At 58.5% G+C, this 461,373-nt stretch carries 412 protein-coding genes, 6 tRNA genes, 3 rRNA genes, 8 pseudogenes and 2 riboswitches (2 of these 431 only partly in view); of the genes and pseudogenes, 222 read left to right on the plus strand and 207 right to left on the minus strand.

The features are described from left to right. Positions 1-729, plus strand: the 3' portion of a protein-coding gene (locus RHP74_RS16180; protein WP_311095827.1) for a LysR family transcriptional regulator. Its footprint begins 171 nt before the window's first position; the window shows 729 of its 900 coding nt (coding positions 172-900); its start codon lies off the left edge, out of view; the stop codon is at positions 727-729. Positions 730-738: 9 nt separating this feature from the next. On the opposite strand, the gene RHP74_RS16185 is transcribed toward RHP74_RS16180, so the two are convergent. Continuing rightward, on the minus strand, positions 739-990 hold the full coding sequence (locus RHP74_RS16185) for a hypothetical protein (protein WP_010460650.1): 252 nt from the start codon (positions 988-990) through the stop codon (positions 739-741). Positions 991-1,154: 164 nt separating this feature from the next. Between RHP74_RS16185 and RHP74_RS16190 the strand changes: the two genes are divergently transcribed. Further along, positions 1,155-1,472 (plus strand): YqjD family protein, encoded by a 318-nt coding sequence (locus RHP74_RS16190; protein ID WP_010460652.1) that lies wholly within the window; start codon positions 1,155-1,157, stop codon positions 1,470-1,472. Between the two features lie 95 nt (positions 1,473-1,567). Here the strand turns inward: RHP74_RS16190 and RHP74_RS16195 are convergent, their stop codons facing one another. After that, the gene (locus RHP74_RS16195) at positions 1,568-2,608 is read right to left on the minus strand and encodes an Ldh family oxidoreductase (protein WP_102595503.1); all 1,041 of its coding nucleotides are present in this window, start codon (positions 2,606-2,608) and stop codon (positions 1,568-1,570) included. Between the two features lie 227 nt (positions 2,609-2,835). On the opposite strand from RHP74_RS16195, the gene RHP74_RS16200 reads away from it, so the two are divergent. Further along, entirely contained in the window at positions 2,836-7,674 is a 4,839-nt protein-coding gene (locus RHP74_RS16200) for a dermonecrotic toxin domain-containing protein (protein ID WP_311095828.1), read from the plus strand. Between the two features lie 96 nt (positions 7,675-7,770). Further along, the gene (locus tag RHP74_RS16205) at positions 7,771-8,772 is read left to right on the plus strand and encodes a FecR family protein (RefSeq protein ID WP_311095829.1); all 1,002 of its coding nucleotides are present in this window, start codon (positions 7,771-7,773) and stop codon (positions 8,770-8,772) included. A 54-nt stretch (positions 8,773-8,826) separates the two neighbouring features. Here the strand turns inward: RHP74_RS16205 and RHP74_RS16210 are convergent, their stop codons facing one another. After that, positions 8,827-11,172, minus strand: coding sequence for an acylase (locus RHP74_RS16210; protein WP_311095830.1), 2,346 nt, complete (start codon positions 11,170-11,172; stop codon positions 8,827-8,829). A gap of 244 nt (positions 11,173-11,416) precedes the next feature. On the opposite strand from RHP74_RS16210, the gene RHP74_RS16215 reads away from it, so the two are divergent. Next, positions 11,417-11,788, plus strand: a complete 372-nt coding sequence (locus RHP74_RS16215) for a hypothetical protein (RefSeq protein WP_010460662.1) — start codon at positions 11,417-11,419, stop codon at positions 11,786-11,788. Between the two features lie 19 nt (positions 11,789-11,807). Here the strand turns inward: RHP74_RS16215 and RHP74_RS16220 are convergent, their stop codons facing one another. Continuing rightward, positions 11,808-11,996: a hypothetical protein gene (locus RHP74_RS16220; protein ID WP_010460665.1), complete on the minus strand. Its 189-nt coding sequence runs from the start codon at positions 11,994-11,996 to the stop codon at positions 11,808-11,810. Positions 11,997-12,153: 157 nt separating this feature from the next. On the opposite strand from RHP74_RS16220, the gene RHP74_RS16225 reads away from it, so the two are divergent. The 6 genes from RHP74_RS16225 (at position 12,154) to RHP74_RS16250 (ending at position 19,633) form a co-directional block, all read left to right on the plus strand. After that, positions 12,154-12,291, plus strand: a complete 138-nt coding sequence (locus tag RHP74_RS16225; protein ID WP_010460667.1) for a hypothetical protein — start codon at positions 12,154-12,156, stop codon at positions 12,289-12,291. Positions 12,292-12,558: 267 nt separating this feature from the next. Continuing rightward, positions 12,559-13,800 carry an MdfA family multidrug efflux MFS transporter gene (locus RHP74_RS16230; protein ID WP_083376647.1) on the plus strand — a complete coding sequence of 414 codons (1,242 nt, stop codon included), beginning with the start codon at positions 12,559-12,561 and terminating at the stop codon, positions 13,798-13,800. Between the two features lie 21 nt (positions 13,801-13,821). After that, positions 13,822-14,952 (plus strand): acyl-protein synthase, encoded by a 1,131-nt coding sequence (locus tag RHP74_RS16235; RefSeq protein ID WP_311095831.1) that lies wholly within the window; start codon positions 13,822-13,824, stop codon positions 14,950-14,952. 1 nt (position 14,953) lies between these two features. Then, positions 14,954-17,356 (plus strand): aldehyde dehydrogenase family protein, encoded by a 2,403-nt coding sequence (locus RHP74_RS16240; RefSeq protein ID WP_311095832.1) that lies wholly within the window; start codon positions 14,954-14,956, stop codon positions 17,354-17,356. A 52-nt stretch (positions 17,357-17,408) separates the two neighbouring features. Further along, on the plus strand, positions 17,409-18,698 hold the full coding sequence (locus RHP74_RS16245; RefSeq protein WP_311095833.1) for a phenylacetate--CoA ligase family protein: 1,290 nt from the start codon (positions 17,409-17,411) through the stop codon (positions 18,696-18,698). Next, entirely contained in the window at positions 18,698-19,633 is a 936-nt protein-coding gene (locus RHP74_RS16250; RefSeq protein ID WP_311095834.1) for a GNAT family N-acetyltransferase, read from the plus strand. The genes RHP74_RS16245 and RHP74_RS16250 overlap by 1 nt, the downstream gene beginning before the upstream one ends. Here the strand turns inward: RHP74_RS16250 and RHP74_RS16255 are convergent. Beyond that, positions 19,622-20,548, minus strand: a complete 927-nt coding sequence (locus tag RHP74_RS16255) for a LysR family transcriptional regulator (RefSeq protein WP_311095835.1) — start codon at positions 20,546-20,548, stop codon at positions 19,622-19,624. The genes RHP74_RS16250 and RHP74_RS16255 overlap by 12 nt on opposite strands. A 117-nt stretch (positions 20,549-20,665) precedes the next feature. On the opposite strand from RHP74_RS16255, the gene RHP74_RS16260 reads away from it, so the two are divergent. Then, positions 20,666-21,661 (plus strand): aldo/keto reductase, encoded by a 996-nt coding sequence (locus tag RHP74_RS16260; protein ID WP_311095836.1) that lies wholly within the window; start codon positions 20,666-20,668, stop codon positions 21,659-21,661. A 45-nt stretch (positions 21,662-21,706) separates the two neighbouring features. Here the strand turns inward: RHP74_RS16260 and RHP74_RS16265 are convergent, their stop codons facing one another. After that, positions 21,707-22,240 (minus strand): hypothetical protein, encoded by a 534-nt coding sequence (locus RHP74_RS16265; protein WP_221106088.1) that lies wholly within the window; start codon positions 22,238-22,240, stop codon positions 21,707-21,709. 389 nt (positions 22,241-22,629) lie between these two features. Here RHP74_RS16265 and RHP74_RS31400 point away from each other — a divergent pair. The 7 genes and pseudogenes from RHP74_RS31400 to rarD form a co-directional block, all read left to right on the plus strand. Continuing rightward, a pseudogene (locus tag RHP74_RS31400) lies at positions 22,630-23,709 on the plus strand (cache domain-containing protein); the annotation flags it as partial. Positions 23,710-24,096: 387 nt separating this feature from the next. Next, a pseudogene (locus RHP74_RS31405) lies at positions 24,097-24,621 on the plus strand (methyl-accepting chemotaxis protein); the annotation flags it as partial. A 191-nt stretch (positions 24,622-24,812) separates the two neighbouring features. After that, positions 24,813-25,259 (plus strand): DUF411 domain-containing protein, encoded by a 447-nt coding sequence (locus RHP74_RS16275; RefSeq protein WP_311095837.1) that lies wholly within the window; start codon positions 24,813-24,815, stop codon positions 25,257-25,259. Further along, positions 25,259-25,693 carry a YqaA family protein gene (locus tag RHP74_RS16280; RefSeq protein ID WP_077747751.1) on the plus strand — a complete coding sequence of 145 codons (435 nt, stop codon included), beginning with the start codon at positions 25,259-25,261 and terminating at the stop codon, positions 25,691-25,693. Before RHP74_RS16275 ends, RHP74_RS16280 begins: the two co-directional genes overlap by 1 nt. Before the next feature lie 85 nt (positions 25,694-25,778). Next, entirely contained in the window at positions 25,779-26,804 is a 1,026-nt protein-coding gene (locus RHP74_RS16285; RefSeq protein WP_311095838.1) for an alpha/beta hydrolase, read from the plus strand. A gap of 13 nt (positions 26,805-26,817) precedes the next feature. Next, positions 26,818-27,771, plus strand: a complete 954-nt coding sequence (locus RHP74_RS16290; protein WP_083376639.1) for a D-2-hydroxyacid dehydrogenase family protein — start codon at positions 26,818-26,820, stop codon at positions 27,769-27,771. 102 nt (positions 27,772-27,873) lie between these two features. Further along, the gene (gene rarD, locus RHP74_RS16295) at positions 27,874-28,755 is read left to right on the plus strand and encodes an EamA family transporter RarD (protein WP_010460694.1); all 882 of its coding nucleotides are present in this window, start codon (positions 27,874-27,876) and stop codon (positions 28,753-28,755) included. Positions 28,756-28,882: 127 nt separating this feature from the next. On the opposite strand, the gene hppD is transcribed toward rarD, so the two are convergent. Then, complete coding sequence (gene hppD, locus RHP74_RS16300) at positions 28,883-29,959, minus strand: 4-hydroxyphenylpyruvate dioxygenase (RefSeq protein WP_311095839.1); 1,077 nt, start codon at positions 29,957-29,959, stop codon at positions 28,883-28,885. Between the two features lie 249 nt (positions 29,960-30,208). Further along, positions 30,209-31,147, minus strand: a complete 939-nt coding sequence (locus tag RHP74_RS16305) for an EamA family transporter (RefSeq protein WP_311095840.1) — start codon at positions 31,145-31,147, stop codon at positions 30,209-30,211. A 78-nt stretch (positions 31,148-31,225) separates the two neighbouring features. Here RHP74_RS16305 and RHP74_RS16310 point away from each other — a divergent pair, with 78 nt between their 5' ends. The 3 genes from RHP74_RS16310 (at position 31,226) to RHP74_RS16320 (ending at position 34,342) form a co-directional block, all read left to right on the plus strand. Then, on the plus strand, positions 31,226-32,098 hold the full coding sequence (locus RHP74_RS16310; RefSeq protein WP_311095841.1) for a LysR family transcriptional regulator: 873 nt from the start codon (positions 31,226-31,228) through the stop codon (positions 32,096-32,098). Between the two features lie 116 nt (positions 32,099-32,214). Next, entirely contained in the window at positions 32,215-33,747 is a 1,533-nt protein-coding gene (locus tag RHP74_RS16315; RefSeq protein WP_311095842.1) for an EAL domain-containing protein, read from the plus strand. A 232-nt stretch (positions 33,748-33,979) separates the two neighbouring features. Beyond that, positions 33,980-34,342 (plus strand): histone-like nucleoid-structuring protein, MvaT/MvaU family, encoded by a 363-nt coding sequence (locus tag RHP74_RS16320; RefSeq protein ID WP_077747869.1) that lies wholly within the window; start codon positions 33,980-33,982, stop codon positions 34,340-34,342. Between the two features lie 176 nt (positions 34,343-34,518). Here RHP74_RS16320 and RHP74_RS16325 read toward each other — a convergent pair whose 3' ends face one another. Beyond that, entirely contained in the window at positions 34,519-35,043 is a 525-nt protein-coding gene (locus RHP74_RS16325; protein ID WP_077747746.1) for a DUF4946 domain-containing protein, read from the minus strand. Between the two features lie 145 nt (positions 35,044-35,188). On the opposite strand from RHP74_RS16325, the gene gloA reads away from it, so the two are divergent. Continuing rightward, positions 35,189-35,710 (plus strand): lactoylglutathione lyase, encoded by a 522-nt coding sequence (gene gloA, locus RHP74_RS16330; protein WP_010460703.1) that lies wholly within the window; start codon positions 35,189-35,191, stop codon positions 35,708-35,710. Between the two features lie 145 nt (positions 35,711-35,855). Here the strand turns inward: gloA and ahpF are convergent, their stop codons facing one another. The 3 genes from ahpF to RHP74_RS16345 all read right to left on the minus strand — a co-directional run bounded on the left by ahpF (position 35,856) and on the right by RHP74_RS16345 (position 39,194). Next, positions 35,856-37,418 (minus strand): alkyl hydroperoxide reductase subunit F, encoded by a 1,563-nt coding sequence (gene ahpF, locus RHP74_RS16335; RefSeq protein ID WP_010460705.1) that lies wholly within the window; start codon positions 37,416-37,418, stop codon positions 35,856-35,858. Positions 37,419-37,541: 123 nt separating this feature from the next. Further along, positions 37,542-38,105: an alkyl hydroperoxide reductase subunit C gene (gene ahpC / locus RHP74_RS16340; protein WP_010460707.1), complete on the minus strand. Its 564-nt coding sequence runs from the start codon at positions 38,103-38,105 to the stop codon at positions 37,542-37,544. Positions 38,106-38,255: 150 nt separating this feature from the next. Further along, a complete protein-coding gene (locus RHP74_RS16345) occupies positions 38,256-39,194 on the minus strand; it encodes a site-specific integrase (protein ID WP_311095843.1) in 939 nt (312 codons plus the stop codon). A gap of 177 nt (positions 39,195-39,371) precedes the next feature. Between RHP74_RS16345 and RHP74_RS16350 the strand changes: the two genes are divergently transcribed. Then, on the plus strand, positions 39,372-40,391 hold the full coding sequence (locus RHP74_RS16350; protein WP_010460711.1) for a DNA-binding protein: 1,020 nt from the start codon (positions 39,372-39,374) through the stop codon (positions 40,389-40,391). Here the strand turns inward: RHP74_RS16350 and gorA are convergent. Together gorA and galU are read right to left on the minus strand one after the other, a co-directional pair. Then, positions 40,388-41,746 carry a glutathione-disulfide reductase gene (gene gorA / locus RHP74_RS16355; RefSeq protein ID WP_102594163.1) on the minus strand — a complete coding sequence of 453 codons (1,359 nt, stop codon included), beginning with the start codon at positions 41,744-41,746 and terminating at the stop codon, positions 40,388-40,390. The two genes, RHP74_RS16350 and gorA, sit on opposite strands and share 4 nt — an antisense overlap. 132 nt (positions 41,747-41,878) lie before the next feature. Beyond that, positions 41,879-42,718 carry a UTP--glucose-1-phosphate uridylyltransferase GalU gene (galU, locus tag RHP74_RS16360; RefSeq protein ID WP_010460715.1) on the minus strand — a complete coding sequence of 280 codons (840 nt, stop codon included), beginning with the start codon at positions 42,716-42,718 and terminating at the stop codon, positions 41,879-41,881. 258 nt (positions 42,719-42,976) lie between these two features. Between galU and RHP74_RS16365 the strand changes: the two genes are divergently transcribed. Then, entirely contained in the window at positions 42,977-43,165 is a 189-nt protein-coding gene (locus tag RHP74_RS16365; RefSeq protein WP_102594162.1) for a hypothetical protein, read from the plus strand. A 139-nt stretch (positions 43,166-43,304) separates the two neighbouring features. After that, positions 43,305-43,586, plus strand: coding sequence for a hypothetical protein (locus RHP74_RS16370; RefSeq protein WP_169857679.1), 282 nt, complete (start codon positions 43,305-43,307; stop codon positions 43,584-43,586). Between the two features lie 11 nt (positions 43,587-43,597). Here RHP74_RS16370 and RHP74_RS16375 read toward each other — a convergent pair whose 3' ends face one another. Then, positions 43,598-43,828: a hypothetical protein gene (locus tag RHP74_RS16375; RefSeq protein WP_010460721.1), complete on the minus strand. Its 231-nt coding sequence runs from the start codon at positions 43,826-43,828 to the stop codon at positions 43,598-43,600. A 72-nt stretch (positions 43,829-43,900) separates the two neighbouring features. Further along, the gene (locus tag RHP74_RS16380; RefSeq protein ID WP_083376633.1) at positions 43,901-44,257 is read right to left on the minus strand and encodes a hypothetical protein; all 357 of its coding nucleotides are present in this window, start codon (positions 44,255-44,257) and stop codon (positions 43,901-43,903) included. 212 nt (positions 44,258-44,469) lie between these two features. Between RHP74_RS16380 and RHP74_RS16385 the strand changes: the two genes are divergently transcribed. The 6 genes from RHP74_RS16385 (at position 44,470) to ada (ending at position 48,139) form a co-directional block, all read left to right on the plus strand. Continuing rightward, positions 44,470-44,772 (plus strand): DUF1883 domain-containing protein, encoded by a 303-nt coding sequence (locus tag RHP74_RS16385; RefSeq protein ID WP_007946189.1) that lies wholly within the window; start codon positions 44,470-44,472, stop codon positions 44,770-44,772. A gap of 29 nt (positions 44,773-44,801) precedes the next feature. Continuing rightward, positions 44,802-44,978, plus strand: coding sequence for a hypothetical protein (locus RHP74_RS16390; RefSeq protein WP_010460725.1), 177 nt, complete (start codon positions 44,802-44,804; stop codon positions 44,976-44,978). A gap of 131 nt (positions 44,979-45,109) precedes the next feature. Continuing rightward, positions 45,110-45,616 carry a methylated-DNA--[protein]-cysteine S-methyltransferase gene (locus RHP74_RS16395; RefSeq protein ID WP_311095844.1) on the plus strand — a complete coding sequence of 169 codons (507 nt, stop codon included), beginning with the start codon at positions 45,110-45,112 and terminating at the stop codon, positions 45,614-45,616. Further along, complete coding sequence (locus RHP74_RS16400) at positions 45,613-46,317, plus strand: 2OG-Fe(II) oxygenase (RefSeq protein WP_154912158.1); 705 nt, start codon at positions 45,613-45,615, stop codon at positions 46,315-46,317. The genes RHP74_RS16395 and RHP74_RS16400 overlap by 4 nt, the downstream gene beginning before the upstream one ends. Then, on the plus strand, positions 46,307-46,987 hold the full coding sequence (alkB, locus tag RHP74_RS16405) for a DNA oxidative demethylase AlkB (protein WP_311095845.1): 681 nt from the start codon (positions 46,307-46,309) through the stop codon (positions 46,985-46,987). Before RHP74_RS16400 ends, alkB begins: the two co-directional genes overlap by 11 nt. Before the next feature lie 87 nt (positions 46,988-47,074). Further along, positions 47,075-48,139, plus strand: a complete 1,065-nt coding sequence (gene ada / locus RHP74_RS16410) for a bifunctional DNA-binding transcriptional regulator/O6-methylguanine-DNA methyltransferase Ada (RefSeq protein WP_083376632.1) — start codon at positions 47,075-47,077, stop codon at positions 48,137-48,139. Here ada and RHP74_RS16415 read toward each other — a convergent pair whose 3' ends face one another. Next, complete coding sequence (locus RHP74_RS16415) at positions 48,140-49,123, minus strand: MDR family oxidoreductase (RefSeq protein ID WP_145307807.1); 984 nt, start codon at positions 49,121-49,123, stop codon at positions 48,140-48,142. Between the two features lie 237 nt (positions 49,124-49,360). On the opposite strand from RHP74_RS16415, the gene RHP74_RS16420 reads away from it, so the two are divergent. The 8 genes from RHP74_RS16420 (at position 49,361) to RHP74_RS16455 (ending at position 55,450) form a co-directional block, all read left to right on the plus strand. Continuing rightward, positions 49,361-50,425: a nitronate monooxygenase family protein gene (locus tag RHP74_RS16420; protein WP_083376631.1), complete on the plus strand. Its 1,065-nt coding sequence runs from the start codon at positions 49,361-49,363 to the stop codon at positions 50,423-50,425. Between the two features lie 145 nt (positions 50,426-50,570). After that, a complete protein-coding gene (modA, locus tag RHP74_RS16425; RefSeq protein ID WP_311095846.1) occupies positions 50,571-51,338 on the plus strand; it encodes a molybdate ABC transporter substrate-binding protein in 768 nt (255 codons plus the stop codon). Continuing rightward, a complete protein-coding gene (gene modB, locus RHP74_RS16430) occupies positions 51,339-52,019 on the plus strand; it encodes a molybdate ABC transporter permease subunit (RefSeq protein WP_077747734.1) in 681 nt (226 codons plus the stop codon). 3 nt (positions 52,020-52,022) lie between these two features. Beyond that, the gene (modC, locus tag RHP74_RS16435; RefSeq protein ID WP_010460742.1) at positions 52,023-53,102 is read left to right on the plus strand and encodes a molybdenum ABC transporter ATP-binding protein; all 1,080 of its coding nucleotides are present in this window, start codon (positions 52,023-52,025) and stop codon (positions 53,100-53,102) included. A 78-nt stretch (positions 53,103-53,180) separates the two neighbouring features. Beyond that, positions 53,181-54,221 (plus strand): DNA topoisomerase IB, encoded by a 1,041-nt coding sequence (locus tag RHP74_RS16440; RefSeq protein WP_311095847.1) that lies wholly within the window; start codon positions 53,181-53,183, stop codon positions 54,219-54,221. Between the two features lie 72 nt (positions 54,222-54,293). After that, positions 54,294-54,515, plus strand: a complete 222-nt coding sequence (locus RHP74_RS16445; protein WP_077747731.1) for a hypothetical protein — start codon at positions 54,294-54,296, stop codon at positions 54,513-54,515. Positions 54,516-54,630: 115 nt separating this feature from the next. After that, the gene (locus RHP74_RS16450) at positions 54,631-54,861 is read left to right on the plus strand and encodes a hypothetical protein (RefSeq protein ID WP_010460746.1); all 231 of its coding nucleotides are present in this window, start codon (positions 54,631-54,633) and stop codon (positions 54,859-54,861) included. 304 nt (positions 54,862-55,165) lie between these two features. Further along, positions 55,166-55,450 carry a hypothetical protein gene (locus tag RHP74_RS16455; RefSeq protein WP_010460748.1) on the plus strand — a complete coding sequence of 95 codons (285 nt, stop codon included), beginning with the start codon at positions 55,166-55,168 and terminating at the stop codon, positions 55,448-55,450. Between the two features lie 107 nt (positions 55,451-55,557). On the opposite strand, the gene RHP74_RS16460 is transcribed toward RHP74_RS16455, so the two are convergent. Beyond that, positions 55,558-56,277, minus strand: coding sequence for a TetR/AcrR family transcriptional regulator (locus tag RHP74_RS16460; RefSeq protein ID WP_077747730.1), 720 nt, complete (start codon positions 56,275-56,277; stop codon positions 55,558-55,560). 155 nt (positions 56,278-56,432) lie between these two features. Here RHP74_RS16460 and RHP74_RS16465 point away from each other — a divergent pair, with 155 nt between their 5' ends. Then, positions 56,433-57,269, plus strand: a complete 837-nt coding sequence (locus RHP74_RS16465; protein WP_282410124.1) for an NAD(P)H-binding protein — start codon at positions 56,433-56,435, stop codon at positions 57,267-57,269. Positions 57,270-57,355: 86 nt separating this feature from the next. Here RHP74_RS16465 and RHP74_RS16470 read toward each other — a convergent pair. After that, positions 57,356-57,442 (minus strand) — tRNA-Leu (locus RHP74_RS16470). A 463-nt stretch (positions 57,443-57,905) separates the two neighbouring features. Between RHP74_RS16470 and RHP74_RS16475 the strand changes: the two genes are divergently transcribed. The 5 genes from RHP74_RS16475 to RHP74_RS16495 all read left to right on the plus strand — a co-directional run bounded on the left by RHP74_RS16475 (position 57,906) and on the right by RHP74_RS16495 (position 63,105). After that, positions 57,906-58,121 (plus strand): hypothetical protein, encoded by a 216-nt coding sequence (locus tag RHP74_RS16475; RefSeq protein ID WP_311095848.1) that lies wholly within the window; start codon positions 57,906-57,908, stop codon positions 58,119-58,121. Between the two features lie 687 nt (positions 58,122-58,808). Beyond that, positions 58,809-59,552, plus strand: coding sequence for a helix-turn-helix domain-containing protein (locus RHP74_RS16480; RefSeq protein ID WP_311095849.1), 744 nt, complete (start codon positions 58,809-58,811; stop codon positions 59,550-59,552). A 472-nt stretch (positions 59,553-60,024) separates the two neighbouring features. Beyond that, complete coding sequence (locus RHP74_RS16485; protein ID WP_311095850.1) at positions 60,025-60,267, plus strand: hypothetical protein; 243 nt, start codon at positions 60,025-60,027, stop codon at positions 60,265-60,267. Between the two features lie 421 nt (positions 60,268-60,688). Further along, complete coding sequence (locus RHP74_RS16490; protein WP_311095851.1) at positions 60,689-60,811, plus strand: hypothetical protein; 123 nt, start codon at positions 60,689-60,691, stop codon at positions 60,809-60,811. 581 nt (positions 60,812-61,392) lie between these two features. Continuing rightward, entirely contained in the window at positions 61,393-63,105 is a 1,713-nt protein-coding gene (locus tag RHP74_RS16495; protein WP_311095852.1) for a penicillin-binding protein 2, read from the plus strand. Positions 63,106-63,288: 183 nt separating this feature from the next. On the opposite strand, the gene RHP74_RS16500 is transcribed toward RHP74_RS16495, so the two are convergent. The 35 genes from RHP74_RS16500 to RHP74_RS16670 all read right to left on the minus strand — a co-directional run bounded on the left by RHP74_RS16500 (position 63,289) and on the right by RHP74_RS16670 (position 92,134). Continuing rightward, entirely contained in the window at positions 63,289-63,534 is a 246-nt protein-coding gene (locus RHP74_RS16500; protein ID WP_311095853.1) for a hypothetical protein, read from the minus strand. A 100-nt stretch (positions 63,535-63,634) separates the two neighbouring features. Next, the gene (locus tag RHP74_RS16505; RefSeq protein WP_311095854.1) at positions 63,635-63,967 is read right to left on the minus strand and encodes a hypothetical protein; all 333 of its coding nucleotides are present in this window, start codon (positions 63,965-63,967) and stop codon (positions 63,635-63,637) included. A 508-nt stretch (positions 63,968-64,475) separates the two neighbouring features. Then, positions 64,476-65,270: a DNA adenine methylase gene (locus RHP74_RS16510; protein WP_311095855.1), complete on the minus strand. Its 795-nt coding sequence runs from the start codon at positions 65,268-65,270 to the stop codon at positions 64,476-64,478. Positions 65,271-65,419: 149 nt separating this feature from the next. Further along, positions 65,420-65,962, minus strand: coding sequence for a lysis system i-spanin subunit Rz (locus RHP74_RS16515; RefSeq protein ID WP_311095856.1), 543 nt, complete (start codon positions 65,960-65,962; stop codon positions 65,420-65,422). Beyond that, entirely contained in the window at positions 65,944-66,507 is a 564-nt protein-coding gene (locus tag RHP74_RS16520; protein WP_311095857.1) for a glycoside hydrolase family 19 protein, read from the minus strand. Before RHP74_RS16520 ends, RHP74_RS16515 begins: the two co-directional genes overlap by 19 nt. Positions 66,508-66,563: 56 nt before the next feature. After that, the gene (locus RHP74_RS16525) at positions 66,564-67,610 is read right to left on the minus strand and encodes a contractile injection system protein, VgrG/Pvc8 family (protein WP_311095858.1); all 1,047 of its coding nucleotides are present in this window, start codon (positions 67,608-67,610) and stop codon (positions 66,564-66,566) included. A 99-nt stretch (positions 67,611-67,709) separates the two neighbouring features. Then, a complete protein-coding gene (locus RHP74_RS16530) occupies positions 67,710-67,916 on the minus strand; it encodes a tail protein X (RefSeq protein ID WP_311095859.1) in 207 nt (68 codons plus the stop codon). Further along, on the minus strand, positions 67,891-68,751 hold the full coding sequence (locus tag RHP74_RS16535) for a phage tail protein (RefSeq protein ID WP_311095860.1): 861 nt from the start codon (positions 68,749-68,751) through the stop codon (positions 67,891-67,893). Before RHP74_RS16535 ends, RHP74_RS16530 begins: the two co-directional genes overlap by 26 nt. Before the next feature lie 12 nt (positions 68,752-68,763). Next, positions 68,764-71,514: a phage tail tape measure protein gene (locus RHP74_RS16540; RefSeq protein ID WP_311095861.1), complete on the minus strand. Its 2,751-nt coding sequence runs from the start codon at positions 71,512-71,514 to the stop codon at positions 68,764-68,766. A 148-nt stretch (positions 71,515-71,662) separates the two neighbouring features. Beyond that, on the minus strand, positions 71,663-71,983 hold the full coding sequence (locus RHP74_RS16545; RefSeq protein ID WP_311095862.1) for a phage tail assembly protein: 321 nt from the start codon (positions 71,981-71,983) through the stop codon (positions 71,663-71,665). Between the two features lie 13 nt (positions 71,984-71,996). Continuing rightward, positions 71,997-72,500: a phage major tail tube protein gene (locus tag RHP74_RS16550; protein WP_010462348.1), complete on the minus strand. Its 504-nt coding sequence runs from the start codon at positions 72,498-72,500 to the stop codon at positions 71,997-71,999. Between the two features lie 12 nt (positions 72,501-72,512). After that, on the minus strand, positions 72,513-73,679 hold the full coding sequence (locus RHP74_RS16555; RefSeq protein WP_311095863.1) for a phage tail sheath family protein: 1,167 nt from the start codon (positions 73,677-73,679) through the stop codon (positions 72,513-72,515). A gap of 104 nt (positions 73,680-73,783) precedes the next feature. Next, entirely contained in the window at positions 73,784-74,209 is a 426-nt protein-coding gene (locus RHP74_RS16560; RefSeq protein ID WP_311095864.1) for a phage tail assembly chaperone, read from the minus strand. Positions 74,210-74,221: 12 nt separating this feature from the next. Then, a complete protein-coding gene (locus RHP74_RS16565) occupies positions 74,222-76,180 on the minus strand; it encodes a phage tail protein (RefSeq protein WP_311095865.1) in 1,959 nt (652 codons plus the stop codon). Then, complete coding sequence (locus RHP74_RS16570) at positions 76,173-76,781, minus strand: phage tail protein I (protein ID WP_311095866.1); 609 nt, start codon at positions 76,779-76,781, stop codon at positions 76,173-76,175. The genes RHP74_RS16565 and RHP74_RS16570 overlap by 8 nt, the downstream gene beginning before the upstream one ends. Then, positions 76,778-77,665 (minus strand): baseplate J/gp47 family protein, encoded by an 888-nt coding sequence (locus tag RHP74_RS16575; RefSeq protein ID WP_311095867.1) that lies wholly within the window; start codon positions 77,663-77,665, stop codon positions 76,778-76,780. The genes RHP74_RS16570 and RHP74_RS16575 overlap by 4 nt, the downstream gene beginning before the upstream one ends. After that, complete coding sequence (locus RHP74_RS16580) at positions 77,662-77,988, minus strand: GPW/gp25 family protein (protein WP_311095868.1); 327 nt, start codon at positions 77,986-77,988, stop codon at positions 77,662-77,664. The genes RHP74_RS16575 and RHP74_RS16580 overlap by 4 nt, the downstream gene beginning before the upstream one ends. A 5-nt stretch (positions 77,989-77,993) precedes the next feature. Further along, positions 77,994-78,224, minus strand: coding sequence for a hypothetical protein (locus RHP74_RS16585; protein ID WP_311095869.1), 231 nt, complete (start codon positions 78,222-78,224; stop codon positions 77,994-77,996). Positions 78,225-78,278: 54 nt separating this feature from the next. After that, positions 78,279-78,836 (minus strand): phage baseplate assembly protein V, encoded by a 558-nt coding sequence (locus tag RHP74_RS16590; RefSeq protein WP_311095870.1) that lies wholly within the window; start codon positions 78,834-78,836, stop codon positions 78,279-78,281. Continuing rightward, a complete protein-coding gene (locus RHP74_RS16595) occupies positions 78,833-79,351 on the minus strand; it encodes a hypothetical protein (protein ID WP_311095871.1) in 519 nt (172 codons plus the stop codon). The genes RHP74_RS16590 and RHP74_RS16595 overlap by 4 nt, the downstream gene beginning before the upstream one ends. Further along, positions 79,344-80,009 (minus strand): hypothetical protein, encoded by a 666-nt coding sequence (locus RHP74_RS16600; RefSeq protein ID WP_311095872.1) that lies wholly within the window; start codon positions 80,007-80,009, stop codon positions 79,344-79,346. The genes RHP74_RS16595 and RHP74_RS16600 overlap by 8 nt, the downstream gene beginning before the upstream one ends. After that, a complete protein-coding gene (locus RHP74_RS16605; RefSeq protein ID WP_311095873.1) occupies positions 80,006-80,326 on the minus strand; it encodes a hypothetical protein in 321 nt (106 codons plus the stop codon). Before RHP74_RS16605 ends, RHP74_RS16600 begins: the two co-directional genes overlap by 4 nt. A gap of 2 nt (positions 80,327-80,328) precedes the next feature. Beyond that, positions 80,329-81,324, minus strand: coding sequence for a major capsid protein (locus RHP74_RS16610; protein ID WP_311095874.1), 996 nt, complete (start codon positions 81,322-81,324; stop codon positions 80,329-80,331). A 62-nt stretch (positions 81,325-81,386) separates the two neighbouring features. Next, positions 81,387-81,731 (minus strand): head decoration protein, encoded by a 345-nt coding sequence (locus RHP74_RS16615; protein WP_311095875.1) that lies wholly within the window; start codon positions 81,729-81,731, stop codon positions 81,387-81,389. Then, on the minus strand, positions 81,728-82,882 hold the full coding sequence (locus RHP74_RS16620; protein ID WP_311095876.1) for a head maturation protease, ClpP-related: 1,155 nt from the start codon (positions 82,880-82,882) through the stop codon (positions 81,728-81,730). Before RHP74_RS16620 ends, RHP74_RS16615 begins: the two co-directional genes overlap by 4 nt. After that, entirely contained in the window at positions 82,879-84,360 is a 1,482-nt protein-coding gene (locus tag RHP74_RS16625) for a phage portal protein (RefSeq protein WP_311095877.1), read from the minus strand. The genes RHP74_RS16620 and RHP74_RS16625 overlap by 4 nt, the downstream gene beginning before the upstream one ends. Further along, positions 84,360-84,566 carry a phage head-tail joining protein gene (locus tag RHP74_RS16630; RefSeq protein ID WP_311095878.1) on the minus strand — a complete coding sequence of 69 codons (207 nt, stop codon included), beginning with the start codon at positions 84,564-84,566 and terminating at the stop codon, positions 84,360-84,362. Before RHP74_RS16630 ends, RHP74_RS16625 begins: the two co-directional genes overlap by 1 nt. 1 nt (position 84,567) lies before the next feature. Then, a complete protein-coding gene (locus tag RHP74_RS16635; RefSeq protein WP_311095879.1) occupies positions 84,568-86,583 on the minus strand; it encodes a phage terminase large subunit family protein in 2,016 nt (671 codons plus the stop codon). Between the two features lie 4 nt (positions 86,584-86,587). Continuing rightward, positions 86,588-87,190: a terminase small subunit gene (locus tag RHP74_RS16640; protein WP_311095880.1), complete on the minus strand. Its 603-nt coding sequence runs from the start codon at positions 87,188-87,190 to the stop codon at positions 86,588-86,590. A gap of 177 nt (positions 87,191-87,367) precedes the next feature. Beyond that, positions 87,368-87,712 carry a phage holin family protein gene (locus RHP74_RS16645; RefSeq protein WP_311095881.1) on the minus strand — a complete coding sequence of 115 codons (345 nt, stop codon included), beginning with the start codon at positions 87,710-87,712 and terminating at the stop codon, positions 87,368-87,370. Between the two features lie 526 nt (positions 87,713-88,238). Beyond that, positions 88,239-88,604 carry a hypothetical protein gene (locus tag RHP74_RS16650; protein ID WP_311095882.1) on the minus strand — a complete coding sequence of 122 codons (366 nt, stop codon included), beginning with the start codon at positions 88,602-88,604 and terminating at the stop codon, positions 88,239-88,241. Beyond that, positions 88,597-90,816, minus strand: a complete 2,220-nt coding sequence (locus RHP74_RS16655; protein ID WP_311095883.1) for a VapE domain-containing protein — start codon at positions 90,814-90,816, stop codon at positions 88,597-88,599. The genes RHP74_RS16650 and RHP74_RS16655 overlap by 8 nt, the downstream gene beginning before the upstream one ends. Then, positions 90,806-91,033, minus strand: coding sequence for a TraR/DksA family transcriptional regulator (locus RHP74_RS16660; protein ID WP_311095884.1), 228 nt, complete (start codon positions 91,031-91,033; stop codon positions 90,806-90,808). The genes RHP74_RS16655 and RHP74_RS16660 overlap by 11 nt, the downstream gene beginning before the upstream one ends. Continuing rightward, positions 91,026-91,544, minus strand: a complete 519-nt coding sequence (locus tag RHP74_RS16665) for a phage regulatory CII family protein (protein WP_059181269.1) — start codon at positions 91,542-91,544, stop codon at positions 91,026-91,028. The genes RHP74_RS16660 and RHP74_RS16665 overlap by 8 nt, the downstream gene beginning before the upstream one ends. A gap of 329 nt (positions 91,545-91,873) precedes the next feature. After that, positions 91,874-92,134 carry a hypothetical protein gene (locus tag RHP74_RS16670; protein ID WP_311095885.1) on the minus strand — a complete coding sequence of 87 codons (261 nt, stop codon included), beginning with the start codon at positions 92,132-92,134 and terminating at the stop codon, positions 91,874-91,876. A gap of 79 nt (positions 92,135-92,213) precedes the next feature. Between RHP74_RS16670 and RHP74_RS16675 the strand changes: the two genes are divergently transcribed. Continuing rightward, a complete protein-coding gene (locus RHP74_RS16675; RefSeq protein WP_311095886.1) occupies positions 92,214-92,945 on the plus strand; it encodes a S24 family peptidase in 732 nt (243 codons plus the stop codon). A 35-nt stretch (positions 92,946-92,980) separates the two neighbouring features. Here RHP74_RS16675 and RHP74_RS16680 read toward each other — a convergent pair whose 3' ends face one another. Continuing rightward, complete coding sequence (locus tag RHP74_RS16680; RefSeq protein ID WP_311095887.1) at positions 92,981-94,720, minus strand: P-loop NTPase fold protein; 1,740 nt, start codon at positions 94,718-94,720, stop codon at positions 92,981-92,983. A gap of 168 nt (positions 94,721-94,888) precedes the next feature. Here RHP74_RS16680 and RHP74_RS16685 point away from each other — a divergent pair, with 168 nt between their 5' ends. The 9 genes from RHP74_RS16685 (at position 94,889) to RHP74_RS16725 (ending at position 99,667) form a co-directional block, all read left to right on the plus strand. Beyond that, on the plus strand, positions 94,889-95,065 hold the full coding sequence (locus tag RHP74_RS16685) for a hypothetical protein (RefSeq protein ID WP_311095888.1): 177 nt from the start codon (positions 94,889-94,891) through the stop codon (positions 95,063-95,065). Next, entirely contained in the window at positions 95,062-95,652 is a 591-nt protein-coding gene (locus RHP74_RS16690) for a hypothetical protein (RefSeq protein ID WP_311095889.1), read from the plus strand. The genes RHP74_RS16685 and RHP74_RS16690 overlap by 4 nt, the downstream gene beginning before the upstream one ends. Positions 95,653-95,662: 10 nt before the next feature. Further along, a complete protein-coding gene (locus tag RHP74_RS16695) occupies positions 95,663-95,947 on the plus strand; it encodes a phage antirepressor KilAC domain-containing protein (protein ID WP_311095890.1) in 285 nt (94 codons plus the stop codon). Positions 95,948-96,087: 140 nt separating this feature from the next. Continuing rightward, positions 96,088-96,486 (plus strand): AlpA family transcriptional regulator, encoded by a 399-nt coding sequence (locus RHP74_RS16700; protein ID WP_311095891.1) that lies wholly within the window; start codon positions 96,088-96,090, stop codon positions 96,484-96,486. After that, the gene (locus RHP74_RS16705; protein ID WP_311095892.1) at positions 96,483-96,797 is read left to right on the plus strand and encodes a pyocin activator PrtN family protein; all 315 of its coding nucleotides are present in this window, start codon (positions 96,483-96,485) and stop codon (positions 96,795-96,797) included. The genes RHP74_RS16700 and RHP74_RS16705 overlap by 4 nt, the downstream gene beginning before the upstream one ends. A 57-nt stretch (positions 96,798-96,854) precedes the next feature. Further along, positions 96,855-97,130: a hypothetical protein gene (locus tag RHP74_RS16710; protein WP_311095893.1), complete on the plus strand. Its 276-nt coding sequence runs from the start codon at positions 96,855-96,857 to the stop codon at positions 97,128-97,130. Further along, positions 97,127-97,381 (plus strand): DUF4224 domain-containing protein, encoded by a 255-nt coding sequence (locus RHP74_RS16715; protein ID WP_311095894.1) that lies wholly within the window; start codon positions 97,127-97,129, stop codon positions 97,379-97,381. Before RHP74_RS16710 ends, RHP74_RS16715 begins: the two co-directional genes overlap by 4 nt. Before the next feature lie 2 nt (positions 97,382-97,383). Then, positions 97,384-98,451 (plus strand): tyrosine-type recombinase/integrase, encoded by a 1,068-nt coding sequence (locus tag RHP74_RS16720; protein ID WP_311095895.1) that lies wholly within the window; start codon positions 97,384-97,386, stop codon positions 98,449-98,451. A gap of 184 nt (positions 98,452-98,635) precedes the next feature. After that, positions 98,636-99,667, plus strand: coding sequence for an IS110 family transposase (locus tag RHP74_RS16725; protein ID WP_311095896.1), 1,032 nt, complete (start codon positions 98,636-98,638; stop codon positions 99,665-99,667). A 434-nt stretch (positions 99,668-100,101) separates the two neighbouring features. Here RHP74_RS16725 and RHP74_RS16730 read toward each other — a convergent pair whose 3' ends face one another. After that, entirely contained in the window at positions 100,102-103,398 is a 3,297-nt protein-coding gene (locus RHP74_RS16730; protein WP_311095897.1) for a metallophosphoesterase, read from the minus strand. A 586-nt stretch (positions 103,399-103,984) separates the two neighbouring features. Next, positions 103,985-104,058: transfer RNA gene (locus RHP74_RS16735), tRNA-Cys, on the minus strand. A 379-nt stretch (positions 104,059-104,437) separates the two neighbouring features. On the opposite strand from RHP74_RS16735, the gene RHP74_RS16740 reads away from it, so the two are divergent. From RHP74_RS16740 to RHP74_RS16750, 3 genes and pseudogenes are all read left to right on the plus strand, one after another. Next, entirely contained in the window at positions 104,438-105,907 is a 1,470-nt protein-coding gene (locus RHP74_RS16740; protein ID WP_311095898.1) for a lactate dehydrogenase, read from the plus strand. Between the two features lie 126 nt (positions 105,908-106,033). Next, a pseudogene (locus tag RHP74_RS16745) lies at positions 106,034-106,288 on the plus strand (methyl-accepting chemotaxis protein); the annotation flags it as partial. 329 nt (positions 106,289-106,617) lie between these two features. Further along, positions 106,618-108,816 (plus strand): LTA synthase family protein, encoded by a 2,199-nt coding sequence (locus RHP74_RS16750; protein WP_311095899.1) that lies wholly within the window; start codon positions 106,618-106,620, stop codon positions 108,814-108,816. A gap of 10 nt (positions 108,817-108,826) precedes the next feature. On the opposite strand, the gene RHP74_RS16755 is transcribed toward RHP74_RS16750, so the two are convergent. Then, entirely contained in the window at positions 108,827-114,301 is a 5,475-nt protein-coding gene (locus RHP74_RS16755) for an AAA family ATPase (protein WP_311095900.1), read from the minus strand. Between the two features lie 492 nt (positions 114,302-114,793). On the opposite strand from RHP74_RS16755, the gene RHP74_RS16760 reads away from it, so the two are divergent. The 5 genes from RHP74_RS16760 to dctM all read left to right on the plus strand — a co-directional run bounded on the left by RHP74_RS16760 (position 114,794) and on the right by dctM (position 118,924). Next, positions 114,794-115,069, plus strand: coding sequence for a hypothetical protein (locus RHP74_RS16760; protein ID WP_141213412.1), 276 nt, complete (start codon positions 114,794-114,796; stop codon positions 115,067-115,069). A 134-nt stretch (positions 115,070-115,203) separates the two neighbouring features. Further along, complete coding sequence (locus RHP74_RS16765; RefSeq protein WP_145307823.1) at positions 115,204-115,689, plus strand: hypothetical protein; 486 nt, start codon at positions 115,204-115,206, stop codon at positions 115,687-115,689. Between the two features lie 259 nt (positions 115,690-115,948). Next, positions 115,949-116,944 carry a C4-dicarboxylate TRAP substrate-binding protein DctP gene (gene dctP, locus RHP74_RS16770; protein ID WP_010460763.1) on the plus strand — a complete coding sequence of 332 codons (996 nt, stop codon included), beginning with the start codon at positions 115,949-115,951 and terminating at the stop codon, positions 116,942-116,944. Between the two features lie 67 nt (positions 116,945-117,011). Further along, positions 117,012-117,644 carry a TRAP transporter small permease gene (locus RHP74_RS16775; protein WP_083376620.1) on the plus strand — a complete coding sequence of 211 codons (633 nt, stop codon included), beginning with the start codon at positions 117,012-117,014 and terminating at the stop codon, positions 117,642-117,644. Beyond that, complete coding sequence (gene dctM / locus RHP74_RS16780; RefSeq protein WP_145307827.1) at positions 117,641-118,924, plus strand: C4-dicarboxylate TRAP transporter large permease protein DctM; 1,284 nt, start codon at positions 117,641-117,643, stop codon at positions 118,922-118,924. The genes RHP74_RS16775 and dctM overlap by 4 nt, the downstream gene beginning before the upstream one ends. Positions 118,925-118,994: 70 nt before the next feature. On the opposite strand, the gene RHP74_RS16785 is transcribed toward dctM, so the two are convergent. The 4 genes from RHP74_RS16785 to RHP74_RS16800 form a co-directional block, all read right to left on the minus strand. Then, positions 118,995-119,393: a DUF1850 domain-containing protein gene (locus RHP74_RS16785; RefSeq protein ID WP_145307829.1), complete on the minus strand. Its 399-nt coding sequence runs from the start codon at positions 119,391-119,393 to the stop codon at positions 118,995-118,997. Further along, complete coding sequence (locus RHP74_RS16790; RefSeq protein ID WP_145307832.1) at positions 119,390-121,417, minus strand: TRAP transporter permease; 2,028 nt, start codon at positions 121,415-121,417, stop codon at positions 119,390-119,392. Before RHP74_RS16790 ends, RHP74_RS16785 begins: the two co-directional genes overlap by 4 nt. A gap of 81 nt (positions 121,418-121,498) precedes the next feature. After that, positions 121,499-122,452, minus strand: a complete 954-nt coding sequence (locus tag RHP74_RS16795; RefSeq protein WP_083376616.1) for a TAXI family TRAP transporter solute-binding subunit — start codon at positions 122,450-122,452, stop codon at positions 121,499-121,501. A gap of 171 nt (positions 122,453-122,623) precedes the next feature. Then, positions 122,624-123,004, minus strand: a complete 381-nt coding sequence (locus RHP74_RS16800; RefSeq protein WP_311095901.1) for a response regulator — start codon at positions 123,002-123,004, stop codon at positions 122,624-122,626. 802 nt (positions 123,005-123,806) lie between these two features. On the opposite strand from RHP74_RS16800, the gene RHP74_RS16805 reads away from it, so the two are divergent. Both RHP74_RS16805 and RHP74_RS16810 read left to right on the plus strand, forming a co-directional pair. After that, the gene (locus tag RHP74_RS16805; RefSeq protein WP_311095902.1) at positions 123,807-126,065 is read left to right on the plus strand and encodes a nitric-oxide reductase large subunit; all 2,259 of its coding nucleotides are present in this window, start codon (positions 123,807-123,809) and stop codon (positions 126,063-126,065) included. Positions 126,066-126,146: 81 nt separating this feature from the next. After that, a complete protein-coding gene (locus RHP74_RS16810; protein WP_311095903.1) occupies positions 126,147-127,679 on the plus strand; it encodes an ATP-binding protein in 1,533 nt (510 codons plus the stop codon). Between the two features lie 42 nt (positions 127,680-127,721). On the opposite strand, the gene RHP74_RS16815 is transcribed toward RHP74_RS16810, so the two are convergent. From RHP74_RS16815 to RHP74_RS16830, 4 genes are all read right to left on the minus strand, one after another. Continuing rightward, entirely contained in the window at positions 127,722-128,714 is a 993-nt protein-coding gene (locus RHP74_RS16815) for a TerC family protein (RefSeq protein WP_311095904.1), read from the minus strand. Between the two features lie 305 nt (positions 128,715-129,019). After that, on the minus strand, positions 129,020-130,804 hold the full coding sequence (locus tag RHP74_RS16820; RefSeq protein ID WP_311095905.1) for a sulfate permease: 1,785 nt from the start codon (positions 130,802-130,804) through the stop codon (positions 129,020-129,022). Between the two features lie 217 nt (positions 130,805-131,021). Further along, positions 131,022-131,798: an SDR family oxidoreductase gene (locus RHP74_RS16825; RefSeq protein ID WP_311095906.1), complete on the minus strand. Its 777-nt coding sequence runs from the start codon at positions 131,796-131,798 to the stop codon at positions 131,022-131,024. After that, positions 131,792-132,124 carry a nuclear transport factor 2 family protein gene (locus tag RHP74_RS16830; protein ID WP_172791098.1) on the minus strand — a complete coding sequence of 111 codons (333 nt, stop codon included), beginning with the start codon at positions 132,122-132,124 and terminating at the stop codon, positions 131,792-131,794. The genes RHP74_RS16825 and RHP74_RS16830 overlap by 7 nt, the downstream gene beginning before the upstream one ends. A gap of 105 nt (positions 132,125-132,229) precedes the next feature. Between RHP74_RS16830 and RHP74_RS16835 the strand changes: the two genes are divergently transcribed. Next, positions 132,230-133,147 (plus strand): LysR substrate-binding domain-containing protein, encoded by a 918-nt coding sequence (locus tag RHP74_RS16835; protein ID WP_311095907.1) that lies wholly within the window; start codon positions 132,230-132,232, stop codon positions 133,145-133,147. A 60-nt stretch (positions 133,148-133,207) separates the two neighbouring features. Here the strand turns inward: RHP74_RS16835 and RHP74_RS16840 are convergent, their stop codons facing one another. After that, positions 133,208-134,647, minus strand: a complete 1,440-nt coding sequence (locus tag RHP74_RS16840) for an HD domain-containing phosphohydrolase (RefSeq protein ID WP_311095908.1) — start codon at positions 134,645-134,647, stop codon at positions 133,208-133,210. 88 nt (positions 134,648-134,735) lie between these two features. Here RHP74_RS16840 and RHP74_RS16845 point away from each other — a divergent pair, with 88 nt between their 5' ends. Continuing rightward, positions 134,736-135,509, plus strand: a complete 774-nt coding sequence (locus tag RHP74_RS16845) for an alpha/beta hydrolase (protein ID WP_077747721.1) — start codon at positions 134,736-134,738, stop codon at positions 135,507-135,509. 63 nt (positions 135,510-135,572) lie between these two features. Beyond that, positions 135,573-137,150: a GMC family oxidoreductase N-terminal domain-containing protein gene (locus RHP74_RS16850; protein WP_311095909.1), complete on the plus strand. Its 1,578-nt coding sequence runs from the start codon at positions 135,573-135,575 to the stop codon at positions 137,148-137,150. A gap of 107 nt (positions 137,151-137,257) precedes the next feature. On the opposite strand, the gene RHP74_RS16855 is transcribed toward RHP74_RS16850, so the two are convergent. Beyond that, positions 137,258-138,433, minus strand: a complete 1,176-nt coding sequence (locus RHP74_RS16855; RefSeq protein ID WP_154504883.1) for a DNA-binding transcriptional regulator — start codon at positions 138,431-138,433, stop codon at positions 137,258-137,260. Between the two features lie 179 nt (positions 138,434-138,612). Between RHP74_RS16855 and xylA the strand changes: the two genes are divergently transcribed. The 6 genes from xylA (at position 138,613) to RHP74_RS16885 (ending at position 147,104) form a co-directional block, all read left to right on the plus strand. Then, positions 138,613-139,929, plus strand: coding sequence for a xylose isomerase (xylA, locus tag RHP74_RS16860; protein WP_311095910.1), 1,317 nt, complete (start codon positions 138,613-138,615; stop codon positions 139,927-139,929). A 147-nt stretch (positions 139,930-140,076) separates the two neighbouring features. After that, positions 140,077-141,078 carry a D-xylose ABC transporter substrate-binding protein gene (xylF, locus tag RHP74_RS16865; protein WP_145307857.1) on the plus strand — a complete coding sequence of 334 codons (1,002 nt, stop codon included), beginning with the start codon at positions 140,077-140,079 and terminating at the stop codon, positions 141,076-141,078. 99 nt (positions 141,079-141,177) lie between these two features. After that, on the plus strand, positions 141,178-142,734 hold the full coding sequence (gene xylG / locus RHP74_RS16870; protein WP_311095911.1) for a D-xylose ABC transporter ATP-binding protein: 1,557 nt from the start codon (positions 141,178-141,180) through the stop codon (positions 142,732-142,734). Further along, complete coding sequence (locus RHP74_RS16875; RefSeq protein WP_083376604.1) at positions 142,735-143,871, plus strand: sugar ABC transporter permease; 1,137 nt, start codon at positions 142,735-142,737, stop codon at positions 143,869-143,871. Between the two features lie 882 nt (positions 143,872-144,753). Continuing rightward, a complete protein-coding gene (locus RHP74_RS16880) occupies positions 144,754-146,241 on the plus strand; it encodes a SulP family inorganic anion transporter (protein WP_311100498.1) in 1,488 nt (495 codons plus the stop codon). An 11-nt stretch (positions 146,242-146,252) separates the two neighbouring features. After that, a complete protein-coding gene (locus RHP74_RS16885) occupies positions 146,253-147,104 on the plus strand; it encodes a universal stress protein (RefSeq protein ID WP_311095912.1) in 852 nt (283 codons plus the stop codon). A gap of 681 nt (positions 147,105-147,785) precedes the next feature. Here RHP74_RS16885 and RHP74_RS16890 read toward each other — a convergent pair. Beyond that, positions 147,786-148,001: a hypothetical protein gene (locus RHP74_RS16890; RefSeq protein WP_311095913.1), complete on the minus strand. Its 216-nt coding sequence runs from the start codon at positions 147,999-148,001 to the stop codon at positions 147,786-147,788. Between the two features lie 528 nt (positions 148,002-148,529). Between RHP74_RS16890 and RHP74_RS16895 the strand changes: the two genes are divergently transcribed. The 3 genes from RHP74_RS16895 to RHP74_RS16905 all read left to right on the plus strand — a co-directional run bounded on the left by RHP74_RS16895 (position 148,530) and on the right by RHP74_RS16905 (position 152,239). Next, on the plus strand, positions 148,530-148,787 hold the full coding sequence (locus RHP74_RS16895; protein WP_145307865.1) for a hypothetical protein: 258 nt from the start codon (positions 148,530-148,532) through the stop codon (positions 148,785-148,787). Between the two features lie 558 nt (positions 148,788-149,345). Continuing rightward, complete coding sequence (locus RHP74_RS16900; protein WP_145319438.1) at positions 149,346-151,013, plus strand: BCCT family transporter; 1,668 nt, start codon at positions 149,346-149,348, stop codon at positions 151,011-151,013. Positions 151,014-151,102: 89 nt separating this feature from the next. Beyond that, complete coding sequence (locus RHP74_RS16905; protein ID WP_311095914.1) at positions 151,103-152,239, plus strand: mechanosensitive ion channel family protein; 1,137 nt, start codon at positions 151,103-151,105, stop codon at positions 152,237-152,239. 108 nt (positions 152,240-152,347) lie between these two features. Here the strand turns inward: RHP74_RS16905 and RHP74_RS16910 are convergent, their stop codons facing one another. Together RHP74_RS16910 and RHP74_RS16915 are read right to left on the minus strand one after the other, a co-directional pair. After that, positions 152,348-153,067: a 3'-5' exonuclease gene (locus tag RHP74_RS16910; RefSeq protein WP_145310447.1), complete on the minus strand. Its 720-nt coding sequence runs from the start codon at positions 153,065-153,067 to the stop codon at positions 152,348-152,350. Further along, a complete protein-coding gene (locus RHP74_RS16915) occupies positions 153,064-154,944 on the minus strand; it encodes a DUF294 nucleotidyltransferase-like domain-containing protein (protein WP_145310448.1) in 1,881 nt (626 codons plus the stop codon). The genes RHP74_RS16910 and RHP74_RS16915 overlap by 4 nt, the downstream gene beginning before the upstream one ends. A 533-nt stretch (positions 154,945-155,477) precedes the next feature. On the opposite strand from RHP74_RS16915, the gene RHP74_RS16920 reads away from it, so the two are divergent. Further along, a complete protein-coding gene (locus RHP74_RS16920; protein WP_145310451.1) occupies positions 155,478-156,755 on the plus strand; it encodes a DUF2254 domain-containing protein in 1,278 nt (425 codons plus the stop codon). 3 nt (positions 156,756-156,758) lie between these two features. Here RHP74_RS16920 and RHP74_RS16925 read toward each other — a convergent pair whose 3' ends face one another. Further along, positions 156,759-158,081, minus strand: coding sequence for a chloride channel protein (locus RHP74_RS16925; protein WP_311095915.1), 1,323 nt, complete (start codon positions 158,079-158,081; stop codon positions 156,759-156,761). A gap of 898 nt (positions 158,082-158,979) precedes the next feature. On the opposite strand from RHP74_RS16925, the gene pstS reads away from it, so the two are divergent. The 5 genes from pstS (at position 158,980) to RHP74_RS16950 (ending at position 163,158) form a co-directional block, all read left to right on the plus strand. After that, positions 158,980-159,996, plus strand: a complete 1,017-nt coding sequence (pstS, locus tag RHP74_RS16930; RefSeq protein WP_311095916.1) for a phosphate ABC transporter substrate-binding protein PstS — start codon at positions 158,980-158,982, stop codon at positions 159,994-159,996. Between the two features lie 73 nt (positions 159,997-160,069). Continuing rightward, positions 160,070-161,065 carry a phosphate ABC transporter permease subunit PstC gene (pstC, locus tag RHP74_RS16935; protein WP_145310458.1) on the plus strand — a complete coding sequence of 332 codons (996 nt, stop codon included), beginning with the start codon at positions 160,070-160,072 and terminating at the stop codon, positions 161,063-161,065. Continuing rightward, on the plus strand, positions 161,062-161,934 hold the full coding sequence (pstA, locus tag RHP74_RS16940; protein ID WP_311095917.1) for a phosphate ABC transporter permease PstA: 873 nt from the start codon (positions 161,062-161,064) through the stop codon (positions 161,932-161,934). Before pstC ends, pstA begins: the two co-directional genes overlap by 4 nt. Then, a complete protein-coding gene (gene pstB, locus RHP74_RS16945) occupies positions 161,934-162,713 on the plus strand; it encodes a phosphate ABC transporter ATP-binding protein PstB (protein WP_311095918.1) in 780 nt (259 codons plus the stop codon). Before pstA ends, pstB begins: the two co-directional genes overlap by 1 nt. Positions 162,714-162,777: 64 nt before the next feature. Then, positions 162,778-163,158: a CrcB family protein gene (locus tag RHP74_RS16950; protein ID WP_409201937.1), complete on the plus strand. Its 381-nt coding sequence runs from the start codon at positions 162,778-162,780 to the stop codon at positions 163,156-163,158. 416 nt (positions 163,159-163,574) lie between these two features. Here RHP74_RS16950 and RHP74_RS16955 read toward each other — a convergent pair whose 3' ends face one another. The 3 genes from RHP74_RS16955 to RHP74_RS16965 all read right to left on the minus strand — a co-directional run bounded on the left by RHP74_RS16955 (position 163,575) and on the right by RHP74_RS16965 (position 166,940). Next, positions 163,575-164,747: a D-alanyl-D-alanine carboxypeptidase family protein gene (locus RHP74_RS16955; protein WP_409201938.1), complete on the minus strand. Its 1,173-nt coding sequence runs from the start codon at positions 164,745-164,747 to the stop codon at positions 163,575-163,577. 137 nt (positions 164,748-164,884) lie between these two features. Continuing rightward, positions 164,885-166,285: a HAMP domain-containing sensor histidine kinase gene (locus RHP74_RS16960; protein WP_145310468.1), complete on the minus strand. Its 1,401-nt coding sequence runs from the start codon at positions 166,283-166,285 to the stop codon at positions 164,885-164,887. Next, entirely contained in the window at positions 166,263-166,940 is a 678-nt protein-coding gene (locus tag RHP74_RS16965; RefSeq protein ID WP_145310471.1) for a response regulator transcription factor, read from the minus strand. Before RHP74_RS16965 ends, RHP74_RS16960 begins: the two co-directional genes overlap by 23 nt. A 212-nt stretch (positions 166,941-167,152) precedes the next feature. On the opposite strand from RHP74_RS16965, the gene RHP74_RS16970 reads away from it, so the two are divergent. From RHP74_RS16970 to RHP74_RS31410, 3 genes are all read left to right on the plus strand, one after another. Beyond that, positions 167,153-167,938, plus strand: a complete 786-nt coding sequence (locus tag RHP74_RS16970) for a substrate-binding domain-containing protein (RefSeq protein ID WP_145310473.1) — start codon at positions 167,153-167,155, stop codon at positions 167,936-167,938. A gap of 227 nt (positions 167,939-168,165) precedes the next feature. Further along, the gene (locus RHP74_RS16975) at positions 168,166-168,513 is read left to right on the plus strand and encodes a LysR substrate-binding domain-containing protein (protein WP_311100502.1); all 348 of its coding nucleotides are present in this window, start codon (positions 168,166-168,168) and stop codon (positions 168,511-168,513) included. 109 nt (positions 168,514-168,622) lie between these two features. Next, on the plus strand, positions 168,623-168,910 hold the full coding sequence (locus RHP74_RS31410) for a hypothetical protein (protein WP_409201939.1): 288 nt from the start codon (positions 168,623-168,625) through the stop codon (positions 168,908-168,910). A 173-nt stretch (positions 168,911-169,083) separates the two neighbouring features. Here RHP74_RS31410 and RHP74_RS16980 read toward each other — a convergent pair whose 3' ends face one another. Further along, the gene (locus tag RHP74_RS16980) at positions 169,084-169,305 is read right to left on the minus strand and encodes a hypothetical protein (RefSeq protein WP_311095920.1); all 222 of its coding nucleotides are present in this window, start codon (positions 169,303-169,305) and stop codon (positions 169,084-169,086) included. Positions 169,306-169,556: 251 nt separating this feature from the next. On the opposite strand from RHP74_RS16980, the gene RHP74_RS16985 reads away from it, so the two are divergent. The 6 genes from RHP74_RS16985 (at position 169,557) to RHP74_RS17010 (ending at position 174,901) form a co-directional block, all read left to right on the plus strand. Further along, positions 169,557-170,021, plus strand: coding sequence for a DUF393 domain-containing protein (locus RHP74_RS16985; RefSeq protein ID WP_311095921.1), 465 nt, complete (start codon positions 169,557-169,559; stop codon positions 170,019-170,021). 145 nt (positions 170,022-170,166) lie between these two features. Next, a complete protein-coding gene (gene folE, locus RHP74_RS16990) occupies positions 170,167-170,727 on the plus strand; it encodes a GTP cyclohydrolase I FolE (RefSeq protein ID WP_010460809.1) in 561 nt (186 codons plus the stop codon). Positions 170,728-170,762: 35 nt separating this feature from the next. Then, complete coding sequence (locus RHP74_RS16995) at positions 170,763-171,473, plus strand: SDR family NAD(P)-dependent oxidoreductase (RefSeq protein ID WP_311095922.1); 711 nt, start codon at positions 170,763-170,765, stop codon at positions 171,471-171,473. A gap of 14 nt (positions 171,474-171,487) precedes the next feature. Further along, positions 171,488-171,793, plus strand: coding sequence for a DUF6482 family protein (locus tag RHP74_RS17000; protein WP_010460813.1), 306 nt, complete (start codon positions 171,488-171,490; stop codon positions 171,791-171,793). Positions 171,794-171,818: 25 nt separating this feature from the next. Next, the gene (locus RHP74_RS17005; protein ID WP_311095923.1) at positions 171,819-173,357 is read left to right on the plus strand and encodes a cryptochrome/photolyase family protein; all 1,539 of its coding nucleotides are present in this window, start codon (positions 171,819-171,821) and stop codon (positions 173,355-173,357) included. 575 nt (positions 173,358-173,932) lie between these two features. Further along, entirely contained in the window at positions 173,933-174,901 is a 969-nt protein-coding gene (locus tag RHP74_RS17010) for a DMT family transporter (RefSeq protein ID WP_311095924.1), read from the plus strand. Positions 174,902-175,380: 479 nt separating this feature from the next. Here RHP74_RS17010 and RHP74_RS17015 read toward each other — a convergent pair whose 3' ends face one another. Continuing rightward, entirely contained in the window at positions 175,381-177,270 is a 1,890-nt protein-coding gene (locus RHP74_RS17015; RefSeq protein WP_077747712.1) for a sigma-54-dependent Fis family transcriptional regulator, read from the minus strand. A gap of 242 nt (positions 177,271-177,512) precedes the next feature. Here RHP74_RS17015 and RHP74_RS17020 point away from each other — a divergent pair, with 242 nt between their 5' ends. Then, entirely contained in the window at positions 177,513-179,336 is a 1,824-nt protein-coding gene (locus tag RHP74_RS17020; protein ID WP_311095925.1) for an NAD(P)/FAD-dependent oxidoreductase, read from the plus strand. A 30-nt stretch (positions 179,337-179,366) separates the two neighbouring features. Here the strand turns inward: RHP74_RS17020 and RHP74_RS17025 are convergent, their stop codons facing one another. The 6 genes from RHP74_RS17025 to RHP74_RS17050 form a co-directional block, all read right to left on the minus strand. After that, positions 179,367-179,597 (minus strand): hypothetical protein, encoded by a 231-nt coding sequence (locus RHP74_RS17025; RefSeq protein WP_077747710.1) that lies wholly within the window; start codon positions 179,595-179,597, stop codon positions 179,367-179,369. Positions 179,598-179,826: 229 nt separating this feature from the next. Next, positions 179,827-179,902, minus strand: a tRNA-Gly gene (locus tag RHP74_RS17030). A gap of 63 nt (positions 179,903-179,965) precedes the next feature. Continuing rightward, positions 179,966-180,526, minus strand: coding sequence for a CDP-diacylglycerol--glycerol-3-phosphate 3-phosphatidyltransferase (pgsA, locus tag RHP74_RS17035; protein ID WP_010460829.1), 561 nt, complete (start codon positions 180,524-180,526; stop codon positions 179,966-179,968). Positions 180,527-180,558: 32 nt separating this feature from the next. Further along, a complete protein-coding gene (gene uvrC / locus RHP74_RS17040; protein WP_077747709.1) occupies positions 180,559-182,382 on the minus strand; it encodes an excinuclease ABC subunit UvrC in 1,824 nt (607 codons plus the stop codon). 2 nt (positions 182,383-182,384) lie between these two features. After that, positions 182,385-183,026, minus strand: a complete 642-nt coding sequence (uvrY, locus tag RHP74_RS17045) for a UvrY/SirA/GacA family response regulator transcription factor (RefSeq protein WP_008015884.1) — start codon at positions 183,024-183,026, stop codon at positions 182,385-182,387. Between the two features lie 127 nt (positions 183,027-183,153). Beyond that, positions 183,154-183,597 (minus strand): N-acetyltransferase, encoded by a 444-nt coding sequence (locus tag RHP74_RS17050; RefSeq protein WP_145310490.1) that lies wholly within the window; start codon positions 183,595-183,597, stop codon positions 183,154-183,156. A 661-nt stretch (positions 183,598-184,258) separates the two neighbouring features. Here RHP74_RS17050 and RHP74_RS17055 point away from each other — a divergent pair. From RHP74_RS17055 to RHP74_RS17105, 11 genes are all read left to right on the plus strand, one after another. After that, positions 184,259-185,347, plus strand: a complete 1,089-nt coding sequence (locus RHP74_RS17055; protein WP_083376595.1) for a 3-deoxy-7-phosphoheptulonate synthase — start codon at positions 184,259-184,261, stop codon at positions 185,345-185,347. 289 nt (positions 185,348-185,636) lie between these two features. Beyond that, complete coding sequence (locus tag RHP74_RS17060; RefSeq protein WP_311095926.1) at positions 185,637-186,518, plus strand: triacylglycerol lipase; 882 nt, start codon at positions 185,637-185,639, stop codon at positions 186,516-186,518. Between the two features lie 82 nt (positions 186,519-186,600). After that, a complete protein-coding gene (locus RHP74_RS17065; RefSeq protein WP_007912303.1) occupies positions 186,601-186,882 on the plus strand; it encodes a peptidylprolyl isomerase in 282 nt (93 codons plus the stop codon). 135 nt (positions 186,883-187,017) lie between these two features. Continuing rightward, a complete protein-coding gene (locus RHP74_RS17070) occupies positions 187,018-188,886 on the plus strand; it encodes an extracellular solute-binding protein (RefSeq protein ID WP_221106129.1) in 1,869 nt (622 codons plus the stop codon). Continuing rightward, on the plus strand, positions 188,886-189,947 hold the full coding sequence (locus RHP74_RS17075) for a microcin C ABC transporter permease YejB (protein WP_010460849.1): 1,062 nt from the start codon (positions 188,886-188,888) through the stop codon (positions 189,945-189,947). The genes RHP74_RS17070 and RHP74_RS17075 overlap by 1 nt, the downstream gene beginning before the upstream one ends. After that, positions 189,947-190,969: an ABC transporter permease gene (locus RHP74_RS17080; protein WP_010460851.1), complete on the plus strand. Its 1,023-nt coding sequence runs from the start codon at positions 189,947-189,949 to the stop codon at positions 190,967-190,969. The genes RHP74_RS17075 and RHP74_RS17080 overlap by 1 nt, the downstream gene beginning before the upstream one ends. 14 nt (positions 190,970-190,983) lie before the next feature. Then, entirely contained in the window at positions 190,984-192,558 is a 1,575-nt protein-coding gene (locus tag RHP74_RS17085; protein WP_083376592.1) for an ABC transporter ATP-binding protein, read from the plus strand. A gap of 170 nt (positions 192,559-192,728) precedes the next feature. After that, a complete protein-coding gene (locus RHP74_RS17090; protein ID WP_154912121.1) occupies positions 192,729-194,144 on the plus strand; it encodes a sigma-54-dependent Fis family transcriptional regulator in 1,416 nt (471 codons plus the stop codon). A gap of 298 nt (positions 194,145-194,442) precedes the next feature. Beyond that, a complete protein-coding gene (locus tag RHP74_RS17095) occupies positions 194,443-195,834 on the plus strand; it encodes a GntP family permease (RefSeq protein WP_010460857.1) in 1,392 nt (463 codons plus the stop codon). Between the two features lie 7 nt (positions 195,835-195,841). Next, positions 195,842-196,615, plus strand: coding sequence for a 3-hydroxybutyrate dehydrogenase (hbdH, locus tag RHP74_RS17100; protein ID WP_010460859.1), 774 nt, complete (start codon positions 195,842-195,844; stop codon positions 196,613-196,615). Between the two features lie 148 nt (positions 196,616-196,763). Continuing rightward, positions 196,764-198,719, plus strand: a complete 1,956-nt coding sequence (locus RHP74_RS17105) for an acetoacetate--CoA ligase (protein WP_311095927.1) — start codon at positions 196,764-196,766, stop codon at positions 198,717-198,719. Here RHP74_RS17105 and RHP74_RS17110 read toward each other — a convergent pair. Both RHP74_RS17110 and RHP74_RS17115 read right to left on the minus strand, forming a co-directional pair. Beyond that, positions 198,716-202,576 carry a hypothetical protein gene (locus tag RHP74_RS17110; RefSeq protein ID WP_311095928.1) on the minus strand — a complete coding sequence of 1,287 codons (3,861 nt, stop codon included), beginning with the start codon at positions 202,574-202,576 and terminating at the stop codon, positions 198,716-198,718. The two genes, RHP74_RS17105 and RHP74_RS17110, sit on opposite strands and share 4 nt — an antisense overlap. Positions 202,577-202,701: 125 nt before the next feature. Beyond that, positions 202,702-203,811, minus strand: coding sequence for a PilT/PilU family type 4a pilus ATPase (locus RHP74_RS17115; RefSeq protein WP_200666287.1), 1,110 nt, complete (start codon positions 203,809-203,811; stop codon positions 202,702-202,704). A 121-nt stretch (positions 203,812-203,932) separates the two neighbouring features. Between RHP74_RS17115 and RHP74_RS17120 the strand changes: the two genes are divergently transcribed. Both RHP74_RS17120 and RHP74_RS17125 read left to right on the plus strand, forming a co-directional pair. Beyond that, positions 203,933-206,470 (plus strand): PAS domain-containing protein, encoded by a 2,538-nt coding sequence (locus RHP74_RS17120; protein WP_288112611.1) that lies wholly within the window; start codon positions 203,933-203,935, stop codon positions 206,468-206,470. Positions 206,471-206,536: 66 nt separating this feature from the next. Continuing rightward, the gene (locus RHP74_RS17125) at positions 206,537-206,812 is read left to right on the plus strand and encodes a peptidylprolyl isomerase (RefSeq protein ID WP_007898282.1); all 276 of its coding nucleotides are present in this window, start codon (positions 206,537-206,539) and stop codon (positions 206,810-206,812) included. 121 nt (positions 206,813-206,933) lie between these two features. Here RHP74_RS17125 and RHP74_RS17130 read toward each other — a convergent pair whose 3' ends face one another. From RHP74_RS17130 to RHP74_RS17165, 8 genes are all read right to left on the minus strand, one after another. Next, a complete protein-coding gene (locus tag RHP74_RS17130) occupies positions 206,934-207,869 on the minus strand; it encodes a sugar kinase (protein ID WP_083376588.1) in 936 nt (311 codons plus the stop codon). A 141-nt stretch (positions 207,870-208,010) separates the two neighbouring features. Continuing rightward, a complete protein-coding gene (locus tag RHP74_RS17135) occupies positions 208,011-209,228 on the minus strand; it encodes an amino acid deaminase (protein ID WP_288112597.1) in 1,218 nt (405 codons plus the stop codon). Between the two features lie 39 nt (positions 209,229-209,267). Beyond that, positions 209,268-210,032, minus strand: a complete 765-nt coding sequence (locus tag RHP74_RS17140) for an IclR family transcriptional regulator (RefSeq protein WP_010460880.1) — start codon at positions 210,030-210,032, stop codon at positions 209,268-209,270. A 157-nt stretch (positions 210,033-210,189) separates the two neighbouring features. Continuing rightward, the gene (locus tag RHP74_RS17145; protein ID WP_010460883.1) at positions 210,190-210,579 is read right to left on the minus strand and encodes a RidA family protein; all 390 of its coding nucleotides are present in this window, start codon (positions 210,577-210,579) and stop codon (positions 210,190-210,192) included. Between the two features lie 32 nt (positions 210,580-210,611). Beyond that, positions 210,612-211,403, minus strand: a complete 792-nt coding sequence (locus tag RHP74_RS17150; RefSeq protein ID WP_077747698.1) for an amino acid ABC transporter ATP-binding protein — start codon at positions 211,401-211,403, stop codon at positions 210,612-210,614. Beyond that, positions 211,400-212,062 (minus strand): amino acid ABC transporter permease, encoded by a 663-nt coding sequence (locus RHP74_RS17155; RefSeq protein ID WP_077747697.1) that lies wholly within the window; start codon positions 212,060-212,062, stop codon positions 211,400-211,402. Before RHP74_RS17155 ends, RHP74_RS17150 begins: the two co-directional genes overlap by 4 nt. A gap of 9 nt (positions 212,063-212,071) precedes the next feature. Next, positions 212,072-212,734, minus strand: coding sequence for an amino acid ABC transporter permease (locus tag RHP74_RS17160; RefSeq protein WP_008015908.1), 663 nt, complete (start codon positions 212,732-212,734; stop codon positions 212,072-212,074). 52 nt (positions 212,735-212,786) lie between these two features. Beyond that, positions 212,787-213,635, minus strand: a complete 849-nt coding sequence (locus tag RHP74_RS17165) for a transporter substrate-binding domain-containing protein (RefSeq protein WP_010460890.1) — start codon at positions 213,633-213,635, stop codon at positions 212,787-212,789. A 446-nt stretch (positions 213,636-214,081) separates the two neighbouring features. Between RHP74_RS17165 and RHP74_RS17170 the strand changes: the two genes are divergently transcribed. Both RHP74_RS17170 and RHP74_RS17175 read left to right on the plus strand, forming a co-directional pair. Beyond that, a complete protein-coding gene (locus RHP74_RS17170; protein WP_288112593.1) occupies positions 214,082-214,483 on the plus strand; it encodes a hypothetical protein in 402 nt (133 codons plus the stop codon). Between the two features lie 82 nt (positions 214,484-214,565). Next, on the plus strand, positions 214,566-215,009 hold the full coding sequence (locus RHP74_RS17175; RefSeq protein ID WP_311095929.1) for a thioredoxin family protein: 444 nt from the start codon (positions 214,566-214,568) through the stop codon (positions 215,007-215,009). A gap of 104 nt (positions 215,010-215,113) precedes the next feature. Here RHP74_RS17175 and RHP74_RS17180 read toward each other — a convergent pair whose 3' ends face one another. Beyond that, positions 215,114-215,980: a LysR family transcriptional regulator gene (locus tag RHP74_RS17180; protein ID WP_102594998.1), complete on the minus strand. Its 867-nt coding sequence runs from the start codon at positions 215,978-215,980 to the stop codon at positions 215,114-215,116. Between the two features lie 164 nt (positions 215,981-216,144). Between RHP74_RS17180 and RHP74_RS17185 the strand changes: the two genes are divergently transcribed. Both RHP74_RS17185 and RHP74_RS17190 read left to right on the plus strand, forming a co-directional pair. Further along, the gene (locus RHP74_RS17185; protein ID WP_311095930.1) at positions 216,145-217,683 is read left to right on the plus strand and encodes an MFS transporter; all 1,539 of its coding nucleotides are present in this window, start codon (positions 216,145-216,147) and stop codon (positions 217,681-217,683) included. A gap of 63 nt (positions 217,684-217,746) precedes the next feature. After that, positions 217,747-218,004, plus strand: a complete 258-nt coding sequence (locus RHP74_RS17190) for a DUF2790 domain-containing protein (protein ID WP_311095931.1) — start codon at positions 217,747-217,749, stop codon at positions 218,002-218,004. Here RHP74_RS17190 and RHP74_RS17195 read toward each other — a convergent pair. Then, positions 218,001-218,405 carry a MerR family transcriptional regulator gene (locus RHP74_RS17195; RefSeq protein WP_010460898.1) on the minus strand — a complete coding sequence of 135 codons (405 nt, stop codon included), beginning with the start codon at positions 218,403-218,405 and terminating at the stop codon, positions 218,001-218,003. The genes RHP74_RS17190 and RHP74_RS17195 overlap by 4 nt on opposite strands. Positions 218,406-218,482: 77 nt before the next feature. Here RHP74_RS17195 and RHP74_RS17200 point away from each other — a divergent pair, with 77 nt between their 5' ends. Then, positions 218,483-219,706 (plus strand): NADH:flavin oxidoreductase/NADH oxidase family protein, encoded by a 1,224-nt coding sequence (locus RHP74_RS17200; protein ID WP_083376583.1) that lies wholly within the window; start codon positions 218,483-218,485, stop codon positions 219,704-219,706. Between the two features lie 207 nt (positions 219,707-219,913). Then, positions 219,914-221,467, plus strand: a complete 1,554-nt coding sequence (poxB, locus tag RHP74_RS17205; RefSeq protein WP_409201940.1) for a ubiquinone-dependent pyruvate dehydrogenase — start codon at positions 219,914-219,916, stop codon at positions 221,465-221,467. A 117-nt stretch (positions 221,468-221,584) separates the two neighbouring features. Here the strand turns inward: poxB and RHP74_RS17210 are convergent, their stop codons facing one another. The 5 genes from RHP74_RS17210 to cobW all read right to left on the minus strand — a co-directional run bounded on the left by RHP74_RS17210 (position 221,585) and on the right by cobW (position 230,186). Beyond that, a complete protein-coding gene (locus RHP74_RS17210; protein ID WP_311095932.1) occupies positions 221,585-223,231 on the minus strand; it encodes a phospholipase D-like domain-containing protein in 1,647 nt (548 codons plus the stop codon). Positions 223,232-223,398: 167 nt separating this feature from the next. Then, positions 223,399-224,010, minus strand: coding sequence for a VWA domain-containing protein (locus RHP74_RS17215; protein WP_311100504.1), 612 nt, complete (start codon positions 224,008-224,010; stop codon positions 223,399-223,401). A 53-nt stretch (positions 224,011-224,063) separates the two neighbouring features. Continuing rightward, the gene (locus RHP74_RS17220) at positions 224,064-225,062 is read right to left on the minus strand and encodes an ATP-binding protein (protein ID WP_102595004.1); all 999 of its coding nucleotides are present in this window, start codon (positions 225,060-225,062) and stop codon (positions 224,064-224,066) included. Between the two features lie 150 nt (positions 225,063-225,212). Beyond that, positions 225,213-229,121, minus strand: coding sequence for a cobaltochelatase subunit CobN (gene cobN, locus RHP74_RS17225; RefSeq protein ID WP_311095933.1), 3,909 nt, complete (start codon positions 229,119-229,121; stop codon positions 225,213-225,215). Positions 229,122-229,124: 3 nt separating this feature from the next. Beyond that, positions 229,125-230,186, minus strand: coding sequence for a cobalamin biosynthesis protein CobW (gene cobW, locus RHP74_RS17230; RefSeq protein WP_102595006.1), 1,062 nt, complete (start codon positions 230,184-230,186; stop codon positions 229,125-229,127). Positions 230,187-230,285: 99 nt separating this feature from the next. Then, a riboswitch (cobalamin riboswitch) is annotated at positions 230,286-230,500 on the minus strand. A gap of 176 nt (positions 230,501-230,676) precedes the next feature. After that, positions 230,677-230,905, plus strand: a riboswitch (cobalamin riboswitch). Positions 230,906-231,023: 118 nt separating this feature from the next. Here cobW and RHP74_RS17235 point away from each other — a divergent pair. The 4 genes from RHP74_RS17235 to cobM all read left to right on the plus strand — a co-directional run bounded on the left by RHP74_RS17235 (position 231,024) and on the right by cobM (position 233,186). Then, positions 231,024-231,215 carry a CbtB-domain containing protein gene (locus tag RHP74_RS17235; RefSeq protein ID WP_010460909.1) on the plus strand — a complete coding sequence of 64 codons (192 nt, stop codon included), beginning with the start codon at positions 231,024-231,026 and terminating at the stop codon, positions 231,213-231,215. 11 nt (positions 231,216-231,226) lie between these two features. Next, positions 231,227-231,931 carry a CbtA family protein gene (locus RHP74_RS17240; RefSeq protein WP_083376577.1) on the plus strand — a complete coding sequence of 235 codons (705 nt, stop codon included), beginning with the start codon at positions 231,227-231,229 and terminating at the stop codon, positions 231,929-231,931. Then, the gene (locus RHP74_RS17245; protein WP_102595008.1) at positions 231,928-232,341 is read left to right on the plus strand and encodes a cobalamin biosynthesis protein; all 414 of its coding nucleotides are present in this window, start codon (positions 231,928-231,930) and stop codon (positions 232,339-232,341) included. Before RHP74_RS17240 ends, RHP74_RS17245 begins: the two co-directional genes overlap by 4 nt. Before the next feature lie 98 nt (positions 232,342-232,439). Further along, positions 232,440-233,186 (plus strand): precorrin-4 C(11)-methyltransferase, encoded by a 747-nt coding sequence (gene cobM, locus RHP74_RS17250; protein WP_077747683.1) that lies wholly within the window; start codon positions 232,440-232,442, stop codon positions 233,184-233,186. Positions 233,187-233,342: 156 nt separating this feature from the next. Here the strand turns inward: cobM and nfuA are convergent, their stop codons facing one another. The 3 genes from nfuA to RHP74_RS17265 form a co-directional block, all read right to left on the minus strand. Then, entirely contained in the window at positions 233,343-233,927 is a 585-nt protein-coding gene (gene nfuA, locus RHP74_RS17255) for a Fe-S biogenesis protein NfuA (RefSeq protein WP_007898222.1), read from the minus strand. Between the two features lie 57 nt (positions 233,928-233,984). Continuing rightward, positions 233,985-235,019, minus strand: coding sequence for an acyltransferase (locus tag RHP74_RS17260; RefSeq protein ID WP_311095934.1), 1,035 nt, complete (start codon positions 235,017-235,019; stop codon positions 233,985-233,987). A gap of 186 nt (positions 235,020-235,205) precedes the next feature. Continuing rightward, entirely contained in the window at positions 235,206-237,491 is a 2,286-nt protein-coding gene (locus tag RHP74_RS17265) for a fatty acid cis/trans isomerase (RefSeq protein ID WP_311095935.1), read from the minus strand. Between the two features lie 155 nt (positions 237,492-237,646). Between RHP74_RS17265 and metH the strand changes: the two genes are divergently transcribed. Both metH and RHP74_RS17275 read left to right on the plus strand, forming a co-directional pair. Next, positions 237,647-241,357, plus strand: a complete 3,711-nt coding sequence (metH, locus tag RHP74_RS17270; RefSeq protein WP_083376574.1) for a methionine synthase — start codon at positions 237,647-237,649, stop codon at positions 241,355-241,357. Between the two features lie 1,400 nt (positions 241,358-242,757). Continuing rightward, positions 242,758-242,976, plus strand: a complete 219-nt coding sequence (locus RHP74_RS17275) for a DUF2970 domain-containing protein (protein ID WP_010460924.1) — start codon at positions 242,758-242,760, stop codon at positions 242,974-242,976. Here the strand turns inward: RHP74_RS17275 and RHP74_RS17280 are convergent. Then, positions 242,973-244,046 carry an ABC transporter substrate-binding protein gene (locus tag RHP74_RS17280; RefSeq protein ID WP_145310436.1) on the minus strand — a complete coding sequence of 358 codons (1,074 nt, stop codon included), beginning with the start codon at positions 244,044-244,046 and terminating at the stop codon, positions 242,973-242,975. The two genes, RHP74_RS17275 and RHP74_RS17280, sit on opposite strands and share 4 nt — an antisense overlap. 524 nt (positions 244,047-244,570) lie before the next feature. Between RHP74_RS17280 and RHP74_RS17285 the strand changes: the two genes are divergently transcribed. Together RHP74_RS17285 and RHP74_RS17290 are read left to right on the plus strand one after the other, a co-directional pair. Further along, complete coding sequence (locus tag RHP74_RS17285) at positions 244,571-246,229, plus strand: nitrite/sulfite reductase (RefSeq protein WP_145310434.1); 1,659 nt, start codon at positions 244,571-244,573, stop codon at positions 246,227-246,229. Next, positions 246,213-246,707: a DUF934 domain-containing protein gene (locus RHP74_RS17290; protein WP_010460931.1), complete on the plus strand. Its 495-nt coding sequence runs from the start codon at positions 246,213-246,215 to the stop codon at positions 246,705-246,707. The genes RHP74_RS17285 and RHP74_RS17290 overlap by 17 nt, the downstream gene beginning before the upstream one ends. A gap of 50 nt (positions 246,708-246,757) precedes the next feature. On the opposite strand, the gene RHP74_RS17295 is transcribed toward RHP74_RS17290, so the two are convergent. The 3 genes from RHP74_RS17295 to sohB form a co-directional block, all read right to left on the minus strand. Next, complete coding sequence (locus tag RHP74_RS17295; protein ID WP_311095936.1) at positions 246,758-250,567, minus strand: dermonecrotic toxin domain-containing protein; 3,810 nt, start codon at positions 250,565-250,567, stop codon at positions 246,758-246,760. Then, the gene (locus RHP74_RS17300; protein ID WP_311095937.1) at positions 250,564-255,426 is read right to left on the minus strand and encodes an NEL-type E3 ubiquitin ligase domain-containing protein; all 4,863 of its coding nucleotides are present in this window, start codon (positions 255,424-255,426) and stop codon (positions 250,564-250,566) included. Before RHP74_RS17300 ends, RHP74_RS17295 begins: the two co-directional genes overlap by 4 nt. Before the next feature lie 132 nt (positions 255,427-255,558). Further along, entirely contained in the window at positions 255,559-256,581 is a 1,023-nt protein-coding gene (gene sohB / locus RHP74_RS17305; protein WP_010460936.1) for a protease SohB, read from the minus strand. 204 nt (positions 256,582-256,785) lie between these two features. Here sohB and RHP74_RS17310 point away from each other — a divergent pair, with 204 nt between their 5' ends. The 7 genes from RHP74_RS17310 (at position 256,786) to RHP74_RS17340 (ending at position 265,290) form a co-directional block, all read left to right on the plus strand. After that, complete coding sequence (locus RHP74_RS17310; protein WP_077749673.1) at positions 256,786-257,496, plus strand: histidine phosphatase family protein; 711 nt, start codon at positions 256,786-256,788, stop codon at positions 257,494-257,496. A 64-nt stretch (positions 257,497-257,560) separates the two neighbouring features. Continuing rightward, complete coding sequence (locus RHP74_RS17315) at positions 257,561-257,875, plus strand: SCP2 sterol-binding domain-containing protein (RefSeq protein WP_010460940.1); 315 nt, start codon at positions 257,561-257,563, stop codon at positions 257,873-257,875. 294 nt (positions 257,876-258,169) lie between these two features. Next, on the plus strand, positions 258,170-260,017 hold the full coding sequence (locus RHP74_RS17320) for an amidohydrolase (RefSeq protein WP_311100506.1): 1,848 nt from the start codon (positions 258,170-258,172) through the stop codon (positions 260,015-260,017). Positions 260,018-260,319: 302 nt separating this feature from the next. Next, positions 260,320-262,044, plus strand: a complete 1,725-nt coding sequence (locus tag RHP74_RS17325) for a hydrogenase maturation protein (protein ID WP_311095938.1) — start codon at positions 260,320-260,322, stop codon at positions 262,042-262,044. A gap of 54 nt (positions 262,045-262,098) precedes the next feature. Further along, positions 262,099-262,962, plus strand: a complete 864-nt coding sequence (locus RHP74_RS17330; RefSeq protein ID WP_010460947.1) for a LysR family transcriptional regulator — start codon at positions 262,099-262,101, stop codon at positions 262,960-262,962. A 100-nt stretch (positions 262,963-263,062) separates the two neighbouring features. After that, on the plus strand, positions 263,063-264,202 hold the full coding sequence (locus tag RHP74_RS17335) for an SRPBCC family protein (RefSeq protein ID WP_169857638.1): 1,140 nt from the start codon (positions 263,063-263,065) through the stop codon (positions 264,200-264,202). Beyond that, on the plus strand, positions 264,199-265,290 hold the full coding sequence (locus tag RHP74_RS17340) for an SMP-30/gluconolactonase/LRE family protein (RefSeq protein WP_010460951.1): 1,092 nt from the start codon (positions 264,199-264,201) through the stop codon (positions 265,288-265,290). The genes RHP74_RS17335 and RHP74_RS17340 overlap by 4 nt, the downstream gene beginning before the upstream one ends. Positions 265,291-265,396: 106 nt before the next feature. Here the strand turns inward: RHP74_RS17340 and RHP74_RS17345 are convergent, their stop codons facing one another. Both RHP74_RS17345 and RHP74_RS17350 read right to left on the minus strand, forming a co-directional pair. Beyond that, a complete protein-coding gene (locus tag RHP74_RS17345) occupies positions 265,397-265,639 on the minus strand; it encodes a hypothetical protein (protein WP_010460953.1) in 243 nt (80 codons plus the stop codon). 111 nt (positions 265,640-265,750) lie between these two features. After that, positions 265,751-265,993 (minus strand): hypothetical protein, encoded by a 243-nt coding sequence (locus RHP74_RS17350; protein WP_010460955.1) that lies wholly within the window; start codon positions 265,991-265,993, stop codon positions 265,751-265,753. Positions 265,994-266,211: 218 nt separating this feature from the next. Between RHP74_RS17350 and RHP74_RS17355 the strand changes: the two genes are divergently transcribed. After that, positions 266,212-266,733, plus strand: a complete 522-nt coding sequence (locus RHP74_RS17355) for a DUF4142 domain-containing protein (RefSeq protein ID WP_010460957.1) — start codon at positions 266,212-266,214, stop codon at positions 266,731-266,733. 54 nt (positions 266,734-266,787) lie between these two features. Here the strand turns inward: RHP74_RS17355 and RHP74_RS17360 are convergent, their stop codons facing one another. After that, the gene (locus RHP74_RS17360; RefSeq protein WP_083376566.1) at positions 266,788-267,060 is read right to left on the minus strand and encodes a hypothetical protein; all 273 of its coding nucleotides are present in this window, start codon (positions 267,058-267,060) and stop codon (positions 266,788-266,790) included. A gap of 76 nt (positions 267,061-267,136) precedes the next feature. On the opposite strand from RHP74_RS17360, the pseudogene RHP74_RS17365 reads away from it, so the two are divergent. Continuing rightward, positions 267,137-267,340: pseudogene (locus RHP74_RS17365) on the plus strand (hybrid sensor histidine kinase/response regulator); the annotation flags it as partial. Between the two features lie 76 nt (positions 267,341-267,416). Here RHP74_RS17365 and RHP74_RS17370 read toward each other — a convergent pair. The 3 genes from RHP74_RS17370 to RHP74_RS17380 all read right to left on the minus strand — a co-directional run bounded on the left by RHP74_RS17370 (position 267,417) and on the right by RHP74_RS17380 (position 273,113). Then, positions 267,417-270,044, minus strand: coding sequence for an excinuclease ABC subunit UvrA (locus RHP74_RS17370; protein ID WP_311095939.1), 2,628 nt, complete (start codon positions 270,042-270,044; stop codon positions 267,417-267,419). Positions 270,045-270,165: 121 nt separating this feature from the next. Further along, positions 270,166-272,277: an ATP-binding protein gene (locus RHP74_RS17375; RefSeq protein ID WP_311095940.1), complete on the minus strand. Its 2,112-nt coding sequence runs from the start codon at positions 272,275-272,277 to the stop codon at positions 270,166-270,168. Between the two features lie 146 nt (positions 272,278-272,423). Then, entirely contained in the window at positions 272,424-273,113 is a 690-nt protein-coding gene (locus RHP74_RS17380) for a GntR family transcriptional regulator (protein ID WP_010460977.1), read from the minus strand. 140 nt (positions 273,114-273,253) lie between these two features. Between RHP74_RS17380 and RHP74_RS17385 the strand changes: the two genes are divergently transcribed. From RHP74_RS17385 to RHP74_RS17415, 7 genes are all read left to right on the plus strand, one after another. Continuing rightward, the gene (locus RHP74_RS17385; RefSeq protein WP_010460980.1) at positions 273,254-274,339 is read left to right on the plus strand and encodes an ABC transporter ATP-binding protein; all 1,086 of its coding nucleotides are present in this window, start codon (positions 273,254-273,256) and stop codon (positions 274,337-274,339) included. A 1-nt stretch (position 274,340) separates the two neighbouring features. After that, complete coding sequence (locus RHP74_RS17390; RefSeq protein ID WP_102593986.1) at positions 274,341-275,258, plus strand: ABC transporter permease; 918 nt, start codon at positions 274,341-274,343, stop codon at positions 275,256-275,258. Continuing rightward, a complete protein-coding gene (locus tag RHP74_RS17395; protein WP_010460984.1) occupies positions 275,255-276,043 on the plus strand; it encodes an ABC transporter permease in 789 nt (262 codons plus the stop codon). Before RHP74_RS17390 ends, RHP74_RS17395 begins: the two co-directional genes overlap by 4 nt. A gap of 17 nt (positions 276,044-276,060) precedes the next feature. Further along, on the plus strand, positions 276,061-277,122 hold the full coding sequence (locus RHP74_RS17400) for an extracellular solute-binding protein (RefSeq protein WP_010460986.1): 1,062 nt from the start codon (positions 276,061-276,063) through the stop codon (positions 277,120-277,122). A gap of 133 nt (positions 277,123-277,255) precedes the next feature. Further along, positions 277,256-278,452, plus strand: coding sequence for an amidohydrolase family protein (locus tag RHP74_RS17405; RefSeq protein ID WP_311095941.1), 1,197 nt, complete (start codon positions 277,256-277,258; stop codon positions 278,450-278,452). After that, entirely contained in the window at positions 278,449-279,936 is a 1,488-nt protein-coding gene (locus tag RHP74_RS17410) for an amidohydrolase family protein (RefSeq protein ID WP_311095942.1), read from the plus strand. The genes RHP74_RS17405 and RHP74_RS17410 overlap by 4 nt, the downstream gene beginning before the upstream one ends. 12 nt (positions 279,937-279,948) lie before the next feature. Next, on the plus strand, positions 279,949-280,611 hold the full coding sequence (locus RHP74_RS17415) for a flavin reductase family protein (RefSeq protein WP_010460992.1): 663 nt from the start codon (positions 279,949-279,951) through the stop codon (positions 280,609-280,611). A 51-nt stretch (positions 280,612-280,662) separates the two neighbouring features. Here the strand turns inward: RHP74_RS17415 and RHP74_RS17420 are convergent, their stop codons facing one another. The 8 genes from RHP74_RS17420 to RHP74_RS17455 form a co-directional block, all read right to left on the minus strand. Then, positions 280,663-281,322 carry a DUF799 domain-containing protein gene (locus tag RHP74_RS17420; RefSeq protein ID WP_010460994.1) on the minus strand — a complete coding sequence of 220 codons (660 nt, stop codon included), beginning with the start codon at positions 281,320-281,322 and terminating at the stop codon, positions 280,663-280,665. After that, positions 281,319-281,660, minus strand: coding sequence for a DUF4810 domain-containing protein (locus RHP74_RS17425; RefSeq protein WP_371857854.1), 342 nt, complete (start codon positions 281,658-281,660; stop codon positions 281,319-281,321). Before RHP74_RS17425 ends, RHP74_RS17420 begins: the two co-directional genes overlap by 4 nt. A 60-nt stretch (positions 281,661-281,720) precedes the next feature. Further along, the gene (locus RHP74_RS17430; protein ID WP_162179691.1) at positions 281,721-282,395 is read right to left on the minus strand and encodes a CsgG/HfaB family protein; all 675 of its coding nucleotides are present in this window, start codon (positions 282,393-282,395) and stop codon (positions 281,721-281,723) included. Positions 282,396-282,610: 215 nt separating this feature from the next. After that, the gene (locus RHP74_RS17435; RefSeq protein ID WP_311095943.1) at positions 282,611-285,688 is read right to left on the minus strand and encodes an error-prone DNA polymerase; all 3,078 of its coding nucleotides are present in this window, start codon (positions 285,686-285,688) and stop codon (positions 282,611-282,613) included. Beyond that, positions 285,685-287,100, minus strand: coding sequence for a DNA polymerase Y family protein (locus tag RHP74_RS17440; RefSeq protein WP_311095944.1), 1,416 nt, complete (start codon positions 287,098-287,100; stop codon positions 285,685-285,687). Before RHP74_RS17440 ends, RHP74_RS17435 begins: the two co-directional genes overlap by 4 nt. A gap of 7 nt (positions 287,101-287,107) precedes the next feature. Beyond that, on the minus strand, positions 287,108-287,725 hold the full coding sequence (imuA, locus tag RHP74_RS17445; protein ID WP_010461005.1) for a translesion DNA synthesis-associated protein ImuA: 618 nt from the start codon (positions 287,723-287,725) through the stop codon (positions 287,108-287,110). Continuing rightward, on the minus strand, positions 287,725-288,342 hold the full coding sequence (gene lexA, locus RHP74_RS17450; protein ID WP_102593982.1) for a transcriptional repressor LexA: 618 nt from the start codon (positions 288,340-288,342) through the stop codon (positions 287,725-287,727). The genes imuA and lexA overlap by 1 nt, the downstream gene beginning before the upstream one ends. Positions 288,343-288,380: 38 nt before the next feature. Next, a complete protein-coding gene (locus tag RHP74_RS17455; RefSeq protein WP_010461008.1) occupies positions 288,381-289,298 on the minus strand; it encodes a LysR family transcriptional regulator in 918 nt (305 codons plus the stop codon). Positions 289,299-289,401: 103 nt separating this feature from the next. Between RHP74_RS17455 and RHP74_RS17460 the strand changes: the two genes are divergently transcribed. Beyond that, the gene (locus RHP74_RS17460; RefSeq protein WP_282411043.1) at positions 289,402-291,144 is read left to right on the plus strand and encodes an amidohydrolase; all 1,743 of its coding nucleotides are present in this window, start codon (positions 289,402-289,404) and stop codon (positions 291,142-291,144) included. A 109-nt stretch (positions 291,145-291,253) separates the two neighbouring features. Further along, positions 291,254-291,991, plus strand: coding sequence for a TorF family putative porin (locus RHP74_RS17465; RefSeq protein WP_311095945.1), 738 nt, complete (start codon positions 291,254-291,256; stop codon positions 291,989-291,991). A 30-nt stretch (positions 291,992-292,021) separates the two neighbouring features. Here RHP74_RS17465 and RHP74_RS17470 read toward each other — a convergent pair whose 3' ends face one another. Together RHP74_RS17470 and RHP74_RS17475 are read right to left on the minus strand one after the other, a co-directional pair. Further along, complete coding sequence (locus tag RHP74_RS17470; protein WP_311095946.1) at positions 292,022-292,990, minus strand: Gfo/Idh/MocA family oxidoreductase; 969 nt, start codon at positions 292,988-292,990, stop codon at positions 292,022-292,024. A gap of 15 nt (positions 292,991-293,005) precedes the next feature. After that, complete coding sequence (locus RHP74_RS17475; RefSeq protein WP_311095947.1) at positions 293,006-293,893, minus strand: Dyp-type peroxidase; 888 nt, start codon at positions 293,891-293,893, stop codon at positions 293,006-293,008. Positions 293,894-294,294: 401 nt separating this feature from the next. Between RHP74_RS17475 and RHP74_RS17480 the strand changes: the two genes are divergently transcribed. After that, positions 294,295-295,920, plus strand: coding sequence for an NADP-dependent glyceraldehyde-3-phosphate dehydrogenase (locus RHP74_RS17480; protein ID WP_010461018.1), 1,626 nt, complete (start codon positions 294,295-294,297; stop codon positions 295,918-295,920). 68 nt (positions 295,921-295,988) lie between these two features. Beyond that, the gene (locus RHP74_RS17485) at positions 295,989-297,008 is read left to right on the plus strand and encodes an FUSC family protein (RefSeq protein WP_177346256.1); all 1,020 of its coding nucleotides are present in this window, start codon (positions 295,989-295,991) and stop codon (positions 297,006-297,008) included. 8 nt (positions 297,009-297,016) lie between these two features. Here the strand turns inward: RHP74_RS17485 and RHP74_RS17490 are convergent, their stop codons facing one another. Beyond that, positions 297,017-297,910: a DMT family transporter gene (locus RHP74_RS17490; protein ID WP_077749695.1), complete on the minus strand. Its 894-nt coding sequence runs from the start codon at positions 297,908-297,910 to the stop codon at positions 297,017-297,019. A 135-nt stretch (positions 297,911-298,045) separates the two neighbouring features. Between RHP74_RS17490 and RHP74_RS17495 the strand changes: the two genes are divergently transcribed. Together RHP74_RS17495 and RHP74_RS17500 are read left to right on the plus strand one after the other, a co-directional pair. Next, complete coding sequence (locus RHP74_RS17495) at positions 298,046-298,483, plus strand: Lrp/AsnC family transcriptional regulator (RefSeq protein ID WP_010461024.1); 438 nt, start codon at positions 298,046-298,048, stop codon at positions 298,481-298,483. 57 nt (positions 298,484-298,540) lie between these two features. Continuing rightward, entirely contained in the window at positions 298,541-298,870 is a 330-nt protein-coding gene (locus RHP74_RS17500; RefSeq protein ID WP_311095948.1) for a YceK/YidQ family lipoprotein, read from the plus strand. 59 nt (positions 298,871-298,929) lie between these two features. Here the strand turns inward: RHP74_RS17500 and RHP74_RS17505 are convergent, their stop codons facing one another. Next, the gene (locus RHP74_RS17505; protein WP_010461027.1) at positions 298,930-299,601 is read right to left on the minus strand and encodes a Bax inhibitor-1/YccA family protein; all 672 of its coding nucleotides are present in this window, start codon (positions 299,599-299,601) and stop codon (positions 298,930-298,932) included. 123 nt (positions 299,602-299,724) lie between these two features. Here RHP74_RS17505 and RHP74_RS17510 point away from each other — a divergent pair. After that, positions 299,725-299,812, plus strand: a tRNA-Ser gene (locus RHP74_RS17510). A gap of 279 nt (positions 299,813-300,091) precedes the next feature. Here RHP74_RS17510 and RHP74_RS17515 read toward each other — a convergent pair. Continuing rightward, entirely contained in the window at positions 300,092-301,057 is a 966-nt protein-coding gene (locus RHP74_RS17515) for a hypothetical protein (protein WP_311095949.1), read from the minus strand. A 308-nt stretch (positions 301,058-301,365) separates the two neighbouring features. On the opposite strand from RHP74_RS17515, the gene RHP74_RS17520 reads away from it, so the two are divergent. The 4 genes and pseudogenes from RHP74_RS17520 (at position 301,366) to RHP74_RS17535 (ending at position 303,504) form a co-directional block, all read left to right on the plus strand. After that, positions 301,366-301,743: a hypothetical protein gene (locus RHP74_RS17520; RefSeq protein WP_311095950.1), complete on the plus strand. Its 378-nt coding sequence runs from the start codon at positions 301,366-301,368 to the stop codon at positions 301,741-301,743. Positions 301,744-301,805: 62 nt separating this feature from the next. Further along, positions 301,806-302,048, plus strand: a pseudogene (locus RHP74_RS17525) (transposase); the annotation flags it as partial. A gap of 221 nt (positions 302,049-302,269) precedes the next feature. Beyond that, positions 302,270-302,815 (plus strand): transposase, encoded by a 546-nt coding sequence (locus tag RHP74_RS17530; protein WP_311095951.1) that lies wholly within the window; start codon positions 302,270-302,272, stop codon positions 302,813-302,815. Then, on the plus strand, positions 302,806-303,504 hold the full coding sequence (locus RHP74_RS17535) for a transposase (protein WP_311095952.1): 699 nt from the start codon (positions 302,806-302,808) through the stop codon (positions 303,502-303,504). The genes RHP74_RS17530 and RHP74_RS17535 overlap by 10 nt, the downstream gene beginning before the upstream one ends. A 117-nt stretch (positions 303,505-303,621) precedes the next feature. Here the strand turns inward: RHP74_RS17535 and RHP74_RS17540 are convergent, their stop codons facing one another. The 3 genes from RHP74_RS17540 to RHP74_RS17550 form a co-directional block, all read right to left on the minus strand. Further along, positions 303,622-305,748, minus strand: coding sequence for a TonB-dependent siderophore receptor (locus RHP74_RS17540; RefSeq protein WP_311095953.1), 2,127 nt, complete (start codon positions 305,746-305,748; stop codon positions 303,622-303,624). 274 nt (positions 305,749-306,022) lie between these two features. Next, complete coding sequence (locus RHP74_RS17545) at positions 306,023-306,739, minus strand: 3-hydroxyacyl-CoA dehydrogenase family protein (protein ID WP_311095954.1); 717 nt, start codon at positions 306,737-306,739, stop codon at positions 306,023-306,025. Further along, positions 306,736-307,611 carry a LysR substrate-binding domain-containing protein gene (locus RHP74_RS17550; RefSeq protein ID WP_154914074.1) on the minus strand — a complete coding sequence of 292 codons (876 nt, stop codon included), beginning with the start codon at positions 307,609-307,611 and terminating at the stop codon, positions 306,736-306,738. The genes RHP74_RS17545 and RHP74_RS17550 overlap by 4 nt, the downstream gene beginning before the upstream one ends. Before the next feature lie 143 nt (positions 307,612-307,754). Here RHP74_RS17550 and RHP74_RS17555 point away from each other — a divergent pair, with 143 nt between their 5' ends. From RHP74_RS17555 to acs, 9 genes and pseudogenes are all read left to right on the plus strand, one after another. Further along, positions 307,755-308,105 (plus strand): RidA family protein, encoded by a 351-nt coding sequence (locus RHP74_RS17555; RefSeq protein ID WP_102593965.1) that lies wholly within the window; start codon positions 307,755-307,757, stop codon positions 308,103-308,105. A 48-nt stretch (positions 308,106-308,153) separates the two neighbouring features. Continuing rightward, positions 308,154-309,545, plus strand: coding sequence for an FAD-dependent oxidoreductase (locus RHP74_RS17560; protein WP_311095955.1), 1,392 nt, complete (start codon positions 308,154-308,156; stop codon positions 309,543-309,545). Between the two features lie 305 nt (positions 309,546-309,850). Then, positions 309,851-311,017: a 2-aminoethylphosphonate--pyruvate transaminase gene (locus RHP74_RS17565; RefSeq protein WP_077749699.1), complete on the plus strand. Its 1,167-nt coding sequence runs from the start codon at positions 309,851-309,853 to the stop codon at positions 311,015-311,017. A 265-nt stretch (positions 311,018-311,282) separates the two neighbouring features. Beyond that, a complete protein-coding gene (locus RHP74_RS17570) occupies positions 311,283-312,626 on the plus strand; it encodes an MFS transporter (RefSeq protein ID WP_010461067.1) in 1,344 nt (447 codons plus the stop codon). 39 nt (positions 312,627-312,665) lie between these two features. Continuing rightward, entirely contained in the window at positions 312,666-313,493 is an 828-nt protein-coding gene (phnX, locus tag RHP74_RS17575) for a phosphonoacetaldehyde hydrolase (protein ID WP_010461068.1), read from the plus strand. 75 nt (positions 313,494-313,568) lie between these two features. After that, entirely contained in the window at positions 313,569-315,089 is a 1,521-nt protein-coding gene (locus RHP74_RS17580; RefSeq protein ID WP_311095956.1) for an aldehyde dehydrogenase family protein, read from the plus strand. A gap of 184 nt (positions 315,090-315,273) precedes the next feature. Next, a pseudogene (locus RHP74_RS31415) lies at positions 315,274-316,251 on the plus strand (cache domain-containing protein); the annotation flags it as partial. A 201-nt stretch (positions 316,252-316,452) separates the two neighbouring features. After that, positions 316,453-317,157, plus strand: a complete 705-nt coding sequence (locus RHP74_RS31420; protein ID WP_409201941.1) for a methyl-accepting chemotaxis protein — start codon at positions 316,453-316,455, stop codon at positions 317,155-317,157. A gap of 75 nt (positions 317,158-317,232) precedes the next feature. Beyond that, complete coding sequence (gene acs, locus RHP74_RS17590; protein ID WP_049870722.1) at positions 317,233-319,188, plus strand: acetate--CoA ligase; 1,956 nt, start codon at positions 317,233-317,235, stop codon at positions 319,186-319,188. Positions 319,189-319,368: 180 nt separating this feature from the next. On the opposite strand, the gene rrf is transcribed toward acs, so the two are convergent. From rrf to RHP74_RS17615, 5 genes are all read right to left on the minus strand, one after another. After that, positions 319,369-319,484: ribosomal RNA gene (gene rrf / locus RHP74_RS17595) — 5S ribosomal RNA — on the minus strand. Positions 319,485-319,642: 158 nt separating this feature from the next. Further along, positions 319,643-322,534 (minus strand): 23S ribosomal RNA (locus RHP74_RS17600). 240 nt (positions 322,535-322,774) lie between these two features. Continuing rightward, positions 322,775-322,850 (minus strand) — tRNA-Ala (locus RHP74_RS17605). A gap of 10 nt (positions 322,851-322,860) precedes the next feature. After that, positions 322,861-322,937 (minus strand) — tRNA-Ile (locus RHP74_RS17610). Between the two features lie 123 nt (positions 322,938-323,060). Then, positions 323,061-324,599 (minus strand): 16S ribosomal RNA (locus RHP74_RS17615). The 16S, 23S and 5S rRNA genes sit together here with 2 tRNA genes alongside, the layout of an rRNA operon. A 531-nt stretch (positions 324,600-325,130) precedes the next feature. Between RHP74_RS17615 and RHP74_RS17620 the strand changes: the two genes are divergently transcribed. Continuing rightward, positions 325,131-325,319, plus strand: a complete 189-nt coding sequence (locus tag RHP74_RS17620) for a hypothetical protein (protein ID WP_010455030.1) — start codon at positions 325,131-325,133, stop codon at positions 325,317-325,319. A gap of 486 nt (positions 325,320-325,805) precedes the next feature. After that, complete coding sequence (locus RHP74_RS17625; protein ID WP_311095957.1) at positions 325,806-326,036, plus strand: DUF6555 family protein; 231 nt, start codon at positions 325,806-325,808, stop codon at positions 326,034-326,036. Here RHP74_RS17625 and RHP74_RS17630 read toward each other — a convergent pair. The 3 genes from RHP74_RS17630 to RHP74_RS17640 form a co-directional block, all read right to left on the minus strand. Further along, positions 326,028-326,276: a hypothetical protein gene (locus tag RHP74_RS17630; protein ID WP_311095958.1), complete on the minus strand. Its 249-nt coding sequence runs from the start codon at positions 326,274-326,276 to the stop codon at positions 326,028-326,030. The two genes, RHP74_RS17625 and RHP74_RS17630, sit on opposite strands and share 9 nt — an antisense overlap. A 105-nt stretch (positions 326,277-326,381) precedes the next feature. Further along, complete coding sequence (locus RHP74_RS17635) at positions 326,382-326,717, minus strand: hypothetical protein (protein ID WP_042932783.1); 336 nt, start codon at positions 326,715-326,717, stop codon at positions 326,382-326,384. Between the two features lie 72 nt (positions 326,718-326,789). Continuing rightward, positions 326,790-326,999: a hypothetical protein gene (locus RHP74_RS17640; RefSeq protein ID WP_042933086.1), complete on the minus strand. Its 210-nt coding sequence runs from the start codon at positions 326,997-326,999 to the stop codon at positions 326,790-326,792. A 178-nt stretch (positions 327,000-327,177) separates the two neighbouring features. Between RHP74_RS17640 and RHP74_RS17645 the strand changes: the two genes are divergently transcribed. Continuing rightward, positions 327,178-327,417 (plus strand): hypothetical protein, encoded by a 240-nt coding sequence (locus tag RHP74_RS17645; RefSeq protein ID WP_077749261.1) that lies wholly within the window; start codon positions 327,178-327,180, stop codon positions 327,415-327,417. Positions 327,418-327,559: 142 nt separating this feature from the next. On the opposite strand, the gene RHP74_RS17655 is transcribed toward RHP74_RS17645, so the two are convergent. Further along, positions 327,560-327,907 (minus strand): hypothetical protein, encoded by a 348-nt coding sequence (locus RHP74_RS17655; protein WP_102595146.1) that lies wholly within the window; start codon positions 327,905-327,907, stop codon positions 327,560-327,562. Positions 327,908-328,025: 118 nt separating this feature from the next. Then, positions 328,026-328,226, minus strand: a complete 201-nt coding sequence (locus RHP74_RS17660; RefSeq protein ID WP_010455040.1) for a hypothetical protein — start codon at positions 328,224-328,226, stop codon at positions 328,026-328,028. Between the two features lie 212 nt (positions 328,227-328,438). On the opposite strand from RHP74_RS17660, the gene RHP74_RS17665 reads away from it, so the two are divergent. Then, positions 328,439-328,801: an NUDIX hydrolase gene (locus RHP74_RS17665; protein ID WP_077749263.1), complete on the plus strand. Its 363-nt coding sequence runs from the start codon at positions 328,439-328,441 to the stop codon at positions 328,799-328,801. Positions 328,802-328,816: 15 nt separating this feature from the next. Here RHP74_RS17665 and RHP74_RS17670 read toward each other — a convergent pair whose 3' ends face one another. The 8 genes from RHP74_RS17670 to RHP74_RS17705 form a co-directional block, all read right to left on the minus strand. Then, complete coding sequence (locus RHP74_RS17670) at positions 328,817-329,590, minus strand: 1,6-dihydroxycyclohexa-2,4-diene-1-carboxylate dehydrogenase (protein WP_311095959.1); 774 nt, start codon at positions 329,588-329,590, stop codon at positions 328,817-328,819. Between the two features lie 89 nt (positions 329,591-329,679). Continuing rightward, positions 329,680-330,693 (minus strand): benzoate 1,2-dioxygenase electron transfer component BenC, encoded by a 1,014-nt coding sequence (gene benC / locus RHP74_RS17675; protein ID WP_311095960.1) that lies wholly within the window; start codon positions 330,691-330,693, stop codon positions 329,680-329,682. Between the two features lie 10 nt (positions 330,694-330,703). Beyond that, a complete protein-coding gene (benB, locus tag RHP74_RS17680) occupies positions 330,704-331,192 on the minus strand; it encodes a benzoate 1,2-dioxygenase small subunit (RefSeq protein WP_311095961.1) in 489 nt (162 codons plus the stop codon). Then, complete coding sequence (gene benA / locus RHP74_RS17685) at positions 331,189-332,553, minus strand: benzoate 1,2-dioxygenase large subunit (protein ID WP_083376536.1); 1,365 nt, start codon at positions 332,551-332,553, stop codon at positions 331,189-331,191. Before benA ends, benB begins: the two co-directional genes overlap by 4 nt. 298 nt (positions 332,554-332,851) lie before the next feature. Continuing rightward, the gene (locus tag RHP74_RS17690; protein WP_311095962.1) at positions 332,852-333,811 is read right to left on the minus strand and encodes an AraC family transcriptional regulator; all 960 of its coding nucleotides are present in this window, start codon (positions 333,809-333,811) and stop codon (positions 332,852-332,854) included. A gap of 267 nt (positions 333,812-334,078) precedes the next feature. Then, positions 334,079-335,008, minus strand: a complete 930-nt coding sequence (gene catA / locus RHP74_RS17695; protein ID WP_169858241.1) for a catechol 1,2-dioxygenase — start codon at positions 335,006-335,008, stop codon at positions 334,079-334,081. A gap of 55 nt (positions 335,009-335,063) precedes the next feature. Further along, entirely contained in the window at positions 335,064-335,354 is a 291-nt protein-coding gene (gene catC, locus RHP74_RS17700; RefSeq protein ID WP_010455050.1) for a muconolactone Delta-isomerase, read from the minus strand. A 10-nt stretch (positions 335,355-335,364) separates the two neighbouring features. Continuing rightward, on the minus strand, positions 335,365-336,513 hold the full coding sequence (locus tag RHP74_RS17705) for a muconate cycloisomerase family protein (RefSeq protein ID WP_169858242.1): 1,149 nt from the start codon (positions 336,511-336,513) through the stop codon (positions 335,365-335,367). A gap of 127 nt (positions 336,514-336,640) precedes the next feature. On the opposite strand from RHP74_RS17705, the gene RHP74_RS17710 reads away from it, so the two are divergent. Beyond that, positions 336,641-337,522, plus strand: coding sequence for a LysR family transcriptional regulator (locus RHP74_RS17710; RefSeq protein WP_221106224.1), 882 nt, complete (start codon positions 336,641-336,643; stop codon positions 337,520-337,522). Here RHP74_RS17710 and RHP74_RS17715 read toward each other — a convergent pair. Together RHP74_RS17715 and RHP74_RS17720 are read right to left on the minus strand one after the other, a co-directional pair. Then, positions 337,519-337,761, minus strand: a complete 243-nt coding sequence (locus RHP74_RS17715; RefSeq protein ID WP_154501111.1) for a DUF1652 domain-containing protein — start codon at positions 337,759-337,761, stop codon at positions 337,519-337,521. The two genes, RHP74_RS17710 and RHP74_RS17715, sit on opposite strands and share 4 nt — an antisense overlap. 118 nt (positions 337,762-337,879) lie before the next feature. Next, positions 337,880-338,779: a polysaccharide deacetylase family protein gene (locus RHP74_RS17720; protein ID WP_311095963.1), complete on the minus strand. Its 900-nt coding sequence runs from the start codon at positions 338,777-338,779 to the stop codon at positions 337,880-337,882. A gap of 279 nt (positions 338,780-339,058) precedes the next feature. Here RHP74_RS17720 and RHP74_RS17725 point away from each other — a divergent pair, with 279 nt between their 5' ends. The 3 genes from RHP74_RS17725 (at position 339,059) to RHP74_RS17735 (ending at position 340,673) form a co-directional block, all read left to right on the plus strand. Further along, positions 339,059-339,739 (plus strand): SOS response-associated peptidase family protein, encoded by a 681-nt coding sequence (locus RHP74_RS17725; protein WP_311095964.1) that lies wholly within the window; start codon positions 339,059-339,061, stop codon positions 339,737-339,739. Positions 339,740-339,991: 252 nt separating this feature from the next. After that, entirely contained in the window at positions 339,992-340,264 is a 273-nt protein-coding gene (locus RHP74_RS17730) for a hypothetical protein (RefSeq protein ID WP_077749271.1), read from the plus strand. A gap of 181 nt (positions 340,265-340,445) precedes the next feature. After that, the gene (locus RHP74_RS17735) at positions 340,446-340,673 is read left to right on the plus strand and encodes a DUF6555 family protein (protein WP_077749272.1); all 228 of its coding nucleotides are present in this window, start codon (positions 340,446-340,448) and stop codon (positions 340,671-340,673) included. Between the two features lie 123 nt (positions 340,674-340,796). On the opposite strand, the gene RHP74_RS17740 is transcribed toward RHP74_RS17735, so the two are convergent. From RHP74_RS17740 to RHP74_RS17750, 3 genes are read right to left on the minus strand one after another with little or no spacing between them, the layout of a single operon-like run. Beyond that, entirely contained in the window at positions 340,797-340,955 is a 159-nt protein-coding gene (locus RHP74_RS17740) for a hypothetical protein (RefSeq protein ID WP_167362281.1), read from the minus strand. 59 nt (positions 340,956-341,014) lie between these two features. Beyond that, positions 341,015-341,326, minus strand: a complete 312-nt coding sequence (locus RHP74_RS17745) for an AzlD domain-containing protein (protein ID WP_010455066.1) — start codon at positions 341,324-341,326, stop codon at positions 341,015-341,017. After that, positions 341,326-342,024 (minus strand): AzlC family ABC transporter permease, encoded by a 699-nt coding sequence (locus RHP74_RS17750; protein WP_042932778.1) that lies wholly within the window; start codon positions 342,022-342,024, stop codon positions 341,326-341,328. Before RHP74_RS17750 ends, RHP74_RS17745 begins: the two co-directional genes overlap by 1 nt. A gap of 168 nt (positions 342,025-342,192) precedes the next feature. Between RHP74_RS17750 and RHP74_RS17755 the strand changes: the two genes are divergently transcribed. Continuing rightward, positions 342,193-342,567: a DUF2784 domain-containing protein gene (locus RHP74_RS17755; RefSeq protein ID WP_010455070.1), complete on the plus strand. Its 375-nt coding sequence runs from the start codon at positions 342,193-342,195 to the stop codon at positions 342,565-342,567. 146 nt (positions 342,568-342,713) lie between these two features. Here RHP74_RS17755 and RHP74_RS17760 read toward each other — a convergent pair whose 3' ends face one another. Then, positions 342,714-344,291, minus strand: coding sequence for a sensor domain-containing diguanylate cyclase (locus RHP74_RS17760; RefSeq protein WP_010455072.1), 1,578 nt, complete (start codon positions 344,289-344,291; stop codon positions 342,714-342,716). A 165-nt stretch (positions 344,292-344,456) separates the two neighbouring features. Beyond that, a complete protein-coding gene (locus RHP74_RS17765; protein WP_169858244.1) occupies positions 344,457-344,984 on the minus strand; it encodes a DUF3087 domain-containing protein in 528 nt (175 codons plus the stop codon). A gap of 226 nt (positions 344,985-345,210) precedes the next feature. Here RHP74_RS17765 and ppnN point away from each other — a divergent pair, with 226 nt between their 5' ends. Further along, entirely contained in the window at positions 345,211-346,584 is a 1,374-nt protein-coding gene (gene ppnN, locus RHP74_RS17770) for a nucleotide 5'-monophosphate nucleosidase PpnN (RefSeq protein WP_010455076.1), read from the plus strand. 177 nt (positions 346,585-346,761) lie between these two features. On the opposite strand, the gene RHP74_RS17775 is transcribed toward ppnN, so the two are convergent. Further along, a complete protein-coding gene (locus tag RHP74_RS17775; RefSeq protein WP_311095965.1) occupies positions 346,762-346,938 on the minus strand; it encodes a DUF2790 domain-containing protein in 177 nt (58 codons plus the stop codon). Positions 346,939-347,129: 191 nt separating this feature from the next. Here RHP74_RS17775 and RHP74_RS17780 point away from each other — a divergent pair, with 191 nt between their 5' ends. From RHP74_RS17780 to RHP74_RS17800, 5 genes and pseudogenes are all read left to right on the plus strand, one after another. Next, positions 347,130-347,870: a response regulator gene (locus RHP74_RS17780; protein WP_077749277.1), complete on the plus strand. Its 741-nt coding sequence runs from the start codon at positions 347,130-347,132 to the stop codon at positions 347,868-347,870. Positions 347,871-347,892: 22 nt separating this feature from the next. After that, positions 347,893-348,189: pseudogene (locus tag RHP74_RS17785) on the plus strand (two-component sensor histidine kinase); the annotation flags it as partial. 217 nt (positions 348,190-348,406) lie between these two features. Then, positions 348,407-348,832, plus strand: a complete 426-nt coding sequence (locus RHP74_RS17790; RefSeq protein WP_077749279.1) for a hypothetical protein — start codon at positions 348,407-348,409, stop codon at positions 348,830-348,832. Between the two features lie 62 nt (positions 348,833-348,894). Further along, positions 348,895-348,990, plus strand: a pseudogene (locus RHP74_RS17795) (ABC transporter substrate-binding protein); the annotation flags it as partial. Positions 348,991-349,098: 108 nt separating this feature from the next. Next, positions 349,099-349,323 carry a hypothetical protein gene (locus RHP74_RS17800; protein WP_010455083.1) on the plus strand — a complete coding sequence of 75 codons (225 nt, stop codon included), beginning with the start codon at positions 349,099-349,101 and terminating at the stop codon, positions 349,321-349,323. Positions 349,324-349,475: 152 nt separating this feature from the next. Here the strand turns inward: RHP74_RS17800 and RHP74_RS17805 are convergent, their stop codons facing one another. Together RHP74_RS17805 and RHP74_RS17810 are read right to left on the minus strand one after the other, a co-directional pair. Further along, positions 349,476-350,759, minus strand: a complete 1,284-nt coding sequence (locus tag RHP74_RS17805; RefSeq protein WP_288115312.1) for a Zn-dependent hydrolase — start codon at positions 350,757-350,759, stop codon at positions 349,476-349,478. Positions 350,760-350,890: 131 nt separating this feature from the next. Beyond that, positions 350,891-352,375 carry an NCS1 family nucleobase:cation symporter-1 gene (locus tag RHP74_RS17810; protein WP_145310601.1) on the minus strand — a complete coding sequence of 495 codons (1,485 nt, stop codon included), beginning with the start codon at positions 352,373-352,375 and terminating at the stop codon, positions 350,891-350,893. Between the two features lie 554 nt (positions 352,376-352,929). Between RHP74_RS17810 and hydA the strand changes: the two genes are divergently transcribed. From hydA to preA, 3 genes are all read left to right on the plus strand, one after another. Then, positions 352,930-354,369, plus strand: coding sequence for a dihydropyrimidinase (gene hydA / locus RHP74_RS17815; protein ID WP_010455090.1), 1,440 nt, complete (start codon positions 352,930-352,932; stop codon positions 354,367-354,369). Between the two features lie 157 nt (positions 354,370-354,526). Next, positions 354,527-355,894 (plus strand): NAD(P)-dependent oxidoreductase, encoded by a 1,368-nt coding sequence (locus RHP74_RS17820; protein WP_288115311.1) that lies wholly within the window; start codon positions 354,527-354,529, stop codon positions 355,892-355,894. Further along, positions 355,895-357,169 (plus strand): NAD-dependent dihydropyrimidine dehydrogenase subunit PreA, encoded by a 1,275-nt coding sequence (preA, locus tag RHP74_RS17825; RefSeq protein ID WP_010455094.1) that lies wholly within the window; start codon positions 355,895-355,897, stop codon positions 357,167-357,169. A 147-nt stretch (positions 357,170-357,316) separates the two neighbouring features. Here the strand turns inward: preA and RHP74_RS17830 are convergent, their stop codons facing one another. Continuing rightward, a complete protein-coding gene (locus tag RHP74_RS17830) occupies positions 357,317-357,937 on the minus strand; it encodes a TetR/AcrR family transcriptional regulator (RefSeq protein WP_010455096.1) in 621 nt (206 codons plus the stop codon). Positions 357,938-358,255: 318 nt separating this feature from the next. Here RHP74_RS17830 and RHP74_RS17835 point away from each other — a divergent pair, with 318 nt between their 5' ends. From RHP74_RS17835 to RHP74_RS17865, 7 genes are all read left to right on the plus strand, one after another. Then, positions 358,256-359,551, plus strand: coding sequence for an OprD family porin (locus RHP74_RS17835; RefSeq protein ID WP_311095966.1), 1,296 nt, complete (start codon positions 358,256-358,258; stop codon positions 359,549-359,551). Positions 359,552-359,736: 185 nt separating this feature from the next. Further along, positions 359,737-360,555, plus strand: coding sequence for an NAD(P)-dependent oxidoreductase (locus tag RHP74_RS17840; RefSeq protein ID WP_010455099.1), 819 nt, complete (start codon positions 359,737-359,739; stop codon positions 360,553-360,555). Between the two features lie 53 nt (positions 360,556-360,608). Continuing rightward, positions 360,609-361,502, plus strand: a complete 894-nt coding sequence (locus tag RHP74_RS17845) for an SMP-30/gluconolactonase/LRE family protein (protein WP_311095967.1) — start codon at positions 360,609-360,611, stop codon at positions 361,500-361,502. Positions 361,503-361,563: 61 nt separating this feature from the next. After that, complete coding sequence (locus tag RHP74_RS17850; RefSeq protein ID WP_010455104.1) at positions 361,564-362,535, plus strand: TRAP transporter substrate-binding protein; 972 nt, start codon at positions 361,564-361,566, stop codon at positions 362,533-362,535. Positions 362,536-362,613: 78 nt separating this feature from the next. Beyond that, positions 362,614-363,141, plus strand: coding sequence for a TRAP transporter small permease (locus RHP74_RS17855; protein ID WP_311095968.1), 528 nt, complete (start codon positions 362,614-362,616; stop codon positions 363,139-363,141). Beyond that, on the plus strand, positions 363,142-364,422 hold the full coding sequence (locus tag RHP74_RS17860; RefSeq protein WP_109630287.1) for a TRAP transporter large permease: 1,281 nt from the start codon (positions 363,142-363,144) through the stop codon (positions 364,420-364,422). Positions 364,423-364,547: 125 nt separating this feature from the next. Beyond that, entirely contained in the window at positions 364,548-365,432 is an 885-nt protein-coding gene (locus tag RHP74_RS17865; RefSeq protein ID WP_311095969.1) for an aldose 1-epimerase, read from the plus strand. On the opposite strand, the gene RHP74_RS17870 is transcribed toward RHP74_RS17865, so the two are convergent. The 12 genes from RHP74_RS17870 to pedF all read right to left on the minus strand — a co-directional run bounded on the left by RHP74_RS17870 (position 365,417) and on the right by pedF (position 378,717). After that, a complete protein-coding gene (locus RHP74_RS17870) occupies positions 365,417-367,144 on the minus strand; it encodes a NahK/ErcS family hybrid sensor histidine kinase/response regulator (RefSeq protein WP_010455112.1) in 1,728 nt (575 codons plus the stop codon). The two genes, RHP74_RS17865 and RHP74_RS17870, sit on opposite strands and share 16 nt — an antisense overlap. Continuing rightward, positions 367,128-368,291 carry an alcohol dehydrogenase-like regulatory protein ErcA gene (gene ercA / locus RHP74_RS17875; RefSeq protein ID WP_010455114.1) on the minus strand — a complete coding sequence of 388 codons (1,164 nt, stop codon included), beginning with the start codon at positions 368,289-368,291 and terminating at the stop codon, positions 367,128-367,130. Before ercA ends, RHP74_RS17870 begins: the two co-directional genes overlap by 17 nt. Before the next feature lie 227 nt (positions 368,292-368,518). Beyond that, positions 368,519-369,652, minus strand: a complete 1,134-nt coding sequence (gene pqqE / locus RHP74_RS17880) for a pyrroloquinoline quinone biosynthesis protein PqqE (RefSeq protein WP_010455116.1) — start codon at positions 369,650-369,652, stop codon at positions 368,519-368,521. Further along, on the minus strand, positions 369,649-370,401 hold the full coding sequence (gene pqqC / locus RHP74_RS17885) for a pyrroloquinoline-quinone synthase PqqC (protein WP_154501123.1): 753 nt from the start codon (positions 370,399-370,401) through the stop codon (positions 369,649-369,651). Before pqqC ends, pqqE begins: the two co-directional genes overlap by 4 nt. 139 nt (positions 370,402-370,540) lie before the next feature. Next, a complete protein-coding gene (pqqB, locus tag RHP74_RS17890) occupies positions 370,541-371,455 on the minus strand; it encodes a pyrroloquinoline quinone biosynthesis protein PqqB (RefSeq protein ID WP_311095971.1) in 915 nt (304 codons plus the stop codon). Positions 371,456-371,508: 53 nt separating this feature from the next. Beyond that, positions 371,509-371,580: a pyrroloquinoline quinone precursor peptide PqqA gene (gene pqqA, locus RHP74_RS17895; RefSeq protein ID WP_010455123.1), complete on the minus strand. Its 72-nt coding sequence runs from the start codon at positions 371,578-371,580 to the stop codon at positions 371,509-371,511. Positions 371,581-371,826: 246 nt separating this feature from the next. Beyond that, positions 371,827-373,347, minus strand: coding sequence for an aldehyde dehydrogenase family protein (locus RHP74_RS17900; RefSeq protein WP_154501125.1), 1,521 nt, complete (start codon positions 373,345-373,347; stop codon positions 371,827-371,829). A gap of 262 nt (positions 373,348-373,609) precedes the next feature. Continuing rightward, on the minus strand, positions 373,610-375,388 hold the full coding sequence (locus RHP74_RS17905; protein ID WP_010455128.1) for a PQQ-dependent methanol/ethanol family dehydrogenase: 1,779 nt from the start codon (positions 375,386-375,388) through the stop codon (positions 373,610-373,612). A 272-nt stretch (positions 375,389-375,660) separates the two neighbouring features. Continuing rightward, entirely contained in the window at positions 375,661-376,599 is a 939-nt protein-coding gene (locus tag RHP74_RS17910; protein ID WP_311095973.1) for a quinoprotein relay system zinc metallohydrolase 1, read from the minus strand. 15 nt (positions 376,600-376,614) lie between these two features. Then, positions 376,615-377,376, minus strand: a complete 762-nt coding sequence (locus tag RHP74_RS17915) for a quinoprotein dehydrogenase-associated SoxYZ-like carrier (RefSeq protein ID WP_311095974.1) — start codon at positions 377,374-377,376, stop codon at positions 376,615-376,617. Continuing rightward, positions 377,373-378,251, minus strand: a complete 879-nt coding sequence (locus tag RHP74_RS17920; RefSeq protein WP_311095975.1) for a transporter substrate-binding domain-containing protein — start codon at positions 378,249-378,251, stop codon at positions 377,373-377,375. Before RHP74_RS17920 ends, RHP74_RS17915 begins: the two co-directional genes overlap by 4 nt. Before the next feature lie 4 nt (positions 378,252-378,255). Then, positions 378,256-378,717 (minus strand): cytochrome c-550 PedF, encoded by a 462-nt coding sequence (gene pedF / locus RHP74_RS17925; protein WP_077749292.1) that lies wholly within the window; start codon positions 378,715-378,717, stop codon positions 378,256-378,258. Between the two features lie 254 nt (positions 378,718-378,971). Here pedF and exaA point away from each other — a divergent pair, with 254 nt between their 5' ends. Together exaA and RHP74_RS17935 are read left to right on the plus strand one after the other, a co-directional pair. Beyond that, positions 378,972-380,864 (plus strand): quinoprotein ethanol dehydrogenase, encoded by a 1,893-nt coding sequence (exaA, locus tag RHP74_RS17930; protein WP_311095976.1) that lies wholly within the window; start codon positions 378,972-378,974, stop codon positions 380,862-380,864. Positions 380,865-381,099: 235 nt separating this feature from the next. Then, positions 381,100-381,747: a pentapeptide repeat-containing protein gene (locus RHP74_RS17935; RefSeq protein ID WP_311095977.1), complete on the plus strand. Its 648-nt coding sequence runs from the start codon at positions 381,100-381,102 to the stop codon at positions 381,745-381,747. Positions 381,748-381,886: 139 nt separating this feature from the next. On the opposite strand, the gene RHP74_RS17940 is transcribed toward RHP74_RS17935, so the two are convergent. Genes RHP74_RS17940 through RHP74_RS17950 form a run of 3 tightly spaced genes read right to left on the minus strand, consistent with a single transcriptional unit; the run spans position 381,887 to position 383,909 of the window. Continuing rightward, positions 381,887-382,525 carry a response regulator transcription factor gene (locus RHP74_RS17940; RefSeq protein ID WP_010455143.1) on the minus strand — a complete coding sequence of 213 codons (639 nt, stop codon included), beginning with the start codon at positions 382,523-382,525 and terminating at the stop codon, positions 381,887-381,889. After that, the gene (locus RHP74_RS17945; protein ID WP_083376514.1) at positions 382,522-383,784 is read right to left on the minus strand and encodes a histidine kinase; all 1,263 of its coding nucleotides are present in this window, start codon (positions 383,782-383,784) and stop codon (positions 382,522-382,524) included. The genes RHP74_RS17940 and RHP74_RS17945 overlap by 4 nt, the downstream gene beginning before the upstream one ends. Before the next feature lie 2 nt (positions 383,785-383,786). After that, positions 383,787-383,909 (minus strand): hypothetical protein, encoded by a 123-nt coding sequence (locus tag RHP74_RS17950; RefSeq protein WP_255311831.1) that lies wholly within the window; start codon positions 383,907-383,909, stop codon positions 383,787-383,789. Positions 383,910-384,068: 159 nt separating this feature from the next. On the opposite strand from RHP74_RS17950, the gene RHP74_RS17955 reads away from it, so the two are divergent. The 4 genes from RHP74_RS17955 to RHP74_RS17970 are packed head-to-tail and all read left to right on the plus strand — an operon-like array spanning position 384,069 to position 387,769. Continuing rightward, positions 384,069-385,253: an ABC transporter substrate-binding protein gene (locus tag RHP74_RS17955; RefSeq protein WP_311095978.1), complete on the plus strand. Its 1,185-nt coding sequence runs from the start codon at positions 384,069-384,071 to the stop codon at positions 385,251-385,253. A gap of 40 nt (positions 385,254-385,293) precedes the next feature. After that, positions 385,294-386,253 carry a YVTN family beta-propeller repeat protein gene (locus RHP74_RS17960; protein ID WP_077749296.1) on the plus strand — a complete coding sequence of 320 codons (960 nt, stop codon included), beginning with the start codon at positions 385,294-385,296 and terminating at the stop codon, positions 386,251-386,253. Continuing rightward, entirely contained in the window at positions 386,250-386,981 is a 732-nt protein-coding gene (locus tag RHP74_RS17965; protein WP_154913391.1) for an ABC transporter ATP-binding protein, read from the plus strand. The genes RHP74_RS17960 and RHP74_RS17965 overlap by 4 nt, the downstream gene beginning before the upstream one ends. Further along, positions 386,978-387,769, plus strand: a complete 792-nt coding sequence (locus tag RHP74_RS17970; RefSeq protein WP_083376511.1) for an ABC transporter permease — start codon at positions 386,978-386,980, stop codon at positions 387,767-387,769. The genes RHP74_RS17965 and RHP74_RS17970 overlap by 4 nt, the downstream gene beginning before the upstream one ends. A gap of 114 nt (positions 387,770-387,883) precedes the next feature. On the opposite strand, the gene RHP74_RS17975 is transcribed toward RHP74_RS17970, so the two are convergent. Next, complete coding sequence (locus tag RHP74_RS17975) at positions 387,884-388,831, minus strand: IS110 family transposase (RefSeq protein WP_042932411.1); 948 nt, start codon at positions 388,829-388,831, stop codon at positions 387,884-387,886. Between the two features lie 411 nt (positions 388,832-389,242). Here RHP74_RS17975 and RHP74_RS17980 point away from each other — a divergent pair, with 411 nt between their 5' ends. Beyond that, positions 389,243-389,800 (plus strand): PQQ-dependent catabolism-associated CXXCW motif protein, encoded by a 558-nt coding sequence (locus RHP74_RS17980; RefSeq protein WP_077749299.1) that lies wholly within the window; start codon positions 389,243-389,245, stop codon positions 389,798-389,800. A gap of 56 nt (positions 389,801-389,856) precedes the next feature. Next, positions 389,857-390,522 carry a response regulator transcription factor gene (locus RHP74_RS17985; RefSeq protein ID WP_010455152.1) on the plus strand — a complete coding sequence of 222 codons (666 nt, stop codon included), beginning with the start codon at positions 389,857-389,859 and terminating at the stop codon, positions 390,520-390,522. 180 nt (positions 390,523-390,702) lie between these two features. Here the strand turns inward: RHP74_RS17985 and nahK are convergent, their stop codons facing one another. From nahK to RHP74_RS18005, 4 genes are all read right to left on the minus strand, one after another. Beyond that, positions 390,703-393,300: a hybrid sensor histidine kinase/response regulator NahK/ErcS' gene (nahK, locus tag RHP74_RS17990; RefSeq protein ID WP_154504984.1), complete on the minus strand. Its 2,598-nt coding sequence runs from the start codon at positions 393,298-393,300 to the stop codon at positions 390,703-390,705. Continuing rightward, the gene (gene nosP / locus RHP74_RS17995; protein ID WP_010455155.1) at positions 393,269-394,432 is read right to left on the minus strand and encodes a nitric oxide-sensing protein NosP; all 1,164 of its coding nucleotides are present in this window, start codon (positions 394,430-394,432) and stop codon (positions 393,269-393,271) included. Before nosP ends, nahK begins: the two co-directional genes overlap by 32 nt. A gap of 275 nt (positions 394,433-394,707) precedes the next feature. Beyond that, entirely contained in the window at positions 394,708-395,892 is a 1,185-nt protein-coding gene (locus RHP74_RS18000; protein WP_010455156.1) for a porin, read from the minus strand. 175 nt (positions 395,893-396,067) lie between these two features. Continuing rightward, positions 396,068-396,874: a sulfite exporter TauE/SafE family protein gene (locus tag RHP74_RS18005; RefSeq protein WP_077749301.1), complete on the minus strand. Its 807-nt coding sequence runs from the start codon at positions 396,872-396,874 to the stop codon at positions 396,068-396,070. Between the two features lie 161 nt (positions 396,875-397,035). On the opposite strand from RHP74_RS18005, the gene RHP74_RS18010 reads away from it, so the two are divergent. The 4 genes from RHP74_RS18010 to RHP74_RS18025 all read left to right on the plus strand — a co-directional run bounded on the left by RHP74_RS18010 (position 397,036) and on the right by RHP74_RS18025 (position 402,345). Further along, positions 397,036-397,899: an MBL fold metallo-hydrolase gene (locus RHP74_RS18010; protein ID WP_010455159.1), complete on the plus strand. Its 864-nt coding sequence runs from the start codon at positions 397,036-397,038 to the stop codon at positions 397,897-397,899. A 161-nt stretch (positions 397,900-398,060) separates the two neighbouring features. Further along, a complete protein-coding gene (locus tag RHP74_RS18015; RefSeq protein WP_010455161.1) occupies positions 398,061-399,602 on the plus strand; it encodes an alpha/beta hydrolase in 1,542 nt (513 codons plus the stop codon). Positions 399,603-399,614: 12 nt separating this feature from the next. Continuing rightward, positions 399,615-400,715 (plus strand): caspase family protein, encoded by a 1,101-nt coding sequence (locus RHP74_RS18020; RefSeq protein WP_010455163.1) that lies wholly within the window; start codon positions 399,615-399,617, stop codon positions 400,713-400,715. Continuing rightward, entirely contained in the window at positions 400,702-402,345 is a 1,644-nt protein-coding gene (locus RHP74_RS18025) for a hypothetical protein (protein WP_010455165.1), read from the plus strand. Before RHP74_RS18020 ends, RHP74_RS18025 begins: the two co-directional genes overlap by 14 nt. A gap of 31 nt (positions 402,346-402,376) precedes the next feature. Here RHP74_RS18025 and bkdR read toward each other — a convergent pair whose 3' ends face one another. Next, positions 402,377-402,865 (minus strand): Bkd operon transcriptional regulator BkdR, encoded by a 489-nt coding sequence (gene bkdR, locus RHP74_RS18030; RefSeq protein ID WP_083376506.1) that lies wholly within the window; start codon positions 402,863-402,865, stop codon positions 402,377-402,379. A 185-nt stretch (positions 402,866-403,050) separates the two neighbouring features. Here bkdR and RHP74_RS18035 point away from each other — a divergent pair, with 185 nt between their 5' ends. The 5 genes from RHP74_RS18035 (at position 403,051) to RHP74_RS18055 (ending at position 409,272) form a co-directional block, all read left to right on the plus strand. Next, a complete protein-coding gene (locus tag RHP74_RS18035; RefSeq protein WP_010455169.1) occupies positions 403,051-404,286 on the plus strand; it encodes a 3-methyl-2-oxobutanoate dehydrogenase (2-methylpropanoyl-transferring) subunit alpha in 1,236 nt (411 codons plus the stop codon). A gap of 1 nt (position 404,287) precedes the next feature. Then, the gene (locus tag RHP74_RS18040) at positions 404,288-405,346 is read left to right on the plus strand and encodes an alpha-ketoacid dehydrogenase subunit beta (RefSeq protein ID WP_311095979.1); all 1,059 of its coding nucleotides are present in this window, start codon (positions 404,288-404,290) and stop codon (positions 405,344-405,346) included. After that, positions 405,347-406,624: a dihydrolipoamide acetyltransferase family protein gene (locus RHP74_RS18045; protein ID WP_311095980.1), complete on the plus strand. Its 1,278-nt coding sequence runs from the start codon at positions 405,347-405,349 to the stop codon at positions 406,622-406,624. 3 nt (positions 406,625-406,627) lie between these two features. Continuing rightward, positions 406,628-408,010 (plus strand): dihydrolipoyl dehydrogenase, encoded by a 1,383-nt coding sequence (gene lpdA / locus RHP74_RS18050; RefSeq protein WP_311095981.1) that lies wholly within the window; start codon positions 406,628-406,630, stop codon positions 408,008-408,010. A 242-nt stretch (positions 408,011-408,252) separates the two neighbouring features. Further along, positions 408,253-409,272: a branched-chain amino acid aminotransferase gene (locus RHP74_RS18055; protein WP_010455177.1), complete on the plus strand. Its 1,020-nt coding sequence runs from the start codon at positions 408,253-408,255 to the stop codon at positions 409,270-409,272. Between the two features lie 57 nt (positions 409,273-409,329). Here the strand turns inward: RHP74_RS18055 and RHP74_RS18060 are convergent, their stop codons facing one another. The 3 genes from RHP74_RS18060 to RHP74_RS18070 form a co-directional block, all read right to left on the minus strand. Continuing rightward, the gene (locus RHP74_RS18060; RefSeq protein WP_200666373.1) at positions 409,330-410,163 is read right to left on the minus strand and encodes a TIGR03915 family putative DNA repair protein; all 834 of its coding nucleotides are present in this window, start codon (positions 410,161-410,163) and stop codon (positions 409,330-409,332) included. After that, positions 410,160-411,380, minus strand: a complete 1,221-nt coding sequence (locus tag RHP74_RS18065; RefSeq protein WP_077749306.1) for a putative DNA modification/repair radical SAM protein — start codon at positions 411,378-411,380, stop codon at positions 410,160-410,162. Before RHP74_RS18065 ends, RHP74_RS18060 begins: the two co-directional genes overlap by 4 nt. Before the next feature lie 80 nt (positions 411,381-411,460). Continuing rightward, a complete protein-coding gene (locus RHP74_RS18070; protein WP_311095982.1) occupies positions 411,461-412,216 on the minus strand; it encodes a helix-turn-helix transcriptional regulator in 756 nt (251 codons plus the stop codon). Positions 412,217-412,298: 82 nt separating this feature from the next. Here RHP74_RS18070 and RHP74_RS18075 point away from each other — a divergent pair, with 82 nt between their 5' ends. Further along, the gene (locus tag RHP74_RS18075; protein WP_311095983.1) at positions 412,299-413,423 is read left to right on the plus strand and encodes a cytochrome P450; all 1,125 of its coding nucleotides are present in this window, start codon (positions 412,299-412,301) and stop codon (positions 413,421-413,423) included. Positions 413,424-413,630: 207 nt separating this feature from the next. Continuing rightward, positions 413,631-414,374, plus strand: a complete 744-nt coding sequence (locus tag RHP74_RS18080; RefSeq protein WP_077749309.1) for an SDR family NAD(P)-dependent oxidoreductase — start codon at positions 413,631-413,633, stop codon at positions 414,372-414,374. A 33-nt stretch (positions 414,375-414,407) separates the two neighbouring features. On the opposite strand, the gene RHP74_RS18085 is transcribed toward RHP74_RS18080, so the two are convergent. Next, positions 414,408-415,289, minus strand: a complete 882-nt coding sequence (locus tag RHP74_RS18085) for a LysR family transcriptional regulator (RefSeq protein WP_311095984.1) — start codon at positions 415,287-415,289, stop codon at positions 414,408-414,410. A gap of 116 nt (positions 415,290-415,405) precedes the next feature. Between RHP74_RS18085 and RHP74_RS18090 the strand changes: the two genes are divergently transcribed. After that, the gene (locus RHP74_RS18090) at positions 415,406-416,437 is read left to right on the plus strand and encodes a D-cysteine desulfhydrase family protein (RefSeq protein ID WP_311095985.1); all 1,032 of its coding nucleotides are present in this window, start codon (positions 415,406-415,408) and stop codon (positions 416,435-416,437) included. A gap of 151 nt (positions 416,438-416,588) precedes the next feature. Continuing rightward, complete coding sequence (locus RHP74_RS18095; RefSeq protein WP_306092901.1) at positions 416,589-416,936, plus strand: pyocin S6 family toxin immunity protein; 348 nt, start codon at positions 416,589-416,591, stop codon at positions 416,934-416,936. A gap of 72 nt (positions 416,937-417,008) precedes the next feature. Here the strand turns inward: RHP74_RS18095 and RHP74_RS18100 are convergent, their stop codons facing one another. Beyond that, on the minus strand, positions 417,009-417,347 hold the full coding sequence (locus RHP74_RS18100; RefSeq protein ID WP_154913358.1) for an FKBP-type peptidyl-prolyl cis-trans isomerase: 339 nt from the start codon (positions 417,345-417,347) through the stop codon (positions 417,009-417,011). 165 nt (positions 417,348-417,512) lie between these two features. Between RHP74_RS18100 and RHP74_RS18105 the strand changes: the two genes are divergently transcribed. Next, positions 417,513-418,586 (plus strand): sensor domain-containing diguanylate cyclase, encoded by a 1,074-nt coding sequence (locus RHP74_RS18105; protein ID WP_311095986.1) that lies wholly within the window; start codon positions 417,513-417,515, stop codon positions 418,584-418,586. 9 nt (positions 418,587-418,595) lie between these two features. On the opposite strand, the gene RHP74_RS18110 is transcribed toward RHP74_RS18105, so the two are convergent. Beyond that, on the minus strand, positions 418,596-418,904 hold the full coding sequence (locus tag RHP74_RS18110) for an RcnB family protein (protein WP_102594365.1): 309 nt from the start codon (positions 418,902-418,904) through the stop codon (positions 418,596-418,598). Positions 418,905-419,109: 205 nt separating this feature from the next. On the opposite strand from RHP74_RS18110, the gene RHP74_RS18115 reads away from it, so the two are divergent. Together RHP74_RS18115 and RHP74_RS18120 are read left to right on the plus strand one after the other, a co-directional pair. After that, on the plus strand, positions 419,110-420,402 hold the full coding sequence (locus tag RHP74_RS18115) for an MFS transporter (RefSeq protein ID WP_010455198.1): 1,293 nt from the start codon (positions 419,110-419,112) through the stop codon (positions 420,400-420,402). Between the two features lie 25 nt (positions 420,403-420,427). Continuing rightward, on the plus strand, positions 420,428-421,204 hold the full coding sequence (locus RHP74_RS18120; protein ID WP_311095987.1) for a substrate-binding domain-containing protein: 777 nt from the start codon (positions 420,428-420,430) through the stop codon (positions 421,202-421,204). Here RHP74_RS18120 and RHP74_RS18125 read toward each other — a convergent pair. Next, on the minus strand, positions 421,194-422,108 hold the full coding sequence (locus tag RHP74_RS18125; RefSeq protein ID WP_010455202.1) for a LysR family transcriptional regulator: 915 nt from the start codon (positions 422,106-422,108) through the stop codon (positions 421,194-421,196). The two genes, RHP74_RS18120 and RHP74_RS18125, sit on opposite strands and share 11 nt — an antisense overlap. Before the next feature lie 157 nt (positions 422,109-422,265). On the opposite strand from RHP74_RS18125, the gene RHP74_RS18130 reads away from it, so the two are divergent. Continuing rightward, positions 422,266-424,077 (plus strand): monovalent cation:proton antiporter-2 (CPA2) family protein, encoded by a 1,812-nt coding sequence (locus tag RHP74_RS18130; protein WP_311095988.1) that lies wholly within the window; start codon positions 422,266-422,268, stop codon positions 424,075-424,077. A gap of 109 nt (positions 424,078-424,186) precedes the next feature. Here the strand turns inward: RHP74_RS18130 and hcnC are convergent, their stop codons facing one another. The 5 genes from hcnC to RHP74_RS18155 form a co-directional block, all read right to left on the minus strand. After that, positions 424,187-425,437 carry a cyanide-forming glycine dehydrogenase subunit HcnC gene (gene hcnC / locus RHP74_RS18135; RefSeq protein WP_154913351.1) on the minus strand — a complete coding sequence of 417 codons (1,251 nt, stop codon included), beginning with the start codon at positions 425,435-425,437 and terminating at the stop codon, positions 424,187-424,189. Beyond that, positions 425,430-426,839 (minus strand): cyanide-forming glycine dehydrogenase subunit HcnB, encoded by a 1,410-nt coding sequence (gene hcnB, locus RHP74_RS18140; protein ID WP_311095989.1) that lies wholly within the window; start codon positions 426,837-426,839, stop codon positions 425,430-425,432. Before hcnB ends, hcnC begins: the two co-directional genes overlap by 8 nt. Next, entirely contained in the window at positions 426,836-427,150 is a 315-nt protein-coding gene (gene hcnA / locus RHP74_RS18145; RefSeq protein WP_311095990.1) for a cyanide-forming glycine dehydrogenase subunit HcnA, read from the minus strand. The genes hcnB and hcnA overlap by 4 nt, the downstream gene beginning before the upstream one ends. 238 nt (positions 427,151-427,388) lie before the next feature. Beyond that, complete coding sequence (locus tag RHP74_RS18150) at positions 427,389-427,928, minus strand: hypothetical protein (protein ID WP_010455213.1); 540 nt, start codon at positions 427,926-427,928, stop codon at positions 427,389-427,391. 304 nt (positions 427,929-428,232) lie between these two features. Beyond that, on the minus strand, positions 428,233-429,174 hold the full coding sequence (locus tag RHP74_RS18155; RefSeq protein WP_311095991.1) for a hypothetical protein: 942 nt from the start codon (positions 429,172-429,174) through the stop codon (positions 428,233-428,235). A 277-nt stretch (positions 429,175-429,451) separates the two neighbouring features. Between RHP74_RS18155 and RHP74_RS18160 the strand changes: the two genes are divergently transcribed. Together RHP74_RS18160 and RHP74_RS18165 are read left to right on the plus strand one after the other, a co-directional pair. After that, on the plus strand, positions 429,452-430,135 hold the full coding sequence (locus RHP74_RS18160) for a response regulator transcription factor (protein WP_311095992.1): 684 nt from the start codon (positions 429,452-429,454) through the stop codon (positions 430,133-430,135). Further along, positions 430,113-431,507, plus strand: a complete 1,395-nt coding sequence (locus RHP74_RS18165) for a HAMP domain-containing sensor histidine kinase (RefSeq protein ID WP_010455219.1) — start codon at positions 430,113-430,115, stop codon at positions 431,505-431,507. Before RHP74_RS18160 ends, RHP74_RS18165 begins: the two co-directional genes overlap by 23 nt. 136 nt (positions 431,508-431,643) lie before the next feature. Here the strand turns inward: RHP74_RS18165 and RHP74_RS18170 are convergent, their stop codons facing one another. The 3 genes from RHP74_RS18170 to RHP74_RS18180 are packed head-to-tail and all read right to left on the minus strand — an operon-like array spanning position 431,644 to position 433,897. Further along, positions 431,644-432,054: an SRPBCC family protein gene (locus RHP74_RS18170; protein ID WP_311095993.1), complete on the minus strand. Its 411-nt coding sequence runs from the start codon at positions 432,052-432,054 to the stop codon at positions 431,644-431,646. 26 nt (positions 432,055-432,080) lie between these two features. Beyond that, positions 432,081-432,878 (minus strand): SDR family NAD(P)-dependent oxidoreductase, encoded by a 798-nt coding sequence (locus tag RHP74_RS18175; protein ID WP_145311032.1) that lies wholly within the window; start codon positions 432,876-432,878, stop codon positions 432,081-432,083. An 11-nt stretch (positions 432,879-432,889) separates the two neighbouring features. Then, the gene (locus tag RHP74_RS18180; protein ID WP_077749321.1) at positions 432,890-433,897 is read right to left on the minus strand and encodes an aldo/keto reductase; all 1,008 of its coding nucleotides are present in this window, start codon (positions 433,895-433,897) and stop codon (positions 432,890-432,892) included. Positions 433,898-434,015: 118 nt separating this feature from the next. On the opposite strand from RHP74_RS18180, the gene RHP74_RS18185 reads away from it, so the two are divergent. The 3 genes from RHP74_RS18185 to RHP74_RS18195 all read left to right on the plus strand — a co-directional run bounded on the left by RHP74_RS18185 (position 434,016) and on the right by RHP74_RS18195 (position 437,332). Beyond that, on the plus strand, positions 434,016-434,912 hold the full coding sequence (locus RHP74_RS18185; protein WP_077749322.1) for a LysR substrate-binding domain-containing protein: 897 nt from the start codon (positions 434,016-434,018) through the stop codon (positions 434,910-434,912). A 722-nt stretch (positions 434,913-435,634) separates the two neighbouring features. Further along, positions 435,635-435,994: a DUF6124 family protein gene (locus RHP74_RS18190; RefSeq protein WP_083376491.1), complete on the plus strand. Its 360-nt coding sequence runs from the start codon at positions 435,635-435,637 to the stop codon at positions 435,992-435,994. A gap of 417 nt (positions 435,995-436,411) precedes the next feature. Beyond that, positions 436,412-437,332 (plus strand): LysR substrate-binding domain-containing protein, encoded by a 921-nt coding sequence (locus RHP74_RS18195; protein ID WP_010455251.1) that lies wholly within the window; start codon positions 436,412-436,414, stop codon positions 437,330-437,332. Here RHP74_RS18195 and RHP74_RS18200 read toward each other — a convergent pair. From RHP74_RS18200 to RHP74_RS18215, 4 genes are all read right to left on the minus strand, one after another. After that, positions 437,253-437,846: a DinB family protein gene (locus tag RHP74_RS18200; protein ID WP_200666387.1), complete on the minus strand. Its 594-nt coding sequence runs from the start codon at positions 437,844-437,846 to the stop codon at positions 437,253-437,255. The genes RHP74_RS18195 and RHP74_RS18200 overlap by 80 nt on opposite strands. A 102-nt stretch (positions 437,847-437,948) precedes the next feature. Then, complete coding sequence (locus RHP74_RS18205; RefSeq protein WP_311095994.1) at positions 437,949-439,064, minus strand: NAD(P)/FAD-dependent oxidoreductase; 1,116 nt, start codon at positions 439,062-439,064, stop codon at positions 437,949-437,951. A gap of 16 nt (positions 439,065-439,080) precedes the next feature. Continuing rightward, positions 439,081-440,394: an MFS transporter gene (locus tag RHP74_RS18210; RefSeq protein ID WP_102595068.1), complete on the minus strand. Its 1,314-nt coding sequence runs from the start codon at positions 440,392-440,394 to the stop codon at positions 439,081-439,083. 270 nt (positions 440,395-440,664) lie between these two features. After that, complete coding sequence (locus RHP74_RS18215; protein ID WP_077749434.1) at positions 440,665-441,453, minus strand: SDR family oxidoreductase; 789 nt, start codon at positions 441,451-441,453, stop codon at positions 440,665-440,667. A gap of 154 nt (positions 441,454-441,607) precedes the next feature. Between RHP74_RS18215 and RHP74_RS18220 the strand changes: the two genes are divergently transcribed. The 3 genes from RHP74_RS18220 (at position 441,608) to RHP74_RS18230 (ending at position 444,228) form a co-directional block, all read left to right on the plus strand. Beyond that, the gene (locus RHP74_RS18220; RefSeq protein WP_311095995.1) at positions 441,608-442,774 is read left to right on the plus strand and encodes an iron-containing alcohol dehydrogenase; all 1,167 of its coding nucleotides are present in this window, start codon (positions 441,608-441,610) and stop codon (positions 442,772-442,774) included. Between the two features lie 13 nt (positions 442,775-442,787). Continuing rightward, entirely contained in the window at positions 442,788-443,102 is a 315-nt protein-coding gene (locus RHP74_RS18225) for an NIPSNAP family protein (protein ID WP_077749436.1), read from the plus strand. 142 nt (positions 443,103-443,244) lie between these two features. Continuing rightward, entirely contained in the window at positions 443,245-444,228 is a 984-nt protein-coding gene (locus RHP74_RS18230) for a cyclase family protein (protein ID WP_154913504.1), read from the plus strand. Here the strand turns inward: RHP74_RS18230 and RHP74_RS18235 are convergent. The 3 genes from RHP74_RS18235 to RHP74_RS18245 all read right to left on the minus strand — a co-directional run bounded on the left by RHP74_RS18235 (position 444,221) and on the right by RHP74_RS18245 (position 447,910). After that, entirely contained in the window at positions 444,221-445,150 is a 930-nt protein-coding gene (locus RHP74_RS18235) for a LysR family transcriptional regulator (RefSeq protein ID WP_311095996.1), read from the minus strand. The two genes, RHP74_RS18230 and RHP74_RS18235, sit on opposite strands and share 8 nt — an antisense overlap. Positions 445,151-445,222: 72 nt before the next feature. Then, positions 445,223-446,806, minus strand: coding sequence for an aldehyde dehydrogenase (NADP(+)) (locus RHP74_RS18240; RefSeq protein WP_311095997.1), 1,584 nt, complete (start codon positions 446,804-446,806; stop codon positions 445,223-445,225). Between the two features lie 165 nt (positions 446,807-446,971). Next, on the minus strand, positions 446,972-447,910 hold the full coding sequence (locus tag RHP74_RS18245; protein WP_311095998.1) for a cyclase family protein: 939 nt from the start codon (positions 447,908-447,910) through the stop codon (positions 446,972-446,974). Between the two features lie 583 nt (positions 447,911-448,493). Here RHP74_RS18245 and RHP74_RS18250 point away from each other — a divergent pair. The 6 genes from RHP74_RS18250 to RHP74_RS18275 all read left to right on the plus strand — a co-directional run bounded on the left by RHP74_RS18250 (position 448,494) and on the right by RHP74_RS18275 (position 455,188). Then, on the plus strand, positions 448,494-448,769 hold the full coding sequence (locus RHP74_RS18250) for a hypothetical protein (RefSeq protein ID WP_077749441.1): 276 nt from the start codon (positions 448,494-448,496) through the stop codon (positions 448,767-448,769). A 286-nt stretch (positions 448,770-449,055) separates the two neighbouring features. Continuing rightward, complete coding sequence (gene mgtA, locus RHP74_RS18255) at positions 449,056-451,776, plus strand: magnesium-translocating P-type ATPase (protein ID WP_311095999.1); 2,721 nt, start codon at positions 449,056-449,058, stop codon at positions 451,774-451,776. Positions 451,777-451,962: 186 nt separating this feature from the next. Then, on the plus strand, positions 451,963-453,618 hold the full coding sequence (locus tag RHP74_RS18260) for a Na/Pi cotransporter family protein (protein WP_311096000.1): 1,656 nt from the start codon (positions 451,963-451,965) through the stop codon (positions 453,616-453,618). Continuing rightward, positions 453,606-453,980, plus strand: coding sequence for a DUF2493 domain-containing protein (locus RHP74_RS18265; protein WP_010455279.1), 375 nt, complete (start codon positions 453,606-453,608; stop codon positions 453,978-453,980). The genes RHP74_RS18260 and RHP74_RS18265 overlap by 13 nt, the downstream gene beginning before the upstream one ends. 16 nt (positions 453,981-453,996) lie before the next feature. Then, positions 453,997-454,764: a hypothetical protein gene (locus RHP74_RS18270; protein WP_311096001.1), complete on the plus strand. Its 768-nt coding sequence runs from the start codon at positions 453,997-453,999 to the stop codon at positions 454,762-454,764. 106 nt (positions 454,765-454,870) lie between these two features. Beyond that, positions 454,871-455,188, plus strand: coding sequence for a DUF2388 domain-containing protein (locus RHP74_RS18275; protein WP_010455283.1), 318 nt, complete (start codon positions 454,871-454,873; stop codon positions 455,186-455,188). A 63-nt stretch (positions 455,189-455,251) separates the two neighbouring features. Here RHP74_RS18275 and RHP74_RS18280 read toward each other — a convergent pair whose 3' ends face one another. Both RHP74_RS18280 and RHP74_RS18285 read right to left on the minus strand, forming a co-directional pair. Beyond that, positions 455,252-456,172, minus strand: coding sequence for a pyridoxal-phosphate dependent enzyme (locus RHP74_RS18280; protein WP_311096002.1), 921 nt, complete (start codon positions 456,170-456,172; stop codon positions 455,252-455,254). A gap of 100 nt (positions 456,173-456,272) precedes the next feature. Next, entirely contained in the window at positions 456,273-457,064 is a 792-nt protein-coding gene (locus RHP74_RS18285; protein WP_311096003.1) for an SDR family oxidoreductase, read from the minus strand. 124 nt (positions 457,065-457,188) lie between these two features. Between RHP74_RS18285 and RHP74_RS18290 the strand changes: the two genes are divergently transcribed. After that, positions 457,189-458,136 (plus strand): GlxA family transcriptional regulator, encoded by a 948-nt coding sequence (locus RHP74_RS18290; protein WP_077749447.1) that lies wholly within the window; start codon positions 457,189-457,191, stop codon positions 458,134-458,136. A 43-nt stretch (positions 458,137-458,179) separates the two neighbouring features. On the opposite strand, the gene RHP74_RS18295 is transcribed toward RHP74_RS18290, so the two are convergent. The 4 genes from RHP74_RS18295 to RHP74_RS18310 form a co-directional block, all read right to left on the minus strand. Beyond that, positions 458,180-458,848 (minus strand): HAD family hydrolase, encoded by a 669-nt coding sequence (locus RHP74_RS18295; RefSeq protein ID WP_311096004.1) that lies wholly within the window; start codon positions 458,846-458,848, stop codon positions 458,180-458,182. 53 nt (positions 458,849-458,901) lie between these two features. Continuing rightward, complete coding sequence (locus RHP74_RS18300; RefSeq protein ID WP_010455297.1) at positions 458,902-459,303, minus strand: response regulator; 402 nt, start codon at positions 459,301-459,303, stop codon at positions 458,902-458,904. Between the two features lie 111 nt (positions 459,304-459,414). After that, the gene (locus tag RHP74_RS18305; RefSeq protein ID WP_172791200.1) at positions 459,415-461,022 is read right to left on the minus strand and encodes a GMC family oxidoreductase; all 1,608 of its coding nucleotides are present in this window, start codon (positions 461,020-461,022) and stop codon (positions 459,415-459,417) included. Between the two features lie 59 nt (positions 461,023-461,081). Further along, positions 461,082-461,373, minus strand: the 3' portion of a protein-coding gene (locus tag RHP74_RS18310; protein ID WP_083376477.1) for a mandelate racemase/muconate lactonizing enzyme family protein. Its footprint extends 926 nt past the window's final position; only the last 292 of its 1,218 coding nucleotides appear in the window; its start codon lies off the right edge, out of view — the gene reads right to left on this strand; its stop codon occupies positions 461,082-461,084.

A 461,373-nucleotide genomic window follows, 5' to 3' on the forward strand; every position in this document is an offset into this window, starting at 1 on the left:
CGTGGCCTGGCACCGACGCTCAAGGCCAATCAGTTAAAACCGGTGGTGAGCGATGCGCTGAACAAATGCCGTCAGAGCCTGGCAATGGTCGATCCGGCAGCCAATCATTACGACGGGCGCTCGGTCACGGTGGGGTTATCGGATGATTTCGAGGTGGCCTACGGCCGGCGATTGATCGAGGCCATTGCGCGCAGCGCGCCGAAGTTGCGCCTGATCTTTCGGCAAACCCACAGCCAGATCGTCGCCCAGGCATTGATGGAGCGCAGCATTGATCTGGCGATCACCGCAGGCGGGTTCAGCGAGCGGTTGCTCAGTCGTCAGGTGCTGGGTGAAGGCGGTTATTCGTGCCTGGTGGATCCGCTCAGCCTGACCCCGGGGCAACAGACTCTCACGCTTGAGGAGTTCGTCGCCCGCGAGCACATTCTGGTGTCGTCCGGCGGCTTTATCGGGATCACCGATGAGGGGTTGGCGGCGCTGGGGCTGAGTCGGCGGGTATGCGCCTCGACCACCCACTTTGCGGCGTTGCCACACTTGCTCAAGGGCAGTCAGGCGGTGGCGACCATTCCGGCCCACGCCGCTCAAAGCATCGCGATGCTCTGCGGTCTGGCGCTGCTGCCCTGCCCTTTGGCGTTACCGCGCTACCCGATCGAACTGGGCTGGCGCACCAGCACGCAGCTCGATCCGGTGGTGTTGAAAGTGCGCGAGGCCATTGTCGCGAGTTTTGCGTGAAGGCAGGCCTTACTTGGCGGCCATCAAGCGATTCACTTCACTGCGCACCATATTGGCGAACTCCGGGGGCGACATGGCATCAAGTTCGGCACGAACCCATTCAGCCCATTTGCCTTTGCGCTTGGCGCGTTCGCCAAACAACCGCGCGGCCTCGCCCTTGGATTTGCCAAGGTTGCTTTGCCAGAGGTCGAACAGACGGGATTTCTCATCTTCAAGCGCTGCGCGCTCAGCCAGGGGTTTGTCGGCCAGATTGAAGCTCATGGGAGTTACCTGCTGCGTAAAATAGGCGACATCTTACACTGTAGGACGAAATATCCGACTCGGGATTTTTCCTTGGCGTACAGTCAATACGCAAAGTCGCTGCAACTTTTTCAGTTGCCGCAGACTCCATTGTTCACTGCCCATTTACCTGCAAGGAGTACCCAATGGCCCGGAAAACCGCCGCACAAACCGCCGAAGACCAGATCAAGGATCAGGCATTCAGCGAACTTCAGGCACTGATCGAAGAATCGGAAAAACTGCTCAAAAGCAGCGCTTCTCTGGTGGGTGAGGAAGCCGAGACCCTTCGCGGGCAAATCTCTCAGAAACTCCAGCAGGCCCGGGACTCGGTCACCAGTGTTCGTGACCGCACCAAACCGGTGGTCGACGCGACAGAGACCTACATCGGTGGCCATCCATGGCAAACCGTGGCCATCTCCGCCGGGTTCGGCCTGGTGGTCGGGTTGCTGCTGGGCCGCCGTTAAACAGAAACACATCGAACCTGCAGGACCCAGGCTTGCCGGCGAAGGCGATTTCAAATGCGCCTTCGCCGGCAAGCCTGGCTTCTACAAAAAACGTTTCAGAGCCCTGCCAGTTCTCGCAGGTTTGCCAACGTCTGAGCGTTCAGCTGAATGCCTTGAGCGTTGGACTGAGCTCGCTGGTGGTGACGTCGATCACCCGGCAGGCGCTTGAGCCCTACGCTGTGCATCTGACGCACCAGTTCCTGGCTGCGTTCGGCGAAATTCTGCCCGGCGGCCTTGCTCGGATCGATCACGATCAGCAGTTGGCCGGTCCATGGCGTTTTGGCTCCCGGATGGTTCTTCCAGTCAAACTCGAAGGAGAAATTGCCGCCGGTCAGGGCCGCCGCCAACAATTCGACCATCATCGACAGCGCTGAACCCTTGTGGCCACCAAACGGCAGCAGCGCGCCCCCCTCCAGAATCGCCTTCGGATCCTCAGTCGGCTGGCCAAGGCTGTCCACGCCCATGCCTGCCGGCAAGCGTTCACCTTTTTGTGCGGCAATCTGCACATCGCCATGGGCGATGGCGCTGGTGGCCAGGTCAAAGACAATCGGCTCACCGTCAGCCCGGGGTGCGGCGAAGGCGATCGGGTTGGTGCCGAACAGCGGCCGGTCGGCGCCGTGGGGCACCACGCACGTCATGCTGTTCACTACGCTCAGCGCCACCAGCCCTTCATAGGCAAACGGCTCGACATCCGGCCACAGTGCCGCGAAATGATGGGAGTTGCGGATCGCCAACACCGCAATCCCGGCGCTGCGGGCCTTTTCCACCAGCAGAGCCCTGGCGGCCGCAAGCGCGGGTTGGGCAAAACCGTTAGCCGCGTCGACCCGGACAAACCCCGAGGCAACGTCCTCGACCACGGGCACGGCCTGGCCGTTGACCCAGCCGCTCTTGAGTGTCGAGACATAACCTGGAATACGAAACACGCCATGGCTGTGGGCGCCATCGCGTTCAGCGCCGGCGCAGTTCAGCGCCAGGGTCCTGGCGACATCGGCGGAGGTGCCATGGCGCAGGAAAATTTGCTCAAGCAATACAACAAGCGCGTCGAAATCGAGCGATGGGGTGGTCGAACTGACGGCCACTTCGGGCGTTGCGGTCATCTGAAGCTCCAGTTTTATTATTGAATACGGGCACCAGGGGAATCGAGGTTGCTCGGCAACCAACAGCAGACGTCGATTAAGCGCTGTTGTACCGGCGTCCTGTCAAGTCTCGAGCACCTGATCGGCTCAAGCAATATGTACCGCACCGAAGCACTCCGCTGACCTTAATGTTTTTCCTCAACCAATAGCCTGCGATGGCCACTGATCGCAGCCAATGAGGAACATCCATGACCACCCCCGCTGAGCCCTATTTTTTCGACGAGGCTGAACGCGCATCCAATGCCAGACAACCCGGTGAGCGCGAAAACACGCTGAACTTCACCCTCGACGACCTGAAATGGCTGAAGCACGTGTATTTGGCCACCCACGCTGCTCGCGTCGCGCAAAAAGAGCCCATGCAGGCCTGCCAACTGTTGTTGAAAGTAACCGGCAAAACAGACATTCCATTGGCCGGAGCCTTTGCCCTGAGCCGGCCCGAAAATGGAGAGGTCATCCTTTACACACCGTGGAAAGGCTTGATCAAGTTTGCCGATTTGGCCGACCTCAAAAGCAAACTCAAGGAATGGCTGACGCAGGCCACAGGCAAACGCGAGCTGTTGCGCTTTCTCTCCATCGAACAACGCAGCGCTTTACCCGCCGCCACCGTTCCCGACATTGCCACGAAAGACATCGAAGGCGCGGTGTTCCAGGATCAGCAACTGACCCTCGATCACAATCAGGAACAGAACATCAAAGCGATGAAGGCTGAGCTGCTGAAGACGCCAACCCTGCAATCGATGCTCGATGACACCCTCAAGCACGCGTTGCACAAGGCATTTCCCGCGCTGGACCAGCGTCTGACGCGGCTCAAGAGCTTCGTGAAGACCGTTTCAGCCTTCGACGGCAACGAAGACCTGCACACAATTTCCTCGATCCCTTTGAGCGATGCACTTCTGCACTTCTATCTGACCAACCAGTGGCCCACCGGCGATTCAAGAGTCTTCGCCAATCCCGAGCACAGCGTCAGCAGCGACGCGGATAACCAGACATGGGAAAGCGCGGTGAAAGAAATCGCGCAGAGCTTCACGCCGCACTTGCACAGCCTGCTCGCCTTGTTCTGGAACACATCCATGAGCACAGGCCTTTCACGCTTGGCGTTTTTCACCGAGGGCTTGCGTGACACCTTTCACCTGAAACTCCTGCACCAGCGCCAGAACGGTGGTTTGACCACGCAGGAATACCTGCGACTGATGAACGTCAGCCTCCCGCCTGACGCGCACGACCCTCTTCGCATCGAGAAAATACGAGTGACCGCACCCTTCAGGCATTTTGCGGAGCTGGCCTCGACCTTGATGATCGGGGGCACCAACACCCTGGGTTTTCTGTACTCCCCTCCCCGAGGCATCGAAGCGACGAACAATCTGCCGGCAGTCAAAAACATCGTGCTGGAGATGATGAAAACCGAAGGGCATGAAGACACCTTGCTCAACTTCATGTCGCTGGACGAACGCGCCACCTTTCTTGCTTTGGAGCCGGTTGAGCGCGTGATTGAGGGCAAACCGATCGTTGGTCCGGTGTTCAATCACTTGATGGCCGACATCCTCGGCAAGCAACGGGACAACCTGTCTCATGCGCTGAGCCGCTTGCGCGAAAGTGAAGGTACGCTCGACCCCCATGCCTTGCTCGACAGCGCACTGGATGTCCGGGGATTGATCGATGACCGTCTGCTGGCCTCCGACCCTTCAGGACGCTGGAGTACACGCGTGGATCGGCGCCTTGGCGCGCAACCGGCCACCGTCCGCGCCGAGTCGGCCAGGGAGGAGTTGTCGCGGCTCGATTCCGTCGAACAGGCACTCGATCAACTTCTGGATAAACACCCGGCCATCTCCACGGCAACCCGCTCGATCACTGACGCTGAGCGCGTCCTGAGTGACTCCGTGGCCAGCTTGCAATCGACGTTTTCTCATACGTTGTCAACGGCATTGCGCAGTGAACTGAAGCTGCGTGCCGTCACCCGCACCTTGAGTACAACGGAGCAGGCAATCATCAAAACCGTGCTCGACAGCCCGATACACCTGCAACGAGCGGCATTGAACGGCTTTCTGCCAGACGTGTTTTCCCTGGCGCTCAAGGCCGGCGATGCAGCGGATCCGTTGAAGCTGGCCAGCTGTTTTGTCCTGACTGAACGAGGCGGCCAGGATCCGGTGCATTCGGGCAAGGCGATTGTGTGGACACCTGCGTTGGGGTTTGAAGCGTTCAAAGGGCTGACGCCGTTGCTGACCGAACTCGGTCGACGCCTCGCCGACGTCAACCATCGCTCAATGCTGCTGGAGAACCTTGGTCGCAGCGAGCGTTTGCCTGGCCGGACTTACACGTTGGCGCCTCTGCAGCGGGTCTATGGGCATTTTCTTGATTACCTGCAAAAACCTTATGTGCACCTCGATGAGCCGTGCCTGACCGATGCGCTGGCAACAAAGCTCTCCGCGACGCCACTGACCCATCTCCTGGATCTTGTCTCGCTGCGTAAACCGATGACAGGGCTTGACCGTCCAATGGACATTGCACAATCCCTGACGACCCGGCAAAAGCTGCCGGCATGGCTGGCCCAGGCATCCGTCAAAGAGCTGATTGTGCATGCCGAGCTGCTTCAGCAATACGTCGATAATGTGAAAGACGACCAGGATTACCTGACCGGCCTGCGGTCACTGCAACGCACGGCGCACCATGGCCTTGAAAAACAACTCAAGGCGGACGGCTTCAACATCGACCCTGACACGGTCCGGGTGCAAATCAACGCCCGCCCGACATCGGCGGCCCACACCCAAACCCTGACCGACTTTGCCTTGACTCATCTCAAGTCGCTGGACCCACTCCATTTCAAACTGGTATCGCTTGATAGCACCGTGATTCCCGAGGGGATGAACGAGCGCTACATCAAAGAGCTGATCCGCAACCTGAAACCGGGCGACCATCAACAGAAAATAGTGAACGACGCCCTGGCCGACACCCCGGCAAACGCAGAGCGCCGCCAGCGCTTCTACACACAGTTGCCCTGGCAATTAATGCATTACGCCCACGCGGAAAAACTTCAGGAGCGCCTGAGCGAGACCGGGTTTGATCTGATCCGGCAAGTCATGGACATGCCCGACGCCCTCGCCCGCGCGGCGGTCGAGGGTGCCCACGCAATCATCCGTCCGCTTGAGTTCCTGGGTATCAGGCAGGCCCAATCGATCAAAGTGCCCGGTGTCTATCTGATCGGCTCGACGGCGGATCGCACTGGAGCGCAGGTGCTGATTGCGCCTCACAGCCCTGGGCACGGGGTGAAAGAATATGAAAACGAAGCCCAGCTGCTGACAGAACTGAAGACCCGCGGACCGCTGCTCGACTGGCTACTCCTGAATCTGCAGAACCCTGACCGGACGCTGCTGGAAACCCGGATGGCGACCCCCCATCACCGCGTTGCCAGAGCCACGTCGTCGAACATCACCACGCTGGCTTCCCAACCGATCAAGGGGAACCTGTTCAAACACCTGCTCAATGACAACGTCGCCTTGCTGGGCCGATTGCTCGGTTGCCAGTCCGATGAGCGAAAACAAGGCGAATGGGCAACCATCAAGCATGTGCTGGGCGAAGACCTGCACGAGGCCTATACATTTTTCATGGGCAAGCTCGCCTACCCGGAGACGGTGTGGCGCAGTTACCGCGACATCAAGCAATCTGCCGAAGACCTGCAAACCCATCGGTGGGGAGCCGCCGTAAAAGCGTTCATCAGCGGCGTGGCCGAACTTTCCACGCTGCGCCAGACACTGGGGGATTCAACGCTGCGGTCGTCGACACCGGCCCTACCGGCACCGGAAAAACCCGATACCCGGCTCAAATGGCAGGACATCGATGTCACGGGCCCCGAACGCACGACACTCGCGCGCCACGAAAGCATCAACGTTGATCTGGGTTCGCTGACTTCAGACGCCACGCTTGGGCTCTACACCCACCCAACGACAAAACAGCACTACGGGCCGGTTGAAGGAAAGGTGTATCCGGTCATCAAGCGCGGCAGCCGATGGCGCATCGGCGACACACGCAAGCTGGGCCCTCATCTGCGCCAGAACGAATCGAAGCAATGGTTGCTTGATGGACGAGAGTCGGCGCCTCGCTTCAGTCTGTTCGGACGCCTGGAGACCGCGAGATCGGTGTTTGATGGCATGAACGTCGACGCCTCGGGCATGTCCCGTATCCGACGATTGTTTCCACAGAAGGCCCGTCAGATTGACGAAGCGCTGGACCTGGCAACGACCTACGCCTGGAACAGCTACCGAAACCTGCAACAGCTCAAATCCTCCGACGACACCGTCACGCCCGTGCATCAGCTCATCATGGATTTCCTCGGTGTGCAGCATGTGCTGCCCGCGCATGTCGAGCAGCTTGAAAAAGTCATTGGCGACGTTTTCGCAGCGTTGCTGGAGCCGTCACTGAGAAAACCGAAGTCCAGTCGTTTTGCCGTCGGCAGGCTGACCGAAGACGCCCAAAACACGTTTGCCTTCATTGTCGCCAAAGACAAAAACCGCAGAATCCACCTTGCAGAAAGATTCTTCGACCTTAGATTCGATCACTACCGTCAACACCTGACCGACGCGGCCTTCCCGATCGACACCCATGCACGGGCGGTGACGTTGATACATGAGTTGTCGCACATGGCCTGTCAAACCGAGGACATTTCCTATCTCGATCCCGGCAGGCCGTTCACCGACCTGATTGGAACAGCCACCCCGCTGGCCACAGAGCTCAAACGTGCGTTGACCCACGTGCAGAAAACGGCGCTTTCGATCCAGACTCCTTATACCCGGCTGTTCATGACCCAGGATCCTGATACCGGTGTGTGGGAAGATCTGGGCAGTAGCTCCGACAAGGAATCCGATCGGGTGAAGGACCATATCCTGGCGTTGACTGGCGCAGAAAACCTGAGCGGAGCCCGCGAAACGTTCAAGAAAAACCCGCTGATCAGGCTGACCGTACAGTTGGGCAACGCCGACAGTGTGGCCTGGCTGGTCAGTCATCTGGGTCGTGAACTGCACGTCAGTACGCCCTGATGTCAAAAATAATTCTCATTTGATGGTTAATTGCCATGACGGCTGTTCTCGCAGACTTCCCCTCAAGGTTAGAATGCACGAAATCAGGATGAGTCAATGACCGACAACTCTCTCTCGCAAGCCGAATATGACGCCATCACCGATGCCGCTGCGCACTGGTGCATGCGTCTGCACGCCGTCGACTGCACCGCCGAAGAGCGGATCGCCTTCGAACATTGGCGTGATGCTCATCCGCTGCATGCGTTCGAGTACGAAGCCATGCTCGAGATCTGGGAAGTCGCGGGGGATTTGCCGCGTCCCGAAGCCGTTACATCGGTACCTCGCTTCAAACAGGCCGCACCTTGGCGCACGGTCGGCATCGCCGCCGCCGTGTGCGCCTTGGCGTTGCCGCTGGCGGCGTACAGCGGCTGGAACATGGGCTGGCTACCGAATTCGTATCAGCATTTCGAAGCGAGTGACACGGTCCGTCAGGTCACCCTGAGCGATGGCAGTCAAGTGGAGCTGAACCTCGGCAGCGAACTGATCTTCAGCAACTACAAGGATCAGCGCCGGGTCACGCTGGAAAAAGGCGAGGCCTTCTTCAGCGTCAGCCACGATCTGGCCCACCCTTTTGTTGTCAGGGCAGCGGACGGCAGGATTCGCGTCACCGGGACCAAGTTCAACGTCTGGATGTACGAGGATCAGGTACGTGTGAACCTGATTGAAGGCTCGGTACTGGTGAGCAGCAACGATGACCTTCCAGGGGATGGCTTGCGCCTGGGGCCGGCGATGCAGGCGCGTTATAAACACGGCGACTTCACGCCGCAGATCAATCAGACCTACCCCAACGACAATTCCCTGGCGTGGCGCAGTGGCAAACTGGTGATCGATGATCTGGCGCTGAACGATGCCCTGCCGTTGATCAACCGTTACCTGAGCAAACCGGTCATGGTCGCTGACCACAGCACCGGCACGATTCGCCTGGGCGGCATCTACAACATCAAGGAATTGAACAACCTGGTGGCGTCCCTGCCCAAGGTGCTGCCGGTCTACCTGACCCGTAACAAGGAAGGTAATCCGGTACTCAATTCGATCCCGCAACAAACCCCTAAAAGCTGAAAAGGCCACAACCCTCAAGGGGGTGCGGCCTTTTTTACTGCTTGAATCGCCCTCTTACTGAGCGGCGACCTTCCCGGCTTTTTCATCCTGCTCGCGGATCGTCTGCGCCTGATACTGCGGATCTGAGGTTATCTGCTGCTCGGTAAACGGCAGCGGGCTCAACTGCTTCTTCGAAAAGGCAACGGTCTGATCCCGTGAGTACTTCGACGTCGGGTCGCTGGACAACGAGAAAGCCAGCAGGCCTTGAGCGTGCGGCCCTTTGTCATCAAAGGTCACCACTTGCAAATAGCTGGTGCCGCTGATGACTTCAAGTTTGCCGTCGGTTCTCGGAACACTCTGGATGGCGTTGTACACGCCAAGCGTGCCGGGTCCGCCGTGGATCGGTGTCTGTTGCCCACCGCTGCTGACCACCTGAATATCACCCCAACGGCTGTCATCCTTGAGCCCCAGTTTTTCCACTTGTTCCACCGACGCCAGCATCGCCTCGCGAATCGCCTGGGTGACCTGCGAATTATCGAGCGCCAGGCCACGGGGCGTGTGCTGCGGATCTTTCGGGTCGAACGCCACTCGCCAGATGTCCGGGACTTGCTGCAACGGTTCCATGACATTCTGGAAGTGTACAAAGCCGAGTCCGCTGTCCAGATTCGCACTGCGGTCCCATGTCTTGAGGCTCGCGCACATCGGAGCGAGCGTTGCTGCATCGGCACCCAGATCGTTGGCGCAAAATTGCAGCAGGTCCGGCATCACTTGCCCGGCCTGGTACACCTGATCGTCCATCACCATCCGTTGCAGATCCGCCGCCGAGACCGGACCGGCCTGGATCAACGTGCTCAACCGGTCCAGAGCGAACCGCGAGCGCAGCCCCAGCGGCTGGCCTTCCTGACTGATCAGGGGCGAGAAACCGGTGAGCGGTTGCGCCGGGTTGGCCATCCACGCCGAATCGTTGGAGTGTTGGACGTAGTCCCTGCGTTGCAGTTGCGGCAACTTGTCCGCCGCATAAATGCCTTTTTGCGCGGCGTTCGGGTCGATGTCCCAGGCACAGGCGCTGTTTGAACCATCGAGCACGATCAACTGCAACCCGACGCGCGGGTCGCTGCATTTGGCGAGTTTGTCGGCACTGACGTTCGGCACCACCGACAGGTTCATGTACAGCGTCTGCCCCTGATCATCCACCGCCAGGGTATTGACCCACGGGATACCCTGAATCTTGTGGACCGAGGCCTGTAGATCCTTGAGGCTGGAGGCCTGGTTCATGGCGTACCACTGCTGCAACACCCGGTCGTTTTCCAGGTTGGCATCGCGCAGGCTGTAGGCGTACTGATTGTCCCAGTCGAGTTTTCCGGGCCACTGCACGATCGGACCGAACTGCGAGCTGTAGACCACATGGGACACCGCTTTGGTCTGGCCGTCGGGCTGTTTCACGTTCACCGTCACGGTCTGCTTGTTCATCGGCAGCGACTGGCCGTCGAGCAGATAACGGGTCGAATCCTTGGGATCAAGTTGCAGGCGATACAGGGTGAAGTGCTTGGACGTGTCCACCGTATGGGTCCACGCCAGGTGTTGGTTGAAACCGATATTGATCATCGGCAACCCCGGCAACGCCGCGCCCATCACGTCCAGCTTGCCGGGAATGGTCAGGTGCATCTGGTAGAAGCGCATCCCGCCAATCCACGGGAAATGCGGGTTGGCCAGCAACATCCCACGGCCGTTGAACGAACGTTCGCTGCCGACCGCCACCGCGTTGCTGCCGCGATCCAGCGCGAACCGCTGCATGCGCGTGGCCGCCAGCTGAAACGACGACCCTTCGCCCGCGGCCTGAGCAACGGCCTTGGGTGGCGTCGCCCCCGCCAACGCTTCGGCGAATTGCCCTACGCCACCTTCGACCAACAGGCGGCGGGTCAACTTGACCAGGTCCTGCGAGGTGATGTCGCGCACCCATTCGCCCTGGCACTGCTGCGGCAAACCCTGTGCACGACGCTCGGTCAGCGAGCGGTTGTATCCGGCCACATAACCCTCGACCAGATCACGCACTGGCTGAGTTTGCGCCTTCCAGAACCCGGCGACGGCTTCAGGGGTATTGAGCCAGGCGAAGAACAGGTCGCTGACCTGGTTCTCGCGCTCCTCGACCGTCAGCTGATCCGGGCCGAAATAGCGTGAGCGCTCGCCATTGACGGTGACAATCTCATTGGCCAGCAAGCACAGGTTGTCCTGCGCATAGGCGTAACCGATGCCATAACCGAGTCCACGCTCGTTTTCGGCGCGAATATGCGGCACACCAAAACTGGTGCGGCGAATGTCGGCGCTGGCCTGCTCCGGCGCATTGCGTGCATTTGCCGCAAGACTCAGCCCTACCAACATGCCCGCAAGGCTCAACCTGGTAAATTGCCTGGAAATAATCACGCTCGCTCCTGATCGAAAAGACAAACACCCTGCGTCAAACACGCATCGCGCCTTCCCCTAGGAACGAAACCCACGGCAAAAATTTAGGCCCTGAAAGGCGCTTTAACCAGCCTGCTCACAGGACGCTGACGTGACGGTGACGAATTTTCTACATTCGATCCTTCATTATTTGCCGTGCTCATACGTCTTATTGAATGAGAGCACCCATCACATTTCCTGGCCGGCTCGGAAAAGGAGTTTTTGCATGTACAACTCGCAACTGCCAACGGACGGTAGTCACGCGCCCAAGCGTTCAGCCATGGACTCCGGGGTCTTCAGTCAACGAGGCGAGCGTAATGGTAACGAGCGGATCAGATTGCTGCTCAAAAGCTTCGGCCTGCGAACCAGCCTGATTCGCCTCAAGGTCATCGACGCCTTGCTGACCGCCGCCGAAAGCGAGCGCAGCCTGGGCGTGCGAGGCGTGCACGGCCATTTGCTGGACCTGGATATTCCCCTGTCCTTTCTGAGTGTGCGAGAAGTGTTGAAACGCTTGTGCAGCGAAGGCGTGATCACCCTCAATGCCGACAAAAGCTACAGCCTGCATCCGCACGCTGTAGCCATGCTCCATCGCGACTGATCAGGTCAAGGTGCGTCGCTCAAGGCTTGACCTTGCGACGCATCACACCATTGACCACCACCACGATCACCGCGACGCCGATGGCGATGTACTGAAACAGCTTCTCACTGATGACGCCTGCGTTTTGCAGATACGAAAGGCCGAACATGATCCCCAACACCACCAGGGAGATCAGAATCGAGTATTTCAAACGTTGCGACTGAGTCATTGCGAATTCCTGAACCTGAAAAATGTGTCCGGTTTGTATCCGAAAGCATGCCAAGCCCCTACCTTTGTGCAGGAATGGGACGCTGCAAACGGGGTCTCATGTTACAGCCGATGAAGAGATTTGGCTTTATTACGGCGATAACCATGAGGATTTTCAAATGTTCCGTCGAATCACACGGCTGATTCCCCTGCTCGCGCTGCTGATGCTGAGCGGCTGCATCGTTTTCCCCCACGGTGGCCGGCACGGCGACCACCATTACGATCGCGGTGGACCGGGTTATTACCAGCATCGATAACGTATGACGCGTAAGTAATTGAACACCCGCTTGTAAGAAAAGTGGATATTCCGTGATTGCTGAACCAATGCCCGCCCCGTTGCGGGCATTTTTCGTACATACACTTTCCCTTCTTTTTTTACTGCCCTCCCCTCATCGAAACCTGGCGAAAACTATTGAAGCTTTCAGTCTTAATAGTCCGTTTGAGGTATTCATACCCGCTTGATTAATCTTGGCGCATCGCAATAAGACCCACTATTTAACTTCACGAAGAAGAACAGGGATGCCATGCACAAACCGCTCATAAATATTAGCCCCTATCAGGTGTTCGGCTTTTGCCTTGCCATTACTTTTTTTGAACTTCTGACGTATATGGCCAGCGACATGATCATGCCCGCCATGTTGACCGTCACTCATGATCTGAATGCCAGCGGGAGACATGTCCCCTACGCCTTCAATCTTTATCTGGCGGGCGGCATTCTTCTGCAATGGCTTATTGGTCCGCTGTCGGATCAGTTCGGTCGCCGACCGATGTTGCTCATCGGTTGCGGTTTATTCGCCCTGTCCTGTGCCGCCGCGTTCAGCGTGCACAGCATTTATGCGTTCAACGGCTTGCGGGTGATTCAGGGCATGGGGCTGGGATTTGTCATCGCGGTCAGCTATCCAGCCTTGCAAGAAGTGTTCTGCGAAGCCGACGCGGTAAAAATCATGGCGTTGCTGGGCAACGTTGCATTGCTCTCTCCGCTGCTGGGGCCTTTGCTCGGCAGCCTGCTGCTGGAGTGGTTGTCCTGGCGGCAGCTGTTTTTACTGCTGGGTATCGGCGGCCTGCTGGTCTGGCTCGGGCTTTACCTGTTCATGCCGGAAACCGTGGGTACCTCGCGTCATGACGGTCAGCGACTGGCGGCGGTGCCGTTCGAATGGCGCGGCACCGTGCGCCGTTATGCCGCGTTGCTCGGCAACCCGCGATTCCTCAGCGCCTCGGTCGCGCTGGGGGTCATGAGCCTGCCCTTGATTGCGTGGATCGGGCTGGCTCCGCTCCTGCTGATTCACAATCAGGGACTATCACCCTTGCAGTACGGCCTGTGGCAGATCCCGGTGTTTGCGGCCGTCATTCTCGGCAACCTGATACTCAATCGATTGATCGCCGACACTGAATTGCCGCAACTGATTCGATACGCGTTGTGGCCGTTTTGCGGCGGACTCCTCGCCTTGCTCGCCAGCAGTTTCTACGGGGCGTCTACGCCTTTGCTCATCAGCGCCCTGGCCGTTTATGCCATCGGCCTTGGCATGAGCAACGCCGCCCTGTACCGGCTCGCGCTGTTTTCAAGCGACGACAGCAAAGGCTTGGTCTCGGCCATGATCGGCATGATCTCGATCGCCGTCATGGGCGGCGGCGGCTCGCTGATTGCGGCGGCCGGTGCCGGTGACAACCACGAATCCTTCGCCCTGATGGCGGCTATTGCAGGGCTCATGTGCCTGCTGCCCTTGCGCCTTTTTCTGCGGCGTTCTCACCTCCCGCTTGCTGCCTGACTCCACCCGAAAGGTCCTTTGATGATCCATTTACCCCACACCGATGCGCTTTGCGCGTTAACGCAACCCTATTGCCTGGATTCCGTGCCTGAAGGCCTGTTCGACCGGGCCATGGGGGAAACCAGCCTGTTTCATTGTCACCACACGCCTGGCTATGAGCGCTGGCTCAACAGCAACGGGCTGGTCGCTCAAGACCTGGCGACACTGGATGACTGGTCAAGACTACCGCCGATTTTCGCTCACTATTTCAAACGTCACCTGTTGTTCGGCCCTACGGGCGAAGGCGCGCTGGAGCTGACATCGTCCGGCACCAGTGGCCAGAAAAGTCGCCTGCGCTATGACCAGCGCAGCATGGCGGCCGCCCAGGGCATGGTGAGCCACATTTTTCGCCATTACGGCTGGGACACTCCGGACAGTCCCTGCAACTACTTGCTGCTGAGCTATGAACCCAAGGCTGCGATCACCTTGGGCACTGCGTACACCGACCAGTTTCTGTGCAGCTATGCGCCGGTCAACCGCATCGCTTATGGATTGCGCCTGACGGGCAACGGTCACGCGTTCGATATGTTTGGGGTGATCCGCGCCTTGCAGGAATTCGCCGAAGAAGGATTGCCGGTGCGCATTCTCGGCTTCCCGGCGTTCCTCTCCCACGCGTTGCAGCACATGGAAGACACCGGCGTCGCGGATCTCAAGCTAGCGGCCGAGTCCCTGGTGTTTCTCGGGGGGGGTTGGAAAACCCAGGCCGCACAGGAAATTCCTTTGTCGCAGTTGTATCAACGCATCCACCGCCAATTGGGCATCGACCTGTCCCGCTGCCGGGACGGTTACGGCGCTGTCGAGCATGCCGTGCCCTACATCCAGTGTGCTCGGCAGCATTTCCATGTGCCGGTTTATTCGAAAGTCTTCGTGCGCAACCCATCCAGTTTCACTGTTCAACCCTACGGTCAGCGCGGCTTGTTGGAGTTCGTGTCGCCGTACATTTCGTCCAGCCCCGCGCACGCCGTTGTCATGGGCGACCTGGCGACGCTGCACCCCGCTGCCAGCTGCGGATGCGGCTTGCAGACCGACTGGTTTGAACTGCATGGACGCGCCGGCACGACCGCCAGCCGAAGCTGCGCAATGGCCGCGTCAGAACTGATTGGAGGGGCGTGACATGTACTTGATCAATGGTGAACTGCGGAACGATGTCACCCTCGAGACAGCCCTCGAGCAACTGCACCCACAACTGCCACGACTGCTGAATGCACCGATCGACAGCGACACCGTCATCGACGCAGCGGCCCGATTTGCCCTGCAATTGCAAGCTGGTCGACTGGATGTGCCCCTCGACAACGATCAACGATTGGGGCTTGTCGACTTCTGCCGACGCAGCCACCTCACCACCAAGCTTGAACGTGAGTTGGGTGTGCAACCGCGTTCGTTACGGCGTATTGATTACCGGCAAGCCTGTTTTGAAAGCTGGCATCCGCTGGGGCTGGTGGTGCACATCACGCCGGGCAATGCGCCGATGCTGGCGTTCTGCGCGGTCCTGGAAAGTCTGTTGGCCGGCAACATCAACTGGCTGCGCCCCAGCTCCAGCGATCAAGGATTGACCGCCCGGTTACTCGCCGCGCTGGTGCATAGCGACACCAGTGGCCAGTTGGCTGATTTCATCGCGGTGCTGCCGGTCAGCACGGCTCAGATAGCGCAACTCTGCACCCGCGCCGATGGCGTCGCCGCCTGGGGTGGTGAAAACGCGCTAAAAGCGATTCGTCAGCAGATCCCGGCCGGGTGTCGCTGGATCGATTGGGGCCACAGGATCAGCTTCGCTTATCTGTCGCCCGAGGCGGCGAGCGATTCGGCGCTGGACGCGCTGGTGGATGAAGTGTGCAGTCTGGATCAGCAAGCATGCTCCAGTCCGCAATGGCTGCTGGTAGACAGCAACGATCCGGCGGTTTTGCTGGACCTGGGTGAACGTCTGGCCAAAGCCTTTACATGTCGTTCCTCACATTGGCCGGCGCTGGTTCCTACCGACCAGGAGGCTTCGGAAATCACCACCCGTACCGCGATGGCGAGGCTGGAACACTGCTTTGCGCAGCAGACTGGTCAGGTCTGGACCGGCCCGGGATGGAGGGTCATCTGGGATCACCATCAGACGCTCGCGCCCTCGCCGCTGTTTCGTACACTGCTGCTCAAACCGGTGCCGCAACACTTGATCGCCGAGACGCTATTGCCTTGGCGCACCGTCCTGCAAAGCTGCGTGTTGATGTGTTCTGCGGTGCAGACACCCGGGTTGGTGCGCTCGCTGGTCAATGCCGGCGTTACGCGTATTGCCCCGTGCGGGCTGATTCATGACGGCTACCCTGGGGAACCCCATGACGGCGTCTACGCGCTGTCGCGCTTCAGTCGCCGCCTCTCGGTGAGTCTGTCGCCTGAGGCCGTACCTGGCCGGGCAACACTCGACGCGCTGCCAACCGCTGCGGATACACGCCATGAGCCGATCATGGACAAAAACACATTCATGACCCAGCCGATCAACGCCATGGCCCAGCTGTTTTTCCGCTCTGGGGGCAGCAGCGGCACGCCAGCCCTGGCCGGGTTCAGCTATCAGGACTTTCAACGGCAGATGCGCGCGGCGGCAGACGGCCTTTTCGCCGCCGGTCTCGACCCGTCAACGGATCGGGTGATGAACCTGTTTTACGGCGGCAGCCTGTATGGGGGATTCTCCAGCTTCACCAAGGTTCTGGAATTGATGGGCGTTACACATTTCCCCATGGGGGCGCCGCACGATGATGACTTCAGCGAAATGGCCCGAATGATCGTGGATCATCGCATCACCGCGCTGATAGGCATGCCGAGTACGTTACATCGCTTGTTTTTCAACGAACAAAGCCAGCTTCGCGCGTACTCGGGCATCAGCAAAGTGTTCCTCGGCGGCGAGCACCCTGGCCAGGCCAGCCTGCGCCTGATGGAAAGCTGCGGAGTCTCGACGATTCGCTCCGCGATTTATGGCTCGGTCGATGCCGGTCCGCTGGGGCATGCCTGCTCGGCAACGGCAGACGGCGTCTTTCATTTGATGTGCGATACCCAGCATCTGGAAATCGTGCATCTCGAACACGATTCTCCGGTGCAAGCCGATGAGATCGGCCGGCTGCTGTTCACCTCTCGGGCCCGGCAAGGCCAGGCCGTGCGCCGGTATGACGTGGGGGACACCGGTCGCTGGATATCCGGAGCCTGCCCTTGCGGGCTCGACTCACCGCGATTCGAATTGCTGCAGCGCCACGGCAAGCTGATACGGATGGGCACGGAATTCATTTCACCGTCGGCGCTGCAGGACAGCCTCGGCCTGCCCGTTCAACTTGTGCTGGACCACGCCTGCGATGGCAGCGAGCGGTTGAAGGTTTTAGTGAACCTGGAGGCCGAAAAGGCGTATGAAAAGTTATTGACCCACGCCGCACTGACCAATGCCGTGAATGCCGCGCTGATCACGGTAGAAGTTCACGAGTGTGCTGAATCCGAATTCACCAAAAACAAACACAGCGGAAAAACGCCGTTGGTTATCGACAACAGACATTAAACATCTCGTTTGTCTTTTAATCTCACAACGCCCGATAAAAAAAGAGAACCCAGTGAAAACAACTTATTCGCTTGAACAACTCTTGCCTTATATAAGGCAACACTCAAACTTCTATCGCAAACACCTGCAACACTTACCGGCAGAAGGTATTACTTTAAAAGACCTGCCGCTGACCAATGTGGCCGACTATTGGGCTGACAGTAACGACCTGAATCATTGGCCTGTGCTGACCGGCAACATCGAAGACGCGTTGGTGTTTAAAACCGGCGGATCCACCAGTCAGGGCAAACTGACGGTTTACTCGACCCGCGAGTGGCAAGCCTTGGTCGGTACGTTTGGAAACAGTGTTTCCTCTCAACTGAAGGACGGTGACAGGGTCGCCAACCTGTTCTTTTCCGGCGATCTCTACGCCAGTTTTCTGTTCATCCACGACTCGCTGGCGCACGTCAAAAGGTCCATCTGTGAGTTTCCGTTCACCGGCGAAGTCAGCATGGATGTCCTGGCGGATGCGCTGGATCAGCACCGGATCAACGTGCTGGTGGGTGTGCCGGCGCAGTTGTTGAAATTCGCCGCGTACCTGAATCAGCATCAGCGGGTGCTGTGTGGGGTTGATACGTTGCTGTACGGCGGCGAAAGCCTGTTCGGCCCGCAATTGGCCATCCTCACCCAGGTATTTCCCAACGTGCGCATCGCCTCAATCGGCTACGCCAGTGTCGATGCGGGCCTGATCGGCGCGACAAGCCGCGACTGCGCCTTGGGCGAGCATCGGGTATTTGAACCCCAGACCCTGCTGGAAATCGTCGACGAACTGACCGGTGAAGTCATTGAACAATGCGACCGCACTGGATTATTGCTGGTGACCAACCTGACCCGCCAACTCATGCCGCTGCTGCGGTATCCGGTAGGCGACCGTGCCTGCTGGCGTGAGCCCGCCAACACCCCGATGCGCAAATTCGCCCTCAAGGGGCGTAGCGCCCATAGTCAGCGGGTTCGTGTGGGGTCGGCGTCGTTGTTGATCGACGAAATGCGACAGATCGTCCAGCGCGTTGCTGGCACCGACCAATGGCAATTGCGCATCGAACATGACGGCTACAAGGACATCGTCAGTGTGACATGGGTGCCTGACGCAAACGCCGTGGCCACCGCCCCACGATGCCTGGCATTGTATGAAGCGCTTATGGCCCATTACCCCGCGCTCGATCATCTGAATCGCGAAGGGCTGCTGGAGTTGCGAGTGCTGTCCTGCAACGTCACCGACCTGAAGCTTCACCCTCGTTCCGGCAAACAGATGCGGGTCCTGGATTTGCGCCCCTATGACGCGCCATCGCTGGAGACTGCGTGATGTCTCATCTGATTTTTCGACGCTACCGCCCTTCCGACGCCCGCGCCGTGAGCCAGTTGTTTCGCGAGGTTTATGGCGATCATTACGTTCAACCGGATGTTTACCTGCCGCACATGATCAGCCAGCACACCGCCGAGGGTCGCTGGAAATCGATGCTGGCGGTGGATGATGTACGCGTTCTGGGGCATGCCGCGTTATGCCACGAATCGTCCCCGCAGAGCGCGGAACTGGCTCTCAGCGTGGTGCATCCCGCGGCGCAGGGGCAAAGTATCGCGACACGTCTGGGCCGGGAGTTACTGTTGCAGGCCGGGGCACTGGGCTTTAAGAGCGTCCTGATCAAGCAAGTGACCCACCATCCGTACACGCAACGCATGGCCGCAAACATCGGTTTCCACAGCACGGGAGTGCTGCCCGACTACGTTCCTTCGCCCTTCGCCGAACCGCACCCGGAAACCATTGTGATGGGCTGCCACGTGGTCGAAGGGCAGGCGCGTCCTCTTCCCGACATTCCCTGGCCCGAACGCTACCGGGGGTTTATGCAGCACCTGAGTTCGCTGTTCGGAACCCAGCCAGAAATGCCCCCACAACCTTCGATACCCTTGCAGATCAAGCAGCACCATCACCGCTTCGACATGGTCATTCACCGCCTGACCAAACGTCTGCTCGACCAGATCCGGCAATTGCCCGGTCACTGGATGATCTCGACCCGACTTGCGCTGTCGCGACACTTCGCCGAAGACTTGCGCAGTTTGACGACGCTTGGCTTCTCGTTTACCGGGTTGATGCCCGCTCCCGGCAGTCATGGATGGTTTGCCCTGTTTCATCGAGGGGCGCGGCCTCGGTCCCTCAATCTGCATTGCCCCTACATGCAACAGTTGCACGACGATTTGCAGCAAAACACCGAAGCACTGGGCAGCGCTCGCTCAGCCGCTTGAGTCTTTTCGGTAAAACTCATTGCCCGGCTGCGCGCAAAGCTCCACCAGCCAGTCGACAAACACCCTCACCCGCCGGGACAACTGGCGGTGTGGGGGATAGAGCGCCGTCAACGGCATCCCGGGGGGCGGCGTCGCTTTCAATACTTCACACAAACGCCCTTCCTTCAATTGGCGGGCGACGTGGTAGTACGGCGTCTGGATCAGTCCGTAACCCGCCTCACAAGCAGCCAGGTACCCGTCGGCACTGTTGACCGACACGTGCTTGGGCAGGTCAATCAACCGGAGTTGATCATCGACCATGAATTCCAGCCCGAACCGCTTGCCGGTGGTGCCGGAGAAATACTCCACCATCTGATGGCCCTCAAGGTCAGCCAGATTGTGCGGGGTTCCATGGCGCGCCAGGTACTCGGCGCTGGCGCAGGTGATCTGGTCGAGCATGACCAGCGGCCGCGCCACCAGTGACTCATCCAGCGCCGCCCCGCCGCGCAGCACACAATCGACGCCTTCACGAATCAGGTCGACAGGTCGGTCATTCAAACCGATATCCAGTTCGATCAACGGATAGCGGCGGGTGAACTGCGGCAATGCCGGAATCACGATCAGGCGCCCGATCCCGGACGGCATGTCCACTCGCAGCAAGCCTTTGGGGTTGTGGCGGGCGGCGGAAAACACCGCTTCGGTTTCCTCCAGATCGGCCAGCAACCGCACGCAACGGGGGTAATAGGCTGCGCCGTCGAGGGTCAGGCTGATCTGCCGCGTGGTCCGTTGCAGCAGTTGCACGCCAAGGTGAGCCTCAAGTTGCTTGATCAGGATGGTCACCGACGCGCGGGGCAATTGCAGGCTGTCCGCGGCTTTGGCAAAGCCGCCCAGCTCGACGATTCGGGTGAACACGCGCATGGCGTTAAAACGGTCCATTGTCAGGTGATCCGGTTGATTATTTAGAAATTGCGAACAGTGATAGCAGTTGTAGCCGGTTTATCTTGTTTCTGTCGAGGTCAACACTAGGGGCTTACACCACAAGGAGTTGATTTCATGCAGACACGTCAATTGGGCAAAAACGGCCCACAGGTTTCTGCCATCGGTTTGGGCTGCATGGGCATGACCGATTTCTATACGACCGGTGTCGATACCCGTGAAGCCACCGCCACCCTGCATCGGGCGCTGGAGTTGGGGATCAACCTGCTCGACACCGCAGACATGTACGGCCCGCACACCAACGAAGAGTTGATCGGCAAGGCCATCGTCGACAAACGCGAGCAGGTGTTCCTGGCCAGCAAGTTCGGCATTGTCCGCGATCCGTCCAATCCCGGCGCCCGGGGCGTCAACGGCCGACCGGACTACATTCGCACGTCTATCGACGGCACGCTCAAACGACTGGGCGTTGAAACCCTGGATTTGTACTACCAGCACCGGATCGATCCGCAGGTGGCCATTGAGGAAACCGTCGGCGCCATGGCCGAGTTGGTCAAAGTCGGCAAGGTGCGTTATCTGGGCTTGAGTGAGGCGTCAGTGGCCACGCTGGAACGGGCACACAAGGTTCATCCGATCAGCGCCCTGCAAAGTGAGTATTCGCTGTGGAGCCGTGACCAGGAAGAGAACGGTTGCCTGGCTGCGTGCCAGCGTCTGGGCATTGCGTTCGTCCCTTACAGCCCATTGGGTCGTGGCTTTCTGACGGGGGCACTGAAAAGCCCGGATGACTTTGCCGCCGACGATTACCGGCGCTTCAGCCCGCGCTTTGAAGGGGAAAATTTCGCGAAAAACCTGTTGCTGGTGCAGCAGGTACAAGCCTTGGCAGCCGACAAAGGGGTGACGGCGGGCCAATTGGCGCTGGCCTGGGTGCTGGCGCAAGGTGACTACCTGATCCCGATTCCCGGGACCAAACAGCGTAAATACCTTGAAGAAAACGTTGGCGCACTGGAGGTGAAACTCAGCGACCACGACTTGCACGCCCTGGAAGCGATTTTCCCGGCCAATGCCACCGCAGGCTTGCGCTATCCAGAGGAAGTCATGAAGTTACTAGATCGGTAACCAACGCCTGGCCCATTCGGTCTGAGTGGGCCGGCACTGCGAACATCAAGCCTTGGATCTGACGCCACCGTCGGTAGCAGGCACTGTTGTACCGTTACCCTTGCCGTAAACCTGCAGGTTCTGCAGCACATAAATTGCCGTCTTGTATTCCGGGATCAGGCCGGCGGCGTATCTGTCGCCCTTGATGCTGTTGTTCTGGATGGTGTCCAGTTGCGTAGCGAAATACTCCAGCGCATTGAATTTTGCATCCGGGTCTTTCTGAATACCAAACCGGTCGAATTTGTCACCGGCGTTCATCAACGTCATCGACGTGATATCGGAAATCAATCCCTTGCCTCGCAAAAAGGCGCTGAGATTGCCCAGCTGTTTGGCAGAGATACTTTCCGGGTCAAAGCCTTTCACGTTGCGATGGATTTTCTGCTCATCCATTTTCGCCGTGTTCAGCGCGTTTGGATTGGTCCCCACCAGTGCCAGCATCTGCTTGACCCTGGCGTTGTGGGTGACAGGTTTGCCCCCGCCCGTATCCTGAACCAGCAACCCTGCCTTGGGAGTCCAGGCCCCTGTGTAGCCGATAGTCATGAATGAACTCCCGACTGCGTGACCATAAAAAACTCCTTGTTTAGTTCAGTTTTAGAGCCGCCAAGTATCAATCTGGCAACTAGCCATACCAACAATTTTTTCCAGTTTTTACAATTTTTGTACATGTTAGATACAAAGCACTAAGCGCCTTGTTTCATTGGCCTAGACAATCTTTTCAAAAGAGGGCTGGACAACTAATCAGCCTCTTGTACGTCTTGGTTAGTTTATTTGTATCAACATCGACACTGTCCGGCCCCTGACCGCTCGTCACCCTGCCCCTTTCTAGCACGCTCGTACCTAAAGCTCGTCCCTTGCAAGCCGATAGCTCTTCGAAGCGCCGATTTTCATTCCGAAAACCACAATAAGAACGCTGCACAAGGACCGGTCCCATGCCCGCATTCCGCACCATCCAGGCTCGTTACACGCTGTTTCTGGTCCTGTTCATCCTGCTGTTGTTCGTCCTCACGGTGGTCGGCATCAGCCAGTTGGTCGCCCCCAAGCTTCGTCACACCGAAGAACAGGTGGCCCTCAACCGCATCGCCGAAGTGGCCGAGCAAATCCAGGGCGAACTGAACAAGGTTCAGGCGCAACAGCGCAGCATCACCCAGACCATTCCGCTGCTCGACAGCGCTGCCATCGACACGGTGCTGCCAGGCCTGGTCGATCAATACGGCGAGTTGAAAGTGTTCGGAGGCGGTATCTGGCCGTTACCCGGCCAGCGTGAGGCCGGACGTAACAAATTCAGCACCTTCTGGCACCGCGACGCCTCGGGCAAGCTGGCGGTCAATACGTTCTGGAACAGTGACGCCGCTCCCAACTATTACGACCAGACCTGGTACAAGGGCGGCATGCAAACCCCGCGCGGCCAATGCGCCTGGGCCGCTGCCTATAAAGATGACGCCAGCGCGGAGCCACGGACCAACTGCGCCATGGCCATTCAGAAAAATGGCGCGGCGTATGGCGTCTCGACTATCGACGTGACGCTGGGCTTCTTCAATGACTTGATCGCCCGCAAGGAAAAAGACCTCGGCGCCGAAATGCTGATCGTCGAAGCCGACGGCAAGATCATCAGCAACAGCTCGCGGATCAGTGGGCCAATCGTGCTGAAGAACATCAGTGAGCTGGCCGGCAACTCGCCGTTCGCCAGTCAAGTGAAGGCCGGCCTGCAAAACCGTGATCAGTCGCAGCGGGTCGAGTTCGACAACAACGGTGAAGCCAACACCTTCTTCATGCGCCCGATCGAAGGCACCCCGTGGTTCCTCGCCACGGCCCTGCCGACCACGCTGATCACCGCCCAGCGTGACGATGTGCTCAGTACCTTGAGCCTGCTGCAAATCCCGATGGTGATTCTGCTGGTGTTGCTGCAGATCTATGCGATTCGCCAACTGATCCAGCGGATGAAAATCCTCAAAGCCAACATTGATGCCCTGTCCGCGGGCGATGCCGACCTGACCAAGCGCATCACTATCCGCGCCGAAGACGAACTGGGCGCCATCGGGCACTCGGTCAACGCCTTCATCATTTATTTGCAGAACATGATCGGCGAAGTCACCCAGGCCACCGGTGCCATGGCCTCCAGCCTGGACAACCTGCAGCGGACTTCCGCCCACACCAGTCAGATTCTGGTGCGCCATGCGTCTGAAACGGATCAGACGGTCACGGCGATTACCGAGATGAGTTCGACCGCCGAAAGCGTCGCGCAGAACGCCGCTGAAACGGCGGCCTTCACCCAGCGCGCCAACGAGAACGCCGATCGTTCACGGGTCGTGGTCGGTGAAGCGTCCAGCAGCGTGATCGCCTTGATCGACGAAGTGGCGAGCGCCACCCATAAAGTCGAAAGCATGCAGGAAGACGCGCAACGCATCACCGAAATCCTCGGCGTGATTGGCGCGATTGCCGGGCAGACCAACTTACTGGCGCTCAACGCCGCGATCGAAGCGGCCCGGGCCGGTGAGCAAGGTCGCGGTTTCGCGGTCGTCGCCGATGAAGTCCGCGCCCTCGCCGCCCGCACGCAAGCCAGCACTTCGCAAATCAATGAAATGCTCAAGCGCCTGACCCAAGGCGTGAGTTCGTCTGTAACCGCGATGGAAAATACCCAGGCCAGTTGCCAGTCTGCCGCCGACGCCACGGCGCGGGTCAACACGGGCCTGGATGAAATGGCCGGCTCGGTCAGCCACATCAACAGCCTGAGTACGCAGATCGCCACCGCCGCGGAGCAGCAAAGCGCGGTGACCGAAGAGATCAACCGCAGCATGGTGCAGATCCGTCACATGGTGGATGAGCTGGTGAAAAGCGGCCAGGCCAGCGAGCTTAATACCCAACAACTGCTGCAAGCCAATGCGCGTGTCAGCTCGATCATGGGGCGGTTCAAGGTTCGTTGATCGCTGCTGAATTACACATGCTCCCTGCGGCCGGGGAGTTGGGTCTGGTGAGGATCTTTGTGGTGAGGGGCTTGCCCCCTCGCCACGACAGCTTGGCGTACCTGTATTACTTCGAAACAACCTCGTATCTCTTCCCGGCAAAAAATGGTCAAAATGCATCTTTTTGGCCGCAACCCGAGACGAGATCCCCCATGCGAATCCACCTGCGTCTGGTCGCCTTGAGCGCCCTTTTTATCTCCCCCATGGCCCAGGCCGCCGACCTGGTCCCGATCGAAGTCCACCGTGACGCCAACTGCGGCTGCTGCAAAAAATGGATCAGCCACCTCGAGGCCAACGGCTTCAAGGTTGAAGACCACGTCGAATCCAACATGAGCGAATTCAAGCAGCAGCACGGCGTGCCTCCACGCCTGGCGTCCTGCCACACCGGCCTGATCAACGGCAAATTCGTCGAAGGCCATGTGCCTGCGGATCAAGTCCTGGCCTTGAGCAAACGCAATGACCTGCTGGGTGTTGCGGCACCGGGCATGCCTATGGGTTCGCCGGGCATGGAAATGGACGGCATGAGCGATGCCTATCAAGTGATCGGCCTGAAAAAGGACGGCACTGATGTGGTGGTGGCGGACTACCCGGCCCATTGATGGGTGGCGCCTACATCGGGCTGTTCTTCGCGGCGTTCGGTGCCGCGACCTTGCTGCCGTTGCAGTCCGAAGCGCTGCTCGTGGGGCTGTTGCTCAGCGAACAGTATTGGCTATGGTTGCTACTGGCCGTCGCGACGCTGGGTAATGTCCTCGGTTCGGTGGTGAATTGGTGGCTCGGCTGTCGCATCGAGCGGTTTCGCGACCGGCGCTGGTTTCCGGTCAGCCCGCGCCATCTGGAACAGGCCCGAAAACACTATCAACGCTATGGTCATTGGTCATTGCTGCTGAGTTGGGTGCCAATCATCGGTGACCCGCTGACGTTGGTGGCCGGCGTCATGCGCGAGCCGCTTGGGCGGTTCCTGCTGATCGTGACGCTCGCCAAAGGTGCTCGTTATGGCGTGCTGGCCCTGGCCACGCTCGGCTGGATCGGTTGAACGATCGGCGGCGGCGATTGCCTGTCTTTAATGTCGCCCTAATCATGCCGATCCAGCATCGGCGGGTTTTCTATGGAGTTCACCCATGTCCCTTCCCCTCTCCCGTTGGCTGCCCGGCCTGTTTCTGACCGCTGCACTGCCTGTTCTGGCTCACGCCGAAGGCCCGGAATACGGGCCGGAACTGCAAGGGTTCGAGTACCCGTATACGGTCAAGCACTTCTCGTTCGAGTCCCAAGGCAAATCCTTGCAGATGGGTTACATGGACGTCGCCGCCCACGGCAAGGCCAACGGGCGCAGCGTGGTGTTGATGCATGGCAAAAACTTCTGCGGCGCCACTTGGGACAGTTCGATCAAAGCCCTGAGCGAAGCCGGTTACCGGGTGATTGCGCCGGACCAGATCGGTTTCTGCACCTCCAGTAAACCGGACAACTATCAATACACATTCCAGCAACTGGCGACCAATACCCAGCAACTGCTCAAAGCCCTTGGCATCCAGAAGTCCAGCGTGCTCGGGCACTCCACCGGCGGCATGCTCGCCACACGCTATGCGTTGCAATACCCCGATCAGGTCGAGCAACTGGCGCTGGTCAATCCCATTGGCCTGGAAGACTGGAAAGCCCTTGGCGTGCCCTATCGCACCGTCGATCAGTGGTACGAGCGCGAACTCAAACTCAGCGCCGACGGCATCCGCACCTATGAACGCAACACCTATTACGGTGGCCGCTGGAAGCCTGAATTAGATCGCTGGGTCGATATGCTTGCCGGCTTGAACAAAGGCCCGGGGCACACACAGGTGGCCTGGAACTCGGCGTTGATCTACGACATGATCTTCACCCAGCCGGTGTACTACGAGTTCAAGGACCTGAAGATGCCGACGCTGTTGCTGATCGGCACGTCCGACACCACGGCCATCGGCAGTGACATTGCCTCCCCGGAGGTCAAGGCCAGGCTCGGTCATTACGACGTGCTCGGCAAGCAAGTGGCAAAACTGATTCCCCAGTCCACACTGGTTGAATTCCCCGGCATGGGCCACGCGCCACAGATGGAAGAACCGGCGCAATTCCACCAGGCATTGCTCGACTGGCTGAACAAAACCAATCCCGTGCGTTAATGAGGTAAGGCTGATGGCGGTGCAGATTGCGGTGATCGATGATTGGCAGGACGTGGCCCGTGACGTGGTCGACTGGTCAGTGCTGGACAGCCTCGGCGAGGTGAGTTTTATCCATGATTACCCCGCCGACAACGCAACCCTGGCGGAGCGCCTGGGTAAATTCGAAGTGATCTGCGTAATGCGCGAACGCACCCGCTTCGATGAAGACCTCCTGCGCCAATTGCCGACACTCAAGCTGCTGGTCACCGGTGGTATGCGTAATGCTGCGCTGGATCTCAAGGCCGCTGCGGCACTGGGTATCCAGGTCAGTGGCACCGACAGCTACAAACACGCCGCTCCAGAACTGACCTGGGCGTTGATAATGGCCGCGACCCGCAATCTCGTGGCCGAAGCCAATGCCTTGCGCGCCGGGAAATGGCAGCAAGGCCTGGGCGGCGACTTGCACGGCAAGACACTGGCGATCCTCGGCCTTGGCAGCATCGGCCAACGGGTCGCGCAGTTCGGTCAGGTGTTCGGGATGCGGGTGATCGCGTGGAGCGAAAACCTCACGGCCGAACGTGCCGCTGAAGTGGGCGTGACCTATGTCAGCAAGCAGGAACTGTTCGAGCAGGCCGATGTGCTGTCGGTTCATCTGGTGCTCAGTGATCGCAGCCGCGGATTGGTCGACGCCCAGGCGCTGGACTGGATGAAACCCTCGGCGCTGCTCGTCAACACCGCCCGCGGACCGATTGTCGATGAGGCTGCGCTGATCAAGGCCTTGCAAAAGAATCGACTCGCGGGGGCGGCACTGGATGTGTTCGACATCGAGCCATTGCCGGTGAATCATCCGTTCAGAACGCTGGACAACGTGTTGGCAACGCCGCATGTCGGGTACGTCAGCCAACAGAACTACCATCAGTTCTTTTCGCAAATGATCGAGGACATTCAAGCGTGGTCGGCGGGTGAGCCGATTCGCCTTCTGAGCTAGGACCGAAGCGCCGCTCTCGCACTCGATCGATGTTGGTCAATACTGAACGCGAAAACCACGTATCCTCTGCGCCCGTTTCACGTTCAACCTCGCGAGGGCAGTTTGTCTAAAGGTATCGCTTTATCGGTCTCGGCCTCGGTGCTGTTTGCCGTCATGTATTACTACACCTCGCTGCTCACCCCCTTGAGCGGCGTGGAGATTTTCGGCTGGCGCATGCTGCTGACCGTGCCGTGCATGACCGTGTTCATGATGGTTTCCGGCGAATGGAAACGGGTGGTCGAAATTTTCCGGCGCATCGCCGGGAATCGCAAACTGATCGCCGGCCTGATCGCCTCCTCTGCCCTGCTCGGCGTGCAGCTTTGGCTGTTCATGTGGGCGCCGCTCAACGGCTACAGCCTGGATGTGTCGCTCGGCTATTTTCTGTTGCCGCTGACCATGGTCCTGACCGGGCGGATCGCCTATGGCGAGCGCCTCTCGTATCTGCAAAAAATCGCCGTGGTGCTGGCCTGCCTTGGGGTGATCAACGAGGTGTATCAGGTCGGTGGTTTTTCCTGGGCAACCTTGCTGGTCTGCATCGGCTATCCCTTGTATTTCATCCTGCGCAAGCGCCTGGCCGCCGACAACCTTGGCGGTTTATGGCTGGACATGGCGTTGACACTGCCGGTGGCATTCTGGTTCGTGCAGAGTGGCGAACAGGGTTTCGGCGTGTTTGATCAACACCCGTGGTTGTCGCTGCTAATCCCGATACTCGGAGTGATCAGCGCGTCGGCGCTGGTGGTCTACATCATCGCCAGCCGGTTGTTGCCGTTCAGTCTGTTCGGGCTGTTGAGTTATGTAGAACCGGTGTTGCTGCTGGGCGTTGCATTGCTGCTTGGGGAAAGCATCAAGCCCGGGGAATGGTTGACTTATATTCCGATCTGGCTGGCGGTGGTAGTGCTGGTGTTTGAAGGGTTCAAGCACCTGGTTCGGCATCGCAAACCTTAAGCCCTACACAAAACCAAATGCAGGAGTGAGCCTGCCCGCGATAGCTATCTGTCAGTCAACAATGATGTTGAATTTGACGACGCTATCGCGAGCAGGCTCACTCCTGCAGTTTTAACGGTGAAGCGGCTTAATCGGTGGCGAGTACACCGCGGCGAACCTGATCACGCTCGATCGATTCGAACAGTGCCTTGAAGTTGCCTTCGCCGAAACCGTCGTCGCCTTTACGCTGGATGAATTCGAAGAACACCGGCCCCATCAGGGTTTCCGAGAAAATCTGCAGCAACAGACGCTTGTCGCCCGACTCGGACGAACCGTCCAGCAGGATCCCACGCGATTGCAGCTGATCGACCGGCTCGCCGTGGTTCGGCAGGCGGCCTTCGAGCATTTCGTAGTAGGTTTCCGGTGGCGCGGTCATGAAGCGCATGCCGATGCTTTTCAGGTGATCCCAGGTCTTGATCAGATCATCGCTGAGGAAGGCCACGTGCTGAATGCCCTCACCATTGAACTGCATCAGGAACTCTTCGATCTGCCCGGCGCCCTTGGACGATTCTTCGTTCAGCGGGATGCGGATCATCCCGTCCGGCGCGGTCATGGCCTTGGAGGTCAGGCCGGTGTATTCGCCCTTGATGTCGAAGTAACGGATCTCACGGAAGTTGAACAGCTTCTCGTAAAAGTTGGCCCAATACGCCATGCGACCGCGATACACGTTGTGGGTCAGGTGATCGATGATTTTCAGACCGGCGCCGACCGGGTTGCGGTCAACACCTTCGATGAACACGAAGTCGATGTCGTAGATCGAGCTGCCTTCACCAAAACGGTCGATCAGGTACAGCGGCGCGCCGCCAATGCCTTTGATCGCCGGCAGGTTCAGTTCCATCGGCCCGGTTTCGATGTGGATGGGCTGGGCGCCGATTTCCAGCGCGCGCTTGTAGGCCAGTTGCGAATCCTTGACGCGGAACGCCATGCCGCACACCGATGGGCCGTGCTCGGCCGCGAAGTACGAAGCAACGCTGTGCGGTTCGTTGTTAAGGATCAGGTTGATCTGGCCCTGGCGATACAGGTGCACGTCTTTGGAGCGGTGGGTCGCGACCTTGATGAAGCCCATGATCTCGAAGATCGGCTCCAGGGTGTTCGGGGTCGGCGATGCGAACTCGATGAACTCAAAGCCCATCAGGCCCATTGGGTTTTCGTATAAATCTGCCATTTTGGCGCCTCATCATTTTTTAGAATTAACGGAACGTTAGTTGCTAAGAATGCTGAAGCCGGCGGGTGGCGCGCAGGAGATGCCCCGCACGCTGCGGGCGAGGAAGTCACCGTAGATCAATTGAAACCCAAAACTTTTCATTGTCGACCCAAGGCTGATGCGGGCGAGGCTTCTGCTGGCAGAAGACGTTTATTATTGTATGCGTAACCCGATTCTACACAGCGTAAATAGGTTTGTCCGCCTTCTGTATCAAATCCCCTTTTTCCCTGCTCGCGCAAGGGGTTTGTTGCACAGGAAAATCCCCGTGAGAATCAGCCCGCCTCCCAGGCACATCGCCAGCGTCAACTGCTCGCCCAACAGTAACGCGCCGAGGATCACCGCCGTCAGCGGATTCAGGGCAATGAACACCCCCGAACGTGTCGCGCCGATTTGGCGAATGCCATCGTAATAGCCGATGTAGGCCAGCGCCGAGCCCAATACACCCAGGTACATCAGGCTCATCCATTGCTGCGGACCGAGGCTCATGAGCGCGCTGACACTCAGTTCACCCCGTATCGCAGTTGCCACCCACAGCATCAGGGTGCCGAGCAGAATCGAATACGCCACCGTCTGCACCGGCCCCAGCGAGTGGTTCAGTTCTTTGGAGAACAGCGAGTAAATCCCCCAGCCGAGCACGCAGCCGAAAATCAGCAGGTCACCGATCCACGCGTCGGCGTTGTCGACCAGTAAATGCGGGTTGCGACTGACGATCACCAGACTTGCCCCGGCGATACAGATCGCGATCCCGATAACCTTCGCCCGACTCAAGCGCTCCTTGAACAGCAGCCACGACGCCAGTCCGATCACGGCGGGGTTCAGCGCCACAATCAATGACGCTCGCGATGCATTGATGTAATGCAGTCCATAAAAGAAGCACAGGTTGTAGAAGAAGATGCCGAAGAACCCCAGCAGCGCCAGTTGCAGCCACTGCCCGGGGCTCGGCTTCGCCAGTGGTACGCGGGCTAGCAGCAAAAACAGCAGCAATGCCACGCTGGCCAGGAGGAATCTGAGGCTGGCGGCGAACAATGGGCTGAGGCTGTCCGCGAGAAACCGGCCAGCCACGAACGTCCCGCCCCAGATCATGGTGACGGCGGCGAGTTTCAAATAAACCGGCACATCCGATGAGGTTGTTTGCGCGTAAGCATTCATGAGGTGCAAGGACTTCAGTCAGGGAAGATGACGTATCATTTGACTAATGCATAATCATCGTAAAATGAGTAAAGACTCATGACCTTGACACAACTCGAGATTTTTTCGCTGGTCGCCGAACTGCGCGGGTTCACGGCGGCGGCCAATCGGCTGGGGATCTCCCAATCGGCGGTGTCGCATGCCTTGAAGTCGCTGGAACAGGAATTGGGTGTCGAGTTGTTCCGGCGCCACCAGTCCCAAGTCGAGCCGAGCGACATCGGTCTACAGCTCTTGTCGCGCGCCCGGGCCATGCTCGGGTTGGCCGACACCTTGCGCCAGGAAGCCGCCGACGCTCGCGGGATGAAGCGCGGCACCCTGCGCATCGGCTCGTTCGGCCCCACCTCATCGATCAAACTGCTGCCACAGATCCTGGCGCACTACCGCGCCGCTCACCCCGGTATCGAAGTGCACATCGACGAAGGTCCGGACCGGCAGATTATCCAGTGGCTGGAAGAACGACGAATCGATATCGGTTTCGTGGTGCTGCCCGAAGATCGCTTCGATACCTTCAGGCTGATCGAAGACCGGATGGTCGCGCTGCTGCCCTCCGATCACCCGCTGACCGGTCGCGACAGCCTGAGTTTGAGCGACTTGTGCCACGACCCGTTCGTGCTGACCGAAGCCGGGTCTTCGGAGCTGGTTTCACGGCTGTTCACGGCTGCCCGGCTGACACCGAACATCCGTTATCGCTGCTCGCAGCTGCTCAGCACCCTCGACACCGTAGGCCGAGGCGATGCCGTGACCGTGGTCGCCGAAGGATCGTTGCCCGACGACAACGACAGCCGCTACGTGAAAAAACCGCTGTCTCCATCCGTCAATCGGCAGGTAGGTCTGGCGGTGCTCGACCAGCGTCAGTCGTCGCCCGCAACGCTGGCGTTTATCCAAATGGCTTCAAACCTTGACTATCGTTGACCGGCATAAGTACCGACAGCCATCTATCATGCCCACTACCTGAACTCTTTTTTGGGAGGCGTGCCGTTGTCCTCCCTGCATTTGAGAGCCGTATCCCTTCGTCACAGGCTTTGTGAATGCCACTGAACGCCAAGACCCACAAACGCGGCAAACGAATGGCTGTAACCGTTTTGAGCGGGGTACTCCCGGTGCTGTTGGGGGTTGTCATTCTCTATATGCAGGCCGAGCGTGCGCTCAAGCAGAGCACCGAGCTGACGGCCGAAGAAGCCATCCGCCAATTCGAACTGATGCTCGACAATACCGCCCAGGCCGCACGGGAACTGCTGCCGCTGGCCGGCCAGACCTGTGACAACGTCAAACTTGCCCTGCGCGAACAGGTCACACGCCGGCCGTTCGTGCGTTCGACGAACCTGGTATGGGATAACAACCTCTATTGCAGTTCGCTGTTCGGGGACTCCAGGGAGACGGTCAATCCGGGCGACTACACCCAGGGCAAGTTGTGGTTGATGAACGGCAACCCGGTGACGCCCGACACTGCGTTGTTAGTGTATCGGCTCAGTGAAGGCGATCGGGGGGCGCTGACCACACTGGACGGTTATCACTTGAGCAACGTGTTGCGAATGATTGGGCGCAAGACGCGGCTGGTGCTTCAAGTCGGCCCCGTCTGGTTATCCGCCGAGAGCAAGGTTCACGAAGGCCCCCTGCCCACTCTGCCTGTGGCCGAAAGCAAGCAAACATCCACGCGTTATGCGTTTGCGGTCGCAGCCGGTTTCCCCGAGGGTGAAACCTGGCGCTACATGAACAGCGAGTACCCACCGCTGTTCAGTTTGCTGATCTTCTTCGGCGTGGTCTCGGGCGCAATCGGACATGTCCTGCAAAAGCGCTCGTCGTCCCCCAGCCATGAAATGCAGCGTGCGCTGGAGGCCGGTGAGTTTGTTCCCTACTTTCAGCCCGTGGTGCATGGCGATACTAAAACCTGGTCCGGCGCCGAAGTGTTGATGCGCTGGAATCACCCGAAGGAAGGCCTGGTACGCCCGGACCTGTTCATTCCTTTTGCCGAGCATTCCGGGTTGATCGTGCCAATGACCCGCTCGTTGATGCGACACACCGCGACGCTATTGGCGCCTGCCGCTGCTTCGTTCGATGGGCCGTTTCACATTGGCATCAACATCACCGCCAGTCATTGCAAGGACTTGGACCTGGTTGAAGACTGCCGGGAGTTTCTCAGTGCCTTCGCACCAGGGGCCATCCACCTGGTGCTGGAGTTGACCGAGCGCGAACTGATCGAACCAACGGCCATTACGCACCAGCTGTTCGAGCAGCTTCACACCTTGGGCGTAATGATCGCTATCGATGACTTTGGCACAGGTCACTCAAGCCTCGGTTATCTGCGTCAGTTCAATGTGGACTTTCTGAAAATCGATCAGAGTTTTGTCGCGATGATCGGCGTTGACGCGCTTTCCCGGCACATTCTGGACAGCATTATCGAATTGTCGGCCAAGCTTGATCTGGGCATCGTCGCCGAAGGCGTGGAAACCGAGGAGCAAAGTGACTATCTGGCCGCACACGGCGTGAACTTTCTGCAAGGTTATTTGTTCGGTCGACCGATGCCAGGAGCCGAATTCATTAATGCATTAAGGCACCATTAACCTGCGGTTTAAGCGACGAGGCAACGAAGCAGCGCACCAAATTGAATCAAAAGACTACTGTAGTTACATGAAGAAAAAGACAGGATTTACTCTTGGCCAATTAACTACTACAATTTTTCATGCCTGCGCAAGATTGGCAGGTGAGCCACTATCACCGAGTCGCTTCAAGGCTCTTGGCTTATAGCTTTGTTTGCGGTTGGTATCAGCCAAACACACTATTGGAGTAATGAATTTGTCCAGACTCGCTGAATTTCGTGCCGCTGAGAAGGCCCTTCAAGAACAGCTCAAGCAGCTGGAATCGCTGAAGAATGATGCCGGGCTCAAGAAAGAAATCGAATTCGAAGAAAAGCTCCAGGGGCTGATGAAAACCTACGGCAAAAGCCTGCGCGACATCATCGCCATCCTCGATCCGAACCCGGCAAAATCCGGTCTGCAGGCAGCAGCCCCTAAAACCCGTCGCGCCCGCGTGGTCAAGGTTTATCACAACCCGCATACCGGTGAGCTGATTGAAACCAAGGGCGGCAACCACCGTGGCCTGAAAGCCTGGAAGGAACAATACGGTGCCGCCACCGTAGATTCCTGGCTGCGAGGCTAAGCACTCGCGGTGATAAACAAGCCCTGCCAATGCAGGGCTTTTTTTATGGCCAGCCTCCCAATGCAACGAGGCGAGTCGTTCAACTCGCTACTTGCCGACTAAACTTTATGCTTAATCCGTTTGGGTATCTAAAGATTTCAGATCGCGCTGAAATCTGCAGTCACGCAAACCCGCAACTAAAGTTTCAAGCTGTTACGAGCCGCCGCAATTTCATCCTCGCTTGCCTTATAAGCCTCAGCCTGCCCCGCGTAGGAAAGAACATAGGCCTTATCGGCATCCACCGCTGCGACCAATGTTTGCGACAGCACATGTCGACCATTCTGCGTAATCGTGCAGGTAGTTTCCAATCCCGATAAGCGGCTCAAGGTCGCCGGATGAATCTTGTTGCAGACACTTTGATAGCCGCCTTGAAAGAAGTCCTTCTGCACCGACTTGCGCATTTCCAGCAGCACACCCTCCAGATTGACCTGATGACCGCTTTCTACTTGAGTCATGGTCAATTCCATCACCATTACCGGCGTGCCGCCTTGGTCGACTTTCACCGCGCGCTGTCGGGAAACCCCTGGTTTGGCATCATCTTGCGGAACGGCTTCCACCTCCCAGCCCTTCGGCCAGGTCACCACCGGTGCATCCGCTTGAGCGCTGGCGACACCTGACAACAGGAAAATCAGGACCCACGTCGATTTACAGAATCGGATCATTGCAATGAGCACTCACGGATTGAACCGTAAAGTCTGAGCCTCACCCGTCCGTCAGGCAATAGCAGACTCTTAGCGTTTGGTGATGTCCCAGCCCTTGCGTATCATTGTCGCCATTCGTTAGCCCCACTTATTTTCCGGAGGGCCCATGAGCCTGCACGAATTGAACACTTTCCCCGGCGTGACCGCTCAACCTGACACCGCCACCCAGAAGTTCGTCTTCAACCACACCATGCTACGGGTCAAGGACATCACCAAGTCCCTGGATTTCTACACGCGCATCCTGGGTTTTTCGCTGGTGGAAAAACGCGACTTCCCGGAAGCCGAGTTCAGTCTGTATTTCCTGGCGCTGGTTGATAAAAACCAGATTCCGGCCGACGCCGCCGCCCGTACCGAATGGATGAAATCGATCCCTGGCATTCTCGAACTGACCCATAACCACGGCACCGAGAACGACGCGGATTTCGCCTACCACAACGGCAACACCGACCCGCGCGGCTTCGGCCATATCTGCATCTCCGTGCCGGACATTCGTGCGGCGTGCGAACGTTTCGAAGCGCTGGGCTGCGATTTCCAGAAACGCCTGAACGATGGGCGCATGAAGAGCCTGGCCTTTATCAAAGACCCGGATGCGTACTGGGTCGAGATCATCCAACCGGCACCGATGTAAAAAAACTCGCTGCCACTGATTGTTCCCACGCTCTGCGTGGAATTCAGCTCGGTAGGCGTTACCACGCAGAGCTTGGGAACGATCAGTATCACGCACACAAAAACCCCATGATCGCTCATGGGGTTTTGTGTTTCAGCGTTGGTGTCTAAGCCGGCGCGGAGGTGCGGATCAGGTGATCGAATGCGCTCAGCGAAGCCTTGGCGCCCTCGCCCACTGCAATCACGATCTGCTTGTACGGCACGGTGGTGACGTCACCGGCAGCAAACACGCCCGGCATCGACGTTTCACCACGGGCATCGACGATGATCTCGCCGCGAGGCGACAGCTCGATGGTGCCTTTGAGCCAATCGGTGTTGGGCAGCAAACCGATCTGCACGAAGATCCCTTCCAGCTCTACATTACGCAGCTCGTCAGACTGACGATCCTTGTAACGCAGGCCATTGACCTTCTGACCGTCGCCCAACACTTCAGTGGTTTGCGCACTGGTGATCACGGTGACGTTCGGCAGGCTGTGCAACTTGCGTTGCAAGACCGCGTCGGCGCGCAGTTGTACGTCAAACTCCAGCAACGTGACATGAGACACGATGCCCGCCAGATCGATGGCCGCTTCGACGCCGGAGTTACCGCCGCCAATCACCGCCACGCGCTTGCCTTTGAACAGCGGACCATCACAGTGCGGGCAGTACGCCACGCCTTTGTTGCGGTATTGCTGCTCGCCCGGGACGTTCATTTCACGCCACCGCGCACCGGTCGCGAGGATCACGGTCCTGGCTTTCAGGGTCGCGCCACTGGCGAAGTGGATCTCGTGCAATTCACCGTTCTTGCCCGGCACCAGTTTGTCGGCGCGTTGCAGGTTCATGATGTCGACGTCGTATTGCTTGACGTGTTCTTCCAACGCTACTGCCAGTTTCGGGCCTTCGGTTTCCTGCACGGAGATGAAGTTCTCGATGGCCATGGTGTCGAGCACCTGCCCACCAAAACGCTCAGCCGCCACACCGGTGCGAATGCCTTTACGAGCAGCGTAGATCGCTGCCGAAGCACCGGCCGGGCCACCGCCGACGACCAATACGTCAAAGGCTTCCTTGGCGCTGATTTTCTCGGCCTGGCGCTCGATGCCGCTGGTGTCGATCTTGGCGAGGATTTCTTCCAGGCCCATGCGGCCCTGGCCGAAGTTCACGCCGTTGAGGTAAATGCTTGGCACGGCCATGATCTGACGATCATCGACTTCGGCCTGGAACAACGCGCCGTCGATGGCGACGTGGCGGATGTTCGGGTTCAGTACCGCCATCAGGTTCAGCGCCTGGACCACGTCCGGGCAGTTCTGGCAGGACAGCGAGAAGTAGGTCTCGAAGCTGAACTCGCCTTTGAGCGAACGGATCTGTTCAATCACTTCAACACTGGCCTTCGAAGGGTGACCGCCCACTTGCAGCAAGGCCAGCACCAACGAAGTGAATTCATGGCCCATCGGGATGCCGGCAAAACGCAGGCTGATATCGGCACCCGGGCGATTGATCGAGAACGATGGCTTGCGTGCATCGTCACCGTTATCTAACAACGTAATCTGACTGGAAAGACTGGCAACGTCTTTCAGGAGTTCGAGCATTTCCTGGGATTTCGCACCGTCGTCGAGGGAAGCAATGATCTCGATCGGCTGGGTGACCCGTTCCAGGTACGATTTCAACTGGGCTTTAAGATTGGCGTCCAACATACGGGCGATTTCCTTTTACTTGAGACGAAAAAAAACGCCCGAGCGAATCTCGCCCGGGCGTTTTTGAGGGCGGTTGCAGCTTACTGAGGTGCGGAAACCCGCCCTGATAGTGCTTTCACAGACTTAGATCTTGCCGACCAGGTCCAGGGACGGAGCCAGAGTGGCCTCGCCTTCTTTCCACTTGGCTGGGCAAACCTGGCCTGGGTGAGCAGCGACGTACTGGGCAGCCTTGATTTTGCGCAGCAGCTCGGAAGCGTCACGGCCAACGCCGCCATCGTTCAGTTCAACGATTTTGATCTGGCCTTCAGGGTTGATCACGAAGGTGCCACGGTCAGCCAGGCCAGCGTCTTCGATCAGCACGTCGAAGTTGCGGGAGATGGCGTGAGTCGGGTCACCGATCATGGTGTACTGGATTTTGCCGATGGCTGGCGAAGTGTTGTGCCAGGCAGCGTGGGCAAAATGGGTGTCGGTGGAAACGCTGTAGATCTCGACGCCCAGTTTCTGGAACGCGTCGTAGTTGTCAGCCAGGTCTTCCAGTTCGGTCGGGCAAACGAAGGTGAAGTCGGCTGGGTAGAAGAACACGACAGACCACTTGCCTTTCAGGTCAGCGTCCGACACTTTTACGAAGTCGCCATTTTTGAAGGCGTCAGCTTTGAACGGTTTAACTTGGCTGTTGATGATAGGCATCGATGACTCTCCGTCAGGGTTGAAAAGTTTGGTTGAGAAGTTGATGGGGTGAATCCTACCCACTCGATCGCCGCCTGGCTCATTGGCAAAGCTCATGCTGCTGATTGGTTTTCGCTATTAGCGGACAGTATTAATAGAAGAAAACGGTATCTAGCTCACCAATGGCTTTTCAGCGACTCGGGCCATCCCGAGAAACGGGCTGACTTCAACATAGCGCATGGCTGACTTCATATCCTTCCAACCCACATAACTCATCAACGATTTCAGATCCCAACCACTCTGATGGGCCCAACTGGCAAAGCCGCGGCGCAGGGAATGGCTGGTGTAGTGGTCCGCCGAAATGCCGGCACGTTCCAAGGCCTGACGCAACAAAGGGATCACGCTGTTGGCGTGCAAGCCCTCCTCGCTCAAGTGACCCCAGCGGTCGATTCCGCGAAACACCGGCCCGCGGACCAGCGCAGCTTCCGTGATCCATTGAATGTAGGCGTTCACTGGGCAGAGGCGCTGCAGGGCCGGGGTCTGGTAAGTCTTGCCGAGGTTTTCGCGATCACTCTTGCTGCGCGGCAGGTAGAGGGTGATGCCTGAACTGGCGATCGCCTGCACGTGTTCGATTTGTACGCGGCACAATTCATCACTGCGAAAGCCACGCCAGAAGCCCAGCAAGATCAGCGCGGTGTCACGCTTGGCGCGAAGCAATCCTGGCTGATCGTTTTGCGCCCTGGCGGTTTTGGCCTCCTGTTCCAGCCATGCCACCACTTGCTCCAAATGCTGAAGCTGCAATGGCTCGGCCTGTTTCTCCTGGGCCGGGTGCAGCGCCCGTATGCCCTTGAAGACCTTGCGCACCACCGGCGACTTGGTGGGGTCGGCGAATCCCTGGCTGTTATGCCACTGCGCCAGCGCTGACAAACGCAACTTCAACGTATTGATCGACAGCACGCCCGCATGGGCCGCCAGGTAACGCGCCACGCTGTCGCTCGTCGCAGGCAGGAAACCACCCCAACTGACTTCGAAATGCTCGATGGCCGCCCGGTAGCTGCGACGCGTGTTGTCGCGGGTGGCGGCTTGCAGGTAGCGATCCAGGTCGGTCATGGGCTATCTCTCGAAAATGTACCGCTTTGGTGAAGTAAAACGTGTAACACGGCGTATCACGCGGGGTAATACCAGTATATCCCGCCTCAATAATTTAGATTTTTTATCTTTTTGTTGATGATGGTACACTGCGTACTTTAGTGGCATGTACCACAGTACGAAATCGTAGGAGAAGAAATGGCTCGTGGCGGCGTAAACAAAGCGGTGGTGCAGGCGGCACGGTTGGCAATCCTTGCCCGTGGCGAAAACCCCAGCATCGATGCAGTACGGATCGAGATGGGCAATACCGGCTCAAAAACCACCATTCACCGCTATTTGAAGGAGCTGGACGACGGCAGCGAGCGCGCTGAAACGCCCTCTGAACCCATCGATGATGAGCTCGCAGGCTTGGTCGCGCGTCTGGCGCAGCGCCTCAAGGAGCAGGCGCAAGAGCCCATCGACCAGGCACGCACGCAGTTCGATCAGCAACGGAAGGAACTGGAAATCCAGCTGACTGAAGCCCGGCAAGCCAACACTGAACTGCACCAGCAATACGAAATTCAAAGCCTGGCCCTGACTCAAGAATCCGAAGCGCTGCACGAAACCCGCGCCATGCTGCAGACCGAGCAAACCCGCAACGCCGGATTGAACCAGGCACTGGCCGATTTCGATTTACGCTTGCAAGACAAGGATGTGCAGATCCGCTCACTGGAAGAAAAGCACCTGCACGCACGCGATGCACTGGAACACTACCGCAACGCCATCAAGGAACAGCGCGAGCAGGAACAGAGCCGCCACGAAGGCCAGTTGCAACAGATTCAGATGGAATTGCGCCAGGCCCAGCAAAGCGCATTGGTGCGTCAGGACGAAATCACTCAATTGCACCGCGACAACGAGCGCCTGCTCACTGAGAACCGTGGAACGCTACGCGAACTTGGGCTGCTACAGGAGCAACTCAAACACACCCACAGCCGCCAGGATCAACTGCTGGAGCAGGTCAACCGCATCGACAGTGAGCGCACCCTCCTCCAGGAACGCTTGCGTGCCGCGCTGTTGGAAAGTCAGTCGCTCAAGCAAAGCGTCGACGAGCAGTCGCAGATAAACAAAGCGCTGGAAATCGATTTGCTCAAGACTCGGGCGAGTCTCGATGAAAGCTTGCGCCTGGCCGCTGTCATTGCAACAGCGCCAGACGCATCAGAGAGTGAAAAGAGCGATTAACCGGCAACCGGCGTGCGCATGGTGACGAACTCTTCGGCGGCAGTAGGATGCACGCCGATGGTTTCGTCGAAATCGCGCTTGGTCGCACCAGCCTTCAAGGCAATCGCCAAGCCCTGAACGATCTCACCGGCATCCGGCCCGACCATGTGGCAACCCAAAACCTTGTCGGTCTTGGCATCGACCACCAGCTTCATCAGCGTGCGCTCCTGGCACTCGGTCAGGGTCAGCTTCATCGGCCGGAAACGGCTTTCGAAAATCTGCACCTCGTGGCCAGCTTCGCGCGCATCTTCCTCGCTCAAGCCGACAGTGCCAATGTTTGGCAGGCTGAACACGGCGGTCGGGATCATCTTGTAATCCACCGGACGATATTGCTCAGGCTTGAACAAGCGACGCGCCACGGCCATGCCTTCAGCCAAAGCGACGGGGGTCAGCTGGACACGGCCGATCACATCGCCAAGCGCCAGAATCGACGGCTCCGCAGTCTGATACTGATCATCGACCGCGATGAAACCTTTCTTGTCGAGTTTGACGCCGGTATTTTCCAGCCCGAGGTTGTCGAGCATCGGCCGGCGACCGGTGGCGTAGAACACACAATCCGCTTCCAGCTCGCGACCATCCTTGAGCGTCACCTTCAGGCTGCCATCGGACTGTTTATCGATGCGCTCGATGTCGGCGTTGAATTGCAGGTTCATGCCGCGCTTGGTCAGCTCCTCCTGCAAATGCTTGCGTACCGCACCGTCGAAGCCGCGCAGGAACAGCTCGCCGCGATACAACAACGTAGTGTCGGCGCCCAGCCCGTGGAAGATCCCGGCGAATTCGACAGCGATGTAACCGCCGCCCACCACCAGAACGCGCTTGGGCAACTCTTTGAGGAAGAACGCCTGGTTGGAACTGATCGCGTGTTCATGCCCCGGAATCTCCGGGATCTGCGGCCAGCCACCGGTCGCAATCAGGATGTTTTTAGCGGTGTGACGCTCGCCATTGATTTCGACGGTGTTCGGGTCGACGATTTTGGCGTGGCCTTCATGCAAGGTCACACCGCTGTTGACCAGCAAGTTGCGGTAAATGCCATTCAGGCGATTGATCTCGCGATCCTTGTTGGCGATCAGCGTCGCCCAGTCAAACTTCGCTTCACCCAACGTCCAGCCAAAGCCCGAAGACTGCTCGAAGTCTTCGGCGAAGTGCGCGCCGTAGACCAGCAGTTTCTTCGGCACGCAGCCGACGTTCACGCACGTACCACCCAGGTAACGACTTTCAGCCACAGCCACTTTCGCACCAAAACCGGCAGCGAAACGCGCAGCCCGTACACCGCCGGAACCGGCGCCAATCACATAAAGGTCAAAATCGTAGGCCATTTTCAATCTCCTCGGCAGGCAACCAGCATACCCGCAGACGTCCGTTGGGCAAGCGCTGCAAGCGATATCGGGGGGCGGCAAATGAAAAAGCCACCCGAAGGTGGCTTTTCAATACAAGCAGGTCAAGCGCTATCAGTAAGCCTTGCCAGTCTTGTAGAAGTTCTCGAAGCAGAAGTTGGTCGCGTCGATGTAGCCTTCAGCGCCACCGCAGTCGAAACGCTTGCCTTTGAACTTGTAAGCCATGACGCAGCCGTTCTGGGCTTGCTTCATCAGGGCGTCGGTGATCTGGATTTCACCACCCTTGCCTGGCTCGGTTTGTTCGATCAGGTCGAAGATGTCCGGCGTCAGGATGTAACGACCGATGATCGCCAGGTTCGACGGTGCATCTTCAGGCTTTGGCTTCTCGACCATGCTGTGAACACGGTAGATGTCATCGCGGATCATCTCACCGGCAATCACGCCGTACTTGTGAGTTTCTTGCGGGTCGACTTCCTGGATGGCAACGATCGAGCAGCGGAACTGCTTGTACAGCTTGACCATCTGGGTCAGTACGCCGTCGCCTTCGAGGTTGACGCACAAGTCATCCGCCAGCACCACGGCGAACGGTTCGTCGCCGATCAGTGGACGACCGGTCAGAATCGCGTGGCCCAGGCCTTTCATTTCGGTCTGGCGGGTGTAGGAGAACGAGCAGTTGTCGAGCAGCTTGCGGATGCCGACCAGGTACTTCTCTTTGTCGGTGCCCTTGATCTGGTTTTCCAGCTCGTAGCTGATGTCGAAGTGGTCTTCCAGGGCGCGTTTGCCGCGACCGGTGACGATGGAGATTTCAGTCAAACCAGCGTCCAGTGCTTCTTCGACGCCGTACTGGATCAGTGGCTTGTTTACCACCGGCAGCATTTCTTTGGGCATGGCTTTAGTCGCTGGCAGGAAGCGAGTACCGTAACCGGCTGCTGGGAACAAGCATTTCTTGATCATATAAGTCCTTGAAAGGGCTGTGTGTACGAGTTTCGGCGCAGTCTAATCAGGCGGCGTGCACCTTACAATGCCCCGCGCTGGCTAACCAATGCCATCATAGAGAAATATTCCCGCGGATAGTTCAATCCGCATTTTCACGCGGTCAAATCAGCGTAGCTCAAAGAGGCCGACAAACTCGACCACCATACGCTTATCGTCCCCCAATGCGAGCATTTGCCGGTATCATGGCGACTTTGAACCAGTGAACGAGACAGATAGATGACCGTAGCGAAAATCATCAACGGGTACACGGTCGACAAAGGAAAAGATGGCCAGTGGCGCATTACCGCCGCCAATGGCGAAGATGTTTCCGGGCCGTTACCCAGCGAAGCGATGGCGATTGAAGTGGCGTCGGTGTTCGACTACACCCACCCCGCGCCGAAGCGACGCGGCAAGAGTCAGGACTGATATCCTGCGGCACTCGCAGAGCCCTGCCATTGAGCAGGGCTTTTTTGTGGCCAGGTACAAACAAGTGGCCATTCGCTATAACCTTTTGCTGCCTGCGCTGTCACAGGCTTAGCCCCATCATCCTGACGACGACAACGACATGACTAAATTTTTGCCCCTGATTGCAATCCTGGCCCTGACCGGCTGCGCCACTTCCGAGAAAATGTACCTGAACAACGGAGAGCAAGGCCTGGCAATCGACTGCTCCGGCGAAGCCAACTCCTGGGCCACGTGCTATGAAAAAGCCGATGCCTCTTGCGCGGGGACCGGCTACCGGATCGTCGGCACCGACGGATCGCCTTCCACCAAGGAAAGCGACAAAACCCTGGGGGTCGATGTCGGCAACTTCAAGAACCGCAGTGTCGTGGTGGTCTGCAAGTAGGGCGCCCTGCCCTACATGTGAATTTCCGCAAATTTGATTCCGAGACCACGCACGGTCTCGATCAAATCGTCGAGACGGGCAAACGACTCGACCTCATCGTTATCATCCACCAGAAAATAGCTGCGCCCGGCGCTCTTCTTGAAAAACACGATCCATTCCCCCGGGTTCGCGGGATTTTGAATGACGTGGGTGGCAGAGATCAGTCCCTCTGCATGGCGTTCCTGTACCTGCTCTCGCTTCATGCTCGACTCCAGAAAAGACAATGCCGCCAAAGCATGACTTTGACGGCATCGGTGTGAACGGTGGCTAGTCTATCAGCCGGAAATGCAAGCGTTGGCGGCTTTCTGCACGTCTTTAGGACGCACCGGCACATTGGACATACGCTCATGCAGCTTTATACCACTGCCACCCGAACGGTCTTCGATGTCGAACACGGCTGCCGGGGCCGATGAAAATTTCGCCGGCACGATGACGCGCATCCCGTCCTTGGTTGACTCCAGTTGCAGGGCGCCACGACTGTCGGCCAGTTTTTCGACCAGGCATTGCGCGTATTCATTGGGCTTTTTGCCTGAGATCACGTTCATGGTAGGCAACGTCTCATTAATCTCCGAGACATTCGCACAGCCACTCATCACCAATGCCAACGGCAAGGCCAACACACCCCACTTCATACAAAACCTCCGATAAAGACCCTCCGACAGCGCAAATGCTGATTTTCTCCGAGGCTCGCTGCGTTTATCGCTCATAGAATTCCGAATAACTGTTTTTAATTGTCAAAGCGAACCTCGACGACCGGATAATAACCTGTTCGGGCTGATAAACTGCGCCAATCGCCCATGCTATCGTTTTGATTTTGTAGAAAAAGCCCTTCTGGAGGCGCCTCATGAAATTTATCCACCAGCGCGAGCACCTCAACGAAGACGACATCGTCGTCATCCAGTGCTCCCAAACATGCAACATCCGCTTGATGAACGACGCCAACTTCCGCAGCTTCAAGAACGGCGGCCGTCACACTTACCACGGCGGTGCGTTCGATACTTTCCCGGCCCGGATTACTGCACCGAGCACCGGTTTCTGGAACATCACCATCGACACGGTCAACCGCCGTCCGATCAGCGTGACCCGCAAACCGACCCTGACGCACTCGATCAAGATCATCCGTCGCTCCAGCACGAAACTGAGCTGAGTGACGCTCCCACACGAATAAAAGCAGGTATGACCGTGGCCCAAACGACCAAGTACGTCATCAAATACAAACTCAACGGCGAACGCCGCTTCGAATTTGCCCAGCTCGAAAAAGGCACTGAAGAAGAAGCCAAAGCTGCGCTGGACGCCATTCATGGTTCGAGCGACGACGTCATCAGCGACATTGCCGTCAGCAAAGCACTGTAACGCGACCCGGCACCCGGAGCATGGACTTCATGCTCCGCGCCCGTCTTGAATTCGACCGCAAGCGCCGGAGTGTTCACTCCCTTGGCGCCCCCTAGACTGGCCACCTCGACCTTTGGTTAAGGAGTCAGAACATGTCTACCTCCCCGATTCGCTACATCAGCGGCACTTCCAGCCTAGGCGTCTTGTTGCTGGCGTTCAGCGCCGAGGGCCTCTGCGCGTTGCTGCTCGGTGAAGACTTGATCTCGCTCGAACGCGATCTGGCGCGGCGCTTCCCTGGCCCGCCACCGCCGCAGCGCGATGAAGGTTTGATGCCGGCCCTGGAGCAAACCCTGCGCCACCTCGAAAACCCACACACCGCACTCGATCTCCCGCTGCACCTGAGCGGCAGCGTATTTCAACGGGGAGTATGGGAAGTCCTGCGGAAAATCCCCGTCGGTGAAACCGCCAGCTACCGTGATATCGCCCAGCGTCTGGGTCAGCCCAGCGCTTCCCGGGCGGTAGCGAATGCCTGTGGAGCCAACCCGGTGGCCGTTATCGTGCCTTGCCATCGGGTGCTGCGCCAGGACGGCAGCCTCGGCGGTTATCGCTGGGGAATGGAGCGCAAACGGCAGTTGCTGGATCGCGAGGCTCAGCGATGAGCGAGCAAACCTTCGATGCGCTGGACTGGGCAGCCCTGGGGCAACAAATCGATCAGGATGGCTGCGCTGTCATCAAGTCGCTGTTGAGTGCGCAGGCGTGCGATGACGTCAGTGCGCTCTATACCCAGTCAGCGCCCTTCCGCTCTCAAGTGATCATGGCGCGACACGGTTTTGGCCGTGGCGAGTACAAGTATTTCAACTACCCCTTGCCGGACACAGTCGCCCGCTTGCGCAGTGCGCTCTACCCTCGACTGGTGCCGATCGCCAACCGCTGGTATGAATGCATGGACTTGCCAACCCGTTTCCCCGCAACCCACGAAGCGTTCCTGCAACGCTGCCATGCCGCCGGTCAGGAACGCCCGACTCCGTTATTGCTGCAATATGGTCCGCAGGACTACAACTGTTTGCATCAGGATCTGTATGGCGAACACGTGTTCCCGCTGCAGGTGGCGATTCTTCTGTCGGAACCGGACGAAGACTTTACCGGCGGCGAGTTTGTGCTAACCGAACAACGCCCGCGGATGCAGTCACGCCCGCAGGTGATCCGCCTGAAGAAAGGCGATGGTCTGATCTTTGCCGTGAGTCAGCGACCGGTCAAAGGCGTTCGCGGCTATTACCGAGTGACCATGCGTCACGGCGTGAGTCGCCTGCACAGCGGAAAACGGCATACCCTTGGAATCATCTTTCACGATGCGTTATGACCCCATGAGCCCGACCACTTTCGATCTTTTTGCCGATGCCGAACCCGAGCAGGAGCCCAGGCGTGAGCAGATCGGTGAACAGTCCTTCGTCTTGCGCGGCTTTGCCCTGCCCCGGCTCGATCGATTGTTGCCAGCACTTGAAGCGGTTCTGGCGGCCGCTCCGTTTCGGCAGATGGTCACCCCCGGCGGCTTTACCATGTCGGTGGCCTTGAGCAGTTGCGGCACCTGGGGCTGGACCACCGAACGCAGCGGCTACCGGTATACGCGCAATGACCCACAGACCGGACGCCCCTGGCCCGAGATGCCCGACGTGTTTTTCGAACTGGCACAAGCGGCGGCACGGGAAGCAGGATTTGCCGGGTTTGTCCCTGACTCCTGCCTGATCAACCGCTATGTCCCCGGGGCCAAGATGTCATTGCACCAAGACAAGAACGAAGGTTCCTACGCCGCACCGATCGTGTCGGTGTCATTGGGATTGCCGGCCATGTTCCTGTTCGGCGGGTTTGAACGAAGCGATAAAAGCCAGCGTGTACCGTTGCTGCATGGCGATATCGTGATCTGGGGTGGCGTCGATCGTTTGCGTTATCACGGCGTGCTGCCGATCAAGGACGGCCATCACCCGCGCCTGGGTGAACAACGGATCAACTTCACCTTTCGAACCGCCGGATGAAGCCCTCGAATTCAACCGCAAGACTCGGAGTGCTGTGGTGCTGGGGGCTTGTTAATCTGGAAAAAACGGGTCAACGGACATGAAACCATGACAACTCATTCGACCAGGATTGCCACCGAGGACGATCCTCGCTGGGCCGCCGTCGTTGCACGGGATCCCGGTGCCGACGGGCAGTTTGTCTACGCCGTGAAAACCACTGGAATCTATTGCCGCCCCAGCAGCCTGGCGCGCTTGCCGAAACCGCAAAATGTCGAATTTTTCGACACGGCAGAACAAGCCCTGGCGGCGGGCTATCGTCCCAGCAAACGGGCCACGAAGGATCAAAGCGATGTCGCCGCACAACACGCAGCAACCGTCGCTGTCGCCTGCCGCCACATCGAATCCGCCGAAAATCCGCCTGCGTTAAATGAGCTGGCGCAGGCAGCAGGCCTGAGCAGCTTCCATTTCCACCGCGTGTTCAAAGCCGTGACCGGGCTGACACCCAAGGGGTACGCCACCGCCCATCGTTCCCGCAAAGTGCGCGAACGCCTGGCCGACGGCGGCTCAGTCACCGACGCCCTGTATGACGCCGGTTTCAACTCCAACAGCCGCTTCTATGAATCGGCCGATAAACTGCTGGGCATGAAGCCGGGGGATTACCGCGCGGCGGGCCAGAACAACGACATTCGTTTTGCCGTTGGCCAGTGTTCCCTGGGGGCCATTCTGGTGGCGCAAAGTGAACGCGGTGTTTGCGCGATCCTGCTGGGGGATGATCCGCATCAACTGGTTTGCGATCTGCAGGACAAGTTTCGGCGTGCGAATCTGATTGGCGCCGATCACGCGTTCGAGCAGTTGATTGCCAAGGTTGTCGGTTTTATCGAAGCCCCGGCAATTGGCCTGGATTTGCCGCTGGACGTGCGCGGCACCGCTTTTCAAGAGCGGGTCTGGCAGGCGCTGCGGGAGATTCCTGCAGGCAGCACCGCCAGCTACGCCGATATCGCTCAGCGTATCGGCGCGCCCAAAGCCGTGCGCGCCGTGGCTCAGGCCTGCGGCGCGAACAGTATTGCAGTGGCGATCCCGTGCCACCGCGTAGTACGCAGCGACGGCAACCTCTCGGGCTATCGCTGGGGTGTCGAGCGCAAGCGTCAGTTGCTGGAACGCGAAACCGTGTAATCAGCGATTCACATCGACCACCACCCGCCCGCGCAATTGTCCGGCGAGCAAGCGCGGTGCGGCGTCGATGGCTTCGCTCAAGCCGATTTCATGGCTGATCAGTGGCAGCAACGCGAAGTCCAGATCCTTGGCCAGCCGATTCCAGGCTTCCATCCGCTTGGCTTTGGGCTGGGTCACGCTGTTGATCCCGGCCAACGTCACGCCACGCAAAATGAACGGCGCGACGGAGGCAGGGAAATCCATGCCTTGTGCAAGACCACAGGCGGCGACCGTGCCATTGGCCTTGGTGCTGGCGCAGGCGTTGGCCAGCGTGTGGCTGCCGACCGAGTCGATCACCGCCGCCCAGCGTTCCTTGGCCAGCGGTTTGCCCGGCTCAGACAGAGTGACGCGATCAATGATCTCGCTGGCGCCCAGTTGCTTGAGGTAATCGTGCTCGGCGGTGCGGCCCGTGGACGCTACGACTTTATAGCCAAGCTTGCTCAGCAGCGCGATGGCGAAACTGCCTACGCCGCCGTTGGCCCCGGTGACCAGGACTTCGCCCTGCTCAGGCGTGACACCATTATGTTCCAGCGCCAGGATGCACAGCATCGCCGTGTAACCGGCCGTGCCGATTGCCATGGCTTGAGCCGCGGTGAATTCCTTGGGCAGTGGGATCAGCCAGTCGCCCTTCAGACGTGCTTTTTGGGCGAGCCCGCCCCAGTGCCCTTCGCCTACGCCCCAGCCATTGAGCAAGACCTGGTCACCGACCTTGTAGTCCGGATGCTCGCTGACTTCGACCGTGCCGGCCAGGTCGATCCCCGGCACCATGGGGAATTTCCTGACCACCGGGCTGCTGCCGGTGATCGCCAGGCCATCCTTGAAGTTCAAGGTGCTGTACGCGACCCGCACCGTCACATCGCCCTCGGGCAGTTGATCGTCATTGATCTCTTGCAGTGTGGCCCTGTAACCGCTGTCGTCTTTGTCGATCAAAATACCTTTGAACATCATTGCCTCTCAATGCAATCGATCCGGTTGTGGGGGCATTGAAATACCACAAAGAAACATCTCGCCGTACAAGACTTTAGCCAAACCTACGATGCACCGAGCGCTACCATGACGTGCGGTTACGCCTTTTTTTAAGGCCCTTGAATAACGGAAAACGTCCCGGATACAAAAGTCGACTGGCTCTGCATCAACCATTGCTGGTAAAAAACCGGTTCTATCCGCCGGAGAATCATTGAAATGAGCCAATGGCCAGACACCCGTATTCTTGACCTGCTCGGCATCGAACTGCCGATCATCCAGGCTCCTATGGCCGGCGCTACCGGCTCGGCCATGGTTATCGCCGCGAGTAACGCTGGCGGCCTGGGCTCGATGCCCGCGGCGATGCTGAGCATCGAGCAGTTGCGCGAAGAGCTGAAGACGATCCGCCAACAGAGCCAGCGTCCGTTCAATATCAACTATTTTTGCCATCAGACCCCGGCCGCCGATGAGCAACGGGCTCGGGAATGGAAAAACCTGCTGGAACCGTATTATCGGGAACTGGGCGTCGATTTCGAGGCCCCCACACCGGTATCCAATCGCGCGCCGTTCGATAACGCCGCCTGCGAAGTGCTCGAAGAATTCCGTCCCGAAGTCGTGAGTTTTCACTTCGGCCTGCCGGAACAATCACTGCTGGATCGGGTAAAAGCCACCGGGGCGAAAATTCTTTCCTCGGCGACCACCGTCGAAGAAGCCGTCTGGCTGGAACAACATGGCTGCGACGCGATCATCGCCATGGGCTACGAGGCAGGCGGACATCGGGGAATGTTCCTCAGCGATGACTTGAGCAGTCAGGTCGGCACATTCGCCCTCGTGCCTCAGGTCGTCGATGCGGTGAAAGTGCCGGTGATTGCAGCGGGTGGGATCAGTGATGCGCGGGGGGTGGCGGCAGCTTTTCTGTTGGGCGCTTCGGCGGTGCAGGTGGGGACGGCTTACCTGTTCACGCCGGAGGCCAAGGTCAGCGCGTCTCACCACAAGGCGCTGCGCACGGCCAAGGAAAGCGAGACGGCGGTGACCAATCTTTTCACCGGCCGCCCAGCACGAGGAATCCTCAATCGGGTGATGCGCGAACTCGGCCCCATGAGCGATAAAGCCCCGGCCTTCCCGTTGGCCGGTGGTGCGTTGATGCCGTTGCGGGCCAAGGGCGAAGCGGATTTCAGCAATCTCTGGGCTGGGCAGGCATTCACGTTGGGCGTTGAAGTGAGTACGGCAGAGCTGACTCGGCGTTTGGCGGAGGAAGGTCTGGCCAAGTTGCTCCGTCGCTGAAGCACGCTGCTGTAGCCTGCTGCTCCAGGTTCACGCAATTTCACAGACTCGGCTCCAACACATTCCGTTTGCGGGCATTACGCTATATATTTCTATATATAGCGTTTCGCCCCCTCGTTGCATTCGCCTATCACGGAGCCGTTTCATGCCCCTGCGTGCCTCACGTTTTGCCCCGACCTGCCTCGCAAGCCTGCTCGCCGTCTTCGCGTTCAGCTCCGCTCAGGCAGGCGAAGTCCAGGTGGCCGTCGCCGCCAACTTCACCGCGCCGATCCAGGCCATCGCCGCCGATTTCGAAAAAGACACCGGGCATAAACTGGTCACCTCCGTTGGTGCAACCGGTCAGTTCTACGCCCAGATCAAGAATGGTGCGCCGTTCGAAGTGTTCCTCTCTGCCGACGACACCACCCCGCAAAAACTCGAAGCTGAAGGCGACACCGTCAAGGGTTCGCGCTTCACCTACGCCGTTGGCACGCTGGCACTGTGGTCAGCCAAGGAGGATTACGTCGATGCCAGGGGCGATGTGCTGAAAAGGAACGAATACAAGCACCTTTCCATCGCCAACCCGAAAGCCGCGCCTTATGGCCTTGCCGCCACTCAGGTGCTGGCCAAACTGGGCCTGACCGACAAGGTCAAAGACAAGCTCGTTGAAGGCCAGAACATCACCCAGGCCTATCAGTTCGTTTCCACCGGCAACGCTGAACTCGGCTTCGTGGCCTTGTCGCAGATCTACAAAGACGGCAAAGTCACCGGCGGTTCGGCCTGGATCGTCCCGGCCGACATGCACGACCCAATCAAACAAGACGCGGTGATCCTCAACAAGGGCAAGGACAACCCGGCCGCCAAGGCACTGGCTGACTACCTCAAGGGGCCGAAAGCCGCCGCCATTATCAAGTCCTACGGTTACCAACTCTAAATGACGCTGACGAGTGCCGACTTTTCCGCCATCTGGCTGACCCTGAAACTGGCGTCCCTGACGACGGTTATCCTGTTGATCATCGGCACTCCGATTGCGTTATGGCTGTCGCGCACACGCTCGTGGTTGCGCGGCCCGGTCGGGGCAATTGTCGCCCTGCCCCTGGTCCTGCCGCCCACAGTGATTGGCTTTTATTTGTTGTTGGCGCTCGGCCCTAACGGCTTTGTCGGCCAATTCACCCAGTCACTGGGGCTCGGCACGCTCACATTCAGTTTTGCGGGACTGGTGATCGGTTCGGTGCTGTACTCGATGCCGTTCGTGGTCCAGCCGCTGCAAAACGCCTTTTCCGCCATTGGCACCCGCCCGCTGGAAGTAGCCGCTACCTTGCGCGCCAATCCATGGGACACCTTTTTCAGCGTGATTCTGCCGCTGGCTCGCCCCGGCTTCATCACCGCGGCCATTCTCGGTTTCGCCCACACTGTCGGCGAGTTCGGCGTGGTGCTGATGATCGGCGGCAACATTCCCGACAAGACCCGCGTGGTCTCGGTGCAGATCTACGATCACGTTGAAGCCATGGAATATGCCCAGGCCCATTGGCTCGCCGGGGCAATGCTGGTGTTCTCCTTTGCCGTATTGCTGGCGCTCTATTCCAGCCGTAAAACCAAAGCGGGCTGGAGCTGATCGATGATTCATATGCGCCTTAAACTGACTTATTCAGGATTCGCCCTGGAGGTGGATCTGCAATTGCCCGGCCGCGGAGTAACGGCACTTTACGGCCATTCCGGGTCAGGCAAGACCACGTGCCTGCGCTGTATCGCCGGTCTGGAGCAGGCCGAACAGGGCTTTATTCAGGTCAACGATGAAGTCTGGCAGGACAGTGACAAGAAGATTTTCGTACCGCCGCATAAACGTGCGCTGGGGTATGTTTTTCAGGAGGCCAGCCTGTTTCCTCACCTTTCGGTGCTGGCCAATCTGGAGTTCGGGCTGAAGCGCATCCCCAAGCAGCAACGCCGGGTTGACATGGCGCATGCCACTGAACTGTTGGGCATTGGTCATCTGCTGGACCGCCATCCACAGCACCTGTCCGGAGGCGAACGGCAACGAATCGGCATCGCCCGCGCGCTGCTCACCAGCCCCAAACTGTTGCTGATGGACGAACCGTTGGCGGCGCTGGATAGCCAGCGCAAAAACGAAATCCTGCCTTATCTGCAACGCCTGCACGATGAACTCGATATCCCGGTGCTGTACGTCAGCCATTCACAGGATGAGGTCGCCCGACTGGCCGACCACATCGTCCTGCTCAGCGACGGCAAGGCGCTGGCCAGCGGACCAATCGGTGAAACCCTGGCGCGTCTCGATTTGCCCCTGGCGCTGGGCGACGATGCGGGCGTGGTGATTGAAGGCCATGTCAGCGCCTATGACCCGCACTATCAGTTGCTGACGCTGCAGCTGCCCGATACCGACCTAAGCATTCGCGTGGCGCACGCTCCGATGACCCAAGGCCAGGCGCTGCGTTGCAAGGTCCAGGCGCGGGATGTCAGCCTGAGCCTGCAAGGCGTCGAGCACAGCAGCATCCTCAATCGCTTGCCGGTGACGGTGATCAGCGAAATCGGCGCCGATAACGCCGCCCACGTGCTGATCCGCCTGAATGCGGCCGGCACACCGCTGCTGGCACGCATCACCCGCTACTCCCGGGACCAACTGGGCGTGCACCCCGGCCAGCAACTCTGGGCGCAGATCAAAGCGGTGGCCGTGCTGGCGTAAATTCGTCGGCACCACGGCGAATGGACGCGGTCAATGGCTGTACAGGCCCCCTGACTTCGTCGCCAAGGATTTTTTGCCATGCCCGATACCGCGCTGCCCGATGTGCTGCCATCCGACCTGCACTACGTCGACGACACGCAGCCTGGAATCACCCGCAAACTCTTGCGCGGCAAATTCTGCTACTTCGATCCTGCGGGCCAGCGCATTACCGATCCCGACGAAATCAGGCGCCTCAACGCCCTTGCCGTGCCGCCGGCCTATACCAATGTGTGGATCTGCGCCGACCCACGTGGTCATTTGCAAGCCACCGGCCGTGACGCTCGCGGTCGCAAGCAATACCGTTATCACGCGCGTTGGCGCGAAGTGCGCGATGCCGATAAATACTCACGCCTGCGGGACTTTGGCCTGGCACTGCCGAAGCTGCGCAAACAGCTTGAAACGCTGCTGGACGCTCCGGGTTTCAGCCGAGATAAAGTCATGGCCACCGTGATTACCTTGCTCGATGCGACGCTGATTCGGGTCGGCAACACGCAATACGCCCGGGAAAATCGCTCCTATGGCCTGACCACCCTGCGCAGCCGTCACGTCGAGGTCAACGGCAGCGCGATCCTGTTCCAGTTTCGCGGCAAGAGTGGTGTCGAGCATCAGATCACCGTGAAAGACCGACGCCTGGCGCGAATTATAAAGCGCTGCCTGGAGATTCCCGGGCAAGACCTTTTCCAATACCTGGACGAAAATGGCGAGCGACACACCGTTAGCTCCTCAGATGTCAATGCTTACCTGCAAACCCTCACCGGCGCCGACTTCACGGCCAAGGATTATCGGACATGGGCCGGGAGCGTCCTGGCGTTGTCGGTGCTGCGTGAGTTGCAGTGGGAGCCTGAGTCGGACGCGAAACGGCATGTGGTCGAGATGGTCAAGAACGTTGCCAGGCAACTCGGTAACACCCCGGCCGTGTGCCGCAAGTGCTACATCCACCCGGCGGTGCTCGAAGGTTTTATGCTCGGCGCCTTGGCCCAACTGCCGCGGCCGAGACTGCGTAAAGGTCTCAGGGCAGAAGAAGTCGGGCTCGCCATGTATCTGGAGAAAATGATCGCTGAGGCAGAATCGACAAAATGACCCGTCCATTTTTTGCACGATTGCAAAGAGCTTCTATAGTTGATGTGGACATGAATCAGCTGCGGTGACGCCATGGAAGACATTTTCGTTGTGAAGCGTTGCAACAAGATCATCATTCATGGCCGCCGGGCCGGAGAAGCCGGTCACCCCCCACCCGACGCCGCCGTCTGGTATCGCATTGAAGATACCCGCACCCGTGGCTTTATCGGTGACGGCTTCGATCTTGAAGAAGATGCCCGACGTGAATGCCGGCAACTCAATACCAGGTCACAAGTGACGGCCCGACAAGCCTGAAGTCCGGGTCTATACTGAAATCAGCTGAAGGACCAGCGACCCCATCGGCAGAAAGCTCGCACCCAGCGGGCTTTTTGCTGCTATTTGTCAGGTTTCTTGAACGGAGGTGTTTGCCATGTCCGAAAAAGAGTCCATCACCACCCTGCTTACCCTGCTCGACTCCCGCCAGGCTCGACTTGCCGCTGCGTGCAAGGAGATTGCCGATTGGGTAGACCATCAAGGAGGGCATCCGACAGCCCTCAGAATTCGTGACCGCCTGAACGACATTGAAAAAGACGCGCCACTGATTCGAAACACCCTGTCTTCGTTAAAACCTGTCGACCCGCCTCTTCCGCGGTTCAGATGATTCGATCTGGGCGCGCGATTCAAGAACAGGGTCTGATCCAGGACGTGTGAATGGCGACTTCATCGTCAGCGCGTCCGTGCCTGTCTGCTTATCTTTTTCTCCACACCCCACTTGGCCTGACGCCGGGATTTTTTGTGACTTCTTTTCACGTAACGTTCACAACACACACCCTACAGTGGGTTCACTCCTTTGATGAACCCCTTGGCCTGCCCGCATGCAGGCCATTTTTTTGCCCGCTGGGCAGCCAACGAACGTCTTCATTAGCTGGAGGTCAAACAGTCACACGTCACGAAGGAGACGTCCCATGGTCACTCACTTCAAAGTCAGCGGGCATCTGGCCTGCGGTCACAAAGGCAGCAATCTCACATCAACCAGCGAATTGACCCGCGTAAAGTGCAGAAGCTGCCGCAACACCGACGCGTTCAAGGACGCGCGCAAAGCCGAACGTAACGCAGCACGCCGTGCTGCGCGTAAGGCCAAAGTCACTCACACCGCCAATGACTGGCGCGCCGCCTGGGTACAACGGTTGACCGCCATGGCCGGATTGCAAAGGTTACCCCGTGGTTTTACCGGCCAGCCTTTCGTTTAAAAACTGCGCCAGGAAAGATCTCGTGCGGAAGAGAACCTGCTCGCGATGAGGGCAGCACATTCAACATTGATGTGACTGACCTTCAACCATCGCGAGCCGGCTCGCTCTCACCGGGGGATTGGCCCTGACAGGTCTGTTGATGAGTCGCACGTGTTCAGGTTCGCCGGCTCCATGATTTCAGCGAGCGACATGCGCTTGAAGGCTTCAAACAACCGCCGGCCCTCTTCGGGCGCACAAGAAATGGCCAGTCGCATAGTCGCTTCACCTAGCTGCCAGATCAGAAAGGCAGAATCAGCAACCCGCTGCGCATCGCTGCCTGGAAACACCCGCAGCATCGCATCGGCCAGCAAGCCGCCCGCCACACGACTCTCCTCCAGCTCCAACGCCAGCAACTGCTTGTCTGCCTGCATGCCTGACCAAATATCACGCATCGCAGGTTCGGCCTGAACGATCTCGTAATACTGATCCAGCAGGTCCGAATAGGCATCCGCCAACCCTTGCGCATCTTGCACCGTCACCAGCGCCTCTTCGATACAACGACGGCTTGCCGCGTTATAGCGCTCGGCCAGTGTGCGAATGACCGAGCTCTTGTCAGGGAAGTACTGATAAAGCGATCCGATCGAGATCTCCGAGCATTCGGCAATTTCGCTCATTTTTACCTGGTCGCTGCCCTTGGTTGCGATCAGTTGCGTCGCCACCGCCAGGATTCGCTCCTGCCGCTCGCGACTGCGTTGTTGCGTGGGATTGCGGCGGGTCGGCTCCGTAACAGGTTGCTCGAGCCCGGTGGCGGCTTTCTTTGGCACTGGCGTGATTCCGATCAATAACATGACAAGCACTCACCTTAGCACCACCCGCGAATGCTCCCAAGTGGTTGCATCCGTATGTCGGTTTCCCCCTTAACATTGGTTGACGGTAGAACATGAGCGTTTATCATCTTCTTAACGTGAGTATTACTCACATTAACCCGATGGAGACGAACTCGATGAAAACCACTCAGGACACCCTCCTCGTTCTCGGTGCGACCGGTAAAACAGGGCGCAGGATCACCCAGCATCTCCAGGCCGCAGGATTGCCTGTGCGCTTGGGTTCTCGCGGCGCGAATCCTCCCTTTGACTGGGAAAATCGACGGACCTGGGATGCGGCGCTTGATGGCGTTCACGCTGTTTACATTTCCTATCAACCGGACCTCGCCGTTCCGGGCGCCCTCGATACTATCCAGGCGTTTACCAACCTGGCCGTCGATCGTGGCGTCGGCAAATTGGTTCTGCTGTCCGGACGTGGCGAGGTTGAAGCGGAACAAGCCGAACGCGTCATTCAAAACAGCGGTGTCGACTGGACGATCCTGCGGGCCAGCTGGTTCTTTCAGAACTTCAGCGAGGCGCATTTTCTGGAGCCCATTCTTGAAGGAGAACTGGCCCTTCCCGTCGGCAATATCGCGGAGCCCTTCGTCGATGTGGAGGACATTGCCGAAATTGCAGTCCAGGCACTGACCCAACCGGGGCATTCACGCCAACTCTATGAATTGACCGGGCCACGGGCACTGACTTTTGCCCAAGCGGTCGATGAGATTGCTCAAGGGACCGGGCGCGAGATCAGTTTCGTCGCCGTACCGCCGGATGCATATCGTCAGGCACTGGAGCAGGCACAACTTCCTGCGCCGTTGATTGACCTGGTGCTTTATCTCTTCACCACGGTGCTCGACGGTCGCAACACGCCGTTAGCCAATGGCGTTCAGCGCGCACTTGGCCGGCCCGCGCGCGACTTCAGCGATTATGTTCGGCGCACCGCTGCTACAAAAATCTGGCAGAACCAGGCTTGAGGTTGACGAGGATCATCTATCAAGAATTGCGGAGCAGAAACGACAAAGGCCTGCATGAGTTTCCTCATGCAGGCCTTTGATATGTATGGTGCCCGAAGCCGGAATCGAACCGGCACGCCCTTACGAGCGGGGGATTTTAAGTCCCATGCGTCTACCAGTTTCGCCATTCGGGCGGTAGCGCGGTGAAGCTGTCTGGCTTGTGCAACAGAGGACGAAATATATACATCCCGCCCCGGTGAAGCAAGTTCGCAGATCCCCTTTTCAAGACAAAATCTTGCAAGGTTGCGCAAATAAAAAAGCTCCGTAAATCATAGATCTACGGAGCTTGTTTATAGTGGAGGCCGAGGTCGGAATCGAACCGGCGTAGGTGGATTTGCAATCCATCCACAAAACAAGCTATTTCAATAGGTTAGCAGCTTTACCGTTCCGCAAGCTACTGATTTTTAAAGGCCTGGACCCCACGGCTTTCAAGGTACTGGTTTTGGATTGCGGAACGGATTTTCGACTCTTTGCACGACGCATGCAGTAATAGCAGCGCCAGCAGTAGTAAACAGGAACAACGCGGAGACCAGCCAGTACAGCTTGTCAGGGACACTACCCGTACTATGCTTGGGTTTTTCGAAAGGAGTCGACCCCATGCCAGGTGAGTATTCGCTGTCGGATGTGCTGGAACGGATGTACCACAATCAACTTGCATTGGAGGCGGCGATCATGGAGCTGACGCAGTGGGTGGAACAACGGGATTCAGGGGAGGTAGGGGGCAATGCACGTGGTGCGCTGGACGCCATTGGAGAAAATGCGGGCCACATCAAACAAGGTTTAGCCAAGCTAAAGGGTTCGAGTATTTCATAAGCAACATCCTTCTAGACGTCGCCTGAGGCAATTTCCAGTGATGGTCAATTTTAACTCTAATGATGGGCTGCTATCGGACCAGGCCGTGTAAAAACGCATTCGTCATTTTGAAGTCAGCGTGGCTACGCGAAATCTGGCGTCGACCGGTCTGGTAAGTAGACCTGAAATTTGCGTAGCGACGCGATTTTTGGGCTGTTTTCGTCTGCCTCCGCAGATCGAAAACGTTTTTACACAGCTTCGGCCATTAGCTGCATTTGTGATGGTGCAGCTTTAGGCGAAAATCGGTCGGTGGTTGCAAGGAAAATGGCGAAAACGTCATTTGCGTTGACTGCTAACCGTGGTGCGCACCAGCGAGTAAACCTCTACGCAAGCTGTACAACTTTAACTTTGTTGTATCGTTTATTCGCGTGGTTCTTAAGAGAGATTAATAGGTTTAACAATGACCTCAAAAAAGCTCCATCCGTGCAACTATCCAACGGATCCATTTCTTGACCTTTTTTATATTAAATTATTATAAGATCAGTGGACTATTTAGCATGAAACAATAAGCCGCATTAGCCAGGCTGGGGAACTACAATTCAATCGGATTCATAATGCACGCTTCATCGTCCACATCACGTTAGTCACCTGACACAGAGGGGCTAAGTTTATTTGGCGAGATTCACCCCAACCGGAAGGCGGCCTGATATGTCAGTCAACCAGTTGTCTCCAGCTAATCGTATTTCCACGTCATGCTCCCAATGCACCGTACTGGAGCTATGCCTACCACTTGGTTTGACAAACGAGGAAGCCGAGCGATTGGACAAGCTTATCGTCCAGCGCTTCAAGGTCAAAAAAGGCGCCGCACTCTACCGTATTGGCGATCCTTTGCGTTCGCTGTATGCGGTGCGTATAGGTTCATTCAAGACCAACGTTCTTTCGATCGATGGACGTGAGCAAGTCACCGGATTCCAGATGCCCGGAGAAACACTTGGCTTGGATGCCATTAGTACAGACGTGCATAACTGTAACGCGTTTGCATTGGAGGACAGCGAAGTCTGCCCTATCCCCTTCACTCAGCTTGAGAGACTTGCCCGGGAGCTGCCATCATTGCAGCACAACCTGAACAAGATACTTAGTCGAGAAATCGTACGCGATCACGACATGCTGATGATGCTGGGTAACATGAACGCCGATGAGCGCCTAGCGGCCTTTCTGCTGAACCTGTCGCAACGATTGAGTATGCGTGGTTATTCATCCAGACAGTTCGTCTTGAAAATGCGTCGCGAAGAAATCGCCTCCTATCTGGGGCTTCGCCTTGAGACCGTTTGCCGGGGCCTCACTCATCTACGGGAACAGAGCTTGGTGGTTGTGGCAAAACGTGACGTCAAAATTTTGAACATGGAGGGACTTAAGCAACTGATAGCGGGCTGTAATCGCCACCTGATCTAACACCAGTACTTTTTTAATAATAGTCACTCACTTTAGTTATACGTCCCCCCTTAATAGGGGGGGACGACGACGGACAGTGGCGTCTGGCAGCTTGGTCAATGATTTGGCTATCCAGCGACGGTCGGTGGATCACCGTACGGAGGTCAATGCAGTGCATTCCCATCGCAGCCTTACGCTCCTGACAACAAAAGTCGGTAGCTACTCTTAGAGAAGGACATCGTCGTTTTCTGCCGTCTCACGACGGGCAGAAAACGGCCAAATTCCACAAATCAAAACGGATGCTTACCAGCCTACCTGTGGAACTAGGGAAGATTCACCAGGTTACACCCTTTTGTCGACTACGAAGCCAGGTTGCCAGGGGCCCAATCACCTCATGAAAAGCTCGCTACCCACATTTTTTCATCCCATATCTCTGAGGACTGCTAAATTTCAATAAAAGGGGGGGCCACCTGGTAGAGATCTGAGGTGAGTCATGAACGATGAGTTTAAGGTTCAAGAACTGAAGGCTTGGATGTTGATGTATCAGGACAAAATCTACAAAGAGGGCTCTCCAAGCATACACTTATCGGCGCTGATGGCGCGGGCTGATGGCATGGTCAACACCAATCTCATCACGTGGGAAGAGTGGCGAGAGCTCGAATTTTTGGCGAATGCTTTGTATCAACTGACAATAGAAGGAAATGGACTTCTGAAAGGAGGTCTGAATGACGATTGATTACACTGGGAGCACGCGCATGGACTGCCTGATATGTGGAAACAAGCGTTCTCGTGTTGTGTCTTCCGGGGTCTGGACGGAGTTTCATTGTCCTGAATGTGGTACTGGCCGCATAACCATCGAGCTTCTTAATTTGATGATGCTGCAGAGAGCTCGGTTTGATGTGTCCCTGAGTCGAAAATGGATTGCAGAACGACAGAGGTTCGACCCGCTCCCTATCATGCAAACCACAGATCTCCCATTTTTGACAATCCCCTGATTGCTGCTGGCCGATTTATGCCTGTCGCCACCGGAAGCTATGGGTCGGTTTCTGCCTCTCGCGACGGGCAGAAAACGGCCAGAAGCAATCACTCGCAGACGCGTTGGGATAATGTGTCGAATTGAACCATCGAGCTTCACTCCCCTTCACCGAGGATCTCTAATGACAAACCAATCCGCCATTGTCGAGGCGGTTCAAGAAATCGATCCTATGCTGCTCAGATCTTTGAGTGCCCTTCTTCCTAAGCTTTCCATGAACGCTCAAGCGATGACAATGGAAGATTGAAGCAGGTCGTGGACTCAGAGTGCTCCGACTTATTGGTAGTGAGAGCAGCAGAAGGAGTAAGCATTTGAGGGGCGTTGTTCCTAATTCATTTTCGCATTCCGACAGGCATTCGAGCCTGGATCGAAGACGTCGTAGTAAATGCCAGTGCTTGAGGTCAAGGCCGGCAAAGCACTCATACAAGCAGCAATAGAAAAAACCAAGAGCTCAGTGCGAAAACACTGGATTTAACATCCATTCCAGACCGTGAATCTACCAATCGTTTATACGAGGGGAAGGATTCTCGGTGCGCACAACGAAGGTTTAGCGACATATCAAATGAAGACTAGACAGTCCTTCATCGCATTGCGATTGCTCTTAGGTCATACGGGTTTGGTTGTCCGTGCTCCATTCGACCCTGTACACAGTATAAAATCCCGGTGCTTGACCGGGTTGCCAGCGTAATCATTCCCGCGATTCAAGACCACACTGCCAACATGCTGAAGATCAATATGCATTCGAAAAATCGTTTCTTGATATTACAAAGCAAAATAATAATTAGTTAGTTAAGCTGGTTTTTTGCCTTACGTTTAAAGGAATGTTGCATGAGGCTCTTCGGCCAAAATCCGCGATTTACGATTGTTTTAGCTGTTTTTTACGCCCTTTCAATCGTACTTGCGACGAGAATTACTTATCTTGCGATTTTTTCTCATGAATTCCTGAATAACGAAGGCCGTAAACGCTCAACGCGACTTATTGAAGTCGCCCCCATCCGCGGCACTATATTTGACCGATTCAATGAGCCGTTGGCGGTTTCCACACCCGTCAGCACCTTATGGGTAAACCCTAAACAGTTCACCCCAACCAAGCAGCAAGCAATATTATTAAATGAGCATCTTGATATTGATGCCTCGATAATTAGCCGTTTGAGCTTGAATACACAAGGCAAGTCCTTCGCTTATCTAGCCAGAAGGGTTGATCCGCAGGTGGCAAGTAAGATAGTGAAATTATCTATTCCCGGCATTTATGAACGCCAGGATTACAAACGATTTTACCCGCAGTCTTCGATGCTGGCTCAGACGTTAGGCGTTACCAACATTGATCAGAAAGGCATTGAAGGCATCGAGTTGCTGTATAACAAGCAACTTTCCGGCATGGCCGGCCTGGAAGAACGGACCTTAAACTTACACAAAAGAGTCACCAGCGAAATTCTTGTGCACAAACCCGTCATACCTGGAGACGATCTATTTTTAACCATTGACTCCACGCTTCAGTACTACGTTGAAAAAGCATTATCGAAGAGCGTTAAGGAGAATGCGGCCCGGTCGGCAAGTGCCATTCTAATACACGCCAAAACAGGGGAAATATTAGCATTATCCACGATGCCCTCATTCAACCCAAATGCGCGTAAAAGCTTTAGCGCGGACGCCATCCGAAACCGCGTATTTACTGATGTATATGAACCAGGCTCAGTGATAAAGCCATTCAGCATGGCCGCTATTCTGAAAGCAGGCGTCGTTGACAAGAACGCAATTGTTCAAATAGCACCCGGCTTCGTCAAGATTGATGGATATACGATTCGAGATGTAGGCAGGGATCAACAGTTAGACCTACCGGGTATTATCCGCCGCTCTTCTAATGTGGGTATGAGTAAGGTTGCGATTCCGACGGGAGGAGCAGCCATTTCGCGATTACTGATCGAGCTGGGGTTCGGAGATAACACCTCGATCTACTTTCCGGGGGAAAGTGTTGGGACAGTTCCAACCAGGCGAGTATGGTCAGATATAGCCACAGCAAGCCTTTCGTACGGCTACAGCTTATCGGTCAATCTGGCTCAACTTGCTCAGGCTTATACCGTCTTTGCCAATGATGGAAACCTAGTTCCATTATCGATAATAAAAGGTGAGACACAGCAACCCCGCAATGTCATAAGCCCGGAGGTCGCCAACAGTATTTTGGACATGCTGGTGCATGCAGTCGATGGACCTGGAGCAGGCGGAAAGCGCGCAGCTATCGACGGTTATGTCATTGCGGGTAAAAGCGGGACCTCTCGCAAGGCATCCAGTGGCGGATATCAAAGCAATACCTACAGAGCCATGTTCGTGGGTATCGCTCCGGCCAATGCACCTGAGTTCATTATGGCTATATGGGTAGACGAGCCCTCCGCCAAGGGTTACTTCGGGGGAGCGATTGCAGCACCGATTTTCAAGGAGGTACTTGAGGATGTTCTTCGTATCAGAAATGTACCGAGTAGCCAAAGTCAAACTTTACCAGCATCTCCAGGCACTGTTGGCACAGAACGTTCCGGCCCGGTCTAGATACCCGTCGAAGAAGCGATCGGTAGAGAACGGCTAATAGCGGTCACCCGATACCACACCGAAATGTATTGAGCATCGACCTATTCTCGGGGCCGATGGACCCATGGCGATGGTCGAAAGTACGATGCTCGTGAGTTTGCCAGCACAGGGACAACATCCATCATTCGGTATCGATTGTGCTGATCAATCTGCAAGCGGCCCGTAGCTACCCGACGCCCGCCCATCCAGACAGGGCATCGGATCAGTTTCCGGTGCATAGAGAAAAGCCGACCATGTCTCGTACGCTAACTTTTGCCGTTTGGCAGCTTCACTCCACTCGAAGCCTGCTACTTTGCGAGCTGAGACCAGCATCATCATGTGATTAGTTGCCGCGTCGAGCTCAATCAGCAGCTCATGAGACTTGTACCTGAAATCGTCGGTAGTACTCATATCGAACACTCAAATTTGAATAGGGTGACTCGGAAATAGAGAATCTTTTTATTCGTTGAGACCCTTGATTCTGTTTGCAAGGACAGTTGAACCAAGGGAGCTATTCTCCTTTTCTAGATCCCGTTTGGTGCGCCTGCTCTGGCTTGTCTGCAGCTGTAGAGTGGGTCGCCAAATTGCCAACGCATTCTTGAGCTTGCAATATCCCCCACTCCATCGCTTGCGTCATTGTTTCGCCCGCACGGGAGTCGAAACTTTCCTCAAACAACATTGCCCCTTGTGCATCATAGGCGCCCAAGAAAAGCTGGGTTTTCCCCCCCGTTGAAAGGCGCACCTGGACATTTAGAAATGTGCCATTGCTCAAGCGCTCCTCATGAGACCTGCAGTGAAGCGCCGGGTCTATCCAGCTCCAATAAACTCGTTCGCGGTTAATCATTTGGTTCTCCAATCCAATCGGGAACCTGTATCACCGGAGTATGGACACAGGAAGAGTGCGAAGGGCGATAGGTAAGGGGAATTTACGGTCAAAAGTCGTCAAAGTGATTGATATTTTTCCTTGTCTCCCGAGTAGAGCCCTGGAGGTTCGGCAATTTCGTTCTGGCTAGTTTAGAGTGCTATCCCATGACATTGACAGAGAAGCTTTTGGATTGGAATGCAAAATGGCAGATTATTCAGGGGACGATCGTTATGAGTCATGCCAGGCAGTGCAATCTGAATCTGAAAGAGCCCCCTTTTGTGTATGCGCTAGGTTGAGCAAACGCATCCACATCACCAGTAAGACCACTGAAGTCCAGACGAGTGTCATCAGAATTGAAAGTCCGAACAGTTGCTTATCCATGAGCGATCGCTTCGAAAAAGCCGAAGAATGAAGTAGAGGCAGCCCCCCAACAAGACTGGCGGGACGCCATCACGACGTTACACCGAACAGCCATCAACACGTTCGCCTAAAACAGCCCTCCCAATTCAGCGGGCGTCCAGTTCATGATGACCAGCTCGCCACTGATCTCGGCTTTCCCCTGCCGTTGGTTGGAGTTGCAGTAACGGATGTCCAGCGTCTCGAAATGGAAGCCCTCAAATACGCGACGGATGTCCGGATGGTCATTGATGCTCACCATCACCTTGCCTTTACAACGGCGCATGAAGTCGGCCATGCGCTCATAATTTTCAAACGGAAAGTCCACCCCGTAGCCGGCGGTCTGCCAGTAAGGCGGGTCCATGTAGTGGAAGGTATGAGCACGGTCGTAGCGTTCTGCGCATTCAAGCCATGGGAGATTTTCGACGTAGGTGCCGGACAGACGCTGCCACGCGGCCGACAGGTTTTCCTCGATGCGCAGCAGGTTGACGGCAGGGCCGGTGGTGGCGGTACCGAACGTCTGCCCGGTGACCTTGCCGGCAAAGGCATGGTGCTGCAAGTAGAAGAATCGGGCGGCGCGCTGGATATCAGTGAGGGTTTCGGGACGGGTCATCTTCTGCCACTCAAACACCTGGCGTGAACTGAGCGCCCATTTGAACTGGCGCACGAATTCTTCCAGGTGGTTCTGCACGACGCGGTACAGCGTCACCAGGTCGCCGTTGATGTCGTTGAGGACTTCAACAGGCGCGGCCTGGGGTCGCATGAAGTACAGCGCGGCACCGCCGGCAAAGACTTCAACGTAGCATTCGTGAGGCGGGAAGAGCGGAATGAGGCGGTCGGCCAGGCGGCGTTTGCCGCCCATCCAAGGGATGATGGGTGTAGACATAGAGAGCAAGACCTTTACTGTATGGATAAACAGGTGCTAGGCTCGCCGCGCTTCGTGCACGGAGTAAGAGCCTTGGCTGGACTTGCAGGGACCATCTGCAGGGACGGCGGTCGGGTTGGATGTTGACGCATCCAATCCGGCCGCTCTTTTCACTTCGGTGTTGAGATTTCTTTGGCGTAGGCCTGACAGGCCGCCAGGGCGATTAGTCCTCGGTCGCCCGCATCGGTGATGCCGATAATTCGTTCAGCATGCGCTGGGTCAAGGTGGGCTCTTGAGGGGCCATGAACCACGCCGCTGGTGGCGGTGGTGGCTGACACTGAGTCGTTGCCGGCGGCAACGGTTGCATCGAGTAGGACTGACAGGCGCAGATCAGCAGTGGCAAGACGGTCACGCAGGCGACCTTGATCACGTTGGACATCGCTCAAGACTCGATAATGGGTTTGTTCACTGGCCGACAGCCGTTGTTCCAGAGCCAGACGTTTGCCCTGCTCGGCCTGTTGTTGCGTCGCGGCAACCTGGGTCAGCTGATTCAGCGTCTCGGTCTGCAGGCGAGCTTGCTCCGCCAGTCGTTGTCCGTAGCGCCAATCCTGAACCTGCCAAGCCAGCGCGGCCGATCCGCTGGCCAACGCGGTCAGCAATAGACTGTTGGCTAGCAACCGATACGGCGCAGGGATCAGGTCGAAGAGACGCATAGCACCGCCCTCGCCCGTCCCCACAACTCCAGCCGATCTGCCAAACCATTGAGGCCACCGTTTATTTTGCGCGTGATCGCTTCGAACTCTTCCCGATCGGCCAACGTGTTCAGTTCTCGAACCCACCAGAACCACGCGGCCGACTCAGCCGCCCATTGCGGCAACTCCAGCAGCCCAGGAGTGCGCAACAGTCGCTCATCACCAAACAACGCCAAGCTGCAGCGCAAGTAATTGTTGTGCCCGGTGATCTGGATCAAGCCACGACCGCGATAACGCTGACCGTCACTGTCCGCTTCGGGTGTGTTTCCCAGTTTTGCGGCGAGGCTACCGGTGTCGTATTTGCTTAGGTACTGCTCCCCGCCCAGCTCACGAACGTACTGCAGCTGGCCCGACTCGTGCCCCACTTGGGCCAGGAACGCCGCTTGACGCGTCGGTGTATTGATTTGCCGGTGCGCCATGGCGGCGTTGAGGGCGGATACAAAAACGCCCGCTTGGCGGCGGGCGTTCGGCATGATGCGTTGTAGCTGTTGCTCGGTGATGGTCATACAAACTCCAGACATAAAAAAACCGCTCGCGGCGGCCGGGGGTGCGCAGGTGCGCGTTACAGGGTCACGACTTTGAGCGGCTTGGTTTCCTTCTTCTTTTTCTTGCCCTTGGCACTGGCCTTGCCGGTCTTGCCGCCGTTGCATTCGACGGTGGTCGACCAGCCGGCCTGGGTAAAAACCTGCTCGACGGAGTCGGCCAGGTATTCGCCATCGAGGCCGACCTTGAAGTCCTGGGCGATGATCGAGCGTTCGGCAAACAGATCCGTGCGGCCGGCCATCTCAAAACGCACGCCGGCGCTCGATCGGTTGAACGCGGCCAAGCGCGCCTTGGCGGCGGATTCGGCGGCGGTTTTGTCGGGGTAGATATGCCGATCGGTATGCACCGCCGGCAGCCCGGCCGGCAGGTCGTCATTGTCCAGGGACACCACCACCAGCTTTCCGGTTTTCTTGTCCTGATGCTTGGCCCCGACCGACTTGTGCGTGTTGCGATCGCCGAGACTGAATTGCCAGCGACTGACGTCACGGCGCGTCAGGGTGATCGCGCCGAAGGCCTTGCCGCTGGCGGTCTGCCCGCCCTGACGCGGCATCACCAACAACCTGCCGTCGGCGACCTTGGCCGTGCAGTCGTATTGCTTAGCCAGGCGCGTGATGAAATTGAAGTCCGATTCATTGAGCTGGTCCGCGCGGGCGACCTTGGTTGACACCGGACACCCCGGCGCCCAACCGTTACGCGCGGCGATGTCGCCGACGATCTTCGACAATGGCACGCCCTCCCAACTCCCGCTGCGGATGGTCTTGCCACTGCCGCGCATGTCGCTGGCCTTGCCCTTGATCACGATCGTATCCGGCGGGCCGGACACCGTGACTTCGTCGACCACATAGCGGCCCAAGCGGGCCAGCCCCGTCTCGGCATAGCCCAGGTAGACCTCGATCCCGATGCCGCGCCGAGGCAACGTCACCTGCCCGTCACGGTCATCAATGCGCAGTTCGAAGGTGTCCGAATCCATGCCCGGCTTGTCGGTGGTGCTGAGCTGAATCAGCCGATCGTTGATCAGGCCGGTGATGTCGGTGCCATCGGCCACGATGCGAAACATGGGAGTCATGGATTTTTTCCAAAAGAAAACCCGCACAAGGCGGGCTCAGGGCGGAAGTGGCGCGTTACGCGTAACGAACGGATTCGCCGGCAAGCGCTCCGGACGGCGTCAGTCCCACAAGGTGACTTGTTCCTGGGCGGACGCCGCCAGATCCGGCAGCACGATTACCACGCCGTCGCGGTACGGCTGCGGCTCATCGGCCAGCCCCTGATTGGCATCAAGGACCGCCTCCACGCTGCCGTTGAGGTGGCCATAGAAGTTATGGCAGATGGTGTCCAACAGATCCCCGTCAGACGTTCTGCATGTCGTCGCCATAGCGCACAAACTCCAGAGTGAACCCTTGTTTACGCGGAATGCCGCCCTGCATCAGCGCGCTTTGTTCTTCCTCGAGGCTTTTCAGGCACCAGGTGCCGAGCGCGTCGCCGTAGCCCGTGGTCAGGGTCAGCGGCTTGAGCTGGGCGCCGAGCGCGCGCAGCGTGTCGAGTTGCTTCAGGCCACCCTTGAAGCCCGGGAAAATCGCACCCTTGAGCGTGATCTTTTCGTCGCCGATGCCGACACCCTGTTGCGCCGGCCGACGCGACAGGCGCTCCTGAGAGGCCCAGCGGAATTCGGTCGAGCGGCGCAACTCATCAAAGGCCGCCGTATCAAGGTTGAAGAAATACGGCGGCACCTTGGGGTCTTGCGGCTGGATGATCAGCAGATGCGGAAATGGTTTCACCGCCTCCGGCGCCGGCGTCTGATCCGTGGCAAAGGCCCCCGTGGGCACGATGTTGGCCAGCGACGGACTGACCTTGCCGGCGATTTTGTTGATCGCCGTCGCCGCCTTGCTCGCCTGCTCCTTCAGCACCCCCATTCGCTCGTCAATCTGCGACAGCGCCCGGGTGGCCGTGCCGTACATGGCCACCACTTTTCCGACCTGGGCCTGAGCCGCATTCACCCCGCGCATGACGCGCTGAAGCTTGGCCCCGATCGCCGGACCGACAAAAGGCAAACCCTCCAGCTCGGACGCCGCGCCGGTGATTTCCCCGATCGCGCCATTCACCGGCCCCAACATGCCGTCCAGGCTGCGCCGGCCGGTTTCCCCGGCCGTGGCCAGAAATTTCATTCCCGACTGTAACCGCTCCAATGCAGTCTTGTTTTGATCAGACATAGGCCCTCCCGATTAAACGTGCGGCGCGTCAAACAGCTGAGCGCTCCCCATTTGCTTGGCCATGTCGCGATAGTGCTGATCAAGCAACGGCTTGAGCTGGCCGTACAGCTGCGCGGCGTCCTTGACGTCACCGTTGACCGTCAGCGAAAACGGCGCCTGAATCGCCACGTTGGACTCGACTTTGGGCGCCTCCGCTTTCGCCGCCATCGGCTTGACCAAGGCCCCCGCCGCCGCGTCCGCGCTGGCCGGCGGCAGCATCATGGCTTTGGCCGCCTGCCCCGGTTGCGGCGCCGGATCTTCCAGGCCCGAACGAATGACTTTCGGGCGACGCAACTCCGAACCCGGAAAACGCACCTTGTTGGCAAAGTGCGGCATCAGCATGGCGTCTTTCGAGTCGAGGTCGCGCGGGTCATACGACACCGGCGGCGCGGCCGGCATGATCGGCGCAGCGGCCGTCGTCGCGGCGACACTCGCCCCCGGGCCGGCGGCGGGATTGGCCAGCATCAGCGGCCCAGTGGTCGACGGGGCGAACGATTGGGCAATCCCGCCCAGCACCGGCGGGATGTCCTTGCCGGCATTGGCCATCATCAGCGGCCCGGCGGCAGGCAGACGCTTCAGCTCGTCAGGCGTGCCAAACGCGGCCTTACCCAGCGCACCGCCCAGGGCGTCACCGCCCTGGCTGCCGAGATAGCCGCCAATCAAACCGCCGACGAAGGTGCCGATCACCGGCAGGACCATCGTGCCGAGCGCCGCACCAGCGGCCGCCCCGGTCAGCGTACCCGCCAAGCCCCCCACGGCCGCGCCATAGCCTTCGGCTTTTTCGTCCTGCGTCACCGCGTTGTCGTAGGTGTCCTTGGCTTTCAAACCGGCCTCAACGACCGCAAAGATGGCCGGCCCCTTGACCCCCGAGGCCACGGTTCGACCGACCCCGCTCACCGCCCGCCCGACCGAACCGGCAGCGCCGACCGTGCTGGCCGCCTTGGCCGTGTTTGCGGCGGTCGAGGCGACACTGGCCAACTTGCCGCCTTTACCACCCCGGCCGCCCTTCCTGCCCTTCTTGTCGCGTTTGCCGTCGTCGTCCAGATCGCCGGCATCCAGACCACCGCCCCCGCCACCACCACCGCCCACCACAATGACTTTTTGCGGAATGTTCGGATTGCCCATCAGCGAACCGCGCCCGATGTTGAGCAAGCCTTTGGCGATCTTGAAGGTACTCATGGCGCTCTGAAAGGCGATCACCGCTGCCACGGCCGCGCCGATGCCGGTCACCAGCTTGGGCGATTCGTCCGACAGCTTGCTCAGGCCTTGGGTGACGTAGGTCAGCCCGTCCGCCACGGCATCCGTGACCGGGCGGAACGCGTCGCCGATCGCGCGCATGGCGTCGTCCGCGCCCTGGGCCATTTCCGCCCACTTCTGCGCCGACGACTGCCGGCGTTCCTCCAGGTTCTTGTCCAAGATCCCGGTGGCGTTGGCCGAGTCCTTTTTCAGACTGGCGTACAGCTCCTTGTTCTGCATGAACGCGGTCAGCGCGCCCTTGACCTGCATGTCAGCGAACAGATCGCCGGTGCGCAAGGCTTGCTCCAGGGACGCGATCATGGCCTTGGCCTTTTCCGGGTCGGCCTCCTTGCTGATCTTGGCCGTGGCCTCGGCCATGGCGGCGGCCTTCTTCGGATCGGTCGCCGCGATGTACTTTTGCGCCAGTTCAAAGCTGGATTCCAGAGTAGATTTACCATTCTGCAGCCCGGTATTCATCGACGCCTGATAATCGATCCCGGCCTTTTTGTAGGCCTCGACCGTGTCACCCGAGCCGATCTTTTCCATCCAGTTTTTGAGGTTGTTGGCCGCCTCATCGGATCCGCCGGCAGTCTTCATTTGCACCTGAAGCATGGCGCCCAGTTGCGACACCGAGTCCATGCCGGTGATGCCCAGCTTGCCCATGCCCGCCAGCAACTCGGGGAACCAACGCGCCATGTCGGCCGCCTCGAAACTGCCCGCCTGCCCTTGGTAGGCGATCGCCTCCAGGGCCTTTTGCATAATGGCCGGGTCGGTGATCTTGGCGTTTTGCCCCAGGGCGTTGATCATGCGCGCCGTTTCGCCACCGTCGGAGCCTTGCCCCACGGCGAACTTGGCGGCGGTCGGGGCGTATTGCAGGGCCTTGTCCAGCTCCATACCGGCGCCCACTAGGGCGTTGACCACCTCGGCCACCTGATTGCGCGCCATGCCCGTATCGCGCGACGTGTCGACGATCTTTTTCGACAACTGCGCTTCTTCGGGCTTGTTGGCAATGTTGGACTTGATCGCGATGTCACGAATGATCGCGCCATAGTCCGCGCTGACCTTGGTCGGAATCGCCATCGCCGCCGTGGCGGCCACCGCTTGGCCGACACTGCTTTTGAGTTTCTGCTTGCCTTCGTCGAGTTGCTGGTGACCTTTGGCCTTCAGCTCGGCCTTGTTCGCCGCCTGCCCCATGGCCGCATAGGCCTTGGTCAGATTGCGCACCTCTACGCCTTCTTTCTTCAGGCTGTTCAGATTGCTTTCGAGTTGCTTTTGCAACGCCGAGGCACCCTTCTCGCCCGCCATGTGCGCCCGGCGCCATTCGTCGCGCAGGCGCATGGTGTCGCCAATGGTCTTTTCCAGCACCCGGGCTTTTTTGCCTTCCGTCTCCAGCCGCTTGATGCGACTGGTGATGTCCTTGAACGCCGAGCCCACTGTGGAGCTGACCGCCCCGCCAATGACCAGACCGAGCGCGAGTTTGTTCGCCATGTGCGTGCCCTATACGTCGGGGAGTTCAAAGGCGGCTCGATCCGTGAGCCACCACAGCATCTGATCGAAGGGCAACGCCTCAATCTCGGCCGCCGAGAACCCTGTCTCTTTGGCCAAGCGTTGAGCCGTGTCCCTGAGCGTGACGGCGTTAAACGTCGTCCTCTTCGACCAGGCGAAAATAGCCCGCCGAAAGGCGCTGGTAGTCCTTGAATTTCAGGGTCAACAGCTCGACCTCAGACAGCCCGGTCAAGCTGCCGAACAACGACAGCTCCTGCTTTTCATAGTCGCCATTGCCGGCGATCTTGGACGCGCGCCAATCCTTGAGACTGGGCGCACGCATGGTCAGCGAATCAGTCAATACGCCGCTGATCAGGGTTGGGTATTTGAGCGTTACGGTCACGCTCTCATCGACCAGCTTCAGCCACTTCGGCAAGGTCGGCTCGCTGGTGTCTTGGGTTACTTGAGTCATGTTCTTTTAGTCCTTAGAGGCCGAGGGCCGAACGTTCTGCCGCCAGTTGATCGACACCGTCGACCACCTGAATCATGTTGAGCGGGTCGATTTCGAACATCACGCGACCGTCGATTTCGAGCTTGTAATAAACGGCCTTGATCGCGTGCTTGATTTCCGCCTTGTCGCCCGGCTTCCAGTCGCCCATGTCGACCTCTTTGATGCCGCCGCGCAGGGTGACCACGACCGGCGTCACCACGCCTCGCAGGCCCCGGAAGGCGCCCCGAAAGACGATGGTGCAAGCGGTCTGATCGGCCAGACCGAAGTACTTCAGCGACTCGCGGCGCACGCCGTTGGTGGTAAACGCCGCTTCCAGCTTTTCCAGGCCCATGGCCATTTCGATCGGCGCGGACATGCCGCCGCCCTGATAGTCGTCGGTCTTTTGCGTCAGCTTGGGCAGCGACAGGGTCGGCACGTCGCCGGCGAAACTCACACCGTCGACAAAGGCATTCATGTTGGAGAGAACTTGAGGAATCATTGAGCGGCCCCCTTAGGCAGTTTCAAGAACTTCGGTCAGCCATTCGTTGGTGACTTCAATGAGGAAATTCGGGTTTTCTGCCGGCGGCACGTCGGTGAAGCGGATGCGCCAGTAAATTTTGCCCTGTTCGATTTGGCTGGCCGTGTTCATCTCCTTGTCCGCATAGACTTCGAAGTTGATCACCGCCCCGGCGTTCTTCTGATCGCGCATGAACGCCTGAAGGCCTTCGGTCACGTCCTGCACATAGGTCTTTGTGATCGAACGGTCGACCGCCCACTTGTGCCCGGCTTGGATCGCATCCATCAGGATGTCGCAGGTCCGCACCCGGGTAACGAACGACCATTTCGGATCGCTGGACAACGTGCGGTTGCCCCACAGGCGATAACCGCCATCGCGCAGAATCGTCGAAATGTTCGCGTTATTCAGCAGGTTGGCCCGGCAGGTTTCGTCGCCGTCCAGGTACTCGATCGGGCGCTTGGTGCCGGTGATGCCGACAAACTCTTTGTTCGACGGCGACGCCCAGTAGCCGTAATTGGCATCGGTCCAGGCGAATAGACCCGCCACCCACGCCGAACCCGGCGCGTCGACCGTGGCACTGGTGACGGTGTCCCAATACTTGACGCCGGGGTCGACCAGATACAGACGCTTGCTGCCGAACTCCAGGGCGTAGGCCATGGCCGCCTCATCGGTGGTGTTCGGCCCGTCGATAATCGCGATCGCGCGCAACTTGCCGGCCAGCGCATCCATGGCCGTGGCCACCGCTTGCGTCGAGGAATGCCCCGGGGCGATCAGCAGCTTGGGCTGGGCGTTGTGCTTGCTCTTGCCATCCAGCAGCGCTTGCAGTCCGGTACGCTGGCCATCAGCCAGAACGCCACCAATGATGGCGGACGTTTGCAACGCCTCGTCAGCGAGCTTAGGCACGCCGATGGCGACGATCACCGCCTTGGCGCGCACGTAGATCGCCTGGGCGGCCTTGGTGATTGCCGAGTCAGGGCCGAACGCGGCAATGGCTTCGCGCTCGGACGTGAGCAACACCAGCTCGCCGGCGAGGGCCTTGCCGCCGCCCAACAGGCCCGGGGTGAAGGTGTCGCACAGACCAATGATCGACGACGACGGCAGCGAGATGGTGCGCGCACCGGTGTCGATCAACGTGGTAGTGACGCCGTGAAAGAAACTCATAAGGCTCAATCTCCAGAAACGAAAAAGCCCCGCATAAGCGAGGCTGTCAGGGATGGTCGTGTTACGCGTAACGGAAAAGAAAACGCCCCGTCAGTGCGGGGCGTTTATTGGGCTTGCTCGGCCAGCCAGGGCGGCGCGATCGGGCGATGGTCCATGAGTGGGAATTCGCCGGCCTCCGGCCAGTTGCGCAGCGCTTGACGGAATGCCTGCAACTCGCTGTATTGCTCCAGCGTCAACGTGGTAGTGGTCGCGCCTTCAAGCTCGTCGCGATGGCGTGAGACAACCCCGTCGGTCGCCAACAAACGCTCATCACGCCAACGGCGCTCAATGCCCGCCAGCGCCTCAAAAGAGGGCGGCGGCGGATCGATCAGCACGGGGCCGCTTTCAGGAGTGAAATCAATCAACTTTCCCTCTGACTCACCCCGCAACAGTTGCGCGTGATATTCAGCACCGATTTCAATCACGTCATCCGGCATCGTCGTATGAATTGAAGGATCGTAAAAGCCGCCCGCAGTTCTCGAAGCGAACATGTAGATTTCTCCTTAGTAGCCAACGGCGAACCAAGCGCATGCGGAGTTCACAGACGCAAGGAACGCTGAAGACCCTTTGTTTAGGGCGCCAATGTTATGGCAGGTAAACGACGTTGGGCCGCTAATGTTGAAGGACCACATTGAGAGATTCGGCGCGCCGCCATTGTCTTGACTGCCGATCCATGCGCACCGGTTAGGGAATGCAACCGGGAATGTTGCTGCTACAGACGTCGTAGTGGATGCGGAATAACCCCATTGAAGGATCAGGCCACTGGGAAGCTTCTGATAACCGCTAGAAAGAAGAGAGGCCATGAAAGCAGCGGTGTATTTAAGCGCCGCCGTTCCCGACCCAATCCAGTTAGAACTAACCTTGACTAATGTCAGTTCTTCACCCGTGCCGATTACGATCGTCGTCAGGGGCGATCCGTCACAGGAAATTACGTCGGCCCCTACGCGAGACAGCGTGTGGCTTCCAACCCCCGTATTTTTGTAATGCAGGGTTGCGCCATCAATGACGCTTGTCGTGGGTGGCAGAGACGAGTTGCCGGCCCCGATGTTTAGATTTTTCCCAACGTGGCCAGCATTTGCGAAAATGCCATTCCCAACATCTGCCACCCCGGACAAATTACCCAGCGCCCGCTGAACAAACTCCGTCGTCGCGAAGGATTTACTGCTATCAAACTGCGACTGCGTTAACCAGTTAGCACCCAGCATCACGGCTGAATATTTGAGCGCCGCAGAACCGCCAACCAAGCGCCACTGAGTGTCAATGCGGATAAATTCCGCCGTGTCAGCAGCCCCCAAAACGATCGACCCAACAGAACCGATTGATGTATACAGCGCATCCCCAGCCGCTGGCTGAATGTTCAGACCGGCACTGCTAGCGCAAACAAGACAAATCGTGGCGCCCTGGGCAACGCCCGTTGTAGGCGGCAGATTGGCAAACAACAAAGCGGTGTTTGAGAAACTGTGCAACCCTCCTACATGCACCGCCGAAAGCGACGTATTCACCCCAATGCTGGTAAAGGACGAATACTCAACGCCCATACGCTTAACAAACTCCGTGTTAGCCAGCAACTTGGAGTTGTCGAACTGAGCCGGCGTATTCGCCGTGGGACTGATCAGCGCCGGCGCGTTGATTGCCGCAAAGCCTTGGGTGATGTTCTGGAACGTCAACGCCGTGGCGCCCAGGACAATCGCCCCATCTGTAACCAACTGCCAACGAGTGTCGGCCAGCGTGCTGCCCTGCTCAACCGATACCAATAACGCCGAGGTCACCTCGGCACTGCTGTCGGCATCGAGCGCGCGCCCCCAGACGCCAGCAGCCACGACGTACAGGCCGTTGTCCCTGGCCACGGACTGGTTTTTCACCAGCACCCGATCACCCGCCACTAGGGCGATGCCGTCGATGATTTGAAGGCCCGCGAGTGCGATGTTGGCCGTGGTGGCCACGCGCACCGACTGCTTGCTGTCGAGTTTGTTCAGTTCTTCCAGAAGGCGCGTGTCGACGTATTCACGCGTCGCCAGCACCACCGACGGGTCAATCTTGAGCGTGATGTTGGCAGAGCTGGACACGATGAAATTCATCCGCACCACTTGCGTGCGGCCTGAGCCCTGCGACAGCACCGGCTTGAAACTCGGCGCGCAGTTGGCCACCGCCACCAGATCGCCGTCCGCGTCATACAAGCCGATTTCGCGAATCCAGAAACCACCCTCATCGGCCGGAATGACCTGCTCGGCAATCATCACCGCCGGGTTGACCGGATCAATCTTGAGCTGATTCAGCGGACGGCGGCGCCATTCGCGGATCAGTTGGGTTTGCGTTGCGCTCGGAATCGGGTCGGTTAGGTTGGCATCACCCACACCCATTTCCGTGAGCTTCCAGGGAATGCCGAGCGCGTCGGCGTTCGCCTGCTTGGCCATCCCCACGTTCGTGAGGATCGCAAAAAACTGCGAATTCGCATCAATCATAATAAACGTCCAGGGTGTCTATGGAGTGTTCGCGGCCGACCACGCCGAAGTTGCCAGTGACCTCGATGTCGCGCATCACCGGCGGATACACGTCGATTTCGTCGCCCTCGTAGAGCGTTACCGCAATGTTCAAATTGCCTTGGGTTTCGAGGCTGATCGCCAGCCCGGTCAGGTGCCGCGTGACGGGCTTGGCGTCGTCAATCAGGCGCTCCAGCTCCTGATACATTTCTTCGGTGATCCCGGTGTCCAGCACGCCGACCTTCAGCGCAAAGGTGCCCGGCGGGCCTTCCGGCACCGTGTTAAACCACTCGACGATTTCAATCAGATAGCCCAGGGGCTCGACCACCCGGCGCAACGCGCCGATGGTCCCCTTGTGGGCATGGATGTAATAAGACGCCTTGATGGCCGCTCGCTTGGTCGCCTCGGTCCATCCGGGGTCCCAGCGATCGACCGACCACGCCCACGCCAAATGCGGCAGCAGATGCACCGGGCAGGTATCGGCGTTGTACAGGGTGCGCAACGGGACAATGGTTCGCTCATAAAACGCCGCCTCCAGGGCGCGCTCCAGTGGCGTGCTATTGCTCGGCAGCAGGCTTTTCATGAGGCACCCGCCAGTTTCACGTCATAGCCCACGCAGTACGCCGCCTGCGCCTTGGTCGGGGCCAGATCCGCCCAGCCGACCAGCTCGACCCGAGCCACGCCGGCAACGTGCAATTGCGCGTCGACCGCCGAACGGGCCACCTCGACCCCCAAGCGCTTGCGTGGATTGATCCACTTCGCCAAGCGGTTGATGGCTTCGGCCAAACTGGCATCCCCCTCAGGCCCGGCGCCGGTCATGTGCAAAATGGCGTCAATGCGATAATCAATAATCTGCGCGCTCTGCACCGTGACCCGATCGCACACCGGTCGCACGTCTTCGTCATTCAGCGCCGCCTTGACCGTGGCCAACAGCTCGGCACTGGCCTCCCCCTTGCCTTCGGAACTCAACACCGTGACCGTGACGTAACACGGCGCCGGGCTTTCCGCCGTGGCATCCATCACCACCCCCGAGGCGTTACGGGCGTGCAAGATGTAACTGGCACGCGGCCCGGCCGTGGTCAGCCCCTCAAAGGCCAACTGGATGCGCTCGCGAAACGGGTCGTCCTGCTCCTTGACCTCCGGCACCGGCGGCACCGCCGACAGATCCTCGGCCTGAATCACCAGGCGTTTCAGGTTGTAATTGGCGCCCAGATGATCAAGGTCAGCGCCGATCGCATGGGCCAACAGTAGCGCTTTGCAACCATCGTTAACCCGGGCACGGTTAGCGACCTTCATATAGGCCCCCACCTCCAGCACCTTAACCACCGGCTCGCTCTCAATCGGCGCGCTCCAGTTGTCGCCCATGTAGCCGCGAAACGTGCTCAGGGCTTCGTCATAGGTGTCTTCGAAGTCCAACGGCTCCAGCACATCCGGCGCCGGCAGGGCCGACAGATCCACGATGCTCATACGCTCACCTCAAACAGAAAGCGGTCGCCGAGGTATTCGCCGGCAATGCTCAGATTGATTTGCCCGCCCAGCACCGAGAGGGCGCGGATGCGCTCCAGCTTGACGCGCGGTTCCCAGCGACTGATCGCCCGGACCGCCTCGGCTTGCACCGAGCTTTTCCAGCCTTCGTTCACCGGCATGTCGACGTACAAGGGAATGTTGCTGCCGTACTCCGGCCGGTGCCGGCGACTGCCCACCCGTGTGCCCAGGATGTCGGCAATGGACTGGCGCAGATGCGCGATGCCGGAGATGGGTTGGCCGGTGTGGCGATCCATTCCGATCATCTAGGTCACTCCTTAAACTGTTCGAATTCTTCGCTGGCTTTCAGGAACGTCAGAGCCTCGCTGTCGGACGTTGCGACTTCCACCAGCCCTTTAGCCACCGGCAATGCGCGGCCGCTTCTGGGGATGATTAAAGTTCGTGACGTATAAACCTTGTCGCGAAACTTCAGCCGCAACTCTGGTACCGGGAAAGCGATTGGTTGCTCATCGCTGACAGGGTTGTCGATGGTCTTGGCCATGTTTTCTCCAGGCAAAAAAAACCCGCACTTGGCGGGTTGTCGTGGGGTGAAAAATTAATGCGTGTGATGGTTGCTGTTGCCACCGGCGTCAATGATCGCGCCGGCACTGGTGATGCCCTGCGTGACGTGTAGCGCACCGTCGATGGTCACCGCCGCTTTCAGGTTGATATTGCCGGTCGTTACGGTAACGGCGGCATCGGTGACGACCACCTCAGTACTGGCGACTTTAATGGTCACCGTGCCGCTTGGCAGGGTGATGGCGTAGGACCTGGCCTGCCAGTCGTAGACCAGCGAACCACCGTCGTCGAAACGCCAAACCTCGACATGGTCGCGGTTATCCGGTGGCGCGCCAGCATTGCCATACAAGCCCGGAACAAAAGTGCCCATACCGGCCTGACCGCTGGGGTTGAACAACACCCCCTGCTCACCAAGGGTTGGCACGCGCCAGTGTCGCGCCTTACCGGCGGCCAAGCTGTGCCAGCGCACCCAGGCGCTGGTCCACTCGCCATTCGACACCCGCACTGCAGGTGCAACCAGATCGACGCCGACTACCGCACACGGCATCAACATGGCTGCAATCATGCGGTCATGCTCGGCGCTCGCGTAACTCACGGCAGGTCCTCAGGTTTGAAAAAGTCGGCTTTGACGTCGTCGTTGAAGCCCAGCATCAGGGTGCCCGGCGGTTCGTCCGGCCAAGGCCATTCTTCCTCGCCGAGGTAGATCTGCTGCGTCCACTCCACCAACCAGACCACGTAGCCATCCAGCTCCGGCTTGGTCCAGTCCTGCATCGCCTGAACAAACTCGGCAGGCTCCACCTCAAGCCCCCACGTTTGCAGTCGCAACAAGACGGCCAGCTGCGCTGCCAGGTGCGCGGCTTGCTGGCAATGCTGGGGGCGTATCGGGTCAACAATGATCCGGGCCTCGAACTTGCAAATAACGGTTGTCTGCCCCGTTCCGATGTCGAGGCCGGGTTCCATCTCAGCCAGTTCAATGAACACCGCCGGCAATGCAACGCGATCCTTGATGTTCGGCCACGCTGTCACCGCGTGAACGCCCGGCAGATGAGCCTTCAGGTGCTGCTCAATTGCCCGGTAGAGCTGGTCAAGACTAAAAGGCTCGTCAGCCATTGGTCGTCCCCTTCAAATACTTTTGCAGCTCAAAGTTGAATTCCTGCCGCAAGATTTCCAGCAGGCGCGCATCGGCGCGTTTGACCCAACTATCGAAGTGCGGGCGGGCTTGCTCCAGTGACACTTTGGCTTTGGCCAGCGGGAATCGATTGCCGTGTTCCGCAACCCACCCTGAACTCGGTCCACGACCGGGTGACACCGTGCTGTCGGGATAATCGTCCGCGTTGAAATGCTTGCTCGCGGTGCGAATCCAGATGTCGGGCTTGTTGCCGTAGACCTTCTTCAGGAACGCGCCCTGGTAACGCCGTCCCGCTACCGACACCCCGCTGCCCGTCTGCCGCGCTCGGCCGATCCGGCTGGATTCGATGGCGTTCAAACCAAACCACAGCTTGCCGCTCGAAGCCCCGCCGGACACCGGGTAACTGCGCAGCCGTTGACGCACTGCCGCGACGGCAATGCGTTCCTGCCGACTGACGGCCCGGGCAATGTGCGTACGCAGCCACCCCAGCGTTTTGTTGATCGCCCGACGTTGCGCAGCTGCCGCAGCCTTGGGCACCAGCTTGGCAAAGTCCTGGAACGCGTTCAGGTCCGCCGTCGAGGACTGGATGGAAATCATCCCGCCACCGGCCGAGGGCTTGAAGTAACTGCCGACGCTCACGGGCGCATCCTCAGAATCAAGGCAACCAGACCGTCACCGCTCGGCTCCAACTGCAGCAGGTCGTAATCGCCACCGCCATCCAAGGCCGGCAAATCGATGCTGACCAGAAGCCCGCGTACAAGGCCGTGCGAATCGCTGACGCGGATCTCGAACCTCGGCTCACGCAAACCGGTGTTGAGCTTGCCGAACTTGGGCTGTAACCAGGGCGCGGCGAACATGCCGAGCACCGGTTCTGCTCGGCCCTCGATCCGCGCGCTGTCGCCCAGCGTCTCGAACACCACCGCGTCGACCTCGGCAATCAGATCGCGAAAGCCCACGATCAGAGCTCCAGCAGGATCTGTGCGCGCGGCCGGGTGCACAGGTGCAGCGGGTTGGACTGCGCTTCGCCGGCCATGCCCTTGCCGAACTGCATAGGCTCAATCTTGCTGTAGTACGGGATACCCTGGGTGTTGACCGTTTCCATGTAGTCAGCCGGTGCGAACACCGAGATGTACAGGTCAGGAACACCTTCAGGGACCAGCAGCGCCTTATCGTCGTGGACGAAAGATACGCCCGCGACTTTGCCACGGTAGCGCTCCCACACGATGCCGCCGAATTCGAAGCTTTCCCGGGCATCACCCCGCAACGCCGCTGCTTGCTGGCTGTTGAGGTAAGTCTCTTTGACCGATTCGTGAACGATCAGCTTGTTCCAGAAATGCTTGCCGCAGAACGCGCGAGAACCCGTGCTGGTCACGACGCCGAGGGCATCTTCCTGCATATCCAACGCTTCGCCGCATTTGACGCGCAGCTCAGCGTTGGGGTCCGTCAGTCCCATGGAGAGCTTCTGACGCTCTACTCCGAAGCGGTCATACAGGTCTAACAGCACCGTCGAACCATCGGCATCCAGGATCAAGCCGTTGAGCGCGCCCATACGCTGAAACTCGTGGGTTGCGTCCAACTGACGGCGCGCTTTGGCCAAACGGGTATTGACCACATCCTGCACTGCCTGCAACTCGGTGCGGGTACCGAAGGCGCGAATACCTTGAATCTCGTCGGCCTTGATGGTGAAGCGCTCCGGCAGGTGCACGGTGTTGAACGGGATCAGATTGCGCTTGCTCGCCGCGACCACCAGACCAGAGCCGCCGCGTTCACCAGCCGGCACCAGCGCCAGGGTGTCGCCGTCCTTTTCGATCTGCACGGTCAGGGTGGTGATGCCTTCTTCGCGGAACAGGCCAAGGGCGCTGATGCGGCCCGGGAGGTAGGGTTGATCGTTGAGTGCAGCAGTCAGCGCGGTAACGGTAAACGCTTCGTCGTCAAAAATGGCGATCTCGGCCATGGGTACTCTCCAGAAATGAAAAAACCCGCTCAGGGCGGGCCGGATAAACGTAAGGGATAGTCTTAGCGAACAATCAGGAAATGGCTGGCCAAAGCCTGTTCCGCCACAGGGTCAAGCCCGGTCAGGTGTGCTTCGCTGACTTCAGCCAAACGCACCACGGCGCGCCCCCGACGCACAATGTCCGACTCGCCCAATGGCCCGTAGAGAATCGCCACGGCCGCCTCGGTACCGTCTGTGGCAGCAGAGTCATACGGCGCGAATTCGGCTGTGGCCGTCACCAGGCCGAGAACCTGCCCCGGATTCAGCGCGGGGCCAGCGGCGACGTTGATAGTTTCCCGAGAAATGTTCCCCGCGCCCTCGGACAGCAGAAATTCACCCGCGTGAATCGGCTCTTTTTTGATGGTCATGCTCTTGCTCCTTTCGCGCCGCGCGCAGTTCCAGATTGGGCCGCTTGTCGCGAAGCCCAGATCGAGGTGGGATCAGGTTGTTTGGCCAGCACCTTGGGTGCCGGGTCGTGGTCGAGCGGCAGGCTGTTGTCGATTTCAAAGCCCTTGCCACTGGTGACAATCTTGTCGAACAGACGCGCTCGAACCGCTGCAGCGTCCAGCCCCGCTGACACGTACTCGGCGCTGAACTCCGGCAAGCGGGCGGCCACACAGAGGTCATTCACCGCCTTGGCACGCGCCAATCCGGCCAAGACGATCTCTTCGCTTTCGAGCTGGGTCGAGCTGAGCAGCGACTCGACCAGATTGCTGATGCCCGCCGCCGTGCAACGCTGGGTGATCATCAATGCCAACTTGGCCGAATCGACGACCGGCGGCACCAAGGGTGGATCGACCGGATCCAGATCCAGATCCGTTTCCGGTGGTTCGTCGAGCTGGGCCACTAGTTCAGCCGGTGCATGCTGGTAACGCTGCAGCACGGCCCCTTGGCCGAGGCAGGCCTTGACCGTAATGCCGTCGCCGACTTCATCGGCCAAGCCCAGTGCCACCGCTTCATTGGCCGTCAGCCAAGTTTCGGCGTTGACCATGCGCCGCAGCTCGGCGTCATCGATGTCCGGCGCCTTGGCCTTGTAGGCCGCAATGATCGCCTCCAGGGTCTGATCCAGCACATCAGCGACTCGACGGAAGTCCTCCGCATCGCCACCGGCGTAGGTGTAAGGGTTGTGGATCATCAGCATCGCGTTCGACGCAATGACGACACGGTGTGCGCCGCACACCGCCACGCTGGCAGCACTGGCGGCTAACGCATCAATCCGGCCGGTGCAGCGCTCGCCCAGACGCGACAGCGCGTTGTGCATGGCCAACCCGTCAAACAAATCTCCGCCGATGCTGTTGAATGCCGCGATCACTGGCGAGACGCCGTCGTCCATGGCGCGCAGGTCCTGCACGAATTGATTGGCAGTAATGCCCCAGGTGCCGATCTCGCCATAGACAAAGACTTCGATCACTCGCTCGGTGGCCTCGCCGCTGACCTGCAATGCGTACCAGGTTTTGTCCTGAACCTGCACGCGCTGACCCGCGCGGTTGTAAATACGCGGTCGCGTTTTCTTGCTCATGGTTGCTCCTTGTCGTCGGTTATTTCGACGGCTTCAAGGGTTGTGTAGTTGAGGCCCAGTGCGGTGGCCCGCGCCAGATCGGCGGCGTTTTCCAGGTCGACCGTTTCGGCGTCGTAGCCAGTGCGCAGGACCATCTCGCTGCGCGAGGCAAAGCCGGCCTGGACTTCCATCCGTCGTGCCTGAACGTCCTGCACCGGTTGGATGTAGGCCCAACCTTGCGGCACCCAACGGGCACGCAAATAGTCACGGCGCTTCTGCGCGTAATCGCTCAGCACCAGGACACCGGACAACACGGCCATGTCCATCCAGGCGGCCCGTACTGGGCGGCAGAGCTGGTGGACATAGACACCGAATTGCAGTTGTTCCAGGCGGCGCCGAAACTCGTTGAGCACCACACGTAACGCTCGGTCGTTGATCCCGCGCATGTCGCCGGTGAGGATCTCGTAAGGCGTGCCGGACCCAGCGGCGGCGGCCATCAGTTGCTGCCGCATGAAGTCCGGGTAGTTGTTGCCCGCGTCCGGTGGCTTGGAGAACTCCACCTCTTCACCGGGTCCCAGTTCCTGCATGGTTCCGGGTTCCAGCGCGACCATCGGTGTGAAGCCGTCACGGTCGAGATCCAACAACTGGCCGGTGACCGGATCTCGTGGCGTCTGCCCCGAGTCCGGAGCCGGCCGGCTGATGAATCCGGCAAACAGGTTGGCCACCTCCTGGCGAAACAACACCGCGTCGTCGTAGTTGTCGAGGCTGCGCAGGCGCTTGAGCACCGGCGACAATCGTGGCACTCCGCGCAGTTGACCCGGCTCGACCGGTTCAAAGATGTGCAGCACCTGGACAGCCGGCACTCGCACCAGTTGGTTGTAGCCGGCGTTCAGCGATGACGCGTCGCGTGGATGTGACAGGTACATCCAATACGCCACCCGTTTGCCGCCGGGATTGAACTCGATCCCGGCGCGGATAACGTTGCCGGATTTGGTGCTCTCGTACTTGTCGTGCGGGACAAACTCCGGCGCCAGAATCTGCAACTGCAGCGGAACCGCCAAGCCCTCGTCCAGGCTACGCGGTCGTAGCCGCACAAAGCACTCCCCCGAGGTTTCAACGGTGCGCGCTACCAAGGCCTGCTGGCCGTAGAAGTCGGTACGATCGTCCGCATCCGATTCATCGACCCAATCGCCCCACAGCTCCTGCAGCAACTTGCGTAACGCATCGTCGTCAGTGGTCGGCCGCGGAGTGATGCCCGTACCGATCAGGTTGCTGACGCGCTTGTCGATCACGTTGAAGGCATACGGGTCATTGCGAACCGCTGCCCGGGAGCGCGAACGCAGGTTGCGCAGTGCCGGGGTGTTGATGCTGTTGATCCCGTTGTCGGGAGCATCCCAACCAGTGGAGCGTCGGCCCTCCCCGGCACCTTCGTAACTAGCCTTGATGTTCGACGGCAACACGAATCCGTTACGGGTGAGCGTCGGATAGTGACGGGCCATTAGACTCCTTTGCCTCCGTGATACAGCCTGACCACGCGCGAGCGTGGTCCAGCGGCGCTGATCAGCGACATGCGAATCTCTTCGCGCGCCTTGAGCAGCTCGTCGACGGTGCGATATTCCACGGTGCGATCGGTGTAGCGGACGACTTTCTCACCGCGAGCGATGGCCGCCTCAACCGCGTCGAGGTGCTTCTGGGTAAATGACATATCAGCGTCTCTTCAGGTAACCGCTGGTGGAACTGCGGCGTTGAGGTGGTGTTGCTGCGGGGCGCGTTTGCACGACCGGAACAGCGGGTGGTGACGCCGGTTGCCGAGTCGGTGTTGCTGGACCAGGACTATCGACCCGTTCGCCTTGAACGGGCTTGATGCCCAGGGCTTCGTCAAACAGTCCGGACTGCGCCAGGGACTGACGCACGCGCTCCCAGTCGTGTTCCTTGTAGCGATTCAGGCCCAGGTAATGCGCCATGGCCAAGCAATACACCATCAGGTCGAGCGCTTCGTTGTGCTCGGCTTTGCCCTTGACCCACTCGATGCGCTTGTGACCCCGGATGTACCGCGCGACTTTGCGCTCCGCGACGCACTGATCGAAGAAGTCATCCGGCAAGTCATTGGCAAAGTGCAACGCACCCGGACCGGATTCGAACGGGTAGCGGTTGTAGATCCAGTCCTTTGCCGTGTCGGTACCGACGAACCACAGCTCAGCACCGTTGCGTTCGGTTTGGCCTTTCCAGGTCACATCGACCATCGAGGGGCGTTGAGCAATGACCGGCTTGCCGGGTTTGCTTGCACCTTTGATGGCGAACACGTTGCGCCAGCGACGAACACGGCAGAACTGGTAAACCTCATCGGTGTGGTGACCGCCGGAGTCGACAGCGGTGGCCAGAATGCCCAAGCCAACACCGCACGGATGGCGATATTTAGCCTTGAGCAACTCATCCAGCGCCGCCCAGGTGCGTTCGTCTGCGGGATCGCCCGAAACGATCTGGAAATCAACGACCCAGCGCTCCATGCCGGCGCCCCAGCCCATGGCCATGAATTCCAACCGGTTGGCCTGAACGTCGACGGCCCCGGTGATCATCATCACTGCCGCCGGCATTGAGCCAAGGCTGTATCCTTCCAGCCGCGCCCGACGCCTCAGGACATCTGCTTTGGTCTGCTCCTGAGCCGCGTCCCAAACCTTCGCCAGTCGGGTGTTATAAAACACCTGCATGGGCTCAAGGTCGCCTTTGGCCTGGGCCTTTTTAGCCTTCTCGAATTGCTTGGCCAGCGACTTCCAATCCATCCAACCCAGCGGCGAATACAATGCGTTGAGGTGGAAGCCAACGGTTTCACCGTCGCCTTCGGCGTGGGCCCGCCATTCACCGTTGGTGAGCATTTCGCCTTTGTGATACTCCTCGATCAGCACATCACACTCAGGTCCGGCGCACTGGTAATGCACCACGCTGAAGTCCGTTGAGTAGTGCAGCCGTTCCCACTCAAGGATTTGCATGTGCCCGCAAGTCGGGCATGGCACGTAGTAGTGACGCTGGTCGCTGCCATCGAACAGATCAGAGATCCGCGAGGCGCCCTTGATCGTCGGCGAGCTGGAGAAGTAGAACTTGGCGTTACGGCCAAAGGTACTGCCCCGGGTTTCTGCCAGCTCGATAGGGTCACCCTCCTCGCCGATGTCCACCTCCCAGCGGTCGATCTCATCACCGTAAACATAGCGGGCCGACAACTCCGATAAGTTGGCGGCCGATCCGGCGGTGGTGACGTACAACGTGCCACCCTCGAACTCCTTGGTGTCCATGGTGTTGCGCGAATCCCGCGAGCGGTTAGCCGCCACACGCTCGCGCAACACCGGCGTCGCTTTGATCGTTTTGCCGATCCGCGAGGACACCCGTTTGGCCAGGCCGAGGCTGGGCAGCAGCGCCAGGATATTTGACGGCGCCATGTGCATCAGGCCGCCGATCCAGTTCAGACCGATCTGGGTTTTCATCAACTGCGACGCGACCATGGTGATCACCCGCTTGCAGGGGTGAGCCGGCGACAGGCAACGCATGGGCTCGCGGGCATACGGTGTACGCGAGGTGCGGTACTGGCCCGGCTCAGCGGCACCGGTGTCACGCGGGATCCGCATGTACTCGTCGGCCCACTGATCGATCCAGACGTCCGGGTCGGGCCGTAGCCCACGGAAATACGCCTCGCGGTACACCTCCGCACCGTCAGGGAATCCAGTGGGCATGGGCTTAACTCGTGGTCAATGCGTGTTCAAGGTCCGCTGAAGACATGCGTTCGGCGTCTTCCAGCGAGCGGCGGATCGCCGCCGTGAGGTGCTTTTCGATTTCCCAAGGGTCTGTCATCGACGCCAGTTCCGGAGCCAGTTGCGGCGGCATCCCCAGCAGTTGATCGCGCAGCATGCGACCGGCGTTGTAGGCACCGGTTTGAACTGCCGACAGAACTACCAGCGAGCCCTTGGCCTTGTGCAACTCGATCTCGGCGAGCTGGGCCAGGTTGTGCTCGCGCAATGCGCGGGCCTTCTGGAAATCGGGGAGCTGTCCCGCAGGGGTAATCGTGAGCGACGGCGCAGCCGTTGAAGTCGGCTCTACCTGGCTGGATAGCTGACTGTAAACGTCACGCTGAAGCCGATCTTGGTGGTGGCGGTCAGCGACAGCGGTCTTGCTGGGGTCAGCGGTGTCGCGAATCAACGCTTCGCTGGCCGAGACATCGACCTGTTTACCGTCGGCGGTCAGCACCAGGCGGTTGTTGTTTTTCAACCATGTAATGTAGCTGGGCGCCCTGCCGATCCGAGCCGCGAAGGCGCTCTTTGACAGGTACATTGGTTCTGTCATAAGCCCTCCTTTTCAACGGCTTTTCAACGGCTTTTCAATGGAACCTTTCGATTTCAATGGATTGAATTTCAGTAAGCTGGCAACCCTGCCGCTAACAACTTCCCGCGGGTTTCCGACCCCGTACCCCTCGGATAACCCCAGGGTCCCCGGCGGTTTTCCGCGCCCCGGACCGGTGCATCACCCCTGTTCACCACCGGAGGGTGGCGCTTCGCAGACACCCAGCCGCTTGGCGGCCCAGCGTTCGTACAACCCGATGGCAACATCGGCGCCGGCCATTGCGGTCAGGCAGCCCATCGCCGATGCAGTCCAGATCGACACCCCGGCGGCGTGCAACAACATCATGGTGGACAGTCCGCAACCAACGCAGGCACCGGACCGAAGTGCCAGGCGTCGTAACAATGCCCAACCCCTTGCCCCGTCCTTGTCAGCTCGCCACATCTCGCCCGACACGCCGCCGACCAGGGCCAGGACGATCACTAACCAGATCGGCATCTCTGCCAGCGTTTGCTGCTCGTTTGTCATCGCCTACCCCATAAACGCAAAAACCCGGCGTAATGGCCGGGTTTGGTGTGTGGTGCCTGCCGCTCTCTGCGGTCGCACCTATCGAAGATGACTACTTTTTACAGGTGGATTCCGGTGGCAGCAACCCCACTTTAATGCCACCCGGTGAATATGTGGGTAACGCAGGGTGAACGCCTAGGCAATGTCGGTGAATACACCACCTCGGCTATCTGTTGCTGTTGCGTTGTCCCATTTGTCCCACCTTTCAGAATCGAAGTGGGACGCCTGAGAGCGCCTAAATTCGCTGCGTCTCCCCACTGTCCTACTTTTTTATCTTCTTTCTCGTGTAAAGAAAGGAATTGAATAACACGCGTGCGCGCCACAGGCGCGTGCTGGTGCCCGCTCCGCTCACATGGGCGGGAAGCTCCAACGGGCGGGACGGTGGGACAGTCCAACAACGACAAGGCCCGCGCTTGTCCCACTACGTTAAAACTTAGCGGGACAAGGCGAGCCAGTGGGACAACAACTACCGGTGTTGTGCCTGGGGTCACGCAGCCTTCCCCATCAACATGCCGGCGATGCACAAATGCGCCTCATGCAAGCGCTGGTAATACGTGTCGCGACTACAACCGCAATGGGTGTACTTCTGAGACAGAAAGCTTTCGTGATTGCAGTAATGCTCCCACACCACCACCGACAACTGCGGTGGCAGGTGTTTGTTCACGATCAGCTCAATATCAGCCGATTCATCCAACAACACCCGACTCCCGCGAGTTCCGCGAATCAACTCCCCTTTGCACTCCATCAACATGGCGATCATGTTCCCGCCGCTCGCCCCGCCGAAAGACTCGGCCACCGGCGAATGCAGATCCTCAGCCCAAAGCTTGAGCATTTCATCAATTCGCTTAATCACCGAAGCAAGGCTCCTCGATCGGTTCCACCTTCAACGCCGAAGCGCCACCCCAACCCACCGGCTTCTTGTAAGCCCAAGGACGCTGCCCACTTTTCACCAACGCCGGCATCCGAGTACGCCGCCAACCAAGCCGGTGCATGATCGCCCCAACACGCATCTGCTCAGGCTTACCCCAATGACCGAAGTCGAGCTTCAGCGCATTCGTCAGCACCTCACTGCCAGATGTGGTTTCACCGATCTGCGATTCCTCCAACCAGGTCAGGATCGGCCCTTCCCACTCATCCACCACAAAGCGCTCTTCCTGCGCCTCGGCAAAGGTCGGCGCTTCATCAGGCGTCACCCACCAAATATCGCCGGCCTCGTAGCAAAACATCGCTTCTGCCCAAAGCTGGTCACGGATCTCACGCAGCAGCTCCAGGTCGACCTTGGTACAAGCCACCGGCCAATACCGCCGGTTGCCGGTGGCGTCCTTGAGATATTCGTCTTGGTTGGTCGTCCCCACGAACACACACTGGCGTGGCACGTCGTTCGTTCGGCGGCCGTAGCTTTCGCGGTAAGTATCGGTCGACGCTGAGAAGAACTGTTTGGCCTTGGTACTCTCGGCCTTGTTGAAGCTGTCCAGCTCCCCCAGCTCGACAATCCATTTGCCACGGATCGCCTGAAAGCCGTCCTTGTCGCCCAGGGCAAAGGGCGTATCCATGAACCACTCGCCACCGAGAATGCTCATTGCTGTCGACTTACCAGCGCCCTGCGCGCCTTCCAGAATCATCACCGAGTCAGCCTTGCAGCCGGGCCTCATTACCCGCCCTACCGCCGACAGCAGCCAGCGCTTACCGACCTTCGCCGAGTAGTCGCTGGCTTGAACGCCCATTACATCGGTGAGCCAACTTTCCAACCGAGGCACCCGATCCCATTCGAGCTTGTGCAGGTACTCCCGCACCGGATGAAATGCATGGTCATGAGCAACAACGCTCACCGCCTCGATCACCTGCGTCGACTTAACACGCAGGTTGTATTGCTGCGCGAGCCACTTCATCACCCGCACGTCATCGATGTCGGCCCAGTCGCCCGTACCGCCGCCATAAGGGGCAGAGCGCAGCTTGACGATCTTCGAACTGAAGGCGCTGTAGGTGATCACACCGGCCCAGCGTTCGTCGTTTCCAAGTATCAGTTCAACGTTTTGCATATGCGCGATAAGGGCACCGCTTTCGGTGCGAGCCAATTGGTCTTTCCAACCGCCCGCTGCCGGTGGCTTGACCACCGCCAGCACCTGACGCCGGACTGCCTCCAAGCCTTCGGCGATGTGCAGGTCATTGAAGTCCGTCCACTTGTCTTCCCGTTCACCGGAGAAGATCGGCGCAACCACCTGGCCACCGACGATCAGAGCAGCATTGTTGGCCTTCTCCTCACCGGGGTTCCAGGCATCACCGTTCGGGCGTTGGGTCTTCCAATCATCATCGCGACAGACAATCAGCGGGCGACCCGGGAAGCGCTCACGCATGGCCTTGCACACCACCAGCAGATTGCCCGCATCGAAAGCGATCGCCACCGTCAGCGATGTCGCCATATGCAGGCTGGCGCCCGTGGCGTAACCCTCACATACCAGCACCGGCTCCCCCGGTTCAGGGTGAGGCCCGATCAGGTGAAAAGCGCCTTCTTTCGACATCCCGTAAGGCCAGTAGGATTTATCCCGACCGGTGTCTTCCTGCTTAGTCGGAAAGACCACCTGCAGGCCAACGATCTGATCCCGCACGTTGCACATCGGCACCAAAAACGCGCCAGTGCGCGGCGCGTAACGAATACCAAAACCGACGACCTGCTTTCGGTCCAGATATTCGCTACGCCCCTTCTCAGGCATGCGCTTGAACAGTCCATCCGCGCGGTTCGCCGCTCGACGTGCAGCATTGAACGCTATCTCGGCGGCGCGACGCTTGGCGTCCTCTTGGCGAGCGCGCATAACCTCACGCTCTTCAGGCGACATCCGCCCCGCCTTCACTTTAATCTTTTGCGTTTCGCCCGAACGCCAGTCGCCGAAGCTGCCAAACATCAGCGTTTCGTCTTTCTCGGTCCGATGTTCATGGACGACATACCAACCGTTCTTTTCTTTGCCCTTATCCTGAGTCGTCTTGCAGCGGGTCAGCTTGCCAAAAATTAACGGCTGGTCCGGCTCAAGGCCGTAGTCTGCGAATTGACCCAATAACTCATCGAGCATGACGAGCCTCCCGCGATTCTTCGATCGACTGGCAAGGCACGCACTGCGAACAACCGGGCTGCGCTAAGCGACGCTCCTCCGGTATCGGATCATCACAACCTTCGCAGAACAGGAATGAATGCGCCGCCGAAGAGGGCTTGGCGGCGTTACGCGCAGCGAGCGCCTGATCAAGACGCTCCTGCACCAGGTCGTTGGCAAAATCAGCGATGTCAGCCACGGTCGACACCCCGCGTTGTTTGATTAACGTAGGTAGCGCGGTTGAACATCCCCAGCAGCCCTTGAATACCGCGAAACACCTGCAGGCGTATCGCGGCCAGTTCGTGGTCCGTCACCACACCGTCGCCGATGCTCTTCGCCCATGTCTCAGCCAAATCCGCGACCTGCCGGAAATACTCAGCAATGCCGGTGGTCAAGGTTTCAGGCATGTCGTTGGTGTACGCCTCGGCCAACTCCTGCCAAGTCGTATCCCCGACCAGCGCATGCACGGCATCCAGAATGCGGCGGTCCTTGGTCAACTCCAGGATCTCGCCGAATTCCTGAATGTTCACCGTGTGGCTGGGGTGAGTTGGAGACAGCTTGTGCTGCAGCGTGGTCGCGTTTCTGCCGGTGGTGGCGGCAATTGCAGCAGCGCCGCCGGGGTAGTCCCGGGCAGCATGGTAAAGCGCTAAATCGAGCGGCAGGATTTCCCGCTGCGCCCGTTCTACAGAACTCAGAGCGATTCGGCTCATGGCATTAATCCTTAAGGTTGCCAGTGCCGCGCGACATGCAGTGGTGATACATTTGCCGCGTGGCTTGAAAGGGCCCAAACGCCGGCTAGATCTTCAGGATCGAACCGGCACCGTGCCGAGGCGAACGATCCGTCGTTCACCCCTGGCGCAACAGCTGCCCAATCTGTGGTGGAAAAGGCAGCAACACCAAGGCATCCGTGCCTTGGAAAGCGCGGTAAAGAGAGGTGGTTAGCATGTGGTGTGCCCGCCTATCTTTATCGCGACCCGACAGCGCTGTGGTGGTGCGTGCTGGGAGGAACTAGGCGGCCTTTGGGTCGCCTTTTTTCTTGCTACGCAGCGGCTTTTTGAGGAGCCGAGGCGTCCAACAGCCAAACGGCTTGAAACGCATTGCCTTTCTGCTTCGCCGCAGTAGCCAGAAGCTCAGCGTATTTGGTTTCGCCGGTGTAATCCGTTCGTGGCAGGCATGCAGCCTGACGCCATTTGTTCAATGCCTGATAGCTTCTATTGCATACCTTCGCGGCGGCCCCGATGCCGCCTACGGCTTCAAAAGCGAACGCAATTGCGCTCGGAAAATCTGCAGGGTCCAACATGACAACCTCCACTTATCAACTCGCGGTTGATGTTATAGATCAACTGACTATTGCGCAACCTTTATGAGACTCTCAACTCATGGTTGATAAAAATGCACTCCGCGCAGCTTTCAGCGAGCGCCTTCACGAAGCCCTAAACGACGCCGGCGTACGTAGCCGGGGTCGAGGTGTGGACATCCATCGTCAGCTGAAAAGCTTGGGAGTTGAGAAAACCACTCAGGCAATCAGCAAGTGGCTAAACGGCGAAGCAATCGCAGAGGCGGATAGCATGTCTGCGCTTTGCTCATGGCTCAAGGTACGGCGGGAGTGGCTGGAGTACGGAGTGTTGCCAAAAGATCAAACTGGCGAAAGTAATGTTCACAGAATTGCCGTTGGTGACGAAAGCAACATCAGTGAAATCAATCAGCGCTTCGGCAAGGTTCCGCTGATTTCGTGGGTGCAGGCAGGGTCTTGGTGTGAAGCGATCTCAAATTTTGAATCTTACGATTCGGACTCTTGGCTGTCTTGCCCTGTTCAAATAAGTTCTCACGGATATGCTTTAAAAGTAATTGGTGATTCAATGACTAATCCCGGACCCGGCCGTAGCTATCCAGCCGGATGCATAATTTTTGTAGATCCAGAGGCCGAAACTAGAACAGGCGATCGGGTAATTGCGAGACTACCAAGAACCAACGAAGCTACTTTTAAGATCCTAGTTGAAGATGCAGGCTGCCAATACCTAAGACCAATAAACCCGCAGTATCCGATAATTGAAATCACGGAAGAAACTCATATATGCGGGAAAGTTGTCGGCGCCTTTGTGCCCGAATAATTGCTGAAAGCCGTAACAGCCTTCAGCAAACGATATTACAATTTTACTCCATACATATTCTCAACTCTAATTGAGTTCAGCTTGCTCTCAGAACCGATTTTCTCCAGAGCTTTCACTACTGTTTCGCCAATAGTAGTGTAGGCTCTCGCATCGTCCGTGTTTGAGGCCGACATGTTTCTAAACGAGAGTAGCCCATTCCTCAGTTTGGTCGTTAAATTTTCAGGAAAAGAATGCATCCACTGCACATAATCATCTACTGTCAAGGTCGCTAAATATGCGACATCCTCTGGACTCCAAGAGCGCTCAGCCCCCATCCGCCATGAAATATCATCAATATTAAGGTTCTTGCCCGCCTTACCCGCCTCAACAACTTTTGACCGAAGAGCTTCATTCTTAACGCGATCTAAACTCCAGGAAGACATGATTGCATCGTCCTTGAAGCTATCGTAATGAAGCGCAACATAATCATCGACATAAACATCAACTGTCTCCCCCAGCACCTCCAACATCTCGATAGCAGAGGAAAAGTCAGACAAAGAAATGCTCTTCAACTCTCTATCAAGGATGCTCTTAAGCCGAGCTTTAAACTCCTCGACATCATCCCCAAAGGAATCATGGTAAATTTTCCATGCACCCTTCAACTCAGAATCAACATTACCTTTTCGGTAACGTTCCTCTACATCGGCAAAGATAGGTAAGATGGTTTGCTCGTCGACATACCCACACTCTAAATAACTGCCGATTGGCGAGTCAAACTTAGACTCAGACATTTGCAAATCAATGTTTATGTTTTTGAATGCTAATTGCCCTTCAGTCAAGCTTTCTGCACTAGCGGAAAGATATTTAGCCCATGACCCTCCGATCAAGCTGCTTCGAAGATCAGTATAATTTATAAAATTACCGCCAAGATAATAGGATGAACACAACACTGCTGCGTGCAAATAAAACTCGCAAACCAAACCGGCATCTTTATCTTTCAGAAATTTAGCATGCGCGTTCAACAATGCCTTTAGCTTACGGAGCACCCTGACATTCTTCACTCCTATCCTTAGCACTATCGATTTTAAAAAATCGAAATGATCAAGTTCCGGCGAGAACACATGACCAAAATTTGTTTCACACGATGGATTATAAAGCAGTTCAACATCCACCACTTTTTCACGATACGATTCAAACTGCTCTAAATCCTTACCATCCTTATCAAAAGACTTCTCATTAAAAATCAAAACAACTTTGCAGGACTTGCGCTGAGCCAACTCATCCGCCAAGCCCATCAACTCTTTAATGCTTAACGCACTCCCCTTCCGCTCAATATCATCAAAACAAACAATATAATTATTTACTACATTGTATTCAACACTGGATAGCAGGCTTGAAAACTTGTCGAGCACTGGAATTTTCTTTGCCGTACCACTTATCACACCTAACCACGGGGCCTTCTTTTTCGCAAAATCCAAGGTGGACTTCACCTGCGGGAATTTTGAATAAAGAGTATTCGACTTCTCTAGTTCGACTTCAAAAGAACGAATAACACTTTCATCTGAGGCGATTGCTCTTCCACTTTGGAAGACACTAGCCTTAATATCTGCAAGAGAATTCTTCCCAAACAGGGAAACATAACTATATGCTATTTGTTTTAGATTTTTTTTCTGGATTCGACTATTAATGTATTGATCCCAAAAAAACGTTTTCCCTACTCCCCAATCGCCTCTGATCACTACAACTCCAGAGCTTGATTCAAAAAAAACATCAAAAGACTTTTTCAAAAATTCCATGCGTTCGACGTCCATTTTTAGTAACAGACCTGCATCATAGCAATGAGCCACACCCGCATCACCAGCTATTAGAACGTAAATCCTTGCTAATCAACTGATGGTTGTTGACACATATCAATTATTGGTTGATATTTGCCACACTCTTCCACCACAGAGCGAGGCAAAACCATGCACAACACTGCTACCTTGCACGTCCACCCGGCCGCTGCTGATCCCTTCCGAATCTTCGAAATACGCCGTCTGGCCCGCGAATGCGGCTGCACGTTTGTCACCACCAAACCAAAGCAGAAAGCCCGCACCACACCCGCTCCGTTCGATCCGAATGGCGGAGGCTATGCAGCATGAGCAAGTACAAGCTTGACAACCGCACCCTCCAACTGCTCAACGCCCAGGTCAACCTGACCGAGTCCTTCAACCACACGCTAAGGTCGACGCCTAAGCGCGAGGCTCTCTCGTTCCGCCTGAAAGTTGAGCGCAACACATCCGACACTCTTTTCACCGTCGAGCTGGGCAGCGATCGCCACACGCTGACCTTGAAGAACGAAAAAAAGATGCACCTCAAGCTGGCCGACTTCATCGAAGAGATCGCCAATGGCCCCTTCGACCCCAGCAACGCCGCCGACCTGTTGAACCTCCCCCACGCCAGCCGGCAATACGCCCGCTTCGATACTGAACACAAACAGCGGGTATTCGAGCTGGTGCGCACTGGTGGTGTGGTGAGCCTCGACATGGGTTTTGAGCTGCCCCTCCACGTCGCTTTGCATCGCACTCAAACCCGCTCGGGTGTCACCACCATCATGAGCATCGGCGAGAAACGGCCGCGCACCAAATGCTTCACCGTGTACGGAAGCGATGTCGAGATCTACGAGAAAGTGTCCGAGTCCATCAACCACTTGGCTGCGGCAGCAACTCCCGTCGCGCACGCTGCTTGAGGGAGGTCTCATGGAGCGCACACTAGCCCAAGCCGCGAAACACCTCGGCATCACTCGGCCAAAGCTGATCGACCTCATGCGGGCAAAAGGTCTCCTCAATAACCGGAACCTACCCGCCTACCCGACCCGCGATCGCGAATACCTGCGGGTCAAGGACAGCAACTGGTACCACGAGACCGCAGGCATGCAGTACAGCCAGTCAACCCGCGTCAGACAACCCGGCATCCATTGGCTGGCCGATCAACTGGGGCTGGATCTACCCGCCATCCTGGTAAACAACCGTGACGTGGCCTAGGGAGTACGCCCGCCAGATCGTCGCCATGCGCACACGCGAGGAGCGCAACGCCGCGCTCCTCGAAGTGCCTGAGCATCTGCGGGAGCTGACCAAAACACACTGCCTGAATGCATGGAATCATCCGAAACGGAAAAAAACCGATGAACAATGACCTAATTGATTACCTGTTGAAATCACTACTGGATTTGCCTCCTTCAGATCGAACACCTCAAAACGTGAAAAATGTGCTCAATCTAGCGGCCGAAGCTGCAGGCGCAGATTGCGCACAACTACTGACCGCGACATCCATAAAAACCATAAATCCAGAATGTACGTTAATCCGAATGGAAGAGGTTTCGAAGATAGTCGGACTCGCACGCTCGACCTTATACAAATTTATGAGCGATCCCGAAAACGACTTTCCTCGTCCCGTGAAGCTGTCAGCAGCAACCGGAAAGGGTGCCGCAGTAGCTTGGGTGCTTTCAGAAGTACACCAATGGGTCCGCTCTCGACTGGCATCTCGCTGCGAATATGAAAGTCGACAAGGGGCGAGACCGTGACTGCTAACCAGAATGAGTTGCGACTTAAACCCGCGCCAGAAACGGCCACCGTCGAGTTGCTCTACCGCACCTTCGGTGACGTGCTCATCCCGTTGGAAAAAGTCCGCGAGCAGTACTTCCGCAACCTCAACGAGCAATCGTTCGTGGCCGAGATCAACAGCGGACGGATTCAGCTACCCATCACCACGTTGGACACCAGCCGCAAGGCGCCGAAGTACGCGCACATCCGGCATGTCGCTTCACTGATCGACATCCGCGCCTACAAGGCAGACGAAGAGATGCTGCGACCGCAGGACGAATCAACCGACTAAGACACCTGACCCAACGGCTGCCACCACCAGCCCACGATAACACCAGGAGCACACCACATGACTGCAATTCAAATCTGCGCATTGATCGGCCTCATCATCGGCGCCGCCCTTCTCTACTGGACCGGCTACCGAGACGGCCTGCTCGATGGCCGCATCTCAGCAGGCATTATTGCCCCTCTCAGCGCCACTGCCGAGGCACTTATACCCCACGAGAAGCTGCGCGAGGCAGCCACACCTGATGCAACGCTAATCGCTCAAAATCGCCCGTCCGCGCAGCCTGCTGTGGGGTATACGCAGGTACAAGCGGTCACCATCGTTCTGGAGGCAGCATGAACAGAGAGAGCTCGTTTCAGCTGCCGAGTGAGACGCTTACAGAAGATGAGTTAGCCGCTATTACAGGCTACAAGATTCCGTCCTGCCAACGTCAGTGGCTGCAACGCAATGCTTGGGAACACGTGCTCACAGCCGCACAACGCCCCGTTGTAGGTCGCGTGTACGCCCGCCTGAAGCTAGCTGGGGTTAAACCATCAGCAACCAATGCTGTAGCTGAAGCCTGGTCCCTTGATCTCTCACGTGTAGGTTGACGATGCGCCAGAAGAAAGCCGCAAACCGGGATCTGCCGCCACGGATGATCCGTCGTAGCCGCAAAAGAAAGAACGGCAGTACCTGGGTAGGCTACTACTACAACGGTCGGGACGCCGAAGGGAACCGAGTCGAAATTCCGCTTGGCGGCGACCTCGATGAAGCCAAAGTCGAATGGGCACGTCTGGACCGCAAAGCCACACCCAAGCCTGCTCACCTGATGGGCAGGTTTTTCGACGACTATGAAAGAAAGGTCATCCCTGGGCTGAAGCCCGGCACCCAAAAGGACTACTTGAAAGGCCTCAAACAACTACGTAACGCGTTCGAATCAGCCCCTGTAGAAGCGGTCACCCCGCAAGTGATCGCCCAGTATCGCGACGCCAGAACAGCAAAGGTGCGCGCCAACCGCGAGATCGCCCTCCTCTCGACCATATTCACCTTTGCCCGCGAATGGGGGCTCACTGAAAAGGCAAACCCTTGCGCCCGCTTACGCAGGAACAAGGAAACACCCCGTGACTTCTACGCAGGCAAAATTGTTTGGGATGCGGTGTACACAGAGGCACCGCCCGAGCTGAAAGACGCAATGGACCTGGCCTACCTGACCGGCCAGCGCCCCGCCGATGTGCTCAAAGCATCAACTGCCGACTTGAACAACGGGTTCCTGATGGTAGGCCAGGGCAAGACTGAGAAACGCTTGCGCATCCGTCTACACGACGGCGCAGATGCATCAGGGCTCAGCACCTTCCTCGACGCCCTGCTCGAGCGCAAAGCCATCGCCGGCATCAGGAGTTCAAGCCTGATCACCAACCAGGCGGGCCTGCGAATGAGTTACGCAATGCTGAGAAATCGGTGGGATGAAGCCCGAGAAAAAGCAGTCGCGAAGGCCGCGGCTGATGGTGATGCAACGCTTGCCGCCGCGATCCGCCAGTTCCAATTCCGCGACATCCGACCAAAAGCTGCCAGCGAAATTGACGACATTAGTCATGCTAGTCGCCTGCTTGGCCACTCAACGCAGGAGATGACGAAAAAGGTTTATCGCCGTGTTGGTGAAATTGTGCGACCCACAAAATAACTAAAGGCCGCGATAGGTTGCTACCAGTAGGTTATCCCTGAGAAGACAATCGACCCAATATAGCTGCCGCTGGCCAAAGGCAGAATACGGCCAGAAGCAATGGGATGGACTCCTCCTCACCTCGGCATCTTGAGTGCCAGACTGAAGGTACGAACCGCAGTCAACCGTGAGAAGGAGTCCACACATGAAGCTTATGCGCATTGGGGTCGACTTGGCCAAGAACGTGTTTCAGATCCACGGCGTGGATCGTCATGAGCAGCCAGTCTGGCGGCAGCGTCTGCCTCGCGATCGCTGGCTGCAAACGGTGCTGGAGAAGACCGAACCCGGCTGTGAGATCGGCATGGAAAGTTGTAGCGGTGCGCACCATTGGGCGCGGCAGCTACAGGCACGCGGATTTCAGGTGAGGCTGATCGCGCCTCAGTTCGTCAAACCGTACGTCAAGAGCAACAAAAACGACGCCAACGATGCCGAGGCAATCTGTGAGGCGATGAGCCGCCCCAGCATGCGCTTCGTCGCCGTCAAGACCATCGAACAACAGGATATCCAGGCGACGCATCGCATCCGGGCCGGCTTAATTGAACAGCGGACCGCCAAAGCCAATCAGGTTCGTGGGCTGATCGCCGAGTACGGCCTCATTGCGCCGAAGGAGTTACTGATGCTGCGTCGCGCAATACCGTGCTGGCTAGAAGATGCGGATAACGGTTTGACGATACGTTTTCGTCGTCTGCTGAAGGGTTTGTGGGATGACCTGCGCGCACTTGATGAGCGCGTGGGCGAACTCAATGGCGAGATATCTGCGATCGCGGCATGTGAGCCAATGGCCGTCCGTTTACAGCAGCTGCGTGGAGTCGGCCCGATGATTGCCACCGCGCTGGTTGCTGCCATCGGTGATGCCAGTCAGTTTGCCAACGGCCGACAACTGGCCGCCTCGCTAGGGTTGACGCCAAAGCAACACAGCTCTGGCGGCAAGGATCGACTGCTTGGCATTAGCAAACGCGGGGATGCTTATCTGCGAACGCTGATGATCCACGGTGCGCGGTCGGCACTGCGCACAGCAAAATCCAAAGACGATCGACTCAGCCAGTGGGCTGTCCGTTTAGCCGAACGTTCACATCCCAACGTGGCCGCTATCGCACTGGCCAACAAAACTGCACGCATGGCCTGGGCGATGCTGCGCAACGGCACTGATTACCAACCGGATCGGGCAGCGGCCTGAATTATTCACTCCAGGAGAATCCCCCCCACACCACGATTGCGAAGCAACCCGAGCAATGGCAAACCGGTCGAACCGGCGTCGGCAAAACCCTCTAATGTCCAGGTGCGTAAAGCACGTAGAAGCGATTGGGAGCCGACGCGCGAATAGCCCATCATGGCCCTGCATCAAAACGATGCCGTTGTAAGAGGCCGAATATACGTGTGCAGTCGGCACGGGCGCCAAAGCGAAGGAGGCTTGCAACGAGGAGGAGTCCATATACGGTCATTGGTGACCGTCATAAATCGGCCAATAACAGTTGCTCAAAAGTGGCAAAAATATGAATCGCCATCAATAGCAAGGGCAACCGTCATTTAATTAATCGAAGAGGACTACGGTGGTCTCGAGCTAATATGCCGCGAGACCACTAGAGTCTAGATTAAATCAAATCAGATAAGTTAATCCTGAACGGTTACAGCTACCGAAGCGCTAAGTCGCGCATAAAAATAAGATGATGCTATGTCTAGTCTATCTACGGAAAATGAAGCCTTGATCAAGATCTTATTCAAGCGAATGATTGTTTTTCTCTCCAATTCATCATTACCTCTTAGCCGCCAGAGCAATGAGCTATACCTAAACAACTGTAGAAGATTTTGATAATCGCGACGCTCGATAAAAATCTTCCACAATATATCATGGCATTTGTTGAAGTGATTACCAAAGTGCTCATTATACAGATAATGATAAAGCCTGATTAAATGATGCTCCTCCGCAGTAGTCAGTTTGAAATTCGTATCATTTTTTAATGAAACCTGCCCAAGCCCTACCATTGCCCGCATTACGTCATAACTATCACTATTATCCTTTGCGTCTTTAGCTATTGCTCGCAATTTTGCTACTTTTTCATCATCATCTTTAATTGCATAAGCACGTGATAGTGCAATTGTCACCGCGACCGTCTTGGCACCTTTTTTTCGTGCCTTATCCTCTAACTTGGAAAGAGCCAAAGCTAAATTGAGTTCGTTTTCTTCTGTAGCCTCTATGATTATATGTTGAGCACTAAAGGCGGAGTTGCTGCTCTTATCTAGGTCGATTACTTTTTTAGCATATAAAACCGCATCTTCGGACTCTCCCAGAGTCTCTGAGCAAAGAGCGATATTCATATAAACACTAACCAGCGTTGTCTTGTCTTTAAAGTATGGTAACGCTGCCAGTAAGATTTCTTTTGCCATTACTGTACTGCTTTCGCCGTCAAGCATTCTCAAAGCTTTAGCGTATAGAAAATCTAAGTAATATTTATCCTCTTCCGTCATCTCACCTTCTAGTAAGGGGGTGATGTACTGAAAGAGTTCGCATGCTCCTCTGTAATAATCGCCGACCAACAATGAAGCACCATGATATTTTACCAATTCCAACGCAGTATTTATCTTGCGAGAACTATCTAGGAAATCCACAACGATTTTCTGAATGATGGAGCGAGCGTTGTCTAACTCAGCAGGAACACGTCCGGGCTTGTCAAATCTTAGGCTGTGAGGCGGTTTGAAAGCCCCCATCATCCACGATGGCCCAAAGTATGAAGTCGCAGCATACTCATCAAGTTTCTTGCGCTCCTTGTCAGTAAGTCTCGACTGCACCCATTCGCGAACAGGGCGAGTTGCTATAAGTCGCTTAGTCTTGTTCGCGCGTGAGCCGTTCTCAAGTTGACTGATCTCTACTCCTTGTATAAAACCTCGCTGCTCCAGTATTTGAGCGTGATCAAAAAAAACTGGTTTAGTACGGTCGAAGTTTTTAATCTTTGCGAGCTCTTCGCCTTGTGGGAAAACGCAAAGAATTTTCAGCAGTAAATAAGCGCGCTGCATACCAGGATCTTTCGACTCCGATAGCTCAAGCATTGCCCTATTTAAAGAGCCATCAGGTAAGGGTATTTCTGAATTCGATGACGTTACTTCGCTCAGTGACGCAACACGCAGGTTGCGAAGATCATTTTCGATCAGATTAGGCAGCCCGTCTGTGTGCTGAAAAAGCTTAAGATAATCATCAATGTTTAATCCTTTAATACCCAAGCGATGATTCTCAATAAAACTTCGGGTATCGGCTTGGTCGAGCGCCACAATTTCCAATATATTTTCATTACCAGCCGGAGGAGGCTGCCTGCTCAAAAGTATAACGCTTAGGCTTGGGCAATATGAAAGTATAATTTCTACTAACTCGCAAATCTCCCTGTAAAGTCTCAAAGACTCGTCAGGATTGCTGGTAAAAGGTACCTCTTCAAATATCAGGTATGGATTAGACAATTTAGACAGATTTTCGCACATGGACTCGAAGCTGAAGCCGTAACGCGCCTTAACCAGTTCGAAAAACTGATTCCGGTCAGTATAACTACTTAGGTCTATTGAGTAGTTGCATGACCGCTCATGCGACATTGTTTTTTGTATTGCCCAAATAAACCCTTGATCCCCCATACCCCATTCAGAAGCCAACCAAAGTACTCTTGTGTTCTTTAGTGCTGAACACGCCGCATCGAGCTGTATTGCCCTAACGCAAAGTGCTTCTGGTGCCTCTACAAAAACCTTTTCGATGACATCTATGTTCACAACAGAGCCGGCATCCGATACCTGGACTAGTTGTGCACTAAGATCAGACAGCTTTTCCTCGTCCCATTTTCCTTTGGAAACGGCACTGTTAGCAGCCGCTAGCTGTAAATCAAAAGAATGCACAATCTTATTAGAGTTGTCGATTGGTAGTGTAAAATCAGCACCTATTTTTCGCTCTCCCGCAACATCCCTCGCGGCACGCGGCAACAATGTGAGAGTTGCTTTTCCGTCGCCTGTAACTTCAACAATGTTCAAAGAGTAGCCGTGGCGTCTTTCTTCATTGTTAGTACCAAAATTTTCCAAACCAAACAGCGAAGCACTTTGGATTGAGCGCTTAGTCTGCATACCCAAGTGGTTGTGCTGATACGCACCAGCAGCATGCATGTGGCCAAATAAATGTGCATTAAAACGACCGCTGATATCTATTTCTTTATTGAAAACGTTAAGGCTTTCAGGGTGTAACCAATCTAACGGGTGATGTGTTACCAATAAGTTCATGTCATGCAACTTAGTCCAGCTTGTAGCGTCCCCCGATGTCACCATTCCAAGTTGAGCTGGGTCAATATGAAGTTTGCCTTTGTAATCGCTGCCATCAAGTTGAAGCCACGTTGAATTCAAGCCAATCAAACCTATTTTCAGTTCGCCTGCAGTGAATATCGATGAGCTATCCCCAGGGACAACCCCCGCAACCGAGTCAAGGATTGGAATTCCAGCAGCTTTCAAACTACTCTTCCAAGCTTCAAAATTTTCGAAGTATTTTGAAATTGAAGATCTTAAAGCTTCAGCATCTTTAGTCCAAAAGGAATTTCTAAGAGTCGGGTTATTCCACCAATTATCCAATGCTAATTTGACAGGATCTAAAGCATGAGGTCTAACAAGGTCATGATTCCCAGGAACGCAAAACAGTTTTGGCTGAAAACCTCCTTCATCGAATACTCTCCACATTTCCTGCAGTGTGGTTGTCAGCGATGAAAACTCAGCTGCCTCGCCTTTTTGCGTAAGATCACCAGAAAATATAACAACGTCCCATTTTCCATGCTCTGCTTGAAGAAATCTAAAGTCTTCGTAGACCTGATGTTTAACATTCGGCCACATCCATTTGTGACTTTTCATTCCGACGTGCAAATCACTTAGATGAAGCCAGGAAAAACGCGAACTCATTTAGTAAATCCCTTTAAATGGAAACATAATGCCTAACGATATCACCGATCAATTCGAATAAAAAAGGTGAAAATAAGATTTTGGTTCGCGAAAGGAGTATTGCACGCCACCGATGACGGCTAGCGCCCCCATCTAAAGCCCGCTTTGCATCTTGCTACGACAATATGGTCACCGGAAAAGCTCGTTTCGCTAAATCAGGGACGCAGGAAATAGCAATTTTTTATATATGGTCTCGGCATAGGCCCGTTTCACTCGGAAGCTGCTGTCGATACCGTGTCATCGATTTTCTTGTCCCTAATCCTACCGGTCGGTCTACGCTCGAGTTTATGCATCCATCACATGCTTAAAATGCACACAAGTCCACCGGTTTGGACTCGCTAGCCGGACAAAAGCGAACGACCACTACTCAACGAATAAGGCCACTCGCGGACGACTACTAATGGCCGATTGCGGCCTGACACTACTCTGATCCTAGGTACCCCATCATTCGCAGTTGCGGAACACCGCCCAAAAATTGCGGAACACGTCACTTTCCCAAGGGCAATAAAAAACCCCGTAGATCGTTGATCTACGGGGCTATTTATAGTGGAGGCCGAGGTCGGAATCGAACCGGCGTAGGTGGATTTGCAATCCACTGCATAACCATTTTGCTACTCGGCCTCAAACATCTGATGTCATGTAGCGCAACATCAAATGTGTACAAACCTGGAACAGGAAACGAGCTTATGATTCACGCTCTATCTCCTTGAAAACATTGAGCTTTTTCAGCCGTCTGTGCTTTCGATGGCGTGAATTATGTACTCATTTCCTGAGGCTGGCAACCCCTTGATTTCAAAAAAAATTCTGGCAGCACGTTTTCTTGGCCCCGGGTGTTTGTGCCCTTCCCTCTGACCGCCCGAGCATCGATTCGACAGCCAGGCAACAAGAGACTGATCATAAGGTGATGGGCTTGGTATCCGATCCCTGCAAGGTTGTCGTTTTCCGGCAATACCTCCGGGATCGGACCTCAAGTGGTGAATCGCCCTCGTCGATAGTCACCTTGCTGCAAGATAACAAAGCCGTCGATGCACTGACGTATACCTCCCGGGGCGGGATAGCGCAGCTTGACGCACCGCTTTCCTGGGAATACACGCAGCATGACAAAGTGTCCTTGCACATGAGGGGCAATTTCGGAAGTTCGTCGACGGCCGGCCGGTTCCAAAATCTGGGCGTATCGCTACTCTTGCAACTGGCTGAGACCAACAAGAACATTTCCCAGTCAGTCCTTCGCTCATCGACTGGAAGGCCTCTTGAAGCTGGCGAACTGGCGGCTGCCCAAGCCAAACTCCATAGTGGCATCGCAGATAACTCCATCAGCCTCACGCTGAATACAGCGAGTGGCAAAACTATCCAACTGACCCTCTCCAGTCAGGACAATGCGCTGGCGGTAAAGGCGCAGGTCGAGGGTGGTGATCTCAGCAAAGAAGAACTTGCTGCGCTGGGCGCAATGGCAGATGGATTTGAGTCGGCCATTCAAGGGCTCACTGCGGTGCCTCCGCAACTCAAACTGGACACCTTGATTCAGTTCGACTCCAAGGTGTTTTCCTCGGTCGATCTGGTGACACGATTCAAGCTCAGCGATGACAGCACGCAGACCCTTGAGCTGCATGCCGATGCAAGCCAGCGCCGGGTAAGCATGAAGGGCGCATCGGGCGATCTCAACATAGCCGTGGACTTGAAAAATGCTGCGATTCTGGGCAACAGCACTCAGAAGGCCAAGGCGCTTGAGGGGTACATCCGTCAAATAGAAGCGGCGCGCGACCGAGGCGACGGCGACCGACACCTGCTATCGATGTTCGAAAGTGCGTTTAAGGCCGTTCACACAAATTACTCGGAAAGCCTCGCCGCAACCGTGCGGCAGCCCCCAGGCTCGAACTACCTGACAGACACCGACCGCAGCTTGCTTACCGGCTTGGCCGATTTCAGTGCGACGGTCACCGAGAAGACTGTAAACGGCAATCCTGCGCGGCCTGCCGAACTTGATTCATTCAGCTATGACGTGTCCCAATCCACGCAATCCAAAGGTGCGAATCGGCTCAATCGCACCCTTGTTCAGGATCAGCAATCCCATCTGGCAGCCCAGTACCATAAGCCTCTGTATGCCGGGCAAAAGCTGGAACTGACGACGGACTCGGAATCGCAGAATTACCTGTACTACCAGATCAACGATCAGGCCAGCAGCACGAGCCGCATCGGTTATGCCGAAGGTGAGTTGGTCGAGGCGTCCATCAGCCATTCGGCAAGCCAGTCCACTCGCATTGCCAAATACGTAAAGGGGAATTTGGAAGAAGACAATTTGACGCCTGCCTCATCCTCGAAGACGCAGAATCTTCTCGTCGTTCTGCAACAGGCACTGCAGCAGGATAAGGCGGCGAATCTGGGACGAGGCAGGTCATTTCTCGAATACACCTTGGCCGCTATCCAGGACAAAGTAATGTTGGTCAGCGATCCGAGTGAAATCAAGGATTGACCCGTCAACCGAGCGAGAGAGAGTCACTCATACCGGGTCTGGGGCAGATTTATGACCTGCCCTTGTTATTACCGACGGCATGCACGATGAGCCAACTTGTTGAGCGGGGATGGTGCGGAGAAATACCTGGCAAATGCCGCGGGTGATTCTTTAATACAGATAACCGAGTCTATTTCTCAGATCAACGAGCGAAATCTGGTCATTGCAAGCGCTTCGGAGGAGCAGGCACAAGTATCTAGAGAGGTTGATCGTAATCTGGTTAATATCCGCGACCTGTCGACTCAGTCTGCGGCAGGTGCCAATCAAACCAGTGCGGCCAGTAATGAGTTGTCACGGCTGGCTGTTGATCTAAGTGGAATGGTGACTCGATTTATAGTTTAACCACAGAAAAAATGCCAAAAGTGTGGCGAATTACAACGTTCTCGTCACCCGGCATTGTGATGCCGTGCGCACGTCCGCCCGCAATCGGACGGAACACGTTAAACAGCCTGAAACAGTTAATGTTCACGACCATCAACCGGCACTAACACCCTTCATTCAGGGCTCTGGAACGGGGGTAAGAGCTGAAGCTTTTTAGCCGGTAGGCCAATATCCAGGCTACCCACCGTTTCAGTACCCCTCCCTCTATTCGAATTTCCCGAGCAGTCCTGCCATCGCTTGATACCATTCAGCACACTTGTATGAAGCTTTAATGTCTGGAAGGTCTTTTTGTGAACGTTATCCGTCACTGGTTACGACAACCCTATGCGCGCCTCGTCGCGCTGATCGGATTGGTCCTGATCTTGCCTCTATGCCTGCGTGCGGCACTGGGTTGGTCGAGTCCACTCGGCTACCTTTCAGATCTGGGAATTGCCAGTCTTCTCATCGTCACCCTGCAGCGTCGTCCCTGGTGGTTAGCGCTGCCGGTGTTGCTGGTTTGGGGAATTATGACGTTGGCGACTGCTGAACTCGTCAGCGCGGTCGGGAGGTTTCCAAACGCCACAGACCTGCAGTACTTGATTGACCCTCAATTTTTGGAAAACTCTAGCGGCGGTGGTTTCGCCCAGCCATGGCTGGCAGCCACCCTGTGCTTTGGACTGGCGATCTGGTTGATCACGCAGTGGATGGGCCGCTCCAAACCTATTCCGGCCTTACCACGTAGCGTGTGGGCAGCACCGTTGCTGCTGTTGATCGGCCACTGGGGCGCCCAGCACCTCTACCCCACCGACGAAGACCCTTGGCGCTTGTTCAACCTCCCGCATCAGTTATTGTCCGCGAGCGTTGGAGACGTTCAGTCAAGTGCTGAAGAATGGTTGGCAGGTGATGTTGTCGATGTCCCTCCAGAAATGGCGGGACTCACCCAACTCGATCTGGAAGGACAGAAACTGCTCGCCGCTCCCGGGCGGGCGCGGAATGTGTTGATCATCGCGCTGGAAGGTATTCCCGGCGCCTACGTGGGTGTTAATCGAGAAGCCTTGCACAGCAGCTACCAGGAAAATCTCATGCCCAATCTCAGTCGATGGGCAGAGCGCGGCATGAATACGCCGGACTACGTCCTTCACAGCCACCAAACCATTCGCGGTCTGTATGCAATGCTGTGTGGCGATTACGACAAACTGGACAACGGCACGCCGAAGGGGGTGGAAATGTTGACCCAGAGCGAACGCAATCAAGCGTGCCTGCCAGCCCAGTTACACCAGAACGGATTCGCCACGCACTATCTCCAGGGTGCGGGCCTGCGTTTCATGGCAAAAGACAAAATCATGCCGCACATCGGTTTCGATTCCACTCATGGACTGGAATGGTTCACCAACAGCAACTACCTGGAATTCCCTTGGGGCAAGGACGACAAGGCCTTCTTCGAAGGAGCCCTTGAGTACGTTGGCCAGCTGAAAAAACAGAAAAAACCGTGGATGCTGACGCTACTGACCGTTGGCACCCACCAGCCCTATTCGGCTCCTGAAGACTACCTGGAGCGCTACGACACACCCAAGCAGGCCGCCGTCGGGTATCTGGATGATGCGCTTGGGCAATTCCTCAACGGCCTTGAACGTCAGGGAGTCTTGAAAGACACCCTGGTGGTGATCACCTCGGATGAATCCCACGGTATCGATGGAGTGCGCCTGGCGTCCTCTTGGGGCTTCAATCTAATGCTCGCGCCCGAGCAGGATCAGTTGCCCAAGGTGAAGTCCGGGGTTTACGGGCATGTCGATCTGAGTGCCTCGATACTCGACTATTTCGCCTTGCCCTTCCCCCCAGCCTTGACCGGTCGCTCCCTGTTTCGCGACTATGAAACGGGCCGCGAAATCATGTCGTTCACCAACGACAAGCTGCGCTATCACAATGGTCAGGGCACCTTGACCGAGTGTGACTTTCAACAGCGCTGCCGGAATTACGCCAGCCCAGGCTTCATCGCGGAACATGCGACCTTGACTGGTCAGTACGGAGGCAAGCGCGCCCGCCAAATCGCAGCCAGAGCGACGGCGCTGGATCATTCGCTGCTGCGCACACCCTTGAACCAGCACTACCAGTTCGGCAGTTCCGCCATCATCCCTCTTCAGACAGCGATCAAGGATGACTGGGCTGATAACCTCATTGGCGCGCAGTACCTGGAAATGCCAAAGGGCTCACTCACTCGCGTGCGTCTGACCGTGCGCTCGGTAGATCCACAACAGGATGCCTACATTCTGCTCAAGGCCAAGGAGCGGGAACAGGATGTCCCATTGGGCCTCCCCGCAGAAATGATTGTCACTGCGGATCAGCCATTGGAGATGCACTTCAGTTTCGACAATCCGCAGCCGCGCAAGGCGTTCTCTTTTCACTTGCTGGGCTACGGGTTGGGGGCCGTTGAGGTAAGTGACTTCAGTGTAATTACTGAGTTACCGGGGCAGGACGACCTACCCACGAATATCGACAAGGCAGAGGGCTAGTCGCGACCGATCAGGCAGGCGTATGAGGCGGCAGAGAGAATTGAATCACCGCTCCCCGGGGCTGATTCGAACTTGCCCATAATCGACCGCCATGCGCCTCTATGATCGAATGGCAGATTGACAGCCCCATGCCCAGCCCGGTCGCCTTGGTCGTATAGAAAGCGGTGAACACCCGCTCGGCTTCACCTGCAGCGAACCCTGGGCCGCTGTCGCTCACCTGCACCAGCACGCTGCCCTGCTCTTCCATCTCGGCGTTGATCTGTAACTGTCTCTCGCCGCCGTTGACGCTGCTCATTGCCTCTAAAGCGTTAAGAATCAAATTCAGCAACACCTGCTGCAGTTCTACACGATCGCCGTGTACTAACGGCAAATCTTGCGCGATGCCTGTATGCACCGAAGCACCGTTACTGATTGCCTGACTGCGAGTGAATTCGACCATTTCGCCGATGATTTTCGCGATGTCTACGGGTCCCTTTTGTGGCGGGGCCTTGCGGATATGCCCCCGGATCCGATCCAGAACCTCGGCCGCGCGATGAGCATCCTTAATCACGTTGTCGAGTACCTGTTTTATCTCGCCAAGATTAGGTGGCTGGGCGCCCATCCAACGCAGCGCAGCGTGAGCCCCCATAACGGTGGCGGCAATAGGCTGGCTGACTTCATGGGCTATCGAAGCTGCCAGTTGGCCCATCGTCGCGACACGGTTAGCGTGCGCCAACTCCACTTGGACATTGCGATAACGCTGTTCGCTTTGACGAGCGTTTTCTTGCGCCTGCTTACGCTCGGTCAGGTCAAGCACGAACGCGACACCCTCCTGGCTCCCTGAGTCGAACGTGGCCAAACCGATGATGATGGGCAGCAGGCTGCCATCCTTTTTGATGTACTCCTTCTCAAAAGGACGGGCACTCCCGGCCTGCAGCGCTTCTATCATTGTCTTTTCACTAACCTCACGATATTTCGGCGCTGTCAGGTCTCTCCATCTGACACGGCCTGAGACAATGTCTTCGCGTTCGTAACCGACCATCCGTAAAAACGCATCGTTGGCATCCGTGATTTCACCTTCGGTATTCCAGAAAATAATGCCAATGATATTCGAGTCTACGAGCCGCCGGATCTTGGCTTCGCGCTCCGCGACATCGCGATATAGATGGGCGTTCTCCAGAGAGATGGCGGCCTGGGAGGCGACCAGCTTCAGTACAGCAATGCGCGCAGGGCTGAATGCCCCTGCGGTCAAATTGTTTTCCAGGAACAGCGCGCCAATGAGTTTCGCCTGGTTCATCAACGGCAAGCAGAGAATGGAGCGGGCTCGATGTTTCTGGATGTAGGGGTCCGCGGCGTACAAGGGTTGGGTAATCGCGTCGTCAATGACAACGCTCTCTTGTGTGCGCAGCACATGGTAGAGGATCAATTCAGGCAGCAGCGACGCACTCACCGGCACATCACGCAGACGCAGGTGCGGCGAGTCATTGCCCGCAGTCGCCTCGGCGACTATTCGATGGTGACTACCATCTGTGCGCACCATCAGACCTCGCTCCGCGCCGGCTTGTTCGACGGCCGTCGACATGACCATATCGATGAGCTTTTCCAGAACGATTTCACCTGAGACGGCCTGCGACACTTTGAGCACGGTGGCAAGATCAAGCTGTTCGATGGGTGTGGCGATGGTCGTCGCCGGACCGAACGTGGATGCTTCCGCCCGCAGATACGTGTGCACCGCTTCAAGCTGCCGGACCTTGCCATCCGCGCCCCAGCGCAGATACCCATAATGGGCATCGCGCATATATACGCGGGCGATTTTGGCAAGACCGCGTGCGGCGTAGAAGCGCGAAGCGAGTTCATTGGCGAGTGCTCCGATATGGATAAACCCGCGATGTTGCGCCGAGTCGATTGCCTCTTCGTATAAATGCTCCGCATCCACCAGGCGGTTCTCAATCCGGGCAATTTCGGCGCCCACCAGCGCCTTGTGGCTGGCGAAATTCTCGGGACAAATGTCTGCCCAGGCCCGCAGTTTCTGGTGGTGTGCATTGAGAACAGTCAAATGCTGCTGTCGATCATCTGACGAGTTGCTGGCGCTTAGGCCCGCCCTCGCCAGCGCGTCATACAAGTAGTATTCGGCTTCCTCGAGAAAGGAGTGCGATACCTCGAGTAAAGGCTGCGCCAGTGCGGCGGCTTCAATGGCGGACGTAAAATCGCCGGCAAGATAGCGCGCTTGTAACTTGCGGATCCAGAAGCAACACGTCAACACCGGCGAGGTCTTGGAAACATGGTGCTCCGCGTCGCTCTCATTAAACTGCTCGCTGTCCAGGCAACCGAATACCGGTGTCAAACCACGCAACATCCGTATCAGTGCCAGCTGGTTTTCGATGAAGTCTATGACAAGGCCAAAGTGCACTTTCCTGGCATACGCGAGGCCTCGCTCGGCCTCACGTTGCAGATCGGGCAGCCGCTCGCCAGCGAACAGCAAGTTAGAGACGGTAATGTTGCAAGCAAACGCGCCAAATGAGTAATCGCCGACCCGGTTTGCAGCATCAAAAGCGCGATCCAGCAACGCGCGGCAACTGCGCACAGGATGTGCCCAGCGCGCGACAAAAAGTGAATAGGATAAGTACGTACGCGCCTCATAACGCTCAAGGTTTCTGCGCTCGACAAGTTCACAACCCAGCTGGCCAAATCGAAATCCCACTTGATAATCGCCAAACCGTTGCCCGGTGACGAGAGAGAGATTGGCGTAGGCCACGCATGAGGCATCGCCATTGCCGTACTCAAGGCTGAGATTGATCGCCTTGCAAATGGTCAGACAGGCAAGGTTCGTGTCCGTGTGCAAAGCCGGCGAGATCAACATGGTCAGCGCATGAAGTGTTGCGAGAGCGACAGCATCCTCCATCGGCGGCAGATCGATGATTTGTTCAACTGTTTTATTTCCAAGACTGGACCAGATGCCCTCGTATTCGCTCCGAGCCGCTTCGTCACTCGGGTGAGCGGACCACTCGATACCGACGTGACGTAGAAAGGACAGACAGACAGCCACCGCTTGATCACTGCGGTCGAGGAGTAGATTCACATTCATCCGCATGCACGCGACGCTACCCTGCTCGACGATCGTTAACGCGCGCTCCGAAAGTGCCTGTAGCCGCTGGTCCGCCACAAGCAACTGCCCGGTCAGGAATTCACATTCGGCCAGGTTCAACTCCAATTTGAGTTTCAGTTCATGCCGACGAAGCCAGCACGGGTCGTCCAACAACTGGGCGCCGGTGATGAAATATTTGAGCGCCAATTCATAGGCGGTCGAAGCATGGGAGCGCTGGCCGGCGATCAAGTTGAACCGGGCCAACTGCTCTCGTTCTTCCTGCTCGGTGATCAGCTGGGCGCCGCGATTGAGCTGGTTGACTATGTCGAAGATTACCTCTTCGTGCTGTTCCGCAGGCATTTCGCAAACTAGCAGCCGACCAATCTTCAGGTGGGCTTGCGAAAGCAGATGCGTGGGGATCAGTGAATAGGCGGCCTCATGAATTCGATCATGAGCGAACAGATAGACACCGTCCGAGCGCTCGATAAGCTCTTGGCGAATCGCTACCCATAACTCCCTGTGTAACTGCGCACGGGGAATCCCCATGACCGTCGCCAACGTCGAGATATCAACGACATTGCCGAGGCAGGCCATTTGCTGCAACGCCTGCAGCGTCGAGTGCGGCAGGCGGTTCAATCTGCCTGCCATCAGATCCACGACGTTGTCGGTGTAGCCCTTTGCGTGAATCCGATCGGTATCCCATTCCCACTGCCTGCGGTCATGGTCGAAGTTCAGCAGTTTCTCTTCGGCGAGCGCATGAAGAAACTGAATCACGAAGAAAGGATTGCCAGCGGTCTTATCGTGGACCAATTGAGCCAGCGGCTTGATCGGCGTCGGTTCGGTATGAAGCGCGTCGGTGATTAACTGCTCGATGTGCCCAATGGCAAGCGGCGTTAACGTTATCTCATCGATCGGGACCCCTGCACTCCTCATCGTTTGAAGCTTCTGCCTCAGAGGGTGATCTGCAGCGACTTCATTATTACGGTAGGCGCCAATCAGCATGAGGTGACGCAACGAAGAGCGTGTGAGCAAGTCCTCGATAAGGTCAAGTGTCGCCGTATCAAGCCACTGCAAATCGTCTAGAAACAGCACGAGGGGATGTTCCGCCCGGGCAAATACGCCAATAAATCGGCTAAATACCAACAGGAAACGACGCTGCGCTTGTTGCGGTTCCAGGTCTGGAACCATGGGCTGTTCGCCAATAATGAGTTTCAGCTCAGGCATCAGGTCAGTCATGAGCCGCCCGTTGAGATCGAGTGCCTCAAGCAGTGCCGTGCGCCAGCCATCCAGCTCCGCGTCGCTCTTACCCAGAAGCGTGCGGACCAGTCCCTGAAATGCTTGCACGAGTGTTGAATAAGGGATGTCACGTTTGTACTGGTCGAACTTGCCAGAAGCCAGCAGTCCTCTCAACGGCACCAATGCCTTATGCAATTCATTGACGACAGAGGACTTGCCCATCCCGGAATAACCGGAGACCAGCACCAACCCTGTCCCGTCACTTTGAACTATCCGCCCGAAAGCGGAGACCAGGTCTTCAACGGCGCTCTCGCGCCCGTACAGTTTCTCGGAAATCACCAGCCGGTGAGACCTGCCGTGTTCATCCAGCGTAAATGGGCTGATATGTCCTTGCTGCTGCCACTCGGACCAGCAGCGCCGCAAGTCATGCTCGACGCCGGCAGCCGTCTGATAACGCTCCTCGGCCGTCTTGGCGAGTAACTTCATGATAATCCGTGAAATCGACTCCGGGACGGTGCCAACTCGCTCACTCGGTGGCATCGGCTTCCTGGCAATATGGCAATGCACCCATTCCATAGGGTCAGAGGCCGTAAATGGCAGCACACCGGTCAACATCTGATAAAGGGTCACCCCCAACGAATAAAGATCGCTGCGCGAATCGATCGAGCGATTCATCCTGCCGGTCTGTTCAGGTGCCATGTAGGCAAGCGTACCGGCGATGGTCTCGGGCGCCTGCCGTTCCCGTGGCAAACGCGAAGCAAGCCCGAAGCCGGTGAACCGGGCCTCACCGTCCGGGCAATTGACGAATATATGCGTGGGCTTGATATCTTTATGGACGAGTCCGCTCAGGTGAAACTTGTTCAGCACAACGGCGATGCTGATCGCAAGACGCAAGAACGTTGCCGTCTCGACAGGACCAATGAGCAGCTTCGCCAGCGGCTCTCCTCCCGGGTCTTCAAACAACAAAACTGTGCGGCCACCTTCGCTCACGAGTTCGATGGGACGCACTGCCCATTCGTCTTTGAGCTCATCCTTCAGGCCGAACTCGTGAGCAAGGCGATCCAGGGTAGCGAGCGATGGTTGCTCCAAGGTGGGTCGTGCAACCAGCACCTTTTCACGGCCAAATTTGCCGGAGCGCTGTCCCCGGCTCAAGACACGCTCACCGTCGTCCCACAATACCTGCATGCTTTCGCCTATCAACGCCCTATCCTCAATGTCCTAACCGACAGCCCTGCTACACCGCCGGCAAAGCGCCAGCCTCCTGATATGGAACACCACATCGCCTACAGATGGGTGTCCTGCATCGCCTTTTTTTGTCGCCTAAGCTAATGTCCAGAATGTCGGCCCTACGCTGCCGAACGATAGTAACGTAAAGCATTTGCTCGATGAGCGGCCCCCATAAAGATTCGGCGCTCCTATCGCCTCATTGAACCATGACAATTCACAGCGCTTGTATAATTTCGCCATACAAAGGCACTGCGCACAATTGCAGCTATCACCTTCGTTACCGAAGCGCTTAGACAAGCCGAGTAAATCATTCTTAGGTGTTACCTGGTCATACTAAGAGGTTAGTCAGGCATCCGATCGTAGAAGCCATTAAATGCTATTTTCAGCGGACAATAAATTCGTTCCGTGGAGGAATGTCTTAGCCCATATTTTTGCATTGGAGAAAACGCTATGAAATTTCTGTCCATGCTATTGGCTATTGTTGCGATAGCGAATTTTGGATTCGCTGGTCCGCCTAGCTGGATTGCGAAAGACACTGTGTTTTCGGGCCCTGACACGCGCGCCAGCACTAATGCGAAGGACATATCTTCGAAAGCTCCGGTTGCATCCGACACTGCAGGTAACGTCGGATCGATTGGTTTTGCATACGATAAAACGGATCGCCTTGGCTTGAATCGTCGTGTGTCTGATATTACCAAGCGCAGTGATATCAATCGCAAATCATAGAAAAGAACAGAACGCTATAGCGCCAATGCAACCGCGCAAATAATGCAACACACAGTTGTAAACTTCTACGTCCGCGCCGCCATGGCCAATAAATGCCTTGGTTGCTTATTTTACTTATATCTACAGGCACTTTAATGATCCGTTTTTTTCTAGCGACAACCGCCTTCATAGTGTCATTCAGTTGCTCGGCAGGGTTGCGAATTACTTCACCTGACCATGCCTGTACAGTGCTCAGCGATACTCGACTGCGCGCGAATACATGGTCAACCAGCGCGGATGGGACGGAAGGTTGTTCGAGTCCTGTACGGGATGTCAGCGTCGACAGTACTAGCGGCAATACTATTAGATTTGTTGCTCAAGGCGCCGACCACATACCTGAACATCTCAGTCTGATCATCGATATCGCGTCGCCCTCTCTCGCCGATGATGCCAAGCGTGAAATGATCAAAGCCACCAAGCGCCTCTCGGTGAGAGCGCTGGGCTTATCAATACCGCATAAGATTGACGAATCGATACTGAAAGGCGAGAACGTGCAACTTGAAGTGGGCAGTGGCGTCGTGACGATCACCCGTACTAACCGGGCCCAGGGGGCGTATCAGTTGACGTTGACCATGCGATAAACGCCGGATAACAACGCTGAAATCACCGAAGCCGATTAAACACGACACGCCGCTAACCCTTAGCGCATTCACGCCAAGCGTTAATATTGTAAGAGAGTGTTTCCGAAGGCGGCACCCTCTTACAGACAAGATTTCTAACTACATTCAGTCATCGCCTTTCAAATCGCGGTTTTCTGCCTAGACTTGCTCTTGTCCGCCGTGCGCATGCTTTTCAGAGCATGGAATCGCACGAAAAACTAAAACAAGAGGAATTCCCCCCATGTTCAAACCCATGTGGAAAGCACTCGCCTGCGCCCTTGCCCTTGGCACCATGAGCACGGTCATGGCTGCTGATCCGGTGATTATAAAATTCTCCCACGTCGTTGCAGAGCAGACTCCCAAAGGCCAAGGGGCCCTGCTGTTCAAGAAACTGGTGGAAGAACGCTTGCCCGGCAAGGTCAAAGTAGAGGTCTACCCCAACTCTTCGTTGTTTGGCGATGGCAAAGAGATGGAAGCCTTACTGCTCGGGGACGTACAGATGATTGCACCGTCGCTGGCCAAGTTCGAGCACTACACCAAGACCGTTCAACTGTTCGACCTGCCTTTCCTGTTTGATGACATCTCCGCCGTTGACCGCTTTCAGCTGAGCCCGCAGGGCCAGGGACTGCTCAAGTCCATGGAAGACAAAAACATCACAGGACTGGCCTATTGGCACAACGGGATGAAACAACTGTCCGCGAACAAAGCGCTCCGAGTGCCGGGTGATGCCCGTGGGTTGAAGTTCCGGGTGCAGGCCTCTGCCGTGCTAGAGGAACAGTTCAAGGTCATACGCGCCAATCCACGCAAGATGAGCTTCGCCGAGGTTTATCAAGGCTTGCAGACCGGTGTTGTCAACGGAGCGGAGAATCCTTACTCGAACATCTACAGCCAGAAAATGCATGAAGTACAGAAGTACATCACCGAATCCAACCACGGTGTACTGGACTACATGCTGATCACCAACACCAAATTCTGGAATGGTTTATCGCCAGAGCTTCGTGGCGAGCTGGACAAGATCCTCGTCGAAGTCACCGCCCATGTGAACAAAGAGGCCGAGCAGCTGAATCAGAACGCCAAGCAGAGCATCATTGCGGCCAAGACCACCGAGATCATCATCCTGACGCCTGAACAGCGCGACCAATGGCGCGTTGCGATGAAGCCCGTGTGGAAGAAGTTCGAAGGCGATATCGGCGCCGAGCTGATCACCGCGGCTGAAGCTGCCAACCAGGCCCAATGATCGGTGGACGACAGGTGTTGCCGCCTTGGCAGCACCTGCCTGCCATCCGCTACAGGAGATGCCATCCATGAATGCTCTTCGGCGCATCTGGGAACACTTCGAGGAAGGCTTCATCGTCTTCCTTCTGGCGGCCATGACGTTGGTAACATTCGTCTACGTTGTCCTCAACAACCTCTACACCCTGTTCTACCGCCTCGCCGAGAGCTGGGAAGGCGCCAGCGAATCGCTGTTCGCCATCGGCGACGGCGTCATGGGTATGGCGCAAGCCATGACCTGGAGCACCTCACTGACCAAGGCCTTGTTCGGCTGGCTGATATTTTTCGGGCTGTCGTACGGCGTGCGCACCGCAGGCCATATCGGCGTCGACGCCTTGGTCAAGCTGGCCAGCAAACCGGTGCAACGGTTCATTGGCATCATCGCCTGCCTTTTCTGCCTGACTTATGCCGGGCTGCTCAGCATCGCCAGTTTTGGCTGGATCCAGACCCTGATGGTTGCCCAAATTGGCGCCGAAGACCTGGGCCAGTACGGGATCATGCAATGGCACATCGGGTTGATCGTCCCCGTAGGGTTCGCCTTGGTTTTCATCCGTTTCGCTGAAATTCTCGTGCGCATCCTGCAAAACAGGCAGACCGGCCTGGGCCTGGCTGATGAAGCCGCAGATGCGTTGAAGCTGACCGAACACGAGGATGACAAGTCATGACCATTGCCTTCCTCTTTGCCTCATTGTTCGTGCTGATGTTGATCGGCGTTCCCATTGCTATCTCCCTGGGGTTGGCAGGCTCACTGACCATCGTTTTTTTCAGCCCGGACTCGGTGCGCTCACTGGCGATCAAGTTGTTCGAAACGTCGGAGCACTACACGCTGCTGGCCATCCCGTTCTTTCTGCTCGCGGGAGCCTTCATGACCACCGGTGGCGTCGCTCGGCGGCTGATTGATTTTGCCAATGCCTGTGTCGGTCATATTCGTGGTGGTCTGGCTATCGCTGCCGTGTTGGCGTGCATGTTGTTCGCTGCCCTTTCAGGATCGAGCCCAGCCACTGTGGCGGCGGTGGGTTCAATTGCCATTGCCGGCATGGTCCGCTCCGGTTATCCGCAGGCCTTCGGCGCGGGGATCGTCTGTAACGCTGGGACGCTGGGCATCCTGATTCCACCCTCGATCGTCATGGTGGTCTACGCCGCCGCGACCGAAACGTCTGTCGGCAAACTGTTCATGGCGGGCGTGTTACCAGGCCTGCTGCTGGGGTTGGCGCTGATGGTGGCGATCTACATCGTCGCCGTGAAGAAAAAGCTGCCCGCCATGCCGCGCGCGACGTTCCGTGAATGGCTTGGCACGGCACGCAAGGCGATCTGGGGTCTACTGCTGATGTTCATCATCCTGGGAGGTATCTACTCCGGGATGTTTACCCCCACCGAAGCTGCGGCGGTGGCGGCCGTGTACTCGGCCTTCATCGCCTTGTTCGTCTACAAAGACCTGACGTTCCGCGAAACGCCAAAGGTCCTGCTGGACTCGGCCAAGCTGAGCATCATGCTGATGTTCATTATTGCCAACGCCATGCTCTTCGCGCACGTTTTGACCACTGAGCAGCTACCGCAACAGATCACCGCGTGGGTGATTGAAGCGGGGCTGACACCGGTGATGTTCCTGCTGGTGGTGAACATTGTGCTGTTGATTGCAGGGGCTTTTATGGAACCCTCGGCCATCATCCTGATCCTGGCACCGATCCTCTTCCCCATCGCCATGAAGCTAGGTATCGATCCGATTCACCTGGGCATCATTATGGTGGTGAATCTGGAGATCGGCTTGATCACGCCGCCCGTGGGTCTGAATCTGTTCGTGACCTCAGCTGTGACAGGTATGACTCTGCCGGAAACGATCAGAGCCGCCATGCCTTGGCTGATGATACTGCTCCTGTTCCTGATGCTGATTACCTACGTGCCTTGGATCTCCCTGGCTTTACCAAACTGGCTGGGCATGAGCTGATGCCTCCCCTGTCCGGGTACTGGACGTTCGTATCCGGACAGGGCTTTCACGTTTATGCTACCCCGGCCACTTAGCGTTGTCCTGAGTCCGTCCAGCAACTCCATAGATCCACTGAGGCCGGGTTGCTGACGGGTGGCCCTAGCCACTCGCTCATCTCATGACATTGTTGATCGAAGCATAACTGATAGTCACCTGCTTGCGGGGTGCGTCCCAGACTCAGAGGCTGCAAGGGCGGCAGGTGACGTTGATAGTGCCAACTGCCTTTTTCCAACCTGGCCTCCGGGGGAATCTCCATACCCGCGCCATTCCCTTTGACCCTGGCCTCGGTGAGCACAAGTCCCTGTTCTGAGACACGATAGTCTTCCTCCCAACGGATTTTTTCGATTGTGTGATTCCAAGCCAGTGTAAAGCTTGAGATTGGGAGTTGGGCCCAGGCGACACCCGCCAGCCCCAGGCACAAGCCGATCATGCTCTGGCCAGTCCGCCACGGCGAGACCGCCAGACATGCTGAAGTATCAGCATCACACCCAGCACAAAACCGACTTCGTCGGTCAACGGCAGCGCAACGACCAATAAAGCACCTGCCGCGAAACACAATAAACGCTCCCAAACCGGCATCTTCTGTTGCAGATAACCTGTGGACGCCATTCCCCAAAGGCCAACGGCCAACATCGTCTTGACCAACATATAGGCCGTCATCCACAAATTGTCGCCTTGCATCATGAGCGCAGGGTTGTAGACCGCCATGAACGGAATGACAAAGCCAGCCAATGCAATACGAACCGCCCACAGACTGATCTTGAATCCTGTTTCCTTGGCGATGGGCGCTGCGGCAAAGCATGCCAAAGCAACCGGTGGCGTAAGGTCTGCAAGAATTCCGAAATAGAAAACGAACATGTGCGACACGATCAGCGGCACACCCAACTCAAGCAGAGCAGGTGCTGCAATCGAACTGGTAATGATGTAGTTGGGAATCGTCGGGATACCCATGCCCAACACAAGGCAGGTAATCATCGTCAGTATGAGTGACAACAACAAGTTATCCCTGCCGATTGCCAGTATGTAACCAGCGAAAGTCGAGGCTATCCCCGTCAATGACACTACGCCGATGATGATTCCCACTAGCGCGCAAGCAATCCCGACCGGTACAGCATGACGAGCACCTTCGACTAACGCATTCAGGCAAATACTCAGGGTTGCTCGGCCTCCCTGAATGAACCAGCAGATGACCACTAACGTGGCGATCACCGCAAAGATCACGCTAATACCCAACTGGAAAAAACCGACGCAGAGGACACCAAGCGCGATCCAGAACGCACACCGCAACGCGAAACTGGACACCCGGAGAATGATTGCCGAACCGAGAATAACGATGGCTGTTAGCGCCAGACCCACCATTCCGGAGAACAGCGGAGTACGTCCGGAAAACAGCAGGTAGACCAGGACAAAAAGCGGAATCAGCAAATACCAGCTTTCCTTTACCGCACCCCATGCGCTGGGACATTGGTCTTTGGGTAACCCCTTAAGGTCGGAGCGTTTTGCCTCAAGGTGAACCATCCAGAACACCGAACCGAAATACAGGATGGCTGGAATTAACGCAGCTTTGGCGATCTCTACAAACGGGACATTAATTGTTTCCGCCATAATAAACGCGACAGCCCCCATCACAGGCGGCATCAGTTGGCTGCCCATGCTCGAAGTCGCCTCTACGCCACCAGCAAATGCTGCCTTGTAGCCGAAGCGCTTCATCAATGGAATCGTGAACTGCCCGGTTGTGACAACGTTCGCAATGCCTGAGCCTGTGATCGTCCCCATCAAAGCCGATGACGCGACCGATACTTTTGCCGGCCCCCCGAGTTTGTGGCCAAACAATCCCATCGCGAAGTCAGTGAACAATTTGATCATTCCCGCCTGTTCGAGGAAGGACCCGAACAAAATGAACAGGAAAATATAGGTAGCGGAAACGTAGGTTGGTGTCCCGTAGAGACCTTCGGTGCCGAATGACAACTGGTTGACGACTTGATCGAATCCGTAGCCTCGATGAGCCAGGTCGCCTGGCAGGTATTCACCCAATAGACCGTAGGCCAGAAACAATCCACAGATGACAGGCAAAGCGATCCCCATCACCCGACGCGCCGCCTCAAACACCAAGGCGATCAATACCAGCCCAACCACCATGTCAGCTGTAGTCAGGTCACCTGAACGCTGGATCAAATCCGCCTCGAAGAACCATTGATACAAAGCAGTGGTAATCCCCGCGAGGCTCAATATCCAGGCCAGCGGCTGCCAAGGACGTGCTCTGCCATACGCCGGGTAACTCAGAAACACCACCCACAACAGGAAACCAACGTGCACCGCGCGCAGCACCTGGCTGGAAACCGGCGCAAACGCAGCGGTGACAATCTGGAAAACTGAAAACAACAACGCCACGTAGAACAGCGTCTTAGGCCAGTCGCGTGGGTTGGCGGCGATGCCATGATGATCTTCGCTCATTGGGTACCTGCCTCAAAACTACATAGAAGGGTACGAACCGCTCTATCGCTCTAGCGACCATCCCCGTGGCGCATTTTTGGATTACAGCGCTCCAGCTTCCTTGTAGTAGCGCTCGGCACCGGGGTGAAGTGGAATGGGTAGGTTCCTGGCAGCATTTTGCAACTTGATGTCCTTGGCGGCTGAGTGAGAATTACCCAGGCGAGTGAGGTTTTCGAACATCAGCTTGGTCATCTGGTAGGCAACATCCTCCGAGACGTCCTCGCGCGTCACAAAAATATTAGTGATCGCCACAGTAGGCACTGACTCAGGTTGTCCGTCATAGGTATTGGCTGGAATTTGTGCAGGCTGATAAGCGGCATTGCCGATTTTCGTAACCACATCAGGAGGGATCGCGACGTAGTTCAATGGCATGGTTGAGGAAAGGTCGCGGATGGCCGCCATGCCTAACCCCGAGGACTGAAGCGTGGCATCTAACTGACGGTTTTTGATCAGCTCTACCGACTCCGCGAAGGGTAGGTATTGGACTTTGCTCATGTCTTCGTACGTCAATCCCGCCGCTTTGAAAATCGCACGTGCGTTCAGTTCGGTACCGGACTTCGGGGCGCCGACGGAGATGGTTTTCCCTTTCAAATCCGCCAAGGTTTTGATGCCGGACTCTTTATTCGCAACAATTTGAATGTAGTTCGGATAGGCGCCTGCAATCGCTCGCAACTTTGTCAGCGGGGCCTTGAATCCGGCATCTTCCACTCCGTTTTTTGCATCAGCCACAGAGTCCCCAAGCGCCAGAGCGAGCTCCCCACGACCAGCTTGTAAAAGGTTGAGATTTTCCACCGAGGCTTTGGTCGCCTGGACAGAAGTCTTCGCCCCCGGTATCCCATCGCTGTATATCTGGGACAGCCCAACCCCAATGGGGTAATAAACCCCGCTAGTCCCCCCGGTAAGAATATTTATGAACACAGGTGCGGCGTTAGCTGCGCACGAGACTGTCAACGCAGCGGTGGCCGCAAAGAGGCTAAAGCGACTGGTTACTCGCATGGAAAACTCTCCGTCTTGTTATGGCTTTATGCAGAGTCTTACCACTGTAGTCGAAACCAACGACTTGAGGGGAAAACTGAGTTGGCCTGATAACCCGACGCCACGTGCAGACTTGGCAAAAAACCCGATACCGATAGGGAGCAGAGCGAATCGTCACTCGGCCACTCATTTCTATTCGGCAGGTCTACCACTCAGGACATGCTGCACTCGCCGCATGAGCTGCTCAGAATCGAAGGGTTTCTTGAAGTAGCCCACGGCCCCCAGTTCCCGCGCTTTTACTTCGGGAGTCTCACCGATGCAGGCGGTAATGAATATCACCGGAAACCGCATGTCGCGCGCCAGCAACTGTTCCAGCATTTGCAAGCCATTCATCCCCGGCATGCGAATATCCGAAATCATGCATGAGGTCGAATCCAGCGCATAATCGGCCAGACATTCCTCGGCACAGGTATAGGTTCGCGTCACATATCCCATTGACCTCACCAGACTGTCCAGCGACATGCGAAGTGTGTCGTCGTCGTCAACGATCGAAATGATTGGAATATTTGACAATTAGTTCAACCTTGAGGTTATGGGAGCTGATTGACAGAACTCCACTTGTGTTAAGACGCGCATCCGCACCTCAATATTCATGCTGCTTCAGAAAATCATCAAACACGCGAAACGTTTGCGGCACCGCGCTTCGGCTAAAGACAGACAGCGACAAAGTCGATGACACGGCTCTCGATGGCCATGTCCAACGAATCGGGGAATGTCGCCCCCCTGAACACTTGGAACAGAGTGCCAGATAAACGTAAATATTTATGGGCAATTAGGTATGGTCACATTATATGAAAGTATAGTTTGTCAGAGCTCGTAACTTCTACCCGTGGTTGTTGAATAGCACCTTCCTGCCCAGTGCGACGACCTACTATCAATTGTCAAATTCCACCCTACAATCCGAAAAAATAAATAACACGCCAGTTCATGATGCTCATTGGCAAGCCAGCACCTGAAAAGCCCCAAAAACACATTAAATACGCCTAAATTAATACTAAAGACTGATCAACTCATACGAACATGCCTCCGAAAAACCCCTAGGCATAAGTGACTCGCCTATTCATTCCGTTATTATTCGATCAACGCTGAAAAAACGACATACCGTCGTTTTTATGCGCTCAACGCGATACCGCTCCGTTTGGAATTGACACTCCCGGTTTGATACCTCCTTTTCAAAGCGGGCTTTAGCGCTCTTTTTACCGAAAGAGCGCTTTTTTTATCAATACGAAGTTGCGCATTTTTTTATAACCGAATTACACAAATGCAGCGCACGCGCTTGCTGTGTGAATTCAACAGGCAAACGCCGAGGTGATTCATGGGTGAATACCGAAGATTATGGTGGATTTTGATCGGCATTCTTGGGGTTACGTTCTGCCTGCTAGGCTGGTTTGGGCGCGAGATCTATCGCCAGGCGCCACCGATTCCGCAATACATACAGAGTGTCGACGGCCACACGCTGTTCAAGGCCGATGACATTCTGGATGGGCAAACGGCCTGGCAGAGTGTCGGTGGCATGCAGCTGGGATCCATCTGGGGGCACGGCGCGTACCAGGCACCGGACTGGACGGCAGACTGGTTGCATCGCGAGTTACTTGCCTGGCTCGAACTGGCGGCGACTGACAGCTATGACAGACCCTTTGCCGAGCTGGGTGAAGAGCAACAGGCCTTTTTACAACATCAGCTCAAGCGTGAGTACCGCAGCAATCGCGTGATTGACGGCACGTTGGTACTCAGCGCTCGCCGCAGCCAGGCAATGGAGCAGACAGCGACGTATTACGATGCCCTGTTCGGCGGCGATCCCACCCTGCACAGCAGCCGTCAAAGCTTCGCGATGAAAGAGGTAACCCTGCCGGACCCTGCACGGCGCAAGCAAATGACCCGCTTCTTTTTCTGGACAGCGTGGGCAGCCGCGACCGAGCGAGACGGCCAGAACGCCACGTTTACCAACAACTGGCCTCATGAACCCCTGATCGGTAATACACCGACGGCCGAAAACATCATCTGGTCGATGGCCAGTATCATCATGCTGGTGGCGGGAGTGGGCTTCCTCGTTTGGGCGTGGGCGTTTTTACGCAAGCACGACGACGCTGAACCCGTTGCACCCGCCCGAGACCCCATCAGCCTGGTGACCTTGACGCCCTCGCAGAAAGCCTTGGGCAAGTACCTGTTGCTGGTCGGCGCCCTGTTCGGGTTTCAAGTGATGATGGGTGGATTGACAGCCCACTACACCGTCGAGGGGCAAGATTTCTACGGGATCCCGCTGTCCAAGTGGTTCCCCTACTCCCTCACTCGCACGTGGCATCTACAGAGTGCGATGTTCTGGATCGCCACCGGCTTTCTCGCCGCCGGGCTGTTCCTTGGCCCGATCATCAACGGCGGAAAAGATCCGCGGTGGCAAAAGCTCGGCGTCGATCTGCTGTTTTGGGCGCTAGTGGTGGTCATCATCGGCTCTTATTGCGGCAACTTTCTCGCCATCGCCCAGTTGTTGCCAGCCGAGTGGAGTTTCTGGCTTGGGCATCAGGGCTATGAATATGTCGATCTGGGCCGGCTGTGGCAGATCGGAAAATTCGCCGGTATCGTCTTCTGGCTGGTGCTGATGTTGCGTGCCATGATCCCCGCGCTACGCAGCCCGGGCGATAAAAATCTGCTGGCGCTGCTCGCATGCTCGGTGGTTGCTATCGGCCTGTTTTACGGAGCCGGACTGTTTTATGGCGAACGGACTCACCTTTCGGTAATGGAGTACTGGCGCTGGTGGGTGGTGCATCTGTGGGTCGAAGGTTTTTTTGAAGTTTTTGCTACCAGTGCGCTGGCATTCATCTTCACCAGCATGGGCCTGGTCTCGAAGAGAATGGCGACGACCGCCACGCTCGCGTCCGCGTCGTTGTTCATGCTCGGCGGTGTACCCGGCACGTTTCACCACATCTACTTCTCCGGGACTACTACGCCGGTCATGGCCGTAGGGGCGACATTCAGCGCTCTGGAAGTCGTGCCACTGATTCTGCTGGGGCATGAAGCATGGGAAAACTGGCGTCTGCGCGACCGCGCCCCGTGGATGGAACGCGTGCGTTGGCCATTACAGTTTTTCGTAGCCTGCGCCTTCTGGAACATGCTCGGTGCCGGAGTCTTCGGTTTCCTGATCAACCCGCCAATCGCGCTGTTCTACATACAAGGTTTGAACACCACCCCGCTACATGCCCACGCTGCCCTGTTCGGTGTCTATGGCTTCCTGGCGCTGGGGTTTGGCTTGTTGATCCTGCGCTACATTCGCCCCGACCTGCGGTTCAACAATCGCCTCATGACCGTTGGGTTCTGGTGGCTGAACGCGGGCCTGCTGCTGATGATTTTCACCAGCCTGCTGCCCATCGGCCTGATGCAGTTCTACGCCAGCGCCAGCCAGGGTCTGTGGTATGCACGCAGCGAAGCGTTCATGCAGCAAGACTTGATGCAGACGCTGCGCTGGATGAGAACCATTGGTGATGTGGTGTTCATGGTGGGTGCCTTCGCCGTCATTGCACAGATCACTCGCGGGTTAATGTGGACATCGTCGAAAGCGCTGGTGAGTGAGGCTGCGTAACGGTCCAGCGGTAAATGGGCGTCGCCCCTCGGCGACGCTGACCGCGACGGTCAACCTGCGCCATTGTTAAAGGGAAAAAACATGCTGCTCACGCGACTTTGCAAACGTTTCCTGGAGTCAGACCGGCTGGCGTTTATCGCCTCTGTATCGGCGGCAATCACTATCTCCGTCATCAATCTTTTGATTGACTCGGATCTCGCGCATGCCGTGCTCTACATCACGCTGTTGTTCATGTCGGCGCATGTTTTTTCGATCCGGACAGTGACCATTGTCGCGCTGTTCTGCTTCCTCCTGGTCACCGGCAGTTTCATCATCGATTACTTCTACCAAGCCACAGGCAGCATTGTTGGCTACATCAGGTGCCTTGTCTCGCTGGTGACCATCACCTTGCTGACTGTACGCAGCAAATGGTCGACCAATGAATTGCGCCGCAATCAGGCTTTTCTGACCGGGGCGCAACGTTTGAGCCGGACCGGGAGCGTCGGGTTGCGCTTCGATCACGGCCAATGCAAAGAAATACGCTGGTCCGAGGAAGCCTTTCGCATCTACGGTTACCCTCGGGATATCGAGCCGTCCTGGGCGCTGATGACGGCAAGGCTGCACCCGGAAGATCACTTGCTGGCTGGCGGACTGTTTACCCGACTGGCGGCCGGGGTGCCGGACATTGAACTGGAACAGCGCTTGATCATGCCGGATGGCAATTGCCGCTACGTGCAGATGGTTTTTAACGCCATCAACCTGAGCAATAGCGCCCATAGTCGCGAGTACGTGGCGGCGGTGATGGACATCACCTCGGAGCGCCAAGCCGAGCAGGCGTTGTTCGACTCCCGAGCTCAGCTGGCGCATGTCACCCGGATGACATCGCTGGGTGAACTCGCCGCCTCCATCGCCCATGAAGTGAACCAGCCGCTGGCAGCGATCGTTTCCAGCGGAGAGTCGTGCATGCGCTGGATCGACCGTGATAAACCGGAACTGAAAGAGGCAAAGTTGTCTCTGAATCGCATCATCCAGAGTTCGATGCGCGCCAGTGACGTCATCACCGGCATCCGTGCGTTGTCGAAGAAGTGCGTTCCACAACGTCAACATCATGCCTTCGACAAAATCGTGACTGACACTCTGCTGCTGGTTCAGCACGAGATGAGTCATAAACACATCAAACAGCATTTGTCGCTGGATGCCGCCGACGCTCGCATCAATGGCGATCGCGTGCAGTTGCAACAAGTCATCATCAATCTCGTCATGAACGCCTGCCAGGCCATGGGCAATCTGTGTGAAGGAGCGCGCTCGCTGAACATTTGCACGAGGGTTGAGCGCAACGAAGTGATCATAGAAGTCAATGACAGCGGCGAAGGCATTGATGTCGCCGATTTGCCGTCACTGTTCAACCCGTTCTATACCACCAAGGCTGAAGGGCTGGGCATGGGGCTGTCTATTTGCCGCTCGATCATCGAATTTCATGACGGCAGGATCTGGGCCACGAGCATCAAGGGACAAGGCGCTACGTTTATGTGCGCCTTGCCACTGCTCTTGCCAGAACCGCCCGTCTTGAACCCGGCCCAGGACACCGACACTGACACCCAGTGGTCGACGGATTTGGGCGTCAGTTTCGGTTGAAACTGAGGCGAACAAGCGGTGCTGGCCGCCACCTTTGGGGATTTACACCTGCGGGCCAGCAGAGGCCTGATCGCGGGTTTTCCACAGCGACAGCAGCACACCGCTCAGCAGCAACCCCAGGGTCACGCTCAAGGAAATGACCGCCGGAATCTTGCCGATGATGCCGACCAGGAAGATCTTGGCACCGATAAACACCAGCACCAGTGCCAGCGCGTACTTGAGGTAGGCGAAACGGTGAATCATCGCCGCCAAAGCGAAATACAACGCACGCAGACCAAGGATGGCAAAGATGTTGGAGGTGTAGACAATGAAGGGGTCTTGGGTAATGGCGAAGATCGCCGGCACACTGTCCACGGCGAACACCAGGTCGGCACACTCGATCAGCACCAGGGCCAGGAACAACGGCGTCACCCAGACCACGGACTTGCCGCTGGCGTCCGCCTGGCGGACGAAGAAGCGCCCTTCATGCAGTCGCTCGGTCACCCGCATGTGTCTGCGCAGAAACTTCACCAGCAGGTTTTCGCTGAGGTTCGGCTGGGCATCGACCTTGCTGAACAGCATCTTCACGCCGGTCAGCAGCAGGAAAATGCCGAACACATAGAGAATCCAGCTGAACTCGGCGATCAGCGCCGCCCCCAGGCCAATCATGATCGCACGCAGCACAATGACACCGAGAATGCCCCAGAACAGCACCTCGTGTTGATACTTACGGGGGATTGCGAGAAAGCTGAAGATCATCGCCATCAGGAATACGTTGTCCATCGACAACGATTTCTCGATCAGAAAGCCGGTGTAGAAATCCATCCCGGCGTCAACACCCTTGACTTGCCAGACCCAGAGGCCGAACAGCAAACCAGCCGTGATATAGCCGGCTGACAGCAGCAGACTTTCACGAACACCGATTTCTCGCTGCTCGCGGTGCAGCACCCCGAGGTCGAACACCAACAGGCCTATTACGATGCTGATAAAGGCGAGCCACAACCAAGTGGCGGTGCCGAAAAACTCGGCCAGGAAGAACGGTTCCAGGGCAGTCATAAGCCCCTCCTCTAGGTGTCGAAGTTATACAAACTGCAACTCCGACATGGCAGCGGTTAGCTGTCAGAGGGGCCCGGCATTGCGAGTTCAAATCTAGAGAGGCGTGTGGGGTTTCTCAATCACGCAAGGTTTGCGAGTTATTTCAAATCGGTAGGTCGTAGCGGAAGTTGGAGTGCCGATAGGCAGAGATCCTATCTGCATGCAGAGGCATCACCCTGGACGCAGGCGGACCGCTTATCGCCGATTCTGCAACTCGCAAGCGACTGCTGCAGGCCCAATAGCAGTCGCTCGAGCACGATCGCCACTCAGCGTGTCTCGTCCTGCCCTGCCCCATCCCTCGAATGGATCACCAGGTAGCTGTCGACGGCATCGTCAATGGTGGGAAAGAATGCCGTTTCGCCAAGTCGCGCGAAAAGACCGAATCGCTTCAGCTTGTCTTTGACCGGGTCCTTCATCTCAGCCATGCACAACTTGATGCCTACTGCGCGCAGGGTTTCGTCCAGCTCCAATAGCATGTCGGAAGAAGTGACGTCGACACTGGTGACGGGTTCCGCTGCAACGACTAACCAGCGCACGGGCGTTGGCGATGCCGCCACTGCGTCCAGCACGCGGTCATTGAACAGCTCGGCGTTGGCGAAAAACAACGGCGCATCCCAGCGAAACAGCACCAGGCCGGGGATGAGGCTTGCGTCGGGATAGCGCTGGATATCGTGGTAGCCCTTGACCCCCTTGGCTTGTCCCAGCACTGCGGAATACGGCCGCCAACCATCCCACAGAAATTCGATGACGGCGACCACGATGGCCAGGCCGATGCCCTCGATTGCGCCGAACACCGCCACGCCGACAGTGCAGACGATCGACAACCAGAACTCCCAGCGCTGGATGCGATAAATGCGTCGCAGGTCAGCGACTTCAATCAGACCGATGGCCGACGCGATCACCACCGCTGCCAATGCACTGCTGGGCAAACTCTGCAACAGGTCCGGCCCCACCATCAGCAGCAGGGCCACGGCCAATGCGCCGACAACGCCGGTCAACTGGGTTTTGGCGCCCGCAGCTTCGGCGACAGGGGTACGAGAGGAACTGCTACTGATCGGAAAGCCTTGAAAAAATCCGGCCGCCAGATTGGCAAAACCGAGCCCTGCCATCTCCTGGTTCGGATCGACGTGGGTTCTGGTCCGTGCTGCATAGACACGAGAGAGCACACTGGTGTCGGCGAACGACACAAGTGCGACGGCGCAGCCGCCGATGAGCACGGGGATAATATCGGCTCGGGTGATCCAGGGGATGGTCAACTCCGGTAAACCTTGTGGAAGCGAACCGAGTACCGACACTCCCGCGCGTGTACCAAGGTCCAGCATACCGACAGCGACAGTGGCGCCTGCCACTGCAATCAAGATGCTCGGCACGCGTTTGTAATCCTTGAGTAGCAGGATCACGATCAAGGTGGCTGCGCCGATCATGAACGCGGTCCAGTTGGTCTTTCCTTCCATCACCGCGGTGACGACGGCCCATATGTTTCTCAGCGGGCCGTCTGACTCAATCGAAAAACCGAAGAGCTTGGGTAATTGGCTGATGAGTACAGTCAGCGCGATGCCGTTCATGTACCCGTAACGGATCGGTTTGGACAGCAACTCCGTAATGAACCCTAAGCGCATGATACCCGCCAGGATGCACACCGTTCCTGAAACGATCGCCATCATGCCCGCCAGTGCGATGGCGCGTTGTGGATCGCCGCCCGAAAGGGGCAGGACGACCGCGAGAATAACGGCGGCCAGTGAAGAATCCGGGCCAAGCACCAGAATTCGGCTGGGCCCAAACAACGCGTAAGCGATCAGAGGAACGATGGTCGCATAGAGGCCATAGATGCCGGGCACGCCCGATGCCACGGCATAGGCGATGCCAACGGGCACCAACATCGTGGTGAGCACCAACCCGGCCATGATGTCGTGACGCAACCAGGCAACCCGGTACCCGCGTAGCGTGCGAAGTCCAGGAAGCCAGCGACCCCACCCGGTTTCATTACCGACACCGCGACGTGCAATCCGGCCCGGTTCAGGGACGGGAGGCAAAGAATCCGAATTGCTCATAGCGCTGTGGCCTGCGGTAATGTGATTAGACAGTAGCTCAATCAGGCAAATTGTCCCGTCCTGATGCCCGATTCCGAGGGGGCGAATGCCGGGGTCGGTAGCTGCCAATGATGAAATGCAGCTAACGGCCAAGCGGATATCCGCCAAATGTCCACCGGCAGTGAACACGCGCTGGTCGCTGGTTTCGGCATTCGGCAAATTCGCGCGAAAAAGACGGCTAGACAGTCGGCACCGTTCCGCCGTCGATGACAAACTCACTGCCCGTGATAGATGAAGCTCGAGGCGAAGCCAGAAAGCCAATCAGGTCGGCAACCTCTGACGGCGTCGATGGGCGCCCGAGCGGGATGCCCCCTAGTGCTTCCATGATGATCTGCTTGCCGCCTTGATAGTCAGTCCCTGCCTCCTGCGCGAGTCGCTCGGCCAATGCGACCGAGGCTTCGGTTTCAACCCAGCCTGGCGAAACCCGGACAACACGGACGCCTTTGGGCGAAACCTCTTTCGATAAACTCTTGCTGTAAGTCGAAAGCGCAGCCTTGGCCGCTGCGTAGGCTGTCGTAGCGGCCGGCAGAGGCAGCCGACTCTGGATGGAGGTCACGTGGAGGATGACCCCTTCCTTTCGCTCCAGCATATCCGGGAGCAAGGCACGATCCAGGCGCACGGCCGGAAACAGATTCAGATTGAGCTCACGTTGCCACTGCTCTTCGTCCAGTGCAGCGAAGCCGCCGCCAGGTGCCGACGAACCACCCAGGACATGGATGATGATGTCCACACTGCCCAGTCGCTGTCGGGTCGCGGCGATGACTGCATCACAGCCTTCCCGGGTCGAAAGATCGGCCAGAACCAACAGGCCATCCGGCAGGGCACTGTTTGGCTCCCGAGCAGAGGTAATCACCTTCGCGCCCTCGGCCAGGAACAGGTCGACCACGGCCTTCCCGATGCCCTTGGTGCCTCCGGTGACGAGGACTCGCTTACCACTCAAGCCAAGGTTCAGCATGGCGTGATCTCCAAGGAGGCTATGCGATCGCTCTCCAGCGTGAAGACGTGACTCAGCTGAACCGGGCTACCGGGAAAATGGCCGGTAAGCCGTGCAATGACGGTCAGCCTGCCCTCTCCCTGCATTGCCTGCAGAGGTTGAACGTCAAAAGAGAAAGCCCGCCGGACCTCCCTCTGCCAGACTTCGATGGCCTGAATGCCTTCATGCGTTTTGTTTTCATCGAACACCCTGGCATGCGAGCAGAAGCAGCTCGCAAGTTGTGATAGGTCGCCGCCATTGCTGACATCGAAGTACGTCTCAACGGCGACGGGAAGCTTAAGGCTCATTTGCTGATCTCCTGGATGGATTACCTGGAGTGATCTTGCGACCTGACTGATAGTTTGCTCAACTGGGATAAACTTTATGACCTATCCCATAATCCAGGACAATTCATGTCAGACCCTCGTTTAGGCCTGAGCGAGCTGGACGCCGTTATAGCGGTTGCCCGCAGGGCTTCGTTTCGACAAGCTGCCATCGATCTGAATGTCTCAACCATCGCGTTAAGCAGCACCATCGCTAAACTGGAAGCAAGCCTCGAAACGCGGTTGTTCAATCGCACGACCCGCAGCGTGGCCGTCACCGAGGCCGGCAGGATTTTTCTGGAGCAGGTGGGGCCGGCCCTGCAGGATTTGCGCGCGGCGCTCGACGCGGTGCGATCTCACAATGCCGGCCCTTCGGGTACGCTGCGCATCAATGCGTTCGCCAGCGCTGCTCGAACAGCACTCCTGCCATTGGTGGTGGAATTCTTGCGGCATCATCCGAAGGTACACATCGACCTTGTCACCGAAGGCCGCCTGGTGGATATCGTCGCTGATGGCTTCGATTTCGGCGTACGTTCCGCGAGCCTCGTGCCGAGCGATATGATCGTGATCCCCCTCGGCCTGCCGCAACGGTACGCCGTGGTCGGTACACCGGCGTACTTCGACCAATACGGCAGGCCACGAACACCGCCTGATCTGCTCAACCATCGGTGCGTGCGTGTCCGTCTACCCAATGGGGCGATTTTCCCATGGCATTTCGAGCGAGATGGAGAAGTGACCAGGCTCGATGTGAACGGGCCGCTCACGCTTGATGAACCGAGCGTCGTCAAAGCAGCGGTGCAGGAAAGCATGGGGCTCGGCTTTTTCATGGAGCAGGACGTCCGGGATGAAATCGAGGCCGGACAGTTCGAGCGGGTATTGGAAGATTGGACGCCGCCCAGAGACAAGCTCTGCCTGTACTACCCTAACCGCCGCAACCCCTCCGCCGCGATCAAGGCATTCATCGCCCTGGCTCGCGCCAAACCGCTCGCCAAAGATGGACCCGCGTAACGTCGCCCATCGATTGTACAAACGAGCCACACACACCGATTAACCTGGCGCTACTCGGCATCAGGCGATCAAACCCAGCGTCAATCCTTTCAGGGTCGCGGCGGCTCGGGTCGAGCATTCCAATTTGCGAAATATGCTTTCCATGTGGGTGCGAACAGTGCTCGGACTGATGTCCAGCAGTCGCGCCACCTGCTTGTTACTAGCGCCACGGCTGATTTCCAGGAGCACGTCACACTCGCGTGCGGTGAGTAACGAGCCCTTCGGCTGATGAGTCCGACGCTCGCCACGGGCAGCGGCGATAACCGCGTCACAAACATCCTTGTCGAACAAGCCACCGGCGGCATCCTGTGCGAGCAGACTGGCCGCCTCCGATTCGCCATAGGCCGTCCTCCATGGCCGGGCTTCCCTTAGTGCGACCCAGGCCACGGAGGTGGCGAACAGTCGGTGCTCGGCACACAGTGCATCACCCATCACACCTCGAAAATAACCACTGCCATTCAGCCGTTCGTAAGCATGGGCTGCAATCTCCGCAGACACGGCCAGCTCACTGATAGGCCTCAGCGCCTGCTGCGTCCAGTAGGGGACGAGGTGCACCCGCTCCACGGCGCTATAAGAAAGCGCCCCGGCGGTATTCCAGAGCTGGTTGGAAACGGCTGCCCGGCCGAGACCGTAAACGAGCGCTGCCTTGCCGATCGCAGTCAGGGAGGGTTCATCTAGCCCCCACGAACGTGCAGCCTCCATCGCAACATGCGCCACCCGCCGCGAATGCCCCGCCAGCCAAGGTAGCTTCAAGTCAATCACGTCCCCCACCAATGTCAGCGAGACCGAACGTTCGGCCTGCGCGTCGGCCGGGTGTTGCGAGAGGCCTTCCAGGTCTGCCAGCCACTCCCTGGCGTTATCCATGAGCAACGACGCTAGGGAGGCGGGATAACGCCGATCCGACTGGTCGCGAATCCAGCGCAGCGCCGCGTCGAGGCCATGTGCTCGACTGAGAATATCCAGATCACCTGCAAGCACCACCTGATAGGCAACCTCCGGAATGTGTTCATGGGTCAAGCCCAGCGGTCGGCCAGTCCCATCGTAGGTTTCGAATACGCCGCACAAGCCGGCCTCGACAGCGGCACCCAGTTCGAGGGTTCTCGCGACTTCGCCAGAGACCTCGCAGTGCACCACGGCAAGCGGGATCGCCTGATGCACCGCGTTCATCTTCTCTTTGCTCAGGGTCAGATCGAGCATCGCACGGCGGCCATCGACGTCATCACCCAGCAGATTTGCAAACCCTTCGGCGTTGGCGGTGCAACCTGACCAGCGCAGCAAGGCGACCTGCTCCGCTACCCTCTGATGCTCGCCCTCGCCGTGTGCGGCCTGCGCCAACCTCCGCGCCAGTGCGGCAACGCGTCGGGAATGCCCGAGAGGCTGTCCCATGCTGAGGTCCCCGACCTGGCCAATCGCCCGCAACGCTCCGCTCAATGAGATGTCCAGGTGCAACGCGCTATCCATGAAAAAATGCCTTGGGTCGGATAAATGACCGATGCCCACGAAGCAGGCCAGTCAGCAGAATTTGAGCTCCCACACAGGAGCTGATGCAATGAAAACATTCAGATCGAAAGCCGCCACCGTCGCCTTTGCCCTTGCAAGCACATTGGTCGCGGGTGTCAGTCAGGCCAAAGATACAACGCCTTCGGTGGTCATCGTACACGGCGCATTCGCCGACGGCTCCGATTGGGCCAAGGTCGTGCCGCTTCTTCAGGCCAAAGGGGTTGCAGTTTCGGTCGTGCAAAACCCGCTCACCTCGCTTGCCGACGACGTCGCTGCGACGCAAAGAACCTTGAACAATCAGCCAGGCCCGGTCGTTCTGGTCGGTCACTCCTGGGGCGGCACCGTGATTACTCAGGCCGGCAGCGACGAAAAAGTCCGCGCCCTGGTGTACGTCGCCGCCTTTGCGCCTGATGCCGGTCAAACAAGCGGCGAGCAAGGAAAAGGCGCGCCCACGCCTCCGGGCATCAGCCAGATCAAGGCTGACGGCAACGGTTTCCTCTACTTGACGCCAGAAGGCATGGCCAAGGACTTCGCCCAGGACCTCCCTGCGACGCAGACCGCCGTGATGACCGCGACGCAAGGCCCCATCAAAGCCTCCGCGTTCGAGGATAAAACGACCGTTTCGGCCTGGAAGACCAAACCGTCGTGGTATCTGCTCGCCACAGAGGACCGGATGATCCATCCCGATGTCCAGCGCTCTGCCGCCAAGCGTATCGGCGCCACCCTGGCGGAACTGCGCACCAGCCATGTTCCCCAGCAGTCGCAGCCAGCCGAAGTGGCCAAGGTGATTCTCGAGGCAGTGAAAAAAGTCGGCGAGCAGTGATTGCTGCGTGCGGCGCCACTAAAAACCCTGAACTCAACCGCTGCATCGATACGGAACGGACGCATGAATCATCTGAGTGAGCGCAACTACGACTTCATCGTGTGTGGCGCAGGCACGGCGGGCTGCGTGGTTGCTGCCCGCCTTGCCCAACAGTCCAACGCACGCGTGTTATTGATTGAAGCAGGCAACGAATACAACGGCCCAGAGGTTGTAGAACCCGCGCAGTGGCCGCTGAACCTCGGTTCGGAGCGCGACTGGGCATTCGAAGGACAAGCCAATCCCCACCTCAACGGTCGTCGTCTTTCCTTGAACATGGGCAAGGGGCTCGGGGGTGGATCCAGCATCAACGTGATGGTCTGGGCACGCGGGCATCGATCGGACTGGGATCACTTCGCTGCCGAGTCCGGCGACGCTACCTGGGGATACGATTCGGTACTGGATTATTACCGGAGGATCGAGAACTGGCACGGCAGCCCGGATGCCGCACGGCGGGGTTCTGGTGGTCCCGTGCATGTCGAGCAGCCGGCTACGCCTCAGCCCCTCGCCAAGGCAATACTGGAAGCGGCCAGCCGTCTCGGTATTCCCCGATATGACAGTCCCAACGGCGCGATGATGGAAGGCCCGGGCGGGGCCGCGATCACCGATCTGCGCATCAATCAGGGCAGGCGCGAGTCCGTTTACGATTCCTATATCCGGCCACTGCTGAACCAACCGAATCTGACGGTTCTCACCGGCGCATTGGTGGCCCGTGTCCTTCTTGATGGCACACGGGCGGTCGGTGTCGAAGTGATCATCGAAGGGCAACGCCACTGCTTCTATGCCGAAGCCGAAGTCGTCTTGTCCCTCGGCGCGGTGAATACGCCCAAGGTGCTCATGCAGTCAGGAATCGGCCCGGAGCGCGAACTGCGCACCCATGGCATCGTTCCGATCAGTCACCTTCCCGGCGTGGGTCAGAATCTTCAGGACCATATTGCCTTTGCCTGTACCTGGGAATACTTGCGACCCCAAGCTGTGGGCGGCGGTGGTTGTGAAACCACTGTGTACTGGAAAAGCGACAGTCGCCTGGACGCCCCAGACCTGCTGCACTGTCAGCTTGAATTTGCGGTGCCCTCCCCGGCTGAAGTGGGTATCCCGCCGCCGCAACAGGGTTGGACGACGTTCGCAGGGCTGGCCAGGCCTGTCAGTCGAGGGCGCGTGCGCCTATCGGGCGCCGGGCCATTGGATGCACCGCTGATTGAGCCGAACTCGCTGAGCGCACCCGAGGACATTGCGTCGGCGTTTGCGTCGATCGACCTCTGCCGGGCAATCGGCAACAGCGAAGCCTTCAATGGGTTGGTAAAGCGCGAGGTGGTCCCCGGGCCAAAAGATCACCGCGCCATGGAGCAGTTCATGCGCAATTCTGCAGTGTCCTACTGGCACCAGTCCTGCACCGCGAAAATGGGCCGAGATGCGATGTCGGTGGTCGACCATCAACTCCGCGTGTATGGCATCGAGAAACTGCGGATCGCCGATGCCTCGATCATGCCGCGAATCACCGTTGGCAACACCATGGCTCCTTGCGTCGTCATTGGCGAGCGAGCAGCCGATCTCATCCTCGCGGCGCATGGAGTGATCGCTCCGGTCACAGCGCCACGCGGATAAAGCAATGAGAACACTGACAGCGGGCGGCGGTATCGCCGGCCTTGCAAAGAAAGGGAGGCAATTGACGGTCGCAACCTACAGCAATTGACCAAACACGCCTCGCGTCGCTATCTGGCGCCCTGCTGGTATTCACGGGGCGTGCACCCCAACTCGCGGCGAAAAACGGTGTGCAGGTACTGCGCCGATTTGAAGCCGCAACTGCGCGCGATGTCGGCGATGGCTGAATCGGTGTTCTCCAGCCCGTTGGTGGCGGCTGCCAATTTGAAACCCAGGATCTCGTCGTGGACGCTGCAGCCTCGCACATCGCGAAAGTGCGACTCCAGCGATGAGCGAGACACCCCCACGTAGGCCGCCACTTGCGCGGACTTGATGCCCTGGCAGGCATATTGGCGGATGAACAGCAGGGCTTGCATGACATATGGGTTGCCCAAGGGTTGGTGCAAACTCGAGACCTGCACGTTGATCGCATCCGGGGGTATCAGGATGTGCATGCCGGTGGAGGGCATGCCGTGCAGCATCTGGTGCAGCAATCGCGCAGCGGTGCGCCCCATGGTTTCGGTGCCCTGGATGACCGAACTCAGGGGGACCCGGGTCAAGCAGCGGGTCAACGGGTCGTTGTCGATGCCAATCAGTGCCACCTGCTCCGGGACGGCGATTCCGGCGGTCAGGCAGGCTTGCAGCAGCTGCCGGGCGCGGGCGTCACTGACGGCGATGATACCAATGGGTTTGGGCAGGCTCTGTAGCCAGTCGATCTGCTGCTCGACGGCGCTGTCCCAGAGTGGCGCGCTGGTGCCCATGCCCCGATAGACCTCAGCGTGCAGACCATCGCGTTGCATCAATCGTCGAAAGGATTTTTCCCGTTCCTGCGCCCAACGGTTGGCCTGCGCTTCCGGCAGGCTGAAGCAGGCAAAACGTGTCAGCCCTGCCTCGATCAAGTGCTTGTAAGCAAGGGTAATCAAGGCGTCGTTATCGGTGGCCACATACGGGATACCTTTCGGGTAGGCGCGCTCATCCTCGTAAGAACCGCCCACCGCCACCACGGGTAACTCGATACCGGCCAACGCCTCACCGATCAGCGGATCGTCGAAGTCGGCAATGATCCCATCCCCCTGCCATCGTTCGATGCCTTTCAGGCGACAGAGAAAATCCTCCTCCAGAAAAAGGTCCCAAGAGGCACGGGTGCTGCTCAGGTAATTGCCGATGCCGCTGATGATGCCGCGGTCATAGATCTTGCTGCCGTTGAACAGCAGCGCAATGCGGTGCACGGGAGGTACGGTTTTCATTGTTTTTATTATGGTCTGGAGGAAAGCCGTCCTGGACGGCGATTGGCACAGACTAGGCGCCCGGTCGACGAATCTCAATACTCAAAATCGCACCCTGTGTTGATGATTTTCGTAATCAGCGGTAACGGGGCCGTTGCTAGTATCGGGACACCGCCAAGAACAACAAGGACATTTGCCTGATGCCGTACTTCCCCAACGTCGACCAGATTCGCTACGAAGGCCCTGACAGCAACTCGCCTCTCGCCTTCCGACACTACGACGCCGACAAAGTCATCCTCGGCAAACCCATGCGTGAACACCTGCGCATGGCTGCCTGTTATTGGCACACCTTCGTCTGGCCAGGGTCCGATGTGTTCGGTGCAGCAACCTTCAAGCGCCCGTGGCAACACACCGGCGACCCGATGGAGGTGGCCATTGACAAGGCGGCCGCCGCGTTCGAGTTTTTCTCCAAACTGGGTATCGACTATTACTGCTTCCACGACACGGATGTCGCCCCGGAGGGCAATTCGCTGAAGGAGTACCGCAACCACTTCGCGCAAATGGTTGATCACCTGGAGCGACATCAGGAAGACAGCGGAATCAAGCTGCTGTGGGGAACCGCCAACTGTTTCAGCAACCCACGCTTTGCCGCCGGTGCCGCCAGCAATCCGGACCCCGAAGTGTTTGCCTGCGCCGCCGCCCAGGTGTTCAGCGCCATGAACGCCACCCAACGCCTGAAAGGCTCCAATTACGTGTTGTGGGGCGGTCGCGAAGGTTACGAAACCTTGCTCAATACCGATCTGAAACGTGAACGCGAACAACTGGGCCGCTTCATGCGCATGGTGGTCGAGCACAAGCACAAGATCGGCTTCAAAGGCGACCTGCTGATCGAGCCCAAGCCGCAGGAACCGACCAAGCACCAATACGATTACGACAGCGCGACCGTTTTCGGCTTTCTCCAACAGTTCGGTCTGGAAAAGGAAATCAAAGTCAACATCGAGGCCAACCACGCAACCCTGGCAGGCCATAGCTTTCATCACGAGATTGCGACGGCCGTCTCGCTGGGGATTTTCGGCAGCATCGACGCCAACCGCGGTGATCCGCAAAACGGTTGGGACACCGACCAGTTCCCCAACAGCGTCGAAGAAATGACCCTGGTGACCTATGAAATTCTCAAGGCCGGCGGGTTCATGAATGGCGGATACAACTTCGACTCCAAGGTCCGCCGCCAGAGCCTCGATGAGATTGATCTGTTCCATGGCCATATCGGTGCAATGGACGTTCTTGCCCTGTCCCTGGAACGGGCAGCCGCCATGGTTCAGAACGACCGACTGCAGCAACTCAAGGATCAACGCTACTCCGGCTGGCAGCAGCCGTTCGGGCAGGCGGTGCTGACGGGTGACTTCAACCTCCAGTCACTGGCCGAACATGCATTCGCTAACGAGCTGAACCCGCAAGCCGTCAGCGGCAGGCAGGAGATGCTCGAGAACGTCGTCAACCGGTTCATCTATCGCTGATCGCCAGCGAAGTCAGCCGGCAGCGGGGCTGTGACATTTACGCGACAAATCTGTGTCCGCAACGCCTGCCGACTCTCTACAGTCCTACCAGCCCGATACTCATCATCAGGCAGTGTCTTTCCAACAACAATAAAAGGACGCACCACCATGAAGAACGTAAAACGCACGCTATTGGCCGGCGCCTTGGCTCTGCTGTCGTTGCCGGTGATGGCCGATGCCGCCCACCCGAAAATCGGTTTCTCCATTGATGATCTGCGGCTGGAGCGCTGGTCACGGGACCGCGATTACTTTGTCGCGGCAGCGGATAAAATGGACGCCAAGGTCTTCGTGCAATCGGCCGATGGCAACGAGCAAAAGCAGATCTCGCAAATCGAAAACCTCATTTCCCGCGGCGTCGATGTGATCGTCATCGTGCCGTTCAATGCCACCGTCCTGACCAACGCCGTCGCCGAAGCGAAGAAGGCCGGAATCAAGGTTGTGTCTTATGACCGTCTGATTCTCAACGCCGATATCGACGCGTACATTTCATTCGATAACGAAAAGGTCGGCGAAATGCAGGCCAGCGGCGTGCTGCACGCAGCGCCCAAGGGCAATTACTTTCTGCTGGGTGGCGCGCCCACCGACAACAACGCAAAAGTGCTGCGCGAAGGGCAGATGAAAGTGCTGCAACCGGCCATCGACAAGGGGGACATCAAGATTGTTGGCCAACAATGGGTGAAGGAATGGAACCCGACCGAAGCGCTGAGCATTGTTGAAAACGCCTTGACCCGCAACGACAACAAAATCGATGGCATCGTTGCCTCCAACGACGCCACGGCAGGCGGCGCCATCCAGGCATTGGCGTCTCAGCAACTGGCTGGCAAGGTGCCGATTTCGGGACAAGACGCTGACCTTGCAGCGGTCAAGCGAGTGATCGATGGCACTCAAACCATGACCGTGTATAAGCCGCTGAAACTCATCGCCTCCGAAGCCGCCAAACTCTCGGTACAACTGGCGCGTAACGAGAAACCCGCCTATAGCTCGCAGTACGACAATGGCAGCAAAAAAGTGGACACCATCCTGCTCACGCCAACCCCGTTGACCAAGGACAACATTGACCTGCTGGAGCAGGACGGGTTCTACACCAAGGCACAGATTGCCGGGAAATGAACAGCAGAGCGTAACGTCTCAACGGCCCGCTGCAGGAGCCCGGCCAGCCCCTGGTTCCTGCAGTGTCAGCCACATACCTCACGCTCATGAGTCTCTGCCATGCCCGATTATCTGCTGCAAATGAACGGTATCGTCAAAACCTTCGGCGGTGTCAAAGCGCTCAATGGCATCGACATCAAAGTCAGGCCGGGTGAGTGCGTTGGACTGTGCGGCGAGAACGGCGCCGGCAAGTCCACACTGATGAAAATCCTTTCGGCGGTCTACCCCCATGGCACCTGGGACGGCGAAATTCTCTGGGATGGTCAACCGCTCAAGGCCCAATCCATCAGCGAAACCGAAGCCGCCGGTATCGTCATCATTCACCAGGAACTGACGCTGGTTCCCGACCTGTCGGTGGCCGAGAACATTTTCATGGGCCACGAACTGACGCTGCCCGGTGGGCGCATGAATTACCCGGCGATGATCCACCGTGCCGAAGCCTTGATGCGTGAACTGAAAGTGCCGGACATGAACGTGTCGCTACCGGTTTCGCAGTACGGCGGCGGCTATCAGCAACTGGTGGAAATTGCCAAGGCACTGAACAAGCAAGCGCGCCTGCTGATCCTCGACGAGCCTTCATCGGCCCTGACCCGCTCAGAAATCGAAGTGTTGCTGGCCATCATCCGCGACCTCAAGGCCAAGGGTGTTGCCTGCGTCTACATCTCCCACAAGCTCGACGAAGTAGCCGCCGTGTGCGACACCATTTCAGTGATCCGTGACGGCAAGCACATCGCCACGACCGCCATGGCGGACATGGACATTGCGCAGATCATCACCCAGATGGTCGGACGGGAAATGAGCAACCTCTACCCTACCGAGCCGCACGACATCGGCGACGTGATTTTCGAGGCCCGCCACATCACCTGCTACGACGTCGATAGCCCCAAACGCAAACGGGTCGACGATATTTCGTTCGTTCTCAAACGTGGGGAAATCCTCGGAATTGCCGGCCTGGTCGGCGCCGGCCGTACAGAACTGGTGACCGCGCTGTTTGGCGCCTACCCCGGCCGTCATGAAGGCGAGGTCTGGCTGGACGGCCAACCCATCGATACCCGCACGCCGCTCAAGTCAATCCGTGCCGGCCTGTGCCTGGTGCCCGAGGACCGCAAGCGCCAAGGCATCATTCCAGACCTGGGCGTCGGCCAGAACATCACCCTGGCCGTGCTGGACAGTTACTCGAAACTGACCCGCATTGATGCCGAAGCCGAGCTGGGTTGCATCGATCGGGAAATATCGCGCTTGCACCTTAATACCGCGAGCCCGTTCCTGCCGATTACCAGTCTCTCCGGCGGCAATCAGCAAAAAGCCGTGCTGGCGAAGATGCTGCTGACCAAACCCCGGGTCCTGATCCTCGATGAGCCCACCCGGGGTGTGGATGTCGGCGCCAAGTACGAAATCTACAAGTTGATGGGAGCGCTGGCGGCCGAAGGCGTGTCGATCATCATGGTTTCCTCGGAGCTGGCCGAGGTGCTAGGTGTGTCCGACCGAGTATTGGTCATCGGCGAGGGGCAGTTGCGTGGCGACTTCATCAACCGCGAACTCACCCAGGAACAGGTGCTCGCCGCCGCACTCAGTCAATCTGGTGGCTATAACAATAATGATCGGATACCCGCGTAAATGAATCAGGTCAAACAACTTTTTACCCGCTACAAAATGCTCGCGCTGCTGGTTGCCGTGGCAATGATTTGGATGTTCTTCAGCTGGCAGACCGAGGGCGGATTTCTAACACCGCGCAACCTGTCCAATCTGCTGCGGCAGATGTCCATCACCGGGATTCTTGCCTGCGGCATGGTGCTGGTCATCATCAGTGGCGAGATCGATTTGTCGGTCGGCTCATTGCTGGGCTTGCTCGGTGGGGTGGCGGCCATCCTCGACGTGATCTACCACATACCGCTGCTGGCGAATCTCAGCCTTGTCGCCCTGTGCGGACTGCTGATCGGCCTTGCCAACGGCTACATGACCGCGTACCTGCGCATCCCGTCTTTCATCGTGGGGCTGGGGGGCATGCTGGCTTTTCGCGGCATTTTACTGGGGATTACCGGCGGCACGACCATCGCACCGGTGTCGCCGGAGTTTGTCTACATTGGCCAGGGTTATTTGCCACACACGATGGGCATGGCCCTTGGCGTTCTGCTGTTCGCATTGACGCTGTTCCTGACCTGGAAACAACGGCGCAATCGCGCGCTCCACGGTCTGGCGCCACATTCACTGGCGCGTGACGTTTTTCGAGTGCTGTTGATCGGTGCAGTGCTGGCCGGATTCGTCCAAACGCTCAACAGCTATGACGGCATCCCCGTGCCGGTTCTGCTTCTGCTGATTCTGTTGGGTGTGTTCAGCTACGTGACCAGTCAGACCGTCTTCGGTCGACGCGTCTATTCCGTGGGCAGCAACATGGAAGCAACGCGCCTGTCCGGTATCAATGTGCAAGCCGTGAAGCTCTGGATTTTCGGCATTATGGGCGTAATGTGTGCGCTCGCCGGCGTGGTGAACACCGCGCGCCTGGCCGCCGGCTCGCCCTCGGCCGGCAGCATGGGCGAACTCGACGCCATCGCTGCGTGCTTTATCGGTGGCACCTCAATGCGCGGGGGCTCCGGTACGGTCTATGGTGCACTCCTCGGCGCGCTGGTCATTACTAGCCTGGACAACGGCATGTCCATGCTTGACGTCGACAGTTACTGGCAGATGATCGTCAAAGGCAGCATTTTGGTGTTGGCCGTATGGATAGACGTGAGCACCCGGACCGGACGACGCTGATCCGCTGCGGGATGAAATCATTCACGATCGCATTGGACATAAGCCCTTTTTCTCAGGCCGAAGCCTCCCTCTTTCAATGCCGAACGTAAATGCAACGCAAAAAAAACGCCACTCATTGAGTGGCGTTTTATTTGAATCTTGGAGCGGGAAACGAGACTATGACTCGCGCCCTATCTACTTGAAAACATAGTGTTTTTTCAGACATCAGTGCTTTCGATGGCGTGAATTATTTACTCATTTCGTGAGGCTGGCAGCCCCTTGATTTCAAAAAAATTCCTGCCACAGGTTTTTCTCTGCCTTGGGTGCCTCGCCCTCCCCAAGCCCCCCGTGCACCGCCCAAGCGATACAGGGTCGTTGATCTTGTCGAGGGAGGTTCAGCTAGCAAGCACTGAGTATTCAACATTAGGACAGAGGCAGACGCCATTTGCTCACCAGAAATAAAAAACCCGGCACTTGGCCGGGTTTTTACCTGCGCTTCTCAACTACGCAGTTCCCAACTGAGAGGGATGGAGAACTGACAAAAGAAGCGCAGGTGAGTGATTTTGCCAAAAGACCTTTCTCAAAGCAATCCGCCCAAAGTGAAGGTGGCGGGTCGCAATCGACGATAGCTTGACTGTATACTTCCCGCTCAGCCCGACCCTTGAGCTACAGGATCACCAACATGACTGTACTCCAAACGATCTTCTGGCAGCCTACGCCGCCTTAGCGTTACACCCCCTCGCAACTCCTCGCTTCCGCCAGTTTCGCTCGCGGCTGCGCCCTGCTGTATGCCCGGTTCTTACTCCCAAAGCGCACAGCAAAATAATTTTCACAATTTGAATTCGTATCGACGTGCTCGCCATTCGCTTGGTGTGCGTGCGGTGCATTGCCTTGGATATTCAGATGCTGCAATCACTCAAACAAACGTGGTTTTCCAACGTCCGTGGAGACGTGCTCGCGGGTCTCGTTGTCGCTCTGGCGTTGATCCCGGAAGCCATTGCCTTCTCAATCATTGCCGGCGTCGATCCCAAAGTCGGCCTCTACGCCTCCTTCTGTATTTGTGCTGTCATTGCCTTCGTCGGAGGTCGTCCTGGCATGATATCGGCGGCTACCGGCGCCATGGCGCTACTCATGGTCACACTGGTTAAAGAGCATGGGCTTCAATATTTACTCGCAGCCACATTGCTTTGTGGAGTTCTCCAAATCCTCGCCGGCTACCTGAAGCTTGGCTCACTGATGCGCTTTGTCTCACGCTCGGTAGTCACAGGTTTTGTGAATGCGCTGGCGATCCTGATTTTCATGGCGCAATTGCCTGAACTCACCAATGTCACCTGGCATGTCTATGCCATGACCGCTGCGGGCTTGGCAATCATCTACCTGTTTCCGTATGTACCGAAGATCGGCAAGCTGATTCCCTCACCACTGGTGTGCATCCTGACGCTGACCGCCGTCGCCATTTACCTCGGCTTGGATATCCGCACTGTAGGTGACATGGGTCAACTGCCGGACACCCTCCCTATCTTCCTATGGCCTGAAGTCCCGCTGAACTTTGAAACTCTGCAGATCATCTTCCCGTATTCAGCAGCGCTGGCAGTTGTAGGCCTCCTGGAGTCCATGATGACAGCGACCATTGTCGATGACCTGACCGATACCACCAGCAACAAAAACCGAGAATGCAAGGGCCAAGGTATCTCCAACATCATTTCTGGCATGCTTGGCGGTATGGCGGGCTGTGCCATGATCGGCCAGTCAATCATCAACGTAAAATCAGGTGGCCGTACCCGCCTTTCGACTCTTTGTGCCGGCGTCTTCTTGCTACTACTCATCGTCTTTTCAGGTGAGTGGCTGTCTAAAATTCCTATGGCTGCGCTAGTCGCCGTGATGATCATGGTCTCCATCGGCACCTTCAGTTGGGACTCCCTGCGTAACCTGAAGCAGCACCCACTCTCAACCAACATCGTCATGGTTGCTACCGTTGTTGTGGTCGTGGCAACGCATAATCTGGCCTATGGTGTCTTGGTCGGCGTATTGCTGGCTTCGCTGTTCTTTGCAAACAAGATCGGGCATTACCTCGACATCAAGTCCAGCCTGGATAGCAAAACCTCACACCGCACGTATACCGTAGTAGGTCAGGTATTTTTCAACTCAGCTGAAAAATTCACCCATGTTTTCGACTTCAAGGAAGCTCTCAACAAAGTCACCATCGACCTGACCCAAGCCCATTTCTGGGATATCACCGCCGTCGCGGCATTGGACAAGGTGGTCATCAAATTCCGCCGCGAGGGTGCTGAGGTTGAGGTGCTGGGCCTTAACGAAGCCAGCGCCACAATCGTTGACCGCTTTGGCGTGCATGACAAACCTGATGCCATCGACAAGCTCATGAGCCACTAAGGAGATCAAAAATGACCAACGTAATGGCATGCATTGATAACTCACAATCCTCATTGGCGGTCTGCGACTACGCAGCATGGGCGTCGCAACAAATACACGCGCCTCTTACTTTGTTGCATGTATTGGATGAAGAGAAATACCCGGCGGCCGTTGACCTGAGCGGAAATATTGGACTCGGAAGTCGAGAGCATCTGCTGGAGGAACTGGCTACGTTGGATGCCCAGCGTGCCAGGCTCGCTCTGGAGCAGGGACAGCATATGCTTGAAGCAGCCGGGGAGCGAACTGTCATCTTCGGTGCAGCTTATCCTGACCTGAAGCAGCGCCACGGCCATTTGGTTGAGAGTCTGAGTGACCTCCAGGACGATATTCGATTATTGGTCATTGGCCGACCGGGTGAAGGCAGCACACGCGATACGCGAACCCTTGGTAGCCAGATAGAAACTGTCGTGCGGACAATTCACCGGCCCATTCTGATCACAGCCAGCAGATATAAAAAACCCGAAAAGGTCATGATCGCATTTGACGGCAGCACTACAGCCTTCAAAACCGTACAGATGCTTGCCGCCAGCCAGCTTTGTGAAAGCTTGCCCATTCATCTCGTCATGGTAGAGGCAAACTCAGAAGCCAATAGAGAGGCTCTGGCGAGGGCTGTAAGCGTGCTCCTCACTGCAGGCTTTGACGTTGAAGCCCAAATCCGTCAAGGAGAGGTGGAGGCTGCTTTACACGTCTACCAAGCTGAGCACGGAATTGATTTGCTGGTTATGGGCGCCTACGGGCACTCACGCATCCGGCGATTTCTAGTAGGCAGTACGACTACAACGATGCTACGAACAGCCACCATGCCTATATTGCTGCTTCGTTGACGTAGGTTTCAAAACCACAGTATCTCCTTGCCTCAAGAAATACTTGTTCATTGAAATACGCGCTGTCATAAATTGTCTCAGCTTACCCCTGCATCGTTCTTGAATTCGTCTTGTTTTGCCGGTACTTGTAGGTCACCAATGTCATGCACGGAAAGCACCATGCACGAAAGATTCAGAGTGATCGAGACCACCACACTGGACGATGGCAGAAAGCGATACAGGGTCGTTGATCTTGTAGAGGGAGGCTCAGCCAGCAAGCATGGGGTGTTCAACGTCAGGACAGACGCTGAGGCTGTATGCTCAACACTGAATGATGGGGGTTCTTGCTCTCTGTCACTGGTCAAAAATACGTCGCGCCAGAACGGCCGCTGACCTAACCAAAATTTCAAATAAGATTACTAGATCCTTTATCCGTCGGCTATGGAGCCAGCAGCCTACGTTCTTGGCAGCATGCTTTGCAGTTGTTCCCACCTACTCCCTGCCCTACTCGTCAACATCAATTGGAATAACTGGCTCTCGAAGCCGCGCTCATTGCGCTGACCCTCTGGGGCGAATCGCGTAGCGCAATCCAAGTGGGATTCAATATTCGCTGCGCGCTTGCGACGAGCAGCTAAAACTGACAGTTCACAAAAATGACACTCGCTATGCTTACTCGCCTGACGAGTTTTTCCTGATAGTGGTCTACTTTGATAGGTCTGCAACCGATCTCGCGTAGGCCGCCATCGCAATTTCGATCAATGTGTTGCGCTCTGACCTATCAATAATCCCTTGGCATCGATACTCGTCAGCAAGTTTCAGCAATTCTTCATATCGCTCTTCCGAATCCATAAGTGTTTCTGAATCCGTCAGCAGTTCGTGCCATCTGGCATAGGCCAGCATTTTTGCTTCGCTGTACATGACCGTAGCTCCATCGTAGCCTTTATTCTCTAGAGGACGCTGGCGAAAGTACGTTCATAGTGGTGGACGTATGGTGTTGCTGTTGCGCGCTCGACAGGCGGAGAACCAGGCTAAGATCGCAACTGAATCAGGGGCGCCAGCTTGGGGGGGGAAAGAGCTATTGGGGGATGAATCTCGATACTTGATGAGTGCTTCAGTGCTGGAGATGGAGCGCGCTCATCCAGGCCCATTCGTCAGAACGCTCATCACAATACACACCTGTTTGCGCTCTCGGGTTACGCCACCAGCATTGACCAGAAAGTAACCAAACAAGCAAGCGGGGTTCAATCACCACGCGAGCAAGTCGGTTGCCCATGATGACTTCATCGAAGAAGCTTGAAAAACCCGGCCGCATTAATTTTGAACACGAACAAACGCATTTGAATCTGGCGACGGGCATCAGCACGTTGAACTGCAATACTGCATGTACAGTCTAGTTAACAAGTGAGTGTGAATACTCCGATCTTCTGTACTGAATGGGGTTTGTGTATGAGCTGCCGCATACGCTTGAATTATCTGCTGGACACATTTTTTGGCCCCATCGTAAAAAGCGCGGACTGCGTGGCGATGATCATCCCGATTACGCGTGTTGCCTTTCAAGTGCAGGTGAAAGCTCCTTTCCCCGATGATCTTCACAAGGCGCATACGATTACTGTTATTCAGCTTTCAAAGCAGCCACTGACCGGTACCCTTGTTAACGCTCGTATATTGGCAAATGGGGATCTGGAATTGCAGATTGATGTATGACATCCATCATTTCACGCATGTAGAAAACACCTATCGCTGTCAATCGACCGACTTGCGTCGCCCATCAGGCTGGAGCATTGGCGTTTCGCCACGCGTTCCTCCATGGCTATGCTGCCAAACGACACGAGCCTTCTCGGTCTTGTTGGTGGCCACGCTGGTATAGGCTTTGCCTTTGAATTCGGCCTTTTCAACCTTTTGAGAATCAGCGGAAAAATCCGTGATGGAGTTCCTGTCGATTGGGCATGGCTGTCGTCGGCATCGGTGGCGAGACTGATGCGCCTTGAAGAACCGGCACCTTCGTATAGGAAACATCCAGCCCCATCAATCCTCTTACCGCAGCGAAAGGTAAGAAGAACCAAATGATTGCTTAAGCGCCCCGTTTCGAGCCCTGCATCCAAGCTGACTGACGCCCTACTGCACCTACCCTGTGAGGCCAGCTTTCGCCAGATTGTAAAAAAGCTTGTTAGGATAGGCATGCAAACATCTCGTTTTTACCATAGGAACAGCGGGGCTAACGACCACTGCACGTCATAGCGTGCCACCATCAAGGAGGCTCTCATGGGCCGAACACCTGGGGATGATCTACCAGAAAAACCTCATAAAAGCAGTGAGGATGGCATTCCTGCTCCTAGCGGGGCCGCCAATCTGATTGACACCGACTACGTGATCGGACAGGACAATATCAAAGGTGAGTTTTCATTTTCCCTTGATATCCATGGCAAAGTGTTTGTCATCTCAGCTGCCACTATCTTGCTGTTCGTCATTATGACGCTGGCGCTCCAAAATGAAGTAGAACCACTGTTCAGTGCCATCCGAAACTGGCTGACTGGCAATCTCGCTTGGCTGTTCATGAGCATTGCAAACATATTTGTTTTGCTTTGCATCGGGCTAATTTTCTCGCCGCTGGGGAAGGTTCGATTGGGCGGTAGGGACGCCAAACCAGACCATAGCTACGTGGGCTGGTTCTCAATGCTTTTCGCTGCAGGAATGGGCATTGGCCTAATGTTCTATGGCGTAGCCGAACCCATGTCTCATTATCAAGCGTCCATGGGCGGTGTAACAGTCGATGCAAGTGGAGCCCGAACCGACTGGGCACCGTTAGGAGGTGCAGCGGGTGACGCCAAGGCATCAGCCGACTTGGCAATGGCCGCCACTATCTTTCACTGGGGACTCCACCCTTGGGCGATCTACGCGATTGTCGCTCTGTCCCTAGCCCTGTTTTCTTACAACAAGGGCTTACCGCTCTCTATACGGTCGATCTTCTATCCATTGCTAGGCGAGCGCGTCTGGGGTTGGCCAGGGCACTTGATAGATATCCTGGCGGTATTCGCCACATTGTTCGGACTGGCGACATCGTTGGGGATAGGAGCTGAGCAGGCAGCAGCAGGGATTGAATATCTCTTCGGTATTGAGTCGACAAATCTAAGCAAAGTAGTGCTGATCGTTGGTATCACCATGATTGCCCTTTGGTCAGTTCTTGCTGGCTTAGATAAGGGCGTCAAGATGCTGTCACAGATCAATATGGGCCTAGCGCTGCTGCTGCTGGTGTTCATCATTGTTGTTGGGCCCACCTTGGCAATCTTCACTGGATTCTTTAAAAATCTGGTGACCTACGCTGAATATCTACCGGCGCTTTCCAATCCTTTCGGACGCACTGACACGGAATTCACTCAGGGCTGGACTGCATTTTATTGGGCATGGTGGATCAGTTGGTCTCCATTTGTGGGGATGTTTATTGCGCGGGTCAGCCGTGGACGAACGGTCAGGGAGTTCTTAATCTCTGTTTTGTTAGTTCCTACCGTGGTGTCCGTATTATGGATGACGACGTTTGGTGGCACTGCCATCGACCAAGCTACTGTGCAAAACTTGGTTGGCGTTAAGGATGCTGTCCTGGAGTTGAAACTGTTCGCCATGCTGGGAGAACTGCCACTAAAAGAAATATCTTCGTTCTTGGGCATTGTTCTGGTGATCGTCTTTTTCATCACTTCCTCAGACTCCGGCTCCTTAGTCATCGATACGATTACAGCAGGGGGTAAGGTCGATGCGCCTGTTCCACAGCGTGTATTTTGGGCCGTCATAGAAGGAGTGATTGCCATTGCACTGTTGTTGGGCGGAGGTCTCGTAGCACTACAAGCTATGGCGGTATCTACGGGTCTGCCTTTCGCTCTTGTGCTGGCTCTGGGCTGCGTATCTCTTGTGAAGGGACTGATGTCTGAGCCCCGCTAGTTAACTATTGAGGGCGCCAAGCATCCCGTAACCTTTATATAACCCGCCCAGTACGCGCTGGCGGGTTAAACCTCGAAAAGGAGGTCAGAATGTTTCAAGAAACATTAAATTTTTTTATGACTTACGATTTTCTGGGAATCTCGTTAGCCAATTGGGTTTTCGCTATTTTGTTAGCGACCCTTAGTTTCGTCTTGGCAAGAACTGTGATTGGTTTTTTCCTTAGGAAGCTTCGAAAAATATCAGCCCTACCAAATGCCCCCGTTAGCAATATCGCAGTCGTAGTGCTTTCAGGCACAAGTAACACACTCTTACTGCTGGCATCGATACTCGTTGGTGTAGGCGTACTTGACCTACCCGAGCGCTGGTTAGGACGAGTCAGCAGCCTATGGTTCGTAGTCGCTGCTTTGCAGATCGGCTTGTGGGCGAACCGCGCCTGTGCTTTGGCGCTCGCTCAATATTTTAGACGGCACAGCGCCTCTGAAACGTTCCAGGGCAGCGCCTTGGCGACTCTAAGTCTGTGGGGGGCGAAGGTATTCCTGTGGGTCGTAGTAGTTCTGTCGATGCTTTCGAATGTCGGCGTAAATATCACAGCGTTTGTTGCTAGTCTGGGCGTAGGCGGCATCGCTATAGCCTTGGCTATGCAGAATATTCTAGGGGATGTCTTCGCTTCGTTGTCCATTGCGGTAGATAAACCATTTGAGGTAGGCGATTTCATCGTTGTGGGCTCATTATCTGGCACTGTCGAGCATGTTGGATTGAAGACAACGCGGATTCGTAGCCTGGGCGGTGAACAAATCGTTATGGCAAACGCGGAAATGATCGGGAGTACAATACAGAATTACAAACGGCTTCTGGAGCGTAGAATAGTCTTTGAAATAGGGCTTACTTATACTTGCTCTGCGCTTCAGGCCAGGGAAGTAACACAACGAATCGAGCATATTATCAGTCAGCAAGAAAGAGCCAGATTTGACCGATGCCATTTTCGGAGTTTTGGGGAGAGCGCCTTAGAATTTGAGGTCGTATACATTGTGCTAGACCCAAGTTACAACATCTATATGGATATTCAGCAAGACATAAATTTAGCAATAATGGACGCATTTAACGAGATAGGTGTCAGCTTTGCGTTCCCATCACGAACCGTTTACGTTGCATCGATTCCAGGGGCGGAGGTGCCTGTGGGTCGTAGCAAAGATGTGGCTGTGAGGACTTCAGAGCACTCGATATAAACGCATGCTCAGACGTATAGAATCATGCATATCGCCTGACAGACTTTCGAGGCGTTTGAGAAGCCTCCCGCCATAGCATTTCGGGCGCCCCCGCTTGGTGCTGGGCCGTCAGTCCCATAGAGCACCAATAGGTGACGCTGATGAATAATGGGTAGCTATCTGCGCTTGTAGCAGCTCAGCGGTCGCGAGGGCATCAGTTAACGCATGATGCCCTTGATAGGCTGGAAGGTTATAACGCGAGCGGCTGTCGGCCAATCGTATGGATGTCTGCGGGCGGCGCATGAGCCTGGCAGCCCAACTTTGCTTTTGCCGATGCATCCTGGCTTCCAATTGCATCGTGTCTACGACCGGAAACCTCAGACCTTCTCCGAGGTGCCTGCGCAGTGCTGCATCAAGGAACTCTCGCTCGATATTGCGGTAATGGACGACAATCACTTTGCCGGCCATGGCCTGCAGAAGTGGTTCCAGCACTTCCGGGAGCGAGGGAGCATTCAAAATCTCAGCGTGGGTAATGTGGTGGAAGGTGACTGACTTTTCACTCAGTTCTGATGATGGGTTTAGCACCCAATACTCCGCCTTGCTGCAAAAGATGCGCTTTAAAGTGAACGGCACCAAACCAATGCTGACAATACTGTGAGCCTGGGCATTGAGCCCAGTTGTCTCTACGTCCATCGCAAGAAATTGCACGCTTTCAATCAGAGTGTGTGGTGAGACGACGCCCGCCTGATAAAACGTTCTCAAGCAAGAATTGGCCGACTTCTGCGCCAATTCCCGGAATACGAATGGCCAGTTCGCCGGGTCAGCCGGCTCCACCTTAACCCCATTCATTTTGAGGTGCGGCCCTTTGACGGGTAGCGGAAGCGCAAAAAATTCTGGCCGTTACTCAAGACCTGGAAGGCCTCTTTGAGATTGTGACGCTCGCTATTAGAGAAGTGTTCAGGCTCGATATAGTTATTGGGCGTTTCTCCCTGCTCCAGCGCCTCTACCTGATGCCGAATTCGCACCATGGAGAGGAACTCCAGCGCATAGCGCAGATGCTTCAGTGCTTCGGGCGGCATGATATTAGCGCTAGTGATTGCATCGATACGGTCAAACGAGTTCTGCGCCGTACTGCCGCAAGCAAGAGCATGGATGCGAATAAGGTCGGTGAGCGGTGCGGTACCGCGACCTTTCAGATTGATGATTCTTTTCTGTTGTCCATCTGTCTCGACGACAAAGGTACGAAAAAACCCCAGGGGCGGTGTCCGGTTCAGTGCAATCCTGGCCATGGCACTGAGAAATCCGAGGTGAGAACTGGATTTGCGAGCGCACAGAACTTTGAGTTCTTCCACTAGCGAGAGCTGGCCGAATACGCCATCCAGATCGAAAAAAATGCAGCTATTAAGCAAGGTTGTCGGGTTTGGTTTTTCGATCCACTGATCAAAATAGCTGCGCCAAATCCTCAAAGGCTGGCGCCATTGATCGTTGGTCGCCATGACTCCGCCCTTACAGTAGCTGTATCCACACGCGGCTAGGCCATCGCTTACAAACGATGCAAGGCTACGGAAATATGCATCATGCGAGGCGGGATCGAATCGATCATCCAGCACCAAGGCGTTATCTTGATCGCTTACTAGCAGTTGCTCATCGCGCGCCATGGAGCCTAGAACCATGAAGCAGTAAGGTACTGGAGGTGGACCCAGTTTTTCTTCTGCAAGTTCCAGCAGACGCTGCGTGAAAGCTCTGCCGATACCTGAAATAGCGCTACCGATCATGTGCGCAGTAGCGCCATCCTTCACCATCCGGATGTATGTTCCACGCAGGTCTCGTAAAAGCGACTTTAGACCGTCCACCGACGTCTGGTTAGATATTCTGTTGACCAAGTACAAGCTACTGTGGGACTCGTACCGAATAATATCTGAGAGGTTGATCACGCCAATCGGGAGCCCGTTGTTGAGAACCGGCAAGTGATGGATATTGCGGCGTAGCATGACAAGCATGGCTTCAAAGCCTGAATCGTCAGCATTTATGGCCACTGGATCGGTCGTCATGATAGCGCTGATGAGCGTTTCGCCGGCGTTCCTCCCGACTGCTACAACGCGGGTGCGAAGATCCCTGTCGGTCACGATCCCCCGGATCTCTCCTGCCTGCAGTGCCGCTGACGACATAACCACGACACAGGCAACGCGTTGTTCGGTCATCAGCTTTGCAGCCTCGCCAACCGTGGTATCCGACGTCACCCAGACCAGGGAGCGTGACAGCAAGGCCCGGCATTTGAGCTGGATCAGTTCGCTCGCCCGGCCCTGCGCCTCGACTGCAGACTTAAGCCTGGAGTGCCCTTCAGCTTCAACGAAATCCGCAAAGGCGTCATGCTGTGCGCACAGATCGGCGAATACGTCGGCGGGGATGTAGTAAATCAGACTGTCTTCAAGCGCTCTCGCAGGAAAACGAACTTTGTTGCTGCGCAAGAGCCCTGCCTGGCCAAAGATATCGCCTTCGACAAGCCGGTTGTAAAGCTCACCATTGCGTCGATATATCTCCACTGCGCCGCTGCGCACATAGTGCAAATCCTGGATAACGGCACCCGCTTCCAAGATGTCGCTACCGGCCTTGAAGTAACGCACATCAACTCGCCGAGCCATAGCATCTACCGACTCCCTGGGCAGTTGATCAAACGGGGAAAAACGATAGAGATGGTCGCTGATCTCCTGCATCTCGGCTTGCATGGAACCTCGGTATGCTGGAAGGAAAAAATCGCCAAAAGGCGTACGTTGAAATTTGCTGCTCGCCCGAAAAGCCTATCAGATACTTTCTATCGGATTATAAGATTAAGGCAATTCAAGCCGAGTGGGCGGCAGCGGCCTTCGCAAAATACGGCATCCATCCGCTCTTAACAGTAGGCTGTCGATTTGAGTGAAAGTTCTATAACCATCGTGGTTAGCAGTCGAAGACTCGGGGCATCGCGAATGGCTCCCCTCCTCTGCCGCCACACACAAACGGCATGGACCGTATTTTTGTTTGCGATACCGATGCGCCGATAGTTGCGAAGCTGCCGTCAGGGTAGCGCGACCAACCAGTAACATTATGTTGCACTCTTAGGCATTATTGCTTTCAACCCTTGTCGTGTAGCTCCACTGCCTGAAACCTTAAAAAGGCCAGAAGATGTAGTTGTTAGCTAGCGCGCAAACTACCATCGGCATTACGAATAAACTTCTGCGCCGCCCGGTGCTCAATTGATGTAGTCACTGAAGGATTGCACATGATCGCTCGCTGGCGCTGGGTAATAAGCCAACTGACAAAGAGGCTGTGGTTCAGAGCCTCCTTGTTTTCAGTTCTCGGAGTAGCGACCGCACTGCTCGCTGTGGTGCTCAAAGACTTCATCCCTGAATCACTGTCGGCTCGCATCGGCGCGGATGCCGTGGACAATATTTTGGGCATCATTGCCTCCAGCATGCTGGCCGTCACAACCTTCTCGTTGAGTACGATGGTTACCGCTTACGGGGCCGCGAGCAGCGGGGTGACACCGCGTGCTACTACCCTGGTGATGGAAGACACCACGACCCAAAATGCCCTTGCTACCTTTATAGGCTCATTTCTCTTTAGCCTGGTAGGGATCATCGCATTGAGCACGGGCGCCTATGGCACGCAAGGTCGAGTATTGCTGTTCGCAGTGACGATAATTGTGGTCATCCTGATCGTTTACACCCTCCTGCGCTGGATCGATCACTTGTCAAAACTCGGAAGGGTGGGAGAAACCATCGACCGCGTCGAGAAGGCTGCGATAAAGGCAATCACTCAACGAATTCAGTGGCCCTACTTAGGCGGCTCAGCTTACACGACCGATCTGTCGCTACCTCCTAGCGCAATCACAGTCAAAAGTGAGCTAACAGGCTATGTGCAACATATCGATGTGTTCGCGCTCGGAGCTATCGCGCAGGACGTTGAAATCCAGGTTTATCTAGAGGTGCTTCCGGGGACATTTGTGCACGAGGGAATGCCACTCCTACACATCGTGAGCATGGGCAACACGATGGCTTGTGATACCGATACTGCAAGAGAGAAGGTTCTAGCGACTCTGACCATCGGCGTCCGACGAACCTTTGAAAATGATCCCCGCTTCGGACTTTGCGTGCTTTCGGAAATCGCTTCTCGCGCTCTGTCGCCTGCGGTGAACGACCCTGGGACAGCCATCGATGTCATTGGCCGGGGAGTGAGAACTTTAACTTGCTGGAGCAAGCCTCACGGACCTGGCTCGCATACAAACCAAGGATGTAAACAGATCTTTCTCCGAGGATTGACGGTTGATGATCTGTTCGATGATTTTTTTGCCCCCATCAGCAGGGATGGTGCAGCTTTGCTAGAAGTTAACCTTCGCGTGTTAAAAGCCCTAATCAGTCTCGCTGAAATAAACCCTGCGATCTTTAAGGATGCATGCGACAGGCACGTGGCTCTTCTGATCACTCGTGCAGATATTACGTTAACTCTGCAGCATGAGAAGGATCAGCTGAACTCACTGGCTAGAACCATGACACCGTAAGGCCTATCGAGTTGGATTCTTTGGCGTGGTGGCAGTTTCTGCGTTCTCGAGAAAGCCTCGCGCCAATTGCTGATACAACTCAGGGCCCATTCTTGAGCTGACCGCCTTGGCAATCAAGGCTACCGCCATTAGGCTGATCACCATACTGTGGCTATCAATCATCTCCATCACGATGATTGCGGAGGTGATTGGTGACTGAGTAACGGCAGCCAGAAAACCGACCATACAGAGTGCAATAGTGGGCTGCGCGGCCAGATGAAAAAGCTCTGCGGTATTGGCGCCGACTGCTGCCCCTACAGCGAGCGAAGGGGCAAAAATACCTCCTGGGATACCAGAAAAGTAGGTCACTACGGTCGCTAAGAAGCGCGTAATGGGGGCATGCCATGGCAGGACAACATCGGATGCGATGACCTGAGAGGTAATACCGTATCCGCTACCGAAGGACATTCCGCCACTTAGCCAGCCCAATATTGCGACGATCAATCCGCAGATACCGGCAAACCACACAGGGTGCAGGCGTCGCCACTGCCAGATGAAGAACCGTGGGTGACGCTGTGGCCATAGCAACATTCGGCTGAACAAACCACCCAATAGCCCGCATCCCGTTCCGATTACCAAAGCTGGGATGACTATGTCGAGGTTGATGTCCTGAATGCCGAAATGACCGAAATAGTTGTAGTTTCCCTGCAAGGCAATGGCGACCATCCCAGACAGGATGATGGTGCTGAGAAGAACGCCACTCGTACGGGTTTCCAGCTTGCGTCCCAGTTCTTCTACGGCGAATGCGATCCCTGCCAGGGGCGTATTAAATGCAGCCGCAATACCCGCTGCACCTCCCGCCAGAATGAGATCCTCGCTGCGTACGATTCGCGCATTGGGCAGGAAGCGGTGAAAGAAATGCATGATGGATGCCGCAACCTGAACTGAGGGGCCCTCGCGCCCCGCTGAAAAGCCGCCCGTCAGCGCCAGAGTTCCAAGGCTTATCTTGGCGAAAGCAATACGCAGTGAAACCAGTTTATTAATCGGCTTACCTTGACGCGCAAGACGTGTCGCTGCGATTACCTGCGGAATCCCGCTGCCTTGCGCTCCCACGAAAAAGCGTGTTGTCAGCCCGACTACGAGCATGCCGATCGGTGGGGTGTAAATAAGAGGCAGCCATGCGCGCTCAGCAGTCTGTTGCGCGAACTGCGCCAGGGCTATGTCCGCCAGCCTTGCAAAAGCCACTACCAGTAGGCCGGCAATGGTCGCTGCAACCCATAGCGTTACGCGAGTGCGCCAGCGCATGGAGGCGAAGCCTCGACGTAACAGCTTTATCGGTTTGATCATCCGAGGGCTCCTGAGCAAGTAACTACGTAGAGCGTAAGACTAAACAAATAAACCGTACGCTCCAAACAGCTTAGGGAGCACCACATGACAGGTTCTTTTTTCGCTTATGGGTTTTCACTTAGGCGAGCTTTTCGCTGGCATCTTCGTCGGTGCGCGCTTGGGTCAAGCGATGGCATCAGGAAGGAGTGTTGCCCGGACGCTTACGATAAGCAGTCGACCAGGAAATAAAAACTGCACTTGTCGGGTGAGAGATGCTTACGGGAATCGTGGTCGCACTAGCACTGATTCTGAAACCGCCTGCGCGACGATCATTGACCGTTTTGACATGCACGGGAAACCTGGCGCCATCGAAAAGCTCTTGAGCCATTAAGAAACTCAACAATGACCCACGTATGGCATGCATTGATAATTCACCATCCTGATAGGCTGTTTGCAATGTGTTTCTGTTCGGTACGGCCGCCTTGAAACAGCTTAAGGTTGAGACGTTGGCACTCACTTTCAGCCTCTAGTCGGGTCTGATAGGGGTTGAGCGAACCTTGCTGGCATGGAACCCCGTTGAGATCTCCCTTGGCTACAGCGTCAATGCTGGCCCTAGCGTAATGTCATCACGGCAATCTTGGGCGTTTTGCTCATGGCCTAATTGTGAGCAAGACAGTCCCTCATTCGGCTTCCCTACATCGGCACACGAGGGTCAAACGACAGCGCTTTGGGCTGTAAACCGGTGTTGTCGAGCATTTTCGACGAGCAAAAGAGTAAAGGTTCTCGATTCACATGTATTTCAAAATATTTCTGAAAATGCCGAAACTGTCATCGGATAGAAATATTTAAAGAATTAAATCGTCACTTCTCCGATAGGTGGATACCTCCACTTAACTCCTTTCATTGAGGTGTTGTCGTGATGTTGCTGACTAAAAAAAGCCTGTCTGTCCTGCTGGCTTCCCTCTGCATGAGTGGCCTTGCCCATGCGACCGATGTTACCGGTGCGGGCTCCAGCTTTGTCTATCCGGTTTTGTCCAAGTGGTCGCAGGACTACAGCAAAAGCTCCAGCAACCGTATCAATTACCAGTCGATTGGATCGGGTGGCGGTATCGCTCAGATCAAAGCGGCAACCGTGGATTTTGGCGCGTCTGACGCACCGTTGTCTGCCGATGATCTCAAGGCCGGTGGCCTGGGCCAATTTCCCAGTGTGATTGGCGGCATCGTGCCGGTGATGAACATTGAGGGTGTAGCGCCGGGCCAGTTGAAGCTCGATGGTGAGACCCTGGCGAAAATCTTCTTGGGTGAGATTACAGTCTGGAACGATCCGGCCATCGTCGCCCTGAACCAAGGCATGAAACTGCCAGACAGTAAAATCACCGTCGTCCACCGTTCTGACGGCTCTGGCACCTCATACAATTTCACCAACTACCTCTCCAAAGTGAGTGATGGCTGGAAATCGAAAATCGGTTTCGGCACGACTGTGCCTTGGCCGGTTGGTGTGGGTGGTAAAGGCAACGAAGGTGTCTCGGCCTACGTAAAGCAGATCAAAAACTCAATCGGTTATGTTGAGTACGCCTATGCCCTGCAAAACAAGATGACTCACGCACAGCTCAAGAACGCCGCCGGGAAATTCATTCAGCCCAATGCCAAAGCGTTCCAAGCGGCTGCCGACACTGCGGACTGGGCTAACGCCAAAGACTTCAACCTGATCATGACCAACGCGCCCGGGGATAGCGCTTGGCCGATCACGGCGACCACCTGGATCATCATGTACAAACAGCCGAAGAATGCCGAGCAAAGCCAAGCGGCCTTCAACTTCTTCCAATGGTCGCTGGAGAAAGGCCAGCAACAGGCCTCGGCGCTGGACTATGTAGCCCTGCCCGACTCTCTGGTGAAACGTATCGAAGGTTACTGGAAGTCTGACTTCGCCCATTGATTCAGCAACACTTAAACCCCTTCCTCAAGCAAGTTTTGCCTGGCGAAGGGGTTTGTTTGTGAGTAGACGTATGATGAACGACACAGTCCAACCTTTGACCATGACCCTCCACGTTGGCGACGTTACGAGTGATAAGCGTGCGGCTCGCGATCAGCGTCATGATCTCTGGTTCAAGCATTCAATGCTTGGCGCCGCAATGCTGGTGCTGTTGCTACTGGTGAGCATCGCCGCCTCGACGCTTTGGGGCGGTAGTCTTGCATTCAAGACTTTCGGTCTCGACTTTCTGACAAGCACTGAGTGGGATGCCGTCAACAATCACTTCGGTGCTTTGGTACCGATTTACGGCACCTTGGTGACCTCTTTACTGGCACTGCTGATTGCGGTTCCTGTCAGCTTTGGCATCGCGATTTTTCTCACTGAAGTAGCTCCGCCCTGGTTGCGGATGCCCGTCGCCTCGGCGGTTGAATTGCTCGCGGGAATTCCATCGATTATCTATGGCATGTGGGGGCTCTTTGTATTCGGCCCGTTCATGGCAGAGCATCTATCGCCTTGGATCAATGACTATCTGGGTGAGCTTCCTTTGGTGGGTTCGCTATTTCAGGGCCCACCCTTAGGGATTGGCATGCTGACAGCGGGTATTGTGCTGGCAATCATGATCATGCCCTTCATCACCTCTGTCATGCATGAGGTGTTTCGTAGTGTTCCAACAACCCTCAAGGAGTCTGCTTACGCGCTAGGTAGCACTACTTGGGAAGTGGTCTGGGACATTGTTCTGCCTTACACGCGGTCAGCGGTTGTCGGAGGAATTTTTCTCGGGCTCGGACGCGCATTGGGCGAAACCATGGCGGTGACTTTCGTGCTGGGTAATGCTCAACAATTCTCCGCCTCATTGTTGATGCCAAGCAGCTCCATTGCGTCAGTCATCGCCAACGAGTTCAGCGAAGCCTATACAGACCTGCATCGTTCGGCGCTGATTGCACTGGGCTTCCTGCTGTTTGTCGTCACCTTTATCGTACTGGCGCTAGCACGACTCATGCTCATGCGGCTTTCACGCAGGGAGGGTCTATGACCGGCAACGAACGTCTCTACCAAATTCGGGCTTTCAAGAATCGACTTGCATTGGTGCTCAGTTGCGGTGCCACTGCGTTCGGTCTCATCTGGCTGGTCTGGATTCTACTAACCACAGTGATCAACGGATTTCAGGCACTCAATCTTCGCCTCTTTACGCAGATGACGCCGCCGCCCGGTACGGAAGGTGGGCTGGCAAATGCGTTCTATGGCAGCGCCCTGATGTCCGGTATCGCCCTGCTTATCGGGACGCCCATTGGCTTGATGGCGGGAATCTGGCTAGCGGAATTCGCTCGACACTCGCGTCTAGGCACCACCGTCCGTTTTATAAACGACATTCTGCTGTCGGCACCATCCATTGTGCTGGGGCTGTTCATCTACACCGGCGTCATCTTGCCGTTGAACATACTGACTAATCACCAGATTGGCTTCTCCGCTATCGCCGGCGCTCTGGCACTGGCGCTATTGGTGATTCCAGTGGTGGTGAGAACCACTGACGAGATGCTTCAGTTACAACCCTCAACCATGCGGGAAGCCGCGCTGGCGTTAGGCGTCCCGCAATGGAAACTGACTCTGCAAATCGTATTGCGAGCGGCAAAAGCGGGCGTGGTGACCGGGGTGCTTCTCGCACTGGCGAGAATCACCGGTGAAACAGCGCCGCTGTTGTTTACAGCGTTCGGCAACCAGTTCTGGAGCAGCAATCTTCTGAAACCGATTGCCAGCGTGCCCGTAGTGGTTTTCCAGTACGCCATGAGCCCATTCGATGACTGGCACTCTCTAGCCTGGGCTGGCGCATTGGTGCTGACCTTGTTTGTACTGATACTCAGTTTACTGTCCCGCTTGATCCTTTTACGCAATAGGTTGACCTGATGAATAGCCGTGACCTTGCCGACGACAGAACTAAAATTCGCGTTCGTGGCCTGGAGTTTTTTTACAATAATCAGCGGTCTCTGAACTCCATCGATATGGATATTCCAGAGAAACGTATCACTGCAATCATTGGGCCGTCAGGTTGCGGGAAGTCGACATTACTGCGGGTGTTCAACCGTATCTACGCCATGTACCCGAAGCAGGAAGCGCGGGGTGAGGTGCTGCTCAACGGAGAGAATATTCTCGCGCCTAGTTACTCGATGAACCGCCTGCGTAGCCATATCGGCATGGTCTTCCAGAAACCGGTACCGTTTCCGATGTCCATTTACGATAACGTCGCTTACGCCGTGCGTCACCATGAAAAACTTTCCCGTCGTGAAATGGATGAGCGCGTAGAGCAGGCGTTAAATGGAGCTGCGCTTTGGGACGAGGTAAAGGACAAGCTCAAACAAAGTGCACAGAGCCTTTCGGGTGGTCAACAGCAGCGCCTGTGCATAGCCCGCACCATCGCTTTGCGCCCCCAAGTATTGCTTCTAGATGAGCCAACTTCCGCTCTTGACCCGATATCCACCGGGCGCATAGAGCAGTTGATTACTGAGTTGAAAGAGCAATACACCGTAATCATCGTGACCCACAACATGCAGCAAGCGGCACGGGTGTCGGACTACACCGCCTTTATGTTCATGGGCGAATTGATTGAGCATGATGTGACCGATAAGATTTTCACCATGCCAAAAATGAAGCAGACGGAAGACTACATTACAGGTCGCTTTGGATAACCAATCCCTTTCCTTCAGTACATAAGCTCTCAGCCCCTAGAGCTGCAAGGAGTTCGTCAGCTTGGTGAGAACATTAGTGGCCATCGCCATAAGCGCATCGCTTGGAGGGTGGCTACGCAGTATTTTGGGGGCGAAGCTCAAGGATTTGTTTCCGAGCGTGCCCGCAGGAACGCTCGTAGCGAATTTAGTTGGGGGGTACTTCATTGGCCTGACCATCGGCTTTTGGGCGGATTCGCCGCTGCTCTTTCCTCACTGGCACCTTGCGATCATCACAAGCTTTTGCATAGGGCTCGCGGTCTTCTCACTAGCCTCGGCAGGATCGGCTACGTTAAGCCACAAAGAACGGTTTATTCCTGCAATTGGGGCTATCTCGCTTCACGTCGTAACCGTGCTTGCCATGACTGCGCTGGGAGCATTCACGTTCCAGCGGATAAGCGACATCTAGAACGATTAACCATAAGTTGATATGACATATGTGTAGTGATTTCAGCCCAGGCTAAATCCTTGCGCAGAACGACAGAAACAGAAAGCCCGGCGCGAAGCCGGGCTTTTTGTATTTCGGATGGGGCTGGTCCCTCAGCAAATTCGAGTGTAATTCAGGGAGACCTATTGTGCAGCTAACACTTTCCCGTAGGGTCGGTATTAGATATGAATTGCACGGAAGCCACTGCCCGGTGAGCATTCCCTATCTGTGACGGCTGACATGACGAGCTGGCGCTGCAAGCCATTTAGACATATTTTCTTAACATCGAGGCTACCGAGATAACCGGATGGTTTCGCCACTCCGCCACGTCAGATTGGTGGGAACCATGAGGGGGTTTTCAGTGAGGTCTATCACGACAAAAAATCACCCGCTCAGATTTAGGCCTTTACCTCTCCGGTATCGTCCTGCACATCAAACAATCCTGCAAAAAAAAGATGGAATGCATCCCAGGCACGCGTCCACCAACCACCAGATTCTCCCGCTTCTAATGCGATGAGAGACCGCGTTGCAAGTTTATTCTCGCCGTCATACAGCTCGAAGCTTCCGACTACGTCACCGACGGCAATAGGAGCCTCCAGAGCGTTATTGATGTGCAGGCGGCTTTCCACCTTGCGACTACTATTCTTGGGCAGCGTCAATGTCACATCATCGAGTAATCCAACAGAAATTACGTTTTTCTCACCTTTCCACAGTCGCGGCCTCGCTAATACCTGCCCGCCTTGCTGATAAGTCTTCGTCTCGAAAAAGCGGAAGCCGTACTTCAGTATTTTTTGAGTGTCTTCTGCGCGATTGTTCAGCGTGGTAGAGCCGAATACGGCACTGATAAGACGCCGCCCATCACGAAGAGCAGAAGTGACCATGCAGTATCCGGCCTCCTCCGTATGGCCAGTTTTGAGCCCGTCAACACTTGGGTCGCGCCAGAGAAGAAGGTTGCGATTAGGTTGGCGAATGTTGTTCCAGGTGAAATATTTGTGCGCGTACAACGAATAGTAAGCGGATTCATCATTAATGATCGCCCGCGCAAGCCGGGCCATATCATGAGCCGAGGAATAGTGCTCAGGTGCCGGCAGGCCTGTAGGGTTCATGAAGTGCGTGTCAGTCAGTCCAAGCTGATTCGCTGTAACATTCATCAACCCGGCAAATGCATCTTCGCTACCCGCTATATGTTCAGACAGCGCCACACTAGCGTCATTGCCGGAGTCGATCACCACACCGCGCAGTAGATCATGCACTGGAACAACGGCGCCAGGATCAAGAAACATCCTAGAACCACCGGTTTTCCAAGCATTTTCACTGACAGTAACCGGATCGTCGGCCTTGAGGCGTCCCGCCTGTATCTCATTGGTAGCGACATACACCGTCATCAACTTGGTCAAGCTAGCCGGCGGTAAATGCATATCAGCATTTTGACTACCAATAATCGTGCCTGTCGCTGCGTCCATAAGTACCCAGGATTTAGCGCTCAATTGCGGTGGTGCCGGGATCATCGCTTGGGCAGTCGGTGAGACAGGACTCGGGGTGGATATTGGAGCCGCCCAAACTGGTGTCAGAAAAGAACACGCAAGAATGAGTGTAAGCCGCAATTGATGGTGTTTCACAAGCGCCAACCTCGGATTAGCAGAAAGACGCGCCAGACTAGAGGAGGACTTGGGAAGGCTCAAATTAACCCAGATTAAAATAAATTTAATTAGACGTCGGCGATGATCATCTCGGGCAAGGGACAGATAATCGATACAGTGGCTCCTCCACCGCTCGGTGACTCTTGGATGCGTAGTACGAAACCATGCAACCGGACAATCGCCGATACCAGAGAAAGCCCCAATCCATGCCCTGGTTGCTGTCGAGTAGAATCTCCCCGATAAAGCCTGCGAATCACGCTTTCACGCTCTGCCTCCGGTATCCCAGGGCCGTTGTCCGAGACCTCAATATTGAGAGAGCTATGCTCAAGAGAGCCACTCAAGTGGATCACACCGCCCTCGGGGGTGAATTTGATAGCGTTATCCAAAAGGTTAACCAGCGCCTCAAACAGAAGAGAAACATCACCCGACAACGCCGGAAAATCGTCAGATAGATCAAGGAGCAGTGTTAGCCCCTGCTCCTGTGCCAAGGGCTCGAAAAACTCGTGTGCCTGTGTCAGCAGCAATGCGGGTTGGAACGATTCGAAGCCTGACCTTCTCCTTGTATCTTCAAGTTCAGAAATCCGCAGCAACCCCTGAAAACGCAACATGATGGATTCACTTTCCTCCAACGCCATATCCAAGGTCTCTGCATGGGAACTATCGAGGGGCAACTGCTGTAGCTGGTAAAGATGAGCACGCAGGCGGGTCAAGGGAGTGCGCAGATCGTGCGCGATACCATCACACGCACCTTTAACCTCGTGCATAAGCTGTTCTATATGCTCAAGCATCACGTTGACGGCATTGGCCAACATGTCGAGCTCATCGCGGCGTGAAGAGAGCGGCAGGCGTTCACCGAGGTTGCCCGAGACGATGCTTTCAGTGCAGCGTTGAAGTCGCTGTACTCTGCGTAGTGGCCGTCGCCTCAATAGCCACCAACCTATCAGCCCAGGGATAAGGGTAAGAGAGAATCCCCAAAACAATGCCTGCTCAATGATGCCGCCGACTGCGGAGATAGACCCCCCATCTCGCGACAAGATCAAAATTCGACCGTCGCCACGATGCTGCATCAACGCATGGCTACTTCGGGTTTGTTCTCGTGGCAATGCGATGCTCAAGCCTCGCTCCAGATAATGTACCTGGCCATCATCTGGCAGGCTTGCTCGCAATCGGAGCAGATCACCGGCGACATGGGTGCCGTCGGCTTCAAACAAGCCGTAGGCGTCAATCCCAGAAGTCGAATAGACCTCACTGGCAGCCAATTCGCCTTCCAGGCTTGCATCATCAATTTTTTGGTAATAGTGGGCACGCTGCATCAGCGTACGCTCGGCAACAACCCCAAGATAGGTAGATATTTTCCAATAAAGCACGCCTGTAAAAACGGCTCCCCAAGCGATAAAAAACAAGGCATAAAGCCTGATAAGGCGGCTATTGGAAGAACGCCAGCGCTCATTCCTGGGAGGCAAGAACATAGCCAGAACCGCGTATTGTTTGAATGCAGGGGGAGCCGCTACCTTCGATTTTTTTTCGCAGCCGACCAATATGGACATCAATAATGTTCGTACCAGGATCGAAGTGATACCCCCAAACAGCCTGAAAAAGCATGGTTCTAGTGACCAGCTGACCCGCATTGCGCATGAAATAAGTGAGCAGTTTGAACTCGGTTGGGAGAAGCGAAATCTGCACGTCCGCGCGACTGAGTGATTGTTCGATGAGATCTATATGGAGGTTGCCGCAACTCAATCGACGCTCACTTACACCTGCAGCCGGACGCCTCAGCAGCACTTCCACCCTGGCGATCATTTCGACCGTAGAGAAAGGTTTGGTCAGGTAGTCATCGCCACCCGAACGAAGCCCTTTGACCCGCTCATCGACATCGGACAATGCGCTGATCATCAAGACTGGCGTCTGAATACCGAGGTTTCGTAACGTGCTGATTATCGTCAAACCATCAAAATCAGGCAGCATCCGGTCAAGCGTTATCACATCATGGCCGCCAGAAATCGCCGCTGATAATCCATCACGACCGTTAGCCGCCCATAGAACATCGAACCCATGGGAGGTCAGCGTGTTAACAATAGCCTTGGCTGTAACCTCATCGTCCTCTATCACCAGCGCGCGATTCATTTTTACTCCACACAACGATTGCAAACCTGAAATTCAAGCAAGCTCCAAGCACCGTATATTTTCAAGATTGGTACAGCCTAGGTAGGGAGCATCGGACGGTAAACTAAATTTTTCTTAACCCGCCTTAATTTCGACATTGCTTGAAAAGTGACTATTTTTTTGCGTCTCCACTGCTAAACCTCGTTTCTACGCTGGATTCAGGATATCCCGTCATGACGAAGACCTTATCGAGGCTCGCATTGGCTTGCTTGTTTTTATTTGCCGATGGCATCAAGGCTCAGGATGCCACTCCCACCAAAACACTTACCCTATTTACGACCGGAGGCTTCATCGCGGCGATTCAATCCATAGCTCCCATTTATGAAAAAGCGACGGGATTCAGTCTCATCATCAAAGAGTCCCCACCTACCGGCAATACCCCCATGGCAATCACAAATCGGTTGGTGCGCGGTGAAAATGCGGATGTTGTAATCATGGAGGACTGGGAGCTGCGAAAGCTGATAGATCAAGGTCATTTGCAAAAAGCGAGTCGAATCGATCTTGGCAAGTCGTTCATTGCCATGGCCGTCCGCAAAGGCGCTAAAAAGCCCGATATAAGCAACATGAAGAGCTTCAAGAAAACGTTACTCAACGCCAAGTCCCTGGCTCTATCGGATACGTCCAGCGGAACATATCTGTCACGTATTCTCTTCCCTCAAATGCACATTTCAGAAAGGTTGAAGATCAAGACCCGAACGGTTTCCGCCGAGCCAGTCGGAGAAGCTGTCGCCCGCGGTGAAGCGGAGGTAGGCTTCCAACAATTGAGCAAACTGATGCACATGGAAGGCATTGATGTAATAGGGCTTATTCCAGATCAGGTGCAGAAAATGACGATGTACTCAGCAGCCATCACCACTGGTGGCGTCCAGCAAAAGGAGGCAGCAGCGCTGTTGAAATACCTGAGCTCAAAGGCTGCTAGGACAGCCATCAAGCTAAGTGGATTAACACCTGTGCGATGATTCTCTCAGGATAGCGGCTTGCTGAGCAGTTATGTCTGGAGCACCCAGACGCTTACTATTGGGACACCGCCAGAATTGTTGCGATTTTCTGATTAGTCATTTTGGGAGAATACTTCGCTTGCTGGCTCAAGCTTGCACCATCGAGTTTTTGATGGCTTATCGGGGCCGAGTACTTAGACAAACATCCAGGGCCAGCCGATCTGAATGAACTTGAGCAGCACTCTTGTATTCGTGCCCGGCTTCCTAGCGGCATTCCTTCACCGTGGGAGTTCGTTGATAAGGGTAAAAAGCTGAAGGTCGATGTATTCGGTCAATTAGCACTGGACACTCCTCTCCTGATGTTGGAGACGGCTAGGCAAGGCCTGGGCCTTGCTCAACTCCCCGAGTGGTACCTTATGGATGATCTGGTTAGCGGCCGTTTAGTAAAAGTACTGCAGCAATGGTCAACCGCGGCACCGGGATTGTCGCTCTACTACTCGGGCCATCGTCACCTGCCTGCCGGCCTGCGAGCATTGATTGGCGTTATCCATGAGGTGGGTGACATCAACCAAGTAACTGAACGCGATACTCTCTAGCCTAAATCCCCTTGCGAAGCCCGAGGAACTGGACATCGCCTATGCGGCACATTATCTCTCGGAATCAACGACACTGCCCATCACTCAAATCACCCATAAATGGGCAGGACTGCGTAGCTTCGCTCCAGACAAACGGCAGGTCGTGGGTTTCAGTCCGCAGGACGAAAATTTTTTCTGGCTCGCCGGGCAAGGCGGCAGCGGCATCCTGACCTCCCCTGCATTATCAGTATGGGCGGCTGATTTGTTTTTGGAGGGTGCACCGCCGGACGAACTGTGCAAAGCAGGACTCCAGTTCGACGTCTTTTCACCTGCTCGGTTGTCGAGGGGGGTAAGCCGTAGGGGCGGCCCTGCCCCCCGAATGCAGACAAGCGGCACAAGATCGAAACCCATGGAATGACATAGATTAAATCTGCGGAGGATTTAACGGCAATACAAAACCTGGGACTACAGGATAACGCGCGCGTTCGGCCCTCTGCGGAAACCACAAACACTGGCTTCACAGCAATGTGCGATACCCGCACAGCGCACACGTTCGTCCGCGCTCCTGAGCGCGGTTTCAATGCTGTCCATCTAGACTAGCAATTGCGCCTTGACCTGATGCGCAAATTCCGGACTCACCTCCTGATCCTCATAAAACAGCACATGTGCTCGACCAAACTCGCCATCACGAACGAATTTCTGCGTGCTCGGGACCGGAGCGGTAATGTGTTCACATTGCATGCGAACACGTTTAAACGCATCGGTACAGGGCACGAACTGACGAAATTCCTGCACGGTGTTTGAAAAATTCATGGGGTATTCCCTTAGGGTGAGTAGCGGTCAAACGACATGCGCGATCCGTGCAGGCCCGGCTGGATTGCTGTTCCGTCCCCGACTCGAAGCCCATTGACGAACTGGCTCAAAAAGCTCAGGGAAAAAGTGCAGCCTTCGAATGAACACCAGCCGCTCCTCCAGTTTGAGCGTAACAGCCAAATGAACCGTGCCCATTGTCAGTCCTTTTCTTTCAGCATATCTTGTACAAAACCTATACAAGGTCGCTATAAATGTACAATAAAAAGGATTGGCCACTGACGCTGTACTTCGACGGTCAATGTCCACTGTGTGCGCGTGAAATCAAGATCCTGAATCGACACGCCACAGAGAGTCGACTGCTTTTTATTGACATCAGCAGCGGTGCGTTCGACGCCAAGGCACTCGGGTTCACTTTCGAGCAAATGCAGTCCTCGCTGCACGCCCGTTTCGCCGATGGCCGCTGGGTAACGGGTCTGGACGCCACCTTGTGGAGCTGGCGAGCCGCAGGCTTGGGGTTTTGGGTTGCGCCATTGACATGGCGTGCCATCCGACCGCTGCTTGCTTTAGGTTATCGCTGCTTCTGCCGCTTACGCCCCCATTTGGCATGGCTTCCTCACCCTGATGGCCGCCGTCGCTGTGTGGATGACCGTTGCGGGGTGCCGGAGTCAAAACCCGCACCAGACGAGCGGCCCACGTTGAAAACAAAGCAGCCCTAGAACGCTTCGCTTTGACATTGGCCCGACGAAGAACCTGGGTCATAGCTGATCGGGTGCACAACGTGTTTTCTGGTGCGCAGCAGGCACTCTCCTACTGCCAAGGATTGCCGCCACATGAAGCGCAGCATGGCTGCGAGGAGTCTAAATGAACCCATCAATAGCCAAACATTACCGTGAAATTCTCGTCGCCGTAGGCGAGAACCCTGAGCGTGAAGGACTGCTGGACACGCCCAAGCGCGCAGCCAAAGCGATGCAATACCTTTGCAACGGTTACACGATGAGTCTGGAAGACGTGACCAACGGTGCCCTGTTCGAATCGCAAAACGATGAAATGGTCATCGTGCGCGATATCGAGCTGTATTCATTGTGTGAGCATCACCTGCTGCCCTTCATCGGCAAGGCTCATGTCGCGTACATCCCCACAGGAAGGGTACTGGGTCTATCAAAGGTCGCCCGAGTCGTCGATATGTTCGCCCGCCGCTTACAGATCCAGGAAAACCTCACAAAACAAATTGCTGATGCCATCCATCACATCACCGATGCGGCCGGCGTGGCCGTGGTCATTGAGGCAAAGCACATGTGCATGATGATGCGGGGCGTGGAAAAGCAAAACTCGGTGATGACGACCTCAGTGATGCTGGGGGCCTTTCGCGAGTCATCCGCTACGCGTCTCGAGTTCCTGCAACTGATTGGGCGACGCAGTTAAGGCCCAAAATCTGCACAAGGTGTGGGAGAGGCAAAATGAACAGTTCCTTTGAGATGAACTCACTCGGCTACGGCTACCGCGCCTTGGTGATAGGCGCCAGTGGAGCGCTCGGCGCGGCGTTTTGTGAGTTGCTCAACGAAGATCCACGATGCTCGTTTGTTCGTGAGCTGGGGCGCAATAGTGCTCCAGGATTGGATCTGGAAAAGCCCGACAGCATCGCCAGCGCAGCCGCCGAATTAGCCGAAGAAGCCCCGTATCAGTTGATTTTGCATGCTGCCGGTCTGCTTCATCGCGAAGACATCAAACCTGAAAAAAGTTACACCTCTATTGAAGCGGATGCGCTTCAGGCGATATTCCAAGTCAACACACTCGGGCCTGCACTGATTTTGCGTCACTTCTTGCCCTTGCTTGACGCTCGCGGCGCAATGGCCGTGCTCTCCGCCAAGGTCGGCAGTATTGGCGATAACCGTCTGGGCGGCTGGTATGCCTATCGCGCCTCCAAGGCAGCGTTGAACATGTTGATTAAAACGGCTGCGATTGAACTAGCCCGAACACGCCCTCAGACGCGCTTGCTGAGTCTTCATCCAGGCACGGTCATTTCGGGCCTGTCCCAGCCCTTTAAAGGCGCTTCTGCCGCCAGGCCTGCAAGCCTCGCTGCCCGCGAATTGTTATCACTGATTGACCGCTTGGCGCCTGCCGACAGCGGCGATTTCTTTGCTTATAACGGAGAACGCCTACCGTGGTAGGCAGGGAGTGAACCTTGAATCTGCAAGCGTTGACCGAACGGGCCGCCAATGGCGAAGTACGAGAGTTAGAGCTGCTGTCTCTGGAAGGCGGTTTTTATCTGGCGCGAGTCGGGCTGGATCACGGCCAATTCACGCTGCTGGACGATACAGCGAAGCCTATGCACCTTCGCTCCATCAATCACCTGCGTGAGTTGTTGCAGTTTGTCCCGCCATTCCCCTGCGTGCTTGTGCAGCAGTGCGTCCATGACGAGATGTGCGGCTCACGTGAAGGGCGCATTGAGCCGTTACGCATTCCTTTCTCGCTGACTGCGCCTTGGTGAGTCACCTTCCGTTGGACTCTGTCGAATGAATAAGACTCACCGGCTATGCCTGGTTTTGGGCGACCAGTTGTCTTTTGACCTGGCCTCATTGAAGGGGCTGGACAGCGAGCGTGATACGGTTTTACTGGTCGAAGTGATGGAGGAAGCCAGTCATGTGCCCCATCACCCGCAAAAAATCGCACTGATCTTCAGTGCCATGCGCCACTTTGCTGAGGCATTGCAGCAGCGTGGCATTCGCGTGCAATACGTCACGCTCGATGATCCGCAAAATAGCGGCTCGGTGCCGGGCGAGTTACGGCGCTGGCAGTCGCTGCTGCAGCCGGATGAGTTGCACCTGACAGAATGCGGTGACTGGCGCCTGGAGCAGTCGCTCAAAGATTGCGGCTTGGCGATTCAGTGGCATACCGATACCCGTTTTTACTGCACCCGATTCGAATTTGCATCCTGGGCCGAAGGCAAAAAGCAGCTGCGCATGGAGTTCTTCTACCGCGAGATGCGACGCAAGAGTGGCTTGTTGCTCAACGGCGATGGCAGCCCGGTCGGCGGCGCCTGGAACTTTGATGCCGAAAATCGCAAGGCACTGCCTAAAGGCGTTAGAGCCCCCTCACCCCTCCGTTTTTCGGCCGATGCCATCACTCAGGACGTGCTGGCGCTGGTTGCAAAAAACTTTTCCAGCCACTACGGCGCCCTCGACACCTTTGACTACCCGGTGACTCACGCCGAGGCCCAAGCGCTGTGGGACTACTTCCTTGACTGGGGTTTGGCAGCCTTCGGCGACTACCAGGATGCGATGGCCAGTGATGAACCCTTCCTGTTCCACGCGCGGATCAGCGCCGCGCTGAATATTGGCCTGTTGGATCTGCGTCAATTGTGCAGCGACGTCGAGGCTGCTTACTGGGCGCACAGCATTCCATTAAACGCTGCCGAAGGCTTTATCCGTCAACTCATTGGCTGGCGTGAATATGTACGCGGCGTCTACTGGCTGAAAATGCCCGACTACGCCGGCGGCAATCTGTTTGGCAACAGCAGGCCGCTTCCAGAGTTCTATTGGACAGGCGACACCAAGATGAACTGCATGGGCCAGGCGATCGGCCAAAGTTTGAAACATGCCTATGCCCACCATATCCAACGGTTGATGGTCACCGGCAACTTTGCGTTGCTGGCGGGCATCGCACCGAGCCAGATTTGCGACTGGTACCTGGCGATCTACATGGACGCATTCGACTGGGTCGAGCTACCCAATACATTGGGCATGGTCATGCATGCCGATGGTGGTTACCTGGGCTCCAAGCCTTACTGCGCCAGTGGCCAATATATAAAGCGTATGTCCGACTACTGCCGTAACTGCGCGTACAAAGTCAGTGAAAGCACGACGGACGACGCCTGCCCTTTCAATTCGCTTTACTGGCATTTTCTAATGCGTCACGGCGACCTTTTGCGCAGCAATCAGCGCATGGGCATGGTCTATAAAAACCTCGATCGTATGACTGAATCCAAGCAGCAAGCACTCTGGGATCGTGGCCAGAAACTGCTCGCCAAAATCGATGCGGGGGAGTCGTTTTGAAGAAGAGTGAACTACCGATCAAAACCTGTGCGGTCTGCGGATTGCTCTGCCCTACTAGAAAGATCTTCCAGTCCTAAAAACTTTCGTGCTGCTACGCCGATCTCTTCGACGGAGGATTCGCGATGCCAAATTCAGATCTGCTCCCTTCCCTGCGACTCAAGATCTATCAAAACCAGCTTGCCTTTGAGGCCGCCATCATGGAACTCACGCTTTGCGTCGAGCAGCGTGGATCGGTTCAAGGTAAGCAACGGACAAGCAAGTCCTCAAGCGAATAGCTAGTTTAAAGATGTATGGCAATTGGAGAGGGCCTGAAAGGCTCTCGTCTGGCCGAACATTTTTATCGCCATAACCAGAAAAAATATGGTCGGAATAGGCCTGGGCACCCTAGTCATACGATCTCTAATCATTAACCAAAGAAGCAAAAATCACCCCTCCAACGCAATACTAGAGCCTGCAACGCTCGAAACCCTCTTGCCCAGCCTACTCGAATACGATACAAACCAACCAAGTTGTACGACAACATTATAAAAATGCCCCCGCCACCTGAGTCGGCCTATCACTCTTCGAGACCTGCCATGCCCCGCCCTACGTATGCCCAAACCATACCGCCGCCCTTCCCCCGCCATCTCGCCGTGATCATACTTTTGTGCATGGGCTGCGCGTTCGCCGGTAACCATGTGGCGGCACGGGTCGCTTTTGACGATGGCGCGGGTGTGTTGTTGGCGATTTTGATGCGTTCTGGCGGGACCTTGCTGGTGCTCGCCATCCTGGTGTTGTGGCAAAAACAAAGTCTGCGTCCGCCGCCGGGTACCTGGCACTGGCAGTTGCTGTTGGGCCTTCTGATTACCGTGCAGAGCCTGTGTCTGTACTCCGCTGTAGCACGAATCCCAGTGGCGCTGGCGCTGCTGGTGGCCAACGTGTTTCCTATCTTGCTGGCGTTGCTCACCTGGGTAGTGGGTGGCCCGAGACCGACTGCACGCACCGCTACGTTGATGGGTTTGATTCTGGTTGGGCTGGTGTTTGTGTTGGATGTCCCCGGGCGTGTGTCGACCACGACCAACGTCAGCCAAGAATGGCTGCTGGGCGTCGCGTTCGCGTTCTGCGCCGCCAGCGTGTTCGCATGCGCGCTGTGGATTACTGACCACAAGTTGTCTCAGGTACGTGGTTCGGTGCGCAGTCTGTTGACCATTTTTATCGTATTCGGCAGCGTCAATCTTGCGGGGTTGGCTGGCGCCCTTCCAGGCGGACTAAATCTGCCCGCGACGTCAACCGGATGGTTGGCCCTTGCCACCTTGGTGGTGCTGTACGGCACGGGTTTTATCGTACTGTTTATTTTGGTGCCTCGGCTGGACATGCCACGCAATGCGCCGGTGATGAACATCGAGCCGCTGGCGACGTTGCTGATGGGCTGGATTGTGCTGGATCAGATGCTCAGTGCGGGGCAGGTTCTGGGTGGGGCGATTGTGGTCACCTGTATCGTTTTGCTGACGTATCGCACATCAGCTATCAAGGCTGACGCCAAAGCGCCACGGGCACAGTGCTAATACCAGGGATACTGCTTGGGGTTAAACAACGTAACCGCCGTCCTGCCCGAGAACTTAGGTAGTCATCCATTGTGAATTCATTGAACGAGCGCCCTTTGGAAGATCGGAGGTGTGGAATGAACCCAGTAACACCTGACGGTCGTTACTTTGTTGTCAAAGGGCAGCTGTGGCGATGTTCTAATCCATCGCTTAAGGAGGATGTGCGGCAGAGTCTCGTAGATGAGCTCATGGCAGCTCGACGTGAGGTGAAGAAAGCTAAGGCTTGGTCCGGGTTGTAGCCCGCCTCCAGCCAGACCTCCTGTGATTGCTTGTTGCGCTTCACAACACGTTCACTTGCCCCTGCCAAGTGCTGCCAGAACCTACGGCCGTCCGCACTGCCCGGGTAGTCAGGAAAATAGACGTCTGGGGCTTATGTACTCAAACCGACATCACTTGGCCGGTACCCTTCAAGACGTCAGTCAGACACAGCGGTTCGGCATTCAACCGGGGCGCGAAATACCATGCTGGCGCAGTTTGCGGTAGAGCGTATTACGGCTGATCCCCAGGCGGGCGGCGACATGAGCGATGTGCCAATGTTCCGCCTCAATCAACGTTAGCAGTGTCTGCCGTTCGGACACTCCAAGTGGGTTTTCGGCTAACACGGCTGGAACGGCCGGTAGCAACTCCGCCAAGTCCTCCAGAGTGACACGTCCCTCCATCGACAACGCTATCAGTGTGCGCAGACACGTACGCAGCTGCCGGACATTACCCGGCCAAGGATGCGTCAGCAAACGCTCTCTAACTCCGGCCTCGAGCCGAATCCTTGCATCTTTTGTCTCTTCGCGCAGTAGAAGGTCGAGCAAACGCCCCTTGTCTGAACGCTCACGTAACGGTGGGAGCTGCACGGAGAAACCGGCAATGCGATAAAACAAGTCTTCGCGAAAACGCCCTTCGACCACACAGGTGTGCAGATCCTGGTGGCTGGCACTGATAAGGCGAATATCGAGAGGACGTGCCGTCGCGCCGCCTAGGGGCACCACCTGACGTTCCTCCAGCACCCGCAGCAGGCGAGTCTGCAACGCCAGGGGCATATCGGCGATCTCATCGAGAAATAGAATGCCGCCATGGGCTTGCTCCAGCTTACCGATCATTCCGTCCTTGCGTGCGCCAGTAAAGCTGCCGCCGTGATAGCCGAACAGCTCGCTCTCGATCAGCGTTTCTGGAATGGCCGCGCAATTGATCGCTACAAACGGCTGGCTAACCCTGGAGCTGGCGCGATGCAGCGCAGCAGAAAAAGCTTCTTTGCCTGTACCGGTTTCACCTTGTAAAAACACGGGTACGTCACGCTCCAAAACACGCAATGCGCGAGCAAAGCCGCGTTGCAAGCGCGGATCTTCGAGACACACTTGCCCGTCGTCAATTTTGGGGATTGCAGGAGTGCCGGAAGGCACTCGGCGTAAGGGTTCTCGCAACTGTCCGTAGAGCTGGCGTCCGTCCAGCAGCCGCATTGGCCAGCAGACACTTGGCTGCGAGCTGGCCTGACTCATCACCTGATCGAGAGGTGTCTCCAACAGCATCGTCAGAGATTGCCCAACCACCTGCTCGCGGCTGAGGCCCAGCAGCTCGAGCGCCGCATGATTGACTGAACAGATACAAGCGCTCTCGTCGAAACTGAGCAACCCCTCCCCCAATAGCCCGACGTAGCCGGACTCCGGGTGGAAGCGCAGCAAGTATCGCTGCGGATCATGCCCCAGGAAATAACAGCTCTCGATCAAATGGGCTGTCAGGTTGGTCAATGCCATTGCTTTGAAGTGCTGCTGAAGACCTTGTTCTTCTCGCACAGAAGAGAGGTTAAGAACGGCGAGCAACTCTCCGCTCGCATCAAATATCGGGCTGGCCGAACAGGTTAAGCCGGCATGCTTGCCACGGAAATGTTGATCACGACGGATAGTGACATGCTGTCGCTCGACCAGGCAGGTGCCGACACCGTTGGTTCCCTCACAATCCTCGCTCCATACCGAACCGAGCCACAGTCCGGAACGCTGCAATTCGGCTCGTTCGGAGTCATTGAACACGCTGTCGATCGCCACACCGCGAGCGTCGGTGAGTAGCACCACGTGGCCATCACGTCCGAGCTGTTGGTGCAAGTTGCTCATCTGCCAGTGAGCCACAGCGATGATGTGTTCCAGTGGCGCGCGGTGATCCTGCAAGCGTGGATGCTCAACCACGTTAGGTGCGCGGCGACTGGCAGGATCGAGCTGATATTGATCCAGGCACCGACGCCAGGATCGTGTGATGGCCAAGTCAGCAATAGGGCCATGGGTGGCGTGAGTACCCTGCACGGCTTGCAGCACTTGTTGTGCATGGGCGTTGATCAAGGCCGGCTTCATTATTCTTGTTCTCCGTTACGGTTAGGACACGGGTCTGTTCGCAGCTTATATGAAAAGATCGCAACCAGCGCTTTTGCACCGAGTGACACTCTGTCATCCATCATTTTCAGAATCGTGACACATCTGCGAATCCAAGCCTGAGCAACACCGCAGCAGCCGCTCTGCAATGGGGCTTTCGCGAAGGTGGCCCGAGCCTTGCTCAGGGGCAAGTTGTACAAAAACAACAAGATCGGAGAAGCCCCATGAACATCGCTTTTGAAACACCTCTGCACACGCCAACTGCTCAACTCGCGGCTTGGGTCGAAAACCTCGGCGAGCGTCTCGCCCAACGTGATGTGGACGGCGTACTGGAACTGTTTGCCGAAGAGTGTCACTGGCGTGACCTGCTACTTTTCAGCTGGAACCTGGTGACACTCGAAGGCAAGCCTGCCATCCGAGACATGCTCGAAGCACGCCTCGACCAGACTCGTCCTGAGCGATGGAAACTGGAAGGTGAAGCGACGCTGAATGACGGTGTGCTCGAAGGTTGGATCAGCCTGGAAACCGAAGCGGCGCGAGGTAAAGGCTACGTTCGCCTAAAAGACGGTGTGTGCTGGACGCTGTTGACAGCCATGCGCGAGCTCAAAGGCTTTGAAGAACCCAGTGGCCGCCGTCGTCCAATGGGTGCAAGTCATGGTCACACCCACGCCGACAAACGCAACTGGTTAGAGCGTCGCCAAGATGAAGAAGCTTCGCTAGGCATTACCACCCAACCTTACTGCCTGATCGTTGGTGGCGGCCAAGGTGGGCTGGGGCTCGCTGCGCGGCTCAAGCGAATGGGCGTGCCAACTCTGATCGTCGACAAAGCCGAGCGTCCTGGAGATCAGTGGCGCGGTCGCTACAAGTCGCTGTGCCTGCACGACCCTGTCTGGTACGACCATATGCCTTACCTGCCCTTCCCCGATCACTGGCCAGTCTTCACCCCAAAAGACCAGATTGGAGACTGGCTGGAAATGTACACCAAAGTCATGGAGCTCAATTATTGGCCGCGTACCGAATGCGTGAGTGCCAACTTTGACGAGCAAAGTGGCACCTGGAAGGTTGAAGTGCAGCGCGATGGCGAGCGTGTGACTTTACAGCCTACACAGTTGATCCTCGCCACTGGCATGTCTGGCGTCCCCAACGTTCCTGTTTACCCGGGTGCTGAGATTTTCAATGGCCAGCAGCACCATTCCAGCCGCCACCCCGGCGGGGACGCCTGGCGCGGCAAGCGCGCGGTTGTCATCGGTGCCAACAACTCTGCTCACGATATCTGCGCCGACTTGGTGGAGAACGGTGTCGAGGTGACCATGGTGCAGCGCTCCAGCACCCACATCGTACGCTCCGACAGCTTGATGGAGCTGGTCTTCGGCGGGCTCTACTCTGAAGACGCCCTGGAGACAGGCTTGACCACCGACAAGGCTGACATGCTATTCGCCTCTATCCCCTACAAAGTGATGCCAAGCTTCCATCAACCCATCTTTGAAGCGATCAAGGAGCGTGACAAGGACTTCTACGAGGGTTTGACCAAGGCCGGCTTCATGCTGGATTTCGGTGACGACGAATCTGGCCTTTTTATGAAGTACGTCCGCCGTGGTTCTGGTTACTACATCGACGTCGGCGCCTGCGAACTCATCGCTAACGGCACGATCAAGCTCAAAAGCGCGCCAGGCCTGGGTGTCGAACGCATCGAAGCAGATGCCGTCGTCCTCAACGATGGCAGCCGCCTACCTGCAGATCTGATCGTCTACGCCACGGGCTATGGCTCAATGAATGGGTGGGCGGCGAAGCTGATTTCCCAGGAAGTCGCTGACAAGGTCGGCCGTTGCTGGGGACTGGGGTCTGGAACCACGAATGATCCTGGTCCTTATGAGGGCGAACTGCGCAACATGTGGAAGCCCACACAGCAGGAAAACCTCTGGTTCCACGGTGGCAACCTGCACCAGTCACGGCATTATTCGCTGTATCTGGCGTTGCAGTTAAAGGCGCGCTTCGAAGGCATCGACACATCCATCTACGGCCTTGCAAAGAGTCATCACACTGGCTGAGTCAGAAGGCGCCCAACCGAGGTTGGGCGCTCAATCGGCACGAAAACGCTGGCTGAGCGATCCTTGAAAATGCTCCAGCAGAAAATCCACGAACACTCGTGTTTTGGCCGGCAAAGCTTTTCGGGACGAGAAGTACACCGAAACGACACCTAGATCCACATACCAATCCGGTAACAAACAGTACAACCCATCCATATCCTTGAGGGTATAGTTTTTTCCGTAGAGTTTGGCGTTACGAACGGCGGTATCAGTCAAAGGCATGAATACATCTCCTCGTCTCGTTCGATTGAGGAGAGATGTACGGGTCCGGCGATGCGTCATCTATCTGGAAACGGCTATCAGCAAAGCCCGGATTTCAATGTACTCATTGATGTACTTAAAATTCGTGGCTGCAGGTAGATTTCGGTAGAATTCGCCGGAACGAAAAAAGAGGCCGAAGCCTCTATTTTCTAGATTTGCAGAGCTCAATGGAGCTCTGCAAAACAACATCTGGAGCGGGAAACGAGACTCGAACTCGCGACCCCGACCTTGGCAAGGTCGTGCTCTACCAACTGAGCTATTCCCGCGTCTTGGTGTGGCGCATTCTATAGAATCCAGAAGCCCCGTCAACCCTTTGATTCAAAAAAGTTTTATTTCTTTTCCACGTCGGTCTTCAGATGCGGCCAGGCAGCCCGCAGGTATTGGACCATGGACCACAATGTCAGGCCGGCAGATACCAGCAGCAAGGCATAACCGATCAAGACCCAGAAGGTAAAGTCCGATGGATTGGCCAGCAGGATCACCAGCGCCAGCATTTGCGCGGCGGTTTTCCATTTGCCCAGGTTCGACACGGCAACGTGAGCCCGTGCACCGAGTTCGGCCATCCACTCGCGAAGTGCCGAGACGACAATTTCGCGACCGATGATGACGGCCGCCGGCAGCGTGAGCCACAGGTTGCCGTGTTCTTGCACCAGCAACACCAGCGCAACGGCCACCATCAGCTTGTCAGCCACGGGGTCAAGGAACGCCCCAAATGGTGTGCTTTGCTCCAGACGACGGGCCAGATAACCGTCCAGCCAGTCTGTGGCGGCGGCAAATGCGAAGACCGAAGCGGAGGCCATGTAGCTCCATTGGTACGGCAGGTAGAACAGTAAAATGAAGATCGGGATGAGCAGGACGCGTAGAACGGTAATCAGATTAGGGATATTCATCGGCACAACTGGCTACGAGGTGAGGTGGCATTCTACTCGCTGTGCAGATTTGCATAAATCAACTCTGCGAGCTTTTTACTGATCCCGGGTGCTTTGGCGATCTCTTCGATGCTGGCACGAGACAGCTCCTGCAATCCACCAAAATGTTTTAACAAATCGCGGCGGCGTGTCGGTCCGACGCCTGCAACGCCCTCAAGTGTCGAGGTGCGCCGGGTTTTACCACGGCGGGCCCGGTGCCCGGTAATGGCGAAACGGTGGGCTTCATCGCGTATCTGTTGAATCAGATGCAGCGCGGGGGAATCACCGCGCAAGGTAAATTCGTGAGCTGCGTCGTTGAGGTACAGGGTTTCAAAACCGGCCTTGCGCGTCGCCCCCTTGGCCACGCCCAGCAGAATCAGGTCAGGCACCGCCAGCTCATTGAGCACGTCGCGGGCCATCGACAGCTGACCCTTGCCGCCGTCCACCAGCAGAATGTCCGGCAACTTGCCCTCCCCGTCCTTCAGTTTACTGAAGCGCCGCGTCAGGGCCTGGTGCATGGCCGCATAGTCGTCGCCCGGGGTGACGCCTTCGATGTTGTAACGACGATAGTCGGACTTGATCGGGCCTTCCGGACCGAACACCACGCACGACGCCACGGTGGCTTCGCCGCTGGAGTGGCTGATGTCGTAGCACTCCAGGCGCTGTGGCGGCTCGTCCAGGTTCAAGACTTCTGCCAGGGCATCGAAACGCGCGGCGACGTGTTGACGGTTGGCCAGCCTCGCGCCCAACGCCTGCTCCGCATTGGTGACCGCCAATTGTTGCCAGCGTGCTCGCGTACCCCGTACCCGATGGCTGATGGTCAACTCGCGACCGCGCAGCTCTTCGATGGCCACAATGAGGGTCGGAAAGTCTTCGTGAACCACGTTGACGATCAGTTCGCTCGGCAGGTCGCGCTCAGGACTGGTAATGAAGTACTGGCCGAGAAAGGCAGCCATGACCTCGGAAACGTCCTCGTCGATGCCGACCTGAGGGAAGAAGTTCTTGCTGCCCAACACCCGCCCACCGCGCACGCTGATCAGGTGAACACAGGCACCACCCGGATTGACGAACGCAGCGATCACATCGATATCGCCGGTTCCGCCTTCCATGCTTTGCTGATCCTGGACCCGACGCAGCAGCGAAATCTGGTCACGCAACTCGGCGGCGCGCTCGAACTCGAGGTTGATCGCCGCCTCTTCCATGCCCGCGGACAACTCGTCGGTCAGCGCATTGCTGCGGCCTTCAAGGAACATCACTGAGTGGCGAACGTCCTCGGCATACACTTCGGGCTCTACCAGCCCGACACACGGGGCCTTGCAGCGCTTGATCTGGTATTGCAGACAAGGGCGCGTGCGGTTCTTGTAATAGCTGTCTTCGCACTGGCGAACAAAAAACGTTTTTTGCAGCAAGCTCAAGCTTTCGCGAATCGCGCCCGCGCTGGGATACGGACCGAAATACTTGCCCTTGGCCTTTTTCGCACCGCGATGAATGCTCAGACGAGGAAACTGGCCATCCGAAAGAAAGACGTAAGGGTAGGATTTGTCATCGCGCAGCAGGATGTTATACGGCGGACGCCACTCCTTGATCAGCGTCTGCTCAAGCAGCAAGGCTTCCGTTTCGTTGGCCGTGATGGTGGTTTCGACCTGGGCGATACGGGCGACCAGCGCCGCCGTCTTGGGTGCGAGACCGGATTTGCGGAAGTAGCTCGACAGGCGATTTTTCAGGTTCTTGGCTTTGCCGACATACAGAAGGCGAGCATCGCTGTCGAACATGCGGTAGACGCCGGGGCGCCCACTGACGGTCGACAGAAAAGCGCCTGGATCAAAGACTTCGGTCATTTTCAGAGGCTGGCATCGACCATGCCGTGACGCACCGCCAACAGCGTCAGCTCGACATCACTGCTGATCGAGAGCTTCTCGAAAATGCGGTAACGGTAAGTGTTGACCGTTTTGGGCGACAGGCAGAGCTTGTCGGAAATGATCTGGACTTTCTGACAGCCGACAATCATCAATGCGATCTGGATCTCGCGTTCCGACAGCGCGTCGAAGGGCGAATCGTTGGTCGGCTGAAAGGATTTGATCGCCAGTTGCTGTGCAATCTGCGGGCTGATGTAGCGTTGCCCGGCAAACACCAGGCGAATGGCCTGGACCATTTCCGGCAACCCGGCGCCCTTGGTCAGATAACCGGCGGCACCGGCCTGCAGCAGCCGCGTAGGAAACGGATCTTCCTCGCACACGGTGACCGCGACGACTTTGATGTCCGGATGACTGCGCAATAATTTGCGCGTGGCTTCAAGACCGCCGATCCCGGGCATCTTGACGTCCATCAGCACCACATCGGGTTTCAACTCACGCGCTTTAAGCAGGGATTCCTCCCCCGACTCAGCCTGGCCGACTACTTGCAGGCCATCGATGTCAGCCAGCATTCGTGTAATGCCTGTACGAACGAGATCATGGTCATCGACTACTAGCACCCTAATCAAGCAGACACCTCGCGATATGGTCTTATTGGGTTGCCGGACACCTTAGCAAAAAGCGACTGGCAGACCTAGCGGCAAGCGCTATATAAAAAGTTTCAATACATCTTGAAAGGCTTGTCGCTAGCGTGTTTCAGCGGTACAGCTCATCGACATCACGCTGCATTCTCAGGAAACACTCGTCTTGGCCGGCTACCTTCAGTCCTTTTCTCTCGTACAGCGCTTTGGCCGGATTCGTTTCAAAAACTGTCAGGCGTAATGCTGGACGCCGTTCCTTGCACGCCATGGCCAATACCTGATCGATCGCCCAGGAACCGGCACCCTGCCCCTGAAACGCTTCCAGCACGTGCAATTCGCGGATATACAAAGCCCTGGAGTCGCGACTGAGGCTCACATAACCCAGCAAGACATCGTCCCGGACAATCAACCAGTTCTCGCGCCCGGCCCAGGCGACATCGAACGCCTCGTCCTGCCAGAGCAGGTCATTTTGAATGTAATAGCGGAGCATGTTGCGACAGGTCAGTTCGCGAGCGAAATCAAGGTCGCCGGATGTTGCCGGGCGCCAGTCAAAAGCCATTAAAACCTCCGCAGGTGCCAACGATCAGTGTCGTCATGGTTCGCCCTTGTGACATCACTCGTGAGTGACGCCCAAAGTGTGTCACAAACCTCGACCACTCAAGCGATAGAAAAGGTGATCGGTCATCGATAGCATTTTCTGATTGAAACCGCGCACCGGCCTCTAGTAAGCTCGGCGCATTCATCGGAGACAGACCATGTTCAACGCCCTCTTACAGCTTCGTACCGCCAGCGCCTCGCGCTCGGTTACGGCTGCCCGGGCGACTGACGTTTGTGCTCCGGTCAGCTTTTATTTTGGGTATTGGTTTAGCCACTGGCGCGCCTGATACCCACACGGCGCCCACTTTAAACGGGTCGCCACCAGAGAATTCTTAACCCCCGGTCGGCTTCCCGACCGGGGGTTTTGTTTTTTCAGCCCCTGATTTTTTTGCGACACACCAGACAACCAGAGGATTTACGAAATGAACTACGCCACTTATTACCGTTACGACAGTTTTTCCGCCTGGCGATTTAGCAGCCTCCGCTCGGGACAGCCTGCCGCCTCCGATCGGTCACCCACAGGTGGCAAGCACACACACGCAGCCAATCCGGCCAATTGTCGAACACCCCAGTAGGGCCGAGCGCGCGGGAACGAACCCGCCGCCAGCCCAGGAAGCCTGAATATGAACTCGTCCGTCTCTGCTCTGCCGCTGTCCACCTTGAGTCCCGCCAATGAAGCGCTGACCCTGCGTCTGCCCAGCTCGTTGCAACTCAAGCAGCAACTGCCCCTCAACAACGCCCTGACCCGGCAAGTCGCCGCCCACCGCGACGCGGTCCGCGCGATCCTCAACGGTGAAGATTCCCGTCTGCTGGTCATCGTCGGCCCTTGCTCGATTCACGATCCCCAGTCCGCCCTCGAATACGCCACCCACCTCGCTCGCCTCGCCGCCGAAGTCAGCGACCAGCTGTTGCTGGTAATGCGCGCCTACGTCGAAAAGCCCCGCACCACGGTCGGCTGGAAAGGCCTGGCCTACGACCCGCAGCTTGACGGCAGCGATGACATGGCCGGCGGCTTGACCCTGTCCCGTGAACTGATGCGCGAAATGCTGCGCCTCGGCTTGCCAATTGCCACCGAACTGTTGCAACCGATGGCGGCCGGCTACTTCGACGATCTGCTGAGCTGGGTCGCCATCGGTGCCCGCACCACTGAGTCGCAAATCCACCGGGAAATGGCCAGCGGCCTGAGCATGCCCGTCGGATTCAAGAACGGCACCGATGGCGGCGTGGCCGTTGCCAGCGATGCCATGCGTTCGGCCGCCCACCCGCATCGTCATTTCGGTGTCGACAGCCAGGGGCATCCTGCGATCATTCAAACCCCTGGCAATCCCGACACCCATCTGGTGTTGCGCGGCGGTCATCGCGGGCCGAACTACGATCGCGACAGCGTCGCCCAAGTGAACAGCGACTTGACCCGACTCAAGATCCCCGCACGGATCATGGTCGACTGCAGCCACGCCAACAGCGGCAAAGACCCGGCTCGTCAGCCCGCCGTATTCAACGATGTGCTTGAGCAACGCCTGCAAGGCGATCAATCGCTGATCGGCATGATGATCGAGAGCCATTTGTTCGAAGGCTGCCAGCCCTTGAGCCCATCGCTGCGCTACGGCGTATCAGTGACTGATGGCTGCCTCGGCTGGACCGGAACGGAACACCTGTTGCGACAGGCCGTCGACCGGCTGCGAGCACAGAACGGCGTTCAGCGACCGGCATAACCACCGCCGACCTTCCAGCCCTCGATTCGAGGGCTGGGCGTCTGAAAAGCGAATCGGTTGACAGGTAAACGGCGTTGACACAGTAGGCCGTTGCATTGATGCGCTCGGCGAACGACAAAAAGATGTCCAAATATTCCGAACGGGACCTCAGGCTCTTTCGAACTTTCCTACGTTTTCTATACCTTTTTCATCAACTTACAGCGGATTCCTCATACATCGCCGAGCCGCTGGTGTGCTTTAGAGTGAGCCCATATTCACATCTCTGAACCATCGCGAAAAAGGAATGAACATGCTACGGAATGCAACTACTCAGTATCCAATCCTGTTGACCCACGGCCTCTTCGGCTTTGATCGCATTGGCAAAGTCGAACTCTTCCATGACGTCAAGCAGGCCCTCAGAAGTGCCGGTGCAAGAGTGTTCATCCCCCACCTCTCGGCTACCCAAAGCAACGAAGTGCGCGGTGACCAACTGTTGGCACAGATCGAACGGGTGCTGGAAGGAACCGGCGCCCACCAGGTCAACCTGATCGGTCACAGTCAGGGTGCCCTCGCGGCACGTTACGCCGCCGCCATCGCGCCGGAGATCGTCGCGTCGGTGACTTCGGTCAGCGGCCCGAACCACGGCTCGGAACTGGCCGATTTCCTGCGCAAGGCCCTCACACCGGGACGCCTGCCGGAACACGTGGCGGCCACGGTTGCCACGTTGTTTGCTGACTTTCTGTCGTTGCTCAGCGGTCATCAGCATTTGCCGCAGAACGCCATCGCCGCGCTCAACGCCTTGACCACCGAAGGTGTGGGCGCGTTCAACGACAAATACCCGCAAGGACTGCCGAAAACCTGGGGCGGCAAGGGGCGCGAACTGGTGAACGGCGTGCGTTATTACTCCTGGAGCGGCACATTGCAGGGTGACCTTCTCGATAAAGGGTTGGGGGCGGTCAGTCCGCTGCACGGTTTCCTCCAGGCCTTCTCTCGCTACTTCACCACCGAGGCAGAGCAAAATGACGGCATGGTGGGCCGCTACAGCTCCCATTTAGGCAAAGTCATCCGCTCCGACTATCCGCTGGATCATCTGGACAGCCTCTGTCAAACCGCCGGCCCGCTGCGCAGGGGCATCGATCCGATTGCCTTGTATGTGCAGCATGCCGAGCGCCTGAGAAATGCCGGCCTATAATCTGTCCGGAACTTTGTCGAGAAATAGGCCACTGAATCCGGTAGGCTCCGCACTTTACTGAACATTGAAAGGAGAATTTTCCATGGCTAAAGCCACTGCCCGTCACATCCTGGTTAGCTCGGAAGACAAGTGCAACGAACTCAAGGCCCAGATCGAAGGCGGCGCTGATTTCGCCGAAGTTGCCAAAGCCAACTCCACTTGCCCATCCAGCCGCCAGGGCGGCGACCTCGGCTCGTTCGGTCCAGGACAGATGGTCAAGGAGTTCGACACCGTCGTCTTCAGCGCACCTATCAACGTGGTGCAAGGCCCGGTCAAGACCCAGTTCGGTTACCACCTGCTGGAAGTGACCAGCCGTCAGGACTGATCAGCACTCTGATATTCTGCACAGCGGCCCGCCTTTTGGCGGGCCGTTGTGTTTCGGATACGTAATACGGCTGGCGAGGGACGCGCCGCTAGCGTACAAATTGCGGTTATCGACCACCCGGCTCTAAGGCTGACAATGCGACTGGCTTTCCCCACTTTGTTGTTCACTGCCATGGCCCTGCTGTTGAGTGCCGTCGGTGTGAATGCTGCACCGCAACATGCGTTGACCGTGTACGGTGAACCGGCGAAGTACCCCGCCGGCTTCAGTCATTTCGCCTACGCCAACCCGCAAGCCCCCAAGGGCGGCACGATGCGTCGCTCGGCCATCGAGATCGGGCATTTCGACCATATATTGCCGTACATCGACAAAGGCATTGGCGTCACGCAGATCGACGGCTTGCTCTACTCGCCCCTGGCCCAGCGTTCGCTGGACGAACCCTATACCGTGTACGGTCTGGTGGCACAGAAAATGGAGCGCTCCGACGACGGTATGTCGCTGCGCTTCTATTTGAATCCGAAGGCGCGTTTCGCCGACGGCACACCGATCACCGCCCAGGACGTGCGCTACACCTTCGACCTGCTGATGACCCAGGGCAGCCTGCGCTATCGCACCCAGTTCGCCGACGTCAAAGGCGTCGAAGTCGAAGGGCCGCTAACGGTCCGGTTCGACTTCAAAAGCAACGAAAACCGTACCCTGCCCCTCGACATCGCCACGTTGCCGGTATTTCCCGAACACTGGTGGAAGACCCGTGACTTCGCCAATGGCGGTGGTTATGAGGCGCCATTGGGCAGCGGCCCTTATAAGGTGGGCAAGGTCGACTCCGGTCGCAGCATTACCTTCGAGCGCAATGCCACCTGGTGGGGCAAGGATTTGCCGGTCAGCCGCGGCCTCTACAACTTCGATCATTTCAGCATCGAGTACTTCGGCGATACCGACGTCGCACGCCAGGTCCTGCGTGGCGGCGCCTATGACTACAACCGCGAATTCTCCGCGACCGGTTACTCCATCGGCTACGAAAGCCCGGCCCTGAGCGACGGTCGCCTGCAAAAAGCACATCTGGCCACAGAAGCTCCGCAATCGGCCCAGGGTTTTGTCTTCAACCTGCAAAAACCGATATTCCAGGACCGCCGAGTGCGCCAGGCCCTGGCCATGCTCTGGGATTTCGAGTGGAGCAATCGGCAGATGATGCGCGACCTGTACATCCGCCAGCAAAGCTTCTTTTCCAACACCGACCTCGCCGCCCGCAAACTGCCGGACGCCGGCGAGCTGGCCATTCTCGAACCGCTGCGTGGGCAGATTCCCGACGAAGTCTTCACCCAGGTCTTCGAAGCGCCGAAAACCGATGGCAGCGGTCTGATTCGCGACAAACAATTGCAAGCGCTGGACTTGCTCGAGCAGGCCGGCTGGAAACCCGACGGCGACCAACTGGTCAACGCCGAGGGCACGCCGCTGAGTTTCACTTTTCTGGTCAGCCAAAACGGCATGGACCGATTGCTCCTGCCATACAAGCGCACCTTGAAACAGATCGGCATCGACCTGAACATCCGCCGCATCGACGCGTCCCAGTATGTGAATCGCCTGATGAGCCGCGATTACGACATGATCGTCACCGGCTACCCGGTCACCACTTCACCGGGTGGCGAGCTGTTCAACTACTTCGGCTCGGTCTCGGCCAACGACCCCGGCGCCAACAACTACATGGTGCTGAAGAACCCGGCGGTCGACACCCTGATCAACGGCCTGGTCCGCGCCAACACCCAGCCCGAAATGCTGCGTTACGCCCACGCACTGGACCGGGTGCTGCAATGGAACTACTACTGGATTCCCAACTATTACCCGCCGGGCACTTCAACGGTGTGGTGGAACCGGTTCGGCATGCCCAACGAGCAGGCCAGTAATGACGAAGCCATCGAAAGCTGGTGGGAAGTGAGCACCACGCCGCTGACCAACCAGCAGATGACGGCGGAAAAAATCCGCCGTGGCACACCCGGAGGGCCGCATTGATGTGGGCTTACATACTGCGGCGTCTGCTGCTGATCATCCCGACGCTGGTGATCATTCTTCTGGTCAACTTCGTCATCGTCCAGGCTGCACCGGGCGGTCCGGTGGAGCAGGCCATCGCGCACTTGCAAGGCATCGGTGGCGCCAGTGTCGGCGGCGGCTCCGGGGAGACCATGTCCGGCACCTCCCGGGCCAGTCGCGGTCTCGACCCGCAATTGATCAAGGACATCGAAAAGCAGTACGGCTTCGACAAACCCGCACACGAACGCCTGTGGCTGATGCTCACCAGCTACGCGCGCCTGGACTTTGGCAAGAGCTTCTTCCGCGGCGCCACCGTCACCGACCTGATCCTGGAAAAAATGCCGGTAACCATTTCCCTCGGGCTATGGGCGACGCTGATCACGTACCTGGTGTCGATCCCGCTGGGCATCCGCAAGGCCGTGCATCATGGCAGCCATTTCGACATCTGGAGCAGCACGGCAATCATCATCGGTTACGCGATGCCGGCGTTCCTGTTCGCGATGTTCCTGATCGTGGTCTTCGCCGGTGGCACCTCGCTGAACTGGTTCCCTGTGCGCGGACTGGTGTCGGACAACTTCGAATCGCTGTCGACCGTGGGCAAGATCGCCGACTATTTCTGGCACCTGGTGCTGCCGGTGACGGCGTTGGTGATCGGCGGTTTCGCCACGCTGACGATCCTCACCAAGAACTCGTTCCTCAATGAAATCACGCGCCAGTACGTGGTCACCGCACGGGCCAAAGGCTTGAGCGAACGACGCGTGCTGTACGGCCATGTGTTCCGCAATGCGATGTTGCTGGTGGTGTCGGGGATTCCCCAGGCGTTCATCAGCGTGTTCTTCGCCGGGTCGCTGCTGATCGAAGTGATTTTCTCCCTCGATGGCCTGGGGCGCATGAGCTATGAGGCTGCCGTGTCGCGGGACTATCCGGTGGTGTTCGGCTCGCTGTTTATCTTCACGCTGTTCGGGCTTTTGATAAAACTGATCGGCGACCTCTGCTACACCCTGGTCGACCCGCGTATCGACTTTGCCGCGAGGAACGCCTGATGTTCAAGCTCTCGCCGTTAGGCCGTCGCCGCTTTGAACGCTTCAAGAAAAACCGTCGGGGCTGGTGGTCGCTGTGGCTGTTCATTGGCCTGTTTCTGCTGACCTTGGGCGGTGAGTTGATCGCCAACGACAAACCGCTGGTGGTCAGTTATCAGGGCCAGTGGTACTTCCCGGTATTCAAGCGCCACACCGAGCAGGAGTTCGGCGGGCAACTGCCATTCCAGGCTGACTATCGCAGCGACTACGTGCAAAAGCTGATTCACAAGGACGGCGGCTGGATGCTGTTCCCGCCGATCCCGTTCAGCGATGACACGCCCAACTATGAACTCAATACACCGGCGCCGAGCCCGCCCTCCAGCGTCAACTGGCTGGGCACCGACGACCAGTCCCGGGACGTCATGGCCCGGGTGATTTTCGGCGCACGGGTGTCGATCCTGTTTGCGTTGATGCTGACCTTCGTCAGCGCCTTGATCGGCATCGCCGCCGGCGCTTTGCAAGGCTATTACGGCGGCTGGGTCGACCTGCTGGGTCAACGCTTGCTGGAGGTCTGGTCCGGTCTGCCAGTGCTGTACTTGCTGATCATTCTGTCGGGGTTCGTCGAACCGAATTTCTGGTGGCTGCTGGGGATCATGGCGCTGTTTTCCTGGCTGGCGCTGGTCGACGTGGTGCGCGCCGAGTTCCTGCGCGGGCGCAACCTGGAATACGTCAAAGCCGCCCGGGCGCTGGGCCTCACGGATCGAAAAGTGATTGTCCGGCATATCCTGCCCAACGCCATGAATGCGACCTTGAGCTACCTGCCGTTCATTCTCACCGGCGCCATCTCCACCCTCACGGCCCTGGATTTTCTCGGCTTCGGCATGCCGGCCGGCAGCGCATCGCTGGGCGAGCTGATCGGGCAAGGCAAGCAGAACCTGCAAGCGCCGTGGCTGGGGCTGACGGCGTTTTTCACCCTGGCGCTGATTCTTTCCTTATTGGTGTTTATCGGCGAGGCGTTGCGCGATGCCTTTGATCCCCGATCCTGACGCGGACTGTAGATATGAGTACCAACCTGATCGAAATCCGTGACCTCAGCGTGGCCTTCAATGGCCAGACGGTGGTGCGCAATCTGTGCCTGGACATCCATCCCGGCGAATGCCTGGCATTGGTCGGCGAATCGGGCTCCGGCAAATCGGTGACCGCCCACTCGATCCTGCAACTGCTGCCCGAGACCGGCACCCGGACCACGGGCAGCATTCGCTATCGCGGCAAGGAGTTGCTCGGTGCCCCGCCCCAGGTGTTGCGTGAGCTACGCGGCAACCGGATCGCGATGATCTTCCAGGAACCGATGACCTCGCTCAACCCGTTGCACAGCATCGAAAAGCAGATCGGCGAAACCCTGCTGGTGCACAAGGGCCTGACGGGCAACGCGGCGCAAGCGCGGATTCTGGAGTTGCTGCAGTTGGTCGGCATCCAGAAACCCAAAGAGCGGCTCAAGGCCTATCCCCATCAGCTGTCCGGTGGCCAGCGGCAACGGGTAATGATCGCCATGGCCCTGGCGTGCGAGCCGCAGTTGCTGATCGCCGACGAGCCCACCACGGCGCTGGACGTGACAGTGCAGCGCAAGATTCTGATTCTGCTCAAGTCCCTGCAACAGCGTCTCGGCATGTCGCTGCTGTTGATCAGCCACGACCTCAATCTGGTGCGCAGCATCGCTCAGCGCGTGTGCGTGATGAAGGCCGGGGAAATCGTCGAAGAGGCCACCTGCGAAACGATCTTCACCGAACCGAAACATCCCTACAGTTGCGTGCTGCTGAACGCCGAACCGGAAGGCGAAGCCCTGCCCCGGGACGAGCGCGAGAACGTTCTGGAAGTGGACAACCTGCGCGTGCAGTTTGCCCTTGGTGGCGGCTTGTTCCAGCGCAAGACGTATCTGAACGCGGTGGACGGCATCAGCCTCAACATTCAGCGTGGCAAGACCCTGGGCATCGTGGGCGAGTCCGGTTCGGGCAAATCGACCCTGGGCCAGGCGATTCTGCGTTTGCTCGATTCCGAAGGCAGCATTCGCTTTCAGGGCGAGGCACTGGACGGTCTGACGCAAAAGCAGTTGCGGCCATGGCGCAAGAAGATGCAGGTGGTGTTCCAGGACCCCTTCGGCAGCCTCAGTCCACGCATGTCCGTGGCACAGATCATCAGCGAAGGGCTTGAAGTGCATAGCCAATTGACCGCTGATGAATGCAAAGCCGAAGTGATTCGTGCACTGGAAGAAGTCGGCCTCGACCCGCAAAGCCGTGATCGCTATCCCCACGAGTTCTCCGGTGGCCAGCGTCAGCGAATCGCCATTGCCCGGGCGCTGGTGCTGAAACCGGCGCTGATTCTGCTCGATGAACCGACCTCGGCACTGGATCGCACCGTGCAGAAACAAGTGGTCGCCCTGCTCCGCCAACTTCAGGAAAAACACGGCCTGACCTACCTGTTCATCAGTCATGATCTGGCGGTGGTACGTGCCCTCGCCCACGACATGATCGTGATCAAGGACGGCAAAGTGGTAGAAAGCGGTGCCAGCCACGACGTATTCGATTCGCCGCAGCATCCGTACACCAAAGAGCTGTTGGCGGCGGCGCATACGCGGTAGGCATAATCGCGTCCACATCGATGAACCGCGTCGCGGCCTTCGCGGGCAAGCCTCGCTCCCACAGGTTTTGTGGTTATCGCTGAATTTGTGGCTCGACACAAACCCTGCAGGAGCGAGGCTTGCCCGCGAAGAGGCCCGCCAAGACAACACACATTCTGGACATGAAACCCATGAACACCACCGAAAGCCTCAAGGACTACCAGCGCGTTCGCCTGCTGGCGATCCGTTCGCTGTTCGAGATCATCGAGCAATCCAGCGAGGGTACGGTGATTGTCGACCGCGACGCGAATATCGTCTGGATGAACGAGCGCTACGCCCGCCGCTTCGGCCTGGAATCAGCCGAAGTGGCCATCGGCAAAGCGTGCGAAAGCGTGATACCGGGCAGCTTGTTACGTGAGGTAGTTCGCACCGGTCGCCCGATTTTGCTGGATATGCAGGACACGCCGAAAGAACCCCTGGTGGTCATGCGCTTGCCGATCCACGACGACGCGGGCGCCGTCATCGGCGCCATTGGTTTTGCGCTGTTCGACGAATTGCACAGCCTGTCTCCGATGCTCAAACGCTACCTGAGCATGCAGGAAGAACTGGCCTCTACCCGCTCGTTGCTGCGGTCGCGGCAGACCAAATACAACTTCGCCCACTTCATCGGGACCAGCGCCGCCAGCCTGGAAGTCAAACGCCGCGCCCGGCGCAGTGCCAGTGCCGAGTCACCGGTGCTGTTGCTCGGCGAAACCGGCACCGGCAAGGAGCTGCTGGCCCAGGCGATCCACGGCGCTTCACCCCGCGCGCACAAAGCCTTCGTCAGCATCAACAGCGCAGCGATTCCCGAGTCGTTGCTCGAAGCCGAATTCTTTGGCACCGCGCCGGGCGCCTTCACTGGCGCCGATCGCAAAGGCCGGGCCGGCAAGTTGCAGATCGCCCAGGGCGGCACGCTGTTTCTCGATGAAATCGGCGACATGCCGCTGCCGCTGCAAAGCAAATTGCTGCGCGTGTTGCAGGAAAAGGAATTCGAGCCGGTCGGTTCCAATGAGGTCATTCAGAGTGATGTGCGAGTGATCGCAGCGACCTCCACGGACCTGGAAGCGGCGATCAAGCGCGGCGAATTTCGCGCCGATTTGTATTACCGGCTCAACGTGCTGCCGATCAACGTGCCGCCCCTGCGTGATCGTCTTGATGACTTGCCAGCGCTCAGTGAAGCGATCCTTGAGGAACTTCGCAGCCAGCATGAGCTGAACACCGAAGCCTTGGACCTGCTGGCGCATCACGCCTGGCCGGGCAATATCCGTGAGCTGCGCAACGTGCTGGAACGCGCGGCGCTGCTCAGTGATGACCTGATGCTGAATGCAGGGGACATCCGCGCGGCAATCGGGACGTTCACACCGGTGACGCGTGTGGCGCCGAGGGTCGTTGAGGCCGTTGCGCAGGAAACGTTCAGCGAGGCGCGGGAGCGGTTTGACCGGCAATTGATTGAATCTGCCCTGGCGCAATGCGGGGGCAAGGTGATTGAAGCGGCGGCGCGGTTGGGGCTGGGTCGGTCGACTTTGTATAAGAAGATGGTGGCGCTAGGGATTGCCGAGTCTCCATAAAGAGACATTGATCTCTATTGGTAGACAGGGCCTCTTCGCGGGCAAGCCTCGCTCCTACGGGACCAAGGCGCTCTTGTTTGTGCGGACGACCGCAAATCATGCAGGAGCGAGGCTTGCCCGCGAAGGCACTCTCACAGCCGCAAAAAAATCTCGAATAAGAGACAAATCATTCAGAATCACCTTATAAATAATTAAATATCCTTATATTTCAATACCTTAAACAAATGGCACGAATCTCGCTAAAGCCCTCTCCCACAAAAGTCCCACCCTACAAAAATAACAATCCAGGAGACACACCATGAGTGTGATCATTGCCTTGGCAGCCCTCGCGCTGCTGATGCTGGCTGCTTACCGTGGCTACAGCGTTATTCTCTTCGCCCCGATTGCCGCCCTCGGCGCCGTCTTGCTCACCGACCCTTCCGCCGTCGCCCCTGCCTTCACCGGGGTGTTCATGGAAAAAATGGTCGGCTTCATCAAACTGTATTTCCCGGTGTTCCTGCTCGGCGCGGTGTTCGGCAAGCTGATTGAGCTGTCGGGATTCTCACGCTCCATCGTCGCGGCAGCGATTCGGTTGCTCGGTACACGTCAGGCGATGTTGGTGATCGTGTTGGTCTGCGCCCTGCTGACTTACGGCGGCGTGTCGCTGTTTGTGGTGGTGTTCGCGGTCTACCCGTTTGCCGCTGAAATGTTCCGCCAGAGCAACATCCCCAAGCGCTTGATCCCGGCGACCATCGCCCTCGGCGCGTTTTCGTTCACCATGGACGCCCTGCCCGGCACCCCGCAGATCCAGAACATCATCCCCAGCACCTTCTTCAACACCACCGCGTGGGCGGCGCCGTGGCTGGGTGTAATCGGCGCGATCTTCGTAGTCTGCGCCGGCATGCTGTTTCTCCAACGCCAGCGCAACAAGGCGCAGGCCGCCGGTGAAGGTTATGGCACCGAACTGCGCAACGAGCCGGAAACCGCGGCCGACATCAAACTGCCGAATCCATGGATTGCCCTGTCGCCATTGCTGGCCGTCGGCATCATGAACCTGCTGTTTACCCAGTGGATTCCGCAGTGGTACGGCAAGACCCACAGCCTCGCGCTGCCGGGCATGGCCGCGCCGGTCACCACCGAAATCGCCAAGCTCACGGCGATCTGGGCGGTGCAAGCGGCCTTGCTGGTCGGCATCATCATGGTGCTGGTGTTCGGCTTCCAGGCGATTCGCGGCAAGTTGGCCGAGGGCAGTCGAAGTGCAGTCAGCGGTTCATTGCTGGCGGCGATGAACACCGCGTCGGAGTACGGTTTTGGTGCGGTGATCGCTTCCTTGCCGGGCTTCCTGGTATTGGCCGACTGGCTCAAGAGCATTCCCAACCCGTTGGTCAACGAAGCGATTACCGTGACCCTGCTCGCCGGTATCACCGGTTCGGCGTCGGGCGGCATGAGCATTGCGCTGGCGGCCATGGCCAATGACTTCATCGCTGCGGCCCACGCTGCCAACATTCCGTTGGAAGTGCTGCACCGAGTGGCTGCGATGGCCAGTGGCGGCATGGACACCCTGCCGCACAACGGCGCAGTGATTACCCTGCTGGCGGTCACCGGCCTGACCCACCGTGAAGCCTACAAAGATATTTTCTGTATTACGCTGATCAAGACCCTGGCGGTTTTTGTGGTGATCGGTACTTTCTACGCCACTGGCATTGTGTGAGGTATTCATGACGACTCTTTCGGGCAAGACTGCACTGGTCACCGGTTCCACCAGCGGCATCGGCCTGGGCATCGCCCTGAGCCTGGCCAAGGCTGGCGCCAATCTGATTCTCAACGGTTTCGGCGATGCGTCCAAAGTGATTGCCGAGGTCGAGCAATTCGGTGGCAAGGTCGGCCATCACCCGGCCGACGTCAGCGACCCGGTGCAGATTGCCGACATGATTGCTTATGCCGAGCGTGAGTTCGGCGGCGTCGACATCCTGGTGAACAACGCCGGTATCCAGCACGTAGCGGCGGTAGAAGACTTTCCCGTGGAACGTTGGGACTCGATCATTGCGATCAACCTGTCGTCGGTGTTTCACAGCACCCGCTTGAGCCTGCCGGGCATGCGCACCAAAGGTTGGGGGCGGATCATCAACATTGCCTCGGTGCATGGCCAGGTGGGCTCGGTGGGTAAAGCCGCCTATGTCGCGGCCAAACATGGCGTGATCGGCTTGACCAAGGTCGTCGGGCTGGAAACGGCAACGACCAATGTGACCTGCAACGCCATTTGCCCGGGCTGGGTATTGACGCCGCTGGTGCAGAAGCAGATTGATGCACGCATCGCGACCGGGATCGAGCCGCAACAGGCGCAGCATGATTTGCTCGCGGAGAAGCAGCCGTCGCTGGAGTTCGTCACCCCGCCGCAATTGGGCGAACTGGTGTTGTTCTTGTGCAGTGAGGCCGGCAGCCAGGTGCGCGGCGCGGCGTGGAATATTGATGGTGGGTGGTTGGCGCAGTAATTCGGCAGTAAACCGCGTTATCGTTCTTCGCGGGCAAGCCTCGCTCCCACAGGTTTTGTGGTTGCAGCCGGATTTGTGGCTCGACGCAAAACCTGTAGGAGCGAGGCTTGCCCGCGAATGAATCTGAAAATAGAAGAAGAGGCAAGCCATGTCCGACATCCTCTGGCAACCCAGCGCCGAGCGCATCAGCAAAACCCGCATGGAGGCCTTTCGGCGCTTCATCATTAAACGGCACCACATTCACCTCGACGACTACCCCGCCCTGCACCAATGGTCCATCGATCAGCGCGTAGCTTTCTGGCAGGCGATCGTCGACTTCTTCGACATCCGTTTCCACGATCAGCCGGACGCAGTGCTGGTGGAAGGCGCGCAAATGCCCAGCGCCGAGTGGTTCCCAGGCGCCACCCTGAATTTCGCCGAGCACCTGCTGCGCCGTCGCGACGATGCCGTGGCGATCATTGCGATTGGCGAGAACGGCCAGCGTGAACACCTGACCTGGGCGGAACTCGCCGAGCATGTCGCCGGTTTTCAAAACAGTCTGAAAGCCGCTGGCGTCGGCCTCGGCGACCGTGTCGCCGCGTGCATGCCCAATACCTGGCAAACTCTGGTGGCCATGCTCGGCACCACCAGCCTGGGGGCGATCTGGTCCTGCTCATCACCGGACTTCGGCACCCAGGGCGTCATCGACCGCTTCGGCCAGATCGAACCGAAAGTGCTCATCACCTGCGCCGGTTACCGCTACGCCGGCAAGGACATCGATCAGACCGCCAAGGTCAATGAAATCCTCGAACGCCTGCCATCCTTGCAACAGTTGATCCTGGTGCCCTATGCCCGACCACAGGCACGCATCGAACAGTTCCACACCCGAGCCAACGTGACGCTGTGGGATGATTTTTACGACATCGGTGGCGAGCCGGATTTCGTCCCCGTGCCGTTCGCCCATCCGCTGTACATCCTCTACTCCAGCGGCACCACCGGCGTGCCGAAATGCATCGTCCACAGCACCGGCGGCGTGTTGCTGCAACACGTCAAGGAACACGGCCTGCATTGCGATCTCGGCCCCGGCGACCGTTTGTTTTACTACACGACATGCGGATGGATGATGTGGAACTGGCTGGTCTCGGCCCTGGCCGTGGGCAGTGCGGTGGTGCTGTACGACGGCTCGCCGTTCCATCCGGACCCCCGGCGTTTGATCGACCTGATCGACGATGAACGCATCAGCGTCTTCGGCACCAGTCCAAAATTTCTCGCCACCCTGGAAACTCACGGGATCAAACCGCGCGAAAGCCATGACCTGAGCAGCCTGAAAACCCTGCTTTGCACCGGTTCCGCGCTGTCGCCGCAGAGTTACGACTACGTGTATCGCGACCTCAAGAGCGACCTGTGCCTGGCCTCGATGTCCGGTGGTACCGACATCGTTTCGTGCTTTGTGAACAGCAATCCTTTTGAGCCCGTGCGTCGCGGCGAAATCCAGGGCAAAAGCCTGGGTATGGCGGTCGAAGTCTGGAATGACGACGGCAAGCCTGTGATCGGCGAGAAAGGTGAACTGGTCTGCACCCGGCACTTCCCGGCGATGCCCATTGGCTTCTGGAACGACCCGCAGCAAGAGAAGCTGCACGCTTCATATTTCAGCCAGTTTCCCGGCGTCTGGGCCCAGGGCGATTACGCCGAACAGCTGCCCCACGGCGCGATGATGATCCACGGCCGCTCGGACGCGGTGCTCAACCCTGGCGGCGTGCGCATCGGTACCGCGGAAATCTATCGTCAGGTGGAGAAGGTCCCACAGGTGCTGGACAGCGTGGCCATTGGTCAGCAATGGCAGGATGACGTGCGGGTGGTGCTGTTCGTGAAGTTGCGCGACGGCGTCGAACTGGATGAAGCCTTGCAGCAGCAGATCCGCCAGGTCATCCGCGCCAACACCACACCCCGGCATGTACCGGCGAAGATTGTCGCGGTGACCGATATCCCACGGACCATCAGCGGCAAGGTCGTCGAGCTGGCGGTGCGGAACGTGGTGCATGGGCAGAAGGTGAAGAACACCGATGCGTTGGCCAATCCCGAGGCGCTGGAGCAATTTCGGGATCGGCCGGAACTGGCTTTTTAAACGGTTCGATCGAACGCTCGGGCCGGGGCTGCCGTGCCCTGTGCAAACCTCTGCGCAGTCACGGGTTTGTTCAGCGTGATCAGCACCGGATCGACAATCGCACGTTCGGGGTTTGCTTCCAGCGTGCTCCGCAGGAGGGACATGTTGCGGTCAAACCCGCCTTCGTCGGTGTACAACTGGCTCAGCAGCGAAGTGACCACCGCCAGTGAGTCGGCGTTTTCAAAGGCTTTGGCACGGGCGTGACGGGCATTGCCTCCATCTGTCACCGCAAGCTGTCCGGAGGCCAGGTTCAACAGCGACGCCACGTCCAGCGACTGCCCACCGCCAACGTTGCCGGCGTCGCGGGCATAGGCGACATCACCGATCTGCGCAGGTCCGTGAAACAGCTCATGGATCAAGTCGTCTGCGACGACGTCAAGGTTGAAACCCTGGCCGATGAAGTGACGGTTGAGATTGACGGTGTAGATTTCAACGAACTTCGCGTCGGATTGCCCGGTTGCACCTTTCCACTGCTGGTAAGCGTTCGTGTCGAAAGCGGCAATGTGGTGGGTGTCCTTGAGTGGATCAAGGACGAAGTTACTGATGGAAACGCCCGCGAAGTCCGCCCTTACCGCTCTCAAATAATTCAATAACTGATTGATTGCTTCATTCGAATCGCTTCCCATCAGCAGCCTCGCGACCAGCGTGCGCTGCGCCTCAAAGTCACGGTGGATCAAGGCATTGATTGCGTTTTCAATTTTAGTCCGGGCTCGCGGCAGACTTTGTTCAATGAACTGTCGGGTGTAACTGACAGGCAATGTCTTGGTTGGGCGCGGCAAGGCGACAGGCGCCATGTAGGCAAAGTGCTCCAGTTTGGGCCCCCAGGCTTTGCCCAGGCGGTCGAGGGCATACCATTGGAGTTGGTTGCGCGCGGCCACCACTGACAGGGTCTCACCCACTGCACCACGTGGCCGCCAGCTACCCTGTCCGGTGTGGACGTGACTGGCGGCGCGGAGCAGGTCATAGGATTTGTGGCTGCCATGGAGTCTGCCCAACTGGGACTTCGCCAGTCCAAGAAGCGCTTCAGCCTGACTGCTGAAACGTAACGCGCCCTTATGGATGAGTTTGCCGGCACCATAAAACACCGTTGGCACATCATCCACGGGGTTGAAGAGGGAAATGGAGGTGACAAAGGCCAGTTTGGTCAGACGGGCGCCTTTGGACGACAGGGAGATCGCCTTCGACGAGATGCTCAGCGCTTTGGCGCCCGCCCCCACGAATGCCCCGCCCAACGCCATGGCGTCCATGACGCAACCGTAGATCCCGTCTACGACCTTGTTGTGCTCTCCGGAAGACAAATCCTCGATGCACTTTTTGAACGGAACCACCAGATTCACGATGTAATCGGCAGTCTCTTCGCCTTTTTTGCGTTCGGTTTCAAGCGCTGTCGGCACGGTGGCCATCAACTCGATTTCGTCCAACGTGCGCAACGGATGATTGTTCACAACGAACGCCGCAATTCGCGCCAGTTGCGGATTGCCAACATTCATATAAGTACTCTGCTGGCGAGCCGTTACTTGCAGTGGCGCGGGGAGTTCGCCCAGTTTTTCAATAATTGCCATGTCGCTGCTGGCGTCATTCCCGGCGAAAACGCCGTCGGTATATTCAATAACAGAAAGAGGCAACCATTCGGGGGGCGCAGGTCGTTCCGGCGTATTCAGGTCCCCGGTGAAATCCATTCTCGCGGCCGTTCGCAATTTACCTGTTGAGATGATCAGCGAGGCGAGCGTGTTGTTTCTCCGTAATTCACCCCGCAAGGTGAACAACTCATAACACACCGCCGTGTTTGCGTGAGTTGCAAACATGACAATGCCGAAGCGTCCCTTGACAGCATCGCTACCTTGCCGGGTTTCGTAAGTCGTTGAAACAGGGACCGGCGATATTGAAAAGAAAGACTCGGTTCTGGTGGCCGGAAGACGAACGGTAAAAAAGCTGATTTTTCCGTTCAGAAAGACGTCCAGATCATGAGGAAGCATGTGTGAAAGGGCCAACTTGATGTTGCTCGCCAGCGCGTTATTCAACTGGCCGAGATAATCGCGCAATTGGCGATGGAACTCGACATTGTTGGGAGGCAGGCTCCGCAACCTTGGAAAGCGACTATAAAGGCTAGTGACGGAGGGGTCGTACCGAGTTGGTCTTTTGTAATGGGTGATACCGGCCAACAAATCAGGGGTCCCGGAAATAACTTTATCGGGGAAGACCGCAGGAAAATTCCACTGGCCACCTTCCAGATCCGCCGACATGTGCAACTCGACCATGGACATGGGGTTGGAGGACGCATAAAGGCCGGGGTGTTGATAGAGCACTTTATCGTCGAGAAAATCACACTCCGGCACCGCTCCTTGCAAGGCTTCGCGCGCGATGGTTTCGCGGTTGGGCATCGGGATGGAATAGACGCGCGCCAGATGGGTGAAGTTTTCCGCATATGCCTGGAACGCGGTGATGGCCCGCTCGGTGCTGTCCTTTGCCGCTTGAGTCAGCTCGCTTGCGCTGATAACGCTGTTGATCAGTGCCCAGTCGACGATCGGATCGATCATTGCCAAATCCCTCAGTCGGGACAGCGGCTCGCTGACAGGCTCCAGTTCGACATACGCCATGATTTGCGCATACGTCAGCACACGCGACGCGCCCTTCCTGACCGCTTCCGCCAAGGCAACGCCATGGCAAAAGGTTACCCAGGCAACCGAGCCCATCGTCATCGACGATGGCACGCCCCTGACCAGAAATTCCGGCGCAATGTCCGCCAGCAGCAGATGACACGCCAGTGGCGCCGCCGCAGGATCAACCCAGCCCTTGGTATAGAGAAAGGCTTGCAGCTCTTCGCGGACCATGGCCGGCGACCGCTCTACGTTGCTCGGCGCATATAAAGCGAAACCACCGAGACTCTTGCGGTCCCCGGTGCTACCAAGAGACGGATAAAGATCCAGCAACAGGCTGGTGACCAGCAGTTGCTCGAGATCTTGCGCAGAGACGTTCTGCCCGGGATGCGCGCCGAACCAGTCCGACGCTTCCAGAATCTGCCTGGCACAGGCCTGGGCCACCGGATGCTTGACCAACGCGACGATCCGCTCGGCGGCATTTTCGTGTGTCGCAACGGCGCGTCCCGTTTCGCGGTACAACATGTCCAGCAGTCTGGTGTTCTGGGTAACACGCTGAGTAACCTGCCGAATGGCGGTCCGTTGCTCAGCCGACAAGACGGCTAACGATGAATCATCCGTAACCAACTGCCCCCAATAGTGCCCCAACTCATCGACATCAGGATCAAACTCGAAAAGCGCGATCAGGTTTCTGGTTTCGCTCGCGTTCGTTGGAACCGTCAGGCCATGAAACCTCAGCCATTGGTCCACATCGACGAAATCTTCGGTGTAAATGTATCCACCGGCTTGCCTGGCAATATCACCTACCACCAGCAGCTTTTGATAATAGTGCGACGCCTGGACGATATTCACGTCGACGACTTCCCACACTTGCCGGTCTTTTCGGAAGATCTCAAGTCCGCCGTTTTCGTTAATACGGGTTGCCGCCATATTCTCCGGACGGTGGCGACGGAGTTCGTCCATTACGACCGTGTAGTTGGCCAGGTTATTCCATGCCACTCGCCCCGGCATATGGACTTCATACAGCGAAGAACCTTTTGCCAGCTCAAACTCATAACCTTGCCAACAGTACGGCCCTTCATCCTCTTGATCCTCGAAGACACTTTGCAACAAGCGCGCGACCACTTGTCGTTCAGCGGCATCGGCCCTTAACCACTGGTGCTGGACTTCGGAAACGGCTCCGGACAACGGATAGTCTTTATATTTCAACTTAACAACCATAAAACAACCTTATGTATTTAGTTCACTGATTCATTAATCGAAGGTGAATCCTGACCCACCAAAAATTAACTAAACAGTAAAACTTCATAAGACAACATTTCATCGTCGCCGCCTTACCCACCTCATCAATCCACTAACCCCCAGTCCCCAATGGGCGCATTGGCGGTCGAAGGCCCACCGCCATACAGCTTGAGGCGCAACTTCAGATTGCTCAGCGAGTCCGCATGTTTTAGCGCCTCTTCCTCACTGATTGCGCCTTCCATCACCAGTGCATACAGTGCGCCATCGAACGTCTGCATACCGAACTCTGCGGACTTTTCCATGATGTCTTTAAGTTCGTCCAGTTGATTGCGCCTTATCAAGTCACCGATCGTGGGTGTTCCCAACATCACTTCCACTGCCGCCCTGCGCTGACCGTCAAGGGTCCGCACCAATCGTTGGGAAACAAACGCTTTCAGATTGTTGCTCAAGTCATGCAGCAACTGCGTCCGCCGCTCTTCGGGAAAGAAATTGATGATGCGGTCCAGCGCCTGATGGGCGTTGTGCGCGTGCAACGTCGAGATCACCAGATGGCCCGTATCGGCAAACGCCAGCGCGTGCTCCATGGTTTCGCGGTCGCGGATTTCGCCGATCAGTACCACGTCCGGGGCCTGGCGCAGGGTGTTTTTCAGGGCAGCATGAAAACTGCGGGTATCGACGCCGACCTCACGCTGGTTGATGATCGACTGCTTGTGCCGATGGATGTACTCGATCGGGTCTTCGATGGTGACGATATGGCCAGTGCTGTGGCGGTTGCGGTAATCGATCAGCGCCGCGAGAGAGGTTGACTTGCCGCAATCGGTGGCGCCGACGAACAGTATCAATCCTTGTTTGAGCATCACGGTTTCGAGCAGCACCGCCGGTAGTTTGAGGTCTTCGAAACGCGGAATGTCGAGCTTGATGTTGCGTGCCACGATTGACACATCGTTGCGTTGCTTGAAGATGTTGACCCGAAAGCGCCCGATACCCGCCAGGGAGATTGCCAGGTTCATCTCCAGTTCCCGATCGAACTCCAGGCGCTGTTCGGCGTCCATGATGGACTCGGCAATGGCCGCGACTGCTCCCGGCTTGAATGGCTGGTCGGTCAGCGGCTTGAGCACACCGTCGAACCGCGCACTGGGTGGTGCGCCGGTGGAAAGATAGAGATCGGATCCATTCCGGTCAGACAGTATCTGCAACAGTGCATCGATTTCCATGGCAAAAAACACCCGCGAAGCATTCAATGAAAAAGTAATGACCCATGGCAGGTCATCCAGCGTCTACCGCCCTGCAAGGATAGTAGACGCCGCGCCACCGACTTAAGTGCAGGACAATTTGATGAACGCAACACTGACGGGCAGCGATGCACAGGCCTTGATCGCCAGACTGGACTGGACACGCACCCCGCTGGGCGCTGCCAGCACCTGGCCACAGAGCCTGCGCACTGCCGTGGACATCGTGATTCATTCACCGATGCCGATGCTGTTGCTGTGGGGGCCGCACCTCACGCAGATCTACAACGACGGCTTTGCCCTCCTCGCCGGCAGCAAGCATCCACACGCTTTCGGACAACCGACGCACCAGATCTGGCCAGAACTTCAGGACTTTACCAACCCCATTTACAGCGCTGTCCTACAAGGCCAGGTGCGTACCTACAGCGAACAACGTTTTACCTTGCAACGCGACGAAGGTGATTCCGACTTCTGGCTGGACCTGACCTACAGCCCGATCCGCGATGAAAACGCTGAGGTTGCTGGCATTCTGGTCACCGCCATCGAAACCAATGAACGCCGACGCATCGCGCTGGAACTGGAACAGCGGTCGGCCGCCAGTCTCAAGGCCCAGCACGAAACCGAACAGCGCCTGCAACTGGCGCTGGCGGCCACCGACGCCGTCGGCACCTGGGATTGGGACATTGGCGAAGATCGCTTCATCGCCGATGCGCATTTCGCCGAACTGCACAACATCGACCCGCTGCTCGCCAGTCAGCTGCCCATCAGCGCCTACCTCCAGGCCGTGCACCCGGAAGATCGCGCCATGGTCGCCCGCAGCATCAAATATTCCATCACCCACGGCACCGAGTACGCCGAGGAATATCGCTTGCTGCAACCCAGCGGTCACCTGCGCTGGGTGTTTGCCCGCGGTCGCTGCTACAAGGACCACCATGGCCGGCCGATCCGCTTCCTTGGCGCCGCGCTGGATCTGACCGAACGCAAGCTCACCGAGCAAGCCCTGCGCCAGAGCCAGACCGAGTTGCAGCTGATCATCAACGCCATGCCCATCCTGATCAGCTACGTGGACAGCGAGGAACGCTTTCGCTTGAACAACGCCGCTTATCTGGACTGGTATGGCCTGACACCGCAGGAACTCTATGGCCGCACCATTCGTGAAGTGCTGGGCGAAGAAGCCTATGCCTTGCGCGCCGAACACATTGCCCTGGCGCTGACGGGCAAGTCTTGCTGTTTCAGCATCAATACCCCGCACCGGGACGGCAGTAACCGCCATGCCTTGATGAATTACTTGCCGCGCCACGGTGCCGACGGCACGGTGAATGGTTTCTACATCTTTGTCATTGACGAAACCGAGCGCAAACAGACGGAAGAAGCCCTGCGCAATCTCAACGATACCCTTGAGGAACGGGTCGCGGCCCGCACCCAGCAGTTGGCCGAAGCCAACCAACGGCTGCAAAACGAGATGTTCGAGCGTGAACGCGCGGAAGACGCCTTGCGCCATGCACAGAAAATGGAGGCGGTCGGGCAGCTCACCGGCGGCATCGCCCACGACTTCAACAACATGCTGACCGGGATCATCGGCAGCCTCGATCTGATGCAGCGCTATATCGCGGAAGGGCGCGCCGCCGAGATTGGCCGTTTCACCGAAGCCGCGGTGTCCTCGGCCAATCGTGCCGCCGCCCTGACCCATCGGCTACTGGCGTTTTCCCGGCGTCAGTCGCTGGATCGCCGGCCGCTGAACGCCAATGACCTGGTGCACTCCCTGGAAGACTTGTTCAGCCGGACCAAGGGCGATCACATCGAACTCAAACTGCTGCTGGCCGGCGAGGTCTGGCCGGTGAGCACTGACGTCAGCCAACTGGAAAACGCTCTGCTCAACCTCGTCATCAACGCCCGGGACGCCATGCCCGATGGCGGCGAGTTGCTGATCGAAACCGCCAACGTTTACCTCGACGGCAGCGACATCACCACGTTGGAACCGGTCAAGGCCGGGGATTACGTGATGATTGCCGTCAGCGATAACGGCACCGGGATGACACCGTCGGTGCTGGCCAAGGCGTTCGACCCGTTCTTCACCACCAAACCCATCGGCCAGGGTACCGGCCTTGGATTGTCGATGATTTATGGGTTCGCCCAGCAGTCGGGCGGGCATGTCAGCCTGTTCAGTTTGCCGGGCAAGGGCACCAGCGTTCGCCTTTACTTGCCCCGATTGCACGCCACGGAACCGGAAAAAGTACTGCTGCCGTTCACGGGCGAGGCTCCGGCGGCGATTGCCGGCGAAACCGTGGTGTTGGTGGAAGACGATCCGGCGGTGCGCATGCTGGTGCTCGACCTGCTCAACGAGCTGGGTTATCACGCCCACGAAGCCGAGGATGCGAAGACCGCCCTGCCCTTGCTGGAATCCGACCTGAGGGTCGATCTGCTGGTGACCGACGTAGGCCTGCCGGGCATGAACGGCCGGCAACTGGCAGAGATCGCTCGCCAGCACCGTCCCGAACTCAAGGTCCTGTTCATGACCGGTTACGCGGAGAAAGCCGCCGAACGCCAAGGCTTCCTGGAAGAAGGCATGGACATGGTCGCCAAACCGTTTTCCATTGACCTGTTGGCCAACAAGATTCGCACGATGATCGGCCAACCCGAGTGAGTTGAGGCATAATCGCGCGCCCCGCTGGCATCAACATAGCCACCACCGTTGCAAGGTATACCCCCCATGAAAGCTCAAGCCCGCCATATTCTGGTGAAAACCTCGGAAGAAGCCGAGCAGCTCAAACAACGCATCGCCAAGGGCGAAGCCTTTGATGTGCTGGCCAAGAAGTACTCCACCTGCCCGTCCGGCAAACGCGGGGGCGACCTGGGTGAAGTGCGGCCCGGGCAAATGGTCGGGGTGATCGACGCGGTGATCTTCAAAAAACCGCTACGGGTGGTGCATGGGCCGATCAAGAGCAAGTTCGGGTATCACCTGGTGCAGGTGTTTTACCGGGATTGATGGGTTTGGCTTAAAGGCCCTGTGGCGAGGGAGCTTGCTCCCGCTGGGCTGCGTAGCGGCCCCAATTTACGGCTGCTGCGCACCCGAACGGGAGCAAGCTCCCTTGCCACAAAAGCTTATTTCAATCTTTGGGAATCAGTGCTCCAGGCACTTGAATCACCCGACTCGCCAACCGATGCCCCGCCTCGGCCGCCTCAACCGCACTTCCACCCTTGAGCCGACTGGCCAAATACGCCGCGCTGAACGAATCCCCCGCCGCCGTGGTGTCCACCACGCGCTCGACCTTCTGCGCGGGCACCTCGAACGACTCGCCATCACAGCGAATCAGACACGCCTCGGCGCCACGCTTGAGCACCACTTCGGGGGTGCCAATCTGCTCGTAAGCGGCAAACACCGCCTCGCCATCGGAAAAATGAAACAGCGCCTGCTCGTCATCGACGGTCAGCAACGCCAGATCGACATAGGGCAAGACGCTGCGATAAGCCGCCCGCGCCTCTTCGACTGACGCCCACAAGCGTGGCCGGTAGTTGTTGTCGAACACGATCCGCGCATCCCGCTGGCGGGCCTCGATCAGGGTTTCCAGCAGCTTCACCCGACCTTGCACGCCGAGCACCGCCAGGGTGATGCCGCTGAAATACAGCACGTCGTAATCCGGCAGCGCGGCCAGGATCGGCGCGGCGGCCGGGGTGGTGAAGCAGTCGCGCACGGCCGCTTCGTTACGCCAATAGAGGAAGCGGCGCTCGCCCGCCGCATCAGTCTGGATGCAGTACAAACCGGGCAGTCGCCCGGGCAGGCGCTGAACCATGCCCAACCCGATGTGTTCGTCGGCCCAGGTCTGGCACATGGCATCGCTGAAACTGTCGTCGCCCAGTGCAGTGACGTAATCGACGATGCCGCGGGTGCCGAGTTCCCGGGACAGGTAGACCGCAGTGTTCAAGGTATCGCCGCCGAAGCTCTGTTGCAGCGTGCCATCGGCGCGTTGTTGCAGCTCGATCATGCATTCGCCGATCAAGGCGATGCGCGGGGTGTTGGGGCCGAGGGTGTTGATGGTGTTCATTGTTGTGGGGTCTCTGGTATTGCGGTGTTGTCTGGGAGGATGCCATCGCGAGCAGGCTCACTCCCACATTGGATCTTCAGTGTTCACAAGATCCCTGTAGGAGCGGGCTTGCTGGCGAAGGCCGTGCCTCGGTCCGAAGCCTTAGAAACAGGTTTCCATGGTTTCGATGACGTTCAGCTGCTCATCCACCAGACACCCCGTGCGCCACTTGTCGAACGTCAGGCACGGGTGCGAGGTGCCGAACGAAATGATGTCGCCCACCCGCAACTCAACCCCCGGCGCCACGGTCATGAACGCGTGCTGGTCCATCACCGCCGTCACTTTGCAGGCGCTGACATCGTCACCGGTGGCAGGCACCACGCCGGCCTTGTAACGCAGCAGCGGCACCGGCAACCCCGCGTCGTAGGCGACGTCGCGTTTGCCCAGGGCGACCACCGCGAAACCCGGCTCCGGCAACGACTGCACATGCGCCCAGACTTCCAGCGCCGGGCGCAGGCCCTCGTGCAGATCGCTGCGGCGGTCGAGCACGCAGCATTGCGCTTCCTTGTAGATGCCATGGTCGTGAGCCACGTAGCTGCCGGGGCGCAACACGCTGAGGAAACGTCCACCCGCGTTCTGCGCTTCGAAGGATTCGGCGATCAAGTCGTACCAGGCCGAACCCGACGCGGTGATGATCGGCTTGGGAATCGCAAAGGCGCCGCTGTCCTGCAACTGCACGGCCAGGCGCACCAGGGAGGCGGCGAATTCACGAATGCCTGTGACCGCATGATCACCGTGGATCACGCCCTCGTAGCCTTCGATGCCGGTCAGTGCCAGCGCCGGTTGAGCGCCGATGGCTTTGGCCAGCGCGACCACTTCCGCTTCACTGCGGCAACCGCAACGACCGCCGACCACGCCATACTCGATCATCACGTTCAGGCGCACACCGCGCGAGGCGAAGTACGCGCCCAGGTCAGCAACGTTGTCCGGGTGATCGACCATGCAATGGAAGTCGAACGTCGGGTCCGCCAGCAAGTCGGCGATCAGCGCCATGTTCGGCGTACCGACCAATTGGTTGGCCATCAGCACCCGACGCACACCGTGGGCATAGGCCGCGCGGGTTTGCGTGGCGCTGGCCAGGGTGATGCCCCAGGCGCCGGCGTCCAGTTGGCGACGGAACAGAGCGGGCGTCATGCTGGTTTTGCCGTGGGGCGCGAGTTCCGCGCCGCTGTTGCTGACAAACGCCTGCATCCAGCGAATGTTGTGCTCCAGCGCTTCGCGGTGCAGCACCAGCGCAGGCAGGCTGACGTCGCGCACGAGATTGGCGCCAGTCTGGGCAAAGCCCTTTTCCACAGCCGCAGTGTTTTGGGCAGAAGACATGGTCGAACTCCTCACGTTCGCGGCTGCGGGCAGCCGCTTTTATTCGTTGATACGCCGGGCCAGGCTATTGGCGCTGTCGATCAGCACCCGGCGATAGTCGTTGTAATTGTTCTTGGCGTCGTCCCGTGGGGCGACGATGCACAGGGTCGCAATGGCCACGCCGCTCGGGTCTTTGACCGGGGCGGCGAAGCAATGGGTGAAGGTGTCGGCGACGCTATCGAAAGAGAAGAAGCCATCGATACCGGCCTGACGGATTTCCTTGAGAAACTGCTCCAGCGGCAGGCGTTCGCCGTCGGGCAGGATGAAGTCGTCGTGGTCGATCAGGTCAATGATCTCCTGATCACTCAGGTGCGCCAGCAGCAGGCGCCCGGAAGCAGTCCAGGGGATTGGCGCGTTCTCGCCGATGTCCGAGGAAATACGGAAATGCCGCTCGCCCTCTTTCATCAGCGCGACGGTGTATTTGCGCCCGTTAAGCAGGCACATCTGCGCGGTTTCATGGGTCTGGCTGACGATGTCCTGCAAAGCGTGATCGGCTTCGCGGGTCAGGTCGAAATGGCGCAAATGCGCTTGCCCGAGAAAGTACAACTGACGGCCGAGGTAGACGTGACCGTCCTTGCCCACGGGTTCGAGAATGCGACGCTCCAGCAGGGAAGCGACCAGTTCGTAGATCGTGGATTTCGGGCTGTCGATGCCGCTGGCGATTTCATTCGGGCGCAGCGGTTTGCCGACTTCCTTGAGGAAATCGAGGATATCGAACGCCCGGTCCAGACCGCGAGCCCGGCGCTTGATGGTGTCTTCGGTCATGTCAGTGGTTCCCATACAAATTCGCCGGGGAGTTTACCGCTAATGATCGTTCCCACGCTCGGCGTGGGAATGCCTCAATGGACGCTCTGCGTCCGCTTTGCGACGCGGAGCGCCCCGGGCTGCATTCCCCCGCAGAGCGTGGGATCGATCATTAGGCTCAGGCCTTTTTCTTGTACGCGATGCAGTCGATCTCGACCTTGCAATCGACCATCATGTTCGCCTGCACACAGGCCCGGGCTGGTGCGTGCTCGCTTTTGAAGTACTCGGAGAAGACCTTGTTGAAACTGGTGAAATCCCGCGGATCCTCCAGCCACACGCCAGCACGCACCACGTCTTCCAGGCCATAACCGGCCTCTTCGAGAATCGCGATCAGGTTCTTCATGGCCTGGTGGGTCTGCTCGACGATGCCACCGGTAATGATCTCGCCGTCCACCGCCGGCACCTGCCCGGAAACGTGCAGCCAGCCATCGGCTTCAACGGCTCGGGCGAAAGGGCGAGGCTGACCGCCAGCGGCGGTGCTGCCGGTGCCGTAACGAGTAATGCTCATGAGTGTTTCTCCTGATCGAAAAAATATAAAAGTTAAAACCGCGTGTTCTTGAGAAATTCGGCAAGACGCGGCGATTGCGGGCGTTCGAACAGCTCCTTGGGAGGCCCCTGCTCTTCGATCCGCCCCTGGTTCATGAAGACGATCTTGTCCGAGACCTCGAAGGCAAAACGCATCTCGTGGGTGACCAGCAACATGGTCATGCCTTCGTCGGCCAGGCCCTTGATCACGTTCAGCACTTCGCCGACCAGTTCCGGGTCCAGGGCCGAGGTCACTTCGTCGAACAGCATCAGGCTCGGGTTCATCGCAATCGCCCGGGCAATCGCCACGCGCTGTTGCTGACCGCCGGACAACTGGCCGGGATAGTGATCACGACGCTCCAGCAGGCCAACCCGCTCCAGCCATTTCTCCGCCAGCGCCACCGCTTCGTCCTTGTGCAGTTTCTTGACCTTGAGCAAGCCAAGGGTGACGTTCTGCAGCGCGGTCAGGTGCGGGAACAGGTTGAACTGCTGAAACGCCATGCCGGTCATTGCCCGGTGCCGGGCGATGACTTTTTCCGGGTGACGCACGCGCTTGCCGTTGACCTCGTCATAGCCGATGGACTCGCCATCGAGCACGATCTGCCCGCCCTGGAATTCTTCGAGCATGTTCACGCAACGCAGCAGCGTGGTCTTGCCCGAGCCGCTGGAGCCGATCAGCGTGACCACGTTGCCGCGCTGCATGGTCAGGTCGACGCCCTTGAGCACTTCAAGCTTGCCGTACTGTTTGTGCAGGCCGCGAATGTCCAGCAGGGCCTGGTTCTGTGTCGAAACTTGAGGTTGAGTCATGGCAAGGCCACCCGCTTTTCAATGTGCCGGCCGAGTAATTCGATGGCGTAGTTGATGACGAAAAACAGAAATCCGGCGAACAGGTAAAACTCCAGCGTCATGAAGGTGCGCGCGATGATCTGCTGCGTGCTGAGCAACAATTCCGCCACACCGATGACCGACAGCAAGGTCGACGCCTTGACGATTTCGGTCGACGAGTTGACCCAGGTCGGCAGGATCTGCCGCAACGCCTGGGGCAACAACACGTAGCCGAGCGCCTGATAAAACGTCAGGCCGATGGCCTTGCTTGCCTCCATCTGGCCACTGGGCAACGCTTGCAACGCGCCGCGCACAATCTCCGCGACGTGGGAGCCGCAGAACAGCGTCAGCCCCAAGGCACCGGCCTGAAACGCGCTGATTTGCCAGCCCAATGCGGGCGCCATGTAGAAGCAGGCCAGCACCAGTACAAACACTGGTGTGCCGCGAATAATGTCCACGTAAAACCGGAACGGTGCGCGCATCCAGAACTTGCCGTAGGTCAGCACCAGACCGGTAACAATACCGACCATCGTACCCAGCAAAATCGCCAGGGCCGAGACCTGCACACTGGTCAAAAAGCCCTGCCACAGAACTTCCCGCGCCACCCATAACTCATGCAACCAACTGGGGGATTCGTACATGGTGGCCTCCTATCGGCGGATCGCCAGACGCTGCTCGAGGTAACGCAGCATCATGGCAATGAGGTAACAGGCCGCAACATAGAGCGCTGTGGTCACCAGCCAGGTTTCGATCACCCGGTAGCTCTCGACATTGATCTTGCGTGCGTAGTAAGTCAGCTCCGGCACCGCAATCGCGGCGGCCAGCGAGGTGTCCTTGAACAGCGAAATGAAGTTGTTCGACAAGGCCGGCAACACATTGCGCAGCATCACCGGCACGGTGACGTAGGCCTTGACCTGCCACTCGCCCAACCCGATCGCCAGGCCCGCTTCACGCTGCCCCTTGGGAATGCTCAACAAGCCACCACGGAACACTTCAGTCAGGTACGCCCCGGCGTACAGCGACAGGGTGATGATGAACGACGGGATCTTGTCCAGCCGGATCCCCAGGCTCGGCAAGGCGAAGTAGATCAACAGAATCAACACCAGAATCGGCGTATTACGGATCACCGTCACATACACCGACGCCAGCACCCGCAATGCACGGTGCTTTGACAGCAAAGCAAACGCCATCATCAGGCCGATCACGCAACCGATGGCGATCGACACCAGCGCCAGCTCAAGGCCCAGACCGAGCCCCGCCAGCAAGGTGTCGAAATCGCGCCACACGGCGGCAAAGTTCAACTGATAGTTCATGGTCAGCAGTACCTTGAACGGGGCGCGTCATCGGCGCCCCGCTCTCACGGGATCATTTGAATTCGACAGGGAAACCGATGGCCGGGGTCGGCAGGTCTACGCCGAACCATTGCTTGAAGGACGCCGCGTAAGTCGGGAACTCAACGCCGGTCATGGCTTCATGCAAGGTGGTGTTGACGAAGTTCAGCCAGTCCTGATCGCCGCGCTTGACCGCGCAGGCGTAGGTCTGCGGGCTCCAGGCGTAGGCCGGGCTGCGATAGCGGCCAGGGTTCTGCACCATCAGGTATTTCACCGACGATTGATCGGTGGCGGCGGCGTCGGCACGGCCGGAGTTCACGGCCTGATACATCAGATCAACACTGTCGTACTGATCGACCTTGGCCTTGGGCAAGGCTTGATGCACCAGCTCTTCGGCGTACACGTTCTGCAGCACCGCCACGGTCACGCTGTCGTTGGCGGCCTTGAGGTCTTCGATTTCCTTGTACTTGCTGTTGGCCGGCAGCAGCAGTCCGACACCTTCGCGGTAGTACGGCAGGGTGAACGCCACTTGCTGGGCACGGCTGGCGGTCACGGTGATGAACTGGCAACTGATGTCGACCTTGTCCGTCAGCAGGTTGGGAATCCGCGCATCGGACGACTGCACCACGAATTCAACCTTGGTCGGGTCGTTGAACAACCCCTTGGCAATCATTTTCCCGATATCGATATCAAACCCCTGCAACTTGCCATCCGCTCCCTGGAAGTGCCACGGCGCATTGGTACTGCCCGTGCCCACGATCAGTTTCCCGCGGGCCAGCACGCTATCGAGCTTGCTGTCCGCCGCCTGGGCCACGCCCATGGCAGCAGCCGAAGCAGCGACAAGAAAAATACACGCTTTAAACAAGGAAGGTCGGCGTTGCATGGCAAGCACTCCAGGGTGATGTTTATTCCGCTATACCGGACATGGGTGTGTAACAACGGAATAGACAGCAGAAAGTGTGCCACAGACTTGGCGATAAATCCTAGGGAAACGGGAAAGCTAACGAATTCAACTGGATAGTAAATATTCGGGTTGAACCGAGAGATTGTGCGGTAGGTGGGAAAAACGCTACCGCAGGCAACAAGCTGGGAAACAAGGCCACATTTGGGTGCGTTTTCACTCACTCAAAAGCGAACGTGCATGACGGAGAAAACCGGTACTCCTAGTGTGCCGTTCGTCTGGAAGTGGGCTTTACCTGTCAGATCTGACAGTTGTGGTTAATGCCAAAGGAAGGCCAAATCTGCTTGACCCCCGTATCAAGGTCCATCCGACAAGCAGTCCTGACAGGATGTGATCGGGACTCAAACATCACTTACAGGATGTCCAGCATGTCTGAACAAAACAGTAATTTGCTGCTAAATGGTGATTTCACGGAACGGGACCGGCACTGGGGAGTGCCATCCCCAGACACGGCGAAATTTGAAAACGGTTATTGCCTCGTGCAGGCAGGAGCTGAGTGTTATCAGATCATCCACGCTACAGAGGGTAAATATCGGCTCACTCTAAAAATGAAAGCAGATCCACACTTTATCTGCAAAGCGTGGGTGCTGCTGGCACCTTCATTCACGTTAATCAGCCTTGAACCCTTCAGTGGCAACGACTGGTCGGTGCAGTATTTAGATTTCGAGGCCCCTGCTGATAACACTCTTATCACTGTAAAGCTGGGATCGGACTATCGCCAGCCCCATTTCGGGGCGTACTTCGATGATGTCCGGCTTGAGCGCCGTTAAAACCTGAATGGCTGGTGACCGACGATCACGGTCACCAGTCTTTCATCGTTGTGGCGTGTTTTTCTGAATATGGGGAATTTCAATGCACTCGTTAACCGCCCACCACCCCCTGGCCCCGATCTACCGAAAAGCCCTGAAAACCTGGCGCCCAGTGATTTTGTACTTCGGCAGCCAGCACTGTCCGGCCTGCGAAATGGCCGGGCCGATCTTCCGTCAGGTTGCCGAGGCCTATCGGCATCACGCGCACGTCTACATGCTGAACACCATTGAGTCGCCTCGGCATCCGCACGTCACCGGAACTCCAACCGTGCTGTTTTATCAGAACGGTAAACTGCTGAAGAAGCTCAAAGGGATTGGAACCGAACAAACGTTGAAAGAGGATTTCGCCAGGCACATTGGCAGGGTGAAACCGGCGAGGGAGAAGCGTAAGCCGACGCACGATCTGACATGGTTGCGACGGACCTTGCGCCGGCTGTGCACGGTGCCTCGTGCCACTGAGCGGTTGAATCGTCGGGTTTGCTGTTAGGTTGGGGCATTGGTGGCGTTGGGTAGATTGCTTTCGCGAGCAGGCTCGCTCCTACATTGGATCTTCAGTGTTCACAAGATCCCTGCTCGCGAAAGCTTTTGCCCTTAGCGATTTTTGACCTGCTCGATGTACCTGGACACCGCCGCCGATTTCTCGAACCGTCGATGAATCAACGACAACCACGAGGTCGCCTCGCAGCCCTTGATCGTGCGGTACAACACGCCGGGCAACCCGACATGCCCGACCACCGACGCCGGCACAACCGTCACGCCCTGCCCCAGCGAAACCAGCGCAATGACCGCCACCAGACCGCCCGGCTGCGCGCCCAGTTTCGGTGCAAACCCGCCCTCGGCGGCGACTTGCAAAGTGCCGCTGATTTGTTCCGGCAGGATGAACGTCTCGTTTTGCAGATGCTCCGGAGCAATCTCTGGCAGTCGGCACAACCAGGACTCGGAGGACAGCGCCAGCACAAAGCCTTCTGAGTCCAGACGAATAGCCTCCAGGCCGTCGGGCAGGGTCATCGGTGAGCGGACATAGCCCACATCAAATCGCCCCTCGACCACCATGGCTGGCAATGACGCCATAGGACTTTCCCGAACATTCAAGCTGACGTCCGGGCATTCACGACCAAAAGCCTGCACCTGTTTTTGCAGCACCCCCGAGTACACCGCCGACGCCACGTAACCGAGTTCGATATGGCCAATATCCCCGCGTCCGGCCCGCTGGGCATTGTGCTGGGCGTACTCGAATTGCCGCACCGTCGCCTCGGCTTCGATCATTAACGCCGCGCCGGCCTCGGTCAGGCTGACTTCACGTGTCTGGCGCACGAACAGTCGCGTGCCGAGTTCGTTCTCCATGTCCTGGATCTGCCGGGTCAAGGTCGGCGGCGCGATACCGAGTTGTTCGGCGGCGCGGGTAAAGTTGCCTTGCCGGGCAACGGCCAGAAAGTAGCGGAAATGCCGTATGTCCATGGGTGCATTAGCTCAAAGGTAATGAAGTCCCGGTGCCGGGCTAACAGAGCCGACAATCGACCGCGATAAGCTCAATGGCAATCACAGTAGAGAGCCAACGCCATGTACGTCAAACACCTTTGCGCCGCCACGATCAACGACCTTGCCCAAAAGGCAATCAGGCCATGAGCCGGGTCAGTCCGCGCTTGACGCTGCTGACGGCCTCCGGCGTGTGCTCGCTGATCGTGCTCGACACCAACATCGTCGCCGTCACCCTGCCGACCATCGCACGGGACCTGGGCGCGAACTTTGCCGACATTGAATGGGTGGTCAGCGCCTACATGCTGGCGTTCGCAGCGTTGTTGCTGCCCGCCGGGAGCATCGCCGACCGCTTTGGCCGGCAGAAAACCCTGCTCTGGGGCCTGGGGATTTTCATCCTTGCCTCCATCGGTTGCGGCGCGGCGCCCACGGCGTTGTTCCTTGACATTGCGCGGGCGGTCAAGGGTGTCGGCGCGGCACTGTTGCTGACCTCGGCCCTGGCCTCCATCGGCCACACCTTTCACGATGAAGTCGAACGGGCCAAGGCCTGGGCGTTCTGGGGTGCGTGCATGGGCGTGGCGATGACCGCTGCGCCGACGGTCGGCGGGCTGATCACCGAATATGTGGGCTGGCGCTGGATCTTCTACCTCAACCTGCCGGTGGGCGCGTTCTTGATGTTCATGGTCTGGCGCGCCGTGCCGGAATCCAGGGACCCCCAATCGGCGCGACTCGATCCCTGGGGCAGCCTGGCGTTCAGTGCGAGTTTGCTGTGCCTGATCTGGGGCTTGATCGAAGCCAATCGAATCGGCTGGAGCAACCCGCTCACCTACGCCCGGATCATCGGGGGCGCGCTGCTATTGGGGCTGTTTGTACTGATTGAGCGGATGCAACAGCGGCCGATGATCGACCTGAAATTGTTCAGGCATCCGCGTTTCATCGGCGCCCTCCTTGGCATGTTTGCCTACGCCGGTTGCGCTCAGGTGATGATGACGTTGCTGCCGTTCTACCTGCAAAACGGCCTGGGCTTCTCGGCCATCGCGTCGGGGCTGGGGATGTTGCCGTTTGCCATGACCATGTTGATTTGCCCGCGCATCGGCGCTCGGCTGGCCAATCGACTTGCCCCAGCCACGCTGATGGCGGCGGGTTTGACCCTGGTCGGCAGCGGCAACCTGCTCAGCGCCTGGGCCGTCAGCAGCGGCGGCTACTTGCCCTTCGCACTGGCCATCGCCGTGACGGGCGCCGGTGCCGGCCTGCTCAATGGCGACACGCAAAAGAACATCATGGCCTGCGTCCCTCGCGAGCGCACCGGCATGGCCTCAGGCATGAGCACCACCATGCGTTTCAGCGCGATCGTGCTGGCCATCGGTGTCTTTGGCGCGCTGCTGTCCAGCCACACCGAATTGCTGTTGCGCACCAGCCTGTCGACGCAGGGTCCGCAATGGCTCGGCCAGAACCAGGGCATTGCCTCACGGGTGGTCGCAGGAGACATGACGGCGGCGATGAACCTGCTGCCGGAAACAGCGCGTGCGTTGGTCGAGCCACTGGCGCGTCAGGCCTTCGTCGGCGGCTTCAGCCTGCTGCTTCTGGTCGCGGGTTTGCTGGCCCTGCTGGGGGCACTGGTGGTCGGCACGCTGATGCGCAATCCGATCCCTGCGCCGAAAAGTTTTTCCCTGAGCCTGGAATAAATCCCAACGGGGCTCGTCGTACTGCCACTGAAATCGTTCAGTAGTCACTACGAGAGCCCCATCATGAAACGCATTCTGTCCGCCCTGTTTCTCATCAGCCTGAGCGGTGTTGCAGCGGCCGCCGCCGTCGACAACTCCAGCACGCCGAAAGTCGAGGACTACAAGTACTCGACGCCGCTCCATATCGCCAAAGTGCTTAACATGACCCGCGACGATGGTTGCGGCCCCCTGCCGCGGGAGATGACTTACATTGATACCACGGGCACCACCCATGTCCTGCGCTACCAGGCCTTTGGCGATAACTGTCTCGGTCAGAACTAATGCTGGATCAACGCCAGCACTCGCTCGGCATTCTCACCGCACGCCATTCCTTCGGGCCGCGTCTGGATGTTCTCGATCAACCCCAGCAACTGCGCCTTGTTTTGCGCCAGGTGCAGTTGCATCGCTTCGATCTGTTCGACTTTGCGCCCCAGGCTCGCCACCAGTGCATCGTCGTCGAACTCGCCTGTTACGGTGTCTGGCAACAATAACTTGAGCTCGTCGAGGCTGAACCCGGCCTGCTGTGCGCACTGAATAATCTTCAGGGTTTGCAGAACTTGCGGCGGGTAACGCCGATAGCCGTTGGCCATGCGCTCCACTTGCCGGATCAGGCCTTGAGCCTCGTAGAACCGAATGCGCGACGCGTTCAACCCGCTCAATTGCGCCAATTCACCAATCTTCATCTCGGCCTCATTTGCCAGCTTGACATTAAAGTTAACTTTAAGCTTAGCCTCTACGCATTACTGATGAGGAGTCAAGCATGTCACCCTTTCAAACGCTGAAGTTACCCAACGGCCAGACCCTCGACAATCGCATCGCCAAAGCTGCGATGGATGAGAACCTTGCCGATACCGGACAAGCGCCTTCTACTGCGCTGCTCAAGTTGTATCAGGCTTGGGCCGAAGGTGAAACGGGCCTGTTGCTGACCGGCAACGTGATGATCGATCGCCGCGCCATGACCAGCCCTGCAGGTGTCGTGCTGGAAGACGAGCGCCATCTTGAGCTGTTCCGTCAGTGGGCCACCATTGGCCGCTCCGGTGGCGCGCATGTGTGGATGCAGCTCAACCATCCCGGGCGCCAGATCATGGCCAACCTCGGTCAGCAAGCCTGGGCACCCTCCGCCGTGGCGCTGGACCTGGGTTCTTTTTCCAAGATGTTTGCCGAACCCAAACCGATGTCGGAAAGCGATATCGCCGAGGTTATCCAACGCTTCGCCACCAGTGCCGCCCTTGCAGAGAAAGCCGGTTTCACCGGCGTGCAGATTCACGCGGCACACGGCTACCTGATCAGCCAGTTTCTGTCGCCCTTGACCAACCGTCGGACTGACCAGTGGGGTGGCTCCCTGGAGAATCGCGCCCGGCTGTTGCTGGCCGTGGTCAGCGCCGTTCGCCAAGCGGTGTCGCCTCAGTTTTGCGTCTCGGTAAAGCTCAACTCGGCAGACTTCCAGCGCGGCGGTTTCGACGCTGACGACGCCCGCCAAGTGATCCAGTGGCTCAACGACCAACCACTGGATTTGCTCGAACTCTCCGGGGGCAGCTACGAAGCACCAGCCATGCAAGGCGACGCCCGCGACGGCAGGACCCTGGCCCGAGAGGCGTACTTTCTGGAAATGGCCGGCGAACTGGCCAGCGTTGCGAGCATGCCGGTGATGGTAACGGGTGGGATTCGACGTCTGGCCATCGTCGAACAGGTGCTCGACAGCGGCATCGCCATGGCCGGTATCGGCACGGCGCTCGCCATTGAACCGCAGCTGGTGAAACGCTGGCGCGAAGGCCAGGACAGCCACCCGCAATTGCCACCGATCCTCTGGAAACGTAAACCGCTGGCCGCCCTGGCGAACATGGCCGTAGTGAAGTTCCAGCTCAATCGCCTGAGCCGCGGACGCAAGACCCGGCCACAGGTTTCAGCGCTATGGGCGCTGATCGTTGATCAGCTGTATCTCGCCCGGCGCACGCGTCAGTACCGGCAGGCGATGGGCAAGTAATCTCAAATCGGGGTGAGTCATGGTTGCCGCAGCGTTGTCCTCTTTTAACCCTGAGGACCATTCATTAACCACTGGAGCACCCCATGGCGAAAATCACCCTTGCCCAGCAACTGGCGACCACCCTTGAACAAGCAGGTGTGAAACGCATCTGGGGCCTGACGGTATGGAGCAACCCACTGTAGGAGCGAGGCTTGCCCGCGAAGAACGATGACGCGGTGTGTCAGGTCTGACGCCTTCGCGAGCAAGCTTCGCTCCTACAAAGATCGACGTACACCCCGATTCGACAGCCTCAATGGCCTGACCGAAGCCCTGCGCACCATGGACAGCATCGAATGGATGCACGTGCGCCACGAGGAAGTAGGCCTGAATTACTTTCAGGAAACCCACCCGCAGGAACTGTTCAAGGAATGCAGCCACTTCGTCGAGCTGGTGAGCAGCCCGGCGCAGATGCCCCAGGTGCTGCATCGGGCGATGCGCAGTGCCATCCTCAATCGCGGTGTCGCGGTGGTGGTGATTCCCGGCGACGTCGCGCTGCAGGAGGTCGAAGACAACCTCAAACCCTGGCCGGCGCTGTCCAAACCTCGCACCCTGCCCGCGCCTCACGACCCGGATCGGCTGGTCGAATTGCTGAGTCAAAGCAACGCCGTGACGCTGATGTGCGGTGCCGGCTGCGCGGGGGCCCACGATCAGGTGGTGGCATTGGCCGACGCCCTCGGCGCGCCGGTGGTGCATGCGTTGCGCGGCAAGGAGCATGTGGAGTGGGACAATCCGTTCGACGTCGGCATGACCGGGTTGATCGGCTTCAGCTCCGGTTATCACGCGATGCTCAACTGCGACACGCTGGTGATGCTCGGGACCGACTTTCCCTATCGCCAGTTCTACCCCACCGACGCCACCATCATTCAGATCGACCACGACCCGCAAGCCCTCGGACGGCGGACCACGCTGGATCTGGGCATCGCCGCCGATGTTGGCGAAACCCTCGCCGCGTTGCTGCCGCGCCTGCCTTATCGTGGCGACCAGAGCTTTCTTGAGTCATCCCTCAAGCACTACCAGAAGGCCCGTCAGGGGCTGGATGACCTGGCTCAACCGTCGGCGCCGGGTCGGCCGATTCATCCGCAATACCTCACTCGCCTGCTCAGTGAGCTGGCCGATGACGATGCGATCTTCACCGCCGACGTGGGCACGCCGACCGTCTGGGCCGCGCGTTATCTGAAAATGAACGGCAAGCGCCGATTGCTCGGCTCGTTCAATCACGGTTCCATGGCGAACGCGATGCCCCAGGCCATTGGCGCGCAAGCGTCATTTCCCGGGCGGCAGGTAATTTCGCTGTCTGGCGATGGCGGCTTCAGCATGTTGATGGGGGACTTCATTTCGCTGGCGCAACTCAAGCTGCCGGTGAAAATCATCGTCTACGACAATGCCTCGCTCGGGTTCGTGGCCATGGAAATGAAATCCAGCGGGCTACTGGACACCGGTACGGACCTGCACAATCCGGACTTCGCGGCGATGGCCAATGCCATGGGGATCCTGGGGATTCGTGTTGAGGAATCCGAAGCGCTGGAACCGGCCTTGCGCCGCGCGCTGGCGCATGACGGGCCCGTGCTGGTGGACGTGGTGACAGCGACCCAGGAACTGGCGATGCCCCCGACGATCAAGCTGGAACAGGCCAAAGGGTTCAGTTTGTACATGCTCAAAGCGGTGATGAGCGGGCGGGGGGATGAGGTGATTGAGTTGGCGCGTACTAATCTGTTCCGCTGACGCGCCTGGACTGCATCGCCCCCTTCGCGAGCAGGCTCGCTCCCACATTGGATCTCGGTTGTTCACAAATCCTGTGGGAGCGAGCCTGCTCGCGATGGGGCCCCGTGAGGCCAACGATTACTGCCCGGAAAAACGCAGTCGCGACAACTGTCGCAAATTCCCCTCGACATAATAATCATCCGTCCAACTGTCATCCGCCGCCAACGGCCGGACCTGCTTTAGCGCCAGTTTTTTCGCGTAATAGCGAAACCGGTAATGCTCATAAAACCTCAGCAACTCCAGACCATAACGGTCCGCCAGGTCGGTATCGCCGCGGATGATCAGGTAGTTCTCGTCATTGCTGTTGCTGGCAGCCGCACTGAGGTTATGACTGCCGCTGATGATCGTTGGCGTATCGCTGGTGAAATCCGTGACGATCGCTTTGGTGTGCACCAGCAGGTTGCCCTTCTGTCCTTCCTTGCTTTCCAGGAGCCAGCCTTCAAGGCCGGTATTGAGCAACGCTACCGTGGTGAATTCGGCGCTGCGGTCGGCATGAAACCCGGTGATCTTGCTCACGGAGTTCTGCAGGCCGTAGCGCAGAATGTCGTCGTGGGGCTTACCGAGCAACGCGTTGAGGATGGCGTCGGGCAAGGTAAAGGCAGTGACGAACAGCAGGTCTTTCTTCGCCGCATTGATGATGTCGACGAACTCATGCAAGTCGCCCTGACCCGAGCGCGGGGAGAATCCGGCGAACAACGGTTGGCTCGGGTCCATCGGGTTGTGTTCGGTAATCCACTGCCGCGCGGCACCGACATCCGCCGGTGTGCCCCAGACCTGCTCGAACGTTTGCAGATAACGGGCGCCGACCCGAGCATCGTCCAGCACATGCACCACGTTGGCCTGACGGTAAATGCCGTTGGGCGTGAAGTTGGTGCTGCCGCAGAGCACGGCTTCAGGCTGACGCAGACCCGCGGCATCGAACCGGCTCAGGACGATGAACTTGTTATGGAAAATACTGTGGGTGACGCGCCCGCGCTTATTTGCCGCCGGGATCTTTTCCAGGCTGGCCTCGTTAAAGGCGGTGGTGTCTTCGCCCGGTTGCGCGTGATACAGAACGCGAACGTGCACCCCGCGCTCCCGCGCCGCGTTCACCGCCTCGACAATCACCGGTAACTGGTATTCGTAGATGGCGACATCCAGTGCCCACTCGCTGCCGACGGCACGCTCGATAAACCCCAGCAAACGCCCGAGCAGGCCGTTTTCCAGCCATCGGCGCGGGGCATCGGGCCAGGATTCCAGGGGCAATCTTTCCTTGCCGCCAAGGAGCGCGTCGAGCTCTGGAAACTTGCGCTGGAACGCCTGGCTGGCGGCCACGGCGCGGTTGAAATTGACACTCTGGTTGCCGGGATGGCCGTCATCGGAAGTGACCGTCACCTCCAGGGATTCGCCCAGTTGCGGCGCATCGGCGCTGCCGTAAGCCAGATAGACTCGGTATTGGATCGTCAGCCCCGGATTGACCGCGTAATCGGCCCAGCGAAATTTCTGCAAAGGCGCGATATTGCTGGGGGTGGCGTGGTATTGAGGGAAGGTATGGGTCTTGCCCGGGAACGTCAGGCTGTTGAATAGAAACTGCCAGGGTTTGCTGCCCTGCTGCTTTTCGATGGCGAAACCCAGCAGGCCTTTGCGGCGGGGTTCGGCCACATCCATGGCCAACAGCACGCCATTGGTGCCGGCATAGGCTTTGACGCGGAAATCGTTCTGATGGTTAACGGCAAGTGCGCGCATGATTCACTCCTTTGATCGAATGCACTCAAAGCATAGGGGAGCGATGCGGATTCACCATGATTCTCCGGGACCGGGGTGATGCCATCGGGTGCAGGCTCGCTCGCACAAGGGATCTGCGGCGTAAACAAATCCTGCACGCGATGGGGCCTTTGCAGATAACAGAGTCCTCAGCCTGAAACCAGCTCATCAATGTGGCGATAATCCGCTTGCAACTCTGCCGCCATCTGTCTGGCCCGACCTAACCGAATCGGCCCGCGCTCGATATCAATCAATAACCCCGGGCAGTCCAGCACCGGCAACCCCGGCCAGTCCTTCAATCGCCCATCGGTCACCAGCAGCAGCCTTTGCTGTTCCGCCGGAAAGCGTTTTTTCCGTGCCGCCAGCCAACCCCCCGCTTCACCCAGCGCCGCCAACAACGGCGTGCCGCCGCCCGCACCCAGGCCATCGAGCCAGGCACGCAACCCCGCCGACGCTTTCAAGCCTTGCACCTGCCACTTCGGCGCTTGACCGCTGGCGGTCAACAAGGCCAGGCGCGCGCGTTGGCGGTACGCATCGTCGAACGCTTGCGCAAGTAAACCCTTGGCATCGCTCAACGCCTGATGACGGCGTGTCGAGGCCGATGCGTCGACGATCACCAACCACAGTTCATGGGAGGAACGTGTGCGCAGGTAGAACAGCACATCTTTGCGTTGACGCGGCCGACCATTGAGCAAAGTGCCGGGCCAGTTGATCGAGCCACTGCGCGCAGCGTGACGCTTGCCCTGTTTACCGTTATCCAGTCGGCCTGCGCGGGGTCTGGCATTCGCCCCCGCGTCAGATCGAGGGCGAATGCCTAGGGCTTTTTTGGCCAGCTCGGCACTTCACGTCGGGCGCCGACCGGCAGGGCCTGAGCGGGCATTTCGCCCCATTGGCCCTGGCCTTCGCTCGGGCTGGAAGATTGCGCCGAGGGCGACTGATTGTGGGGCGGCGCTGGTGGCGATTGCTCGCGACGACGATGACGCAGGGCAAACTCGGCGACGGCGTCGATGTCTTCCTCGGCGATGGCGCCCGCCCCTCGCCATGCGGCGTGGGCACGGGCGGCGCGCAACCAGACCAGATCGGCGCGCAGGCCATCGACACCGGCGGCAAAACAGCGCTCGGTAATCTGCGCCAGTGCGGCATCATCCAGGGGGATGCTCGCCAATGCGCCGCGCGCCTTCTGGCAACGTTCACGCAGGGACTGCTGCTGGCTTTCCCACTCGACGCAGAAACCCTGGGGATCGGTGTCGAAATCCAGACGCCGGCGAATAATCTGGCCACGCTCGACCGGTGCGGTGTGACCACTGAGGGCGACGTTCAGGCCAAAACGGTCGAGCAGTTGCGGACGCAGCTCGCCCTCTTCCGGGTTCATGGTGCCGATCAGGACGAACTTCGCCGAATGCCGATGGGATATACCGTCGCGCTCGATCAAGTTGGTGCCGCTGGCGGCCACGTCGAGCAACAGGTCAACGAGGTGATCGGGCAGCAGATTGACTTCATCGACGTACAGCACACCGCCGTCGGCCTTGGCCAGTACGCCGGGGGAAAATTGCGCGCGGCCTTCGCTCAGGGCGGCGTCGAGATCGAGGGTGCCGACCAGCCGTTCTTCGGTGGCACCGAGGGGCAAGGTGACGAATTGACCGCTGGCCAGCAAGTCCGCCAGGCCTCGGGCGAGGGTCGACTTGGCCATGCCGCGCGGGCCTTCGATCAGCACGCCGCCGATTTTCGGGTCGATGGCGGTCAGATAGAGGGCGAGCTTCAGATCGTCGGCGCCGACCACGGCGGAGAGCGGGAAATGCGGGGTGTCGGTCATCTTCAATACTCGGTCATGGTCTGTAGCAGGCACACTTTGTACCTGTAGGAGCGAGGCTTGCCCGCGAAGGCGTCTATTCAGTCGATATCACATATTGAATGTGAAGGCCTCATCGCGGGCAAGCCTCGCTCCTACGGGGTTTGCGGTGTATCAGCCGTCTTCTTCTATGTCCAGCAACAGGTTTTCCAGCGCCTCGCGATACGCGCCCGGTTCCTGCCACATTCCCCGCTGCTGCGCTTCGAGCATGCGCTCGGTCATGTCGCGCAGCGCATGTGGATTATGCTCACGCACAAAATCCCGGGTTGCCGGATCGAGCAAATACGCATCCGCCAGCAACGCATATTGATGATCGTCGATCAACTGGGTCGTGGCGTCGAACGCGAACAGGTTATCGACCGTCGCGGCCAATTCGAATGCGCCTTTATAGCCGTGACGCTTCACGCCGTCGATCCACTTCGGATTCGCCGCCCGGGAGCGGATCACCCGGTTCAACTCTTCCTTCAAGGTGCGGATCTTCGGCAAGTCCGGCTGACTGTGATCACCGTGGTAACTGGCCGCCGCTTCGCCGCTGAGGCTTTCCACGGCAGCGAGCATGCCGCCCTGGAATTGGTAATAGTCGTTGGAATCAAGCAGGTCATGCTCGCGATTGTCCTGGTTTTGCAGCACCGCCTGCACCTGGCTCAGACGCTGGGCGAATTGTTCGCGGGCGGCGGTGCCTTCATCGGACCCGCCGTAAGCGTAGCCGCCCCAGTTCAAGTAAACCTCGGCCAGATCTTCGCGGCTTTGCCACAGACGACCGTCGATGGCGCCCTGCACGCCTGCGCCATAAGCACCGGGCTTGGCCCCGAAGATGCGCCAACCGGCCTGACGCTTGGCCGCGTCTTCATCAAGGCCCGATTGCATCAGTGCTTCACGTTCGGCGCGCACTTTGGCGGCCAACGGGTTGAGATCGTCCGGCTCGTCCAGCGCGGCGACCGCTTGCACGGCAGCGTCGAACAGGCGGATCAGATTGGCGAAGGCATCACGAAAGAATCCGGACACGCGCAAGGTCACGTCCACCCGAGGACGGTCGAGCAAGCTCAGTGGCAGGATTTCAAAGTCGTCGACCCGCTGACTGCCGGTGGCCCAGACCGGGCGCACGCCCATCAGCGCCATGGCCTGGGCGATGTCATCGCCGCCGGTGCGCATGGTCGCGGTGCCCCAGACGGACAGGCCGAGCTGACGCAGGTGATCGCCGTGGTCTTGCAGATGCCGTTCGAGAATCAGGTTGGCCGACTGGAAACCAATGCGCCACGCTGTGGTGGTTGGCAGGTTGCGCACGTCCACCGAGTAGAAATTGCGCCCGGTCGGCAGCACGTCCAGACGACCGCGACTCGGCGCGCCGCTGGGGCCGGCCGGGACGAAACGACCGCTCAGGGCATCGAGCAGGCCGCGCATTTCTGCCGGCCCGCAGGCGTCCAGGCGCGGGGCGACGACTTCGCGCAGGCTGTCGAGGATGGCGCGGACGTCGGACCAACCCGCGTCCTGTGGTAACAGGCCTTTGTAGCGAGGGAGTTTGTCGGAATGCCGCATCATCGCGCTGGATTGCGCAGCAGTCCCATTTTCCGGGTCCGCTTCGCGAACCAACGGGAGCAAGCTCCCTCGCCACAGAGGCTCGTTCCCATGAGGTTCGGCGTTGGTATTCAGCGTTTGCGCAATGAGTTGAGCTGCGAACAGTTCGAGGCGTTCGCGGGTATCCCCAGCGGTGCGCCAGGCCTCATCGTTAAGCGATTGCAGTTCCACAGGACGCGGCCCGGCCCATGGCTCGGCCAACGCACAATCCAGCGGATCAAACCCCAGTTCAAACGCTTTGGCCAACGCCCGCAGCAGGCTTGATTGCGCCCCACGACCGTCGTCACGGGGGATGCGCAACAGCGCCAACAACGTATCGATGCGCAAGCGCCCGGTCGGCGACTCGCCAAAGATGTGCAGGCCATCGCGGATCTGCGACTCTTTCAAGTCGCACAAGTACGTGTCCAGCCGTGGCAACCAGATCGCCGCATCGACGTCGCTGTTGAGCTTTTCGTCCAGTTGCAGTTCACGGTCGATGTGCGTGTCGCGCACCAGTTGCAGGATGTCGCGCTGCAACTCTCGGGCGCGGCGCGGATCGAGCAATTGCGCTTCGTAATACTCGTCGGCCAGCAGTTCGAGGTTGCGCAGCGGGCCGTAGGTTTCGGCGCGGGTCAGCGGCGGCATCAGGTGGTCGATGATCACCGCTTGGGTGCGACGCTTGGCCTGGGCGCCCTCGCCCGGGTCGTTGACGATGAATGGATAAATGTTCGGCAGTGGCCCGAGCAGCGCATCCGGCCAGCAGTTTTCCGACAGCCCGACGCCTTTGCCCGGCAGCCATTCGAGGTTGCCGTGCTTGCCGACGTGGATCACGCCGTGGGCGCCATAGGTATGGCGCAGCCAGAAGTAGAACGCCAGGTAGCCGTGGGGCGGTACCAGGTCCGGGTCGTGATACACCGCACTCGGATCAACCTGATAACCCCGCGCCGGTTGAATGCCGACGAAGGTCAGGCCAAAGCGCAGCCCGGCGACCATCATGCGGCCGTCACGGCACATCGGATCGCTTTCGGGCGTGCCCCAGCGCTCCAGCACCGCTTGCTGATTGGCTTTGGGCAATTGGTGGAACATCAGCCGATAGTCGTCCATCGCCAAACTTTGCGCGCAGGGACGCTGATCAAGGGTGTCGAGGTCGTTGCTGACGCCGCCAAGCAACTGTTGAATCAACGCAGTGCCGCTGTCCGGCAACCCGGCAGGCAGCGGATAGCCTTCGGTGTGCAGCGCCCGCAGGATGTTGAGCGCGGCGGCCGGGGTGTCGAGGCCGACACCGTTGCCGATGCGCCCGTCACGGGTCGGGTAGTTGGCGAGGATCAGCGCGATGCGTTTTTCGCTGTTCGGTACCCGGGCCAGATCGATCCAGCGCCGCGCCAGTTCGGCGACGAAATCCATGCGCTCCGGTTGCGCCCGATAGCACACCACGTCCGACTGACTGCGCTCGCTGCGCCACGCCAGGTCCTTGAAGCTGATCGGCCGGCTGATGATCCGTCCGTCCAGTTCCGGCAACGCGATGTGCATCGCCAGATCACGGGGGCCGAGGCCCTGTTCACTGGCGAGCCAACCCGGCTCGTTGTCCTGGGCGCAGATCGCCTGGATCACCGGAATGTTGCGTCGAAACGGCCGCAGATGCGGCGCTTCGGGGCTGGATTGAGCGAAACCGGTGGTGTTCAAGATCACCCCCGCCTCGACGTCGTCCAGCAGGTCCTCGACCACCGTCAGGCAGCCGGGTTCTTTCAGACTGGCCACAGCAATCGGCAACGGATTCAAACCCGCCGCCTGCAAACGCTGGCAGAAAACATCTATGAATGCGGTGTTCGCCGCCTGTAAATGCGAGCGATAGAACAGCACCGCTGCCACCGGTTGACCGGCCTGCCAATCGGCTTGCCAATCGTGAAGGTCGGCGGGGCTCTTTTGCGGGTGGTATATCGCCGTGCGCGGCAGGGTTTGCGGCTCGGCCCAGGCGTAATCGCGACCCAGCCAGCGATTGGCCAGGCAGCGGAAAAAATCCAGGGCATTGGCCATGCCGCCCTGACGCAAAAACTGCCAGAGCCGGTCACGGTCGGCGGCGGCTACGGTGCTCAGGTCGCTGAGTTCCGGGTCCGGGCGGTCATCGCCGGGCACCAGAATCAGCTGAACACCGCGCTGGGACAGCTCCACCAGACGCTCGACCCCGTAACGCCAATAGGCGATGCCGCCGTGCAACGAAATCAGAATGACCTTGGCATGGCGCAACACTTCGTCGACATACAGGTCGACCGACGCGTGATTCTGCACCTGCATCGGGTTGGCCAGGCGCACGCTCGGGTAGTTGTCCGGCAACTGCTGCGCCGCTTCGGCGAGCAGCGCCAGGCTGGAATCGCCGCTGCACAGGATCACCAGCTCGGCGGGGGTTTGTCCAAGGTCGGCAATGTTGTCATCCGACACGAAACCGCCGGGCTGGGTCCTGAGCAGGTGCATGGCTTAAACGCTGAGCGCGGCGCGCAATTGCGCTTCAAGCAGCGTGGCGTCCAGCTCCTGACCGATCAACACCAGACGCGTGTTGCGCGCTTCATCAATGCCCCACTGACGGTCGAAGTGCTTGTCGAAACGTGTGCCCACACCCTGAATCAGCAAGCGCATCGGTTTGTTCGGAATCGCCGCGAAACCTTTGACCCGCAGAATGCCGTGCTGGACCACCAGTTGGGTCAGCGCGTCCAGCAGCAGGCTTTCGTCGGCTTGGGGCAATTCGATGGAAATGGAGTCGAAGGCGTCGTGGTCGTGATCGTCTTCACCTTCGTGGTGGTGATCGTGATGGCTGTGACGGCTGTCGATGTGTTCTTCGGAACCGGCACCGAGACCGATCAGCACGTCCAGTGGCACGCGGCCGCTGCTGGCTTCGATGACTTTGACGGCCGGTGGCAGTTCTTCGGCGACTTCCAGGCGCACCCGGGCCAGATCTTCAGGGCTGATCAGGTCGGCCTTGTTGAGGATCACCAGGTCGGCGCTGGCCAGTTGGTCGGCGAACAGCTCGTGCAGCGGCGATTCGTGGTCCAGGTTCGGGTCGAGTTTGCGCTGGGCATCGACCCGATCCGGGAACGCGGCGAACGTGCCAGCGGCGACGGCCGGGCTGTCGACCACGGTGATGACCGCGTCAACGGTGCAAGCGCTGCGAATTTCCGGCCACTGGAAGGCTTGCACCAGCGGTTTTGGTAGGGCCAGGCCCGAGGTTTCGATGAGGATGTGGTCGAGATCGCCGCGACGGGCGACCAATTCGCGCATCACCGGGAAGAATTCTTCTTGAACGGTGCAGCACAGGCAGCCGTTGGCCAATTCGTAGACGCGGCCGTTGGCCTCTTCTTCGGTACAGCCGATGGAGCACTGCTTGAGGATTTCGCCATCGATGCCCAGCTCGCCGAACTCGTTGACGATCACCGCAATGCGGCGGCCCTGAGCGTTGTCGAGCATGTGCCGCAGCAAGGTGGTTTTGCCCGAGCCGAGGAAGCCGGTAACGATGGTGACGGGGAGTTTGGCCAGTGTTTTCATCGGATGCCCTTTGGCAAGGTGGCGGGCATACGGGACGACAATCGCTGCGACGGATGCGCGCGCGGAAGAGTTCGCCACCGGATCACCCCGCCCGGTTGTAGTGAGAATCTGTGTCGAGGCAGGTCTCCTGGCTGACGGTGTGCCGGTCGATGGACCTGGCATTCGCTGCGCCTTCCCGCGAACCCGTTGCACAGGGTTTGCAGTGGCGTGGCAGCGAACATCACCGTTCACAGTTGCGGGGGCAGCCGCGGCATCGACCGCGTTCCCTTCTTAGCTTCGGCAAATGCCGAAGAACCTCGAAAGCGCAAGGCTACGCATGGTGTGGGGGCGGGTCAATGTCTTGTGGCGCTCTCACCGGCGCCTTCGCGGGCAAGCCTTGCTCCTGCGGGACAGCGGTGCTTTTACAGGAGCGAGGCGTGCCCGCGAAGAATTCACCTGGCTATCGAATGAGAACCCATGCCAATTGACGTCAAACCCCCGCCCATGCTCTCCTACACGCCTTGTTACGGGTGCCCTTCACAGGGTGAAACGGGAAACCGGTGAATCATGTGCTTTACTCCAAGCCATGTCAGTCCGGTGCTGCCCCCGCAACGGTAAGCGAGCGAAGCGTCAGATCCACTGTGCCAGCAGTTCGGCATGGGAAGGTGATGCTTGCAGGTTCAGGCGCAAGCCTTGACCCCTCGTGAGCCCGGAGACCGGCCCGCAACACAAAGTGACCTTTACGTCACTGAATAACAAACCCGCGGTGGGCGGGCGCTGTTTGAACCTCTGCGCGCCCGACTCGCAGGGGTCTTCCATGCGCTCTATTCACCCGCTGACAGACCAGAGGGATGCGCCATGTCGATCATCAGCAGCACCGACCACAGCACCGCCAGCACCACCACAACCCTGAGCCAACGCCTGACCGCCGCCGTGTGTGCGTCGATCCTTGGCGCGTGCCTTGTGTATTTCGCTGGGTTCTCGCACATCGAAGCGGTGCACAATGCCGCGCACGACACCCGTCACAGCTCTGCCTTCCCGTGCCATTGAGACCTGCTGACATGATCAAGCGTATTGCGCAAACCGCAGGTTTCACAGGGCTGCTGGCCGCCCTGCTGCTGACCCTGCTGCAAAGTTTCTGGGTCTCGCCGCTGATTCTGCAGGCCGAAACCTACGAAAAATCCGAGCCGGCCGCTGTTGAAGTTCACGAACACGCTGCCGGTGCCGCCGCTCACACTCACGACGCCGAAGCCTGGGAGCCGGAAGACGGCTGGCAGCGCCTGCTGTCGACCACGGGCGGTAACCTGGTGGTCGCCGTCGGTTTCGCCCTGATGCTCGCGGGCCTCTACACCTTGCGTGCACCGACCAAAACCTCCCAGGGCCTGCTTTGGGGCCTGGCCGGTTACGCGACCTTCGTGCTGGCCCCGACCCTCGGCCTGCCGCCTGAACTGCCGGGCACTGCCGCGGCTGATCTGGCGCAACGGCAACTCTGGTGGATCAGTACAGCCGCCTCCACGGCGGTCGGCATCGCCTTGATCGTGTTCAGCCGTCACTGGCTGATGAAAATCCTTGGCGTGGCGATTCTCGCCGTTCCGCACGTGATCGGCGCGCCGCAACCGGAAGTGCACTCGATGCTCGCTCCGCAAGCGCTGGAAGCGCAGTTCAAAATCGCGTCGCAGCTGACCAACGTCGCGTTCTGGCTGGCCCTGGGCCTGATCAGCGCCTGGTTGTTCCGCCGCAAAAGCGATGGCCAATACCACGCATGATTGATCCCCGCACAGCGCCGACTTTAGTCGTCGGCCTGGGCTGCCAGCGCGGCTGCCCCGCCAGCACGCTGCGGGCGTTGATCGATCAGGCATTGCAGGCTCATCAAATCGGACTTCACCAGATCAAGGCCCTGGCCAGTATCGACCTGAAGCGTGATGAGCCTGGCCTGGTCGAGCTCGCCGAACAACTGGCGTTACCGCTGATGTATTTCAGCAGTAAGCAACTGGAAGGTTACAAACCGCAACTCAGCCATCATTCGGACATCGCGTTCGAACGCACCGGCTGCTACGGCGTGGCGGAAAGTGCCGCCCTGGCCCTCGCCGAACACTTGGCCCAGGCCCCGGCAAAACTGCTGATTTCGCGACAAAAATATGCCCAGGCCACCCTGGCATTGGCCTGCGTTGCGTAAGATCCCCGATAATCCCCGCCTTCGATCATGAGCAATCTTCATCTGAAGCCTTGCCCAAGCCCCTTTTCTGACAGACTCTTTATTCAAAGGAACGGACGATGACCGTCTACTTCATTGGCGCAGGTCCAGGTGACCCGGAACTGATCACCGTCAAAGGCCAGCGGCTGATTCGCAGTTGCCCGGTGATCATCTATGCGGGCTCTTTGGTGCCCGCCGCCGTGCTCGAAGGCCATGGTGCCGAACAGGTGGTCAACAGCGCCGAATTGCACCTGGAGCAAATCATCGAACTGATCAAGACCGCCCATGCCAACGGCCAGGATGTGGCGCGGGTGCATTCCGGTGATCCGAGTCTTTACGGAGCGATTGGCGAGCAGATTCGCTGTCTGCGTGAACTCGGGATTGCGTTTGAAATCATCCCGGGGGTCACGGCGACTGCCGCGTGTGCGGCGCTTTTGGGGGCTGAACTGACCCTGCCCGACATTTCACAGAGTGTGATTCTGACCCGCTACGCCGACAAAACCGTGATGCCGGCCGGTGAAGAACTGGGGAGCCTGGCCCAGCACGGGGCGACCATGGCGATTCATTTGGGGGTCAATCATCTGGAGAAGATCCTGGCGGAGTTGCTACCACATTACGGCGCCGACTGCCCGATTGCGGTGATTCACCGGGCGACCTGGCCGGATCAGGATTGGGTGGTGGGGACGATTGCGGACATTGCCGCGAAGGTTGAAGCCAAGGGATTTCGCCGCACGGCGTTGATTCTGGTGGGTCGGGTGTTGGGCAGTGATCAATTCAGCGAGTCGTCGCTGTACCGCGCCGGACATGCACATCTCTACAGGCCATAGGGTCCTCCCACATTGGATCTGCGGCGGAAACAGATTGGGTATCCAATGATAGCCCCCTGTGGGAGCGAGCCTGCTCGCGATGGGGCCAGTGAATTTCACCCATAAAAAAACGGCACTCACGGGTGCCGTTTTTTCATTTCGCAGCGAACACCTTACTTAGTAGTAGGCGTTTTCTTTCTGCGTGTGGTCAGTCACATCGCGTACACCCTTGAGCTCGGGAATGCGCTCGAGCAAGGTGCGCTCGATGCCTTCGCGAAGGGTGACGTCTGCCTGGCCGCAGCCCTGGCAACCGCCGCCGAATTTCAATACGGCGATGCCGTCTTCGACCACATCGATCAAGCTGACCTGACCGCCGTGGCTGGCCAGCCCCGGATTGATCTCGGTTTGCAGGTAGTAGTTGATACGCTCGTTGACCGGGCTGTCAGCGTTGACCATCGGCACTTTGGCGTTGGGCGCCTTGATCGTCAGCTGGCCGCCCATGCGGTCGGTAGCGTAGTCGACGACCGCGTCGTCCAGGAAAGCTTCGCTGAACGAATCGATGTAAGCGGTGAAGCTTTTGAGCCCCAGCGCGGTGTCTTCAGGTTTCTCTTCGCCCGGCTTGCAGTACGCAATGCAGGTTTCGGCGTACTGGGTGCCAGGCTGGGTGATAAAGACGCGGATGCCGATGCCCGGGGTGTTCTGCTTGGAGAGCAGATCAGCCAGATAATCGTGTGCGGCGTCGGTGATGGTAATAGCGGTCATGGAAACTCCTCGCAGGCTTGGGCGCAGTTTACGCCAATCATCGCGCCGTACAAAGTCCTAGTATTTTTGTCGGGAAAGAGCCGGAACAGCGTTGCTTGCCGGTTCGCCGTCGATCCACTCTTTAAGCCACCGATAGCTGCATTTTTCTACATATTCGTAACTTGCCCAGGAAGCCACGCCGATGGTCACCACACAAACGGCGAACATCACGTAGGGATTTACCCCATAACGCTGGGCGACAAATCCGCCGACAGACAGCACCAGCACATGCATCAGGTAAACCGAATAGGAACAATCGCCAAGCACCTTGAACAGACGGGTGTTCTCGAAAAAGCGTTCCAGCGCCATGCACGCCATCACCAACACCGCACCGGGCACGCCCCAGGCCAGGAAGCGTGGCTGCGGTGCCAGGTTATAAATCGCCAGCAACGCGCCGCCAATCCCCAGCAAGGGCAGCCAGACACCGGGCTTGATCCAGCCGCGCCGGTAGATCATGCCGATGGCGATCCCCAGCAGAAACTCATAAACAATGTCCGAGCGGTAGAACTCGCTGATCCAGCCATAACCGGTCCACGCCTGGCACACCGCAAACAGCAACGCCGCGACGATCAGCAGCCGAACCTGCAAACGGAACAGCAACGCCCAGGCAAACAGCACGTAGAACAGCATTTCGTAATTCAGCGTCCAGCCGACATTGAGGGTCGGATAGATGCCGTAGCCACCGGGGTTTTGTGTGGGAATGAATAACAGCGACAGCAGGACATGTGACCAGTCGACCGTCTGATCCGGCAACAAAGGCTGTGCGAACACGACCACCAGCGCCATCAGCACCGTGTACAGCCAGTACGCCGGAACGATGCGAAACAGTCGATACAGGAGAAACCGTGCAGGTGGCAGCGATTTCCCTTCGGTGGACAGGAAGATCACCAGGCCACTGATGACGAAAAAGATATCAACGCCCACCGCGCCCTTGTCGATGAACATCTGACCCACGGGACCACGGGCCTTGAAGTCGAAGAATATCTGCATGAAATGGTGGCAGACCACCGTCCATGCCGCGACGGCGCGCAGTGCCTGTACTGAAATCAACATCGGCGCCCCTCCGATCGCACCTCACACATCACCGCAGATCCCTGTAGGAGCGAAGCTTGCTCGCGAAGGCGATCGACCGGCCAACAATGATGTTGAATGTACCGGCCTCTTCGCGAGCAAGCTTCGCTCCTACAGGGGAATGGCGGTGCCTATTGAGTCCGACACCGACCAGCAGTCAAAGGTCGATCAAAGATTCTCGTACCGGTTCATATCCAGCACGCCCTCTTCCACCGGCTCGGTTTCGTGGATGTAGCGACTCAGGTCATGGAAGTAGAACCAGAACTGCGGATGGCTGCGGCGAATGCCCCAGCGTTCGACGATTTTCTCGAAGCGGTGCGCGTCCTTGGCGTTTTCCATCGCATCGACGAACGCCGGCACCTGGTCGGCGGGTATGTTGAACATGAAGTTGGGGTAGCTGCTGAGCACGCCCGGGAAAATGGTCAAGGTGTCGAGCCCAGGCTGATAGCGCAGCGATTCACCGAGCAGGAAGGCCACATTGCTGTGGGCCCGATTGCGCAGCAGGCTGTAGACCTCGCGCTTGCCGCTCGCCGTCTCGATGCGCAGCACCGTCGCTTCCGGCAATTGATTGATGACATTCAAACCGGCCGCCGGACGTGACGTCAGGCGACTCAAGGCTTGCTCGGCACTCTGCAACGCAGGGTCGATGTTCGGTCGCGAACAGTAAGCGCCGTCGCAACGGTTGATCGGATCAGGCTTGGCATCGAGCTCGCCATAACGGGCCAGCAGTTGCATCGCAAAGTCGCGCTTGGGGTCCTTTTCATCCAGCTTCAGGGCCGTCGGCGTGTCATTGTCGATGGACTCGTAATCCAGCCACATTTTGAATTTGCCACCGCTTTGATACCAATCATCAAGGTAATCGTCCCGCGAATCGGCCGGCATCAGGCGCAGAAAATTCTGCTCGGCGCCGTTGCGGATCAGGTCGAAGTACAAGCGTGTCTGGGCCTGGTGAGACACGTTGCCGAACACGTCGAAGTTAACCACCAACTGATAATACGTGCGTTCCAGCAGCGGATAGTCAAACAGCCAGATGGTTTGCGGCACGTCGCCGATCAGGCCCTTGTTCACCGACGCGCTGTCGAAATGCCGGAAGATGCTCAGCAACGCGTTGTCGTTGCCTGCCCACAGGGTCGACCAGCTCGGCGCCGGCAGATCGGCGTAGTTGTCCCGGCGTAGCGCTTCGTACTCGTTGCGCTTGTCGCGGTAGTCATGCCACAGGCTCAGGACGCTGCCGACATCGTCGTTTTGTCCCGGCATCGCCAACAACGGCGTGGCCTGGCCGCGGTAGTTCGGGTCGGTGATGTAGAGGTCATGTTCCGGCGCCTGGAACAATGCCCAGAAGTTGTCACGAATCACGTCCGTGGCGATCTGGCCACGGCAGACCGGACCGCGAATGAAAGTACGGACGAAGTACTCGGCGTTATCGAGCATGAACTGATAACGCGCCTGAGCCGGGATCGCTTCAAACGTACTGAACGGATTGGCCCGGCGCTCCGGCCCGTATCCCGGCAAGGCATCGACCTGCCAGTTGCCGCTGTAAAAGAGTGTTTTGATCCGCGCCATCTTCGACGCGCTCAGCGGATAAGTGATGTGGGTCTTGTGCACGATCACGCCCTGCACCGGCCACAAACGGTAATAAATCCGAGTGCCCGGATCATCATTCGGCCGGCGCGTATCGATCAGGTCGATCGGCTGCCCCGTCGGGGTGCGTGAACGGACCCATTGGAAGAAATGCCCCGGCTCACCGTCCTTGAAGTAAATATGGGCGATATACCAATGCTCGAATAACCAGCGACCGACCAGACTTTCCCGGGCACCCGGGGCGTTGAGCAGGTTTTCCCACTGCACCACCTGCATGGCCTCTGTCGCGCTCGGGACCAGGCCTTGCTCATCGATGGGCGCACCCGAAGCCAGCCAGCGCTGGAGCGTCTGGTATTGCTGGTCGGTCAGGCCGGTGACGGCCAGCGGCATGCCTTCTTTCGGGTGGGTACTGGCGTAGCCGTCGAACTCCGCCGGCATGGCGCACATGTTTTCCCGGTTGAGGCCCAGGACGATGTCTTCCGGCAACCTGGCGTTGGGTTGCAACGGGGTTGTGTGGCCCAGCTCCAGCATTCGCGTCATCAACGCCGCCTGGCTGCCTTGGGCGTCAAGTACCGAATAGAAGCCTTTCTGCTGCCAGGCACGCTTGCCGAAAGCGTCATAAAACAACCGGGTTGGCGCCGCGGCCTGACTGCGTTCGCCGTCGTAGACCGGGGATTTGGTCCCGCCACGCGCCGCCCCTTCGCCGCTGCCCAGATTGAGCTGACAGGCGGAGTCGTAGCAGGCATGGCAGGCCACGCACTTTTCGGTGAAGATCGGTTGAATGTCACGTGTGTAGGAAATCGCCGGACCCTGCGCAGCGGCATCCCAGCTTATAAGCAGCATAAAGATGCTGGTGATGACGCGATACGACATGTCCCTGGTCCTGATCCTGAAAAAACGCCGCGATTCTACCGGTCTCGCCCCCTCACCAACATGAGCGATATTCATGCAAAACCGGAGCATGCTCTAAAAGCGCACAGGTTTGCTATTATCCCGGCCCTTCGTCATGGTCTTTTCGAGTAGTCCCAATGTCCGATCGCAGCGTTCGCCTTCAAGCTCTCAAGCACGCCCTCAAAGAGCGCATCCTGATTCTCGATGGCGGCATGGGCACGATGATCCAGAGCTACAAGCTCGAAGAGCAGGATTACCGGGGCAAACGCTTTGCTGACTGGCCAAGCGACGTCAAAGGTAACAACGACCTCTTGGTGTTGACGCGCCCGGACGTGATCGGGTCGATCGAGAAAGCCTACCTGGATGCCGGCGCCGATATTCTGGAGACCAACACGTTCAACGCCACCCAGGTTTCCCTGGCCGACTACGGCATGCAAGGCCTGGCATATGAGTTAAACGTAGAAGGCGCGCGCCTGGCACGCAAGGTGGCCGACGCAAAGACCCTGGAAACGCCGGACAAGCCGCGCTTCGTCGCTGGCGTGATCGGGCCGACCAGCCGCACCTGCTCGCTGTCACCAGACGTGAACAACCCCGGCTACCGCAACGTGACCTTCGATGAATTGGTGGAAAACTACACCGAGGCCACCAAAGGCCTGATCGAAGGCGGCGCCGACCTGATCCTGATCGAAACCATTTTCGACACGCTGAACGCCAAAGCCGCGATCTTCGCCGTGCAGGGTGTGTTTGAAGAGTTGGGTATCGAACTGCCGATCATGATTTCCGGCACCATTACCGACGCCTCCGGCCGAACCCTGTCCGGCCAGACCACCGAAGCGTTCTGGAACTCGGTCGCCCACGCCAAGCCGATCTCGGTCGGCCTGAACTGCGCCCTCGGTGCCAGCGAATTGCGCCCGTACCTGGAAGAACTGTCAAACAAGGCTGGCACCCACGTTTCGGCGCACCCGAACGCCGGCCTGCCGAACGAATTCGGCGAGTACGATGAGCTGCCAGCGGAAACCGCCAAGGTCATCGAAGAATTCGCCCAGAGCGGTTTCCTCAACATCGTCGGCGGCTGCTGCGGCACCACGCCAGGCCACATCGAAGCCATCGCCAAAGCCGTGGCCGGTTATGCACCACGTGTCATTCCGGAAATCCCGAAGGCTTGCCGCCTCTCGGGCCTGGAGCCGTTCACCATCGATCGCAGTTCGCTGTTCGTCAACGTCGGCGAGCGCACCAACATCACCGGCTCGGCGAAATTCGCCCGCCTGATCCGTGAAGACAACTACACCGAAGCGCTGGAAGTGGCCCTGCAACAGGTTGAAGCCGGTGCCCAGATCATCGACATCAACATGGATGAAGGGATGCTCGATTCGAAGAAGGCCATGGTGACCTTCCTCAATCTGATTGCCGGTGAACCGGACATCTCCCGTGTGCCAATCATGATCGACTCCTCGAAGTGGGAAGTGATCGAAGCCGGCCTCAAGTGCATTCAGGGCAAGGGCATCGTCAACTCGATCAGCATGAAAGAAGGCGTCGAGCAGTTCATTCACCACGCCAAACTGTGCAAGCGCTATGGCGCCGCCGTGGTCGTGATGGCGTTCGACGAAGCCGGCCAGGCCGACACCGAAGCGCGCAAGAAAGAGATCTGCAAACGCTCCTACGACATTCTGGTCAACGAAGTCGGTTTCCCGCCGGAAGACATCATTTTCGACCCGAACATCTTCGCCGTGGCCACCGGCATCGAAGAACACAACAACTACGCTGTGGACTTCATCAACGCCTGCGCCTACATCCGCGACGAACTGCCCTACGCGCTGACCTCGGGCGGCGTGTCCAACGTGTCGTTCTCGTTCCGCGGCAACAACCCGGTGCGCGAAGCGATTCACTCGGTGTTCCTGCTGTATGCGATCCGCAACGGCCTGACCATGGGTATCGTCAACGCCGGTCAGCTGGAGATCTACGACCAGATCCCGGCCGAACTGCGCGACGCGGTCGAAGACGTGGTGCTCAACCGCACGCCGAACGGCACTGACGCCCTCCTCGCCATCGCCGACAAATACAAGGGCGACGGCAGCGTCAAGGAAGCCGAGACCGAAGAGTGGCGCAACTGGGACGTCAACAAGCGTCTGGAGCATGCGCTGGTCAAGGGCATCACCACGCACATCGTGGAAGACACCGAAGAATCGCGCCAGTCGTTCGCCCGCCCGATCGAAGTGATCGAAGGCCCGCTGATGTCCGGCATGAACATCGTGGGCGACCTGTTCGGCGCCGGCAAAATGTTCCTGCCGCAGGTGGTGAAATCCGCCCGTGTGATGAAACAGGCCGTGGCCCACTTGATCCCGTTCATCGAACTGGAAAAAGGCGACAAGCCGGAAGCCAAGGGCAAGATCCTGATGGCCACGGTGAAAGGCGACGTGCACGACATCGGCAAGAACATCGTCGGTGTGGTGCTCGGCTGTAACGGCTACGACATCGTCGACCTCGGTGTGATGGTCCCGGCGGAGAAGATCCTGCAAGTGGCCAAGGAGCAGAAGTGCGACATCATCGGCCTGTCCGGTCTGATCACGCCTTCACTGGATGAAATGGTCCACGTGGCCCGCGAGATGCAGCGTCAGGATTTCCATCTGCCGCTGATGATCGGTGGCGCGACCACCTCCAAGGCGCACACGGCGGTCAAGATCGAACCGAAGTACAGCAACGATGCGGTGATCTACGTCACCGACGCCTCCCGCGCAGTGGGCGTGGCGACGCAGTTGCTGTCCAAGGAGTTGAAACCGGCGTTCGTCGAAAAGACTCGCCTGGAATACATCGACGTTCGCGAGCGCACCGCCAATCGCAGCGCCCGCACCGAACGCCTGAGCTACCCGGCCGCCATCGCCAAGAAGCCGCAGTTCGACTGGAGCACTTATGTGCCGGTCAAACCGACCTTTACCGGTTCCAGGGTGCTGGACAACATCGACCTCAAGGTTCTGGCCGAATACATCGACTGGACGCCGTTCTTTATCTCCTGGGACCTGGCCGGCAAGTTCCCGCGCATCCTCCAGGACGAAGTAGTGGGTGAAGCAGCAACCGCGTTGTATGCCGATGCCCAGGAAATGCTCGCCAAGCTGATCGACGAGAAACTCATCAGCGCCCGTGCGGTGTTCGGCTTCTGGCCGGCCAACCAGGTGCGTGAGGATGACATCGAAGTCTACGGCGATGACGGCAAGCCGATTGCCAAGCTGCATCACTTGCGCCAGCAGATCATCAAGACCGACGGCAAGCCGAACTTCTCCCTCGCCGACTTCGTCGCGCCGAAGGACAGCGAAATCACCGACTACGTGGGTGGATTCATCACCACGGCCGGGATCGGCGCCGAAGAAGTGGCCAAGGCTTATCAAGACGCCGGCGATGATTACAACTCGATCATGGTCAAGGCACTGGCCGACCGACTGGCCGAGGCGTGTGCCGAGTGGCTGCACCAGCAGGTGCGAAAAGAACACTGGGGTTACGCCAAGGACGAGACGCTCGACAACGAGGCGCTGATCAAAGAGCAATACACCGGCATCCGCCCTGCCCCGGGCTACCCGGCCTGCCCGGATCACACCGAGAAAAGCACCTTGTTTGCCTTGCTCGACCCCGAGGCCAGCGAAATGCAGGCTGGCCGCAGCGGCGTGTTCCTCACCGAGCACTACGCAATGTTCCCGGCGGCAGCGGTCAGCGGCTGGTACTTCGCTCATCCGCAGGCGCAATACTTTGCGGTGGGCAAGATCGACAAAGACCAGGTGCAGAGCTACACATCGCGCAAAGGGCAGGAACTGAGCGTGACCGAACGCTGGCTGGCGCCTAACCTCGGTTACGACAACTAACCCAGGCGCCTGGCCACAATATTGTGGCCAGATGAGCCCCCTGTGGGAGCGAGCCTGCTCGCGAAGGCGTTATAACGTTCAACGAAGATGTTGAATGCTATGGCCAATTCGCTAGCAGGCTAGCTCCCACAGTTGTTTTGGGTCGTTCACAAACGTGTGGAACAACCCGATCAAGTGTGGGAGCGAGCCTGCTCGCGAAGGCGATGTGACAGTCAACGAAGATGTTGAATGTTATGGCCAATTCGCCAGCAGGCTAGCTCCCACAGTTGTTTGGGGTCGTTCACAAACGTGTGGAACAACCCGATCAAGTGTGGGAGCGAGCCTGCTCGCGAAGGCGTTATAACGTTCAACGAAGATGTTGAATGTTATGGCCACTTCGCTAGCAGGCTAGCTCCCACAGTTGTTTTGGGTCGTTCACAAACGTGTGGATCAACCCGATCAAGTGTGGGAGTGAGCCTGCTCGCGATGGCGTTATAACGTTCAACGAAGATGTTGAATGTTATGGCCACTTCGCTAGCAGGCTAGCTCCCACAGTTGTTTTGGGTCGTTCACAAACGTGTGGATCAACCCGATCAAGTGTGGGAGCGAGCCTGCTCGCGAAGGCGTTATAACGTTCAACGAAGATGTTGAATGTTATGGCCAATTCGCTAGCAGGCTAGCTCCCACAGTTGTTTTGGGTCGTTCACAAACGTGTGGAACAACCCGATCAAGTGTGGGAGCGAGCCTGCTCGCGAAGGCGTTATAACATTCAACGAAGATGTTAAATGTTATGGCCACTTCGCCAGCAGGCTAGCTCCCACAGTTGTTTTGGGTCGTTCACAAACGTATGGATCACCCCGATCAAGTGTGGGAGCGAGCCTGCTCGCGAAGGCGTTATAACGTTCAACGAAGATGTTGAATGTTATGGCCACTTCGCTAGCAGGCTAGCTCCCACAGTTGTTTTGGGTCGTTCACAAACGTGTGCAACAACCCGATCAAGTGTGGGAGCGAGCCTGCTCGCGAAGGCGTTATAGCGTTCAACGAAGATGTTGAATGTTATGGCCCCTTCGCTAGCAGGCTAGCTCCCACAGTTGTTTTGGGTCGTTCACAAACGTGTGGATCAACCCGATCAAGTGTGGGAGCGAGCCTGCTCGCGAAGGCGTTATAACGTTCAACGAAGATGTTGAATGTTATGGCCAATTCGCTAGCAGGCTAGCTCCCACAGTTGTTTTGGGTCGTTCACAAACGTGTGGAACAACCCGATCAAGTGTGGGAGCGAGCCTGCTCGCGATAGCGATGTGACAGTCAACGAAAATGTTGAGTGTTACGACCCCTTCGCTAGCAAGCTCGCTCCCACATTTGCTTTGTGCATGCCGCGGATTGTCTATGCTTACTCTTCACACATTGATGACGAGGGATTTATGGACGATCCAGTCGACAACAAGCCACCGACCTTCTGGCAGATGCTGCAAAGCGTCATGGCGGCGGCGTTCGGTGTGCAGAGCGGGAAGAATCGGGCGCGGGACTTCACCCACGGCAAGCCGAGTCATTTCGTGATTCTGGGGATTCTGTTCACGGCCGTGTTCGCTTTGACGCTGTTCGGCATCGTGCAACTGGTGGTGCATCTGGCGGGGCGTTAGCGCATCAGGGTTTGCAAGCTGAACGGATAGCGATAGGAGGTCGGCCGGCCCTTGGCCGACAGACGACGGAAATTCACCCCGTAATCCGGTGATGCGCCCATGGCCAGCAACCGTTTGGCGTGGGCCTTGTCGATCAGTTGCAATACCGGAATCAACCGGTCGCGCCCGCCGTACTGGTCCAGATCCACGCCCATTTCCACGTCATGCAACTCCACCAGCGCCCAACCGCCCAATGTGAAGTGCCCGCCCACCAACACGCTCAGGCGACCGTCGATCATCGCCTGCAATGCAGCGGGCGACGTGTTCACCCCGCTGAACAAGGCATCTTTGCCGGGCACGCCACCCGTCTCCGAATAGGCTTGCATGGCGCCAAACGCCATTTCGTCATTGGCAGACCACACCAACGAGACATTCGGGTAACGCCGGAACAACAATTTGGCCTGCTCATAGGCCCTTCCCCGGCTCCAGCCACCGTAAACCACTTGGCGCAAGCGCACTTGCGGGTGCTCGGCCAAGGCGCGCAGCATGCCTTGTTCGCGCAGTTGCGACGACGGCGTGATCTTCAGGCCGGAGAACGCCAGTAATTCGATGACCTGGCCAGGCGCCACGGGTGGATGCTGGCGAATCAGCTCCTTGAGCATCAGGTAGCCGCCCTCCTCATCGTTCGGCACCAGGCTGCCCAATCGATCGGAACGCTCGCCCAGCAGGCTCAGCTGATTGGCGGTCAGCGAAGCGTTGACCGTAAACAGCTTCACCCCGCTGCCTTGAGCCAGGCGCAGAATCTGTGGAGCGACATACTGTTCGTTGACGAACACCAGATAGTCCGGACGATCGGGACCTTGCAGGGCCAGGCGGGCTTGCGCCACGGTGAGCTCGGGCATGCGTTGGGAATACAGAATTCGCAGATCAATGCGCAGATCCTTGGCGGCCGCCTGCATGAATTGCGAATAGCTGATCCAGAAGGCCTCATCCGTCTTGCCCGGATTGAGGAACAACACCGACTCTGCATGCGCGACAGGGCCCCAAGCCGCGCCAAGCATCAGCAGGAAGGTGTAGACAAACTTCAACATTAACGCCCGAGCCCCCGGAAATTTTCGCCGCGCATTATAGCCAGCGAAGTCCCGGCAAACGGCGTTTATTCCGGTTTTTGTCCGACAATCGTCGGAACCGGGCCCGGACGGGGTCGGTTATTGATGGCTGACCCAAAATACAGCGGTGCCCACGACCAGAATGATCAGGAACAGAATCGCCCAAGCATCGACCGTGCTATCAGGTTTTGTCGCTTTGGTAGGGTTGCTCATTGCATCGCCTCTTGTCGGTTTTATCGGTGATTGCATAAAGACTCGACCACAGTAAAGACGACGATTGCCCTCACGACAAATACGGGTTTATCAATAACGGATCTCGTTAGTCGTTTTGGTTCTTTACATATACTCAAACATCACTTTTGCGCATAACTGCAAACTGGTATCTTGCCCCGGCTCCGTAGGGAGTGCGCGGCCGTGCGCGCAGAATTGCCGAGGCAGCATCGGAGACCTCCAGGCGAAAAAACGCAACGGGATCCGACCGGCCCAAGCCTGAGAACAGGACTTATATGTACGTATATGACGAGTACGATCAGCGGATCATCGAGGACCGCGTCAAGCAGTTCCGTGATCAGACCCGACGCTATCTGGCAGGTGAGCTGAGCGAAGAAGAATTCCGCCCCCTGCGCCTGCAAAACGGGCTTTATATCCAACGCTTCGCGCCGATGTTGCGGGTGGCGGTGCCTTACGGCCAACTGACTTCGCGCCAGACGCGGATGATGGCCAAGATTGCCCGCGACTATGACAAGGGCTATGCCCACATCAGTACCCGGCAGAACGTCCAGTTCAACTGGCCGGCGCTGGAAGACATCCCGGACATTCTCGCTGAGCTGGCCACCGTGCAGATGCACGCGATCCAGACCAGCGGCAACTGCCTGCGTAACGTCACCACCGACCAGTTCGCCGGTGTCGCTGCCGATGAGCTGATTGACCCGCGCCCTTGGTGCGAGATCGTTCGCCAGTGGACCACGTTCCACCCGGAATTCGCCTACCTGCCGCGCAAGTTCAAGATCGCCATCAACGGTTCGACGTCTGACCGTGCGGCCATCGAAGTCCATGACATCGGGCTCGAGCCGGTGCACAACGCGGCCGGCGAACTCGGTTTCCGCGTGCTGGTGGGCGGTGGTCTCGGCCGTACACCGGTAGTGGGCGCGTTCATCAATGAATTCCTGCCGTGGCAAGACCTGTTGAGCTACCTCGACGCCATCCTGCGGGTCTACAACCGCTACGGCCGTCGTGACAACAAGTACAAGGCGCGGATCAAGATTCTGGTCAAGGCCCTGACGCCTGAAGTCTTCGCCCAGAAAGTCGACGCGGAAATGGAACACCTGCGCGGTGGCCAGACCACGTTGACCGAGGCCGAAGTGCATCGCGTCGCCAAACACTTCGTCGACCCGGACTACAAGGCCCTGGACAACCAGGCGGCCCAACTGGCCGAGCTCGACAAAGAACACCCGGGCTTCGCCCGCTGGCGCACCCGCAATACCCTGGCCCACAAAAAGCCGGGTTATGTCGCGGTGACCCTGTCCCTGAAGCCGACCGGCGTTGCGCCGGGCGACATCACCGACAAACAGCTCGACGCGGTGGCCGACCTGGCCGATCGCTACAGCTTCGGTCAACTGCGCACGTCCCACGAGCAGAACATCATCCTGGCCGACGTTGAACAGTCCCAACTGTTCGCGATGTGGGGCGAGTTGCGCGAGCAAGGTTTTGCCACGCCAAACATCGGCTTGCTGACCGACATCATCTGCTGCCCTGGCGGTGATTTCTGCTCGCTGGCCAACGCCAAGTCGATCCCGATCGCCGAGTCGATCCAGCGTCGTTTCGAAGACCTGGACTACCTGTTCGACATCGGCGAACTGGACCTGAACATCTCCGGCTGCATGAACGCCTGTGGTCACCACCACGTCGGCCACATCGGCATCCTCGGGGTGGACAAGAAAGGCGAAGAGTTCTACCAGGTCTCCCTCGGTGGCAGCGCGAGCCGCGACGCCAGCCTGGGCAAGATCCTCGGCCCGTCCTTCGCCCAGGAAGCCATGCCTGACGTGATCGAGAAACTGATCGACGTGTACATCGAACAACGTACCGAAGACGAGCGCTTCATCGACACCTATCAGCGTATTGGCATCGACCTCTTCAAGGAACGCGTCTATGCAGCGAATCATTAAGAACAACGAGGTCGTCGACGAAACCTGGCACTTGCTGCCCAAGGATTTCAACATCGACGAGATCAGCAACTGCGACGACCTGATCGTCCCGTTGCAGCTGTGGCGCGAACACAGTCGTATGCTCAAGGCCCGCGATGGCGGTCTTGGCGTGTGGCTGGATGCCGATGAAGAAGCCGAGGAAATCGGTGAAGACGTCGATCAGTTCCAAGTGATCGCCCTGAATTTCCCGGCCTTCACCGACGGGCGCAACTACTCCAACGCACGTCTTCTGCGTGACCGCTATGGCTTCAAAGGCGAATTGCGGGCAATCGGCGATGTGCTGCGCGACCAGCTCTTTTACATGCACCGCTGCGGGTTCGACGCCTTTGCCATTCGCGCCGATAAAGACCCGTATGAAGCCCTTGAAGGTCTCAAGGACTTCTCGGTGACCTATCAGGCCGCCACCGACGAACCGCTGCCGTTGTTCCGTCGCCGCTGATACCGGCAAAACCTTGAACCCCGCCCGGGGTTCAAGGCGCCCTCCTTCGCTTAGAAACCCGCACGCGCCTCCAGCGCCCGGAATGCCGCCATCGGGTGATCGAAGCGCCCGCTCCCGCGAATTATCCGCCCCCACATGTCCTCTGAAGCATCGGCCTCTTGCAACAATCGCCAGACTCGCGCCTGAAGTGACAGGTAACTGACCCGAAAATCGGCCGTGAGGCTCAGCCGGTCTATGACGGCTAAAAACCGCGTACCGGAGGGTTTACCTGCCAATCGCTGCCAAAGGGCTTGCCGGGACTGCTGCAACGCTTCGTCGCAGTCGCGCAACCACACCGTCGGCGTACCATAATCCGCGCCCGGAGCGCTCAGCCACAGATTGATGCCCGTCTGTTCACGATGACTGATCAACCGGTGCAGCGTGTCCTCGTCTGTCAACGGATTGCCCCATAGCAATACGCGGTCGTCCGCCACCGCCTGATTGATGATCGCGGGCGGAACCCGAGTAATATGGTTGTCGCGCAGGTCCAGCATCGTCAGATAAGGCTCATCCTTGACCCCGACAGGGCAGCGATTGATCGCCGTATTCCTCAGGTTGAGCTGGCGTAAATTGTTCATGCCCAGCACCACTGGCGGAACGCCCAACGGGTTGTCGCTCAGGTCCAGGGTTTGCAAGTGGGTCAGATCACTCAATTGTGAAGCGGCGCGCTCAGTGAATGCCAACTGTGTGGCTCGCAGATTGAGTGAGACCAGTTTCGGCAGCTGCCCGATAACGGGCGGCAAGGCGCGCCCTGCGTCACCGCCTACGAAGAAAGGACGCAAATCGAAGCCTTCCAGATTCAACACTTCAAGGTTCGGAAAGCCCTCCAGGAACCCGTTCAGACTCTCGTGCTCGGTCAGGTGAAAACCATGCATCGACAATTCGATCACATCGTTGAGCCTGGCATTCAGCGTGGGTAATCGGTGAAAGTCCTCGAAGGTCAGGTCCAGCCTGACACCACGCAGTTGCCCGTCGACATAGACACGATCTTGCAGCGGCCCGCGTTTTTGCCAAATGGCGACAAGCTCCACGGCAAGCTCAGTCCTGACCCCGCGCTCCTGTTGCAGGGCGGTGTGCAGGACGTGCGCATTGTGCACGGCGATTTGCGCAGGGTTCATCCCCTCCGCCTCCTCATCGCCCATGGCCACGAAGGGAACGTCCATATCGGCAATGTCTTGTACCGCTTGATCGACCCATTCGGTCAAATCGACATTGAGCTGTTGCAGTTGCAGAGCCAGCAGGTCGATATACGCCTGCACCCTGCCCTCTGCCAGCAGCAACACCTGATCAATGCTCGCGTCGCTGATGTCCGGATAAATATCCTTGAACTGCAACTTGATCGCTTGCAACTTCAGGGCGTCACCCTGAGGGGTTGTCGGGTAACCGCCGCCGCGCAGTCCCTGCCGTTCAAAGGTCAGCCCCGTGTCCAGCCTTTGCAGGCCGAGCAGGGTATCGGCACGGGACAATGCCCGATCGCCGAGGTTGAGCCGCAACGCCTTGGCCGGGTCTGGTGACGTGAGGTGCAACGCCGAGCGTTCCTCGTCCGTCAGCACGCCGAGGACCGCGTCATAGACATCCGTTTGCCGGCCTTGGCGCAGGTAACGGTTTCCCACCTTGATGATGTTTCGGCAGTGAGGGCTGTCAAGGGGGCCGCAACGATCAAGCACCCGGCCAGAGGACGCACCGTCGAGGACCTCGATGCGCAGGTCTTTCGGCCAGCCGGGCAGATTGTTCAGCGAGTGCAATGCCAGCGTGTCCGTCTCGGCATTCGCGACCGAGCGCAGGTAAAAGCCTTCATAGACCCGGTCGAGACGGACATGCTGTTGGTATTGCCGGGCTTTGCCGTCCAGTCGCGCGAATACCTGCCTGGCCTCGTTCGCATCTGGCAACGACGTGATGTCGATGCCATAGCGGTCGAGCATCTGCTCGATGGCGATTGTCGGCAGGTCGGGGTACTCGCGCTGAAATAGCCGGACCCATTCATGCTCCGACTTTTGCAGCGCTTCGTAGCGTTGGTTGAAAAGCACAGTGTCTGCTTCCAGACCGAGATCCTGATCGATCTTGAAGCGGCTGATGGTATCCGCCAATAAAGGGGTCGGTAGACGGCCCGTCTGCATCAACCGCAGCATGTCATCGTCGACCGCGCTGACCTTAGCGATCTGCGCCAGGACCTCATCGCTGAAGGAGGCCACCGAGGGGCCGATTCCACGGATCAATTCGATGCGAGGGTTCAAGGGCGTCGGCGCAACGGCCGGTTCCGACGCAGGACGGGCGCCCGGCTCTGCCGGATCGACGCTGGGCTCGCGGACGCGCTCCGCCATGCTATCGACCTCCGCAGCGCTCCCCTTGAGCGCTGACTCGGCACCCAGCATCGGCAACGCATTCAGCAAGCCAAACACCGTGCGTGTCCGGCCCTCCGAGCGTTGGCCCGGCGTTTTTCCATTGACCGCCTGATTCAGGCCATACCCGGCGTCAATGAGTCCGGCCAATGCCAGCACCCCCTCGCCTCCTGGGACAAACAAGGCGAGCGGACCAAACCGGTTGACCCATTGCACAACGGGTTCGACGACGGCGCTCAACTGATCCCGGTTGACCTGCGCATCGTCACGGATGGCCTGAAGCTCTGCCCGTGCGGCCTGTTTCATTGTCATTAGCAGGCGGGCAAAAGGGTCGGTCGCCGCCGCCGGATCATCGAAGCCGATGTAATCGTTCGGGTCCCAATAGCCGTCGTTGTTGAAGAAACCGGCGTTGTTGCCCAGCCAATGTTTAGCCGGATAAATCGCCATGCCATCCAGCGCTGTCAGAACGCCGGCGTGAAACGTTCCATCTTCGCGATCGTCCTCGGCAAAGTGACGGGCCAAGGCCTGCCTGGTCGCGTCGAGCTTGCCCTGCGTGGCAACCCACTGGCGCAACTGCGCGGTATTGGCGAATTCATGCAGCGGGGAAGAATTGCCAGGGATGTACACCAGCACACGGGCACTGACGGTGTCACGGAAGGCCCAGATATCGGTCGCGGTGTAGCGGTACAGTTTCAGAAGGCCGAACTTGACGGTTGAAGGCACGCGAGTCGGTGCTTGCAGCTGCTCAAGGGTCAGCGTTTGCCAGGACTGATCGGCGGACAGACCTGCCGCCCGCATCGCCAGCGCCAGACCTTCTTGCGTCAGGCGTTGTTCATGTCGCTGCAACCAGGCCGCCATGACGAACGCCGCCTTGACCGACGTTCTCAATGCGGACGGTCTGGCCGCCACCTGCACAGCGTCGGCTGGCCATGCCTGATCGAGATACGCTTGGTACAGGTCCTTGAGCTCCAGCTCCCAGACCCATTTCTTGAAATCGGCGGGCCTGAGATTGAGCTGAGTCAGCGGCCCATACACCTGCGGGGTGGTCTGCCGGTAGATGCCTTCATAGGTCTGGTGATTGCCGCTGCCGTGATCGGCGAATTCGTCGACGTGCTCGACAATCCGAATCGTCGGTCCCACGTCCGGCGGCGTGTACAGGCCGAACGCTGTCTCGGCAAAACGCCCGTCACCCACCGTCTGGTCGTTGGACAGCAGCGCGTGCAGCAGCGACCGGGAACTTGCCACTCGTCCCTGCTCGAAACCGTTCTCGGCAGGATGTCCCTTGTAATGGTAATCGAGCGTGACCAGCAAGGCCGTCTGCGGGTCGATGCCCGCGCCCCACTTTTGCTTGATCAGGCATTCGCCGAACTGCCCTGGGGATTGTGGCAAGGCGAGATCGATAACGGCTTTCAATTCATCACGCCATTTCGGCGCCGCCGACGGTGTCGGGCTATCAGCAGACTCGTGAGCGATGTCGTTCATTGAGCGGCCCCCGAATGGCTGGGCCCCGGGACTGGCGGCGCAGGATGGCGCATCAGCGCCGCACCGGTGAGCTGCCTGATCAATGCCCGACGTTCATTTTTGAAGTTATCGAAAATGGCGTTCAGGCGTTCGGTGGCCACTGGACGGGTGAGTTCAGCCTGCCTCTCCACCTGGGCAAAATCTCGTGCCGAGCGGTCGGCGATTGCCAGGAAACGATCTGGATTTGACACCTCCAGATACTCCACCCAAAACCGTTGGATGATCATCCATTCCAGCAACGCGCTGGTGCGTTCGGTGGTCAGGACTTTCTGATAAGCCCGTTCCAGCGCCGCCGGCGCCACTTCGACATCCAACGCCGATGTCACCATTCTGGGCTGAGCCGGCAAGCTCAGGCGTTCGGCCAGCCCCACGCGATACGCCAGACTGATTTCCAGAGCTTGTTCGTAGCTTCCGGACTGTGGACCGGTGCGCGCATTGATATCCGCCAGCGCAAACCCCTCGACCTCATGCAGCCTGAACAACCCCCTGAGCAGGGTGATCAGTTGCTGCTCCACCGAAGCAGGCCCGGTGAGGGCTGCGGCCATGGCCCGATAAAACAACACCTGCACTTCCATCTCACTGAAGAGTGCGGAGTAGCCATCAGCGCTGAACCTTCCGACCCGGGCCAGACGAAACAGCCTGCGTCGCAAGCCATCATCTTCCGTCGCAGCCTCCACGACACTCCACACCCGCTGGCTGAAGTGGCTGAACAGTCGTTTGTAATCGGCCGTCTCGGACAGTTGCGCAAGCACAGTGAAAAAGCTCCTGGATTCCGGATAGGCGCGCAATGAATCCCACAACCCGCGCTTGCGCCGGGTTTCGGTAGAGCCAAGCCCGGTCAGCCACGCGGAACTGTGAGCCTCGGTCGGCGAGTAAGCGCCTGGGCGACGGTAGTCCGAAGCAATGATCCCCAGGCTTACACCGGTCTTCTGCTGATGCACAACGACCTTTTTCAACGTGTCGGCGGACAGAGGATTGCCATACAGGTTGGTGCCTTTGTTCGGGACCGCATGCCCCTTGAAGACATCCTCAGGCAGGATTTCGATCTGATTGTCTCGTAAATCCAGCTCACTCAGCCTGGGCAAACCGGAGGCGCCCAAAGGCCAGTTTTTTATCCCGGTGCCTTGCAGGTTCAGGTGTTCCAGGTGCTGCAACTTGCTGACATCGGGAGCCCTCACAAGGTTTGGGTTAAACGCCAGGTTCACTGATTGCAGGCTGGTCATATCGGCCAATTGAGTCACCGACTCAGAGGTCAGTTGAATGAGGTTGTCGCTCAGATCCAGATGAACCAACCCGGACATTGAGCTCAACGCCAGCGGCAGCCTCGTCAGTTGATTGCCTCTCAATGACAAGCTTCGAAGAGTGCGGAAGTTTCTCAGGAAGGCGTTCAGCCCGGCGCTGGCGCCCACGCCGTCCAGCACCAACCTCTCGACGTGGCTGAAGTCCCCGACGATAACCGGCAATTCGCCCAGAGGCTGGGCGTCAAAGCTGAGTGTGGAGCGTAGGTTAGCGCCCGCTTCACTCGCCTCGGGCTCGTTGCGCCAGCAGCGAATGATCGCCTGAGCGATGCGATATTTGCTGAGACGACTGACCTCCTGCCTTGAGCCATCGGGCCGCAGATACCAGGTTTGCCGACTGACCCAGTGACTCAGTACCTGCCTGATGGTCTGAAATTGCAGCCTCAACGCTTCCAGCTTCTTCAAGACGACCGTCACGTTCTGCCCCAGATCATTTACCAACGCGTGAATGCGAACCGGGGAATGCATCGGATACAGTTCCAGCGCCCTGCGGACCAGGACGTCTTGGGTGGTTTTGATGAGCACGGGCCTCGGTATAACGGGAGAAGACGACGTCGCGTGCCTGTCTGCCAGCCGCATGGGGGAGGTGTAGCCCGCTCGCGGGGGGCGTGCATCGATCAGTTGCGCGATGGCGGTTCGCCGTGTCAGGGCGAGCTGCGTTATTTTCTCTCGCAACGCTGCCCCGCCGTCGCTCAGGTTAACGCCCAGTGCTGTTTTGAGCGGCGTCGAGAGGCCATGCCAGAGGGCCTTGAAATACTGTTCGCGCGTGCGTCCCGAGAATGCGGTGGCGGGAGCAATGTCGTCGATCGACACGCTGTATCGATCAGGCTGGACGTCGATCTGCAGCTTCTGCGCAGCGTCCGCCGATCCAATGCTGGTCGACTCGCTTTGCACACCTGACGAAGCCTGTAACTGAACCCTGGTATTACCCGTCCATCCCGGCAGTTGCTCAAGGGTGTTGAGCACCAGGCGGTCGGTGGCCAGCCCACCCACGGCATTAAGGTACAACCCTTCGTAAGCGCGACTGACCTGCACCCGTTGCAAATAACGACGGGCTTCCTCCGCCAGACGCAAGGGTACGTTGCCCTCCTCCAGGCTGCTCAACTCCGCAGCATCGGCATGCCGCACCAGTTCTTCGGCAATCGCCGAGGGCAACTGGGCCATCTTGTCGATCAACACCGTGACCCGGGCATCAGCCGGTACTTCAGTACGTTTGTAAATCCGCTCGAACAGCGCGAGTTTGCTGCTTTCGGCTTGATCGGCAATGAGCTTTGTCAGGGCCTTTGCGCGCGCGCTTGCGTCCTGGGTAGTGGAGCCCAGAAGGCTTTGGCGTTGGGCGCTGTCCATGGCTGTCAGCAGCGAGGTGTGTAATTGGCCCTTATGCAAAGCATCCTGATTGAGGCTGACGGTTTTCCCCGGTAACGCCGTGGCCGCGCCATAGAACCCCGTTTGCCTGCCTGCGGCATTGACGACTTTGATGGCCGAGTTGTCTGGCCAATGACGGGACGTCGTCAGCAGGTGCAATTGCAGGTCCGGGTCTGCCAAGACTGCCGACGACGGGGTTTTCAACTGCTCGATAAAGTCGGTGACCGCAGCATCCGCCCGAAACCGCTGCACTGTATCGACCAGCAGTGCCGGTGGGCGGCTGCGGTCGACGTGTGCCTGGCGCAAGACCGTGTCCTCGATCCCGCAGACGGCAAGGATGTGCGTCGCCGTGGTATCGGGCACCTTGTCGCGGGTGTAACCGAAACGGCGAAACAATTTAAGCCGATCCCATTCTTGCGGCAGCTCAGAGTCATGGCGCCACGCCCCGACATCGTTGGTTTCAAGCTCGGGTGAATAGGTGCCGCCGCTCCCCACCGGGGCAATCACCTCCCACAGGTCCGTCGCCGTTTTTGGCCGCACGGCATACAGATGTGTATCGATTGGAAGGTACGCCTGGCCGTCCATCCAGTGCAGTCCTCTCGCATCCGCTGCGAGTGCCGGGGGTAACCGTCGGCTCTGTTGATACACCGTGAGATCGGGATTCCACAGACGGCCCCGAGCGTCCACACCCGGGACCTTTCTCAGGCGCTCGATGAAGACGGATGTCCTGATGTTTTTAAACGCGGTACCAACAGCCGCCGAACCGGCGGCAAACGCGGCCATCAGGATCAGGTTTTCGATGGTATCGAACAGATAATCCGTGGCTTGCTCCTGCTCGCCCCTGGACCAACTGGCCACGCTTTCATACACCTCCGACAGCAACTGCATCACCGTCACAGCCAAGAGGATGTGGCCAACAAACGGCACAAACGATGCTCCGAACAACAGGACATTAAGGCTGATGGCCTTGTACGTCTCCAGCCTGTCCAGTCGGGATTTTTCGTCTTCATCGTCCGTGGGCACCACCAGAAGCCGGGCATCGGCGATGACCTGGTTCGCATACTGACGAAAAATTTCCTCGAACATGTCGCCTTGTATGTCCACACCCGACAGCGACACGTAGACACTGGTTGCGGGAAGCGGCGAGGAAACGGGGACGGACAAGCGTTTTTCAAGGGCTTGCAGAAACGCGGACCGTTCACCCAGCTTGATGTAGCGCATGAAGAATTTCTGGAACGCGGAGGTTCTCAGACGCTTACTCAATTCCACCTCGAAATCCGTGAAGGACGCGTATTCCTTCAACGGGTGCAGCGGGTCATCCGGCAGGTAGACCACGCAGCGGTAATCGTCATCGTCATGCTCCTCGACCGGCCCGATAAACATCGCGCCATTGACCGTGACATCAAACATTTCCAACGCCTGGTAACCCAGCGTGTGGTTGCCAAGTTTGACGGGGCGCTGTTCCTCGACTGACTTCAATGCCTGGTGCATTTCGACACTGATGGCTTTTTTCATCAGCGCGACATGCCGCTGTACTTCAAAGCTGTTCTTGGCGTGCGCAACATACTTGTTAGATAAGTGGTTGATACCTGACGCTGGCTCAAACAGTGATTTGACATGCGCCTGGTATTGTTTTCCAAGATCAAGTTTGCGGCACAACGCGGCGAACTCATGCGGCTCTATCGATAAGACTTTATTGACTGTGCCGGTGATGGTTTGCGGGATATAAATTAACGATGTATCGCTATAGTTTCCGGACAGTGTTTCGCTGAGTTCAAAATTTTCACAGGCGGCCGACAGCAGATCCCGATCAATCGGCAGCACCAGTTTCTTGCGAAGTCCCAGCAGGCTGGACGTTGATCGCACGTGCTGGAAAATGACGCCCTGCGTATCCAGTGGCGTACCCAGCTTGTCCGACATGGCTTGAGCCAGTAAGGGGCGACAGACGGTTTCAGGCGATTTGAAGCCTTTCAGGAGGTCGGCAAGTTCACCTCTTGAACGATGGCTGGCGGTCAGGCTTTCATAAAGTTCACTTCGCCGTTGACTTGAGGCAGTCAACAACCAGGCAGGAGCATTACTTTTAATCAGATCAAAAAAGACACCCTGTTGATCTGGCGTCAACACAGGCGTGTTTGAGTTTGTGGGCGGAGAAGACATTGTGATCACTCGAAACTGACTAGGATCGCTAGCCTATCGAGCCACTTTTTTAAAAAGCGCTATCTATATACCGCCACAAAAAAACGGTCGCTTTCACTGCAAGGCAGTGCAAGCGACCGTTAATTTAAAGTGTTACCAAAAGCGTTGCTGGGTTAACCGGCTCCACCAGCTCAGCAATACGCGATCCACCGACCCACTGGCCGCCATCCCGATACGCTCTTGCAGGCTTTTGCGTTCGGCGTAATGCAAATGGTACAGCTCCGACTTCTTCGCTCGTTCAGCGAGGTATTCGTCGCTGGTCTTGAGTTCGTCCACCAGTTGCTTGTCCAGCGCGGCGATGCCAAGCCAGATTTCACCGGTGGCCACTTCGTCAATGGCCAGTTGCGGGCGATAACGCGAGACGAAGTTCTTGAACAGCTGGTGGGTGATGTCCAGGTCTTCCTGAAACTTCTCGCGGCCTTTCTCTGTGTTTTCGCCAAACACAGTCAAGGTGCGCTTGTATTCGCCGGCGGTCAGGACTTCGAAGTCGATGTCGTGCTTTTTCAGCAAGCGATTGACGTTAGGCAACTGCGCCACGACGCCGATCGACCCCAGAATCGCAAACGGGGCGCTGATGATCTTCTCGCCGATACACGCCATCATGTAGCCGCCACTGGCCGCGACCTTGTCGATGCAGATGGTCAACGGCACGCCGGCATCGCGGATGCGCGCCAGTTGCGAGGACGCCAGGCCGTAGCTGTGAACCATGCCGCCGCCGCTTTCCAGACGCAGTACCACTTCGTCTTTGGGCGTCGCCAACGTCAACAGTGCCGTGATCTCGTGGCGCAGACTTTCAGTGGCCGACGCCTTGATGTCGCCGTCGAAATCCAGCACGAATACCCGCGGCTTGGCCTCGGGTTTCTTCTTTTGTTTTTTATCGGTTTTAGCCTGGGACTTGCGCAAGGCCTTGAGCTGGTCCTTGTCGAGCAAGGTTTGCTCCAGGCGTTCGCGCAGCTCTTTGTAGAAATCATTCAGTTTGCTGACTTGCAACTGGCCGGCCGATTTGCGCCGACCTTTGCTGCGCAGCGCCGCGAAACTGGCCAGGACCACCAGAATGGCGATCACCAGTGTCACGGTCTTGGCCAGGAAACTGGCGTACTCGGACAAAAACTCCACAGTGACTCCTTCAAAACGATGCGCGGCTTAAAACACGCGCGGGACAACGCCAGCATACCCATGCTCCGCCTCGGCGGCCAGCCGTGAAACCTCTGGCAACAGGCCTGTAACGGGCATTTCAAACAAGCGTATGTTTTTTCATTGACAGCTCACTGTCATCCTCATAACCTCGCCAAACCTTCAACGTACCGGGATGACGCGGACGTGGGCAGCATCTATCTGATTCGACATGGCCAGGCCTCCTTTGGTGCAGACGACTATGACGTCCTGTCGCCGACCGGTGTTCGCCAGGCAGAAATCCTCGGCCAGCACCTCGCCGAGCTGGGTGTCAGCTTTGACCGCTGCCTGTCGGGCGACTTGCGCCGTCAGCAGCACACCGCCACCAGCGCGCTGGAACAGTTCGCTGCCGTGGGCCTGCCGGTGCCGACCCTGGAAATCGATTCCGCCTTCAACGAATTCGACGCCGACGCGGTGATCCGCGCGCTGCTGCCAGCCATGCTGGAGGATGAACCCGAAGCCCTGGACATCCTGCGCAATGCCGCGCAAAACCGTGCCGAGTTCCAGCGCATCTTCGCCCTGATCATCGAGCGCTGGCTTGCCGGCACCTATGACACGCCGGGGCTTGAAAGCTGGCTTGGGTTTGTCGAACGCGTACAGGCCGGTCTGCACCGCCTCCTCGAAAGCGCCGACAACACCCAGAAAATCGCCGTGTTCACCTCCGGTGGCACCATCACTGCCCTGCTCCACCTTATTACTCAGATGCCCGCAAGGCAGGCATTTGAACTGAACTGGCAAATCGTCAACACCTCGCTCAACCTGCTGAAGTTTCGCGGTCGCGAGGTGGCACTGTCTTCTTTCAACAGTCATGCGCACTTGCAGCTGTTGAAGGCACCGGAACTCATCACGTTTCGCTGAGTCCGGACTATTGTGACCCTGGCTGTAATCACCCAGCTCTAATTACCCAAGAAAGGATCGAACCATGACCTCCGTAGCTGATGCCGTACAAGCAATGAAAGCCAAGTTCAACCCAGCCGCCGCTGCCGGTCTGGACCTGGTATTCGGTTTCCGCATCGACGATACCCAGAATTTCTCGCTGGTCGTCAAAGATGGCGCCTGCGAGCTGCAGGAAGGCGAAAATCCTGACGCCCAGGTCACTCTGGTGATGGACGGCGAAACCCTGCAAGGCATCGTCGACGGTTCGACCGACGGCATGCAAGCGTTCATGGGCGGCAAACTGCGCGCTGAAGGCGACATGATGCTGGCCATGAAACTGTCCGAGCTGTTCCCAAGCTAAGACGGCGGTTCCCGTCTTCGGGAACCTCTCTGGCTGCACACGAATCCCGCCCCTTGTGGCGGGATTCGTCGTTTTCCGCCCCCGCAAATCGGCTACCGGTGAATTTGCCGTCTATATTCCTTGTGGCCGCATGCGTCAGACATCGGCTGTTTGCCCCTCGATGAATTGACGGAGCGCACTGCCATGAGTCCACCTGACAACCACGAAGGTCTGAACCGCCGACGTGTACTGCAAGGCCTTTCGGCAGGCGCCGTCGGTGCCTGGATCAGCCCGCTCATCGCAGGGAGTAAAACCATGCCCGACACCCCGGCCGACCTCATTCTGTACAACGGACGCCTGCACACCGTCGACCGCAAGAAACCCCAGGCCAGCGCCGTCGCGATCAAGGACGGACGCTTCGTGGTAGTCGGCAGCGACGCCCAGGCCATGGCCCTGCAAGGCCCCGGCACACAGATCGTCGACTTGCACGGACGCACGGTGATTCCCGGCCTCAACGACTCGCACCTGCACCTGATCCGCGGTGGCCTGAACTACAACCTCGAGCTGCGCTGGGAAGGCGTGCCGTCGCTGGTCGATGCCCTGCGCCTGCTCAAGGACCAGGCCGACCGCACGCCCACACCGCAATGGGTGCGGGTGGTCGGTGGCTGGAACGAATTCCAGTTCGCCGAGAAGCGCCTGCCGACCATTGAAGAATTGAACAAAGCCGCACCGGACACCCCGGTGTTCGTGCTGCACCTTTACGACCGCGCCCTGCTCAACCGCGCGGCGCTGAAAGTGGTCGGTTATACCCGCGACACGCCGAACCCGCCGGGCGGCGAAATCCAGCGGGACGCTAATGGTGATCCCACCGGCATGCTGATCGCCCGCCCGAACGCGATGATTCTCTACTCGACCCTGGCCAAGGGGCCGAAGTTGCCGCTGGACTATCAGGTCAACTCGACCCGCCAGTTCATGCGCGAACTCAATCGCCTCGGCGTGACCAGCGCCATCGATGCCGGCGGCGGTTATCAGAATTACCCGGACGACTATCAAGTCATTCAGCAGCTGGCCAAAGACCAGCAACTCACCGTGCGCATCGCCTACAACCTGTTCACACAGAAACCCAAGGAAGAGCTGACCGACTTCAAAAACTGGACCAGCACCTCCCATTACGGCCAGGGCGACGATTTCCTGCGGCACAACGGTGCCGGGGAAATGCTGGTGTTTTCGGCGGCCGACTTCGAAGATTTTCTCGAACCACGCCCGGACTTGCCGCAAACCATGGAACAGGAGTTGGAACCGGTGGTGCGGCATCTGGTGGAACAGCGCTGGCCGTTCCGCCTGCATGCCACCTACAACGAATCCATCAGCCGCATGCTCGACGTGTTCGAGAAGGTCAATCGCGACATCCCGTTCGACGGTTTACCGTGGTTTTTCGATCATGCGGAAACCATTATCCCGCGGAACATCGAGCGGGTCAAAGCCTTGGGCGGGGGCATCGCCATTCAGGATCGCATGGCTTTCCAGGGCGAATACTTCGTCGACCGCTATGGCGCCAAAGCCGCCGAACACACGCCGCCGATTGCACGCATGCTCGCCGAAGGCATTCCGGTGGGTGCCGGCACCGATGCCACGCGGGTGTCCAGCTACAACCCCTGGACATCGATGTATTGGCTGGTCAGCGGCCGCACCGTTGGCGGACTGGAACTGTACCCGCAAGGCTTGAGCCGCGATACGGCGTTGGAACTCTTCACCCACGGCAGCGCCTGGTTTTCGTCCGAACAAGGCAAGAAAGGCCAGATCAAGGTCGGGCAACTGGCGGATCTGATTGCACTGTCGGCGGACTATTTCCACATCGACGATGAAGCGATCAAATGGATCGAGTCGGTGCTCACCATTGTCGACGGCAAGATCGTCTACGGCAGCGTCGAGTTTGAAAAACTCGGGCCGCCGCCGATTCCTGTGGTGCCCGAGTGGTCGCCCGTCGCCAAGGTGCCGGGCCACTGGAAGCCCGTGGCGCCACTGACGGCGCAGGTGCATCAATGCATCGGCGCGTGCGCGGTGCATGCGCACAGCCACGAGCGGGCGCGATTGTCGTCAGCGCCGGTCAGCGACTTTCAGGGGTTCTGGGGCGCGTTTGGCTGTTCGTGTTTTGCGTTTTGAACAATGATCCCCCCCACACCCACTGGGGGTCTGCCTCAGGCATGACTCCCAGGCTGTAGCCGCACTCGCACCCCCCCTTCTTTAGCGACCGCCGACATCGCAAACTCGTCTAAAAAACTGTTAGTTCTTACAGGTGCCAGCACAAGGACGTAGGCCCTATTCTTTCAACTGACAGGCAAGTCGGAATGGTTTGACCCACATCAAGGTCCAGCGCCTGTCATTCCCGCACCCTAACTTGCATCGAAAGCCAATGAAGGCTTATTCGAGGCTGATGGCCGGCCATTCTCAAGGAAGAGTCAAACATGCGTTCACTCAACATTATTCTGTTGTCATCGGCATTCAATGGTCTGAGCCAAAGGGCCTGGCTCGAATTGCGCGAGTTGGGACATAGCCCCAGCGTAGTGCTGTTCACCGACGAAGAAGCTGTCTGCGAGCAGATTGAGCAGTCGGGGGCCGACCTGGTGATTTGCCCCTTCCTCAAGGACCGGGTGCCGCCACTCCGGTGGAGCAACCGTGATCGCCCGGTGGTGATTATCCATCCGGGCATTGTCGGTGACCGGGGCGCCAGCGCACTGGATTGGGCCATTACCCGTGAGCTGACCCGCTGGGGTGTCACCGCGCTTCAAGCCGTGGAAGACATGGATGCCGGGCCGGTCTGGTCTACGTGGGAATTCAACCTCCCCCAAGGCCTGCGCAAATCCGAGCTGTATAACGGCCCGGTCAGCGATGCGGCGATCCGCTGCATTCGTGATGTCGTGGACAAATTCATCGACGGTTATGAGCCCGTACCGGTCGAACATCATCCCCGGGTGATGGGCCACTTGCAGCCGAACATGAACCAGGCTGATCGGACCTTCGGTTGGCATGACTGCTCGCGATTCATCAAACGCTGCATCGACGCAGCGGACGGGCAACCTGGCGTATTGGCGAGCCTGGCAGGTGGTCAGTATTACGTGTACGACGCCCATCTGGACTCACGCAGCGGCACACCTGGAGACATTCTGGCGGTGCGCGACGACGCGGTACTGGTCGCCACCGGCGATCACAGTGTGTGGATCGGTTCGATGCGACGCAAACCCCGCCCGGGCGAAGAAACCTTCAAACGTCCAGCCCGGCATGTACTCGCTGCTCAGCTGAATAACGTGCCCATCCTCCACGGATCGATCGCCTCGTCCCCTGACACCGAAACCTATCAACCGATCCGCTACCGTGAATCGGGGACTGTCGGCGAGCTCACTTTCGAGTTCTATAACGGCGCCATGAGCACCGAGCAATGCCAGCGACTGGTCACCGCTCTGCGCTGGGCCAAGACCCGAGATACCCAGGTGCTGCTGATCAAGGGTGGGCGCGGAAGTTTCTCCAATGGCGTGCACCTCAACGTGATCCAGGCTGCCGAGGCGCCGGGGCTGGAGGCCTGGGCCAATATCCAGGCGATCGACGACGTCTGCGAAGAAATGCTCAGCGCCCGTCAACTGGTGGTCAGCGGCCTGACGGGCAGTGCCGGGGCCGGCGGCGTGATGCTGGCGCTGGCCGCAGATATTGTCTTCGCCCGCGCGGATATCGTCCTCAACCCGCACTACAAAACCATGGGGCTGTACGGCTCTGAATACTGGACCTACAGCCTGCCCCGCGCCGTCGGTCCGCGGATGGCGGAAAAACTTTGCGAGGAGTGCCTGCCGGTCAGCGCGACGCATGCCATGCAACTGGGCATGGTTCAGGAAATCGGCCCACGCTGCCCGGACGCGTTCGGCCGGTGGTTGTTGCAACGGGCAGGCAATGCGCTGACCGATCCGGCGTATGCCGCTGTGCGCGAGCGCAAGAGACGGCTCGATACGCAACTCATGCAGCACTGCAGAAACGCCGAGCTGGCGGCGATGGAACTGGACATGGTGCACGACCGCAAACAGTTCGCCGAGAAGTGTCGACATTTTGTGTTCAAGCGCAAGGCGTGCGGCACACCGGTGCGGCTGGTGGCGCAGTGGGCACGCCAGCGCAGCCGGACGCAGCCGTTGGCCGCTGCTACATAAGCCGGCCCCCGCAGATACGTTTACAATGCCGGCACCTCCCGCACCGGCCGCCCCATGGACATTGATCTCGCTCGCACCTTTCTGGAAATCGTTCGCCACGGCAGCCTGGCTGCCGCGGCGGAAAAACTTCACGTCACCCAGACCGCAATCACGGCGCGCGTGCAAAAACTCGAGAGCCAGCTCGGCAGCACGTTATTCGTGCGCAACCGTGCCGGCGCGCGGCTGACCCCCAATGGCGAGGCCTTTGTGGTGTACGCCAATCAACTGGTCGAGACCTGGGAAGCCGCGCGGCGGGACTTGCCGTTGCCCGACGGTTACCGCGATGTGCTGCACATTGGCGGCGAGGTCAGTCTGTGCAATCCGCTGATGCTCAGTTGGGCCGGCGAACTGCGCGAGAAGATTCCCAGTCACGCCTTGCGCATGGAAATCCGCGACGGCGAGACCCTGCTGCGCCAACTGGAACTGGGGGTGCTGGACGCGGCGCTGGTTTATCAGCCCGAATATTGGCCGCGCCTGCAAGTCGAGCAGATCCTCGAAGAAAAACTCATCCTGGTACGCCTCGCCGGGCAGCCCGATCCTTATGTGTATATCGACTGGGGTCCGGACTTCCGCCGCCAGCACGATGCCGCCCTGCCGGAAAAAGCCAAGGCCGCCCTGAGCTTTAACCTCGGCCCCCTGGCCTTGCAATACATTCTGGAAAACGGCGGCAGCGGCTACTTCCGTACACGCGTGGTGCAGAGCTACCTCGAAAGCGGCGTGCTGGAGCCCGTGCCCAAAGCCCCGGAATTCAGTTACCCGACCTACCTGGTTTACTCGCGGGATCGCGACTCGGCGACCCTGCAACGGGCCTTCGATTTACTGCGTGAAGTGATCAAGATCGACGACGACTGGTCCCAGCGCTGGAATCCGCTGACCTGAATACACCGGATCATGGCGCTTGTGTCATCCAGGTTTGCTCAAGCTTGCGCGGGCAGATCAGCTAATCTGCTGGTGATAACAATAAGCAGAGGTGAACGCAGTGAGGCAAACCACCCAGGCATTCCGCGATCGCTATCGCGCTGACATCCATCCGCGCTACAACCCTTGGCTGCACGGGGCCTTTGTGCTGCTGTTCGGCGTGCTGGCCATCGGTGGGTTCTGGAGCACTGTGCATCAGGTCCGGCCGCTGGAATGGCTGACAGTGCCGTTGACGCTGTTGTTCTTCAACTTCGGCGTGTACCTGGTGCATCGGCACTTGGGGCATCACAAAAAGAGCTTCGCGCGGATGTTCTACGCCCGCCATGCCGGCGACCATCACAGTTTTTTCGCCCCCGGCCACATGACCTACGATACTGCGCGGGACTGGCGGGTGATTCTGTTTCCAGCCTGGCTGATCGTGATCCACACCGTGGTCTTCACCCTGCCCGCCTGGTGGCTGTTCAAGCAGGTCAATGCCAACGTCGCCGGATTGTTTGGTGGCTGTCTGGTCCTCGGGTACCTGATGTACGAGGTGTTCCATGCCTGCGAGCATTTACCGCCGGACAACCCGGTCACGCGCCTACCGTGGATCCGCCAGATGCGCCGCCTGCATGAACTGCATCACCGCCGCGAGCTGATGCAGGAACGCAATTTCAATATCGTTTTCCCGCTGATGGACTACCTGTTCGGCACCCTGTACTGGGAGCCGGTGCCTGCCCCCCTGACGAGTACGACCATGACCCGCATGCAGCACCAGATCGCTATCGCTGGAACTCCGATTGACGTGCTCGCCTATGCCAGCACCGTCACCCGTTGGCCGGAGTGGCATCCTTCGTCCCTGAAGGTCGAGGGCCAGGGTGGGCCGCTGCATGCCGGCCTGCGGTTCGAGGAGGACATCAGTGCCGGCGGGCGCGCGGGGCACTTGAGTTGGGAAGTCAACGAATACCTGCCAGGACGCCGCTGGAGTGCCTGGGCGCGCGGTGATCACGGGTTGTCGCTGGTCGTGACCTACGAATGCGAGGCGCAGGGCGAAGGCACACGTTTTGTACGGACCCTGGAGTATCAATTCTCGGGCCTGGCGATGCGCATCACTAATCGATTGCTGCTCAAGCGACGTATCGAGCGTGAGTCCGCAGCATCGATGCTGGCGTTGCGTGACATGGCGCAGAAAAACCTGAATCCGGCAGGAGTCAGCGTGTGAGAAGCGCCTTCAGGTTTCGCCATCTGTTGTCGCTGCTGATCATTGTCCTGGGGGCTTTTCTATTGTTGTTCCCGACCAAGGTTCGGCCGGTGGCCTGGACACCGCCGCCGGCGCCATCCCTGACCAGCGGGGTGTATGCCGACAATCAGCGGCTCAAAGGGGTGGAGCGTGTCGGCCCGGCGGACATCGAAGGGCCCGAGGCGCTGCTGCTGGAAGATAACGTGCTCATCACCGGGCTGCACGACGGCCGGCTGATCCGCACCAGCCTCGACGGCAAGGACACCAAAGTGCTGGCCGATACCGGCGGCCGGCCTCTGGGCCTGGCGCGGCACCCGAACGGGTTGCTGGTCATCGCTGACGGCGTGAAGGGTTTGCTGTCCCTGGATGCCCAGGGCCGGTTGATCCCGCTGACCACCTCGGCCGGCGGCGTGCCTTTCGGGTTTACCGATGACGTGGCCATCGATAAATCCGGGCACTACGCCTATTTTAGCGACGCTTCCAGCCGCTGGGGCTACGGCAAGGATGGCGAGGCAATCATCGAGCACGGGGGCGACGGCCGTTTGTTGCGTTACGACTTCCAGACCGGCAAGACCACGGTGTTGCTGGACACGCTGGAGTTTGCCAACGGCGTGACGCTGGGCCCGGACGACAGCTTTGTGCTGGTCAACGAAACCGGCGCTTACCGCATCATCCGCTTCTGGTTGAGCGGGCCGAATGCCGGAACTCACGATGTATTTATCGACAATCTGCCAGGGCTGCCGGACAACCTCGCGTTCAATGGCCGCGACCGTTTCTGGGTGGCGCTCTACGCACCCCGTAATGCGCTGCTCGACGCCACGGCGCAGCACCCGTTCGTGCGCAAAATGATTGTTCGGGCATTGACGGTACTGCCCAAACCCGTGGAAAAGCGCGCCTTTGCGCTCGGTCTGGACCTGGACGGCAAGGTGATTGCCAACCTGCAGGATGCGAGCACCGGTAATTACTCGCCGATCACGACAGTACGCGAGTATGGGGACTGGTTGTACCTGGGTTCGTTGAAGGCAAAAAACATGGCGCGCCTGCCCCTGAACACCGCGCTCCAGAAATAACGCACACCAAAAATGTGGAGCGGGCCTGCTCGCGCGGGCAGCCTGCCATTCAATAGTGATATTGACTGGCAGGCTCGCTCCTACAGGGGGTATGTGGTGGTTTTGGCTAGCGGGGATCTATCTCGTTATCGCGCACGGCATTGTCCGTCTCTTCAAGCACCCGCTCAGGGTCCATCGCGGTGGAGTCGTCTTCATCCAGCGGGCGCACGCCTTCGTTGTTCGGCAATTCGTCGATGCCCGGCTCGTCTTCGGGATTGACCGTCGTGCGGCCGGGGCTTAGTGGTTCGGGATGAGTCGGGATCGGGTCGTACCCGCCCTGCTCTTCACTTGGAAATCTGGGCTCGTTCATAAGGCACCTCGCAAGGAGTCGAAAAGGTCGGACTCTGATCTTTCGAGGTGCCGGTATTGATCACCGTTCCAATTTTTCATTCACCGGTTGTCGGTGGGTGGACAAGGCGTGTCAGGACGGCGATTGGAGCCGGTCAACGATCTTTTGCTTAACCTGCACGCGCGTCTCCTTGAGCTTCTTCAGTGCGTCATCGCTGGGCGCATCCGATTTTGCGGTTTCAGCCTTTACTACCTCGGCGTCCGCTTGCGAATACTTGTTGATCAGTGAATCCAGTAACGGATCCTTGGAGCGTTTTTGCTGGATATCTTCCTTTGAAAGTTTCAGGTCCTGATAAAGGTCGTGTGGCACCGGCATGGAACACCTCCGTTTGTTGATCGGCAGCAAACGCGATCGATTGCGTTCGCCAACTATCAGAATGGCCTCGGTTGGCCGGTTCTGTCGACCGCCTATCAGACCAGCGGTGTCCGTTCGTCGTCCTGGCGCAAACCCGATAAAACCTTTAGCGCAGCGCCTGCCTCCATTGAATAACGATCACCTCGATCGCTAACCCGAACCTGTGTGGAGAATGACCAATGGACGGATTCACCCTGCGCCATCTCGCCCTGGCCGTCGCCTTGAGCACCAGCATGGGCACAGCTTTTGCTGCCACTTCCAATGACTTTGTCGACAACGCAGCCGCAGGTGGCATTGCGGAAATCGAGACCAGCCGACTGGCGCTGGAAAAAAGCTCATCGGCCGACATCAAGAAATTCGCCAACATGATGATCACCGATCATTCCAAGGCTAACGATGAACTGGCGGCCCTGGCGAAAAAGAATGACATCGAGGTCCCGGACGAGACGACGCTGGTCAAACAGGCCAAGGAAAAAATCCTCGAGATGCGGGACGAGTCCTTCGACGCGGCCTACGCCAATAACCAAGTGAAGGCCCACGAAGACACGATCAAGCTGTTCGAAAAACAGGCCAACACGGTGACGGACGACAAGGTCAAAGGCGCCACCGATTTGAAAGGCTTCGCGCAAAAAATGCTGCCGGCACTGGAAAAACACCTGGAGATGGCGAAAGAGCTCCAGGCTGCGCACCCCAGCAAATAACCGGTAAAAAGAAGGCCGCATCGATGGATGCGGCCTTTCTGCATACTGCCGGCACTAGCCGCCATCGGTATCGATGTCGGCATCCGTATCATCGCCGGGTTTCGGCCGGTCGGGATTCGGTTTGAAGCCGGGGCTGAACTCGTTGTCATTGTCGGTATGGCGGTTCTTCTGATCCACCGCTGCGTCAGCGCTTTCTGAGTCGGAGGATTGGCTCTGACGCTGACCGCCTGGCGCACCCTCATCCGGCTTCTGCGGGTCAATCGCCGGGTCATTGCGGTCGACCGGCATCCCCGATTGATCCTGTTGTTGTGTCGATTCGTCTTTCATACACACCTCGCTCGTAACGGCCAGCCCACGATTCAAACAGCCGGGGGCTTAAAGGTTCGAAGCCACCCCGGGACAGGGGTTCAATCGAATGGGAGGCCTATCGCCGTCGACGGCAGTGCCGGGCTGGCGCGAAGGCTTGCCGATCCTGTTCATGACCGGCTACGCGGAGAACGCGATCAATCGCCAGGTATTCCTCGGCGATGGCATGGAGATGCTGATCAAGCCGTTTCAGATCAATGAGCTGTTGGACAAAGTCCGACGCACGCTCGATTGCGCCTGACACCCATCCTGTAGGAGCGAGGCTCGCCCGCGAAGAACGATAACCGGATTTTGATCGTTCCCACGCGTGGGAACGATCATAGGACCCGGGCCAGGAACGGCGCAGTCCTGCTCTTCTTGCTCCTGGCGACTTTCTGCGGCGTGCCGGCAACGACAATCTTGCCGCCCTGATCCCCCGCCCCCGGCCCGATATCAATCACCCAGTCACTCTGCGCCACCACGCGCATTTCATGCTCCACCACAATCACCGTGTGCCCCGCCGCGACCAGCGTATTCAACTGTTCGAGCAACCGGTCAACGTCCCTTGGATGCAAGCCGGTGGTGGGCTCGTCGAGCACATACAACGTCGCCCCGCGCTGGTTGCGTTGCAGCTCGGTGGCCAGTTTGATGCGCTGGGCTTCGCCACCCGAGAGTTCCGTGGCTGGCTGGCCGAGGCGCAGATAGCCCAGGCCGATGTCGCGTAGCACTTCCAGCGAACGGCGAATGCCCGGTTGCTCGGCGAACACCTCGACCGCTTCGTCCACGGTCAATTGCAAGACCTGGGCAATGCTCAGACCTTGCCAGACAATCGCGAGCGTCTCGGGGTTGTAGCGAGCGCCATGGCACGTCGGACACGGTGCATAGACGCTGGGCATGAACAGCAACTCAACGCTGACAAACCCCTCGCCTTCGCACGTCGGGCAACGGCCTTTGGCGACGTTGAACGAGAACTGCCCGGCGTCGTAGCCCTCGGCCTGCGCCTGGGGGGTGGCGGCGTACAGTTTGCGCACGTTGTCGAACAGCCCGGTGTAGGTCGCCAGGTTCGAGCGCGGCGTGCGGCCGATGGGTTTCTGATCGACCTGCACCAGGCGCTTGATCGATTCCAGCCCCGCCGTGACCTGACCGCCGCTGACTTGTGGCGCATCGTCCTCAAGGCTCAACTCTTCAGGTTCGCTGGCGCTGGTCGCGCGCCCCAGATGCGCACCCACCAACTCGAGCAAGGCCTGACTGACCAGGCTTGATTTGCCGGAACCGGAAACGCCGGTCACCGAGGTAAAACACCCCAAGGGAAACTCGACGCCGAGATCGTTCAGGTTATTGCGCGTGATGCCTTCCAGGCGCAGCCAATCGGTCGGCTTGCGGCTGGTTCTGGCTTCGGTGACTTGCTCGGCGAACAGGTAGGCGCGGGTCTGGGAATCTTTGATTTCGGTCAGCCCCTGTGGCGGTCCGCTGTAGAGGATCCGACCGCCATGCTCACCCGCCGCCGGGCCGACATCGATCAGCCAGTCCGCACGGCGCATGGTTTCCAGGTCGTGTTCAACCACAAACAACGTATTACCAGCCGCCTTCAAGCGTTGCAGCGCTTCGAACAGCGCTTCCCCATCGGCCGGATGCAGACCGGCCGACGGTTCATCCAGCACGTAGATCACGCCGAACAACTGCGAACCCAATTGCGTGGCCAGGCGCAGCCGTTGCAACTCGCCGGACGACAGTGTCGGCGTGCTGCGCTCCAGCGCCAGATAACCAAGACCCAGATCGGTCAACGTGCTGACCCGTTCCAGTAAATCCTGGGCGATGCGTTGCGCGGCCAGGCGTTTCTCCACCGACAAGTTAGGCGTATGCCGCACATCCGGCGCGTTGGCGTGGCCGCTGACGCCGTGGGCCACGCGCTGTTCACGGGCCTCGCGGGTCTGACGGTGAGTCAACACCTCGCCCGCCTCATCGGCCTGTTCAAGGTAGCTGTGGGCCGCCACCGGTTTCAGCACCTCGGCCACTTGCAGCAACGGCATCTGCGACAGCTCGCCGATGTCATAGCCGGCAAAGGTCACCGACAACGCCTCGCGCTTGAGCCGTTTACCGTCGCACAACGGGCAAGGACTGCCGAGCATGAATTGCGCGACGCGCTTCTTCATCAACGCACTTTGCGAGTGGCTGAACGTGTGCAGGATGTAGCGTCGGGCGCCGGTGAAGGTGCCCTGGTAGCTGGGCTCCATTTTGCGTTTGAGCGCCACTTTGGTTTCTTCCGGGGTGAGCCCGGCATACACCGGAACAGTCGGTGTTTCCTCGGTGAAGAGGATCCAGTCACGCTGCTTTTTCGGCAGATCGCGCCAGGGTTTGTCGACGTCGTAGCCCATCGTCACCAGGATGTCGCGCAGGTTCTGCCCTTGCCACGCCGTGGGCCAGGACGCCACCGCCCGTTGGCGGATGGTCAGGCTCGGGTCCGGGACCATCAAGGCTTCGGTGACTTCATACACCCGGCCCAGGCCATGACATTCGGCGCAGGCGCCTTGAGGCGTGTTGGGCGAGAAGTCCTCGGCATACAGCATCGGCTGCCCCGGCGGATAACTCCCGGCCCGGGAGTACAGCATGCGGATCAGGCTCGACAGCGTCGTCACGCTGCCCACCGAAGACCGCGTACTCGGCGTGCCGCGCTGCTGTTGCAGGGCCACGGCCGGGGGCAGGCCTTCGATGGAATCCACGTCCGGCACACCGACCTGATCGATCAGCCGCCGCGCGTAGGGCGCCACGGATTCGAAATAGCGGCGCTGCGCTTCAGCGTACAGCGTGGAAAACGCCAGCGACGACTTGCCCGACCCCGAGACGCCGGTGAACACCACCAGGGCATCCCGTGGAATGTCGACGTCAATGTTCTTGAGGTTGTGTTCCCGGGCACCGCGTACCCTGACCATGCCGGAAGGAGGATTGGAGGTACGCGTTGAAGTCATCGTGAGCCCTTATTGGATAGCAGAAAAAACACAAAATCCTAGGGAGCGAGCGTGCTCCCACCTGATCATTCCCGCGCAGAGCGAGGGAACGATCATTCAACCCCCCATAATGTGTGCGTGGTCAGCCACTGAGGACGGTGTGGATCATGTGTGTCAGGGCTTCGGGCCCATAAGGTTTGCTCAGCAGATGGGTATCCGGGCTGAGCTGGTGATTGCGCGAGATGATGTCCCGGGTGTGGCCGGAGGTAAACAGCACCGCCACCGGGGGATTCTGCACCTTGGCCCAGGCTGCCAGGTCCGAGCTTTTGATCAGGCCGGGCATGACAACATCGGTGAAAATCAGGTTCACCCGCACGCCCTCCAGCAACATCTGCATCGCCTGGTCGCCGTTGGCCGCGGTGAGGACCTGATAGCCCTCTTCGCTCAGCAATTCCACCGCCGAGCTGCGCACCGCTTCGTTGTCCTCCACCACCAGGATGGTTTCGTGCCCGCCCTGCCGGGGTGTATTACGTAATGTTGTTTCACTGGGCAACGCACGCAAGCTGCGCGGGAAGTAAAGCTGCACCCGAGTGCCCTGCCCGACGATGCTGGAGATCTCGATGTGCCCGCCGCTCTGTTTGACGAAACCGAACACCATGCTCAGTCCCAACCCCGTGCCCTGACCATCGGCCTTGGTGGTGAAAAACGGCTCGAACGCCTGCCCGAGTATTTCGGGCGACATACCGGCGCCGCTGTCGGCCACCGCGACACGCACATAATCGCCCGCCGCGATGCCCTTACCGGCACAGAATTTACGATCGAGCGCGACATTCCCGGCGCTCAGCTCAATGGTCCCTTCGCCCTGCATGGCGTCACGGGCATTGATCGCCAGGTTGAGAATGGCGTTTTCCAACTGGTTGCGGTCGACGTTGATGTACCAAGGTTCTTGCGGCACCTGCACATCAATCTGGATGGTTTCCCCCAGAGCCCGTTGCAACAGCTCACCCAGCCCTTCGAATATCAGTTGTGGGTCGCACACCGCCGGCGACAACGGTTGGCGGCGGGCAAACGCGAGCAATTGCGAAGACAGTTTGGCGCCGCGCTCGACGGCCGCAATCGACGCACTGACCCGGCGCTGCACGTTGGCGTTGTCCGGCTCATGCCGCGCCAGCAGGTGCAGGTTGCCGGCGATCACCTGCAGCAGGTTATTGAAATCGTGGGCCACGCCGCCGGTGAGGCCGCCGATGGCTTCGAGCTTCTGCGACTGGCGCAGTTGCTCTTCAGCCGCCAGCCGCGCATCGACTTCGTCGGCCACGCGCTGCTCCAGGTTGCGGGTGAATTTGAGCAGAGAATCTTCAGCAATCTTGCGTTCATGAATGTCAATCAACACGCCGGGGAAGCGGAACGGCTCGCCCTGCTCGTTGAACTCGCAGCAGCCGCTCGCCTGCACCCACAAATAGCTGCCGTCGGGGCGCAATACCCGGTACTCGGCGTTGAAGGGCTCGCCGGTGGCCACTGACTGACTGACCCGTTCCTGGACCCAGCTGCGGTCGTCGGGATGAATCTTGGCTTCAGCAATGTCGGCGGGCAGGTCGGCCAGGTTCTGCTCGGTCGGGTAGGAGAACGTCCGGGCGAAGCGCTCGTCACCGGACAGCACGTTGCCCTTGATGTCCCAGACGAACGAGCCGAGCAAAGCCCCGGCATTGAGCGCCAGGCGCACCCGTTCGTTGTCGGCGCGATAGGCGTCTTCGGCTTCCTGGCGCCGGCGTTCGGAGATCACATATTCAGTGGTTTCAACGACCATCGCCATGACCCCGGCGGGGCGCCCTTCATCATCGGCGACAGGGCTGTAATAGAGGTCCAGCCAGACGTCTTCGGGGACTCCGTCGCGTAGCAATTCCAGCAATTTATTACGATAGGACAAGGTGCCGCCGGCCAGGCAGGTATCCACCACATGTCGATTGAACTCGGCCACTTCCGGCCAACCCAACTCGACCGGCGAGCCCAGCAGATACGGATGGCGGCCACCGGCAAACGTCGAGTAGGCATCGTTATAGATCATGTAGCCCTCGCGCCCCCAGAGCATCACCATCGGCAGTGGCGACGCGAGCATCAGCCGCACCGTGCTGCACAGACTGGCGGGCCAGGTGTCGATGTTTCCAAGCTCGGTCTGGCTCCAGTCGAACGCGCGGATGCGCCCGGCCATTTCACCGTTCCAGCCGGCACACCCGTGGCTATCAGATAGAAACTGCATCGACTGGCTCTTTGTCCCTGTGAGTGACTGAAATGCGGGATCGCAGTGCGAGGACGGCGCGTGCCCGTTTGTTTCGAGCATCGCCGACGCCAATGGTTTCATATGAGGTTAGCCGATTCAAACCGTGCGGGCTCTTGTGGCGAACGCTAGACCTCAATCAGGTGCTTGAGCGGGTGGTAGCCGGTTTTCAGTGTGGCGGCAACGTCGAGGATCGCCTTCTCGATACCATTCAAATGCATGCAGGTCAGCTCAATGGCCGCGCTTTGATTGCCGGCCTCGATGTATTCGATCAGCCGAAGATGTTCGTCATCGCGGCACGCCTCGTGGCTGTCGTCATCGAGGGCGGCGGCGTACAGCGAGGCGCGGGAAATCAGCTTCTGGAACCAGTCCAGCAGCACCGGGTTGTTCAGGCTTCGCGCGAGTTTGATGTGGAACTCGCCGAGCAGATGAATCAGCCGTTCGTGGTCGCCGCTGCGGTGCGCTTCATCTTCCAGCAACAAATGATCGCGCAAGTCCTGGGTCACCGCGGTGTCCCGACGACGGCAGAGTTCGCTGACGATGCCGATCTCGATCAACCGCCGGGTTTCGAACAGCGAACGGATCTCTTCGTCGCTGGGCAACGACACCGATGCCCCCTTATTGGGCTCGGTGGTGACCAGCCCATCCGCTTCCAATTGCTTGAGCGCGGCACGAACCGACGTGCGGCTGACATTAAAAAGTTCGGCCAGCGAAGCCTCACCGAGCTTCATGCCGGGACGCAACGAACGTTTGCTGATCGCCTCGTAAACCCCTTGGTAGACGCGGTCGACCGTGGTTTCGAGTTTCTTATCGGTCATTTCAACCCTCCTTTAGCGCTAAACAACCGGCCCCAGGCGATGAGCAGCCTTTGAAAAAGGGGGTTGCACGGGCAGATTAATCCGGTTATTTGTAGATTGCATCCAGATATTGCATACAATAATCAGAGGACTGCACCATTATGGGTCAACCAATAGCTATCGAAGTGCGTAACGTCTCTAAACGGTATTCCGACGATCCGGGACTGGCTCCAGCCCTCGACAACGTATCAGTCGACATTGCCGACAACGAATTCTTCACCCTGCTCGGCCCTTCAGGCTGCGGCAAAACCACCCTCCTGCGTACCATCGCTGGCTTCGAACATGTCAGCGACGGCGAGATCCGGCTGGCGGGCGAACCGGTCAACGATTTGCCGCCGTTCAAGCGTCGGGTCAACACCGTCTTTCAGAGCTACGCGCTGTTTCCGCACATGAGTGTCGCGCAGAATATCGCCTTCGGCCTCGAGATGCAGGGTCTTGATCACAAGCAAATTGCCCAGCGTGTCGATGAGATGCTGGCGCTGGTGCAAATGCAACACCTGGCCAGGCGCAAACCGGCCGAATTGTCTGGCGGTCAACAGCAACGCGTAGCCCTGGCCCGGGCCCTGGCGCCGAAACCCAAAGTACTGTTGCTGGATGAGCCGCTGTCGGCGCTGGACCTCAAGCTGCGCAAGGAAATGCAGGTCGAACTCAAGCGCGTACAGAAGGAAGCCGGCATCACCTTCATTTTCGTGACGCATGATCAGGAAGAAGCGCTGACGCTGTCTGATCGCATTGCCGTGATGTCCGCCGGCAAGATCCTGCAGATCGGCACGCCCAACGACATTTACGAACGCCCGCAACATCAATTCGTCGCCCAGTTCATCGGCGACATCAACTTCCTCCCCGGCCACCTCAAGCGCGGCCAGCAGAACGAAAAACTCTTCGTGCCGAGCGGCATGCCGGTGGAAATTCCTTGCCCGGCTCAAGGCTTCGACGGCGCCAAGGTGCAATTGGCCTTCCGCCCGGAACGTTCGCAACTGGTCGATCCGGCGCAACCGCATCACCTGCGCGGCGTAATCGAAGCGGTGTTGTATGTCGGCACCGCGACGCTTTATCAGTGCCGCTTGAACAACGACATCAAGGTCATGCTGCGCGAAAACAACGAAGGCCTGAACCGTGGCCGGGTGGTCGGTGATCGCGTGGCGGTCAATCTGCCGCCCCACGCCTGCCTGTTGATGGAGGCCTGAGATGAGCGTCAGTAGCACTTCTCCCGCCCTCAACCGCGCCCTGTTACTGAGCCCGGTGATTCTGACCTTGCTGGCGCTGATCGCGATTCCGCTGGGGATCATGGGCTACATCAGCCTGTTGCCGCGCAATGTGTACGGCGGCGTCGACTGGCAGGCCGACTGGCAATTGCAAAGCTACGTGCAGCTGTTTTTCCAGGAAGGATTCGACGGTGAACTGGAACTGAACTGGGTCTACGCCCAGGCGTTGTTGCGCTCGGTGTTCCAGGCGGGTGGCACCACCATGCTGTGTTTCCTGTTCGGCTTTCCGGTGGCGTTGTGGATGTCGAGCCTCACGCCGCGTCGGCGCAACCTCATGGTCTTGCTGATTACCATCCCGTTCTGGACCAACCTGCTGATCCGCAACTACGCCTGGCTGATCATCCTGCGCGAGCACGGCTGGGTCGCGCAAAGCCTCAACGCGCTGTTCCCCCAGGCCGGCGGCATCACCCTGCTCTACAACGACTTCGCCGTCTGTGTCGGGCTGGTCTACAGCTTCTTGCCGTTCATGATTTTGCCGATCTATTCGACCCTGGAAAAACTCGACTGGCGCCTGGTGGAAGCCGCCTACGACCTCGGTGCCAATCGCTGGCATGCGCTGAAGCGGATCATCCTGCCGCTGTCGATGCCGGGGGTGATTGCCGGTGCCCTGCTGGTGTTTGTGCCGAGCCTGGGGGCCTTCATCACCCCGGCGATTCTCGGCGGTGGCAAGACGCTGATGATCGGCAACCTGATCCAGCAGCAGTTCGGCACCGCGCGCAACTGGCCGCTGGGCAGTTCGCTGTCGTTCCTGTTGCTGGGGATTCTGCTGCTGTCGCTGGTGGGTTACGCCCTCTATAGCCGCAGCGCTGCCAAAACACTACGTCGGGGAGCCACCGCATGATCGCCCTGCACCTGAAAAAACTGCCACTGACCCGCGAAGTCAGCCTGCTGATCCTGGCCTATCTGTACGTGCCGATCTTCGTCCTGATCGCCTACAGCTTCAACGCCAACCGCTCGGCGACGGTGTGGACCGAGTTTTCGTTCGCCTGGTACGGACGGATTCTGGCCAACCCGTCGATCCAGACGGCGGCATTGAATTCGATCATCGTCGCCAGCATCGCCACGGTCTGCGCCACGGCGATTGCGCTGCTCGCGGCATTGGCGACGTACCGGCCGTTCTATGGACAGAAGATGGTCGAGGGCGGGATCAACCTGCCGCTGATCCTGCCGGAAATCGTCACCGCCGTGGCCACGCTGCTGCTGTTCATGGCGCTGGGAATCAAGCTCGGTTTGCTGACGGTGATCGTCGCGCACATCGGCTTCTGCATTCCCTTCGCGTACCTGCCGATCCGCGCACGCCTGAATGATCTGGACAAGAGCCTGCTGGAGGCGGCGAACGACTTGTACGCCAACCCGTGGCAGGTGTTCCGCCGGGTGACGCTTCCGCTGTTGTGGCCGGCAGTGCTGTCCGGTTCGGTGCTGGCGTTCGTGGTCAGCCTCGACGATTTCATCATGACCTTCTTCGTCGCCGGCCCGGGTTCGACCACCTTGCCGGTGTACATCTTCTCGGCAATCAAGGCCGGCGTAACACCGGAGATCAATGCGATCTCGACCCTGATGCTGTTGATTTCCATCGTGCTGGTGGTGCTGGCCTTCTGGCTGGGACAGCGCGGTAAACAACAATGAGCCTGGAGCGTTCTCGAATGAAAACAAAAAGCATGCGTCCCGCTGTCGCCGGTCTGGCCCTAAGCTGCTTCACTGCACTCACTGCGTTCGGCGCGCACGCCGCCGAACCCAAGGAACTGTTTTTCTACAACTGGACCGATTATTACCCGGTCGACCTGCTGGCCAAGTTCGAAAAGGAGACCGGGATCAAGGTCACCATGGACGGCTACGACAGCAACGAAACCCTGCTGGCCAAGTTGCAGGCCGGTGGCGCGGCGTATGACGTGATCGTGCCGTCGCAGTCGATCATGCGCACCTTGATCAACCAGAACCTGCTGCTGGAAATCGACGCCTCCACCCTGCCCAACTTTCAATACGTGAAACCCGCATTCCGCGACCCGGTATTCGATCCCGGCCGCAAGTTCTCCGCACCGTATTTGTGGGGCACCACCGGATTCTCCTATGACAGCGCGCGCGTGCCCGGCGGCAAGCTCGACGATTCGTGGAAAGAGTTCTTCGAACCGCGCAAGGAACTGCAAGGGCAACTCGCCGCCCTCGACACTTCCAGCAGCGTGATCAACGCCGCCAGCCATTACCTGAACGTCGACGAATGCAGCGAAAACCCGCAGGACGCCAAGCGCATCCTCGAACTGCTGCAAAAACAGAAACCGTTCCTGAAGATGTACAGCTCGGACAACACCGTCGACCGCATGGCCTCCGGTGAAGTGATCATGATGCAGAACTGGAACGGCTCGACCGCACGCGCCACCTTGCAGAAGAGCACCATCAAATACGTGTATCCGCGCGAAGGCCTGGCGATGTTCCAGGACAACTTCGCCGTGCCGAAAAGCGCACCGCACCCCGGTAACGCGAAGATTTTCATCGACTGGATGATGAAACCGGAAAACGCCGCCGCCGTGTCCAATTCCATTGCCTACGCCAACGGCATCCAGAGCGACAAGCTGCTCGACGCCAAGTGGAAAGTCATGGACGCCATCAACATGCCCGACGAATTCGCCTCGCGCTTGCGGCCTGAGAAAGAGTGCAGCAACAAGGCGCGGGAGCTGCAGGATCGGGTTTGGTCGAAGCTCAAGGGCTGAGTGCCTGGCTTTAGACCGAGGCGCGGCCTTCGCGGGCAAGCCTTGTTCCTACAGGGGAATGCGCATCCTTGTAGGAACGAGGCATGCCCGCGAAGACGCCGGCCAATCCACCATCAAATTTGAGGTGTATGCAATGACTCAACCCCGCTGGCTACGCAACGTGCGCCCCTACGGCGCCACAGCCGAAGACCTGCTGCTGGAAAACGGCCTGTTCAAACAACGCCGCCCGGCCTCCAACACCGCGCTGGCCGCCACCGACATCGACGGCCAATACCAGCTCCTCACCCCTGCCCTGGTGGAAAGTCACGTCCACCTCGACAAAACCCTGTGGGGCCAACCCTGGCGCCCGAACAGCGCCGGCCCGACCCTCAAGGACTACATCGCCAACGAGCGCCGCGTCCTGCGTGAAGTTGACGTGCCCATCGCCCATCGTGCCGGCGCGTTGCTGGAAAACTGCATCGCCCGTGGCTCGCTGACGATGCGTTGCCACGTCGACATCGACCCGGAATTCGGCCTGCGCCATGTCGAGGCCATGCAACAACTGCGCGACATCTACCGCGACCTGATCGACCTGCAACTGGTGGTGTTTCCGCAAACCGGCCTGATCAGCCGCCCCGGCACCGCCGAACTGATGCGCGAAGCCATGGCGCTGGGCGTGGAAAACGTCGGCGGCCTCGACCCGTGCGGTATCGACAACGACCCGGTCGCGCAACTCGACTTCGTGTTCAAGCTGGCCAGCGAATTCGACCGTGGCGTCGACATTCACCTACATGACAAAGGTGAACTGGGCCTGTGGCAAATCGCGTTGATCGCCGATTACACCGAGCGCTTCGGGCGGCAAGGTCGGGTGATGATCAGTCACGCTTACTGCCTGGGGATGTTGCCGTGGAGTCAGGTCAAACCGCTGGCCGAACGCTTGGCGGCGTTGAGCATTTCGCTGATGAGTTCGGCGCCGGCCGATTGCGCGGTGCCGCCTTTCCTTGCGTTGCGTGAAACAGGCGTGAATGTCTGCCTGGGTTCGGACGGCATTCGCGATGCGTGGTCGCCGATGGGCAACGGCGACATGCTGGAACGGGCAATGCTGCTGGCCTTGCGCTTTGACTTGAACAAGGACGATGAACTGGCCGCAGCGTTCGAAGCGGCGACGGTGAACGGTGCCCGGGCGCTGGGTTGTGAACGGTATGGATTGGAGATCGGCCAAGCGGCGGACTTCCTGCTGATGCCGGTACAGACTTTGGGCGAAGCCGTGGTTTCTCGACCCGTGCGGCAGGTTTATCGCGGCGGTGAGTTGATCGCCTCTGGTGGTCGGCTGCTGGAAAGCCGCTTGTGAAATGCATCGGTCTGAAGGCCAGTTGCGTGGTCGGCTTCGACGGCACGCAGCATGTGCTGTGGCGCGACGGCGAAGTGGTGTTCGAAGGTTCGCGCATTGTGTTTGTCGGGCGTGGTTTTACCGGGCCGGTCGATCAGTGGATCGACTATGGCAATGCGTTGATCGGCCCGGGTTTCATCGATCTGGACGCACTCGGGGATCTGGATTCCACGGTGCTGACGCTGGACAACGGCGATGAACGCGACATGGGCCGGATGTGGTCTGAGGACTATCTGGCGGCCGGTCCGCGCGAGAGTTTCGACCCTGATGAAGAAGTCTTCAAATACCGCTACGCCTTCACGCAGTTGATCCGCAACGGCATCACCACGGCCCTGCCAATCACCTCGATGTACTACCGCGAGTGGGCCGAGACCTACGACGAATTTGCAGCGGTGGCCGGCGTGGCGGCCGAACTGGGGCTGCGCACTTACCTCGGCCCCTGCTACATGAGCGGCATGAGTTATTGGCGGGCCGATGGCACCCTCGGGCATCACTGGGATGAAGCCCGGGGAATGGCCGGACTCGATGCGGCGGTTCGGTTTTTCCATGATTTCGAAGATGCGCACCAAGGCTTGATTCGCGGCGCCTTGTTGCCGGATCGCATCCAGACCTGCGCCCCGGCGCTGCTGCAACGCACCGCCGCGCTGAGTCGCGAATTGAGCGCGCCGATGCGTTTGCATTGCTGCCAGGGGCTCGGCGAGGTGGCGATGGTCGAGCAACTGCGTGGTGTGTCGCCGCTGCACTGGTTGCAGCAACTGGACCTGCTGACCCCGCACAGCCTGCTGCCCCACGGCATCTACACCTCGGGCGATGACGATCTGCAACGGGTGGTGGATGGCGGCGCAAGCCTGGTGCATTGCCCGGTGGTGTTTGCTCGCGATGGTGAGGCACTGAATTCGTTTGGGCGCTATCGGGCCAAGGGCATCAACTTCGCCTTGGGCACTGACACCTGGCCGGCGGATCTGCTGGAAAACATGCGCCAGGGGTTGAACATCGCCCGTTTGATGGAAGGCGGCGATGCGTTGACCTCCACGCTGGATATGTACAACGCCGCCACCCTCGGCGGTGCGAAAGCCTTGGGCCGCGATGATCTCGGTCGCCTGGCAACCGGGGCCAAGGCCGACATCACGGTGTTCAGCCTTCGCGGCCTGCACCTGGGGCCGTTGTTCGATCCGCTGAAAAACCTGGTGCTGGCCGGGCGCGGTGACGACTGCATCGCCAGTTACATCGACGGCCGCTGCGTGATGCAAGACGGCCAGGTTCAGGGCATCGATTACCCCGCTCTGCAACGCCAGGCCCAACAACAATTCGAAAAACTGATGCGCAGCCACAGCGACCGGGCCATGGGCCGACCGGACTGGAAAACCCTGTTCAAACCGGTCATTCCGTTCGCCGATGACTACAGCGCAGACGCGCCGTTGAGCGCAATCAATCCCCTTATTTAGAGATGTCTGCCAATGCAAAGCTTCGACTTCAGCACATTGAGTGCGCGGGACAAATACAAGATTCTGATCGGCAGCGTGGTGCCTCGGCCGATTGCGCTGGTCACTACGATTGATGGCGAAGGCCGGATCAATGCCGCGCCGTTCAGTTTCTTCAATGCGCTGTCCGCCGACCCGCCGATCCTGGCGCTGGGCGTGGAAAACTACGGCGACCAAAGCCCCAAGGACACCACCCGCAACATCCAGCTCAATCAGGAATTCACCGTCAACATCGTCAGCGATGCGCTGGTGGAGGCGATGAATGTATGCGCGGTGCCCTTCGCGCCCGGCTTCGATGAGTTGACGGCTGCGGGGCTGACGGCGATTGCCGGCACCACGGTCAAATGCCCGCGCATCGGCGAGGCGCCGGTGGCGTTGGAGTGTCGGCGGATGATGGCGCTGTCCATCGGGCAGTCGCGGGAAATTATCTTCGGGGAAGTGTTGATGGCGCATGTGCGGGACGAATTGATCGACCCGAAAACCTTGTACATCGATCAGCTGGGGCTGGATGCGATCGGGCGCATGGGTGGGCATGGCTATGCACGGACCCGGGATTATTTCGATTTACCGACGCGGTCGTTGCAGGCGTGGACGGATGCGCCGGGGGGTGGGGAGCGGTTTTGGCCTGTCACCAAATGATCGTCCCTTAACTGACCGTTCCCACGCAGCGTGGGAACGATCTCACTGGGTTCAATCAGTACCGTATTTCGGCGAACGCGGTCCGTACAGCAAGCCCGCCGGTTGCCCGGCCGACAGCAGGCGCGCACTGGCCACACCGGCAATCGGGTGACCGGCGTCGGTGGCGCTGTTGATCACTTGCTTGACCGCTGCCGTAATCAGCATGCCAACCAAGCCGCCGCCACCGTTGTTGCCGCCCTCTTCGCTCGAAGCCCGGGCCGAACCGGTCCACAGGGTGGTGCCGCTCTTGAGGTCGACCAGTTTCGCGGTGGCGGTCACCACGGTTTCGCTGCTGATGATCATGTAGCGCGTACCGTAGTCCGTCACGGTGATGTACAACGCCGCATCGGCACCGAAAATTTCCTGCAGCTTGTTGGCCGGGGCCTGGTGAATGTCCGCCGGTGTGGTCAGGCCATTCTGGCGGAATGTCTCATCGACCAGGGTGATCGGCAGCACGTAGTAACCGGCTTCTGCCAACGGGTACGTGACCTGCGACAACATGCTGTAGGACGCCTTGACGTCCGGCGAGTTGTTCAGCGGCGGCAGCACCAGAATGGTTTTCGGACGGGCTTGCTTGTACGCCGAATAGTCCACGGTCTTGGGGCTGACGCAGCCACCGAGCACAGCCAGCGCCAGCAACCCGGCCATCAGTTTCAATGAACGCGCGATCATTGGGTGTCTCCGGTCTTGGCGTTTTTAAGCAGAAAATCCATGTACGGCGTCGACTCGGGAAACAGGGTTTTCTCAGTCCTGAACTGCTGCACCATCTGATCGTCCTTGCCCATGCTCAGGTACAACAGCCCCAGGTGAGCGTGGTAGCCAGGCGGCGGCGTCTTGCCGGTGGACTTGATCTTCTGCAGGTCGCGTTCCAGCGCTTCGGCCTGGGCTTCCTTGGGTGTTTCACCCTTGAAGTACTCGTAAACTTCCGGCTGGTAGCTTTCCCACTGGTAAAGGGTTTTCGGGCCAGCGCAACCGGCCAACAGGCCGCTGACCAGCAATGTCGACGCCATCAGCGCCCACGACACATACGTCTTGAACATGCTTTTACCGCTCCTTGTCATCAACCTTGATCAGTTACCCGGTTTCCATGCCCCGGCGTTCATCCCGTCGACCAGGCGATTGATCGCCTCGCGCATGGCCAGGTCGAGCACTTTGCCGTTGAGGGTCGAATCGTAGGCAGCGGTGCCGCCGAAGCCGATGACTTCACGGTTGGACAAGGCGTACTCGCCCGCGCCCTGAGTCGAATAAACCACTTCGGAGGTGCTGATATTGACGATGTTCAGGTTGACCTTGGCGTAGGCCACCTGGGTCTTGGCGCGACCGAGAATGCCGAACAGCTGATGGTCGCCGGTTTCTTTGCGGCCGAACTCGGTGACATCACCGGTGACCACAAAGTCAGCACCCTTGAGGCGCTGGGACTGGCCCTTGATCGCGGCTTCCTGCTGGATCTCGCCCATGTTGTCGCGGTCCAGCACGCTGAAGCGGTTGGTTTGCTGCAAGTGAGTGATCAGGATGGTCTTGGCCTGACCGCCGAGGCGATCCACGCCGTCGGAGAAGATCCCGCGCATGTAGCTTGAACGGTTGTCGAACTTGCCGACCGCCATGGGCACACGAACACCGGCATACGCCACGCTGGCGCTTTCGACTTTTGCGACTGGCAAGGCGCGGGAGCTTTCCGTGGCGCAACCGGCCATGCTGCCCAAAAGGGCAATCGCTGCCGCCGATACCAACATCCGAGAGATCATTCTCACTGTGCATTCCTTCTGAAAAAACGGTTTATCCCGGCACGGCAATAGCCAACCGCTGCGGATTGCAGCGGCGAAAAAGCGAGGGGGAATCAAATCGATAATCGACGTGCGGGACGTCGGCGGCCGGCATTATGCCAAAGTGCCATCACTGATAACAGTGTTTAATTTTTTATTGGCGCCAATGCATTGGCTGTCGCGATCAGTGGTTGGGATCAGTGGAAATCGCGGCTGCGCACGCTGATGCCATCCAGCAAGGGGCTCAGGTCGCTCAAGCGTCCGGCAATCAGGTGGCGCACCTCGCCTTCCTTTTCCCAGCGGCCATCGACCTTGAGCAACTGCGAGCCGACCAGCACTTTTCGCTGCCGATCAGCCAGGTCGCGCCAGACGATGACGTTGATGTTGCCGAATTCGTCTTCGAGGGTGACGAAGGTCACGCCACTGGCCGTGCCCGGCCGTTGCCGGCCGGTGACCAGCCCGGCGACGCTGACCGGTCTCCCGTGCTCGACCTCCATCAGCTCTTTCGAACTGCGGCAACGTCGGGCTTTCAACTCACCACGCAACAACGCCAATGGATGCGGACCCAAGGTGGTGCCGACACTGTTGTAGTCGGCCAGCAGGTCCTCGCCCACTGTGGGTTTGGGCAGATAGATCGCAGGTTCTTCCTGACTCGGCAGGCCGGCAAACAAACCGAGTTGCTTCTGCACCCCCGCCACTTCCCAGCGCGCCCGATGACGATCGCCGGCCAGGCCCCGCAACGCACCGGCATCGGCCAGTTGCTCCTGGGCACGGGCGTCGAGTCGCGCGCGCTCGCCCAGGTCGGCGATGTCGACAAATACACCCTTTGCCCTCGCCGCTTCGATGCGCCGGGCATCGTCCTCGCGAAAGCCCTTGATCATCCGCAGCCCCATGCGAATCGCCGGCTGCGCGCCGGTGATCGGTTCGAGGCTGCAATCCCAGTCACTGGCGCGCACGTCCACCGGGCGAATCTGCAAATGATGCCGGCGCGCGTCCTGCAGAATCTGGTCCGGGCTGTAGAAACCCATGGGCCAACTATTGATCAGCGCACAGGCGAAGGCCGCCGGTTCATGGCATTTCAACCAGCAACTGGCGTAGGTCAACAAGGCGAAACTGGCGGCGTGGGACTCTGGAAAACCATAACTGCCGAAGCCTTTGATCTGTTCGAAGATCTGCGCGGCGAACTCGGCCGTATAGCCGTTTTTCTTCATCCCGGCGGCCAGCCGATCCTTGTGCGGTTCCAGTCCGCCATGGCGTTTCCAGGCGGCCATGGAGCGACGCAACTGATCAGCCTCGCCGGGGCTGTAGTCGGCGGCGACAATCGCAATCTGCATCACCTGTTCCTGAAACAGCGGCACGCCCAAGGTGCGTTTGAGCACGACTTCCAGCGCCGGGGACGGGTAAACCTCGGGTTCCTCCTTGTTTCGCCGTCGCAGGTACGGGTGCACCATCCCGCCCTGGATCGGCCCCGGACGGACGATCGCCACTTCGATCACCAGGTCATAGAAGGTCCGGGGCTTGAGCCTCGGCAGCATCGACATTTGTGCCCGGGATTCGATCTGGAACACGCCGATGGTGTCGGCACGGCCGATCATGTCGTAGGTTTGGACATCTTCGGCGGGGATCGTCGCCAGGCTCAAGTCCAGATGGCGATGACGACGCAGCAGATCAAAACAGCGGCGGATCGCACTGAGCATGCCCAAGGCCAGAATATCCACCTTGAGCAGCCCCACCGCATCGAGATCGTCCTTGTCCCACTGAATGATGGTGCGCTCGGCCATGGCAGCGTTTTCCACCGGCACCAGGCTGTCCAGTGGCTGCTCGGAAATCACGAAACCGCCGGGGTGTTGGGACAGATGCCGGGGGAAACCGATCAGTTGCTGAGTCAAACTCAGCACCCGGCGCAGCACCGGGCTCTCGGGGTCGAAACCGCCTTCAAGCAGGCGCTCCACGGGCGGCGTTGCATCGCTCCAGTGGCCGCAGCAATCGGCCAGGGCGTTGATCTGATCCGGTGGCAAACCCAGGGCCTTGGCCACATCGCGCACCGCGCCGGCCGCGTGATAGGTGCTGACCACTGCCGTGAGCGCGGCGCGGGTCCGGCCATAACGCTGGAACACGTACTGCAAGACCTCCTCGCGGCGCTCGTGTTCGAAATCGACGTCGATGTCCGGTGGTTCATTGCGCTCTTTGGAGAGAAAGCGTTCGAACAACAGCGTGGTGCGGTCCGGGTCGATTTCCGTGATGCCCAAGGCAAAACACACCGCCGAGTTCGCGGCAGAACCCCGGCCCTGACAGAGGATTTTTTGTTCACGGGCAAACCGCACAATGTCGTGCACCGTGAGGAAGTAGCTTTCATAGCCCAGCTCGGCGATCAGCTCCAGCTCCTTGTCGATCTGCACCAGCACCTTGGCTTGCGGGCCGTCCGGCCAGCGCCACGCGATCCCTTCATCGGTCAGATGCCGCAGCCAGGACGTGCCCGTCTGGCCTTGCGGCACCAGCTCGCGGGGATACTGGTAACGCAACTGGCCGAGGTCGAAGGTGCAACGCCGGGCAATGGTCAGCGTTTCATCGAGCAGTACTTGCGGGTAGATCGATTGCAGGGCATCGAGGCTGCGTACATGCCGCTCGCCGTTCGGATGCAGCCGCAACCCGGCCTCGGCCACCGGCAGGTGATGACGGATCGCGGTCATGGTGTCCTGCAAGGCGCGCCGTCCACGGGTGTGCATGTGCACATCGCCGCTGGCCACCGCAGGAATCCGCAGTTCCCGAGCCAGGGTCAACAGCGCGTCCAGTCGCCGGGTGTCGTCCTGCCCGCGATGCAACTGCACCGCCAGCCACAGGCCATCGGTGAACGTCTGTTTGAGCCAATGACCGCTGGAAAAATCATCGACCGTGTCCGGCACCCACAGCGCCAGCAACCCCGGCATCGGTTCACTGAAGTCCTCACGCAGCACTTGATACTGGCCTTTCTCCGTGCGGCGCCGCGCCCGGGTGATCAACCGACACAGGGTCTGGTAACCCTCAAGGTTTTCCACCAGCAGCACCAGCTTCGGACCGTTCTCGATGCGCACTTCACTGCCGATAATCAGCGGCAGCTCCACGGATTTGGCCGCTTGCCAGGCGCGGACGATACCGGCCAGGGTGCATTCATCGGTGATCGCCAGCGCTTGATAGCCGTGTTTTTTCGCCCGCTGAAACAATTCCAGGGCACTGGAAGCACCGCGCTGGAAACTGAAGTTCGACAGGCAGTGCAGCTCCGCATACTCGACGCTCATGCGAACCAGCCTTGCAGCCACAGCGGGCCACCCTCACCCACCGCACGGTAGGCCCAGCCCTGCTGGCCGGAACGGGTTTCGATCAGGTAGTAATCGCGGCGCACGTCGTCGCCGTCCCACCAGCCGGACTCGATGCGCTCCGGCCCCATGAGGATCCGCGTCGAGCCTTCGTGTACGGCCTGCGGCTCCGTCAGCAACCAGCCCGGACGCTGCACCCCCGCCAATCCCGCACACAGTTGTTTGTCGGCCCGCGCCTGCCACGCGCACTCTGGCCGGTGATCGGCCTGGAAACGCAAGCCATGCACCGCGTCATCCCCGAGCCGTGCACGCAAGCGTTCGCGCAGTTGCTCCCAGGGCAAGGACTGCTGCGGACGGTCGTCGAACAGTTCCTGACGTTGCGGGACGAAGCTCGGCAGGTCTTCGGCGCGCAGCCGAAAACCGCGCACCGGGGCCTCGACCTGCACCTGTTCCAGCCGTCCCCGGGCCAGTTCGAAGAGCATCGCCGGATCGCGCTCGGCGCTGAGCAAGCCGACCTTGATCAGCGTGTCCGGCAAGCCGGCGTGTTCCAGGTGCAGGTCGAAACGCTGCACGCCACTGTCCCGGCCACAAAGGAAGGCCGACAGATCGCCGGTCAAGCGACGCAATGGAAACAACAACGCCTGATGGGATTGCACATCGAAGTTGAGCTCGATGCGCACATCAAAACGGTCCGGCGGCAGGTAGAACGCCAGCGCCAGCCGCCGCTCGCCGAACAGCGCATCCAGGTGCTTGAGCACTTGGGCCTCGAAACGTCGCGCCAGGCTGTTGCGCGGCAACGCCTGAACCTGGCTCAAGGTGCGCAACCCCATGCGCGACAACGCCGTGGCCACCGCCGGTTCCAGGGCGATCCGGTCAACCGGCAATTGCCCCAGGTGATAGCGCAAGGCTTGATCGTCCGGCACCACCAGGCCGTCATACATATTGGCCAACACCCGCGCAGCCACCGGGTTGGGCGCGGCGACGATCCGATGCCGAAAGCCCAGTTCGCCGAGCTCGGCACGCAACCGCGCCTCGAACTGCGGCCACGGCCCGAACAACCCCAGGCTGGATTCGATTTCAAACACCACGGCACGCGGGTAATGCACGCTAACCTGAGAGCTGAACCGATAGGCCCACGCCGCCAGGAACTGTTGCCAGTGCTCGATCTCGGCGACATCGTATTCGGCCGTGACAAAACTTTTGCTCAAGGCCTGGGCGGCGGTCATCGACTGCCCCGGGCGCAAACCCAGCGCCTGCGCCGGAGCGTTGACCGCTTGCAACACCCGGCGCTGTGCCGGGCCCGTCAGCAGCGCCAACGGTTCATCGGGATCGGGGCGCTGACGCAGTACCGCGTCCAGCGCCAATTGCGGGAAGAGAATGCACACCCAGCGCATGGCAACCTCAATGCCCCACGGGAAAGGCAATCGGCGCCGAACGCGCCAACCCGCCCCGGCACTTGAGCACACGCAACTGTGCAGGCCGGGCATCGATGGCGATGCGCAGCGCCGCAGGCGAAGGGTTGATGGCTTCGTTGATCGAGCGATAGGCGAACGCCAGGGTCGAGCCGGTTTCGGCCGCCACCTGCAAACGCCGCAACGCCCGGTCATCGGCCTTGTGCGGCCAGCACAGCACCGCGCCGCAACTGCCCGAACGCAGGCATTGTTCCGCCGCCCACAGCGCATCGCGCTCGCTGGCCTGGATGATCGACAACTGGCGCAGATCGACCCCGGCGTTCTGCCAGGCCTGGGGATACGGCACGTAAGGCGGCGCCACCAGCACAATGCGCTCGCCCGCCGCCGACAGCCGCGCCAGGGCCGGCCACACCAGTTGCAACTCGCCAACGCCCTGCCCGGCCAGGAGGATTTCGGTCAGCGCCGCCTCCGGCCAGCCGCCGGTGGGCAACGCCGCGTCCAGCGCGGCATGCCCGGTCGGTTGCGGGCTGACAGATGGTGGCGCAGGCCGGCCCTTCCAGACCTGGCCGCCATTGAACAGCGTATCCAACGCAACGACGGCGCCCATCACCCTTGCCTCACCAGACCGCAGAACACGCCTTCGATGGCCAGGTCCTGACTGGCCTCGACGATGATCGGCTTATAGGCCGGGTTGCGTGGCAACAACCGGACAACATCGCCGACCCGCTCGAAACGCTTGATGGTGACTTCGCCGTCGAGCCGCGCCACGACGATCTGACCGTTGAGCGCTTCGGGATTGCGGTGTACGCCCACCAGGTCGCCGTCGAGAATGCCGTCCTCGATCATCGAGTCGCCCTGGACCCGCAGCATGTAGTCCGGCACTCGCGAGAAGATCGACGGGTCGAGCAGCAAGCGGCTGTGCACTTCGGCATCGGCACCGATCGGCGCACCCGCAGCGACCCGCCCGAGTACCGGGATGTCCAGCAATTCGGGCCGCGCCGGTTGCCCGAGCAAACGAATGCCCCGGGCCTGATGCGGGTTGACCTCGATAAAACCGGCCTCGGTCAGCGCCAGCACATGCTTGCGCGCCACGCTGCGGGAGGCGAAACCAAATGCCTCGCTGATTTCAGCGAGGCTCGGGGATTGACCGTGCTCCGCGATTCGATCACGGATAAAGGTCAGGATGGCGGTACGGCGGGGAGTTAAAGTCGTCATGGAGTACATTTGTACTCTTTCGGCATTTTCCTGGCAAGGACCGCCAGTCAGCTCAAGCCACGCGACGCCAGAAACCCTGCGATGTAATCGATGAAGGCCAGCACTTTGGCGGTTGCCCGCCGATGACTGGGGTACACCGCCAGGATGTACGAGCCAAAACTGTCGGGATCGATGTCGTAATCGGCCATTACCCGCACCAGCCGCCCGTCGGCGATGTACGCCGCGGCACTCCACAACGGCGTGTGCAGCAAACCGCGTCCGGCCAGTGCGTTGGCCAGCAGCAGGTCGTAGTTGTCACTGCGCAATCGTGGTGATTGCGGTTGCGCCAGGCTCAATCGTTGCCCGTCGCGCTCGGCCCACCAGAACTCGCGGCTGAGCAACGGATGACGGTAGAGCAGCCATTCGTGGTCATCGAGGGTGTCCGGCGTGACCGGCAACCCCTTGCGCGCCAGATATTCAGGGCTGGCGCATAACGCCAGCCGATTGCTGCCGACGACGCGAGCAATCAACCCCGGCAAATCGTCATGCCCCTCGCGCAACGCCAGGTCGTAGCCGCTTTCCAACAGGTTGACGAACTCATCGCACAGGTCCACTTGCAGGTTGATCTGCGGGTATTGCTCCAGAAAGCCGCCGCACACCTGATCGAGAAAAGCCTGCCCATACGCCAGCGGCGCGGTGATTTTCAGGTTGCCGCGCAGGCCATGCTGCAACTGCTCGATTTCCTCGCCGGCCTCCTCCAGCCGCTGCAACACCTGGCGCGCGGTTTCCAGATAAAGACGACCCGATTCGGTCAGCAAAATCCGTCGGGTGCTGCGTTCGAACAAGCGGGCGCCGAGCTCCGCTTCGAGGTGATTGACCGCTTTGGTCAAGGCCGACGGGGTCTTGCCCAGTTGCTCGGCGGCGCGGCTGAAACTGCCGAGTTGCGCCGTGACCACGAACATTTTCAATGCACCCAACTTGTCCATTCTTTTTCCATTCAGGCAAAAACGTTTTTCGTGAGCGAGGCGTTCTGCTGGCCGTGACAAGCCACTAATCTGGCCATCAGACGCAATAACAAGGAAACATTCAATGAAAAGATTCATTCCGAATCTATTGATGGCCGCCGTCAGTTTTGCCTCGATGGAAGCCATGGCAGCGGCCGATCTGGTGCTGTTCAATGGCAAGATTTTCACCGCCGACCGCGCGCAACCGAAGGTGCAGGCGTTGGCGGTGCAGGACGGCAAAGTGCTGCAAGTGGGCAGCGATGCGCAGATCAAGGCCCTGATCGCGTCGGGCACCAAAGTCGTCGACCTCGGCGGAAAAGCCCTGATGCCCGGCCTGATCGACAGTCATTCCCACGCCATATTCGGCGGTCTGGAAATGACCTCGGCCAATATGGAAGACGAGGTGGTCGACCTCGACGAACTGGAAAAACGCCTGAAAGCCTGGCGCGATGACGGCAAGGCCAGGCATGGTGATGTGCTGGGCGTGGCTGGCATGAGTTCGGCTTATTGGGCCCAGGCCGAAGCTTTTGGCCAGAAATTCAACGCTGGCGAGTGGGCCAAGGTTCCCGTGGTGTTCACCGGCAGCGATCACCACACCGCGTGGGCCAACAATGTGATGCTCGAACGCGCCGGGATTGATGCGGCGCTGCTCAAGTCATTGCCGGACGCCGAGAAAGACACGATCGGCAAACTCGCCGATGGCAGCCCCAACGGTTTTCTGGTGGACGCCGGCTGGGATCGCGTCGCTTCGAAGATGCCGGTGCCGAGCCCCGCCGACATGTTGAAAGCCGCGCAATCCGCCGTGCGCTACAACAACAGCCTGGGCATCACCGCGTGGATGGACCCCGCCGCCAACGCCGCACCCGGCGAACCCGTGTTCGCGCTCAAGCCCACGGAGAACACCGTCGGCGTGCTGCCGGTGTACAAAGCGCTGGCCGAAAGCGGCGGCATGAGCGCCCACGTCGCTGCACTGCTGGTGGCCAATCCGAAAAGCGTGCCGGCCGATCTCGACACCCTGGACAAGGTCCGCCAGCAATTCCAGGGCATCCCGAACCTGACCTTGCCCGGGGTCAAGATCTTCGCCGACGGCGTGATCGAATACCCGGCGCAGAGCGCGGCGATGATCGATCCTTACAGCAACTCGCACAAACAGGGTGAACTGCTGATCGATCCGAAGCACTTTGGCGAATTGGTCAGTGCCATCGATCAGCGCGGCTGGCTGGTGCACATCCATGCCATCGGCGACCGCGCAGTGCGTGAATCGCTGAACGGCATCGCCCAGGCGCGCAAGGACCGCCAGAGCGGCGTGACCCACTCGATCACCCACCTGCAAATGGTCAACCCGAAAGAGTTCGCGCGGTTCAAACCGCTCAACGTCATCGCCTCGATGCAACTGCTGTGGGCCAGCGCCGACGAGTACACCCTGGACATGATCAAGCCGTATGTCAGTGCGCTGGCTTTCCGTTACCAATATCCGGCGCACTCATTGCTCAAACAGGGCGCGACCATCGCCGGCGCCAGTGACTGGGCGGTGTCTTCTCCCAATCCATGGAACGCCATGGCCCAGGCCATCTCACGGGAAGGCCCGCTGGGCGTGCTGAACGCCGATGAGCGCATCGATCGCGAAACGATGTTGTATGCCTACACCCTGAACGCTGCGCGCACCATCGGCCTGGAGAAGCAGATCGGTTCGTTGAGCCCCGGCAAGCAAGCCGACTTCATCGTGCTGGACCGCGACGTGTTCAGCGTCGACAACAAAGCCCTGCATGACACCCAGGTGCTGCAAACCTGGTTCGCCGGTCGCGAAGTCTACGCACCGACGCTGTAAGAAAAATCATCTGAAACCACTGCCCGCCCCCCGCGTTTGTCGCCGGGGTTCGGCGCAGCCTTGCCGTAAAAAATCTGCCCATAACAATCACAATAACGGGACGCACCCCATGAAAGCTTTCACCCTGTTCGCCCTCGGTTCCTTGAGCCTTCTTCCCTTGAGCAGTCAGGCGCTGCCCTTGAATGACGATTTCGCCCTACTGGTCGACCTGACCCTGGCCAGCGACTACCGCACCCGTGGCATTTCGCAAACCCAGAATGACCCTGCGGTGAAGGCCGGTTTGACCCTGGCCCACAGCAGCGGCCTGTACCTCGGCGCATGGAGTTCAAACGTTGATTTCGGCGGCGGTCTGAAGACCCGACAGGAAGTCGATTACTACGCCGGTTGGCTCTGGCAAGCGACCGATGCGGTCAGCCTGGACCTTGGCTATCTCAAATACGCTTACCCCAGGGAAAGTCAGTTTAACCAGGGCGAGACCTACGCAATCCTCAGCGCTTATGGCGTGAAGCTGGCGGCCTACTACTCCGCGGATGCGCCAGGCATCGACAGCAAGCAGAGCTCGCTGTACAGCTACGTGGGCTACGAAACCGAGTTGCCTTACGACACCGGTCTGAAACTGCGATACGGCAACATGGATTTCAAGGACCCGCACCTTTACTCGATGTCAGGCCAGGCCGAAGACTCGTATCGCGAATGGGAGGTCAAACTGTCCCACGAACTGGCCGGTGTGATGCTGGGTTTGAGTTACATCGATACTGACCTGTCGAAAAACCAGTGCGTCAGTAATTGGGGTTATGGAGATGTCTGCACCGCGACCGTAGTAGCAAGCCTGAGCAAATCCTTCTGACCCCCACAGGATTGCGTTGAAGCTTAAATTTCAGGTGCGCTTGAGGATCTGGTCCATCACCCAGTCGGTTTTCAGCGCGTGTTCGGCCATCGCCGGATGCAGCGCTTCGCCACGGATGTGCGCGTTCATGCCCAGCACGTGATGCCACTGGATGTGCTCGTGATGGTCGATGTGCAGGCTGAGATTTTCATCCGCCTCAAGTCGCACCGGGTGCTCATCGAACACCGAAAAACTGATCCGGCCCTGGCTGCCGATCAGTTCTACCCGATCTTCGCGGCGGTCGGCGACGAAATTCCAGCAGCCCATGCCCAGGGCACCCGAAGCAAACCGCCAACTGGCGCTGACGGCGTCTTCGGCGGCATACAAACCGGCCTGCCGCGCGGTAAAACCGGCGACTTCGACGATATCCCCGAGCAAATACTGAAACAGATCGAAGCCATGACTGGCCAGGTCGGCGAAGTAGCCGCCGCCGGCAATCAGCGGGTCGGTGCGCCAATTGTCGGCGCCACCCAGATCGCTCGGTGAAGGCGCCTTGGTCAGCGTCCAGGACAGGTGCCGCACCTCGCCGATCCGCCCCTCCTCCAGCCACTGCCGCACTTGCGCAAAGCGCGGCAGAGAACGTCGGTAATAGGAAACGAACAGGTGCAGTCCGGCGTCGGCAAAGACCTTTTGCATCTCGCGGCTTTGCCCGGCATTCAGCGACATCGGTTTTTCGACGCAGCAATGTTTGCCGGCTGCGGCGACCTGCAAGCTATAGGCGTGGTGACTGTCGGGTGGCGTGGCGATGTACACCGCGTCCACCTCAGGATCATTGATCAGCGCTTGCGCATCGGTGTAAACCCGGGCGATGCCGTGACGTGCGGCGTAGTCGGTCACCGCGTCCAGCCGCCGCCCCATCACCGCCACCAATGCCGAACCGGGGGCCTTGTAAAAGGCCGGCCCGCTCTTGCGTTCAGCGACACTGCCACAACCGATCATGCCCCAGCGCACTACGTCCATGTTCTCTCCTTATCCTTAGCCGATGCGCAAGGCGCGCAGGTCCAGATGGCCGTCCTTGAGTGGCGGGCACCAGTAGTAGCCGCCGGTGATCGGGCGGCTGATGCGATACAAACCGTCGGTAATGCCGTCTTCCAGTCCGCTCATGCGCCGCAGTTGGGCTTCGAAGGCGTCGAGGGAAAAACCGAACGCCAGAAACATCAGGCCGGCGCGGTCCTCTTCGATCCACGGCATCGAGCGACGGACCACGAACGCCTCAGGGGCGAAGCTTTCCTGGGCGGTGCGTTTGACGTGGGCGGAAATCGGCGCGTCATCGAGTTCTTCGTTATCGCTCAAGCGACGGCCCATGATGTTGTCTTTTTCCTGGGACGGCATCGCGTGGAAGCCTTTCAGATCATGCTGCCACTGCTGGATCGCGGCGAAGCTGCCACCGACCAATCCTTCCGCGCCCTCGCCCAACAGCGCGGCGGCGACGGCGGCTTCGTCGTGCGGGTTCTCGGTGCCGTCTTCGTAGCCGGTCAGGTCGTGGCCGGTCATGTGGCGGAAGGTTTCGTTCATCTGCACCAGGCGCAGGGCCGGTGCCAGCGCGGCTTCGATGGCGTTGCTGCGATTGAGCAGTTCACCGCGGTCGACGCCGTGTAGCCAGCACCAGAGCGCGTGTTGGGTCGACGGGTTGTCGACGCCAACGCCGGTCAGCGCCGGAAACGGTCGCAGGCCATCGATCTGTGCGTGCAGCGCCTTGACCAGGGATTCACCAAAGCCGACCACCGCCGATTTTCCGTCCACCAGTTGCATCAAGTTGTCGAGCGCGGCCGGCAATGCTTCGGCGGATTCGAGGGCGAAGAACATATGGCGGGCTTGAGGCGGAACGGGGGTGGCGAGAATGCCCGGCTGGTAGTAACTCATATGAACTCCTTGAAAAAGAGCACGGAGTTTAACCGGAGCACGAGGGTTTGTGTGGCTTTGCCATCCTTCCCCACACGACGAAATCGCGCTGGGCTCTGATTGCGAAACGCGCTGGAGCTTATCGTTAACACCGCTGAGCAGCGCCGGAAAGACGCCGCCCATCAACGCCAAACAAAGGCTAGGCTTTTCAGAGACTCGAATGGCCCGCATGGTCGTCCTCTCGTGGGGTCCCCCCTCTGGGGGCCAACCAAAGGGGCATCTGGGACCAGGACCGACGGTGCCGGCCATCCCACGATCGAAAACCCTGAACCGCCGAACGATGAGATGAGTCATGACAAGCGAGGCCGAGGTCTGCTAAAACGATTCATCAGTTCATCACCCAATCCAGACGGGGTAGCGACATGACCACAGCACATATCCTTGGCAACCTGTTTCCCGACTCAAGCGACATCCCGGAAAAATACCGCCTCGACGGTCAGACCGAGCAGCGTGAATACCTGGTCGACGGCGAACTGAAAACCTGGTCCGGCCCCCTCGCCCAAGTCCGCAGCCCGGTGTACCTGACCGGCGAAAATGGCGATGAACAAGTGATCCTCGGCAGCACGCCGCTGCTCGATGCAGAAACCGCATTGACCGCGCTCGACGCCGCCGTCCGCGCCTATGACCGGGGCCAGGGTTTGTGGCCGACCATGCGCGTGGCTGAACGCATCCAGCACGTCGAAACGTTTCTGGGCCGCATGCGCGAACAGCGTGAGGCGGTGGTCAAGCTGCTGATGTGGGAGATCGGCAAGAACCTCAAGGACTCGGAGAAAGAGTTCGACCGCACCTGCGATTACATCGTCGACACCATCAATGCCCTCAAGGAACTCGACCGTCGCTCCAGCCGCTTCGAGCTGGAACAGGACACCCTGGGGCAGATTCGCCGCGTACCGATGGGCGTCGCCTTGTGCATGGGGCCTTACAACTACCCGCTGAACGAAACCTTCACCACGCTGATTCCGGCGCTGATCATGGGCAACACTGTGGTGTTCAAACCGGCCAAGCTGGGTGTGCTTTTGATTCGGCCGCTGCTGGAAGCCTTTCGCGACAGTTTCCCGGCCGGGGTGATCAATGTGATCTACGGCAGCGGCCGCGAGACCGTCAGCGCACTGATGGCCAGCGGCAAGATCGATATCTTTGCGTTTATCGGCACCAATAAAGCCGCCAGCGACCTGAAAAAACTCCACCCCAAACCTCACCGCTTGCGCGCGGCACTGGGCCTGGACGCGAAGAACCCGGGCATCGTGTTGCCGGAGGTTGATCTGGACAACGCCGTCAACGAAGCGGTGACCGGCTCACTGTCGTTCAACGGTCAGCGTTGCACCGCCCTGAAAATCCTTTTCGTCCATGAAGACGTGGTCGAGTCGTTCATCGAGAAATTCAACGCCAAACTGGCCACTCTGAAACCGGGTATGCCATGGGAAAGTGGTGTTGCGCTGACGCCGCTGCCCGAAGCGAGCAAGGTCGATTACCTGCACTCGCTGGTCGCGGATGCAGTCAGCAAAGGCGCCACCGTAGTCAATCCAAATGGCGGTGAAGCGCGCGCGTCGTTCTTCTACCCGGCGGTGCTGTTCCCGGTGACGCCGCAGATGCGCGTCTACCAGGAAGAACAATTTGGCCCGGTGGTGCCGATCGTGCCTTACCGGCATCTCGATACGGTGATCGACTACGTCCTGGAGTCGGACTTCGGCCAGCAGTTGAGTATCTTCGGCACCAACCCGGTGGCGGTCGGTCGGCTGGTGGACACCTTTGCCAACCAGGTCGGCCGGATCAACCTCAACGCCCAGTGCCAGCGCGGCCCGGACACCTACCCGTTCAACGGCCGCAAGAACTCCGCCGAAGGCACATTGTCGGTGCATGATGCGCTGCGGGTATTTTCGATCAGGACGCTGGTCGCGACCAAGTTCCAGGAAACCAACAAGGAACTCATCAGCGAGATCATCAGCGGACGCAGTTCGAGCTTCCTGACCACCGATTACATCTTCTGAGGACACCGAGCCTGAACACGTTCAGAGCCCATCGACTGCCACCGCTGCTGCGCCGGTTACTGCGTCCGTTGCTGGACCCGTATCGGCGCTATCGCTACGCCAAGCTGATCCACGCGGTCCGCGTGTCGCTCGGCTTGTTGGCATCGATCATGCTGACCACCGGCATCAACCTGCCCCACGGTGAGTGGGCGTCGGTAACGATGCTGGTGGTGATCGGCGGTTTGCAGCACCACGGCAACATCGGCAAAAAAGCCGCCGAGCGTGCCATCGGTACGTTGATCGGCGCCGCTATCGGCCTGCTGCTGGTGGCGCAACAGGCCTGGCTCGGGATGCCTTGGCTGACCTATTTTGTGATGTCGGCGGTGTGCGGGTTTTTCTCGTATCACGCCATCGGCAAGGGCGGTTACACCGCGCTGCTGGCGGGGATCACGGTGTTTATTGTCGCCGGGCATGGCGACAACCTAATCTCCGACGGACTGTGGCGCGCAGTGGACATTCTGATTGGCGTGGCCCTGGCACTGGCCTTTTCTTTCGCCCTGCCGTCGTATGCGGTTTTTTCCTGGCGCTACAACCTGGCCAGCTCGCTGCGCGATTGTGCGACGATTTATGGACGCATTATTGATGGTCAGTCCGTCTCCGATGACGAACACCTGAAGCTGATGAATCGCCTGAACGCGTCGATGGTGCAATTGCGTTCGCTGATGCCGTCGGTGTCCAAGGAAGTGAAGATTTCCATGACCGAACTCGATGCGATTCAGCGTCATTTGCGAATGTGCGTCAGCACCTTGGAAATCCTTGGTAACACCCGGCCGGACTCCAAGGATCGCGACGCCATGGCGCATCTGCAATCGAGTTTCAAAGCCGAACACCGGCAGATTCGCGTGCAGCTGATCGGCATGGCCCGGGCGCTGAAAACCGGTGCATCGCAGCGACTCAGTCGCCCCATCGATTTGCCGGTTGATTCAAGTCTTGAAACACCGGTCTACAACCCGCTGGACGGCCATCAATTATTGATACGCCAGTTCGCTTCGAACATCGGCGAGATGCGCCAACGACTGGCGAAGACCGCGCCGCGCTGGAACATCTGACGCCCGTCTTATTGTGTGACCGCCCGACGAGACTTCAAACCCCAACCCTGCTGCATGCCCGCGGCAGCCAGCAGAATCGCGGCAACACCGACCCACTGCAGCGGTTCGAGGCGATGACCGAAGGCAAACCAGTCAACGAAAATCGCCGCAATCGGGTAAATGAAAGACAACGCCCCGGTCAATGCCGTCGGCAGTTTTTGAATCGCGCCGTACAGCAGCACATACATCACGCCGGTGTGGACGATGCCCAGCGTCACCAGGCTGGCCCAGGCGCTGGGTGCTTGCGGCAACGCTGAAAAGTGCGCAAATGGCGCGAGCAGCAGCACCCCGGTGCTGACCTGGATCAGGGCAATCAAATGCGGTGGCGTGCCGGTCAGGTGTTTGATAATCAGAGCTGCAATCGCATACAGAAACGCCGCCCCCAAGGCCAGACCGATGCCCATCAGGTAATCGTTGCCACCTGCGCCCTGCTCGCCATGAGCGCTAACAATGGCCAGCATCCCGAGAAACGAAATGCCCAGCCAGAACAGTTTTTGCAGGGTGATCTTCTCGCCCAGAAACAACGCCGCCAACCCGACCAGCATGAACGGTTGAACGTTATAAACCGCCGTGCCGATGGCAATTGAGGCACGGGAATAAGAGGCGAACAACAACACCCAGTTGCCGACAATCGCGACCCCGCTGAGCACTGCCAGCAGGAAGGTGGTGCGGGTCAGAATGCCCGGACGCAGGAAGCCGAATGCCGCGCAGATCAACAACAGCGTGCCGGCGCCGAACACGCACCGCCAGAACACCACGTCCAGCACGGGCTGCCCGGACACCAGCACGAACCAACCGATGGTCCCGGAAATCAGCATGGCGGCGGTCATTTCGAATGAACCGCGACGTATGTTTTTGTCCATCATCAGACTCCTGTGATTGAGGCCAAATTATGCCAATCCGTCCAAGGGCATCTCCAGCGCAAAAAGCAGGCTAAACTCGGTTTTTGCCTTTTTTATCAAGGCGTATTCAGCCAAAGGCCTAACAGGGGATTTGCCATGACCGACGACATCGACCAAGTGCTCATCACCGCATTAATGGACGACTCACGCCGCTCGCTCAAGGCGCTGGCGCAGATCAGCGGCCTGTCCTCGCCCAGCGTTGCCGAGCGTTTGCGGCGACTCGAAGAGCGTGGCGTGCTTAAAGGTTACACCGTCGAAATCGACCCCAAGTGCTTTGGTTATCAACTCCAGGCCATCGTGCGGATCCGCCCGTTGCCGGGCCAGTTGCAGGAAGTCGAACGGCAGATTCAGGCCATCCCGGAATTCACCGAGTGCGACAAAGTCACCGGCGATGACTGCTTCATCGCCCGCCTGCATGTGCGCTCGATGGAGCAACTGGACACCCTGCTCGATCGCCTCAACACCCACGCGGAGACCAACACCGCCATCGTCAAGAAGACCCCGGTCAAACGCCGCTTGCCACCGATGGCGTGAGTGCGGTTTTGATTGGAAACGCGTAAATTGACCGCTTTCCGGCTAAGGATTGGCGGTATGAAAATTCAGGTGGTTTTACTCGCGACGTTGTTGCTCGCCGGCTGCGGCACGGTTCAAACAGTTGTGCGCGGGGATGAAGTGGCTTCGAAGAGTCTCAAGGAGTACAAAAGTTACTGCGGTGCCGTTCCCCGTATCTACAGCGGCGTGACTTACGATTTCTGCATGCTCTATGCTCCCCTGCAAAAAGGACGGGATGCACAGTTGCATGACAGTGCTCCGGCCATTGTCCTTATCGACGCAGTCATTTCCGGCGCCCTCGATACGTTGCTCCTGCCCTATACCATCTACCGCCAGCAGGCCGATGGCAGCATTATCATCACGGAATGAGCCCGAATTCCGGGCGATAAAAAACCCGCCTGAGCGGGTTTTTTACTTAGAGCCTGCGATTAATCATCGCGGCTCATGATGCCGAACAGCTGCAACAAGCTGACGAACAGGTTGTAGATCGATACATACAGGCTGATGGTCGCCATGATGTAGTTACGCTCGCCGCCGTGAATGATGGCGCTGGTCTGGAACAGAATGCAGACCGAGGAGAACAGCACGAAACCTGCGCTGATCGCCAGTTGCAGACCGCTGATCTGGAAGAAGAAGCTCGCCAGCGTCGCACCCAGCAGAACAAAGAAGCCTGCGGTGATGAAACCACCGAGGAAACTCATGTCCTTGCGGGTGATCAGCACGTAAGCCGACAGACCACCGAACACCAACGCCGTCATCGCGAATGCCGAACTGACAACTTCAGCGCCGCCCTGCATGCCCAGGTAGCGGTTGAGGATCGGGCCAAGCAGAAAACCCATGAAACCGGTCAGGGCAAATGCCGACACCAGGCCCCAGGCCGAGTCACGGAGTTTGTTGGTGAGGAAGAAAAGCCCGTAAAAGCCGATCAGCACCACGAAAATATTCGGGTAGCCGACACGCATCTGCTGAGCAACGAACGCCATCACGCCGCTGAATGCGAGGGTGAGAGCGAGCAAGCCGTATGTGTTGCGCAGGACGCGGCTAACCTCTAGCTGCTCAACCTGCACGCTGTTATTAACTGCGTAATCCTGTTCGCGCATGGCGACACTCCTGTTGGTTTGAAACGTTCAGTCGCAAAGATCATAACAGACGCTCTGTAACAAGCCATGCAGAGAGTTTGACAGTGTGTTTCATTCAGGTATTATGGCGCCCGCAACGCAAACGGAGGTGTGGCCGAGTGGTTTAAGGCAACGGTCTTGAAAACCGTCGACTGTAACAGGTCCATGAGTTCGAATCCCATCGCCTCCGCCATCTTTATACGACAAAGCCCTGATTATTCAGGGCTTTTTCGTTTCTGGATTTTGACAAAACCCTGCAGCCCATACTTCAGCCCATACCTTGGATAAATCATCGATTTTCGACGAGCGGCTAACATTTGAACCCCTCATCGCTGGCAATCAGTGCGGTAGCAAGGATCGATCAGGTATGAAACGCGAAAGCATGTGGGGCTTGGGTGAACAAATAAAATTCATTCGAAAACGCCGCTCAAGGTCAATCGTAACGATTCGCCGAATCGATGCCCGTAGCCTGCTAGTGGACCGTTGGTGGGAGGATGATTTGGGGGGCGTCTGGCATGACGATCCCGCTGGCCTCAGATTTAAGTCTCGATGCCACTTCTAAACCAATGGCCTCCATTACAAAAATGTCTTCCTCCCCAACCTCCAGCCCCATATAGGCGTAATTCAACCATTCGCTATAGCTGTCGATTGTCTGCTGTGACAACCCAAAAAATTCTGGATAGGACAACCGGCTAAGAAGGTCTGCCAATTGATCCCCGTCGATATCGCCCCTGGCGTGCATCTGTAGAAGCAGTCGTACGCAGACTTCATGGCTATGTTCACCGTTTTTGTGGCGAAGCATGGTCACTACCCTTCTATAGCGCCCTGAGATCAACTTATCGATAATCTCAGCTCTCTCGTTGCCCTGGATAGCCTTGATCTGGACTCCTGCGATGATCCCCTTGCCGGCACCAATCTCTGTCGCGAGCTCTGCGTTCCCCTTCTCGTTGATCGAGTAAAAATGCAAGTCATAGGGGCTTGCGGGGTCATAGAACCTAGCCGTAAGCGGATTGCTTTCTAGCCTTTTATTAGCCGTGATGAAGGGTATCTGCAGGCTGATCTGTTTGTCCGTTACTTGCCAGGCTCCTCTCCCAGTGCACCAGGCGAAAACCCGACGCCCAGCGGTGAATGGGTTGTCAGCACACTCTCGACAAAATGCGGCCTCCATCACCAGGCCCTTGAATGCCTCTATGGGCCGGGAGGTGGAGAGTTTCCAGAAACTTCCATTACCAGTGGAATTGACCGTAGCATTGCCACTAGCGATTGCATCGCGAAGAGTTACGTTTCGAAACTGGAGTCTGAGCAGCCCTTCTTTCTCTTCTGGAGAAAGATTTGGATCGAGTGCATTCAGCATCGTCGGGCTAGCAGACTGGATGAGCAGTCTGTCGCGCTCTGGAACCAGTGGTGAATCCCAGGCAGTTGAGTCAGTTCTGAGCATAATCGCTCCAAATTGTTGACCTTGCATTTCACTGCATCAAAAGTCATAGAGATGGATGACGACGTGATGGTCGTTCAAGAAGGCTGCATTGGTGGGCCGCGTTGCGATGGCGGTGCGCCATACTGCCATCACAAACCATTAGGTGCTATATGAAAGTACTGGTGCCTACTGCGCGACGTGTGACCATCCAGGAATAGGGTAACCAGCCCCTGAGCATGGCCACCCGGACCTCCTTACGTTTCGAAGCCCTATTCGATATCGTAGCCCCCCAGTGATAGCATTATGCCTCACACAAGAAGGAGAGTTGCATGATCGGCATGGTTGAAGGGTTCCCCATATCTGACTGGATACGGGCTCGGGATGTTGCGCGTGATTTGCTGATTCAGAGAGCTCGCCGGCCTGCAGCACAGACCATCACATATGGTGACCTAGTGGCCCAGCTCCCTATTGCTATCGAGCCCGATGATCCACGACTAAGTAAATTGCTGGATGAAATTTCCAGACAGGAATTCGCAGAAGGTCGAGGGTTCTTGACTGTTCTGGTCGTTCATAAACGGGGAGACCTGATGCCAGGTAAAGGCTTCTTTGAGATGGCCGCAGATTGCGGTGTGGCGTTCACCAACCGTGAGCGTTTCTGGACAGAGGCGTTTAATGAGGTGCTCTGGACTTGGCGGGCCACCAGTTAATGAATCGCCCCGGGGTTCGTAGACACCTCTTTGCCTTAAACTGAGGCCAATTAGGAGGTGCCATGAGCAACCCGCGTTACCCCGAAGAATTCAAAATCCAAGCGGTCGATCAAGTGACCGAAAAGAAGCTGCCTGTCGCTGATGTGGCAGCACGTCTTGGTGTGTCGACGCATAGCCTCTATGCCTGGATAAAGCGCTACAGCAATCCTCAGGAGGAGCGGCAGCAGGATGATGATCAGCACGCCGAACTGCGTCGCCTGCGAGCGGAACTCAAGCGGGTCACTGAAGAGCGAGACATCTTAAAAAACCGCCTCCCCAGCGCTCCGCGGCCCATTGGATTAGAAACACTGCGTTCTACACTGATCCTACTGGACAGTGGTCGCTGGCTTTTTGGAGGCTTAGACCCCGTCAAAAAACTTGACCAGGGGAAGCTGCGGACCCGTTAGTGGTGGCACGTTCCGTGACCCCGTTTAGGAAGGTGATTTGATCCGAGTCCCCGTCCAGTTCAACTTGACTGGAGGTGCTCATGAAAAAGCATGATCTGAAGCAGCGTGGGTTACCGGTTATTCATGATTACGCAGCCGGCATTGATATTGGCTTACGCTTTCATGTGGTGGCCGTTCCTGCAGACCTGGCCAAAGAATCCGTTCAAACTTTCCAGGCCTTCACTGCCGATCTCGAGCGCATGGCCAACTGGCTGGTAAGTCTTGGGATAACGACGGTCGCCATGGAATCAACAGGCGTTTACTGGATTCCGGTTTACGAAATACTGGAAGCGCACGGCCTTCAGGTCTTACTCGCCAATGCGCGTGATGCCCGGGCGGTGCCAGGACGCAAAACCGATGTGAATGATGCACAGTGGATTCAACGACTGCATGCCTGTGGGCTGCTTCGAGCCAGCTTTCACCCAGATCGTGAGATTTCGGCTTTGCGCAGCTATTTGCGGCTGCGGGAGCGTCATCTCGATTATGCCGCGGCGCATATTCAGCACATGCAAAAAGCTCTCACGCACATGAACCTGCAATTGCATCACGTCGTGGCCGATATCACCGGCTGTCGGGGATGCGGATAATCCGCGCCATCGTCGCAGGCGAGCGCAGCCCCTCCTCGTTAGCGGCGCTGAGTGACAAGCGCTGCAAGGCAGGTGTTAATGTGATTGAGGCATCGCTGGCCGGCAACTACCAGCCCGAGCACGTTTTCGCTTTGACGCAGGCGCTGTCCATGTATGACGCTTATCAAGCGCAGCTACTGGTTTGCGACCAGCAGATTGCACAAACGCTGATTAAGCTCTCGCAGGAAAAGACATTGCCCGCTGAGTCGTTGCCAAAACCACGGCATAACACTCGGCAACCCAACGCGCTCAATTTCGATGTCCGTACCTTGCTCTATCAACTGGTCGGTGTTGATCTGACCCAGATCCACGGCATCGGCCCCTACCTGGCTCTTCGGCTGGTCGCCGAGTGCGGCACGGATCTGAGTCGATGGCGGACTCGCCACCATTTCACTTCCTTGCTCACCCTTGCGCCCGGCTGTCGCTTCAGTGGCCAAAAATCGAGTGACCGCCCATCTGCGCTTAGCCGCTGCGACCGTCGGCAGAACGAACACGGCATTGGGTGCGTTGGGTGCGTTTTATCGGCGTCTTGCGGCTCGAATCGGCAAAGCCAAGGCCGTCACAGCTACCGCCCGAAAGATCGCGATCCTGTTCTACAACGCCATGCGTTTCGGCATGAATTATCAAGACCCGGGAGCCGATCACTTTGAGCAAAAATATCGCAAGCGAGTCGTCAAAGGCCTACACCGACGCGCAGCTGAGTTTGGTTTTACGCTGCAACCCTCCCGCGTTATCGCGGAAGACTCGGCGTGCACCAGCACTGCACGCTACAAGGTGTAGGAAATGCCAACTTGTACTGTTCGCGGCGCCCCCGGATAGGCATAGACGTTACCGAATGCGCCTTCTTCATAGTCACGATCAAACAGGTTTTTCACGTCAAGATTGAGCCGCACCTTGTCATTGATCTTGTAGAAGCTGAGCAAATCGACAACGGTGTAGCTGCCCATCGAAAACGCGGTGTTGGCGGTTTGCCCGGCGCGCTCGTCGACGTACTTGAGCCCGGTACCCAAGCCCAACCCCTTGAGGGTGCCATCCTGGAACTCATACATATTCAACAGGCTGAAGCTGTTTTTCGGGATGTTCAGCAGGCGCGTGCCAGAGCGCAGCACGTTGTCTTTGGTCACTTCGGCATCGACATAGGCGTAGCCGCCAATCACGCGCCATTCGGGCGTGAGGTTGCCGGCAACGTTGAGGTCGAAACCACGGCTGCGCACCTCGCCGGCCGCAACGCTGAAGGTCGAATCAACAGGGTCGGTGGTCAACACGTTACGTTTTTCGATCTGGTAGACCGCCGCGTCAACACTCAACTGCTGATCCAGCGCTTCCCACTTGATACCCATTTCGTAAGACTTGCCCTTCTCCGGCGCAAACCCGCCGCCCTCGCGGCTCGCGCCGGTGTTGGGCTTAAAGGAGCGCGCAGTGTCGGCATAGACCGCTAATGTCTCGGTCAGGTCGTAGGTCACGCCGATGCGCGGGGTCACCGCGTTGTCACTGGCCTGCCAACTCTTGCCGCCCGGCACGAAGGTTTCGTAGTCATGTTCGAAGCGTTCGAAACGCGCCCCGGCCAGCACCTTCAATTTGTCGGTCAATGCCACCTGATCCTGCACGAACGCTGCATACGTCTTGAGGTTTTCCTTGTCATGAGTCGGCGTGCGAGTCAGCGCCGGACGCGGCTGGCCGTACACCGGGTCGAAGATGTCGATCGGGTACGCGCCGACCGCACCGCTGGAGCGTTGAATGATCGACTTGTAGTCGTAATCTTCGTACTCGATACCGGTGAGCAACGTGTGCTGCAAACCAGCGGTATCGAAATGGCCGGTCAGATTGAGTTGGGTGTCCTTGTCGGTCCACTCCAGCTTGCGATAGTTGAAGTTGCGCCCTAACGTGCGGCCGTCAGCGGCAATGCCGTTGGCCTCGACCGCGTTGCCCTTGAGCGAACCATCGAGCCACTGGAAACCGCCCCCCAGCGTCCAGTCGTCGTTGAGCATGTGTTCGAAACGCAGTTGCGCCATGTTGTTGTCGTTGTGCAGTTTGCCAGCGTCTTTTTCGCCGAAAAAGCTGTCGCGGGAGGCGGTGCCAATCTGTTTGGCGTAGCGGGTAACGCCTCGATCCAGAGGCGCGTTGTTACGCATGAAATCACCTTCGAAAATGAGCTTGGTCGCGTCGGTTGCCTGCCACGTCAGCACAGGAGTGATACCGTAGCGCTCGTTTTCGACGTGATCGCGGAAAGTGTCGCCGCCCTCGCCCACTACGTTCAGTCGATAGGCCAGGCGCCCCTCTTCGTCGAGCGGGCCGGAAGCGTCCAGCGTGCCGCGCTTCATGCCCTGATCGTTGAGTTGACTGCCCAGGGTGACGGTGCGCTCGGGCAACGGCTGTTTGGAAACCACGTTGAAGGTGCCGCCAGGATCACCCCGACCGTAGAGCATGGTGGCCGGGCCGCGCAGCACTTCGAGTCGCTCGATGGTGTTGGCATCCGGCATGTTCGGGTAGCCGCGGTTGATCGGAAAACCGTTGCGGTAAAACTCGCCGGTGGTGAAGCCACGAACGGTAAACGTGGTCAGGCCCTGCCCACCGAAATTGTTCGCCCGCCCCACGCCCCCGGCGTAGTCCAGCGCGTCCTGCAAACGGGTGGCGCCCAGATCCTCGACTGCATCCTTCGAGACCACACTGATCGATTGCGGGGTTTCATGGATCGACGTGTCGGTACGCGTGGCGCTGGCCGAGCGCGTCGCCCGATAACCCTGCACCGGGCCGTCCGCCCTTTCGTAATTCGCGGTACCGATAACATCGGTTGCGTCCAGCTCAAGCGTTGAGGGAGCTACATCCGTTTGTTCAGCCCATGAGGAAGACGACAACGCTTGCAATACACAAATGGAAAACAGGGTTCGACGCATGGAGAGGAAAACCTTAACAAATAGGCCAATACAGAGGGTGCAACCGCCAAAAACCAAGCGAGCATGCTATATAAAACCATTCGCAATTAACACTAATTCCCATTCACACACAAAAAATAGTTACCGAACAACTCATCACGTCATTCGGACAATTGCCGTTTCTGGCTTGGGTTTGCCGTGAGGTGCGCCGACACTGATGCGGCCCTCGACGCGGTCAAGGACGCCTGACGCAACATGGCCCCGGCGGGCTCGGTCAGCGGCCGGGGCTTTCTCGTCAATAAGCGTGGAAGGTCTTGCGGTGAGTCATGAACGCCGAGAGCGCCCTGTCCGACTCGGGGTTGTAGCGCTTAAGCGCCTTCGCCACATAGCCGAGCCCTGTCTGGTCGGCATAGTAGGTCAACCCGCCCTTGTAACGCGGGAAGCCGTAGCCATGAACCCATACCAGATCGATATCAGCAGGGTGCTCCACAATATCGTTGTCGAGCAACCAGGCAGCCTCGTTGATCATCGCAAACAGGCAGCGTTCTTCGATTTCCTGATCAGAGATGCTACGGGGCGCAATATTCCATTGCTGGCGATGCTGCTCCAACAATTGCGCCAGCCATGAATCCGGCACAGCCTGGCGGCTGCCCGGCGCATAGCAATAAAACCCAAGCCCGGTTTTTTGCCCATGCCGTCCTGCCGCATACAATTTATCGATCCAATCGCAGCGTTGCTCACGCTCGCTCAGCGCCAACAGACGCCCCTGGCGGTTGCGCCAGGCGACATCCACACCGGCCATATCACGCAGTTCAAAGGGGCCGATGGGGAAGCCAAACGCACGCATCACCCGGTCGACATGCGGCTGATATTTGAACCCCTCATCGCTGGCAACCAGTGCGGTCGCAAGAACAGAAACGTTTACGTATCGATCAGGTATGTAACGCGAAAGCATTGATCTTTTAAAGGGTAACGCTGCCGGAAAGCATCCACATCGAACCCCATACTTCATTCAGCCAATCTCTCTCGAACCATCTCAAAAAAGGTCGTCAGGATGCGCCGGGAACTCTGTGCGCGCAGGCAAACCAGTGTTTCGGTGAAGCGTCGCTGGCTATCGACGATTGGCAACCCGCGAAGCCGCGAGTCGAAGCCAAGCTCGGTCGCCGAGACAACACCTACGCCCATACCTATCGCCACGGCTTCGCACGCGGCTTCACGGCCTTCCACTTCGATCGCCTTGCGGATGCGCAAGCCCGCGGTTGCCATCTCTTCCTCCAGGCACAGGCGCGTCACTGAGCCTTTTTCGCGCAGGACCAGCGGCGTGTCGTGCAGATCGCCAAGGCTGATGGATTCGCGTTGCGCCCAGGGATGGTCAAGCGCGACGAACGCGAGCATCGGATCGCTACGCAGGGGCAGCGACAGCAGTCGGTCGTCTTCGATATTGCGCCCCAGCAGAGCAATGTCGGCCTGATGGCCGAACAACCGCTGCAACACTTCATCGGTATTGGCGGTTTCAATCTTCACATCGATACCGGGATAACGACTGCAAAAGCGTGCGACATAGGGCAGCACATGCACCGGCGCATCCACGGCGAGGTTCAAGGTTCCCGTGGACAGGGTGCGGTAGTCCATCAGCATGTCGTGGGCATCGACACTGATATCAAACAAGCGCCGGGTCAGGCCGAACAACCGCTCGCCCACTTCAGTCAGGCGTACCAGACGCTTGTCGCGGTAGAACACCATCACCCCGTAGTAATCCTCAAGCTTGCGAACCTGGTCGGACACCGCCGGTTGAGACAGGCAGAGCTGCTCTGCCGCGCGGGTAAAACTTCCGTTGATAGCGACAGCGTGGAACGCCTTGAGTTGAGTATGGGAAATCGTCATCGGGGAAGCCTCAGCATAGGTTCAGCTTATTCATGCATACGTTAAATCGATTTTATTTATAGACGATGAACTGCAAGCATGGTTTTCACAAGCCCCGACCAGTGTTCGAACACTGCGCCCTCCTATCAACCTGGGAATGCTTAATGGACATCGAACGTTTCACAGCCCTAAAACGCCGCTCGGACATGGTCCGGTACGACAACCACCTCTACATCGGAGGCCAGGTTGCCAGCGACCTCAGGGGCGATATCGAGGAACAGACCCACGAGGTGCTCGCCGGCATCGAGCAGCTATTGCTCAGTGCCGGCAGCAGCCGCAAGCAGGTGCTTTCGGTGCGTATCCTGCTCGCCCATCGCGAGGACTATGCAGGGCTCAACAAAGTCTGGGACGCGTTCTTTCCCGAAGGCCATGCCCCCACACGAGCTTGCACCCTGGCGGATTTGATCGACCCCGGTTGGCGCGTGGAAATGATCGTGGTCGCCGCATGCGGCTGATTGCTTCCTGAAACCCTGCCCCCAAACCGCTCCAACGGAGATGACCTCATGCGCCCCTACTGGCTCGATCAGGCCCTTAAAACTCAACCCGACTCGCCCTGCCCGCCGCTGCGGCAGAACACCCGCGCCGATGTCTGCATTGTCGGTGGTGGTTACACCGGTTTGTGGACCGCGATCATGCTCAAAGAACAGAATCCCGAGCTGGACGTGGTCATCGTCGAAGCCGACATCTGCGGTGCCGGTGCCAGTGGGCGCAACGGCGGCTGTGCACTGTCCTGGTCGGCCAAGTACTTCACCCTGGAACGCTTGTTCGGCGTCGAGGAGGCAATACGCCTGGTCAAGGAATCGGAGCAGAGTATTTACGCCATCGGCAGCTTTTGCGAGAAGTACGCAGTTGATGCCGATTACCGTCTCGATGGCACGCTTTACACGGCGACTAACCGCGCTCAGGTCGGTTCGACCGACGGGGTGATCGCCGCGCTGGAGCGCAATGGCATCAACTCTTTCTCCAAATGCGCGCTAGCTGACGTACAGCGTATGGCGGGTTCAACCCGACACGTTGAAGGCTGGTTCTCGCCTGCGGCAGCCAGTGTGCAACCGGGCAAGCTGGTGCGTGGTCTGCGTCGAGTCGCAATGGAGTTGGGTGTGCGCATCTACGAAGGCTCGCCGATGACCGGTTTGGAAGAGGGGCTGCCCACCATCGTCAACACGCCGAACGGGAAAGTGACCTGCGATCGTGTCGTGTTGGCGATGAACGCCTGGATGGCCCGTGCTTTTCCACAGTTCTCGCGGTCGGTAGCCATCGTCTCCAGCGACATGATTATTACTGAGCCACGACCTGAACTGCTCGAGCGCATAGGCCTGACCAGCGGGGTCACCGTGCTCGACTCACGTATCTTCGTGCATTACTACCACAACACTCCGGACGGCCGGATCATGCTCGGCAAAGGTGGCAATACCTTCGCTTACGGCGGGCGCATCCTGCCCGTATTCGACCAGCCTTCGCCCTACAAAGGATTGTTGCGCAACACCCTTGCGGAGTTCTTCCCGGACTTTGCCGATGTCGGCATCGCCGCCACCTGGAATGGCCCGTCCGATCGCTCCGTCACCGGGCTACCGTTCTTCGGTCGCATGGGCGCTAGCGGCAACATCTTTTATGGCTTCGGCTATTCCGGCAGCGGCGTCGGTCCGTGTCATATGGGAGGGAAAATCCTCTCATCGCTGGTGTTGGGGATGGACAACCCATGGACACGCTCGCCGCTGGTGCAAGGTCCACTCGGCCATTTCCCACCGGAGCCGATCCGTTACCTGGGCTCGCTGATGGTGCGCAACGCCATTCGCCGCAAGGAGCATGCCGAGGACCACAACCTGCGGCCCCGTCGACTGGATGTGCGTCTGGCGAAATTCGCCGCGGCGGCTGGCAAGTCAGACAAGGGCTAACGCCTCCATCACACAGCGAAAACATTTACGCTCGCCAATTAAAAACCGCCTGGCCATTGGCCGGGCGGTTTTTTTGTTTACAACACGGATGCGTTGCGCCGCCCAGTGGCCTTGATCGCTAAGGGCGCGGCGATCTGAACCGGATAACCATGGAATCGCGATAATAGAGCGCGAGATCCAAGATGCTCACTTATAAGCTCAGCTTGTTATTGACATGTGATAAATCGATTTCAGTTATTTCTAGGCGAGTGTTTTTATTGGCCCATGCATCACTCCTTACAAAAACAACACCGCCGGAGAAGATCATGACCAAAGCTGAATTCCCGACCACACAAGCGCTGGCTACGCCAGCCTTGGGTGAACCTTACCTGCTGACGCCAGGCCCGTTGACCACGTCCAAAGCCACCAAGGAAGCGATGCTGCGCGACTGGGGTTCATGGGATGTTTCCTTCAATCAAGTCACTGCTGAAGTTCGCCAGAACTTGCTCAGCATGGCAGGCATAAAGGACGACAGCTTCGTCTGCGTGCCTTTGCAAGGCAGCGGCAGCTATTCGGTGGAGGCTGCTTTGGCCACTGCCATTCCTCGAGACGGCAAAGCGCTTGTATTAATGAATGGCGCCTATGGTCAACGCGCCACCAAGACCCTGGAGTATCTGGGTCGCGCATTTATCACCCTGGACAAAGGGGATTACTTGCCACCCCAGCCCGAGGAAGTGGACGCCCTGCTCAGGGATAACCCGGACGTCACCAACGTCTTCCTCGTCCATTGCGAAACCAGTTCCGGCATTCTCAATCCGCTGCGCCAAATTGCCGATGTGGTGAAAGCGCATGGCAAGAGCCTGATCATCGATGCGATGAGCTCCTTCGGAGCTGTGCCATTGACGGTCGATGAAATACCTTTCGACGTGGTGGTGTCTTCTGCCAACAAATGCATCGAGGGTATTCCGGGGTTCGGTTTCGTTATCATCCGTCGCTCCGTGATCGAGGCCGCCAAAGGCCGCGCCAATTCACTCAGCCTCGACCTTTACGAGCAGTGGGTTTACATGGAGCGCACTGGCCAATGGCGTTTCACGCCACCGACCCACAGCGTGGTAGCGTTCCATAAAGCCTTGGAGCAACACACTGCCGAAGGCGGCGTGCATGGCCGGTTGGCGCGCTACACCCGCAATCGCGATGTACTCGTCACCGGCATGCGCGAACTTGGCTTTAGAACATTGCTTGAGGACCGTTGGCTGTCGCCAATCATCACCACGTTCTTCAGTCCAGAACATCCAAACTTTGAGTTCAAACGGTTCTACGATGAACTCAAAGCCCGTCAGTTCATCATCTACCCCGGCAAACTGACGGTAGCCGAAAGTTTCCGTATTGGCTGTATCGGCCAGATCGACGAATACATCGTCCACCAGTTGCTGCGCGCCATCGCCGACAGTCTTGTAGCGATGAACGTCGACATGCAACAGCCGACAGGCTGACCGCCCCTTTAAAGGTTCTTGTCAATTCGAGCACAGGTGCAATGGGTAGCACCTTTGGACAGGGATCTTTTTTTAAAACATGGATCCGGTGACTTATCGCTAGGCAATGCCGAGCAGCAGTCAGTGACCGTGGCAATTTAAAACTTAAAGCCTGATGCCATTCACTGCCATCTAATCGATGTCGTGTGCGTGGACAGGTTTTCTGTACCGAAAACAATAACAATTACTTTGCGCTGTCTGGCACCACATACGGGATCAGAACACCATGAACAAGAATGCTACAAGTCCTCTCGCAACCGGCTGGAAATCGCTCCAGCGTTGGCGCGTGCAAATTTTCCTCATCACCTGGGTGGCCTATGCGGCCTTCTACTTTACCCGCAAGGCGTTTTCTGTCGCCAAACTGGGTATTGGCGAAGACCCGAACTTCATCCTCGAAAAGTCCATGATGGCCAATCTGGATGCCCTCTACCTTACCGCGTATGCAGTAGGACAGTTTCTTTGGGGCAACTTCTCTGACCGCTTCGGCCCGAGGGTCGTGGTACTTAGCGGGCTCGTCATTTCCGCGTTAGCTGCGCTACTTATGGGCACTTACGCCACCTTACCGATTTTCGCCTCCTGCATGTTAATCCAGGGCCTTGCTCAGTCCACCGGTTGGTCTGGCCTATGCAAGAACGTCGGTAGTTTCTTCAGCACTGGCGAACGCGGCCGCGTACTGGGTTACTGGAGCACCTGCTACGCCTTCGGGGGTCTGGTAGCAACACCGTTTGCCGGATGGTGGGCCTACAACCAATACCATGACTGGCGCATAGCGTTCATCAGCAGCGCCGTGGTGGTACTGGTTGTAGCGGTATTGTTCTTTTTCCTGCAGCGCAACCAGCCAGAAGATGTCGGCCTGCCTCCCGTCGAGATCGAAATAGAACCCGTCAGCAAGGTCGCAGTTCCGCGCGAAAGTATGTGGGCTGGCCTGCGCACGGTGATGAAAAATCGAACTGTGCTGGTGCTTGGCCTCGCGTATTTCATGCTCAAGCCAGCGCGCTACGCGATCCTCCTGTGGGGGCCAGTCATTATCTACGAACGGATGCCCGAGATTGGCAAAGTGGCATCCGCGATCGTTCCAACGGCTTTTGAACTAGCGGGTCTGGCAGGTCCGATCCTCATCGGTATCGCATCAGACAAGTACTTCGGTGCTCGTCGTATGCCGGCCTGTGTCCTTAGCCTGGTTCTCCTCACCATTTGCCTTGCGCTGTTCGTCCCCGCCATGCAGAGCGGAAGTCTTTACATGGTGGTTGGCCTGCTATTCATGATGGGCCTGACACTCTACGGGCCGGATTCGATGATGAGCGGCTCGGCTGCCATTGATTTCGGCAGTAAGGACGGTGCGGCCTCCGCCGCAGGTTTCGTCAACGGTTGCGGTTCGATAGGGGCGGTCCTCGGCGGCCTGTTACCCGGATATTTCGACACCACCACAATATTCCTGGTGTTCACCGTCGCGGCGCTGCTGGCCAGCTTGATGTTGATTCCATTTTGGAACAGTCGCCCGAAAACGGTGGAAAGCAAGGAGCTGGCCTCAACTCCGGTGCAACCGGTCATTGTCGGCACCAACTCCTGAACCCGAATCAATCACTCACCCATTACTGGAGCAATCATCATGGACTACAAACAACCTTCCCAACTGCAAGCTGTAGTTCTGGACTGGGCGGGCACCGTCGTTGATTTCGGTTCTTTCGCACCGACCCAGATTTTCGTCGAAGCCTTTGCCGAGTTCGGCGTTGCGGTTTCCCTGCAAGAAGCTCGCGGACCGATGGGCATGGGCAAGTGGGACCACATCCGCACGCTGTGCAACGAGCCACAGATTGCCGACCGCTACCATGCCGCCTTCGGTCGGTTGCCAACCGATGATGATGTCACCGCCCTCTACGAACGCTTCATGCCGCTGCAGATCGAAAAGATCGCGCTGCACTCGGCGCTGATTCCTGGTGCGCTCGACACCATCAACGGCTTGCGCGACAAGGGCCTGAAAATCGGTTCCTGCTCAGGCTACCCGGCTGTGGTCATGGAGAAAGTCGTAGAGCTGGCGCGTAAGAACGGTTATGTCACCGACCACGTGGTGGCGACTGACGAAGTGCCCAATGGACGCCCGCACCCTGCTCAAGCCTTGGCCAACGTGATTGCGCTGGGGATTAGCGACGTCGCCGCGTGCGTAAAGGTCGATGACACCTGGCCCGGCATTTTGGAAGGTCGTAGTGCGGGCATGTGGACCGTGGCGCTGACCTGCTCCGGCAATGCATTGGGCCTGACCTATGAAGAGTTCAAGGATTTATCCCTGGAGGAATTGGCCGAGGAACGCGCGCGCATCGTCAAGATGTTCGAAGGTTCCCGCCCGCACTACCTGATCGACACCATCGTTGATTTGCCGGCGGTCATCGAAGACATCAATGCCCGTCTGGCACGTGGCGAAACCCCTCAGGGCTCTTGAGCCTGTAGCGCTTGTGCAACTGACAGTGGCCGTCCCAAGGACGGCCACAACCAAAAAATACAAGAGAACGCCATCATGAACTACGCCCACCCTGGTACTCCCGGTTCCATCGTTTCCTTCAAGTCCCGTTACGGTAACTACATCGGCGGCGAGTTCGTCGCGCCTGTCAAAGGTCAGTACTTCACCAATACCTCGCCCGTGAATGGCCAACCGATTGCCGAATTCCCGCGCTCCACGGCCGAAGACATCGACAAAGCCCTGGACGCCGCCCACGCCGCTGCCGATGCCTGGGGCGCCACGTCCGCCCAGGCGCGCTCGCTGGTGCTGCTGAAAATCGCCGACCGCATTGAACAGAACCTGGAAGTCCTGGCAATCACCGAATCCTGGGACAACGGCAAAGCCGTGCGTGAAACCCTCAACGCCGACATCCCGCTGGCCGCCGACCATTTCCGCTACTTCGCCGGTTGCATCCGCGCCCAGGAAGGCAGCGCCGCCGAGATCGATGGAAACACCGTGGCCTATCACATCCACGAACCGCTGGGCGTGGTCGGGCAGATCATTCCGTGGAACTTCCCGATTCTGATGGCCGCCTGGAAACTCGCCCCGGCCCTGGCCGCCGGTAACTGCGTGGTGCTCAAGCCTGCCGAGCAAACGCCGCTGGGCATTACTGTGCTGATGGAGCTGATCGGCGACCTGCTGCCGCCGGGCGTGCTGAACGTCGTTCAAGGCTTCGGCAAAGAAGCCGGCGAAGCCCTGGCCACCAGCAAACGCATCGCCAAGATCGCCTTCACCGGCTCGACCCCGGTCGGCTCGCACATCATGAAATGCGCCGCCGAAAACATCATTCCGTCCACCGTGGAGCTGGGTGGCAAGTCGCCGAACATCTTCTTCGAAGACATCATGAAGGCCGAACCTTCCTTCATCGAAAAAGCCGCCGAAGGCCTGGTGCTGGCGTTCTTCAACCAGGGCGAAGTCTGCACCTGCCCTTCCCGCGCGCTGGTGCAGGAGTCGATCTACGACGACTTCATGAAAGTGGTGATGAAGAAAGTGCTGTCGATCAAACGTGGCGACCCGCTGGACACCGACACCATGGTTGGCGCCCAGGCGTCCGAGCAGCAATTCGACAAAATCCTGTCGTACCTGGAAATCGCCAAGGGCGAAGGCGCCGAGCTGCTGACCGGCGGCAAGGTGGAAAAACTCGAGGGCAACCTGGCGACCGGGTATTACATCCAGCCGACCCTGCTCAAGGGCACCAACAAAATGCGCGTGTTCCAGGAAGAAATCTTTGGCCCGGTGGTGAGCATCACCACCTTCAAGGACGAAGCCGAAGCCCTGGCCATCGCCAACGACACCGAGTTCGGCCTGGGTGCCGGCCTCTGGACCCGCGACATCAACCGCGCCTATCGCATGGGCCGCGCCATCAAGGCCGGTCGTGTGTGGACCAACTGCTACCACCTGTACCCGGCGCATGCCGCGTTCGGTGGTTACAAGAAGTCCGGCGTCGGCCGTGAAACCCACAAGATGATGCTTGATCACTATCAGCAGACCAAAAACCTGCTGGTGAGCTACGACATCAATCCGTTGGGCTTCTTCTAAAAATCGGCGGCGATACAGGTAATCCTGTGTCGCCCTTTCCAATAGCTTTCGCGAGCAGGCTCGCTCCCACATTTGAAATGCGTGCCCGCTGTGGGAGCCGGCTTGCTCGCGAAGGCGTCCTCGATAACCTGACATTCAAGGACTGGATGCCCTGCTCCCCTTGATCGATCCTTTGGAGTCCTCGATGAAAATCCGTTACAAGGTGAGCCTTGTGGCTGCTTGTGTGCTGTTCGTGACAACCAGTCTTCTGTCGCTGGTTCAGGTAGAGCAGATACGTACGATTTTGCGTCATCAGGTCGAGGCGAGCATCTCCGAATCGAGCAATGCTGTGGCACGTCAGATCGAAAACTGGCTGAACGGCAAACTGCGTCTGATGGATTTGGCGTCCCAAGCGATCGACCGCCAGTACAGTGCGCAAGCGACCCAACGAATCATCGATTCGCCCATTTTGAAAGATGAATTCAAGCTGGTATTCGGCGCCCTTGAGTCTGATGGAAAACCCATCAAGAACACTGCCTCCTGGAATCCAAAACCTGATTATGACGGTCGCACCCGCCCTTGGTACGCAACCGGAAAAGCCGGTAGCCAGGCCGTTTTAACCGAACCCTACAAGGACTCCACCACGGGTGAAATTCTGATTTCGGCAGTTGCGCGGATCAGCGACGCCGGTCAGTTGCTCGGGGTATTTGGTGGTGACATCCGTCTGACTACGGTTGCCGATGCCATCAATACACTGGATTTCGGTGGGGCCGGTTATGCGTTCCTGCTGAGTAAAAGTGGCAACATTATTTCCCATCCGGACGCCGAGCTGAACGGCAAGCCCTACAACCAGCTTTTCGCAGGCAGCGTTCTGCCTCTCGACAGTCAGCTTCAGCAGGTCAGCAGCGGTGGAAAGTCTCTCCTGGTGTCCTTCATTCCGCTCTCCGGTCTCAAGGGCATGGATTGGTATATCGGTGTGGTGCTGGATCAGGACATCGTTATGGCCGCAGCCCACATCCTGAGCTGGCGTGCCGTCATCGGTACCGGCCTGGGCGTGCTGATTAGCCTGTTGGTGTTGGGCCTGCTGGTAAGGCGGCTACTGCGACCCCTGGATCAACTCAAGGATTCGTTGGCAGACATCAATCGCGGAGAAGGCGACCTGACCCGCCAACTGCCCGTGGTCGGCAATGATGAAATTGCGTTGGTCGCCGGGGAGTTCAACCAGTTCCTGCAGAACCTGAAAGCGCTCATTGGCGATGTGAAAAACAGCTCGCAACGCGTTCGGGAGAGCACCACAGCGACGTCATGCGAAGCGGACCAGGCAGCCAACCGTGTACAAGTTCAATTACAAGAATTGGATCAATTGGCCACCGCCATGACCGAGATGGCATCGACAGCCGAAGATGTCGCCCGTAACGCCCAAACAGCTGCCGAAGCGGCAATCGCTGCTAACGAGGAAACAGCGGACGGGGTTGCTCTGGTTTCCAGATCTACGGGGGCCATCAAGCGTTTGGCTGAAGAGATGGACGCCACAGGTCATGCGATCAATGAGTTGTCCACGCTCAGTCAAAGCATTGAGTCCATTGTGGCGGTTATCACCAGCATCGCCGACCAGACCAACCTTCTTGCACTCAATGCGGCCATCGAGGCGGCACGTGCCGGCGAATCGGGACGCGGATTTGCTGTGGTGGCTGACGAGGTGCGCTCACTGGCCTCGCGAACCCAGCAATCCACGCAGGAAATACGCGAGATGATCGACCAGTTGCAGACAGGCGTGAAACACGCCCAAGTGCAAATGCAGCAAAGCCGCGATACGGCCAGCAAGACTGCCGGGGATGCCAACGCAGCCAATGACACCCTGAAGCGCATACGTGAGGCCATTTATCGTATCAATGACATGAACCTGCAGATCGCCGCGGCGGCTGAAGAACAAAGCGCCACGACCGAAGAAATCAATCGCAACACGACCAATATCCGCGATATCAGTCTTGAGGTATCCGGCAGTGCGGACAAACAGGTTCGTCAATGTTCAGTGATGGTGGACCACGTCGGCCAGCAGGACAAACTGCTCAGTCGTTTCAGGATTTGAGTTTCGCAATTGCCTGAGTGCTCAGGCTGCAAACAGTGACAAATCACAAACAACTATTCCACCGAGGTAAGAAAGATGAGTGCGGCTTCTCTGTATCCCGTTCGTCCCGAGGTTCTGGCCAATACGCTGACTGACGAGGCAACCTACAAAGCCATGTACCAGCAGTCGGTCGTCAACCCGGACGGCTTCTGGCGCGAGCAAGCCAAGCGCCTCGACTGGATCAAGCCTTTCACCACGGTGAAGCAGACCTCCTTCGACGATCACCATGTCGACATCAAATGGTTCGCCGACGGTACCCTCAACGTTTCCTACAACTGCCTCGACCGTCATCTGGCCGAGCGCGGCGATCAAGTCGCGATCATTTGGGAAGGGGATGACCCGGCCGAAAGTCGCAACATCACCTACCGCGAGCTGCACGAACAAGTCTGCAAGTTCGCCAACGCCTTGCGCGGCCAGGATGTGCATCGCGGCGACGTGGTGACTATCTATATGCCGATGATCCCCGAAGCCGTGGTCGCCATGCTGGCCTGCACCAGGATCGGCGCGATTCACTCGGTGGTGTTCGGTGGTTTCTCGCCGGAAGCCCTGGCCGGTCGCATCATCGACTGCAAATCCAAAGTGGTCATCACCGCTGACGAAGGCATTCGTGCCGGCAAGAAGATCCCGCTCAAGACCAACGTCGACGACGCGCTGACCAACCCGGAAACCAGCAGCATCCAGAAGGTCATCGTGTGCAAGCGCACCGGTGGCAACATCAAGTGGAACCAGCATCGCGACATCTGGTACGAAGACCTGATGAAAGTGGCGGGCAGTGTCTGCGCGCCGAAAGAGATGGGCGCTGAAGAAGCGCTGTTCATCCTTTACACCTCCGGTTCGACTGGCAAGCCGAAGGGCGTGCAGCACACCACCGGCGGTTACCTGCTGTACGCCGCCATGACCCACGAGCGCGTGTTCGACTACCGCCCGGGCGAAGTTTACTGGTGCACCGCCGACGTCGGCTGGGTCACTGGCCACAGCTATATCGTCTACGGCCCATTGGCCAACGGCGCGACCACGCTGCTGTTCGAAGGCGTGCCGAACTACCCGGACATCACCCGGGTGGCGAAGATCGTCGACAAGCACAAGGTCAACATCCTCTACACCGCACCGACCGCGATCCGCGCGATGATGGCGTCGGGTCAAGCTGCTGTTGAAGGTGCTGATGGCAGCAGTTTGCGCCTGTTGGGTTCGGTGGGTGAGCCGATCAACCCGGAAGCCTGGGACTGGTACTACAAGAATGTGGGCAAGTCCCGTTGCCCGATCGTCGACACCTGGTGGCAGACCGAAACCGGCGGCAACATGATGAGCCCGCTGCCGGGCGCTCACGCCCTCAAGCCGGGTTCGGCGGCACGTCCGTTCTTCGGCGTGGTGCCAGCGTTGGTCGACAACCTGGGCAACATCATTGAAGGCGTGGCCGAGGGCAACCTGGTGATTCTCGATTCGTGGCCAGGCCAGGCGCGCACGCTGTACGGCGACCATGACCGCTTCGTCGACACCTACTTCAAGACCTTCCGTGGCATGTACTTCACCGGTGACGGCGCACGTCGCGATGAAGACGGTTACTACTGGATCACCGGGCGTGTGGACGACGTGCTCAACGTGTCCGGCCACCGCATGGGGACCGCCGAAATCGAAAGCGCGATGGTTGCGCACCCGAAAGTTGCCGAAGCGGCCGTGGTCGGTGTGCCGCACGACATCAAGGGGCAGGGCATTTATGTCTACGTCACGTTGATCGCGGGTGAAGAGCCGAGCGAGCAACTGCGTCTGGAACTGAAAAACTGGGTGCGTAAAGAGATCGGTCCGATTGCTTCGCCGGACGTGATCCAGTGGGCACCGGGGCTGCCGAAAACCCGTTCGGGCAAGATCATGCGCCGGATCCTGCGCAAGATTGCGACCGCCGAATACGATGGGTTGGGTGATATCTCCACCTTGGCGGATCCGGGTGTGGTGCAGCATTTGATTGATGAGCACATATCAATAAACGTGGCCTAACAGCTATCCATAGTCCCTGGCAGCAGGTATTCGTTCATTCCGTTGTTCAGGATGAATGAGGCTCGCTGGGGACATTGAATGTTTCTTGGTAGTCCATATACGGAGTTTCAAAAAGCACACTTTCCTGCGGACAAAACAAAACCCCTACCTGCATACGCAGATAGGGGTTTCGGAATTTAATCTTGACGATGACCTACTCTCACATGGGGAAACCCCACACTACCATCGGCGATGCATCGTTTCACTGCTGAGTTCGGGATGGGATCAGGTGGTTCCAATGCTCTATGGTCGTCAAGAAATTCGGTAGCCAGGTCGCTTGCCTTACGGCGCACGCTCCAGCGAATGGGTATGTGATAGATCTCGGTGTTTGTGAACAATCGAACTTTCGGTTCGTTTCGTCTTCACACACCGCAATCTGGTGCCTTTTCAGGTCAGCAAATTGCTTGGGTGTTATATGGTCAAGCCTCACGGGCAATTAGTATTGGTTAGCTCAACGCCTCACAGCGCTTACACACCCAACCTATCAACGTCGTAGTCTTCGACGGCCCTTCAGGGGACTCAAGGTCCCAGTGAGATCTCATCTTGAGGCTAGTTTCCCGCTTAGATGCTTTCAGCGGTTATCTATTCCGAACATAGCTACCCGGCAATGCCACTGGCGTGACAACCGGAACACCAGAGGTTCGTCCACTCCGGTCCTCTCGTACTAGGAGCAGCCCCTCTCAAATCTCAAACGTCCACGGCAGATAGGGACCGAACTGTCTCACGACGTTCTAAACCCAGCTCGCGTACCACTTTAAATGGCGAACAGCCATACCCTTGGGACCGGCTTCAGCCCCAGGATGTGATGAGCCGACATCGAGGTGCCAAACACCGCCGTCGATATGAACTCTTGGGCGGTATCAGCCTGTTATCCCCGGAGTACCTTTTATCCGTTGAGCGATGGCCCTTCCATACAGAACCACCGGATCACTAAGACCTACTTTCGTACCTGCTCGACGTGTCTGTCTCGCAGTCAAGCGCGCTTTTGCCTTTATACTCTACGACCGATTTCCGACCGGTCTGAGCGCACCTTCGTACTCCTCCGTTACTCTTTAGGAGGAGACCGCCCCAGTCAAACTACCCACCATACACTGTCCTCGATCCGGATAACGGACCTGAGTTAGAACCTCAAAGTTGCCAGGGTGGTATTTCAAGGTTGGCTCCACGCGAACTGGCGTCCACGCTTCAAAGCCTCCCACCTATCCTACACAAGCAAATTCAAAGTCCAGTGCAAAGCTATAGTAAAGGTTCACGGGGTCTTTCCGTCTAGCCGCGGATACACTGCATCTTCACAGCGATTTCAATTTCACTGAGTCTCGGGTGGAGACAGCGCCGCCATCGTTACGCCATTCGTGCAGGTCGGAACTTACCCGACAAGGAATTTCGCTACCTTAGGACCGTTATAGTTACGGCCGCCGTTTACCGGGGCTTCGATCAAGAGCTTCGCGTTAGCTAACCCCATCAATTAACCTTCCGGCACCGGGCAGGCGTCACACCCTATACGTCCACTTTCGTGTTTGCAGAGTGCTGTGTTTTTAATAAACAGTCGCAGCGGCCTGGTATCTTCGACCGGCATGGGCTTACGCAGTAAATGCTTCACCCTCACCGGCGCACCTTCTCCCGAAGTTACGGTGCCATTTTGCCTAGTTCCTTCACCCGAGTTCTCTCAAGCGCCTTGGTATTCTCTACCCAACCACCTGTGTCGGTTTGGGGTACGGTTCCTGGTTACCTGAAGCTTAGAAGCTTTTCTTGGAAGCATGGCATCAACCACTTCGTGTTCTAAAAGAACACTCGTCATCAGCTCTCGGCCTTAGAATCCCGGATTTACCTAAGATTCCAGCCTACCACCTTAAACTTGGACAACCAACGCCAAGCTGGCCTAGCCTTCTCCGTCCCTCCATCGCAATAACCAGAAGTACAGGAATATTAACCTGTTTTCCATCGACTACGCTTTTCAGCCTCGCCTTAGGGACCGACTAACCCTGCGTCGATTAACGTTGCGCAGGAAACCTTGGTCTTTCGGCGTGGGTGTTTTTCACACCCATTGTCGTTACTCATGTCAGCATTCGCACTTCTGATACCTCCAGCAAGCTTCTCAACTCACCTTCACAGGCTTACAGAACGCTCCTCTACCGCATCACCTAAGTGATACCCGTAGCTTCGGTGTATGGTTTGAGCCCCGTTACATCTTCCGCGCAGGCCGACTCGACTAGTGAGCTATTACGCTTTCTTTAAAGGGTGGCTGCTTCTAAGCCAACCTCCTAGCTGTCTAAGCCTTCCCACATCGTTTCCCACTTAACCATAACTTTGGGACCTTAGCTGACGGTCTGGGTTGTTTCCCTTTTCACGACGGACGTTAGCACCCGCCGTGTGTCTCCCATGCTCGGCACTTGTAGGTATTCGGAGTTTGCATCGGTTTGGTAAGTCGGGATGACCCCCTAGCCGAAACAGTGCTCTACCCCCTACAGTGATACATGAGGCGCTACCTAAATAGCTTTCGAGGAGAACCAGCTATCTCCGAGCTTGATTAGCCTTTCACTCCGATCCACAGGTCATCCGCTAACTTTTCAACGGTAGTCGGTTCGGTCCTCCAGTTAGTGTTACCCAACCTTCAACCTGCCCATGGATAGATCGCCCGGTTTCGGGTCTATTCCCAGCGACTAGACGCCCTATTAAGACTCGCTTTCGCTACGCCTCCCCTATTCGGTTAAGCTCGCCACTGAAAATAAGTCGCTGACCCATTATACAAAAGGTACGCAGTCACCCAACAAAGTGGGCTCCCACTGCTTGTACGCATACGGTTTCAGGATCTATTTCACTCCCCTCTCCGGGGTTCTTTTCGCCTTTCCCTCACGGTACTAGTTCACTATCGGTCAGTCAGTAGTATTTAGCCTTGGAGGATGGTCCCCCCATATTCAGACAAAGTTTCTCGTGCTCCGTCCTACTCGATTTCATGACTAAGAGATTTTCGCGTACAGGGCTATCACCCACTATGGCCGCACTTTCCAGAGCGTTCCGCTAATCTCAAAGCCACTTAAGGGCTAGTCCCCGTTCGCTCGCCACTACTAAGGGAATCTCGGTTGATTTCTTTTCCTCAGGGTACTTAGATGTTTCAGTTCCCCTGGTTCGCCTCTTAAGCCTATGTATTCAGCTTAAGATAACCATCTTATGATGGCTGGGTTCCCCCATTCAGACATCTCCGGATCAAAGTCTGTTTGCCGACTCCCCGAAGCTTTTCGCAGGCTACCACGTCTTTCATCGCCTCTGACTGCCAAGGCATCCACCGTATGCGCTTCTTCACTTGACCATATAACCCCAAGCAATCTGGTTATACTGTGAAGACGACATTCGCCGAAAATTCGATAATACTCAATTAAGAGCAACTCACAAATTTTACCTTAGCCTGATCCGTTACCAGTGAAAGTAACGTCCAGTCTATCTTTCTATCACATACCCAAATTTTTAAAGAACGATCTAATCAAAGACTAGAAATCAATATTCACACCGGAATATTCATTTCTAAACTCTAACAGCAGAAGCAGTTATATGGTGGAGCCAAACGGGATCGAACCGTTGACCTCCTGCGTGCAAGGCAGGCGCTCTCCCAGCTGAGCTATGGCCCCATAACAAAATTGGTGGGTCTGGGCAGATTCGAACTGCCGACCTCACCCTTATCAGGGGTGCGCTCTAACCAACTGAGCTACAGACCCAATTTCGAGCGCGCAACTGTTAGCTTGGAGCTATCAGCTTGGAGCTTAAAGCTGCTTCTATCGTCTTCTTCAATGAATCAAGCAATTCGTGTGGGAACTTATGGAGCAGCTGATGTCGTCGATTAAGGAGGTGATCCAGCCGCAGGTTCCCCTACGGCTACCTTGTTACGACTTCACCCCAGTCATGAATCACACCGTGGTAACCGTCCTCCCGAAGGTTAGACTAGCTACTTCTGGTGCAACCCACTCCCATGGTGTGACGGGCGGTGTGTACAAGGCCCGGGAACGTATTCACCGCGACATTCTGATTCGCGATTACTAGCGATTCCGACTTCACGCAGTCGAGTTGCAGACTGCGATCCGGACTACGATCGGTTTTCTGGGATTAGCTCCACCTCGCGGCTTGGCAACCCTCTGTACCGACCATTGTAGCACGTGTGTAGCCCAGGCCGTAAGGGCCATGATGACTTGACGTCATCCCCACCTTCCTCCGGTTTGTCACCGGCAGTCTCCTTAGAGTGCCCACCATTACGTGCTGGTAACTAAGGACAAGGGTTGCGCTCGTTACGGGACTTAACCCAACATCTCACGACACGAGCTGACGACAGCCATGCAGCACCTGTCTCAATGTTCCCGAAGGCACCAATCCATCTCTGGAAAGTTCATTGGATGTCAAGGCCTGGTAAGGTTCTTCGCGTTGCTTCGAATTAAACCACATGCTCCACCGCTTGTGCGGGCCCCCGTCAATTCATTTGAGTTTTAACCTTGCGGCCGTACTCCCCAGGCGGTCAACTTAATGCGTTAGCTGCGCCACTAAGAGCTCAAGGCTCCCAACGGCTAGTTGACATCGTTTACGGCGTGGACTACCAGGGTATCTAATCCTGTTTGCTCCCCACGCTTTCGCACCTCAGTGTCAGTATCAGTCCAGGTGGTCGCCTTCGCCACTGGTGTTCCTTCCTATATCTACGCATTTCACCGCTACACAGGAAATTCCACCACCCTCTACCATACTCTAGCTTGTCAGTTTTGAATGCAGTTCCCAGGTTGAGCCCGGGGATTTCACATCCAACTTAACAAACCACCTACGCGCGCTTTACGCCCAGTAATTCCGATTAACGCTTGCACCCTCTGTATTACCGCGGCTGCTGGCACAGAGTTAGCCGGTGCTTATTCTGTCGGTAACGTCAAAACAGATACGTATTAGGTAACTGCCCTTCCTCCCAACTTAAAGTGCTTTACAATCCGAAGACCTTCTTCACACACGCGGCATGGCTGGATCAGGCTTTCGCCCATTGTCCAATATTCCCCACTGCTGCCTCCCGTAGGAGTCTGGACCGTGTCTCAGTTCCAGTGTGACTGATCATCCTCTCAGACCAGTTACGGATCGTCGCCTTGGTGAGCCATTACCTCACCAACTAGCTAATCCGACCTAGGCTCATCTGATAGCGCAAGGCCCGAAGGTCCCCTGCTTTCTCCCGTAGGACGTATGCGGTATTAGCGTCCGTTTCCGAGCGTTATCCCCCACTACCAGGCAGATTCCTAGGCATTACTCACCCGTCCGCCGCTCGCCACCAGGTACAAGTACCCGTGCTGCCGCTCGACTTGCATGTGTTAGGCCTGCCGCCAGCGTTCAATCTGAGCCATGATCAAACTCTTCAGTTCAAACATCTTTGGGTTTTTAAGAAACCCTAAACTTGGCTCAGCAATCGTTGGTTACATCTTTGATTTCTCGCGGAGTAACTTGTGATGCTGATAATCTTGTTGACTATCAGTCTGACTCCACAAGCACCCACACGAATTGCTTGATTCAGTTGTTAAAGAGCGGTTGGTTAAGATCTTTCGTCTCAACCGAGGCGCGCATTCTACAGCACCCTTTTCAAATTGCAACCTAAAAAGTTTTTGATTTTACTAGCCAAATCAACTACTTACGCTGGAACAAACATCGATATGCTCGTTAGCGGGAGGCGAATAGTACAGCATTGAAATACGTGGTCAACCCCCTCTTCCAAAAATTCTGCTTTTCTTCATCAAGCGAGCGGCAATCGAGATCTCAGAGACCCATTTGATCTGTCATGCGCCAACAGACGCACCATTGCAGTGCGATTCACTGGCGCAAAGCCGTTTCCTCGACTAGGGTTTCTACCGAATCGAGTGACCCTGATACCCCAGCGGGCGCGTGATCAAGGAGGATAAATGACGTCTATTCACAAAACCGAGAAAACCTATCGCACCTGGTCCACACCCATCCTCCTTGAACTCAAGGAAAGAGAGCACCAGCTGGACGCTGACGCCCGCCAGGCACTTCATAACATCCTGACAGAGCGAAGGCTGATAAACACCGGCAACCCTTCTGGCGTCGATCGCCGTCGCTCCAGTTCCTGATGACTTCCCTGCCAGTAACCGCTCAGCAGACCGGCCTCTTCATCGGATACTTCAAATGCTCCCTTGCGGTAGTGGCTAGTAGCCGCTATCCATTAAGGTGAATTCAGAAGGAGTACGCGAGGATGATTCCAAGATTCGTTGTGGTTCCCGCCATTCCCACGGAAACGGGGTCAACGCGCAACGGAACGCGCTTCTACTGCAAAACCGCCCCCATAGGGTTCAACCTCTATGACAATGAAGAAAAGCGCAGGCTGCCCACAACCTATCCGACACGGACAGAAGCCGAGGAAGAATGTTTGCAGCTCAATAACGAATGTCTTCAATGCACGCTGTCTGAGCGCTCCCCCCGCGTCAACGTGCCCTGAGCACGCGCAAGACTGAATGAGGGCAAAACAATGCTCATTTATTGAAGCAGACAAAAGTCCGAAAACAGAAGGAACTGGCACTACGCCATTAATGTCGTAGTGGCAGCACCTGGAGATTCGGATGAACCGCCCTCGATATTTTCAAATCACGTATGGCTTCAAGAAGACTCGGCATATTTTTATTCAACCCGACTCCCATATGTCTGAGGCAGACGCTTGGTACTACGCCTGCCTGCATTCGGGGATCGGGCTTTCGTATGGGGACAATCACGATCAGCAAGACTTTGATGCGCTACGAAGCCACGCACAGGAAAATGGCTTGAGGCAGGTGAGTTGGGAGGAGTTACCGTAAATGACCGTGTGCGGCCGATGAGGTGCCGCCGTCCACGCCCTCTGTTGCCGTTGCAAATGCAGTGCTCGCCTCTTTCACCAACTTGCGCCATTCCACGCCGCTGATCAGCCCGGTACGTTCCATCTCGTCGGCGGCCTTGAGCAACTCGTCGTACTGTTCTTCCACATCCATGCAAATTTCCGGTTCTTTCAGAAGCTTGTACCAGGCCGCCAGGGCTTGCTTCTTTTGATCATCATTCATCGCCAAACTCCCAGGGACAGTTTTCACTTGGATGTTATCCAGCGAATGACCGTTCCTCAGTTCCGACATACGGCGCTTACAACCGAAACTCACATGCATTGAGTCTTACAAGCAGCTACGAACGGCCTTGCGCATCGCGCCCGACTTGGCCCATGGCGGGCCCTGATACAGCGAGACTCGACTGCCGTCCTTGTATTTCACGATGTCCAGAATCTCGTCAGCCGTAATAATGCTGGGCGCGTTGATCCGGTAGCCATTGGAAATACCGGTCTGAGTCGTCTTGGGGACTTCCTGCTGCCATAGTGGCAAAAGACACGCGGCGTATTCTTTGGGCGCCTTGTTACTGTACTTGCTGACGTTAGGCTCACCTGGAACCAGGGATGCCGGCAATGAACAACCCGCCAGCATCGCCATCGCTATTCCCCCAATCAACATCCGCATGACGCTTCCTTATCCTGAAAAACGGGAAATGTAGCGCGTAGCGAACCAGACATCCATCTATAGAATCAGCCCTCAGGGCGTTACGTTGTGATCGGGATACGACCGTTTGTTCAAATACGTCATCCATCGCTCATACGCTTCATGCTGCCATTGAGTGACCCGCTCCCACTCCGGCCCACTTAACTGATGGGCCGAAATCAGCTTCATCATCTCCGCAGTTGCTGCGTCCAGGTCAACCATCAGCTCATGCGCATGGAATCTGAAATCGTCGGTGCTGGTCATTTGAAGTTGCCTCGCCCTAGCGAACATTCGCCACTTCAGTACGACATCACGCGGGTTCGTTCGCGCTCACTCTCCCGACAAGCGGCGCACCTTCCATCCCCTGAGCAGCAGGCGAGCAAACGCCCCGCCCGTTAATTGGGACTACTCTTTTGTAGCGGGGTATCAGCAGGAGGTCATCATGTGGCTCAACGAAAATGAAAACGAACTTCGGCGTGATCTGCAAGGAGTTGCGTCGGACCTGAGGTGGTCGGCAGTGGAGCTCTTGCGCATCGCAGAGCAGCTACGCCTGGCCGGCAATGATGTCGATGCGCAAGCAACTAAAAGGCTGTGCGAGTTATTTCAGGGTGATGAACAGCGACTGATGGGCTATGCCGATGAAGTGAAAGCCAAAATCATCAGCCGGGCGAAAGCCCAATAACGGGAGCGTTGTCATGAACACGCCTCTATTCGCGCTAGATGTCATGCTGGCAGCGACGGGTGGCTGCAGCATTGATTCATACGTTTATCGGGACCAGCCGCTGGTCGCCAAGCATGGTTACTAGCCAACATGGGGTGGCAAGCTAGCTGGAAGCGGGTTTATTACAAGTGTCCCGCCATTTATCCGCGAACCTGTTAATGGCTTGGCTTTTGAGTTCTGGAGAATCGAGGACGGGCTGGTTGTACGCTTCGTTGATCAGCATGGCACCCAACTTGTCATGATCAGGATTACCCGACTTCACGGCCAGCAGGCTTTCTTTCGTTTCGTTATTTTGCCGAGACTGCATGATCGATCCGGCCAATGTACGAAAAACATCGCAGACCTTTTGGTTGGTGTGGATTTCGCCTTGCGTCTGGGCTAGAACCTGACCAACACCAGCAAGGTAAACAGCAGATAACAATGCCAGAGCAGTGCAGCGACCTTTCAACATGCTTTCTTCCTTGAATTAAAAGCGGCCACCCTATCATCCAAATGTCACGTTTAAAATCTTACAACTCCTGATTTCAAGACAAAAAAAGCCCCGGCATCCCAGGGCTTCAAACTTGCGCTCATTCTGATTTCTGGCTTGGCGTCGATCGAACCGCTCTTGCTCTGTAGGCAGGAAGCGCTGCCGCAAACGCCAGTGCCTCCTCTTTGCTGCCAAAAGCCCCGAGACGGTCGCCTTTGGTGCACACCCGCCAGGGGCCGTTGTTTACGCTGAGTACGTCATAACCGTTCATGTGCATTTTATTCAGCATCGGAACGCTCATAGTCACCTCCTTTTCGGCAGTGATAAGCCACGATTGACTTGGCTACCTTACACCCGCCCTTTGCCCAAGTGCCGACCAGACGTCGTGTCAGGTTTTCGACATTCCTTTGCACTTTCTACCGCTTCCCTCACTCCAACCCTTTGAAACAGAGGCATGGGCCTGAATATTGCATTTTCATGACTGTTTTATGACAAGCGGCGGTTTAGTAACACATGAAAGTACGGGCAACAGTCATTTGCGAGCAGGATCGGCATGTTCTCCTGGTGCGCAAACCCAGGTGTCGCTGGACCTTGCCCGGAGGAAAAGTCGAGCGCGGCGAAACCACTGCGTGCGCCGCCATGCGCGAACTCCAGGAAGAAACCGGGCTTGGAGTCGACGGCTTGTTGTACTTGATGGAACTGGAAACGAGCAGCACCCGCCACCATGTGTTCGAGGCGTCGGTCCTAAACTCGGACGAAGCCCGGCCCCAAAATGAAATCTTCGATTGCATGTGGTTTCCGCTGGACTCAGTCCAGAATCTGAACACAAGCGACGCCACGCTCAAGATCGTCAAAGCCTTCCAGCGTCGCTTGTAAGTTTGCGCAGCCGCCTCAGCCCTGATCGCCGCCGCCCACCGGCATGACCATGCCGGTGATGTACGAAGCCTCGTCGCTGGCCAGAAACAGAATAGCGCCAGCCTGCTCATCCAGCGTGCCGTAGCGCTTCATCAAACTGCTGTCGAGCGTCTGGCCGACAAGTTGCTGATACCAGACTTTCTCTTCGGCGCTCTGCTCTGCGCTGTTTCGCGGGATGATCCGCGGCGGTGCTTCGGTGCCGCCGGGCGCGGTGGCATTGACCCGGACTCCGCGGCCGGCGGTTTCAAACGCCAGGCAAGCAGTCAGCGCATTGACACCGCCCTTCGCCGCGCCATACGGCACACGATTGATGCTGCGGGTAGCGATGGATGAAACATTGACGATCGCGCCGCTGCCCTGTTCAAGCATGAACGGCAGCGCGGCGTGGCAGCACCACAAGGTCGGAAACAACGAACGACGGACTTCGGCTTCGATCTGCTGCTCTTCGTAGTGTTGGAAAGGCTTCGCCCAGATCGTGCCGCCTACGTTGTTGACCAGCACATCCAGACGCCCAAAGCGCTCGACGGCGGTGCGCATCACGCGGCTGCATTCGCTGTATTGCTCAAGGTCGGCGGTCAGGGCAAGCACCTGGCTGCCCCGCCCCAATTGTTGCTGCACCTCGAACACCAGGTCCGAGCGATCAACCAGAATCAATCGCGCACCCTCGGCGGCCATGCGCTCCGCCACCCGCCGACCAATGCCTTGCGCCGCGCCGGTGATCAGCGCGACTTTTTCGTGAAATCTGTTCATGTGGACCTCGTGACGAAGGATGCCATGCAGTGAAAACGTCCCAGACAAAACACTGACCTGTGGAATCAGTGATCACGCAACGGCTGGACTCAAGCCGCGCTGGCAGCGAATTTCTCGTAATAGAAGTTCGCAGGCGCGACGCTTTGCTCGCGAATGAATTGACTGACCGCTTCGACCATCGGCGGCGGGCCGCACAGGTAGATGTCGACGTCGCCCTCATTCAAATGTCGTGGCTCGATATGCTGGGTCACGTAGCCTTTGAGCGGATGCTGGCTGTCGGGGTTGGCGACGCAGGCACTGAAGCTGAAATTCGGGATGCGCGCGGCAAACGCTTCGAGCCGGTCCATTTCCACCAAGTCAAAATCGTTGGTCACGCCATAGATCAGATGCAGCGGATGCTCGCTGCCCTGCTCGGCTATTTTCTCCAGCATCGCGGTGAACGGCGCCAGACCGGTTCCACCCGCCAGCAGCAACAACGGCCGGCGAATGTCGCGCAGATAAAAGCTGCCCAACGGCCCGGCCAGACACATGCTATCGCCGGCCTTGGCCATGCCGGTGAGGAAGCTGCTCATCAAGCCGCCGGGCACGTTGCGGATCAGGAAACTCACTTCGCCGTCACGCTGCAACGAGCTGAAGGAGTAAGCGCGGGTCTGCTCGCTGCCGGGAACTCCCAGGTTCACATACTGACCCGGCAGAAACGCCAGTTTGCTCAGCGCTTCGCCCTTGATCGACAGCGCGATGGTGCTGTCGGACAACTGCCGCACGGCGCTGATGGTGGCGTCGTAACTGGCCTGCTGGGTACGGCAAACCTGCGATGAAGTCGGCACGCGCACCACGCAATCGCTCTGGGCGCGCATCTGGCAGGTCAGGACAAAACCCTGCTGCGCTTCATCGGCGCTGAGCGCGTCTTCGATGTATTCCTCGCCCAAGTCATAGCGACCGGCCTCGGCGAAACACTTGCAGGTGCCACACGCGCCGTCGCGGCAATCGAGCGGAATATTGATGCCTTGACGGTACGCGGCATCGGCCACGGTTTCGCCCACGTTGGCGTCGATGAACCGAGTGACGCCGTCTTCGAAATTGAATGCAATGGAATGAGTCATGACGGCCGCCTCAGAGGTGGTAGACATCGATGACCTGGCGAACGTAATCGTTCTTCAGGATCACTTTCTTGGCCTTGATCAGCAGGTTTTCACCGCGCACATCAAGGGTGTAGAAACTGCTGCCGAAATAGCTGTCGACGGTCTTGTAGCGAAAGCTCAGGGTGTGCCAGTTGAAGCGCACCTTGCACAGGCCGTCGGCCTGCTCAAGCAGTTCGATGTTGCTGATGTTGTGCGATGTGCGGGTGTCCGGAACACTGGCGCTGGAGCGCTCGGTCTTGATGCGGAAGATGCGGTCTTCCAGGCCGGTGCGGTTGCCGTACCAGATCAGCGAGATTTCCCGCTGCGGGTCTTCGGTCAACTCGTCGTTGTCGTCCCAGGAAGGCATCCAGAACGAGGCATCGGCGGCGTACAGCTCCAGCCAGTCGTCCCATTGCTTGTCGTCGAGGTAGCGTGCTTCGCGGTAGAGGAAATCGCGCACTGCATCATAAGTGAGGGTCATTGCACGGCCTCCACAGCAATCAATTCCGGCTGTTCGGCAGCCAGGGCCTTGAGCATGGTTTGCTGCCAGTACTTGTGTTGCAGCACGAACAGGCCTTCGTCTTCGGTGCGCACGCCGCTGAGCAAGGGATGCAGGTCGATTTCCCTGGCCGCCTCATCGGCGCCCTCGACCCAGTGCTCCGCGCCGCGGGACATGTCATTCCACGTCGTGACGCTGCCCTGATAGCTGGTCTGGCACGAGCGAAACTCTTCCAGATCATCCGGGGTGGCCATGCCGCTGACGTTGAAGAAATCCTCGTACTGACGAATCCGGCTCGAACGGGCGTGGTCGCTTTCGCCTTTGGGGGCGATGCAATAGATGGTGATTTCCGTGCGGTCGACCGAGATCGGGCGGGCGATGCGGATCTGCGAGCTGAACTGGTCCATCAGGTAGACGTTCGGGTACAGGCACAGGTTGCGCGAATTCTCGATCATCCAGTCGGCACGGGCCTGGCCGAAGTCCCGGGATAGCTCGTCGCGGCGTTCGTAGAGCGGGCGATCCTCGGGGTTGGACCAGCGGGTCCAGAGCAGCATGTGGCCCTTGTCGAACGAGTAGAAACCCCCGCCCTGCTTGGCCCAGGTCCCGGCGCTCATGGTCGGATTGCTGTCACCGGCTTCACGCTGTTTGCGCTGGTTCTGGGTAGCGGCGTAGTTCCAGTGCACGGAGCTGACGTGGTAGCCGTCGGCGCCGTTTTCGGCGGTGAGTTTCCAGTTGCCTTCATAGATATAACTTGAGGAACCGCGCAGCACTTCGAGGCCATCGGCGGACTGGTCGACGATCATGTCGATGATCTTTGCCGACTCGCCCAGGTGCTCGACCAGCGGCACCACATCGGCGTTGAGGCTGCCGAACAGGAAGCCGCGGTACGACTCGAATCTCGCGACTTTGGTCAGGTCGTGGGAGCCTTCGCAGTTGAAGCTCGCCGGGTAACCCGCAGCCGCCGGGTCTTTGACCTTGAGCAGTTTGCCGGAGTTGTTGAAGGTCCAGCCGTGGAATGGGCAGGTGTAGGAGCTCTTGTTGCCGGTCTTGTGCCGGCACAGCGTCGCGCCGCGATGGCTGCAGGCGTTGATGAACGCGTTGAGCACACCTTCCTTGTTGCGCGCGATGAAGATCGACTGGCGCCCCATGGTGGTGGTGTAGAAATCGTTGATGTTGGGGATCTGGCTTTCGTGCGCCAGGTACAGCCAGTTGCCTTCGAAGATGTGTTTCATCTCCAGGTCGAACAGCCGTGGATCAGTGAACATCTCGCGCTTGCAGCGGTAGATGCCCTGTTCTTTGTCATCTTCAAGCAGGGAGTGAAGGTATTCGGGTCGCAGGGACATGGCCGCCGCCTCCATTGTTTTTATTCAGGCAGGGCCATGCTAGGACGGGAGGATGCGGGGGACTATCCGATGGGTGCAGACGTGTATCCGTTTACTGCAACGTGCGGTGAATCATTGATGCCCACCCATCAGGACCGACAGGAACCTGTGGCGAGGGAGCTTGCTCCCGCCGGGCTGCGAAGCAGCCCCAAAACCTGCGACCGCGATTATTCTGCAAAACCGGGGGTCACAGGTTTGCGACTGCTGCGCAGTGGAGCGGGAGCAAGCTCCCTCGCCACAAGTTGCATGTCGCCTGGGGTCAGTGCCGGCGCTTGAGGGTGTCGGACGGTAACTCGCCGAACTGTTTGCGGTAGTTGTCGGAGAACCGCCCCAGGTGCAGGAAGCCGTAATCCATGGCCACTTCCGTGACGTTTCGCACGTTGCAGGTCGGGTCGCTCAGGCACTGGTTGATGCGTTCGAGTTTCTTCTGCCGGATGTAGTTTTGCGGCGAAGTCCCTGCGTTGCGTTCGAACAAACCATACAGCGAACGCAGGCTCATCCGAGCCTGACGCGCCAGTTCTTCACTGTCGATGTCCTGCTTGAGGTTGCGCGCGATGTAATCGGCAATCCCCTCGAACGTCGTCGCTGGCGAGCCAAGGCTGCTGCGGATGACATTGGTTTTCATCAGGCTGAGCATCTTGCTGACGATGATCTGCGCGTAGTGTTCCTGAACCCGGGGAATCTGCTGGGTGGCCTCGGCTTCCTGGCAAATCATCGCCAGCAGGCCGACAAAACCTTCCAGCTCATCAAGCTGATAACGATTCTCCAGAAACCGCACGCCCTGCCCCGGATAGCGCCAACGCTGCTCCTCGCACACCGACTCGAACAGCCGGGTAGGTACTTTGAGGATGAATTTTTCGCAATCGTCGGAGTACGTCAAGTCCACCGGGTCGTCGGGGTTGATCAGCAGCAATTCACCTGGCGCAAAGTAATGCTCCTTACCGTGACCGCGCCACAGGCAGTTGCCGCGCAGTAGCACTTGCAGGTGATAGATCGTTTCCAGCGCGCCCGAGGTCACCCGCACGCTGGCGCCGTAGCTGATGCGGCACAGGTCAAGGCTGGCGAATTTGCGATGATCGAGGCTGGCCAGAGGACGGCCGGCCCTGGGCATGAGGATGCAATGATTGCCGACATGCTGATTGACGTAACCCGACACCGCGTAAGGGTCGGCGTGGTCGAATACTCTGCTGCGCGGACTCAACAGTTGCGCGTGCATCATCGGGTTACTCTCGTTGTTGTTATCGATTGCGTCGGGTCATTCTAAGGCCGTATCTGCAGCGGTGTGTCAGTGGGCTGACCTGTGGAAGGTTCTGGCCCTATCGCGAGCTGGCTCGCTCCCACAGTTGACCGCGTTCGCCCTGAAGTAACTTGGTCAATGTGGGAGCGAGCTGCTCGCGATAGGGCCATCAGTCTCAACATCAACGTTGACGGACACCCCGCATTCGCAAGCAGGCTCGTTCCCACAAAGATTCGATGATCGAGGCGATCAATCCTCGAGCGCACGAACCCGTTCGTGGCGCTGCTGCTCGTCAGGTTGCGCGGAGGTCTGCAAGGTAAAATCGAAGTCGATCTCGGCAAACCGGCCGCTGACACCATGGGCCGCCGCGCGCTGCGGGTCGTCGCTGAAGGTGATGTGGGCGATCAGCTCGTCGCGGGTGGCGTAGGCAAAATCGTCATGCAGGTACTGATCGCCATCGAGGTTGATCTGGGTGGTCAGGTGACGATGGTCCGGCGCGGAGATAAAGAAGTGAATGTGCGCCGGACGCTGGCCATGACGGCCCAGTTGATCGAGCAATTGCTGGGTCGGACCGTCCGGCGGGCAACCGTAGCCCGACGGCACGATGCTGCGGAAACGGTAGCGGCCCTCGGCATCGGTGACGATGCGGCGGCGCAGGTTGAATTCCGATTGCGTGGTATCGAAGTAGGAATACGTGCCGCCCGTGTTGGCGTGCCAGACATCCACCACTGCGCCGGCCAAAGGTTCGCCAGCGGTGTTGCGTACCTGGCCCTGCATGAACAGAACCACGCCCGGATCAACGCCATCGTCCAGTCGTGCCTCACCCTCGGACAACGGCGCGCCCGCCACATACAACGGGCCTTCGATGGTCCGCGGCGTACCGCCCGCCTTCCCCGCCTGCTCGTCCTCGGCGTCCATCAGCAAGTCCAGGTAGTGTTCCAGGCCGAGGCCGGCCACCAGCAAACCGGCCTCCTGGCGCGCGCCCAGCACGTTGAGGTAATTGACCGCTTTCCAGAACTCTTCCGGGGTCACGGCGAGGTCTTCGATGATGTTTACCGAATCACGCAAAATACGGTAAACCAAGGCTTTGACCCGCGGGTCGCCAGCGTCGTTGAGCAAGCCGCTGGCGTCTTCGAGAAACTTCTGGGCACTGGCAGTGTGGGAAATCTTGACGTTCATTTTTTGGGGTTCCTCATCTTGTAATTATGGGCGTAGCGAACTGAACAGGCTGGGTTCAGCGGTCATCCTCGCGGATGGAAGAAGGATGCCGGCACATCGCATCGACCTCGATCGCCATGTACGGAAACAGCGGCAATTGCATCAGCAGGTCGTGCAGTTCCTGAACGCTGTCGACGTCGAAAACGCTGTAATTGGCATAGTGCCCGGCGATGCGCCACAGGTGACGCCATTTGCCTTGCTCTTGCAGGCGCTGGGCCAGGGCTTTTTCATCGGACTTGAGCTGGGTGGCGAGATCCGGGTTGATGTCGACCGGCAGATTCACGGTCATTTTTACGTGAAATAGCATGATGCTCTCCTCAGGCTTGATGAACGGAAGTGGATGTTTTGTCGCGCCGGAAAAACGCCAGGCGTTCCTCATCCAGGCTCAGGCCAAGGCCTGGTGTTTGCGGCACGTGCAGCGCAAAGTCGCGATAGACCAGCGGCTCGCTGAGCACGTCTTCCGTCAGCAGCAATGGGCCGAACAGCTCGGTGTCCCAAGCCAGTTTATTCAGGGTGATAAAGGCATGGGCCGAGGCCAGCGTGCCGATCCCTCCTTCAAGCATAGTGCCGCCGTACAGACCGATACCGGCAGCTTCGGCGATGGCGGCGGTCCGCAGCACGGCCCGTGGCCCGCCGTTCTTGGCGATTTTCAGGGCGAACACCGAAGCGGCCCCTTCACGCGCCAGATTGAAAGCGTCTTCCACGCACTCGATGGACTCATCGGCCATGATCGGCGCCGGGCTCATGGCGTTCAGGCGCACCATGCCCGCGCGGTTGGTGCGTGAGATCGGCTGTTCGATCAAGTCGATGCCGTTGCTGCCCAGTATCCGGCAGGCGCGCAGTGCGACCGCCTCGTCCCAGGCTTGATTGACATCGACCCGCACGCTGGCGCGATCGCCCAGGGCTTTCTTGATGGCAATAACGTGGGCCAGGTCACGATTGACTTCTCCGGCACCGATTTTCAGTTTGAAGATCCGGTGGCGCCGCAGGTCGAGCATTTTTTCCGCTTCGGCGATGTCCTTGTCGGTGTCGCCGCTGGCCAGGGTCCAGGCCACCGGCAGCGCATCACGAACGCGACCGCCCAGCAACTCACTGACCGGCAGGCCAAGGCGTTTGCCCTGGGCGTCGAGCAAGGCGGTTTCGATACCTGATTTGGCAAACGTGTTACCTCGAATGCTGCGCTCCAGGCGCAACATCGCCGCATTGATGTTGCCGCTGTTCTCACCGATCAGCAGTGGCGCGAAGTGTTTGTCGATATTGGTCTTGATGCTGTCCGGGCTTTCATTGCCATAGGCCAGGCCACCGATGGTGGTGGACTCACCAATGCCTTCGATGCCATCGGCGCAGCGCACGCGGATGATCACCAGGGTCTGGTTCTGCATGGTGTGCATGGCCAGTTTGTGCGGGCGAATGGTCGGCAGATCGACGATGATCGTCTCGATCGATTCAATGGCAGTTGCACGCATGTCGATACCCGTCAGGTTCTTTAAGTTCTGAAATGGATTCTCATACGGCTTTTTGCCCACGGCCAATATAGAATTGGTCTGGATCGATACCTTAAAGGTATTCAACTGCTCAATGCCTGGAGGCACCATGGAATTGCGTCACCTGCGGTATTTTCAGGTGTTGGCTCAAACCCTCAATTTCACCCGCGCCGCCGAACTGCTGCACATTGCCCAGCCCCCGTTGAGCCGACAGATCCAGCAACTGGAAGATGAACTCGGGGTGTTATTGCTCGAGCGTGGCCGTCCGCTGAAGCTGACCGACGCCGGGCGCTTCTTCCATGAACACTCCACCGCCTTGCTCGAACAGCTGGCCAAGGTCTGCGACAACACCAAGCGCATCGGCCTGGGGGAAAAGACCTGGCTGGGCATCGGTTTTGCGCCATCGACGCTGTATGGCGTGCTGCCAGAACTGATTCGTCGCTTGCGCAGTGGCGAGCCTCTGGAGCTTGAGCTCGGGCTTTCGGAAATGACCACGCTGCAACAGGTGCAGGCGCTCAAGGCCGGGCGCATAGACATCGGTTTCGGGCGGATCCGCATCGACGACCCGGCGATCATCCAGACGGTATTGACTGAAGATCGGCTGGTCGCCGCCCTGCCTGCCGGCCACCCACTGCTGGCCGGGCCGATCAGTCTGCGCCAACTGGCGAAAGAGCCTTTTGTGCTGTACCCCGGCAATCCACGCCCCAGCTACGCCGACCACGTTATTGCGCTGTTCGAATCCTACGGCGTGAGCATCCACGTGGCGCAATGGACCAACGAACTGCAAACAGCAATCGGTCTGGTAGGGGCCGGTATCGGGGTCACACTGGTGCCCGCGTCGGTGCAGTTGCTGCACCGCGACGACATTGGTTTCACCCCGTTGCTGGAAGACAACGCGACGTCACCGATCATTCTCAGTCAGCGCGTGGGCGATGTGACGCAGGGGTTGAATCATTGCTTGAAGATAATTGATGAACTGCTGCCCCGCTAACCGGCAAAGGCCCGGCGCCCGGCACGCAGTTCGGTGCGTAATTCGCCAATAAGGTCGGAGATCGCGCGAACGGTGGTCAGCCTGGCGGGCGTTACACAGGGAATGAGCAAATCGATGCGCCCGGTGGCCGGGTCGTACACTTTGATCCGCAACAATCCATTGGGATTCACTGTGCACTCGCAGGAGAGCGGCTTAAAACCGGACTCTACAATGATGCAAAGGACTGAAATAGAAACCATGACTGACGCCTCCTTGGCGGCTCATCGGATTCGACCCGCTGAGGATAGATCCATTTTCGCCCGTCTGCGCCCGCCGGCCTCACATTAAGTGTTAGCTGTTTCTCATTTTGCTGAAGTTCTAATGAGAATCCCCGTCCCACAACCAATTCCAGATCCCCGGCAACTTCACTGCCTCTGAACCGCTTCTGACGGTGCGCGCCAAAGCCGCCCGTTGCAGCGCCGCCCTGTCGTCGTAAAACGGCTTCTGCGCCACCGTCACCCCCGTGGCACGGGCGCTGTCGAGGAGGATTTGCAGGTATTCGCGGGCATGCCGGGCGGTGTAGCGATTAAGGTCGTGGAAGGTCACCACCACCGGAATCACACCGTCCACCGTCGGCAATTCGCCCAATGCAATGCGCTCACGCACTTCGGACAGTTGCCGCAACATGTTGGCCCGTCGCCGCGGGCTGGCGTTGAAGCCCCAGATCTTGCCGTCGTTGGCGCTCAGGTCGGTCAGCAGCAGGTGCAGGCCATGTCGCTGATAGGCGGCGAACACGCGTTTGTCATAGCTCCAGAACGGCGGACGCACCAGGGTGGGCGGTGCGCCGGTGATTGCGGCAATGTCGGCACTGCCCTTGCTCAATGATTGCTCCAGCGCTTGCGGGCTCAGCGAGCGGTGATTGGTGTGCGAGTGGGTCGCCGTGTGGAAACCCAGCACATGCCCTTCAGCCTGCTCCCGGTGCATGACCCCGCGCCCGATGTCGCTGTCGCCGGCCCGTGGCGCGCCGGTCTGCACGAAGAACACCGCTTTGATCCCCGGTTGCACCGGGTTCTGCGCGAGGCTGTCGAGCACCGTCATGCTCGGGTTCCAGAAACTTGACGCGCTGGGACCGTCGTCGAAGGTCAGCACAAAGCGGATCGGTGGCTGCGCGCGCAGACGCTGTTCGGTCTGCGGGGTCAGCTCGATCGGTGAAGCGATGCAGCCAGCGAGCCCGACAGCGATGGCTAGCGTAGTGAGAGCCTTGAACAACTGTTTCATGGTTTGCCTTGGGCCAGACCGTAATGGTCATCACGTTAAAACGGCAAAAACCCTTCGCCCATTGATCCCTTGTCAGCCCGCAGGTCGCTGCAGGCCGAGGTTGGATCAGGGTACACAGTGTTTGGTTCCAGCGCTCACCCTCGTGGCTTACCGCGCCAACGACTGCTGGAACCATCGCCAGAGCTACATTCGTCAGGAATTGGCCGTTCAACCACAGCATCCTCGCGAAGGACGGTACCCGTGCTCCTACACTAAAAGCTCAAGCCTGAGGATTAACCGATGTGCGGACGACTCTCGCAGTACCGTGGCATTCACGACTTTGTCGCGGTGCTGAGCATTCCCGACGCGCTGATCAACCATGTCGGTGATGAACCGCTGGCCCGCTACAACGCCGCGCCCACCACTCAACTCGCCCTCCTGCACCTTGAGCCTGACGGGTTGCACGCCGATTCGGTGCGCTGGGGATGGCGGCCGCACTGGGCGAAGGACCGGGCGGCGCCAATCAATGCCCGGGTCGAGAAAGTCGCTCATGGCCCGTTCTTCCGGGCGATCTGGCCGCACCGTGCGATTGTGCCGATCGACAACTGGTTCGAATGGGTGGATGCCGGCGACACGACGCGGCAGCCGTGGCTGATTCGTCGACGGGATCGGGCGCCGATCTACTGCGCGGCGATCGGCCAGTTCCCCCACGGTTGCAGCGAGCCGCGCGGCGACGACGGTTTCGTCATCATCACGGCGGACAGCGCTGGCGGCATGCTCGACATTCATGACCGACGGCCAGTGGTGTTGTCTGTGCAACTGGCACATGAATGGCTGGACCCGGCTACGCCTAAAGAGCGTGCCGAGCAGATGGTGCTCATGCAAGGTGAAGTCAGTGAAGTGTTCGAGTGGTACAGGGTCGATAAGGCAGTGGGAAATGTCAGGAACCAGAGTGCAATGTTGATTGATAAGCTGACTTGAATTGGATCCATTTCCGGTTTCTGAATAGCCGAACGGCATAAACGTTACACAGACTGTTTCATCCAAGAAACACTAAAAGGAATGCGGCAAAACGATGCATTAACCGCTTGTCTGACAATTGAATTGTTGTACATACATTTAGTAGTGCTACAGATAGCATGCGCGCCGCATTTCCCCTGGCAGTACCTAATTGACCAAAGAGTCAATAAACAAGGAAATCCCTAAATCCAACGAGCCTTGCAGAGAACTAAGTTGCGCGAAGATCTTGTCATTAATCAAGTCGGCGGTCTGGAGTGCGTGTACCTGTCGCTGACAGAACGCTATCAACTTGACTGCTTTATCGGGCAATACATAAAGACCCGAAACCTGCGTTCCATCCCCAATATCAACGACATCCTGCGCTCAACCCTCGCAGCCTACTCCGGCAAGCCGCCAGTCATGGTCAACGAATTGAATGCCTGGATCGACAAGACGTTGGGCTACCGGGCCTCCCACCCGGATTTTCCGTCACTGGACGATATTTGAAGTGAGGCGCTGCTGAGTTCAGCACAAGACTGAACGAACCGAACATTGTTGCACTCTGAAGAAGAGGCCCATCGAGGCCTCTTTTTTTCAGCTCTTATCCGCACAAGGATTGCACCCCAGACTTTGCGAATTGCCCGTTCGATGCCTGAATCAAAGCCCTGGCGAATTTAAGGAGGAATACATGAGCGAACTCGTTCCCTATGCCGTGCATTATTTGCTCGATGGCGTTCGTCAGCACTTTTTCAAACTGGCTGAACAGTTCTCCGATGTTGACGCGATTCGTTCAGCCTCGGCGCATGCCTTTCCGCAATCCGACGGAAAGATCGCCGCACACGCCTCCCCCGAAACGGCGCGCTTGAGCGCTCAACAACTGGGTATCACGCAGATACGTTGGAATGAGGCGATCTGACGGCCTTACCCGCCCGCTTGATCGCGAATGACTGTTCAATCAAGCAAAGTACTTCAGACACACCTGCTTTTGTGGCGAGGGCGCTTGCTTGACTGAAGATCAGCGGTGGGGGATGCGGACCCGTCAGGGCTTCAGCGGACGCTCTTGGTCACGATCTGACAGTTCTTTACCATCGTCGGGGTGCTTCCAGTCCGGTGTCGAACGCCTCTGTCGCTCAAGCTCTTCTTGAGTCGGTTCATCCTCATCTTCATCCAGATCAGGACGTTTTGGTTCATTGGCCATACGCGCCTCGCTTCCTGAAGGAGTTCCCTTTAAGCGTAGAACAGTTTCCGAAGCGCGACTCAAAGCCACCAGCGCAGCAAAAAGAAAAACCCCATGCTCAAAAGCATGCTGAGCAAGGTATTGCGGGTGTACAGCACCAATCCCACCGCCACCAGCGAACTGATCAGGTACGGGTTGTCCCACTGCAGATTCAGCTGTTTGTCCGGCATGAACACAATCGGTCCGCAGATCGCGGTCAACATCCCCGGCACGGCAAAACCGAGGAACTGCCGGGCATTGCTGCTCAAGCGCAGCGGCAGTCGTGGTTCGAGGAATACGTAGCGGTTCAGGAAGACGAGCACGCCCATCCCGATAATTACAGCCCAGACCATCATGTGCGCCCCCCATGGAATTTGTTGCAGATGAAGCCTGCAGTCATGCCCGCCAACCCCGACAGCACCAGCGCCGAGCCCCATTGCCAGTAGCTGAACAACACGGAACAAAACAGCGAAACCGCGACGCAGACCACCGTCGGAACGTTGCGTACCACCGGGGTGATCAGGGCAATGAAGGTCGCAGCGATGGAGAAGTCCAGCCCCAAGTGTTCGAGGCCGGGAATGCTGCTGCCGAGGACGATGCCGGCCAGCGTGAACAGGTTCCAGGCGATATAAAACGTCAGGCCAACACCCAGGGCGTACCAGCGATTGAACTGCTGTTTGTCATGCTGGCTGGTCAAAGCGAACAGCTCGTCAGTGAGCAAAAACCCCAGCCCCACGCGCCAGCGACCCGGCAGCGGTGAAATCACCGAACGCATACTCATTCCGTACAGCAAATGCTGGGAGGTCAGTAACAGCGTGGTCAGCAAAATCGAAAAGATCCCGGCACCGCCCTTGAGCATGCCGATGGCGACCAATTGCGCGGCACCGGCAAACACAATGCTCGACAACCCTTGACCTTGCAGCGGCGTGAGATTGGCCTCGATGGCCATGGACCCGGCCAGCAGACCCCAGGGCGCGGTCGCCAGGGACAACGGCATGATCGCTACAGCGCCGCGAAGAAAGGCACTGCGCGGCATGAGTGAGTTCGACATAAAGCTCTACAACCAGGGGAAGACGCCAGACTGTGCCAGCAGTTGCGTTCGATGGCTTGAACAATCTTGCGCACTTGCGGGCAGCACTTGCCGAATGGCTCTGGGCAGCAGCAAGGAACAGAACCCGAGTACCATGGAGCCATTCGCCTAACGCGTCAGGGAGTCGACATGCTTTACCGGATCGCCGCCGATGGGCTGGTGCTGTTTCATTTGCTGTTCATTCTGTTCGTGCTGTTCGGCGGGCTGCTGGTGCTCAAATGGCGACCGCTGATCTGGTGGCACCTGCCCGCTGCTGTGTGGGGCGTGAGTGTGGAAGTCTTCCACCTGATGTGTCCCCTGACTCAATGGGAAAACGTCATGCGCCAAGCCGCTGGGCAAACCGGTTACGGCGGTGGCTTCATCGAACACTACGTGTGGCCGGTCATTTACCCCGCAGGGCTGACACCGGCGATTCAACTGGCGCTGGGCAGCGTGGTGCTGGTGATCAACGTCATGGTCTATCTTCGGCTGATCAGGTTGTGGAAGTTACGCCGGGCAGCCTGAAATACCCGCCGAGAATCGAAAATGCTGTCGATTGAAGACCTGACGTTGCTTCAAGCCATCCGCGAAACCGGCAGCCTGTCGCGGACCTGGGCAAAGCGCCTTCTACCGTGTCCTGCAGTCCAGGGCAGTGACCGCTTCGTTTCAAGTCAGTTGGCGATGACGCTCATGTTCCGCCCACTGGCCTTGGCCACGTACAACGCTTTGTCCGCAGCGGTGACCAGGTCGTCGGGCTGATCCTGCGAGGCCGGGTTGTAGGCGCAAACCCCCACGCTGACCGTCACCATACCCTCAGGGCATTCGCTGTGTACGATGCCGGCCTGCTGCACCCCGCGACGAATTTTTTCGGCGACCAGAAACGCCCCCACATAGTCGGTGCCGGGCAGCACCACCGTGAACTCCTCGCCGCCATAGCGGGCGGCCAGATCGCCGGGGCGTTTGATGTTGTCCTTGATAATCGCGCTGATTTTGCGCAGACAGTCATCACCCGCCACGTGCCCATAACGATCATTGAAGCTCTTGAAGTGATCGACATCGATCATCAGCATGGCGAGGTGGGTCACCGTGCGCCGGGCCCGGCCCATTTCCGCGAGGATGAACAGATCGAACTGACGCCGGTTGGAGAGCCCGGTGAGTGCGTCTTCGAGCGCCAGCAATTCAAGGCTGCGGTTGACCTCGATGAGCTTTTCCCGGGCATCAAGCAGCACGCTCTGAAAATGATTCTGCTGCTTCATGAAGCGAATGAGGCGATAGCCGAGCCCTCCCAGAAACACCAAAAGCAACAGCACGATGCCAGCGCTGAGGATGGACTCCTCGCGCCAGCCGGCCAGGACGTCTCGCTTGTCCAGGCCGGCAAAGACGATCAGCGGATAACCATCAACCCGTCGAAACCCCACCACTCGCTCCACACCATCAACATATGACTTGACGGTGGCCGTGCCGGAATTGCCCTTGGGCAACAGCTGCATGAACAGCGGCCCCTTGGCGACGCTGGTGCCGACGTCTGCTTCGTTGAATGGTCGGCGAACGACGATGCTGCCATCGTCGGCGATCAGGTTGATCACGCCGTTTTGGCCCATGTCGATGCTGTCGTACAGCGCGAGAAAATGGTCGAGGTAGATCGTTGCCAGCGCCACACCGGCGAAACTGCCATCTGGATGATTGATCCTGCGTGACACGGTCATGATCCATTCGCGGGTCGATCGACTCTTGATCGACGGTCCGATATGAGGTCCCCGGTCAGTATGATCACGATGGTAGATGAAGTATTCACGGTCGGAATTGTTCGCACCGGGTATATCCGCACCGTTGGAATTGGCGATCCACCCCCCTTTTTCGTCAAATACGAACAGACCATGGAGCTGGGTCAGCTCACTGCGTTGGGCGGCGAGCAAACGTCTGAATCTGGGCAGCTGCGCTGAGGCCACACCCTCGTTTTCGACGCGGTCCACCAAGGCAAACAGCAGCGTATCGGCCTGTTTGATTGACGACTGCGCTTGCGACGTCAGGGTCTGGGCAAGGTTGGACATTGCCACTTCTTTGTCATGCAAATGGTACTGGCGCGAGTTCCAGGCTTCCCAGATCACAATGGCCGTCAAGGACAGGCACACCGCCACGAGCAGGACAACCGCGTAGCGGACCCTGCGCCGGGACTCGATTTGCTCGCCCCCCCAAGGCGCGACGGGCCGGCTGTGTTCAATTCGGTCGTTGATGGACGGATGCCCCATGACGCTCCCTGACTCGTTATGACATGGCGACTTTTCCCGTTCGCCCTTTTAGCGCCATCCAGTCGTGCCTGACACTCGGACCGCTATGCTCCACCAGAAACAAGATAGGCGATTTGCTCGCGTTGTGACGGGTTTGTGTGGGGTGAGGATGCGACCCCACGGGATTTACTTCGGTGTCTGCTTCACCGCTTCAAGCCAGGCCGGGTTCAGTTGTGTCTGTTCGGTATCGAGGCCCAGCGCTTCCATCCGCGCCTTGTGTTGCTCCACTTCCCGGCTCAATTGCCCATGGTCGCTGGAGTTGCCGTCCAGTTCGTGCATCTGGCTCAAGCCCAGATGGTAGAAACGCAGCAGTTTCATGGCCGTCGGATCACCCGCCTCCACCGCCGCCGTCACTTGATGCATCACATTGGTGATGCTCATCAGGCTGCGCTTGAGCTGCCAGCCGTACACCGCCGGCGCCATCCAGGCCTGAGACCAGAACATGCCGCGCATCAGCGCCACCATCAGCAGCACCGCGACAAACACGCCGCCGACGTTAAATCGCAGATTGTCGCCCCCCGGCTCGCCAAACAACGCCACCGCCGCAGTGGACAGCACCATCGCCAGCGCCAGAAATATCAGCGCAATAATGACCGTGCTGCGCCGCGTCTGCTTTCGAAAGAGTTCGGCGTTCATCGGCTGGATTTCGAACATCGTGACGGGGTTCCTTGCATCAATGGTAAAAGGCTCGGTGAGCGAAAAGACTGCGGGGCATTATCGCCCCTGTGCAGGATTTAGCTATGCTGGGCGCCTCTTCATCTTTTCATCGTCAAACGGGGAACATGGCGATACAGCGCAGTTCGTGCCATCTTCTTTCTTGGATACACACTATTCGGATGCCATTTGCCTGTTTGAACGGCATCGTTTTAAGGATCATTGAATGACCCAACGACAAGTAATCAACGCCTCCGTCAGCCCTAAAGGCAGCCTGGAAACCCTTTCTCAACGTGAAGTACAGCAACTGAGCGAAGCCGGATCCGGCAGCACCTACACCTTATTCCGCCAGTGCGCCCTGGCCATCCTCAATACCGGCGCCCATGTTGATAACGCCAAGACCATCCTTGAAGCCTACAAAGATTTCGAAATCCGCATCCACCAGCAGGACCGCGGCGTCCGCCTGGAACTGCTGAATGCCCCCGCTGACGCCTTCGTCGACGGCGAAATGATCGCCAGCACCCGGGAAATGCTGTTCAGCGCCCTGCGTGACATCGTCTACACCGAAAACGAGCTCGACGCCCAGCGCATCGACCTGAGCACCTCCCAGGGCATCAGCGACTACGTCTTCCACCTGCTGCGCAACGCCCGCACCCTGCGCCCCGGTGTCGAGCCGAAGATCGTGGTGTGCTGGGGTGGCCACTCGATCAACACCGAAGAATACAAATACACCAAGAAAGTCGGCCATGAACTGGGCCTGCGCAGCCTCGACATCTGCACCGGTTGCGGCCCCGGCGTGATGAAAGGCCCGATGAAAGGCGCGACCATCGCCCACGCCAAGCAACGCATCCACGGTGGCCGCTACCTCGGTTTGACCGAGCCCGGCATCATCGCCGCCGAAGCGCCGAACCCGATCGTCAACGAACTGGTGATCCTGCCGGACATCGAGAAACGCCTGGAAGCCTTCGTGCGCGTGGGCCACGGCATCATCATTTTCCCGGGCGGCGCCGGCACAGCCGAAGAGTTCCTGTACCTGCTCGGCATCCTCATGCACCCGGACAACGCAGGCCTGCCCTTCCCTGTGGTGCTCACCGGGCCGAAACATGCGGCGCCGTATCTGGAGCAACTCGACGCGTTTGTCGGCGCAACGCTGGGTGACGCCGCGAAACAACACTACGAAATCATCATCGACGACCCGGCCGAAGTCGCGCGCCAGATGACCCAAGGCCTCAAAGCAGTCAAACAGTTCCGCCGCGAGCGCAATGACGCGTTCCATTTCAACTGGCTGCTGAAAATCGACGAAGGCTTCCAGCGCCCGTTCGACCCGACCCACGAAAACATGGCCAACCTCAAACTCAGCCGCGACCTGCCACCCCACGAACTGGCGGCCAACCTGCGCCGCGCGTTCTCCGGCATCGTCGCCGGCAACGTCAAGGACAAGGGCATCCGACTGATCGAAGAACACGGCCCTTACCAGATCCGTGGCGATGCGGCGGTCATGCATCCGCTTGATCAATTGCTCAAGGCCTTCGTTGCGCAGCACCGGATGAAACTGCCGGGTGGCGCGGCTTATGTTCCGTGTTATCAGGTGGTTGCATAACGAAGCTTATGTGAGCTGTAACATCGCGAGTCGGCCTTGTGGAAGCGAGGCTGCTCGCGATGAGGCCGGTACATCCAACTGTGCTGTTGCCTGTACGACCGCTATCGCGAGCAGGCTCGCTCCTACAGGTTGAACGGGCAAATCCGGGGAATCTGGTCGACCCGAAGGCCGCCAAGCTCAGCCGCCCTGATTGCCACACGCCGCAAAATTGCTGTAATCCAACACCTTCTGCGTACCGCTCGAATCCAGATACGTCATCCACGCATTCACAATCCCGCAATTTTCCCCGCCGTCTTCTACAGTGGAAATCACCTTCTTGATATCCCCATTTAAACGGCCGGAGGTATCTGCCATGTGTCGTAAAACCGGGACTATTAAGGCGTAAGGTGTCACACAGGGCAGCCGATACCCGCCCCTGAAAAAAACCGACTTGTATGCCCCTGTATCAAAGTCATCTCCAGATACAGTGAGATACAAAGGCCGGCAGGCAGGTGCGGCGTGGCTCCCTAGAATGCGCGACGTGCGAATAACAAGAGGTTTGAGCAATGGAACACGTGAACCACATCCTGATCGTCGATGACGATCGCGAGATCCGTGAACTGGTCGGTAATTACCTGAAAAAGAACGGCCTGCGCACCACTGTGGTTGCCGATGGCCGGCAGATGCGCAGCTTTCTTGAAACCAACACCGTAGACCTGATCGTGCTCGACATCATGATGCCCGGCGATGACGGCCTGCTGCTGTGCCGCGAACTGCGCTCAGGCAAACACAAAGCCACGCCGATCCTGATGCTCACCGCCCGCAACGACGAAACCGACCGCATCCTCGGCCTGGAAATGGGCGCGGACGATTACCTGACCAAACCGTTCTCCGCCCGCGAACTGCTGGCGCGGATCAACGCCGTACTGCGCCGCACCCGGATGCTGCCGCCCAACCTGCTCATCACCGAAAGCGGCCGGTTGCTGGGCTTCGGCCGCTGGCGCCTGGACACCACCGCCCGCCACTTGCTGGACGAAGACGACACGATGGTTGCACTCAGTGGCGCCGAGTACCGCTTGCTCCGGGTATTTCTCGATCACCCGCAGCGCGTGCTCAGTCGCGACCAGTTGCTCAACCTCACCCAGGGCCGCGACGCCGACCTGTTCGACCGCTCCATCGACTTGCTGGTGAGCCGCCTGCGCCAACGGCTGATGGATGACTCCCGGGAGTCGACCTACATCAAAACCGTGCGCAGCGAAGGCTACGTGTTCTCCTATCCCGTGGAATTGCTCGGCGCCGAATCATGAAACGCTACCTGTATTGGCCACGGACGCTGTCGGTGCGCAAGATGCCTTGGCGTTTACTCGCATCCAAGGTGCGCAACAGCATTTCCAGGCACACCTGAAACTCGCCGACGGCAGCCCGCTGACCATCGACGTCCGGCCATCGGTGATGCCGTTGTCCTCGTGGCTGCCGATGGTGCTGCTGGTGCAACTGACCCTTTTATTGATCCTCGCCCAGGCAGTGGACACCTAGGATCCGAACACCCACGCGGTGCATCTGGACGAAAAAGGCCCGACCGAAGTCGCCCATGCCGCCAAGGCGTTCAACGCCATGCGAAGGCGGCGGCCTGTGCGCCGAGCTCACCCTCGCGGCACAACCCTTGTAGCAACTCTGAGGCAAGGGTTTTGTATCCGTGTGTATAAGAACCCCGAACGGATACGTATAAGCCGATTTCAGCGCGTTCAAGCACACATCACCGATACACCCGGGCGTTTAACTGTGTTCACCGGATAGCAGCAGCTACCGACCCACACACATTCAAGCGCACGGAGAATCACCCATGTTCAATTTCTCGAAAGTCTCGTCCCTGGTACTCGGTCTGGCATTGGTTGGCGGCCTCGGCCTGTCGAACCTGGCGTCGGCCAATACCGTCAGCGCTGCGTCCCACAGCCAGATCCAGCAACTGTTGGTGGAAGGTGGCTCGGACCGGTTGCAACAGAATCGCGTCGCTGAATATGGCTCTGAAAACCTGCAAAACAACCGTGTTGCTGAAGGTGGCTCCGATCGCCTGATCGAGAACCGCGTTGCCGAAGGCGGCGCTGATCGCCTGCAAGAGCTTCGTGAGCGTGTGGCTGAAGGTGGCGCGGATCGCCTGCAAGAACTGCGCGAACGTGTCGCGTCGATCAGCCCGAAGAATGCCGTACAAGGGGGTGTTGTCGTCGCGGAGAATCGCCCTGAGTTCGGTTCCAAATATCAGCGTTACTGATCAAACTCTGCAAACCGCCAGAGATCAATTGTGGAAGCGAGCCGGCCCCGGGCGGCGTGGTGGTGGCGCGCTGGCAACAGGCGCTGGATGAAATGAGACGCGACGGACGTCTCGAACGACTCAGGCAGCGTTGGCCCAGCGACACCACCCCCCGCTGACAGTGGATCAACGCGCTCGATATCAACTATGCGCAAGGGTGTTTTCTCATCGCGACGCTCCAGCACTACAGTGGCCACATCTTCTCCCCACTCTACTGGAGCAACATCATGAAAAGCATCATTGGTCTTGGTTTCGCCCTGTCGGTTCTTGGCGCAACATCCGCCATCGCCGCCCCACATGCCACCTCGCAAGTCGTTGCGGCAGCCAAAGTCAGCCAACCGGCAACATTGAACGTGAACACTGTCGGCGTTGATCACAAAGACAGTCAGGCCAGCAAACTCTACGTCGCGGAAAACCGCCCTGAGTTTGGTTCGAAGTATCAGCGCTATTGATTAACGGCTTTGGGCCGTTTGAAACAGGAAACCCCGGGTAGATCCGATCTACCCGGGGTTTCTCGTATCCGGGCAGGCGTGTAACCGAATCACTGTAGATCGTAGGCTCCAGCGGCGCAGGCGCTGCCAAAGTCTACGATCATGTTCGCGTTTCAGGCCGCCATCTGGCCGCTGGCAATCGCCGCCGACGCGGCCAGCATCGCCCGCAACAACACCGCACACCCTGCCGCCAGATCATCCGGCGCGGCATTTTCGATTTCGTTGTGGCTGATGCCGCCTTCGCACGGCACGAAGATCATCCCGGCCGGGCCGAGTTCAGCGAGGAAGATCGCGTCGTGCCCTGCTCCGCTGACGATGTCCATGTGCGACAGCCCCAGACCTTGCGCAGCCCCGCGTACCGCTTCGACGCAACCCTTGTCGAAGTAGAGCGGCGGGAAGTCGGCGGTGGGTGTCAGTTCGAAGGTCAGGCCGTGCTCCTCGCAGGTGGTTTCGATGACTTCACGGACTTCGGCGATCATCGAGTCCAGGCGCGCCGGTTCCAGATGACGGAAATCCAGGGTCATGCGCACTTCGCCGGGGATGACATTGCGTGAGCCGGGATAGGCTTGCAGGCATCCGACGGTGCCGCAGGCATGAGGTTGATGGCCGAGAGCGGCGCGATTCACTGCGCCGACAATCACGGCAGCGCCGACCAAGGCGTCCTTGCGCAGGTGCATCGGCGTCGGGCCGGCGTGGGCTTCAACGCCGCGCAGTTTCAGGTCGAACCATTTCTGGCCGAGGGCGCCCATGACGATGCCGATGGTTTTGTGTTCGTCTTCGAGGATCGGGCCTTGCTCGATGTGCGCCTCGAAATAGGCACCGACGGCATGGCCGCTGACCGTGCGTGGGCCGGCGTAACCAATGGCATTCAACGCTTCGCCAACGGTGACGCCATCGGCATCGACCTTGGCCAGGGTTTCTTCGAGGGTGAATTTTTCCGCGAACACGCCGGAGCCCATCATGCACGGGGCGAAGCGCGACCCCTCTTCGTTGGTCCAGACCACCACTTCCAGCGGCGCCTCGGTTTCAACGCCGAGGTCGTTGAGGGTACGCAGCACCTCGACGCCGGCCAGCACACCGAAGCAGCCATCGAACTTGCCGCCCGTGGGTTGGGTGTCGATGTGGCTGCCGGTCATCACCGGGGGCAGGTTCGGGTTGCGGCCAGGGCGGCGGGCGAAGATGTTGCCGACGGCGTCGACGCTGACGGTGCAACCGGCGTCTTCACACCAGTTGACGAAAATGTCCCGGGCCTGGCGGTCGAGGTCGGTCAGGGCGAGGCGACAGACGCCACCCTTGACCGTGGCGCCGAGTTTGGCCAGGTCCATGAGCGACTGCCACAGGCGGTCGCGGTTGATGTGCTGATGGGTGGACTGCAGAACGTCTACAGCAGCGTTCATGGTGATCTCCTCAGGCAGTTCTTATGAATATTTGTTTGGTGTTTTTGAGGCCGTCTTCGCGAGCAAGCTTCGCTCCTAAAAGGAATACGCGAACCTGTAGGAGCGAGGCTTGCCCGCGAAGAGGCCAGTGCTCACACCGCAGATTTCGCGATTGACGCGCTAGGCCGCATTGAGCACAACCCGTAATAAATCAGCCCCCCCAGCGCCGAGCCGGTAAACCAGCCATAACTGTAGAACCAGCTGAACGCATCGCTGCCCAGGGACAGCAGCGTCAACGCCACCGGCACGCCAAAGGCGATAAACCCGAACCAGTTCCACGCCGGGTACACGTCATCGCGATACAGACCGGCCAGGTCCAGTTGCTGTTTCTTGATCAGGAAATAGTCCACCACCATGATCCCGGCGATCGGCCCCAACAGGCTCGAATAGCCCAGCAACCAATTGGAGTAAACCGTCTCCAGGCTCAGATCCGAAACGATCAATCCAAGCTTCTTCAACAGCTCATGGGCCATCAGCGCCAGGCCGACCAGGCCAGTGAGGATCACCGCCTTCGTGCGGTTGATGAGCTTGGGCGCGACGTTCTGGAAATCGTTGGTCGGCGACACGATGTTGGCCGCCGTGTTGGTGGACAACGTGGCAATGATGATCAGCGCCATGGCCACCGCGACCCAGACCGGGCTCTGAATGTGACCGATCAGGGTGACCGGATCGGAGACGCTGACGCCCACCAGTTTGACCGAGGCCGCCGTCATTACCACGCCCAGCGAGGCGAACAGGAACATGGTCAGGGGCAGTCCGATGATTTGCCCGACGATCTGGTCCTTCTGGCTTTTCGCATAACGACTGAAGTCCGGAATGTTCAGGGACAACGTGGCCCAGAACCCGACCATCGCGGTCAGCCCGGCGGCAAAGTAACTGACCACGCTGGCGCCTTCCGGGCGCTTGGGCGGGATCGCCATCAGTTCGGTCATCGACACGTTCGGCATGGCCCACACCAGCAGGCCTGCACCCACCAGCACCAACAGCGGTGCGGAGAGGGTTTCCAGCCATTTGATCGAGTCCGCACCGCGAATCACCACCCACAGGTTCAAGGCCCAGAACACCATGAAGCCAATTACCTCGCCGGTGCCGCCGAGGGCTTTCCAGCCGTCGAACACCGAGCCGAGAAACAGGTGAATGGCCAGTCCGCCAAACATGGTCTGAATGCCGAACCAGCCGCACGCCACCAGCGCCCGAATCAGGCAAGGAACGTTGGAGCCGAGGATGCCGAAGGACGAACGCAGCAGCACCGGAAACGGAATGCCGTACTTGGTACCGGGGAAAGCGTTCAGGGTCAGCGGGATCAATACGATGATATTGGCGAACAGAATCGCCAGCAGTGCTTCGCCGACGCTCAGACCGAAATAAGCGGTGAGTACGCCGCCGAGGGTGTAGGTCGGCACGCAGATCGCCATGCCAACCCACAGGGCGGTAATGTGCCATTTGTTCCAGGTTCGTTCACGCACCTTGGTCGGTGCCATGTCGTGGTTGTAACGGGGACTGTCGAGGACGTCGCTGCCGGCTTCGAGCTCAAACAAGCCGTCGCGCTCGGTCACTTGCGATCTGATCTGTTGCATGGCCGCTCCACTGTTCTTTGAATTATTTTTTGCTCATCAGGGGCTGTTGGCATCAATAAGCGTGCCGGGCACCCCGTTTGCGCATCGGGCAGTTCCACAAAAACTTCGCAACCAACTGATGTTTATCAGTTTTTATATACCGTCCAAATAGTCCCTCGGTTACTTGCCTGTTCACTCAGGCCGAATGCCGGGCAAGTTGTCCGAACCGTCAGGGCTCAATCTGGTGCATGGGTCTTTTTTTTCAAAGTTGCGCATCAACCATAGACCATCCTCAAGCAGCTGATTTCACATAAGAAATCTCGTTCATTTTGAGAACCTGTCAAGTGCGTCAAAATGGTTCAGGACCACACCATTTTGGTGATTTCACAATTTAATCGTTATTTATCAATATGTTAAAACAGCAATAAGCTTATAAAAAATATTCTTGCTCATTCCATAAACTCAGACTAGTTTCTATTCCTGACAGCGCTGACAGGAATACACCTGTTTGCGCCGGCTTCATATAAAACATTTAGAACCGACATAAGTCGGTCATTGCCTGCGAGGAACTCGGAATGTCTCTGTTGATCCGTGGCGCCACCGTTATTACCCATGATGAAAGTTATCGCGCCGACGTCTATTGCGCCGACGGCGTGATAAAAGCCATCGGCGACAATCTTGATGTTCCGGCCGGCGCCGAAGTGCTCGACGGCAGTGGCCAATACCTGATGCCCGGCGGCATCGACCCGCACACGCACATGCAACTGCCCTTCATGGGCACCGTGGCCAGTGAAGACTTTTTCAGTGGCACTGCGGCAGGCCTTGCCGGTGGCACCACGTCGATTATCGACTTCGTGATTCCCAACCCACAGCAATCCTTGATGGAGGCGTTTCATCAGTGGCGCGGCTGGGCCGAGAAGTCGGCGTCGGATTACGGTTTCCATGTCGCCATTACCTGGTGGAGCGAACAGGTGCGCGAGGAAATGGCGGAGCTGGTCAGCCAGCACGGGGTCAACAGCTTCAAGCATTTCATGGCGTACAAGAACGCGATCATGGCCGCCGACGACACCCTGGTAGCGAGTTTCGAGCGCTGCCTGGAGTTGGGCGCGGTTCCGACCGTGCATGCGGAAAACGGTGAGCTGGTCTATCACCTGCAACGCAAGTTGATGGCCCAGGGCATCACCGGTCCCGAAGCGCATCCACTGTCGCGACCTTCTCAAGTGGAAGGCGAAGCCGCGAGCAGGGCAATCCGCATTGCTGAAACCCTGGGCACGCCGCTGTACCTGGTGCATGTCTCGACCAAGGAAGCGCTGGACGAAATCACCTACGCCCGCAGCAAGGGCCAGCAGGTCTACGGCGAAGTGTTGGCCGGGCATCTGCTGCTGGACGACAGCGTCTACCAACACCCGGACTGGCAGACCGCCGCCGGTTACGTGATGAGCCCGCCCTTCCGTCCTCGCGGCCACCAGGAAGCGCTTTGGCACGGTTTGCAATCAGGCAACCTGCACACCACCGCCACGGACCACTGCTGCTTCTGTGCCGAACAAAAAGCCGCCGGGCGAGATGACTTCAGCAAAATCCCCAATGGCACTGCCGGTATCGAAGACCGCATGGCTGTGCTCTGGGATGAAGGGGTCAACACCGGCCGTTTGTCGATGCAGCACTTCGTGGCGCTGACCTCCACCAACACCGCGAAGATCTTCAACCTCTACCCGCGTAAAGGTGCGATCCGCGTGGGCGCTGATGCGGACCTGGTGCTGTGGGATCCGGAGGGCACGCGGACCATTTCGGCGAAGACTCACCACCAGCAGGTCGACTTCAACATCTTCGAAGGCAAGACCGTGCGCGGTGTGCCGAGCCATACCGTGAGCCAGGGCCGAGTGGTGTGGGCCGATGGTGATCTGCGCGCTGAGCGTGGTGCCGGGCGGTATGTCGAACGGCCGGCGTATCCGGCGGTGTTTGACTTGCTGAGCAAGCGGGCTGAGCAGAATAAGCCGACTGCCGTGAAACGCTGAAAATCCAGGCCTTCGGCCTTCGCGGGCAAGCCTCGCTCCTACAGTGGCACGCATTCCAAAAAACAGGAGCGAGGCTAGCCCGCAAAGAGGCCGGCAACGACAACACAAAACCAATGCCCATCAGAGGCAGTACCTCAATAACCGTGAGGCCAACACCGTGATCAAGTCCCTGAACCACCTCCCGCATCCCTATGAGAATGCGGCCGCCCTCGCCGGCCACTTCACCGACCTGGCACCGCCACTCAACGACCGTCAGGCGCATCTGGAAGCTTCGCGCTGCCTGTATTGCTACGACGCGCCGTGCGTGAATGCCTGCCCGAGCGAGATCGATATCCCGTCATTCATCCGCAACATCCATCAGGACAACGTCCAGGGCGCCGCGCAGAAAATCCTCTCGGCGAACATCCTCGGCGGCAGCTGCGCACGGGTGTGCCCGACGGAAATCCTCTGCCAGCAAGCCTGCGTGCGCAACAACGACCACGAGTGCGCACCGGTATTGATCGGCCTGTTGCAACGTTACGCCGTCGACAACGCGCACTTCAGCGAACACCCCTTCCAGCGCGCCGCCACCACCGGCAAACGCATCGCTGTGGTCGGTGCCGGCCCGGCCGGGTTGTCCTGCGCTCACCGCAGTGCGATGCATGGCCACGACGTGGTGATTTTCGAAGCACGGGAAAAGGCTGGCGGCCTCAACGAATACGGGATCGCCAAGTACAAACTGGTGGATGACTATGCGCAGAAGGAGCTTGAGTTCCTGCTGCAGATTGGCGGCATCGAAATCCGTCACGGCCAGAAACTCGGCGAAAACCTGACCCTCAGCGAACTGCATCAGCAATTCGACGCGGTGTTCCTTGGCCTCGGCCTCGCCGCCAGCAAGCAACTCGGCTTGCCTCACGAAGACGCCCCCGGCCTGCTCGCTGCCACCGATTACATCCGCGAACTGCGTCAGGCCGATGACCTGAGTCAACTGCCGCTGGCCGATCATTGCATCGTCCTCGGCGCCGGCAATACCGCCATCGACATGGCCGTGCAAATGGCCCGCCTCGGCGCTCACGACGTGAATCTGGTGTACCGCCGTGGTGTCGAGGAAATGGGCGCCACCGGTCACGAGCAGGACATCGCCAAGGCCAATCAGGTGCGCTTATTGACGTGGGCGCAACCCGAAGAAGTGCTGCTCGATGACCAAGGCAACGTGCGCGGCATGCGCTTCGCCCGCACGCACCTGGTGGACGGTCGTCTGCAAACCACCGGCGAAACCTTCGAGCTGGCCGCCGACGCGATCTTCAAAGCCATCGGCCAGGCCTTCGACGCCAGCGCCCTCGCCGATCCGCTGGCACGCGAACTCAAACGCCAGGGTGAGCGAATCCAGGTCGATGAACAGCTGCGTACCAGCATTCCCGGCGTGTATGCCGGTGGCGACTGCACCAGCCTCGATCAGGACCTCACCGTGCAAGCCGTGCAGCATGGCAAACGGGCGGCCGAGGCCATCAACGCTCAACTGATGCTCAACGTGGAGGCTGCGTAAATGGCCGATCTTTCGATTGTCTTCGCCGGCATCAAATCGCCGAATCCGTTCTGGCTGGCCTCCGCGCCGCCGACCGACAAGGCCTACAACGTGGTTCGTGCCTTTGAGGCTGGCTGGGGCGGCGTGGTCTGGAAAACCCTGGGTGAAGACCCGGCAGCGGTGAACGTGTCGTCGCGTTACTCCGCGCTCTTCGGTGCCAACCGTGAAGTGGTGGGCTTCAACAATATCGAGCTGATCACCGACCGCTCGCTGGAGATCAACCTGCGGGAAATCACCCAGGTCAAAAAGGACTGGCCGGACCGCGCGCTGATCGTGTCGCTGATGGTGCCCTGCGTCGAAGAGTCGTGGAAGTTCATCCTGCCGCTGGTGGAAGCCACCGGCGCCGACGGCATCGAATTGAACTTCGGTTGTCCCCACGGCATGCCGGAACGCGGCATGGGCGCGGCGGTCGGCCAGGTGCCGGAGTACGTCGAGCAGGTCACCCGTTGGTGCAAGACCTATTGCTCGCTGCCGGTGATCGTCAAGCTCACGCCGAACATCACCGACATCCGCGTCGCCGCCCGTGCGGCCCATCGCGGCGGGGCCGATGCGGTGTCGCTGATCAACACCATCAACTCGATCACCAGCGTCAATCTGGAGCGCATGGTCGCCAATCCCGCCGTGGGCAGCCAAAGCACCCACGGTGGTTATTGCGGTTCGGCTGTGAAGCCGATTGCGCTGAACATGGTCGCCGAAATCGCTCGTGATCCACAGACTCAGGGTTTGCCGATCTCCGGCATTGGCGGCATTGGCAGCTGGCGTGATGCCGCGGAATTCATCGCCCTGGGCAGCGGCTCGGTCCAGGTGTGCACCGCGGCGATGCTGCATGGCTTCCGGATTGTCGAGGAGATGAAGGACGGTCTGTCACGCTGGATGGACAGTCAGGGTTACGCCAGCATCCCGGAGTTTTCCGGTCGCGCAGTGGGCAATACCACGGACTGGAAGTACCTGGACATCAACTATCAAGTGATTGCGAAGATTGATCAGGACGCGTGCATTGGCTGCGGACGCTGCCACATTGCTTGCGAAGATACCTCGCACCAGGCGGTGGCCAGTTTGAAGCAAGCGGACGGAACGCATAAGTATGAAGTGATTGATGATGAGTGCGTCGGCTGCAACCTGTGCCAGATCACCTGCCCGGTGGAGGATTGCATCGAGATGGTGCCGATGGAGAACGGCAAGCCGTTTCTGGATTGGAATCATGACCCACGAAATCCCTACCATGTTGCCGTTTGAGATCTGCGTCGCCTGAGCCTTCGCCTGCGTCTTCGCGGGCAAGCCTCGCTCCTACAGGGCCAGCGTCGATTAATTAATCGTGGATCGACACAAAACCTGTAGGAGCGAGGCTTGCCCGCGAAGAGGCTGTCAGCTGCACCGCAAACCTCAAGGCTCCAACCCGATCCCCCGCAAAATCACACTCGTCACCGTCTGCACCGCCCGTTCGAACTGCATGTCCGACAGCGGCTGATGGTCGTTGAGGATATTCACCTGATGATCAAAGTCCGCGTAATGCTGGGTCGACGCCCAGATCATGTACAGCAGGCTTGAAGGCTCCACCGGCAGGATGCGTTTATCGTCCACCCACTGGCGGATTTTCGCTTCTTTCATCTTGGCCCAGTCGTACAGGCTCGCGTCCAGCGCTACGCCGAGGGTGGGGGCGCCGTGGATGATTTCATTGGCCCAGACTTTCGACCCATAAGGCCGGCTGCGCGAGTGGTTCATCTTGGCGCGGATGTAGCTGCTGAGCACTACGCGCGGATCATCGAACATCTCGAAGCACAGCGCGTCCTGCTTCCACACTTCCAGCAACCCCAACAGCACGGCGCTGTACAGCTCGCTTTTGGTGCTGAAGTAGTAATGCAGGTTGGAGCGCGGCAGTTGCACTTCGGCGGCAATGTCGGCCATGGCGGTGCCGCCGAAGCCTTTTTCGGCGAAGACCTTTTCGGCCCCCAGCAAAATCTTCTCGACGTTACTGCGACGAATCTCGATCTTGTGATTGCCCATGAGGGCTCCCTGACAACAGCGTTGGCCAAGACTAGCATCCGCTCTACCTCGCGGCGACAAGGGAAAAACGAAACTTCACTCGCAGGTAAACTGGCGCTCCTTTCGACCGGCCTCCGAGGCAGCGGCGGTGCCTCCTCGGCTCCTTGCCCCCGATAATCGTGAGCCGAACCGGATCCCACAGGGATTCGAGCACACCGGCGCAAGTCATCGTATAACTTCTGATTGACAATCCCTGAACGCCCCGCAAATAATCGCCCCAATGTTGTACGACGACGTATGACAAAAAATAAAAACAACAAGAAACAAGGGAGCGTCACTGTGAGCAAACTCGTCCGCAATTCCTTCGCCAGCACCCCTCGCCCGACCTTTGTATGCCGCACCACCCTGAGCCTGATCGGTTGCAGCGGCCTGGCCTTCGCCTTGCCGATGACCAGCTATGCAGAAGGTTTCGTTGATGACGCCAAAGCCACGTTGAACCTGCGTAACGCCTACATCAATCGCAATTACACCAACCCGGCCTATCCCCAGGGCAAGGCTGAGGAATGGACGCAAAACTTCATCCTCGACGCCAGGTCCGGATTCACCCCGGGCCCGGTCGGTTTCGGTGTGGATGTGCTGGGCTTGTACTCGCAAAAACTCGACGGAGGCAAAGGCACAGGCGGTACCCAGCTGCTGCCGATCCACGACGATGGCCGCCCGGCCGACAATTTCGGCCGCATGGGCGTGGCCCTCAAAGGCAAAATCTCCAAAACCGAAGTGAAGGTCGGGGAATGGATGCCGGTGCTGCCGATCCTGCGCTCCGACGACGGCCGCTCGCTGCCGCAAACCTTCCGTGGCGGCCAGGTGACGTCCACCGAGATCAGCGGCCTGACGCTCTACGGCGGCCAGTTCCGCCAGAACAGCCCGCGCAACGATGCGAGCATGGAAGACATGTCCATGAACACCAAGGCCGCGTTCACCTCGGACCGCTTCAACTTCGGCGGCGGCGAATACGCGTTCAACGACAAGCGCACCCAGGTCGGCGTCTGGTACTCGGAACTCAGCGACATTTACCAGCAGCAATATTTCAACCTGAGCCACAGCCAGCCCATCGGCGACTGGACCCTGGGCGCCAACCTCGGTTACTTCATCGGCAAGGAAGACGGCAGCGCTTTCGCTGGCGACCTCGACAACAAAACCGCATTCGCCATGCTCTCGGCCAAATATGGCGGCAACACCTTCTACGTCGGCCTGCAAAAACTCAGCGGCGACGATGTCTGGATGCGGGTCAACGGCACCAGCGGCGGCACCCTGGCCAACGACAGCTACAACTCAAGCTACGACAACGCCAAGGAAAAATCCTGGCAGATGCGTCACGACTATAACTTCGTCGCCCTCGGCGTCCCTGGCCTGACGATGATGAACCGCTACATCAGCGGCGATAACGTGCACACCGGGACGATCACCGATGGCAAGGAGTGGGGCCGCGAGTCGGAACTGGCCTACACCGTGCAAAGCGGCCCGCTGAAGAACCTCAACGTCAAATGGCGCAACGCGACCATCCGCAAGAGCTTCAGCACCAACGAATTCGATGAAAACCGCATTTTCATCAGCTACCCGATTTCGTTGCTGTAAGGCAGACATCCCTTGCGGGCTCACATCAATCCTGTGGTCAGAAGATCCTCTTATCACAGGGATGTGTGAAATGACCCTCCGTCATTTTCAACCAAAGTCGCGTTGACAAGACTCGGAAAGCCTTACGATACTTCAACAAAGTCATACGACAACCTACAACAATAATAGCGCCCCAAGGGACTCCCATGACCACCACTTCTACAGCCCCTTTCAATCGCCTGTTGCTGACCGGTGCCGCCGGTGGCCTCGGTAAAGTGCTACGCGAAAGCCTGCGCCCTTATGCCAATGTCATTCGCCTGTCGGACATCGCCGACATGTCCCCCGCCACCGATGACCGCGAAGAAGTCGTCAAATGCGACCTGGCGGACAAGCAGGCCGTCCACCAACTGGTCGAAGGGGTGGACGCGATCCTGCACTTTGGCGGCGTCTCGACGGAGCACTCGTTTGAAGAGATCCTCGGTGCCAACATCTGTGGGGTCTTCCACATCTACGAGGCCGCACGCCGCCATGGCGTGAAACGGGTGATTTTCGCCAGTTCCAACCACGTCATCGGCTTCTACAAGCAAGGCGAAATCATCGACGCCCACTGCCCTCGCCGCCCGGACAGCTATTACGGCTTGTCCAAGTCCTACGGCGAAGACATGGCCAGTTTCTATTTCGATCGCTACGGCATCGAGACCGTCAGCATCCGCATCGGCTCCTCGTTCCCGGAACCGCAGAACCGCCGAATGATGAGCACCTGGCTGAGTTTCGGCGACCTGACCCACTTGCTCGAACGCGCGCTGTACGCGCCGAACGTCGGGCACACCGTGGTGTACGGCATGTCCGACAACAAGAACGTCTGGTGGGACAACCGTTTCGCGACCGCCTTGGGCTATGCACCGCAGGACAGCTCTGAAGTGTTCCGCGAAAAAGTCGAAGCGCAGCCGATGCCTGCGGCGGACGACCCGGGCATGGTTTACCAGGGTGGCGCGTTTGTGGCGTCCGGCCCGTTCGGTGATTGAAGCCGCTGACTTCACTTGATCCCCACAACAAAAATCCAAGGGAATGAGTTGCCATGCAAGCCGAATTGATTGTTGATGCCCGTAACGTGGTAGGAGAAAGCCCGGTCTGGGTCCCCGAGGAAAACGCCCTGTACTGGGTGGATATTCCTGCCGGTGGATTGCAGCGCTGGAGCGCCGACAGCGGTCATGTCAATGCCTGGAAAGCCCCGCAGATGCTCGCCTGCATCGCCCGTCACCGCAATGGCGGTTGGGTGGCCGGGATGGAAAGCGGCTTCTTCCATTTGCAGCCGCACAACGACGGCAGCCTCGACAGCGAACTGCTGGCCCTCGTCGATCATGCCCGCGTCGACATGCGCCTGAACGACGGTCGCTGTGATCGTCAGGGCCGTTTCTGGGCCGGCAGCATGGTGCTGAACATGGGCGCCAACGCCGCCGATGGCACGTTGTATCGCTACAGCGCCGGGCAACGCGGACCGCTCGAAGCGCAACTCGGCGGGTTCATTGTGCCCAACGGCCTGGGCTTCAGCCCGGACGGCCGGACGATGTACCTGTCTGATTCCCATCCCCTGGTCCAGCAGATCTGGGCCTTCGATTACGACATCGACAGCGGCACGCCATCCAATCGGCGGTTGTTCGTCGACATGAATCAATTCCCCGGACGCCCCGACGGCGCCGCCGTTGATGCTGAAGGCGGCTACTGGATCTGCGCCAACGACGCCGGGCTGATTCACCGCTTCACCCCGGATGGCCGACTGGACCGCTCCGTCGCCGTGCCCGTGAAAAAACCCACCATGTGCGCCTTCGGTGGCAGTCGACTGGACACGCTGTTCGTGACCTCGATCCGCCCCGGTGACGACCATGACCCGCAATCACTGGCCGGCGGCGTGTTTGCGCTCAATCCCGGCGTCAAAGGTTTACCGGAACCGCTGTTCAACGATCTGCTTTAACCGCTTCTGCTACACCCTTGCGCCTTGAATACAAAAAAAATAACAAACTGGAGACACCCCCATGGACTTCAAACGCACCTTGCTCGCCGCTGCACTCCCTTTGGCCTTCACCCTCAGCAGTGCCGCTCAGGCGCTGGAAATCAAATTCGCCGACATCCACCCCACTGGTTATCCGACCGTGGTGGCCGAGGAGCAACTGGGTAAAACTCTGGTGGCCGACAGCAACGGCGCCCTGACCTTCAAGATGTTCGCCGGCGGTGTGCTCGGCTCGGAAAAAGAAGTGGTTGAACAAGCCCAGGTCGGCGCCATTCAGATGGCGCGGGTCAGCCTCGGTATCGTCGGGCCGGTGGTGCCGGACGTGAACGTGTTCAACATGCCGTTCGTGTTCCGCGACCAGGCGCACATGCGCAAGGTCATTGACGGTGAAGTCGGCGACGAGATCCTGGCCAAAATCACCGATTCCGAGTTTGGCCTGGTTGCCCTGGCCTGGATGGATGGCGGTACTCGCAACATCTACACCAAAAAACCGGTCAACAACCCCGAAGATCTCAAAGGCATGAAGATCCGCGTAATGGGCAACCCCATGTTCATCGAAACCATCAACGCCATGGGCGGTAACGGGATCGCGATGGACACTGGCGAAATCTTCAGTGCCTTGCAGACCGGTGTGATCGATGGCGCAGAAAACAACCCGCCAACGCTGCTTGAGCACAACCACTATCAAAACGCCAAGTTCTACAGCCTGACCGGCCACCTGATCCTGCCCGAGCCTATCGTGATGTCGAAAATCACCTGGGAAAAACTCACCCCCGAGCAGCAGACGCTGGTGAAGAAAGCAGCCAAAGCCGCACAGGCGCAGGAACGCATCTTGTGGGACGCGAAGACGGCCAGCAGTGAAGAAAAACTCAAGGCCGCCGGGGTCAAGTTCATCACCGTCGACAAGAAACCTTTCTATGAGGCAACCGCCTCGATCCGCGAAAAATACGGCGCGCCTTATGCCGACCTGATCAAGCGCATCGAAGCCGTTCAGTAACCCTCCTTGCCCTCATGAAAGGCCCGGCGCCATTGACGTGGGTATATGTCAGTGCGCGCCCGGTTACGGTGAAACCCGATGAAGAATCTGCTGCTACGCATTAACGACAGGATTTACATGACCTGCATCTGGGTAGCCGGTCTGTCGGTCCTGACCATTTCCCTGATCATTCCCTGGGGCGTCTTTGCCCGTTACGTGCTCGGCACCGGCTCAAGCTGGCCGGAGCCCGCCGCCATCTTGCTGATGATTGTCTTCACCTTCATCGGCGCCGCTGCCAGCTACCGCGCCGGCGCGCACATGGCCGTGGCCATGCTCACCGACCGCATACCCCCCGGAGTGCGCAATGCGATGGCGATTGTCTCGCAACTGCTGATGGCGACCATCTGCCTGTTCATGACTATCTGGGGCACCAAGCTCTGCCTGTCGACCTGGAACCAGTTCATGAGCGCAATGCCGACGCTGCGCGTGGGCATTACCTACATGCCGATCCCGATTGGCGGCTTGCTGACGCTGATCTTTGTCCTGGAAAAACTCTTGCTCGGTGACCAGAGCAACCGTCGGGTCGTGCGTTTCGACCTGGTTGAAGAAAGCGAAGGGGCTGCCTGAATGGACGCGTTGATTCTGTTGGGCAGTTTTATTGCACTGATCCTGATCGGCATGCCGGTCGCTTACGCACTGGGGCTTTCCGCCCTGATCGGTGCGTGGTGGATCGACATCCCGTTCCAGGCGCTGATGATTCAGGTCGCCGGCGGCGTGAACAAATTCTCGTTGCTGGCGATTCCGTTCTTCGTACTGGCCGGCGCGATCATGGCCGAGGGCGGCATGTCCCGCAGGCTGGTGGCCTTTGCCGGTGTGCTGGTCGGGTTTGTCCGTGGCGGCTTGTCGCTGGTCAACATCATGGCGTCGACCTTCTTCGGCGCAATCTCCGGCTCTTCGGTGGCGGATACCGCCTCAGTCGGCTCGGTGCTGATTCCTGAGATGGAACGCCGCGGCTACCCGCGGGAGTTTGCCACGGCCGTCACGGTCAGCGGCTCGGTGCAAGCGCTACTGACCCCGCCCAGCCACAACTCGGTGCTCTACTCCCTGGCCGCTGGCGGCACGGTGTCTATTGCGTCGCTGTTCATGGCCGGCGTCGTCCCGGGCCTGCTGATGAGCGCGTGCCTGATGGTGCTGTGCCTGATCTTCGCGAAAAAACGCAACTACCCCAAGGGCGAAGTCATCCCCTTGAAACAGGCGCTGAAAATCTGCGGCGAAGCCATGTGGGGCCTGATGGCGATGGTCATCATCCTCGGCGGGATTCTCTCGGGTATTTTCACCGCCACCGAATCGGCGGCGATTGCGGTGCTGTGGTCGTTCTTCGTGACCATGTTCATCTACCGCGACTACAAGTGGAGTGAACTGCCGAAGCTGATGCACCGCACGGTGCGGACGATTTCGATCGTGATGATCCTGATCGGCTTCGCGGCGAGCTTCGGCTACATCATGACGCTGATGCAGATTCCGTCGAAGATCACCACGATGTTCCTGACCCTGTCGGACAACCGTTACGTGATTCTGATGTGCATCAACGTCATGCTGCTGTTGCTCGGCACCGTGATGGACATGGCGCCGCTGATCCTGATCCTGACGCCGATCCTGATGCCGGTGATTCTGGGCATTGGCGTGGACCCGGTGCAGTTCGGCATGATCATGCTGGTGAACCTGGGGATCGGATTGATCACGCCGCCGGTGGGCGCGGTATTGTTTGTGGGGTCGGCCGTGGGCAAAGTCAGTATCGAAAAAACCGTGAAGGCGCTGTTGCCGTTCTATGCCGTGCTGTTCCTGGTGCTGCTGGGCGTGACCTACATTCCGGCGCTGTCGCTGTGGTTGCCACATTTGGTGTTGTAAAACCTTTTCTGCAGGCGCCAGGCTTGCCGGCGAAAGCGTCCCTGAGTGCGCCTTCGCCGGCACGCCTGGCGCCTACAAACAGCCTGTTCACCCATTACCAAAAAACCTGAATATCGCGGGTCAACATGACGCCAGAAATTCTCGAACTCAAAGACGAACTCACCCACCTCACCCTCGCCCCCGGACTCGGCGGCAGCGTTGTCAACTGGACCGTTCGCAGTACCGGGCAACCGCTGCTGCGCCACAACGACGCTCATGCGCTGAACACCGGCCTGCCGGGCAAGCTGGGCTGCTATCCCCTGGTCCCCTGGTCTAACCGCATCGCCGAAGGAGGTTTTGACTGCCCCGAAGGCTGGCTCGCCTTGACGCCCAACAGCCTCACCGATCCGTTACCGATTCACGGCAGCGCCTGGCAACAACCGTGGCAGGTGATGTCGCAGACCCATGACGAAGTCGTCCTGCAACTCAACAGCATTGCCCCCTTCGCCTATCGCGCCCGGCAGCGGTTTCATCTGAAAGAGGGCCGATTGAGTATCGATCTGCACGTCACCCACTTGGCCAAACACCCCGCGTGGCATGGGCTCGGCCTGCACCCGTACTTTCCGCGCACCGCCGACACGCGACTACAGGCTCAAGCGGAAAAAGTCTGGTTATGCGATCAATCTAAACTGCCGACCGAACGGATGGACGTGCCCGACGAGTGGGACTTTCATCAGCTCAAAACCCTGCCGGACACGCTGGTCGACAACGGTTTCTGCGAATGGGACGGTCATTGCCTGATCCAGCAACCCGAGCTCGGTTATGAACTGGAATGCCAGGCCACCGGCAGCGATAACTACCTGCTCTACTGCCCGGTGGGCCTGGGTTTTTTCTGCATCGAACCGGTCAGCCATCCGGTCAACGCCCACCACCTGCCGGGTCGGCCGGGGCTGCGTCTGCTGGAGCAAGGTCAATCCACCGAACTGGGTTTCAGCCTGCACTATCGCCGGCTTGATCAGCCCAACATCTGACTGAGCACTGCACGCAGCTTGCCGGGTTTCACCGGTTTGTTCAGCAGCGGCGCGTCGAGTCGCTGCAACGAGCGCCGACATTGGTCGGTGCGGTCGGCGGTGATAATCACCGCTGGAATCGTCCGGTTGAAATGCTCGCGCAAGTGCCGCACCACATCACAGCCCACCACCCCGTGATCGAGGTGGTAGTCCGCCAGGATCAGTTCCGGCGCCCGCCCCTGCAAGGCCGCCAGCGCTGAGTGTTCATCCGTGGCAATGACCACCTCGCAACCCCACTGCCCGAGCAGAGCGCTCATGCTCTCCAGAATGCTCACTTCGTTGTCCAGCACCAGCAGGCGCCGGCCCGGCAACGGGTTACCCGTACCCGGCTGCGGCGCGGCCAGACTGATCGGTAGCGGAATCTCATGGGAAATCGGCACGTCAATGCTGAACATCGAACCGCGTCCCGGGCGCGAATGTACGCCTATTTTATAGCCGAGGATCTTGGCGATACGCTCGACAATCGCCAGTCCGAGCCCCACGCCCTTACGGTCAGCGGCGCGCCCGACGTCCAGTTGATTGAATTCGAGGAAGATCGAGTCCAGCCGGTCCGCCGCGATCCCGCGCCCGGTGTCCCACACTTCCAGGCGCAGCATGTTGCCGCGCCGTCTGGCCCCCAGCAGAATGCAGCCCTCATCGGTATATCGGCAGGCGTTGCTGAGAAAGTTGCGCAGGATCCGCGTCATCAAGCGCAAGTCGGTGTGAATGGCGTAGTCGCCCATGTGCACCCGCAGGTTCAACCCGGCGGCCTCGGCCACCGACTGGAACTCCGAGACCAGCGGCGCGAGCAATTCGTCGAGGCGGTACAACGCGACGTCCGGCTTGACGGCAGCCTGATCGAGCCGGGAAATGTCGAGCAAATCGGTGAGCAAATCTTCAGCGCCTTCCAGGGCCTGGTGCGTGCGCTCCACCAGCACCTGCTCGACATCCGGCAATTTGCGCTCGCGTAACGTCGAGATCAGCAAACGGGCGGCGTTGAGCGGTTGCAGCAAGTCATGGCTGGCGGCAGCGAGGTATTTGTCCTTACTGCGGTTGGCGGCTTCGGCGGCGTCCCGGGCGTCGCGCAACGCTTCTGCGATCTGTTTACGCTGGGTGATCTGCTGTTGCAGGTTGCGATTGGCTTCGAGCAGTTCGTCGGTGCGCGCGGTCACCCGCTGCTCCAATTCGTCATTGAGTTGTTGCAGGCGCTGCTGGGCGATTTTGCGTTCGGTAATGTCGGCGACAAAGCCCTCTACCAGCCCTTCCTGATCGGGTTTGAGCAACAGGTTCATCAACACGTCAAGGCTGCTGCCGTCCTTGCGCCGCAATTGGGTTTCATAACCGTGCAGGCTGCCTTGGTGGCGGAGGATTTCGCCGATGTTCTCCAGCTCCCGGGCACCGCCGACAAACAGGTTGCTCGCCAGGTCCGCCAGCGAAAACAACACTTCTTGCGGGTCCTGATAGCCGAGCATTCGTGCCAGCGCCGGGTTGGCGGCGCGCATGCCTTGCAGCAGGCTGGCCTGGAAGATCCCGTGCACGGCGTTTTCGAACAGCCACTTGTAGCGGTTGCGCTCGGCTTCCAACTCGTCCAGCCGTGCGGCGAGTTCCGGGTAATGGCTCTTGCGCGCCGAGTGGCTGCCTAATCCCAGTAGCCCGGCGAGCGCGCGTTGCTGCTCGTCAGAGGGCTTCGCCATAGACGACCTCGACATCACGCTGACTGGATTCGCGCGGGTTGGTGAGGATGCAGGGGTCGTGCATGGCGTGTTGCGACAGGAACGGAATGTCCGCGGTGCTGACCCCGTGCAACCCCAGGGTTTCATGGAAGCCGATCGCGTGTTTCAGGGCGATCAGGTGCTCGACCAGCCGTCCGCTGATCTGCCGGTGATTGAGGCCACGGCAATCGATGCCGAGGGTCTCGGCGATCACCTTGAAGCGATCCGGCGCCGAGCTGTAGTTGAACGCCACCACGTGTTCCACCAATACCGCGTTACACAAGCCGTGGGGCAAATCGAGGAAGCCGCCGAGGCTGTGGGACATCGCGTGCACCGCGCCCAGAATCGCATTGGAGAACGCCAACCCGGCCTGCATGCTGCCCAGCATGATTTTTTCGCGCAGGGCGATGTCGCCCGGGTTGGCGATCATCTGCACCAGGTTACCGTTGATCAGGCGCATCGCTTCCAGGGCGTGCGGGTCGGTCAGTGGCCCGTGGCCGGTGGAGACGAACGCTTCGATGGCATGCACCAGCGCATCGATGCCGGTACAGGCCGACAGGAACGGGTCCATGCTCAGGGTGGTTTCCGGGTCGATCAGCGACACGTCCGGCACCACGGCCTTGCTGACGATGGAGAACTTCATGCGTTCTTGCTGGTTGGAAATGATCACGAACTGCGAGACATCGGCCGAGGTGCCGGCGGTGGTCGGAATCAGGATCAACGGCGGGCTGGGCACACGAATGGTGTCGACGCCTTCGAATTCAAGGATGTTGCGCCCATGGGCGACGACGATGCCGATGCCTTTGCCGCAATCCATCGGGCTGCCACCGCCGACCGCAACGATCACATCGCAGTGGTTTTCCTTGTACAACTCGGCGCCGAGCATGACTTCCTCGACCCGCGGGTTGGGTGACACGTCGCTATAGAGAAAGTAATCGATGCCCTGGGCTTGCAGGCTGGCTTCGACATCGGCCACCCAACCGGCGGCAATCACACCGGGGTCGCTGACCACCAACACCTTGCGCGCACCAAAGGTTTTGGCGCAGTTGCCGACGTTATGCCGGCAACCGGCACCGAAGATGATTTCAGGCGAAACGAATTTACGCAGCTGGCTGAGACTCTGGCTCATTGGAAAGCCTGTTTTTATTGTTTTGAAGGTAGAACCACACTAACCCATCCCGACGCGAATGCAATCAGACCAATGGGTAGCAAGCAGGCCGATATTGTATTCACCGTAAATCCCCTGTGGGAGCGAGCCTGCTCGCGAAAGCGGTGGGTCAGGCAATGTAGATGTTGAATGTGCAGGCCTCTTCGCAAGCAGGCTCACGCCTACAGGGAATTTGGGTCGTCCTTGGTTTATCCGCGATAGATCAGCCGCGATGCTTTCTCGTTACGCAACGTAAGGTGTTCCATGCCCTGCCCCGGCGCGTCCGCTTCGTCGCGGGCCTTGAGGATCACCCCGTGGTGCGCCGACTTGCTGCACACCGGGTCGGCGTTTTCGGCATCACCGGTCAGCATGAACGCCTGGCAGCGACAGCCGCCCAAATCCTTGTGCTTCTCATCGCAGGAGCGGCACGGCTCTTTCATCCAGTCATCGCCACGAAAGCGGTTGAAGCCGAAGGATTCGGTCCAGATGTGCGAGACGCTATGTTCGCGCACGTTGGGAAACTCCACCGGTAACTGGCGGGCGCTGTGACAAGGCAGTGCCGTGCCGTCCGGGGTGATGTCGAGAAACAGGTTGGCCCAGCCGTTCATGCAGGTCTTGGGGCGCTCTTCGTAGTAGTCCGGGGTGACGAAGATCAGCTTGCAGGGATGCCCTTGGGCCTCGAGTCGCTCGCGGTATTCGTTGGTGATGCGCTCGGCACGCTGCAATTGCTCGCGGGTTGGCAACAGGCCGACGCGGTTGAGTTCGGCCCAGCCGTAGAACTGACAGGTGGCCAGCTCGACGAAGTCCGCTTCCAGTTCCAGGCACAGGTCGATGATCTGCGCGATCTGGTCGATGTTGTGCCGGTGGGTGACGAAATTCAGCACCATCGGGTAACCCTGGGCCTTGACTGCTCGGGCCATGGCGAGCTTCTGGGCGAAGGCCTTGCGCGAGCCGGCGAGCATGTTGTTGACCTGTTCGTCGGCGGCCTGAAAGCTGATCTGGATGTGGTCCAGCCCGGCGACCTTGAAGTCGCGGACTTTCTGCTCGGTCAGGCCGATGCCCGAGGTGATGAGGTTGGTGTAATAACCCATGTCCCGCGCCGCTTTGATCAGCTCGGCCAGGTCCTGTCGCACCAATGGTTCACCGCCAGAAAAACCCAGTTGCGCCGCGCCCATCTCCCGGGCTTCGCGGAACACCCGAATCCATTCTTCGGTACTCAATTCCTCGCCTTGCTGGGCGAAATCCAGCGGGTTGGAGCAATACGGGCACTGCAACGGGCAGCGGTAGGTCAGCTCGGCCAATAACCACAAGGGCGGACCGGGTGGCTGTTCGATCAGGTTCACAGGGCGATCCCCCGGTGCCAGACATTCTGCTTGGTGACGGTGTGATACGGCGGCCGACCCAGCTCATAGGCCATGCTCATCGCGTCGAGCATGCTCCACAGCACGTCGAGCTTGAACTGCAGAATCTCCAACATGCGTTGCTGGCCGTCGACCGTGACGTAGTGCGCCAGGGTGATGCGCAAACCATGCTCGACATCGCGCCGCGCCTGGCTCAGGCGCGTGCGGAAATAGTCGTAACCGGCCGGGTCGATCCACGGGTAATGGGTGGGCCAGGCGTCGAGTCGGGACTGATGGATCTGCGGCGCGAACAGTTCGGTGAGCGAACTGCTGGCCGCTTCCTGCCAACAGGCGCGACGGGCGAAATTGACGTAGGCGTCCACCGCGAAGCGCACGCCAGGCAGCACCAATTCCTGAGAAAGGATTTGCTCACGGTCCAACCCCACCGCTTCACCCAGACGCAGCCAGGCTTCAATGCCGCCTTCACTGCCGGGGACGCCATCGTGGTCGAGGATGCGTTGCAGCCATTCACGGCGCACGTCGCGGTCCGGGCAGTTGGCGAGGATCGCGGCATCCTTGAGCGGGATGTTCACCTGGTAGTAGAAGCGATTGGCGACCCAGCCCTGAATCTGCTCGCGGGTTGCACGGCCGGCGTACATGGCTTGGTGGAACGGGTGGTGGATGTGGTAGTAGGCGCCTTTGGCGCGCAGGGCTTGCTCGAACTCGGCGGGGGACATGGGTTGGTCAGTCATTGCGGTTCTCCGGATTTCTCGGTGTTACGGCTGACACCTTCGCGGGCAAGCCTCGCTCCTGCAAGGTTTCGCCGACTGCAGAAGTGGCGCACGACACAAAACTTGCAGGAGCGAGGCTCGCCCGCGAAGAGGCCATGAGCTACAGCTCAATACTCATGCCATCAAAAGCCACCTCAATCCCCCGCCGCGCCAGCAACGCGCGCTCAGCCGAGTCTTCATCGAGGATCGGATTGGTGTTGTTAATGTGGATCAGCACTTTGCGTTGACGGGTAAACTCTTCCAGCACTTCAAGCATCCCGCCAGCACCGCTTTGCGGTAGATGCCCCATTTCACTGCCCAGGCTCTGGCCGACTTCACACACGCGCATCTCGTCGTCTCGCCACAGGGTGCCGTCCAGCAGCAGGCAATCGGCGCGTTGCATCCAGCTCAGCACTTCGTCGTCGATTTGCCCAAGGCCCGGGGCGTAGAACACGCTGGCGCCGCTGCGCCGGTCTTCGATAAACAAACCGATGGTGTCGCCCGGTTGCGGATGGCCGCGATTGGGCGAGTACGGCGGCGCGTTGCTCACCAGCGGAATCGCGCGAAATTGCAGGTGTTCGCAGGCTTTGATGCGGAATGGTTCACGGTCCAGCCCGACCGGTTGCCAGTGCAACCCGCCGTTCCAGTGCTCAAGCATGGTGAATAAGGGAAAACCACTGCTCAGGTCTTGATGCACGCGTTCGGTGCACCAGACCGAATGCGGGCAGCCTTCGCGCAGGCTCAACAGACCAGTGCAATGGTCGATCTGGCTGTCCAGCAGGACGACTGCGGCGATCGCCGTATCGCGCAAGCGACGGGCCGGTTGTAGTTCCGGGAAACCTTCAAGCTGCGCGCGAATGTCCGGTGACGCATTGCACAGCACCCACTCCACACCGTTGTCGCTCAGGGCAATCGACGACTGCGTGCGCCGTTGCGCCCGCAGGCTGCCATTGCGCATCCCGGCGCATTGGCGGCAGTTGCAGTTCCATTGCGGAAAACCGCCACCAGCGGCGGAACCGAGAACGCGGATGTGCATGGGAGGCTCCAGAAGGCAGGCCCGGCCAACGCGACGGCTGGCCGGGTGGACAATCAACGGTTGGCGAAATACATCGTCACTTCAAAACCAATGCGCAGATCGGTAAACGCGGGTTTATTCCACATGGGTCAATCCTCTTCTTGTGCCGGGACATTCCGGTAAAGCCATTAATGCACGGGGCGCGAGACGACCGAATGCTACTTTCGAACGAGGTGGCGGCGTGCGTTGGTAGGGGGTCTTCAAGCGAACAAAAACCAATGTGGGAGCGAGCCTGCTCGCGAAGAGGCCAGCACATTCAACATGATGTTGACTGTCAGGCCGCCTTCGCGAGCAGGCTCGCTCCCACAGGGGATTGCGGTGTGCCTAGGGGATCAGAAAAAGCCCATCGGGTTGATGTCGTAGCTCACCAGCAGGTTTTTGGTCTGCTGATAATGGTCGAGCATCATCTTGTGGTTTTCACGGCCGACACCGGACTTCTTGTAGCCACCGAACGCCGCATGCGCCGGGTACAGGTGGTAGCAGTTGGTCCAGACCCGCCCGGCCTTGATCGCCCGGCCCATGCGGTAGGCGCGGTTGATGTCGCGGGTCCACAGGCCGGCGCCGAGACCGAACTCGCTGTCGTTGGCAATCGCCAGAGCTTCGGCTTCGTCCTTGAAGGTGGTGATACCCACCACCGGGCCAAAGATTTCTTCCTGGAACACGCGCATTTTATTGTGGCCCTTGAGCAGGGTCGGCTGGATGTAATAGCCGCTGGACAAGTCGCCCTCCAGACGCTCGGCCGCGCCGCCGGTGAGCAGTTCGGCACCCTCCTCCTGGGCAATTTTCAGGTACGAGAGGATCTTGTCGTATTGCTGCTCGGACGCCTGGGCGCCGACCATGGTTTCGGTGTCCAGCGGGTTGCCGCGCTTGATCTTGACGATCTTCGTCATCACCACTTTCATGAAGTCGTCGTAGATCGACTCCTGCACCAGGGCCCGGGACGGACAGGTGCAGACCTCACCCTGGTTGAAGAACGCCAGCACCAGGCCTTCAGCGGCCTTCTCGATGAACTGCGGCTCGGCTTGCATGATGTCTTCGAAGAAGATGTTCGGCGACTTGCCGCCCAGCTCGACGGTGCTTGGAATGATGTTCTCGGCCGCGCATTTCATGATGTGCGCGCCAATCGGCGTGGAACCGGTGAAGGCAATCTTGGCGATGCGCTTGCTGGTGGCCAGCGCCTCACCCGCTTCACGGCCGAAGCCCTGGACGATGTTCAAAACGCCGGGGGGCAGCAAGTCGGCGATCAGCTCGGCGAAGACCATGATCGACAGCGGCGTCTGTTCGGCGGGTTTGAGCACCACGCAGTTGCCGGCAGCCAGGGCCGGGGCGAGTTTCCAGGCGGCCATCAGCAGCGGGAAGTTCCACGGGATGATCTGCCCGACCACGCCCAGCGGCTCGTGGAAGTGATAGGCGGTGGTCAGCTCATTGATCTCGGCGGCGCCGCCCTCTTGGGCGCGGATGCAGCCGGCGAAATAACGGAAATGGTCGGCGGCCAGCGGCACGTCGGCGTTCAGGGTCTCGCGCACGGCCTTGCCGTTGTCCCAGGTTTCGGTGACAGCGAGGATTTCCAGGTTCTGTTCGATACGGTCGGCGATTCTCAGCAGCACCAGCGAGCGATCCTGGGCCGAGGTCTTGCCCCAGGCATCCGCCGCCGCATGGGCAGCGTCGAGGGCTTTTTCGATGTCGGCGGCGTTGGAACGCGGGAATTCGGCGATGACTTCACCGGTGACCGGCGAGGTGTTGGTGAAGTACTCGCCATTGACCGGGGCAACGAACTCGCCGCCGATGAAGTTGCCGTAGCGCGCTTTGAAGGAAACGACGGCGCCGGGTGTTCCGGGTTGTGCGTAGATCATGGTGGGCCTCTGTCTGGGTCGATGCCTGTCGGGCAAACAGGCGATGAACCGATAGTAGAGAGCCCCGCGTGCCAGACGAATGCGCCGTTGGCAGGGGGACTCTCGTTATTTGGTCGTAGAAAACGCCTCGGTTCTTGATCGTTCCCACGCTCCGCGTGGGAATGCCTCAACGGACGCTCCGCGTTCGGCTCTTGGGACGCAGAGCGTCCCGGGCTGCATTCCCACGCAGAGCGTGGGAACGATCAATGCGGTGGATTCAGGGTTAGTGTTTGGCCACGACGAGGTCTTTGGGCAGCTTGAAGGTCCAGAGCATCCCGCCCTGGTTGAAGTCCTTGATGCGCTTGGCTACTTCGCCGCCCCACAACGGCACGGCGCCACCCCAGCCGGACAGCACCGAAACGTATTGTTCGCCGTCCATTTCCCAGGTCACAGGCGAGCCGAGGACGCCGGAGCCGGTCTGGAATTCCCAGACTTTCTCGCCGGTCTTGGCGTTAAACGCCTGGAGGAAACCTTCCGGCGTGCCGGTGAACACCAGGTTGCCCTTGGTGGTCAGCACCCCGCCCCACAGCGGCGCGAAGTTCTTGTGGCGCCAGACTTCCTTGCCGGTCTTCGGATCGATGGCGCGCAGCACACCGATGTAGTCTTCGTTCAATGGCTTGATGGTGAAGCCTGCACCGAGGAACGCCGCGCCTTTCTTGTAGGCGATGCCTTCGTTCCAGATGTCCATGCCCCACTCGTTGGACGGCACGTAGAACAGTCCGGTGTCCTTGTTGTAGGCCATCGGCATCCAGTTTTTCGCGCCGAGGAACGCCGGGGCGACGAACACCGAACTGCCTTTGGCTTCGGTGCCCGGTGCGCCAGGGCGGCTGGCTTCGTTGTAGATCGGCCGGCCCTCTTTATCCAGGCCAGTGGCCCAGGTGATCTTGTCCACGAACGGGAAGCCGCGAATGAATTTGCCGTTGGTGCGGTCCAGCACGTAGAAGAAACCGTTACGGTCAGCGGTGGCGGCGGCTTTGATTTCTTTGCCGCCTTCGGTGTAGTTGAACGACACCAGCTCGTTCACACCGTCATAGTCCCAACCGTCGTGCGGCGTGCTCTGGAAGTGCCATTTGATGGTGCCGTCGTCCGGGTTGAGCGCCAGGCGCGACGACGAGTAGAGGTTGTCGCCAGGACGCAGGTGCGAGTTCCATGGCGCCGGGTTGCCGGTGCCGAACAGCAGCAGATTGGTTTCCGGGTCGTAGTAGCCGCCGAGCCAAGGCGCCGCGCCGCCGGTTTTCCAGAGATCGCCGGGCCAGGTCTTGCCGGCTTCACCGCCGGAGATACCGTTCTCTACCGCTTTGCCGTCCTTGTAGGTGTAACCCATGTGGCCTTCGACGGTAGGTCGGGTCCACAGCAGATCGCCGTTTTTCGGGTCGTAGGCTTCGATCTTGCCGACCACGCCGAATTCGCCACCGGCCACGCCCGTGATCAGTTTGCCGTTGATCACCAACGGCGCGGCGCTGATCGAATAACCTTCTTTGTGGTCGGCAACTTTCTTGCTCCAGACCACTTTGCCGGTGTCCTTGTTCAGGGCCACAAGCTTGGCGTCGAGGGTGCCGAAGAACACCAGGTCGCCGTACAGCGCGACGCCGCGGTTGATCACGTCACAGCAAGGACGGATGTCATCGGGCAGGCGCGCATCGTATTGCCAGAGTTTCTTACCGGTGCGTGCATCCACGGCAAACACTCGCGAGTAGGACCCGGTCATGTACATCACGCCGTCCTTGATCATCGGCTGTGCTTGCTGACCGCGCTGTTTTTCCCCGCCAAAGGAGAACGCCCAGACCGGGCGCAAGTCCTTCACGTTACTGACGTTGAGGGTGTCCAGCGGGCTGTAGCGCTGACCCTGGACGCCCAGACCGTTGGTGACGATCTGCTCCGGGTTCTTGGGGTCCTGGAGAATGTCCTGGTCGGTGACGCCGGCCAATGCCTGGCCGGACAACAGCATAGCACTGAGCAACAGGCTCAAGACGAAGGGTTGGCGACGTGCGGGTTGGGTCATGACGGCTGCCTCTGCGGTTTTTGTTATACCCGGGAAATTTTCCCGGTCTGGTGCAGATTCTTGGGCGCCGCCGCCCTCGCAACAATTGCCCGCAGTGTGGAGATTGCTAGTTCCTTAGTAGCGGGTCGGAGCAGATGAACACCGGTTATGTAGGTCGACACCGGCCCCTGTGGGAGCGAGCCTGCTCGCGAAGGCGCCGTGTCAGGCAACCTTATTGTCAATCGGCACACTGCTTTCGCGAGCAGGCTCGCTCCCACAAAAAAGTGTGTGGGTCATTTGTTTGCGGTGGAATCGACTCGGGTCATCTGCGCGCGCTCATAGCGCGGATACAGATGACTGACGCTGCGAATCAGCTCATAGCGACTCAGGCTGATGCCAGCAAACCGCTCGGGAATGGGGCTGCGGATCATCTCGCTCATGTCACTGCCATTGGCGGCGCCGTCGCGCATGAGCTGATCGAGCCAGGTGAGGTAGTCGCGCATTTGCTCGAACGGTTTTGTGTCCGTGGCCACCGGTCCATGGCCGGGCACGATCAGCGTCCACGGCAGGCCTTGTAGCGTGGCGATGTCCACCAGCCACACCGACAGCCCCGGACTGTTGGGCGTGGTCAGCGCCCTTTGATAAAACACCAGGTCCCCGGCAAACAGCACGCCGGTTCTCTGGTCGAGAATAGCCAGATCCGCACCGGTGTGCCCACCCAGGCTCAGCAGGCGCAGATCGTGATTCCCAAAATTCAATACGCCAGGCTCCAGCGTCCGGGTCGGCAGCAGCACTTCGGTGCCGCGCATCCAGTCCCCCACCAGTCGATACATATTTTCGGCCATGGCGTCACCCTGCCGATGCAACAGCTCGGTGGTGCCGGCCAACGCACCGATTGGCACGTCGCTGAAGGCCTGGTTGCCCAGCACATGGTCCGGGTGGTGATGGGTCAGCAACACCTCAATCACCGGTTTATCAGTGGTCGCGGCGATGGCTTTGCGCATCGCTTCGCCGTAGCGCCTGGACGGCCCGGTGTCGATCACCACCACCCCGCGGTCAGTGACGATGAACGCGGTATTGACGATGTTGCCGCCGTTGGCCTTGGCGAAATTGTCGGTGCTGCCTTCGAGCAGCCAGGTGTCTTCGGCGATCTGCCGGGGCTTGAGCACATAGTCGAGGTCCGCCAGGGCCGGCAGGCTCAGGCTCATGAACAACAGCAGCATCCAGCGCATCACGCGCTCCTTGGGTCAGGGTATGGCCGCATCGAATTGATTGCCGCTGTTGTCGCGCAGCACCAGGCGCGTCTGCCCTGCCCCTTCGATGTCGAAGGCCAGGTTGGGGTTCTCGCTGACGGCGGGAAACAGCTCCAGTCGGGCCAGCAGATGATCGTTTCCGTCGCGCAGTTCAGCATGGTTGATAAAGAATTCAGGGATGCCGCTGACCATGCCGTTGTCCATCGGATGCGCCACTTGCAAGCGCACCCGGCTGAACTCACCGCGCGGATAACGACCGCCCAGTACTTCGCCGATGTGCTCTTCCCAGCCAGGCTCGGTGCGCACGACGCTGGGTGCAGTGCAACCACCGCCCGCCGCATCGATCAGTGTCGAGCCGACATGCCAGAGGCCGTCACGGGTCAGCACCGCCGCGCGCAACGGCGTGGCTTGTTCGATACGGATGCGGATCGACAGCCACGGCAATACGCGATCCAGCGGTTGGAAATCGACTATTTTCGGCAACGGATTGAGTTCCGCCCAAGCGAGGATTTTCACCACCTCGCCTTTAAACGCCCGGGCGTCGATTTCCAATGGCACTTGCCGGGCATCTTCGGCGAACGGCGGCGCCAGCAGCTTGACCCGGTCATCGAACACGAACGGTGCATTGCCGAGCATCTGCTTGTGGTAGAAGGCCCACATCACCGAGGGCACTGGGTCTTTGCCCGGCTCGATACCGGCAGCGTGCGCCGCCAGGGGCAACCAGCAGAGCAACAGGCAACTCGCTCGCCAGTTCACGGTTGGTACATCTCGGGCACGTCATAGCGCAGGCCGTAATGACCGTAAATGGTGTTGACCGCCCCTTCACGGATCAAGCTCTCCAGCGCCTCTTCCACGGCATAGGCCAGTTGCCGGTTGCTTTCATGCACCGCCATGCCGATCTCCCAGAGTTGCTTGCCCATGTTCGGGTAAGCGTTTTGCGCCAGCGCCACTTGTGGGTCGTTGGCTTGGTGAACTTGCCAGTCGATCTCGCCACGCATGGCCATCACCGCATCGATTTCACCGGCCTTCATCGCGACGAAGGCTTGCGGTACACCGGGATAGTGGTGGGTTTTGCCGGCGAGCATGCCGTTAAACACCGAGGTCAGGTAGAACGACGGCACGCTGTCGACTTCGACGCCAATCGGATGGTGTTCGAACACGGCGACGCTGCCTACCTTGTCGAGACGGCGGCGATCATAGGCGACCTGCCATTGTTCGTTCTGGTACGGCCCGAACATCACCACATGGCCGTTTTCCAGCTCACCCAGTTCGTTGCGTTTTTGCGCGTAATCGCGGTCATACGGCACGCGCATCATCAGGTCGGCCAGCTGCAGGTCATGCAGCTGACTGGCCCGCCAGATGTAGTCGCGCAGGTCGTCATCGAGCTTCTCGCCGGCGGGCGCCCAGATCAGCGTCAGGCGCACGCCCAGCGCTTTGGCCAAGGCTCCGGCAAGCTCGACATCCACCCCGCGCGGCTGGCCGGCGTCTTCAAAACTGTAGGGGGCGAAGTCCTTGTAGACCGCCACTTTCAACTCCCCGGCAGCGATCATTTCGTCATAGGTACGGACCTGCGCCTGCACGACCTGGCAGCACAGCAACACAGCGCTGAAAAATACAGCGAGCAGGCGCATGGAGTTACTCCTCGACGTGAACGGTGTCCAGGTAGGTGCGCACCGCCCATAACGCTTCCTGGCTCAGGTAATCCGCCATTTTCGGCATGTAGACCCGGCCATCCCGCACAGCGCCGTGACGCACGCGTTCGACGAACCATTCATCCCCCGCTTCGCCAACATCGAGCATGCGCAAATCGGGGGCGATGCCGCCAGACTTGGCTTCCAGGCCATGACAGGCGGCGCAGTTCTGGTTATAGGCCGAGGAGCCGATTTCCACGGCTTTCTCATGTTCCGGGGAGGCACGATACGGATTCACCGCCGCCCAACCGTCGGCATCCACCTGCACGCCGGCATCTTTGATCGGGGTCAGGCCTGGGGTGGCGATCGCCTGCGGTACCACGTTGCCGTGGGCCCAGACGGAGCCTGCACTGATAAAGCCGGCCAGCAGTCCGGCAACGAGCAAGGCGTTGCGTTTTGTTGTCATTGTTATGCCCTCAAGATTGCACGCAAAACCTCTTTGAAGAGGCTATGGCACCCATATTGGTACCGGCCTCGCGCAATCCCCATGCTGCTTTGGTGGTCGCCTTCTAGTCCCTTGGTAGTAGGGCTTGTGACGCACACCCAAATCAGGTGCCGTTCGGGAAGTCTTCCCGGTCACAGCGGGACTTTTTCCGTATCCGGCAACCGGCCGGGCGCACCACCCTGTGCAGGCCAAAACCTCCACTGGGAACCGCAACCATGACAATAAGATCGCTACCCGCCCTTTCCCCTCTGTCTATCGCCGTGCAGGCTTTTCTGCTGGTGGGCAGCCTGTCCCTGAGTGCTGCAAGTCACGCAGCAACCGCACCGGCCACGCCCACCCGCAACGTGACGTGGGAAGACATTGCCAATGATCACCTGACCACCAAGGACGTGCTGCAATACGGCATGGGCACCAACGCTCAACGCTGGAGCCCGTTGGCTCAGGTCAACGACAAGAACGTGTTCAAGCTGACGCCGGCCTGGTCCTATTCGTTCGGCGATGAGAAGCAGCGCGGCCAGGAATCCCAGGCCATCGTCAGCGATGGCGTGGTCTACGTCACCGGTTCCTATTCGCGGGTGTTTGCTCTGGATGCCAAGACCGGCAAGCGCCTGTGGACCTACAACCATCGCCTGCCGGACAACATTCGTCCGTGCTGCGATGTGGTCAATCGCGGGGCGGCGATCTTTGGCGACAAGATCTACTTCGGCACCCTCGATGCGCGGCTGGTCGCCCTGGACAAGAACACCGGCAAGGTGGTGTGGAACAAGAAGTTCGGCGATCACGCCGCCGGCTACACCATGACCGGCGCCCCGGTGCTGATCAAAGACAAGACCACCGGCAAGGTGCTGCTGATTCACGGCAGCTCCGGCGATGAGTTCGGCGTGGTCGGCCAGCTGTTTGCGCGCGACCCCGATACGGGTGAAGAAGTCTGGATGCGGCCCTTCGTCGAAGGCCACATGGGCCGGCTGAACGGCAAGGACAGCACCACCACCGGCGACGTCAAGGCACCGTCCTGGCCGGATGACCCGACCACCGAAACCGGCAAGGTCGAAGCCTGGAGCCACGGCGGCGGTGCCCCTTGGCAGAGCGCCAGTTTCGATCCGGACACCAACACCATCATCGTCGGCGCCGGCAACCCCGGCCCGTGGAATACCTGGGCGCGCACTTCCAAGGACGGCAATCCCCACGACTATGACAGCCTCTACACTTCTGGCCAGGTCGGCGTCGACCCGAGCACCGGCGAGGTGAAATGGTTCTACCAGCACACGCCAAACGATGCCTGGGATTTCTCCGGAAACAATGAACTGGTGCTGTTCGATTACAAGGACAAGGACGGTAAAACGATCAAGGCCACCGGCCACGCGGACCGCAACGGTTTCTTCTACGTGGTCGATCGCAACAACGGCAAATTGCAGAACGCATTCCCCTTCGTCGACAACATCACCTGGGCCAGCCACATCGACCTCAAGACCGGCAAACCGGTGGAAAATCCAGGCCAGCGTCCGGCCAAACCGTTGCCGGGCGAGACCAAGGGCAAGTCAGTGGAAGTGTCGCCGCCGTTCCTCGGCGGCAAGAACTGGAACCCGATGGCGTACAGCCAGGACACTGGGCTGTTCTACATTCCGGGCAACCAGTGGAAAGAGGAATACTGGACCGAAGAGGTCAACTACAAGAAGGGCTCGGCCTATCTGGGCATGGGTTTCCGCATCAAGCGCATGTACGACGATCACGTCGGCTCCCTGCGCGCCATGAACCCCACCACCGGCAAAGTGATTTGGGAACACAAGGAAGCGCTGCCGCTATGGGCCGGCGTATTGGCCACCAAAGGCAACCTGGTGTTTACCGGCACCGGCGACGGTTTCCTCAAGGCGTTCGACGCGAAAACCGGCGCTGAGCTTTGGAAGTTCCAGACCGGCAGCGGCATCGTCTCGCCGCCGATCACCTGGGAACAGGACGGCGAGCAATACGTCGGCGTGACCGTCGGTTACGGCGGTGCGGTGCCGTTGTGGGGCGGTGACATGGCCGAGCTGACCAAACCGGTGGCTCAGGGCGGATCGTTCTGGGTGTTCAAGATTCCGAGTTGGGACAACAAGACTGCGCAGAAGTAATCCGCTTGCCCCCTGTGCTCACAGGGGGTTTTCTGGTGCTCAACAAGCTTTTCTGTGGCGAGGGAGCTTGCTCCCGCTGGGCTGCGAAGCGGCCCCCTCATTTTTCAGCAACACCGAGTTGCCTGGATTTACGACTGCTGCGCAGCCGGGCGGGAGCAAGCCCCCTCGCCACAGGAACCCACATAACCGTTGTTTTTTGTGTATCCAGCTGCCCTCCACCTTTCGAGGACCTGTCATGAAGTACCTGCCTCTACTGCTATGGCTTGCCGCCCTTCCGGTTTTCGCCGACAACGGCGACGACTCCCCACTCATCATCAACGGCTGCACCATCGCCGATCACAGCCAATGCCCCGGCGCCAATCTCAAAGGCGCAAACCTGAGCAATCAGGACCTGCGCAACATGAACCTCAGCGGCGCCGACCTGCGCGATGCCGACCTGCGGCACGCCCGACTCGACCTCGCCAACCTGGAAAAAGCGCAGCTGCAAGGCGCCAACCTGACCCGCGCCAGCCTGCAACAAAGCAACCTGCGGCTGGCGGATTTCACCGGTTCAACGTTGATGGCGATCCAGGGCTGGGGGATGTTTGCCCAAGGCGCGCAATTCCAGAACGCCAACCTCAGCGGCGCCTACCTGCAATTCGCCCGCCTCTCCGGCGCGAGAATGCACAACACCAATCTGCGTGCCGCGGACCTGGAAATGACCTGGTTGAGCAAGGCTGACCTCAAAGGTGCCAACCTCAGTGACGCCAACCTGCAAGAAGCCAAGTTAAGTGAAAGCAATCTGGAACAGGCCAACCTCAGCGGGTCGCGGCAGCATTATGCGAATTTTCAGGATGCGAACATGGAGGGCTGCAGCGGTTGCCCGACGACCTGGAACAAATGAACTGTATGCACACAAAACCATTGTGGGAGTGAGCCTGCTCGCGATAGCGGTGTAACAGTCAACTGAGAGGTTGAATGTGCCGACGTATTCGCGAGCAGGCTCGCTCCCACAGTGGATATGGGTTGCCGGCACTATCGAGTCAGCCCGCCTTGCGCACAACCCCCATATCAATCCCCAGATGCACCAGTTCGGCATGGGACGTGACCTGCAATTTGCTCTTGAGCAAGGTCAGGTGGTTGGAGACGGTTTTGCTGCTGATGCTCAACTGTTCGGCAATCAAGCGGGCCGGGGTGCCTTTGGCGAGCATCACGAAAATCTCCAGCTCGCGCTGGGTCATGCTCTGCAATCGCGGGTCGCTGGCGTCCTGTTGCGGGTGGCACGCCAGTTGGGTGGCCAGGGGCTGTTCGATGTAGGCATGGCCGGCGAGGATCCGCTGCACCGCCTCGATCAGCACTTGCGGCGCCGAGCTCTTGGTCAAGTAACCCGAGGCACCCGCCTCCAGCGCCTGGCGCACCAAGGGCAGTTCATCGTGCATGCTGAAAAACAGCACCCGCAATTGCGGCAGTCGTTGACGCAAACGCCGGGTGGTTTCCAGCCCGCTGATCCCCGGCAAACCGAAATCCATGATCACCAGGTTCGGCACAGCTTCCTGAACCCGGATCAGCGCGTCTTCGCCGGTGGCGGCTTCACGCACTTCCATTGCCGGCAACAACGCCCGCAACAAACTCGCGTAGCCCTGACGGACCACCGCATGGTCATCGACCAGCAGAATATTCATGACACCTCCAAAGGCATGCTCAAGGCCAGCGCCCATCCGGCGCCGGGGTGGCTGATGACCCGCAATTCGCCGCCGACGCTGCGCGCGCGTTCGTACATCGAATACAAACCGACGCCGGGCCGCTGCGGTTGTGTGGCGCCGCGCCCGTTATCGCGAATCAACAGGTGCAGATACGCGCCTCGATGTTGCAGGCGAACCCGCACCCGGGTGGCCTGCGCATGCCGGGCGACGTTGGTCAGCGCTTCCTGCAACAGGCGATAGAGCTGGGTTTTGTCCGGCGCGGACAAGGGCGGCAACTGCGCGCCGATCCGCAGCTGGCAGTCAATGCCGTGCCGCCCCTGCCATTGCTCCACCAGTAGGCCAAAGGCTTCTGCCAACGGCAGGTGTTGCAGTACCACCGGATAGAGGTCATGCACCAGCGCCCGAAATCCCTGTTGCAGGTGTTCGCAGTTGTGTTCCAGCTCACGCACCGTGCGTTCCATCACCACGGGTTGATCCGTCACCAGCCGCAACAGACAGGCCTGGGCGCGAATCCCTGCCAGGTACTGGCCGAGATCATCGTGCAGGGTCTGCGCCAGATGAGTGCGCTCCTGTTCCTGCACCGCCAATAACGTCTGTGTCAGATGGGCATTATCGGCGCGCGACTGCTCCAGCGCAGTGGTCATGCGATTGAAATGCGCTGCCAGCTGCCGTGCCTCCGGCATACCTTCCGCGCGCAATCGCACCTTGAGCTGGCCGCCCGAGACCTGCTGCAACGCGCGCAACAATTCATCGAGCAAGCCCATGCCACGGCGCACGGCCCAGCGGATGGTAAGCAGGCTCAAGATCAAGGCGAGGCCACACAGGCCCAGCAATTGCTGCAGCGAATCCCAGACTTCGTCGATCTCATCCCGTGGATCGACCGCAATCTGAACGCGCCGGCCATCGTGCAAATCCAGGACTCGCGCACTGTGCCGGGCTTCGGCGAACAACAGCCGCCCGAGCCACGCATCGAGTCCGGCCTGAACCGGCAGCCGTGCCGCTTCGCCGGGCTCCAGCCAGCGCACCCGCACATGCCGCAGGCTGCCCGTCAATCGGGGCTGGAGGCTGGCGGGATCACGCTCGGCGGTTTCGCTCAGGTACTCGACCACCGCCTCGGCGGATTGCAGTTCGCGCTCCACGTCCGCCAGCGCCTGGTGCACCAGCAACCCCATGCACGCCAGGGTGACCAGGACGAAGAACCCGCAGACCCAAAGGTTGATCCGCCACAGGGCCGACACGGTTAGCGCCCCGGTGTCGCGGGCAAGACCAGCAATGACACCGGGCGGGGGCTGTGGAGCTTGTCGACGCCGATCAGGGTCAGGATCAACAACAACGGCAGGAGCAGCGCTTTGAGAATACGCATGGTCAATCTCCTCCAGTGTGATGGCCGTGATCACCCATGCTAAAACCGCGCCGCTCCGGGCGAGCTACTACCTTGGTACTGCCTCACTGGTACTTTCTGCATATTTCAATCTGCCTCGCAGGCTTCCTATGCTGGCGCTACCTGTAATGGAGTGCCTTTATGCGCCAGCTTGCCCCTTACGCCCTGATCTACCTGCTGGCGATTGCCTGCGCCGCCGGGCTGGCAACGCAGAGCCAGGCGGCGGATGCGCCGTTGCAGGTGCGGATCGGCTACCTGGGCTACCGGCCTGACCCCGGTCCGCTGCTGTCCAACGTGATTCCCGAACCGGTCGATGCCGGGCTTCGCGGCGCCGAACTGGCGATCACCGACAGCAACAGCACCGGGCGTTTTCTCAACCAGAGTTACAGCCTCGTCACGGCCAATGCCGACAGCCCGGATGCCCTGATTGAAGCGGCCAAGGCCCAACATGCACAGGGTCTGCGCCTGTTTGTGGTGAATGCGCCGGTGGAGAGCCTGCGCCGGCTCAGCGCCGTGCTGCCCGACAGCTTGCTGTTCAACGCCGGCAGCCCGGATGACAGCCTGCGCACCACCGACTGCCTGCCAAACGTGCTGCACAGCCTGCCGAGCCGGGCGATGCTCGCCGATGCCCTGGCGCAGTTTCTGGTGCTACGCAAATGGCAACGGGCGCTGCTGATCGTCGGCCCGACCCCGGACGATCAGGCCTACGCCGCCGCCCTGCGCCGCGCCGCCAAACGATTCGGCCTGACACTGGTGGCGGAAAAAGCCTGGAGCTTCGACAACGATCAGCGTCGCAGCGCCCAGGCCGACATGCCGCTGTTCACCCAGACCGCCGAATACGATGTGGTGCTGGTGGCGGACGAACGGGGCGATTTCGGTGAATACGTGCCCTACCAGACCTGGTACCCACGGCCGGTCGCCGGCACGCAGGGCCTGACCCCCGTGGGCTGGCACAAAACCGTGGAAACCTACGGCGCCGCCCAATTGCAGAAACGCTTCGAAGCCCTGGCCGGGCGCTGGATGAATGACCGCGACTTCGCCGCCTGGATCGCCGTGCGCAGCATCGCCAGTGCGGTGAGCAAACTGCGGCAGGTCGATCCCGTGGCGATCCGCACCCTGGAAATCAGCGATCAATTGCCGCTGGACGGTTTCAAGGGGCGCAAGCTCAGTTATCGCCCGTGGAACGGTCAGTTGCGCCAACCGATTCCCATCGTCCAGCCCCGAGCGCTGGTCAGCACGTCGCCGCAAGACGGCTTCCTGCACCCTTTCAACGAAATGGACAGCCTTGGCTACGACAAGCCCGAGGTCAGCTGCAGCTTTCCCTGAGCCAGCTTCCCACAAGAACTACAACAAAAAGGAATCCGCCATGCGTCGCACCCTGCTCTCTTGCGCCCTGCTGCTCGCCGCCGGGCACGCCGCTGCCAGCACCGCCTGGGTCTCCAACGAAAAGGACAACACCCTGAGCCTGATCGACCTGCAGACGTTGCAAGTCACCGACACCCTGCCCGTCGGCCAACGGCCGCGCGGTTTGCTGCTGTCCCACGACAACAAGCTGCTGTACATCTGCGCCAGCGACTCGGACCGGGTCCAGGTGATGGACGTCGCCACCCGCAAGATCATCAAGGAGTTGCCGTCGGGCAAAGACCCCGAGCAGTTCGCCCTGCATCCCAACAATCGCTGGCTCTACGTTTCGAACGAAGACGATGCACTGGTGACGGTGATCGATACCGAAACCTCCAAGGTGCTAAGCCAGATCAGCGTTGGCGTCGAACCCGAAGGCATGGCCGTCAGCCCCGACGGCAAGTGGGCGGTGAACACCAGCGAAACCACCAACATGCTGCACTGGATCGACACCAGCACCCAGACCCTGGCCGACAGCACCCTGGTCGATCAGCGGCCGCGTTTCGTCGAGTTTTCACCTGAAGGCTCGCAACTCTGGGCCTCGGCGGAAATCGGCGGCACGGTGACCATTCTCGACGTCGCCACCCGCAAGGTCCTCAAGACCCTGACTTTCCAGATCAAGGGCGTGCACCCGGACAAGGTCCAGCCGGTGGGCATCAAGCTCAGCGCCGACGGCAAGTACGGTTTCGTCGCCCTCGGCCCGGCCAATCATGTGGCGGTGATTGACGCCAAGACCTTCGAGATTCTTGATTATCTGTTGGTCGGTCGTCGGGTCTGGCAGATGTCGTTCACCCCCGATCAAAAACAGTTGCTGGCCACCAACGGCGTCAGCGGCGATGTGTCGGTGATTGATGTCGACAGCCTCAAAGTGACCAAATCGGTGAAAGTCGGGCGCTATCCGTGGGGCGTGGTGGTGACGCCATGAACGCACTGGAAGTCAGTGAACTGAGCTTCGCCTATGGCGCGCGGGAGGCGTTGCGGCAGGTGAATTTCAGCCTGGCGCCCGGGCGTTTCGCGGCGTTGCTGGGGCCGAACGGCGCGGGCAAATCGACGCTGATTGCCCTGCTCACCCGGCTCTATGATTTGCAGCGTGGGGACATCCGGGTCGGCGGCTGCTCCTTGCGCAACGCGGCGCGTCCGGCGCTCAAGCAATTGGGCGTGGTGTTCCAGCAAAGCACACTGGACCTGGACCTCAGTGTCGAGCAGAACCTGCGTTATCACGCCGCGCTGCATGGCATGTCCCGGCGCCAGACCGGCCTGCGGGTGGACGCCGAGCTGGCGCGGCAGGCGCTGACCGAACGCCGTCGCGAGCGGGTGCGTGAACTCAATGGCGGTCACCGGCGCCGGGTGGAAATCGCCCGCGCCTTGCTGCATGAGCCACGGCTGTTGCTGCTCGACGAGGCCAGTGTCGGCCTCGATCCGGCCAGCCGGCTGGCGCTCAATCAACACATTCGCGACCTGTGTCGCGAGCAGCACATCAGCGTGCTCTGGACCACCCACTTGCTGGATGAAGTGCAGCCGAGCGATGACTTGCTGATTCTTCATCAGGGCCGTCTGGTGGCCAGCGGGCGGGCTGATGCCTTGAGCCAGGCGCATGGCGGCGACCTCGGTTCGGCCTTCACTCGCCTCACGACATCAGGAGCTGCCCGATGAATGCGTATTGGCAATGCTTCAGCGGCATCGTGCTGCGTGAATGGCTGCGCTTTGTGTTGCAGCGCACGCGGTTTCTCAGCGCGCTGGTGCGGCCATTGCTGTGGCTGCTGGTGTTCGCCGCCGGTTTTCGCGCGGCCCTCGGGATCGCGATCATTGAGCCCTACGACACCTACATCCCGTACGAGGTCTACATTATCCCGGGGCTGGCCTGCATGATCCTCCTGTTCAACGGCATGCAAGGTTCGCTGTCGATGGTTTACGACCGGGAGATGGGCAGCATGCGCGTGCTGCTGACCAGCCCCCTGCCCCGGACCTTCCTGCTGTGCAGCAAACTGTTGGCCACTTCGCTGATTTCGCTGTTGCAGGTGTATGCCTTTCTGGCGATTGCCTGGGTGTACGGCGTGCAGCCACCGGCCATGGGGCTGTTGATCGCCTTGCCGGCGTTGTTGCTGGTGGCGTTGATGCTCAGTGCGCTGGGCCTGCTGCTGTCCAATGCGATCCGGCAACTGGAGAACTTCGCCGGGGTGATGAATTTCGTGATCTTCCCGCTGTTTTTCCTGTCGTCGGCGTTGTATCCGCTGTGGAAGATGCGCGAATCCAGCGAGTGGCTGTACTGGCTGTGCGCGCTGAACCCGTTTACCCACGCTGTGGAACTGGTGCGGTTTGCCCTGTATGAGCGTTTCAATCCGCTGGCGCTGGCGGTGTGCATGGGGCTGACGCTGCTGTTCGCCCTGCTCGCTGTCCTCACTTTCAACCCGCAACACGCCGCGCTGCGCAAAACCAGCTGACACCATCAATCCCCCTGTGGGAGCAGACTCGCTCCCACAGGGGATCTGCGTCCTACAGATATTGCGAACAAATGAAGACCCACTGTGGGAGATTCTATGGTTGAGGGGAAACCCTCAACTGACCTTTGACTGATATTCGCTTTGCCCTTTCAGCAAGGCGAATGCCACCCGCGCAAGCTTGCGAGCCAGCATCACCAGCGCCTCAGTAGTGCTGAAGCCCCGGGCTCTTTGGGCTTCGTAAAACCCTTTCCAGGCTTTCGTACGGCTAGCCGACATCGCTGCATTGTGCAGAAGCCGGCGGGCCTCGGGGTCACCGCGCTTGGTCAAACTGCGGCGACCGTCCTTCTGTCCTGATTTAGACACCCGTAAATCCATGCCCAGGAAGGCGATAAACGCATCCGCGTTTCTAAAATCCCCGCGCTGAAATGCAGTTATCAAGCGAGCCCCAGTCAAAAATCCAATGCCTTCAACTTTCAGGCAACGTTTCAGTTGACCGAGTAAACCGGCTTCTTTGAGCTGATCGTTGATCGTCTTTTCGATCAGCGTTTCAAGCTGCTGCATGGACTTCACTTGTTCTGCAAAAGCCGCTTTCAGCAGCGGCTCATTCGACCAACTCTGCACCAGGCCAACCCTAGCCTGGACCAAGGCAGCCCGGCGGCGGAAGAGGCTCAGGAGCTGGCGGTACAGCGGTGATGGAGGGGTCCAGGGGCGCAACTCCTCGGCTTCGTTCTTCAGGTAACGGGCCAGCAACTTGGCGTCCAGCGCGTCGGTTTTGGCGCGGATCTTCACGCCTTCGCGATAATGTTTGAGTTCATAGCCTCCCACCATGTAAATCGCACATCCGGCCTCATAGGCCAGATCAGCAAAGTCCAGGTGATAGATGTTGGTCGCCTCAATGGCAATAGCCACCGTCCCCGGCAACGTATTCAGCCACTGCTTGATGGATGTTTTAGTGTTGGGAATCTCTTTAAGCAAATCGTTATCAGCCTGATAAATCACCAGTTCATTCTTGGCGACATCCACGCCCACGATCGGTTTTGATAGAGAGACCGGCATTGCCATAGGATTTCCTCCGAGATAAGGTTTGAGCACTTGAAGGGCTCACCCAGAGGCGCAGGCTTGTTCCTATCGTCGGTCTAGCCAGATGCATTCTTTATCGGCGCTTGGGTGAAAGGAGGAGGGGCGAAATCTCCCACAGTCTGTACTGCGTCAACAGTCAGAATCGAGCCTTGTCCCTCCTCCTCCCTTCAAGTCCTACCATACAAGCGAGCCTGCTCGCGATAGCGGAGTGTCAGTCAATAGAGATGTTGAATGTTAAGCCGCCATCGCGAGCAGGCTCACTCCTACAGGGGATTTTTGGTGCACTGGCGAGGGAAATTACTACTTTAGTACTGGTTTTCCTGTCTATCGTCGCATTCCCAACGCCCCGAGACTGGCATGTAATGGGTTCATAACTATAAGGATTGAACCCCCATGCCGCGTGCCCAACGTCGTCTGTTGCGCCCTTCCCTTGCTGCGCTGTCGCTGAGCCTGCTGCTGGGCGCCGCGCACGCCGATACACCGCTGTTCTCCGCCGACGGCTATCGCATCAACCTCTATCGCAGCCCGACCCCGAATCAGCTTCAAGGCGCGGCCATCGTCGACACCGCCGCCCTGCAAACCCTGCTCACCCAGACACCGCGTCCGGTGTTGATCGACGTTTATCGCCGCCAATGGCTGCAAGGACGATTCATCGAAGACCAGCCCCACGAGAACCTGCCCGGCAGCCATTGGCTGGCCAATACCGGCGACGGCGACCTCACAGCTGACTGGCAGGGCTATTTTGCGCGTAACCTGAACGCATTGACCGCAGGAGACTTGGCGCAACCGCTGGTCTTCTACTGCCGCTCCGACTGCTGGCTGAGCTGGAATGCGGTAAAACGCGCCGCGGCCATGGGCTATAAGACACTGTATTGGTACCGCGACGGCCTGGACGCCTGGCAAGCCGCCAACCTGCCCGTTGAACCGGCCCGGCCCGAGCCCTTCCCCTGACCTTTACGCGTGCGTGTTGTTGCCACACCATAATGAAAATAATGAGGTGAAAGGCTATGTACAAAATTCTGATTGCCGACGATCACCCGCTGTTTCGCGAAGCCATTCATAACGTCATCAGCGATGGTTTTCCGGGCAGCGAGGTGATGGAAACCGCCGACCTCGACAGTGCCCTGCTGCTGACTCAGGAGCACGACGACCTGGACTTGATCCTGCTCGACCTGAACATGCCGGGCATGCACGGCCTCAATGGCCTGATCAACCTGCGCAACGAGGCGCCGACCATTCCGGTGGTGATTGTTTCAGCCGAGCAGGACAAGCAGATCGTGCTGCAAGCCATCACCTATGGCGCAGTGGGTTTCATCACCAAATCCTCGCCCCGGGTGCAGATGACCGAGGCCATCCAGCAGATTCTCAATGGCAATGTGTACTTGCCGCCGGACATCATTCGCACACAAAAGTCAGGCACCCATCGGCGCATGAATGACAACCCGAGCTTCCCGCCCGAACTGCTCCAGGCGCTGACCCGCAAGCAGTTGCTGGTGCTGGAACGCATGACCAAAGGCGAATCGAACAAGCAGATCGCCTACACCCTGGAAATCGCCGAAACCACAGTCAAGGCACATGTCTCGGCGATCTTGCGCAAACTCAACGTGCACAACCGGGTGCAAGCGATTCTGAGTGCCGGGGATATTGATTTCGGGTCTTATCTGCGGCGTTGAATGTTGGGCATTCCCAGATCCCTGTGGCGAGGGAGCTTGCTCCCGTTGGGTCGCGAAGCGGCCCCCTTCAAACTTCCAGGTAAACCGAGTCGCCTGATTTACGACTGCTTCGCAGCCGGACGGGAGCAAGCTCCCTCGCCACAGAAAGCCTAGTCACCACAGGTCTGATGCCCGACGCGGCTAACGGGATGGGCCAAGCAAATGACTCATCGCCGTTTTCAGCTTCATCGGCCGTACAGGCTTATGCATCAACGTATGCCCCAACTCACGAATCTGCTGCTTGAGCTCATTGCTGTAGTTGGCGGTAATCATCATCGCCGGGATCGCTGAACCGCGCCGGGCGTTGATCCGGGCCACGGCATCGACGCCGTTCTGCTCGTCATCGAGGTGATAGTCGGCAATCAGCAAGTCGGCTTCTTCGTGGTAGTTGTCCACCTGCCGCGCCAGGTCCTGCTCCGACAGTGCCGTGACCACCCGACACCCCCACCCTTCGAGCAATGTGCGCATGCCAGCGCAAATCGCCGCGTCATTATCCAGCACCCACACCCGCGCTCCGCGCAGACGCTCAAGCATCGGCTCACTCATCAACAACGCTGGCTGAGCCTTCGGAGCCGTGGCGCTCAATGGCACCTCGACGGAAAACATCGAGCCCTTGCCCGGCCACGAACGCACGTGAACGCGATGACCGAGAATCCCGGCAATCTTCTCGACGATGGCCAGCCCCAGCCCCAACCCGCGGTCCTGATCCGGACGCTGCACATCGCCCCGTTTGAACTCCTGGAAAATCTCTTCCAGTCGATTTTCGGCAATGCCCATCCCGCTGTCCCACACCTCGATCGTCAACCGCTGATGATGACGCCGACATCCGAGCACCACCCGACCGCTGTAGGTATAACGAATGGCGTTGCTCAGCAGATTGCGCAGGATCCGCGCCAGCAACTGAATGTCGCTACGCACCAGCGCCGAACACGGGATGAAATGCAGCTCCAGCCCTTCATTGCGGGCCACCTGTGTGTACTCGGCCGCGAGGTTTTCCAGCAGCTCGCTCAGGGCGAACGGCGCGATGTCGGCTTTGATCACCCCGGCATCCAGTTTGGAAATATCCACCAGCGTGCCTAGCAGGTTTTCCACGTCCTCCAGCGAATTGCTGACATTGCGCACCAAAATCGCATTGGCCACCGGCTCGCGACGTTCCAGCAAAGCGCTGGTGAATAGCCGAGCCGCGTTGAGCGGTTGCAGCAGGTCGTGGCTCACGGCGGCGAGAAACTTGGTTTTCGACAGGTTGGCCTGCTCCGCCTCAAGTTTGGCCTCGCGCAAACGCGATTCCACGCGCCGGCGCTCGTCGATTTCACGCAGCAATTGGTCATTGAGGGTGGTCAGTTCGGTGGTCCGTTCGCGTACCCGCAACTCAAGATTCTGATACGCCTGGTGCAGCGCCTCGGCCGTGCGGCGGCGCTCGGTGATGTCACGAATCAACACGAAGATCCCCACCACTTCCCCGGTGGCCAGGCGATTGGGCACGTAGGAGCGCAGCATGTAGCGCTCCTGATTGTTGATGTTGGTTTCGGCAAATTCGAACGTCACGCTCTCACCGGCCAAGGCCCTGGCCACGTAGGCCTCGAGGCGCTGGTAATGCTGCGCGCTGTGAACTTCGCGCAGGCTCTGCCCGAGCATCACGCCGCGAGGCCAGCAGTACCATTCTTCGTAGACCTTGTTGGTGAATTCGTAGACCAGATCGGCATTGAGGTAGGCGATCAACGCGGGGACATGGTCGGTGATCAGGCGAATCCAGCGCTCGCTTTCGCTGAGGGCTTCGGCGTGCTGGTAACGTTCGGTGATGTCGGTGAAGGTGTTGACGAAGCCACCGGTGGGCAACGGATGCGTGCGGATTTCCAGCACCCGGCCATCGTAAAGACGTTGCTCGCATTCCTGCACGTGCCGCCCGTTGGCATCGCGACTGGCCGGGGTCAGCAGGGTCAACTCGCTGTCGCCGATCACTTCGGCAAACGGCCGATGGGCCGCCACCGGGGCGAGCCCGCTCAGTTCGAGGAAGCGCCGGTTCCACAGTTCCAGGATGCCTTCGGCATTGACCATGGCCACGCCTTGGGACAGGTTGTCGACCGCCCGTTGCAGCAAGTGCGATTTCTGCGCCACGGCTTGCTCGCGGCGCACGGTTTCGCTGAGTTTGACGTCAGTAATGTCGGTGAACAGGATCACCCGCCCACCTTCCTGCGTGGGCCGTTCGCTGACTTGCAGCCAGCGGCCGTCCTGCAAGCGATAGATCAGGTTTTCGTCGGCATGCCCACGGGGTTCTTCCGTGAACAACCCGGTGGCGGACATCAGCCGTTTCACCTCGACCAGGCGCATGCCGGCGTTGATCCGCACCCGGCTGTTGTCCCAGAACGCCTTGAAACGGCTGTTGAACAAAACGATGCGCTGCTCGGCATCGAACAGCACAAAGGCATCGGAAATGCTCTCGATGGCATCGATCAGATGCTGATGCGCGGTTTCCGCCCGCAGGCGCGCTTCGCTGAGCAAGTGATTGCCCGACTTGAGCTCGGCCATGGCCTGGTTCAAGGCATCGGTCCGCTCACGCACCTGCTCGGCCAGCACCACCGAATGCTGGAACGCCGCGTAGGGATCATTGCCGCGCGTGACGCCGGATTCGATCCGCTCGATCAGCGCGCCGTTGATGCGCTGCAGTTTATGGTTGTCGTGGCGCAGGCTGGCGATCTGCGCCTGCAGCTCAACGATGTCCAGGGGACCGGCCTCGGGCAATGGCAACCCCGGTGAAGGTCTGGTTGATGTGCATGCCATTGAACTGTTCTCCGTAGGTGTTGAAACCCATCACCCGTTGGTCGCGCAAAAACGTTCCGATCTGCTCCAGGCTGCCGCCGTCTTCCAGCTCCAGACGCCTGAGAAAACAGTCGCAGCCGATGGTCAGTAACAGGTCGCCGAGGCGCTCCTGCAAGCCTTCGAACAAGGTTTGCAGGTTCGGCAGCATCGGGCCGGGGGTCATGACGGTGAGGACGATGCCGTTTTCCACGGCACAGTAGAAACTCAGGCTCAGGTCTGGATGAACCTGCTGGATCGCCCGCACGTAATACTGATCGTTGATCCGCACCGCCAAGGGGTGTGCGGCGAAGACCCGGTGATCGAGTTCGGCCACCGGCACGCCGATGTGTCGGGCGTACTCCTCGGCAGCCGGCTCGGCATTCAGTTCAAAGACCCGGCGCGAGGCGCTGTCGGCTCCGGTGACCACCAGTTTCTCCGCCCTCGGCAAGATGTGGTGCGTGGTGAACACCTCGAAATCCAGCCAGGTGTTGACCAGCACCACCACCGCCGCGCCGCTGTGAAACTCGCCGCCGAAATAGACGTGGGTGTGGGTCAGGTAGTTGTCATCGCCGGCCGAACCGCCGAAATGCGGGATGTCGCCCAACGCCGCGCTCAACGCAGCGAGGACCATTTCTTCGCGGCTGGACAGACCATCGAGCAAGGTCAGGGCAAAGCTGTTGCCCTTGATCGGCGCCAGGGTGTTGCTGCGACAGCCGCTGGCCAGGCGCTCGACCATTTGCTGGGCGTCGATCAGGCTGAAGCGCTCCATCTCGCTGATCAGTTCGGCGTCGATGGAAAAATGCCGATGGTCGAATCCCACCGCCGTCACGCAATTGCGGCCGTAGCCCAGGGGCGTGATCTCCCCGGCGCTGGTGCAGCCGACCAGGCGAATGCCGCCGAAGCTCAGATGCAAGGCCTGGCCCAGCGCCTGCAAGTCGTACTCGGCGGAGCAGAAGAACAACACGAAGCCCAGATGCGGGTGCAATAACTGCCGCGCGAGCTCCTGAGCCACTTGTTGGGCATCGGTGGCCTGGGACATGCCGCTGACCACCCCTTCACTCTGGACCTGCTGCATGACCACCCCCGCAGGTGCGCGTGTATGAGACACGAGTGTACGAAGCCTGCGGGCTGCGACGTATGCTACTTGGGTAGCGGGTAGCCGCTTCGATGGGATGAGAGTCGGCGGGTTGGCGGCTTGATGGCTGAAGCTTTTGTGGCGAGGAAGCTTGCTCCCGCTGGACTGCGCAGCAGTCCCCCAACCGGCCGATGCGCGACCAGAATAGGGACCGCTACGCGCTCCAGCGGGAGCAAGCTCCCTCGCCACAGGGGTAGGGTTCACAGATCAGCTTGTTACCAGTTCAACACCGCCCCCACCGCGAAGGTATCGGTGTCTTCGTTCTGGGCGCTGGTGTCGTGGCCGTTGATTTCGAACTGGTTGTACTCGGCCACGAGTTTGAGGTTGTCGTTGACGTCATGGAACAACGCAATGCCGCGGGTTTCATAGTCCGCGCCGCTGCCGACCACACCATTGCCGTCGTCATTGGTCTTGCCGTAAGACAAGGCCAGGCGGTTTTTGCCCAGTTTGTACGAGCCTTGCAGCAAGTAGCCGTCGCTGTCGACGTTGCGCAGGGTCGGTTCGCCGGCGTTGTTGGTGAAGAACGGGTTAATCCCTTTGGCCTGGAAACCGGAGCCGGTCAGCGACAACCCGCCCATCTTCGCCTGCACACCGTAGCCGACGCCTTTGGAGGTGACCGATTCAACGGTGGAGTCGGTATTGTCCGAGGTCTGGTAACTGCCGTTGACCCAGCTGTAAATCTTCGCGCCGCCGACATCAAACTGATAGGTGACCTCGCTCTCGGTACGCGGATTCTCCTGATACGCCTTGCCCAACGGGCTGCTGTCGTTGGTGTCCACCGGATCGAGAATCCCAACGGCCACCCGCAAACCCTCCATCACCGGGGTGCGATAGGTGATCTGCGAGGTCGGGAACGGGTACGGGTAACCCGTACCGATATTGCCGAACGACACGCCGCCACCGTCCACCAACCCCAGGGTATCGCTGACCTGGCCGTAACCGGCGAGCATTTCATCGAGCAGAATGTTGGAGCGGGCGAACAGGCCGAAGTCCTTGCCGATCAACACTTCGCCCCATTCCGGATTGGCCACGGTGCCGTAGAACTGCCGCACGTCGATGGCGGTGTCGGTGCCATTGGTCTGGCTGTCGTTGATGGTCACCCAGAACGACGCCCGCGCACCGAGCTTCAGGTCATCGACCTGTTTGCCCATGTTGAAACCCAGGTAATTGGGCAGATAGCCCATTTTCACCCGCGCCTGTTTCCGGTCGTACTGGTCGCCTGCACGGTCCACATCGCTGTTCACGTAGAAGGCGTTGATGTAGCCGTCGGTTGAGAACGTGGTCTGGTCCTTGTCGTACAGCACGATCTCGGCCTCAGCCATTGTGCTCAAACCGAGGGTCGAGAGGCTGGCGATGAAGGCAGGCAAGTAACGATGCTTGAAGTTCTTATTGTTGTGCATGACGCGCTCCGCAGCGGGGGACTGGATGTCGGAGGCGATTATCGAAAGGGGACGGGCGGCGGCATACGCTGCCTTGGGGGCGGTTTTGAAGTGCTTTGGAGTGGCCGGGCGTGAGCGGCAAATTCGGTGTAAGACCGGGCTCAGGCACGGCCCGGAACTTTAGATGTAAGACCGGCTAGGTCGCCGCTCTGAACAGCATGTAGGCGGCGACCACGACACACACGCTGGCAAAACCGATTTGCAGGGCCCGGGCCGGGACGCGCGCGCTCAGTTGTCGGCCGACGATCATGCCGACTACGCTGGCGACAATGAACGTTGCGCCCAGGGCATCAATCCTGACCCCGGCATGAAATGCCCCGATCACACCGATGGCGGAAATCAGGCTGATTACCATCAAGGAGGTGGCGACGATGCCGCGCATTTGCACATCGGTCAGTTGCTTGAAGGCCGGGACAATCAAGAAGCCGCCACCGACCCCGAGCAAACCGGAAACAACGCCGGTCACCGCGCCCAATGCCGCGAGGGTCGCGGTGCATTTGGCGGTCCAGGAAAAACGCCCGGTCTGCTGATCGAGCATGCAGTTCTTCTGACCCCAGTTGGCGTGGCCGTGGTCGCTCGGTCCTTCTTCCTGGCGCTCGCGACGCAGCATCCGCCAGGCCACCATGACCATCAGCAGACTGAACAGAATCATCAGGATTTTTTCCGGCAACTGATGGGCGAAGTAGATGCCGACCGGCGAAAAAATCGCCCCCAGCAGTGCGATCAGCAACGCCGCGCGATAGCGCACCAGGCCATGGCGCAAACCATCAATAGCCCCGACCGCTGCCGCGCTGCCCACCGCAAACAACGCCACCGGCGCAGCCTGGGTCATGGTCAATCCCAGCCCCAGCACCAAGGCCGGCACTGCAAGAATGCCGCCCCCTGCCCCGGTCAGTCCCAGGACGAGGCCCATCACCACGCCAAAAAAACCTGCCAACAGCATAAAACGCTCGTAATCCGTGGGAAAAAGCCGGGAACGCCCGGTATCGATGTCTGACAGGATAGAGCGCGTGCGAATTTTTTCCTTCAGCATTTAACGCGGGGCTGGTCAGCGCAGGGAAAATGACACTACCCTCTTGGCTCGTCCTGAAAGAAACGGCCACCATGCCTGCCTTGATTGAAGCTTTTTTAGACCCTGCCTCCTCGACCTACAGTTACGTGATTCATGAAGGTGCTGGCAGTCAATGCGCCATCGTCGACCCGGTCCTCGACTACGACCCCGCCGCCGGTCGCACCGCCACCACCCAGGCGGACAAAATCATCGCCTTCGTTCGCAAGCATCAGTTGCAAGTGCAATGGCTGCTGGAAACCCACGCCCATGCCGATCACCTGTCCGCCGCACCGTATCTGCGTCGCGAGCTGGGCGGCAAAATCACCATCGGCCAGTCGATCAGCAAGGTCCAGGGCGTGTTCAAGGCCCTGTTCAACCTTGAGCCGGCATTTCGCAGTGACGGTTCGCAATTCGACCACCTGTTCGCCCCGGACGAATCATTCATGATCGGCCACCTCAAGGCCACGGCCCTGCATGTGCCCGGCCACACCCCGGCGGACATGGCCTATTTGATCGACGGTGACGTGATTCTGGTAGGCGATACTTTGTTCATGCCAGACGTGGGCACGGCCCGTTGCGACTTCCCCGGCGGCAATGCCCACCAGATGTTCGCCTCGATCCAAAAACTGCTGGCCTTCCCCGCCAGCGTCCGGCTCTACGTCTGCCACGACTACCCACCCGAAGGCCGCGAATCCCGCTGCATGACCACGGTCGGCGAGCAACGCAAAAGCAATATCCACGTCCATGACGGCATCGACGAAGCGGCGTTCGTCGCCATGCGCACCCAGCGTGATGCCGGGCTGGGCATGCCAACGCTGTTGCTGCCGGCGATTCAGGTGAATGTGCGGGCGGGGAATCTGCCGCCAGCGGAGGACAATGGCTCCGTATATCTAAAAATTCCGATCAATAAGCTTTGAAGAGAAGTTTTTCCCGATGTTTTTCTCATTTATTTGTCAAATGTGTCCGAATTAAACAAGGAAAATGACTTTCGAGGCCATTTGCCACTATTTTTATGATTTAACAAACACGCCTTCGCGGGTCGAACTATGCTCTTTTGACGTCGCGGAGGGATCCAAAAATGAGCGTAATCGGTAACCACGTCTGGCATAGTCAAAACGGGTTGTTCAACACTAATACCGACAGTGAAATAGGAGATGTGGCGAGAATTCTGAATCTTGCACACGACACCGACAGCGAAAACGGATTGTTACTGCAGTTCCACGGTGGATTGGTCGACAAAACCAGTGCGTTGTCAGTTGCAACCAAACTGATCCCCGAATACATCAGCGCTAAAACTTACCCCGTATTTTTTGTTTGGGAGTCGGGGCTAAAGGAAACGCTGATTAACAACCGAGCTGAACTGGCACAGGATCCGGCGTTTAGAGAGCTGGTGAAAAAAGTCACTGAATGGGTCATTAAGAAGTCCAGCCCCACGTCAAACATCGCTCTTAAAGGGGGCGGCGACAAGCTTATCAACGTTTACCAACTGCGCAGCGAGTTTGATAACTGGTTTGACCAGCGCCGGGATACTCCCCCCGTTTCAGAAACAGACATTCAATCCAGCCAAGTCAAAACCAAAGGGCTTTCGAATCTATCCGTCGATCAACTGGCCTACGATATCGAGATAGGCCTTAATGATGATCCTGGCTTTAGAAAAGCCATGGCAGAAGCTTATAACGCGACTCTCACGCCTACGGAGTTTGCTACCAAGTCAGCCGGAACTCATAAAAAGGCCAACGTTTTATTGCTCAGCGAGACGTCGCAGAACGAGCTATTTGGCTCCAGACTGCCAGGCACCCAGACTAAGGGTCTTTTGAGCTGGATTGCCGTCGCCCGTTTCGTTGCAAAGTTGGTCATCGCAGTCATCAAGCGTTATCACAACGGTCGCGACCACGGCCCGTATTGCACGGTTGTAGAAGAGGTTTTACATGCAGCGTATGGAAATCTCTTGGGGGCCGGCATCTGGAATCAAATGAAAAAAGATACCGAAGACAGCTTCGGCACATTGCCCGGCTGCTGTGCAACCGCAGTCGTCAAATATCTAAAACAACTAGAGGATAGCGGGAAGACCTTTTCGAAAATCACACTGGTAGGCCACAGTACCGGTGCAATTTACGTGTGCAATTTTCTGGATGCGGTGGCCGCGGCAGATTTAAAAACGAAGATCAACGTGGTGTTCCTTGCACCTGCAGTAACCTACGACCGTTTTGCCAAAACAGTAACCGCGCATCAAGGCTCTCTGTTGAAATCGTTCCGTATGTTCGCAATGAACGATGAGCGTGAGTCTGCAGACCAGATGCTCAGCATTATCTACAACCGAAGTTTACTTTATTTTGTTTCGGGTTTGCTTGAGGGGCAGGTACCCGCAACGGGTGGGTGGCAAAGCGTTGTTGATATGCCGTTAGTGGGGATGGAGCGCTTTCTCAATCATACGGCGGTATTCGGCACGGACCCAGCCGTCAAGATAGTTACGGCATTTCTCGCTGCGGACCCTTCCCGTATCGCTTGGTCACCTTCATCCAGAGGGCCTGGCTTGAACACCAATGCCAGCCATCACGGCGATTTCGATGATCAAGATTCGGATACGCTTCTCAGCATTCAGAATCTGGTTACTCAGTGAGGACCTATCGCCATGGCTGACATGGATCATGCGATTCTGCTGGGAATTTCCAATTATTCATCTCCGGACTTTCAAACGTTGGAAGGCCCCTCGAACGATGTCGAATTGTTCCGTCAATGGCTCCTCGACAAAGACGGGGGGGCCGTTCCAGCAGAAAATATCAAGTTCCTGACATCGCCTGCGCTGGATCAACAACCCAAGAATGACGCCAGATCTTGGTCCCCTACTGCCGAACAATTTCTCAATCACTATGACAAGCTGACCATTGACGAAAACGATGCGTACATTCGACGTGAAGGCGCACGACTCTATCTTTATTTTTCCGGGCACGGCTTTTCCGAGAGAAACGATATGTCGACAGGGGCAGCGCTTTTTGTAGCAGGTGCCAGTCGTTCGCGCCCCTTGAACATTCACGGTACAGCCTTTGCCTGGGAAGCCAGGGACCTGGCTTTATTTGATGAAATCGTCCTGATCATGGATTGCTGTCGCGACTCAGAAACGGCGCTCCGTTATGCAAGCCCAGGCAAGAATCAATTTGTTGCTGAACTCGCCGCCAATGTTCGAGTACTGGCCATTTATGGCTCAGCCAAAGGTGGTAAGGCGCAAGAACGCAAAATTGCGGAGCGCGGCGACAAAACCTGCAGCCTGCTGACCCATGCCCTGCTCAAAGCGCTGACTGATGCAACACCTGATGAGGGTAGTCGTCTCTCGAGCACGTCTCTAAGAAACTACGTCAACAATATTTGGGGGGATATATGTGCTGGCATTCCCGCGGACACTCCGCGCTTTGTACTCCCGGAAGGTGAAGACGTATTTTTTAAAGCTGGCAACAAGGGATTGTTGCAAAACTTTGTACTTAGCGCACCTCCACTTCCTGGCACCGTGCTCACCTTTTACCTGGGGAGCCTCAACTCACCCGTTGCTCAGTGTGTGTTTGCGCAGGATACGGTGAGTATCGAGAATCCGATCGGGAGTATTGCCAGTTCCTTATCCGTGAAGGACCTTCGATTCGCCCTTAGATTGAAACCAGGCTTCTACAAAATTCAAGCATCGACTGGCGCATACACTTCAGCCCCATTTGAAGTGACAGGAGAACGAGATGTCCCCCTCTGAAGATAAGCCTGACGGCTTGGTCGATATCCAGATTCGTACAAAAAACGGCTTTGATGAGCTCGGACTTATTAATGGTCGATTCGAAGAGGTCGAATCCGGCCTCGGCACACTCACTGCGTCAGTTGAACCAGGTTTTTATAAAGTCAGACAGCGTATAGGCGATCTTGAGCAGTCTCAAATCATTGAGGTTGCATCCGATACGACGACTGACTTCGAGCTGAACACGTTGACATTTGAATCAGCTCTACCCCTTCAGGGATCAGAAGCCTCAATGCCGGAAAAAGAGGCGCTGATGCGCGAGCCTTCACCCTATGTAGAAGGGCAACCACCGCCCATACAGATATTTTTATGGGACCCGCAACCTGAAAGCCAAGAGCGCACCGGCCCCCTGGAACTACCTGGGCCAGAGATTCTAAATCAGTTTCGGTTACGGGCCTTCAAAGGTGAAGTGGAGTGTGATTTTTCAAAAGTGGACGCATTGCCAGGAACTACGGGGGTTTTTCTGGTTAACATCAACGTGCCGGTAGGGACTTATCTTCTAGTTCAGCCCGCAGCACAGACAGAACGCTGTATGCCTCTACATGTTCTTGAAAATTGGGCGCCTCAAGTCTACTTTCGGGTTATCCGGGATTCTCGGGGAGCCATGTTGCCGCTGGACTTCAATCACTCCAGCATTACCTATGTCACGCACCTGCAAGCATTGCATACCAAAGAATTGACCCTCCTTGAGGTCGCTCGCAAAGCATTGGCCAGAGGTCGATCAGTCAAGAGCCAGGCGCTAGTTGATGATCTGGTCAACGGCGACTATCAAGATCCGCTGTTGCACCTGATTGGCGCTCACCTTTTACTGCTGTCGGCGAATTCCGAATCAGCGGAAAGCATCCAACAACTTCAGAAAGTCGTCGATGGGTTGATCGTATCGTTGGGTCGTGACTTTCCCGATGTGATTGCTTTGCAAATCGCACTAGCACAATTACGCCAAGAACCACTGGCTGCTGACCTTGCCCTTTGCGCTCCGCCCATACTTCAACGGAGCTGGGATCTGCTCTTACTGGCCTATCGAAACTCAACGATCATCAGTGAAGTCATGGATTTCCCCTACATCGTTGAACCAACATCAACTTGGTTTGTATGGTTAGGCAAAACGCTCCATACCCCGAACGAAGCCGCGATAAACAGCCTGCGTCAACGCCTCCTCGCACTGGTGAATACTACACTCACGATGAACGTGAACAAACTGGTGAGGTGGATCGATAGTTCGGATTCCATTCCAGAGCTTCCAGCGGCAGCGGCTGACAACGCTGCCCCTTTGATCAAAGCTATGTTGCAAGATGAGCATTTAATCAAATGGATCCAACGTTTGCTGGATCAAGCTGAGCAAGACCCAACTCTTCAGAGTCCACTGGATCAAGCCTTGCTGATGAAACTCTGCTCCGCTCAGACTCAATTCTTCGCCAAACGAAGAGGTAACGACAAAGTGGCCACAGATATCGTGCGCAGCTTTGAAGTTCCTGCCCAGGATGTTGCAAGCAGCGCGGTGAGGATTCTCATCAGTTTACTTAAGCAAGGATACAAAAAATTGCCCCAGCTGCTCGAGGTATACGAAGTCGAATTGAAGAAAAACAATTGATGAGCAAGCCGAAATTGCTTTTCGTCGGTTCCTACCCCCCTAAAGTCAGGCCATTCGCAGGCAACGGCAACGCGGTTTTATAGCGCACTTGCTTGAGCGCAAAGCTTGAACGGATGTTGGCCACACCAGGCACTTTGGTCAGGAAGTCCATCATGAACCGTTCCAGCGACTGAATGGTCGGCACCAGCACCCGGATCAGATAGTCCGGGTCCCCCGCCATCAAATAGCATTCCATTACTTCCGGGCGATCCGAAATCGCTTCCTCGAAATGCTGCAACGCCTCTTCCACCTGTTTCTCCAGGCTGACATGAATAAACACGTTCACGTGCAGGCCCAGCAAGTCGGCGTCCAGCAGCGTCACTTGCTCGCGAATCAGCCCTAATTCTTCCATCGCCTTGACCCGGTTGAAGCACGGCGTTGGCGACAGGTTCACCGAGCGTGCGAGGTCGGCGTTGGTGATACGGGCGTTCTCCTGAAGGCTGTTCAAAATGCCGATATCGGTACGGTCCAGTTTGCGCATGAGACAAAACCACCTGTTTTTTATGTTTATGCAGGTTTTTTATCCTCAAATGATCTCCCGCGCAACGAAACAGAGATAAATATTCTTCTGCGCCGGGCCTATGATTGTTGTAGGACAAGATTTCTTTTATCGAAGAATGACGGTCAGCTCACTACAAGAAATTCACAAGATCGAGCGTAGAAGCCATGAACCAAGCGTATGAACCGCTGCACCTGCACGTTCCCGAACCATCGGGCCGTCCTGGCTGCAAAACCGACTTCTCCTACCTGCGTCTGACCGACGCCGGCACGGTGCGCAAACCCCCAATCGACGTTGAACCCGCCGACACCGCCGACCTGGCCAAAGGCCTGATTCGCGTGCTCGACGACCAGGGTAATGCCCTCGGTCCATGGGCTGAAGGCGTACCGGTCGAAATCCTGCGAAAAGGCATGCGCGCCATGCTCAAGACGCGGATCTACGACAACCGCATGGTGGTCGCCCAGCGTCAGAAAAAAATGTCGTTCTACATGCAGAGCCTTGGCGAAGAAGCCATCGGCAGCGGCCAGGCCCTGGCGCTGAACGTCGATGACATGTGCTTCCCGACCTACCGCCAGCAAAGCATCCTGATGGCACGCGATGTACCGCTGGTAGACCTGATCTGCCAACTGCTGTCCAACGAGCGCGATCCGCTCAAGGGCCGTCAGTTGCCGATCATGTATTCGGTCAAGGACTATGGCTTCTTCACCATTTCCGGCAACCTCGCCACCCAATTCGTACAAGGTGTGGGCTGGGGCATGGCCTCGGCGATCAAGGGCGACACCAAAATCGCCTCGGCGTGGATTGGCGATGGCGCCACCGCTGAATCCGACTTCCACACCGCCCTCACCTTTGCCCACGTTTACCGTGCGCCAGTGATCCTCAACGTGGTCAACAACCAGTGGGCGATCTCGACGTTCCAGGCGATTGCCGGTGGTGAAGCCACTACGTTCGCCGGTCGTGGCGTCGGTTGCGGCATTGCCTCCCTGCGGGTCGACGGCAACGATTTCGTCGCGGTTTACGCCGCCTCTGCCTGGGCCGCCGAACGTGCGCGCCGCAACCTCGGCCCGACCATGATCGAATGGGTCACCTACCGCGCCGGTCCGCACTCGACCTCCGATGATCCGTCCAAATACCGTCCTGCCGACGACTGGAGCTACTTCCCGCTGGGCGATCCGATTGCGCGCCTCAAGCAGCACCTGATCAAGATCGGCCACTGGTCCGAAGAGGAACACGTTGCCGTCAGCGCCGAACTGGAAGCCGAAGTGATTGCCGCCCAGAAAGAAGCCGAGCAGTACGGCACCCTGGCCGGTGGCCAGATTCCAAGCGCCGCGACCATGTTCGAAGACGTCTATAAAGAGATGCCGGAGCACTTGAAGCGCCAGCGTCAAGAGTTGGGGATCTGACATGAACGATCACAACAATAATATCGAGTTGGAAACCGCCATGACCACGACCACCATGACCATGATCCAGGCCCTGCGCTCGGCCATGGATGTGATGCTTGAGCGTGACGACAACGTCGTGGTGTTCGGCCAGGACGTCGGTTACTTCGGCGGTGTGTTCCGCTGCACCGAAGGCCTGCAGACCAAGTACGGCACCTCCCGGGTGTTCGATGCGCCGATCTCAGAAAGCGGCATTGTCGGCGTTGCCGTGGGCATGGGTGCCTACGGTCTGCGCCCGGTCGCCGAGATCCAGTTCGCCGACTACGTGTACCCGGCGTCGGACCAGATCATTTCCGAAGCCGCGCGCCTGCGCTATCGCTCGGCCGGCGAGTTCACCGCACCGATGACCCTGCGCATGCCTTGCGGCGGCGGCATCTACGGTGGCCAGACCCACAGCCAAAGTATTGAGGCGATGTTTACTCAGGTCTGCGGCTTGCGCACGGTCATGCCGTCCAACCCTTACGACGCCAAAGGCCTGCTGATCGCCTCCATCGAAAACGATGACCCGGTGATCTTCCTCGAGCCAAAACGCCTGTACAACGGCCCGTTCGACGGCCACCACGACCGCCCGGTAACCCCGTGGTCGAAACACCCGGCCGCCCAGGTCCCGGACGGTTACTACACCGTGCCGCTGGACGTGGCCGCCATCGCCCGTCCCGGCAAGGACGTGACCATCCTGACCTACGGCACCACCGTTTACGTGTCGCAAGTCGCCGCAGAAGAAACCGGGATCGACGCTGAAGTCATCGACCTGCGCAGCCTGTGGCCTCTGGACCTGGACGCCATCGTCAAATCGGTGAAGAAAACCGGCCGCTGCGTGATCGTTCACGAAGCGACCCGCACGTGCGGCTTCGGCGCCGAACTGGTCGCCCTGGTGCAAGAGCATTGCTTCCACCACCTGGAAGCGCCGATCGAACGCGTCACCGGTTGGGACACTCCCTACCCGCACGCGCAAGAGTGGGCGTATTTCCCTGGTCCGTCCCGAGTGGGCGTGGCGTTGAAACGGGTCATGGAGGTCTGAATGGGCACGCACGTTATTAAAATGCCGGACATTGGCGAAGGCATTGCAGAAGTTGAATTGTCGGTATGGCACGTCAAGGTTGGCGACATGGTCGTCGAAGATCAGGTGCTGGCCGATGTGATGACGGACAAGGCGATGGTCGACATCCCGTCTCCGGTGCACGGCAAGGTGATTGCGCTGGGCGGACAGCCAGGCGAAGTCATGGCGGTGGGCAGCATCCTGATCAGCATTGAAGTCGAAGGCGCGGGCAATGTTAAAGAGTCCGCTCAGCCGGCAGCCCCTGTGGTGAAAGAAGCGCCGGTTGCGACGCCGAAAGTTGAGCCCGTGGTCGCAAGCAAATCGGTCACTGCAGCAGCGCCCCGGGCCGCTGTTTGCCAAGGCCCGATGGTCGCTCGCGAAGCCGACGAACGCCCGCTGGCCTCCCCGGCCGTGCGCAAACATGCGCTGGACCTCGGCATCCAGTTGCGCCTGGTCCGTGGCACCGGCCCTGCCGGTCGCGTGTTGCACGAAGACCTCGACGCCTATCTGGCCCAGGGTCAGCAGCCGCAATCGACGGTGGCCGCCGCTTACGCCCAGCGTAACGACGAAGAACAAATCCCGGTCATCGGCATGCGCCGCAAGATCGCCCAGCGCATGCAGGATGCCACTCAGCGTGCCGCGCACTTCAGTTATGTCGAAGAAATCGACGTCACCGCCGTTGAAGAACTGCGCGCGCACCTGAACGAAAAACACGGGGCGACCCGAGGCAAGCTGACATTGCTGCCGTTCCTGGTCCGTGCCCTGGTTGTCGCCCTGCGCGACTTCCCGCAGATCAATGCCCGTTACGACGACGAAGCCCAGGTCATCACCCGCCTCGGCGCCGTCCACGTGGGCATCGCCACGCAAGCCGACATCGGCTTGATGGTGCCGGTGGTGCGTCACGCCGAAGCCCGCAGCCTGTGGGACAACGCGACCGAAATCTCCCGCTTGGCCACGGCCGCACGAAATGGCAAGGCCAGCCGCGATGAACTGTCCGGCTCGAGCATCACCCTGACCAGCCTCGGCGCGCTGGGCGGCATCGTCAGCACGCCGGTGCTGAACCTGCCGGAAGTGGCGATCGTCGGCGTCAACAAGATCGTCGAACGCCCGATGGTGGTCAAAGGCCAGATCGTGATTCGCAAGATGATGAACCTCTCCAGCTCCTTCGATCACCGCGTGGTCGATGGCATGGACGCGGCGCAATTCATCCAGGCCATCCGTGGTTTGCTCGAACAACCCGCCACCCTGTTTGTGGAGTAAGAGATGCAGACTTTGAACACCACTCTGCTGATCATCGGCGGCGGCCCTGGCGGTTATGTGACGGCGATCCGTGCCGGCCAGTTGGGCATCTCGACCATTCTGGTGGAAGGCGAATCGTTGGGCGGTACGTGCCTGAACATCGGCTGCATTCCGTCGAAGGCGTTGATTCATGTCGCTGAACAGTTCCACCAGACGCAACACCATAGCCAGCACTCTGCGCTGGGCATCAGCGTCTCCGCGCCAACCCTCGACATCGGCAAAAGCGTCGAGTGGAAGGACGGCATCGTTGATCGCCTGACCACCGGCGTCGCGGCGCTGTTGAAAAAGAACAAAGTCCAGGTCATTCAAGGCTGGGCGAAAGTGATCGACGGCAAAACCGTGGAAGTAGGCGATACGCGAATCCAGTGCGAGCACCTGGTGCTGGCCACGGGTTCGAAAAGCGTGAACCTGCCGATGTTGCCAATTGGCGGACCGATCATCTCCTCCACCGAAGCCCTGGCCCCGACGTCCGTGCCGAAACGCCTGGTCGTGGTCGGTGGCGGTTACATCGGTCTGGAGCTCGGAATTGCCTATCGCAAACTCGGCGCTGACGTGAGCGTGGTCGAGGCGCAGGAGCGCATTCTGCCGGCCTACGATGCCGAACTGACCCAGCCGGTACACGACGAACTGAAAAAGCTCGGTGTAAAGCTTTACTTGAAACACAGCGTCCAAGGCTTTGATTCTTCTAGTAATACACTGCAAGTTTTGCAACCGGGTGGCGACACCCTGAACCTGGAAACGGATCAAGTGCTGGTGGCCGTCGGTCGCAAGCCGAATACCCAGGGCTGGAACCTTGAAGCGCTGAATCTGGACATGAACGGCTCGGCGATCAAGATCGACCACCGCTGCCAGACCAGTATGCGCAACGTGTACGCCATCGGCGACCTGAGCGGCGAACCGATGCTCGCGCACCGGGCCATGACTCAGGGCGAGATGGTGGCCGAACTGATCAGCGGCAAATCCCGCGAGTTCAACCCGACCGCCATCGCTGCCGTGTGCTTCACCGACCCGGAACTGGTGGTGGTCGGCAAGACCCCGGACGACGTCAAGGCTGCCGGCCTGGACTGCATCGTTTCCAGCTTCCCATTCGCGGCCAATGGCCGGGCGATGACGCTGGAATCGAAAAGCGGCTTCGTGCGCGTCGTGGCACGCCGTGACAATCATGTAATTGTTGGCTGGCAAGCGGTGGGTGTGGGCGTTTCGGAGTTGTCGACGGCGTTTGGCCAGAGCCTGGAAATGGGCGCGCGGCTGGAAGACATTGCCGGCACGATTCATGCGCATCCGACGCTGGGCGAGGCGGTGCAAGAAGCCGCGTTGCGCGCTTTGGGGCATGCACTGCACCTGTGATTCAGAACATGGATGGCGGCATAGATGACCCCATCGCCAGCAGGCCAGCTCCCACATTTGCAATGCCTTCTCCTGTGGGAGCCAGCCTGCCAGCGATTTCTTGAGGTCAACTCGATTTATCTGTCTGTCATCCGATAGTCCGGGCTGCGAAACAGGCCCGTAATGAAGTATTGTTGTCCCCATCCAGAAAAACGTCAGAAGCCTTGAACCGTTTCGGCGGTTGTTAAGTGATAGAGGGTGTCATGGGTAACGAAAGCATCAATTGGGACAAGTTGGGTTTTGACTACATCAAGACAGACAAGCGCTATCTGTCGCACTGGCGTAATGGCGAGTGGGACACAGGCACCCTGACCGAAGACAACGTGCTGCACATCAGCGAAGGCTCCACTGCCCTTCACTATGGCCAGCAATGCTTCGAGGGCCTGAAGGCTTATCGTTGCAAGGACGGTTCGATCAATCTGTTCCGCCCGGATCAGAACGCCGCCCGCATGCAACGCAGCTGCGCCCGTCTGCTGATGCCGCAGGTGTCCACCGAGCAGTTCGTCGAAGCGTGCAAGGAAGTGGTCCGCGCCAACGAGCGTTTCATCCCGCCTTACGGCACCGGCGGCGCGCTGTACCTGCGTCCGTTCGTAATCGGCGTGGGTGACAACATCGGCGTACGTACCGCCCCTGAGTTCATCTTCTCGATTTTCTGCATTCCGGTCGGCGCTTACTTCAAAGGTGGCCTGACCCCGCACAACTTCCTGATCTCCAGCTACGACCGCGCCGCTCCACAAGGCACCGGTGCAGCCAAGGTCGGTGGCAACTACGCGGCCAGCCTGATGCCAGGTTCCCAGGCCAAGAAAGCCCACTTCGCCGACTGCATCTACCTCGACCCGATGACCCACACCAAAATCGAAGAAGTCGGCTCGGCCAACTTCTTCGGGATCACCCACGACAACAAGTTCGTCACGCCGAACTCGCCGTCGGTCCTGCCAGGCATCACCCGCCTGTCGTTGATCGAACTGGCCAAATCGCGTCTGGGCCTGGAAGTGGTTGAAGGTGACGTGTTCATCGACAAGCTGTCCGACTTCAAGGAAGCCGGCGCTTGCGGTACCGCTGCGGTGATCACACCGATCGGCGGCATCAGCTACAACGACCATCTGCATGTGTTCCATAGCGAAACCGAAGTCGGCCCGGTCACCCAGAAGCTCTACAAAGAGCTGACCGGTGTTCAAACCGGCGACGTCGAAGCGCCAGCGGGCTGGATCGTCAAGGTTTGATCTGACCCCAGCAGCATCGAAGCCCTCCTTCGCTTTAGCGATGGGGGGCTTTTTTTATCAGCGCTGCCCGGCTTCTCCCCGCGCAATACGTTTACCTCCCCTGCCCTTGATTCCACTCGCCTGGCCGTCCTGTTGCTTACCCGTGCGTGCCTGGGTGATCAGTCCCGGAATCAGCGCACCTTCCGGCAGGTTTTTCCAGAACCGGGCCGGCAAATGCCCTTGCATGACTTTCGGGTTCAGGCGCGCCGGATTGAAGATGTGGCTGTAGTAGGTCAACCACATGTCGCTGTGCGGGTCGTCGACGTTTTGTGCCAGCTGCTGCCACTCAATTGGGCACTGGCGTTGGTGGATCAACTGCTCACCGTCGTAGTAGACCCCGTCCCTGGGCGTTGCAATCAACCAGCGATGCCGGCCCATGCGCCCGATAAAATGTTCACTGGCACTGTGCAGGATGTCATGGGCCGGTTCATGCCAGGCAACGTATTGCGGGCCCTCACTTCCAGGCATTGCGACGAATCGTACGAATGCATGTAAGTGATGAGACTCACGCTGTACCTGTTTGATTCTTCTATGAAATTCACTGCCTAATTTGTCTCCGGCCAGCATGGCGGTGCGGTCACCATGACTGACCCGCCACAGCACTTCGTACAACAGACTCCAGCGCTGATCCCCCCGATAACGAGCGGCGCGCTCCAGGGTGTCCAACAGCGTTCGCGGTATTCGTGCGTGAAACGGCCCCTGGGTTTGAGGTGGCGCATCGTCGCTGGCGAACAGATCGCAGACGCCTTCACTGGCCCAACTCACCCGGCTCGGGTCCACCTCATGGCTGAGCAGCCAGCGCGCCTGCTGGCGCCACGTGTCGAACAGGTCATCGCAATCGAGGCTGATCATCCCCATAACCCCATTTGTTGCGGCTGCGGCCGGTCGCGCAATTGCTGATACAACAAATGGCTGGTGACCTCGGCCTGCTGCGGGTGGTAATCGCTGGTGATGAAGAACGGTTTGGCCTTGGCCAGCACGCAACGCATCCGGGTCAGGTCTTCGTAGCGGATGCGGCGCTGACGGCGCAATTCCACCAGGCGCTCGGTGGTGCGAAGGCCAATACCGGGAATGCGTGCGATCAACGATGCCTCGGCGCGATTGAGGTCCAGTGGGAAGATCTCGCGGTTCTCCAATGCCCACGCCAGTTTCGGATCGATGTCGAGCGCCAGGTGCCCGGGCCCCTTGAACAGTTCGCCAGCGGTAAAGCCGTAGCTGCGCAACAGGAAGTCCGCCTGATACAAACGGTGCTCGCGCATCAATGGCGGCGCGGCCAGCGGCACGCTTTTCGGGCTGTTGGGGATCGGGCTGAACGCCGAGTAATAGACCCTTCGCAAACTGAAGTTGCCGTACAACGCCTGGGCGCTATGGAGAATGGTGCTGTCATCGGTGTCATCAGCACCGACGATCATCTGCGTGCTCTGCCCGGCCGGGGCAAATTTCGGTGCGCGGGGTTCGTTGAGTACGGTCTGGACACCGGTGTAGATGGTTTGCATCGCTTGCTTGATCGAGCCCAGCTGTTTCTCGGGGGCCAGGGTTTGCAGGCTGGCGTCGGTGGGCAGTTCAATGTTCACGCTCAAGCGATCGGCATAGCGCCCCGCTTCCTCGATCAGCGCCGGATCGGCTTCGGGAATGGTCTTGAGGTGGATGTAGCCCCGGAACTCGTGGTCTTCGCGCAGCAGTTTGGCCACGCGGATCAGTTGCTCCATGGTGTAGTCCGCCGAGCGAATGATCCCGGAACTGAGAAACAACCCACTGACGCAGTTGCGCCGGTAGAAATCCATGGTCAGCGTCACCACTTCTTCCGGCGTGAAGCGTGCGCGTGGCACGTCGCTGGAACGTCGATTGACGCAATACTGGCAGTCATAAAGACAGAAGTTGGTCAGCAGAACCTTCAGCAATGATACGCAGCGGCCGTCCGGCGTGTAGCTGTGGCAAATGCCCATGCCGTCGGTCGAGCCCAGGCCGCTCTTGCCCTCGGAACTACGCTTCGGCGCGCCACTGCTGGCGCAAGACGCGTCGTACTTGGCGGCGTCGGCGAGAATGCTGAGCTTGTCGATGAGTTCCATGGGGCACGCCTATTACTGTGTGGATATACAGTATAGGCTCGACCTTCAAGGCACAAGTCATCAGCGAACCCTTGGTCGGGTCAGATCACATCACGCGCAGGTTGCGGTGGGCGTTGTTCGCGGATGGGTTGCACAGTTGGCTGCGCCAGCGTCAGGTCGAATTGTGCACCCAATTCCTTGCGCCCCAGCGCCGTCAACGCCAGCGCCCTGCTGTCCAGATCCTGCGTCACCCATTTGCGCTTGATCGCGGTTTGCAGCAACGCCGCCCCCAGCGAACCTCCCAAATGTGGCCGACGCATGCTCCAGTCCAGGCATGGGCACGCGAAGCGGCGACGCAAGGTGTTCAGGTCATTGACTTCAATGCCCAACCCTTCCATCAACGCCTCGCCGCTGTCGCTCAGGCGGTAAGCCTGCTCGTCAGTTTCCAGCAACCAGCCTTTTTCCAGCATTCGGTCGTGCAGCAGCACCGCCAGCGTCCCGGCCATGTGGTCATAGCAGGTGCGGGCGAATTGCAGGCGATCCGGTGTACGCGAGGTGAAAGTCGGCGCAGTGTTCTGGCCGATCACCATCAGCGCTTCCAGGGCCTGGGCCACGCGCTGGTCGGCGAGGCTGTAATAACGATGGCGGCCCTGCACGTGCAAACGCAGCAGCGCCAGCTCCTTGAGCTTGGCCAGGTGAGCGCTGGCGGTGGAAGCGCTGACATCGGCAATCGCCGCCAGCTCAGTGCTGGTGCGGGCGTGGCCGTCCATCAGCGAACAGAGGATTTTCGTCCGGGCCGGTTCCGCGATGGCCGCGGCCACTTGAGAGACGCCAATGTCGTGTTGTTCAACGTTCATATTTCGCTCCCGGACGAATCAAGGCCGTTTCGAACTGGAGATAGTAGCAACACTTCTCCCACCACGAACAAGGCTGCGACCCATGGACCCGATCATCGCTGCGACTCATACCGATCCCTATCCCTATTACGCCCGGCTGCGCGCCGAGGGTGGGCTGGTGTTTCACCAAGGACTGAAATTGTGGGTGGCGAGCAGCGCCCAGGCCGTTGCGGCTGTGCTGGCGCACCGGGATTGCCATGTCCGACCGGCCGCTGAGCCGGTACCCAAAGCGATTGCCGACGGCATGGCCGGCAAGGTATTCGGGCAATTGATGCGGATGAATGAGGGCGAGCGCCAGCGTTGCCCGAGGTCGGCGATTGAGCCGGGTTTGGCGCTGATTGATGTGGACGAGGTCAACGCACTGGTGAGCGCGCGGTTGATCACGCCGGATGCCGACGGGTTGTACAACGCCATGTTCCGCGGGCCGGTTTGTGTGGTGGCGGCGCTGTTGGGGTTTTCACCGGCTCAGGGCCGGGCGATCAGTGAGCTGACGGCGGATTTCGTGGCGTGTCTGTCGCCGCTCAGTGATCCGCTGCAATTGGAGACTGCCCACGCTGCCGCTGAGAAATTAAGGGGGCATTTCGTTGAATTGCTGGATGATTCGGGCAATAAAAGCTTACTGCTCGCCGGGATTCGGACGCGCTGCGCGGGTGATCCTGAAATGTTGATTGCCAATCTGATCGGGCTGTTTTCGCAGACGTATGAAGCCACCGCCGGACTGGTCGGCAACGCAATGTTGGCGTTGATTAAAAACCTGTCGCTGCTACGCGACTCGACACCCGTTGACGACTTGATCGCCGAAGTTCAGCGCTTCGACCCTTCGGTGCAGAACACCCGCCGGTTTGTCGCAGCACCGTGCGAAATCGAGGGTGTAAGTCTCAATGCCGGCGATGTGGTTCTGGTGCTGCTGGCTTCGGCCAATCGAGACCCCCAACTCAATGAGAGTCCCGACGCATTCATTCTGGATCGCCCGCAGCGGCGCAGTTTTACGTTTGGTGCGGGGCGGCATCAATGTCCGGGGCAACTGCTGGCGTTGGGGATTGCCAGTGCCACGTTGAGCGAAATTCTGCTGCATCCCCCTGCGCTGGATCGATTGGCCTGGAAGTACCGGCCTTCGCTGAACGGGCGTATTCCAGTCTTTAGCGAGTATTCCCCGTCGCCGCAATAAAGGTCATCGCCACCAAGGGTCATACTGACTACCGCGCAGTCGTTACGACTACTTTTCAATGGAGTCAAAGTAACAACAGAGCCTCCACAACCCACGTCCTGCCTGACATCCCGGACTGGCCCGTTTTTTGATCACACATTTACGCTTTCGATCAACCAACGATCGCCCCCTAAAGACAGGCTGGATTATCAGGAAGAGGATTACTGCATGCTCAACGAATTTCACAATCGCTTGGCCGTCGTTACTGGCGCGAGTTCCGGCATCGGCCTGGCTGTTACCGAACAGCTATTGGAGCAAGGCGCTCGCGTATTGGCAATGTCACGCCAGATAGGAGGCCTGGGCGAATTGGCGGAACGCTACAAGGACCAACTCGCCTGGGTGGCCGGAGATATCACCCGCCAAGAGGACCTCGCCCGGCTGGGCACTCGCGCCGAAGCCTTGGGGCCAGTGGATTTCGTGGTGCCCAATGCCGGCATTGCGCAACTGGCCGATGGCCTGGATGTAGCCGCCTTCGACCGACAGTGGGCGGTCAACGGCGCCGGTGCGCTGAACACCTTGGCCTGCCTGCGCAGCCACCTTGCGGCAACCGCGTCGGTGGTGTTCATTGGCACGTTCCTGGCCAACGTGACCTTTCCTGGTCTGGCCGCCTACATCGCCTCGAAAGCAGCGCTGATGGCGCACGTCCGGACCCTGGCCGTAGAATTGGCGCCTCACGGCATCCGTATCAACACCGTATCGCCAGGCCCTACGGCTACCCCGATCTGGTCGACGCTAGGCTTGAAGCCTGCGGAACTGGGCGATGTCGCCAACTCGGTGAACCAGCGGCTGCTCGACGGAGAGTTTCTAAAACCGGGTGCCGTGGCAGACGTCATCCTGTTCCAATTGAGCCGTGGCGCACGTAGCGTGTACGGCCAGGATTGGGTGGTCGACAGCGGGTACACCCTGCGCTAGACCCGCATTTGTCTGCGCTTCAGGACGCCACGATCACGCCAGTCGATCCGCGACAAACTCGACAAAGGCGTGCAACTTGGGCAACGATTTCCTGGAGCGCGGATACACCATCTGCACCGGTTTGGGCGGCGGTACGTAGGCGTCCATGATCCTCACCAGTTCACCTTTGGCCAACGCCGCCGACACCAGAAAATCGGGCTGCATCAAAATCCCCTCCCCGGCCACGGCCGCCTGCAACAACACCTGACCGTCATTGCTCTTCAACACGGCGCTTTCGGGCCAGGGCACTTCGCTGGAGCCGTTTCTCAGCGGCCAGGCAAACCGGTTGTTCCAGGACGTATGAGTGAGAATTCGGTGCCGGTGCAGGTCCTCGGGGGACTGCGGTTTCTGCCATTTTTCCAGATACCGGGGCGAAGCGCAGATCACCATGCGATACGGCGGCAACGGCGTGGCCAGCAGGTTGACGCCAATCAGCTCGGAAATCCTGAACGCCAGATCGAATGATGTCTCGTACAGATCGATCACTTCATTGCTCAAAATCAGCTCGACCTGGATCTGCGGATAACGCTGCATGAATTCGGACACCAGCGGCCCGACCAGGGAAACGCCGAGACTCATCGGCGCGGTGATGCGCAGCAGGCCGCTGGGTTCCGGGCTGGACGCTTCCACCCGACTGAACGCGTAGTTCACTTGCTCCAGCGCCAGTTTGGCTTCTTCGTAAAACAGCCGCCCCTCGCCCGTGATGGATTGCCGACGCGTGGTGCGTTTAATCAGCTGGGTATTGAGGGTTTTCTCCAGCCCCTGGATATGCCGCCCGACCATGACCGCCGACATCCCGACTTCACTGGCCGCATCGGCGAAGCTGCCCGCCTCGACCACGGCGACGAAGACTTCCATTTGCCTGAGTTTGCTCATGTCCCTGCCTTGCATTCAATACATCAGGTTAAAGGAGTAATAACCGGCGATGCGTTTATCACCCGGGACTTTGTCCCTAGAGTCACTGCAATAAAGTGCATAACGAGGCGCCATTGATGCAAACCCTACTGGACATGTCACTGAGTTCTTTTGCGCGGGCAGACCTGTTGCAAGGCCCGACGCCGATTCAGCGCGCCGAACGCCTGGAACAGCTGCTGGGTTTGAAGGCACAAGGCATCGGCCTGTTTCTCAAGCGCGATGATCACATGTTGATCGGCGGTGGCGGCAACAAACTGCGCAAACTCGAATTCCACCTCGGCGCGGCGCTGGCGTCCGGGGTCGACACGGTCATCACCATCGGCGGCCTCCAGTCCAACCATGCACGGCTAACGGCCGCCGTGTGCGCCCGCCTGGGCATTGTCTGCGAATTAATCCTGACCCGCTCGGTGCCCAAAGCCGAAGTGGACTACGAGCTCAACGGCAACGTCCTGCTCGATCAGTTGTTCGGCGCCGACATACGGGTGCTTGCCGGCGGAAGCGACTCGCTTACCGAGGCCGAGAAACGCGCCGCCCACCTTCGGGAAGCCGGGCGCACAGTGTTAGTGATACCAACGGGTGGCTCAACGCCGCTGGGCAGCCTCGGTTACGCACGCTGCGCAGCGGAGATCGCGCAGCAGGAAACGCAACTCGGCCTCACCTTCAACCAGGTGGTCGTGCCCAATGGCAGCGCCGGCACCCACGCCGGACTCGCTGCAGGGTTCCAGGTGCTGGGTCGGGGTACGTCGATGGTCAAATCGTTTTCGGTCTTGTCTGATCGGGACACGTCAGCGGACAGAACCGTGCGACTGACTCAAGACGCACTGACGTTATTGGGCAGCAGCGCCGTCGTTGAGGCGTCAGAGATTGTGATTGATGGCAGTCAACTGGGCGACGGTTACGGTCTGCCGACCCCCGCCATGCTCGACGCGGTGCGCCTGATGGCTCGCGCGGAAGGTCTGTTGATTGACCCCGTGTATTCCGGGAAAACGTTTGCCGGGCTGTTAGGTGATATCAGGCAGGGACGTTTCCAGCGCGGTGACAATCTGCTGTTTGTGATGACCGGGGGAACGCCGGGGTTGTATGCGTATCGGGAGACGTTTCAGGTCTGATCCGAAAGGTTAACGGGAATCTGTGGTGAGGGTGCCTCTTCCCTCACCAAATTTGGAAAAAACGACCGAACATTCAGAAAAAACTTACATCCATTTAATGCCCATTGCTATAGCGTCCGCATCGTTTACAAAAGTTGAAACAAGGATGCTCATGGCTAGCAAGACAGACACACCTGCAGTTCAAAACCCACCGTCACGCGACGGGCACCCGGCTTGCAACAACCGCCAGGATCACTCGGGAATAGATCAGCAGGCCCACTACGTTTTCTGGATCAGTGGATTTTCAAAAGGTGATGATGAGGGTGACTTCTTAAGGTACGAACTGACCGTTCTACCTGAATTTGAAGCTGCAATATTGAATGTACTTGGCTGGAACAATCTTGATGAAAGCGCCTATGGGGATTGTTTACTGACTGCCGAGCAAATTATAAAAATCGCCATCGCCATTGATGTGCAGCTACCGACAGACCTGGACCTCTTCATAGGCGTGCGGGAATAGTGGGGAAAGCTGTTTGATTGCAGCGAGGGGCTTGCCTCCTCGCAGCACCAGCCATTTCAGCCCACGCGCCAATCAATCATCCCGCGTCAGCACTTCCAGCAATTCAATCTCGAAAATCAAATTCGAATTCGGCGTGATCGCGCCCATCGTCCGCTCGCCGTAGGCCAAATGCGCCGGCACCCACAATTTGCGCTTGCCGCCCACCAGCATGCCCATAATTCCCTGATCCCAACCCTTGATGACCCTCCCTGTGCCAATCACACACTGAAAAGGTTTGCCACGGCTGTAGGACGAATCGAATTCGGTGCCGTCTTCCAGCCAGCCGCGGTATTGGGTGGTGATCAGTGCGCCTTTGACGGCGGCTTTGCCGGCGCCCACTTCAAGATCGATTATCTGCAATTCATCATTCATCACGTTCACTCTATTGTTCTCACACCCGACAGGGCCCAATGGGCGCCGTTTTCCCAGAAATGTGCGCCATTGGCAACCCATTCGGAACGGTTTTCGGCATTAACCTCAACTAAGATAAGCAACACCAAGACACTCGGATCAATATGACACGATGGCAACCCCTGAATGAATGACGTCTGGACCAGCGCAGCCATCGGCTCAGTGATGCTTGCCCCGATCATTGCGCTGATCTGCCGCGAGCGCTCGCTGCAAAAGCAATTGGCCGAGCAACGCGCGCTGATCGCCAGCCTGTCCGAAGGCCTGCACATCCGCCAGGACGGCGACGCCGAGCGTTTCAAGCGCAGCCAATACTTCGCCCGCATCGGCACCTGGGACTGGGATGTCGACACCGACAAGCTCTACTGGTCGGACGCGATCTACGGGATGTTCGGTTTCAAGATCGGCGAGGTCACACCCTCCTACGCACTGTTCTGCGCCTGCGTACACCCGGACGACCGGGCCAACGTTCGTGCCGGGGAGTTGCGATGCCTGGAAACCGGTGAAAACCATGACGAGGAATACCGCGTGGTCTGGCCCGACGGCAGCATTCGCTGGCTGCGGGAAACCGGCAACGTGGTCAAGAACGAGCATGACGCAACCATCAAGATGATGGGTGTGGTGCGCGACATCACCGAGGAAAAAGCCTCGGCCAGTTACCTGCAACACCTGGCCCATTACGACCCGTTGACCGGCCTGCCCAATCGCCTGGTGCTTGAAGAACGTCTGTGCGAAGCGCTCGAACAGGCACGGGTCAGCGCCACCCGGGTGGCATTGGTGTTTGTCGATCTCAACGGGTTCAAGGCGATCAACGACCACTACGGTCATGCGGCCGGCGACCGGGTCCTGATCACGACCGCTACGCGATTGAAGAAGATCCTGCGCTCGACCGACACCGTTGCCCGAATCGGCGGCGATGAATTCGTGGTCATTCTGCAAGGGTTGCCCCAAGGCGTCAGCCTGCAAGACGAGGCTCGCACCATCTGCCAGAAAATCTTCGTCGAACTGTCACCGCCGATCACCATCGGCAACGACCAACGCCACATCGGCACCAGCCTCGGGGTCGCGGTATTCCCGGACCATGCGCCGAGCATGGACCGGTTGATTCATATAGCGGACCTGGCGATGTATGAGGCGAAACGCAGCGGGAATAATCAGTATCGGTTGGGCACTGAAAGCCCGGTGCGCGCTCACAGCGAGTAGCCGTTCGACCTAACGCTCAACCGGCGTAATGTCCACAATCGTGCCGTTGGTGATCATCACCATCATGTACTTGTCATTGATCTGCACCCACTGAGCCTGTTCCTTGGGTGCTTTCAGGCCTTTCGCCTTCCAGTTGCGCAACGCTTTATCTGTGTGTTGATACATGTCCGGGGCGCGGTCGCCGACCACCAGTTCGCGGGTGTTATTGACGCCGGGCTGGACGGTTTTTGCGGCGGGTTCATCCGCCTGAACGAGGGGGCTGATGCCGGCAACGCCAGCGGCGATGACCAGGGCGGCGATGAGGGATTTGCTGTTCATGGGTGATCCTTGGTTGATGGCATACCCAACTCCGACTGTGTCCGCGGTGAATCATTCCGTTCGCACACATTGATCCGCTTCACGCATTAATGCATGCCAATAATGCACTTATCATATCGATCGCCCTGCTCCACCATTCGCCTCAATAAGAACCGTGCACTGCGCCCAGGCAATGCACGTCATAAAAGCGGTGGAGTACAGGTCAATGACAACAGCAATCCCTTCCGGGCGCTCTCGCGCCGGAGCAATTTTCCGGGTCACTTCCGGCAACTTCCTAGAGCAGTTCGACTTCTTCCTTTTTGGCTTTTACGCCACGCAGATCGCCGCTGTCTTCTTTCCAGCCAGTAGCGAATTCGCCTCGCTGATGATGACCTTCGCGGTGTTTGGCGCAGGCTTCCTCATGCGTCCGTTGGGCGCAGTGGTGCTGGGTGCCTACATCGACGATGTGGGTCGGCGAAAAGGGTTGATTGTGACGCTGTCGATCATGGCCAGCGGCACGATATTGATTGTGTTGGTGCCCGGTTACGAAACCATCGGGCTGTTCGCACCGGCCATCGTCCTGATCGGCCGATTGCTGCAAGGCTTCTCGGCCGGTGCGGAAATGGGCGGGGTCTCGGTGTACCTCTCGGAGATCGCCACGCCCGGCAACAAAGGCTTTTTCACCAGTTGGCAGTCGGCCAGCCAGCAAGTGGCAATTATTGTCGCGGCGGCATTGGGGTATGGACTGAATCAATGGATGGCGCCGGCCATGATTGCCGACTGGGGCTGGCGGATACCGTTTTTCGTTGGCTGCCTGATCGTGCCGTTCATTTTCTTCCTGCGGCGCAACCTGGAAGAAACCGAAGAATTCACCGCGCGCAAACACCGTCCGAGCATGGGCGATGTATTCCGCACACTGGCGCAGAACTGGGTGATCGTCTTCGCCGGAATGATGATGGTCGCGCTGACCACGACCGCCTTTTACCTGATCACCGTGTACGCACCGACGTTCGGCAAAACCGTGCTGCACCTGAGCACGTCCGATGCGCTGCTGGTGACCTTGCTGGTGGGGGTGTCGAACTTCTTCTGGCTGCCCCTGGGCGGGGCCTTGTCCGATCGTATCGGACGACGTCCGGTATTGATCGCCATGGCGTTGCTGACCCTTGCCACCGCGTATCCGGCGCTGACCTTCCTGGTCAACGCGCCGAGCTTCATGCACATGCTGCTGGTGTTGCTGTGGCTGTCGTTCATTTACGGCTTGTACAACGGCGCGATGATCGCCGCGCTGACGGAAATCATGCCGGTCGAGGTGCGGGTCGCCGGTTTCTCCCTGGCCTACAGCCTGGCCACGGCGGTATTCGGTGGTTTCACCCCGGCGATGTCGACCTTCCTGATTCAGTACACCGGCGACAAAGCCGCGCCCGGCTACTGGATGAGTTTCGCCGCGCTCTGCGCCTTGTGCGCGACGCTGTATCTCTACCGCCGCTCGACCGGTCGCCTGCAACCGGCGATGTCTTGAACCCGTCCTTTTCGAGAAGATGCCCATGAAGAAGCTATTTAATCTTGCAGCCCTGGCCTTGGCGGCCAGCCTTGGCCTGAGTGCTGTCGCCCAGGCCGAAGAGATTCGCGTGATGACCTCCGGTGGCTTTACCGCTGCCTACAAAATCCTCGGCCCGAAGTTCGCCGCATCCACCGGCAACACGCTCGACACCGCCCTGGGGCCATCGATGGGCAAGGCACCGGAAGCGATCCCCAATCGCCTCGCTCGAGGTGAAAAGGCCGACGTGGTGATCATGGTCGGCTACGCCCTCGACGACCTGATCAAACAAGGCAAAGTGGACCCTGCTTCACGGGTGGAACTGGCGGATTCGCGGATCGGCCTGGTGGTGCGCGAAGGCGCGCCGAAGCCAGACATCAGCTCGGTGGACGGCTTGAAAAAGACCCTGCTTGATGCCCGGTCGGTGGCGTACTCCGACAGCGCCAGCGGCGTATACATCGAGAATCAACTGTTCAAGCGCCTGGGCATCGAAGATCAATTGAAACCCAAATCCACAATGATCCCGAAAATCCCGGTCGGTTCGGTGGTTGCCACGGGCGACTATCAGTTGGGATTCCAGCAAGTCAGTGAATTGCTGCCCGTGCCGGGGGTCAGTTTTGTAGCGAAACTTCCGGGATCGGTGCAGTCGGTGACACGTTTTGCCGCCGGCATTCCAGTCGGCGCGCAACACCCCGCCGAAGCCAAGGCACTGCTCGACTATATGGCTTCTGCAGCCGCCCAGTCGGACGTGAAAGCAACCGGGCTGGATTCGGTCAGCCGCTGAGAACGGGTGGCTGCACTTTCATTTCCACCACCAGCCGTTCCAGCTCCAACGCCGCCGGGGTCAGGGTTCGCCCCCGGCGTTTGATCAGACCGACACTGCGCATCACTTGCGGATCGGTCAGCGGCACCCGTGTCAGGATTGGGTGATCGGCTGCCGGCATCGCCATCGACGGCACTGCGGCCACCCCTAATCCCGCCTCCACCAGCCCAATCATCGTCGTGACATGGCGGGTTTCGCAGATACTCGGCCGCTGCGGCACGATGCCGGTCAGTGCCTGGTCCAGCAAAAAACGATTGCCAGACGTCTTGTCCAGCGAGATGTAATCCTGCTGATAAAACTCATCCCAGGTCACGCTGCTACGGCCGGCCAACGGATGATCGCGCCGACAGGCCACCACGTAACTTTCTTGCACCAGCGGCTCGAACTCGACCTCGGCCTCCAGCGCGCCCATGAAACTCAGACCGAAATCCGCCTCACCGTTGACCACTGCGCTGAGCACGTCATGTGCGCTGGAGTCGAGTACCTTGACTTTGATCCGAGGGAATTGCCGGTGGTAATGGGCAATCACGCGCGGCATGAAGTAATAAGCCGCCGAGGGTACACAGGCGACCGTGACATGGCCGAGCCGGGTTGAAGCCACTTCACTGATGCCCAGCAACGCGACGTCGAGGTCATCGAGCAATCGCTCGACACTCGGCATAAAACCACGGCCGGCCTGGGTCAGGCTGACCTTGCGGGTGGTGCGCTCGAACAAGCGCACACCGAGGGCATCTTCGAGTTTTTCAATTCGCCGGCTCAGTGCTGGCTGGGAAATGCGCACGGTATCGGCCGCCTTGCGAAAGCTGCCCTGCTCGACCACGGCACGGAAGGCTTGCAGATCGTTGAGGTCGAAATTGATCGCCATGGTGTGCACTCGAGGGACGGACAGATTGATCAGCTTATCCTATGAATGTAACCAATTGATGCAAGTTGTAACGGCATGACTCCCGCTCTTTGCTGACGTGTGAAGTCCCAACCTTTATCCTGTCGCCCCCGCCGTACCGAGTAGCTGGAGTTTTGTCATGCCCCATGAAGGCAACCTTTTACAAGCCGCCGTTGTGTTCCTGTTCGCCGCGGTGCTCACCGTGCCCTTGGCCAAACGCCTGCAATTGGGGGCTGTGCTGGGTTATCTGTTTGCCGGCGTCATCATCGGTCCATCTGTGCTGGGATTAATCGGCAATCCACAAAGCGTCAGTCACATCTCCGAACTCGGCGTGGTGCTGCTGCTGTTCATCATCGGCCTGGAATTGTCGCCGCGTCGCTTGTGGGTGATGCGTAAATCGGTGTTTGGCGTGGGCCTGGCACAGGTGCTGTTGACCGGTTCGGTGATCGGCGTGCTGGCGCTGTTTGTCTTTGGCCAGCCGTTGAACAGCGCCATCGTCCTCGGCTTGGGGTTGGCGTTGTCATCTACCGCGTTTGGCCTGCAAAGCCTGGCCGAGCGCAAGGAACTGACCAGCCCTCACGGGCGTTTGGCGTTCGCGATTCTGCTGTTCCAGGACATTGCCGCGATCCCCTTGATTGCCATGGTGCCGCTGCTGGCGGGCGGCGACCACACCACCACGGCGGCCGAGGATTTGAATCACGGTTTGCGAGTGTTGGGCAGCATCGCGGTGGTGGTGATCGGCGGGCGGTATCTGCTGCGTCCGGTGTTTCGCGTGGTGGCCAAGACCGGTTTGCCCGAGGTGTCTACCGCCACCGCGTTGCTGGTGGTGATCGGCACGGCGTGGCTGATGGACCTGGTCGGCGTGTCGATGGCGCTTGGGGCGTTCCTCGCCGGGTTGCTGTTGGCGGACTCTGAATACCGTCACGAACTGGAAGCGAAGATCGAACCGTTCAAGGGCCTGTTGCTGGGTCTGTTTTTCATCAGCGTCGGCATGGGCGCCAACCTGAGCCTGCTGCTCAGCGCGCCAATCACGGTATTGGGCCTGACCCTGTTGCTGATCGCAATCAAACTGCCGCTGCTGTTTGTGGTGGGCCGATTGGCCGGGGGGTTGGGCAGGGTCAGTGCGATTCGCCTCGGCATCGTGCTCGCTGCCGGTGGTGAATTCGCGTTTGTGGTGTTCAAGATTGGCCGCGACCAGGGGTTGTTCGAGGCGCGTCTGTACGACTTGCTGGTGCTGACGATCACCCTGTCCATGGCTGTCACGCCGCTGCTGTTGCTGCTGTGCGCCCGCCTGTATTCGCCGAAGGTGCAGCCTGTGGTGGTGCCGGAGAAATTCCGCGACATCGACACCGACGCACCGCGTGTGGTGATCGCCGGCATGGGCCGGATGGGGCAGATCGTGGCGCGGATTCTGCGGGCACAAAACATCAAGTTCGTGGCGCTGGACACGTCCGTGGAAACCATCGAGCTGTCCCGCAGTTTCGGCGGCGTGCCGGTGTTCTACGGCGACCCGATGCGCCCGGAAATCCTCAGCGCGGCCAAGGTCGAGCAGGCGGAGTACTTTGTCATCGCCACCGATGACCCGGACACCAACATCAAGACCGCCGAGGTGGTGCACAAGCTCTATCCGCACATCAAGATCATCGCCCGGGCCCGTAACCGTCAGCACGTGCACCGGCTGGTGGACCTTGGCGCCGAGGCGATTCGTGAAACCTATTATTCGAGCCTGGAAATGAGCCGTCGCACCCTGGTCGGACTGGGGCTGACCCAGGCGCAGGCCGATGCGCGGATCAAGCGCTTCAAGCATCACGATGAACAGGTGCTGGAGGCTCAGCATGCGGTTTATGACGATGCCGCGAAGGTGCTGCAGACCGCCCAGGAAGCTCGGGCGGAACTGGCGCGGTTGTTTGAGGCGGATGAGATGGAGGAGCGGGAAGCGGGCAAGGCTTGAGTCATTGGGTGAGTCTTATGCCGCTTTCGCGGGCAAGCCTCGCTCCTACAGGTCTGGTGTCCTTGTAGGAGCGAGGCTTGCCCGCGAAGAACGATAACGCAGTGTAATGTCAGGCCAACTTCTTCAGCCCAACGCGCTCCTCGGCAAACCGATCCGCCAAGAACGGTGTGATATCCAGCGGCAGCGGTTCGTTGTTAACCAGTTTATCCAGCAGCACCCCGGTAATCGCCGACGTCAGAATCCCCGTGCGGAAATGCCCGCACGCATTCAGATAACCCTCCACCCCTTTCATCGGCCCGAGAATCGGCAACTCATCCGGCGACCCCGGGCGCAGCCCCGCCCAGGTCCGTTTGAGATTCACATCCGCCAGCTCGGGAAGACACCGCACCGCCCCCTGCACCAGCCCGGCAATTTCCGGGTAGGTGGTGCTCACGTCGAAGCCTTTATCCTCCGTCGTGCTGCCAATCAGGATCTCGCCGTTGTCTTTCTGCGCCACATAACAATCGCTGGTGGTCAGGCAACCGTTGAGGATTTTCGGCAGGCGTTCGGTCAGCAGAATCTGCCCCTTCACCGGTTTCACCGGAATCCGGATACCGGTGGCCTGCTCACTCAAATCCGCCGCCCAGGCACCCGCTGCGTTGATCAGCGTGCTGCAGTGAAACACTCCGGCTTCGGCCGTCTGCACACCGCTGACGCGAGAACCCTGGTGCAAAACCCCGGTGACGTTGGTGTTGAAATACAGGTCCACGCCGTTCTGTCGCGCGCCTTCGGTGTAGGCATCGGCCAGTCGGAACGGACTGACTTGATGGTCGCAGAGAAATTCCAGCGCCCCGCTCGCCTCATGGCTGACACTCGGCTCGGCCGCGCGCAGCGCCGCCTGGTCGAGCCAGCGCACCTGATCGGCCAAATGGGGAATGCAGGCTACGATGTGTTCGGCGTAGAGCCGGTCTTCCTCGTCGTAGATCACGAATTTCAGGCCGGTCTTTTCGAACTTGAAATCCATCCCGTGACGGTCTTTCAACTCGCGGTGCAGTGCCGGGTACATCGCGTTGGACTGCAAGGCGAAATCGAAGAACGACTGCGGCAGGATGTGCGGCGTGCTGGAATCCACCACCACCGCCGAACCCTGGGCTTCACGCTTGCGGTTGGCTGACATCATGCGAAAGAAAATTACCCCGCAGCCCAGTCCTACCGACTCGCCAATCGCCCACAAGCCGCCGGCTGACGCGCGGGTAGCGTTGCCCGGGCGCTTGCAGTCGATCAAGGCGACTTTGAGGTTTTTGCGCTTGGATAACTGATAGGCGCAGGACGCCCCGATCACACCGCCACCAGCGATGACCACGTCATAGAACTTACTCATGATTCGCGGCCTCCGTGCCGACGGAGTGGAACGCAGAAAAGGGTATCGGATCGATAGGGAAACGCGGCCGCAACCAACCCACGTCCTGCCGACCGGTGACTTCGCGCAACCGGTCGGTGCAATAGCCGACGCACATCCGCCCCTGACAATCGCCCATGCTCACTCGGGTGCGCATTTTCAGGCTGGCCAGGTCTTGCACGCCTTGCTCCAGCGCCCGGTCGATGTCGGCGCGGGTCGCGTGTTCGCAACGGCAAATCACCGTATCGGCGGCCGGCAGCGCGGTTTGCCCAGCGCCGCGCTCGGTGTATCGGTCGACCGCCGCGCGAAAGCGCACGATGGCCTTGAGTTTCGACAAATAGCGATTGCGCCGTACCAGGGCCAGTTCCGCGTCCAGCACGTCCCGTTGCAGCAGGATCGATGTGGCCGCAATCCGTCCCGCGAGCATCGCCGCTTCGCCACCGCGAATGCCGCCCATGTCACCGGCCAGGTGCACGTGAGGCTCGCTGCTTTGCTGCCAGATATTGGCACTGGCCCGCAGGTAACCGTCGTCGCTGTACCCGTGGTTCAGGCCCATCTGCTGACTGAGTTGGGTGCGCGGGATAAAACCGTAGCCAACCGCCAGGGTTTGCGCAGCAATCTGCTCGGCACGGGTCAGGTCCGGCACCCAGGTGCTGGAATATGGCGCCACGGTCACGGCATTCAGCTCTCCTTCGCCCTGCGCCGCCACCACGCCCCAGCCGTAATGCATGGGGATGCCATGCAGCTTGAGGAACGCGAGCATGCTCAAGCCATCGAGGAACAACTGCGGCTTGTTCAGCAGTGACAGGCTTTCCCGAGCGATCTTGCCGAACGCGCTGGCCTCGTAAACAGCCGCGACGGTCACACCGGACGCGTGCAGCTGACAGGCCACCAACGGCAATAAAGGGCCGGTGCCGGCAATCACCACGGGGCCTTGAGGCTTGACCACCCCGCTCTTGATCTGCAATTGCAGGCCACCCAGCAGGATCACCCCAGGCAAGGTCCAGCCAGGAAACGGCACGCTGCGTTCATGGCAACCGGCGGCGAGCAGCAATTGCGGGTAGTCGACTTTCTGCAACTGCTCCTCGCTGTCCAGCACCACCAACGCGCGCGTGCCTTCGGCACCGACCACGCGGTGATTCAGGCGCACCTCGATCAGCGCTGCGTGCGCCTGGAACTCGCCATGCAAAGTGGCCAGCGCCTCCGAGTACCGCGGCCCCAGATAGTCCAGTTGCACGCCATCGCGCAACGGTCCGCGATAGACCACGCCGCCCAGCCGCGAAGCTTCTTCAAGCAACGTGCAACGCACGCCGTGCCGGGCCAGTTCAATGGCCGCCGCCATCCCTGCCGGCCCACCGCCGACGATCACTGGAAGCAGGCTCATACCCCCTCCTGCTCAACGATGCGGTTGACTTGGGTTTCGACCCGCATGCCGTCACGCACCACGGTCTGACAGGCGCGACGTTTGTGCCGACCATTGATTTTCACCAGGCAGCATTGGCACACGCCCATGCCGCAATAGGCGCCGCTGATTTGGTCGTGATCGTTACGGGCCACCTGGCGCAGGCCAAGGGATTGAATGACCGAGAAGACGGTTTCACCGAGGGCGGCGCTGACCGGTTGGCCGTTGATATGCACAGTCATATCCGCGCGCGGTAGCGGCTGGATATCAAACATTCTGTCTAGGCGAGGCATTGCGATGTTCTTCCATGAGAGTTCAGGTGAGGTTCCACAGCTCCTTGCTGCACTACACCTTGCGGGCCAACGACTCGGTAAAAGGCTCGCACCGGTACTTCGACAGCGCAACAGGGTGCGCGTCAAAGCAATGTAGTCGAAGCCACAGAAGGGGCTTGGATCTTTTACGGTAGGAGATATTGCAGAAGAGAATATTGATCCAGGCCAGTGAAAGACTCCGCCCCCCCCAACCTGCCGATCAGTTAGAGAAAACGTACTGACCCTTGACCTTTTTCGATCCCACGAAGCCCAGGTCCGGGAACAACAGGTTTTTTACCAAGGCGACGAAGAACACCATGCCCAGGGTGATAACGACGCCGACCACGGTCATCACCGGGTCTTCTTCATATCCCTTGAACATCCGCGAAATCTGGCTGACGGTCAGAATCACGTAAATGGTGTAGGCCTGTGCCACGTTTTTGTAGAAGCCCCAGGCAAACGCCAGCGGTACCAACACCGCAAACAGGGTGAAAAACACGACCGCACCAGAACCGATCATCGCGCCCAGGTAAAACCCGGACACCGCACCCAGCAAGGCCTGGACGCAGGTCAGCGCGATCAGAAGGGTGACCTTGCGTGAATGCTTTTCCCGCAATGCCGGATCGGGCCGGGCGCCAATCCAGTAAGCCAGCACCCGATCCTTGACCGCCCCACCGGAGAACGCCTTGAACGTCTCGGTTTTGGAGCGCCCGGCGTCGAGCATCGCCACCAGTTGCCGCTTGATTTCCTTTTTGTCCAACGTACTTCTCCCCTTCTTGAGTCAATGCAAAATAAAGGTGGGAGCGAGCCTGCTCGCGAAAGCGGTGCATCAGGCGACATCCTCATCGACTGAAAGTCCGCTATCGCGAGCAGGCTCGCTCCCACAGTGGGGCATCTTCGCTTTATTGGCCGCCAGAAAGCAAAACGCCGCTTCCACCCGAGGCGGAAGCGGCAGAGGCAAGAGCCTCAGTCGATCAATGCATGAACAGGGCGATCAGGATGATGATCGGGATGGGCACGCCAAGAAAAAACAGAAGTAATGAGCGCATGGTAATTCTCCTGGGTTAGCGAACAGGTGGCACGGAAGTGGTGGTCACGTAGGTGTCGGTTTCCAGATACACCACGGCATCCCGACGACGGCCGCCGAAGGTCGCGGCAAGGCTGGCAAAAAACGCACCGATCAGCAGTGCAATGAACATCCACAGCGAGGTCCAGGCAGCGACTTTGGCGGCAGTGTCAGCCGCTTGTTGCGCAGCGAGCTTGGCGTCGGCCACGGCTTTCTGGGTGCGGGCGTAGACTTCATCGACACGGCGTTCGGCATCGGCCTGGGTCAGGTTGGTGCGCTGGGCGACCAATTGCGCCAGGTAAGTCCGGTCTTCGGCGGACAGCTGACCGTCATTGCTCAGGGAGCGGACGAAGATGCGAGTCACGGTGCTGCGGGCGGCGTCATCGCTGACGGCAGCCGGACGATCATCGCGGAACAGACTGTCAACGAAATAGCCGTACTGGTCACTGTCGGTATTACCCACCGCGGTGCCCGCCGCCTGAGTCGCAACACTGGCAGCGCCACCGACCACACTCGCCCCGGCTTGCACGCCACCGCTGACAATGCTGCTGACCGAACCGACGACCAGTGTCGCGGTGACCAGCGTGGCCACGCACCAGGCCAGGAAGCCATGGGCTGTGTCACGGAAATAGACCTCATCGCCGTGCATGTTGGCCCACTTCACCCGCAAGCGACCGGCAATATAGCCACCGAGTCCGGATGCGACGATTTGCGTAGCAGCCAGCCAGATGATCGTCGAGATCCCCAGGCCCTTGGCACTCACGCCTTCATTGGCCCAGGGTGAAACAGCCGAGAATCCCAGGCCAAATCCCAGCAGCACCAGAATCAGCGACAACGCCGCCGCTGCAGCGGCACCGGCAAAGATCGCGCCCCAGGACACACCCGATAGCGTGCTTGATTCTTCGTAGGCGGGATAGAAACCATCAGAGGATCTATTCATTGTTTTATCGCTCCAGGCAGAAAGATGGTGTTACAACTCTTCGAAGAAGGAAGTGCAGTCACCGTGCCAGTCGCCAACTTTAAATAAATCGTTTTATTTCAATTACTTATAAATTTTGAACTTCCAATCCCGTTGCATTTTGCAAGGATGGCTGAATAGCGGCGGGTTTTATGCATTGATCAAAAGCGAGCTCGCATGAAGTTTTATTTAGAAAGCCGGCGGTCATTTCTTGGCAAAATGCCGCTCTATGTTGAGCACCTCTAATCAGGCAGGCCCCATGACCCGCATCTTGACCATCGAAGACGACGCCGTGACCGCCCGGGAAATCGTCGCCGAACTCAGTAGCCACGGCCTCGACGTCGATTGGGTCAACAACGGCCGCGAAGGCCTGGAGCGTGCGGTCAGCGGCAACTACGACCTGATCACCCTCGACCGCATGTTGCCGGAGCTCGATGGCCTGGCCATTGTCACCACGCTGCGGACCATGGGCGTGGCCACGCCGATCCTGATGATCAGCGCCCTCTCCGACGTCGATGAACGAGTGCGCGGCTTGCGCGCCGGCGGGGACGATTACCTGACCAAGCCGTTTGCCACCGATGAAATGGCCGCCCGGGTTGAAGTCCTGTTGCGTCGCCAGAACACGGTCACGGCCCAGGCAACCACGCTGCGGGTGGCCGATCTTGAGCTGAACCTGATCAGCCACGAAGCCAGCCGCGACGCTCAACTGCTGACGCTGTTGCCCACCGAGTACAAGTTGCTGGAATTCCTGATGCGCAACACCGGGCAGATTCTGTCGCGGATGATGATTTTCGAAGAAGTCTGGGGGTATCACTTCGACCCCGGCACCAACCTCATCGATGTGCACATCGGCCGGCTGCGCAAGAAGATCGACCCGCCTGGCAAAGTCCCATTGATTCGGACCGTGCGAGGCTCGGGTTATGTCATTGCTGAACCCCTCTAACGGCTGGCGCTCATCCAGCAGCCGCTTGCTCGCGCTCTACAGTTCACTGTTCGTGATCTGGAGCGGGATTCTGATGGGGGTCATGTACTACGAGGTGTCCGCGTACCTGGACAATCTGGCCAAACACTCGCTGATGCAGCGCCAGCACCTGTTTTCGCACTTTCAAGGCGAACAATTGGCCGACGCCCTCGCCGTCAGCATGACCTTCGACATTCGCGGCATCGACGCCTATGGCCTATTCGATTCGCAGCACCGTTACCTCAGCGGTGCGCTGCGGCACATGCCCGAAGGCTTGCCGCTGGATGGCAAGATCCACATGCTCGGCGACTGCGCCGAGTCTGACGACCCCAGCCTGCCCACCGACAGTTGCGACGCGGTCGCGACCCAGACCAAGGACGGTCGCTGGCTGGTGCTGGTTCGCGATAACGGTTCGTTGTTTGCCGTGACCCGGATCATTCTGCACGCGTTGCTCTGGGGCGTGACGCTGACCATTTTGCCCGGCATCGCCGGTTGGCACCTGTTGAGGCGGCGTCCGCTGCGGCGGATTCGTGCAATCCAGGCCAGCGCCGAGGCCATCGTCGCCGGCGACCTGACCCGGCGTTTGCCACTGTCCAATCGCCGCGATGAGCTGGACATGCTCGCGGCCATCGTCAACGCCATGCTCGAACGCATCGAACGCTTGATGAACGAGGTCAAGGGCGTGTGCGACAACATCGCCCATGACCTGCGCACACCGCTGACACGCTTGCGGGCGCAGCTGTATCGAATCCAGCAGCAGGCGGATGACGGCTCGACGCTGGCCGTGCAGCTGGACTCGGTGCTCGGTGAAGCCGATACCTTGATGGCGCGGTTTCGTGGACTGCTGCGGATTTCCGAACTGGAGGACCGCCAGCGGCGTTCCGGTTTTGTACAGCTGGATCCGGTGCCGTTGTTGCAGGAGCTGCATGATTTTTACCTGCCGCTGGCGGAAGAAGGCGAGCTGCTGTTCAAGCTGCAATTGCCTGCGTCACTGCCAATGTTGAACGGCGATCGGGCGCTGTTGTTTGAAGCCGTGGCGAACCTGCTGAGCAACTCGATCAAATTTACCCCGCCCGGTGGCGAGGTGATTTTGCGCGGGGTCAATGACGCTGGGCACACGCGAATCGAAGTGCTCGACTCAGGGCCGGGTATCCCGGAAAGCGAACGCGAAGCGGTGTTCCAGCGCTTTTACCGTGCCGAGAGTGGGAATCAGAAAAGCGGGTTCGGGTTGGGGCTGTCGATCGTCGCGGCGATTGTCAGCCTGCATGGGTTTGCGCTTGAAGTGGGCACCAGTGAACTGGGCGGTGCGCGGTTGGTGCTCGATTGCGGCCACGATCTGCTTCCCCAGACCTGACCCGGTCTCCCTGAACGAACACATCCCCCTGTAGGAGTGAGCCTGCTCGCGATAGCGGTCTATCAGTCAATCTCTATGTTGAAGCTGAAGACGTCATCGCGAGCAGGCTCACTCCTACAGGGGATTTGTGGTGTTATCAGGTTGGGTAGTTCGCCCGCAGGGCTTCAAGACCGCCCTGATAGATCCCGGCAAACAACGCCTCAACCTCTGTTTCACTGACACCGACGGGCGTAAAGCGACCCGACCATGTCACCCGAGCCCCCTGCCCCTGAGCCTCGACCTTGATCGTCGCCAGGTACTCGGTCGCCGGAAACGGTGCATGCAAAATCGAGTAGCTGTAAGTCTTCCCGGCGTTATCAAACGTCTCCAACCGCTCAACCACCTCCGCCCCATCCGCCGTTTGCAGGCTGCGCACTCGCCCGCCTTCACTCAGTTCGCTTTTCGGGATAAACGGCAGCCAGTCCGGCAGCGTGTCGAAACCGCCAATCAATTGCCACACCTCATCGGCCGAAGCCGGAATGTCGATAAATGCTGATGCCTTTGCCATGTAATCTTCTCTCTCAATCAATAAATTCAGATGGCCATGCTGTCGACGACACCGCCGTCGACCCGCAATGCCGCGCCCGTCGTGGCCGAGGATAGCGGCGAGGCGATGTAGGCCACCAGGTTCGCGACTTCTTCGACATTCGCCACACGCTGGATGATCGAGGTCGGCCGGGCCTTGCGCACAAACGCATCGGCTTCTTCCCGGACACTACGCCCCGATTCGGCGGTGGCCTCCTTGAGCATCTGCTCCAGGCCATCGGTCAATGTCGGGCCGGGCAGGATCGCATTGACTGTCACGCCAGTGCCCGCGAGCCGTTTGGCGAGGCCGTGGGACACCGCGAGGTTGGCGCTTTTGGTCACGCCATAATTGAGCATGTCGGCGGGGATGGCGATCCCGGATTCCGAGGACAGGAAAATCACCCGCCCCCAGCCCTGCTTGACCATGTCCGGCACGTAATGCCGGGACAGGCGCACGCCGGAGATCACGTTAACCTCATAAAAGCGCGTCCACTCGCTGTCCGGCGTGTCGAAAAAATCCACCTCGTTGAAGATCCCGAGGTTGTTCACCAGGATGTCCGCGCGCGGTTCGGCGGCGAACAGCTTTTCGGCACCGTCGGCGGTGCCGAGGTCAGCGGTCAGGCCACGCAATTGCGCGCCCGGCACGCTCTGGCGAATGCTCGCCAGCGCCTGCTCGACCTTGGCCGTCTCGCGGCCGATCACCACCACCGTGGCGCCGGATTCGGCCAGCGCCTTGCTGATGCCCAGGCCAATGCCGGCGGTGCTGCCGCTGACAATGGCGAGTTTTCCAGTCAGATCGATTTTCATGCTCAAACTCCTCAGAGGGGCAATGGCGCGCGTTCGCTCACCAGTTTCGCGTCACGCATCGCCTGCCAGAATGCAGCGGGGATCACGGCCGACAGTGCCGCAACATCTTCGGCAATCCGGTCCGGACGGCTGGAGCCCGGAATCACCGCAGCCACGGCCGGGTTAGCCAGCGAGAACTGCAACGCAGCAGCCTTGATGTCGACACCGTGGGCCGCCGCGATGCGTTTGATCTGCTCGACTTTGTCGACGATCGCCGGGCTGGCTTTCTGGTATTCGAAATGGGTTCCACCGGCCAGAATGCCCGAGCTGTAGGGGCCGCCGACCACGATTTCGACGTTCTGCGCCAAGGCCGCGTCCATCAGACGTTGCAAGGCCCGGTCGTGGTCGAGAAGAGTGTAGCGACCCGCCAGCAGAAAACCGTCCGGTTGGGCTTCGGTCAGATCAAGGGTCAGCTCGCAAGGTTCGACTTTGTTCACGCCCAGGCCCCAACCCTTGATCACGCCTTCTTCACGCAAACGGGTCAGCACTTTGAACGCGCCGGTGCGGGCCTGGTTGAAGTATTCCAGCCACTGGTCGCCGTAAAAATCCTGGGCGATGTCATGCACCCAGACGATGTCCAGGCGATCGGTTTGCAGGCGCTTGAGGCTGTCTTCGATGGAGCGCATCGTGGCGTCGGCGCTGTAGTCGTTGACGATTTTGTTCGGGCGGCCGTGTTCGAACACCCCGCTCTTTTCGCCCAGGTCACGGGCCGATGCATCTTCGACTTCATCGAGGATGACCCGGCCGACTTTGCTGCTCAGCACGTAGTCGTCGCGGTTGTATTGGGCCAGTGCAGCACCCAGGCGAATCTCCGACAGGCCCGAACCGTAAAACGGCGCGGTGTCGAAGTAGCGAACGCCGGCATCCCAGGCCGCGTGAACGGTGGCCCGCGCCTCGTCTTCAGGAATGGCGCGGAACATGTTGCCCAACGGGGCCGTGCCGAAACCCAGCGCGCCGGGCAGTTTGTCTTTCAAGCTCATGGTTCAAATCCTCGTCAGTTTCAGAGGTCAGCTGAGTGACCGTTGGGCAGATCCTAGATTGCGATGATCGGACCGTCCAAGACATAATGCGCAGCACTTGAGTCCCTATAGGTCTTACATGATCGACATCCGCCAATTGCGCTACTTCGTCGCCGTCGCCGAAGAAGAACACGTCGGTCGCGCCGCCGAACGCTTGCACATCTCCCAATCACCCTTGAGCCGGCAGATTGCCCAGCTTGAAGAACGCCTGGGCCTGACCCTGTTCGAGCGCAGCCAGCAGCGCATCCGCCTGACCCGCGACGGCCAGACCTTCCTCGCCGAAACCCGCGCCCTCCTGACCCATGCCAGCCGCCTCGAATCCCTGGGCAAACGCCTCGGTCGCGGCGAAGAAGGCGGCCTGTGCATCGGCTACATCGAAAACGCCATGCACGCTGGCGTGCTGCCCAATGCCCTGCGGGTGCTGCGCGTCGACCGGCCGAACGTGCACGTTGCGTTGTACAACCTGAGTTCCGCCGAACAACTCGAAGGCCTGCGCCAGCGTAGTCTGGATATCGCCCTGGTCAGTGAACCGCCCGTCGCCGACGACCCGGACCTGCTGGGGTTTCAGGTGCTGGACGACCCGATGCTACTGGCCCTGCCCGAACACCATCCCCTCGCCCACCAGGCCACACTGACCCCGGCCGACCTGGCCAGTCAGGAATGGATCGGCGTGCAACACCGACAGAACTGTGCCAGCCGCGAAGACTTCGTCAGCGCCTGCATCCGCGCCGGTTTCACCCCGGACATCCGCATGGAGGCCACCGAGCCCTTCACTGCGCTGGGGCTGGTGGCGTCGGGGCTGGGCATTGCGATGATTCAGAAAGGCTTGAGCCGCAATGCGCCGCCGGGTGTGGTGCTGCGGGAAGTGCCGTGGATTTCGTTTACCACGCCCTTGTGGGCGGCGTGGCACCGGATCAATTTGCGGCCGCTGGTGGAGACGTTCAGGAAGGTGCTGACCGAATCGGGCCCGCATTGATCGTTCCCGCGTCGAGGCGTCCGCGTGGGAATGCAGCCCGGGACGCTCTGCGTCCCTTTCAAACGCGGGAACGCGGAGCGTCCCTGGAGGTATTCCCACACAGAGCATGGGAACGATCAAAAATATGTGTCGGGGCGGCTGGCCTCATCGCGAGCAGGCTCGCTCCCACAGGGGTATGCGTTCCAGATGTGGGAGCGAGCCTGCTCGCGATGAGGCCGGCCCAAATACCGCAGAACCAACAGATGAGATTTGCTCAATCGGCCCTGCGGTTTTTTGCTTTGACCCACAGATGGAGTGCCGGTGACCTCTCAATCTGTGCAACCCACAAAGCTGGGTGGATGAATTGATGCTGTCGCGCGCGTCTGTTTAAGCCTGAAACGGCGTCTGTTTAAAAACTCTCGCAGATACGTGCTGAAAGCTACAAATCCTTGCGCCGTTGCCTACGGCTGCGCCAGAATCCGCCGGCTTGTGCGCCTTGGGGCCGCTCGGTAACTTGATTCCCGTCACTGCTCATCAGTGATCGGGTTTAGTCGCCCGCGCTAACTCAGTTGTGCGTGCATCTGTCATGCAGGTCTTTCATTCCTGTATCTGATGGTGGCTGTACGCAGGGCGCTTTCGGGCGCGCCGGATTGCTGAGTTTCCCGGTCGACTAACCTGCGTGCAGCTGCCTCCCCTTACGTTTAGTCGCAAGAGGGGTGGCACCCAATTTGGAAACTCAGCATATGTTCAAAGTAACGCCCAACCCACCGGACACCGATCCGGTCTCCCCCTACGAACCCGATTCAAAAAAACTCAACGAAGCCGCCGAGCGCGCCCTCGACTTCCACTTCCCATCGAACGCCGACATCAAAGCCACCCCACGCACACGCAGCACTCTGTTCTCCGTAGACCCCGAGGCCACGGCCGAAACCCTGGCGGTTTATCTGGTGGAAATACTCGCCTCAGTCGACGTGATGGTCCACCAGTTGGTGGATCACCTGGAGGGAGAGACGCGCTACGCCCTGCTGGGGATTTCCAACAGCATCATGATGGCGGAGATCACGGCGAACCGGGTGTTGGATAAGATCGATCTGCCCATATAAGTGCCGCTCTGCGGTGAGTGAATAACCGACGTTGAATTGTGCAGCGGTCCCATTTTTCCGGGGCCGCTTCGCGGCACAGCGTATAGATAAATAGATGCGTCCCCTTTTCTCGTGGAACTCACAAAACCCTGTGGCGAGGGAGCTTGCTCCCGCTGGGTCGCGCAGCGGCCCCAAAACCTGCAACTGCGGTGATTCAGGTAAACCGCGGGTATAGGATTTACGACTGCTGCGCAGCCGAACGGGACGGTGCGACGTTTCGCTACCCCCCCTCGCCACAGGTAAATCCCTTCACAGCACGTGGCCCTTTCATTTCATGTGGTTTTTGCATCACAGGTAACCCCCTCATCACCGGTGCTCTCTCGCCGCAGGGTTTGATGCTTTACTGAAAAGACCCTGAACCCCAGCGAGAACGCCGCAATGAACCGCAACGACCTGCGCCGCGTGGACATGAACCTGCTGGTGATTTTCGAAACGTTGATGTTCGAGAAGAACCTGACCCGGGCTGGGGAGAAACTGTTCCTCGGTCAGCCCGCTGTCAGTGCTTCGCTGGCCAAGTTGCGCGATCTGTTCGACGACCCGCTGCTGGTGCGCAACGGTCGGGTGTTGGAGCCGACCCAACGGGCGTTGGCGATTCTCAAGGAGTTGCAGCCGGCGATGGACACCATTTCCGGCGCGGTCAGCCGGGCCAAGGATTTCGACCCGTCCACCAGCCGCGATGTGTTCCGCATCGGCTTGTCCGACGACGCCGAGTTCGGTCTGTTTCCGCCGCTGCTCAAGCAAATACGCGAAGAGGCGCAGAACGTCGTGGTGGTGGTGCGAAGGGTGAATTACTTGCTGATGTCACCGATGCTCGCCTCCGGGGAGATTTCCGTCGGGATCAGTTACACCACGGAACTGCCGGCTAATGCCAAGCGCAAGAAATTGCGCGACCTGAGCGTGAAGATTCTGCGTGGCGACAACCGTCCCGGCCCCCTGACCCTGGATGAGTATTGCGAACGCCCTCATGCGCTGGTGTCTTTTTCCGGAGACTTGACCGGCGCTATCGACAACGATCTGGCGCGCATCGGCCGCTCGCGGCGGGTGGTGCTGGCGGTGCCGCAATTCGCCGGGTTGCGTGCCCTGCTGGCCGGCACCGACCTGCTGGCCACGGTGCCGGATTACGCGGCGTGTGCGCTGATCGAAGGCAGCAACCAGCTGCGGGCCGACGACCCGCCGTTTGACATCGTGCTGTCCGAACTGTCCATGGTCTGGAACGGGGTCAACGATAACGACCCGGCAGAACGTTGGTTGCGTTCGCGAATTGCGCAACACATGTCGGCTGAGTTGCCGGTGCTTTGAGCGCGTTGAAAGCCGGATCGGTCTCGCGCAGGAAGATCGGCAGGTCGGTCATCGGTGGCATCGCCGGGATGTCGAAATACATCTGGATCACCCAGCCGCGGTGGTAACTGGCGTGATTGACCACGTGCAGCAGCATCGCGCCGGCGCTCATGGTGCCGCTCTCGCCGGAGACGAACGTGAACTCGACCGGCTTATCCAGCGACCTCTCGGTCTGCCTTGCGCTCCAGTTGCAATACCAGTGATCGATGTCCTTTTGCGCCATGCGCAAATCAGCCAGGTCGGGATGGAGCAGATCGTGTGAGGTTTTGAAGCCGTGCCCTCGGCCTTCGAGGTGAGCCTGCCAGATGCAGTCCACGACATAGATGTGATTCAGGGTGCCGATCATGTTCTTGAACACCGACACCCGCTCTTTGTTGACCTCCCCCGGCGGCAGCGCGGCCAGGCTGTCAAAGAGGCGCTGATCGGCCCATTGCTTGTAATCGGCAAGCATGCGGGCAGTGCGTATGTTGATCATCAGAGTTCTCCCATTACGATGGGCACACTGGCAAGCATAGACCGCTCGGCGGCTGGCAGCGCAGACGCTGATAACCGGCACCTCACCGCAACGCGACAGCTGCTACAGGGAATGCGGTGTCAGGCGTTGTACCACCCGATCAGCCAGCGCCAGGCAGCTGGTGAGGCCCGGTGATTCGATGCCGAACAGATTCACCAACCCCGGCACACCATGCTCGACCGGGCCGCTGATGAGGAAGTCGGCGGCCGGTTCGGTCGGGCCGGAAATCTTCGGGCGGATGCCGCTGTAGGCGGGTTGCAGGCTGTTATCGGGTAACGTCGGCCAGTAGCGGCGGATGGCCTGATAGAACCCGTCGACCCGGCGCGGATCGACGCGGTAATCGACATGGTCGACCCATTCGACGTCCGGCCCGAAACGCGCCTGCCCGCCAAGGTCGAGGGTCATGTGCACGCCCAGGCCGGCGCTCTCCGGTGCCGGATACACCAGATGCCGGAACGGCGCCCGGCCACTGAAACTGAAATAACTGCCCTTGCACAGGCGTGCCTCGGGAACGTATTGCGTCGGCAAGCCTTCGATCCGGCTCGCCACCTCCGGCGCGGACAAACCGGCGCAATTGATCAACTCGCGACAGGTCAAGGTCATCGGCTGTGCGCCGCCCATGTGCAATTCGAAACCTTGTTCGGTGCAACGGGCGGACACCAACGGCGTGTGCAAGGCAATCGAGGTGCCCGAGGCTTCGGCGTCTGCCTGAAGTGCCAGCATCAGCGCATGGGAATCGACGATCCCGGTGGACGGCGACCAGAGCGCGGCGACGCAGGACAGCGCCGGTTCAAGCGACCGCGCCTGCCCGGCGTCCAGCCATTGCAAATCATCGACGCCATTGCGCCGGCCCTGCTCCAGCAACCTCTGCAAGGCCGCGCACTGGCTGTCATCGGTGGCCACGATCAACTTGCCCAGGCGTTGGTAATCGACACCGCGCTCATCGCAAAAGGGGTACAGGCGATGCTTGCCCTCCACGCACAATTGCGCTTTCAGGCTGCCGCTCGGGTAATAGATGCCGGCGTGGATCACTTCTGAATTGCGCGAACTGATGCCCACACCAATCCCCTCGCCGGCTTCGATCAGGATCACTTCCCGCCCGCTACGGGCCAGTGCCCTGGTCACCGCCAGGCCAACCACGCCGGCGCCGACCACCACGCATTCGATATCGACGCTCACCTGCCCTCCGCTCATGTCAAGCCAGCCCTCGTTCCCGATAATCGATCAGGCTGGAGAATATCGCCAGCAGCATGGCCATGACCACGAAGAAGATCAGCACCAGGAAATACGAGCCGGTGAACTGCACGATCAATCCGATCAGGATCGGCACGATAACCCCGGCCATGTTGCCGCAGAAGTTCATGGTGCCGGCCAGCACACCGGTTTTCGAGGTGCCGCCGAGGATCGACGGAATGCACCAGTACATGCCGCACCAGCGAATGAAAAACATCGCCACGCAGAGCAGACCGATGGCCTTGCCGGCTTCATTGGTATAGGCCACCGCCAGCATGCACAGGGCCGCGACCAGCGCCGAACCACTGAACATGCTGCGCATCACCAGGTTGGGCGAGGCGCCGCTGGTTTTCCATTTATCCCCCAGATAACCGCCCACCAGCTCGCCGACGAAACCGCACATGAAAATCAGGAAGGTCGCACCGCCCATGCTCGAAATGTTCAGGCCGTGGGTCTGGTGCAGGTAGCTCGGCATCCAGGTCAGCAAACCGTAGAACACGCTGAGAATGCAGCAGTAACCGGCGAACATCGCGAGCACCGAACGGTCCTTGAGCAGCTCTTTGAGGGGGATGCTGGTCACCGTGCCGGGTTGGCTGACTTTGCGATTGCCTTCGGTGATGTGCGCCAGTTCCGCCGCGTTGACACCGGGGTGTTCGCTGGGATGGTTGCGGATGTATTTCCACGCCAGTACACCGGCAAGCATGGTGCCGATACCGGCGATCACGAAGGCGATGCGCCAGGAATCGAACCAGCCGATCAACCCGGCAATGATGATCGCGCCGAAAGCACTGCCCAGCGGTGCGCCGCCATCGACCAGCACCGCGCCGCGTCCGCGTTCGTTGGGAGTCAGCCAGGCGCCGTTGAGTTTGGCCCCGGCCGGCATGATCGGCGACTCGGCGATGCCCAGCCCCATGCGCGTAATCAACAGCGTGATCCAGTTGTGCGCACCGGCAGCCAAGGCCTGGAAGGCGCCCCAGGCGACAGTCGCGATGACGATGACACGGCGGGTCTGAAAACGGTCCAGCAGCATGCCGCCGGGAATCTGCATCAATGCGTACGACCAGAAAAACGCACTGAGCATCAAACCTTCCAGCGCGGGAGGGATCTGGAACTCACTGGAAATCAGCGGCAAGGCCACCGACAGCGAAGCGCGGTCGATGTAGTTGATGGCGGTCAGCAGCAACATGATGAGGAAGATCCGCCAGCGCACGCTGGTCGGACGCTCGGTGGCAGACGCGGCGGCGAGCCGCAGGGTTTCGGCACTCGGATTGTTCATGAGGGGCGCTCTTGTTGTTGTGGGTGCAAGCGGCCCAATACCCGCCTATTAACGCAAAACCTGTAGGAGCGAGGCTTGCCCGCGAAGGCGGAGTGTCATTACCAATGATGTCCACTGACACTCCGCCTTCGCGGGCAAGCCTCGCTCCTACTGGGTTTACATCTTGGCTGACGGGTGTTGGGCAAGCACCCCAACTCTAATCACGCGTCCTCGGGCTGAATAATGAGGGGATCTGATTAGGGGATCACCAAACGTCATCCCCCGAAAAGATCAGAACGTCCCGGGGTAACTGCCGCCGTCCAGCAGCAGGTTTTGCCCGGTGAGGAAACCGGCATTGGCGCTGCAGATGAACGCGCAGTAGGCGCCGAACTCATCGGGTTGCCCGAAGCGCTGGGCCGGCACGTGCTTGCGCCGCTGTTCGCTGATGCTTTCGACGCTGGTGCCATTGGCCTCGGCGGCGGCGCTCAGGGTCTTGTGCAAACGCTCGGTCTCGAACGGTCCCGGCAGCAGATTGTTGATCGTCACGTTATGCCCGGCCAGCCGCGACTGGCGTGCAAGCCCGGCGATAAAACCGGTCAGGCCACTGCGTGCGCCGTTGGACAGTCCCAACACATCGATTGGCGCCTTCACCGCGCCGGAGGTGATGTTGACGATACGCCCGAAACCGCGCTCGGCCATGCCATCGACGCAGGCCTTGATCAGCTCGATGGGCGTGAGCATGTTGGCATCCAGCGCCTTCAGCCAGTCGTCGCGCTGCCAGTCACGGAAGTCACCCGGAGGCGGTCCGCCGGCGTTGTTGATCAGGATGTCCACCTGCGGACATGCCGCCAACACCTGGTCGCGCACTGCGGGCGTGCTGATGTCCCCGGCCACCGTGCGCACGTCGATGCCCGGCGCCAGGCTGCGCAATTCTGTAGCGGCAGCCTGCAAGGTTTCGTCACCCCGGGCGTTGATCACCAGGTTGACGCCCTCCTTCGCCAAGGCCCGCGCACAGGCCAGACCCAGGCCCTTGCTGGCGGCGCAGACGATGGCCCAGCGACCTGAAATACCCAAATCCATGACGATGCTCCTGACGGTTGGAAAACCTCACGTTACCACCAGGACCCGCCTCGCCGGGGGATGACAAAGGGTGATCGGCGGATCAGACCTTTTCATTATCAGCCGCCTCCCACGCTTATTACTGTCTGCGGACCAATAAGAACCGGAGAAACCCATGAACCCGTTCCAGTTTTATTTCCCCACCACTTTGAAAAGCGGCAACGGCCTGGTGCGTCAGGCCGGTGCATTGCTCAAGCCCCATGTTCGGAAAAAACTGCTGGTGGTCACTGACGCAGGGCTGATGGCGTCGGGCGTGATGGAAGGTTTTTTCGCCTCCCTGGCCGAGAGTGACATCGGCTATGAAGTGTTTTCCGGCGTCGAACCGAACCCCACCACCGACGTGCTGGAACGAGCCGTGGCCTTCCTGAAAAACCACGACTGTGACTCGGTGATCGGCGTCGGTGGCGGCAGCAGCATCGACACCGCCAAGGGCGTGGCGGCCATGGCCACCAACCCCGGCAACATCCTCGACTACGAGGGCTACGACAAACTGCTGCACCCACCCCTGCCGATCTTCGCGATCCCGACCACCTCCGGCACTGGCAGCGAATGCACCGCCTCCACCGTGTTCACCAACACCAAGACCCTGTTCAAAACCGTGATCATCAGCCCGGCGCTGTTTCCGAAACTGGCGATTCTCGACGCCGAGCTGACGCTCAAACTTCCACCGTCGATCACCGCTGCGACGGGCATGGACGCCTTGACCCACGCCATCGAATCCTACGTGTCGAAGCAGGCCAACCCGGTCAGCCAGGCCCTGGCGCTGCAAGCGATCAAGATGATCTGCACGCACCTGCCCAAGGCATTTTTCAGCGGCTCCGACCTGCACGCCCGGGAACAGATGCTGCTTGGGTCGTTCCTCGCGGGCGTGGCCTTCGCCCAATCGAAACTGGGCAACGTGCATGCGATCTCCCATACCTTCGGCGGCGTCTTCAACATTCCCCACGGCATCGCCAACGCCACGCTGCTGCCCTACGTCATCGAATACAACCTGGCGGCCTGCCCGGAGCTGTTTCGCGAGATTGCCATCGCCATGGGCGAAGACATCGACGGCCTGAACCTGGCCCGCGCCGGGCACAAAGTGGTGGACCACGTGGTGGCGCTGAACAAGGCCATCGGCATTCCCGACAACATCAAGGACCTGGGCGTGGACCTGGATTACATGCCGCAAATGGTCAGTGACTCGATGCGCAGCGGCAACGTGCTGGTCAACCCACGCCTGACCACCGCCGCCGACATTGAGCGAATCATCAGCAACGCCTGGCACGGCATTCATTCCTGAAGAGAACACGCCCATGTTTTACGAAATGCGCACCTACACGATTCAAATCGGAAAAATGCAGACCTACCTCAAGCACTTCGAGGAAGCCGGGCTACCGGTGATCTCCCGCTACACCACGCTGGTGGGTTGGTGGTACACCGAAATCGGTGAGCTGAATCAGGTAATCCACATCTGGGCCTACGAGAGCCTCGACGACCGGATCAAGAAACGGGCCGCGCTGTATCAGGACCCTGACTGGCTAGAGGGTTTCGTGCCGAAAGCGTTCCCGATGCTGGAAAAGATGGAATCGAAACTGCTGATCGCCGCCGATTTCTCCCCGATCAAATAAACCCCTGTGGGAGCGAACCTGCTCGCGATAGCGGTATGTCAGACGCATCAAGGTTAACTGGCACTCCCCATCGCGAGCAGGCTCGCTCCCACACGGGGATTTGTACTGGCCTGCCGAATCGGCTCAAACCAAGGACAACCTCATGTGCGACCACAATCCCAACAATACCGCCGCCGACCGATCTCCCGACATCAAGGCCTTGCTCGAAGGCCTGCCCACTAACTGGGGCAAATGGGGGCCGGACGATGAAGTCGGGGCCCTGAATTACCTGCAAAGCGCCGAGATCCTCCGGGGCATCGCCTCGGTGCGCCAAGGCAAGACCTTCACCCTGCAAGTGCAGATCGGCCATCCCAAGGGCGAGCCGTTGTGGCCCGGCCGACGCCCGTCGATGCGTGTCAACGTGCTGGACAAGGGCCACTTCCTGGCGGGAAAGACCCACTTTGACGGTCACGTGGAATACGCCGACGATGTGATCTTCATGCACCTGCAAGGCTCGACCCAATACGATGCGCTCGGCCACGTCTGGCACGACAACAAACTGTGGAACGGCTACGACGCCATGAGCACCATCGGCAGCATGGACAAGGCCAGCATCCTGCCGATTGCCGAACGCGGAATTGTCGGCCGCGCGGTGCTGATCGACATGGCGCGCCATCGCGGCAAAGCGGTGCTGGACAAGGGGGAGACCTTCAACCACCTGGACCTGCTGGCCGCAGCAAAAGCCCAGGGCATCGAGATCGAGAAACGCGACATCCTGATCATCCGCACGGGTTGGATCGGCTCGTTCTATGAGCGCGAACCGGAAGAGTTCTACAAGGACTTCGCCGAGCCGGGCCTGACCTTCAGCCGCGAACTGGTGGAGTGGTTCCACCAGATGGAAATCCCCAACCTGGTCACCGACACCATGGCCAATGAAGTGGCGGTCGACCCCACCTCGGGCGTGCTGATCCCGCTGCACAATGCCTTGATGCGCAACCTCGGCGTGACCTTCACCGAAGTGGCGCTGCTCGACGACCTGGCCACAGATTGCGCCGAAGACGGCCAGTGGCAGTTCCTCTACACCGCCGCGCCGTTGAAGATTGTCGGCGGGACCGGTGCGCCAGTGAATCCGATTGTGATCAAGTAGTCAGGTCCTGCTTCAGCTCGTTGATCAGCAGGGTCGCTGCCGGAGACAGGTCGGCGCCGACCCGGCTGATCACACCATAAGGCTCGATCAGCGCGCGCATGGACACCGGCAATTTCACCAGCAAATCGTGTTGCTCGCAGAATTGCGCGACTTCCACCGGGATCACCGCCAGCAAGGTCGGGTCCTGCTGCACCAACAGAATGGTGGCGAAGGTCGATGAGGTTTCCAGCGGATAACGCGGAATCTCCAGCCCCGCCTCATTTAACTCACGCTCCAGGGCCTGGCGCATCGGCATGTCCTTGGGGTAGACCACCCAGCGGTAATCGCTCAGTTGCGACAACTGCAACGACTCGGTACGGGCCAACGGATGGTCTTTGCTGGCGACCACCGCCAAGGGCTCTTCGCTGAGTTCGATGCAGTCATAAGCGTCCGAGCGCTGGCCGACGCTGGTGCGACAGATCGCCAGGTCCAGCCGCCCTTGATCCAGCAAACCGAGCAAGGTGGCGCTGGTGTTTTCCACCAGTTCCACGGACAACTCCGGCTGCTTGAGCCTTAATTCGCTCAGGGCCCGGGTCAGCAACGGCACCGCGCCCATGATCACGCCTACCGACAACCGCCCGCCCTGGCCCTGCATGATGCTGAGCATTTCCTCGCGCAAATGTTCGACGTCGCTGTAGATCAGCCGTGCATACCGAATCATGCAACGGCCCATTTCGTTAGCGACCAGGCCCTTGGGCTGACGTTCGAACAGCGGCATCCCAAGCAACGACTCGACTTCGTGCAAGGCCTTGGTGGCGCCGGACTGGGAAATCGAAATGTGCTCGGCAGCCTTGTGCAACGAGCCACGATCGTCCAGCGCGATCAGCAACCGCAGTTGTTTGAGTCGAAGCCGCGAAGCGATGCTGCCAAGTGAAGGAACCATATCGGTGTGTGCTCGATTCAATGGACAAATCCGTCAGGCCCACGCCGCCATTTGCCGACGTGGGCAAAGTGGTTAGCTCAGGGGCGCCCTGCTCCACTGGCCATCGACCAGTCGATTGAGGCTCAGCGGGTTAGCGTTTTGCAGCGCCTGGGGCAGGTACTCATCAGGATAGTTCTGGTAGCAGACCGGCCGCAGGAAGCGATCAATGGCCAAGGTGCCGACTGAGGTGCCGCGGGCATCCGAAGTGGCTGGATAGGGGCCGCCATGCACCATCGCATCACTGACTTCGACGCCGGTCGGGTAGCCGTTGAGCAGCAAGCGTCCGACCTTGTCTTCGAGTAACGGCAACAGGTCGCCGAAGCGATCCAGGTCCGCCGGGTCGGCAATCAGCGTGGCGGTCAGTTGACCGTGCAAACTGCCGAGCACGGCGCGCAGTTGGTGCCGGTCTGCGACCTCCACCACCACCGTGGCCGGGCCGAAGATCTCTTCCTGCAACAACGGATCGCCGTCGAGCAACAACTGTACGTCGGCCTTGAACAACTGCGGTTGTGCCTTGGATTTGCCCTGCGGCTGACCGGCGAGGTGATCGACCCGTTCGTGGGCCACGATGTGTTGAAGACCTGCGCGATAGCTGTTCAGGGCGCCGGCGTTGAGCATGGTCTGGGCCGGTTGGCTGCCCATGTTTTGCGCGAATACGTCCAGGAACTCGCTGAACTGCGGCGAGTGCAGGCCGATGATCAGTCCGGGGCTGGTGCAGAACTGGCCGCAGCCGAGGTTGATCGACGCGGTCAGTTCCTCGGCGACTTGGCTGCCACGGGTGTTCAGCGCCTCAGGCAGCAGGATCACCGGGTTGATGCTCGACATCTCGGCGAACACCGGGATCGGTTGCGGGCGCGCGGCGGCCAGGTCGGACAAGGCTCGACCGCCCTTCAATGAACCGGTGAAACCGACGGCCTTGATGCCATCGGCCTTGACCAACCCCTGGCCGACACCCGCGCCGTAAATCATGCTGAACACGCCCGAAGGCATGCCGGTGCGCTGTGCCGCGCGCACGATGGCGCTGGCCACGCGATCCGCGGTCGCCATGTGCCCGCTGTGGGCCTTGAACACCACCGGGCAACCGGCGGCCAGCGCAGAAGCGGTATCGCCACCGGCGGTGGAAAACGCCAGTGGGAAATTGCTCGCTCCGAACACGGCGACCGGGCCGACGCCGATGCGGTACTGACGGATGTCCTGGCGCGGCAACGGTGTGCGTTCGGGCTGAGCCTGATCGATCCGCGCACCGAGAAAATCACCCCGGAGCAACACCTGCGCAAACAAGCGTAACTGGCCCGTGGTGCGATTGCGCTCACCGCGAATCCGCCCTTCGGGCAAGGCGGTTTCCTGGCACACCAAGGCGATAAAATCGTCACCCAGCGCATCGATTTCATCAGCTATTGCGCCAAGAAACTCCGCGCGTCGTAACGGCAACAGCTGACGAAACGGTGCAAAAGCTCGCGTGGCGGCCGTCACTGCCAGCTCGACTTCCTGATCATTGGCCTGATGAAAAACATAGGGCAGTGCTTGCCCGGTGCTGGCGTCGAAACTCTGCAACGTTTCGCCGCCCAGAGCGCTGCGCTGCCCGTCGATAAACTGCTGGCCCAAAATAGCGGACATCAAAAACTCCCTCGCCGGCGTTCGGCAGGCGATCATTCGAATTGAAGGGGTACGCCTATGGCGCACGCTTCACTCTATTGGCCGGGCTGATGGGCAACAAATGACAACAACGGGCCAGGGGATGAGTATTCGTCATCCCCCTTCCGTCATCGGTGGCACCAGGTGTCAGTGAATCGCGACCGGATTGATATTGACCTGGGTCGAGCCCTTGTACAGCGGCTGTCCGAGGACGAACATGAACTCCCAGGCCTTGTCCTTCACCAGCGCGCGGCTGTCGATCAATTCAAGGTTGTAGATGCCGTTCTTGGCCAGCATGAACTGGTTGACCGGGAACTGCTGGCCGTCTTTCGCCGGGTAGATCTCCGAGGCCCAGGTGTCGCCGCCGAACGCGACGATCTGCTTGTCCGCCAACCATTTGGCCGCCGCCATGCCGATGCCCGGCTCCACGGCGAGGAATTTCTCGTTGTCCTTGCCCAGCAGTTCCAGCCAACCGGTGTTGAACAGCACCACATCGCCCTTCTGGATGCTGATGCCTTGCAGGTCCAGTGCCTTCTGGATGTCGGCAACGCTGAACTCGGTTTTCTCCGGCACGATGGCGCTGCCGTACACGGCGGTCATGTCCAGCACCACGCCACGGGTGACGATGGGCGGGACTTTTTCGATGCCGAGTTTTTTCACGCCTTCGACGGTGACGAAGTCCGCCGCACGGTTGCCGTTGTAGTAGACATTGTCGATGCCGATATGGCCGATGCCGTTGAGTTGGGTGCCGACACCGGTCCAGCCGACCACCAGTTCATCGTTAAAGGTGAACTTGTTAGGCCCCATGGTGGTGCCACCCGCCTCGCCCGGCTGGATGTTGGTCAGGTGAAAACTGCGGTGACGGAAGGCTGGCAGAGTCTTGTCGATGGGCACGGCCAGCGGATAGGTTTTGCCGCTCTTGATCAATTTGGAGGCGTTGATCACCGACTCGGCGTTTAACAGATTCAGCGCGCCGATTTCATCGTTGGCGCCGTATTTCGAGGGGTACCATTTTTCGGCATCCGCCGCGTGAGCTGCATGGAGGGTGAACAACAGGGCAAACGGCAGTACCAATCGGGTCAGCATGAGCGGGTCCTTGTGAGGTTGCAGTGGACCCAAGGTACGCAGCCCGTCCTTGCCGAAACAGACAGGGATGGGCAATACAATTGTTCTGGATTATCACGAGTGACATCAGTGGGGGTGAGCCTGCTCGCGACAGCGGCGGGTCAGCCAGCATCGACGTCGGCTGACAGACCGCTGTCGCGAGCAGGTCCACTCCTACAGGGAATGTTGTAAGCCGGAGGGCCATTAGGGGGCTGGCAGCCATTTCGTATGCAACTAACTGTCAATTAGCTGAACCAGTTCTAACTTCAATATCAAGTCTCGATGTTTTCCCCATTCATCTTGGTATTTGGCGGGTATTGGCGGTTGACTTCACCCACCTCCCTGAGTAAATTGCCCGGGCCTTCGACGAAGGCCTTTTTTCAACTCACAAAAGAATCCAATGGACACAGTATCTAGTCGCTGTCGGGTCACTGCGAATTCGCGGAGCCTGGCACATAACCCAGTAAATGACGGGACTCGATTTTTCGGTCGGGTGAGCTGCGCTAGAGCTTGATGCTCCACCGTAACTTGCCTCACCGGCGTCCGTCCGGTCCAGAGGCATGTTATGAACTTCAAAACCACCGTAATGCCGGGCGTGCGCGCCTTTGCTTCGACCATGCGGGTCAAGCTGTGCCGTGAACGCCTGTTGACGACTTGGGTCAGCGCCCCGTTTTCCAGCCCTTCCGCCCCTGCCAAGGCACACCCTCGTGCCAACTGGCGCGTCTGCCCGATGACGGGTCGGCTTCAGCAACGCTGGAGCTTCGACGACAGCCAGGAACCACCGAGTCGGCGCATCGCGCGGATGCTCGGCCTTACCCTCGAGCCCCGCGCATTCAGTTGACCTGAAGACACTTTAAAGTTCTTCCCCCAGCGTTTTCCTTGATAGGGAATTCGGCAACTTCTTATTGCCTGTTAAAACACAAAGTTATCGGAGTTAGTTATGGACGAAGCCAGTAGACGGTTCGCTGCGCATCAACTTTCCATTGATACGCAGCGAACGTTAAAACACAAAAAAACAACACTTTCGAAATTGATCGCCTGTTTGCGACTCGACATACATTCGCTCGCCTATGAATAGTTGAGCGAGCCGTGTGTCGTGCCGCAAGACGGCGGCAGGAGCACACACAATGACGACTGTAAAAACGCCCAATACTCGCGCCAAAGGCGCCAGCAGCGATAACGCCAAACTGTCGATGCGCGCCGCCCGGGAAGCGCAAAACGGCCTGGCCGTGACCCTCGCCAATCTCAACGCCACCCCTGACGGTTTGACTGAACTCGAAGCCGAAGGCCGGCTGGCCCGCGCAGGCTATAACGAGGTCGCCCACGACAAGCCGCCTCACGCCATCGTCCAACTGCTCAAGGCCCTGAACAATCCCTTCATCTATGTCCTGCTGACCCTGGCAGGCATCAGTTTCTTCACCGATTACTGGCTGCCGATCAGCCAGGGCGAAGGCGACGAAGCGGACCTGACCAAAGTCATCATTATCATGACCATGGTTGCCCTGAGCAGCCTGCTGCGGTTCTGGCAGGAATACCGCTCGGCCAAATCCGCCGAAGCCCTCAAAGCCATGGTGCGCACCACCGCAACCGTGCTGCGACGCGGACAAAACGGCAACACCCCGGTGCTGCGCGAAGTGCCGATGCGCGAACTGGTGGCCGGCGACATCGTTCAGCTCAGCGCCGGGGACATGATCCCGGCGGACATCCGCCTGATCGAATCCCGCGACCTGTTCATCAGCCAGGCGGTGCTGACCGGCGAAGCCTTGCCCGTCGAGAAGTACGACACCCTGGGCGACGTCGCACAGAAGTCGGCGACCCGCAGCGCTGCCGATCAATCCAACCTGCTGGACCTGCCGAACATTTGCTTCATGGGCACCAACGTGGTCAGCGGCACGGCCAAAGCGGTGGTGGTCGCAACCGGCCCGCGTACCTACTTCGGCTCGCTGGCCAAAGCGATTGTCGGTTCGCGGGTGCAAACGGCCTTCGACCGCGGGGTGAACAGCGTCAGTTGGTTGTTGATCCGCTTCATGCTGGTCATGGTGCCGATCGTGTTCCTGCTCAACGGCTTCTCCAAGGGCGACTGGAGTGACGCGTTCCTGTTTGCGCTGGCAGTCGCGGTCGGCCTGACCCCGGAAATGCTGCCGATGATTGTCAGCGCCAACCTGGCCAAAGGCGCGATGGCCATGGCCAAGCGCAAAGTGGTGGTCAAGCGCCTCAATGCGATCCAGAACTTCGGTTCGATGGACGTGCTGTGCACCGACAAGACCGGCACCCTGACCCAGGACAAGATCATCCTTGAGCACCACGTCGACAGCAACGGCCGGCGCGACGACACGCTCCTCGAACTGGCGTGGCTCAACAGCCATCACCAGAGCGGTCTGAAAAACCTGATGGACCAGGCGGTGGTGCAGTTCGCCAATGCCAATCCAAAATTCAGGGTGCCGTTTGCCTACAGCAAGGTCGATGAGTTGCCGTTCGACTTCGTCCGTCGGCGCCTGTCGATCATCGTCAAGGACAGCCGCGACGATCACCTGATGGTGTGCAAAGGCGCGGTCGAGGAAATGCTGAGCATCACCAGCCACATTCACGAAAACGGCACGGTCGTGCCACTCGATGCACAGCGCCGCAAAGACCTGCTGGCGCTGGCCAACGAGTACAACGAGGACGGTTTCCGGGTGCTGCTGGTCGCCACCCGCGAGATCCCGAAAGCGCAGAGCAAAAACCAGTACAACACCGCGGATGAGCGCGAGCTGGTGATTCGCGGCTTCCTGACCTTTCTCGATCCACCGAAGGAAACCGCGGGCCCGGCGATTGCCGCGCTGCGCGACATGGGCGTGACCGTCAAGGTGCTGACCGGCGACAACGCCGTGGTGACTTGCAAGATCTGCCGCGAAGTCGGGCTGGAACCCGGTACGCCGCTGCTCGGGCCAGACATCGAGAACATGGACGACACCACCCTCAAGCTGCGGGTCGAAGAACGCACGGTGTTCGCCAAGCTGACGCCGCTGCAAAAGTCCCGGGTGCTCAAGGCGTTGCAGGCCAACGGTCACACCGTGGGTTTCCTCGGCGACGGCATCAACGACGCCCCTGCCCTGCGCGATGCCGATGTCGGCATTTCGGTGGACAGCGGCACCGACATCGCCAAGGAATCGGCCGACATCATTCTGCTGGAGAAGAGCCTGATGGTGCTGGAGGAAGGCGTGCTCAAGGGCCGCGAGACCTTCGGCAATATCATGAAGTACCTGAACATGACCGCCAGCTCCAACTTCGGCAACGTGTTCTCGGTGCTGGTGGCCAGTGCGTTCATTCCGTTCCTGCCGATGCTGTCGATCCATCTGCTGCTGCAAAACCTCATGTACGACATCTCTCAGTTGTCGCTGCCGTGGGACAAGATGGACAAGGAGTTCCTGCGCAAACCACGCAAGTGGGACGCGAAAAACATTGGCCGTTTCATGCTGTGGATCGGGCCGACCTCATCGGTCTTCGACATCACCACTTTCGCCCTGATGTGGTACGTGTTCGCCGCCAACAGCGTGGAAATGCAGGGCCTGTTCCAGTCCGGCTGGTTCATCGAGGGGCTGCTGTCGCAGACGCTGGTGGTGCATATGTTGCGCACGCAGAAGATTCCGTTCTTCCAGAGCACGGCGGCGTTGCCGGTGATCCTGATGACCGGGTTGGTGATGGCGCTGGGTATCTACATTCCGTTCTCGCCACTGGGTACTTTGGTCGGCCTGCAACCGCTGCCGTGGGCGTACTTCCCTTGGCTGGTGGGCACCCTGCTCAGCTACTGCGTGTTCGCGCAGATCATGAAGACGATCTATATCCGCCGCTTCAAGCAGTGGTTCTGATGGCCTGCCCCCCCGGAGTACGGGGGCAAACCCAAATCACCTGAACACCACACTCCCCTGTAGGAGCGAGTCTGCTTGCGAGGCAGTGGATCACTCAACATTGATGTTGGCTGACAGTCCGCTATCGCGAGCAGGCTCACTCCTACAGGGGAATGCGCTTAACCCTATCGAAAAGGGAGAGTCCTGATGTCGGGAACGACTCTACTGATCAACCTCGCAGGCTCCATCGCACTCTTGCTGTGGGGCACTCACATGATTTCTTCGGCGTTGTTGCGTGGCTTCGGCACGCCGCTGCGCCAATGGCTGGGCCACAACTTGAACAATCGCTGGATGGCGCTGCTGTCGGGTATCGGCATCACCGGCATCCTGCAAAGCAGCACCGCCGTCAGCCTGATGGCGACGTCGTTTACGGCCGCCGGGACCCTGGGCCTGGCGCCGGCGCTGGCGGTAATGCTCGGCGCCAATATCGGTTCGACCCTGGTGGTACAACTGCTCAGCGTCGACGTTTCAATCCTCACACCCATCGTGTTGCTCGCGGGTTTGATGGTGTTCCGGCTGCGCGATGACTCACGCTACGAAAGCGTCGGCTGTGCGCTGATCGGCCTGGGGCTGATGTTGTTGGCCCTGCGCATGCTCGGCTCAACCCTGGCGGACGTCGAAGGCACGCCGGTCTTCCAGCTGATCATGCAGAGCCTGGACGGCGATCTGCTGATTGCGTTGCTGGTGGCGCTGATCCTCACCTGGCTGTGCCATTCCAGCGTGGCGGTGGTGTTGCTGATCGTCTCGCTGGCCGCCACCGGCCTGCTGTCGGGAACCACCCTCGTCGCGCTGGTGCTCGGGGTGAACATTGGCGGTGCGCTGCCTTCGGTGATCAATGCCGGTTCGAGCGTCGGCCGGCGCTTGCCGCTGGGTAATCTGCTGGTGCGTGCGGTCGGTGCCCTGGCGGTGTTGCCGTTTGCCGGGCTGCTGGCCGAGCTGAAGCTGGAGCCGTCGGTGCTGGTGGTGTCGCTGCACAGCGGTTTCAATCTGCTGCTGGCGCTGGTGTTCATCGGCCTGACCGATGTGCTCGCCAAAGGGCTGACCCATCTGCTGCCGGCCCCCGAGCGGGATGTCGATCCGGGCATGCCGCACTACCTCGACGAAGCGGGTCTGGAAGTGGCCAACATCGGCCTGTCCAACGCCGCCCGGGAAGCGTTGCGCATGGCCGACATGCTCTCGGCAATGCTCGGCCGCCTGGTGCAGCTGTTCCACACCTCGGTGCCCGCCTGTGCCGATGAAGTGCGACGCGTCGATCAGTCTCTGGACCTGCTGGGCGCGGCCATTCGGGCTTACCTGGCGGACATCGGCAAGGAAGGCATCAGTGACAGCGATGCCGATCGTTCCCAGGAAATCCTGCTGTTCGTGATCAACCTCGAACATGCCGCAGACATTCTTTCCAGCAGCCTGACGCAGTTGGCCATGCGCCGCTTGCGCCGTGGCGAACAGTTCTCGGCGTTCGAGCTGGGCAACATCGCGCCGCTGCACGACGCACTGCTGGAAAGCCTGAGCCTGGCGATCACCGTGTTTCTGCGTGAAGACATTCCCACCGCGCACCACTTGATCCATCGCAAGGAGACGGTCAGAAGGCTCGAAGCGCACGCCAGCCGCGAGCACTTTCGCAAGTTGCAGGAAGACAAGAACACCTGGGCGGAGTCCGGCGACATCTTCCAGCGGGTCCTGCGCGATTACCGCCGCGTGCATCACCACATCGCCGCCCTGGGCTATCCGCTGCTGGAGCGTGCCGGCGAGCAACCGGTCGAGAGCACCGACCTGACCAAGGAGAATTCCTCATGCGCCTCTTGATCTGCGCGGGCCGCTATTACGCCGACAGCCGTCTGTGCCGACGGGTCCTCGACGCCTTCCAGCGCCTGCACCCCGTGCGTGTGCTGATCCATGGTGGCAATCAATACCTGGGCGGTGACATCGAAGAGTGGGCCCGGGAACACGGCGCCGACATCGTGCGCTACCCGCCCAACTGGCAGCGCCACGGCAAGTTGGCTGAACGACTGCGCAACCACTTCATGTTGCTCGACAGCCGACCTGACGTGGTGATCGCCCTGCCCGGCGGCGAAGACACCGAAGAGTTGGTCGCCCGGGCCCGGACGGCCGGCTTGCAAACCCTATCGGTAGAGGATCGGGGGCTGACCGCCGCCGCCATCAAATAACGTCGAGATAAACTTCATGCAAAACCCCACTCGTCTATTCGCGTCCTTCGTGCGCAGCCTGCCAGCCGCTCAAGGCCGGCGCCTGCGCCGCAATCTGTTGTTCGTCAGCCTCACTCTGAGCCTGATTGCGGTGCTCAGCATCATCTCCAAAGCCAACGCTGCCGGCGGTGCATATACGGTGGATGACGCCGGAATCAATGCCCCCGGCGAATGCAACATCGACGCCTGGTATCAAAACGGTCGGCACGGCTCATCCAGCAGCGTGGTGTCACAGGACTGCACGCTCAAAGGCCTGCCCAACGTGCAACTCGGTGCCGCCGTGCAGCACAACCGCGACGACGGGGACTCGGAAACCCGGTTGAGCCCGCAATTCAAGGCGCAGATTTTCTCCCGGGAAGACCTTGGCCTTGAGTTGGCGCTGGCGGGGTCGACTCACTTTGCCTTCAATCGGGCCCACGCCTTCGATGGCGTCGACCTGAACCTGCCCTTCACCTACCAACCTTTCGAAACCCTGCGCCTGAACCTCAATGCCGGCTGGACCCATGCCTATGACGATGGCGAGCAAAACCATCGCTGGACCTGGGGCACCGGCGTCGAATACGACCTGGCCCGTTCCCTGACGCTGATTGCTGAACGCTACGGCCAGCAAGGCGGCGAACAGGCATGGCAGGCCGGGCCAAGGTTGCATGTCGGTGAGCGCATCGACGTCGATCTGGTGGTGGGCCGCAACCTGACGGGGGAACGGGATCAGTGGCTGACCACCGGAGCAACGCTGCGGTTTTGAACGATCAGGTGCGGATAACGCATCCACAGGGAACTCCTGACGTTCGCCAGGCATCCTAGATGATGAAGTACTCCTTTTTTTGCTTCACGCTTCAGAGGACATTGCTATGCGCCGTCTGATTATCATCTCCTCATTCATGTTGTGTTTGCCCTTCGGTTCGGCCTTCGCCAAAGTGGACGCCGGCGATGTCGCCACCTCTGCGGGGGTTTCCGCATCACTGTACTCGACGTTCAAGGACCACAAACTGGCGATTCCTGCCCGTGATGACGCCTCCAGCTTCGTTGCCAGTGGCGGTACAATTCGCGGTGTGTACCTGGAGTCGGTGTTGAATCAGATTCGCCAGGAAAATCCCGGACTCAAAGCCAGCGACGAAGAGCTGGCCAGAGCCATCCTCATCCACGAAGGCGTTGCTGCTGGCCAATGAAGGTTGAAAAGGTCACGGTGGGGCTCGCGACAGCCGGATAGTCTCCAGCCCTGCCTCTTTGCTTCACCCCGCGGACAAGCGCGCCCACCCGGCCACCAGCTGCGCGCTGATGCTGACGCCGCCACACACCACAATCACCACGTCATGGGCTTCGGCGATCGCCGGATGGTCAAGATAGGCCACCGCCAATGAAACGCCGCACGCCGGTTCGACCAACTGGCGCAGGTCGTTGGCGTAACGCACCACGCCCATGATTGCCTCGTCATCACTGAGTACCACGCATTCGTGAGGAAAGTCGCGGATGTGCTGCACCGGCCACGCGGCCACTTTCGCAGCGCCCAGCGATGTCGCGACGGTGTCGATACGCGGCAGCCTGACGGGATGTCCGGCCTCGACGGCGGCGGCAAAGGAGGCCGCGCCTCGGGTTTCGCAGGTGATGATCCGGCAGTCCATGCGATGGTGCCGGATCAAACCTGTCAGCAACCCCGCCAGTAATCCACCGCCTCCTACCGACGTCACCAGCGCATCGACTTGAGGGCAATCCTCGAGGACTTCATCAATCAGGGTGCTGTGCCCTTCCCACAGCACGGGATGATCGAAGGCGGGCACGTACTCGGTATCCGCATCCTGTGAAAGCGCTTTGGCCCGTTGGTTGGCCTCGTCCCAGACCTTGCCGTGAACGATGACCTCGGCGCCGGTTTTCCTGATCCTGGCACGGGTGGTTTCCGGGGTGGTGTGCGGCACAATAATGCAGGCTTTCAGCCCGAGGGCAGCGGCGGCCATGGCGGTGGCAAAACCGGCGTTGCCGCCGGAAGGACAGACGACTTTGCTTTTGCCTTGGTCCTTTGCCTGACTGCACAGAAGGCCCATGCCGCGTAATTTGAACGAGCCGCTGGGTTGCAGGTTTTCCAGCTTGAGCCAGATGCGCCGGGTCGGCGTTGACAAGCCAGGGTGCAGAATCAAAGGCGTTCTGATGTGAAGCATTGTGTGCTCCCTCGGCAGCACCGGCCTGTCGAGGTTTCGGCGAGCCGGTGATGAACGATCCTTCTCCAAGCTTAGTTCACCCTGCCCCTGGGCTATCGGTTTACCGGTAGCGCGGTGCCGCCGATGAGTGGCCGAACGAGCCTGACAGCACTTGGCGCCGGGCTTCGTAAGCGTCCCATTTATCAGCCTCGTGCAGGCCCGGGATGGTGACCACTTCACCCTTCGCCAGGCCGACCAGCGCCGCATCGACCATGTCATCGGCGGACATCACGATCTCTTGTGGCAGGTTTTCCACCGGGTTGCCGGCCTCGCTCCAGAAATCGGTGGCAGTTGCGCCGGGCAACACCGCCTGAACGCGTATGCCCTTGTCGGCCAGTTCGTGGTGCATCGATTGGCTCAAGCCCAGCACGAAAGCCTTGGTCCCGCCGTAAACGCCGTTGAGGATTTCTGGAGCGATTGCGACGATGGAGGAAATGTTGATCACGGTGCCGGTGCCCCGTGCGACGAAGCCGGGCGCCACGGCATAGGACAGACGCATCAGCGCGGTGACATTGAGGCTGATCATGGCGTCCATGTCGTCCACCGGGCTGCCGAGCAACGGCATCACGCCACCAACACCGGCATTGTTGACCAGCAAGGTGATGCTCGCGTCGTTGCGCAGAATGCTTTCAACCCGCAGCAGGCCGGCCTTGTCTTTGAGGTCGGCAGCAACCACTTCCACGGCGCGGCCGGTTTCGTTGCTCAGATGATTGGCCAAAGCGTTGAGTTTGCCCTGGCTGCGGGCGACCAGAATCAGGTCGTAACCCTGCCGGGCGAGACGGTCGGCGTAGACCGCGCCAATGCCCGAAGAAGCGCCAGTGATCAGTGCAGTGCCTTTGGATGAAAGAGCCATGTTCAATTTCCTTCACAGTGAGGCGATAAGGTCGCCGGGTGTGAACTGTTATAAATTGACTGACGCTCGTCTCAAATGACGTTTAAAGTACGTTTTTCGGACATTGGCTTTTGAGGGCACCATCATGACTTCCGTGGCGTTCGTGGTTTTCGAGGGGTTCCAGTCCATGGCGTTGGCGGCGATGCCGGTGTTCGAATACGCCAACTTCAGCGCTGGCGAAGCGCTTTACGAGGTCAGCGTGATCTCTGAGGAGGGTCGCTCCCTGCGGGCTTCCGGCGGCTTGAGTGTCGGCACCCAGGCGTTTGATGAGCGCGTGTTCGACACGGTCATCGTGGTCGGCGGCGATTCGATTCTCGAGCAGGCGCCCGAGGGTGTGTTGGCGTACCTGCGCGACAGCGTGAAAACCGCCCGGCGCACGGCGTCGATCTGCTCGGGGGCATTCGTGCTGGCCCAGGCCGGCCTGCTCGACGGACGGCGGGCCACCACGCATTGGGCCTATGCGCGGGACCTGCAAGCGCGGTTTCCCTCGATCAAAGTGGAAGATGATCGTATTTACGTGGTCGACGGTTCCATCTGGACCTCCGCCGGCATGACCGCGGGCATCGACCTGGCGCTGGCGATGGTTGAAAAGGATCATGGCGCCGACCTGGCCCGTTCGGTGGCGCAGAAACTGGTGATGTATCAGCGCCGCGCGGGTGGTCAGTCGCAGCATTCGGCCTTGCTGGAACTGGAGCCCAAATCCGACCGCATTCAGACCGTCCTCGGCTACGCCCGGGAACACCTGACATCGGCGTTATCGGTGGAGCAACTGGCGGAAGTGGCACGCCTCAGCCCACGACAATTCAGCCGCACCTTCCGCGCCGAGACCGGGCAGTCCCCGGCCAAGGCCATCGAAAATCTGCGCCTGGAGGCGGCGCGGCAAATGCTCGAGCGCGGACGGCTGACCCTCGACCAGATCGCCGCCGAGGCCGGCTTCACCGACCGCCGCCGCATGCGCGAAGCCTTCCTCCGGGCGTTCGGCCAACCGCCGCAGGTCATTCGACGTAATGCCAGGTCGCAGATGACGGCGTGAGCATTAGCGGTCAGGGGGGCGGATGAGGGATTTCTTGAACCCTTTAAAGGGTGTGGAGGCGGATTTGACCACCGGAATCTACGTGCACGGTCATCAAGTCGTAGCTGGCCAGCGTGGCATGCACCGTCTGAATCGGATGGTCATGAGTCGAGGTGATGATCACAAGGTCCGCCCCTGCCGCCTCCGCCGCAAGTATCCCCACGGCGGCATCTTCAAAGATCAGGCAGTCAGTCACCTCGAGGCCTAGCCGTTGAGCCGCCAGGCGATAGCCCGCTGGGTCCGGTTTGCCGGCGCTGACGTCTTCGGCGGTGACCATGACATCGGGTTCGGGAATCCCTGCTGCCGCCATCCGGCGCACCGCCAGTGCTCGCGGTGCCGAGGTGACGATGGCCCATTGATTCTTGGGCAGGGACCTGAGGAAGTTCGCCGCACCGGCCACTTCGACCACCCCCTCCACGTCCTCGATTTCCGCTTCGGTGATCCAGTCGGCTTGGGCCTTGGCATCCACTCCGGACAACGCCAGACGATTAATGGTGTCGATGGCGCGGGCGCCGTGAATGGTCGGCAGGAAGGACTCGACATCCACGCCGTGGCGCAGGGCCCAGGTGGTCCAGATCCGCTCGGCGGCGGCGATGGAGTTGAGGACAGTGCCGTCCATATCGAACAGGAACGCGCGATACGGCGTACTAAAAACGGAGTTGTGGGCAGACAAGGATAAGCTTCCTTCGTGTGTCAGGCAGGTCCGTTAATGTACACGAGCGACACTTACTGTCGCGACTTGAAGGCCGCCTCGACACAATCCAGCAGTTGTCCCAACGCCCAGGGTTTCTTGATGAACGACACCTTATGCCGGACCCCGGAGGATTTGGGAGTTTCAAAACCGGACATGATCATGATCGGCTTGCCGGGCCAGCGATCGCCGAACTCATTGGCCAGATCCGCGCCGTTCCGCTTTCCGGGCATGGTGATGTCCGTCAACAACAGACCGACCTCGTTGGCGTGTTTTTTCAGGTATTCCGATGCGGCATCCGCGCTGACTTGCGGTTCAACCATGAAACCTTCTTCCTGAAGAATTTCGCAGAGAAACTCAAGAATAAGCGGGTCATCTTCAACCACCAGAATCAACCTGCCAGGAAGCTGCTCGCCCGCCGTCGGTGTTGGACACATGACTTTGCCACTCCCTGATTACCTAATGAATTCGCAGGCTCAAAACCGCTGCCTACAGGTATGAGCAGCGGATCTGCAGGAAATTCATTTTTGATACACCGAGGCGATAAATCAGGCGTCCTGCAGAATCAGATCGGCCCCCTTCTCTGCCACCATCAACACGGCCGCATGGGTATTGCCGGACGTCACGTTAGGAAAAATGGACGCATCGACAATGCGCAAGTTGTCTAATCCATGAACTTTAAGGCGTTTGTCGACCACCGACCGCTGCTCGTCCGTGCCCATCGCACAGGAGCCGCACAGGTGATAAATCGAACCGCTGTTTTCTCGAAAATACTGCAGCATCTGTTCGTCACTTTCGATGGCGGGCCCCGGCAATACTTCCTCGACCGTGATGCCTTTGAGTGCGGGGGCCTGCATGATTTTGCGCATCAAGCGGCTGCCCTGAATCACTTCATCGATGTCCTTTTGCGTGCTCAGGTAATTCGGATCGATCAGCGCCGCGTCCCGAGGATTTTTTGAAGCAATCTCGATGTGGCCCCGACTGGTCGGACGGCAGGGGTTAAAGCACAACAGGAAGCCGGAGTAGGGTTCGGGCTTGAGGCTGGCTTTGTTGTTTTTCGGAATCTGGTACGAAAGCGGGTTGAAGTACAGCTGCAAGTTCGGGTTGGCCTGCTGTTCATTGCCACGAAAGAACCCACCCGCCTGATTGACGCTCATTGCCAATGCGCCCTTACGGGTAAACAGGTATTTCAAACCCAGCTTGAACTGGCCGAACAACGAACTCAGTTGATCATTGAGCGTTGGGATATTGGCTTTGTAGTAATAACTGGCGCACAGGTGGTCTTGCAGGTTTTGTCCTACCGCTGGCAAGTGCTTGATCAACGGAATGTTGTGCCTGGCCAGCAGCGCCTGATCGGCAACACCGGACAATTGCAGAATCTTCGGAGTGTCCACGGCGCCGGCACAGAGGATGACTTCCTTGTTCGCGGTAAAGGTCCGCACCACGCCATGCTGGCTAATGGAAATCCCTGTCGCACGGGCGTTATCGAACAGCACTCGATCGACCAACGCATAATGCTCGACCGTCAAGTTCGGTCGACTCAATGCCGGATGCAGGTGCGCAAAACTGCTGGAGCAACGCTGGCCGTTGCGGGTATTGACGTCGTAGATCCCCGAGCCTTCGAACCTCGGCCCGTTGAAATCATCGCTGTGCGGGTAGCCGAGTTCGTCGCAACCTTTGAGGAACACATCGCAAATGGGATGAGTCTGGCCCTTCATCGGCGTAATGCTGATCGGACCGCTGCCGCCGTGATACTCCGTGTCGCCCAGCGGATGGTTTTCCAGTTTGCGGAAGTACGGCAACACGTCCTTGAAGCCCCAGCCTTCATTGCCGTTGGCCGCCCAGTCGTCGAAGTCATGGGCCTGGCCACGGACATAGATCATCGCGTTGATCGAGCCCGACCCGCCCTGGACTTTTCCGCGAGGCGCGTAGATTTCACGGTTGTTCAGCTGTTTTTGCGGCTGGCTGTAGTACATCCAGTTGAAGGTCGGGTTGTAATACATTTTGGCGAAGCCAACCGGGATTTTGAACCACAGGGAACTGTCCTTGCCGCCGGCCTCCAGCAACAGTACCGAGTGTTTGCCCGAAGCCGAGAGCCGATTGGCGAGGATGCAGCCTGCGGCGCCAGCGCCAGCGATGATGTAGTCGTAAGTCATGCACGGTTACCGCGTAAGTCGTTTTACAAAAAGCCGCCCGTCATGGGCGGCAAATCCCGTCAGCCACGGGCTGGCGATATGTCTTTGACGTCAGCCGGCATCGGCGCCATTTGCAGGTGCAGGCGCTCACCGGTGTAGGGCGAATGCTTGCGCACCACGTCCATGTTCAACTCCACGCCCAGGCCTGGTTCGGTGGACGGAATGATGTAGCCGTCCTCCCATTGCAGCGGCTTGGTCAAGACCTCGGCGTGGAAACCGCCCCAGGTCATGATGCTTTCCTGAATCAGGAAATTCGGCGTACAAGTCGCCAACTGGAAACTGGCGGCGGCACCGATCGGTCCGTTGTAGAGG

This window comes from Pseudomonas sp. SG20052, assembly GCF_031766055.1.
GTDB classification, from domain to species: Bacteria; Pseudomonadota; Gammaproteobacteria; order Pseudomonadales; family Pseudomonadaceae; genus Aquipseudomonas; species Aquipseudomonas mandelii.

Bases quoted from the DNA above. Each gene is read 5' to 3' on its own strand.
- RHP74_RS17905 (WP_010455128.1), bottom strand. From the start codon at position 375,388: ATGACCCAACCCGCACGTCGCCAACCCTTCGTCTTGAGCCTGTTGCTC.
- RHP74_RS16720 (WP_311095895.1), top strand. From the start codon at position 97,384: ATGCGCCAGAAGAAAGCCGCAAACCGGGATCTGCCGCCACGGATGATC.
- catC (WP_010455050.1), bottom strand. From the start codon at position 335,354: ATGCTATTTCACGTAAAAATGACCGTGAATCTGCCGGTCGACATCAAC.
- RHP74_RS17195 (WP_010460898.1), bottom strand. From the start codon at position 218,405: ATGAAGATTGGTGAATTGGCGCAATTGAGCGGGTTGAACGCGTCGCGC.
- RHP74_RS16825 (WP_311095906.1), bottom strand. From the start codon at position 131,798: ATGCTGAACCTTGGCTTGAGTGGTAAGCGAGTCCTCGTCACCGGAGGC.
- RHP74_RS18180 (WP_077749321.1), bottom strand. From the start codon at position 433,897: ATGAGCTTGAAAGACAAACTGCCCGGCGCGCTGGGTTTCGGCACGGCC.
- RHP74_RS17850 (WP_010455104.1), top strand. From the start codon at position 361,564: ATGGACTTCAAACGCACCTTGCTCGCCGCTGCACTCCCTTTGGCCTTC.
- RHP74_RS16900 (WP_145319438.1), top strand. From the start codon at position 149,346: ATGGGCCGAACACCTGGGGATGATCTACCAGAAAAACCTCATAAAAGC.
- RHP74_RS16285 (WP_311095838.1), top strand. From the start codon at position 25,779: ATGTCCCTTCCCCTCTCCCGTTGGCTGCCCGGCCTGTTTCTGACCGCT.
- RHP74_RS17500 (WP_311095948.1), top strand. From the start codon at position 298,541: ATGAAAATTCAGGTGGTTTTACTCGCGACGTTGTTGCTCGCCGGCTGC.
- xylA (WP_311095910.1), top strand. From the start codon at position 138,613: ATGCCGTACTTCCCCAACGTCGACCAGATTCGCTACGAAGGCCCTGAC.
- RHP74_RS17545 (WP_311095954.1), bottom strand. From the start codon at position 306,739: ATGAAGTATGGGGTTCGATGTGGATGCTTTCCGGCAGCGTTACCCTTT.
- RHP74_RS17530 (WP_311095951.1), top strand. From the start codon at position 302,270: ATGAAAAAGCATGATCTGAAGCAGCGTGGGTTACCGGTTATTCATGAT.
- lexA (WP_102593982.1), bottom strand. From the start codon at position 288,342: ATGTACTCCATGACGACTTTAACTCCCCGCCGTACCGCCATCCTGACC.
- RHP74_RS31420 (WP_409201941.1), top strand. From the start codon at position 316,453: ATGGCATCGACAGCCGAAGATGTCGCCCGTAACGCCCAAACAGCTGCC.
- RHP74_RS17950 (WP_255311831.1), bottom strand. From the start codon at position 383,909: ATGCGTATTCTCAAAGCGCTGCTCCTGCCGTTGTTGTTGATCCTGACC.
- RHP74_RS16920 (WP_145310451.1), top strand. From the start codon at position 155,478: ATGATCGCTCGCTGGCGCTGGGTAATAAGCCAACTGACAAAGAGGCTG.
- RHP74_RS16465 (WP_282410124.1), top strand. From the start codon at position 56,433: ATGAAAACCACTCAGGACACCCTCCTCGTTCTCGGTGCGACCGGTAAA.
- benA (WP_083376536.1), bottom strand. From the start codon at position 332,553: ATGTCCCTGCGACCCGAATACCTTCACTCCCTGCTTGAAGATGACAAA.
- RHP74_RS17085 (WP_083376592.1), top strand. From the start codon at position 190,984: ATGAGTACCAACCTGATCGAAATCCGTGACCTCAGCGTGGCCTTCAAT.
- RHP74_RS17750 (WP_042932778.1), bottom strand. From the start codon at position 342,024: ATGTCGAACTCACTCATGCCGCGCAGTGCCTTTCTTCGCGGCGCTGTA.
- RHP74_RS18305 (WP_172791200.1), bottom strand. From the start codon at position 461,022: ATGACTTACGACTACATCATCGCTGGCGCTGGCGCCGCAGGCTGCATC.
- RHP74_RS16200 (WP_311095828.1), top strand. From the start codon at position 2,836: ATGACCACCCCCGCTGAGCCCTATTTTTTCGACGAGGCTGAACGCGCA.
- RHP74_RS16380 (WP_083376633.1), bottom strand. From the start codon at position 44,257: ATGAAGTGGGGTGTGTTGGCCTTGCCGTTGGCATTGGTGATGAGTGGC.
- RHP74_RS16415 (WP_145307807.1), bottom strand. From the start codon at position 49,123: ATGTTCAAAGGTATTTTGATCGACAAAGACGACAGCGGTTACAGGGCC.
- RHP74_RS18010 (WP_010455159.1), top strand. From the start codon at position 397,036: ATGCCTGCCTTGATTGAAGCTTTTTTAGACCCTGCCTCCTCGACCTAC.
- RHP74_RS17025 (WP_077747710.1), bottom strand. From the start codon at position 179,597: ATGCCTTTGACTGATACCGCCGTTCGTAACGCCAAACTCTACGGAAAA.
- RHP74_RS17495 (WP_010461024.1), top strand. From the start codon at position 298,046: ATGACCGACGACATCGACCAAGTGCTCATCACCGCATTAATGGACGAC.
- xylG (WP_311095911.1), top strand. From the start codon at position 141,178: ATGCCCGATTATCTGCTGCAAATGAACGGTATCGTCAAAACCTTCGGC.
- RHP74_RS16385 (WP_007946189.1), top strand. From the start codon at position 44,470: ATGAAATTTATCCACCAGCGCGAGCACCTCAACGAAGACGACATCGTC.
- RHP74_RS17010 (WP_311095924.1), top strand. From the start codon at position 173,933: ATGCCCCGCCCTACGTATGCCCAAACCATACCGCCGCCCTTCCCCCGC.
- RHP74_RS16560 (WP_311095864.1), bottom strand. From the start codon at position 74,209: ATGTTCGCTTCGAGAACTGCGGGCGGCTTTTACGATCCTTCAATTCAT.
- RHP74_RS17900 (WP_154501125.1), bottom strand. From the start codon at position 373,347: ATGATCTACGCACAACCCGGAACACCCGGCGCCGTCGTTTCCTTCAAA.
- RHP74_RS17520 (WP_311095950.1), top strand. From the start codon at position 301,366: ATGATCGGCATGGTTGAAGGGTTCCCCATATCTGACTGGATACGGGCT.
- RHP74_RS17360 (WP_083376566.1), bottom strand. From the start codon at position 267,060: ATGAAAGACGAATCGACACAACAACAGGATCAATCGGGGATGCCGGTC.
- RHP74_RS17430 (WP_162179691.1), bottom strand. From the start codon at position 282,395: ATGATCTCTCGGATGTTGGTATCGGCGGCAGCGATTGCCCTTTTGGGC.
- pedF (WP_077749292.1), bottom strand. From the start codon at position 378,717: ATGACAACAAAACGCAACGCCTTGCTCGTTGCCGGACTGCTGGCCGGC.
- RHP74_RS16645 (WP_311095881.1), bottom strand. From the start codon at position 87,712: ATGACAAACGAGCAGCAAACGCTGGCAGAGATGCCGATCTGGTTAGTG.
- RHP74_RS18270 (WP_311096001.1), top strand. From the start codon at position 453,997: ATGCAAAACCCCACTCGTCTATTCGCGTCCTTCGTGCGCAGCCTGCCA.
- RHP74_RS16715 (WP_311095894.1), top strand. From the start codon at position 97,127: ATGAACAGAGAGAGCTCGTTTCAGCTGCCGAGTGAGACGCTTACAGAA.
- hppD (WP_311095839.1), bottom strand. From the start codon at position 29,959: ATGGCAGATTTATACGAAAACCCAATGGGCCTGATGGGCTTTGAGTTC.
- RHP74_RS18285 (WP_311096003.1), bottom strand. From the start codon at position 457,064: ATGGCTCTTTCATCCAAAGGCACTGCACTGATCACTGGCGCTTCTTCG.
- RHP74_RS17710 (WP_221106224.1), top strand. From the start codon at position 336,641: ATGGAATTGCGTCACCTGCGGTATTTTCAGGTGTTGGCTCAAACCCTC.
- RHP74_RS17725 (WP_311095964.1), top strand. From the start codon at position 339,059: ATGTGCGGACGACTCTCGCAGTACCGTGGCATTCACGACTTTGTCGCG.
- RHP74_RS16585 (WP_311095869.1), bottom strand. From the start codon at position 78,224: ATGGCCAAGACCATCGACAACCCTGTCAGCGATGAGCAACCAATCGCT.
- RHP74_RS16310 (WP_311095841.1), top strand. From the start codon at position 31,226: ATGACCTTGACACAACTCGAGATTTTTTCGCTGGTCGCCGAACTGCGC.
- RHP74_RS17480 (WP_010461018.1), top strand. From the start codon at position 294,295: ATGACCACAGCACATATCCTTGGCAACCTGTTTCCCGACTCAAGCGAC.
- RHP74_RS16630 (WP_311095878.1), bottom strand. From the start codon at position 84,566: ATGTCATTTACCCAGAAGCACCTCGACGCGGTTGAGGCGGCCATCGCT.
- RHP74_RS16375 (WP_010460721.1), bottom strand. From the start codon at position 43,828: ATGAAGCGAGAGCAGGTACAGGAACGCCATGCAGAGGGACTGATCTCT.
- RHP74_RS16540 (WP_311095861.1), bottom strand. From the start codon at position 71,514: ATGGCGAACAAACTCGCGCTCGGTCTGGTCATTGGCGGGGCGGTCAGC.
- RHP74_RS17665 (WP_077749263.1), top strand. From the start codon at position 328,439: ATGAAAGTACGGGCAACAGTCATTTGCGAGCAGGATCGGCATGTTCTC.
- RHP74_RS17300 (WP_311095937.1), bottom strand. From the start codon at position 255,426: ATGTCTTCTCCGCCCACAAACTCAAACACGCCTGTGTTGACGCCAGAT.
- RHP74_RS18250 (WP_077749441.1), top strand. From the start codon at position 448,494: ATGAACTTCAAAACCACCGTAATGCCGGGCGTGCGCGCCTTTGCTTCG.
- RHP74_RS16370 (WP_169857679.1), top strand. From the start codon at position 43,305: ATGACTAAATTTTTGCCCCTGATTGCAATCCTGGCCCTGACCGGCTGC.
- exaA (WP_311095976.1), top strand. From the start codon at position 378,972: ATGACAATAAGATCGCTACCCGCCCTTTCCCCTCTGTCTATCGCCGTG.
- RHP74_RS17655 (WP_102595146.1), bottom strand. From the start codon at position 327,907: ATGTTGAAAGGTCGCTGCACTGCTCTGGCATTGTTATCTGCTGTTTAC.
- ppnN (WP_010455076.1), top strand. From the start codon at position 345,211: ATGACCCAACGACAAGTAATCAACGCCTCCGTCAGCCCTAAAGGCAGC.
- RHP74_RS16840 (WP_311095908.1), bottom strand. From the start codon at position 134,647: ATGGATAGCGCGTTGCACCTGGACATCTCATTGAGCGGAGCGTTGCGG.
- lpdA (WP_311095981.1), top strand. From the start codon at position 406,628: ATGCAGACTTTGAACACCACTCTGCTGATCATCGGCGGCGGCCCTGGC.
- RHP74_RS18015 (WP_010455161.1), top strand. From the start codon at position 398,061: ATGAGCGTAATCGGTAACCACGTCTGGCATAGTCAAAACGGGTTGTTC.
- RHP74_RS17155 (WP_077747697.1), bottom strand. From the start codon at position 212,062: ATGTACGAATCCCCCAGTTGGTTGCATGAGTTATGGGTGGCGCGGGAA.
- RHP74_RS17160 (WP_008015908.1), bottom strand. From the start codon at position 212,734: ATGAACTATCAGTTGAACTTTGCCGCCGTGTGGCGCGATTTCGACACC.
- RHP74_RS17395 (WP_010460984.1), top strand. From the start codon at position 275,255: ATGATCGCCCTGCACCTGAAAAAACTGCCACTGACCCGCGAAGTCAGC.
- modA (WP_311095846.1), top strand. From the start codon at position 50,571: ATGCCCCTGCGTGCCTCACGTTTTGCCCCGACCTGCCTCGCAAGCCTG.
- RHP74_RS16845 (WP_077747721.1), top strand. From the start codon at position 134,736: ATGAAAACATTCAGATCGAAAGCCGCCACCGTCGCCTTTGCCCTTGCA.
- RHP74_RS17800 (WP_010455083.1), top strand. From the start codon at position 349,099: ATGAAAAGCATCATTGGTCTTGGTTTCGCCCTGTCGGTTCTTGGCGCA.
- RHP74_RS16420 (WP_083376631.1), top strand. From the start codon at position 49,361: ATGAGCCAATGGCCAGACACCCGTATTCTTGACCTGCTCGGCATCGAA.
- RHP74_RS18055 (WP_010455177.1), top strand. From the start codon at position 408,253: ATGGGTAACGAAAGCATCAATTGGGACAAGTTGGGTTTTGACTACATC.
- RHP74_RS16240 (WP_311095832.1), top strand. From the start codon at position 14,954: ATGTACTTGATCAATGGTGAACTGCGGAACGATGTCACCCTCGAGACA.
- RHP74_RS18160 (WP_311095992.1), top strand. From the start codon at position 429,452: ATGACCCGCATCTTGACCATCGAAGACGACGCCGTGACCGCCCGGGAA.
- RHP74_RS17490 (WP_077749695.1), bottom strand. From the start codon at position 297,910: ATGGACAAAAACATACGTCGCGGTTCATTCGAAATGACCGCCGCCATG.
- catA (WP_169858241.1), bottom strand. From the start codon at position 335,008: ATGAACGTCAAGATTTCCCACACTGCCAGTGCCCAGAAGTTTCTCGAA.
- RHP74_RS16190 (WP_010460652.1), top strand. From the start codon at position 1,155: ATGGCCCGGAAAACCGCCGCACAAACCGCCGAAGACCAGATCAAGGAT.
- RHP74_RS17185 (WP_311095930.1), top strand. From the start codon at position 216,145: ATGAGCCGGGTCAGTCCGCGCTTGACGCTGCTGACGGCCTCCGGCGTG.
- RHP74_RS18240 (WP_311095997.1), bottom strand. From the start codon at position 446,806: ATGTCCGCTATTTTGGGCCAGCAGTTTATCGACGGGCAGCGCAGCGCT.
- RHP74_RS17170 (WP_288112593.1), top strand. From the start codon at position 214,082: ATGTCTGAACAAAACAGTAATTTGCTGCTAAATGGTGATTTCACGGAA.
- RHP74_RS16445 (WP_077747731.1), top strand. From the start codon at position 54,294: ATGGAAGACATTTTCGTTGTGAAGCGTTGCAACAAGATCATCATTCAT.
- RHP74_RS18265 (WP_010455279.1), top strand. From the start codon at position 453,606: ATGCGCCTCTTGATCTGCGCGGGCCGCTATTACGCCGACAGCCGTCTG.
- RHP74_RS17660 (WP_010455040.1), bottom strand. From the start codon at position 328,226: ATGAGCGTTCCGATGCTGAATAAAATGCACATGAACGGTTATGACGTA.
- RHP74_RS16490 (WP_311095851.1), top strand. From the start codon at position 60,689: ATGACAAACCAATCCGCCATTGTCGAGGCGGTTCAAGAAATCGATCCT.
- RHP74_RS17620 (WP_010455030.1), top strand. From the start codon at position 325,131: ATGACGTCTATTCACAAAACCGAGAAAACCTATCGCACCTGGTCCACA.
- RHP74_RS17565 (WP_077749699.1), top strand. From the start codon at position 309,851: ATGACCAAAGCTGAATTCCCGACCACACAAGCGCTGGCTACGCCAGCC.
- RHP74_RS16455 (WP_010460748.1), top strand. From the start codon at position 55,166: ATGGTCACTCACTTCAAAGTCAGCGGGCATCTGGCCTGCGGTCACAAA.
- RHP74_RS17240 (WP_083376577.1), top strand. From the start codon at position 231,227: ATGATCAAGCGTATTGCGCAAACCGCAGGTTTCACAGGGCTGCTGGCC.
- pgsA (WP_010460829.1), bottom strand. From the start codon at position 180,526: ATGAATATCCCTAATCTGATTACCGTTCTACGCGTCCTGCTCATCCCG.
- RHP74_RS17105 (WP_311095927.1), top strand. From the start codon at position 196,764: ATGTCCGACATCCTCTGGCAACCCAGCGCCGAGCGCATCAGCAAAACC.
- RHP74_RS16815 (WP_311095904.1), bottom strand. From the start codon at position 128,714: ATGACTGCCCTGGAACCGTTCTTCCTGGCCGAGTTTTTCGGCACCGCC.
- RHP74_RS16450 (WP_010460746.1), top strand. From the start codon at position 54,631: ATGTCCGAAAAAGAGTCCATCACCACCCTGCTTACCCTGCTCGACTCC.
- alkB (WP_311095845.1), top strand. From the start codon at position 46,307: ATGCGTTATGACCCCATGAGCCCGACCACTTTCGATCTTTTTGCCGAT.
- RHP74_RS16290 (WP_083376639.1), top strand. From the start codon at position 26,818: ATGGCGGTGCAGATTGCGGTGATCGATGATTGGCAGGACGTGGCCCGT.
- RHP74_RS16510 (WP_311095855.1), bottom strand. From the start codon at position 65,270: ATGTCTACACCCATCATCCCTTGGATGGGCGGCAAACGCCGCCTGGCC.
- RHP74_RS17765 (WP_169858244.1), bottom strand. From the start codon at position 344,984: ATGTTCGAAATCCAGCCGATGAACGCCGAACTCTTTCGAAAGCAGACG.
- RHP74_RS16325 (WP_077747746.1), bottom strand. From the start codon at position 35,043: ATGATCCGATTCTGTAAATCGACGTGGGTCCTGATTTTCCTGTTGTCA.
- RHP74_RS17760 (WP_010455072.1), bottom strand. From the start codon at position 344,291: ATGGGGCATCCGTCCATCAACGACCGAATTGAACACAGCCGGCCCGTC.
- RHP74_RS16850 (WP_311095909.1), top strand. From the start codon at position 135,573: ATGAATCATCTGAGTGAGCGCAACTACGACTTCATCGTGTGTGGCGCA.
- RHP74_RS16195 (WP_102595503.1), bottom strand. From the start codon at position 2,608: ATGACCGCAACGCCCGAAGTGGCCGTCAGTTCGACCACCCCATCGCTC.
- RHP74_RS16725 (WP_311095896.1), top strand. From the start codon at position 98,636: ATGAAGCTTATGCGCATTGGGGTCGACTTGGCCAAGAACGTGTTTCAG.
- RHP74_RS17415 (WP_010460992.1), top strand. From the start codon at position 279,949: ATGCAAAGCTTCGACTTCAGCACATTGAGTGCGCGGGACAAATACAAG.
- RHP74_RS16580 (WP_311095868.1), bottom strand. From the start codon at position 77,988: ATGATCGGAATGGATCGCCACACCGGCCAACCCATCTCCGGCATCGCG.
- RHP74_RS16220 (WP_010460665.1), bottom strand. From the start codon at position 11,996: ATGACTCAGTCGCAACGTTTGAAATACTCGATTCTGATCTCCCTGGTG.
- RHP74_RS16595 (WP_311095871.1), bottom strand. From the start codon at position 79,351: ATGGCTGACGAGCCTTTTAGTCTTGACCAGCTCTACCGGGCAATTGAG.
- RHP74_RS17470 (WP_311095946.1), bottom strand. From the start codon at position 292,990: ATGGACGTAGTGCGCTGGGGCATGATCGGTTGTGGCAGTGTCGCTGAA.
- RHP74_RS17055 (WP_083376595.1), top strand. From the start codon at position 184,259: ATGAACTCGTCCGTCTCTGCTCTGCCGCTGTCCACCTTGAGTCCCGCC.
- RHP74_RS17080 (WP_010460851.1), top strand. From the start codon at position 189,947: ATGTTCAAGCTCTCGCCGTTAGGCCGTCGCCGCTTTGAACGCTTCAAG.
- RHP74_RS16765 (WP_145307823.1), top strand. From the start codon at position 115,204: ATGATCCGTTTTTTTCTAGCGACAACCGCCTTCATAGTGTCATTCAGT.
- RHP74_RS17670 (WP_311095959.1), bottom strand. From the start codon at position 329,590: ATGAACAGATTTCACGAAAAAGTCGCGCTGATCACCGGCGCGGCGCAA.
- RHP74_RS16515 (WP_311095856.1), bottom strand. From the start codon at position 65,962: ATGCGTCTCTTCGACCTGATCCCTGCGCCGTATCGGTTGCTAGCCAAC.
- RHP74_RS17465 (WP_311095945.1), top strand. From the start codon at position 291,254: ATGAAAGCTTTCACCCTGTTCGCCCTCGGTTCCTTGAGCCTTCTTCCC.
- nosP (WP_010455155.1), bottom strand. From the start codon at position 394,432: ATGCAGCAGGTCCAGAGTGAAGGGGTGGTCAGCGGCATGTCCCAGGCC.
- preA (WP_010455094.1), top strand. From the start codon at position 355,895: ATGGCCGATCTTTCGATTGTCTTCGCCGGCATCAAATCGCCGAATCCG.
- RHP74_RS17265 (WP_311095935.1), bottom strand. From the start codon at position 237,491: ATGTCGTATCGCGTCATCACCAGCATCTTTATGCTGCTTATAAGCTGG.
- RHP74_RS16535 (WP_311095860.1), bottom strand. From the start codon at position 68,751: ATGTCTGATCAAAACAAGACTGCATTGGAGCGGTTACAGTCGGGAATG.
- RHP74_RS18040 (WP_311095979.1), top strand. From the start codon at position 404,288: ATGAACGATCACAACAATAATATCGAGTTGGAAACCGCCATGACCACG.
- RHP74_RS16615 (WP_311095875.1), bottom strand. From the start codon at position 81,731: ATGACCATCAAAAAAGAGCCGATTCACGCGGGTGAATTTCTGCTGTCC.
- RHP74_RS16675 (WP_311095886.1), top strand. From the start codon at position 92,214: ATGGTTGATAAAAATGCACTCCGCGCAGCTTTCAGCGAGCGCCTTCAC.
- RHP74_RS16980 (WP_311095920.1), bottom strand. From the start codon at position 169,305: ATGAATTTTTCAAACACCGTGCAGGAATTTCGTCAGTTCGTGCCCTGT.
- RHP74_RS16525 (WP_311095858.1), bottom strand. From the start codon at position 67,610: ATGACTCCCATGTTTCGCATCGTGGCCGATGGCACCGACATCACCGGC.
- hbdH (WP_010460859.1), top strand. From the start codon at position 195,842: ATGACGACTCTTTCGGGCAAGACTGCACTGGTCACCGGTTCCACCAGC.
- RHP74_RS17020 (WP_311095925.1), top strand. From the start codon at position 177,513: ATGAACATCGCTTTTGAAACACCTCTGCACACGCCAACTGCTCAACTC.
- RHP74_RS16610 (WP_311095874.1), bottom strand. From the start codon at position 81,324: ATGGCCGAGATCGCCATTTTTGACGACGAAGCGTTTACCGTTACCGCG.
- folE (WP_010460809.1), top strand. From the start codon at position 170,167: ATGAACCCATCAATAGCCAAACATTACCGTGAAATTCTCGTCGCCGTA.
- RHP74_RS16695 (WP_311095890.1), top strand. From the start codon at position 95,663: ATGGAGCGCACACTAGCCCAAGCCGCGAAACACCTCGGCATCACTCGG.
- RHP74_RS16390 (WP_010460725.1), top strand. From the start codon at position 44,802: ATGACCGTGGCCCAAACGACCAAGTACGTCATCAAATACAAACTCAAC.
- RHP74_RS16690 (WP_311095889.1), top strand. From the start codon at position 95,062: ATGAGCAAGTACAAGCTTGACAACCGCACCCTCCAACTGCTCAACGCC.
- RHP74_RS18190 (WP_083376491.1), top strand. From the start codon at position 435,635: ATGTTCAAAGTAACGCCCAACCCACCGGACACCGATCCGGTCTCCCCC.
- RHP74_RS18235 (WP_311095996.1), bottom strand. From the start codon at position 445,150: ATGGTTCCTTCACTTGGCAGCATCGCTTCGCGGCTTCGACTCAAACAA.
- ahpF (WP_010460705.1), bottom strand. From the start codon at position 37,418: ATGTTGGACGCCAATCTTAAAGCCCAGTTGAAATCGTACCTGGAACGG.
- RHP74_RS16350 (WP_010460711.1), top strand. From the start codon at position 39,372: ATGGCTCGTGGCGGCGTAAACAAAGCGGTGGTGCAGGCGGCACGGTTG.
- ahpC (WP_010460707.1), bottom strand. From the start codon at position 38,105: ATGCCTATCATCAACAGCCAAGTTAAACCGTTCAAAGCTGACGCCTTC.
- RHP74_RS16760 (WP_141213412.1), top strand. From the start codon at position 114,794: ATGAAATTTCTGTCCATGCTATTGGCTATTGTTGCGATAGCGAATTTT.
- nfuA (WP_007898222.1), bottom strand. From the start codon at position 233,927: ATGACCGCTATTACCATCACCGACGCCGCACACGATTATCTGGCTGAT.
- RHP74_RS17740 (WP_167362281.1), bottom strand. From the start codon at position 340,955: ATGGCCAATGAACCAAAACGTCCTGATCTGGATGAAGATGAGGATGAA.
- RHP74_RS17805 (WP_288115312.1), bottom strand. From the start codon at position 350,759: ATGAACGCTGCTGTAGACGTTCTGCAGTCCACCCATCAGCACATCAAC.
- RHP74_RS17345 (WP_010460953.1), bottom strand. From the start codon at position 265,639: ATGAACGAGCCCAGATTTCCAAGTGAAGAGCAGGGCGGGTACGACCCG.
- RHP74_RS18060 (WP_200666373.1), bottom strand. From the start codon at position 410,163: ATGATCAGCCTCGATTGCGATGACCTGTTCGACACGTGGCGCCAGCAG.
- RHP74_RS16250 (WP_311095834.1), top strand. From the start codon at position 18,698: ATGTCTCATCTGATTTTTCGACGCTACCGCCCTTCCGACGCCCGCGCC.
- RHP74_RS17180 (WP_102594998.1), bottom strand. From the start codon at position 215,980: ATGGACATACGGCATTTCCGCTACTTTCTGGCCGTTGCCCGGCAAGGC.
- RHP74_RS18090 (WP_311095985.1), top strand. From the start codon at position 415,406: ATGCAAACCCTACTGGACATGTCACTGAGTTCTTTTGCGCGGGCAGAC.
- RHP74_RS17210 (WP_311095932.1), bottom strand. From the start codon at position 223,231: ATGCGCGCACTTGCCGTTAACCATCAGAACGATTTCCGCGTCAAAGCC.
- RHP74_RS18070 (WP_311095982.1), bottom strand. From the start codon at position 412,216: ATGAACGTTGAACAACACGACATTGGCGTCTCTCAAGTGGCCGCGGCC.
- bkdR (WP_083376506.1), bottom strand. From the start codon at position 402,865: ATGCGCAAACTGGACCGTACCGATATCGGCATTTTGAACAGCCTTCAG.
- RHP74_RS17325 (WP_311095938.1), top strand. From the start codon at position 260,320: ATGCGTTCACTCAACATTATTCTGTTGTCATCGGCATTCAATGGTCTG.
- RHP74_RS18005 (WP_077749301.1), bottom strand. From the start codon at position 396,874: ATGCTGTTGGCAGGTTTTTTTGGCGTGGTGATGGGCCTCGTCCTGGGA.
- RHP74_RS17420 (WP_010460994.1), bottom strand. From the start codon at position 281,322: ATGATCGCGCGTTCATTGAAACTGATGGCCGGGTTGCTGGCGCTGGCT.
- RHP74_RS17810 (WP_145310601.1), bottom strand. From the start codon at position 352,375: ATGCAACAGATCAGATCGCAAGTGACCGAGCGCGACGGCTTGTTTGAG.
- RHP74_RS18115 (WP_010455198.1), top strand. From the start codon at position 419,110: ATGACAACAGCAATCCCTTCCGGGCGCTCTCGCGCCGGAGCAATTTTC.
- RHP74_RS16570 (WP_311095866.1), bottom strand. From the start codon at position 76,781: ATGAAAAGCCTGCTGCCGAGCAATAGCACGCCACTGGAGCGCGCCCTG.
- ada (WP_083376632.1), top strand. From the start codon at position 47,075: ATGACAACTCATTCGACCAGGATTGCCACCGAGGACGATCCTCGCTGG.
- RHP74_RS16620 (WP_311095876.1), bottom strand. From the start codon at position 82,882: ATGAGCAAGAAAACGCGACCGCGTATTTACAACCGCGCGGGTCAGCGC.
- RHP74_RS18095 (WP_306092901.1), top strand. From the start codon at position 416,589: ATGGCTAGCAAGACAGACACACCTGCAGTTCAAAACCCACCGTCACGC.
- RHP74_RS16905 (WP_311095914.1), top strand. From the start codon at position 151,103: ATGTTTCAAGAAACATTAAATTTTTTTATGACTTACGATTTTCTGGGA.
- modB (WP_077747734.1), top strand. From the start codon at position 51,339: ATGACGCTGACGAGTGCCGACTTTTCCGCCATCTGGCTGACCCTGAAA.
- RHP74_RS17910 (WP_311095973.1), bottom strand. From the start codon at position 376,599: ATGCGCTGGATGCTGCTGTTGTTCATGAGCCTGAGCCTGCCGGCCCTG.
- RHP74_RS17390 (WP_102593986.1), top strand. From the start codon at position 274,341: ATGAGCGTCAGTAGCACTTCTCCCGCCCTCAACCGCGCCCTGTTACTG.
- RHP74_RS16440 (WP_311095847.1), top strand. From the start codon at position 53,181: ATGCCCGATACCGCGCTGCCCGATGTGCTGCCATCCGACCTGCACTAC.
- RHP74_RS17830 (WP_010455096.1), bottom strand. From the start codon at position 357,937: ATGGGCAATCACAAGATCGAGATTCGTCGCAGTAACGTCGAGAAGATT.
- RHP74_RS17275 (WP_010460924.1), top strand. From the start codon at position 242,758: ATGGACGATCCAGTCGACAACAAGCCACCGACCTTCTGGCAGATGCTG.
- RHP74_RS17220 (WP_102595004.1), bottom strand. From the start codon at position 225,062: ATGACCGACACCCCGCATTTCCCGCTCTCCGCCGTGGTCGGCGCCGAC.
- RHP74_RS16480 (WP_311095849.1), top strand. From the start codon at position 58,809: ATGTCAGTCAACCAGTTGTCTCCAGCTAATCGTATTTCCACGTCATGC.
- RHP74_RS17330 (WP_010460947.1), top strand. From the start codon at position 262,099: ATGGACATTGATCTCGCTCGCACCTTTCTGGAAATCGTTCGCCACGGC.
- RHP74_RS17175 (WP_311095929.1), top strand. From the start codon at position 214,566: ATGCACTCGTTAACCGCCCACCACCCCCTGGCCCCGATCTACCGAAAA.
- RHP74_RS18080 (WP_077749309.1), top strand. From the start codon at position 413,631: ATGCTCAACGAATTTCACAATCGCTTGGCCGTCGTTACTGGCGCGAGT.
- ercA (WP_010455114.1), bottom strand. From the start codon at position 368,291: ATGAGCCAGAGTCTCAGCCAGCTGCGTAAATTCGTTTCGCCTGAAATC.
- RHP74_RS17935 (WP_311095977.1), top strand. From the start codon at position 381,100: ATGAAGTACCTGCCTCTACTGCTATGGCTTGCCGCCCTTCCGGTTTTC.
- RHP74_RS17745 (WP_010455066.1), bottom strand. From the start codon at position 341,326: ATGGTCTGGGCTGTAATTATCGGGATGGGCGTGCTCGTCTTCCTGAAC.
- RHP74_RS18290 (WP_077749447.1), top strand. From the start codon at position 457,189: ATGACTTCCGTGGCGTTCGTGGTTTTCGAGGGGTTCCAGTCCATGGCG.
- RHP74_RS16460 (WP_077747730.1), bottom strand. From the start codon at position 56,277: ATGTTATTGATCGGAATCACGCCAGTGCCAAAGAAAGCCGCCACCGGG.
- RHP74_RS17780 (WP_077749277.1), top strand. From the start codon at position 347,130: ATGGAACACGTGAACCACATCCTGATCGTCGATGACGATCGCGAGATC.
- RHP74_RS17370 (WP_311095939.1), bottom strand. From the start codon at position 270,044: ATGACTTCAACGCGTACCTCCAATCCTCCTTCCGGCATGGTCAGGGTA.
- RHP74_RS16985 (WP_311095921.1), top strand. From the start codon at position 169,557: ATGTACAATAAAAAGGATTGGCCACTGACGCTGTACTTCGACGGTCAA.
- RHP74_RS16545 (WP_311095862.1), bottom strand. From the start codon at position 71,983: ATGACTCAAGTAACCCAAGACACCAGCGAGCCGACCTTGCCGAAGTGG.
- RHP74_RS18130 (WP_311095988.1), top strand. From the start codon at position 422,266: ATGCCCCATGAAGGCAACCTTTTACAAGCCGCCGTTGTGTTCCTGTTC.
- RHP74_RS16755 (WP_311095900.1), bottom strand. From the start codon at position 114,301: ATGCAGGTATTGTGGGACGACGGTGAGCGTGTCTTGAGCCGGGGACAG.
- RHP74_RS16885 (WP_311095912.1), top strand. From the start codon at position 146,253: ATGACCAACGTAATGGCATGCATTGATAACTCACAATCCTCATTGGCG.
- RHP74_RS16995 (WP_311095922.1), top strand. From the start codon at position 170,763: ATGAACAGTTCCTTTGAGATGAACTCACTCGGCTACGGCTACCGCGCC.
- RHP74_RS17285 (WP_145310434.1), top strand. From the start codon at position 244,571: ATGTACGTATATGACGAGTACGATCAGCGGATCATCGAGGACCGCGTC.
- RHP74_RS17315 (WP_010460940.1), top strand. From the start codon at position 257,561: ATGACCTCCGTAGCTGATGCCGTACAAGCAATGAAAGCCAAGTTCAAC.
- RHP74_RS17115 (WP_200666287.1), bottom strand. From the start codon at position 203,811: ATGGAAATCGATGCACTGTTGCAGATACTGTCTGACCGGAATGGATCC.
- RHP74_RS17165 (WP_010460890.1), bottom strand. From the start codon at position 213,635: ATGCAACGCCGACCTTCCTTGTTTAAAGCGTGTATTTTTCTTGTCGCT.
- RHP74_RS16680 (WP_311095887.1), bottom strand. From the start codon at position 94,720: ATGGAATTTTTGAAAAAGTCTTTTGATGTTTTTTTTGAATCAAGCTCT.
- RHP74_RS17980 (WP_077749299.1), top strand. From the start codon at position 389,243: ATGCCGCGTGCCCAACGTCGTCTGTTGCGCCCTTCCCTTGCTGCGCTG.
- RHP74_RS16805 (WP_311095902.1), top strand. From the start codon at position 123,807: ATGGGTGAATACCGAAGATTATGGTGGATTTTGATCGGCATTCTTGGG.
- RHP74_RS16685 (WP_311095888.1), top strand. From the start codon at position 94,889: ATGCACAACACTGCTACCTTGCACGTCCACCCGGCCGCTGCTGATCCC.
- RHP74_RS17065 (WP_007912303.1), top strand. From the start codon at position 186,601: ATGGCTAAAGCCACTGCCCGTCACATCCTGGTTAGCTCGGAAGACAAG.
- RHP74_RS16925 (WP_311095915.1), bottom strand. From the start codon at position 158,081: ATGATCAAACCGATAAAGCTGTTACGTCGAGGCTTCGCCTCCATGCGC.
- uvrC (WP_077747709.1), bottom strand. From the start codon at position 182,382: ATGACCGAAGTCTTTGATCCAGGCGCTTTTCTGTCGACCGTCAGTGGG.
- cobN (WP_311095933.1), bottom strand. From the start codon at position 229,121: ATGCACCTGCTCAGGACCCAGCCCGGCGGTTTCGTGTCGGATGACAAC.
- RHP74_RS17140 (WP_010460880.1), bottom strand. From the start codon at position 210,032: ATGACCGAAGACACCATCAAGCGCCGGGCTCGCGGTCTGGACCGGGCG.
- RHP74_RS17290 (WP_010460931.1), top strand. From the start codon at position 246,213: ATGCAGCGAATCATTAAGAACAACGAGGTCGTCGACGAAACCTGGCAC.
- RHP74_RS17735 (WP_077749272.1), top strand. From the start codon at position 340,446: ATGAGCGAACTCGTTCCCTATGCCGTGCATTATTTGCTCGATGGCGTT.
- RHP74_RS17070 (WP_221106129.1), top strand. From the start codon at position 187,018: ATGCGACTGGCTTTCCCCACTTTGTTGTTCACTGCCATGGCCCTGCTG.
- RHP74_RS17190 (WP_311095931.1), top strand. From the start codon at position 217,747: ATGAAACGCATTCTGTCCGCCCTGTTTCTCATCAGCCTGAGCGGTGTT.
- RHP74_RS18200 (WP_200666387.1), bottom strand. From the start codon at position 437,846: ATGATCAACATACGCACTGCCCGCATGCTTGCCGATTACAAGCAATGG.
- RHP74_RS18175 (WP_145311032.1), bottom strand. From the start codon at position 432,878: ATGAAAATCGATCTGACTGGAAAACTCGCCATTGTCAGCGGCAGCACC.
- RHP74_RS16875 (WP_083376604.1), top strand. From the start codon at position 142,735: ATGAATCAGGTCAAACAACTTTTTACCCGCTACAAAATGCTCGCGCTG.
- RHP74_RS17280 (WP_145310436.1), bottom strand. From the start codon at position 244,046: ATGTTGAAGTTTGTCTACACCTTCCTGCTGATGCTTGGCGCGGCTTGG.
- RHP74_RS16820 (WP_311095905.1), bottom strand. From the start codon at position 130,804: ATGAGCAATTCGGATTCTTTGCCTCCCGTCCCTGAACCGGGCCGGATT.
- RHP74_RS16670 (WP_311095885.1), bottom strand. From the start codon at position 92,134: ATGTTGGACCCTGCAGATTTTCCGAGCGCAATTGCGTTCGCTTTTGAA.
- pqqB (WP_311095971.1), bottom strand. From the start codon at position 371,455: ATGCACATCCGCGTTCTCGGTTCCGCCGCTGGTGGCGGTTTTCCGCAA.
- RHP74_RS16265 (WP_221106088.1), bottom strand. From the start codon at position 22,240: ATGACTATCGGCTACACAGGGGCCTGGACTCCCAAGGCAGGGTTGCTG.
- RHP74_RS18225 (WP_077749436.1), top strand. From the start codon at position 442,788: ATGTTTTACGAAATGCGCACCTACACGATTCAAATCGGAAAAATGCAG.
- RHP74_RS17125 (WP_007898282.1), top strand. From the start codon at position 206,537: ATGAAAGCTCAAGCCCGCCATATTCTGGTGAAAACCTCGGAAGAAGCC.
- RHP74_RS16500 (WP_311095853.1), bottom strand. From the start codon at position 63,534: ATGAGTACTACCGACGATTTCAGGTACAAGTCTCATGAGCTGCTGATT.
- RHP74_RS16640 (WP_311095880.1), bottom strand. From the start codon at position 87,190: ATGACAGAACCAATGTACCTGTCAAAGAGCGCCTTCGCGGCTCGGATC.
- RHP74_RS17860 (WP_109630287.1), top strand. From the start codon at position 363,142: ATGGACGCGTTGATTCTGTTGGGCAGTTTTATTGCACTGATCCTGATC.
- RHP74_RS16710 (WP_311095893.1), top strand. From the start codon at position 96,855: ATGACTGCAATTCAAATCTGCGCATTGATCGGCCTCATCATCGGCGCC.
- RHP74_RS18035 (WP_010455169.1), top strand. From the start codon at position 403,051: ATGAACCAAGCGTATGAACCGCTGCACCTGCACGTTCCCGAACCATCG.
- RHP74_RS18165 (WP_010455219.1), top strand. From the start codon at position 430,113: ATGTCATTGCTGAACCCCTCTAACGGCTGGCGCTCATCCAGCAGCCGC.
- RHP74_RS16835 (WP_311095907.1), top strand. From the start codon at position 132,230: ATGTCAGACCCTCGTTTAGGCCTGAGCGAGCTGGACGCCGTTATAGCG.
- RHP74_RS17200 (WP_083376583.1), top strand. From the start codon at position 218,483: ATGTCACCCTTTCAAACGCTGAAGTTACCCAACGGCCAGACCCTCGAC.
- RHP74_RS16785 (WP_145307829.1), bottom strand. From the start codon at position 119,393: ATGATCGGCTTGTGCCTGGGGCTGGCGGGTGTCGCCTGGGCCCAACTC.
- RHP74_RS16895 (WP_145307865.1), top strand. From the start codon at position 148,530: ATGAGCTGCCGCATACGCTTGAATTATCTGCTGGACACATTTTTTGGC.
- RHP74_RS17405 (WP_311095941.1), top strand. From the start codon at position 277,256: ATGACTCAACCCCGCTGGCTACGCAACGTGCGCCCCTACGGCGCCACA.
- RHP74_RS17975 (WP_042932411.1), bottom strand. From the start codon at position 388,831: ATGGCAATGCCGGTCTCTCTATCAAAACCGATCGTGGGCGTGGATGTC.
- RHP74_RS18170 (WP_311095993.1), bottom strand. From the start codon at position 432,054: ATGGCAAAGGCATCAGCATTTATCGACATTCCGGCTTCGGCCGATGAG.
- RHP74_RS17845 (WP_311095967.1), top strand. From the start codon at position 360,609: ATGCAAGCCGAATTGATTGTTGATGCCCGTAACGTGGTAGGAGAAAGC.
- RHP74_RS18025 (WP_010455165.1), top strand. From the start codon at position 400,702: ATGTCCCCCTCTGAAGATAAGCCTGACGGCTTGGTCGATATCCAGATT.
- RHP74_RS16795 (WP_083376616.1), bottom strand. From the start codon at position 122,452: ATGCGAGTAACCAGTCGCTTTAGCCTCTTTGCGGCCACCGCTGCGTTG.
- imuA (WP_010461005.1), bottom strand. From the start codon at position 287,725: ATGGGCGCCGTCGTTGCGTTGGATACGCTGTTCAATGGCGGCCAGGTC.
- RHP74_RS16520 (WP_311095857.1), bottom strand. From the start codon at position 66,507: ATGACCATCACCGAGCAACAGCTACAACGCATCATGCCGAACGCCCGC.
- RHP74_RS17095 (WP_010460857.1), top strand. From the start codon at position 194,443: ATGAGTGTGATCATTGCCTTGGCAGCCCTCGCGCTGCTGATGCTGGCT.
- acs (WP_049870722.1), top strand. From the start codon at position 317,233: ATGAGTGCGGCTTCTCTGTATCCCGTTCGTCCCGAGGTTCTGGCCAAT.
- RHP74_RS17555 (WP_102593965.1), top strand. From the start codon at position 307,755: ATGGACATCGAACGTTTCACAGCCCTAAAACGCCGCTCGGACATGGTC.
- pstA (WP_311095917.1), top strand. From the start codon at position 161,062: ATGACCGGCAACGAACGTCTCTACCAAATTCGGGCTTTCAAGAATCGA.
- RHP74_RS17380 (WP_010460977.1), bottom strand. From the start codon at position 273,113: ATGACCGATAAGAAACTCGAAACCACGGTCGACCGCGTCTACCAAGGG.
- RHP74_RS17050 (WP_145310490.1), bottom strand. From the start codon at position 183,597: ATGGCTTTTGACTGGCGCCCGGCAACATCCGGCGACCTTGATTTCGCT.
- RHP74_RS16830 (WP_172791098.1), bottom strand. From the start codon at position 132,124: ATGAGCCTTAAGCTTCCCGTCGCCGTTGAGACGTACTTCGATGTCAGC.
- RHP74_RS18230 (WP_154913504.1), top strand. From the start codon at position 443,245: ATGTGCGACCACAATCCCAACAATACCGCCGCCGACCGATCTCCCGAC.
- RHP74_RS17515 (WP_311095949.1), bottom strand. From the start codon at position 301,057: ATGCTCAGAACTGACTCAACTGCCTGGGATTCACCACTGGTTCCAGAG.
- metH (WP_083376574.1), top strand. From the start codon at position 237,647: ATGTCCGATCGCAGCGTTCGCCTTCAAGCTCTCAAGCACGCCCTCAAA.
- RHP74_RS18245 (WP_311095998.1), bottom strand. From the start codon at position 447,910: ATGCTGACCCGATTGGTACTGCCGTTTGCCCTGTTGTTCACCCTCCAT.
- RHP74_RS18085 (WP_311095984.1), bottom strand. From the start codon at position 415,289: ATGAGCAAACTCAGGCAAATGGAAGTCTTCGTCGCCGTGGTCGAGGCG.
- hcnB (WP_311095989.1), bottom strand. From the start codon at position 426,839: ATGAGCCTGCTTCCAGTGATCGTCGGCGGTGGGCCGGCAGGGATGGCG.
- RHP74_RS16475 (WP_311095848.1), top strand. From the start codon at position 57,906: ATGCCAGGTGAGTATTCGCTGTCGGATGTGCTGGAACGGATGTACCAC.
- RHP74_RS16625 (WP_311095877.1), bottom strand. From the start codon at position 84,360: ATGGCCCGTCACTATCCGACGCTCACCCGTAACGGATTCGTGTTGCCG.
- RHP74_RS18125 (WP_010455202.1), bottom strand. From the start codon at position 422,108: ATGGCGATCAATTTCGACCTCAACGATCTGCAAGCCTTCCGTGCCGTG.
- RHP74_RS17090 (WP_154912121.1), top strand. From the start codon at position 192,729: ATGAACACCACCGAAAGCCTCAAGGACTACCAGCGCGTTCGCCTGCTG.
- RHP74_RS18020 (WP_010455163.1), top strand. From the start codon at position 399,615: ATGGCTGACATGGATCATGCGATTCTGCTGGGAATTTCCAATTATTCA.
- benC (WP_311095960.1), bottom strand. From the start codon at position 330,693: ATGACTCATTCCATTGCATTCAATTTCGAAGACGGCGTCACTCGGTTC.
- RHP74_RS16665 (WP_059181269.1), bottom strand. From the start codon at position 91,544: ATGAGCCGAATCGCTCTGAGTTCTGTAGAACGGGCGCAGCGGGAAATC.
- RHP74_RS17075 (WP_010460849.1), top strand. From the start codon at position 188,886: ATGTGGGCTTACATACTGCGGCGTCTGCTGCTGATCATCCCGACGCTG.
- RHP74_RS17690 (WP_311095962.1), bottom strand. From the start codon at position 333,811: ATGATGCACGCGCAACTGTTGAGTCCGCGCAGCAGAGTATTCGACCAC.
- RHP74_RS17635 (WP_042932783.1), bottom strand. From the start codon at position 326,717: ATGCGGATGTTGATTGGGGGAATAGCGATGGCGATGCTGGCGGGTTGT.
- RHP74_RS18195 (WP_010455251.1), top strand. From the start codon at position 436,412: ATGAACCGCAACGACCTGCGCCGCGTGGACATGAACCTGCTGGTGATT.
- RHP74_RS17570 (WP_010461067.1), top strand. From the start codon at position 311,283: ATGAACAAGAATGCTACAAGTCCTCTCGCAACCGGCTGGAAATCGCTC.
- RHP74_RS18260 (WP_311096000.1), top strand. From the start codon at position 451,963: ATGTCGGGAACGACTCTACTGATCAACCTCGCAGGCTCCATCGCACTC.
- RHP74_RS17715 (WP_154501111.1), bottom strand. From the start codon at position 337,761: ATGGTTTCTATTTCAGTCCTTTGCATCATTGTAGAGTCCGGTTTTAAG.
- RHP74_RS17400 (WP_010460986.1), top strand. From the start codon at position 276,061: ATGAAAACAAAAAGCATGCGTCCCGCTGTCGCCGGTCTGGCCCTAAGC.
- RHP74_RS17580 (WP_311095956.1), top strand. From the start codon at position 313,569: ATGAACTACGCCCACCCTGGTACTCCCGGTTCCATCGTTTCCTTCAAG.
- RHP74_RS16505 (WP_311095854.1), bottom strand. From the start codon at position 63,967: ATGATTAACCGCGAACGAGTTTATTGGAGCTGGATAGACCCGGCGCTT.
- RHP74_RS16225 (WP_010460667.1), top strand. From the start codon at position 12,154: ATGTTCCGTCGAATCACACGGCTGATTCCCCTGCTCGCGCTGCTGATG.
- RHP74_RS17145 (WP_010460883.1), bottom strand. From the start codon at position 210,579: ATGAGCATTACTCGTTACGGCACCGGCAGCACCGCCGCTGGCGGTCAG.
- RHP74_RS16485 (WP_311095850.1), top strand. From the start codon at position 60,025: ATGAACGATGAGTTTAAGGTTCAAGAACTGAAGGCTTGGATGTTGATG.
- RHP74_RS17355 (WP_010460957.1), top strand. From the start codon at position 266,212: ATGGACGGATTCACCCTGCGCCATCTCGCCCTGGCCGTCGCCTTGAGC.
- RHP74_RS17425 (WP_371857854.1), bottom strand. From the start codon at position 281,660: ATGGCGTCGACATTGCTGGTCAGCGGCCTGTTGGCCGGTTGCGCTGGC.
- gorA (WP_102594163.1), bottom strand. From the start codon at position 41,746: ATGGCCTACGATTTTGACCTTTATGTGATTGGCGCCGGTTCCGGCGGT.
- RHP74_RS17060 (WP_311095926.1), top strand. From the start codon at position 185,637: ATGCTACGGAATGCAACTACTCAGTATCCAATCCTGTTGACCCACGGC.
- RHP74_RS18280 (WP_311096002.1), bottom strand. From the start codon at position 456,172: ATGCTTCACATCAGAACGCCTTTGATTCTGCACCCTGGCTTGTCAACG.
- RHP74_RS16910 (WP_145310447.1), bottom strand. From the start codon at position 153,067: ATGAATGGGGTTAAGGTGGAGCCGGCTGACCCGGCGAACTGGCCATTC.
- RHP74_RS18045 (WP_311095980.1), top strand. From the start codon at position 405,347: ATGGGCACGCACGTTATTAAAATGCCGGACATTGGCGAAGGCATTGCA.
- RHP74_RS16775 (WP_083376620.1), top strand. From the start codon at position 117,012: ATGAATGCTCTTCGGCGCATCTGGGAACACTTCGAGGAAGGCTTCATC.
- RHP74_RS17790 (WP_077749279.1), top strand. From the start codon at position 348,407: ATGTTCAATTTCTCGAAAGTCTCGTCCCTGGTACTCGGTCTGGCATTG.
- RHP74_RS17870 (WP_010455112.1), bottom strand. From the start codon at position 367,144: ATGGCGAAGCCCTCTGACGAGCAGCAACGCGCGCTCGCCGGGCTACTG.
- RHP74_RS16185 (WP_010460650.1), bottom strand. From the start codon at position 990: ATGAGCTTCAATCTGGCCGACAAACCCCTGGCTGAGCGCGCAGCGCTT.
- RHP74_RS17505 (WP_010461027.1), bottom strand. From the start codon at position 299,601: ATGCGCGAACAGGATTACGCAGTTAATAACAGCGTGCAGGTTGAGCAG.
- RHP74_RS17245 (WP_102595008.1), top strand. From the start codon at position 231,928: ATGATTGATCCCCGCACAGCGCCGACTTTAGTCGTCGGCCTGGGCTGC.
- RHP74_RS17475 (WP_311095947.1), bottom strand. From the start codon at position 293,893: ATGAGTTACTACCAGCCGGGCATTCTCGCCACCCCCGTTCCGCCTCAA.
- RHP74_RS16635 (WP_311095879.1), bottom strand. From the start codon at position 86,583: ATGCCCACTGGATTCCCTGACGGTGCGGAGGTGTACCGCGAGGCGTAT.
- RHP74_RS16915 (WP_145310448.1), bottom strand. From the start codon at position 154,944: ATGCAAGCCGAGATGCAGGAGATCAGCGACCATCTCTATCGTTTTTCC.
- RHP74_RS17385 (WP_010460980.1), top strand. From the start codon at position 273,254: ATGGGTCAACCAATAGCTATCGAAGTGCGTAACGTCTCTAAACGGTAT.
- RHP74_RS17320 (WP_311100506.1), top strand. From the start codon at position 258,170: ATGCCCGACACCCCGGCCGACCTCATTCTGTACAACGGACGCCTGCAC.
- RHP74_RS18275 (WP_010455283.1), top strand. From the start codon at position 454,871: ATGCGCCGTCTGATTATCATCTCCTCATTCATGTTGTGTTTGCCCTTC.
- RHP74_RS17630 (WP_311095958.1), bottom strand. From the start codon at position 326,276: ATGAATGATGATCAAAAGAAGCAAGCCCTGGCGGCCTGGTACAAGCTT.
- benB (WP_311095961.1), bottom strand. From the start codon at position 331,192: ATGACCCTCACTTATGATGCAGTGCGCGATTTCCTCTACCGCGAAGCA.
- RHP74_RS17455 (WP_010461008.1), bottom strand. From the start codon at position 289,298: ATGGACAAGTTGGGTGCATTGAAAATGTTCGTGGTCACGGCGCAACTC.
- RHP74_RS17855 (WP_311095968.1), top strand. From the start codon at position 362,614: ATGAAGAATCTGCTGCTACGCATTAACGACAGGATTTACATGACCTGC.
- RHP74_RS17625 (WP_311095957.1), top strand. From the start codon at position 325,806: ATGAACCGCCCTCGATATTTTCAAATCACGTATGGCTTCAAGAAGACT.
- pqqC (WP_154501123.1), bottom strand. From the start codon at position 370,401: ATGACTGACCAACCCATGTCCCCCGCCGAGTTCGAGCAAGCCCTGCGC.
- RHP74_RS17550 (WP_154914074.1), bottom strand. From the start codon at position 307,611: ATGACGATTTCCCATACTCAACTCAAGGCGTTCCACGCTGTCGCTATC.
- RHP74_RS17130 (WP_083376588.1), bottom strand. From the start codon at position 207,869: ATGAACACCATCAACACCCTCGGCCCCAACACCCCGCGCATCGCCTTG.
- RHP74_RS17705 (WP_169858242.1), bottom strand. From the start codon at position 336,513: ATGCGTGCAACTGCCATTGAATCGATCGAGACGATCATCGTCGATCTG.
- RHP74_RS17865 (WP_311095969.1), top strand. From the start codon at position 364,548: ATGACGCCAGAAATTCTCGAACTCAAAGACGAACTCACCCACCTCACC.
- RHP74_RS17960 (WP_077749296.1), top strand. From the start codon at position 385,294: ATGCGTCGCACCCTGCTCTCTTGCGCCCTGCTGCTCGCCGCCGGGCAC.
- RHP74_RS16810 (WP_311095903.1), top strand. From the start codon at position 126,147: ATGCTGCTCACGCGACTTTGCAAACGTTTCCTGGAGTCAGACCGGCTG.
- RHP74_RS18185 (WP_077749322.1), top strand. From the start codon at position 434,016: ATGATCGACATCCGCCAATTGCGCTACTTCGTCGCCGTCGCCGAAGAA.
- RHP74_RS17150 (WP_077747698.1), bottom strand. From the start codon at position 211,403: ATGACTCAACCTCAAGTTTCGACACAGAACCAGGCCCTGCTGGACATT.
- RHP74_RS17920 (WP_311095975.1), bottom strand. From the start codon at position 378,251: ATGCGCCTGCTCGCTGTATTTTTCAGCGCTGTGTTGCTGTGCTGCCAG.
- RHP74_RS16700 (WP_311095891.1), top strand. From the start codon at position 96,088: ATGAACAATGACCTAATTGATTACCTGTTGAAATCACTACTGGATTTG.
- RHP74_RS17940 (WP_010455143.1), bottom strand. From the start codon at position 382,525: ATGAATATTCTGCTGGTCGATGACCATGCGGTGGTCCGTCAGGGCTAC.
- RHP74_RS16575 (WP_311095867.1), bottom strand. From the start codon at position 77,665: ATGAGCATCGTGGATCTGTCGGCCCTGCCGGCGCCGGATGTGCTGGAG.
- RHP74_RS17005 (WP_311095923.1), top strand. From the start codon at position 171,819: ATGAATAAGACTCACCGGCTATGCCTGGTTTTGGGCGACCAGTTGTCT.
- RHP74_RS16395 (WP_311095844.1), top strand. From the start codon at position 45,110: ATGTCTACCTCCCCGATTCGCTACATCAGCGGCACTTCCAGCCTAGGC.
- RHP74_RS18065 (WP_077749306.1), bottom strand. From the start codon at position 411,380: ATGGAACTCATCGACAAGCTCAGCATTCTCGCCGACGCCGCCAAGTAC.
- RHP74_RS18110 (WP_102594365.1), bottom strand. From the start codon at position 418,904: ATGAACAGCAAATCCCTCATCGCCGCCCTGGTCATCGCCGCTGGCGTT.
- RHP74_RS18215 (WP_077749434.1), bottom strand. From the start codon at position 441,453: ATGGATTTGGGTATTTCAGGTCGCTGGGCCATCGTCTGCGCCGCCAGC.
- poxB (WP_409201940.1), top strand. From the start codon at position 219,914: ATGACGCGGTGTGTCAGGTCTGACGCCTTCGCGAGCAAGCTTCGCTCC.
- RHP74_RS16495 (WP_311095852.1), top strand. From the start codon at position 61,393: ATGAGGCTCTTCGGCCAAAATCCGCGATTTACGATTGTTTTAGCTGTT.
- hydA (WP_010455090.1), top strand. From the start codon at position 352,930: ATGTCTCTGTTGATCCGTGGCGCCACCGTTATTACCCATGATGAAAGT.
- RHP74_RS16305 (WP_311095840.1), bottom strand. From the start codon at position 31,147: ATGAATGCTTACGCGCAAACAACCTCATCGGATGTGCCGGTTTATTTG.
- RHP74_RS17560 (WP_311095955.1), top strand. From the start codon at position 308,154: ATGCGCCCCTACTGGCTCGATCAGGCCCTTAAAACTCAACCCGACTCG.
- RHP74_RS18155 (WP_311095991.1), bottom strand. From the start codon at position 429,174: ATGAATAGATCCTCTGATGGTTTCTATCCCGCCTACGAAGAATCAAGC.
- RHP74_RS16855 (WP_154504883.1), bottom strand. From the start codon at position 138,433: ATGAAAACCGTACCTCCCGTGCACCGCATTGCGCTGCTGTTCAACGGC.
- RHP74_RS16890 (WP_311095913.1), bottom strand. From the start codon at position 148,001: ATGTACAGCGAAGCAAAAATGCTGGCCTATGCCAGATGGCACGAACTG.
- RHP74_RS17985 (WP_010455152.1), top strand. From the start codon at position 389,857: ATGTACAAAATTCTGATTGCCGACGATCACCCGCTGTTTCGCGAAGCC.
- RHP74_RS16255 (WP_311095835.1), bottom strand. From the start codon at position 20,548: ATGGACCGTTTTAACGCCATGCGCGTGTTCACCCGAATCGTCGAGCTG.
- RHP74_RS16235 (WP_311095831.1), top strand. From the start codon at position 13,822: ATGATCCATTTACCCCACACCGATGCGCTTTGCGCGTTAACGCAACCC.
- RHP74_RS17645 (WP_077749261.1), top strand. From the start codon at position 327,178: ATGTGGCTCAACGAAAATGAAAACGAACTTCGGCGTGATCTGCAAGGA.
- RHP74_RS16965 (WP_145310471.1), bottom strand. From the start codon at position 166,940: ATGAATCGCGCGCTGGTGATAGAGGACGATGAGGTTACAGCCAAGGCT.
- RHP74_RS18300 (WP_010455297.1), bottom strand. From the start codon at position 459,303: ATGTGTCCAACACCGACGGCGGGCGAGCAGCTTCCTGGCAGGTTGATT.
- RHP74_RS16280 (WP_077747751.1), top strand. From the start codon at position 25,259: ATGGGTGGCGCCTACATCGGGCTGTTCTTCGCGGCGTTCGGTGCCGCG.
- RHP74_RS17540 (WP_311095953.1), bottom strand. From the start codon at position 305,748: ATGCGTCGAACCCTGTTTTCCATTTGTGTATTGCAAGCGTTGTCGTCT.
- RHP74_RS18000 (WP_010455156.1), bottom strand. From the start codon at position 395,892: ATGCACAACAATAAGAACTTCAAGCATCGTTACTTGCCTGCCTTCATC.
- RHP74_RS16260 (WP_311095836.1), top strand. From the start codon at position 20,666: ATGCAGACACGTCAATTGGGCAAAAACGGCCCACAGGTTTCTGCCATC.
- RHP74_RS17840 (WP_010455099.1), top strand. From the start codon at position 359,737: ATGACCACCACTTCTACAGCCCCTTTCAATCGCCTGTTGCTGACCGGT.
- RHP74_RS18075 (WP_311095983.1), top strand. From the start codon at position 412,299: ATGGACCCGATCATCGCTGCGACTCATACCGATCCCTATCCCTATTAC.
- RHP74_RS16960 (WP_145310468.1), bottom strand. From the start codon at position 166,285: ATGTTCTTGCCTCCCAGGAATGAGCGCTGGCGTTCTTCCAATAGCCGC.
- RHP74_RS17135 (WP_288112597.1), bottom strand. From the start codon at position 209,228: ATGTCTTCTGCCCAAAACACTGCGGCTGTGGAAAAGGGCTTTGCCCAG.
- RHP74_RS18120 (WP_311095987.1), top strand. From the start codon at position 420,428: ATGAAGAAGCTATTTAATCTTGCAGCCCTGGCCTTGGCGGCCAGCCTT.
- RHP74_RS16970 (WP_145310473.1), top strand. From the start codon at position 167,153: ATGACGAAGACCTTATCGAGGCTCGCATTGGCTTGCTTGTTTTTATTT.
- mgtA (WP_311095999.1), top strand. From the start codon at position 449,056: ATGACGACTGTAAAAACGCCCAATACTCGCGCCAAAGGCGCCAGCAGC.
- pstB (WP_311095918.1), top strand. From the start codon at position 161,934: ATGAATAGCCGTGACCTTGCCGACGACAGAACTAAAATTCGCGTTCGT.
- RHP74_RS16215 (WP_010460662.1), top strand. From the start codon at position 11,417: ATGTACAACTCGCAACTGCCAACGGACGGTAGTCACGCGCCCAAGCGT.
- RHP74_RS16880 (WP_311100498.1), top strand. From the start codon at position 144,754: ATGCTGCAATCACTCAAACAAACGTGGTTTTCCAACGTCCGTGGAGAC.
- RHP74_RS16730 (WP_311095897.1), bottom strand. From the start codon at position 103,398: ATGAGTTCGCGTTTTTCCTGGCTTCATCTAAGTGATTTGCACGTCGGA.
- RHP74_RS17965 (WP_154913391.1), top strand. From the start codon at position 386,250: ATGAACGCACTGGAAGTCAGTGAACTGAGCTTCGCCTATGGCGCGCGG.
- dctM (WP_145307827.1), top strand. From the start codon at position 117,641: ATGACCATTGCCTTCCTCTTTGCCTCATTGTTCGTGCTGATGTTGATC.
- modC (WP_010460742.1), top strand. From the start codon at position 52,023: ATGATTCATATGCGCCTTAAACTGACTTATTCAGGATTCGCCCTGGAG.
- pstS (WP_311095916.1), top strand. From the start codon at position 158,980: ATGTTGCTGACTAAAAAAAGCCTGTCTGTCCTGCTGGCTTCCCTCTGC.
- cobW (WP_102595006.1), bottom strand. From the start codon at position 230,186: ATGAAAACACTGGCCAAACTCCCCGTCACCATCGTTACCGGCTTCCTC.
- RHP74_RS17440 (WP_311095944.1), bottom strand. From the start codon at position 287,100: ATGCGCTGGGTGTGCATTCTCTTCCCGCAATTGGCGCTGGACGCGGTA.
- cobM (WP_077747683.1), top strand. From the start codon at position 232,440: ATGACCGTCTACTTCATTGGCGCAGGTCCAGGTGACCCGGAACTGATC.
- hcnC (WP_154913351.1), bottom strand. From the start codon at position 425,437: ATGAGTAAGTTCTATGACGTGGTCATCGCTGGTGGCGGTGTGATCGGG.
- RHP74_RS16790 (WP_145307832.1), bottom strand. From the start codon at position 121,417: ATGAGCGAAGATCATCATGGCATCGCCGCCAACCCACGCGACTGGCCT.
- RHP74_RS16555 (WP_311095863.1), bottom strand. From the start codon at position 73,679: ATGAGTTTCTTTCACGGCGTCACTACCACGTTGATCGACACCGGTGCG.
- RHP74_RS18100 (WP_154913358.1), bottom strand. From the start codon at position 417,347: ATGAATGATGAATTGCAGATAATCGATCTTGAAGTGGGCGCCGGCAAA.
- RHP74_RS16530 (WP_311095859.1), bottom strand. From the start codon at position 67,916: ATGGCGACGACATGCAGAACGTCTGACGGGGATCTGTTGGACACCATC.
- gloA (WP_010460703.1), top strand. From the start codon at position 35,189: ATGAGCCTGCACGAATTGAACACTTTCCCCGGCGTGACCGCTCAACCT.
- RHP74_RS17015 (WP_077747712.1), bottom strand. From the start codon at position 177,270: ATGAAGCCGGCCTTGATCAACGCCCATGCACAACAAGTGCTGCAAGCC.
- pstC (WP_145310458.1), top strand. From the start codon at position 160,070: ATGAACGACACAGTCCAACCTTTGACCATGACCCTCCACGTTGGCGAC.
- RHP74_RS17295 (WP_311095936.1), bottom strand. From the start codon at position 250,567: ATGAACGACATCGCTCACGAGTCTGCTGATAGCCCGACACCGTCGGCG.
- RHP74_RS16365 (WP_102594162.1), top strand. From the start codon at position 42,977: ATGACCGTAGCGAAAATCATCAACGGGTACACGGTCGACAAAGGAAAA.
- RHP74_RS16275 (WP_311095837.1), top strand. From the start codon at position 24,813: ATGCGAATCCACCTGCGTCTGGTCGCCTTGAGCGCCCTTTTTATCTCC.
- RHP74_RS17260 (WP_311095934.1), bottom strand. From the start codon at position 235,019: ATGTTGATTTCAGTACAGGCACTGCGCGCCGTCGCGGCATGGACGGTG.
- RHP74_RS17755 (WP_010455070.1), top strand. From the start codon at position 342,193: ATGCTTTACCGGATCGCCGCCGATGGGCTGGTGCTGTTTCATTTGCTG.
- RHP74_RS17955 (WP_311095978.1), top strand. From the start codon at position 384,069: ATGCGCCAGCTTGCCCCTTACGCCCTGATCTACCTGCTGGCGATTGCC.
- RHP74_RS17535 (WP_311095952.1), top strand. From the start codon at position 302,806: ATGCGGATAATCCGCGCCATCGTCGCAGGCGAGCGCAGCCCCTCCTCG.
- RHP74_RS16550 (WP_010462348.1), bottom strand. From the start codon at position 72,500: ATGATTCCTCAAGTTCTCTCCAACATGAATGCCTTTGTCGACGGTGTG.
- RHP74_RS18220 (WP_311095995.1), top strand. From the start codon at position 441,608: ATGAACCCGTTCCAGTTTTATTTCCCCACCACTTTGAAAAGCGGCAAC.
- xylF (WP_145307857.1), top strand. From the start codon at position 140,077: ATGAAGAACGTAAAACGCACGCTATTGGCCGGCGCCTTGGCTCTGCTG.
- RHP74_RS17720 (WP_311095963.1), bottom strand. From the start codon at position 338,779: ATGAAACAGTTGTTCAAGGCTCTCACTACGCTAGCCATCGCTGTCGGG.
- phnX (WP_010461068.1), top strand. From the start codon at position 312,666: ATGGACTACAAACAACCTTCCCAACTGCAAGCTGTAGTTCTGGACTGG.
- RHP74_RS16655 (WP_311095883.1), bottom strand. From the start codon at position 90,816: ATGCTCGATGAGTTATTGGGTCAATTCGCAGACTACGGCCTTGAGCCG.
- RHP74_RS17235 (WP_010460909.1), top strand. From the start codon at position 231,024: ATGTCGATCATCAGCAGCACCGACCACAGCACCGCCAGCACCACCACA.
- RHP74_RS16205 (WP_311095829.1), top strand. From the start codon at position 7,771: ATGACCGACAACTCTCTCTCGCAAGCCGAATATGACGCCATCACCGAT.
- RHP74_RS18210 (WP_102595068.1), bottom strand. From the start codon at position 440,394: ATGAACAATCCGAGTGCCGAAACCCTGCGGCTCGCCGCCGCGTCTGCC.
- RHP74_RS17775 (WP_311095965.1), bottom strand. From the start codon at position 346,938: ATGGCAGATACCTCCGGCCGTTTAAATGGGGATATCAAGAAGGTGATT.
- RHP74_RS17435 (WP_311095943.1), bottom strand. From the start codon at position 285,688: ATGAGCGTCGAGTATGCGGAGCTGCACTGCCTGTCGAACTTCAGTTTC.
- hcnA (WP_311095990.1), bottom strand. From the start codon at position 427,150: ATGCCTCGCCTAGACAGAATGTTTGATATCCAGCCGCTACCGCGCGCG.
- RHP74_RS16345 (WP_311095843.1), bottom strand. From the start codon at position 39,194: ATGACCGACCTGGATCGCTACCTGCAAGCCGCCACCCGCGACAACACG.
- RHP74_RS17640 (WP_042933086.1), bottom strand. From the start codon at position 326,999: ATGACCAGCACCGACGATTTCAGATTCCATGCGCATGAGCTGATGGTT.
- RHP74_RS16565 (WP_311095865.1), bottom strand. From the start codon at position 76,180: ATGATTGATGCGAATTCGCAGTTTTTTGCGATCCTCACGAACGTGGGG.
- RHP74_RS16315 (WP_311095842.1), top strand. From the start codon at position 32,215: ATGCCACTGAACGCCAAGACCCACAAACGCGGCAAACGAATGGCTGTA.
- RHP74_RS17460 (WP_282411043.1), top strand. From the start codon at position 289,402: ATGAAAAGATTCATTCCGAATCTATTGATGGCCGCCGTCAGTTTTGCC.
- galU (WP_010460715.1), bottom strand. From the start codon at position 42,718: ATGATCAAGAAATGCTTGTTCCCAGCAGCCGGTTACGGTACTCGCTTC.
- RHP74_RS16230 (WP_083376647.1), top strand. From the start codon at position 12,559: ATGCACAAACCGCTCATAAATATTAGCCCCTATCAGGTGTTCGGCTTT.
- RHP74_RS16400 (WP_154912158.1), top strand. From the start codon at position 45,613: ATGAGCGAGCAAACCTTCGATGCGCTGGACTGGGCAGCCCTGGGGCAA.
- RHP74_RS17120 (WP_288112611.1), top strand. From the start codon at position 203,933: ATGAACGCAACACTGACGGGCAGCGATGCACAGGCCTTGATCGCCAGA.
- RHP74_RS17970 (WP_083376511.1), top strand. From the start codon at position 386,978: ATGAATGCGTATTGGCAATGCTTCAGCGGCATCGTGCTGCGTGAATGG.
- dctP (WP_010460763.1), top strand. From the start codon at position 115,949: ATGTTCAAACCCATGTGGAAAGCACTCGCCTGCGCCCTTGCCCTTGGC.
- RHP74_RS17110 (WP_311095928.1), bottom strand. From the start codon at position 202,576: ATGGTTGTTAAGTTGAAATATAAAGACTATCCGTTGTCCGGAGCCGTT.
- RHP74_RS18105 (WP_311095986.1), top strand. From the start codon at position 417,513: ATGAATGACGTCTGGACCAGCGCAGCCATCGGCTCAGTGATGCTTGCC.
- RHP74_RS17375 (WP_311095940.1), bottom strand. From the start codon at position 272,277: ATGCAGTTTCTATCTGATAGCCACGGGTGTGCCGGCTGGAACGGTGAA.
- RHP74_RS17350 (WP_010460955.1), bottom strand. From the start codon at position 265,993: ATGCCGGTGCCACACGACCTTTATCAGGACCTGAAACTTTCAAAGGAA.